382 protein-coding genes, 1 other RNA gene, 6 pseudogenes, 1 CRISPR repeat array and 5 riboswitches (2 of these 395 cut by a window edge) are annotated in these 461,373 nt (G+C 28.7%); of the genes and pseudogenes, 324 read left to right on the top strand and 65 right to left on the bottom strand.

What is annotated here, in order from left to right:
* The 16 genes from ACTG46_RS17090 to eno all read left to right on the top strand — a co-directional run.
* Positions 1 to 1,358, top strand: the 3' portion of a protein-coding gene (locus ACTG46_RS17090) for a sigma 54-interacting transcriptional regulator (protein ID WP_479923276.1). 439 nt of this gene lie to the left of the window's left edge; 1,358 of the gene's 1,797 nt are visible here — the last part of the coding sequence; its start codon lies off the left edge, out of view; it ends in the stop codon at positions 1,356 to 1,358.
* A 391-nt stretch (positions 1,359 to 1,749) separates the two neighbouring features.
* Positions 1,750 to 2,964: a diaminopropionate ammonia-lyase gene (dpaL, locus tag ACTG46_RS17085; protein WP_054270760.1), complete on the top strand. Its 1,215-nt coding sequence runs from the start codon at positions 1,750 to 1,752 to the stop codon at positions 2,962 to 2,964.
* A gap of 195 nt (positions 2,965 to 3,159) precedes the next feature.
* A complete protein-coding gene (locus tag ACTG46_RS17080; protein ID WP_227832090.1) occupies positions 3,160 to 4,347 on the top strand; it encodes a YgeY family selenium metabolism-linked hydrolase in 1,188 nt (395 codons plus the stop codon).
* 15 nt (positions 4,348 to 4,362) lie between these two features.
* Entirely contained in the window at positions 4,363 to 5,946 is a 1,584-nt protein-coding gene (locus ACTG46_RS17075) for an N-acyl-D-amino-acid deacylase family protein (RefSeq protein ID WP_479923275.1), read from the top strand.
* 27 nt (positions 5,947 to 5,973) lie between these two features.
* Positions 5,974 to 7,302 carry a putative aminohydrolase SsnA gene (gene ssnA, locus ACTG46_RS17070; protein WP_479923274.1) on the top strand — a complete coding sequence of 443 codons (1,329 nt, stop codon included), beginning with the start codon at positions 5,974 to 5,976 and terminating at the stop codon, positions 7,300 to 7,302.
* A 105-nt stretch (positions 7,303 to 7,407) separates the two neighbouring features.
* Entirely contained in the window at positions 7,408 to 8,760 is a 1,353-nt protein-coding gene (locus ACTG46_RS17065; RefSeq protein ID WP_054271656.1) for a nucleobase:cation symporter-2 family protein, read from the top strand.
* 90 nt (positions 8,761 to 8,850) lie between these two features.
* Positions 8,851 to 9,960, top strand: a complete 1,110-nt coding sequence (locus tag ACTG46_RS17060; protein WP_021385954.1) for a 4Fe-4S binding protein — start codon at positions 8,851 to 8,853, stop codon at positions 9,958 to 9,960.
* A gap of 216 nt (positions 9,961 to 10,176) precedes the next feature.
* Positions 10,177 to 11,568 carry a dihydropyrimidinase gene (gene hydA, locus ACTG46_RS17055; protein WP_054271655.1) on the top strand — a complete coding sequence of 464 codons (1,392 nt, stop codon included), beginning with the start codon at positions 10,177 to 10,179 and terminating at the stop codon, positions 11,566 to 11,568.
* The gene (gene xdh, locus ACTG46_RS17050) at positions 11,562 to 14,123 is read left to right on the top strand and encodes a selenium-dependent xanthine dehydrogenase (RefSeq protein ID WP_479923273.1); all 2,562 of its coding nucleotides are present in this window, start codon (positions 11,562 to 11,564) and stop codon (positions 14,121 to 14,123) included. Before hydA ends, xdh begins: the two co-directional genes overlap by 7 nt.
* Before the next feature lie 151 nt (positions 14,124 to 14,274).
* Complete coding sequence (rpoN, locus tag ACTG46_RS17045) at positions 14,275 to 15,621, top strand: RNA polymerase factor sigma-54 (protein ID WP_054277599.1); 1,347 nt, start codon at positions 14,275 to 14,277, stop codon at positions 15,619 to 15,621.
* 449 nt (positions 15,622 to 16,070) lie between these two features.
* Positions 16,071 to 17,093, top strand: a complete 1,023-nt coding sequence (locus ACTG46_RS17040; protein ID WP_054271652.1) for a sugar-binding transcriptional regulator — start codon at positions 16,071 to 16,073, stop codon at positions 17,091 to 17,093.
* A 59-nt stretch (positions 17,094 to 17,152) separates the two neighbouring features.
* Complete coding sequence (gene gap / locus ACTG46_RS17035) at positions 17,153 to 18,160, top strand: type I glyceraldehyde-3-phosphate dehydrogenase (protein WP_021385974.1); 1,008 nt, start codon at positions 17,153 to 17,155, stop codon at positions 18,158 to 18,160.
* A gap of 221 nt (positions 18,161 to 18,381) precedes the next feature.
* Positions 18,382 to 19,584 carry a phosphoglycerate kinase gene (locus ACTG46_RS17030; protein ID WP_054271651.1) on the top strand — a complete coding sequence of 401 codons (1,203 nt, stop codon included), beginning with the start codon at positions 18,382 to 18,384 and terminating at the stop codon, positions 19,582 to 19,584.
* Between the two features lie 25 nt (positions 19,585 to 19,609).
* A complete protein-coding gene (gene tpiA / locus ACTG46_RS17025) occupies positions 19,610 to 20,353 on the top strand; it encodes a triose-phosphate isomerase (RefSeq protein WP_407814603.1) in 744 nt (247 codons plus the stop codon).
* A gap of 11 nt (positions 20,354 to 20,364) precedes the next feature.
* Positions 20,365 to 21,894: a 2,3-bisphosphoglycerate-independent phosphoglycerate mutase gene (gpmI, locus tag ACTG46_RS17020; RefSeq protein WP_054271649.1), complete on the top strand. Its 1,530-nt coding sequence runs from the start codon at positions 20,365 to 20,367 to the stop codon at positions 21,892 to 21,894.
* A gap of 339 nt (positions 21,895 to 22,233) precedes the next feature.
* Positions 22,234 to 23,526 carry a phosphopyruvate hydratase gene (gene eno, locus ACTG46_RS17015; RefSeq protein WP_479923272.1) on the top strand — a complete coding sequence of 431 codons (1,293 nt, stop codon included), beginning with the start codon at positions 22,234 to 22,236 and terminating at the stop codon, positions 23,524 to 23,526.
* A gap of 119 nt (positions 23,527 to 23,645) precedes the next feature.
* Here the strand turns inward: eno and ACTG46_RS17010 are convergent, their stop codons facing one another.
* Positions 23,646 to 24,074: a MarR family winged helix-turn-helix transcriptional regulator gene (locus tag ACTG46_RS17010; RefSeq protein WP_054277596.1), complete on the bottom strand. Its 429-nt coding sequence runs from the start codon at positions 24,072 to 24,074 to the stop codon at positions 23,646 to 23,648.
* 84 nt (positions 24,075 to 24,158) lie between these two features.
* On the opposite strand from ACTG46_RS17010, the gene ACTG46_RS17005 reads away from it, so the two are divergent.
* A complete protein-coding gene (locus tag ACTG46_RS17005; RefSeq protein ID WP_479923271.1) occupies positions 24,159 to 24,665 on the top strand; it encodes a GNAT family N-acetyltransferase in 507 nt (168 codons plus the stop codon).
* A gap of 117 nt (positions 24,666 to 24,782) precedes the next feature.
* Positions 24,783 to 25,007 (top strand): preprotein translocase subunit SecG, encoded by a 225-nt coding sequence (gene secG / locus ACTG46_RS17000; protein ID WP_003421948.1) that lies wholly within the window; start codon positions 24,783 to 24,785, stop codon positions 25,005 to 25,007.
* A gap of 477 nt (positions 25,008 to 25,484) precedes the next feature.
* On the opposite strand, the gene ACTG46_RS16995 is transcribed toward secG, so the two are convergent.
* From ACTG46_RS16995 to ACTG46_RS16975, 5 genes are all read right to left on the bottom strand, one after another.
* Positions 25,485 to 26,423: an AEC family transporter gene (locus ACTG46_RS16995; protein ID WP_054271645.1), complete on the bottom strand. Its 939-nt coding sequence runs from the start codon at positions 26,421 to 26,423 to the stop codon at positions 25,485 to 25,487.
* Between the two features lie 3 nt (positions 26,424 to 26,426).
* Positions 26,427 to 26,801, bottom strand: coding sequence for a VOC family protein (locus tag ACTG46_RS16990; RefSeq protein WP_479923270.1), 375 nt, complete (start codon positions 26,799 to 26,801; stop codon positions 26,427 to 26,429).
* Positions 26,802 to 27,072: 271 nt separating this feature from the next.
* Complete coding sequence (locus tag ACTG46_RS16985) at positions 27,073 to 27,570, bottom strand: YbhB/YbcL family Raf kinase inhibitor-like protein (protein ID WP_479923269.1); 498 nt, start codon at positions 27,568 to 27,570, stop codon at positions 27,073 to 27,075.
* Positions 27,571 to 27,693: 123 nt separating this feature from the next.
* Entirely contained in the window at positions 27,694 to 28,056 is a 363-nt protein-coding gene (locus ACTG46_RS16980) for a winged helix-turn-helix transcriptional regulator (protein ID WP_054271643.1), read from the bottom strand.
* 17 nt (positions 28,057 to 28,073) lie between these two features.
* A complete protein-coding gene (locus ACTG46_RS16975; RefSeq protein WP_074179913.1) occupies positions 28,074 to 28,688 on the bottom strand; it encodes a HEAT repeat domain-containing protein in 615 nt (204 codons plus the stop codon).
* A gap of 599 nt (positions 28,689 to 29,287) precedes the next feature.
* On the opposite strand from ACTG46_RS16975, the gene rnr reads away from it, so the two are divergent.
* The 5 genes from rnr to ACTG46_RS16950 all read left to right on the top strand — a co-directional run bounded on the left by rnr (position 29,288) and on the right by ACTG46_RS16950 (position 35,949).
* The gene (gene rnr, locus ACTG46_RS16970; protein WP_054271641.1) at positions 29,288 to 31,423 is read left to right on the top strand and encodes a ribonuclease R; all 2,136 of its coding nucleotides are present in this window, start codon (positions 29,288 to 29,290) and stop codon (positions 31,421 to 31,423) included.
* 339 nt (positions 31,424 to 31,762) lie between these two features.
* On the top strand, positions 31,763 to 32,254 hold the full coding sequence (locus tag ACTG46_RS16965; RefSeq protein WP_407963982.1) for a YfbM family protein: 492 nt from the start codon (positions 31,763 to 31,765) through the stop codon (positions 32,252 to 32,254).
* Positions 32,255 to 33,216: 962 nt separating this feature from the next.
* A complete protein-coding gene (locus ACTG46_RS16960; protein WP_231301601.1) occupies positions 33,217 to 34,089 on the top strand; it encodes an ABC transporter ATP-binding protein in 873 nt (290 codons plus the stop codon).
* Positions 34,086 to 35,375 carry an ABC transporter permease gene (locus ACTG46_RS16955; protein ID WP_479923268.1) on the top strand — a complete coding sequence of 430 codons (1,290 nt, stop codon included), beginning with the start codon at positions 34,086 to 34,088 and terminating at the stop codon, positions 35,373 to 35,375. The genes ACTG46_RS16960 and ACTG46_RS16955 overlap by 4 nt, the downstream gene beginning before the upstream one ends.
* Positions 35,305 to 35,949, top strand: coding sequence for an ABC transporter permease (locus ACTG46_RS16950; protein WP_479923267.1), 645 nt, complete (start codon positions 35,305 to 35,307; stop codon positions 35,947 to 35,949). The genes ACTG46_RS16955 and ACTG46_RS16950 overlap by 71 nt, the downstream gene beginning before the upstream one ends.
* Positions 35,950 to 36,272: 323 nt before the next feature.
* On the opposite strand, the gene ACTG46_RS16945 is transcribed toward ACTG46_RS16950, so the two are convergent.
* A complete protein-coding gene (locus ACTG46_RS16945; protein WP_167639924.1) occupies positions 36,273 to 37,100 on the bottom strand; it encodes an AIM24 family protein in 828 nt (275 codons plus the stop codon).
* 516 nt (positions 37,101 to 37,616) lie between these two features.
* On the opposite strand from ACTG46_RS16945, the gene smpB reads away from it, so the two are divergent.
* The 5 genes from smpB (at position 37,617) to ACTG46_RS16920 (ending at position 39,805) form a co-directional block, all read left to right on the top strand.
* Positions 37,617 to 38,072 carry an SsrA-binding protein SmpB gene (smpB, locus tag ACTG46_RS16940; protein WP_054277589.1) on the top strand — a complete coding sequence of 152 codons (456 nt, stop codon included), beginning with the start codon at positions 37,617 to 37,619 and terminating at the stop codon, positions 38,070 to 38,072.
* 157 nt (positions 38,073 to 38,229) lie between these two features.
* Positions 38,230 to 38,579, top strand: a transfer-messenger RNA (tmRNA) gene (ssrA, locus tag ACTG46_RS16935).
* Between the two features lie 295 nt (positions 38,580 to 38,874).
* On the top strand, positions 38,875 to 39,090 hold the full coding sequence (locus tag ACTG46_RS16930; RefSeq protein ID WP_021426802.1) for a DUF3791 domain-containing protein: 216 nt from the start codon (positions 38,875 to 38,877) through the stop codon (positions 39,088 to 39,090).
* Positions 39,090 to 39,569 (top strand): DUF3990 domain-containing protein, encoded by a 480-nt coding sequence (locus ACTG46_RS16925; protein ID WP_479923266.1) that lies wholly within the window; start codon positions 39,090 to 39,092, stop codon positions 39,567 to 39,569. The genes ACTG46_RS16930 and ACTG46_RS16925 overlap by 1 nt, the downstream gene beginning before the upstream one ends.
* A 5-nt stretch (positions 39,570 to 39,574) precedes the next feature.
* On the top strand, positions 39,575 to 39,805 hold the full coding sequence (locus ACTG46_RS16920) for a hypothetical protein (protein ID WP_070441912.1): 231 nt from the start codon (positions 39,575 to 39,577) through the stop codon (positions 39,803 to 39,805).
* Between the two features lie 115 nt (positions 39,806 to 39,920).
* Here ACTG46_RS16920 and ACTG46_RS16915 read toward each other — a convergent pair whose 3' ends face one another.
* From ACTG46_RS16915 to ACTG46_RS16905, 3 genes are read right to left on the bottom strand one after another with little or no spacing between them, the layout of a single operon-like run.
* Positions 39,921 to 41,087 carry a tyrosine-type recombinase/integrase gene (locus ACTG46_RS16915; protein WP_479923265.1) on the bottom strand — a complete coding sequence of 389 codons (1,167 nt, stop codon included), beginning with the start codon at positions 41,085 to 41,087 and terminating at the stop codon, positions 39,921 to 39,923.
* Positions 41,077 to 41,829, bottom strand: coding sequence for a Fic family protein (locus ACTG46_RS16910; RefSeq protein WP_479923264.1), 753 nt, complete (start codon positions 41,827 to 41,829; stop codon positions 41,077 to 41,079). The genes ACTG46_RS16915 and ACTG46_RS16910 overlap by 11 nt, the downstream gene beginning before the upstream one ends.
* 56 nt (positions 41,830 to 41,885) lie before the next feature.
* Entirely contained in the window at positions 41,886 to 42,653 is a 768-nt protein-coding gene (locus ACTG46_RS16905; RefSeq protein WP_479923263.1) for a helix-turn-helix domain-containing protein, read from the bottom strand.
* Between the two features lie 143 nt (positions 42,654 to 42,796).
* Between ACTG46_RS16905 and ACTG46_RS16900 the strand changes: the two genes are divergently transcribed.
* Together ACTG46_RS16900 and ACTG46_RS16895 are read left to right on the top strand one after the other, a co-directional pair.
* Positions 42,797 to 42,997 (top strand): helix-turn-helix transcriptional regulator, encoded by a 201-nt coding sequence (locus ACTG46_RS16900; protein ID WP_479923262.1) that lies wholly within the window; start codon positions 42,797 to 42,799, stop codon positions 42,995 to 42,997.
* 459 nt (positions 42,998 to 43,456) lie between these two features.
* Positions 43,457 to 43,612: a hypothetical protein gene (locus ACTG46_RS16895; RefSeq protein ID WP_479923261.1), complete on the top strand. Its 156-nt coding sequence runs from the start codon at positions 43,457 to 43,459 to the stop codon at positions 43,610 to 43,612.
* A 100-nt stretch (positions 43,613 to 43,712) separates the two neighbouring features.
* Here ACTG46_RS16895 and ACTG46_RS16890 read toward each other — a convergent pair whose 3' ends face one another.
* Positions 43,713 to 44,012 (bottom strand): tyrosine-type recombinase/integrase, encoded by a 300-nt coding sequence (locus tag ACTG46_RS16890; RefSeq protein ID WP_407963991.1) that lies wholly within the window; start codon positions 44,010 to 44,012, stop codon positions 43,713 to 43,715.
* Between the two features lie 853 nt (positions 44,013 to 44,865).
* On the opposite strand from ACTG46_RS16890, the gene ACTG46_RS16885 reads away from it, so the two are divergent.
* From ACTG46_RS16885 to ACTG46_RS16785, 21 genes are all read left to right on the top strand, one after another.
* Positions 44,866 to 45,411 (top strand): tyrosine-type recombinase/integrase, encoded by a 546-nt coding sequence (locus ACTG46_RS16885; protein WP_407963993.1) that lies wholly within the window; start codon positions 44,866 to 44,868, stop codon positions 45,409 to 45,411.
* 26 nt (positions 45,412 to 45,437) lie between these two features.
* The gene (locus tag ACTG46_RS16880; protein WP_407963994.1) at positions 45,438 to 46,511 is read left to right on the top strand and encodes a DNA cytosine methyltransferase; all 1,074 of its coding nucleotides are present in this window, start codon (positions 45,438 to 45,440) and stop codon (positions 46,509 to 46,511) included.
* The gene (locus ACTG46_RS16875; RefSeq protein WP_407963995.1) at positions 46,501 to 47,550 is read left to right on the top strand and encodes a DNA cytosine methyltransferase; all 1,050 of its coding nucleotides are present in this window, start codon (positions 46,501 to 46,503) and stop codon (positions 47,548 to 47,550) included. Before ACTG46_RS16880 ends, ACTG46_RS16875 begins: the two co-directional genes overlap by 11 nt.
* Positions 47,551 to 47,628: 78 nt before the next feature.
* Positions 47,629 to 48,486 (top strand): restriction endonuclease, encoded by an 858-nt coding sequence (locus tag ACTG46_RS16870; protein ID WP_479923260.1) that lies wholly within the window; start codon positions 47,629 to 47,631, stop codon positions 48,484 to 48,486.
* A 49-nt stretch (positions 48,487 to 48,535) separates the two neighbouring features.
* Positions 48,536 to 50,512 carry an AAA family ATPase gene (locus tag ACTG46_RS16865; RefSeq protein ID WP_479923259.1) on the top strand — a complete coding sequence of 659 codons (1,977 nt, stop codon included), beginning with the start codon at positions 48,536 to 48,538 and terminating at the stop codon, positions 50,510 to 50,512.
* Positions 50,502 to 51,830, top strand: coding sequence for a 5-methylcytosine restriction system specificity protein McrC (locus ACTG46_RS16860; RefSeq protein ID WP_479923258.1), 1,329 nt, complete (start codon positions 50,502 to 50,504; stop codon positions 51,828 to 51,830). Before ACTG46_RS16865 ends, ACTG46_RS16860 begins: the two co-directional genes overlap by 11 nt.
* A gap of 856 nt (positions 51,831 to 52,686) precedes the next feature.
* The gene (locus ACTG46_RS16855) at positions 52,687 to 53,649 is read left to right on the top strand and encodes a helix-turn-helix transcriptional regulator (protein WP_479923257.1); all 963 of its coding nucleotides are present in this window, start codon (positions 52,687 to 52,689) and stop codon (positions 53,647 to 53,649) included.
* A gap of 77 nt (positions 53,650 to 53,726) precedes the next feature.
* Positions 53,727 to 54,356 (top strand): type 1 glutamine amidotransferase family protein, encoded by a 630-nt coding sequence (locus tag ACTG46_RS16850; protein ID WP_231301085.1) that lies wholly within the window; start codon positions 53,727 to 53,729, stop codon positions 54,354 to 54,356.
* A 494-nt stretch (positions 54,357 to 54,850) separates the two neighbouring features.
* Positions 54,851 to 55,264 carry a hypothetical protein gene (locus ACTG46_RS16845; protein ID WP_479923256.1) on the top strand — a complete coding sequence of 138 codons (414 nt, stop codon included), beginning with the start codon at positions 54,851 to 54,853 and terminating at the stop codon, positions 55,262 to 55,264.
* Between the two features lie 60 nt (positions 55,265 to 55,324).
* The gene (locus ACTG46_RS16840; protein ID WP_479923255.1) at positions 55,325 to 55,741 is read left to right on the top strand and encodes a hypothetical protein; all 417 of its coding nucleotides are present in this window, start codon (positions 55,325 to 55,327) and stop codon (positions 55,739 to 55,741) included.
* 12 nt (positions 55,742 to 55,753) lie between these two features.
* A complete protein-coding gene (locus ACTG46_RS16835; RefSeq protein WP_407964023.1) occupies positions 55,754 to 55,954 on the top strand; it encodes a helix-turn-helix transcriptional regulator in 201 nt (66 codons plus the stop codon).
* Positions 55,955 to 56,421: 467 nt separating this feature from the next.
* Positions 56,422 to 57,465, top strand: coding sequence for an extracellular solute-binding protein (locus tag ACTG46_RS16830; RefSeq protein WP_479923254.1), 1,044 nt, complete (start codon positions 56,422 to 56,424; stop codon positions 57,463 to 57,465).
* Positions 57,466 to 57,703: 238 nt separating this feature from the next.
* Positions 57,704 to 58,696 (top strand): ABC transporter ATP-binding protein, encoded by a 993-nt coding sequence (locus ACTG46_RS16825; protein WP_479923253.1) that lies wholly within the window; start codon positions 57,704 to 57,706, stop codon positions 58,694 to 58,696.
* Between the two features lies 1 nt (position 58,697).
* A complete protein-coding gene (locus ACTG46_RS16820) occupies positions 58,698 to 60,392 on the top strand; it encodes an ABC transporter permease (protein WP_479923252.1) in 1,695 nt (564 codons plus the stop codon).
* 658 nt (positions 60,393 to 61,050) lie between these two features.
* Positions 61,051 to 61,941, top strand: coding sequence for a ketose-bisphosphate aldolase (locus ACTG46_RS16815; RefSeq protein WP_219672807.1), 891 nt, complete (start codon positions 61,051 to 61,053; stop codon positions 61,939 to 61,941).
* 24 nt (positions 61,942 to 61,965) lie between these two features.
* Positions 61,966 to 63,861 (top strand): PTS fructose transporter subunit IIABC, encoded by a 1,896-nt coding sequence (locus tag ACTG46_RS16810; RefSeq protein ID WP_479923251.1) that lies wholly within the window; start codon positions 61,966 to 61,968, stop codon positions 63,859 to 63,861.
* Between the two features lie 215 nt (positions 63,862 to 64,076).
* A complete protein-coding gene (locus ACTG46_RS16805; RefSeq protein ID WP_479923250.1) occupies positions 64,077 to 65,984 on the top strand; it encodes a BglG family transcription antiterminator in 1,908 nt (635 codons plus the stop codon).
* Positions 65,974 to 66,423 (top strand): PTS sugar transporter subunit IIA, encoded by a 450-nt coding sequence (locus ACTG46_RS16800; protein WP_054271608.1) that lies wholly within the window; start codon positions 65,974 to 65,976, stop codon positions 66,421 to 66,423. The genes ACTG46_RS16805 and ACTG46_RS16800 overlap by 11 nt, the downstream gene beginning before the upstream one ends.
* A gap of 139 nt (positions 66,424 to 66,562) precedes the next feature.
* Positions 66,563 to 66,724: a hypothetical protein gene (locus ACTG46_RS16795; RefSeq protein ID WP_284182379.1), complete on the top strand. Its 162-nt coding sequence runs from the start codon at positions 66,563 to 66,565 to the stop codon at positions 66,722 to 66,724.
* A gap of 29 nt (positions 66,725 to 66,753) precedes the next feature.
* Positions 66,754 to 67,530: a nitroreductase family protein gene (locus tag ACTG46_RS16790; RefSeq protein ID WP_231301077.1), complete on the top strand. Its 777-nt coding sequence runs from the start codon at positions 66,754 to 66,756 to the stop codon at positions 67,528 to 67,530.
* Positions 67,531 to 67,545: 15 nt separating this feature from the next.
* Positions 67,546 to 67,911, top strand: coding sequence for an ArsR/SmtB family transcription factor (locus ACTG46_RS16785; protein ID WP_054271605.1), 366 nt, complete (start codon positions 67,546 to 67,548; stop codon positions 67,909 to 67,911).
* A gap of 165 nt (positions 67,912 to 68,076) precedes the next feature.
* Here ACTG46_RS16785 and ACTG46_RS16780 read toward each other — a convergent pair whose 3' ends face one another.
* Positions 68,077 to 68,826: an EFR1 family ferrodoxin gene (locus ACTG46_RS16780; RefSeq protein WP_407814197.1), complete on the bottom strand. Its 750-nt coding sequence runs from the start codon at positions 68,824 to 68,826 to the stop codon at positions 68,077 to 68,079.
* A gap of 362 nt (positions 68,827 to 69,188) precedes the next feature.
* On the opposite strand from ACTG46_RS16780, the gene licT reads away from it, so the two are divergent.
* The 3 genes from licT (at position 69,189) to ACTG46_RS16765 (ending at position 73,631) form a co-directional block, all read left to right on the top strand.
* The gene (gene licT, locus ACTG46_RS16775) at positions 69,189 to 70,031 is read left to right on the top strand and encodes a BglG family transcription antiterminator LicT (RefSeq protein ID WP_054271603.1); all 843 of its coding nucleotides are present in this window, start codon (positions 69,189 to 69,191) and stop codon (positions 70,029 to 70,031) included.
* Between the two features lie 146 nt (positions 70,032 to 70,177).
* Complete coding sequence (locus ACTG46_RS16770) at positions 70,178 to 72,106, top strand: beta-glucoside-specific PTS transporter subunit IIABC (RefSeq protein ID WP_479923249.1); 1,929 nt, start codon at positions 70,178 to 70,180, stop codon at positions 72,104 to 72,106.
* A 97-nt stretch (positions 72,107 to 72,203) separates the two neighbouring features.
* Positions 72,204 to 73,631, top strand: coding sequence for a 6-phospho-beta-glucosidase (locus ACTG46_RS16765; protein ID WP_284182378.1), 1,428 nt, complete (start codon positions 72,204 to 72,206; stop codon positions 73,629 to 73,631).
* A 360-nt stretch (positions 73,632 to 73,991) separates the two neighbouring features.
* On the opposite strand, the gene ACTG46_RS16760 is transcribed toward ACTG46_RS16765, so the two are convergent.
* Positions 73,992 to 74,540, bottom strand: coding sequence for a PadR family transcriptional regulator (locus tag ACTG46_RS16760; RefSeq protein ID WP_054277565.1), 549 nt, complete (start codon positions 74,538 to 74,540; stop codon positions 73,992 to 73,994).
* A 190-nt stretch (positions 74,541 to 74,730) separates the two neighbouring features.
* On the opposite strand from ACTG46_RS16760, the gene ACTG46_RS16755 reads away from it, so the two are divergent.
* From ACTG46_RS16755 to gatY, 16 genes and pseudogenes are all read left to right on the top strand, one after another.
* Positions 74,731 to 75,987, top strand: coding sequence for an L-lactate MFS transporter (locus ACTG46_RS16755; RefSeq protein WP_284182377.1), 1,257 nt, complete (start codon positions 74,731 to 74,733; stop codon positions 75,985 to 75,987).
* Positions 75,988 to 76,005: 18 nt separating this feature from the next.
* Positions 76,006 to 77,961 (top strand): oxidoreductase, encoded by a 1,956-nt coding sequence (locus ACTG46_RS16750; RefSeq protein WP_074179895.1) that lies wholly within the window; start codon positions 76,006 to 76,008, stop codon positions 77,959 to 77,961.
* A 232-nt stretch (positions 77,962 to 78,193) separates the two neighbouring features.
* Positions 78,194 to 79,054: a PRD domain-containing protein gene (locus tag ACTG46_RS16745; protein WP_074179894.1), complete on the top strand. Its 861-nt coding sequence runs from the start codon at positions 78,194 to 78,196 to the stop codon at positions 79,052 to 79,054.
* The gene (locus tag ACTG46_RS16740) at positions 79,044 to 80,915 is read left to right on the top strand and encodes a beta-glucoside-specific PTS transporter subunit IIABC (RefSeq protein ID WP_479923248.1); all 1,872 of its coding nucleotides are present in this window, start codon (positions 79,044 to 79,046) and stop codon (positions 80,913 to 80,915) included. The genes ACTG46_RS16745 and ACTG46_RS16740 overlap by 11 nt, the downstream gene beginning before the upstream one ends.
* Before the next feature lie 19 nt (positions 80,916 to 80,934).
* The gene (locus tag ACTG46_RS16735) at positions 80,935 to 82,377 is read left to right on the top strand and encodes a glycoside hydrolase family 1 protein (RefSeq protein WP_479923247.1); all 1,443 of its coding nucleotides are present in this window, start codon (positions 80,935 to 80,937) and stop codon (positions 82,375 to 82,377) included.
* 454 nt (positions 82,378 to 82,831) lie between these two features.
* Positions 82,832 to 83,014: pseudogene (locus ACTG46_RS16730) on the top strand (helix-turn-helix transcriptional regulator); the annotation flags it as partial.
* A gap of 27 nt (positions 83,015 to 83,041) precedes the next feature.
* On the top strand, positions 83,042 to 83,257 hold the full coding sequence (locus ACTG46_RS16725; protein WP_413926740.1) for an AbrB/MazE/SpoVT family DNA-binding domain-containing protein: 216 nt from the start codon (positions 83,042 to 83,044) through the stop codon (positions 83,255 to 83,257).
* A gap of 32 nt (positions 83,258 to 83,289) precedes the next feature.
* A complete protein-coding gene (locus ACTG46_RS16720) occupies positions 83,290 to 84,465 on the top strand; it encodes a macrolide family glycosyltransferase (RefSeq protein WP_479923246.1) in 1,176 nt (391 codons plus the stop codon).
* Positions 84,466 to 84,758: 293 nt separating this feature from the next.
* Positions 84,759 to 85,160 carry a DUF3139 domain-containing protein gene (locus tag ACTG46_RS16715; protein WP_167640289.1) on the top strand — a complete coding sequence of 134 codons (402 nt, stop codon included), beginning with the start codon at positions 84,759 to 84,761 and terminating at the stop codon, positions 85,158 to 85,160.
* A gap of 314 nt (positions 85,161 to 85,474) precedes the next feature.
* A riboswitch (Lysine riboswitch) is annotated at positions 85,475 to 85,654 on the top strand.
* A gap of 146 nt (positions 85,655 to 85,800) precedes the next feature.
* The gene (locus ACTG46_RS16710; RefSeq protein WP_054271585.1) at positions 85,801 to 87,192 is read left to right on the top strand and encodes a YfcC family protein; all 1,392 of its coding nucleotides are present in this window, start codon (positions 85,801 to 85,803) and stop codon (positions 87,190 to 87,192) included.
* A gap of 13 nt (positions 87,193 to 87,205) precedes the next feature.
* Positions 87,206 to 88,393: a M20 family metallopeptidase gene (locus ACTG46_RS16705; protein WP_219672815.1), complete on the top strand. Its 1,188-nt coding sequence runs from the start codon at positions 87,206 to 87,208 to the stop codon at positions 88,391 to 88,393.
* 100 nt (positions 88,394 to 88,493) lie between these two features.
* Positions 88,494 to 89,654 (top strand): glycerate kinase, encoded by a 1,161-nt coding sequence (locus ACTG46_RS16700; RefSeq protein WP_479923245.1) that lies wholly within the window; start codon positions 88,494 to 88,496, stop codon positions 89,652 to 89,654.
* Between the two features lie 254 nt (positions 89,655 to 89,908).
* Positions 89,909 to 90,661 carry a MurR/RpiR family transcriptional regulator gene (locus ACTG46_RS16695; RefSeq protein ID WP_054271582.1) on the top strand — a complete coding sequence of 251 codons (753 nt, stop codon included), beginning with the start codon at positions 89,909 to 89,911 and terminating at the stop codon, positions 90,659 to 90,661.
* Positions 90,662 to 90,762: 101 nt separating this feature from the next.
* On the top strand, positions 90,763 to 91,683 hold the full coding sequence (locus tag ACTG46_RS16690; RefSeq protein ID WP_054271581.1) for a 1-phosphofructokinase family hexose kinase: 921 nt from the start codon (positions 90,763 to 90,765) through the stop codon (positions 91,681 to 91,683).
* Between the two features lie 2 nt (positions 91,684 to 91,685).
* Positions 91,686 to 93,617 carry a PTS fructose transporter subunit IIABC gene (locus ACTG46_RS16685; RefSeq protein WP_054277541.1) on the top strand — a complete coding sequence of 644 codons (1,932 nt, stop codon included), beginning with the start codon at positions 91,686 to 91,688 and terminating at the stop codon, positions 93,615 to 93,617.
* Between the two features lie 11 nt (positions 93,618 to 93,628).
* Positions 93,629 to 94,498, top strand: coding sequence for a tagatose-bisphosphate aldolase subunit GatY (gene gatY, locus ACTG46_RS16680; protein WP_054271579.1), 870 nt, complete (start codon positions 93,629 to 93,631; stop codon positions 94,496 to 94,498).
* A gap of 463 nt (positions 94,499 to 94,961) precedes the next feature.
* Here gatY and ACTG46_RS16675 read toward each other — a convergent pair whose 3' ends face one another.
* Positions 94,962 to 95,528: a CD3073 family putative ECF transporter S component gene (locus tag ACTG46_RS16675; protein ID WP_054271578.1), complete on the bottom strand. Its 567-nt coding sequence runs from the start codon at positions 95,526 to 95,528 to the stop codon at positions 94,962 to 94,964.
* Positions 95,529 to 95,692: 164 nt separating this feature from the next.
* Between ACTG46_RS16675 and ACTG46_RS16670 the strand changes: the two genes are divergently transcribed.
* The 6 genes from ACTG46_RS16670 to ACTG46_RS16645 all read left to right on the top strand — a co-directional run bounded on the left by ACTG46_RS16670 (position 95,693) and on the right by ACTG46_RS16645 (position 101,389).
* Entirely contained in the window at positions 95,693 to 96,214 is a 522-nt protein-coding gene (locus tag ACTG46_RS16670; RefSeq protein WP_054277540.1) for a CD3072 family TudS-related putative desulfidase, read from the top strand.
* Positions 96,215 to 96,802: 588 nt separating this feature from the next.
* The gene (locus ACTG46_RS16665; RefSeq protein ID WP_479923244.1) at positions 96,803 to 98,881 is read left to right on the top strand and encodes a glycoside hydrolase family 31 protein; all 2,079 of its coding nucleotides are present in this window, start codon (positions 96,803 to 96,805) and stop codon (positions 98,879 to 98,881) included.
* Positions 98,881 to 99,660 carry a PTS mannose/fructose/sorbose/N-acetylgalactosamine transporter subunit IIC gene (locus tag ACTG46_RS16660; protein ID WP_479923243.1) on the top strand — a complete coding sequence of 260 codons (780 nt, stop codon included), beginning with the start codon at positions 98,881 to 98,883 and terminating at the stop codon, positions 99,658 to 99,660. The genes ACTG46_RS16665 and ACTG46_RS16660 overlap by 1 nt, the downstream gene beginning before the upstream one ends.
* Positions 99,647 to 100,462: a PTS system mannose/fructose/sorbose family transporter subunit IID gene (locus ACTG46_RS16655; protein WP_223153229.1), complete on the top strand. Its 816-nt coding sequence runs from the start codon at positions 99,647 to 99,649 to the stop codon at positions 100,460 to 100,462. The genes ACTG46_RS16660 and ACTG46_RS16655 overlap by 14 nt, the downstream gene beginning before the upstream one ends.
* A gap of 19 nt (positions 100,463 to 100,481) precedes the next feature.
* The gene (locus ACTG46_RS16650) at positions 100,482 to 100,964 is read left to right on the top strand and encodes a PTS sugar transporter subunit IIB (RefSeq protein ID WP_044213929.1); all 483 of its coding nucleotides are present in this window, start codon (positions 100,482 to 100,484) and stop codon (positions 100,962 to 100,964) included.
* 20 nt (positions 100,965 to 100,984) lie between these two features.
* On the top strand, positions 100,985 to 101,389 hold the full coding sequence (locus ACTG46_RS16645; RefSeq protein WP_227832070.1) for a PTS sugar transporter subunit IIA: 405 nt from the start codon (positions 100,985 to 100,987) through the stop codon (positions 101,387 to 101,389).
* Positions 101,390 to 101,861: 472 nt separating this feature from the next.
* On the opposite strand, the gene ACTG46_RS16640 is transcribed toward ACTG46_RS16645, so the two are convergent.
* Positions 101,862 to 103,043, bottom strand: coding sequence for an ROK family transcriptional regulator (locus ACTG46_RS16640; RefSeq protein ID WP_227832069.1), 1,182 nt, complete (start codon positions 103,041 to 103,043; stop codon positions 101,862 to 101,864).
* 208 nt (positions 103,044 to 103,251) lie between these two features.
* Between ACTG46_RS16640 and xylB the strand changes: the two genes are divergently transcribed.
* Positions 103,252 to 104,802 carry a xylulokinase gene (xylB, locus tag ACTG46_RS16635; RefSeq protein ID WP_479923242.1) on the top strand — a complete coding sequence of 517 codons (1,551 nt, stop codon included), beginning with the start codon at positions 103,252 to 103,254 and terminating at the stop codon, positions 104,800 to 104,802.
* 88 nt (positions 104,803 to 104,890) lie between these two features.
* Positions 104,891 to 106,228 carry a xylose isomerase gene (gene xylA, locus ACTG46_RS16630; RefSeq protein WP_479923241.1) on the top strand — a complete coding sequence of 446 codons (1,338 nt, stop codon included), beginning with the start codon at positions 104,891 to 104,893 and terminating at the stop codon, positions 106,226 to 106,228.
* A gap of 265 nt (positions 106,229 to 106,493) precedes the next feature.
* Here the strand turns inward: xylA and ACTG46_RS16625 are convergent, their stop codons facing one another.
* The gene (locus ACTG46_RS16625; RefSeq protein WP_479923240.1) at positions 106,494 to 107,750 is read right to left on the bottom strand and encodes a DUF1254 domain-containing protein; all 1,257 of its coding nucleotides are present in this window, start codon (positions 107,748 to 107,750) and stop codon (positions 106,494 to 106,496) included.
* Positions 107,751 to 107,764: 14 nt separating this feature from the next.
* A complete protein-coding gene (locus ACTG46_RS16620; protein ID WP_479923239.1) occupies positions 107,765 to 108,538 on the bottom strand; it encodes a sulfite exporter TauE/SafE family protein in 774 nt (257 codons plus the stop codon).
* Positions 108,539 to 108,873: 335 nt separating this feature from the next.
* Here ACTG46_RS16620 and ACTG46_RS16615 point away from each other — a divergent pair, with 335 nt between their 5' ends.
* The 8 genes from ACTG46_RS16615 to ACTG46_RS16580 all read left to right on the top strand — a co-directional run bounded on the left by ACTG46_RS16615 (position 108,874) and on the right by ACTG46_RS16580 (position 117,564).
* Positions 108,874 to 110,073 (top strand): S41 family peptidase, encoded by a 1,200-nt coding sequence (locus ACTG46_RS16615; protein ID WP_479923238.1) that lies wholly within the window; start codon positions 108,874 to 108,876, stop codon positions 110,071 to 110,073.
* Positions 110,074 to 110,404: 331 nt separating this feature from the next.
* Positions 110,405 to 110,863: a helix-turn-helix domain-containing protein gene (locus ACTG46_RS16610; protein ID WP_054271567.1), complete on the top strand. Its 459-nt coding sequence runs from the start codon at positions 110,405 to 110,407 to the stop codon at positions 110,861 to 110,863.
* Between the two features lie 20 nt (positions 110,864 to 110,883).
* Complete coding sequence (locus ACTG46_RS16605; protein ID WP_479923237.1) at positions 110,884 to 111,240, top strand: DUF4180 domain-containing protein; 357 nt, start codon at positions 110,884 to 110,886, stop codon at positions 111,238 to 111,240.
* A 159-nt stretch (positions 111,241 to 111,399) separates the two neighbouring features.
* Positions 111,400 to 112,152 (top strand): ABC transporter ATP-binding protein, encoded by a 753-nt coding sequence (locus ACTG46_RS16600; RefSeq protein WP_054271565.1) that lies wholly within the window; start codon positions 111,400 to 111,402, stop codon positions 112,150 to 112,152.
* Positions 112,153 to 114,060, top strand: a complete 1,908-nt coding sequence (locus tag ACTG46_RS16595) for an FtsX-like permease family protein (protein ID WP_479923236.1) — start codon at positions 112,153 to 112,155, stop codon at positions 114,058 to 114,060.
* A 151-nt stretch (positions 114,061 to 114,211) separates the two neighbouring features.
* Entirely contained in the window at positions 114,212 to 114,889 is a 678-nt protein-coding gene (locus tag ACTG46_RS16590) for a response regulator transcription factor (RefSeq protein ID WP_054271563.1), read from the top strand.
* Positions 114,886 to 115,905 (top strand): HAMP domain-containing histidine kinase, encoded by a 1,020-nt coding sequence (locus tag ACTG46_RS16585; RefSeq protein ID WP_479923235.1) that lies wholly within the window; start codon positions 114,886 to 114,888, stop codon positions 115,903 to 115,905. Before ACTG46_RS16590 ends, ACTG46_RS16585 begins: the two co-directional genes overlap by 4 nt.
* Before the next feature lie 627 nt (positions 115,906 to 116,532).
* On the top strand, positions 116,533 to 117,564 hold the full coding sequence (locus tag ACTG46_RS16580) for a transglutaminase domain-containing protein (protein ID WP_479923234.1): 1,032 nt from the start codon (positions 116,533 to 116,535) through the stop codon (positions 117,562 to 117,564).
* Between the two features lie 115 nt (positions 117,565 to 117,679).
* Here the strand turns inward: ACTG46_RS16580 and ACTG46_RS16575 are convergent, their stop codons facing one another.
* Complete coding sequence (locus tag ACTG46_RS16575) at positions 117,680 to 118,654, bottom strand: aromatic acid exporter family protein (protein ID WP_479923233.1); 975 nt, start codon at positions 118,652 to 118,654, stop codon at positions 117,680 to 117,682.
* 470 nt (positions 118,655 to 119,124) lie between these two features.
* Between ACTG46_RS16575 and pepI the strand changes: the two genes are divergently transcribed.
* The 6 genes from pepI to ACTG46_RS16545 all read left to right on the top strand — a co-directional run bounded on the left by pepI (position 119,125) and on the right by ACTG46_RS16545 (position 127,630).
* Positions 119,125 to 120,006 carry a proline iminopeptidase gene (gene pepI / locus ACTG46_RS16570; RefSeq protein ID WP_479923232.1) on the top strand — a complete coding sequence of 294 codons (882 nt, stop codon included), beginning with the start codon at positions 119,125 to 119,127 and terminating at the stop codon, positions 120,004 to 120,006.
* 289 nt (positions 120,007 to 120,295) lie between these two features.
* On the top strand, positions 120,296 to 121,099 hold the full coding sequence (locus tag ACTG46_RS16565; protein ID WP_074179877.1) for a hypothetical protein: 804 nt from the start codon (positions 120,296 to 120,298) through the stop codon (positions 121,097 to 121,099).
* A gap of 11 nt (positions 121,100 to 121,110) precedes the next feature.
* The gene (locus ACTG46_RS16560) at positions 121,111 to 122,241 is read left to right on the top strand and encodes an ATP-binding protein (RefSeq protein WP_407815162.1); all 1,131 of its coding nucleotides are present in this window, start codon (positions 121,111 to 121,113) and stop codon (positions 122,239 to 122,241) included.
* A gap of 3 nt (positions 122,242 to 122,244) precedes the next feature.
* The gene (locus tag ACTG46_RS16555) at positions 122,245 to 123,654 is read left to right on the top strand and encodes a vWA domain-containing protein (protein WP_479923231.1); all 1,410 of its coding nucleotides are present in this window, start codon (positions 122,245 to 122,247) and stop codon (positions 123,652 to 123,654) included.
* A gap of 214 nt (positions 123,655 to 123,868) precedes the next feature.
* Positions 123,869 to 124,366, top strand: a complete 498-nt coding sequence (locus ACTG46_RS16550; RefSeq protein ID WP_479923230.1) for a CarD family transcriptional regulator — start codon at positions 123,869 to 123,871, stop codon at positions 124,364 to 124,366.
* Positions 124,367 to 126,274: 1,908 nt separating this feature from the next.
* A complete protein-coding gene (locus ACTG46_RS16545) occupies positions 126,275 to 127,630 on the top strand; it encodes a peptide MFS transporter (RefSeq protein ID WP_054271554.1) in 1,356 nt (451 codons plus the stop codon).
* 200 nt (positions 127,631 to 127,830) lie between these two features.
* On the opposite strand, the gene ACTG46_RS16540 is transcribed toward ACTG46_RS16545, so the two are convergent.
* Positions 127,831 to 128,712, bottom strand: a complete 882-nt coding sequence (locus ACTG46_RS16540; protein ID WP_479923229.1) for a PhzF family phenazine biosynthesis protein — start codon at positions 128,710 to 128,712, stop codon at positions 127,831 to 127,833.
* Positions 128,699 to 129,451 carry a TrmB family transcriptional regulator gene (locus tag ACTG46_RS16535; RefSeq protein WP_479923228.1) on the bottom strand — a complete coding sequence of 251 codons (753 nt, stop codon included), beginning with the start codon at positions 129,449 to 129,451 and terminating at the stop codon, positions 128,699 to 128,701. Before ACTG46_RS16535 ends, ACTG46_RS16540 begins: the two co-directional genes overlap by 14 nt.
* Before the next feature lie 254 nt (positions 129,452 to 129,705).
* Here ACTG46_RS16535 and trxA point away from each other — a divergent pair, with 254 nt between their 5' ends.
* The gene (gene trxA, locus ACTG46_RS16530; protein WP_479923227.1) at positions 129,706 to 130,023 is read left to right on the top strand and encodes a thioredoxin; all 318 of its coding nucleotides are present in this window, start codon (positions 129,706 to 129,708) and stop codon (positions 130,021 to 130,023) included.
* Between the two features lie 349 nt (positions 130,024 to 130,372).
* Here trxA and ACTG46_RS16525 read toward each other — a convergent pair whose 3' ends face one another.
* On the bottom strand, positions 130,373 to 131,647 hold the full coding sequence (locus ACTG46_RS16525) for an aminotransferase class V-fold PLP-dependent enzyme (protein WP_407815167.1): 1,275 nt from the start codon (positions 131,645 to 131,647) through the stop codon (positions 130,373 to 130,375).
* Positions 131,648 to 131,714: 67 nt separating this feature from the next.
* On the opposite strand from ACTG46_RS16525, the gene ACTG46_RS16520 reads away from it, so the two are divergent.
* From ACTG46_RS16520 to ACTG46_RS16475, 10 genes are all read left to right on the top strand, one after another.
* Positions 131,715 to 131,888, top strand: coding sequence for a hypothetical protein (locus ACTG46_RS16520; protein WP_479923226.1), 174 nt, complete (start codon positions 131,715 to 131,717; stop codon positions 131,886 to 131,888).
* 763 nt (positions 131,889 to 132,651) lie between these two features.
* Positions 132,652 to 133,488: a PRD domain-containing protein gene (locus ACTG46_RS16515; RefSeq protein WP_054271549.1), complete on the top strand. Its 837-nt coding sequence runs from the start codon at positions 132,652 to 132,654 to the stop codon at positions 133,486 to 133,488.
* A 434-nt stretch (positions 133,489 to 133,922) separates the two neighbouring features.
* Positions 133,923 to 135,500 carry a PTS transporter subunit EIIC gene (locus ACTG46_RS16510; protein WP_054271548.1) on the top strand — a complete coding sequence of 526 codons (1,578 nt, stop codon included), beginning with the start codon at positions 133,923 to 133,925 and terminating at the stop codon, positions 135,498 to 135,500.
* Positions 135,493 to 136,674 carry a MalY/PatB family protein gene (locus ACTG46_RS16505; protein ID WP_079739797.1) on the top strand — a complete coding sequence of 394 codons (1,182 nt, stop codon included), beginning with the start codon at positions 135,493 to 135,495 and terminating at the stop codon, positions 136,672 to 136,674. Before ACTG46_RS16510 ends, ACTG46_RS16505 begins: the two co-directional genes overlap by 8 nt.
* A gap of 19 nt (positions 136,675 to 136,693) precedes the next feature.
* The gene (locus ACTG46_RS16500; RefSeq protein WP_054271547.1) at positions 136,694 to 137,293 is read left to right on the top strand and encodes a KpsF/GutQ family sugar-phosphate isomerase; all 600 of its coding nucleotides are present in this window, start codon (positions 136,694 to 136,696) and stop codon (positions 137,291 to 137,293) included.
* Positions 137,294 to 137,317: 24 nt separating this feature from the next.
* Positions 137,318 to 137,788: a PTS sugar transporter subunit IIA gene (locus ACTG46_RS16495; protein WP_054277507.1), complete on the top strand. Its 471-nt coding sequence runs from the start codon at positions 137,318 to 137,320 to the stop codon at positions 137,786 to 137,788.
* A 239-nt stretch (positions 137,789 to 138,027) separates the two neighbouring features.
* The gene (locus ACTG46_RS16490) at positions 138,028 to 138,774 is read left to right on the top strand and encodes a DUF2087 domain-containing protein (protein WP_054271545.1); all 747 of its coding nucleotides are present in this window, start codon (positions 138,028 to 138,030) and stop codon (positions 138,772 to 138,774) included.
* 67 nt (positions 138,775 to 138,841) lie between these two features.
* Complete coding sequence (locus tag ACTG46_RS16485) at positions 138,842 to 139,516, top strand: 4Fe-4S binding protein (RefSeq protein WP_284182353.1); 675 nt, start codon at positions 138,842 to 138,844, stop codon at positions 139,514 to 139,516.
* Positions 139,517 to 139,700: 184 nt separating this feature from the next.
* A complete protein-coding gene (locus ACTG46_RS16480; RefSeq protein WP_479923225.1) occupies positions 139,701 to 140,633 on the top strand; it encodes a TDT family transporter in 933 nt (310 codons plus the stop codon).
* 105 nt (positions 140,634 to 140,738) lie between these two features.
* A complete protein-coding gene (locus ACTG46_RS16475; protein ID WP_479923224.1) occupies positions 140,739 to 141,206 on the top strand; it encodes a C-GCAxxG-C-C family protein in 468 nt (155 codons plus the stop codon).
* 118 nt (positions 141,207 to 141,324) lie between these two features.
* Here ACTG46_RS16475 and ACTG46_RS16470 read toward each other — a convergent pair whose 3' ends face one another.
* Positions 141,325 to 142,179, bottom strand: coding sequence for a GRP family sugar transporter (locus ACTG46_RS16470; protein ID WP_479923223.1), 855 nt, complete (start codon positions 142,177 to 142,179; stop codon positions 141,325 to 141,327).
* 165 nt (positions 142,180 to 142,344) lie between these two features.
* On the opposite strand from ACTG46_RS16470, the gene ACTG46_RS16465 reads away from it, so the two are divergent.
* The 10 genes from ACTG46_RS16465 to ACTG46_RS16420 all read left to right on the top strand — a co-directional run bounded on the left by ACTG46_RS16465 (position 142,345) and on the right by ACTG46_RS16420 (position 154,514).
* On the top strand, positions 142,345 to 144,309 hold the full coding sequence (locus ACTG46_RS16465) for a BglG family transcription antiterminator (protein ID WP_176702539.1): 1,965 nt from the start codon (positions 142,345 to 142,347) through the stop codon (positions 144,307 to 144,309).
* Positions 144,309 to 144,767, top strand: a complete 459-nt coding sequence (locus tag ACTG46_RS16460) for a PTS sugar transporter subunit IIA (protein ID WP_054271539.1) — start codon at positions 144,309 to 144,311, stop codon at positions 144,765 to 144,767. Before ACTG46_RS16465 ends, ACTG46_RS16460 begins: the two co-directional genes overlap by 1 nt.
* Positions 144,768 to 144,769: 2 nt before the next feature.
* Complete coding sequence (locus ACTG46_RS16455; protein ID WP_054271538.1) at positions 144,770 to 145,090, top strand: PTS fructose transporter subunit IIB; 321 nt, start codon at positions 144,770 to 144,772, stop codon at positions 145,088 to 145,090.
* A 15-nt stretch (positions 145,091 to 145,105) separates the two neighbouring features.
* Complete coding sequence (locus ACTG46_RS16450; RefSeq protein WP_054271537.1) at positions 145,106 to 146,206, top strand: PTS fructose transporter subunit IIC; 1,101 nt, start codon at positions 145,106 to 145,108, stop codon at positions 146,204 to 146,206.
* Between the two features lie 85 nt (positions 146,207 to 146,291).
* Positions 146,292 to 148,892, top strand: a complete 2,601-nt coding sequence (locus tag ACTG46_RS16445; RefSeq protein ID WP_479923222.1) for an alpha-mannosidase — start codon at positions 146,292 to 146,294, stop codon at positions 148,890 to 148,892.
* A gap of 472 nt (positions 148,893 to 149,364) precedes the next feature.
* Entirely contained in the window at positions 149,365 to 149,697 is a 333-nt protein-coding gene (locus tag ACTG46_RS16440; RefSeq protein ID WP_021385918.1) for a winged helix-turn-helix transcriptional regulator, read from the top strand.
* 46 nt (positions 149,698 to 149,743) lie between these two features.
* Positions 149,744 to 151,021, top strand: coding sequence for a cytochrome c biogenesis protein/redoxin (locus ACTG46_RS16435; RefSeq protein ID WP_479923221.1), 1,278 nt, complete (start codon positions 149,744 to 149,746; stop codon positions 151,019 to 151,021).
* 124 nt (positions 151,022 to 151,145) lie between these two features.
* Positions 151,146 to 152,534, top strand: coding sequence for a dihydrolipoyl dehydrogenase family protein (locus ACTG46_RS16430; RefSeq protein WP_479923220.1), 1,389 nt, complete (start codon positions 151,146 to 151,148; stop codon positions 152,532 to 152,534).
* Positions 152,535 to 152,812: 278 nt separating this feature from the next.
* Positions 152,813 to 153,526 carry a DUF434 domain-containing protein gene (locus ACTG46_RS16425; protein ID WP_054271533.1) on the top strand — a complete coding sequence of 238 codons (714 nt, stop codon included), beginning with the start codon at positions 152,813 to 152,815 and terminating at the stop codon, positions 153,524 to 153,526.
* Positions 153,527 to 153,662: 136 nt separating this feature from the next.
* Entirely contained in the window at positions 153,663 to 154,514 is an 852-nt protein-coding gene (locus ACTG46_RS16420) for a L,D-transpeptidase family protein (protein ID WP_167640511.1), read from the top strand.
* Between the two features lie 180 nt (positions 154,515 to 154,694).
* On the opposite strand, the gene ACTG46_RS16415 is transcribed toward ACTG46_RS16420, so the two are convergent.
* Both ACTG46_RS16415 and ACTG46_RS16410 read right to left on the bottom strand, forming a co-directional pair.
* Complete coding sequence (locus tag ACTG46_RS16415) at positions 154,695 to 155,840, bottom strand: iron-containing alcohol dehydrogenase (protein ID WP_054271532.1); 1,146 nt, start codon at positions 155,838 to 155,840, stop codon at positions 154,695 to 154,697.
* A 338-nt stretch (positions 155,841 to 156,178) separates the two neighbouring features.
* Positions 156,179 to 156,955: an IclR family transcriptional regulator gene (locus ACTG46_RS16410; protein ID WP_054271531.1), complete on the bottom strand. Its 777-nt coding sequence runs from the start codon at positions 156,953 to 156,955 to the stop codon at positions 156,179 to 156,181.
* A 593-nt stretch (positions 156,956 to 157,548) separates the two neighbouring features.
* Here ACTG46_RS16410 and ACTG46_RS16405 point away from each other — a divergent pair.
* The 8 genes from ACTG46_RS16405 (at position 157,549) to ACTG46_RS16370 (ending at position 166,146) form a co-directional block, all read left to right on the top strand.
* A complete protein-coding gene (locus tag ACTG46_RS16405; RefSeq protein WP_054271530.1) occupies positions 157,549 to 158,523 on the top strand; it encodes a 2-keto-3-deoxygluconate permease in 975 nt (324 codons plus the stop codon).
* Positions 158,524 to 158,615: 92 nt separating this feature from the next.
* Positions 158,616 to 158,921 carry a UxaA family hydrolase gene (locus ACTG46_RS16400; protein WP_054271529.1) on the top strand — a complete coding sequence of 102 codons (306 nt, stop codon included), beginning with the start codon at positions 158,616 to 158,618 and terminating at the stop codon, positions 158,919 to 158,921.
* Positions 158,922 to 159,078: 157 nt separating this feature from the next.
* Positions 159,079 to 160,239, top strand: coding sequence for a UxaA family hydrolase (locus ACTG46_RS16395; protein WP_021385940.1), 1,161 nt, complete (start codon positions 159,079 to 159,081; stop codon positions 160,237 to 160,239).
* Between the two features lie 51 nt (positions 160,240 to 160,290).
* Positions 160,291 to 161,193, top strand: a complete 903-nt coding sequence (locus ACTG46_RS16390) for a fumarylacetoacetate hydrolase family protein (RefSeq protein ID WP_074179855.1) — start codon at positions 160,291 to 160,293, stop codon at positions 161,191 to 161,193.
* Between the two features lie 81 nt (positions 161,194 to 161,274).
* A complete protein-coding gene (locus ACTG46_RS16385) occupies positions 161,275 to 162,168 on the top strand; it encodes a dihydrodipicolinate synthase family protein (RefSeq protein ID WP_079739795.1) in 894 nt (297 codons plus the stop codon).
* A 138-nt stretch (positions 162,169 to 162,306) separates the two neighbouring features.
* Positions 162,307 to 162,491: riboswitch (cobalamin riboswitch) on the top strand.
* Positions 162,492 to 162,718: 227 nt separating this feature from the next.
* Positions 162,719 to 163,849: an ABC transporter substrate-binding protein gene (locus ACTG46_RS16380; RefSeq protein ID WP_479923219.1), complete on the top strand. Its 1,131-nt coding sequence runs from the start codon at positions 162,719 to 162,721 to the stop codon at positions 163,847 to 163,849.
* A 72-nt stretch (positions 163,850 to 163,921) separates the two neighbouring features.
* Positions 163,922 to 164,947, top strand: a complete 1,026-nt coding sequence (locus ACTG46_RS16375; RefSeq protein WP_479923218.1) for a FecCD family ABC transporter permease — start codon at positions 163,922 to 163,924, stop codon at positions 164,945 to 164,947.
* A 2-nt stretch (positions 164,948 to 164,949) separates the two neighbouring features.
* Entirely contained in the window at positions 164,950 to 166,146 is a 1,197-nt protein-coding gene (locus tag ACTG46_RS16370; protein ID WP_479923217.1) for an ABC transporter ATP-binding protein, read from the top strand.
* A 104-nt stretch (positions 166,147 to 166,250) separates the two neighbouring features.
* On the opposite strand, the pseudogene ACTG46_RS16365 reads toward ACTG46_RS16370, so the two are convergent.
* The 3 genes and pseudogenes from ACTG46_RS16365 to ACTG46_RS16355 form a co-directional block, all read right to left on the bottom strand.
* Positions 166,251 to 166,534: pseudogene (locus ACTG46_RS16365) on the bottom strand (transposase); the annotation flags it as partial.
* A gap of 123 nt (positions 166,535 to 166,657) precedes the next feature.
* Complete coding sequence (locus ACTG46_RS16360; RefSeq protein WP_479923216.1) at positions 166,658 to 167,215, bottom strand: hypothetical protein; 558 nt, start codon at positions 167,213 to 167,215, stop codon at positions 166,658 to 166,660.
* Between the two features lie 6 nt (positions 167,216 to 167,221).
* Entirely contained in the window at positions 167,222 to 168,232 is a 1,011-nt protein-coding gene (locus tag ACTG46_RS16355; RefSeq protein WP_479923215.1) for a hypothetical protein, read from the bottom strand.
* Positions 168,233 to 168,797: 565 nt separating this feature from the next.
* On the opposite strand from ACTG46_RS16355, the pseudogene ACTG46_RS16350 reads away from it, so the two are divergent.
* Positions 168,798 to 169,860, top strand: a pseudogene (locus ACTG46_RS16350) (tyrosine-type recombinase/integrase).
* A 331-nt stretch (positions 169,861 to 170,191) separates the two neighbouring features.
* Here ACTG46_RS16350 and ACTG46_RS16345 read toward each other — a convergent pair.
* From ACTG46_RS16345 to ACTG46_RS16315, 7 genes and pseudogenes are all read right to left on the bottom strand, one after another.
* Positions 170,192 to 170,434, bottom strand: coding sequence for a hypothetical protein (locus tag ACTG46_RS16345; protein ID WP_479923214.1), 243 nt, complete (start codon positions 170,432 to 170,434; stop codon positions 170,192 to 170,194).
* 117 nt (positions 170,435 to 170,551) lie between these two features.
* A complete protein-coding gene (locus ACTG46_RS16340; protein WP_479923213.1) occupies positions 170,552 to 172,960 on the bottom strand; it encodes a class I SAM-dependent methyltransferase in 2,409 nt (802 codons plus the stop codon).
* A gap of 119 nt (positions 172,961 to 173,079) precedes the next feature.
* The gene (locus tag ACTG46_RS16335) at positions 173,080 to 173,304 is read right to left on the bottom strand and encodes a hypothetical protein (RefSeq protein WP_479923212.1); all 225 of its coding nucleotides are present in this window, start codon (positions 173,302 to 173,304) and stop codon (positions 173,080 to 173,082) included.
* Positions 173,305 to 173,803: 499 nt separating this feature from the next.
* Positions 173,804 to 174,166, bottom strand: a complete 363-nt coding sequence (locus ACTG46_RS16330) for a hypothetical protein (protein WP_479923211.1) — start codon at positions 174,164 to 174,166, stop codon at positions 173,804 to 173,806.
* Between the two features lie 319 nt (positions 174,167 to 174,485).
* Positions 174,486 to 174,647: an IS66 family insertion sequence element accessory protein TnpB gene (gene tnpB / locus ACTG46_RS16325; protein ID WP_479924077.1), complete on the bottom strand. Its 162-nt coding sequence runs from the start codon at positions 174,645 to 174,647 to the stop codon at positions 174,486 to 174,488.
* A 215-nt stretch (positions 174,648 to 174,862) separates the two neighbouring features.
* Positions 174,863 to 175,264 (bottom strand): annotated as a pseudogene (locus ACTG46_RS16320) (transposase); the annotation flags it as partial.
* Between the two features lie 103 nt (positions 175,265 to 175,367).
* A complete protein-coding gene (locus tag ACTG46_RS16315; RefSeq protein ID WP_054271522.1) occupies positions 175,368 to 176,093 on the bottom strand; it encodes a pentapeptide repeat-containing protein in 726 nt (241 codons plus the stop codon).
* A gap of 445 nt (positions 176,094 to 176,538) precedes the next feature.
* Here ACTG46_RS16315 and nrdE point away from each other — a divergent pair, with 445 nt between their 5' ends.
* From nrdE to ACTG46_RS16195, 24 genes are all read left to right on the top strand, one after another.
* The gene (nrdE, locus tag ACTG46_RS16310) at positions 176,539 to 178,638 is read left to right on the top strand and encodes a class 1b ribonucleoside-diphosphate reductase subunit alpha (RefSeq protein WP_479923210.1); all 2,100 of its coding nucleotides are present in this window, start codon (positions 176,539 to 176,541) and stop codon (positions 178,636 to 178,638) included.
* A 12-nt stretch (positions 178,639 to 178,650) separates the two neighbouring features.
* On the top strand, positions 178,651 to 179,622 hold the full coding sequence (gene nrdF, locus ACTG46_RS16305; protein ID WP_054271520.1) for a class 1b ribonucleoside-diphosphate reductase subunit beta: 972 nt from the start codon (positions 178,651 to 178,653) through the stop codon (positions 179,620 to 179,622).
* Positions 179,623 to 179,701: 79 nt separating this feature from the next.
* On the top strand, positions 179,702 to 180,328 hold the full coding sequence (locus tag ACTG46_RS16300; RefSeq protein ID WP_231301045.1) for a GyrI-like domain-containing protein: 627 nt from the start codon (positions 179,702 to 179,704) through the stop codon (positions 180,326 to 180,328).
* A gap of 63 nt (positions 180,329 to 180,391) precedes the next feature.
* Entirely contained in the window at positions 180,392 to 181,291 is a 900-nt protein-coding gene (locus ACTG46_RS16295) for a helix-turn-helix transcriptional regulator (protein WP_074179845.1), read from the top strand.
* 365 nt (positions 181,292 to 181,656) lie between these two features.
* Positions 181,657 to 182,286 carry a hypothetical protein gene (locus ACTG46_RS16290; RefSeq protein ID WP_054271517.1) on the top strand — a complete coding sequence of 210 codons (630 nt, stop codon included), beginning with the start codon at positions 181,657 to 181,659 and terminating at the stop codon, positions 182,284 to 182,286.
* Positions 182,287 to 183,069, top strand: a complete 783-nt coding sequence (locus ACTG46_RS16285; protein ID WP_054271516.1) for an ABC transporter permease — start codon at positions 182,287 to 182,289, stop codon at positions 183,067 to 183,069.
* Positions 183,062 to 183,940, top strand: a complete 879-nt coding sequence (locus tag ACTG46_RS16280; RefSeq protein WP_479923209.1) for an ABC transporter ATP-binding protein — start codon at positions 183,062 to 183,064, stop codon at positions 183,938 to 183,940. Before ACTG46_RS16285 ends, ACTG46_RS16280 begins: the two co-directional genes overlap by 8 nt.
* Before the next feature lie 32 nt (positions 183,941 to 183,972).
* The gene (locus ACTG46_RS16275) at positions 183,973 to 184,932 is read left to right on the top strand and encodes an NrtA/SsuA/CpmA family ABC transporter substrate-binding protein (RefSeq protein WP_074179843.1); all 960 of its coding nucleotides are present in this window, start codon (positions 183,973 to 183,975) and stop codon (positions 184,930 to 184,932) included.
* Between the two features lie 145 nt (positions 184,933 to 185,077).
* Entirely contained in the window at positions 185,078 to 185,770 is a 693-nt protein-coding gene (locus ACTG46_RS16270; RefSeq protein WP_479923208.1) for a response regulator, read from the top strand.
* 240 nt (positions 185,771 to 186,010) lie between these two features.
* Positions 186,011 to 186,781, top strand: a complete 771-nt coding sequence (locus ACTG46_RS16265; RefSeq protein ID WP_407811477.1) for a HAMP domain-containing histidine kinase — start codon at positions 186,011 to 186,013, stop codon at positions 186,779 to 186,781.
* A gap of 223 nt (positions 186,782 to 187,004) precedes the next feature.
* Entirely contained in the window at positions 187,005 to 187,856 is an 852-nt protein-coding gene (locus ACTG46_RS16260; protein ID WP_054277480.1) for an undecaprenyl-diphosphate phosphatase, read from the top strand.
* 108 nt (positions 187,857 to 187,964) lie between these two features.
* Positions 187,965 to 188,711 (top strand): ABC transporter ATP-binding protein, encoded by a 747-nt coding sequence (locus ACTG46_RS16255; RefSeq protein WP_054271510.1) that lies wholly within the window; start codon positions 187,965 to 187,967, stop codon positions 188,709 to 188,711.
* Positions 188,711 to 190,627, top strand: a complete 1,917-nt coding sequence (locus ACTG46_RS16250) for an ABC transporter permease (RefSeq protein WP_219672848.1) — start codon at positions 188,711 to 188,713, stop codon at positions 190,625 to 190,627. The genes ACTG46_RS16255 and ACTG46_RS16250 overlap by 1 nt, the downstream gene beginning before the upstream one ends.
* A 268-nt stretch (positions 190,628 to 190,895) precedes the next feature.
* Positions 190,896 to 191,813, top strand: coding sequence for a helix-turn-helix transcriptional regulator (locus tag ACTG46_RS16245; RefSeq protein ID WP_167640424.1), 918 nt, complete (start codon positions 190,896 to 190,898; stop codon positions 191,811 to 191,813).
* Positions 191,814 to 191,890: 77 nt separating this feature from the next.
* On the top strand, positions 191,891 to 192,628 hold the full coding sequence (cas6, locus tag ACTG46_RS16240) for a CRISPR-associated endoribonuclease Cas6 (RefSeq protein WP_167640415.1): 738 nt from the start codon (positions 191,891 to 191,893) through the stop codon (positions 192,626 to 192,628).
* Positions 192,629 to 192,633: 5 nt separating this feature from the next.
* Positions 192,634 to 194,505: a type I-B CRISPR-associated protein Cas8b1/Cst1 gene (gene cas8a1, locus ACTG46_RS16235; protein WP_479923207.1), complete on the top strand. Its 1,872-nt coding sequence runs from the start codon at positions 192,634 to 192,636 to the stop codon at positions 194,503 to 194,505.
* Between the two features lies 1 nt (position 194,506).
* Entirely contained in the window at positions 194,507 to 195,421 is a 915-nt protein-coding gene (cas7i, locus tag ACTG46_RS16230) for a type I-B CRISPR-associated protein Cas7/Cst2/DevR (RefSeq protein WP_479923206.1), read from the top strand.
* 1 nt (position 195,422) lies between these two features.
* Positions 195,423 to 196,124: a type I-B CRISPR-associated protein Cas5b gene (gene cas5b, locus ACTG46_RS16225; protein ID WP_479923205.1), complete on the top strand. Its 702-nt coding sequence runs from the start codon at positions 195,423 to 195,425 to the stop codon at positions 196,122 to 196,124.
* Between the two features lie 10 nt (positions 196,125 to 196,134).
* Positions 196,135 to 198,456 (top strand): CRISPR-associated helicase Cas3', encoded by a 2,322-nt coding sequence (gene cas3, locus ACTG46_RS16220; RefSeq protein WP_479923204.1) that lies wholly within the window; start codon positions 196,135 to 196,137, stop codon positions 198,454 to 198,456.
* Positions 198,453 to 199,022 (top strand): CRISPR-associated protein Cas4, encoded by a 570-nt coding sequence (gene cas4, locus ACTG46_RS16215; protein ID WP_479923203.1) that lies wholly within the window; start codon positions 198,453 to 198,455, stop codon positions 199,020 to 199,022. Before cas3 ends, cas4 begins: the two co-directional genes overlap by 4 nt.
* 2 nt (positions 199,023 to 199,024) lie before the next feature.
* Positions 199,025 to 200,005 (top strand): type I-B CRISPR-associated endonuclease Cas1b, encoded by a 981-nt coding sequence (cas1b, locus tag ACTG46_RS16210; protein ID WP_054271502.1) that lies wholly within the window; start codon positions 199,025 to 199,027, stop codon positions 200,003 to 200,005.
* 3 nt (positions 200,006 to 200,008) lie between these two features.
* Positions 200,009 to 200,275: a CRISPR-associated endonuclease Cas2 gene (gene cas2 / locus ACTG46_RS16205; RefSeq protein WP_479923202.1), complete on the top strand. Its 267-nt coding sequence runs from the start codon at positions 200,009 to 200,011 to the stop codon at positions 200,273 to 200,275.
* 183 nt (positions 200,276 to 200,458) lie between these two features.
* A CRISPR array of direct repeats spans positions 200,459 to 202,322; the repeat unit is 29 nt; unit sequence GTTTTATATTAACTAAGTGGTATGTAAAG.
* A 57-nt stretch (positions 202,323 to 202,379) separates the two neighbouring features.
* Entirely contained in the window at positions 202,380 to 202,808 is a 429-nt protein-coding gene (locus ACTG46_RS16200; protein WP_479923201.1) for an N-acetyltransferase, read from the top strand.
* 281 nt (positions 202,809 to 203,089) lie between these two features.
* Complete coding sequence (locus tag ACTG46_RS16195) at positions 203,090 to 204,007, top strand: putative RNA methyltransferase (protein ID WP_207713549.1); 918 nt, start codon at positions 203,090 to 203,092, stop codon at positions 204,005 to 204,007.
* 186 nt (positions 204,008 to 204,193) lie between these two features.
* Here the strand turns inward: ACTG46_RS16195 and ACTG46_RS16190 are convergent, their stop codons facing one another.
* Positions 204,194 to 204,973 carry a hypothetical protein gene (locus ACTG46_RS16190; RefSeq protein ID WP_054277477.1) on the bottom strand — a complete coding sequence of 260 codons (780 nt, stop codon included), beginning with the start codon at positions 204,971 to 204,973 and terminating at the stop codon, positions 204,194 to 204,196.
* A 293-nt stretch (positions 204,974 to 205,266) separates the two neighbouring features.
* Here ACTG46_RS16190 and ACTG46_RS16185 point away from each other — a divergent pair, with 293 nt between their 5' ends.
* The 5 genes from ACTG46_RS16185 (at position 205,267) to ACTG46_RS16165 (ending at position 209,901) form a co-directional block, all read left to right on the top strand.
* Positions 205,267 to 205,815: a biotin transporter BioY gene (locus tag ACTG46_RS16185; protein ID WP_054271498.1), complete on the top strand. Its 549-nt coding sequence runs from the start codon at positions 205,267 to 205,269 to the stop codon at positions 205,813 to 205,815.
* Between the two features lie 16 nt (positions 205,816 to 205,831).
* A complete protein-coding gene (locus tag ACTG46_RS16180) occupies positions 205,832 to 206,968 on the top strand; it encodes a thiolase family protein (RefSeq protein ID WP_074179838.1) in 1,137 nt (378 codons plus the stop codon).
* A 3-nt stretch (positions 206,969 to 206,971) separates the two neighbouring features.
* Positions 206,972 to 208,357 carry an AMP-binding protein gene (locus ACTG46_RS16175; protein WP_407811473.1) on the top strand — a complete coding sequence of 462 codons (1,386 nt, stop codon included), beginning with the start codon at positions 206,972 to 206,974 and terminating at the stop codon, positions 208,355 to 208,357.
* 75 nt (positions 208,358 to 208,432) lie between these two features.
* Positions 208,433 to 209,308 carry a dipicolinate synthase subunit DpsA gene (gene dpsA / locus ACTG46_RS16170; protein WP_054271495.1) on the top strand — a complete coding sequence of 292 codons (876 nt, stop codon included), beginning with the start codon at positions 208,433 to 208,435 and terminating at the stop codon, positions 209,306 to 209,308.
* Between the two features lie 2 nt (positions 209,309 to 209,310).
* Positions 209,311 to 209,901, top strand: coding sequence for a dipicolinate synthase subunit B (locus ACTG46_RS16165; protein WP_054271494.1), 591 nt, complete (start codon positions 209,311 to 209,313; stop codon positions 209,899 to 209,901).
* A gap of 125 nt (positions 209,902 to 210,026) precedes the next feature.
* Here the strand turns inward: ACTG46_RS16165 and ACTG46_RS16160 are convergent, their stop codons facing one another.
* A complete protein-coding gene (locus ACTG46_RS16160) occupies positions 210,027 to 210,215 on the bottom strand; it encodes a hypothetical protein (RefSeq protein WP_074179836.1) in 189 nt (62 codons plus the stop codon).
* 387 nt (positions 210,216 to 210,602) lie between these two features.
* On the opposite strand from ACTG46_RS16160, the gene adhE reads away from it, so the two are divergent.
* The 17 genes from adhE (at position 210,603) to ACTG46_RS16075 (ending at position 232,128) form a co-directional block, all read left to right on the top strand.
* A complete protein-coding gene (gene adhE / locus ACTG46_RS16155) occupies positions 210,603 to 213,257 on the top strand; it encodes a bifunctional acetaldehyde-CoA/alcohol dehydrogenase (protein ID WP_479923200.1) in 2,655 nt (884 codons plus the stop codon).
* A 274-nt stretch (positions 213,258 to 213,531) separates the two neighbouring features.
* Positions 213,532 to 215,757, top strand: a complete 2,226-nt coding sequence (locus tag ACTG46_RS16150; protein ID WP_479923199.1) for a bifunctional diguanylate cyclase/phosphodiesterase — start codon at positions 213,532 to 213,534, stop codon at positions 215,755 to 215,757.
* 250 nt (positions 215,758 to 216,007) lie between these two features.
* Positions 216,008 to 216,670 carry a B3/B4 domain-containing protein gene (locus ACTG46_RS16145; protein ID WP_219672855.1) on the top strand — a complete coding sequence of 221 codons (663 nt, stop codon included), beginning with the start codon at positions 216,008 to 216,010 and terminating at the stop codon, positions 216,668 to 216,670.
* Between the two features lie 325 nt (positions 216,671 to 216,995).
* Positions 216,996 to 218,405, top strand: a complete 1,410-nt coding sequence (locus ACTG46_RS16140) for a L,D-transpeptidase family protein (RefSeq protein WP_479923198.1) — start codon at positions 216,996 to 216,998, stop codon at positions 218,403 to 218,405.
* Positions 218,406 to 218,500: 95 nt separating this feature from the next.
* Positions 218,501 to 218,776: a hypothetical protein gene (locus ACTG46_RS16135; RefSeq protein ID WP_074179833.1), complete on the top strand. Its 276-nt coding sequence runs from the start codon at positions 218,501 to 218,503 to the stop codon at positions 218,774 to 218,776.
* 629 nt (positions 218,777 to 219,405) lie between these two features.
* On the top strand, positions 219,406 to 219,717 hold the full coding sequence (locus ACTG46_RS16130; RefSeq protein ID WP_074179832.1) for a hypothetical protein: 312 nt from the start codon (positions 219,406 to 219,408) through the stop codon (positions 219,715 to 219,717).
* A gap of 1 nt (position 219,718) precedes the next feature.
* Positions 219,719 to 221,644, top strand: a complete 1,926-nt coding sequence (locus ACTG46_RS16125; RefSeq protein ID WP_074179831.1) for a V-type ATP synthase subunit I — start codon at positions 219,719 to 219,721, stop codon at positions 221,642 to 221,644.
* Between the two features lie 2 nt (positions 221,645 to 221,646).
* Complete coding sequence (locus tag ACTG46_RS16120) at positions 221,647 to 222,138, top strand: V-type ATP synthase subunit K (RefSeq protein WP_003422657.1); 492 nt, start codon at positions 221,647 to 221,649, stop codon at positions 222,136 to 222,138.
* 51 nt (positions 222,139 to 222,189) lie between these two features.
* Positions 222,190 to 222,753, top strand: coding sequence for a V-type ATP synthase subunit E (locus ACTG46_RS16115; protein ID WP_054271486.1), 564 nt, complete (start codon positions 222,190 to 222,192; stop codon positions 222,751 to 222,753).
* A 14-nt stretch (positions 222,754 to 222,767) separates the two neighbouring features.
* The gene (locus ACTG46_RS16110) at positions 222,768 to 223,745 is read left to right on the top strand and encodes a V-type ATP synthase subunit C (RefSeq protein WP_054271485.1); all 978 of its coding nucleotides are present in this window, start codon (positions 222,768 to 222,770) and stop codon (positions 223,743 to 223,745) included.
* On the top strand, positions 223,738 to 224,055 hold the full coding sequence (locus ACTG46_RS16105; RefSeq protein WP_009893746.1) for a V-type ATP synthase subunit F: 318 nt from the start codon (positions 223,738 to 223,740) through the stop codon (positions 224,053 to 224,055). The genes ACTG46_RS16110 and ACTG46_RS16105 overlap by 8 nt, the downstream gene beginning before the upstream one ends.
* A 116-nt stretch (positions 224,056 to 224,171) precedes the next feature.
* A complete protein-coding gene (locus ACTG46_RS16100; protein WP_074179830.1) occupies positions 224,172 to 225,950 on the top strand; it encodes a V-type ATP synthase subunit A in 1,779 nt (592 codons plus the stop codon).
* Complete coding sequence (locus tag ACTG46_RS16095) at positions 225,947 to 227,320, top strand: V-type ATP synthase subunit B (protein ID WP_054271483.1); 1,374 nt, start codon at positions 225,947 to 225,949, stop codon at positions 227,318 to 227,320. Before ACTG46_RS16100 ends, ACTG46_RS16095 begins: the two co-directional genes overlap by 4 nt.
* A gap of 5 nt (positions 227,321 to 227,325) precedes the next feature.
* Positions 227,326 to 227,994, top strand: a complete 669-nt coding sequence (locus ACTG46_RS16090) for a V-type ATP synthase subunit D (RefSeq protein WP_479923197.1) — start codon at positions 227,326 to 227,328, stop codon at positions 227,992 to 227,994.
* A 287-nt stretch (positions 227,995 to 228,281) separates the two neighbouring features.
* Entirely contained in the window at positions 228,282 to 229,331 is a 1,050-nt protein-coding gene (locus ACTG46_RS16085) for a putative 2-aminoethylphosphonate ABC transporter substrate-binding protein (protein WP_479923196.1), read from the top strand.
* An 84-nt stretch (positions 229,332 to 229,415) separates the two neighbouring features.
* Positions 229,416 to 230,405 carry an ABC transporter ATP-binding protein gene (locus ACTG46_RS16080; RefSeq protein WP_479923195.1) on the top strand — a complete coding sequence of 330 codons (990 nt, stop codon included), beginning with the start codon at positions 229,416 to 229,418 and terminating at the stop codon, positions 230,403 to 230,405.
* 4 nt (positions 230,406 to 230,409) lie between these two features.
* Positions 230,410 to 232,128: a putative 2-aminoethylphosphonate ABC transporter permease subunit gene (locus tag ACTG46_RS16075; protein WP_167640742.1), complete on the top strand. Its 1,719-nt coding sequence runs from the start codon at positions 230,410 to 230,412 to the stop codon at positions 232,126 to 232,128.
* Positions 232,129 to 232,208: 80 nt separating this feature from the next.
* Here the strand turns inward: ACTG46_RS16075 and ACTG46_RS16070 are convergent, their stop codons facing one another.
* The 4 genes from ACTG46_RS16070 to ACTG46_RS16055 form a co-directional block, all read right to left on the bottom strand.
* Positions 232,209 to 233,360 carry a GGDEF domain-containing protein gene (locus ACTG46_RS16070; protein WP_074179827.1) on the bottom strand — a complete coding sequence of 384 codons (1,152 nt, stop codon included), beginning with the start codon at positions 233,358 to 233,360 and terminating at the stop codon, positions 232,209 to 232,211.
* 206 nt (positions 233,361 to 233,566) lie between these two features.
* Entirely contained in the window at positions 233,567 to 234,337 is a 771-nt protein-coding gene (locus tag ACTG46_RS16065; protein ID WP_407964350.1) for a methylenetetrahydrofolate reductase, read from the bottom strand.
* Between the two features lie 144 nt (positions 234,338 to 234,481).
* Complete coding sequence (gene tnpB, locus ACTG46_RS16060; RefSeq protein WP_479923194.1) at positions 234,482 to 235,591, bottom strand: IS200/IS605 family element RNA-guided endonuclease TnpB; 1,110 nt, start codon at positions 235,589 to 235,591, stop codon at positions 234,482 to 234,484.
* 591 nt (positions 235,592 to 236,182) lie between these two features.
* The gene (locus ACTG46_RS16055) at positions 236,183 to 237,160 is read right to left on the bottom strand and encodes a homocysteine S-methyltransferase family protein (RefSeq protein ID WP_479923193.1); all 978 of its coding nucleotides are present in this window, start codon (positions 237,158 to 237,160) and stop codon (positions 236,183 to 236,185) included.
* A gap of 301 nt (positions 237,161 to 237,461) precedes the next feature.
* Here ACTG46_RS16055 and ACTG46_RS16050 point away from each other — a divergent pair, with 301 nt between their 5' ends.
* The 12 genes from ACTG46_RS16050 to ACTG46_RS15995 all read left to right on the top strand — a co-directional run bounded on the left by ACTG46_RS16050 (position 237,462) and on the right by ACTG46_RS15995 (position 249,661).
* A complete protein-coding gene (locus ACTG46_RS16050) occupies positions 237,462 to 238,823 on the top strand; it encodes an MATE family efflux transporter (RefSeq protein WP_054271476.1) in 1,362 nt (453 codons plus the stop codon).
* 94 nt (positions 238,824 to 238,917) lie between these two features.
* Positions 238,918 to 239,622, top strand: a complete 705-nt coding sequence (locus ACTG46_RS16045; protein ID WP_054271475.1) for a GntR family transcriptional regulator — start codon at positions 238,918 to 238,920, stop codon at positions 239,620 to 239,622.
* A gap of 200 nt (positions 239,623 to 239,822) precedes the next feature.
* Complete coding sequence (locus ACTG46_RS16040; protein WP_074179824.1) at positions 239,823 to 240,134, top strand: PTS sugar transporter subunit IIB; 312 nt, start codon at positions 239,823 to 239,825, stop codon at positions 240,132 to 240,134.
* Positions 240,135 to 240,156: 22 nt separating this feature from the next.
* Complete coding sequence (locus ACTG46_RS16035) at positions 240,157 to 241,464, top strand: PTS sugar transporter subunit IIC (protein ID WP_054271474.1); 1,308 nt, start codon at positions 240,157 to 240,159, stop codon at positions 241,462 to 241,464.
* Positions 241,465 to 241,546: 82 nt separating this feature from the next.
* Positions 241,547 to 242,857, top strand: coding sequence for a 6-phospho-beta-glucosidase (locus ACTG46_RS16030; protein WP_054271473.1), 1,311 nt, complete (start codon positions 241,547 to 241,549; stop codon positions 242,855 to 242,857).
* 22 nt (positions 242,858 to 242,879) lie between these two features.
* On the top strand, positions 242,880 to 243,611 hold the full coding sequence (chbG, locus tag ACTG46_RS16025; RefSeq protein ID WP_479923192.1) for a chitin disaccharide deacetylase: 732 nt from the start codon (positions 242,880 to 242,882) through the stop codon (positions 243,609 to 243,611).
* 12 nt (positions 243,612 to 243,623) lie between these two features.
* Positions 243,624 to 243,941, top strand: a complete 318-nt coding sequence (locus ACTG46_RS16020) for a PTS lactose/cellobiose transporter subunit IIA (protein ID WP_021385850.1) — start codon at positions 243,624 to 243,626, stop codon at positions 243,939 to 243,941.
* Positions 243,942 to 244,408: 467 nt separating this feature from the next.
* On the top strand, positions 244,409 to 245,347 hold the full coding sequence (locus ACTG46_RS16015) for an ABC transporter substrate-binding protein (RefSeq protein WP_479923191.1): 939 nt from the start codon (positions 244,409 to 244,411) through the stop codon (positions 245,345 to 245,347).
* A gap of 123 nt (positions 245,348 to 245,470) precedes the next feature.
* Entirely contained in the window at positions 245,471 to 246,484 is a 1,014-nt protein-coding gene (locus ACTG46_RS16010; RefSeq protein ID WP_479923190.1) for a FecCD family ABC transporter permease, read from the top strand.
* 5 nt (positions 246,485 to 246,489) lie between these two features.
* A complete protein-coding gene (locus ACTG46_RS16005) occupies positions 246,490 to 247,512 on the top strand; it encodes a FecCD family ABC transporter permease (RefSeq protein WP_074179820.1) in 1,023 nt (340 codons plus the stop codon).
* Positions 247,513 to 247,526: 14 nt separating this feature from the next.
* The gene (locus tag ACTG46_RS16000; RefSeq protein ID WP_167640469.1) at positions 247,527 to 248,309 is read left to right on the top strand and encodes an ABC transporter ATP-binding protein; all 783 of its coding nucleotides are present in this window, start codon (positions 247,527 to 247,529) and stop codon (positions 248,307 to 248,309) included.
* 11 nt (positions 248,310 to 248,320) lie between these two features.
* Positions 248,321 to 249,661: an MATE family efflux transporter gene (locus tag ACTG46_RS15995; protein ID WP_479923189.1), complete on the top strand. Its 1,341-nt coding sequence runs from the start codon at positions 248,321 to 248,323 to the stop codon at positions 249,659 to 249,661.
* A gap of 159 nt (positions 249,662 to 249,820) precedes the next feature.
* On the opposite strand, the gene ACTG46_RS15990 is transcribed toward ACTG46_RS15995, so the two are convergent.
* From ACTG46_RS15990 to ACTG46_RS15970, 5 genes are all read right to left on the bottom strand, one after another.
* Positions 249,821 to 250,984: a UxaA family hydrolase gene (locus tag ACTG46_RS15990; RefSeq protein ID WP_054271466.1), complete on the bottom strand. Its 1,164-nt coding sequence runs from the start codon at positions 250,982 to 250,984 to the stop codon at positions 249,821 to 249,823.
* A 13-nt stretch (positions 250,985 to 250,997) separates the two neighbouring features.
* Positions 250,998 to 251,273 (bottom strand): UxaA family hydrolase, encoded by a 276-nt coding sequence (locus ACTG46_RS15985; RefSeq protein ID WP_054271465.1) that lies wholly within the window; start codon positions 251,271 to 251,273, stop codon positions 250,998 to 251,000.
* Positions 251,274 to 251,293: 20 nt separating this feature from the next.
* Positions 251,294 to 252,268, bottom strand: coding sequence for a 2-keto-3-deoxygluconate permease (locus ACTG46_RS15980; RefSeq protein ID WP_479923188.1), 975 nt, complete (start codon positions 252,266 to 252,268; stop codon positions 251,294 to 251,296).
* 269 nt (positions 252,269 to 252,537) lie between these two features.
* Positions 252,538 to 254,445, bottom strand: a complete 1,908-nt coding sequence (locus tag ACTG46_RS15975; RefSeq protein ID WP_479923187.1) for a sigma 54-interacting transcriptional regulator — start codon at positions 254,443 to 254,445, stop codon at positions 252,538 to 252,540.
* Positions 254,446 to 254,642: 197 nt separating this feature from the next.
* Positions 254,643 to 255,857, bottom strand: coding sequence for an NAD(P)/FAD-dependent oxidoreductase (locus tag ACTG46_RS15970; RefSeq protein WP_054271462.1), 1,215 nt, complete (start codon positions 255,855 to 255,857; stop codon positions 254,643 to 254,645).
* A gap of 244 nt (positions 255,858 to 256,101) precedes the next feature.
* Between ACTG46_RS15970 and ACTG46_RS15965 the strand changes: the two genes are divergently transcribed.
* The 6 genes and pseudogenes from ACTG46_RS15965 to ACTG46_RS15940 all read left to right on the top strand — a co-directional run bounded on the left by ACTG46_RS15965 (position 256,102) and on the right by ACTG46_RS15940 (position 261,745).
* Positions 256,102 to 257,484, top strand: coding sequence for a TldD/PmbA family protein (locus ACTG46_RS15965; protein ID WP_479923186.1), 1,383 nt, complete (start codon positions 256,102 to 256,104; stop codon positions 257,482 to 257,484).
* A gap of 11 nt (positions 257,485 to 257,495) precedes the next feature.
* Positions 257,496 to 258,371, top strand: a complete 876-nt coding sequence (locus ACTG46_RS15960; RefSeq protein ID WP_227832054.1) for a TldD/PmbA family protein — start codon at positions 257,496 to 257,498, stop codon at positions 258,369 to 258,371.
* A 583-nt stretch (positions 258,372 to 258,954) separates the two neighbouring features.
* A complete protein-coding gene (locus tag ACTG46_RS15955; protein WP_141668768.1) occupies positions 258,955 to 259,032 on the top strand; it encodes a transposase in 78 nt (25 codons plus the stop codon).
* 1 nt (position 259,033) lies between these two features.
* Positions 259,034 to 260,143: an IS200/IS605 family element RNA-guided endonuclease TnpB gene (tnpB, locus tag ACTG46_RS15950; RefSeq protein ID WP_479923185.1), complete on the top strand. Its 1,110-nt coding sequence runs from the start codon at positions 259,034 to 259,036 to the stop codon at positions 260,141 to 260,143.
* 132 nt (positions 260,144 to 260,275) lie between these two features.
* A pseudogene (locus ACTG46_RS15945) lies at positions 260,276 to 260,746 on the top strand (metallopeptidase TldD-related protein); the annotation flags it as partial.
* A 189-nt stretch (positions 260,747 to 260,935) separates the two neighbouring features.
* The gene (locus tag ACTG46_RS15940) at positions 260,936 to 261,745 is read left to right on the top strand and encodes an alpha/beta fold hydrolase (protein WP_054271459.1); all 810 of its coding nucleotides are present in this window, start codon (positions 260,936 to 260,938) and stop codon (positions 261,743 to 261,745) included.
* A 244-nt stretch (positions 261,746 to 261,989) separates the two neighbouring features.
* On the opposite strand, the gene ACTG46_RS15935 is transcribed toward ACTG46_RS15940, so the two are convergent.
* A complete protein-coding gene (locus ACTG46_RS15935; RefSeq protein ID WP_479923184.1) occupies positions 261,990 to 263,225 on the bottom strand; it encodes an MFS transporter in 1,236 nt (411 codons plus the stop codon).
* Between the two features lie 148 nt (positions 263,226 to 263,373).
* Positions 263,374 to 263,847 carry a MarR family transcriptional regulator gene (locus ACTG46_RS15930; RefSeq protein WP_479923183.1) on the bottom strand — a complete coding sequence of 158 codons (474 nt, stop codon included), beginning with the start codon at positions 263,845 to 263,847 and terminating at the stop codon, positions 263,374 to 263,376.
* A 246-nt stretch (positions 263,848 to 264,093) separates the two neighbouring features.
* On the opposite strand from ACTG46_RS15930, the gene ACTG46_RS15925 reads away from it, so the two are divergent.
* The 32 genes from ACTG46_RS15925 (at position 264,094) to ACTG46_RS15770 (ending at position 301,305) form a co-directional block, all read left to right on the top strand.
* Positions 264,094 to 266,139 carry a sigma-54 interaction domain-containing protein gene (locus ACTG46_RS15925; RefSeq protein WP_479923182.1) on the top strand — a complete coding sequence of 682 codons (2,046 nt, stop codon included), beginning with the start codon at positions 264,094 to 264,096 and terminating at the stop codon, positions 266,137 to 266,139.
* A 259-nt stretch (positions 266,140 to 266,398) separates the two neighbouring features.
* Complete coding sequence (locus ACTG46_RS15920; protein WP_054271455.1) at positions 266,399 to 267,598, top strand: dipeptidase; 1,200 nt, start codon at positions 266,399 to 266,401, stop codon at positions 267,596 to 267,598.
* A gap of 55 nt (positions 267,599 to 267,653) precedes the next feature.
* Positions 267,654 to 268,349, top strand: coding sequence for a DUF5058 family protein (locus ACTG46_RS15915; protein ID WP_054271454.1), 696 nt, complete (start codon positions 267,654 to 267,656; stop codon positions 268,347 to 268,349).
* Positions 268,350 to 268,362: 13 nt separating this feature from the next.
* Complete coding sequence (locus ACTG46_RS15910) at positions 268,363 to 269,040, top strand: hypothetical protein (RefSeq protein ID WP_479923181.1); 678 nt, start codon at positions 268,363 to 268,365, stop codon at positions 269,038 to 269,040.
* 105 nt (positions 269,041 to 269,145) lie between these two features.
* Positions 269,146 to 270,747, top strand: coding sequence for an N-acyl-D-amino-acid deacylase family protein (locus tag ACTG46_RS15905; RefSeq protein WP_479923180.1), 1,602 nt, complete (start codon positions 269,146 to 269,148; stop codon positions 270,745 to 270,747).
* Between the two features lie 1,017 nt (positions 270,748 to 271,764).
* Positions 271,765 to 273,090: a uracil-xanthine permease family protein gene (locus ACTG46_RS15900; RefSeq protein WP_054271451.1), complete on the top strand. Its 1,326-nt coding sequence runs from the start codon at positions 271,765 to 271,767 to the stop codon at positions 273,088 to 273,090.
* A gap of 373 nt (positions 273,091 to 273,463) precedes the next feature.
* Complete coding sequence (locus tag ACTG46_RS15895) at positions 273,464 to 273,943, top strand: (2Fe-2S)-binding protein (protein ID WP_479923179.1); 480 nt, start codon at positions 273,464 to 273,466, stop codon at positions 273,941 to 273,943.
* Entirely contained in the window at positions 273,936 to 276,188 is a 2,253-nt protein-coding gene (locus ACTG46_RS15890; RefSeq protein WP_479923178.1) for a xanthine dehydrogenase family protein molybdopterin-binding subunit, read from the top strand. Before ACTG46_RS15895 ends, ACTG46_RS15890 begins: the two co-directional genes overlap by 8 nt.
* Positions 276,189 to 276,298: 110 nt before the next feature.
* Positions 276,299 to 277,033 (top strand): SDR family NAD(P)-dependent oxidoreductase, encoded by a 735-nt coding sequence (locus ACTG46_RS15885; protein WP_479923177.1) that lies wholly within the window; start codon positions 276,299 to 276,301, stop codon positions 277,031 to 277,033.
* A gap of 25 nt (positions 277,034 to 277,058) precedes the next feature.
* Positions 277,059 to 278,018 carry a methenyltetrahydromethanopterin cyclohydrolase gene (gene mch, locus ACTG46_RS15880; protein WP_219672864.1) on the top strand — a complete coding sequence of 320 codons (960 nt, stop codon included), beginning with the start codon at positions 277,059 to 277,061 and terminating at the stop codon, positions 278,016 to 278,018.
* A 35-nt stretch (positions 278,019 to 278,053) separates the two neighbouring features.
* Entirely contained in the window at positions 278,054 to 279,034 is a 981-nt protein-coding gene (locus tag ACTG46_RS15875) for a thiamine pyrophosphate-dependent dehydrogenase E1 component subunit alpha (RefSeq protein WP_479923176.1), read from the top strand.
* Entirely contained in the window at positions 279,034 to 280,011 is a 978-nt protein-coding gene (locus ACTG46_RS15870) for an alpha-ketoacid dehydrogenase subunit beta (RefSeq protein WP_054271445.1), read from the top strand. The genes ACTG46_RS15875 and ACTG46_RS15870 overlap by 1 nt, the downstream gene beginning before the upstream one ends.
* A 17-nt stretch (positions 280,012 to 280,028) precedes the next feature.
* Positions 280,029 to 281,294 (top strand): dihydrolipoamide acetyltransferase family protein, encoded by a 1,266-nt coding sequence (locus ACTG46_RS15865; RefSeq protein ID WP_074179775.1) that lies wholly within the window; start codon positions 280,029 to 280,031, stop codon positions 281,292 to 281,294.
* A 123-nt stretch (positions 281,295 to 281,417) separates the two neighbouring features.
* Positions 281,418 to 282,815, top strand: a complete 1,398-nt coding sequence (locus ACTG46_RS15860) for an amidohydrolase family protein (RefSeq protein ID WP_074179774.1) — start codon at positions 281,418 to 281,420, stop codon at positions 282,813 to 282,815.
* A 26-nt stretch (positions 282,816 to 282,841) separates the two neighbouring features.
* Positions 282,842 to 283,849: a dihydrofolate reductase family protein gene (locus ACTG46_RS15855; RefSeq protein WP_479923175.1), complete on the top strand. Its 1,008-nt coding sequence runs from the start codon at positions 282,842 to 282,844 to the stop codon at positions 283,847 to 283,849.
* A 59-nt stretch (positions 283,850 to 283,908) separates the two neighbouring features.
* Positions 283,909 to 285,309, top strand: a complete 1,401-nt coding sequence (lpdA, locus tag ACTG46_RS15850; protein ID WP_479923174.1) for a dihydrolipoyl dehydrogenase — start codon at positions 283,909 to 283,911, stop codon at positions 285,307 to 285,309.
* A gap of 109 nt (positions 285,310 to 285,418) precedes the next feature.
* Positions 285,419 to 285,769 (top strand): TIGR03792 family protein, encoded by a 351-nt coding sequence (locus tag ACTG46_RS15845; RefSeq protein ID WP_284182320.1) that lies wholly within the window; start codon positions 285,419 to 285,421, stop codon positions 285,767 to 285,769.
* Positions 285,770 to 285,840: 71 nt separating this feature from the next.
* Positions 285,841 to 286,074, top strand: a complete 234-nt coding sequence (locus tag ACTG46_RS15840; RefSeq protein WP_479923173.1) for a hypothetical protein — start codon at positions 285,841 to 285,843, stop codon at positions 286,072 to 286,074.
* Between the two features lie 182 nt (positions 286,075 to 286,256).
* A complete protein-coding gene (locus ACTG46_RS15835; protein WP_074179771.1) occupies positions 286,257 to 287,546 on the top strand; it encodes a hemolysin family protein in 1,290 nt (429 codons plus the stop codon).
* 28 nt (positions 287,547 to 287,574) lie between these two features.
* The gene (locus ACTG46_RS15830) at positions 287,575 to 288,255 is read left to right on the top strand and encodes an HAD family hydrolase (protein WP_479923172.1); all 681 of its coding nucleotides are present in this window, start codon (positions 287,575 to 287,577) and stop codon (positions 288,253 to 288,255) included.
* Positions 288,256 to 288,356: 101 nt separating this feature from the next.
* A complete protein-coding gene (locus ACTG46_RS15825) occupies positions 288,357 to 288,896 on the top strand; it encodes a putative ABC transporter permease (protein ID WP_054271437.1) in 540 nt (179 codons plus the stop codon).
* 178 nt (positions 288,897 to 289,074) lie between these two features.
* Positions 289,075 to 290,091 carry a Gfo/Idh/MocA family protein gene (locus ACTG46_RS15820; protein ID WP_479923171.1) on the top strand — a complete coding sequence of 339 codons (1,017 nt, stop codon included), beginning with the start codon at positions 289,075 to 289,077 and terminating at the stop codon, positions 290,089 to 290,091.
* A gap of 50 nt (positions 290,092 to 290,141) precedes the next feature.
* Positions 290,142 to 291,113 carry a Gfo/Idh/MocA family protein gene (locus tag ACTG46_RS15815; RefSeq protein ID WP_479923170.1) on the top strand — a complete coding sequence of 324 codons (972 nt, stop codon included), beginning with the start codon at positions 290,142 to 290,144 and terminating at the stop codon, positions 291,111 to 291,113.
* A gap of 243 nt (positions 291,114 to 291,356) precedes the next feature.
* Positions 291,357 to 292,547 carry a D-alanyl-lipoteichoic acid biosynthesis protein DltD gene (dltD, locus tag ACTG46_RS15810; RefSeq protein WP_054277433.1) on the top strand — a complete coding sequence of 397 codons (1,191 nt, stop codon included), beginning with the start codon at positions 291,357 to 291,359 and terminating at the stop codon, positions 292,545 to 292,547.
* Between the two features lie 120 nt (positions 292,548 to 292,667).
* Positions 292,668 to 294,182 (top strand): D-alanine--poly(phosphoribitol) ligase, encoded by a 1,515-nt coding sequence (locus ACTG46_RS15805; protein ID WP_407814684.1) that lies wholly within the window; start codon positions 292,668 to 292,670, stop codon positions 294,180 to 294,182.
* Positions 294,182 to 295,330 (top strand): D-alanyl-lipoteichoic acid biosynthesis protein DltB, encoded by a 1,149-nt coding sequence (dltB, locus tag ACTG46_RS15800; protein ID WP_479923169.1) that lies wholly within the window; start codon positions 294,182 to 294,184, stop codon positions 295,328 to 295,330. Before ACTG46_RS15805 ends, dltB begins: the two co-directional genes overlap by 1 nt.
* Before the next feature lie 18 nt (positions 295,331 to 295,348).
* Positions 295,349 to 295,579, top strand: coding sequence for a D-alanine--poly(phosphoribitol) ligase subunit DltC (gene dltC / locus ACTG46_RS15795; RefSeq protein WP_003422749.1), 231 nt, complete (start codon positions 295,349 to 295,351; stop codon positions 295,577 to 295,579).
* A gap of 215 nt (positions 295,580 to 295,794) precedes the next feature.
* Complete coding sequence (locus tag ACTG46_RS15790) at positions 295,795 to 296,580, top strand: DeoR/GlpR family DNA-binding transcription regulator (RefSeq protein WP_054277430.1); 786 nt, start codon at positions 295,795 to 295,797, stop codon at positions 296,578 to 296,580.
* Positions 296,581 to 296,837: 257 nt separating this feature from the next.
* Entirely contained in the window at positions 296,838 to 298,748 is a 1,911-nt protein-coding gene (gene phnW, locus ACTG46_RS15785; RefSeq protein ID WP_479923168.1) for a 2-aminoethylphosphonate--pyruvate transaminase, read from the top strand.
* Positions 298,749 to 299,047: 299 nt separating this feature from the next.
* Positions 299,048 to 299,869, top strand: coding sequence for a polymer-forming cytoskeletal protein (locus ACTG46_RS15780; RefSeq protein ID WP_479923167.1), 822 nt, complete (start codon positions 299,048 to 299,050; stop codon positions 299,867 to 299,869).
* 40 nt (positions 299,870 to 299,909) lie between these two features.
* A complete protein-coding gene (locus ACTG46_RS15775) occupies positions 299,910 to 300,677 on the top strand; it encodes a polymer-forming cytoskeletal protein (protein WP_054271429.1) in 768 nt (255 codons plus the stop codon).
* 7 nt (positions 300,678 to 300,684) lie between these two features.
* On the top strand, positions 300,685 to 301,305 hold the full coding sequence (locus ACTG46_RS15770) for a YhbD family protein (protein ID WP_054271428.1): 621 nt from the start codon (positions 300,685 to 300,687) through the stop codon (positions 301,303 to 301,305).
* A 222-nt stretch (positions 301,306 to 301,527) separates the two neighbouring features.
* Here ACTG46_RS15770 and rbr read toward each other — a convergent pair whose 3' ends face one another.
* The gene (gene rbr / locus ACTG46_RS15765) at positions 301,528 to 302,115 is read right to left on the bottom strand and encodes a rubrerythrin (RefSeq protein WP_054277428.1); all 588 of its coding nucleotides are present in this window, start codon (positions 302,113 to 302,115) and stop codon (positions 301,528 to 301,530) included.
* Positions 302,116 to 302,200: 85 nt separating this feature from the next.
* Positions 302,201 to 302,638, bottom strand: coding sequence for a MarR family transcriptional regulator (locus tag ACTG46_RS15760; protein ID WP_243193324.1), 438 nt, complete (start codon positions 302,636 to 302,638; stop codon positions 302,201 to 302,203).
* A 103-nt stretch (positions 302,639 to 302,741) separates the two neighbouring features.
* Between ACTG46_RS15760 and ACTG46_RS15755 the strand changes: the two genes are divergently transcribed.
* On the top strand, positions 302,742 to 303,740 hold the full coding sequence (locus ACTG46_RS15755; protein WP_231301509.1) for a YhdH/YhfP family quinone oxidoreductase: 999 nt from the start codon (positions 302,742 to 302,744) through the stop codon (positions 303,738 to 303,740).
* A gap of 102 nt (positions 303,741 to 303,842) precedes the next feature.
* Here ACTG46_RS15755 and ACTG46_RS15750 read toward each other — a convergent pair whose 3' ends face one another.
* Positions 303,843 to 304,769, bottom strand: coding sequence for a carbon-nitrogen hydrolase family protein (locus ACTG46_RS15750; RefSeq protein WP_054271424.1), 927 nt, complete (start codon positions 304,767 to 304,769; stop codon positions 303,843 to 303,845).
* A gap of 382 nt (positions 304,770 to 305,151) precedes the next feature.
* Here ACTG46_RS15750 and ACTG46_RS15745 point away from each other — a divergent pair, with 382 nt between their 5' ends.
* The gene (locus ACTG46_RS15745; protein ID WP_479923166.1) at positions 305,152 to 306,756 is read left to right on the top strand and encodes an amidohydrolase; all 1,605 of its coding nucleotides are present in this window, start codon (positions 305,152 to 305,154) and stop codon (positions 306,754 to 306,756) included.
* Positions 306,757 to 306,956: 200 nt separating this feature from the next.
* On the opposite strand, the gene ACTG46_RS15740 is transcribed toward ACTG46_RS15745, so the two are convergent.
* Positions 306,957 to 307,499, bottom strand: coding sequence for a helix-turn-helix domain-containing protein (locus ACTG46_RS15740; protein WP_054277425.1), 543 nt, complete (start codon positions 307,497 to 307,499; stop codon positions 306,957 to 306,959).
* Between the two features lie 346 nt (positions 307,500 to 307,845).
* On the opposite strand from ACTG46_RS15740, the gene serS reads away from it, so the two are divergent.
* The 17 genes from serS (at position 307,846) to ACTG46_RS15655 (ending at position 332,687) form a co-directional block, all read left to right on the top strand.
* Complete coding sequence (gene serS / locus ACTG46_RS15735) at positions 307,846 to 309,117, top strand: serine--tRNA ligase (protein WP_054271421.1); 1,272 nt, start codon at positions 307,846 to 307,848, stop codon at positions 309,115 to 309,117.
* Between the two features lie 187 nt (positions 309,118 to 309,304).
* Positions 309,305 to 310,732 (top strand): histidine kinase, encoded by a 1,428-nt coding sequence (locus tag ACTG46_RS15730; RefSeq protein WP_479923165.1) that lies wholly within the window; start codon positions 309,305 to 309,307, stop codon positions 310,730 to 310,732.
* Positions 310,733 to 311,393: 661 nt separating this feature from the next.
* Positions 311,394 to 312,503 (top strand): IS200/IS605 family element RNA-guided endonuclease TnpB, encoded by a 1,110-nt coding sequence (gene tnpB, locus ACTG46_RS15725; protein ID WP_479923164.1) that lies wholly within the window; start codon positions 311,394 to 311,396, stop codon positions 312,501 to 312,503.
* Between the two features lie 320 nt (positions 312,504 to 312,823).
* Positions 312,824 to 313,522, top strand: a complete 699-nt coding sequence (locus ACTG46_RS15720) for a response regulator transcription factor (protein ID WP_407963720.1) — start codon at positions 312,824 to 312,826, stop codon at positions 313,520 to 313,522.
* 280 nt (positions 313,523 to 313,802) lie between these two features.
* On the top strand, positions 313,803 to 314,891 hold the full coding sequence (locus ACTG46_RS15715) for a YkvI family membrane protein (protein ID WP_054277418.1): 1,089 nt from the start codon (positions 313,803 to 313,805) through the stop codon (positions 314,889 to 314,891).
* A 243-nt stretch (positions 314,892 to 315,134) separates the two neighbouring features.
* A complete protein-coding gene (locus tag ACTG46_RS15710; RefSeq protein WP_479923163.1) occupies positions 315,135 to 316,319 on the top strand; it encodes a M20 family metallopeptidase in 1,185 nt (394 codons plus the stop codon).
* Between the two features lie 40 nt (positions 316,320 to 316,359).
* Positions 316,360 to 317,919: an AbgT family transporter gene (locus ACTG46_RS15705; protein WP_479924076.1), complete on the top strand. Its 1,560-nt coding sequence runs from the start codon at positions 316,360 to 316,362 to the stop codon at positions 317,917 to 317,919.
* 72 nt (positions 317,920 to 317,991) lie between these two features.
* On the top strand, positions 317,992 to 319,248 hold the full coding sequence (locus ACTG46_RS15700; protein ID WP_479923162.1) for a serine hydroxymethyltransferase: 1,257 nt from the start codon (positions 317,992 to 317,994) through the stop codon (positions 319,246 to 319,248).
* Positions 319,249 to 319,691: 443 nt separating this feature from the next.
* On the top strand, positions 319,692 to 321,293 hold the full coding sequence (locus tag ACTG46_RS15695) for a GGDEF domain-containing protein (RefSeq protein WP_479923161.1): 1,602 nt from the start codon (positions 319,692 to 319,694) through the stop codon (positions 321,291 to 321,293).
* Positions 321,286 to 322,875, top strand: a complete 1,590-nt coding sequence (locus ACTG46_RS15690; protein ID WP_479923160.1) for a tetratricopeptide repeat-containing diguanylate cyclase — start codon at positions 321,286 to 321,288, stop codon at positions 322,873 to 322,875. The genes ACTG46_RS15695 and ACTG46_RS15690 overlap by 8 nt, the downstream gene beginning before the upstream one ends.
* Entirely contained in the window at positions 322,875 to 324,152 is a 1,278-nt protein-coding gene (locus tag ACTG46_RS15685; RefSeq protein ID WP_479923159.1) for an EAL domain-containing protein, read from the top strand. Before ACTG46_RS15690 ends, ACTG46_RS15685 begins: the two co-directional genes overlap by 1 nt.
* A gap of 49 nt (positions 324,153 to 324,201) precedes the next feature.
* Positions 324,202 to 325,848 carry a peptide ABC transporter substrate-binding protein gene (locus ACTG46_RS15680; RefSeq protein WP_479923158.1) on the top strand — a complete coding sequence of 549 codons (1,647 nt, stop codon included), beginning with the start codon at positions 324,202 to 324,204 and terminating at the stop codon, positions 325,846 to 325,848.
* A gap of 23 nt (positions 325,849 to 325,871) precedes the next feature.
* Entirely contained in the window at positions 325,872 to 326,828 is a 957-nt protein-coding gene (locus tag ACTG46_RS15675) for an ABC transporter permease (RefSeq protein ID WP_479923157.1), read from the top strand.
* On the top strand, positions 326,812 to 327,807 hold the full coding sequence (locus ACTG46_RS15670) for an ABC transporter permease (protein ID WP_479923156.1): 996 nt from the start codon (positions 326,812 to 326,814) through the stop codon (positions 327,805 to 327,807). The genes ACTG46_RS15675 and ACTG46_RS15670 overlap by 17 nt, the downstream gene beginning before the upstream one ends.
* On the top strand, positions 327,785 to 328,789 hold the full coding sequence (locus ACTG46_RS15665; protein ID WP_074180134.1) for an ABC transporter ATP-binding protein: 1,005 nt from the start codon (positions 327,785 to 327,787) through the stop codon (positions 328,787 to 328,789). The genes ACTG46_RS15670 and ACTG46_RS15665 overlap by 23 nt, the downstream gene beginning before the upstream one ends.
* Complete coding sequence (locus ACTG46_RS15660; protein ID WP_479923155.1) at positions 328,773 to 329,732, top strand: ABC transporter ATP-binding protein; 960 nt, start codon at positions 328,773 to 328,775, stop codon at positions 329,730 to 329,732. Before ACTG46_RS15665 ends, ACTG46_RS15660 begins: the two co-directional genes overlap by 17 nt.
* A gap of 180 nt (positions 329,733 to 329,912) precedes the next feature.
* Positions 329,913 to 332,687 (top strand): calcium-translocating P-type ATPase, PMCA-type, encoded by a 2,775-nt coding sequence (locus ACTG46_RS15655; RefSeq protein WP_054271407.1) that lies wholly within the window; start codon positions 329,913 to 329,915, stop codon positions 332,685 to 332,687.
* 84 nt (positions 332,688 to 332,771) lie between these two features.
* On the opposite strand, the gene ACTG46_RS15650 is transcribed toward ACTG46_RS15655, so the two are convergent.
* Positions 332,772 to 333,323 carry a prolyl-tRNA synthetase associated domain-containing protein gene (locus ACTG46_RS15650; protein ID WP_479923154.1) on the bottom strand — a complete coding sequence of 184 codons (552 nt, stop codon included), beginning with the start codon at positions 333,321 to 333,323 and terminating at the stop codon, positions 332,772 to 332,774.
* 532 nt (positions 333,324 to 333,855) lie between these two features.
* Here ACTG46_RS15650 and ACTG46_RS15645 point away from each other — a divergent pair.
* The 5 genes from ACTG46_RS15645 to ACTG46_RS15625 all read left to right on the top strand — a co-directional run bounded on the left by ACTG46_RS15645 (position 333,856) and on the right by ACTG46_RS15625 (position 342,320).
* The gene (locus ACTG46_RS15645; protein WP_479923153.1) at positions 333,856 to 334,950 is read left to right on the top strand and encodes a polysaccharide deacetylase family protein; all 1,095 of its coding nucleotides are present in this window, start codon (positions 333,856 to 333,858) and stop codon (positions 334,948 to 334,950) included.
* Positions 334,951 to 335,027: 77 nt separating this feature from the next.
* Positions 335,028 to 336,647: an alpha/beta hydrolase family protein gene (locus ACTG46_RS15640; RefSeq protein WP_479923152.1), complete on the top strand. Its 1,620-nt coding sequence runs from the start codon at positions 335,028 to 335,030 to the stop codon at positions 336,645 to 336,647.
* A 223-nt stretch (positions 336,648 to 336,870) separates the two neighbouring features.
* Complete coding sequence (locus ACTG46_RS15635) at positions 336,871 to 338,049, top strand: cation diffusion facilitator family transporter (protein ID WP_479923151.1); 1,179 nt, start codon at positions 336,871 to 336,873, stop codon at positions 338,047 to 338,049.
* A gap of 125 nt (positions 338,050 to 338,174) precedes the next feature.
* Positions 338,175 to 338,260, top strand: a riboswitch (cyclic di-GMP riboswitch).
* A gap of 112 nt (positions 338,261 to 338,372) precedes the next feature.
* Positions 338,373 to 341,288, top strand: coding sequence for an SrtB-anchored collagen-binding adhesin (locus ACTG46_RS15630; RefSeq protein ID WP_479923150.1), 2,916 nt, complete (start codon positions 338,373 to 338,375; stop codon positions 341,286 to 341,288).
* Between the two features lie 184 nt (positions 341,289 to 341,472).
* Positions 341,473 to 341,558, top strand: a riboswitch (cyclic di-GMP riboswitch).
* Positions 341,559 to 341,657: 99 nt separating this feature from the next.
* Positions 341,658 to 342,320: an anthrax toxin lethal factor-related metalloendopeptidase gene (locus ACTG46_RS15625; protein WP_167640000.1), complete on the top strand. Its 663-nt coding sequence runs from the start codon at positions 341,658 to 341,660 to the stop codon at positions 342,318 to 342,320.
* A gap of 120 nt (positions 342,321 to 342,440) precedes the next feature.
* Here ACTG46_RS15625 and ACTG46_RS15620 read toward each other — a convergent pair whose 3' ends face one another.
* The gene (locus ACTG46_RS15620) at positions 342,441 to 343,403 is read right to left on the bottom strand and encodes a DMT family transporter (protein ID WP_054277403.1); all 963 of its coding nucleotides are present in this window, start codon (positions 343,401 to 343,403) and stop codon (positions 342,441 to 342,443) included.
* Positions 343,404 to 343,569: 166 nt separating this feature from the next.
* Positions 343,570 to 344,760, bottom strand: coding sequence for a pyridoxal phosphate-dependent aminotransferase (locus ACTG46_RS15615; protein WP_167639998.1), 1,191 nt, complete (start codon positions 344,758 to 344,760; stop codon positions 343,570 to 343,572).
* A 304-nt stretch (positions 344,761 to 345,064) separates the two neighbouring features.
* Between ACTG46_RS15615 and bilQ the strand changes: the two genes are divergently transcribed.
* From bilQ to ACTG46_RS15595, 4 genes are all read left to right on the top strand, one after another.
* Positions 345,065 to 345,511 (top strand): bilirubin utilization transcriptional regulator BilQ, encoded by a 447-nt coding sequence (gene bilQ, locus ACTG46_RS15610; protein WP_054271398.1) that lies wholly within the window; start codon positions 345,065 to 345,067, stop codon positions 345,509 to 345,511.
* Position 345,512: 1 nt separating this feature from the next.
* On the top strand, positions 345,513 to 346,607 hold the full coding sequence (bilR, locus tag ACTG46_RS15605) for a bilirubin reductase (protein ID WP_479923149.1): 1,095 nt from the start codon (positions 345,513 to 345,515) through the stop codon (positions 346,605 to 346,607).
* Between the two features lie 90 nt (positions 346,608 to 346,697).
* A complete protein-coding gene (bilS, locus tag ACTG46_RS15600; RefSeq protein ID WP_054271396.1) occupies positions 346,698 to 347,231 on the top strand; it encodes a flavodoxin family protein BilS in 534 nt (177 codons plus the stop codon).
* Between the two features lie 302 nt (positions 347,232 to 347,533).
* Positions 347,534 to 348,367, top strand: a complete 834-nt coding sequence (locus ACTG46_RS15595; protein WP_479923148.1) for a MerR family transcriptional regulator — start codon at positions 347,534 to 347,536, stop codon at positions 348,365 to 348,367.
* Positions 348,368 to 348,472: 105 nt separating this feature from the next.
* Here ACTG46_RS15595 and ACTG46_RS15590 read toward each other — a convergent pair whose 3' ends face one another.
* Complete coding sequence (locus ACTG46_RS15590) at positions 348,473 to 349,834, bottom strand: hypothetical protein (RefSeq protein WP_479923147.1); 1,362 nt, start codon at positions 349,832 to 349,834, stop codon at positions 348,473 to 348,475.
* Between the two features lie 262 nt (positions 349,835 to 350,096).
* Here ACTG46_RS15590 and ACTG46_RS15585 point away from each other — a divergent pair, with 262 nt between their 5' ends.
* Genes ACTG46_RS15585 through ACTG46_RS15575 form a run of 3 tightly spaced genes read left to right on the top strand, consistent with a single transcriptional unit; the run spans position 350,097 to position 352,441 of the window.
* Entirely contained in the window at positions 350,097 to 351,263 is a 1,167-nt protein-coding gene (locus ACTG46_RS15585; RefSeq protein WP_479923146.1) for a M20 family metallopeptidase, read from the top strand.
* Positions 351,264 to 351,282: 19 nt separating this feature from the next.
* On the top strand, positions 351,283 to 351,930 hold the full coding sequence (locus tag ACTG46_RS15580; RefSeq protein ID WP_054271393.1) for a nucleoside recognition domain-containing protein: 648 nt from the start codon (positions 351,283 to 351,285) through the stop codon (positions 351,928 to 351,930).
* A gap of 1 nt (position 351,931) precedes the next feature.
* A complete protein-coding gene (locus ACTG46_RS15575; RefSeq protein WP_054271392.1) occupies positions 351,932 to 352,441 on the top strand; it encodes a nucleoside recognition domain-containing protein in 510 nt (169 codons plus the stop codon).
* A 221-nt stretch (positions 352,442 to 352,662) separates the two neighbouring features.
* Here the strand turns inward: ACTG46_RS15575 and ACTG46_RS15570 are convergent, their stop codons facing one another.
* Positions 352,663 to 353,775 (bottom strand): alanine racemase, encoded by a 1,113-nt coding sequence (locus ACTG46_RS15570; protein ID WP_054271391.1) that lies wholly within the window; start codon positions 353,773 to 353,775, stop codon positions 352,663 to 352,665.
* A gap of 315 nt (positions 353,776 to 354,090) precedes the next feature.
* On the opposite strand from ACTG46_RS15570, the gene ACTG46_RS15565 reads away from it, so the two are divergent.
* The 3 genes from ACTG46_RS15565 (at position 354,091) to ACTG46_RS15555 (ending at position 358,392) form a co-directional block, all read left to right on the top strand.
* Entirely contained in the window at positions 354,091 to 354,624 is a 534-nt protein-coding gene (locus ACTG46_RS15565; RefSeq protein WP_054277395.1) for a dihydrofolate reductase family protein, read from the top strand.
* 250 nt (positions 354,625 to 354,874) lie between these two features.
* The gene (locus ACTG46_RS15560) at positions 354,875 to 356,602 is read left to right on the top strand and encodes an ABC transporter ATP-binding protein (RefSeq protein ID WP_479923145.1); all 1,728 of its coding nucleotides are present in this window, start codon (positions 354,875 to 354,877) and stop codon (positions 356,600 to 356,602) included.
* Complete coding sequence (locus ACTG46_RS15555; RefSeq protein WP_054277394.1) at positions 356,602 to 358,392, top strand: ABC transporter ATP-binding protein; 1,791 nt, start codon at positions 356,602 to 356,604, stop codon at positions 358,390 to 358,392. The genes ACTG46_RS15560 and ACTG46_RS15555 overlap by 1 nt, the downstream gene beginning before the upstream one ends.
* 146 nt (positions 358,393 to 358,538) lie before the next feature.
* On the opposite strand, the gene ACTG46_RS15550 is transcribed toward ACTG46_RS15555, so the two are convergent.
* The 3 genes from ACTG46_RS15550 to ACTG46_RS15540 all read right to left on the bottom strand — a co-directional run bounded on the left by ACTG46_RS15550 (position 358,539) and on the right by ACTG46_RS15540 (position 360,423).
* Positions 358,539 to 358,847, bottom strand: coding sequence for a hypothetical protein (locus tag ACTG46_RS15550; protein ID WP_021385744.1), 309 nt, complete (start codon positions 358,845 to 358,847; stop codon positions 358,539 to 358,541).
* Positions 358,848 to 359,108: 261 nt separating this feature from the next.
* Positions 359,109 to 359,657, bottom strand: a complete 549-nt coding sequence (locus tag ACTG46_RS15545) for a hypothetical protein (protein WP_219672882.1) — start codon at positions 359,655 to 359,657, stop codon at positions 359,109 to 359,111.
* Between the two features lie 94 nt (positions 359,658 to 359,751).
* Positions 359,752 to 360,423, bottom strand: a complete 672-nt coding sequence (locus ACTG46_RS15540) for a GntR family transcriptional regulator (RefSeq protein WP_479923144.1) — start codon at positions 360,421 to 360,423, stop codon at positions 359,752 to 359,754.
* A gap of 391 nt (positions 360,424 to 360,814) precedes the next feature.
* Here ACTG46_RS15540 and garR point away from each other — a divergent pair, with 391 nt between their 5' ends.
* From garR to ACTG46_RS15525, 3 genes are all read left to right on the top strand, one after another.
* Positions 360,815 to 361,705 carry a 2-hydroxy-3-oxopropionate reductase gene (garR, locus tag ACTG46_RS15535; protein WP_479923143.1) on the top strand — a complete coding sequence of 297 codons (891 nt, stop codon included), beginning with the start codon at positions 360,815 to 360,817 and terminating at the stop codon, positions 361,703 to 361,705.
* Positions 361,706 to 361,842: 137 nt separating this feature from the next.
* Positions 361,843 to 363,225, top strand: a complete 1,383-nt coding sequence (locus ACTG46_RS15530) for a GntP family permease (RefSeq protein ID WP_479923142.1) — start codon at positions 361,843 to 361,845, stop codon at positions 363,223 to 363,225.
* 71 nt (positions 363,226 to 363,296) lie between these two features.
* Positions 363,297 to 364,733: a four-carbon acid sugar kinase family protein gene (locus ACTG46_RS15525; protein ID WP_479923141.1), complete on the top strand. Its 1,437-nt coding sequence runs from the start codon at positions 363,297 to 363,299 to the stop codon at positions 364,731 to 364,733.
* 96 nt (positions 364,734 to 364,829) lie between these two features.
* Here the strand turns inward: ACTG46_RS15525 and ACTG46_RS15520 are convergent, their stop codons facing one another.
* Together ACTG46_RS15520 and ACTG46_RS15515 are read right to left on the bottom strand one after the other, a co-directional pair.
* Positions 364,830 to 365,684, bottom strand: coding sequence for a putative ABC transporter permease (locus tag ACTG46_RS15520; protein WP_479923140.1), 855 nt, complete (start codon positions 365,682 to 365,684; stop codon positions 364,830 to 364,832).
* A gap of 271 nt (positions 365,685 to 365,955) precedes the next feature.
* A complete protein-coding gene (locus ACTG46_RS15515; protein ID WP_054271381.1) occupies positions 365,956 to 366,279 on the bottom strand; it encodes a DUF1540 domain-containing protein in 324 nt (107 codons plus the stop codon).
* A gap of 202 nt (positions 366,280 to 366,481) precedes the next feature.
* On the opposite strand from ACTG46_RS15515, the gene ACTG46_RS15510 reads away from it, so the two are divergent.
* The 41 genes and pseudogenes from ACTG46_RS15510 to ACTG46_RS15310 all read left to right on the top strand — a co-directional run bounded on the left by ACTG46_RS15510 (position 366,482) and on the right by ACTG46_RS15310 (position 419,750).
* Positions 366,482 to 367,111: a hypothetical protein gene (locus tag ACTG46_RS15510; RefSeq protein ID WP_054271380.1), complete on the top strand. Its 630-nt coding sequence runs from the start codon at positions 366,482 to 366,484 to the stop codon at positions 367,109 to 367,111.
* Between the two features lie 252 nt (positions 367,112 to 367,363).
* Complete coding sequence (gene ruvC, locus ACTG46_RS15505; protein WP_021385741.1) at positions 367,364 to 367,873, top strand: crossover junction endodeoxyribonuclease RuvC; 510 nt, start codon at positions 367,364 to 367,366, stop codon at positions 367,871 to 367,873.
* A complete protein-coding gene (ruvA, locus tag ACTG46_RS15500; RefSeq protein WP_054271379.1) occupies positions 367,866 to 368,468 on the top strand; it encodes a Holliday junction branch migration protein RuvA in 603 nt (200 codons plus the stop codon). Before ruvC ends, ruvA begins: the two co-directional genes overlap by 8 nt.
* A gap of 89 nt (positions 368,469 to 368,557) precedes the next feature.
* The gene (gene ruvB, locus ACTG46_RS15495; RefSeq protein WP_054277388.1) at positions 368,558 to 369,577 is read left to right on the top strand and encodes a Holliday junction branch migration DNA helicase RuvB; all 1,020 of its coding nucleotides are present in this window, start codon (positions 368,558 to 368,560) and stop codon (positions 369,575 to 369,577) included.
* A gap of 317 nt (positions 369,578 to 369,894) precedes the next feature.
* The gene (gene queA / locus ACTG46_RS15490) at positions 369,895 to 370,920 is read left to right on the top strand and encodes a tRNA preQ1(34) S-adenosylmethionine ribosyltransferase-isomerase QueA (protein WP_219672886.1); all 1,026 of its coding nucleotides are present in this window, start codon (positions 369,895 to 369,897) and stop codon (positions 370,918 to 370,920) included.
* Between the two features lie 11 nt (positions 370,921 to 370,931).
* Positions 370,932 to 371,417: a phosphate-starvation-inducible PsiE family protein gene (locus ACTG46_RS15485; RefSeq protein WP_054271377.1), complete on the top strand. Its 486-nt coding sequence runs from the start codon at positions 370,932 to 370,934 to the stop codon at positions 371,415 to 371,417.
* Between the two features lie 78 nt (positions 371,418 to 371,495).
* Positions 371,496 to 372,617 carry a tRNA guanosine(34) transglycosylase Tgt gene (tgt, locus tag ACTG46_RS15480; protein ID WP_054271376.1) on the top strand — a complete coding sequence of 374 codons (1,122 nt, stop codon included), beginning with the start codon at positions 371,496 to 371,498 and terminating at the stop codon, positions 372,615 to 372,617.
* A 132-nt stretch (positions 372,618 to 372,749) separates the two neighbouring features.
* Positions 372,750 to 373,043: a preprotein translocase subunit YajC gene (gene yajC / locus ACTG46_RS15475; protein WP_054271375.1), complete on the top strand. Its 294-nt coding sequence runs from the start codon at positions 372,750 to 372,752 to the stop codon at positions 373,041 to 373,043.
* Positions 373,044 to 373,101: 58 nt separating this feature from the next.
* Complete coding sequence (locus tag ACTG46_RS15470; RefSeq protein ID WP_054271374.1) at positions 373,102 to 373,464, top strand: TIGR04086 family membrane protein; 363 nt, start codon at positions 373,102 to 373,104, stop codon at positions 373,462 to 373,464.
* Positions 373,465 to 373,529: 65 nt separating this feature from the next.
* The gene (gene scfA / locus ACTG46_RS15465; RefSeq protein WP_009891067.1) at positions 373,530 to 373,673 is read left to right on the top strand and encodes a six-cysteine ranthipeptide SCIFF; all 144 of its coding nucleotides are present in this window, start codon (positions 373,530 to 373,532) and stop codon (positions 373,671 to 373,673) included.
* A gap of 353 nt (positions 373,674 to 374,026) precedes the next feature.
* Positions 374,027 to 375,922 carry a cell wall-binding repeat-containing protein gene (locus ACTG46_RS15460; RefSeq protein WP_479923139.1) on the top strand — a complete coding sequence of 632 codons (1,896 nt, stop codon included), beginning with the start codon at positions 374,027 to 374,029 and terminating at the stop codon, positions 375,920 to 375,922.
* 485 nt (positions 375,923 to 376,407) lie between these two features.
* A complete protein-coding gene (locus ACTG46_RS15455; RefSeq protein WP_074180158.1) occupies positions 376,408 to 377,811 on the top strand; it encodes a cell wall-binding repeat-containing protein in 1,404 nt (467 codons plus the stop codon).
* A gap of 219 nt (positions 377,812 to 378,030) precedes the next feature.
* Positions 378,031 to 378,116: riboswitch (cyclic di-GMP riboswitch) on the top strand.
* A gap of 121 nt (positions 378,117 to 378,237) precedes the next feature.
* Positions 378,238 to 384,165 carry a M60 family metallopeptidase gene (locus ACTG46_RS15450; RefSeq protein WP_479923138.1) on the top strand — a complete coding sequence of 1,976 codons (5,928 nt, stop codon included), beginning with the start codon at positions 378,238 to 378,240 and terminating at the stop codon, positions 384,163 to 384,165.
* Positions 384,166 to 384,376: 211 nt separating this feature from the next.
* Complete coding sequence (locus ACTG46_RS15445; RefSeq protein ID WP_479923137.1) at positions 384,377 to 386,260, top strand: cell wall-binding repeat-containing protein; 1,884 nt, start codon at positions 384,377 to 384,379, stop codon at positions 386,258 to 386,260.
* A 368-nt stretch (positions 386,261 to 386,628) separates the two neighbouring features.
* Positions 386,629 to 388,230 (top strand): cell wall-binding repeat-containing protein, encoded by a 1,602-nt coding sequence (locus tag ACTG46_RS15440; RefSeq protein ID WP_479923136.1) that lies wholly within the window; start codon positions 386,629 to 386,631, stop codon positions 388,228 to 388,230.
* 217 nt (positions 388,231 to 388,447) lie between these two features.
* A complete protein-coding gene (locus tag ACTG46_RS15435; protein ID WP_479923135.1) occupies positions 388,448 to 390,046 on the top strand; it encodes a cell wall-binding repeat-containing protein in 1,599 nt (532 codons plus the stop codon).
* Positions 390,047 to 390,280: 234 nt separating this feature from the next.
* Positions 390,281 to 392,113: an S-layer protein SlpA gene (slpA, locus tag ACTG46_RS15430; RefSeq protein ID WP_479923134.1), complete on the top strand. Its 1,833-nt coding sequence runs from the start codon at positions 390,281 to 390,283 to the stop codon at positions 392,111 to 392,113.
* Positions 392,114 to 392,354: 241 nt separating this feature from the next.
* Positions 392,355 to 394,697, top strand: a complete 2,343-nt coding sequence (gene secA, locus ACTG46_RS15425) for a preprotein translocase subunit SecA (RefSeq protein ID WP_479923133.1) — start codon at positions 392,355 to 392,357, stop codon at positions 394,695 to 394,697.
* A gap of 610 nt (positions 394,698 to 395,307) precedes the next feature.
* Positions 395,308 to 397,173, top strand: a complete 1,866-nt coding sequence (locus ACTG46_RS15420) for a cell wall-binding repeat-containing protein (RefSeq protein WP_479923132.1) — start codon at positions 395,308 to 395,310, stop codon at positions 397,171 to 397,173.
* 321 nt (positions 397,174 to 397,494) lie between these two features.
* A complete protein-coding gene (locus ACTG46_RS15415; protein WP_479923131.1) occupies positions 397,495 to 397,953 on the top strand; it encodes a hypothetical protein in 459 nt (152 codons plus the stop codon).
* 12 nt (positions 397,954 to 397,965) lie between these two features.
* Positions 397,966 to 399,582: an O-antigen ligase family protein gene (locus tag ACTG46_RS15410; protein WP_479923130.1), complete on the top strand. Its 1,617-nt coding sequence runs from the start codon at positions 397,966 to 397,968 to the stop codon at positions 399,580 to 399,582.
* 45 nt (positions 399,583 to 399,627) lie between these two features.
* Positions 399,628 to 400,779, top strand: a complete 1,152-nt coding sequence (locus ACTG46_RS15405) for a glycosyltransferase family 4 protein (protein WP_479923129.1) — start codon at positions 399,628 to 399,630, stop codon at positions 400,777 to 400,779.
* Between the two features lie 34 nt (positions 400,780 to 400,813).
* The gene (locus tag ACTG46_RS15400; protein WP_479923128.1) at positions 400,814 to 401,599 is read left to right on the top strand and encodes an ABC transporter permease; all 786 of its coding nucleotides are present in this window, start codon (positions 400,814 to 400,816) and stop codon (positions 401,597 to 401,599) included.
* 14 nt (positions 401,600 to 401,613) lie between these two features.
* On the top strand, positions 401,614 to 402,345 hold the full coding sequence (locus ACTG46_RS15395) for an ABC transporter ATP-binding protein (RefSeq protein ID WP_479923127.1): 732 nt from the start codon (positions 401,614 to 401,616) through the stop codon (positions 402,343 to 402,345).
* A gap of 83 nt (positions 402,346 to 402,428) precedes the next feature.
* Positions 402,429 to 402,662 (top strand): annotated as a pseudogene (locus ACTG46_RS15390) (glycosyltransferase family 2 protein); the annotation flags it as partial.
* Between the two features lie 260 nt (positions 402,663 to 402,922).
* Positions 402,923 to 403,102 (top strand): hypothetical protein, encoded by a 180-nt coding sequence (locus ACTG46_RS15385; protein WP_479923126.1) that lies wholly within the window; start codon positions 402,923 to 402,925, stop codon positions 403,100 to 403,102.
* Positions 403,103 to 403,255: 153 nt separating this feature from the next.
* The gene (locus ACTG46_RS15380) at positions 403,256 to 403,648 is read left to right on the top strand and encodes a hypothetical protein (RefSeq protein ID WP_479923125.1); all 393 of its coding nucleotides are present in this window, start codon (positions 403,256 to 403,258) and stop codon (positions 403,646 to 403,648) included.
* Positions 403,649 to 403,662: 14 nt separating this feature from the next.
* Positions 403,663 to 406,533 (top strand): glycosyltransferase, encoded by a 2,871-nt coding sequence (locus ACTG46_RS15375; protein WP_479923124.1) that lies wholly within the window; start codon positions 403,663 to 403,665, stop codon positions 406,531 to 406,533.
* Positions 406,534 to 406,605: 72 nt separating this feature from the next.
* The gene (locus ACTG46_RS15370) at positions 406,606 to 408,513 is read left to right on the top strand and encodes a hypothetical protein (protein WP_479923123.1); all 1,908 of its coding nucleotides are present in this window, start codon (positions 406,606 to 406,608) and stop codon (positions 408,511 to 408,513) included.
* Positions 408,514 to 408,564: 51 nt separating this feature from the next.
* Entirely contained in the window at positions 408,565 to 409,533 is a 969-nt protein-coding gene (locus tag ACTG46_RS15365) for a glycosyltransferase family 2 protein (protein WP_479923122.1), read from the top strand.
* Positions 409,514 to 410,905 carry an NDP-hexose 2,3-dehydratase family protein gene (locus ACTG46_RS15360; protein ID WP_479923121.1) on the top strand — a complete coding sequence of 464 codons (1,392 nt, stop codon included), beginning with the start codon at positions 409,514 to 409,516 and terminating at the stop codon, positions 410,903 to 410,905. Before ACTG46_RS15365 ends, ACTG46_RS15360 begins: the two co-directional genes overlap by 20 nt.
* Positions 410,906 to 410,907: 2 nt before the next feature.
* Positions 410,908 to 411,870, top strand: a complete 963-nt coding sequence (locus ACTG46_RS15355) for a Gfo/Idh/MocA family protein (protein WP_479923120.1) — start codon at positions 410,908 to 410,910, stop codon at positions 411,868 to 411,870.
* A gap of 15 nt (positions 411,871 to 411,885) precedes the next feature.
* Positions 411,886 to 412,455, top strand: a complete 570-nt coding sequence (gene rfbC, locus ACTG46_RS15350; protein ID WP_479923119.1) for a dTDP-4-dehydrorhamnose 3,5-epimerase — start codon at positions 411,886 to 411,888, stop codon at positions 412,453 to 412,455.
* Positions 412,448 to 413,362, top strand: coding sequence for an NAD-dependent epimerase/dehydratase family protein (locus ACTG46_RS15345; RefSeq protein ID WP_479923118.1), 915 nt, complete (start codon positions 412,448 to 412,450; stop codon positions 413,360 to 413,362). Before rfbC ends, ACTG46_RS15345 begins: the two co-directional genes overlap by 8 nt.
* Before the next feature lie 12 nt (positions 413,363 to 413,374).
* Positions 413,375 to 414,556 carry a UDP-galactopyranose mutase gene (gene glf / locus ACTG46_RS15340; RefSeq protein ID WP_479923117.1) on the top strand — a complete coding sequence of 394 codons (1,182 nt, stop codon included), beginning with the start codon at positions 413,375 to 413,377 and terminating at the stop codon, positions 414,554 to 414,556.
* Positions 414,546 to 414,938 (top strand): GtrA family protein, encoded by a 393-nt coding sequence (locus tag ACTG46_RS15335; RefSeq protein ID WP_479923116.1) that lies wholly within the window; start codon positions 414,546 to 414,548, stop codon positions 414,936 to 414,938. Before glf ends, ACTG46_RS15335 begins: the two co-directional genes overlap by 11 nt.
* Positions 414,939 to 414,957: 19 nt before the next feature.
* Positions 414,958 to 415,824 carry a glucose-1-phosphate thymidylyltransferase RfbA gene (rfbA, locus tag ACTG46_RS15330; RefSeq protein WP_479923115.1) on the top strand — a complete coding sequence of 289 codons (867 nt, stop codon included), beginning with the start codon at positions 414,958 to 414,960 and terminating at the stop codon, positions 415,822 to 415,824.
* 3 nt (positions 415,825 to 415,827) lie between these two features.
* Complete coding sequence (rfbB, locus tag ACTG46_RS15325) at positions 415,828 to 416,886, top strand: dTDP-glucose 4,6-dehydratase (RefSeq protein WP_479923114.1); 1,059 nt, start codon at positions 415,828 to 415,830, stop codon at positions 416,884 to 416,886.
* Between the two features lie 128 nt (positions 416,887 to 417,014).
* Positions 417,015 to 418,409 carry an undecaprenyl-phosphate glucose phosphotransferase gene (locus ACTG46_RS15320; protein WP_479923113.1) on the top strand — a complete coding sequence of 465 codons (1,395 nt, stop codon included), beginning with the start codon at positions 417,015 to 417,017 and terminating at the stop codon, positions 418,407 to 418,409.
* Positions 418,410 to 418,456: 47 nt separating this feature from the next.
* A complete protein-coding gene (locus ACTG46_RS15315; RefSeq protein ID WP_479923112.1) occupies positions 418,457 to 418,894 on the top strand; it encodes a COG2426 family protein in 438 nt (145 codons plus the stop codon).
* A gap of 148 nt (positions 418,895 to 419,042) precedes the next feature.
* Complete coding sequence (locus ACTG46_RS15310; protein ID WP_479923111.1) at positions 419,043 to 419,750, top strand: PIG-L family deacetylase; 708 nt, start codon at positions 419,043 to 419,045, stop codon at positions 419,748 to 419,750.
* A gap of 40 nt (positions 419,751 to 419,790) precedes the next feature.
* Here ACTG46_RS15310 and ACTG46_RS15305 read toward each other — a convergent pair whose 3' ends face one another.
* On the bottom strand, positions 419,791 to 420,069 hold the full coding sequence (locus tag ACTG46_RS15305; RefSeq protein ID WP_479924075.1) for a GtrA family protein: 279 nt from the start codon (positions 420,067 to 420,069) through the stop codon (positions 419,791 to 419,793).
* 259 nt (positions 420,070 to 420,328) lie between these two features.
* Here ACTG46_RS15305 and ACTG46_RS15300 point away from each other — a divergent pair, with 259 nt between their 5' ends.
* The 21 genes from ACTG46_RS15300 (at position 420,329) to ACTG46_RS15200 (ending at position 448,931) form a co-directional block, all read left to right on the top strand.
* Positions 420,329 to 422,740, top strand: coding sequence for a cell wall-binding cysteine protease Cwp84 (locus ACTG46_RS15300; protein WP_479923110.1), 2,412 nt, complete (start codon positions 420,329 to 420,331; stop codon positions 422,738 to 422,740).
* Positions 422,741 to 423,046: 306 nt separating this feature from the next.
* Positions 423,047 to 424,624: a cell wall-binding repeat-containing protein gene (locus ACTG46_RS15295; protein ID WP_479923109.1), complete on the top strand. Its 1,578-nt coding sequence runs from the start codon at positions 423,047 to 423,049 to the stop codon at positions 424,622 to 424,624.
* A 109-nt stretch (positions 424,625 to 424,733) separates the two neighbouring features.
* Positions 424,734 to 425,885 carry an acyltransferase family protein gene (locus ACTG46_RS15290; RefSeq protein WP_479923108.1) on the top strand — a complete coding sequence of 384 codons (1,152 nt, stop codon included), beginning with the start codon at positions 424,734 to 424,736 and terminating at the stop codon, positions 425,883 to 425,885.
* Positions 425,886 to 426,134: 249 nt separating this feature from the next.
* The gene (locus ACTG46_RS15285; protein WP_479923107.1) at positions 426,135 to 428,159 is read left to right on the top strand and encodes an N-acetylmuramoyl-L-alanine amidase; all 2,025 of its coding nucleotides are present in this window, start codon (positions 426,135 to 426,137) and stop codon (positions 428,157 to 428,159) included.
* Between the two features lie 219 nt (positions 428,160 to 428,378).
* Positions 428,379 to 429,065 carry a sugar transferase gene (locus ACTG46_RS15280; RefSeq protein ID WP_021385677.1) on the top strand — a complete coding sequence of 229 codons (687 nt, stop codon included), beginning with the start codon at positions 428,379 to 428,381 and terminating at the stop codon, positions 429,063 to 429,065.
* A gap of 95 nt (positions 429,066 to 429,160) precedes the next feature.
* Positions 429,161 to 430,213: a cell wall-binding repeat-containing protein gene (locus tag ACTG46_RS15275; RefSeq protein WP_479923106.1), complete on the top strand. Its 1,053-nt coding sequence runs from the start codon at positions 429,161 to 429,163 to the stop codon at positions 430,211 to 430,213.
* 113 nt (positions 430,214 to 430,326) lie between these two features.
* Positions 430,327 to 431,883, top strand: coding sequence for a murein biosynthesis integral membrane protein MurJ (gene murJ / locus ACTG46_RS15270; RefSeq protein WP_219672924.1), 1,557 nt, complete (start codon positions 430,327 to 430,329; stop codon positions 431,881 to 431,883).
* A gap of 45 nt (positions 431,884 to 431,928) precedes the next feature.
* Complete coding sequence (locus ACTG46_RS15265; RefSeq protein WP_219672925.1) at positions 431,929 to 433,635, top strand: phospho-sugar mutase; 1,707 nt, start codon at positions 431,929 to 431,931, stop codon at positions 433,633 to 433,635.
* Positions 433,636 to 433,656: 21 nt separating this feature from the next.
* Positions 433,657 to 434,730: a mannose-1-phosphate guanylyltransferase gene (locus ACTG46_RS15260; RefSeq protein ID WP_054271356.1), complete on the top strand. Its 1,074-nt coding sequence runs from the start codon at positions 433,657 to 433,659 to the stop codon at positions 434,728 to 434,730.
* Positions 434,731 to 434,741: 11 nt separating this feature from the next.
* On the top strand, positions 434,742 to 435,464 hold the full coding sequence (locus ACTG46_RS15255; RefSeq protein WP_054271355.1) for a glycosyltransferase: 723 nt from the start codon (positions 434,742 to 434,744) through the stop codon (positions 435,462 to 435,464).
* Positions 435,465 to 435,479: 15 nt separating this feature from the next.
* Positions 435,480 to 436,634: a polysaccharide polymerase gene (locus ACTG46_RS15250; protein WP_219672926.1), complete on the top strand. Its 1,155-nt coding sequence runs from the start codon at positions 435,480 to 435,482 to the stop codon at positions 436,632 to 436,634.
* Positions 436,635 to 436,656: 22 nt separating this feature from the next.
* Positions 436,657 to 437,496: a glycosyltransferase family 2 protein gene (locus ACTG46_RS15245; protein WP_479923105.1), complete on the top strand. Its 840-nt coding sequence runs from the start codon at positions 436,657 to 436,659 to the stop codon at positions 437,494 to 437,496.
* A 14-nt stretch (positions 437,497 to 437,510) separates the two neighbouring features.
* Positions 437,511 to 438,686, top strand: coding sequence for a CDP-glycerol glycerophosphotransferase family protein (locus ACTG46_RS15240; protein WP_479923104.1), 1,176 nt, complete (start codon positions 437,511 to 437,513; stop codon positions 438,684 to 438,686).
* Positions 438,687 to 438,714: 28 nt separating this feature from the next.
* The gene (locus ACTG46_RS15235; RefSeq protein WP_054271351.1) at positions 438,715 to 439,464 is read left to right on the top strand and encodes a glycosyltransferase family 2 protein; all 750 of its coding nucleotides are present in this window, start codon (positions 438,715 to 438,717) and stop codon (positions 439,462 to 439,464) included.
* Positions 439,465 to 439,485: 21 nt separating this feature from the next.
* Positions 439,486 to 440,394: a glycosyltransferase family A protein gene (locus tag ACTG46_RS15230; RefSeq protein WP_479923103.1), complete on the top strand. Its 909-nt coding sequence runs from the start codon at positions 439,486 to 439,488 to the stop codon at positions 440,392 to 440,394.
* 47 nt (positions 440,395 to 440,441) lie between these two features.
* On the top strand, positions 440,442 to 441,194 hold the full coding sequence (locus ACTG46_RS15225; RefSeq protein WP_054271349.1) for a glycosyltransferase family 2 protein: 753 nt from the start codon (positions 440,442 to 440,444) through the stop codon (positions 441,192 to 441,194).
* Positions 441,195 to 441,220: 26 nt separating this feature from the next.
* Positions 441,221 to 442,516 (top strand): UDP-glucose dehydrogenase family protein, encoded by a 1,296-nt coding sequence (locus ACTG46_RS15220; RefSeq protein WP_479923102.1) that lies wholly within the window; start codon positions 441,221 to 441,223, stop codon positions 442,514 to 442,516.
* Between the two features lie 5 nt (positions 442,517 to 442,521).
* Positions 442,522 to 443,613 carry a glycosyltransferase gene (locus ACTG46_RS15215; protein ID WP_479923101.1) on the top strand — a complete coding sequence of 364 codons (1,092 nt, stop codon included), beginning with the start codon at positions 442,522 to 442,524 and terminating at the stop codon, positions 443,611 to 443,613.
* Between the two features lie 83 nt (positions 443,614 to 443,696).
* Positions 443,697 to 445,610 carry a polysaccharide biosynthesis protein gene (locus ACTG46_RS15210; protein WP_479923100.1) on the top strand — a complete coding sequence of 638 codons (1,914 nt, stop codon included), beginning with the start codon at positions 443,697 to 443,699 and terminating at the stop codon, positions 445,608 to 445,610.
* Positions 445,611 to 445,808: 198 nt separating this feature from the next.
* On the top strand, positions 445,809 to 446,516 hold the full coding sequence (locus ACTG46_RS15205) for a C40 family peptidase (RefSeq protein ID WP_479923099.1): 708 nt from the start codon (positions 445,809 to 445,811) through the stop codon (positions 446,514 to 446,516).
* A gap of 300 nt (positions 446,517 to 446,816) precedes the next feature.
* Entirely contained in the window at positions 446,817 to 448,931 is a 2,115-nt protein-coding gene (locus ACTG46_RS15200; protein WP_054271344.1) for a cell wall-binding glycosyl-hydrolase Cwp19, read from the top strand.
* 190 nt (positions 448,932 to 449,121) lie between these two features.
* Here the strand turns inward: ACTG46_RS15200 and ACTG46_RS15195 are convergent, their stop codons facing one another.
* Both ACTG46_RS15195 and ACTG46_RS15190 read right to left on the bottom strand, forming a co-directional pair.
* Positions 449,122 to 450,087 (bottom strand): LCP family protein, encoded by a 966-nt coding sequence (locus tag ACTG46_RS15195; protein WP_054271343.1) that lies wholly within the window; start codon positions 450,085 to 450,087, stop codon positions 449,122 to 449,124.
* A 285-nt stretch (positions 450,088 to 450,372) separates the two neighbouring features.
* Positions 450,373 to 451,329, bottom strand: a complete 957-nt coding sequence (locus tag ACTG46_RS15190) for an LCP family protein (RefSeq protein WP_054271342.1) — start codon at positions 451,327 to 451,329, stop codon at positions 450,373 to 450,375.
* Positions 451,330 to 451,697: 368 nt separating this feature from the next.
* Here ACTG46_RS15190 and ACTG46_RS15185 point away from each other — a divergent pair, with 368 nt between their 5' ends.
* From ACTG46_RS15185 to ACTG46_RS15170, 4 genes are all read left to right on the top strand, one after another.
* Complete coding sequence (locus ACTG46_RS15185; RefSeq protein WP_479923098.1) at positions 451,698 to 452,486, top strand: HAD family hydrolase; 789 nt, start codon at positions 451,698 to 451,700, stop codon at positions 452,484 to 452,486.
* Positions 452,487 to 452,507: 21 nt separating this feature from the next.
* Positions 452,508 to 454,631 (top strand): sigma-54 interaction domain-containing protein, encoded by a 2,124-nt coding sequence (locus ACTG46_RS15180; RefSeq protein ID WP_479923097.1) that lies wholly within the window; start codon positions 452,508 to 452,510, stop codon positions 454,629 to 454,631.
* Positions 454,632 to 454,844: 213 nt separating this feature from the next.
* Positions 454,845 to 456,218, top strand: coding sequence for a M20 family metallopeptidase (locus tag ACTG46_RS15175; RefSeq protein WP_479923096.1), 1,374 nt, complete (start codon positions 454,845 to 454,847; stop codon positions 456,216 to 456,218).
* A gap of 74 nt (positions 456,219 to 456,292) precedes the next feature.
* Complete coding sequence (locus ACTG46_RS15170) at positions 456,293 to 457,555, top strand: MFS transporter (RefSeq protein WP_231301199.1); 1,263 nt, start codon at positions 456,293 to 456,295, stop codon at positions 457,553 to 457,555.
* Positions 457,556 to 457,659: 104 nt separating this feature from the next.
* On the opposite strand, the gene ACTG46_RS15165 is transcribed toward ACTG46_RS15170, so the two are convergent.
* Positions 457,660 to 458,130, bottom strand: a complete 471-nt coding sequence (locus ACTG46_RS15165) for a DUF4358 domain-containing protein (protein ID WP_054271336.1) — start codon at positions 458,128 to 458,130, stop codon at positions 457,660 to 457,662.
* 138 nt (positions 458,131 to 458,268) lie between these two features.
* On the opposite strand from ACTG46_RS15165, the gene ACTG46_RS15160 reads away from it, so the two are divergent.
* From ACTG46_RS15160 to ACTG46_RS15150, 3 genes are all read left to right on the top strand, one after another.
* Positions 458,269 to 458,913 (top strand): undecaprenyl diphosphate synthase family protein, encoded by a 645-nt coding sequence (locus tag ACTG46_RS15160; protein WP_054271335.1) that lies wholly within the window; start codon positions 458,269 to 458,271, stop codon positions 458,911 to 458,913.
* 146 nt (positions 458,914 to 459,059) lie between these two features.
* Positions 459,060 to 459,884, top strand: coding sequence for an N-acetylmuramoyl-L-alanine amidase family protein (locus tag ACTG46_RS15155; protein WP_479923095.1), 825 nt, complete (start codon positions 459,060 to 459,062; stop codon positions 459,882 to 459,884).
* A 320-nt stretch (positions 459,885 to 460,204) separates the two neighbouring features.
* A protein-coding gene (locus ACTG46_RS15150; protein WP_479923094.1) for a putative bifunctional diguanylate cyclase/phosphodiesterase crosses the window boundary here: on the top strand, positions 460,205 to 461,373 show its 5' portion. It continues 385 nt past the right edge of the window; only the first 1,169 of its 1,554 coding nucleotides appear in the window; the start codon lies at positions 460,205 to 460,207; its stop codon lies off the right edge, out of view.

The following is a 461,373-nucleotide window of genomic DNA, read 5'->3' as shown; positions in this document are numbered from 1 at the left end:
AAGCGTCAAAAAATAGTAGCAGAAAAATGAATATGATGATAGAAATAATTGAAAATGTTGAAAAAGGCGTTATAATACTGGATATAAATAGCAAAATATCCTATATAAACAACATAGCTCTAAAAAAATTAGATATTGAGAAAAATATAATCGAAAATATAGTGAATATAGTATCAGTTGAATCATCCTCAAATGGACATGAATTGCTAGAAATTGATATTGATAACAAAATTTATAATATAAATGCCAAAATAATTCCTGTATATCCATATATAAATCAATATGACAAAATAATAATATTTGACAAGACATATATCAACCATAAAGGACATGGAAAGGTAAATAGTGGATGGGGAAATAGTGATATAGAGTCTATAATTGGAAATTCAGAAGCTATGGTGAAAGTTAAAGAGAGAACTAAGAAATTAGCAAAATCAAATTCGACTGTCCTTATAACTGGTGAAAGTGGTACAGGTAAAGAACTAATTGCTAGAGCTATACATGCAGAAGGTAGCAGATGGAATAAGCCATTTATTGCTATAAACTGTGCTGCTATTCCAGAAAACCTTCTTGAAAGTGAATTGTTTGGATATATAAAGGGAGCATTTAGTGGAGCTAGTAGTGGTGGTAAGGTAGGTAAATTTGAACTTGCAAATGAAGGTGTTATATTTCTTGATGAAATGGGCGATTTGTCCATGCCTTTGCAAGCAAAGCTACTTAGAGTCTTACAGGAAAGAAAATTTGCAAGAATTGGGTCAAATAAGCTTATTGATTTAGATATAAGAGTAATTGCAGCTACAAATAAAAATTTACTGAAACTAGTAAATGAAGGTAAATTTAGGGATGATTTATACTATAGACTAAATGTAATTCCTATAAATTTGCCACCCCTTAGGGAAAGAAAAGATGATATTGAAGCAATAATGATGAAATTTGCTTCTAAATATTCTTTAGAATTAGGTATTCAATTGAATAAAATAGAAGAAAATGTTGTGAATATGTTGATTAACTATAATTGGCCGGGAAATATAAGGGAACTGGAAAATGCAGTTGAGTATATGATGAATTTAGTTGGAGATGATGGAATAATATATAAAGATATGCTTCCATTAGATATTTTGAACTATTATAATATTAATGGAAATGTATGTAAGAGTACAGGTATAACGTTTGAAAATGATATAGTTGAAGGGATAGTAGAAAATCAAGAAAGGATACTCTCAATTAAAGAATTAGAGTTGACTTACATAAGTAAGTTGTTGAATAAGTATGGAAGAGATACAAAGACAAAGAAAAAAATAGCAAAAGACTTAGGCATAGGTTTGGCTACATTATATAGAAAATTGGAAGAAGAATAGTAGTAACATAAACAATCAAAATATAAAATTATAGAAGGTTATAACCATATATTTATAGAAAATAAAATACAGTAATATATCTAGCAAAATGATAGACATATAAAGAACAAGACATAATAAAGGAAAAATTAAAACAAAGAAACGGTTTCTCGAATTGATAATTCTCGTATTGATAAAAATTTCCCAATATGAGAATTTTTTCTTTTATAAATCTTATTTTTCACATTCAAAATTTATAAAAGTTAAAGAAATTTTATAAAAGTATGTAATTCCAACATAAAAAAAATATTTTTAGAATAAATAATATTGGCATAGTAATTGCTTTACTAGAAGACACAAAGATAAAAACTTAAAATGACACCGAAAAATTTGAAAGGGGAATATAAAATAAATGAGAGAAATAAAATGGAAATTAAATAATCTACCTAAATCTGAGGAAAAAGAAAAAGGGATTGAATTTTTAAAAGATGAAGAAATTGCAAAGGCTAAAGCTTTCCATGAGAGCTTTCCACAATATGAAAAAACTCCTTTAGTTAAATTAGATAACTTAGCAAAATCACTAGGAGTAAACGGAATATATGTTAAAGATGAATCTTATAGATTTGGATTAAACGCATTTAAAGTTTTAGGTGGTTCTTATTCTATGGGTAGATATTTAGCTCAAAGATTAGATACAGATATATCTGAATTAGGATATGACAAATTAACTTCAAAGGAAATAAAAGAAAAATTAGGAGAAATAACTTTCTTTACGGCTACAGATGGGAATCATGGTAGAGGAGTTGCTTGGACTGCTAATAAATTAGGTCAAAAATCTGTTGTATTAATGCCAAAAGGTTCTTCTGAATTTAGATTAAATAAAATCAAAGGAGAAGGAGCAGATGCTAGTATAACAGACCTAAACTATGATGATGCAGTAAGATTAGCTAATGACTATGCAGAAGCTGATGACCACGGAGTAATGGTTCAAGATACAGCATGGGACGGATATGAAGAAATTCCAGCATGGATAATGCAAGGATATGGAACTATGGCTAAAGAAGCTATAGAGCAATTAAAAGAATATGGAGTAGACAGACCAACACATGTATTTGTGCAAGCAGGAGTTGGTTCACTTGCTGGTGCAGTTCAAGGATATGTTGCTTCAATATACGATGAATGCCCAATAACAGTAGTAGTAGAAGCTGATGAAGCTGATTGCTACTATAAATCAGCAGAAGCAGGAGATGGAAAACCAAGATTTGTTGGAGGAGATATGCCAACTATAATGGCTGGTCTTGCTTGTGGAGAACCAAATACTATAGGGTTTGAAGTGTTAAAAAATTATTCATCAGCATTCGTTTCAGCACCAGACTGGGTTTCTGCTAAAGGTATGAGAATACTAGGAAATCCTCTAAGAGGAGATGAAAAAGTAATTTCTGGAGAATCTGGAGCAGTTACAACTGGAGCATTAGTTTCAATCCTTGAAAGTGAAGATTTAAAAGACTTAAGAGAAGCTTTAAAATTAGATGAAAACTCTAAAGTATTATTAATAAGTACAGAAGGAGACACTGACCCTGATAAATATAAAGATATAGTTTGGAATGGTGAGTGCCAAAGCAAATAAAAGACTTAAAATAAGAACTAAATAAAATCAAAATAAGAGCTAATTAAAATCAAAATAAAGTCTAAATAAGAATTTAATAAATAAAATATAAAGAAGCGAAAAATCAATAAATTAAATAAAGTATGAGTAAATTAAAAAAGTAAAATATCAAAGTGAAACATCAACAAATTAAAAATTATATGGGGGAATATCAAAATGTTAAATGAAACAAGAAAAAAACAATTAACTGAAGTATGCCAAGATTTAATAAGAAATGCTAGTTATTCAGGTCAGGAAGAAAATGTAGTAAAAGCAATAGAAGAAAACTTTGCTTTGCTAGGTTTTGATAGCTGGTCAAGAGATAGATATGGAAATATAGTAGGATGCATAAAAGGAAACAAACCAGGTAAGAAAATATTATTTGATGGACATATAGATACAGTTCCAGTTCCAGATGCAAGTAAATGGAGTGTTCCTCCTTTTGAAGCGAGAATAGTAGATGGAAAAATATATGGAAGAGGAACTTCTGATATGAAAGGGCAAGTAAGTGCTATGATGGCAGCTGTTTCATACTTTGCAGAAGATACTAACAAAGATTTTGAAGGTGAATTATATGTAGCAGGAGTTGTTCATGAAGAAATATTTGAAGGAGTTTCAGCTAGAGAAATAAGTAAAGCTGTTGAGCCTGATTATGTTGTAATAGGTGAATCTTCAGAATTAAACTTAAAGATTGGTCAAAGAGGTAGAGGAGAAATAGTAGTAGAAACTTTTGGTAAACCAGCTCACTCTGCTAATCCAGAAAAAGGTGTAAATGCAGTTTATAAAATGGCTAATGTAATCCAAAAGATACAACAATTAGTACCTCCAACTCATCCAGTTTTAGGTGATGGAATACTAGTTTTAACAGATATAAAATCTTCTCCATATCCAGGAGCTTCAGTAGTGCCAGATTACTGTAAAGCAACTTTTGACAGAAGATTATTAGTTGGTGAAACAAGAGAAGGAGTATTAGCTCCAATACAAGCATTATTAGATGAAATGATGAAAGAAGACCCAGAGTTAAATGCAAAAGTTTCTTATGCAGTTGAAAAAGCTGATTGTTACACAGGAAATACTATAGAAAGTGAAAGATTCTTCCCAGGTTGGTTATATGATGAAGAAGATGAATTTGTTCAAGCAGCATATAAAGGATTAAAAGAAGCTGGAATAGATTCAGAAATAACTCAATACTCATTCTGTACAAATGGAAGCCATTATGCAGGTGAGGCTGGAATAAGAACAATAGGATTTGGTCCTTCTAAAGAAAATCTTGCTCACACAATAGATGAGCATATAGAATTAGACCAATTATTCAAAGGTGCAGAAGGATATTATGGTATATTAAAATCAGTTTATAAAAAATAATTAGGAGATGGTTTTGTGAGAACTTTAATAAAACATGGGCTTATAGTAGATGGAAGTAAAACACCAGCATATGAAGGAGATATTTTAATAGAAAATGAGAAAATATTAAAAATATCACAGGATTTAAATGAAGAAGCTGACAGAGTTATAGATGCAAAAGGTAGAGTTATATGTCCAGGTTTCATAGATACTCATAGCCATTCAGACCTAGTGATTTTAGTTAATCCATATAATGAGGTAAAGATTAGACAGGGAATTACAACAGAAGTGTTGGGCCAAGATGGTATATCTATGGCCCCTCTACCTCAAGAACATATATCTTCTTGGAGAAAAAATTTAGCAGGCCTAGATGGTGAAAGTGATGAAATTGATTGGAAATATGAAACAACAGAGAATTATCTAAAAATGATGGATAACAATGGGGTAGGTTTAAATGAAACTTATCTAGTACCTCATGGAAACGTTAGAATGGAAGCAATGGGGCTTGAAGATAGACCTGCCACTAAAGACGAAATTCAAAAGATGTGTGAAATCACAGAGAGAGAATTAAAAGCAGGAGCTATAGGATTGTCTACTGGACTTATATATATACCTTGTGCATATTCATTGACAGAAGAAATTATAGAAATGTGTAAGGTTGTAGCAAAATATGATGGAGTATTTGTAGTTCACCAAAGAAGTGAAGCAGATACAATTTTAACATCAATGGAAGAAATCATAGAAATTGGAAAACAATCAGGAGTAAAAGTTCATTTTTCACACTTTAAGGTTTGTGGTAAATCAAATTGGAAGTATATACCTCAAGTTATAGAGCTTTTAGAAAAAGCTGAAAAAGAAGGAATAAGAGTATCTTTTGACCAGTATCCATATGCAGCAGGAAGTACAATGCTTGGAGTAGTTTTACCTCCTTGGGCACATTCTGGAGGAACTGATAAGTTAATAGAAAGACTAAGTGATGAAAACGAAAGAGCAAAAATGAAAAAAGATATAGCAAATGGAATAGAAGGTTGGGATAACTTTATAGAGTTTGCAGGGATAGACCAAATATTTGTAACAAGTGTAAAGACAGAAAAAAATAAAGATACAATTGGTAAGAGCTTGTTAGAAATTGGAGAAATGAGAGGAAAAGACCCATTAGATGCAACGTTTGATTTATTAAAAGAAGAAGAAAATGCAGTTGGAATGGTAGATTTCTATGGATTGGAAGAACATATAATAGGATTTATGAAAAGAGACGAGCAAAATGTATGTACAGATGGTCTTTTAGCAGGTAAACCACATCCAAGAGCATATGGTTCTTTCCCTAAAATACTAGGAAGATATGTTAGGGAGTTGAATGTACTAACAATTGAAGAAGCTGTCTATAAAATGACTAAAAAAGCAGCTACAAGCTTTAGTATAAAAGAAAGAGGCCAATTAAAAGAAGGCTATTTTGCAGATATAGTTATATTTGACAAGGATACAGTTAGTGGATGTGATGATTTTATCAATTCTATGCAGTACCCTACAGGTATAGATTATGTAATTATAAATGGAAATTGTGTTGTTGAAGAAGGAAAATACAATAAAATTAAAGCAGGGAAAGTACTTAAAAATTAAATCTTAGCTTTAAGGAGGAATAAATTTATGATTTTAGTGGGGAATGGGAGGCTAATAAGCCAAGATTCTTTAAATCCCTATATGGAAGATGGATGTGTAGTAATAAACGATAATCTAATTGAAGATATAGGTACTACAGAGGAAATGAAAGCTAAATATCCAGTACATGAATTTATAGATGCAGGCAAGAAGATAATCATGCCTGGTCTAATAAATTCACACATGCATATATACAGCTCATTTGCTAGAGGAATGGCAGTTCCAGGAAAACCTTCTGAGAATTTTTTAGAGATACTGAACAATTTATGGTGGAGACTTGATAAGCAACTTACACTAGAAGATACTAAGTACAGTGCATATACAACGTATATAGAATGTATAAAAAATGGTGTGACAACAGTTTATGACCATCATGCAAGTCCAAACGCAATCGAAGGAAGTTTGTTTACAATATCAGATGTTGCAAAGGATTTAGGAATAAGAACATGCCTTTGCTATGAGGTATCTGATAGAGATGGTGGAGATACAATCCAACAAGGAATCAATGAAAACGTAAACTTTATAAAATACGCTCAAAAAGATGATACAGATATGATAAAAGGGATGTTTGGTCTTCATGCTGCATTTACACTATCTGATGATACATTAAATAAGTGTGCTTCAGAAATGGATGGTCTTGATACAGGGTATCATGTACATGTTGCTGAGGGTATAGATGATTTACAATACAATATAGACAAATATGGGAAGAGAGTTTTAGAAAGATTTAATGATTTTGGAGTACTAAAGGAAAAGACTATAGCAGTTCATTGTATATATATAAGTACAGATGAAATTAGTCTTCTAAATAAAACGAATACATTTGTAGTTCATAATCCAGAATCTAATATGGGAAATGCAGTTGGATGCTCTCCAGCAATAGAGTTATTGAAAAGAGATGTTACAGTAGGTCTAGGAACTGATGGATATACTAGCGATATGTTTGAATCACTAAAAGTTGCCAATATAATTCACAAACATCACTTAAAAGACCCAAGAGTTGGATTTGGAGAGTCACAAACAATGTTATTCGATAACAATAGAAAAATAGCTAAAGCTTATTATAAAAATGACCTAGGAGTACTTAAAAAAGGTGCTTATGCAGATGTAATAGTAGTTGATTATATACCACATACTCCATTGACAGAAAATACAATAGGGGGACACACTATCTTTGGTATGAGTGGAAGAAGTGTAGATACAACTATTATAAATGGAAAAGTACTTATGAAAGATAGAAAGTTAGTAAACATAGATGAAGAAAGTATTTTAGCTAAAAGTAGAGAATTAAGCCAAAATCTATGGAATAGAATTTAAACATTGTAAAATATAACTTGGACAAAAATAGGAATTTAAATGAAATATATAGATAAAAAATATATGGAATAGAATATTAAATTAAATATAGAAGGGAGACCCAAAATGTCTCAAGATAAAAGCCCTAAAATAGCTCCAGTAGATGAAAGGTTACCCATATCCAAATCTTGGGTATTTTCACTACAGCACGTTTTGGCAATGTGTGCAGGAGCAGTAGCGGTTCCTATGATGATAGGAAGTGCTGCACGACTAGATCATGCTAGTATTGTTTTTTTAATAAATGCTTGCTTATTTATGGCAGGGATAGGAACACTCATACAAAGTGTTGGTATAGGAAATATTGTAGGTGCTAAAATACCAGTAATAGAAGGAACTAGTTTTGCCGCTGTGGCAGGTATGACAGCAATAGCCTCATCATATAGTGATTCTCAGGTTGCAGTACAGACAGTATTTGGCTCTGTAATCGTAGCGGGATTGTTCTGTATATTACTTGCTCCAGTGTTTGAAAAATTAATAAGATTTTTCCCTAGTGTAGTTACTGGAACAGTTGTTATGGTAATAGGTATTTCACTATTCCCAGTTGGGATAAAGTGGATAACTGACAACAAATTGGAAGCGGTTGAACCAAACTCATTAGCATTAGCTTTGGCAGTATTGGCAATAACTTTACTTTCATTTAAATTCTTAAAAGGAATTTGGAATAGTACAGCTATATTGGTAGGTATAGTACTTGGTACACTACTTTCAATGGCAGTTGGAATGGCAGATTTTAGTGCAGTAAATGGAGTTGGTTGGCTTAATTTAAATGTACCTTTAAAATTTGGAATGCCTAGATTTGAACCATCTGCAATACTATCATTGTGCTTAATTATGTTAGTACTTATGACAGAATCAGTTGGTAATATGATAGCTATCCATGAGATGGTAGATAAAGAAGTAACAGGTAAAAATATCAAAAGAGGTCTATTTGGAGATGGAATATCTACAGCTTTATCTGGAATATTCAACTCATTCCCAATAACTCCATTTGGTCAAAATACAGGGATAGTAGGTCTTACAGGTATAAAATCAAGATTTATAGCAGTTTATGCAGGGGTTATATTGCTAGTACTTGGTTTCTTACCAAAATTTGCAGCAATAATAGGAGCAATACCTAAGCCTGTTCTTGGAGGAGTAGGGTTTGCAATGTTTGGAATGGTAATGGTTGGGGGAGTAAAAACTCTAAGTAAAGTAAAGTTTGATGGAACTAAAAATGGAGTTATAGTAGCAGTTAGTGTTGGTTTATCTATGATACCACTAACAAATCCTGATTTTTATCATAATTTTCCAACTTGGGTACAAACAATATTCCATAGTGGAATAACAACAGGTAGTTTATCAGCAGTACTTTTAAATATATTCTTCAATGAATTAGGTTCTAAAAAAGAGAAGAATAATAAAGTTGAAGAAGCAAAATAGAAATAATATAAAAAGAAGATAAATAACAAATACAAATAAAAGAATATAAGCTAAATATTAAAAATATTTAATTAAGGGAGAGATAATAATATGGCTAATTTAAAAGTTAATTTATATGGAATGGAATTCTTAAATCCAATTATGACAGCAGCAGGTCCTGGAGCAAAAGATGGTGCTCTCTGTCAAGAAGCAGCAAAAGGTGGAGCAGGAGCTATATGTACAAAAACTATATCTGTATTACCAGCAGATGTACCAAGACCATGTATGGCAAAAACTAATAGTGGTTTCTTAAATACAGAATTATGGTCAGAGCTTCCAAAAGAACAATGGATAGAAGAAGAATACAAAAAAGTAAAAGAAACAGGGCTTCCAGTAATAGTAAGTATGGGATATTCAGCAGAGCAAATAGCTGAGGTTGCTCCTTTAGTAAAACCTTATGCTGATGCAGTTGAATTATCTACTCATTATGTAGGTACAGATGTTGCTCCAATAGTAAATGCTTTAAAAGCAGCAAAAGCTGTTTTAGATGTACCAGTATTTATGAAAATGAGTCCTCATACTGATATTCAAACTATTGCAAAAGCTGTTGAAGAAGCAGGAGCAGATGGACTTGTAATGATAAACTCATTTGGACCATGTATGGCTATAGATGTAAATACAGGATACCCTATAATGGGAAGTAAAGCTGGATATGGATGGTTATCAGGTGCACCAATAAGACCTTTAGCAATAAGATGTATATATGAAGCTTCTCAAGTTGTAAATATACCAATAATAGGTGTTGGTGGAATCACTTGTGGAAAAGATGTAGCTGAAATGATGATGGCTGGAGCAAGTGCTGTTCAAGTATGTACAGAAGCAATTCTTAAAGGGCCTTCTATCTATGGAAAAATTGCTAAAGAATTAAATGAATTTTTAGATGAAAACGGATATTCTGATGTTAATGAAATAAAAGGATTAACTCATAAGAAAATGGCAGCTAGAGGATTTAGAACTCATTCAGTAGCTCCAGTTGTAGATGATAACAAGTGTATCAAATGTAAGCAATGTGTAACAAGCTGTGTATATGAAGCATTAGAAGTTACAGATAAATTAAATATAGATGCAGACAAATGTTTTGGATGTGGATTATGTGTAACTAGATGTCCAAAAGGAGCTTTAAGCATCTGCTACAATCAAGTAGAAGCTGTAAATGAATAATATTGTATAGAATTTTAATAATTAACTTAGAGTAATATGTACTGAAATGATAAATATATATGATTAGTAGACGAGCTATAGTAATAATCTAATATAAAGCAATATACAAAACTATTCTAGCACAGTTTAGGTGGTATAAGAGTTCTAGTAAAATTACTTTAAGTTAATTGCTTGAGATAAAATAAATTGATACGTTATAAGTAAGGTGGAGTCTATATGGGAATTGTTTTAAAAGGTGGCAAAGTAGTAACAAGTGAAAAAACTTACTGTGCAGATGTAAGAATAGAAGATGAAAAAATAGTCGATATAGGTTTTGATATATCAAAAGAAAATGATGAAATAGTCGATGTTAGTGATTCTTATGTTATACCAGGAGGTATAGATACACACACTCACTTTGACTTAGATACAGGGGTTACTAAAACAGCAGATAACTTTGAGACAGGAACAAAAGCTGCTATAGTTGGAGGAACTACTACTATATTGGATTTTGCTACACAAGCTAAGGGATGTTCTTTAAGAGAAGGATTAGAAGAATGGCATGAAAAAGCCAAAGATAAATCTTACTCAGATTATGGTTTTCACATGGCTATAACAGACTGGAATGACTCAGTTTGTAATGAAATGGAAGATATGGTAAAAGAGGGTGTATCTTCATTTAAATTGTATATGGCATATAAAGGAAGTCTCCAAGTTGATGATGGTGTCATATTTGAAGCCTTGAGAAAAGCAGAAGAGATAGGTGGAATTATTGGATTCCATTGTGAAAATGGGGATATAATATGTGAACTTGTGGATAAAGCGAGGGCAGAAAATAATTTGTCTCCAAAATATCATCAATTAACTAGACCAGCTATACTCGAGGCAGAAGCTACATCAAGGCTTATGAAGATAGCTGAAGTTGCAAATTCTAAGGTGTATGTAGTTCATCTAAGTTGCAAAGAATCCTTGGATGAAGTTTTAAAAGCTAAGCAAAGAGGTGTGGATGTAATAGTTGAAACTTGTCCTCAGTACCTTCTATTAAATGATAAATTGTATGATTTAGATGGATTTGAAAGTGCTAAATACGTTATGTCACCACCTTTAAGAGATAAAGAAAATAATGAAATATTATGGAATGCTATTTCAGATAGTCAAATAGATACTATAGGAACAGACCATTGTTCTTTTAATTATAGGGGACAAAAGGAGCTTGGAATAAACGATTTCAGCAAGATACCAAATGGTTCTCCAGGTGTAGAACATAGGATGAGTCTTTTATACACATATGGAGTATGTAAAAATAAAATATCTATTAACAAAATGGTAGAAGTAACATCAACTAATGCAGCAAAATTATTTGGAATGTATCCTAGTAAAGGAACTATAGAAATAGGTAGTGATGCAGATATATTAGTCTTAAATCCAAACAAGAAAACTAAAATAGAAGCAAAGAAACAATTGCAAAATGTAGATTATACACCTTATGAAGGGTATGAAGTGGATTGTCAAATAGAACATGTTTATTTAAGAGGAAAAGAAGTAGTTAAAGAGGGAGAGTTAATCTGTAATACTCCAAGTGGGAAATATATAAAGAGGCGTCTAACAAAGGGGGCTAGAGAATGGTAGAATTTATATTAAATGGAAAGAAAGTTGTTGCAAAAGAAGGAAAAAAACTTTTGGACTTCCTTAGAGAAGATATGAATATAACTTCAGTTAAAAATGGATGCTCAGAAGGTGCTTGTGGAACATGTGTGGTTATAATAGATGGCAAAGCAACTAAAGCATGTGTATTTAAAACTGATAAATTAGCTGGGAAAAACATAACGACTATAGAGGGATTATCAGAAAGAGAAAGAGATGTTTTTGCATATTCTTTTGCTAGCCAAGGAGCTGTACAATGTGGATTTTGTATTCCAGGTATGGTAATTAGTTCAAAAGCACTCATAGACGTTAACGATAATCCTACTGAAGAGGATATAAAGAAAGCTTTAAAAGGTAATATATGTAGATGTACAGGATATGTAAAAATAATTAAAGCTGTCGATTTAGCAGCAAAGATTTTTAGAGAAGATATAGATGTACCAAAAGTAAACTGTAAAGGTCTAGTAGGTGAAAATCTTCCTAGAGTTGATGCAGTAGGTAAAGCACTTGGATATTCTGAATATGTAGATGATATGAGAATTGAGGGTATGATTTATGGTTCAGCAGTTAGAGCAAAATATCCTAGAGCTTTAGTCAAAAAAATAGATATAGAAGAAGCAAAAGCCTATCCAGGAGTTGTTGCAGTGTTAACAGCTAAAGATATTCCAGGAACTATAAAAGTAGGTCACTTAAAGAAGGATTGGGACACTTTAATACCAGAAGGTGAAATAACTAGATATTTAGGTGATGGAATAGTCTTAGTAGCAGCAGAAACTAGAGAAGCATTAGAAGAAGCAAAAAAGCTAGTTAAAATAGATTATGAAGAATTAACACCATTAAGTACTACAGCAGATGCTCTTAGAGAGGATGCTCCAAAGATACATGAGACAGGTAATATACTTGTTAAGGAACATTTAGTAAGAGGAAACGCTGAAGAAAAGATAGAAAATTCAAAATATGTTGTAACTAAAAGATATACTACACCTGCTACAGAACATGCATTTTTAGAGCCTGAGTGTGCAGTAGCTGGTCCTTATGAAGAAGATGGAGTAATAATCTATTCAACAGACCAAGGAGTATTTGCTACTCAGCATGAATGTGCAGACATGTTAGGGTTACCACATGAAAAAGTAAGAGTGATAAATAAAATGGTAGGTGGAGGATTTGGTGGAAAAGAAGATATGAGCGTTCAACACCATGCAGCCTTACTTGCTTATCATACGAAAAGATTTGTAAAGGTACAGTTAACAAGAAAAGAAAGTATTATTGTTCATCCAAAACGACATGCCACAGAAATGGAATTTACGACAGCATGTGATGAAAATGGATATTTAACAGGGATGAAAGCAACTATAATATCTGATACAGGTGCATATGCATCTCTTGGAGGACCAGTACTACAAAGATTGTGTACTCATGCAGCAGGACCATATAATTATCAAGATATTGATATAACAGGAACAGCTGTATATACTAATAATCCTCCTGGTGGAGCATTTAGAGGTTTTGGAGTTACACAGAGTTGTTTTGCAACAGAATGTAACCTAAATTTACTTGCTGAAATGGCAGGGATATCACCTTGGGAAATAAGATATAAGAATGCAATAAGACCTGGGCAAGTTTTACCAAATGGTCAATTTGCAGATGAAGGAACAGCAATGGCAGAAACGCTAGAAGCTGTGAAAGAAGAGTATGAGAAGCACCCACGTGCAGGTATAGCTTGTGCAATGAAAAATAGTGGAGTTGGCGTTGGTATACCTGATGTTGGAAGATGCAGATTAGTAATAAAAGATGGAAGAGTTCATATAAGAACAAGTGCTTCTTGTATAGGTCAAGGTCTTGGTACTGTTATGACTCAAGTAGTTTGTGAAGCTACTGGTTTACCACCTGAAAGTATAGTGCATGAAGTTCCAGATACTCATCTTACACCAGATTCTGGTAATACTACCGCTTCAAGACAGACAGTATTTACAGGAGAAGCTACTAAAGTTGCATCAAATAAATTAAAAGAAGTTTTAGAATCTGGTAAAACTTTACATGAGCTAGAGGGAGAAGAGTTTTACGGAGAATATTCAAGTGTTACAGATAAAATGGGTTGTGATAAGGAAAATCCAGTAAGCCATGTCGCTTATGGGTATGCGACACAAGTTGTAATGCTAGATGAAAATGGAAAATTGGAAAAAGTAGTGGCAGCGCATGACGTTGGAAGAGCTATAAATCCAATCAGTTTAGAAGGACAAATAGAAGGTGGAGTAGTTATGGGTCTTGGATACGCTCTAACTGAGGATTACCCAGTAGTTAACTCTGTGCCTACAGCTAAATTTGGTACATTAGGTTTATTTAAGTCTACAGATATACCAGAAATACAAGCTGTGATAGTTGAAAAGAACAAAGATTTACTGGCTTATGGAGCAAAAGGTGTAGGAGAAATTTGTACAGTTCCTACTGCACCAGCAGTACAAAATGCCTATTATGTATTTGATAAAGAGTTTAGAACTGAACTACCATTACAAAATACTCCATATAGCAAAAAAAAGTAACAAAAAAAAGAAATATTAAATAAAAAAATAGATGAAATTGTAAATAAAAAAAACCCTTTTGCATAAGGTATATTTTAAATGATAGAATATACATATACAGGAGGGTTTTTCTTTTATAAAATAAGTTTAATAAAATTGAGAGGTGAGCAGAATGAATTTTAATAATAGTCTAGAATTAACTCAGTCTCAGAAGCTAATAATGACTACACAACTCAAACAATCATTATCGATATTAAATATGAGTAAGTTAGAATTAGAAGAAGAGATTAAAAGAGAGGCAGAGAATAACCCATTAGTTGAAGTTGAAAAAAGTGGGGAAATAAATTGGGAAGAATATATAAAGGATATGGACAAGTCAAGACGTTTAGACAGAACAGAGATAAGCTATAATCCTGATAATGAAGTTAATCTAGAAAATTTAGTTAAATATTCGTCAAATTTATATGAGGATTTGAAATTTCAGATAAGCTTATATAAACTGACAGATAAAGAATTGGAAGTCTGTGAGTATATAATTGACAGTTTAGATGAGGATGGATATTTAAGAACTGAGGAAAAAGTAATTGTTGATACTTTAAAGATAGATGAGGAACTTTTTGAAAAATGTTTGATTAGTGTTCAGCAGTTGGAACCTAGTGGAGTAGGAGCAAGAAGTCTTTCAGAATGTCTGATGATTCAAATGGCAAGTTTAGGAATATATAATGAAATTTTAGAGGAAATCGTTACAAAAGACTTAAATTTGATTGCAAATAATAAATATAAAGAGATAAGTAAAAAATACAATATGTCACTACAAAAGTGTGTTGAACTAATAAATATAATTAAAACATTAGACCCAAAACCAGGAAGAACTTGCTCAGTAGAAAAAAGTGTGTACATTCAACCCGATGTAACTGTAGAAAAAATTGATGATGAATTTATTGTATATTTAAATGAAAAAGATTCTTATCAGATAAGAATCAATAATTATTATAAAGACATATTAAAAAATTCACAGTCTGATGAAAGTGCAAAGGAATTTATAAAAGAAAGACTAAATTCAGCAACAGGACTTATGAAAAATATAGAAAGTAGGAAAACTACTGTACTTAAGATTGCAGAAGAAATAGTAAAAGCTCAAGATGAATTTTTGAGAAAAGGGACAAAATATATAAAACCTTTAAAAATGAAAGACATAGCAGAAAAATTGGAATTCCATGAATCTACTATAAGTAGAGGTGTAAATGGTAAATATATGCTGACACCTTTTGGTGTGTATGAATTTAGATATTTCTTTAGTAGTGCCATTGAAACTGAGAATAATGAAATGGCATCTAGTACAAGCATAAAAAAAATTATAAAGGAAACAATAAAAGACGAAAATAAAAAGAAACCTTTAAGTGATGACCATATATCTAAGCTACTAAAAGAAAAAGGAATCAATGTTGCAAGAAGAACAGTTGCCAAATATCGTGAAGAATTAGGAATTTTATCTTCAAGTAAGAGAAAAGAATACTAATAAGTAAAAGACAAATATCAGTAGAACAAGGGGAAAAGGCTAATTAAAAGGGGAATGAAAATTAGGCTAAAAATGTTATGAAATAAAATACTAAAAAAATAGAAAACATAATTTAAATAAAAGTTTGGAAAGAATGATTAAATATTAGAACAAGAAGAATACTGGTATAAATAAAATATTATTAAATTTAATAATTACAAAAGGAAAAACACATAGAGTATAAATAAGACAAAAATATAAAAACATATATAAAAAACCTTATATAAAAAGAAAAAATACTGTACTTTGAAAATGGTGGAGAAATATTCTACAAAACAAAAAAATAAAAAAGTTTTTGAAAAACTATTGAAATCTATACGCAAATCCTATAAAATAAAAATATCTTGTGGGACTTAAATAAACACTAGGGACACAAAAAGTCCCGAAAGGAAAGTAATAAGGAGTATGTTATGAAGAACTTATTAGAAATTCAAAAGAAATTAATTCCACAGGCAATTGAACTTATGGAAAGAAGATACTCTATTTTAAGACAAATATCTTTAAGCGAGCCAATAGGTAGAAGAACCTTATCAAATGTATTAGAAATTAGTGAAAGAATAATCAGGTCAGAGACAGAGTTTTTAAAAGAGCAAGGGCTTATAGATGTAGCTGTATCTGGAATGACCATCACTAAAGAAGGTTCAGATTTGTTAGACAAACTTAAAGACATCATGAGTGACATCATGGGATTGTCTAAATTACAAGATAGAGTTAGAGAAAAGCTTGGAATAAAAAAGGTAATACTAGTTCCTGGAAGCTGTGATGAAAATGGAAGTTTACTAAAAGATGTAACTCGATATGGATGTGAGTATTTCTTAAACATCTTGAAAGATGGAGATATTGTTTCAATAACTGGTGGAAGCACTATGTTGGAGTTTTCAAACGTTATTAAAACTGATAAGAGATACCCAAACTCTACAATAGTACCAGCTAGAGGAAGTATGGGAACTGATGTAGAGATGCAATCTAATAACATAGTTGCTTCAGTAAGTAAGAAGTTACATTCTAATTGCAAACTTTTACATATACCAGATGAGTTGGATGAAAGTGCAATGAAAACTCTTAGCCAAGTGCCAGAGATTAAGACAACTTTGGAGTATATTAAAAGAACAGACATTTTAGTTTTTAGTATAGGTAGAGCAGATGTCATGGCAAAGAGAAGAAAACTTCCAGAAGATAAGGTTGATGAGATATTATCTAAAAATGCAGTTGGAGAAGCATTTGGATATTATTTCAATAAAGATGGAGAAATAGTTTATAAATTGAATACTGTTGGAATTGATTTGGAGACAGTTAAACAAGTAAAAGAAACTATTGCAATCTTTGCAGGTACTGAAAAAGTAGAAGCCTTATTAGCCATATCGAATATGCATAAAAACATGGTTCTTGTAACAGATGAAGAAAGTGCTTATAAGATATTGTCATTATTATAAAAGTCAAGACCTAGCACAGAGCTAGAAAACATACATTTACTTTATAGGAGGTAGCGAAAATGGTTAAAGTAGCTATAAATGGATTTGGAAGAATAGGAAGATTAGCATTAAGAAAAATGATGGAGCAACAAGATATGTTCGAGGTTGTTGCAATAAACGACTTAACAGATGCTAAAATGTTAGCTCATTTATTTAAATATGATACAGCTCAAGGAAGATTTAATGGAGAGATAGAAGTTAAAGAAGGTGCTTTTGTAGTAAACGGAAAAGAAATAAAAGTAACAGCAGAAAGAAATCCTGCTGACCTACCATGGGCTGAACTAGGAGTAGATATAGTATTAGAATGTACAGGATTCTTTACATCTAAAGATAAAGCTGAAGCTCATATACAAGCAGGAGCTAAAAAAGTTGTTATATCTGCACCAGCTACTGGAGATTTAAAAACAATAGTATTCAACACAAACAGTGACATATTAGATGGTTCTGAAACAGTTATATCAGGAGCTTCTTGTACAACTAACTGTTTAGCTCCAATGGCTAAAGTATTAAACGACAAATACGGTATAGAAAAAGGATTAATGACTACTATACATGCATACACTAATGACCAAAACACTTTAGATGGTCCTCATCCAAAAGGTGACTTAAGAAGAGCTAGAGCTGCTGCTGGAAACATAGTTCCAAACACTACAGGAGCTGCAAAAGCAATCGGTCTAGTAATACCTTCATTAAAAGGAAAATTAGATGGTGCAGCACAAAGAGTACCAGTTGTAACTGGTTCAATAACTGAATTAGTTTGTACATTAGGAAAAAATGTTACAGTTGAAGAAATAAATGCAGCTATGAAAGAAGCTTCAAACGAATCTTTCGGATACACTGAAGAAATGTTAGTATCTTCTGACATAATCGGAATAAGCTACGGTTCATTATTTGACGCTACTCAAACAAAAGTTATGGAAGTAGATGGAAAGCAATTAGTTAAAGTTGTTTCTTGGTATGATAATGAAATGTCTTATACTTCTCAATTAATAAGAACTTTAGGATACTTTGCACAATTAGCAAAATAGTCAGCTTTGAGAAAATAGAAAAGTAGATTGACAAAGTCCGAGTTTGTAGTTTAATACTACGGACTCAGGACTTTTTTTAAGAAAAAATATATAAAATACACCTAAATAATGTTACATACTATATATAAAAATATGATAATATGATATATTTAATAGGGTAAAAGTATGTACTATATTATACTTGGCAATAAAAAATTACTTTATTAAAAGGAGAGATATTTATGTCAATGCTTAACAAAAAAACTATAGAAGATATTGATGTGTGCGGAAAAAAAGTATTAGTGAGATGTGACTTTAATGTGCCATTACAAGATGGTGTAATTACTGATGAAAATAGATTGAACGGAGCTTTACCAACGATTCAATATTTGATTTCTAAAGGAGCAAAAGTTATATTATGCTCTCATTTAGGAAAACCAAAGGGAGAAGCTAAACCAGAATTATCTTTAGCACCAGTTGCAAAGAGATTATCTGAAATGTTAGGTAAAGAAGTGGTATTTGCAGCGGACGATAATGTTGTAGGAGAAAATGCAAAAAAAGCTACTGAGAACATGGAAAACGGAGATGTAGTATTATTAGAGAATACTAGATATAGAAAAGAAGAAACTAAAAACGAAGAAAACTACTCTAAAGAATTAGCTTCACTTGCTGAAATATTTGTAAATGATGCATTTGGAACTGCTCATAGAGCACACTGTTCAACAGTTGGAGCGGGAGAATTTTTACAAGAGAGAGTTTGCGGATACTTAATCCAAAAAGAATTAAAATTCTTAGGAGAAGCTGTTGCAAATCCAGTGAGACCATTTACGGCTATACTTGGAGGAGCTAAGGTTTCTGATAAATTAGCTGTTATAAATGAATTATTAGAAAAAGTTGATAACCTAATAATAGGTGGAGGAATGGCTTATACATTCTTAAAAGCTCAAGGTTATGAAGTAGGAACATCTCTACTTGAAATAGATAAGGTAGAATATGCAAAAGAAATGATGGAGAAAGCTAAAAATAAAGGGGTTAATTTACTATTACCAGTAGATGTTGTTATGGCAGACCACTTTGCACCAGATGCAACTCCAATAGTAACAGAAGATGCTAATGTAAAAGAAGATTATATGGGATTAGACATGGGACCTAAGACTATAGCAAACTTTGTAAAAACTATAAAAGAATCAAAAACTGTAGTATGGAATGGACCAATGGGAGTGTTTGAATTTGAGAACTTTGCAAATGGAACATTATCAGTAGCTAAGGCTATGGCAGAGTTAACCGATGCGACTACTGTAATTGGTGGTGGAGATAGTGCAGCTGCAGTTAATCAATTAGGATTTGGTGATAAGATGACTCACGTATCAACAGGTGGTGGAGCATCACTAGAATTTTTAGAAGGTAAAGAATTACCAGGTATTGCAGCATTAGATAATAAATAAACTAATATATAGAGGAGATTGTAAAATGAGAAAACCTATAATTGCAGGAAACTGGAAAATGCATAAAACAATAAAAGAAGCTTTAGAATTTGTAAATGAAGTTAAAGATAAAGTTAATTCTGATAAAGTAGAGGCTGTTATATGTGCACCATTTACTTTATTAAAGGATTTAAAAGAAGCTACTAAGGGTACAAATATAAAGATAGGTGCTCAAAATATGCACTTTGAAGAAAAAGGAGCATTTACAGGAGAAGTTTCACCTCTTATGTTAAAAGAAATAGATATGGACTATGTTGTAATAGGACATTCAGAAAGAAGACAATACTTCAATGAAACTGATGAAACTGTAAATAAAAAAGTTTTAAAAGCTTTAGAAGTAGAGATAGACCCAATACTATGCGTTGGAGAAACTTTAGAGCAAAGAGAAGCTGGAAAAACTAAAGATGTTTGTAAAGTTCAAGTTGAAAAAGCTTTAGAAAATGTTCTTAAATATGATTTAGCAAAAGTAGTCGTTGCATATGAGCCAATCTGGGCTATTGGAACTGGTAAAACTGCAACTGCTGAAGATGCTAATGATGTTATATCATATATAAGAGAAGTTATAAAAGGATTATATGGAGAATTAGCTAATGAAGTTAGAATACAATATGGTGGAAGTGTTAAACCTTCAAATGTAGCTGAAATAATGGGTCAAAGTGACATAGATGGAGCTTTAGTAGGTGGAGCTAGTTTAGCTAGTAATGACTACCTAGACCTTGTTAATTTCTAAGGAGTGAAATGATGAAAAAACCAGTTGCTTTAATTATTATGGACGGGTTTGGATATAATAAGGATGTTAATGGAAATGCAATTGCTAAGTCCAAAACTCCTAACTTAGATAAAATAATGAAAGAGTATCCAAACACATTGATAAATGCTAGTGGTCTTGATGTTGGTTTACCTGATGGTCAAATGGGAAATTCAGAAGTTGGTCATACTAATATAGGTGCAGGTAGAATTGTGTATCAGGATTTAACTAGAATAACAAAATCTATAAAAGATGGTGACTTTTTTAATAATGAAGTTTTATGTGAAGCTATGGATAATGCAAAAGAGCATTCTCTTCATGTAATGGGACTTTTGTCTGATGGAGGAGTACATTCACATATAGACCATCTTAAAGCTATAATCAAAATGGCAAAAGATAAAGGTATAAAAAAGGTGTATGTTCATGCATTTACTGATGGTAGAGACACTGACCCTCAGAGTGCACTTGAATATGCTAAAGAAGTACAAGCTAGTATGGATGAAATTGGAGTAGGAGAATTTGCTACAGTTTCTGGTAGATATTATGCTATGGATAGAGATAAGAGATGGGAAAGAGTAGAGCTTGCATACAATGCTATGGTTAGAGGTATTGGTGAAAAAGCAACTTCTATTGAGGAAGCTATTCAAAACTCTTATGACAATGGAAAAAATGATGAGTTTATAATGCCAACAGTTATTATGAAAGATGATAAGGCAGTTGGAAGTATAAAGGAAAATGATTCAATTATATTCTTTAACTTTAGACCAGATAGAGCTAGACAAATAACTAGAGCTCTAGTTTGTGAAGAGTTTGATGGATTTAAAAGAGAAGATATTAAAAACTTCTTTGTGTGCTTAACAGAGTACGATATAACTATAAAAAACGTGCATATAGCATTTGGGCCTCAATCTTTAACTAATACTCTAGGTGAGTATCTAGCTAACAATGGAAAGACTCAACTTAGAGCTGCTGAAACTGAAAAGTATGCACATGTAACTTTCTTCTTCAATGGTGGAGTAGAAGAACCAAATAAAGGCGAAGAAAGATTATTGATACCTTCTCCAAAGGTTGCAACTTATGATTTACAACCAGAAATGTCAGCATATGAATTGACAGATAAAGCTTTGGAGAAATTAGGAGAAGATAAGTTTGACTTTATAGTGTTAAACTTTGCAAACCCTGATATGGTAGGTCACACAGGAAGTGTAGAGGCGGCTATAAAAGCTGTTGAGACTGTGGATACTTGTGTAGGAAAATTAATAGATAAAATAGTAGAATTAGGTGGAAGTGCAATAATAACTGCCGACCACGGAAATGCTGAATATATGTTAGACCCAGAAACAGGAAAGACTGTAACAGCTCATTCTATTAATCCAGTACCATTTATTGTAGTTGGTCAAGAATTTGAAAGTGCAAAGTTATTGGATGGAGGAAGATTGTCCGATATAGCACCAACTGTTTTAGATATGATGAAGTTAGAAAAACCAGAAGAAATGACTGGTCATTCACTTATCTCAAGATAATTAACTCTGATAAGTAGAAAAGAAAGTATAAATATAAGCAAAAATTTTAGAATCATTAGTTGTACATTTTATGTTTAATGTTTTAAATCTAGTTATAATGTTATATATTAAAGGTTACTTTTGAATTTTAGTCAAGTTTTTTAATACTATATAAGTTAAAATATTATAAAAAATAAAATAAAAATAGGAACTTTTACAAATTTACCCATCAAATAAATTTGTACCTAATTTTCAAAAAAGTCTTTATGTACTATAATATAAAAAGTAGAGTAAAATAGTAGACGTAAGTTTACAGTAAATGAAAATTTAACTAATAGAAAATCGAAGGGAGATATACAAATGTCAGTTATTGAATTAGTATATGCTAGAGAAGTATTAGACTCAAGAGGAAATCCAACTGTAGAAGTTGAAGTAGTATTAGAAGATGGAGCAATGGGAAGAGCAATAGTTCCATCAGGAGCATCTACAGGAGCTTTTGAAGCTGTTGAATTAAGAGATGGAGATAAAGACAGATACTTAGGAAAAGGTGTAGAAACAGCTGTTGCTAACGTAAATGAAATAATAGCACCAGAAATAGAAGGAATGGATGCATTTGACCAACCAGTAATAGATGCAATGATGATAGAATTAGATGGAACTCCAAACAAAGGAAAATTAGGAGCTAATGCTATATTAGGTGTTTCAATGGCAGTAGCTAGAGCAGCTGCTGATGAAATAGGTCTTCCATTATTCCAATATTTAGGTGGAGTAAATGCTAAGCAATTACCTGTTCCAATGATGAACATATTAAATGGTGGAGAGCATGCTGATAATAACGTTGATGTTCAAGAGTTCATGATATTACCAGTAGGTGCTTGTTGCTTTAAAGAAGGTTTAAGAATGGGTGCAGAAGTATTCCATTCATTAAAGAAAGTTTTAGGAGAAAAAGGATTAGCTTGTGGTGTTGGTGACGAAGGTGGATTTGCTCCAAACTTAGGTTCAAACAGAGAAGCTTTAGAATTAATAGTTGAAGCTATAACAAAAGCTGGATATAAGCCAGGGGAAGATGTTATGTTAGGACTTGACGTTGCTGCTACAGAAATGTACAACAAAGATACTAAAAAATATGTTTTAGCAGGAGAAGGAAAAGAGTTAACTGCTGCTGAAATGGTTGCTTTATATGAAGATTGGTCAAACAACTTCCCAATAATAACTATAGAAGATGGTTTAGATGAAGAAGATTGGGATGGATGGAAATTATTAACTGAAAAATTAGGAAATAAATTACAATTAGTTGGTGACGACCTATTTGTTACTAATACAGAGAGATTAGAAAAAGGAATTGAAAATGGAGTAGCTAACTCTATATTAGTTAAAGTTAACCAAATAGGTACAATAACTGAGACTTTAGATGCTATAGAAATGGCTAAGAGAGCAGGATATACTGCTGTTATATCTCATAGATCAGGAGAAACTGAAGATTCTACTATAGCAGATTTAGCTGTTGCAGTAAACGCTGGTCAAATAAAAACTGGTGCTCCATCAAGAACTGATAGAGTTGCTAAGTACAACCAATTATTAAGAATAGAAGAAATGGTTGGAGAGCAAGCTAGATACTGTGGATTAAAATCTTTCTATAATTTGAAAAAATAGTTATTGAAGATTAAAAATATGGTATTAAAGATTAAAAAGATAACATAAAAGATAAAAATTTATCTTATAAGGGATAAGTGATAGTTGATTTTTCAATTCACTTATCCTTTTTTTATGTTTCATTTCTTACTTTTATTCACAGCTTTAGAAAAAATACGAATAAAAGTTTCTATTTCATCTTTATCTAATTGATGTAAGAGATTTCTAAATACAATTATTTCTATATCTCTATGTTCTTGTTGAGCCTTTAAACCTAATTCAGTTAAGACTAAGTTATACCCCCTTTTATCTTTAATACAGGGATTCTTTTTAATAAATTTTTTTAATTCAAGACGTTTTACAGCACTTGTTAATGTGCTTTTTGGCAATTCTAAAATTTCACTAATTTCTTTCATCATACTATTTGGATACTGTTCAACTATTTCTAAAATGCTTAATTCTACTAAAGAAATACCATGAATAGTAGGATACTTACCACTACACATTTCTGTTTTCATCTGCATACTAACAATATGCCACAGGTTGTTTAGCTCTTTTACAGGATTCATTGACTTTTACCTCCATATATGATACGATTGTCGTACTAATATAGTACGATAATCGTATTAATTTGTCAATAGGATGGTGTTTTTATGAATTTAGAGATTATACGAGCTACAATTGAAAATGCTACAGAAATGGGTTTTATACATTCTTGTTCATGGAGAAAAGCGTATAAAGGAATTATTCCAGATAAGATAATAGATGAATTCACTTCTGAAAAAAGAGCAGAAGTTTTCCAAAGAGTTATTCCAAAAGCTGAAGAGGAATATTATCTTTTTAAGGTGAATGATATACCTGCTGGTTTTGCTTCATTAAATAGAAGCCAAGAGGATAATGCTCCAAAATGTATTGGAGAAATATATTCTATATATTTCCATCCCGATTTTTGGGGAACATCTGTTACAAAAAAAGGATTACAATTTTGCATTGATAGATTAAGCAATTTAGGATATTCACATATAACGATATGGGTTCTAAAAGACAATACTAGAGCTATAAAATTCTATAAAAAAAATTGTTTTACTTGTGATGATTTTGAGAAAGAGATACATATTGGGAACAAATTATTAGAAGTACGTTATTCAAAAAAGATATAGTAATTGCATATTATTTTTGTTTGTTATTTATGGCTTAATAGTCTTGAAATGACTATATTATTGTGATACACTAAAGAGTAATGAAATTTAAGTAATAAATAGATAGGAGGGGCAATAATGAGCAACATTTTAATGGGTGTGCAAGTAGTACTAGGGATTTTACTAGTAATTAGCATAATGCCTCAAGATTCAAAGAATGCTTTGCCTTCAGAGTTTGGTGGAGAAGGAAGTCAAGCTTACTTTAAACCAAAAGGTAAACAAGCATTTCTTGCTAGAGTTACAAAGATAACAGCAGTATTATTTTTTATAAATGCATTGGCATTACTTATAGTTAAGAAGTAATGATATTGTTGAATAACTGGCCATTATTTAATTAGTGTATTTGGAAAATATTTAAAAATTAAATTTAGTTTTTAATGAAAGTACGTAAAGTAAAAAATAAAACAGGACTAATAATTTTACATTGTTAGTCCTGTTTTTATTTTAAAGATTAAGTTAGATATTTTGATTATTTATATTTATGTGTATCTTTATCAAACCAGATAATTAGTTTATTACAACTTGGACAAGTGCCACAAAATAAGCCACAAATAGCAGCAGTATTTTCACAAGGTTTCATAAAATCATCTCCATTAAGTTTTATAGTATGGCTAGTATTTTGTAAATATAAATAACACTTTCATAATATTTTATAAAATAATCTTCAATAAGGCTTATATCGTAAACATGATGTAGAAGTAAAAGCATACAACTAGAAAATATCATATAAGCAAATTTGAACATTTAATAAATAAATCTAAATATTTAGATAAGATTAACTTAAATAAGATTATTCTGTTTTAAAATAAATATTATTAAAAATACTGTAATTATAGAAAATGCAGAGGTAAATACTACAATTTGACCAGCTAGTTCACTATCAGAATCCATCTGTTGTGCCATTGTAAATGAAGAAACAGCAGTTGGAGCAGATAACATTATCATAAGTGAGGCTAATTCTACATTTCTAAATCCAAGAAGAATACTAATTGGCAAGAATATAGTAGGTACAAGTATAAGTCTTCCACATACCCCCAATAAAATAGGTCTTAGATGTCCCTTTATAGAAGAAAAACTAAAAGAGCCTCCTAATATTATAAGAGATAAAGGTGTTGCAATTTTAGATATATCTCCAATTGTCTTATGTAAAAATGTAGGGATATTAATATCTAAAATTAACATAATAAGACCTATTGCAGAAGCTATTATAAGTGGATTTGTTATAATACCTTTAATCATATGTTTTATGTTTACTTTTCCACCTCTAAAAATTTCAAGTATTACAACAGATAATACATTAAACATAGGTACAATGACTGCAATTAATAAAGATGTGACTCCAATGCTCTTATCTCCAAATAGTGAGATTGTTACAGGTATACCAAATATAACGAAATTGCTACGGAATATACCTTGTATTAATGCACCTCTTGATTTATTATCTTTTTCAATTTTAGGGATAATAAAAACTAGGATTAAGAAGGTTGAAAAAATGATTATAACAGCTACAATCATAAGTCTAAAATTAAGAGAGCCATTTAAATCTGTGTTATATATGTTAAAAAATAATAATAATGGCAAGAAGGATTTGAAACAAACATTATTCATTTTATTTAAAGTGTGTTCATCAAATAAGCCTAATTTTTTTAGAACATATCCAAGTGACATTGTGAGAAACAAAGGAAGAACAACATTTACTGATAAAATTAAATTTTCCAAAGTCTATTCTCCATAACTCGATAATTCAATTAAATTTCCATCAGGGTCTCTTAAATAAATGGATTTCATTTTACCAAAGACTCCTGTACGCTCTACAATTCCTTGTTCAACTTGAATATCATTTTGTTCTAAGTATTTTTTTGTCTCATCAATATTTTCATTTATTTCAAAACATAAATCAGCACTACCCATTTGTACGTTTTTGCTATGTGGTGAAAGTTCATGACCTTTTATATGGACATTTATCTTAAAATCTCCAGCATAAAGCTCATATCTTTTATTCATTTCCTTAAATGTAAAACCAATTTTTGTATAAAATTTGATACAATTTTCTATATTATTAGTAGTAATTACTACATGGTCTATTTTTTTTATCATAACAACTCCTTAAGATTTTATATATTGATAAACTTAACATAAATTTATTTGATTTTATAAACTGATATGATTTGTCTTGATTGTCTAATTTTATCTTGATTGTTGAATTTTATATTTATTATTGAATTTCATGTAGAGTGTTAAATTTTATGTAAATCGCAGGATTTAATGTAATCTATTAATTAAAATATAAAAAATATTCTAATAACAATTAAGCTAATCATTAATCAAATGTAGACATTTAATTAATGATTAGCTATAGTCAATCTAATTAGTTAGAATAACTTCCTTTTAATGTAAATGTATCTAAAACGTGTCCATCCATAGCTTTAAAAAACTCATTCATATAGAATCCTTTTTCAAGGTCAAGAATAGTATCAAGTGCAAATACATGTATTTCATAAACATGAGGTCTGTCTGGAGGTGCCATACCACCATATACACTGGCTTCTAATCTGTCAATACCTCCTAGTTTACCATGCCAGCTAGTAGTCCCTTGAACAAAATCAGTAGCTGTTATACTTTCATTTTCACTTAATTCATCTCTTGTTATATTTACAGCTAACCAATGTATCCACGCAAATCCACATACAGGGACAGAATCTTTGTCTTCTAAAAATACTGCAAAGGATACTGTATTCTTTGGAGCATCTTCAAACTTTAGAGGTAGTGAGTATGTAGGCATACCACCTTCATTGAATTGAGTTCCTCTTTTTCCATATTTATCTTCTATAACGCCGTTTACTATACCAGTACTAGTTACTTTCATAATAATTTACCTCCTAAATATATAATAAATTAATAGAATATTTCTGTAATTTAATTATATACCAATTGAAAATAATGGTAAATTACTTACTTTTTTGTGTGTATCTATTTAGGGGGTATCTATTTATTTTAAAATACCTTTTTCCTTAAGTATATCTTCCATGCCATTATCGAGCATAAAGTTAATTCCTATATCTTGCATTATAGCCAAAGCATCTAACATTTGCTTTCCTCGAATAGGTGTAAGTGAATACTCAACCTTAAGTGGGTAACCATCATATGTCTTTTTATCTACAAGACCAAATTCGATTAATTCTTTAAGCTGTTCAAGCAACATTTTTTGATTAATACCATTAATCTCCTTCTCAAGTTTTGATAGAGAAGTTGGTCCCATACGTAATCTCCATAATATAATAGATTTCCATTTGCCTTTTATCATATCATGTGTTAATTCTAAGGGGCAAGTATATTCATCGCGAAGTTTCAAATAAGGTCACCTCCAATTTATTTTGCTAATATACGTTTTGAAGCAAGCTTATATACAAACTCAACTTTTTTATTTGTGATATCCCATGAGTCTAATTCTTTTTTTATTAAATCTGGATATTTTTTACTTATATCTCTAAGAGCATTACCAACAGATTTTCTTAAGTATTCACTATCATTATCTTTTAAACTAGAAAGTAGAGATATAGCGACATCAGGATTAGATTTAAAATAATCTCGATTGGTCCAAATCCTAAGGCCTTCTGTGACAGCTCTTTTTACGTTTGGATTGTCAGAATTAATCCATTCTTTTATTACAGGAAGTGCTTTTTCATATCCTACCTCACTACAATAATAATCAAATGATTTAGCTAGTATTTCCTGTACTCTCCAGTTTTCATCTTTACTAACATTATCTTTTAAAAATAACAACGCTTCAGAAATTGTTATTGATATAAATCCAAGTATAAACACTGCCAATTCTCTTACTTGATAGTATTCTGATCTATATAAGTAGATTGACAGATAATAACATTTTTTTGATTCATTATTTTTTACAATCTTTTTAGCTATAGTTTCAATTTCTTTAAATCCATTTTCTATAGTAATAATTTTTGCAATTACTTCTTCCAATTTTATCTCCTCCAATAAGTAGATTAGTTTAAATTTCATGTATTTATTTGTAAAAAAAAGTTTGTTTAGTTTAGATAAAATAAAGACTTGTCAAAAAACGTTTGCAAGTCTTTAGTACTAGCATAAATAAAAAATAATAAAAAATCAACCTCATTTAACATATAAATTTACTTTTATTATGAGTTTTATATTATTAAGTTGTGTTTAAAAAATTAATTGAGTTATATAAATTTTACATGATTTGAGTATACTAATAGAATAAATTATTATATAGTAATACTTATATGAGATGAATATTTTACCAATCCTATCTGATAGTGTATAATTAGGTGATAAAGTAGATGACAAACAGTAATTTAAACAATCATAATGACATTTATACAGATAATTTATTCTTAAAGAATCAGCATAATAGTGTTTTAAGCTATTACTTTACAATTTATAATAAATACAAAATATAAATAAGTAATTTAACTTGTAGGAATAATAAAAAGTATAAAAAGTTATATGTAATTAATAAAAAAGTTTTGTTCTAAGGAATATAAAAGGTAATGTAATATAAACAATAATATAATGAAAGATTAAAATAGGAGGGAAAAATGATACCAGGACTTAAAGAGAGTTTGTTAGGATTAATAAATGAAAGCGCATATAATCCTCTAAAGAAAGAAGAATTAGCAGAAATTTTTGATATACATTCATCAGAAATGCCAATGTTCTATAATTTTTTAAATGAATTAGAAGAAGATGGTTATATAAGTTTTACTAAGAAAGGAAAAATAATATCTCCAAATCAAATGGGATATTTTGTTGGAAAATTTGTATCACATAAAAAAGGATTTGGATTTGTTGAGTCTGATGCTGAGTATACGCAAGATTTATTTATTTCAAGTGACAATATAAATGGAGCTATGCACAATGATAGAGTTATGGCAGAAATAGTTGTACCTGCGACTGAAGAAAAGAGAGCTGAAGGAAGAATAGTAAAAGTTATAAAGAGAGAGATAACTAGAATAGTGGGTACTTTTCAATCAAGTAAAACTTTTGGCTTTGTAACACCAGATAACAAGAAGTTTACTAAAGATATATATATACCTAAAAAACATTTTAGTGGAGCAGTAGATAATGATAAAGTAGTATGTGAAATTACAGTATGGCCACAAGAGGATAGAAAACCAGAAGGAAAAATTATAGAGATACTAGGTCAAAAAGGTGAAAGAGGCGTAGAAATAGACTCTATAATAAGAGAACATGGTCTTCCAGAAGAGTTTCCAAAAAAAGTATTGCAAGAAGCTGAGGCTGTGGCTGTTGAAATTCCTCAAGAAGAGATAAAAAGAAGAAGAGATTTAAGAGATTTAAACATATTTACTATAGATGGAGATGACGCAAAAGATTTAGATGATGCTATATCAATAGAAATATTACCTAATAAAAACTTTAAATTAGGAGTTCATATAGCTGATGTCACACATTATGTAAGAGAAAAAAATAAACTCGATAAAGAAGCTTTAAAAAGGGCTACATCAGTTTATCTAGTAGATAAAGTAATCCCAATGTTGCCAAAAACTCTTTCAAATGGAGTATGTAGTTTAAATCCATTTGAAGATAAGTTAACTCTTTCTATATTTATGGAAATAGACCATAAAGGAAATGTAGTTAAACATGAGATATGTGAATCTATAATAAATTCAAAAGCTAGAATGACTTATACAGAAGTGTCTGACATATTAGAGAAAGATGATGAAAAACTTAAAAAGACTTTTGAACATGTTGCAGATGACTTTAAGAATGCTGAGGTCTTAGCTAGAATTCTTATGTCAAGAAGGGAAAAAAGAGGGGCTATAGATTTCAATTTCCCAGAAGCAAAGATAATTCTAAATGGAAACGGTGAAGTTGCAGATATAAAGCCATATGAGAGAAGAATATCTAATAAGATAATAGAAGAATTTATGCTTATAAGTAATGAGACAATTGCAGAACATTTTTATTGGATGGGGATACCATTTGTGTATAGAATACATGAGACACCATCTTTGGAAAAAATGGAAGAATTGAGTAAGTTTATATCTACATTTGGATATGTAATAAAGGGTGACAAAGAGGAAGTACATCCAAAGGCATTACAAGGTATAATAGAGAAGATAAAGGGCAAAAAAGAAGAAGGTGCTATTAGTACTATAATGCTTCGTTCTTTAAAACAAGCTAAGTATTCACCAGAATGTAGTGGACATTTTGGATTAGCAGCTAAATTCTACTGTCACTTTACTTCACCAATAAGAAGATATCCTGACCTTCAAATTCATAGAATAATAAAAGAATCTTTAAATAATAAGATAAGTGGAAAGAGACAGGAACAGCTTACTACTATAGTGGATTATGCATCTGTTCAATCATCTGAAAAAGAAAGAAAAGCAGAATTGGCTGAAAGGGATGTACATGATTTCTATAAGGCTCTTTATATGAAGGATAAAGTTGGTCAAGAGTTTGAAGGCGTTGTATCTAGTGTAACTTCATTTGGAATATTTGTTGAGCTAGATAATACTATAGAAGGATTGATAAGACTTGCAAATATGAATGATGATTATTATATTTATGATGAGAGTTCTTATAGTGTTGTAGGAGAAAGAACTAAGAAGTCATATAAGATAGGTGATTTAGTTAAGATAAAAGTTGAGGGTGTAAATGTAGACTTTAAAGAAATTGATTTTGAAATAGTTGAAAAAATAGAGGAATAAGTAAAACATCTAAAATAGATATGAGAAGTTGTAGTATTTATGGTATAACTAAATTTGTAATACTCAATGCGCAATGAAAATTAGAAGTTAAAAAATATTTAATGAGAATAGATAATATAAAAATATTTGATGAAAATAGGTAGTATAAAAATACTTAGTTAAAAACAGATATTTAAAAAATAAATTTTTAATATAAAATAAGTGTATCATTTAAAACTTGAGATACACTTATTTTTTTGTTTTACATAAGTTTTTACTTTATTTAATTTATAACGATATATTACTTTGTATAAATTTAGTGTTAAAATAAAAAAAACACTACTTAGGAGGAATAGAATTATGGGTATGATAGGATGTTATATTAGAATAAGTGAAGAAAATGTTTTGAAATTACAACAAGCAGAAGATAACTTACAAGGTTTATTTTTTGGAGATATGGATGAAGATAATACTATCAGTATTGATAAAGCATGGCATGCTATTCACTTTACTTTAACAGGTTGTCCATTTGGAGGAGAGGATGATAATATATTTAGCAAACTAGTAATGAGTGGAAATGTATTTATGGAAATTGATGGAGAACCACCTGCAATGCTGATTACAGCTAATGATGTAAAGAAGCTATCAGAAGCAATGGATAGTTTGGAAGAGCAGCAGTTTAGAGAAAAATTTAATATTAGTGAGATGTTAGAAAATAATATTTACCCTGTTATGGATGATGAGAATGAAGAAGAGTTTTTTGATTATGTATGGGCAAATTTGATTGAACTTAAAAAGTTTATAGAAGAAGCTGCTAATGAGAGACAAGCAGTAATATTTTATATAATGTGATGATTACTAAAAAACTATGAACGATTAATACATTTACATATCTTAGACATGAGGAAGTATGATTTTATAAGGGAAGGTACATATTAGCCTTTTAATTACTTATTTAATAGTAGCATTTTAAAATATATCAATTATTTTTGGATTCTTGTGGTGTGTAGCTACATATATTTTATTCTTAAAAGGCTAAATGATTTATCCTAAGTTAGTATCATTAGGATACAAGTATGTGATAAATATTTCTTAGAACAGACTATATAATATGATTCTGAAATATATGAGTCTATAATAAGCATTTAATAATCTTCCAGATTCTAATTTAATTGATAAAATAGAGGATTTTTTAATTATAGTCTTGAGTCTATTATATTTTTGAAATTTATCTATTGTGTTCTATAATTCTCTTGTATATCTATAATATTTTTTCATTATGTGACTCGATTTATTTTTGAAGCTAACCTATCATATTCAATAATTCTTTTAATTAGATATTATGTTTTTTTATTATGTGAATTAATTTTTTTGAAAATTTATCTCTTAATGCAAATCAACTATCTTCTGAAGCTAATCTCTTATATCCAACAATTCTTTTGTATACTTATCTTATTTTTCATTATGCAAATCAACTATCTTTTGAAGCTAATCTCTTATATCCAATAATTTTTTTAGTTATCTGCAATATTTTTTCGTTATAGCAACTTACCATCATATTGAAAGCTATCCATTATAAATAATTCGTTTAACCATCCACCATATCTTTTTATTATATAAAACGGACTCACAAATAAAGTAAGTAAAAATAAAAAATATAGATACTCTAATTAAAAGTAGAAAAATTAAAATCTTTAGGAAAAATTTAGAAATTTATAAATAATATCTTAAGTTTTAGAATTTATTATGAAAATACAATAAAAAATTTATAGAAATACAATTCTATAAAACTATTTCTGGGGGTGTATTTATATATGGAAATGAAAATATCAGTGTCTAATCTTAGTAAAAGATTTGGAACAAAAAGTGCTCTTGATAGTATAAATCTTGAAATTGACAGTGGGATGTTTGGGCTTTTAGGAAGAAATGGAGCAGGAAAAACGACTTTTATGAGAATTTTAGCTACCTTATTATCCAAAACAGAAGGTTCAATAGATATGTGTGGGGTTCCTATTGAGAATACTAAAGATATTAGGAATATGGTTGGCTATTTACCACAAGATTTTTCAATGTATCCCAATATGACAGTATACAAGGCAATGGATTATTTAGCAGTTTTATCAAATATACCACTAAGGAAAAGAAGTAAAGTTATATGCAAGTTATTAAGTAAAGTAAACCTTACTAATCATCAAAATGTTAAGGTAAAGTCTTTATCTGGAGGTATGAATAGAAGGCTTGGCATAGCGCAAGCACTAATTCATAATCCAAGAGTTTTAATAGTAGATGAACCAACAGCAGGTCTTGACCCAGAAGAGCGTATAAGATTTAGAAATCTATTATGTGAAATTGCAAATGATAGAATTGTTATATTATCAACGCATATTGTTGGAGATATAGAAGCTACATGTGAAAATGTGGCGATATTAGATAGTGGAAAAGTTATATACAATGGCTCTACTGAGGCTTTAGCAAAACTAGCTCAAGGAAAAGTATATAGTATTGAAGTAGATAAAAAAGATATTGAAAATATAAAAAATAAATTTGTAGTTATAGGTATGCTGACTCAAGGTGGAAAGGCTACACTTAGGGTCATATCAGATGATAAACCTTTTGAAAATGCAGTAGAATGTAATCCAACTATTGAAGATGGCTATATGCTTATAATGGGAGGAGAGAAGATATGAATCTATTTTTAAAAGAATGTAAAAATATATTAAAAAGTATAGTATATTATGTTTTTATTATAGTTTTAGTGTTTTTCTATGTTTCTCAACTTGGAGGTTCAGTTTCTAAAGATGTAAGTAAAAATGTTCCTAATGATGGGAATCCATTAGTTGCTCCTCAAAGGGTAGAAGATATTGAGGAATATTATTCTATACACAATCAATATCCATATGGTCAAAAAGAATCTATGAAAACAGAAGAAGTCATTCCAAATGCAACTATAAATTTAATTAGAGAATATCAAGAAAACTCATATACAACATATCCAACAGGAATAGTTAAATCTATACAATTGGACCAAAATAAAACCAAGACCATAGAACAATATATAGAAGAAATAACTGGTAGAAGTATTGAGGAAATAAATTCACTATGGAAAAATGGAGATAGCATAAAAATAGATTATTCAAGAGTATCTATTGGAAGATTTGAAGAAATAATGCAAAGAGTAGATGATATTTTAGGCGGAGGGTCTGCATATGCCTTTGATAAGTTGCAAAGATTTGGGGTAGTTCCAATTTCTTATAATGAAGCAATGCAGAATTATAACTATACAATAGAAAAAGATAAAGTTACTAATGGCTATGCAAGAATTTTTTGTGATTATATAGGTATAGTCTTAAGTATATTTCCAGTGTTTGTGGCAGTTTTCATGTCACTTAAAGATAAACGTTCAAGAATGAGAGAAATTATTTATTCAAAACAAGTATCGTCATACAAAATAGTTTTATCAAGATATTTTGCACTTGTTTTTATGATGTTATTACCAATATTAATTTTAGGTATAAAAGATTTACTTCCTTTGATTGAATTTGGCAAAAATGAAGGGATATCAGTTGATAATTTAGCATTTATAAAATATACAATATGGTGGCTACTTCCAACACTTATGATAGCTACAGCTATAGGTATGAGCCTTACTATATTAACAGATACACCAATAGCAATTATTGTTCAATTAATTTGGTGGTTTTACAGCATAAACTCTACAGGTCTTAAAGGTGATTATCCAACAATGGGGTTAATGATAAGACATAATAGTGTGCTAAGTGGGAATATTGTTGCACAAAACTTTAATCAAATTATGAGTAATAGACTTATGATGAGTCTAGGTGCATTAGTGATTGTTTTGCTAACGATGTTCTTATATGAGCAAAAAAGAAGGGGGAATCTTGATGTTGGGTCAAAGCTTTCAAAACTGTTTAGTTTTAATAAAAGAAAACTTCAAATTAAGCACTTTAATTAATTTGATATGTTCAATTATATTGTTATGTTTGATTCCTCTAATACAAGGAGTAGCTAACTTAGATAGAATTTCGTCAGCCATATGTTTAGAAAATTATGTTGTAATAGTAGGAATAATAATGTTGGTACCTATATTTTCACTAGAGCAATCAAAGGAGCTTGATGAAATAGTATCATCAAAATCACTATCTCAAGTTATTGTACAATCAATTAGAATACTGATGTCAATTATAAGTATAGCTGTTTTAATCATAGGTTTTGTAAATGTTTTAATCTATTTAGGTGGAAATTTTCCAGTAACTGAGTATATCATTGGAAGCTTCGCATCAGCTATGTTTGTAGGAAGTTTGGGAATGTTTTTTTCGAATTTATTTAACAATACAATCATTGGATATATGGTGTCTATAGGATATTTAATTTTAAATATGATGACTAAAGATAAGTATGTTGGAAATTTTTTTATAATGTCTATGAGTCAAGGCAGTTTTGATGAAAAATATTGGTTGATATCTGGAAGTGTAGTGTTGATAATCATATCTCTATTGATAAAACCAATAAAAAGGAAGGTTAGATAATAAAATGAGAGCTTTAATAAAATGAAGGTAATAGAAATAAAAAGTACATTTATGAGATGCAAGTTTATTTTTATATACACAAGATATAATTTGATATTTATGTATGTAAATAGATGTATGTATCTATCTATTAGTATAAGAATATATATATTGAATTTTATTAAAAGCTCTCAAATTTATATTTTATAGTGATTTCACAATAATAGTTTAATAAAATCTATAGTAATTTTATAAATTATATAGTGAATTCATAATAATAGTCAAATAAAACCGATAGTAATTTTATAAATTTCATAATGATTTAGTAAGTATTTATAAAACTACTATTTTTGTTTAGAAACTTTATTATTCATATTATCATTAGTAGGCATTGAACCAAAGCTTAATTTTTCATACATTACTTGAGTTGGTGCTAACCAAACTGTACCATTACCAGTAAATGTATTTAAGAAACCTTCACCATTTAAAGCAGAACCAATTAAAGATTTATCTGATTTAGTAACAGAGAAATTAACTCCAGATGTTCTTGCTATTGCAAAGTTACCATCTACCTTTAATTCTTCTCCATTTTTTAATTCATACTCTACAATTTCACTTTGAGGAACAACGCATTCTAGAACGATTACACCAGTACCACTTAATTCTATTTGGAAGAAACCTTCACCACCAAGTAAAGCAGATGAGAAGTTCTTTTGTGTAAATGCCTTTACTTCTATTGTATCAGAACAGCAATAGAATAATCCTTTATCAACAACTATTGAATCATTATCAAGGCTCATAAATAAGTAATGTCTAAAAGAAGGTTCTAAGTAAACTTCGCCAGTACCTTTATATACAGGTTTCATCATTGATTCATTAGTAAGTGCTCCTGATATTCCTTTTTTGAAAAGGCCTCCAACGCCACCAATCTTAGTTTCAGAAGAGATATTACCTTTATAATAATATAATGCACCAGCTTCTGTTTTTATTGATGAATTATTTAACTTTATCTTAATTTGTCTAGCTCTTAAGCCAGCTTCTCTAGCAAAATATAATCCCATTGCCATCATTGGGCTAGAAGCACCTTCAAGTTTTTCAAATTCTAATATTTCAAATTCACTTTTACCATCTGATGCATTTTCTAAAATTCTTACTTTTTTGCTTAAATCCATACAAATTTCTCCCTACTATAGTTAATATTTATCTCTAAAATATTACAAGATATAATTATATATTACATTTTTTTTGGAAAAATGGCTACTTTATCATCAAATTTTTACATCTTTTAAGAAACTTTAAGATGGTTATAGCTGAAGTAGGATTGCTTAAGGATATGTGATTATTTAAATGGATATTTTGAGTATTATTTATTATTTGTGGGTATTATATTTTATGGGCATATTAAAAGATAAAAGATAGATATTTAGAGTAGTTTTTGTTTTGAAGTTAATAAATTGATTTTAGCAGTTAAATTTAGCTTGGTATTGAATGTATTTGATATGGCTTGTTATTTATTTTGCTTTACTATTTACCATATTACTTAAGAAACTTAATATATTAGTGTAATCTTGACTAAAATTCCTAAATATGTTATTATACAGGTTAGTCAAATGATTTAGTAGCATGAAAAATTTAGCAAATTATTAATATCAATTGAAGAAATTTCTAGCAAAGAAGGTGAGATTTATATGGCTGGTAAGAAAGTATTAGCAACAAACAAAAGAGCAAGACATGAATATTTTATAGAAGAAACTTATGAATGTGGAATTGAATTAAAAGGAACAGAAGTAAAATCAATAAGACAAGGTAAAGTTAACCTAGGTGATGGATATGCATCTGTAGATAATAGTGAAGTATTTTTGAAACAAGTTCATATAAGTCCATATGAGCAAGGAAATATATTCAATGTTGATTCTTTAAGAGTTAGAAAATTATTGCTTCATAAGCATGAGATAAGAAAACTTATTGGAGCAACTACTATAAAGGGGTATTCACTTATACCACTTAGTTTATATCTAAAAAATGGTAAAGTTAAAGTAGAAATTGCTTTAGCAAAAGGGAAGAAATTATATGATAAGCGTCAAGATATGGCTAAGAAAGATGCACAAAGACGTATAGAAAGAGAAATGACAGGCAAGTATTAAATTAGATAAAAGTGTATTTTTTAGAATAAAATTCTTTATTATCTAGAACATAACATTGATTTTTATTCTTAAAAGTATTATATTATATATACATTAAAAATTTAATAAAAATGGTGATAAAGTTTGCGAAAAGTCTACTGGACTATAAACTACTCAAGGGGGCGTAAAGGTTTCGACGTGGGTTTGGAACTTGAGGCTGCATGTCGTGTTACTCTGGGTCACGTAAAAACTGGGGAACTTTAAAATAAACGCAGACGATAATTTCGCGATAGCAGCCTAGTTGCTGCTCGTCCCTCTTAGTCCTCCTGCCGACTAAGACTGGACGTCATTATGCAGGGAACTACTTTAAGGGTGTCTCGACTTAAAGTAGATTAATTGGGACTGGCTAAGCATAGAGCCTGCCACTTGGCGTTATGTGAGGCGAGATATTAGTGAAGTTGGCTAAGCATGTAGATGCAACGAGGAAAAGACTTACGGACAGGGGTTCGACTCCCCTCGTCTCCACCAATTTTTAAAAAAGAATGATGAAATACTTGGAAATACTAGTCTTTATTGACTAGTATTTTTTATTTTGGTGATGAAATCCACCAACTGTACCCCAACCACAGAAAAAGAGGTTTTTTTGAGGGTATATTGGGGTGCATTTAGAGTGTATAAAAAACCTTTATTTATTATGATATTAGGTAACATAGAATTTTAATATCTACTTTATGATATAATATTTTTATAAATGTAAAATAGTTTAAGTTGTTAATTAATAAAAATATATATTATATAAGTTTGATAGGAGTTGAGGTTTGTAATGGATGAAAGAAAACTAGAATTTTCTATTTTTTGCATTGAAGCTTTAGCAGAAAAGTTGAATATAGATTCAGAAGGAGTTTATAAACTTCTTAAACATGATACTGATATTTTAGATAACTATATAATACCTTGCTATGAAGCACTACATTCTCAAAGTAAAAGTTATATAGTGCAAGATTTAATACAAGTGCTTAAAGAAAAGGGTGTGATATAATGATTGTATATCATGGTTCATACTGTGTGGTAAAAACGCCTAATATTACCTTTTCAAGAGATTCTTTAGATTTTGGAAAAGGATTCTATTTAACTAGTATAAAAACACAGGCACTTAACTGGACAGAACGTTTTAAGAAAAGGGGTAGAAAAGCATATTTAAATAGCTATTCTTTAGATATTGATGAATTAAAAAAAATTTGTAATGTAAAAATATTCGATAGTTATAATTTAGAATGGCTTGACTTTATATTAGAATGTAGAAATATGAGTGATGTATATATGAAATATGATGTTATAATAGGTGGAATTGCTGATGATAAGATTTACAATACAATAGAACTGTATCAAGATAATCTTATTGAAAAAGATGAAGCTTTAAAAAGATTAAAATACTATAAACCAAATGAACAAATATGTATAACCAATCAAAATGTAATAGATAAATATTTAAAGTTTAGATGTGAAGAGGAGGTATAGTGCTTATGGAAGCAAATAAAACATTATTACAGATACTATATAAAAAAATTATATTAGAATTTTCTAGGCAGACAGGCAAGAGTTTGGAAGAAAGTATGGATTATTTATATACTTCTGAAACATATAAACTTATAAGTGAGGGTGTATCAGATATGCACTGTAAGGGTCATATATACTTGGCTCAAGAATTAATGTTAGAAAATGGATTAATGTACCATAAAGGCTATCCAAGATAAATAATTAAAACTAGATACGAAATAAGGATACAAGATAATATAAAATTAATTTGTATCCTTATTTTGATTTTGTAATTAACTATATGAAATCACAATATTTATATGTATTTGATTTTTACAATGAAAATATTTTATCCAACTTTTCTACAGCTTCAACCTTCTTATCTTCCATAACTTGAGTATATATATTCAAAGTTATTGATATATCATAATGACCCATTAAAACTTGTACAGTTTTAGGAGGGACATCATTCTCAAAAAGTCTAGTTGCATAAGTTTTCCTAAGGCCATGAAACTTTATAGGTTCTATATCTAAGCTGTTTAATATAGATTTTAGATTCCTTAGTGGTCTTTTATCATCTATAGAGATACCTAATTCATTGCAAAATACATAATTATAATTTCTATATAATTCTCCAGCTTTTAATATATCTACATTTTGATTTACTTTATGTTCTTTCAATTTATTTAAAACATCTTTTGGAATAGGTACAGTTCTGTAAGAATTTGATGTCTTTGGCTCTTGCTCTAATACTTTAAGCTCTCTATTTCCATTTTTATCTATAAGATATGTTCTTTGAAGAGTTCTTTTAACTGTTAAATTGGACTTTTTAAAATCAATATCAAACCATTTAAGTCCTAATAATTCTCCTAATCTAAGTCCAGTACCAAGGGCAAGTAAAAATAATGCCTCTAATTTATGACCATCTATAGCTTTTATAAAACTCTTTTGTTGTTCAAGAGTCAATATTTCAAGCTTATTTTCCTTTTTTTCAACTGGTATATTTGCCATAGTACAATAATTACGTTGTATAAGACCTTGTTTTTCAGCTTCCGATAAGCAGGTTTTCAGTTTAGTGTTTATTTGTCTTATAGTAGGTATACTTTTATTGGAATCAAGCAATCTATTGTAATATTTTTGTATGTGAGATACTCTTAAGTCTTTTAATTTAACATTACCTAAATCAGTATCTTTAATATAATTACGATAGATGCTTTCATATCTTTCAAATGACTTAGGTTTTAAATCTTTTATTCTATATTCAAACAACCAATTGTAAAACCAATGCTCTAAAGTTATTTTATCATCTGAAATATCAGAGCTTAAATAATATTGTTTTTTATAAGCATCTAATTTATCTTTAACTTCCTTTTGAGTATTACCATAAAATTCTTTTCTTATTGGTTTACCATCTTCATTGTAACCAATCATTATACGGGAACGCCAACCATCTTTATATTTTCCGATAGAGCCTTCTCCATTAGCTCTTTTAGTTGCCATTTTTAGACAGCTCCTTATATGATTTATAGTTATATCCATCAAAGAATGTAATACATTTCTCTAATAAGAATTTTATAACTTCATCAGCTTCTAGTGTTTCATAGAAGTTTAGCATCAATGTGTTGTACTCTTGTTTATGCTTAGCTGGTATTGATAGAACTCCTATATCATTACTTATAAGTATTAGGTTTGATGTAAGTCTAGCAGTTCTTTTGTTGCCATCATAGAAGAATTGGCAATAGGATAACCATAAATTTATTATTATAGCCTTTTCTAAGGGGTTAGTTATTTTATTTATGATATTTATGTCATTTACAAATAAATCATTTAATAGAGTGGCTTCTATGCATTCATATTGAGTAGTACCAGCTATACCTATATTACCATTTCTGAAGTCTCCAACGATTAGAGTTTCATCTTTTGCAACTATTTTATGTATAGAGTAAATTGTATCTTTATTTAAAGATAAGTTTTCTTTGTTACTTAATTTTATTACATAATCCCATGATGATTTTATATTTAGTATTTGATTTTGGTCACTTAATTTATGTCCACCTACTGTTATACCATCAAGTAATGTTTGTACTTCTGGGAATGTAAAGGGGTTATTTTCTAGGTTACTCATATCATATACAAATTCACTTATCATTCTTCTAATGTATGTTAAAGTATATTTTTTATCTCCATGAGGTAGATTAGTAGGGAATTTATGTGTGTATTTTGGTATATATGATTTATTCATGATTGTAGCTCCTTTCATAGTTTTTTACCATTGTTTTAGATACTATTGATATATTTTTATATTTTATTTAGTAGTTTTTTTATTTCTTTAAGTGTATTTTCAAGCTTTTTATTTTTTTCCTTTAATTCATTATTTTCTTGTAATAATTTAAAGTAATCATTATTTTTAATAGTCATATTTTCTTTTTGAGATATTAACTTTTTTAGTCGAATGTTACTCCCATTATCTGTTGCCTCACTAAAGTAATCATAGATTGCTTCTATATTTTCTTCTGATAGACCAATATCTAATAATTCGTCAATTGATTGTTTTGTAAGAACATCATTTTTAATAATTTCTTTTATATCATCAGGATGTAATGAAAAATCTAATTCAGTATTAGATATACAATCTGAAAGTATCCAATTATAAACTTGATTTTCATTTAGTTCTAATTTTTCACCAAGTTTATAATATTGGTCTTTATCAGACCAAGCACCTAGCAATAAACTTGAGGTAATCCTAATATCATCATCTTCCATAAGATTTGAAATAGCATTTAAAAATTCATCAAAAGAATAGTATTCTTCTGGGAATAAAGACTGTAAAAAGTATAAAATATCTTCATTAGTCATTACTTCATTTTCAATATCAAAATAAAAGATAGTCTTTTCAATTTTCAAAGCTTTAGCGAGTTTTGATAAGGTATCTATACTAGGTATTCTTTTATCATTTTCATAATTTATTAGAGCATTTCTTGAGATGCCACTAATTTCAGCAAGTTGAATCTGTGTTAGTTCTTTTTGTTTTCTTATCTTTTTTAAGTTTCTTCCAATTTGCAACATTATCACCTCGTATAAAGTATAGCCCAAAAGTACACAAATGAGAACAGAAAAATAATATATTTTTATTGACAGTATACATATGTCGACATTATAATTAAAATGTAAAGTTTACGAATGTAAACTAGAAAAAAGGAAGAAAAAGTATGGGAATCAATTTAAAAATATTTAGTATTAAAAAAGGTCTAAATCAACAAGACCTGGCAGATAGAGTTGGTATATCAAGATATTATTTATCTAATTTGGAAAGAGGTAAGGCTAATAATCCAAGCAATGATTTGATGGTTAAACTGTTTAGTGCTTTAGATACAATAGTAGAAGAATTATTTTTTAGTAAAGAGGAGTAAAAATATGGATTAAAGAATATTTTAGTAGAAAAAATACAGGTGGTGTAATTAATTATACAGGAACTGCAATTCAAGATTGTGTAAGCCTAATTTATTTATTTGATAATATAGATAAGAAAGATTATCAAGAGATAACTTTTGAACAAATAAATGATTTTACTATTATTTTTAAGGATAATGAAGTATATGTACAGGTGAAGTCAAATTACTTTGATTTTAAATCAGTAAGTACATTATTAGAAAAGCTAGATATAAAGCATGGTAAAAAATATGTATTTGCATGTTCCAAATATGATAATCAATTTCAAATATTTGATATAAAATTATAACAAATGAAAAATGTTATAAACTCTTCTAGATTAAATAAGTAAAAATTATATAAATGATCTAGCATTAAAATATAAATCAAGAAAAATAGATAAGAATTCTACAGAATATATTAAATTTGTAGATAATAATATGAACTTAATTTTAGAAGCATTAAAATTTGATTCTAGCTTATATGAAATGTTCAAACAACAATTAAATATGACTAGGTCTTATATATATCAAAATGATTTTAAAAACGCATTGAAAGAAATAGAAACTGTATCAAAATATGAACAAGAGCTTTAAAAGTATAAATTTTTTCTATTAAATATTAATGAATTTAATTTATATATAATCTATGCTTTTTTATCTTCCATAATATGAGTGTAAATATCAATAGTAATACTTATATTAGAGTGGCCAAGTAGGGTTGAGTTGTTTTAGGTAGAATCTTAGCTTCGAATAACCTAGTGGAATATGTATATCTTAAGGCATGGAATTTGATAGGATCAATCCAGCTTTTATTTAAAATAGTAGTTAAGATTTTATTAGGTTTATTTTCATTAAACAGTTCTCCTAATTCATTACAAAATACATAGTTAGAGTCTTTATATAAACCTGATGATATAAGTTTAAATTCATTTTGATTAGCTTTAAGAGTTTTTAATTTAATGGATATATCTCTAGATATAACTATAGTTTCCATTGAGTTTTTTGTTTAAGGAAAGAAGATTGAACTATGTAATCCAAGAGATAGAGCTAAAAAAAGCAAGTCAAAGAAATAGTAAGTATTTAGAAATATACACATGGAGCTTTACAATAAGTGGTAAGTGCTTCGAGAAGTCTTCATATAGATAAAGTTCAAAAGTTCTTGATAGTTCAATCAAAAATGACTATAAAATATCGATACATGAAAGCTATATGGAAAATAGAGAAGTTAAAAATAAGTAATAGTATACAAGTATGAAAGAACACTATAGCATAATTCAATATGGTTTCGAACTGTGGAAAGTTGAAAATGAATTGGATGCGATTGTTTATCAGAAGCTTGACCTGTTTATTGAAAAGATAACTGAGAGATATTATAAAACTGAAGAGTAAAAATTATTTGTCTAAGGAGCTAAATAAAATAATATCTTAAATATTAGTTATGATGATATAGAAGAGACTAAATTCATAGTAAATAAACTAAATAGAGGTATAAGAATGTTTCTAAGGCACTATGGATATAATTTATAGGTGATGCTTAAAGATGTGCTAATATGAGGTGATATCTTAGGGCTAGATATCCTTGTGAATACTATATATGGATTTAGATATTAAAGAGAGGGTAGAGCATATATAGAGAAGAGTATGGCCAGAGCTATCGAAGCGATTATGTAGATTGTATGAGGACGATTAAGAGTAAGTTAAAAAAAGAGATCCATAATATAAAAAGTTGTAGAAATTATGTATAAATAAAAAAATATTGAAAAAATAATAATAAATATATATAATTAAATACAGCAAAAGTAAAAAAATAGATATTAAGATGTATTAATAGTTAGGATTGATTAATTATGAAATTAGTAGAACCTATAAAAAATATAGAAGACATAAATAAAATAAAAAAATATTTGAAGTCAAAGAACTTAAGAAATTATTTGATTTTTGTAATGGGGATAAATACGGGTATAAAAACTTGTAAAATACTAAATCTCAAAATTGAAGATATATTAGATTCTAATAATATTAGAGATTCAATAAGTATCAATGGAATCAAATATGACATTACAAAAAATACAAGAGATGCTATAAAAGAATATCTTTTATTTAACAATATAGGGGATGAAAGAAATAAGTATTTGTTTAAAAGTAATAGAGGAGAAGAACCTATAGATAGATCTCATTTATATAGGATTTTAAATGAAGCAGCAAAAAAATGTGATTTAGACATATCTATAGGAAATGAAACTTTGAGAAAAACTTTTGGATATCATTATTACTATCAAGTGGGTAACTTAAAGTATTTGCAATTAGTATTGAATCAAAAATCTATGAGCAAGTTACGTGATTATTTAAATATCGAAAATGAAACAAATTTTAATAAAAGATTTAATTTATAAATAGCAACGGAAATGAGGTAATAAAAATGGCATATAAAGTATTAGACTTATTCTGTGGATGTGGAGGAATTAGTTTAGGTTTTGAACTAGCAGGTTGCGAAATATTTGGAGGTATAGATGTAAATCAAGATGCTATAAATACATTCCAACATAATTTTCCAAAGTCCCAAGCTAAATGTATAGACTTGTTAGCCCTAGATAATGAGGATATTCCTAATATGTTTACAAATATAAAAGATGTAGACATTATAATAGGAGGTCCACCATGTCAAGGATTTTCCACGGCCAATAGATATAAAAAAGAAGATGAAGACCCAAGAAACAAGTTGTTTTTTGAATATATGAAGTTTGTTGAACTTGTAAGACCAAAAGCGGTTTTAATAGAAAATGTAAAAGGCATATTAACGATTAACAATGGATATGCAAAAGAAAAAATATATAGTATATTTAAAGAATTAGGATATTCTATAAATTCAAGAGTTTTAAGTGCTAGTGATTATGGAGTTCCTCAGAGAAGAGAAAGAGCATTTTTTGTTGCGATAAGAGATGGAATTGAATTTGATTTTGATAGTCTTAAAAAAATAGGAAAAATAGTGACAGTTAAAGAGGCAATAGGTGAATTATATCACTTAAGAGAAGGACAAGATATATATTTATTAGATACAGATCCACAAACAGATTATCAGAAATATTTAAGAAATAGTCAAAATACAATAATGAATCATCTTATAAAATATCCAGCCCAAAAAGTTCAAGATAGAATAGCTTGTGTTCCACAAGGTGGAAACTGGAGAGATATACCACTAGAATTATTTGATAATCAAAGAAGTAATAGACATTCATCAGCTTATAAAAGATTAAATGAAGTAGATTGTTCAGTAACTATTGATACAGGTAATGCACATAGTAATTATTTCCATCCTTTGTATCATAGAATACCAACAGTTAGAGAAGCAGCTAGATTACAATCATTTAATGATGAATTCGAATTCTTAGGGTCTAGAACTAGCCAATATAGACAAGTAGGTAATGCAGTTCCACCGTTATTAGCAAAAGCTATAGCGAAAGGTATAATGGAGGTTTTAGATAATGAGCAATAAGCCAAAGATAATAGACTTATTTTGTGGTCTTGGAGGATTTAGCCAAGGATTTGAAAAGGCTGGATTTGAAAGTATTTTAGCAATAGACGTATGGAAAGATGCTATAGAAACATATAATTACAATCGTGAAAATAAAATAGCAAAAAATATGGATATAAAGCTATTAGACAATGAAATGATAAAAGAAATAACTTCAAAGCATCATATTACAGGAATAATAGGTGGACCTCCATGTCAAGGATTTAGTACAGTTGGAACTAGGAATGTAGAAGATGATAGAAACTTTTTATATTTAGAATACTATAGAGTTGTAAAAGAAGTTATGCCAGATTTCTTTGTTATAGAGAATGTAAAAGGACTACTTACATTAAACAAAGGAATGTTCTATTATGATATAAAAGAAAGATTTGGATCATTAGGATATACAGTAGAAGCTAAGATATTAGATTCATCTGATTATGGAGTACCACAAAAAAGGCTGAGAGTATTTTTTGTTGGGTTAAAGAATGGTAAAAAGTTTGAGTTCCCTGAATCGTTAGGATATAAGATATCTACGAAAGAAGCTTTAGGAGATTTACCATCATTAGATAAATTAAATAATGCTGATGAAGGATTAAAATATAATAATGAACCATTAAATGATTTCCAAAGAGAGATTAGAAATGATAGTGTTGAAATATACAATCATGAACAAACAAAACATACAGAACAAACTATAGATATAATATCTCAAATAAAAGATGGTGGAAGTATTAAAGATTTACCAGAAGAATTTTGGAATGTCAGAAAATATAATAAGGCTTTCCAAAGAATGAATAGTCAAGAGCCATCACACACAGTAGATACAGGTCATAGAAACTACTTCCATTATGAAGAGAATAGAATTCCATCTGTTAGAGAGTGTTGTAGATTACAATCGATACCAGATAATTTTATTATAACAGGGTCAAAGACTAGTCAATATAAACAAGTTGGGAACTGTGTTCCTGTTAATTTAGCATTTAATTTAGCAAGTAAGATAAAGACATATTTGGATTAAATTAGTAAAATGGTATTATGGAAAATGATACCATTTTTGTTTTTATAAAAACAAATTTTAGATAATTAGGGGGAATTTATGTTTAATTATACATATGAAGATTTAATGATTCCATGTTTTCAAGCAATAGATACTCTTGGAGGGTCAGCTACTATTAGTGAAATAGATGATGAGATTGCCAAAATATTAAATTTAACAGATGAAGAAATAAATTATATGCATGATAATAGTACTACTAAATTAAAATATAGAGCAGCTTGGGCTAGAACTAATTTGAAAAATGTTGGATATATTGAAAATAGTAAAAGAGGAGTATGGTCTATAACTTCAGTTGGTAAAGAAGTAGAAGATATACAATCAGTTGATTTAATCAATAGAGCAAGGCAGGTAAAGAGTAAAAAGAATAAAAAAGATTCAGATTTAGAACTTATAGTAGATAATCAAGTAATTGATATTGAATGTGGCAATGATGAGTATGTATGGAAAGATGAGATACTTGAAATAGTAAAAAAAATTGAACCAGATAGATTTGAAAAATTATGCCAACGCTTATTAAGAGAATTAGGATTTGTAAATGTGGAAGTAACTAAAAGATCATGTGATGGAGGTATTGACGGAAAGGGGATATTAAAACTAGGTGGAGTATTATCATTTCATGTAGTATTTCAGGCTAAAAGATATTCAGGTACTGTTGGAGCTTCTATAATAAGAGACTTTAGAGGTGCTATGGTAGGAAGAGCAGATAAAGGATTAGTAATAACAACAGGTATATTTTCAAGAAAAGCTATAAAAGAAGCTCAGAGAGATGGTGCTACACCAATAGACGTAATAGATGGAGATGAACTAACAAAACACTTAAAAGAACTGGGATTAGGTGTAGAAGTAGAAATGGTCGAAAAAATAACTATAGATAAAGATTGGTTTGAAAATATATAACATAAAAGGTTAAAATAGGAAATATAACGATTTATGGAGGGAATTCTTTATGAGTAAAAAACAAATATTATACTATGGACCGCCAGGGACAGGAAAAACATATGAAGCTAGAGAGGCTGCGCTTAGAATAATAAATCCTAATATAGATAATGAACTAAAGAATTTAGGGGCAGAAACTAGTACAGAAAATAATAATACAGAAATAAATTTACAAATAGCTAACAAAGCATTTGAAAAATTCTTTGAATATGATAAAGTTGAAAATGAAAGTAAATCAAAATTTTTAAATGATAGAGAATATAAGCCAGGAAAGACTTGTTATAGGAATATGTCAGCACTAAATAAATTCATGGCTATAATGATAGAAAAAGATGATATAAGTATTTCAAGAGAGCAATGGCCAGACAAAGGATCTTCTACATTTGCTCAATATTCAAGAGCAGTAACTAACTTTGATTTAGGAGTAGAAGAGAAGCTACAAGGTAATAAAAAGGGTGTTAGATTAAATCAAGAAGGTATAAGAATAAAAGAAGAATACAAAAATTTAATAAATTTAAATGAAGGTATAAATCTACACAACTTAAGAAACTTACCTGACTTTGCTAAAGATGCAGTATTAAATTCTATAAAAAATACTGATAGACACAATATGAGTATGTGGAAGAGTACTATAATTGGAGCATTATGGTTTATAGCTAGAAATGGATATATATTTAAATATAGTACACCTAAAAGTATACAAAGAACTGAAAAAGAAAATAAGTTATTAAAAATATGTTTAGGATATAAAGCTGAAGACAATGAATTTTTAAGCTGGGTTATACCATACTTATTAGATTTAGGACTTGTTGTAGAATCTGAAGCACAAGATTCTAGATATATAAGTGAATATTATTTAAGTGAAGAAGGTAAAGACTTATTAAGAAATATGAAAATAGTTACTGATGTTACTAATACTGAATATTCATTAGGTATGGTAGCTGAAGAGGATTCTATATACCAAACGCAAAGTGAAAAAATATATAGACTAAATGATTCTTTCATAAGTAAGAGATCGAAGCTTAAAGAACTATTCTCTAGGTATAGAGACAATGAAGAAAATAACATAGATATGATAACTTTACATCCATCATTTGAATATGAAAATTTCATAGAAGGTATATCTGTAAAAACTATAGATACAGGAATTGCATATTACAATAAAAATGGAGTATTAAAAGACATTTGTTATAAAGCTCTTAAGAATCTAATAAAGAAGAATCTTTCAAATCAAGTTGAGAATCAAGAAATTACAGAAGCTGAGAAAGATGAAGTATTAAGTATCATAAAAAATTGGAAAACTTGCTATGAAAAATATAGATTATTAGAAAGTACATTATCATGGGATTATTGTGATAACTTTGTATTAATAATAGATGAAATCAATAGAGGTGATATGCCAAAGGTATTCGGAGAAACTATTACACTATTAGAAACAGATAAGAGGTTAGGATCTCACAATGAACAAGTTGTTAAATTACCTTTTACAAATGATACATTTGGAATACCTAAAAATATATTTATTTTAGCAACAATGAATACTAGTGATAAAAGTATAGCTAATATGGATATAGCACTTAGAAGAAGATTTGGATTTGTTAAGTGTAATCCTAAATTAGACTTAATAAAAGAACTATACACATTTGTATCTACTGAAAATGATAATAGAAATTTATTATATGAATCAGTTGATGCAATAGAAAATATAAATAAAAAACTATCTAAGATAAGTTTTATAGGACCTGATAAGATGATAGGTCATTCATATCTAATGGGAAAAGATGTATTCAAAGATGAGAATATAGTTGATGTGTGGACACAAGATATAATACCTTTGTTAGAAGAATATTTCTTAGGAGAATATGATGAAATTATAGATGTAATACCTGAAAGGTTCATAGAAAGAGAAACAAGTAATTTTGTATATAAAGATAGTGAAGACATACTAGAATTAATAAAAGAGTTGGCTATTAAAGATGAGCAATAGACCAAAAGATAAAAAGATATATAACTTAAGTGAAAATGAAAGCTTTTCACTTAGGAATTCTTCTAAGGAGTTATCGTATATTAAGCAGAGATTTAAAACTTGCTTCGAGTTTACAAAAGGAAAAAATGAGACAATAGTAAAAGGAAAAAACATAGTTGGAGTATTAGATTTAGGTGATAGTATTTATAGGATATACCCTAAAGTTGGAGATGTCCTAAACATATTTAATATGATAAATAGAGTTGCTACATCCGATTATGAAAATATAAATGGAAGAGGATATTTATACTTAGACCCAAAAGTATTAGTGAATGTTGAAGAAGGTAATACAAAATTAATTGAAGCTCTTATATTAACATTTTTAAATGAATTATGTAAAATAAGTAAAATTGGGTACACAAAAAATTATAATAAAAACATAGAGAATATATATTTTCTAAGAGGAAAATTAGATGTCAGTAAACAGGTAAGAAAAAATATTTTAGGGACTAAATTTTATTGTAAATTTAATGAATTAATATTTTATACACCTGAAAATATTATTCTATATAAAGCAATAGATAAGCTTCTTACACGATATAAGTTAGGTAAGGATATTAGGAGTAAGTTACTATTTTATAAAAATGAGCTTTCAGTATTAATAAATCCTGTAGTTATAAATAATATAGATATAAATCGTACTTTTTATTGTAAAAATAGAACTAATTCACATTATGAAACTTTAATAGCTATCTCTCAAATAATTTTAAAAGATAGATTTGCATCATCATTAAGGCATGGGAATGGACTATTTTGTAACTTTATGATAAAGACAGATTTACTATTTGAGCAATATATTTTTATATTATTAAATGAGCTAATAAATGAAAAATATAAAAATTATTATTTAAGATATCAACATACTATAGACTCTATAGTAAAAGTTGATAATAATTTTAATAAATTAAAAAACAATAGTTTTTTAAAGATGGATGCAGATTTTTTAATATTAGAGAAAGATACAGAAAGACCTATTTTAGTTGTAGATACAAAGTATGTAGATATATATGAAAAAAATAAGTTAGGAAATTATGCATATTATCAGATGATATCCTATCTAACAGGACTAAATATAGGAGTACATAGAAATAAAGGTATATCATCAATATTATTAGCTCATGGGGATGAAGGAAACACGTATAAAGTTGCTAATGAAGAGTGTGATATGTACATAATGACAAAGGGAATAGATATATTAGAGAATGAAATTAGTGTAAAAAATAGATTGGATGCTATAATAGGATTATTTTTATCAAATGAAAGGATAATCAATAAATAATATGATTGATTGAGTTTAGGAAGCTCATTAGCATTGTCATAGTTACTATTGATTAAGAGAAAAAATAACTTTTATTAATCTTGATTATATACTAAAGTGAGAATAAAGGCTTAACAATCATAATTAGGTAAATAAATAGAACTGAAATTTATAGAAAAGTCAGGTATATAGGCGAATCTTTTGGTGTTGATGATAGCTAAGGGGATTATTTATATTCAATATATAACCCCAGCCATTTAGGTAATAGTTTAAACAGTGAAAAATGGGAAGTCATAGAAGACTACTCAAGAAATCTAAAAAGCAACATGGAAAAGTATGGATACAAACAAGAATGTGTAAGTGAACTTAGTAGAAGCATTAAGAGTGATAAAGAAATTTAAAAGTTTAAACAACAAACTAAATTTAAAGATAAACTGTAGCAATGGCAGGGAATTGAAGGGCTTATGGTGGTTACACTCAAGCATTAGATAATGAATCTGAAATAGCAAGTATAGAGATAGATGCTAAGTACATATATGATATTTACTAATATGAAATAGAATCAATAGAAGTTAGATAAAAGCGCTTATTTATTGCTATAGAAAACATTTAAAAGTATAATATCTAATTTGTACCCATTCTATAATTCCTTAATTATAAGATATTTATATAAATAAGGAAAATTAAATGTTGAATTCATTGAAAATACTAAACTAACATAAAAACTAAATTATATAAAAAGTAGATAGTAGACTTCCCTCGTCTCCACCATTAAAATCCAAGAAAAATATTAGCACTTTGCTAATATTTTTTTTGTGAAAACTAATCATAACCTATATAATTAACTTATAAAACACACACAAAGAGGTAAAACTATATGGCTAAAATTGATAATATGATGTCCATATTATGGATGCTAAACTCAGATAAAAAAATAACCGCAAAACAAATATCTGAAAAACTAGAAATAAACATAAGAACTGTTTACAGACACATTGATGCATTATCTGCTAGTGGAATACCTATAATTTCAGATACAGGTCATAATGGTGGATATACACTTTTGAATAATTTCATCAAAGCACCTCTTTTTTTCAATACAGAAGAGCAAACTGCTCTACTTCATGCAGCTATATTTGCTAAAGAAGAAGGGTGTTTTTTAGATGAAACATTAGATAAAGCAACTTCAAAGTTAAAAATGTATTCAAATCAAAAACAAGAAGAAGTTTTAATAAAACATTTAATAGGTTTTGAAGTAATAAAACCCACTGGAAAAATATCCATAGAATCTGTACTTAAAAAGTTGAAAAATAGTATAGCAAATGAATCATCTGTAGAAATTAATTATCGCACAGCTCGTGAAGAAAAATCAAAATGTAGGATTATAAATCCATATGGAATTGTTCGTTGGAATAATAATTGGTACATAGTGGCATTTTGCCAAATGAGAAATGAGATTCGTAGCTTTAGGTTAGATAGAATTAGTAGTGTTATAGAAACATCAAATACTTTTAATAGACCAAAGGAATTTTCAGCAAGTGAATTCTTTATAAAGGGGATTATGGACGAAACAAAAGATGAAGATAATACTATACAATTAGTTATAGAAGGAAAGATAAATGCATTGGACAACTTATGTCAGCATTGGCTTCTAGGATATTATTTGAAAGAAAGGACTTCAAATAAAGCAATATTTAAACTTCAAGAAGAGATAATATTTACATATGTACCAAATATACTTATACCTTATAGAAAATCTATACAAATAATTGAACCATTAAGTCTTAGGGATAAAATGGTTGAAGATTTAATTGAATTAATTAATCACTATCAAATTTAATAACTTAACTGACAGAGTATGTCAGTTAAGTTATTTTACAATGTAGGTATATTAATTGATAAGATAAGGAGTAAAAGATGAAAAATAGAAAAGTATATATGTATGTATTCGATACTATGTCAGATTGGGAAGTTGGATATTTAACTGCTGAATTAAACACAGGAAGATATTTCAAAAAAGGATTAAAGCAACTAAAAGTAATTACAGTAGGAGTTGATAAAAATCCTATTATAACAATGGGTGGATTAAAAGTTTTACCTGAGATTACAATTGATGAGCTTAATATTGAAAGTAATGATTTATTAATTTTGCCAGGGGGAAATACTTGGATGTCTATGGGTCATGAGAAAATATTAGAAAAATCTAAGGGGGCTTTGGAACAAGGGTCTATAGTTGCAGCTATTTGTGGTGCTACTTTAGGGTTAGCTAAAACAGGTTTACTAGATTTTAGAAATCATACAAGTAATGATTTAGAATTTCTAAAAATGGTGATACCAAGTTATTCTGGAGAAAAATATTATAAAATGGAATCTGCAGTTAGTGATGAAAATTTAATTACTGCTTCAGGAATTGCACCATTAGAATTTACGATACAAGTTTTAAAAGTTTTAGATGTTTTTAAAGAAGAAGCATTAACTTCTTGGCTAAATCTTTATAAGACACATGACTCTAAATATTTTTTCGAATTAATGAATTGTAATAAATAAATTTAAGATTTATTTTTAAATTCAAATTCTAAACCACTTTCTCTATGGCAATAGATAAGTGGTTTTTTATTTTGATTATGAAATCCAAAATCACACTCCAGTCGCCCAAAAAGGTATTTTTGAAGAATATTGAAGTGAATTTAGGTTGTATAACTATACATTTCAATATTTCATATTAATTAGGATAATAGTTAGTAAATGATATGATTGAGAGAATAGATATAATAAACTAATCTAGTACTGTACTGCTTACTAAAGAATAAATTTTTATGGTATAAGAATTTTTTAGAGAGCGGGTTATATAGGAGTGAATAAAAAAGTAATTTTATAATATTATTTGTAAGCATTAGATATCTATTATGAAATCTTTTATGGACTATACTTGTAAAAATATTATTAAGTATTTACAATATTTTCTTGCAATTTATTTGGAAAAGTTATATATTTATAACATGAGGTGTTATAAATATATAACTTTTAAGGGGTGATTTTATATGTCTAGATTGAAGCTTGGTGTTAAAGCAAATCTTGTTTCAGAATTCCTGCTGCTATCCTATTTCTTTATAGACTTATTATTAGAAAAGTTTATTTTTAAAGGCGAAGGTATTTGGATTACTTTTATAATCTTATTAGTTTTTTGGGTATTTGACTCAATGTATAATAAAAAATATAATGATTTAGTTGATGAGGCATCAAAACTTATGTTATTAAAGGTTGATCAAATTGCATCAAAAATAATGCTGTACTCTATGTTTGTAATAGCTGTTCTCTTTTCAGCTAATCATACAAGAGCTTTGGATGTATCAAATTTGGATATAGGTATAATTCTATTAGCAGTTTTATTTATACAATCGTTATCTAAATTAATTCTGTATATACATTTTGATAAAAGAGGTATATGTAATTAAGTAATTATATTAATGAAAACAAAAACTAAAGAATATATAACTTTTAAGGAGGATTTTTATATGTCTAAATCAGAAACTGGAGTAAAATCAAATCTTATCTTAGAATTACTTGTAATAACTTATTTTTTTATAGCGGTATTAGCGACTAAGTATATTTTTAAAGGTCCAAGTACGGCTTCTCTTCCAGGGCTGAGCTGGTTAATAGTTTTTGGTTGTTATCTAATTTATAATAAAAAATATAATGATTTAGTTGATGAATCATCTAAATTTATACTATCAAAGGTTAATCAGATTGCAATAACAATAATGATGTATTCTATAGTTATAATTGCTATTTTCTTTGCAACTCCTTATACAAGGAATATAAATATATCAAACCAGGACACTGGCATAATTCTTATTGCAGTATTATTTATACAATCATTATCTAAATTAATTTTGTATGTGTATTTTGATAAAAGGGGGATATGTAACTAAGTGGCAATATTGATGAGGACAAAAATTAAAGAATATAGGGAAAAACTCCTTATGACACAAAATGAACTTGCTAAATCGGTTGGAGTAAGACGTGAGACTATTGTACACTTAGAAAATGGAAAATATAATCCTTCTTTAAAGTTAGCTATGGATATTGCTAAAGTATTCAATACTACAGTGGAAAATTTATTTGAATTTATTGAGGAAGAATAGTGGATAGGTTATAAACATTTATAAGATGGTTAATGAAATATAGCTATTTAGTTATTAAGTTTGCTAAAAATATTTGCATGTAATATAATTTGTGATTAAAGTTAGATTATAATTATTTTAAGATAAAAAAGTATTGTAAATGATAAAAATAATAAATGATTTAAGAAAATATCTCATATACCATAGAATCATTAGTTCAGATGACCTATTTATAGGTCATTTTTTATGTATATAATGATAATACTGATACTTAAAATATGTCTTGAAGAAATACAATACTAATATTAAAAAAGGATTAATGTGAATACAAAAATTATATGTATAAAAATAAACATGGATATAGAAAAAAACAATAACAAAATAAGTGACTATAGAAAAATACAATTATATAGATTGTTGTCGAATCATTGACTATAAGAATAATAACATTTAAAATGAACATGGAGAATATGGGGGGAGGAGTCAATATGAAGAGAAAAATAGCAGCTATTTTATCAACTGTAGTGATGTCATTATCACTTGTAGCTTGTAGCAATGATAATATAGCAAAAAGTGATAAATTAGAGGATACATTAGTAGTATATACTACTCATGGTGAGGATATGCTAGGAGCGATTTCTGAAGAATTTACAAAGGAAACAGGAGTTAATGTTGAATTTATAAACTTAAAAGGTGAATTAGCAGACCGCGTTAGAAGTGAAAAAGATAATCCACAAGCAGACGTAATGTTTGGTGGAGATACATCTACATATATGCAATTAAAAGAAGAAGGATTATATGAAAAGACTGAACCAAGTTGGAATAATGAATTGGACAAGTCATATAAAGATTCAGAAGGATATTGGTATGGAACTATAAAAACACCAGTAATGATGTTTTATAACACAAAATTATTATCAGCTGATAAAGCACCAAAAGATTGGAGCGATTTAACAAAAGAAGAATATAAAGATTTAATAGTTACTAGAGATTCATTATCATCATCTATGCGTTCTACTGTTAGTAACTTAATCAATTACTATTCAACTACTAAGAGTGAAGCTGAAGCTTGGAAGTATCTTGAAGATTTAAATAAAAATATAAAGAACTACTACAATAGTGGAAGTGTTATGTATTCAGCAATAGGTAAAGGTGAAGCTGCTATATCTGTTGCAGTGTTAAGTGATATAATAGATAATAAAGAAAAAAATACTATGCCATTAGAAGTTGTGGATGCAGAGAATGGTTCTGTAGTAATTACAGACTGTGTAGCAGCTCTAAAAAATGCACCACATCCAAATGCAGCAGCTAAATTTGTAGATTTTGTTGGAAGTGCTAAGGTTCAATCTATGGTTGCAAATGATTTTAACCGTATACCAACATTAGATTCTGCATTTAAGGATTCACCAAAGTGGATGTCGAAAGAATATAAAGCTATGGATGTAGATTGGTCTGTAATTGGAAAAAATCAATCTAACTGGATTGAAAAGTGGGAAACAGATATAATAGATAATAATAAAACTATAAAATAGTCTAGTTAGATAATTTAATATTATATACAAAAATAGTGAGGATTTTCCTCGCTATTTTACGTATAAGGGAACTATAGTATATCATGGTTTTTTTGTAATTCACGCTACCTAATGATGCTAATACTCTGATATTAAATAAAATAGCTTTTGAGTAATTAATGAAGTAGTCAATGATGTGAAGTGATTCATCATGTGTATATTTAAAATTTATAAATATTAGATAATTTGTGGGGTCGATATGAAGAATATAGAATTAAAGGAAATTAATCATTATTATGGAAAAGAAAAAGTATTACATGATATTAATATATCCATCAAAGAAGGCGAATTTTTTACTTTATTAGGGCCTTCTGGATGTGGTAAAACAACCATTTTAAGAATAATTGGTGGATTTATAAAACCTTCTTCTGGGAGTATTTATGTTGGTGATAAGAATATTACCAATCTAGAACCAGAAAATAGAAATATGGGGACTGTTTTTCAAAACTATGCACTGTTTCCAAATATGACTGTAGAAGAAAATGTATCTTATGGATTGAAAATAAAAAAATTATCTAAAAAAATTATAGTAGAAAAATGTGATACTTATTTAGAACTGGCAGGAATGAAAGATTTTAGGAAAAAAAAGATTGATGAATTATCTGGTGGACAGCAACAAAGAGTGGCAGTAGCAAGAGCATTAGCTACTGAGCCTACAATGCTTTTATTAGATGAACCAATGTCTAATCTAGACGTAGCTTTAAGAGTCAAAATGAGAGAAGAAATAAGAGAGATACAGCAAAAAATTGGTATTACTACTTTATTTATTACTCATGATCAACAAGAGGCCTTGGCTATTTCTGATAGAATAGCTGTAATGGATAAGGGTAAAGTTCTTCAAATTGGTATGCCAATGGAAGTCTACAAAAGACCATTGAATAATTTTGTGGCAAATTTTGTAGGTACTTCAAACTGTATTGAAAAAGAGGATTATGTTAATTTTAATATTGAAAAAGAGACAAAGCCTTATATTTATAAAAGACCTGAAGAAATGGTATTGTTGCAAAATACTAACCAAAGTGGATTTGTAAAAGTAAAAGTAGAATCTAAGCGTTTCTTAGGTCCAATTTTAGAATATACAGTATCAAATAATGAGAAAAAATATCAAGTGACTGAACTTAATAGGCTGAATAATAGTAATAAATTAAATGTAGGGGATAGGGCATATTTAGGTGTGCTACAAGGTGAATAATATGATTAAAAAAAGAAACCATAGTAAATTCACATCTAAAAATATTATTTCTATTATTTTATACAGTATATTATTTTGGATTCTGATTGGATATATTATCGTTCCAATAGCTAACACCTTTGCACAAGCATTTCAAGGTGAAGGTGGATATTCTTTTGAAGTATTCAAAGAATATTTTTCAAATACTAATAATTTAAGGGTAGTAAGCAATACTATAATTTTGGGATTGGGTTCTGTACTTGTATGTGGAATTATGGGTATATCACTTGCCTTGTATATGACATTTGTTTGTGATAAACACAAAAAAATCATACATATTCTTTTATTAAGTCCGATGATGATTCCTGGAGTAATTATGGTAATTGCATGTATTCAGCTTTATGGAGAAAGTGGGATAGTTACAAAATCTATAGAAATTTTACTCTCATTTATCAACAAACCCTATGATTTTAGTGGATTAAAGGGAATTTTATTTGTAGTTGCCTATACTCAGTATGTGTATTTTTATTTAAATGTATATGTTGCCTTAAAATATGTGGATTACTCAACAGTTGAAGCTGCAAAGGGAATGGGAGCATCAAAGCTAAGAGTATTTTTTGATGTAATATGGCCTGTTATTACACCAGCTGTTATAACTTCTACTATTATAACTTTTGCATCAGGGATTAGTTCTTTCTCAGCACCAAATCTTATAGGTGGTGGTTTTAAAGTTTTGAGTACTCAGATTGTTAGGTCTAAGGCTAATAACCATATGGATATAGCCTCAGTTCAAGTGATTACTTTGTTACTAATGGGGATTGCATTTATGCTTTTGTTACAGTATTATGGCAAAAAATATGGAGTAGTATCATCCCTAAAATCTCAAAGCTATAAAGTTAATAATAGAAAAAAAGACTTATTTACATTTGTATTTAAGATTATTATTGAAATACAAATTATTATTATTATACTCCCTATAATTACTATTGTATACTTATCATTTGTAAGTACACATTCAATTATGACGACCATATTTCCTAGAGATTTTACACTGGAAAACTACCAGATGATTTTCCAAAAAACACGTGTATTACAGCCTATTTTAAACAGTTTGAAAATGTCTTTAATGGCAGTGGCATTAGGATTGATAATTACTGTACCAGTTTCGTATTTAGTAATTAAAAAAGATAATACATATAATCGACTAGCAAAATTTATTATAATGTTACCTTGGAGTATGCCTGCAAGTGCCATTGCAGTTAACCTAATTAATACATTTAATCAAAAAAGTATATTCGCTTTTAATGAGTCCTTAATAGGTGGTTTTTATATTTTGCCTATAGCATATACAATTTATGCCTTGCCATTACTATTTTCATCCAGTGAGGTTGCTATGAAGTCAATAAATTTAGGTCTAGAAGAATCATCAAGGAGTTTAGGTGCTGGAAGAATGCAAACCTTTTATAATATAATAATCCCAAATATGATGCCAGGAATAATTTCAGGGGCTATATTGGTATTTATTCGTACAATTGGAGAATATACAATGTCAGCCTTGCTTTATGGCGTTTACAATAGACCTATTTCAATATCCATTGTAACTAATATGCAAGAATTTAAGATAGGAGTATCTATGGCTTATGGTGTATTAGTAATTGGGATATGTTATATAGCATTAGGAATAATTTTTAAATTAGATAGAAAAAGATTTACATAAAATAATAGAGACTAACTTATAAATTAGTGATTAGAAAACCAAGTTTCTTTATTTCTTAGAAATGAACTCAAGAAGTATGATTTTGGTGTGTTATGTCAAGCTTATGACATCTAAAAATTAGATAATTGTGAGTATGATTCCTATAAATCATCTCTACCATTGAAATGTACAAAAAGATATTGGCTGTCTGGCTAATATCTTTTTGATTTTTTGATGTCAATATAGCATTAACTATAGTGCTAGTGTTTTAAAATTTATAACTATAGGTATGTAAAATATAACATCTATGTAAGATATGCTATTATTGAATGTTAATTTTCAAGTAAATGAAAGTAGGGTATTTGATATGTTTGTATCTTTTAATAAATTGATGATATAGCTAGAGGATAGAATTTAAATGAATATTTACAAAGTAATCACAATTATTAGAGTCAGCTTTTGAGCTTATTGAGTATTGATAATAAATAAGTTTAAGAAAGATAATTAACTTTGATACAGACTTCTAAAAGCTCCTTATTGAAAAGGAACTAAGAATATATAATAAAAGTTCCTTTTCAATAAGGAAAACGATTGTTATTTTCTGACTTTTATTACCCTGATATTATTTAAATATAAACAACAACAAATAAATCAAAATTAAAATATCAGGAGGTACAATATGTTAATAAATATGAAGGAAATGTTACAAGTGGCACAAGAAAATCAATTTGCAGTACCAGCATTTAATATAGGGAGTGGGCAAATACTTAAAGCGGTAGTACAGAGTGCTAATGAAAAAAATGCACCAGTAATCCTTGCAATTCACCCAAATGAGTTAAGTTTTCTAGAAGATAGTTTTGTAGCTAGTTGTATAGAAGAAGCACATAAGAGTAAAGTACCTATGGTAATACACTTAGACCATGGAGCAAATAAAAGTCAAATATTAAGAGCTATAAGATGTGGATTTACATCAGTAATGATTGATGGGTCACATTTACCATATGAAGAAAATGTAGCTATATCTAGAGAAATAGTGGAAATAGCAAAAGGATTAAATGTATCTGTAGAAGGAGAACTTGGGACAATAGGGACAACTGGAACATCAGGAGAAGGTGGTTCTGATGAAATAATATATACAAATCCACAATTAGCTAGGGATTTTGTTGAAAAAACAGGAGTAGATACGCTAGCTATTGCAATTGGTACAGCACATGGTATATATCCAAAAGGGTTTAAACCAGAACTTAGATTAGACTTATTGAAAGAAATAAAAGAAGTAGTAGATATACCTTTAGTCCTTCATGGAGGCTCATCAAATCCAGATGAAGAAATAGCACAAGCAGTTAAACTAGGAGTTTGTAAAGTAAATATTTCAAGTGATGTTAAATCAGCATATTATAAGAAGTGCAGAGAAGTATTACAACAAAATCCAAGTCTGTATGAACCAGATGCTATATATCCACAATGTATAGAAGCTGCAAGGGAGATTATAGAGTTTAAAATGAATTTATTTAATGACATAGATAAATTAAAATGCTTTTCACAAAAAGAAGAATTAGTAATTGGATAATAAATTACGAGGAGATGAGAGTCTATGATAGAGCAAATATTACGTAGTGATTGTATTGTATTAGATAAACAATTTAAAACTAAGAAAGATGTAATTGATTATATGGCAAATCATTTGTATCATGGAAATTATATAAATGATAAAGAAAAATTTATAATTGATATTAATAAACGAGAAAAAGAATCACCAACCAACATGGGAAATTTAATAGCTATCCCCCATGCCAAGTCAAGTGCAGTAAATCAACCTGTAATGATGTATTTAAGAACAGATAGGGAGATTATGGATAATGATGGTCAAAAACTTAGGTCATTTTTTATGATAGCAATTCCAGAATCAGGTTTAGACATTCATCTTAAGATTATATCTAAATTAGCTACATATTTAATGGATGAAAATCTTATTAAGAATCTACTAAATGCAGAAACTCCATATGAAATATTAAATATATTTAATTGTAAGGCAGTAGAATCAGGAGATTTAAGTAACAATCAAAGTAAAGGTCTTATAGTTGGAATAACAGGGTGTCCAACAGGGATAGCCCATACTTTTATGGCAAAAAAAGCGTTAGAGGAAGCAGGGCAAGAGCTCGGATATGAAGTTAAAATAGAAACACATGGAGCTATAGGTATAGAAAATAACTTAACTAAAGAGGATATAAAAAGAGCAGAGTACGTGATAATAGCTTGTGATAGAGAAATTCAAACAAGTAGATTTATAGGAAAGAAAGTATTACAAAAGAAAGTAGCAGATGCTAAGAATGTTTCATTAGCAAAAAAATTAATTATAAATGCTGAAAAAGGCATGGCTAAAGAAATTAAGCCAGGTGGAAAAACTTTAGAAGATTCAAAAGAAATACTTCAAGGAGCAGAGAAAAAAGGTATTTATAAACACTTAATGAATGGTGTATCTGAAATGATTCCATTTGTAGTAATAGGTGGGATTGGTATAGCTATAGCATTTATGTTTGGTATATTTGCATCAGACCCAACTCATGAAACATACAATCCTATAGCTGGATTCTTTGGACAACTTGGAGGCGACTCAGCATTTAAGTTATTCATACCAATACTTGCTGGTTTTATAGCTAAATCAATTGCTGGAAGGCAAGGTTTTGCTCCTGCTATGATATCTGGTTTTATGGCAGTTATTGGAGGTTCAGGATTTCTAGGTGGTATGGTAGCAGGATTTGCAACAGGATATATAGCTTTAGGAGTAATAAAGATAACAGAAAACTTACCAGATGTATTAAAGGGAGTAAATGCTGTACTGATATGTCCACTATTGATTGCATTCACGAGTGGAGCTATAATGTTCTTCATAGTTAACACACCAGCATCATGGTTAAATGAAGCTTTACAGTCTTGGTTACAAGGTATGTCTGGAACTAATAAAATATTATTAGGTGCAATATTAGCAGGAATGATGGCTTCAGATATGGGAGGTCCTATTAATAAAACAGCTTCAGCGTTTGGATTGGCTATGTTCTCTAGTAATGTATTTGAACCATCAGCAGCATTAATGGTAGGTGGAATGGTACCTCCATTAGCAATAGCATTAGCTATGTTAATATTCAAAAATAAGTTTACTAAAGAAGAAAGAAAGTCAGCACTGCCAACTGCTATAATGGGTGCATCTTTTATAACAGAAGGAGCAATACCATTTGCAGCTGCAGACCCATTAAGAATGATTCCAGCAAATATAATTGGTTCTTGTATAGGTGGAGCAATATGTATGAGTTTAGATATAACTTTGATGGCACCACATGGAGGAATATTTGTAATACCATTTGCATGTAGTTCGCCAATTGCGTATATAGCTTGCATATTAGTTGGTACAGTAATAACAACATTAATTATAGGGATAACAAAACCTACTATAAAGAGTGAAAGTAGTGAATTTGAAGTACTTAGTGCTTAAATTATAAATAAGATTGAAAATAAGGATATTGAAGAAGTAGTTGGCTACATCTCAATATCCTTATTTTTTATTTTGAAATTATATTATATGAATTTTGCAAAGTGTATCATAAATTCTTTTATGATACAGAAGTATCTTAGTATTCTTACATAGCTATGAAATATGCTAAAATAGTACTTAATAGAAATATCAACAAATAGGTAGGGGGCATAAGTATGCTTGTATCAAGACAAATTGAATTTCTTAAATTGATATTAAATGAAAATGAATATAGACCTATAAAATACTTTAAAGATAAATTAAATGTATCAGATAAAACATTACAGAAAGATTTGAAGGTTATTGAGGTATATTTAGAAACTTTTAATATAAAAATTGATATAAAAAGAGGTTGTGGAATATTAATAGAAGCTTCAGCAAAGAACAATATAGACCTAATTAATAGTTTAAATATACAACCAAAAGGAAATAAATCTTTATCAGTAGAGCAAAGAAGAATGGAAATTTTAAAATATCTATTATTAAATTCAAGTAATATAACTTCAATAAATCAGTTATCAGATAAATATTATGTAAGTAAAACCTCTATAGTAAATGATTTTAAATATATAGAGGAATGGATAAAGGAATATAATTTAAAACTTAATAAAACCCTAGAGGGAACTAAAATTATAGGTAAAGAAGTGGATATAAGGAAATCGATTGCTAAGATGGTGGACGACTTATTAGATGAAAATTATGAACAGCATGATATATCTGAGTTAACAAGATTAGATTCTGCTACATTTAGTGCATTGATAAATTTATTTGATATTGATTCCATTATATTTGTAGAAACTATAATTACAGAATTGGAAGATAATTTAGGATATGTTATAAGTCAGCCCTACTATATAAATTTAATTACACATATACTTATATGTTTAAAGAGAGTTGAAGAAGGTAATCAAATAGAGTTTCAGGAGGAAAAGGAAGTTTCTATATGTAATTTAGATGAGTTAGTATATGAAAAGGTAACTACACTTATAGGAAAAATAGAAAATAGATATAGAGTAAAAATAACTAAAGATGAAATTAAATATATTTATATATATTTAGTATCATCTGGATTTAGTAGCGAAAGTAATAAGAGTAGCAATGATGAATCAGAGATATTAAGTGATAGTGAAAAAGTATCATCTATAATGATAGAGAATATGTCACAGTTTTTAAATATAAATCTTAGAGATGATGAATTATTACAAAAAAGTCTAGCATCTCATGTAAGACACATGTTAAACAGATTAAGATATGATATCCAAATAAAAAACCCATTATTAGAAGAGATACAAGAGCGATTTTCAGATGTATTGGGGTTGTGTATGATGACTTTAAATATTATGACAGAGTATTATAATTTAAAAAATATTAGTATAGATGAAGTTTCATATCTAGCTACATATTTTCAAGCAGCTATAGAAAGAAATATGAGTGATAAAAGAGTAATAGTAGTTTGTAATACAGGGTATGGAACATCTCAGCTTCTTGCGGCTAGATTAAAAAGAGAATTTCCTGAGTGGACTATAGTTGATATAATCCCTATGCATCAATTGAATAAGCGAAATTTAGATGATGTAGATTTTGTAATATCTACTGTAAATTTAGACTTGAAAGACAAATTACATATAGTTGTATCAGTACTATTAATGGAAAGTGACATTAATAATATAAAAAATGCTCTACTTAATAAACCTCAAAATAACAAAGACTTAGATACAAACTTATTAGGAGTATATTTAAAAGATAATATATATTTTAATTCTGATATAAGTCAGATGAAAAGTCTAATAGGTATGAATTTAAGTAGTAAATATGAATCTATCTCATTAGGAAAAGATTTAAATATATATATATGCAATCAAAGCAAAGTAAATAGAGGAATAATGAATGTCGATAATGTTAATAGAACGATTAATCTTTATTTAGAAACTAGTAATCGTAGCTTTTTAAAGCATATTCTGATTGAAGTATCAAATCTATATAGGCAAAAGAATTATATAAATTATATAATAGATTGTGAGAGAAAAGAGGATATCAAAATATTATTTAATAACAATGTACTGGAGAAAATAAATGGAAATTAGAGATATATTAAGCGAAGAAAGTATTATCTTAGACTTAAAATCAACTACAAAAGAAGGCATAATACAAGAATTAGTAGATAAATTATATGATGAAGGAAGTATAACTTCAAAAAGTAAGTTCATAAAGGCACTAAAGCATAGAGAGAAAATAGGCTCTACAAGTATAGGTTATCAGATGGCGATGCCACATGGAAAAACAAAGTATGTAAAGAAAGCATCTGTGGTAATAGGTAAATCTAGAGAAGGTGTAGATTGGCCAAGTATAGATGGGTTGCCTGTAAAAGTAATAATTATGTTTTCTATGCCACAATCTGAAGGAAATGAAGATATAATATTAATATCTAAAATATCTTATATTTTAGGTGGTAAAGATATAAGTAAAAAGCTTTTAAATGCACATACTAAAAAAGAAATATTAGATGTGTTTTATGAAGCATAGATATTGTATAAACTAGAGATTTGAATTTACTTTGGGGTATTGAATTAATCTAAAAAAATCTAGTGAAATCTACATGGATTATAATCTTTATAAAAGATATATTTATTTAAAATGTGCATCTGATTGGGGATGTGCTTTTTTGTTATTTGTTATAACTACAAATAAAAGAAAGTTATTATATGAAAACCATAGTACTTTAAACTCTATGAAAAGATTGTGTAAGATAGATGGTAAAAATTTAATGGTAATCAAATTCTTTACCAATGAATATAAAAAATATCTACGTGTTATAATAGTTTAAACTAATGAACGAAAGGTAGATAAAAGCATATGAGATATAAGCATATAATTGAAGTTAATAAAGAACTCTGTATTGGATGTGGACTTTGTAAAAATGATTGTCCAGTAAATAATATAGATATAAAAAATAAAAAATCAGTAATAAAAAATCAAGATTGTCTAATGTGTGGACATTGTTCAGCAATCTGTCCAAAAGAAGCTATTACACTAACAGGATTTAATGAACCACCAATAGAACTTACAAAGAAGCCAAATCTGGACCCAGATGAATTGCTAATGGCAATAAAATCAAGAAGAAGTATTCGTAAGTTTAAAGATAAAGATGTTTCTTCAGAGATTGTAAAGCAAATTATAGAAGCAGGTAGATATACACCTAGTGCTAAAAATTCACAAGATGTTTCATATATTGTTTTGGATAATAAAAAATCAATATATGAGAAGGAAGCAGTAAAGTTTTTTAGAAAAATAAAACCTATTGCAAATATTACTGTTAAACATTCAAAGGAAGTCTCGATTGATGATAACTTTTTTTTCAAGAATGCTCCTATTGCAATAATGATAGTTACAAAAGATAAGATTAGTGGTTCACTTGCAGCATCAAATATGGCACTAATGGCAGAATCTTATGGATTAGGAGTTTTATTTAGTGGATATTTTTCAGATGTAGCAAATAATTCACCAAAGTTAAAAAAACTTTTAGGTCTAAAACACAGGGCTCATGTACTTACAACACTAGTGATTGGATATCCAGATGTTAAATATAGACGTACTGCACAAAAAGAACCAGCAAATGTTAGATACTTATAAAAGGTGGAGGATTTTATGGAAAAAGAATGTCAGCAAAGAATGCAAGAAATAACATCTAGATTTAAAGAATGTCGCAAAGCTATCTCTGCTATGGGTGATGAAACTAGACAGTTAATTTTAATTACGCTTTTAGAGAGTGATTTTAATGGAATACGGGTGGGCGAGATTACAGAAAAAACACATCTTTCTCGTCCTGCTGTATCTCATCATCTTAAAATATTGAAAGAAGCAGAAATTGTTAATGTACGTAGAGAAGGAACAAAAAACTATTATTATCTTGATTCAAAAAAATCACAATGGAAATCACTAACAGAACTAATAAATCTTATATTTATTGGGATACAACATATTGGTGAAAATGATATAAGAAAAGGTGAGTAAAATAATTTAACAAAAAGGGAGTATCTCAAAATCAACTTTTTAGTTCATGAGGTTCTCTTTTTTTGTATGAAATCAAATATATTTCTATGATTTTAACAATGAAAAAGGGGCTTATCTCAATTTTGAGATTGCCCCTTTTATAATGGTTTAAATAGCAAAAATATATTATTCTAAATAGTATCTTTCTTTATTCTGAGTATTATTTTTATACTCAATAGCTTCAGTAGGGCAACCGCAAATACATGCCATACAATGAGTACAGTTATTTCCCCAATCTGGTTTTTGATTTTTTAAGTTAATATTATTTAAAGGACATAGTTCTACACATTTTCCACAACCAATACATTTATCAGTATAGTGAAATCCTTTAGCATTAATAATCATTTTATAAAAAACTATATTTGTTATCCCACTTTTAATTGTACCTCCTAAACCACTAGGGGTAATGATTTCAAATTCATTTTCATTATTTATATCAGAAATAATTTTATGTATTTGTTTATCTGCTTCTTTAATAATTTGTTTTGATGTTTCTTTATCTGGTGTAGGAAATAAAGCTATATAGTTTTCTGGCATTTTAATTTCTGCCATACCTTTTAGTTGCCAATCTTTATATTCACACAATTTTTTAATATAGTTTATGGATTTTGCTGTATCACCACCACAAGTCATTATAAAGTAAACTTTTTTGTTTCCCAAAAACTTTGTTTTTTTTATAAAATCTGTAACAACTATTGGTAATCTCCATGCATAAGTAGGGCATACGAATATGAATGGCTTGTTTGTTGATATTAAGTCATCTGTTTTTTCTTCTTTTATAAGTTGATTTAATGATATTAACTCATCGCTTAATTCTTGTGCAATTTTGCGAGCTATATATCGGCTATTGCCAGTACCACTAAAATATAAAATCATAATTATATCTCCCTAACTATTTTTTATTTTAATTCTTAATACTTTTGTTCTGATAAAGTATTTTATGGATATATTGTATTATAATAAACATAAAATTTACTAGTTAAAGAAATTATAGCACATTAATCGTTCTTATACTTATTGGTAAAGAATTTGATTACCATTAAATAATAGTCATAGAAGATGAAATATATAAAGAAAACGTTGACAAAATATGTCTAATGTTTTATCATAATAATTGGAATTAGGTAGTAATTGTTTAAGTACAAGCTAAGCTTATTCATTAATAATAGCAGTATCCTAGGAAGGAGTATGCCCATTATTATGGATAAGCTTTTTTTATGCTTAAAAGGAGGATAATCATGATAATTAATAAGATATTAAACAATAATGTTGTAATCACATTAGATGAAAATGATGAAGAAATTATCGTCATGGGTAAAGGCATTGGTTATCAAAAATCAAAAGGTAGTCTAATAGATAAAACTAAAGTAAACAAAGTATTTAGAATATCGAACAAAGAAATATCAAATAAGCTACAAGAATTACTTAATAACATTCCTATAGAACACATGAAATTATCAAGTGAAATTATAGAATATGCACAGACAAAGTTAAACAAGAAGTTAAATGAAAGTATTTATATATCACTAAGTGACCATACATATTCTGCAATTCAAAGAATGAAAGAAGGAATAAACGTAAAAAATGCAATACTTTGGGAAATTAAAAGGTTTTACAAAGAAGAGTTTGAAATTGGAATGAAAGCACTAGACATTATCGAAAGCAAAACAGGTGTAAAATTACCTGAAGATGAAGCTGGCTTTATAGCTTTTCATATAGTAAATGCCCAGCTAAGTGAAGGTCATACTTTAGCATCTGATATTACAAAGTTAATACAAGAAGTACTTAGCATAGTTAGATATCATTTTAGGATAGAATTTCATGAAGAATCAGTATTTTATTATAGATTTATAATGCATCTTAAATTCTTTGCTCAGAGATTACTTTTAAATAGTGCACATGAAGGTGAGACAGATAAAGAGTTATTAAGTATTATTAAGTCTAAGTACAATAAAGAGTTTGAATGTGTAATCAAGATTAAGAATTTTATTAAAAAACAATATAACTACATATTAACAGATGATGAACTTATATATTTAACTATACATTTAGCTAAAGTAGTTAAAGATTCAAAAATATAAGTTGAATAATCTTGTAGTAGTTTATATAGGAATAGCCATTGAAAGGAGTGATACTAAAAAGATATACCTATGGTTGGATGGTAACATTGAGTTGGCCAAACCTTCAAATTTCAAAAATTTAATTTAAACGAAATATGGAGGAGAAAATGGGAAAATACAAACAATTAGCACAAGACATAGTAAAAAATGTTGGAGGAAAAGAAAATATTAGTGGATTAGTACACTGTATTACGAGATTACGTTTTACATTAAAAGATGAAAGTATAGCAAATGACGATGTGTTGAAAAATATGGAAGGTATTGTTACTGTAATGAAAAGTGGAGGGCAATATCAAGTAGTTATAGGAAATCATGTTGAAGCTGTATATAAAGATGTAGTTGAAATAATTGACTTAGATGACTCAAGTGAAAATTTGGAAACAAAGAAGTCAGGTAGTATGTTGGATAAATGTATAGATATAATATCAGGAATTTTCCAGCCAGTACTAGGAATAATGGCAGCCTGTGGTATGTTAAAAGGTTTTAATGCTTTATTTGTAGCAATGGGACTATATAGTGATGTATCTGGTGTATATCTGGTAATAAATGCAACAGGAGATGCATTATTTACATTTCTTCCTTTATTTTTAGGATATACTTCAGCCAAAAAATTTGGTTTAAAACCAATGTTGGGATTAGCACTAGGAGCTGCAATGTGTTATCCTGCTATACAAGGTAGCAGTATATCAGCAGGTACAGATGCGATGTATACTTTATTTAAAGGGACTATGTTTGCATCACCAGTATATATTGATTTCCTTGGATTACCAATAATATCAATGGATTACACTGGAACAGTTGTACCAATTATATTTATAGTGTATTTTGCATCTAAGTGTGAAAAATTATTTAATAAGTTTATTCCAGACTTAGTTAAGTTCTTCTTTGTACCAATGCTCACATTATTAGTTACATTGCCTGTTGCACTTATAGTTATAGGCCCTATAGCAACATTTGGTTCTACACTTATTTCACAAGTTGTACTTTCAGTAAGAGATTTTAGTCCATTATTAGCAGGTGCTATAGTAGGATTTACTTGGCAAATTCTTGTTATTTTTGGTATGCACTGGGGATTTATTCCTGTATATATAAATAATGTTATGACTTTAGGATACGATAATGTTATGATGCCGTTCTTTGCTTGTACATTTGCAAGTTCGGCAGTTGTATTAGCTATATTTTTTAAGACTAAAAATAAGAAATTAAGAGAGATGGCAATACCAAACTTTATATCTGGTATATTTGGAGTTACAGAGCCAGCAATTTATGGGATACTACTACCTTTAAAGAAACCATTTATAATAAGTTGTATTGCTAGTGGTATTGGAGGAGCTTTCTATGGATTCTTTAATCTTAGAAAGTTTATAACTGGAGGGATGGGAATATTCGAACTTCCAGCAATGATTGAACCAGATGGAAGAATGGGCAACTTAATAGTAGCTCTTTCTGGTATAGCTATATCAATGGTTGTAGCTTTTGTATTAACTATGGTTTTATATAAAGATGAGAAAACAGAAGAATCTAAAAAGGTAAACAATAAAGTAGAAGAAGAAACAAAAGGAGTTAAGTCTGTTAAATTAGAAAAAGAGATAATAGCAAGCCCTATAAAAGGAGAAGTATTAAATTTAAGTGATATAGAGGATGCAGCATTTGCATCTGGTGTACTGGGTCAAGGTGTAGCAATAATACCTAGTGATGGAAAAGTAGTTGCACCAGTAGATGGAGTGGTTACGACCTTATTCCCAAGCTTGCATGCTATAGGAATCATTTCAGATGCAGGTGTTGAGGTACTTATTCATATTGGATTAAATACTATTCAATTAGAAGGAAGAGGTTTTGAGGCATATATAAAACAAGGTGACAGGATTACAAAAGGTCAAACAATACTAAAATTTGATATTGATGTAATAAAAGAGTCAGGATATAGTGTTGTAACTCCAATTGTTATTACAAATTCATCGCAGTTTTTAGATGTGGTAGAAACAGAAAGTAAAAATACTGAATTAAAAGATAATCTAATTACAGTTATATTTTAGTAAAAGATTAAGGCATTAATAAAATACTAAGGTATTAATAAAAGACTAAAGTATTAGCATAAGTTAATGCTTTAGTGTAATTTTAGGAGGCTTAACTATGAGTTTTAAAAAAGATTTTCTCTGGGGAGGAGCTACTGCTGCTAATCAATGCGAAGGTGGATATAATGAAGATGGAAGAGGTCTAGCAAATGTAGATGTATGTCCAACAGGAAAAGATAGAACAGCAGTTATTACAGGGAAATTAAAAATGTTTGATTTTGATGATGAGCATTATTATCCAGCTCAAACTGGTATTGATATGTACCATAATTATAAAGAAGATATAAAGTTATTTGGTGAAATGGGATTTAAAGTATACAGAATGAGTATTGCATGGAGTAGAATATTCCCAAAAGGTGATGAAGAAACGCCAAATGAAAAGGGTCTTCAATTTTATGAAAATATATTTAATGAATGTAAAAAGTATAATATAGAACCATTAGTTACTATTACACATTTTGATTGTCCTATGCATTTAATTGAAAAGTATGGTGCATGGCGTAATCGAAAGATGATAGGTTTTTATGAGAAACTATGCAATGTAATCTTTAGAAGGTATAAAGGATTAGTGAAGTATTGGTTGACTTTTAATGAAATAAATATGATTTTGCATGCTCCATTTATGGGTGCTGGTATTTGTTTTGAAGAAGGAGAAGATGTTGAAAGGATAAAATATCAAGCTGCCCATCATGAACTTGTGGCTAGTGCGGTCGCAACTAAAATAGCACATGAAGTTGATGAAAATAACTCAGTTGGATGTATGTTTGCAGCTGGAAGTGTATACCCTTATAGTTGTAATCCTAATGATGTATGGGAAGCTACAAAGCTAGATAGAGAAAACTATTTTTTTATAGATGTACAATCTAGAGGAAAATATCCTAATTATGCCTTAAAGTATATGGAACAAAAAGGTATTACACCAGAAATGGAACCTGGTGATATTGAATTATTAAATAAACACACTGTAGATTTTATTGCATTCTCATATTATAATAGCCGTTGTGTTAGAACTGATAAAAGTGTAGATGATGTAGCTGAAGGAAATATATTTACATCTGCTAAAAATCCATATCTTTCATATAGTCAATGGGGATGGCCAATTGACCCACTAGGTCTAAGAATTACGTTAAATCATGTATATGATAGATATGAAAAGCCATTATTTATTGTAGAAAATGGATTAGGAGCTAAAGATATAGCTGATGAAAATGGTTACGTAGAAGATGATTATAGAATCGATTATTTAAGAGAACATATAAAAGCTATGTATGATGCAGTTTCTATAGATGGAGTAGATTTACTAGGATATACTATGTGGGGTTCTATTGATTTAGTAAGTGCTAGTACGGGTGAAATGGAAAAGCGTTATGGATTTATATATGTAGATAGAGATAATAGTGGTAATGGAAGTTTGAAAAGAAGTAAAAAGAAAAGTTTTGAATGGTATAAGAAAGTAATTGCTTCAAATGGTGAAGATTTAGATTAAATAAAAAATATGAAACTAATAATGGGCATAATTTTTTAGTTTTGTATCAACTATTTAAACTAGCAAAAATGAATTGGAGAAATAACTTATAATTATTATGTTAGATTGATTGAGATGAAAATTCATTTTAATAGACATAAAAAGTCATGAAAATAGAGTTAAATTAAAATGTACCCTATAGAGTAGATATATAATGTCTATTTTGTAGGGTATTTTTAAAGATTCAAAAGATGAAATAGATTAGTATGTTTATGACTATAATAATTAAAAGAATTAATGAGTACAAAAAAGATGGTTCCTACTCAATATAGGAATCATCTAATTAATGTTGTATAGATTTAAAAAAATTATTTTTGATATTTATTTTTTACTTTGTTGTAGGCAAATATCTATACAATTACTTAGCCATTTAATTTGACCTTCTTCTCTTATAATCGCCCCATCTAATACAAGATAATCACCAAAATAATCATCATAAAAGTCAGGAATTTCAGCATAAGCATCTTTTTGGCTCATTAAAAATTCAAGTCTTTTACTATGCTGAATAAGTTGATGTTTAAGTAAATCAATTCTATTTTCTAAATCTAGATTATTATAAAAATATACTCTCAGTCTAAACTTATTTTTAGGAGTAGGCTCCATTGGGATGTCTTTAGATAGCCAAGTTAAAAATTCATCCTTTCCTTTTTCTGTTATGTAGTAAACCTTTTTTTCTAACACATCACCACTAATTTCAACTTCATGAACTATTAAATCTTCATTAGTTAATTTTTTTAACTCTGGATAAATTTGACTATGTTTTGCACTCCAAAATTCATTTAGTTGAAAATTAAATTCTTTACTTAAATCATATCCTGTCATAGGTTTTCTGTTTAATAGTCCTAATATTGCATATTTAAGGGTTCCCATATTTCACCTCTTTAGTTTTATTATCAATAAGTCTATTATATCATTATTTATAAAAAAATAGGTTAAATAAAAAAAAATGTAAATATAAACATGTAATTAATTACATGTTTATATTTACATGAAAACATTATTATGATAATATTAACCTAAATAAAAGGAATAGATTGAATTGTTTGGAGGGGAAAAAATAATGAACTATACTAAAAAAAGATGGATTATATTAATCGCAAGTTGTTTTATTAATTTGTGTATTGGGTCAATCTATGCATGGAGTGTATTTGCTACACCTATGGCAGAATACTTAAGTGGAATTAATGGAACAGCATTTACTGCAGGCACTTTAGCAATAGTATTCACAGTTACTAATTCAGTTGGACCTATAACTATGATTACTGGAGGTCGAATAAATGATAAGTTTGGACCTAAGAAAGTTATTTTTGTAGGCGGTCTTATATTTGGTATTGGTATGATTTTATCTGGATTTTCAAAAAGCTTACCGATGTTAGTATTAACATATGGAATTGTACTAGGTCTTGGAGTTGGAATGGTATATGGGTGTACAATAAGCAACTCTGTTAAATTTTTCCCAGATAAGCGTGGATTAGTAGGGGGAATAACAACTGCTGCTTATGGATTTAGTTCTGTAATTATACCACCAATAGCAAATAGCATAACTACTAGTTTTGGTATTACAACAGCATTTAAGTCAATTGGGATAGTATTTCTTATAGTTGTATGTGGAGCATCATTTTTTATTGAAAAATGTCCAGATGATTTTGTACCAGAAGGATGGACATTACCAGTTATGCAAGGGAAGCAGTCAAAAAATAAAGATTGGAGAGAAATGCTTTCTTCATCAATATTCTATGTGATGATTATTTTACTAACATGTGGAGCTTTTTATGGATTGATGTGTACATCCATGGCATCTGCTTTAGCACAAAATATGATAGGCATGACATCAGCAACAGCTGCAATGGCAGTTTCCGTTTTAGCTTTATTCAATACAGCAGGTCGTATTGTAGCAGGTTATATATCAGATAAGATAGGTAGAATAAATACCTTATCAATGGCATTTATAATTTCAATTGTAGGTTTATTTTGTTTATCAACTTCAGTACAAGGAGAAGTAGTGAAGTTTTACATAGGAATTTCTATTATAGGAGTATGTTTTGGGGCATTTATGGGGGTATTCCCAGGGTTTACAGTAGACCAGTTTGGTCCTAAAAATAATAGTGTTAATTATGGAATCATGTTTATAGGATTTGCATTTGCAGGATACATTGGACCTACAGTAATGAAAAATGTTTACGCAGTGGATGGTAATTATACAAGAGCATTCACAATAGGAATTGTTATGGCAATAATAGGCTTAGGATTAACCTTTGTTTATAGATTTGTAAATAATAAAGAAATATCAAAATATCAGAGCAAAAAAATAAGTTAATATGGAGGAGATAATATTATGAAAAGAAAATATCCAAATTTATGTAAACCAATTCAAATAGGAAATGTAATATTCAAAAATAGAATGTTTTCTGCACCAATGGGTGGAACAGATATAACAGCCGACTGTACAATAGGACCAAAGTCAACAGCATTTTATGAATTAAGAGCAAAGGGTGGGGCTGGAGCTGTAACTATAAGTGAATGTATGGTTCATCCAGAGACTGATGGTTCACATGCATATCACTTAGATTTAAAAATAGTTGATTCTTTAGCCAGTTTTACATATACAGCAGATGCTATAAGACGTCATGGTGCAATACCAAGTGTAGAACTATCACATTCTGGTCAATATGCAGGAACTTACCTAGTGGACAAAAACAAAAAGCAAGGTTTGTCACAGTATGGAGTAAGTCCAAGTACAAGAGCTGATGGTCTAGAAATAAAGGAATTAACTCAAGAATTAATAGATGATATAGTAAAGTCTTATGGAGAAGTTGCAGGTATTGCCAAAAGAGCTGGGTTTGAAATGATAATGGTTCATGGAGGACATGGATGGTTAATCAATCAATTCTTATCACCATACTTTAATAAAAGAACTGATAAATATGGAGGTACTTTAGAAAATAGGGTACGTTTTGCACAAGAAGTATTAGATAGTGTTCGTAAAGCTGTAGGTCCAGGATTCCCAATAGAATTTAGATTAAGTGGCTCTGAGTTATTTGAAGGTGGATATGATTTAGCTGAGGGTATTGAAATATCTAAGCTATTAGAGTCAAGAATTGACTTGCTTCATGTTTCAGCAGGAACATATCAAAGAGGGTTTGGAATAACACATCCATCTATGTTTGTACCTCATGGATGTAATGTTTATCTTGCAGCGGAAATCAAAAAACATGTAAGTGTACCAGTTGCAACTCTTGGCGGACTAAATGACCCAGCTCAAATGGAAGAGATAATAGCAAGTGGAAAAGCTGATGTAGTTGAAATGGCAAGAGCATTATTAGCAGACCACGAACTTCCAAAAAAGGTAATGTCAAATAGAGATGAGGATATAGTCAAGTGTTTAAGATGTTTCACTTGTATGGCTGAAAGAGCTGCAACTTCCACTAGAAGATGTACAGTAAATCCACTTATAGGTCGTGAAATAGAAGGTATGGAAATAACTCCAGTATTAAAACCTAAAAAAGTTTTAGTAGTAGGTGGAGGCCCAGGAGGATTAAAAGCAGCGATAACAGCAGCACAACGTGGTCATAAAGTAATACTTTGTGAAAAAGCAGATGCATTAGGTGGAATCTTAAAAGGAGAAAAAGCTATACCATTTAAATATGAAATGTATGAACTTGGAAATACTTTTAGCAAATTAGCAAAAGATGAAGGTGTAGAAATACGTCTAAATACAAAAGTTACTAAGGAGTATGTAGAAAAAGAAAATGTGGATGCCCTAATAATAGCAGTAGGTTCATCTCCATTAGTTCCTCCAATTCCAGGACTTGATGGCGATAATGTAGTAGTTGTAAACAATTATTATCTAGAAAGAGATAAGGTAGAAACTGTGAAAGAAATAATAGTACTTGGTGGAGGTCTTGCTGGATGTGAAACAGCGATACATTTAGCTAAAGAAGGTAAGAAGGTTCATATAGTGGAAATGAGAAGTGAACTTGCTCCAGATGCAAATATAAGACATCGTCCAATACTTTTAGATGAAATAGAAAAACAAGGTGTTGAAGTACATACAGAATTTAAAGGATTAAAAGTATCAGAGGAAGGCGTTCTTTGTGCTGATAAAAATGGTAATGAAATTTTAGTACCAGGAACACATGTTATATGTGCACTTGGACAGAGAGCTAATAGAAATATAGTAGAAGAGTTAATAGATTGTGCTCCATATGTAGCACAAATCGGTGATTGTGTACGTCCATCTACTATAACTACTGCAGTATATCAAGGATATCATGCAGCACTTGATATATAATATATGTGAAGTTTATAAAACAAAAAATATTTAGGAAATCGTTGACAGATTTACATAGATAGTATACTATATAGAATATAAAATTAAACAAAAAAGAATTCTAATTATGGCGATGTAGTCATAATTTTGAGTATGTTACTGATTAGCAGGCAGAACTCAAGTATATATGTGAAAAATAGAGGAATACTCTATACATATATGCTTGGGTTCTTTTTATTGAAAGGAGGAATATATGAAAATAATTCAGATTTTAAATAATAATGTAGCCTTAGTAAAAAGAGGTAAAAATGAAATTATTGTATTTGTCAAAGGAATTGGTTTTAAAAAAAGAGTGGGACAAGTAATAAATGAAGATGAAATAGAAAGAACTTATATACTAGATTCATATGATATGTTAGAACACTTTAGCTATCTACTACAAAACTCAGATTCTAACAACATAGTCCTTATTAATGAAATAATTGAATATGGTGAGAAAGTTTTAAACATAAAATCAAGTGACTATCTAAGTTTAACTTTACTAGATCATCTAGAGTTTTTGCTTAAAAGATGTGAAAAGAATCAATTTATAAAAAGTCCTTTGGTATGGAATGTTAAAAGATTTTATCCAAAGCACTTTGAAATTGGTATGCATGCATTAAAATTAATTGGTGATAGTAAGAAAATTAATCTTCCTGATGATGAAGCAGTATCAATAGCGCTTCATTTTGTAAATATGGAGGTAAATAAAAAATCTCATGATGATACAGTTGTGGAATTAAGAACTTTAGGAGATATAATTTCTATAATAAAATATCATTTTAATGTAGAATTAAATGAAACTTCAACAAACTATATGAGATTTACGACTCATCTACAATACTTTATACAAAGGATTATGTCAGATGAAGCTTCAACAGATGAAGATGGTTCAATAGACCTATATAAGCAGGTGAGTAAACTTTATCCAAAATCATTTGGAAGTGTTCAAAAAATAAGAAAATACGTAAAATCACAATTTAATGTTGATATATCTATAAGTGAAGAAACTTATCTAATGTTACACATAAATAGGGTGACTCAAAGATTGGAGGCAAAATCAGATGAAGTATAAAGATTTAAATGAAAATATAATAAAACTCATAGGTGGAAAAGAAAATATAAAGTCTGTAGCACATTGTGTTACTCGTTTAAGACTTACATTAAATGATAGGAGTATATCTAAAACAGAAGAAATTAAAAAACTAAAAGGAGTAATTGATGTAGTTTCTAATGATGTTGCTTATCAAATTATAATAGGAACTCATGTTGTAGATGTATATAATGAGTTTATGTCTATGATAGGTTTAAATTCAAGTGAATCAAGTATAAAGAGTGAAAGCAAAAAAGGAGTTAAAGGTATCAAAGGTATATTTAATTCCATACTTGTGGTAGTTTCAGAGACTATGACTTCAGTAATTGAAGTACTACTTGCAGCTGGGATACTTGCAAGTATACTAGCACTTTTAAACATGTCAGGTATAATTCATAGTGATAGTCCTACATATCAAATATTGGACACATTAAGAAGTGCTACGTTTCACTTCTTACCAGTATTAATTGCAATAGCATCAGCAAAAAGACTTAATGTAAATCCTTATATAGCAGTAGTATTAGCAGTTACATTATTGTCCTCATCAATAGATGGCGTGGAAGGGTTAAGTCTATTTGGTATAAATTTACAAACAACAACTTATGCAAATAGTTTTATTCCAATACTTTTAGGAGTATGGGCAATGGGAATTGTAATTGAATGTTTGAAAAAAATCTTACCTAAAGCACTACACTATTTTTTAGTTCCAGTATTATCTTTAATAATAACTTTATCAGTTACATTAACAGTATTTGGACCTATTGGTATGTGGATTGGTGATGGATTAAACTATGCATGTATGTTTTTAATTGATACATTAGGAAATTGGAGTGTTGTTGCTTTATATGCAGCTTTACAACCACTCTTAATAGTATTTGGTGCAGCAAATTTTACTATGCCAATAGCTTTAAATTCTGTAACAGCATTAGGATATGACCCAATTTTTATGGGAGCAGCAACAATATCTGATATTGCAGTTTGTGGTGCTATGTTTGGATATTTCTTAAAAACTAGAAATAAAGAACAAAAGCAATTATTTGGTACAGTAAGTTTTAGTGCACTTATGGGAGTCACAGAGCCCTCAGTGTTTGGGGTATTTATGAAATATAGAAGACCATTTGTAGCAGTAATGATAGGTGGAGGCTTAGGTGGTTTAATAGCAGGATTAGCACAAGTTAAAACATACGGAATGGTTTGGGGATTAGCAGCATTACCAACATATCTTGTTGGAGGAGAGATGTCTAACTTTATATTTATGATAATAGGTGTAGTAGTAGCATTTGTGGTAGCAACAATAGCCTCTTATTTATTAGGAATACCTTCAGGTGAAAAAGAAAAAGTTGAAAACGATAATAAAAAGGAATTAGAACTAATAGTTAATGAAAATAGCTCAAGAACTATTAGTGTTGGAAATGTTGCCAAAGGTCAAGTAATTGCACTTGAAGAGGTTAATGATAAGGCGTTTTCATCTGGAGCACTAGGCAAGGGGATTGGAATTATACCTAGTGAATCAAAATCAATGGTTATGTCTCCTGTGGATGGGACTATAACTATAGTATTTCCAACTAAACATGCCTATGGTATAGTGACTGATGAAGGACTAGAAATCTTGATTCATATTGGGATAGATACTGTAAATTTGGATGGAAAATTCTTTGAAAGCCTTGTAACACAAAATCAAAGAGTTAAAAAAGGTGATTCTTTAGCAATATTTGAATCTGATAAGATTATCGAAGAAGGATTTGATTCAACTATAATAATAGTAGTTACAAATACTAGTGATTACTTAGATGTAATTTCATCAAATGATGAATCAGAAGATCTATTAACTGTAATAGTATAAATTTTAGGAGGAGAAATTTATGAATTTTGAAGATACATTTTTCTGGGGAGGAAGTATTGCAGCACATCAATGTGAAGGTGCATGGGATGTTGATAATAAAGGAGCTGCAATTATGGATTTTGTAACTAAAGGCTCTTATGAAACACCAAGAGTAATTACTGATAAAATAGAAGAAGAATTAGATTATCCTTCTCATAATGGAATTGATTTTTATAATAGATATAAAGAAGATATAGCGTTATTTAAAGAAATAGGCTTTAGTGCATTAAGGATATCTATAGACTGGTCAAGAATTTTTCCAAATGGGGATGATGATAATCCTAATGAGTTAGGTCTTAAATATTATGAAGATTTAATAGATACTTTAATAGAAAATAATATAGAACCTATTGTAACACTCTATCATTTTGAGTTACCTATGAATTTAGTACATAAATATGGTTCATGGAATAACAGAAAGCTTATAGATTTATATTTAAAGTATAGTGAGACTATAATGAGAAAGTTTGATAACAAAGTAAAGTACTGGGTTACCTTTAATGAGATGAATCATATTGACCCTCAAACAGAGCACTCTGATATTTTTACTTATATGATAGCAGGGATTAAGTATAGTGAAATGCAAGATAAGGTTCAGATACTGGCAAATGTAGGGTATAATATGACATTAGCAAGTGTAAAGGTTACAAAGTTGGCTAGAGAAATCAATCCAAATAATAAAGTTGGATGTGTGTTTGGATTAAATCCAATTTATCCATATAATTGCAATCCTAGTAATGTATTAAATGCGTTCTTAGATAATGACTGTGACTATTATCAAATTGATGCAATGTGTAATGGAAAGTTTCCTCAATATAAACTAAGAGAATATGAAAAAAATAATATAAATATTGAAGTAACTAATGAAGATAAAGAAGCATTTAAAGAAGGTAGATTAGATTTTATAGGACTTAATTATTATTTTTCAAGTGTGTCTATTCCAAAAGAAAGTTTATCAAGTGATAAATCTTTATTTGGAGGAGTTCAAAATCCATACTTGGAACAAAGTAAGTGGGGATGGGCAATAGACCCTATAGGACTAAGATTTACTTTAAACTATATTTACAGAAAATATCAGTTACCTATCTTAATTACAGAAAATGGATTAGGAGCATATGATAGAGTTGAGGAAGATGGAACTATAAATGATGATTATAGAATTGAGTATCTAAGTAAGCATCTATCACAAATGAAGTCTGCAATTAAAGAGGATAATGTTGAATGTTTTGGATATTTAATGTGGGCACCAATTGACTTAGTCAGTGCAACTACAGGACAGATGAGTAAAAGATATGGATTTATATATGTTGATTTGGATGATGAAGGTAAAGGTAGTTTTAAGAGATGTAAGAAAAAATCATTTGACTGGTATAAAGAGGTCATAAAATCTAATGGAGATAATTTAAGTTCGTTAGATATATAAAATAAAATGTGTATTCTCCTAAAAATAGTGATAGTAAAGTGGTTAATCTAATTACTATAATTGGAGGTACACATTTTTATATATAAAAAGCTTTTTTTGTGATGCATTCTTTAGGGATAAGTTTATATTATATTTTAAATAAGTTTTTCTTTCTGATATCTTTAGGAGTACATTTAAATTTTGCTTTAAAAATTCTGTAAAACAATTTTGTATTAGTAAATCTATGATATTCTAATATATTACAAAAAGTCCCACTTGCACTTTTATAAATAGAAGATGCCATTTTAGATAAATTAAAGATTGTATCTATTAATTATAAATTTTCTTATAATATATTTATTAAAGGGTAAATGTGTACAAGAGAAATGTATATCAATATATACATAAATGTTAAAATTAGTTGATAGAATTTAAATAATAAATTTAGTACGATAAATATAGGAGATATTAAAATATGCTTAATACAAATTTGAAAAGACTAAGAAAAATTCATCAGTATACGCAAGAGGATTTAGCTGAAAAACTTAATATATCTAGACAATCAGTAGCAAAATGGGAAAGTGGAGAATCCACTCCTGATATAGATAGTTGTATTAAACTTGCAAAATTGTACAATGTTAAACTAGATGATTTAGTCAATCATTCAGAAGAAAAAACAGGTATTATAATACCACCTAAAGGAAAATTTTTCTTTGGAGCTGTTATAGTTGGAGAAGGTGGTCAGATTGTTATTCCAAAAGAAGCAAGAGATATATTTAATATAAATACAGGAGATAAATTATTGATACTTGGAGATGAAGAAAGAGGACTAGGAATTGTTCATCAACGTGATTTGGTAAATTTTATAGGTCATATGGGAGTAACAAATAACGAAGAATAATTTTAGAAAAATTATAAAAGGATGGATAAAATATGAGTAAAATAGTTTTTTTCAGCATTCCTGCATATGGTCATACTAATCCAACCATTGAAGTAGTTCGTGAATTAGTAGATAGAGGGAATGAAGTATTGTATTATTCTTTTAATGAATTTAAAGATAAAATTGAAGATACTGGAGCAAAATTTATTAGTTGTGATAAATATCTCCCAGAATTACGTCCTGAAGATGAGAAAAAAATTGGCAAGGATTTCTCTGGGTTAATTGAGATGATAGCAGACACTACAATATCTTTAGATGAAAAAGTATGTAGAGAACTTAAAGTTTTTAATCCAGATTGTATTGTATCAGACTCATTAAGCTTTTGGGGAAAGTTATTTGCACAAAAACTTAATATTCCATATATATGCTCTACAACAACTTTTGCATTTAATAAACATACAGCAAAAATGATGAAGCAAAGTTTTATGGAAGTTGTTCATATGTTTTTGGGGATGAGACGTATTAATAAAAAAATAAAGCTCTTACAAAGAAAAGGATATTATGTAAAAAACTTTGTTTCTATGATTTCTAATGATAATGATACAAATACTATTGTATATACATCAAAAGAATTTCAGCCAATGTCAGAAAATTTTTCCAGTAAATATTCTTTTGTAGGGCCATCAGTATCAAAGTTGATTGTTAAGCCTAAAGATAAAAAGAGAAAACTTATATATATTTCACTTGGTACGATTAATAATAAAAATGTTAATTTTTATGAAAACTGTATAAAAGCATTTAAAGATTGTGATGTTGATATAATTAGGTCTGTTGGTAGAGATACTGACATTAAAAGTTTAGGGAATATACCAAATAACTTTGAAGTTAAAAATAGTGTTGAACAGATTGCTATACTTCAAGAAGCTGATGTGTTTATCACTCATTGTGGTATGAATAGTGTAAATGAAAGTTTATATTATGGGGTACCTATGGTCTTATTTCCACAACATTCAGAGCAGAGAATGGTAGCTAATAGAGTTGCTTATTTAGGTGCAGGACTGATGTTAAAAGAAAATAGGTCAAAAAATATTAAAGATACTGTATTTAAAGTTATGAATGATAATGGATACAAAGAAGAGGCAATTAAACTATCAAAAAGCTTTTATAATGCAGGTGGTTCAAATAAGGCAGCTGATGTAATATTACAGCTTATAAAGTCATATTGCTGAATATATAAATTTAGAAGCTTAATATGATACTTATTATGTTAATTGAAATATTGCAATAGATATTCTAAAACAAATACTTGTGAAATTTTTATAATAATGAAATAAAACTACATGGAAAGTAGGAAATATATATACTACTTAATAAAAATACTGACAGTAGGGCCTTTTAACCTACCAGTTAGGGCATGTATATTGATACTAAATACGATGGATGTTATATTCTAATAGAAAAATATAACATCTTTTTTTAGTGAATTATAATAGTTTTAAATAATAAAAGAAGGGGAATTAGCATGAGAAAATATAGAATTATTTTAGTAGTATTAATTATAGGTATTGTAGGTATAGCAGGAAGTGTTGTATATAATAACTATTTCAAACCATGGAAGGAGGCTGAGATATATATCAATAAATATATGGTAAAGCAAGGTATTTCGGAAGATGATATAAAGAGTATTACAAAAGAAAAAGCAAAGAAAGCAAGCTATAATGGAATACTGTATAGAGTAAATTATAAAGATGATTCACAATATGAATATCAATATTTTTATAGTGATGATTATTATGCCCTATATGTAAATAAAGTTATGTTACAAATTTATAATGTAGAAAACAATAAGCTTCTAAAAAGTAATGAAGAATTAAAAAGTGTTAAGTATCCACCAATTTATCTTAAAAAAGAATTGAATAAATAGTTGAGGATACAATGGAATGATTTCTTATGGTAATCAATTATTAATAAACATCTAATAAAAATATCCAAAGATTCACTTAATAGAGAAAGTATAATTTGTTACATATAAAAACATATATCTTCAGACTTTAAAAAATTAGATATAAAAATATACTACATTCTTTGAATGTATGTGCAGATATAAAGTTTATTGATGTGGAAAATAAAATTTAATTCTAAGTATATTATATTGAAAATATTTACAATCTCGACATATTATGCTACAATTATTTACAATAAATAAAATTTAATAAGCATTACCTCATCTAATAAAAAGATTGAGGTAGAGGTTGCATTTACTAAGATTAGTATTGAAGAGGTTGGAAACCAATGAAGCAATATAAAAGGAGTAAGTGCCGAAGTGCTAGTGTCCAAAGCTAGTGCTGGGACTGTATTTAATAGGTACAGTACTGTCATCAAATTCATCCCGAATTTTGATGGAGAGCTATCTTAGATAAGATAAAGGGAAGATGTAGGTATATTGTATTTAACACATTTAGCTCAACATGTATCCATGTTGAGCTTTTTTACATCTATACAAAATAGGATAGAAAAGGGATGCAATAATAAAATATTTTAATTTAAAAGTGGGGAGAATAAAAATGAGCAGTTTAAAAAAGAAGAGGTTTACTATGCCGCAGACACTTACTATAATATTCTTATTAATAGTAGTAATGGCAGTTCTTACTTGGATAGTACCAAGTGGAAATTTTGAAAGGGTAGATATAGACGGAAGGTCAGTTGTTGTAGCTGGAACTTATGAAAAAGCACCATCAAATCCACAAGGTATTACTGATGTATTTTCAGCTCCTATAAATGGATTTATAGATGCAGCTGAAGTAGTTGGATTTGTTTTAATAGTTGGAGGGGCTTTTGGAATAGTTAATAAAACAGGTGCAATAGAAGCCATTATAGCGCACACTGTAAATAAAATGAAGAAGTTTCAATTTTTAATAATACCTATATCTATGATTTTATTTGGTCTTGGTGGTACAACTTTTGGAATGAGTGAAGAAACATTACCTTTTTATATGATATTTATTCCACTTATGACCAGCATGGGATATGATTCATTAACCGCGGTGGCAACAGTATTTATAGGGGCAACAGCTGGATTTGGAGCGGCGACTACTAATCCTTTCTCTGTAGGAATAGCACAGGCATTGTCACAAATAGCACCAGGTTCTGGAATAGAGTTTAGAGTTGTTATGTTTATAATATATATGGCTATATCTATAGCATTTGTTATGATGTATGCTAATAAAGTAAAAAAAGACCCTAAAAAGTCTTTAGTACATGATATATCACTGAATCAAGAATCAATGGTTAATAGTGATACAAACATAAAAGAATTTACAAAAAGAGAAGCCATTGTAATAGCAATTTTCGTAATAGGTATGGGAATTATGATATTTGGTGTTTTAAAATTAGGATGGTATATAGCTGAAATTGCAATGATATTTACAGCCATAGGTATAATATCTGGAATAGCATCAGGGCTTAAGCAAGATGAAATAGTTAATTCATTTATAAGTGGAGCTGGAGATTTAATGACAGCAGGATTATGTATAGCATTTGCACGTGGAATCGTAATAATAGCAGAAAATGGATTTATAATAGATACAATTTTAAATTCTGCGGCAAATTTATTAAATGGATTACCAAAAACTATATTTATAAACTTAACTTTCTTAATAGAAGGATTAATAGCATTTTTAATACCATCAGCATCAGGGCTTGCATCACTTACAATACCTGTACTTGCACCACTTGGAGACTTAGTAGATGTATCTAGACAAATGATAGTTACAGCTTATCAATTTGGGATAGGTGTAACTAACTTAATAACACCTACATCAGGTGTTTTAATGGGAGCACTAGCAGTAGCTAATATCCCTTGGTCAAAGTGGGTTAGATTCATAGTTCCTCTAATGGTAGTATTAACAATTCTTGTAATGGTATTTTTGACAGTAGGATTATATCTAGGATTCTAATAGGAGGTAAGTTATGATAGAGAGTATAAAGAAAAGAGCTTATGAGATAGAGAATGAACTTGGGAAAGAAATTGAAGAAGTATGCGATTTTATATTCAACAACCCAGAGCTAGGAGATGAAGAATATATATCATCAAAATATTTAGTAGAGAAAATGAAGGAATATGGATTTGATACAACTTATCCATACTGTAATATGGATACTGCTTTTAGAGCAGAGCTAGGAGATAGTGATGGTCCTACTATAGCGTTTTTAGCTGAGTATGATGCACTTCCTGGATATGGAGAAGATAAAGAGCCAGGTCATGCTTGTGGTCATAACTGGATTGCAGCATCTACACTAGGAGCTTGTATAGTATTAAGCAAGTTAAAAGAAAGTTTTAAAGGAAAAATTGTATTAATAGGAACACCAGCTGAAGAAACAACAGGAGGAAAATGTGACTTAGTTAAAGCAGGAGCTTTTGATGATATTGATGTAAGCTATCAGATGCATATAGAAGCTTTTAATAATATAAACTGCAAAGCTTTAGCAATAGATTCATTAGAGTTTAGCTTTGAAGGTGTATCAGCACATGCAGCTAGTCATCCTCATATGGGAGTTAATGCATTGGATGCAGTACAACTTACTTTTGCTGGAATAAATGCTCTAAGACAACATGTAAAATCAGATGTTAGAATACATGGTATAGTTTCAAATGGAGGAGAAGCTCCAAATATAGTTCCAGAAAAAGCTGCTTGTAAGTTTTTTGTAAGAGCTGCTGAAAGAAGTTATTTAGATGAAGTTACTAAAAAAGTTATAAACTGTGCAAAAGGTGCAGAGTTAATGACAGGAGCTAAGCTATCTTATAGATATTTTGAAAATTCTTTTGACAATATAATAAATAATAAAGTACTTCAAAATATAACAAAAAATAATTTGATTGAAGCAGGTATAACAGATATATTAGAGGGAAAAGATGGACCAGTGGGTTCTACAGATATAGGTAATGTAAGTCAAGTTTGCCCTACTATGTATACAGAAATAGCTTTAGATATAAATCCAATGGTATATGTTCACGAAAAAGAATTTCTAAATTATGCAAATTCTGCAGAAGCTTATGATAAACTTCATAAAGCAGTAAAGGCAATGGTGGGTTGTGCATTAGAAATTTATTTAGAAGATGGACTACTTGATGAGATTAAGAAAAATCACATAAATTAATTTAAATTAAAAATAAAACAAAGAGGTATTACTTGAAAATCGGTAATACCTCTTTTATTAATATTATAAAATCGTATATTAAAATAAGGAGTAGATAAATATGAAAATATTAATCTCTATAGATTCCTTTAAGGGGAGTTTATCCTCAATTGAAGCAGCAAATGCAATCAAAAAAGGGATATTAAAAGTTGAAAAAGATGCAAAAGTAAAGATACTACCACTTGCTGACGGTGGTGAAGGAACAGTAGATGCTTTAGTTCAAGGAATGAATGGGACAAAAGAAACTATAGAAGTTACTGGGCCAATAATTAAGAAAGTAAATGCGACATATGGATTATTAAAAGATACGAATACTGCAATAATAGAAATTGCTCAAGCATCAGGATTGACATTAGTCCCAACTGAACTTAGAAATCCTTTATACACTACAACTTATGGTGTTGGAGAAATAATAAAGGAAGCAATAAATAAGGGCTGTAGAAATTTTATAGTAGGATTAGGTGGAAGTGCTACCAATGATGCAGGAGTAGGTATGCTTCAAGCTTTAGGGTTTGAGTTTTATGATAAGAATAATAAATTAGTAGATTTAGGTGGAAAAGTTTTAAATAAAATAAGACACATAAAAATAGATAATAGACTAAAAGAATTAGATGAATGTAACTTTAAAATAGCTTGTGATGTAAACAATCCACTGTTTGGAGAAAATGGAGCTGGATACATATATGGACCTCAAAAAGGTGCAACACGAGAAATAATTGAAGAGTTAGATAATGGGCTTAGAAATTTTTCTAATGTAGTTAAAAATGATTTGGACAAAGATATAGCCAATGTAGAAGGGGTAGGAGCAGCAGGTGGATTAGGATTTGCCTTTTTAGGATTCTTAAATTCAAAGTTAGAATCTGGCATAAAAATAATATTAGAAGAAATTAAATTAGAGGATGAGTTGAAAGATGTAGACTTTGTAATAACAGGAGAAGGTAGATTGGATAAGCAAACTGCTATGGGCAAGGCACCAATAGGAGTTGCAAAATTGGCTAAAAAATATGGGATAAAAGTAATAGGTTTGGCTGGAGCAACAACAGAAGATGCAGTTAAGTGTAATGAAGACGGCATAGATGCTTATTTTTCTATAGTAAATAGAGCTATGACAATAGAAGAGGCTATGGATAAAAAAATTGCTAGTGATAATATGACTGCTACCACAATACAAATATTTAATCTCATAACTAGTGTACAACAGTTAGGAAATAAGTCATATTAAAAATAAGATATGCTAGATAAAAAAGAAAGATATTACACATGAATTTAGATTTTTTCAGTGAGATAGACTGTTTATTTTTATTACAGAATACTATAATAAATTGAAGTACGAAATTATGATATTATAAATTTACATATATAGACATTGACTAAATCTTAATTGTGTATAAAAATAAGTAGTTAAGAGAGAATATATTATTTATATAATATTTGATAAAATTAGATAGACAAACTTAGATATAAGGAGAGAAAAATATGATAATTGAGCTAAACAAAAGTAATTCTGAAAATCTAACCAAGACAGAACTTGAAATAATTAAATTTATAAATGAAAATGAGTCGATATTACCAGAATTATCTATAGTAGAGATTGCTCATGAAACATATTCATCTCCAGCAACTGTTTCAAGGGCAATTAGAAAATGTGGCTTAAATGGATTTAATGAACTAAGGTATAGATTAACAGTAAAAGATGAAAATGATGATATACAAAATATGGGGGATATAATAAATAAATCTTTTATTGAAGCACAAAGGGTTATAGAACAAATATCTTTAACTACATTAATTAATATAATAAAAGCTATAAACGAGTCTAGTAAGATATATATTTTAGCAAGAGGACTTACTGAATATGTAGCAAAAGAGTTTAGTCTTAAATTGCAACTGCTCGATTTCAATGTGGTCTTTATAAATGACCCTAATATAATGAAAATAAAATCTAAATCAATAAAAAAAGATGAGCTTATAATTATTTTTTCATTGAATGGAAATACTGTGGAACTTGTAGAGTCAGCACAAAATGCCAATTTAGGAGGAGCTAAAGTTATAACATGTTGTTGTAGTGAAAATGCAAAACTTATAAAGTATTCAGATTTATATATTGTAGGATATAAGCATGAGCATATATCAATTTCTGAATATGAAGTATCATCTAGGTTACCCTTGTATATTATATCTAGGATAATTATAGACTATATGGTTAGGTATAATAATTCTGAGAATTAAATTGAAGAGTCTATGAAAATCGATTTTCTATTTGTGAAAAGATTTTCATAGACTTTTTTATTATAATGAAAATATACACAACAGAAGCAAGGGGGAAGACAATGATATATACATTAACTACTAATCCAGCAATAGACATGAATATATCTACTAATGGTATAAAAAGCAAATTAGTAAATCGTACATCTAATGCTATATATTCTCCTAATGGAAAAGGTCTAAATGTATCATTTGTACTAGGTCATTATGGTATAGAATCCAAAATATTAGGTTTTTTTGGAGGATTTTCAGGAAGATATATAGTTGAGGAAAGTGAAAAAAGAGGGTTTGATGTATTACCCACTTGGGTAGAAGATACGACTCGTATAAATATATTTTTAAATGATGGGAGTGACGAGTTTAAATTTGTTAACTCTGGGTCATATGTAGATGAAAAACAAAAGCTAGATATGTTGGAGAAGATAGAGTCTCTAGAAGATATAAGTCATCTATCGATAAGTGGGAGTCTACCACCTGGAATTGATGATAATTACTATGAAGAGATATTTAAAATTTGTAAAAATAAAAATATAAAAATAATACTGGATATAAGTTCACCAAAACTAAAGGAATTACTACAATATAATCCATATTTGATAAAGCCAAATGATGAAGAAATAAAAGATATATTTGGAATTATTGTAAGAGATGAAGAAGATATTAAAGATGTACTTAAGCTATTACACTTGAAAGGTGCTCAAAATATCTTGCTAACTCTAGGGGAAAAGGGTTCTTATTTTTATAATGGAAAATCGATTTATTATGCTAGTACTCAACCGGTTACAGTTGTTAGTTCTGCTTGTGCTGGAGATTCTGCATTGGCTGCTTTTTTGAGTATATGGTTAGAAAATCAAGAAGATATTGAAAATGCATTAAAAAGGTCATCAGCAACAGGAGCAAGTGTAGCTGAAAGTAATGGTATAGGTAATTTGGAGAATGTAGAAGATTATATAAAAAATATAAAAGTTAGAAAGGTGGTATAAAAATGGGTAAGAGGATGATTCTAGGTGTAACAGGTTGCCCAACTGGGATAGCTCATACTTTTATGGCAGAAGAAGCATTAAAAAAAGCTGCCAAAGAATTAGGTTGCGATATAAAAGTTGAAACGAATGGAGCTATAGGAGTAGAAAATAAACTAACAGCAAAAGATATTGAAATGGCAGATGCAATAATAGTGGCTTGTGATAAAAACGTCGATATGGATAGATTCAATGGAAAGCCAGTAATAGAAGTACCTGTCAAAGAAGGTATACACAAAGCTACTGAACTTATACAAAAATGTATTGATGAGAAAGCCCCTATTAGAAAAGGAAGTACATCAAGTAGCAAACTTAAAGAAGAAGGTAATTTATCATTTGGTCAAAAGTTATATAAGGACTTAATGAATGGTGTATCTCATATGTTACCTTTAGTAGTAGCAGGTGGAGTACTAACTGCCATATCATTTTTGTGGGGTATTTACTCATTTGACCCAAATTCAGAACAGTATAATCAGATAGCAGCTACATTAAAATCTGTTGGTGGATATTCTATGAATTTGATGGTTCCTGTATTAGCAGCATTTATAGCTCAATCTATATCAGGAAGACCTGGTATGTTAGCGGGTCTTGTTGGAGGAATGATATCTTTTGACACAGGTTCAGGATTTTTAGGTGGAATTATAGCAGGATTTTTAGCAGGTTACTTAGTAAATTTATTTGTACATATATTAAGAAAATTACCAAGACAGTTAGAAGGTCTTAAATCAATTTTTATAATTCCTATAGTCAGTGTAGGTTTTGTCGGTGTAGTTATGTTATTGCTTGGAGGGCCATGTTCAGCACTTAACAATGCTATGATGAACTTCCTTTCAGGATTACAAAATTCAAGTCCTATAATATTAGGAATCGTAATAGGTTGTATGTCAGCATTTGATATGGGAGGTCCAGTAAATAAAGCAGCATATGTAACTGGAACAATGCTTCTAGGACAAGGAAATTATTTATTTATGGCAGGTGTATCTGCAGCTTGTATAACACCACCATTAGTAATAGCAATAGCATCTACTTTATTTAAAAACAGATTTACAGAAGAAGATAGAGCAGCAGGGTTAATTAACTATATACTAGGTAGTACTCATATAACAGAAGGAGCAATACCTTTTGCAGCAAAGAATCCATTAAAAGTGTTGCCAGTACTTATGATTGGTTCATCAATATCAGCAATTTTAACTTATATAATGAAAATAGAGGTACCAGCTCCACATGGAGGATTTTTGGTTCTAGGATTAGTCAATAAGCCACTTTTATGGGTAGGGTGTATATTGGTAGGTTCATTAGTAGGAGCCATACTTTATATGGTGGTTACACCTAAAGTAGTAAATAACAAAACTACTACAGAAAATTCAACTGAAATTAAAAATGAAAATAGACATAAAAGCACAGATAACATTACAAGATTGGAAAACGTATCTAATGGCATAACTTTATATGATGAAGAAACAGTAGTTTTAAATGTTAAGGGAAAAAAGAAAGCAGATGTAATTGATGAGATGGTTGAAATACTTGATAAATCAGGTGTTCTTTCAGATAAGAATAAATTTAAAGAAGAAATTTATAAGAGAGAAGAAATATCGTCTACAGGTTTTGGGATGGGGATAGCTATACCACATGCAAAGACAGATGCAGTAAAAATACCACGTGTAGCAGTAGGTGTATCAAAAGAAGGATTTGATTTTGAATCAGAGGATGGAAGTTTAGTAAATATTATATTTATGATAGCAGCAACAGATAGTGATGATAATTTACACTTAAAGACACTGTCTCAGCTATCTTCAAAGTTAATGCATGAAGAATTTTTAAATGAGTTACTAAACAGTAAAACAAGTAGAGAAATAGTATCGAAATTAAATAATGAAGAAATCAGTATAAGTATATAGGAGGATGAATTATGGCATTAGTGACAACTAAACAAATATTATTAGATGCACAAGAAGGACATTATGCAGTAGGTGCATTTAATGTAGAAAATATGGAGATGGTTATGGCAGTAATAGAGGCTGCTGAGGAACTTAAATCACCTGTAATACTACAAACAACACCTTCAACAATAAAGTATGCAGGGCTAGATTATTATTTAGCAAATGTAAAGGTAGCATCAGAAAAGGCAAGTATACCTGTAGCAATGCACTTAGACCACGGTTCAAGTTTTGAACTAGCTATGCAAGCACTTAGAGTTGGATATACTTCCATTATGATTGATGGTTCTCATGAAAGTTACGAAGACAATATTTCAATATCCAAATCTGTTGTAGATGCATGTATGCCTTCAGATATACCTGTTGAAGCTGAATTAGGTAAAGTTGGAGGTAAGGAAGACGACTTAGATGGTGGAGATGGTGGAGCATACACAGACCCACTAGAAGCAAAAGAGTTTGTAGAGAGAACAGGAGTATCATCTCTAGCAGTAGCAATAGGTACAGCACATGGTCTATATAAAGGAGAACCAAAGCTTGATTTAGATAGATTGTCTCAGATTAGAGAAGTGGTATCAGTTCCATTAGTGTTACATGGAGGGTCTGGAATACCAGATGAGATGATTAAAGAATCTATAAAAAGAGGAATTTGTAAGGTTAATTATGCGACAGAATTAAGGATTGCTTATAGTAATGGTGTTAAGGATGTACTTAATTCTGACCCAGAAGTGATTGACCCTAAGAAGTATGGTAAAAAAGGTTTAGATTCAGTTAAAGAGTTTGTGAAGAGTAGAATGGAAGTTTGTGGATGTGTAGGAAAAGCAGTAGGAACAGTAGAGTGTTAATAAAAGAAAATAATTTTATGAACATTTGAGATAAAGTTATATACAATTACAGAAAAATTAAAAAATAAAATAGAGAAGATTTAGTGTGTATTTATTTAACTAAATAACTAGTTCTTCAAGTATCTAGATAAATCTAGTTAAAAGATATTATACAAGTTTTAAAGTTACAATTGTATTAGAATATATAGAGGATTCTGTATATAAGTCAAATAATCTTAATAAGTATAAAGAATAAATTTATAGTTTAATAGTAGATTAAAATAAAAAATTGAATATGGATAATATAGAAATACAAAAAGAGATATTGAATGTTTCTGCAATATCTCTTTTTGAGTAATAAATTAGACAATTAAATTAATTTAAATACTATCTAATTAAATTGTTAATATTAAGGCCTAATAAAAAATATTATACAAAGATAAGTCTATGACTTTATTAATAAATCATATGTATAAATAACTCATTAAGACGAACTAGACGTATTTCTACTATATTGGCTTATAAAACCTTTAGGCATTTTACTTATAAAATATACAACCATGATACAAGATAAAGGCTTGTCCACTATATTGCTGAGAATTCTTGGAAAGAATGCAGCAGTAAATATCTTCTGCCCAGATTGAACTAAAAAACCAACCAATAAATCAGCACCACTTCCACTTAATCCCCCAAATAATAAAACTGAAATAGGAGTACCAATTAAAGGACAAACAACAGCTAAAATTATTCCTGTGATAAGAGCCTCTTTATAGCCAAACCCTTTTTTCTTAGAAATATAACCGACAATAAGACCAAGAGCAATATTTACAAGAGCAAAAGGAATATTTGTAGGTCCTGATATAACACCTAAAACTAAGTTTGTGCATCCACCAATAAGAGCACCCCAAAAAGGACCTAATACAACAGCCCCAAGTACAGTACCAACTGTATCTAAAAATAATAAAGGTATGTTTATCATAGATATAAATATACCTAAGACAATGTTAATAACTATACACATTGAAGAAAACGTGATTTTTTTAGTATTCAATTATAATACCTCCTAAAAAATGTATACATTTATCATATTATAGATTATAAAAGATTACTAATTGTATATTTCTATATAGAATATTACGAATATAGAGCAAATAAATAATATAATTGGCGAAATATATAGTATTATTAAAGTTAAGAATAACTAAGGAGATTATTATGAAAAGAAGTAGAGAGATTGTAGTAGTATGTCATTGTATATTAAACTGTAACTCCAAAGTAGAGGGCTCATCAGAATTTAAAGGTGCACAAAATATAGCAGTAGATTTAATAAATAATGGATATGGAATAATTCAACTACCTTGCCCAGAGATAATTATGTATGGAATAAATAGATGGGGACATGTAAAAGAACAGTTTGATAATATGTTTTTTAGAGAACAGTGTAGACAAATGTTGGTACCTTATATAATGCAGTTTGATGAATACTTAAAAAATAATTACAATATAAAAAGTATTATTGCAATAGATGGTAGCCCAAGCTGTGGTTATAATAAGACATGTAGTTCTGAGAAGTGGTCTGGTGAATTATGCGGTTGCACTGATTTGAGAAACAAAATAAATGATGTACAAATGGTAGATGGTAAAGGAATTTTTATAGAAGAGTTGGAAAAATTACTTAATGAATACAATTTGAATATACCAATAGTTGGATTTGATGAATCTGAAGAAGGAAAATAAATATATTTTTAGAAAGTATGATAACTATTTAATATTAAAAGAGTATTGAATACCTATAATAATATAAATAAATTTATAAAATGATTATTTATATAAATTAAATTTGTAGTAATTTTAAAATTAAAAGAACAAAACTCTTGAAGATACTAGTTTGTTAAAGCTAGTATCTTTTGTTTTTGTCATAAAATCCATAAATTATATTTAAAACATGTATTAATTAATCAAATTACTAACAAATTCAAATTATACCAATTACCATTATAGAATGATTCAATACATATGGGGCAGTACAAAAAAATTACTAAAAATATATGATTTGTTATACTTTCTAATCATGACAAACTAAAAAATATAAATTAAAAGAAATTTAAGACATTAAAAAGTATTATTTTTTATTAAATTGGAAAATTACGTTAAATTATGGAAAACGATTGACAAATAGAGTCAAATAAAGTATATTATTGGTAAGTTAGTTTAATGTACAAATAAATGACAAAATAAAATCATCTACATCAATTGATATATTAAAGTAGTTGACCTAACAGTACATTAAATATAACACTATATCATCTATTTAGGAGGGTGGCTGTGGTAAGAATATTTGAAGATTATATTGAAAAAAGGTTTGACAATGAACTATTGCGAATAGAAGCATGGGGAAAAAATTCTTTACGTATCAGGTCATTTGTGGACCAAAATTTTGTTGATGAAAACTATGCTCTTAACGAAAAACCTAAGTTAAATAAAGACGATATTATAATTAATAAGAATGAAGATGGTAGTGTAATCATTAAAAATGGAAAGATAAAGGCTGTCTTAGACCATAGAGATAGAATCACTTTTTACAATGATAAAAATGAAATATTATTGAAAGAGTATATTCGATTAAGAGCTGTAAAACATGATGATGGTGGGGAAGATGTAGGTACAATAGAAATTACCAAAGACTTCAACTCTACTCTTAAATTAAAATCAAGAGAATATCGACCAAGTTATAATGGAGACTTTGAAGTGACTACTAGATTTGAGTCTGAGCCTTCTGAAAAAGTTTTTGGAATGGGACAATATCAACATAAATTTTTAGATTTAAAGAATACTGTGCTAGAATTGGCACAAAGAAATTCTCAAATATCAGTTCCTTTTTATATTTCTAGTTTAGGTTATGGATTTTTATGGAATAATCCAGGGATTGGAAAAGTATCTTTTGCCAAAAATATGACAGAATGGAAGATGTTTTCTACGAAATTTATAGACTATTGGATTACTTGTGGAGAAAGCCCAAAAGAGCTAAATAAAAATTACTCTCAAGTCACAGGAACTGTTCCTATGATGCCTGAAAACCTTTTGGGGCTATGGCAAAGTAAATTAAGATATAGAACTTCAGAAGAAGTTTTAGATGTTGTGGAAGAATATTCTAAAAGGGGAATTAAACTTTCATCAATTGCAATTGACTATTTTCATTGGCCTAAACAAGGTGAATATAAATTTGACCTAGATTATTGGAAAAATCCCAAGGAATTAGTTAGGAAACTAAAAGAAGAGTATTCAGTAGAGCCAATGGTATCTGTATGGCCTACAGTTCAAAGTGATGCAGAAAACTACAATGATTATTTAGAAAATGGTTATTTAGTTAATGTTAATCGCGGTGTCAGAATGACAATGCAAATTCAAGGAAATACGATATTTGTAGATATGACAAACAGAGATGCAAGAGACTATGTTTGGGATAGAATAGATAAAAATTATAAACAGCTTGGAATTAACTATTATTGGTTAGATGTAGCTGAACCTGGATATTCTGTTTATGATTTTGATAACTATAGATATAAAAAAGGAAATGTTTTAAGTTGTGGTAACATTTATCCTATTGATTATTTAAAAATGATTTATCATGGTTTACATGATGATACAGAGTCTGTTGTAACTCTTGTAAGAGGAGCTTGGGCAGGAGCTCAAAAGTATGGAGCTTTAGTATGGTCTGGTGATATTGATTCTAGTTTTGAAGCTTTTAATAATCAAGTAAATACAGGATTAAATATGGGACTAGCAGGTATACCATGGTGGACAACAGATATTGGAGGTTTCCATGGAGGAAATCCTAAAGACCCAGAATTTAGAGAACTTATGGTAAGATGGTTCCAATATGCTACTTTTTCACCAATTTTAAGAATGCATGGAGATAGATTGCCTCATAGCAAACCATTATCAAATAAAGGTGGAGGTTCAATGGTAACAGGAGCTCCTAATGAAATATGGTCTTATGGTGAAGAAGTTGAAACAATTCTTACAAAGTTTATCAAAATTAGAGAGAGTATAAAAACTTATTTATCAAAATTGATGAAAGAAGCTCATGAAGAAGGTACACCAGTTATGAGAACTTTATTTTATGAATTTCCTGAAGATGATAAAGCTTGGGAGATTGATAATACATATATGCTTGGAGATGAAATTTTGGTTGCTCCAATAATGAATTATAAAGATAGAGGTAGAAAAGTATATTTACCAAAAGGATATACATGGGAGAATATCTTTAGTGGGGTCAGTTATGAAGGTGGAAAAATTTATGAAATTGAATGCCCTCTTGAAGAAATTCCTATTTTCTTAAAGCAAAATTCTAAATATAACTTTGAAGAGTTAAAAAATATTTTGAGCGAGGTGAAATCATAATGGAACCACAATTATGGCAATTATTATTAATAGTAGTATATGGATTTTTTATAAACTATGAAAAAAATTCAACAATGTTTGGAACATATCAACCAGTAACAGCAGGTTTTATTACTGGTCTTATCTTAGGTGATATAAACACAGGTTTATATATCGGAGGGACACTACAATTATTATCATTAGGTATTAGTAACTTTGGTGGAGCATCAATACCTGATTATCAGACAGCAAGTATAGTAGCAACATTTATAACTATTACAACTAAGCAAGAAGCATCTGTAGGAATCTCTATAGGTATTCCAGTTGCTTTATTGATGGTACAGTTAGATGTTCTTAGAAATACTATTGGTATATGGCTAGTTCATAAAGCAGAAGATGGAGCTAGAAAAGGAAATTACAAAAATATAACATATATGCAAATGTTAGGAGTATTATTAACAGCAGCTACAACAGGTATCCCAGTTGCTTTATCTGTAATATTTGGACCTTCTTTAATTAACACAATTTTAAAATATACACCTGAATGGTTAACAGGTGGTTTAACAGTAGCTGGAGGATTACTTCCAGCAGTAGGAATAGGATTATTACTTAGATACCTTCCTGCTAAGGAGTATTTTAGTTATTTAGTAATTGGTTTTGTTTTAGCAGTATATATGAAAGTACCATTGTTAGGTGTAGCTTTAATTGGAGGAGCAATTGCACTTATAATTTACAAAAAGAATGTAGAAAATCAAGCACAACATTATACTGTGGCAGGAGGTATGTATGAAGATGAGTGATAATGTATCAGTAAATAAATCAAATGAAAAAGTTAAGAAAAGTGTTCTATGGCGTTGGTTTTTCACAAGTTCTGTTTCTTCAAATTATGAGAAGATGCAAGCTTTAGCATATTGTTATGCAGTACTACCATTTTTAAAGGTAGTATATAAAGATAACCCAGAAAAACTTCAAAAAGCTGTATTAAATCATTTACAGTTTTTCAATACTAATCCATGGGTTGCACCTTATATTTTGGGTATTAATGTAGCTATGGAGGAATTATCAAGTGAAGATACTGAGGAGGCTGTTACTTCAATTAAAACAGGATTGATGGGACCAGTGGCAGGTTTAGGAGATAGTTTATTTGTTGTTATTCCATGGACAATTTTTGGAGCAATAGCAGCTAACATGGCTATAGATGGAAGTCCATTTGGAATCTTATTATGGATTGCAGTGAGTGTAGCGTTAAAATTATTAAGTATACCACTATTTAATGCTGGATATACATCAGGTACTAAGCTAATATCTTCAATTGAAAAAAGTTTGAAGATTTTAACTGAGAGTACATCTATTTTAGGATTAATGGTGGTGGGAGCATTAATACCATCTGTAGTAAAAGCTAATGTTGCTTTGAATTTTCAACAAGGGGACTTTACAATGAAAGGTCAAGAAATATTAGACCAAATTATGCCTGGACTAGTTCCTGCAATTTTAGTTTTAGTTGTTTATTGGGCTCTTAAAAAGAACATAAAGCCTATATACTTAATTTTAGGTGTAATGGTTGTTTCAATAATTTTATATGCATTAGGTATTTTAAAATAAGGAAAGGGTGATATTAGATATGGAAATGAAAGGTATAAAAAATATTCGTATAGATGACCGTTTAATCCATGGTCAAGTTGCAACTATGTGGAGTAATAAGTTAGGTGTTACAAGATTAATGGTAGTAAATGATGCAGTAGCTAATAATTCTGTTCAAAAACAAGTTCTAAGAATGGCTACACCTGCTGGAATAGCATCATCTATAATTACAGAAGAGACTGCTATAAAAAATATTACTGCTGGAAAGTATGAAGGGCAAAATGTATTATTAATTGTTAAGTCTCCTGTTGACCTTATTCCATTTGTAGAAGCTGGATTAAAAATACACAATATAAATGTAGGAAATATGTCAAGTAGAAAAGATACAACAGTATTAAAACCTAATATCAGTGTTACAGAGGAAGAGAAAGAAGCATTTAAAAAACTTTTAGATGAAGGAATTGAAATAACGACTATAATGACACCTGATGACAAGAAAACTTATCTTGTAGATATTTTATAGATTTAGAGAGGTGTATTAAAATGAATAGTATTATTTTAATGAGTCATGGAAATATGGCTGAAGAAGTATTAAATTCTGCAAAAATGATAATAGGGAATTCTATAGATTATCCTACTGTAAATATGAAACAAGATGATGGAATTGAAGGAACAATAAAAAAACTTAAAAAAGCTTTGGAAGTATACAAGGAAAGTTCAGAAATAGTTATAATGGTAGATTTATTAGGTGGAACACCATGCAATGCAGCGTTATTAGAGGCTAGTAGTGATAACAGAATTAAGATTATTTCAGGGCTAAATTTAGGTATGGTTGTTGAATCAGCTTTTTCAGACACAAAAGAATTAGCAGTAAAACTGGAGAAAGTAGGTAAAGATAATATTTCTATTGTTGAGCCAACAGCAAGTTTATTATCTGATGATGAATAAATACAATATATATTAAGATTTAATTAATATATAACTTCTGAGAAAAGAATGCAAATAATTTTGTATTAACTACAGAATAAATTTGATTTTGGAATATACAATTTAAAGGGGTTATGGCTATATAGTCATAACCCTTATTTAAGATTATTTATATCCTTATAAAAATAGAACATGTATGAAGATATTCTTAACTTTTTTGAATTTCATAATTACTATAACTAATATTTAATTAAGATGAATATTTTATTGATTTAATAATTTAGGTCAGTTTCTAAGACTTTGAATTCACTTATATAATCTTAAAGCTATTAAATAAAGTGACTTATGAAGTGATTCATCTGTTGTAAATGCTGATTTAGATGTAGTTGTATTTTTTAGCCTATTACAATCTTAGTAAAAGTAATAGATAGATTCAATTTGATATTAAAAAATGTAACTAGCTTAAATAAGCTAGTTCTCAGATTATTCAATATTATAATACAGCTATTTTATCATTTATTTCATTCATCAAAGTTAGGTTTTGTATATTTAAGAAGCTTTTAATATTGACAGCAGAGCCACCATATAGAGATGCCTCAGAACCTAACGATGAAATTTCTATATTTATGCCTTTGTTAAAAGAGCTAACTAGCATATCTTTTGTAATCTCTAATATTTCAGGTATATTTCTGATTATTTGGCTGTTTAAATATATTATCTCAGGAGCATAAGTTGCAATAGCGTTGTTTATAGCTAGTGATAGATAACTACAAAACTCATGGATAACTTTTTTAGTATTCTCATTATCTTCATAGTATAGTTGTTTTACCATATCAGGGTCTATTTTAGGAATATTTTCTAAAGAACAAATTTGTTCAAACACTTTCTTCTCTGAGCAGTATTGTTCTAAACAACCACGATTTCCACAAGGACATAGTTTACCATTAGGCATGATAATAGTGTGACCAATTTCGCCACTCATGCCATTTCTACCACTATATAATTTATTGTTTATTATAATGCCTGAACCAAATCCACTATGAATACTAAGACTAAGTAGTGAATTATGTACAGTTGAAAAAGTACTCTCAGCTAAAGCTGTTAAGTTTGCTTCGTTTTCTATATGAATAGGAAAGTCGTATTTTTTACTTAGGATACCATATAAATCAATCTCATTGAGGTTATAATATGGAGTGAATAATATGTTATTTTCACAAGTAATCCCATGTATAGCTAAAGTAAGCCCTATTACATTATAAGGAGTATCTATTTTGGATATGTTATAGCTATCTATAATTTCATCTATTAATTGTATAACATTATCTTTATTTACTTGTATATCCATTAATTTCTTAGATTTTATAATAGTCCCATCTAAGTAAGATAGAGAAGAAAATATATAGTCATATCCAATATCCATACTTAAAGAAATCCCTGCACATTTGTTGAATACTAAAAGTATGGGCTTTCTTCCGCCACTATGAGTACTATTTCCAATTCCTATTTCATGAATCAGAGACTCATCGATAAGTTTTTTGGTAATAGCAGATATAGTTGCTTTATTTAATCCTATAGTAGAGGCTATACTTGCTCTAGAAATAGGACCATTCTTTATAATTTGTTCAAGTACCAATCTTTCATTCATTTCTCGAATAGTGTATTTATCAGTAACCAATTTGATATTCCTCCTTAAAATAATATTGTAATACTTTTTAGACAAAAATAAAAGGCTATTTTGCATTGACAAAGATAATTAAATATTTTATTATTAGTTCATAAGTTAGTTTAATATACTAACAAAAATAAAGCAAGTAAAATATGCCTAAAATATAAAAAATTTGAACTAGGAAAACGATAATTATTAAGTGATGTCTCAAGGAGGGATGAAGTTGGAGTATGTATTAGGTGTAGATATTGGTACATCAGGTACTAAGACGGTCTTATTTGATAAACTAGGAAATACTATAGAAAGTTGTACATATGAATATCCTCTTATACAAGAGAAAGCAGGTTGGGCAGAACAGGATGCAAATGATTGGTGGGAAGCTGTAGTTGAATCTATAAGACATGTAATTCAAAGTTCAGATATAAGCAGTGAATGTATAAAAGGAATTGGATTATCAGGACAGATGCATGGTTTAGTTATGCTAGATAAAGAAGGGAATACCCTAAGAAACTCTATAATATGGTGTGACCAACGTACAGTAAAAGAATGTGAAGAGATAACTGATTTGGTAGGTAAAGAAAGATTGATTGAAATAACTGCCAATCCAGCGCTTACAGGATTTACAGCATCAAAAATATTGTGGGTTAGAAATAATGAACCTGACATTTATAAAAATACTAATAAAATACTTCTTCCAAAAGATTATATAAGATACAAATTAACAGGCGAATATGCTACAGAAGTATCAGATGCGAGTGGTATGCAGTTACTTGATATAAGAAAAAGAAATTGGAGTAATGAAGTACTAGACAAGTTAAATATAGATAAAAGTCTTTTAGGTAAAGTTTATGAATCTCAAGAGATTACAGGATATGTGACTAGGGAAGTAGCAAACTTAACAGGACTTAAAGAAGGAACAATAGTTGTAGGTGGAGCTGGAGACCAAGCAGCAGGAGCAATAGGAAATGGAATAGTTAAAGATGGAATAGTTTCATCTACTATTGGTACATCTGGTGTAGTTTTTGCATATACAAAGGAACCGAAAATTGATAAGGAAGGTAGAGTTCATACTTTTTGTCATGCAATACCAAATACATGGCATGTTATGGGAGTTACTCAAGGAGCTGGATTGTCACTAAAATGGTTTAAAGATAATTTCTGTCAAAGCGAGCTAGAAGTGTCAAACTCTTTAGGTAAAGATGTATATGAAATTATAAATAGTCAAGTAAGTCAAGTACCAACAGGATGTAATGGATTACTTTATCTACCATACATGATGGGGGAGAGAACTCCTCATCTCGACCCTTATGCAAGAGGAGTATTCTTTGGATTATCTCCAATACATTCTAAAAGAGAAATGGCAAGGGCAATTATGGAGGGAGTTTCATATAGTCTAAAAGATTGTATGGATATAATAGAAAAACTTAATATAGAAGTAAATGAAGTAAGAGCCTCAGGTGGAGGTGGAAAAAGTAAAGTATGGAGACAGATGCAAGCAGACATGTTTAATCAAGATGTATATACTATAAATTCAAGTGAAGGGCCAGCACTAGGAGTTGCAATTCTTGCATTAGTAGGAGCTGGTATATACGAAAATGTCCAGAAAGCTTGTGAGACTATAATAAAAACTTCAACTAAATTAGAGCCAATAAATCAAAATGTAGATACATACGAGAGATATCATAGATTGTATAAAAAGATATATAAATCTTTAAAAGATGATTTTAAATTATTAGATGAAGTAGTTAATTTTAAATATGAAGAATAAAAATATTTTAAGAGTGAAAATAAAAGATAGTTTAAATTGAGAAAAATATTACATACATCATATGTGTAAAATATTAGGAGGATATGAAATGAGTGAAATATTTAAAGGAATAGGACAGATAAACTTTGAGGGAGCACAATCTAACAATGAGTTAGCATTTAGATACTACAATCCTGAACAAGTAGTAGGAAATAAGACTATGAAAGAGCACTTAAGATTTGCAATGAGTTACTGGCATACTTTATGCGGAGAAGGTAATGACCCATTTGGAGTAGGTACAGTGGAGAGACCTTGGAATAATATAACAGACCCAATTGAAATTGCAAAGATTAAAGTTGATGCAGGATTTGAATTTATGTCTAAAATGGGAATTGATTATTTCTGTTTTCATGACAGAGATATAGCTCCAGAAGGCAAAAATTTAGAAGAAACAAACAAGATATTAGATGAAATAGTTGAATACATAAAAGTTAAGATGAAAGAAACAGGTATAAAGTTATTATGGGGAACTGCTAATATGTTTGGAAACCCAAGATTTGTTCATGGTGCATCTACAACATGTAATGCTAATGTTTACGCTTATGCAGCAGCTCAAGTTAAGAAAGCCATGGAAATAACTAAGTATTTAGGAGGAGAAAACTTTGTATTCTGGGGTGGAAGAGAGGGTTATGAAACTTTACTTAACACTAATACAGAGCTTGAAATGGACAACTTCGCAAGATTTCTACAAATGGCTGTAGATTATGCTAAAGAAATAGGATTTACTGGGCAGTTTTTAATAGAACCTAAACCAAAAGAGCCAACTAAACATCAATATGATTTTGATACTGCTACTGTTTTGGGATTTTTGAGAAAGTATAATCTAGATAAATACTTCAAAATGAATATAGAAGCAAACCATGCTACACTTGCAGGTCATACTTTCCAGCATGAATTGAATATGGCAAGAATAAATGATGTTTTAGGAAGTATAGATGCGAATCAAGGAGACCTATTATTAGGGTGGGATACAGACCAGTTTCCAACAAATATATATGATGCAACACTTGCTATGTATGAAGTGTTAAAACAAGGGGGAATAGCTCCAGGAGGCTTCAATTTCGATTCTAAAGTAAGAAGAGCATCTTTTGAAGTGGAAGACTTATTCCTAGCATATATTGCAGGTATGGATACATTTGCAAAGGGATTATTAGTAGCTCATAAATTATTAGAAGATGAGGTATTTGAAAACTTTACTAAAGAAAGATACTCAAGCTTTAGTGAAGGTATAGGTAAAGACATAGTAGATGGTAAAGTTGGATTTAAAGAATTAGAAACTTATGCACTACAAATGCCAGTGATAAAGAATAAGTCTGGAAGACAAGAAATGCTAGAATCTATACTTAATAGATATATATATGAAGTAGATACAATATCTAAGAAGTAGATATAATCTATAAAATACAAAATCAAATTAAAATCATAATAAAATACCTATTTTGAAATAACAAATTCAAAATAGGTATTTTAAAATTTACTGCAACCAAAATGGCATATTTACAAATGGAGTAAACTTATCAAATAAGTCTAAATAATCTTGAGCTTTTTTAGGGTTATCACATTGAACTAAACAATTTTCAATTTTGCCTGTTTTATAAATTTTATGTTCTATTGTTTTAGAATGCTTGGTCAATCTGGGATTAACAAATTTATTAATTTACTCTAGTAACAACTGGAGGTAACCATTTACCTAAAATAGCATCTTCACTTGGGCCATATAATCTTAGTGTCATGTAAAATTTATCTTTAGGTGATGGTAGCCAGTTTGATATTTTATTTTTATCTTTAGGTGATTTATTTTGTATATATATGGTTAGTGAACCATCTTCATCGTAAAATAGTCCTTTTGTACGGTCTCCAATAGAGTAGCGGTCAATTTCATTATCTACTAAGAACGCATTTTTAAACAAATACATCGTTAATGACCAAAATTGGCTAACAGGAGGAAGTTCATTTTTATTGAACTTTATCTCATAATCAAAATTTCCATCTAAAAATTGACCAGTACTATCTTGGAAAGTGCTTGGGTATAAAGATTCTTCTGGTTGATTAGCTAAAGCACCTTTATGCCACACTACTGAACGTTGTAAATAATCTTCTCCATAATTACCAATACCTTTTCTAGCAACTCTCCAGAAGTTATGGGATTCTCCAAATGCTAAGCCACCTTCATTAATAAGTTTTTTCGCACTATTACAAGCTTCATTTAATATATCATCAGGAACTTCTTTTAGCTGTTTTGATGACAATATGTCTGTTCTAGTTTTTAAGGTTGGGATTAATAAAAGTATGCTATTAAGGGTTTCAAAAAATTCATGGTAATTTGAATTTTTATATATTGGCAAATCTTTGGTATCATGGTCATCATGATGTGTCTTGTTAGACATCTCGGAGAGTCTATGTATTCTAAACTTGTTTTGTATATCTTTAACTTCCTGAACATCATTTTTATCATTGATAAGAACCCTTAAAAATGCTAGTGCAAAAGGTGTATCACTTTTAATTACATTGGTATCTTTAGGTAAATCACCATTCCAATCTGGTCCAATAACAGTAAATTTATTTGATTTTGTCCCAGTTAATCTTCTACCAATATTAGTAATTGTTTCTGTAAATAAGTCTAATAACTGTATAGAGTAGTATCTATCATTGGTGTCTGGAACTTCTATTACTGCTGGTTGTTCACGTAAGTCTAGCCAAGCTCTTGAATATGTTGTATCATTGTTTGGTGCTGGTATAAATGATGTTTTTGGTGATGCTACAGTGGCAGTATGAGCAAATTCATTAAAACTTGTTGTCTTAGTCTTTGGGTTAATAATTTGTGTATAGAGTAATTCATACATACCTACTATTGGATATCCATAGATATAAGCATTTTTAACTGTTTCAAATAAATTAGTTTTGTTCATTTATAGTCTCTCCTTTAAAATAATCTTATTATATTCCACAGACATGTCATTATAACGAATAACATGACTGAATTATAAGCAATGATTAAATTACTTTTATTTATTTTTTTATTAATAGTTGTACCGAATATTCCACCTAAGATTGCAGCTGGAATTATATATAGTAACATCGATATTTCAAGTCCTGAAGGTATTGACTTTGAAATTAATAGAGTTATTATCTTTGAAGCTTGTGAGAATAGTATTAGTATTATTGAGTTAACAGATGCACTCTTTAAATTCATTGAGAAAAATAATGTTAGAGCAGTTATATTTATAGGGCCTCCACCTATTCCTAAAAAAGATGAAATCATTCCTAGAGTATATCCAAGTAAAACTGTAAATATACGATTCTTTATATGGAATTGTTTTTTGTTAGGTAGATTTATGTACACCAGTATAATTACTAATAAAGACAAAAGGAGTCCATTTTGAATTAGCTTTATAAACCTATCTTTGTTAATAAAATTAACTATAAATTCAAATATCTCAGTACCAATTAAACCACCTAAAATTGCACCTATTCCAAGTAGGACAGTCGTAGGTTTTTCAAATTTAGTTTTATATTTAATATGTTTAGTAACAGCAGAACAAGACATAGTAAATACTGCACATGTTGATAAAAAGTTTATAACTGAAGCATCTAGTTCAGTTACTGCATCTAGTACTGGTTTTATGATAATTCCGCCACCAAGACCAGAAATTGCACCTATAATAGAGGCTATAAATCCTACTATAAAAAATACCATATATATCTCTCCTATTCTGAAGTTTTATGTTGATTTCTTGATAGTAAGTGTTCCCTAAAATAGTAAAATAATTTATCTATTTTTACAAATACTTTAGATATATGATAAAATGTAGTAATTATTTGACCCTTACATTTTGATTTGTTTGAAGTTATTTTGAGTTAAAATAAATTAAAAAAGATAAGAATAGTAATTTCTATTTACGATAAGAATATTAAGATATTAAAGATGCCTAACTAATATACGAATTATAATAAAGTTTAAATATTATTGTTAGAGATTTATGATGGTACTAATATATTAAAATATAAAATTTGAAAGTTGATGATAACTATATGAAAAAGAAAATATTGTTTTTAGTAATTATTTTAACATTTATAATTTTATTAGGTAATTCTACTTATTCCCAAAAGAATCAACTATCTGAAGAAGAAAAGATGGATGATTTTAAACATGTATATAATGTTATAAAAACAGGATATCCTTATTTAAATGTAAATAAAAAAATTAATAATACTGATTGGTTAGAAAATAAGGGCGAATATATAAAAAGAATAAAGAATACTGAAAATGATGAAGAATTTATAGAAGAAATGTCATTCATATTATCTGAATTAAATAATAAACATACAGAGCTAATCGACAATAAAAAACGATATGAGCTTTTTAAGAAATCATATTCTAATAATGATTGGTACGATTTTCTTAATGATGAAAAAGTTGTGGATAGATACGATTCTATAAATCCTAAAATAAAAGCTCCAAAGGATATTTTTGAGAAAAAAGAATTAATTTTGGAAGATGCAATCAAAGGTAAAGTAGGATACATGTATCTACCATCTATGTCATCAAAGCATGGACCTATAGACAATGATTTAAAAGCAATTGAAGCATATATTAATACTCTAGAAAAACATAAAGCTTTAATTATCGATATAAGAGGAAATTCAGGTGGAAGTGATAGATATTGGCAAGGAATTGTATCTAAACTTATAAAAAATGATGTTAAAATAAATGGATATAGAATCTATAGAAATAATAATGAAATAGTAAAAAAATATACAAGTGTAAGAAATATAAAATTAGAACCTGTAGAAAACTTACCAACAAACATAAAGAAAAATGCACCAGAAGAGATTATGAAAGATTTTAGTGGTTTTGAAAATACTTCCTATACCATAAAATCGAAAAGTGACTTAAAGTTTAAAGGCAATATATATTTGCTTGTAGATAAAAAAATATATTCATCATCAGAGGCATTTGCTATGTTTTGTAAGGAAACTAAATTTGCTACTTTAGTAGGTGAAACTACTGGAGGAGATGGTGGATGTATAGACCCTGTATTGTTTAACTTAAAAAATAGTGGTCTGATAGTTAGAATGGCGAGTTGTATGTATTTAAATAAGAATGGAGTATGTGATGAAGAATTTAAAACTATTCCAGACTTTAAAGTGAGAGATTGTGATAGAACTAAGAATTTTGAAGATGATAATTGTATAAAAAAGGTACTAGAGCTTGAAAATATTAAGAATTAGAAAGCTTTTAAAAGTTATCTTGTTAGTTGAAATATTGAAATATAAAAATGTAAAAATACACTGTGAAAAGCAATTTGAAAAGATTTTAAATTTTTTCAAATTGCTTTTTTACTTAAGAGATTTTTCATTATAGTTGGACATGATTAAGCAATTTAATTTATAAGTTTAGTAAAGATATTATAATAAGTTACTAGAAAATGTTAGAATGCAATAAGATGGAATTAAAGTATATTAGAGTCTAATAGATAGCAATAAAATACAAAATAAATTTGACTTTTTGATATTTCTAAATTAATATATTGTTATTATCAAATGAAAGGTAAGTGTAATTATGGACGAAAAGTTTTATACAATAGACCAAGTTGCAGAGATTTTAGAAATGCATCATAAGACAATAAGAAAATTTATAAAAGATGAAAAATTAAAAGCTAATAAAGTTGGCAAACAATGGAGGATATCAAAAGAAGATTTAGATAGGTTTATGGATGTAAAGAGTGATGAGAATAATGGTTTAGAATTTAAATTGAATTCATATAAGGAACTAGGATGTATTCCAAAGGTTAATGTATCTACAGTAGTTGATATAAATAGTATCTCGAATAATGAATACTCACGTTTATCAAACTTACTTTTGGCACTTGTAAATAATCCGACCTCAATGTCAAGTGGCTCCACTATTAACTTGAAATATAATGAAAATGAAAATAGGCTTAGAGTTATGTTATGGGGAGATATAAAGTTTATTGAGGATATGTTAGGTTCTATATCCATATTAATAGAAAACATTTAAAACAGAAATGAGGAATAAAAATGAATTATAATATAAAAGAACAAAATGACAGAAAATATATTTTTTTAGAGAGTAAGTTTAATTCTGAAGGAGAAATAATGGATATTATATCTATATGTATGGAGCATGGTATAAATTATCTTATGCTTAGTAATAATTCACTTTCAGATGATTTTTTAAATCTAAAAACTGGATTAGCAGGTATTGCATTACAAAAATTTATGACTTATAGGATACAAGTTGTTGTAATTATTGATGATGAAAGCAGGATAAATAAGAGATTTTCAGAATTAATGCTAGAGCTAAATAAATCAAATAATTTTAGAGTAGTGAACAATTTTGAGAGTGCTAAAAAACATATCTCAAATATAAATTGATAATATAAAGTTATAGACTAAATACTTTAATAGCCTTTTTGCCTATGTTACGAAAGTGTAATGTTAACAGTTAAAATGTAATATTTGCTTAAGGATTTATCTATATAAAACCTTTAAAATAAACATATATTAAAAAATTAGCAACTGGAGGCTATTATTATGAAAGAAATATTAAAAATAAAAAATATATCAAAAGATTATGGGATAAAAGGATTTAGAACAAATGTATTAAAAAATATATCTCTTACAGTCAATGAAGGTGATTTTATAGCGATAATGGGTCCATCTGGTGCAGGGAAAACAACATTACTAAATCTTATGTCTACACTTGATAAACAAACTTCAGGAGAGATAATCCTAGATGGAATTAATATATCAAAAGTAAAAAATAATGAACTGTCAAAACTAAGAAGAGAAAAAATAGGATTTATATTTCAAGACTACAATTTATTAGATAATATGAAGTTAATGGATAACATAGCACTTCCTCTAGCATTAGGAAAAAAGAAAAGTAAGGAAATAGAAGCTAAGGTATTTTCTATAGCCAAAAAATTTGGATTAGAAAATCATTTAGATAAATATCCTTATCAGTTATCAGGAGGGCAAAAACAAAGAGGAGCAGCAGCTAGGTCATTAATTACAAACCCAGCAGTTATATTTGCAGATGAACCAACAGGTGCTTTAGACTCTAAGTCAGCATATGAGCTTTTAGAATCATTAGAAAGAATAAATAGAGAAAATAATGCTACTATTATAATGATTACACATGACCCTCTAACTGCAAGTTATTCTAATGAAGTATACATGATAAATGATGGGAATATAAAGTGCAAATTAAATAAAGGAAGTAACAGAAAAGAATTTTATAAAAAAATTATGGATATGTTGGCCTCTATGGGAGGTGACATGTAAGTGAGTATACTTGGAATTGCGTATAATAATTTTAAGAGTAATATAAGAACATATCTAGCATTTTTTATATCTATGGTTTTTTCAGTAGTTGTACTAACTAATTTTGAATTATTAAGATATGGTGATGCTATAAATGTATTGCAAGGAGAAAATAAAAATTTTACATTATCAGTGTTAATAGCTGTAATAATGATACTATCAGTATTTTTATTTTTCTTCATCTGGTATGCAACAAATATATTTTTTAAAAATAGGTCAAAAGAAATTGGGATATTGTCTTTTATGGGGTTAGACTTATATACGATAGGAAGAATATATTTTGTAGAAAATATGCTTATAGGGGTAAGTTCTTGTATAACAGGAATAATTATAGGAATAATAACTTCTAGATTTTTTCAAGTAGTGATAATAAAGTTATCTGGATTTGATATAAAGGTATCTAATGGGCTTAGCATGGAAGCTATACTATATACTACTTTGATATTTATCTCTATATTTATAGTAATGGCTATAAAAGGTTTTATAACAATATGTAGAAGTAGCGTAATAAATCTAATTAATACATCTAAAAAGCAAGAAAAAATACCTAAAGTAGGAATAGGTATATATATTTTAGCTATAATATCAATTATAGTAATAGGATATGGTTATTACCTTTCTACTAATATAAGGACTGGAAATATAATGAGTGTAATACCTGTTATAGCTATAATAATAGTTGGGACTTATGGACTATTTAAATCAGTTGTTCCTGTTATATTTGATATTATAATAAAAAATAAAAAAATATTATTTAATGGAAACAATATAATTGCAATAAACAATATAAATTACAGATTAAATAAAAACTATAAAACTTATGCTATAATAGCAATAATTATAACCACTACAATATCTACTCTTGGAGCATCAGTTGCAATGAAATTTATACATCAAAATGCTCAAGAGCAAAGAAATGTATATACTGTCAGTATAGTTTCATTGGACAAAGATGAAGTGAATAAAACACAAATAGAGAATAGAATAAAAGATACTAATAAGATAAAATATTCAGTAAACCCAGAGCTAACAATTTTAGAAAACACAGATAGTAAGAATGTTTATGACAAAACTAATGCTATAATAAAATATAGCGATTTTAGCAATATCCTTAAAGAAAATGGTCATGATGAAGAATTAAAAGAGTATGGTGATAAGCTAGTTAGAGGAGATAATGTAATAGAGTTAAAAAGCCCTCAAACTATAGTAACAGTAGCTACAAAAGAAGCTCATGTAACCCTTGATGGACATTTATATAATATTTCAAAGGGAGAAGTAAAAGTTCCAGTGTTAGGCACAGGATTTAATCAAAGCATCATAGTAGTAAATGATGATACATATTTCAAATTAAGAAATAAAGGACAACAAGTATATTTTTATGGGGCAAAAGTATCTAAAGAAGAAAATAGCCAGGTGATGTTTAAAAATATTGAAAAGAATTTAAGTTTAAAAAATGGTTATATTCAAAATGGATATAAAGCTCAAAATGAAAGTCAATGGATGAAGTTTGCATATGTAGTGCTTGTATTTTTATTCTTAGTATTTGCACTTGTGGCTGGAAGTATAATTTACATGAAAATATATAGTGATGCATATGAAGATAAAGATAAATACAAGATTTTATTGAAAATAGGTACTACAGAAAAAGATATAAATAGAGCTATACTTAAAGAAGTAGCTATCTTTTATACTTTACCAATGTTAAGTGCAACAATATCTAGTTATTTTGCATTGAGGTTAGCAGGAGAATTAATGATGGCTAATTTATTTAGTATATATATACTAAGTTTAGTTATATGCTTGATAATATTTATAATATATGGAGCAGTATCTGTCAGTAAGTTTAAGCGTGTAGTATATAAAAACTAATTAATAAATTACTAAAAAACGAGGAGATTCTTTTAATAAGAGTCTCTTTGTTGATTAACTAAAGAATTTGACCAATAAACCTATATAAAATATGTTATTATATTAATAATTTATAACATAATTAAATATTAAAATAATGGAGAGTACGCAAATGTATAGAATTTTATTAGTAGAAGACGATATTGATTTATCAAAAGAAATTGCTCTTGCATTGGATAAATGGGGATTTAATGTAGAATTAATTAATAACTTTGAAGCAGTTTTAGATGAATTTATAGACAAAAAACCAGATGTAGTACTTTTAGATGTAAACTTACCATTATATAATGGTTTTTACTGGTGTGAGAAAATTAGAGCTATTTCTAATGTACCAATAATATTTTTATCATCAAGAGATTCTGATATGGATTTAATAATGGGGATAAATAATGGAGCAGATGATTATATTACCAAACCATTTTCTATAGATATATTAGTTACCAAAATAAACGGTATAATAAGAAGAGTCTACAATTATAGTGACTCTAGTAGTATTATGTACTACGACGAGTTGATATTTGATGCAGGAAGAGGAATTATAAAGCACAAATACAAGGATGAAAGTTTAGAATTGACTAAAAATGAAATAAAAATTTTAACCTTATTATTAAAAAATAAGAATAGAGTTGTATCAAGGGAAAGTCTTATGATGACTCTATGGAATAATGATGAGTTTGTGACAGATAATGCACTTACTGTAAATATGAATAGATTGAGAAGTAAAGTTAAAGAGTTAGGTTTTGATGATTTTATAAAAACTAAGAAGGGCATAGGATATATAATACAATGATAGCGAAGTATTTAAAAGGTAGGTCTAAGTATCTTATCATCTGTTTAATTATAGTCAGCATAATAAATATATACTTATTTGCTATAGATGTATTTAAAAATAAATATGCAGAGTTGGTATATTTGGATTTTTTAGTAATATTTATAACAATATTATTTTTTGTTGTGGATTATATCAGCTTTAGAAATAGTTATAAAAGTTTATATGATTGTATAGAAGATAATGGTGAAATAGATGGTTATTTGGTTGAGGGACAATCTTTTGAAGAGAATCTAATGAGAGCTATTATAGAAAATCTAAAAATAAAAAATAACAATGATATAGAAATTTATAAACAATCTTTAAAAGAATTAGATGAGTACATGGCTAAGTGGGTTCATGAAATAAAGATTCCAATATCTTCTTTGAGTATAATTACAGATAGGTTAAGCAGTATAGAAGATAGTATAGATATTAAGAATCAAGTTGCTAAGATAAACTTTTTAGTTAACTCCATTTTATATAGTAGTAGAAGTAATACCATGTTTGAAGATGTATTTATAAATAAGGTTAAATTAGAAAAATTAGTAAAAATGGCTATAAAAAATAACTCATTTTTGCTTATAAAAAATAACATTGAAGTTAGTTTAAATAAACTAGACTATGATGTCTATACAGACTCTAAATGTATGTCATATATTTTAGACCAAATTATTAATAATGCCATAAAGTATTCTAAAAAAGCTGGTAAAATTGAGTTTGATTCAAGGGAGTTAGAAAATGGAGTAGTGTTATCTATAAAAGATTTTGGAATAGGCATAAGTGAAGAAGATATAGTTAGGATTTTTGATAAAGGTTTTACAGGTACAAATGGAAGAAATCAATTGTATAAGTCTACTGGAATGGGGTTATATTTTGTAAAGAAAATGATAGATAATTTGGGTCATGACATTGATGTATGTTCAGAAAATGGTTCGTATACAATTTTTAATATCTATTTTTATGATATATCAGATTATTTAGACCTAGATAGTTAGGTTATTATAAAGACTATAACAATATTAGAGATAAAAATATTTGCATAAATTTTATAAAGACTTTTATCTGCTTTAAAATAAAAATATTACTGGAATAAAAAAATTCCAGTAATATTTTTATTTTAAACCTGTCCCTATATTTAAATAAATAATATTTATAGTATAATTAAAATATAATAAAGTTTATCATAATATAGTATTTTTATGAATACATTCTATATTTTTCCAGAAACTGTATTGAATATTAAAATTATAATAGATATAATATTAGGTGGAGATTGTATAAAATGTATACAAAATTAGCCTTAACTCTATTATTTACAATTCTATTTATTCTTGCCATTACTAATAATTGGAAAGAGATAGCATTTGCTACATGATAATGGTGTTGAATATATTAATTAACATCATTTTATCAAGCTGACAGCAAAGGCACTGATTTTCTAGTTATATTGTATACAAACTATGTAAAAATATCGACTAGATTTTCCATGAAATTTGAACATTTCACAAAAGTATGAATGTAGAAACAGACATGTTGACAATCCACCTTTTTAAATCCAAAGTGAGCCTTATTAATGGCAAGGAATAGGAAGTAACTATATTTTATAAAGGAGAATATTGAGTATGAAGAAAATTAGAAAGTTAGCTACCAAGCTATTGATTGCAACAATAGTTTTAACCTCAGGTATGAGTATGACAGTTTATGGTATGACAGCCAAGGAAGTAACTGCAAAAACACCAAAAAGCTATGTCACAGGAACTAATAGCATATATGGCCCAAAGCTGTCACAAGCACAATTGAATTCAGTAGCACAAGCAACAGCAGATTTTATGAATAAGAAAATCACAAAGAATATGACGACAGATGCTAAGATTTTAGTTGCCTATAATCACATTAAAAATAACACAACATATGTTGACTGGAACGCAGCAGAGGGAGCCAATACTGCCTATACATTGGTTACTAAAAAAGGAGCATGCTCTGGAATGGCTAGGAGCTTTAAAGCTTTATGTGATGCTATGGGAATTGAATGTTATTATGTCCATAGTACATCAAATGACCACCAGTGGAATCTTATCCGTTTTGGTGATGGGCGTTTGTATCACGTAGATATTGATGCTAATAAGTCAGCAGGAAAGGACATTATATACAAGAGTCTTAGCCACCCATTACCATTTGATAAAACAGCATATCCAACAGTTGGAGCAGTAGTACAAACTCAAAAACCAGCACCACCTGGGAAGCACACTATGTTACCACATCAAGAAGGGGCAAAGGTTGTTGGAAAATTTGGAGATATAAAGGACAAACATGTAATGTATGAAGGTGTTCAATGTATTGTAATTAATTCATCAGTAAATACAGTTAAATTTATAGGTAGTAAATCAAATTTAAATCCATCAAATCTTACGATTGCTGTAATAGGATTTATGAACACACCATATGGGATGTTTGCATTAGCGCCAGAAGGTAAACCTGTTGAATATCCTTTTGAATATGATAAGCCTTTTTCTTTAGATTTTAGTGGTAGAAATCGTTCTGGTGCAGAATTAGCGAAGTACTGCAAAAAAAATGATGTGACTATTAAAATAGAAATTACCGATGAAAAAGCTAATATTGGACTTGGTCAAGTAATGTATATTCGATATGAATAATGATTAACTCATGACCGTAGAATAAATTATAAACATTGCGCCCTCTTATTGGGGGCGCATTTAACATTATATCTGATATTTTTTAGTTGGGTCAACTACTGTATTTCTCCTCTTTTTATTTATAAAAATTATTATCTCTAAGTTCCTGAGCATGTATACGATTAATTAAAAACTGTTTTAACTTAGTCAAGCATAAGAATAAAATGGCTCTATTCTCAAATTCTATTCTATTTACAGGTAAAGGTTGATTTTTCATACTTGACAATAATCTATCCGATTCCTCAAGAAGTAGATTTCCTGTTTCAGCTTCAAATTTGGTATAACCTATCTTATGTATGAAAGCAGATAGAATATGAGCTTGTGGTGGTGTAGAATTTAGTTGACATACATAACCATACAAACTTTCTAAAATGTCCCGTTGGCTTTTTATAATATCCATGTGCTCTAAGAAGAATCTAGTGTCATTTAATAAAGTATTATTAATATTATCATAAGTTTCAGAAATACTTCTATCAATAAGTGAATTTAATGTATATAAATCTCTACTATATTCATTCTCTTTTTTAGGGTTTACAATAATATCTGCAATGTCTATAAGTACAACGCTCACTTCTTCTTGTAACTTTTTTTGAACTTCATAGATTTTATGTATATTTGTTGGAATATACATATTTATTATGACACCTATTCCAGTCCCTATTGCAAATATTCCAGCTTCGTTTAAAATCCACTTAATAGATGTTTCTTCTTGAATGAAGTAATGGGATGCGATGACTACACACATAGCAATGACATCTTGAATATTTAATAAAAAACAAATTGGTATAATTATAAATATAAATATTGAAAATGAAGTCAAATTATATCCTAAAATATTAAAACATAAGTAGGAAAAAAGAGTACATAAAAGAAAACCATAAAACTTTCCAATAAAGCCTTTAAGAGTTTCTTTTTTAGTGTTCTTTACTGTAAGTAGTACTATAACTCCAGCAACCATTGAGTATTCTAATTTTAATAGCCAAGCAATAAATATAGCAAGAGAGCATCCTAAAGATAACTTTATAACTTTAAGTAAATCGATATTGTTCAAATACAAGCCTCCTTTAAAATATAATAAAAATAATTTTATCATAAAACCAATTTTATTTGAAATGGAGTTAACAATATTTTATTTAAAAAATACTGTAAAAATCGATAAAAAGATAAGCAAATAGAAATACAAAGATATCTTTTTTAATGTAAAACATTGTAGAATACAAAATATTATAATGAATATAAAATAATTATATTCTATTGAGGAAATAATATTTTATATTACTATATATATTATCGAACAATATAACTATAAATATATCTATTATTATTAACATAAAATAAAATTATATAGTTAATGTGATTTTATAATTGATTTGGTATGGAGATTTTTTTCTTTTATGTTATACTATTTATGAACACAAAAGTAAAGATTAAAATACATCAATAAAGGTGTATTATAAGCTTTAAATAGCCATATTAATGAACATAATTATTGTTCATAATAGCAAATTGGAGGAGATAAACATGAAAATTACTGAAGGATATATGCCTTTTGAAGGTTTTAAAACCTATTATCGTATAGTAGGAGAAAACACTGAAGGGAAGAAACCATTAGTACTACTTCACGGAGGACCAGGTTCTACACACAACTATTTTGAAGTATTGGATAAGGTAGCTGAGAGTGGTAGACAAGTAATAATGTATGACCAAATTGGTTGTGGAAATTCATTTGTAGAAGGGCATCCTGAGTTATTTAATGCTGACACTTGGATAAAGGAGCTTATTGAACTGAGAAAGCATCTAGGACTTGAAGAAATTCATCTATTAGGTCAATCTTGGGGAGGTATGCAGGCTATTTGGTATGCTCTTGAGTATAAACCACAAGGTATCAAGTCATACATTCTTTCATCTACTCTTTCTTCTGCAAAGCTTTGGGAGAAAGAACAAAAAAGAAGAATCTCATATATGGATGAGGCTGACCAAAAAGCATTGTTTGATGCAGTAAATACTGGAGATTACTCTAGCAAGGAATATAATGATGCGCTAGAAAAATTTATGGAAATGTATTGTGCAGGTGAAGTAACAGAAGATTCTCCTGAATGCCTAAGAAGACCTAAAAAATCAGGTTCTGAAGCATATATTGTAGGATGGGGACAAAATGAATTTTCGCCTACAGGGACACTTTCTGGATATGAGTTTACAGATAGATTACATGAAATCAAGGAACCTTGCTTAGTAACTAGTGGAGCAATAGATTTATGTTCACCATACATTGCAAAAACTATGTATGATAGAATTCCTAATAGTAAGTGGGAGTTATTTGAGTATTCAAGACATATGCCATTTGTTGAAGAAAATGATAAATATATAGAAGTTTTAACTAAATGGCTAGATGCTAACGATTAAAAATAATGTGAATTTATATAAAAAAGAGGCTGGACATATTGTCTAGTCTTTTTTTATTATTAATAGAAGTATTAAAATCTTATCTAGATTTACAGATAATGGAATTAAATTTATGTATATGTATTTAATTTTACTGTATTTTAGAAATTTTTTTATATATTGGTATAATTATTCTGTTTAAATTTGCTTAAAAAGTATATTAATTATAATAAGAAACAATTATATAAATAGGAATAGATTATTATAATTAGTATAGAGATAAAAATAATTATAGAGAGAAAGGCATATTATGGAAAAATCAAGAGTTATTGAAATGATAAAAAATAATCCTAATATTATATCTACTTTAAATAATCCAACTGATGAAATGAAACTACTAGCTATCAAAGAAAATGGGCTTGTACTAGAATATATAAATAATCCAACTAGAGAGATGCAAGAGTTAGCAATAGATAATAATGTTAGGGCGATTAAATTTGTAGATAATCCAACTGAAGATATGATGATAAAAGCAGTAAATGAGGGGTGGAGTATACTAGACTATATCAAAAATCCAACTGATAGAGTTATTAAGATGGCTATAAATCAAGCTGGATGGGCTATTAAGTATGCTAAAAATCCAAGTGAAGAACTGCAATTATTAGCAGTAAGAAAAAATTATGATTCAATAAAATTTATAAAAGAGCCTTATGAAAGTGTACAAGAAGAGGCAGTTAGAATAAGTTATGATGCATTAAGATATATAGAATCACCTAGTTATAATGCAGAAATTATAGCTATAAAAAATAATGAAGCAGCTATTGGCTTTATAACTGATTTAGATAAGAATAAAATGTTAGAGTTTTTGAAAGTTAACATTTTAGTGATTAAATATATTATAAAGAAAATATCTAAAGATGAATTAGAGGGAGTATTAAAAGACGTATTATCAAAGGAAAATGTTGAAGAAAAATATGTTAGAGATTTTTTAAACTGTAGTGTTATAGATAGGAATAGTGAAAATCTGCCAATAGATAAAATTATGTTTATTTATAAGTATGGAAGTAAGACAGCAAAAAAAATAGCTGTGGATGAGAAATTAAAGATTATGTAGGAGAGAGAAAAATGAATTTTATAGACACATTAAAAAGCGTTGACTTAATATTATCCACTGGAGAAGTTCCCTTAATAGTGGGAGAAAGTGGGATAGGAAAAACAGCTTTAGCAAAAAAACTTGCTGAAGAAAATAACTGGAGTTTAGTTGTTATTGATGGGAACCTGCTTAAAGAGGGTGAAATAGGTGGTCTTCCAACTATAGAATCTTATGTAGGAGTTAATTCAAATGGATATAAGATTGAAAAGAAAACAACAGTATATGCTGTTCATAACAAATTAAGAGAAATTGATGAAGAGATATCTAAAGGTAAGAGTGTTCTTTTATTTATAGACGAGATAAATCGTTGTGAACATACAGTGCAACAAGAACTTATGAATTTAATTTTGAATAGAGAGATTAATGGATATAAGTTGCATGATGATGTAAAGATTTTGGCAGCAATGAACCCATCAAGTAAATATGGTTCAGACTTTGATTATCAAGTTGTGGATATGGATGCAGCCCAAGAAAATAGATTTGTTTGGCTGAATATGGAGAGTGAGCATACACAATGGTTAAAGTGGGCAGTTGATGAAGGAATTGAAAGAGAAGTTATAGAATTTATTTCTACTTTTCCAGAATATCTTCATAAAATAAATGAAGATGATGTAAGAGCAACTCCTAGAAGTTATGAAAGAGTATCTAAAATTTATAAAGTTTATAAAGAAAAAAACAATTCAATTCCTAGAGCAGTATTTTTAAATGTTATAAAAGGGAATATAGGTAAGGTTATTGCAGAAGAGTTTATAAGTTTTATTGAATCAGATTCTAAACCATTAATATCTTATGAAGATGTTTTTTTAGGAGAATCTATGGATGATTCTATTATAGAAAGAGTAAAAGATGAAAGTCATACAAGGCTTTATCTATCAGCTATGAATATCTTAAAAAACTTAGAATTAAATATTAAGAATGATAAATATGAATCAAATCAATATATTAATAGATTTATTGAATTTTTAAAAGTATATCCTGTAGACTTAATGATAGGAATTATGAAGGATATTAGAAACAGTTATACTGAAGTGTATAAAAAAGCCATAGAAAATGAAGAGTTCGTAAAATCATATTTTGAATCTTATAGTCTAATAAGGGGATAATGTATGGAAAATTATTTTGATAAGCAAGCAAAAGAACTTTATAATAAAGCAAGTGAAATTATAAGTACTCATTCTATGCTAAAGGCAAATCGTGCGAATGAGAAATTTGATGTAGATATACCACAAGATTTTAAGTATGAGTTTTTTAATCTTATAGATAAAGTTAATTTAAGTCTTATGGAAGAAAAGGATAATTTTTATGGATATTTTTTGTTTCAGATGTCAAGAGAGATAAGATTTGATATAAGTAGCCCTACAGGTGTAAATTTTAAAGGAGCTAAATATGTTATATACTTTAATCCAATGATTTTTTTAACACTTGATATAGAGCAAATGGAAACTACAATTAAACATGAAATTCATCACATACTATCTATGCATTTGGTGAGAGCTAAGGAATTAAAAGGAAAGTACAGCACATTAGCTATCAATATGGCAATGGACATAGTAGTAAATAAATTCTTAACTAATTTGCCACCATATGCAACTACTTTGGAATGGGTAAATTTAAAATATTCCTTAAAACTTGAGCCATATGAGCCTTTTGAATATTATGTAGAAAAAATTCAAACAGAATTAGATTTACTAGAAGAGGATGAAGATGGTGAAGAAGATGATAGTGATAAATATGGAAATATAGAAACTGAATATAGTCCAGAAAACACTCATAATATTTGGGAAGAATCTAATGATATAGATGAAAAAACTCTTAAAGAATTTACTGAAAAAGTTATTAATAGTTCTCAAAAAGGTAAAATTCCTGCTTACTTAGAAAGTATGATATCATCAATTAAAAATAGTAAAGGTGAATTGCCATGGAACTTGTATCTTAATAGGATAATGGGTACAGTTGAAAGTAATAAAAAGAAGACTATAACAAGAAGAAATAGAAGACAACCAAATAGATTAGACCTGAGAGGGGAGCTTAGAAGTCATAAAGCAGAAATAGCAGTTGCTCTTGATATAAGTGGAAGTATCAGTGATGAAGAGTTTAAACAAGCGATTAAAGAAGTTCTCAATATTGTGAAAAACTATAGTCATGAAATTACGGTTATAGAATGTGATAACGAAATTAGACGTGTATACAAGGTGAGAAACGAAAAGGACCTAAAAGATAGAATTAGTATAGGTGGAGGTACTAGATTTTCTCCAGTATTTGAATATGCCAATAATAAAAAGATTAATTTGTTAGTTTATTTTACTGATGGGAAAGGTGAAAGTAAATTACAAGTAGTACCTAAAGGGTACAAGATTTTATGGGTTATTTCTGGAAGGGGAGATGAACTTTCATTGAAAGAGTCTTATGGAGCAGTTAAGAAACTTACTAAAGTTGAAATAAAGAATGAAATATTAGAGATAAACGATGTAAGAAGTGATGGATATTCAATGAATAGTCAAGCTCCAATTTTATAAGTACTCATAAAATATAAACTATTTTAATTTATATTTGCGATGTAAATCTAAAAAAATACATTAACTAGTGGTTAATGTATTTTTTTATTTTAATAATATAAGTTTTATTCACATTAAAGTCCCAAAATATGTTAAAATATAATATATAGCAGATAGTTTTGGCAAGATGAATTCAGTTGCCAAAGCTATTTTTTATTAAGGATGGTGATGTTTTTTGTTTAAGGTTGATGATTATATAATGTATGGTATGACAGGAGTATGTAAAGTCCTGGATATAACAAACGAACAGATTACAAAAGGAATAAAAAAAGAGTATTATGTGTTAAGCCCTGTTTACTCTAGTAACACAGTAATAAAAATTCCTGTAGATAATGAGAAAGTACCAATGAGAAAGTTACTTTCTAAAATTAATGTTATTTCATTAATAAATGATATTCCTAATATGGATACACTATGGATAGACAATGAAAAAACAAGAAGTGAGCAATTTAAAAAAATACTTAGAAATGGTAAATGTGAAGAGTTAATAAAACTAATAAGAAGTATATATGATAATAAAGAGTATGTAAAATCTATTGGTAAAAAAACACATCAAGCAGATGACAATATAATGAAAGAAGCCGAAAGATTATTGAATGAAGAATTTGCAACTATTTTAGATATCTCTCCTGATGAAGTTAGTTCATATATATCAAGTCATATACCTCAATAAAGTATTTTATAGTATCTTTTATTTAAAAATCATAATCTAATAAAATATAATTAAAAAATACGAGCAGAATATAATTTAGATTGTAAGTATTAAAACATAAAAAATATTGAATTTAAAATAATTATACATAATTTAAATATAGACTGTAATAAATTTGAAAAAATTAATATTCAACACAAAAGGTAAAATGAAGTATAAAATTAATTTTAAAATATACATTTATAAATATTTTTTTGTTGTTTTTAATCAATTTATAAAATTGGCTATTTGGGTTTATAATATGATGGTTTATCTAGGTTAAAAACTGTATAATATTATCAAATATTTTTTTATTTTAAACAAATAAGATGGATACTATATTGAATAGAATCCATCTTATTTAAATTTCACTTATAGTTATTTATTTAGGAACTATTTTTTATATATGAAAATCTATTGTAATAGAGTGTTTTTGGATTAGGATATTTTCAAAAAAATATAATCGACAAAATAAGACTAAATATATGATGAAACTTATAATTAAGAAAATTACTGTATATTTACAGTATAACTTGAAAAATTATAGTTGTACAAAATTTGTTAATAATTTTATTAGAGTAATATGAAATGATTAAATAGTTTGTTTTTAAATAAACTTTTTCTTTTTTAGTTAAAGTGTAATTAAGATAATAAATAAATATAATTATTTATAAATGCTTCAATATTGTTAAAAGAATATTTATTAGGCGTGTTTAGTTAGATTACTTATAACATACCTGAAATAATTGTATTTATCTACATTTATAAATTTAAGATAAGAAATCATTTTTAGAAGATAAAGTATATATAAGTTTGAAAATTTAAGAAATCTATTAAGTTAATTAAATATATAACAGTTATTTAATTAACGTAATAAATTTCTTAAATTCAATTTGAATTTTTTTATATCTTATTTACTGATATTATTTTTAGAAAATATATCTATTTTGAAATGTATGATTTGCTTATTATATATTGAATACAAAAAGCTTATTTTAAGAAATAAATAAACTAATAAAAAGGTCAAAATTTCATTTCTAAAAAACATTCTAGGTGTTGATTTAACTTATATTTCCATACAAAATATTTTATATAATATACTTGACAAATATAATTTAAATTTTTCTAATTATTTACTGTCGATTAATCGATTTTTTCCTTGCATATAAGTATATATTTATGGTACGATTTACATGGTGAAATAAATAGGGGGAGGTGAAAAATAAATATTCGTGAAAAAGTTTTCAAATTGAGGCATTTTTGTGTGAAATACATTATAAATACATAACATAGCTTCGGTTAATATTATTAAAACGAATATGTTGATAATCACTTTAAAGTAACAGTTTTTATGTTTAGATTCACAGTGTTTAGTATAAGCTTAATTATAAGAAATAAATCTAATCTGTGAATAGATAGTAGTTTATTTGTTTAAGTTGAGAATTGGTTAGATGAAGTAATATATAGATTTAAAAAGTAAATAAAAACATTATTTTAATAAATATATGTTGCTTTATTTGAGACTCCTTTAAAAAAGCACTTAAATGTAATTATATAAGTCGCCACAAAAGGAGGAATTTAGTTTGTAAAATACTATCACGTAAAAAAATAAGAATTGCTATGGTGAAGATTTTTTCATGGTTTTAAGTAAGAATCTAATGATTTATAAATATATCTGAAAATAATGAATTTATATAATTTAACTTTATAATTAAAAATCATATTAAATTTGTTCCATGAAAAGATAAACTCTACAAATAAAAACGCAATTATCTTAATAATTATTACAAATTGTTTTACAAAACAATGTCACCATATCTTTCATTAAAAAGAAAGAATCTGGATAAAACGTAAAAATATAAAAATACAATTAAGAAAGGATTTAAACTTATGAGCACAACAGTAAATAAGAAGGGTAAATTCCCTATAGGATTTTATATCTGTTCTACAACTTTCTCATTTGAAAGAGCAGCATATTATTCTGCGAAATTTTTAATTTATATATTCCTTACAACAGCTGTAATTCATGGTGGTCTTGGAATAGATAAGGGGCAAGCTGCTATAATGCAAGCTAACCTTGTTGCATTCACATATCTTGCACCAATCATTGGGGGATATATATCAGATAGATGGATAGGAGCTAGGTATACTATACCTATAGGTATGCTTATCATGGGAATAGGATATTATCTTGGTTCTATTGCAACTACAGTTTCTATGGTAAATGCAATGATAATATTAGTTTCAATTGGTACTGCGTTCTTTAAAGGAAACGTATCAGCAGTAAATGGACAGCTTTTTGATAATCAAGAAGAGCTTGATACAGCATTCTCAGTACAGTATTCTTTTGTTAACATAGGTTCTTTTATTGGAACTACAGCAGTTGGGATACTTTATGCTAAGACATTTGCAAAAAATGGTGTGCTTGGATTCTCTCAATGTTTCTTCATAGCAGCTGTACTTTGTGTAATAGGTGCTATATGGTTCACATATGGATGGAGATTCCTTGGAAATGCAGGAAAGAGACCATTTAAAGAAGGTGTAGTTGCTGAAAAAGTTGAAGCAAAAGATAATTCGCCTCTTACAGGTATGGATAAGAAGAGAATTTGGGCTATTATACTTATTTCATTCTTCTCTGTAGTTTTCTGGTTATTCTGGTACTTAACTTATCTTGCAGTTTATGATTATGGTGCAGCATTTGTAGACATGACTATAGGAGGGTTTGAGATTCCTCTTGCTTGGTTTGACTCATTAAATGCACTTGTATGTATAGTATTAGGGCCAGTTCTTGGAGCATTATGGTTCAAACTTGCTAGTAGACCACAAGGAGATATAAGTTTATTTAAAAAGACAGGTCTTGGATTAACATTCTTAGGTCTTGCATTCTTAATGCTTGTTGGAGCAGAACTTTCAAGAGGTGTTGGAGCTCCTGAAACTGCTAAAGCTAGTATAATATGGATAATCATGTTTGGTATACTTCTAAGTTTTGGAGAAATGTTATTCTCACCACTTGGAAACTCTTTCGTAAGTAAGTATGCACCTAAGAAACTTCTAGGTGTTCTTATGGGAGTATGGACATTTGCAACTTTCTTAGCTGGTCAAGGATATGGATATATATATGCATTCACTCTTAAATTTGATATGATTAAGGTATACACTGTAATTCCAGTAATACTATTTGTTGCAGCTATACTATTATTCTTATCTGATAAGACATTAAGTAAACTTGTTGAGGATGATAAATAATCAATAAATAATTATTATTTTATATAGATTAATCTACAGTAATCATATTGTATTAGGTTGATTTGTAACTAATTAATAATAAAAAGATTTGCTCTTAAGTATGATATTATTATATATATTAGAGTAAATTTATTAGAAAATAGATAAAAAAATACTAGTCTTAATTGACTAGTATTTTTTTTATTAAATCAGATAAAGGATTAATACATAATTTCTCCACTTAAAACAGTATAAGCACTTCCTCCAATTTTTACAGAAGATATATTATTATTTTCCTTTTCTATATTTACATATACTTTTCCAGGTCTGTTTATAAAATTACCTTCCTCACCAATAAAACTAGTTTTTTCTAAAATATTATGTTGTACTATATAAGATGATACACAAGCATTTCCAGTTCCACATACAGGGTCTTCTGTAACTCCAACATATGGTGCAATAGATCTTAAATGATAGTCACATTTTTTATCTATAGTCTCTATGCAAAATGGAGTTATACCAATTATGTTATTTTCACCACTAAATTTTTTGATTTCATTTAAGTCTGGAGAAATATTTTTTAAATCATCTAAAGATTTTAATCCAAATACAAGCCACCAAAGTCCAGTATTTACCTTCATAATTGGATATTCAAGAAGTCTATCTTCATTTACACCTATCATTTTCGCAAGCTCTTTTCTGTAGTTATCTAAATTTCCAAATTCAGGAGGATTTTGCTCCATCATAAATATATTTTCATTATCTATTTCTTTAAGTTCTACGGATAGCACACCAGCTTTTGTCTCTTGATAAAATATATTTTTATTAGTATCAAGTTTTCCCTCTTCTAAAAGTGCATGAAAAGCTCCTACTGTTGCATGACCACATAAATCAACTTCTAAGCCAGGTGTAAAGAATTTCACTTTGAAATCTGCTACATTTGATTTTGAAACGAATGCAGTTTCTGATAAGTTCATTTCTTTAGCCACATTTTGCTTGATTTCATCAGAAATATTGGATGCATCAGTAACTACACCAGCAGGATTTCCACCAAAAGGTACAGTTGTAAAAGCATCAACTTGTTTAATCTTAATTTTGTTCATTTTTGAAACCTCCCTTTGTTTTTTCTGAAATATAAATTTCATGTTTTATGTATTGAGTTCCAATATATAAAATATTAGAGTTTTTTGTCCAAATTGAAATAGCTTCACTTCCTTCAGATAAGTTTCCTGTCAATATTTCATTGTTATCTACAATTAAAATCATTCCTTTGTAAAGTTTTTTATTTTCAAGTGTAGTATCATTTCCTCCATGAATATGAACATTACTTAGACCTTCAAGCATTTTATTTTCTAAAAGTAGTATTTCAACATTAATATTTTTTTTACAAGCAACTAGAAGGTCATTTTTTAGTTCAAGAATTTCTTCATAAGGGCAAGAAATTATAATCTCTTGACTTGCATTATTTATCATTTCTGTTGCTTTTTTTAAGATATTTTTATCACCTTTTATATTTAAAACATATTCTATATTCTTACCTTTATTTAATACCTGTAAGTTATCATTTAGTTTGTCTATAGAATTATTAAATTCTTCTTTTTTATTTTTTAATAATTCACTAGGATTTATAGGTACATATTTAATGGGGTCAGCTCCAATATTGATAATTATATTATTGTTTATTAGTCTTGTTATATTTTCATAGACTTTTGATTGTGGGACGCCTGATAATTTGCTTATCTCGTATCCTGTTAAAGGATTTTCTTTTAATAATGCTATGTATATTTGAGATTCATATTTTGTAAATCCTATATTTTGTAACTCATTAACTATATCATCCATAGGTAAACTCCTTTTATAAAATATTAGTAACTACATAGGTAGTTATTAATTAGATTTTATAACTTAAATAGTGAAATGTCAACTATAATTAAGTGAAAAATAAAAGTTTATAGTATAAATATTTAATATTACAATTATACCTAACATAAGATTAAGGCTATTAAAAATGAGTGGTTACAAAAAAGTGACTAATTGAACTGTTACATGGGTCGTAGTATATTAATATCAAGAAAATAATAAAGGAGATATATGTTATGTCAAAAATAATAAATAATAATGAATTTATAAACGAAGTAGAAAATAAAGATGGATTAGTGGTTGTAGATTTCTTCGCAACTTGGTGTGGACCTTGTAAGATGTTATCACCAGTATATGAAGCATTAGGAAATGAGATGGCTGAAAAAGCAAATTTTTTAAAAGTGGATATAGACCAAAGTATAGAATTAGCTCAAGAATTTGAAGTATCTACAGTACCAACTGTAATAATATTTAAAGATGGAAAACCTGTAGATAGATTAATAGGATTCACACCTAAAGATAATTTGAAAAAGAAAGTTGAATCATATATGTAATTAAAATAAATCTCATATGCAAACAAAAAACTCATCACAGTGAGTTTTTTTGTTTATATTTATATAATGTAAATCGTTGAAGTGGTTACAAATAAGTGCCTAATTGTTAATGATATTATCTAATGATATATTATTTATATAAAAGAAAAAGGAAAGGTTATTAAAAATAAAAATTCAATGTAAAAAGGTGAATTCTATTAGATGAATTCACCTTTTTACATTGAATATTATATAGGTTTTGTATAAAAAATGTATCTCTTTTGATGATTAAAAGTATTTTGATATAGTTCATTTTTTATGTGGCAATAAGATTAATATTTATCTATTGCTGAAAAAGAATAGAAAAATCTTATTTAAAAGCCAAAGTTTTAATAGCATATATAAATCTATCTATCTCATCAAAAGTATTGTACATTCCTAAACTTATCCTAACAAGACCTACAGGATTTTCCCTCATAAATCTGATGTATGCTTCTTTTGGGCTTATACCTAATAGTCTTTGTACATAAATATCTGCTCCTACTAATCCAGCTCCAGTTTCTATTCCAAAGTTATTAACTAGATATTTTGCGACATCTTTATAATACATATTACTTATATTGAAAGATATATTTGGGATAATTACATTGTTTGATTTATCTCCATATATTATCACGTTGGGTATTTTCTTCAATTCTTCTTTAGTATATAAAAATAATTCTCTTTCATATCTTGAAATTCTGCTTAGACCAATTTTATTTAAAGTATTTAGTGCTTTTCCCATTGCAAGAGTTCCAAAATATTCTGGATATCCTGCTTCAAAACGCTGTGGGATATTTGCATATATTATTTTGTCGTCGGATACAAACTTGGTAGAACCTGAGCCATATAGTGCAGGAGTAAATTTTTCAAAGAATGATTTAGGGCCTACTAGAGCACCTCCATTTAGTGGGGAATAACATTTATGCCCACTAAAAACAATAAAATCTATATGCTCATCACATTCATATGGCATCATTGAAAAAGGTTTGTGCTGAATTACTTGAACAATATCTACTAATATCTTGGCACCATACTTATGAGCCATTCTTGCTATTTCATATATAGGAGTGGTTATACCTGTAACATTACTAGCACCTGTGACTGTAACAAGAGATACATTACCAGCATTATTTTTAAGCACATTTTCTAATTGACACAAATCAAGTTCTCCTTTTTCTGTAATTCCAACAACCTTTGTAGGAAAATTAACTTTAAAAGGCAGATAATTAGCCATATGCTCCATTGCTGTAGTAATAACAAGTTTATTTGAATTTTCTTTCTTAAAAAATTCTGCTAATAAGTTGATTCCTTCTGTAGCACTTTTCACATAAATAACAGAGTCTTTTTCTTTATCTCCATCAATAAGCTTGAGAATAGTATGTCGTACATTCTCATATTCTAAAGTGTTTTTTTCTGAGATTATTCCTGGAGCATTGATATAAGTAAGCCAAGGAATCTCACAATTTAAATTATCTACCACGTTTTTTAAAACTAATGGAGTAGCAGAGTTGTTAAAATATATTCTTTTAACAGTTTCACCATTTTTAGTTTTAACTTTAAGATTTGCACCTTCAATGTATTCTGATAAATCCATGAATGGCATAAAAAAACTCCTTATCTAATAAACTATTTTATTTTTTATTAAACAAGCTTAAGTTTTAATCAAGAGCTTGTTTAATATATGTTATGTTTTTAGAAGAGGTTTTGTTAATTATTCTTTATTAAGTAAATGTTTGATAATAGATATAACTTTGGATAGAATTGATTTATATGCTGATGAGTTATGGGGAATAAATAATGGAAAATTAATGTTTATAAAAAGTAGAGATAATGTAATAACTTAAACTATTAAATTACACGAAAATGAGCTACAGTTGGGGGAAACTGTAACTCATTCTATTTTGGGGGAGATAGGTTGAACTTATTGGTTATCCGTATCATGTTTTTAGTATAGTCACTTATTTAAATTTATATACATTTTTTTATAAATTTTACATAAAATGTTAAATATTCATTGAAGATAGTAATAGACATGAATAGTACGCTTATAAAAATAGTAAAGATGTAGCTAAATAAAAGAAATGAAAATGAATTGTAAATAATTAAAAAAAGTATTTTTAAAGTTATAGGAGATAAACAAGTACTATAATTCAACAGAAAAACAAAAAATATAATACAAATAAAGTTATAAAAAATATTATAAAAAATATAGTCTAATTTATGAAAATTAAAAATTATATTATTTAATACATATATATTTGAGAAAAGATTAGCAATACACTATAATCTGAATTTCAATAAAAGCATATATTTTTTAAATTAAAATACTTGAAAATACTGGAAAATAATTAAAAATTAGTTTTAGAAGATAAAATATAGAGTAATTTTAATTAATTGAATACACAAAAGAAATACTTGAATATATTTAAATAAAAAAACGATAAAATATGACAATTTAATTAAGGGAATTTAAAATATTTTGTTATTGTAGTATTATAGGGGAAAATGCAAAATATATTCGAAAATGAAATTTTAAATATTGACATTAAATTAAATATAATATACTATGTAATTGTGATGAGAGATTTTTTTTAGAGGGGATTTATAGTGAATATAAAAAAAATATTTAATAACAATGTAGTAGTAAGCTCCCTAGAAGATGGCACAGAAATAATTATTACTGGTGCTGGAGTTGGATTCAAGAAAAAAGTAGGAGATTTGATAGATGAAAATTTGATTTCTAAGAAATATTTTGTTCAAGATAATCAAAAAGACAAATACAATCAAATACTTAACAAGACCTCTATTGAATACTTTAAAATTTCAGAAGAAATTATAGAAAAGGCTAATGAAGTTTTAAATACTCAAGTGAATGATTCAATAATATTAGCCTTAACTAGTCACATAGAATTCGCTGTCCAAAGAGAAAAACAAGGTATAAAATTACCAAACTTAATATTGAATGAGACAAAACAACTTTATAGAGAAGAATTTGAATTTGGATTATGGGCAATTGATGAAATTGAAAAAAAGATAGGAATAAAATTGCCTGAAGATGAAGCTGGATACATAGCTATTCATATAATCAATGGGTTGGAGAATTCTCAGAAGGATGAAGGTATTAATATACTAGAGTTTTCAAAACAAGTTATTCAGATAATTGAAGAAGTACATGGGTTTAAATTAGATGTAAATTCACTAAATTACACTAGACTTATAACTCACTTAAAGTTTTTTGTTCAAAGGATTCTAAGAAAAGAAACTTATAAAGATAGTGACATTGAAGATATGTATAAGTTGGTGAATAAAAATTATAATAAACCTAAAATATGTACTGAGGAAATTGCAGCATTGGTATTAGACAGATTTGAATATAAAATTAGTAAAGAAGAAGAATTATATCTAATGATTCACATAAATAAAATAACAAACAGTGGTTGTTAGGATTGTAACTGATAAGCAGGCAAAACCTAAGTCATTGAACTTAACTATTAGATTAAGTTTTTTGATTTAGGCTTTTTTATTAAATACAGACAGTGAGTTTTAGGATTGTAACTGGTTAAGCAGGCAAAACCTAAATCATTGAACTTAACTATTAGATTAAGTTTTTTGATTTAGGTTTTTTTATTAAATACAAGCAGTGAGTTTTAGGATTGTAACTGGTTAAGCAGGCAAAACCTAAATCATTGAATTTAACTATTAGGTTAAGTTTTTTGATTTAGGTTTTTTTATTAAATATAGACAGTGAGTTTTAGGATTGTAACTGGTTGAGCAGGCAAAACCTAAATCATTGAACTTAATTGTTGGATTGAGTTTTTTGATTTAGGTTTTTCTATAAATTTGATTATGTTTTTAGATAAAAATAGGAGGGTAAAATTATGAAAAAAAATAAGTTAGGTTTATGGAACTTCTTCCAAATGTTAGGAAAAACGTTTATGTTCCCAATAGCACTACTTAGTGTTTCAGGAATGATGTTAGGACTTGGTGCAGGTTTTACAGACCCTAAGATGATTGCCATGGTTCCGTTTTTAGGAAATGAATATGTCAACATGATTTTAAATTTCATGCTGACAATAGGATTATTTGCATTTAATAATTTGGGAGCATTATTTGCAATGGCAATTCCATTGGGATTATTAAAAAAAGAAAAAGAGTTTGGAGCCTTTTCAGGTCTAGTAGGATTTATAGCAATGCATATAGGTACGAATTTTTATTTAACAAGAGCTGATTTATTAGTACCAGTAGACCAAATGTCAACTAATGGTCAAGCTATGATTATGGGAATACAAACATATAATACAAGTGTTTTAGGTGGTATTGTAGCAGGTTTAATTGTTTATGCAATATATGATAAAGTTAGTAATTTAAAAATGCCAGAATCATTAGGATTCTACAGTGGGCCAAGACTAGTTCCAATTGTGAGTTTAATAGTTATGAGTATTGTCGGATTATTAATACCTATTGTTTGGCCACCATTTTTCAATGCATTCCAAAATTTAGGAAAATGGATTTCTTCAGCTGGGCCATTGGGATATTTCTCATACGCAGTGGCAGAAAGAGTTACAATTCCATTTGGATTAAATCATCTTGTAACATCTGTATTCCGTTTTACACCAATAGGTGGAACTGCTGTTATTGATGGAGAAACATACTTTGGTACATTGAATATGTTTATGGCATATGTAGAGAATAATCAGATTATACCTCTTGATTTAGCTGGTAAAATGGAACAAGGTAAATTAATGATTCAATATGGATTAGCTGGTGCTGCATTAGCTATATATCGTACAGCAAAACCAGAAAATAGAAAAGCACTTAAGGGGCTTTTAATATCAGGAGTGTTGACAGTTATTATAGGTGGTATAAGTGAGCCAATAGAATTCTTATTCTTATTTATCTCACCAGCATTATTTGCTTTCCATACATTTATGAATGGTTTAGCAAACATGGTACTTCCATACTTAGGTGTATTAATGGGATTCACAGGAGATTTAATTGCATTCATAAGTTTTGGTGTGTTAAGAGGAACAGCTACAGGATGGCCAATAGCAGTATTAGTAGCAGCTTTATACTTTGCAATATACTATTTTGTATTTAAGTGGGCAATTATTAAGTTTAATATAAAGACTCCAGGACGTGAGGATAAAGAGTTAAAAGTATCTGAAGGAAATGGTTCAGATTTTAAAAATTTATCTACATATAAAGGACAACAGATGATAGCTGCGTTAGGTGGACAATCTAATATATTATCATTAGACAATTGTGTAACTAGATTGCGTTTAAAATTAGAAGATGTATCATTGATAAATGAGGATGCAATTAAAGAAGCTGGTGGTATAGCAGTTGTTAAATTGGACGAGCACACAATACAAGTAATTATAGGAACTCAAGTGTACTCTTTAAGAAAGCAAATGGATAAGGCTATGGAAGGTCATTTGGAGGCATGTAATGATTAACTTTGATAAAAAAATAGACCGATTGGGTACATATTGTACCCAATGGGACTATGTAGAAGATAGATTTGGAAAAAAGGGATTACTTCCTTTTACAATATCAGATATGGATTTAGAGTTTCCATATGAAATAACAGAAGTTTTGCAGGAAAGATTGAATCATAGAGTTTTGGGATACAGTAGATGGAAACATGAGGATTTTAGAGATTCAGTTACAAACTGGTATACTAAAAGGTTTAATTGTAATATTGATGGTAATTGGATATATTATAGTCCTAGTGTAATGTACTCAATTAGTAAACTTATTGAGCTATTCAGTGATGAGGGAGATGGAATTTTGATAAATACTCCTGCATATAATGCTTTTTATGATGTTATAGCAAATAATAATCGTAATATTATAAAATCACCTCTTGTAAATGAAGATGGATTCTATTTGATTGATTTTGATGATTTCGAGAAAAAGTGCAAAGAATCTAAGATATTTATTTTATGTAATCCCCATAATCCAACTGGAAGAGTGTGGAGTGAGTTAGAACTTGCTAAGATGATAGGTATTTGTAAAGACAATAATGTAAAGATAATATCAGATGATATACATATGGATATTGTGTATGATAATAGAATGACTCCTATTTTAAAGGTTGCAGAAAGCTATTTAGATTCTATATTTATTTGTACATCAGCATCGAAGTCTTTTAATATACCAGCATTGACTGGGTCATATGTGATTATACCAAATGAGAGTACGAGAAATAAATTTGAAAATATCACTAGATATCGTGATTTTGTAAACTCACCTGCAATACTGGCAATACTAGCAACAATGGTTTGTTATAATGATTGTGAATATTGGTTGGATGAGTTATTAAAATATCTTAAAGATAATCTTGAATATACAATTAAGTATATAAAGGATAATTTAGAGCCATTAAAGTTGGTTATGCCAGAAGGTTGTTATTTTGCTTGGATAGATTTTTCTGACCTTAAGGTAAGTAGTGAGATATTTCAAAAGTTATTGATGGATATTGGAGAAGTAGCTATTATGTCAGGAAATGTATATGGTGAAGAAAGTGAGTTTTATTTACGATTAAACGTAGCCTGTTCAAGGGAGAAACTTGAAGATGGTTTAAATAGAATTAAAAAAACTATAGATTATATTGCAAAAAATATTTAATATAGAAAGGGAGATAGTTATGAGCTATTTAAAAACAATGGTTGATGTTATGACTACTGAAATGAATGCCATAAAATGTTTAATAGATGAAGCAGGTATTGAATATGAAAGTATAGTTAATGAAATTGCCAACTGTGAAGGTAAAGTGATTTTTATGGGTGTAGGTAAATCCGCACATATAGGTAAGAAATTGGCAGCTACATTTGCCAGTACTGGGACACCAAGCTTTTTTGTACATGCAACAGAGGCAGTACATGGAGATTTGGGAATGATTGAAAGCAAAGATATTACAATTCTAATCTCAAATAGTGGAAATTCTATGGAAGTAGTGAATTGTATAAAGTATGTTAAAGCAATTGGTTCTAAAACAATTGCATTTACTTCAAATAGAAATTCAGTATTGGCAACAGAGTGTGATTATGCTTTAATATATCCAGCAAAGGATGAAGCAGACCACTTAAATTTAGCACCAACAACATCATCTACGATTACTTTAGTTTTAGGAGATTCTATTGCATGTGCATTATCTAAAAATAGTAATTTTGATTCAGCTGATTTTTATAAATACCATCCAGGAGGAAGTCTAGGTGAGAAACTAAAAGCAGCTAATAATGGTTAAAAGTAAAGAAGGAGAGTATGTTTTATGTTCAAAATGTTTAAAAAGAAATCAATAAAGTCGCCCATCTCAGGGAAAGTAATAGAATTATCTAAAATTCCAGACGCTGTATTTTCTCAAAAACTTATGGGAGAAGGTGTAGCTATAGATTCTACAGGAGACATTGTTTATGCGCCACTTAATGGAAAGATAGCAGTAATAGCAGAAACTAAACATGCATTTGTAATAGAATTAGAAAATGGAATGGAGCTTCTTATTCATGTTGGTCTAGATACGGTAAATCTAAAAGGCGAAGGGTTTGAAGCGTTAGTAAGTGTGGGTGAACAGGTCAAAGAAGGAACACCAATGTTGAAGATTAACCGTTCTTTGATTGAATCAAAGGGTATATCACTTATTACTCCAGTTACAATAACTAATTATTCAGAGTACAATATGAATACATATAATGTAGGTAATAGTGTTGAAGGTGGAAAAGACACTATAATTGAGTTTAAATAAAAAACTAAAATATAGGATTAGTATCTATAAATTTATATTTTATAAGATTAATCACATAGGTTTGTTGGATAAAAAGAAATTCTTTAATTATTAATTGAGGAATTTCTTTTTTTATATTCTAATTTCAAATTAATAAATAAACGAATTTCATAAACAAAAAATGGAAATGTTGACTATATAAATAAACTTTAATATAATATATCTATGTAAAACATAAACTATAGAATGGAGATATACATATGAAAATTGAAAATCTTTCTATCAATGATATTAAACAAGGTTATGTATTTAATGATGAGTTAAATTGTTATATTTGCATTACATGTGCAAAAACATATGAAATGGGGGAAATATACAGAATAGGTGATAGATTCTTTGAAGCTTCAAAGGCTATTGAATTGCATATGGAATTAGAGCACAGTGATTATTTAGAAAAAATGATTAATGGTGATTCAAAATATAACACACTGACTGAAAATCAAAAACAATTATTTCAATTATTTATTAGTGATTTACCGGATAAGGAAATTGCAAAAAAGGTTGAAGTATCTACATCTACTATTCGTCATCAAAAATTTATGTTTAGAGAAAAAGCAAAACAGGCTAAACTGTATTTAGCATTATATGAGTCTGTATTTGAAGAAAAATCTAATAGAGGTAGTACTATAATACCAATCCATGAACATGCTAAAATGGTTGACGAAAGATATGTAGTAACTGAAGAGGAGAGAAAACACATTTTAGAGACTTCCTTTGAAAGTATGAATCCTCTAAAATTAAAAGTATTTTCCTCAAAGGAAAAGAAAAAAGTTGTAATTTTATCTAAGATTTTGGAAAAATTTGAGTATGGTAAGCAGTATTCAGAAAAGGAAGTCAATCAGATTTTAAAATCTATATATAATGATTTTGCAACAATTAGAAGATATTTAATTGAATATGGTTTTATGAGTAGAAATAAAGAATGTACAAAGTACTGGTTAACATAATGCTAATGGAAAAGTATACCATTATATAATGTTATTTTTACTTTGTTAATTCTGGAAGGAGTTAAATATGAATGATGAATTGAAATGTATTTTACACAGTAAAGGTGTAGATATTGTTCGTTTTATTGATATATCTGAATTTCCAGCAAGTCAAACACATGGTTTTTCTAAAGCAATTTTATTTTGTATAGGATTATCAAAAAAATTCGTTACAGATATATATAATAACTTACCTACAGATAGTGATGATTTCTTAGAAAAAGAGGAGAAAGTAGAAGAGTTAGCTGATTGGATTTCAAAATATATTCAAGATAAAGGTTATAAAGCTTATTCTCAATCAGAAAAAAATAATCTAGAACATGGATATTCTGAAAAGGGTTATATTAATCCAACAATGCAATCAGGTATTAGTACTTTACCACATAAGACAATAGCAAATATTAGTGGTCTTGGATTTATGGGAAAAAATAATTTGTTTGTAACTGAGGAATATGGTTGTGCTTTTAGCATGTGTACTGTGCTTACAGATGCTCCAATTTCTGTTGAAAGATATCCTTTAATGGATTCGAAGTGTTCAGATTGTAATATTTGTGTAGAAAACTGTCCTGCAAAAGCTATACATGGAAATGAGTGGGCTTTGCCAGGTAAAAGAGAGTCTCTTATTGATATTTCAAAGTGTTTTTGTGTATTGAAATGTATGATGAGTTGTCCATGGTCATTAAAATATGCAAACCAGAAATAAGTCTACTAGATATTAAATAAATAAACCAATCGCCTTAATATATTAAGTATATAGATACTTATAATAATGAAATTAAACTTAATAGATATTTTCTATATAAGAAAAATGGTCATAATATGTCAACTTGACCATTTTTTTGATATAATTAAAAATACAAATAACTTAGTAACAAAGGAGGTAGAATTTGAATTTTTTAAAAAAATATCCTATACCTATTGCAAGTCTGATTTTATCAATATTTACTTTAGGTAACTTATTACAATCTTATAGTGAATCATTACGTAATGTAATTGGATTTATAGGATTTGTTTTATATGCAATTTACATAGTAAAAATAGTATTACTAAAAAAGGGTGTTAAAGAGCAATTAGAAAACCCCTTAATATCAAGTACATTTCCAACTATAACAATGGCAACGATGATATTTGCTACATATGTAAAACCATTATCTTTAGAATTAGGTATTGTAATCTGGAGCATCGGAGTTGTAGGTCATATTGTGTTGATAATCTTATTTAGTAAGAAATTCTTAGTTAAATTCTCAATAAAAGCAGTATTTCCATCTTGGTATATAGTCTATGTTGGGATAGTTGCAGCAAGTGTTACAGCACCAGCATTTAATCAGTTTTTAATAGGTAAAGTTGCTTTTTGGATAGGATTTATATCTTATATAGTTCTTATACCAGTAGTTTTAAAAAGAGTGTGGATAATCAAGGAAATGCCTGAACCATCTTTACCAAGTATAGCTATATTAGCTGCACCAGGGTCATTACTATTGTCTGGATATATTAATTCTTTTTCAGATAAGAATAGTGCAATATTATACTTGTTATTTATACTTTCGATTGTATTTTATATTATAGTTTTGGGGTATTTACCAAAGTTATTAAGATTGCCTTTTTATCCAAGTTTTGCTGCATTTACATTCCCTATGGCAATAAGTGCAATGGGTATGAAACTAATGAATGGTTATCTAACTAAATCAGGCCATCCTGTAAGTTGGATTTTATATGTTTCTAAACTAGAAGAGATAATAGCTACAGTGATTATTTTGTATGTTTTAGTTTTATTTATTATATATCTTAGTAAATCAGAAACTACATCTAAAGCTAAATAAAAATTATTAAATATACGTATTTAGTAAAGATATTAATATCAATGGATGAAAGTGATATTAATTTTAGAGATTTAATTTAGCTTAATTTTATTGGAGGATAAACAAATGAAAATAAAAGAGGAATATGTAAAAGAGGTTAGAGCAATAGCAGAAGAATACTTTAGAAAAGGAGAGTTTTTTTGTTCTGAAGCAGTTCTTCAAACAATAAATGATGCTTTAGGACAACCTTTGAGCCCCGAGATAACTAAGTTAGCATCAGGATTTCCAATAGGACTTGGAAAAGCACAATGTCTTTGTGGAGCAATATCTGGAGGTGAAATGGCTTTAGGTATTGTATATGGAAGAGTTCATGGTGAAACTATGAATCCAAAGATGTTTGAATATGCTAAGGATTTACATGATTATATTAAGAAAGAGTATGGTGCAACATGTTGTAGAGTTATTACAAAGAGGTGGGATGGTGATAACTTTATGTCTCCTGAAAGAAAAGAACACTGTATTAAAATAACAGGTCAAGTCACAGAGTGGGTTGCAAATAAACTTGTTGAAGATGAAAAACTTAAGATTAAATAGAATTATAGTAGCCTGTAAATTTTAAAAACTAAATTTACAGGCTTTAATTGTATAATTAATTTTTAATAATACAATTAACTCTAAATATATAAATAAAATTGTTCAAACAAATAAATAGTTATTTTATAATACTCAGCATAAGGACACCAGACATGATTAATATTATGCCAAGAAAAATAGAAAACCATTCTTTTTTATTTTTCTTCTCTTTAAAGAATATAATACCTCCTAAAGTGGCTATTATCACACAACTTTGGGAAATAGAAAAACTTATTGTAACCCCAAATGTATTAGTTGTTATAAACATACCTAAATTTGCTATTGACCATAGTACTCCAGTAATTAAATTAAATAAAACATTTTCCTTATATACAATTTCTTTAGAAAAGTACTTCACAATAATAAATGAAGTTATCAACATACCCACAGATTGAGGTAATATAATTCTATATCCTTCGATTGAAAATATTTGATTAGTTACAACATATAATGCTAAAAATAAAGAAGATAATAATACAACTCCTACACATTTTAACATATTGTTGTCAGTAGATTTTTTTGTTTGATAGTTTGTAAGAAGTATGCCAAGTACTATACATAATATCGATGAAGAACCAATCAAGAACATTTTAGAACTAGTCCACTCATTAAATAAGAGTACAGCTAATAGTGTTGTAAAAGTCAATTGTGAACCATTTGAAATTGGCATTACTTTAGATACACTAGTAATTTGAATTGCTTTAAACTGCATTAGTTGTCCTAAACTCCAGAATATCCCAGAAATCATACTTACAAAGAATGAAAAAAATGTAATCTCAGGATGCATAACCAAAGTTATTATAGTGGAAAATATAAACGCACTTATAGATGTACCTAAAAGTTGTTCATAAGGAGAACTTTTTTTAAGATTCGCAACTATAGGCATCAATCCCCATCCCATTACAGGAAGCAAAGCAATAATTATTGTCAGCATTAGGTTATTTCCTTTCATATTAAATTTAGACAGTTTTTAATTTATCATCTAAAATTAAAGTATTCAATACATCAAAATTACCGTATTTAATAAGGAAATATTAGTAGTTTTTTAGAAAAACATTTTCCATTAAAATAAAAACAAAGGGAAGGAGTAAATTTGAAAATGTTAACTGATATGATTCAAAATCGTGAAATTAGAATAATAAAGTTTTTATTAAAAGAAGGTCATACAACTGTCAAAGAAATAGCAGATGATTTAGATGTCTCAGAAAAAACAGTTTCAAAATCTCTTAAAGAAGTAGAAGCAGTGCTCAAAAAGATAGGTCTTTCTTTAGTGAGAAAACCTAAAATAGGTGTTTATATTGATGGAGATTTGAAAAAAATACTTCCTTACCTAGATAATAAAGGAAGTCAAATTCCTACAACTAGAGAGGAGAGAGTAATATATATATATTCAATATTGTTGAAAAGTAATGATTATATCACTATACAACAAATCTCTGACGAATTATATATAAGTCGTGGAACTATTGAAAGAGATTTAGCTGAGGTTGAAAAATTGCTAAAAAATGAAGGAGTATCTATATATAAAAAACCTAGTAAAGGAATAAAATTGGATATAAGTGAAAGAGATAAAAGGCAACTTACTGCTAAGTTTATACATAAATTTTGGAGCAGAAACTGGTATATTAAGCAAGAACAGGAAAGCTTTTATCAGGCCTTTGAAAAAATACAAGCAGATGTAAATGGTATTTTTTCTGAAGATGATTTATCTATAATCATTGACATTCTTAGGAATTTCAGCAGAGAAAGAAATTTTGAGTTTTCTGATTATGAATTTCAGTCATTAGTTATCCATTTAGCCATAGCTGTAGAGAGGATTAGAAAAGGTGAGTATATAGAAGAAAGCTTGTATGTTGGTAATATTGAAAATAATCAAATGTCAAATACAACTTATTTAGCAAAACAATTAGAGCAAAAGTTTTCTATACTATTGCCAAAATCTGAAATTGGATATATAAATTTACATCTAGTAGCATCTGACCAACATAGAGATACTACTGAACTAAAAGATACGTCAGATAATCACTATGAGACAAATACAAATAATATCTCAAATCTTCGAGAAATTATTAAAAATACATTGTATGAGACAGCTTACGACAAAGATTTGATTGATGGACTAACTTCACATGTACATTCATCAATAAATAGATTGAAATACGGTCTTAGTATTAAAAATCCATATGTAAATACAATAAAGCAAAACTTTTCTTTATCATTTGAACAGGCTTTGGATTTAAAGAAGGTAATTGAATTTATATATGATATTAGGATAAATGATGATGAATGTGCTTATATAGCGCTACATTTTGAAGCTTTTAGGGAAAGAATGAAAGAACTTCCACAAAATGTTAGAGTTGTTCTAGTATGTAGTACAGGTCTAGGTTCATCCAGATTATTATCTGCAAGGATAAAAAAATACTTTCCTATGATAAAAATTGAAAAGATACTTTCTGTACAAGAATTAGTATCTAGTAAAATTGATGCAGATTTGGTGATAAGTACTATTTATTTAGAGTTAGAGACGATTCCTACAATAATAGTTAGCCCTATTTTAAATGAAAGTGATATAAGAACATTGGAAAAAAATATACAAAATGTTTCAGGGAATACTTCTAAAAAATATAAATCTTTTAAAAACCTAATCTTTAAAGAAAATATTCTATTAAATATTGAAGCTTTAAATTATGAAGATGTAATTAAATGTATAACAGATAATTTGATAAAAAAAGGTTTTGCAAGAGATGGAATCGCTGAGAGTGCAATTGAGAGAGAAAGTTTATCTTACACCTCTTTTCAATCTATAGCTACACCTCATGCTAATCCTAGTTATATTAAAAAATCTAATATATCTATTGCAACTTTAAAAAATCCTATTACATGGGGAAATGAAAAGGTAGAAGTTATTTTCTTTATTTCATTAGAAAATGACAAAAACTTAGAGCTTGATGAAATATATGAAGTTTTTTATGACTTCATTGACAATAAAAAAAATATAGATGACATATTAAGTGCAACTTCACCAAAAGAAGTGTACGATTTGCTAATGGAGGAGAATATATAGTGAAAATATCAGATGTATTAAAAAAAGAGCAAATTGTTTTTAATCTTGCTACAACTACAAAAGAGGAAACAATAAAAGAATTGAGTAGCATATTTGTTAAAAATGGAATTGTAGATAACAAAGAAGAATATGTTAAGTCTGTTTTAGAAAGAGAAGAACATGCAACTACAGGTATTGGTAATGGGATTGCTATTCCTCATGGGAAAAGCAATGCTGTCAAGCAATCTTCTATAGTATTTGCAAGAACTAAAAATAAGATTGAGTGGGACGCTTTAGATGAAAAACCAGTAGATAGTATTTTCTTACTGGCTATAAGTGATATTGATAAGGATAGTAATCATCTTGTATTATTATCTAAATTGGCCACTAAGCTTATGGATGATGACAATGTGGATGCACTAAAATTAGCTAATTCAGAGCAAGAAATAATTAATATATTTAATGAAGGAGATATGTAGAGATGAAAAGAAAAATCATAGCAGTAACAGCATGTGCGACAGGAGTTGCACATACATATATGGCAGCACAAGCATTAAAGAAAGCTTCAAAAAAAATGGGACACCTTATAAAAGTTGAAACACAAGGAGCTACAGGGATAGATAATGAATTAACTGAAAAGGATGCACAAATTGCAGAAGTAGTAATATTTGCAGTAGACACTAAAGTTAGAAATGCTGAACGTTTTGAAGGGAAAGAAATATTAGAAGTACCAGTTAATGCACCTATAAAGGATGCAGAAAAAGTAATAAATGATGCACTAAAGTTAATTGACAATAAATAAGTGGAGGGAAATATAATGTTAAAAAAGATAGTCTCTGAGTTAAAAAAGCATGTCTTAACAGGAATTTCATATATGATTCCATTGGTAATTGCAGGTGCTATGATAATGGCAATATCTCGTGTGGGAGGTTCTTTCTATAACATACCAGATATATGGGATGCTAAATATGCAGAAAGTGCTAGTAGTATTGTTAGACTATTGCATGATTTAGATGGTTTTGGAGGCACTGCCTTAGGATTAATGTTTCCTGTAATTGCTGCATTTATAGGATTTTCTATAGCTGACAAATTAGCCATTGTACCAGGTCTTGTTGGAGGTATGATTGCTAAGGATATAGGAGCAGGATTTTTAGGAGCTTTAGCAGTTGGTTTAATAGCAGGATATACATGTTTATTTATTAAAAATCATGTTAAACTACCAAAATCAGCAGCTTCAATAGTACCAATATTCATAGTACCAGTATTTGGTACGTTAATCACTGTTGTATTAATCAATTATGTGATAGGTATTCCTTTTGCTACATTAAATACTGGATTAGAAAATTGGTTAAATGGATTATCAGGTACAAATCAGATATTAATGGCAGCTATTATTGGAGCTATGATGGCAGTTGACTTAGGTGGACCAGTTAATAAAGCAGCTTTAACAACATCACTTGCATTATTAACAAGTGGAATTTATGCACCTAATACTGCTGCAATGGTGGGAATTGTTATACCACCGTTAGGATTGGGCCTTGCTACTATATTAGCAAAACAGAAGTATAATAAGCAGTTACGTGAAGCAGGTAAATCATCTCTTATAATGGGGCTAATTGGAGTAAGTGAAGGGGCTATTCCTTTTGCAGTAGAATCTCCATTAAAAGTAATACCTTCATGTGTAATTGGAACAGCAATTGCTTCAGCTATGGCAGTTGGTTTAGGTTCAGTAAATGCAACTCCAATTAGTGGATTTTACGGGTGGTTTACAGTAGAGAACTGGCCAATGTATATATTATCAATAGCAGTTGGAACGGCAATTGTGGCTGGTCTAGTTATAGTATTACGTGGAAATCCAGTAATTGAAGATGATGAATTTGAAGAAGATGATTTTGATGAAGCAGAGTGGGAATCTTAAAATTCAATATAAATCTTATGATAGATAAGGTATTAAATATTAGTTTTGGACTTAAATATAAAAGACAAGGAACAGAGGAGATTAAATGATAAAAGCACATATTGTTAATCATACACACTGGGATAGAGAATGGTATTTTACTTCTGGGGATGCATTAGTACTTAGTGAACAACTATTTACAGATATAATTGATGAACTAGAACGTAATACAGATGTAAGTTTTGTACTTGATGGCCAACTTTCTATTTTGGATGACTATGTACAACTACATAGAGAAAAAATAGAAATCATCAAAAAACTAATAAAGGAAGATAGACTGCATATTGGACCATGGTTTACTCAAACAGATGCATTCTTTGCTAGAGGAGAGTCTATTTTAAGAAATTTAATGATTGGTATTTTTGAAAGTAAAAAATATGGTAAGTATATGAGAATTGGATATTTGCCAGATACATTTGGATTTAATGCACAAATGCCTGTCTTATTAAAACATGTAGGTCTTGACAATATATTCTTTTGGAGAGGGATACATCTTGGTAAACAGGTTCAATCACCATACTTTAAGTGGAAAAGTCTAAATGGTGAAAGTTATATATATGCTGTAAATATGCCACATGGATATGGAACAGGTATGCTTTTAGAACCTTCATCAAAGTATGTAAATGGACGTTTAGACCCTGCAATTGATTTTATCAAATCTTATAGTGATGTAGATGAAGTACTAATACCTTCAGGAAATGACCAATTGAATATAATTGGTGATTTTAAAAACAAAGTTAAAGAGATTAATGATATAGGAAAATATTCATATATAACAAGCTCATATCAAGCGTTTTTGAAGTATGTAAAATCTATAGAGTCACTAGAAAGTTATAGGGGTGAATTTAGAGAGCCAGTACTTGCGAGAATACATAAATCAATTGGTTCTAGTAGAATGGATATAAAATTAGCCTGTGATAAACTAGAAAATAAGTTGATTAAAAGGATAGAACCATTATTAGTAATTGCCAAAAAGAGTAAGATTGAAATAAGCAATCAGTTATTGATAAATACATGGAAAAAACTTTTAGAAGGACAAGCACATGATAGTTTGGCTGGATGTGTAACTGATACTGTGACAGAGGATATTCTTCATCGTATAAGAGAAGCAAACGAAATATGTGATAGTATTGAAAATACTATTGTTAAAAAAATTTCGGAAGCGCTTAAATTATCTAAAAATGATATTTTAATATTTAATACAGAAGCTAAAAGTTTTAGTGGATATAAAGAGATACAGGTTGTAAGTGATAGTAAAAATATTTGTTTTAAAGATAATTTAGATGCCACTATAATTGAAGAAACTTATGTTAAATCGAGAGAAAATATATTAGAAGAGACACCTGCTGGTAATATATTTATTGAAGAGCCAGGTTATTATATATTAAAAATAAGAATAAATATACAGCTTCCTGCACTTGGATATAAGGTTGTTAGTTTTGAATCAAGTGATAAGGAAATGTTGGTACTTAATGAATCTAATGATACCTTTATATCTAATGATAATTATAAGATAATGTATGAAGATGGAAGCTTAAATTTACAACTTAAAGATGGCACTTATATATCAAATTTTTTAACATTAAGAGACAGTGGAAATGCAGGAGATACTTATGATTTTTCTCCATTAAAAGACGATGAAGATATCAAACTTTCATTTAATAAAGTATCTACAGAAAAAGTTCTAGGATATGAAAAAATAATGGTTGAAGGTATCACTTTACTACCACTTACATTAGAAGATAGGAAAAATAAAAACCTTAATGGAAAATTAAGTGTAAAAGCTAGTATTACTTTAGTAAAGGAAAGTCCATTAATAGAAGTAAAACTTTATGTTGATAATACAATACACAATCATAGATTACGTGTTCATCTAAAAACTGATATAAAAGATAACAGAAATATAGCATCATTACCATTTGGATATATAACAAGAGAAAATGGAGTTGTTGACAACTGGGAAAAAATCTATAATGAGATGCCTATAGATTTAGAGCCTTTAGAAAGTAATATTACACTGACAAATCAAAATAGAAGTTGTACTGTATTTACTAGAGGAATAAAAGAATATCAACATATTGAAGATGAAATTGCACTGACTTTACTTGCTACTACAGATGAATTAGGGAAGCCTGACTTATTATATAGACCAGGACGTGCTTCTGGTGATACGACTAAAAAAGGTCATATAAGAATTAAAACTGATAAAGCCCAAATTCTTAAAGAGGTAGAGTTTTCATTTGCAGTATACATGAATTCTAAACCATTTGATGAGTTAGAAGTTGCAAGTTTAACTCACAAATATCTACAGGAATGTGTAAATTATCAATTACAGGACTACAATTTCTTTTTGTATCGTATAGATAATAAGATTCAAAAATCTATCATTGAAAAATCTGTAAGTAGAGAATTGGAAATAATATCTTTACCAGAGAACTATCTTGTGTCAGCATGTTACCTTTCTTACTATAGTAAAGAAAAATTTGTAATAAGATTGGAAAATCCAACTAGTAAGAAAATGATATTAGATGAACAAATATTTAAAAGTAGAAACGGGAAAATAGTAAATGCAATAGAAGAATTACAAGAACAACAAGTGTATGAAATAGCACCTTTTGATGTTATTTCAATATTATTAGATTTATAAGTGAAAAATAAGTTTATTATTTTAAAGTCTGACTGACAGCAATCGGTCAGACTTTTTAATTTGCATAAATTTGGGTAAATATTAATATATAAGTCTAGTATTTTGTATAAAGTTTGTTAAAGTAGAAAAATAGTTTAACAGGATAAGTTGTTTATACAAAGAACTATTATATTAGAGTAATTTTATATGCAGTTTAGAATCGACAAAATTTTAATGAAATGAATTAGGGTATATACTTCAATAACAATTATTCAATTTGATTTTATGCTAAGTTCTATGTAGTTACAAAAAAGTGACCAATTGTGATATGTATATAAAACTGATATATTAATTACATGAAACTTAAAATAATTTGTTTTAGGGAGATATACAATAAAAATTTTAATTAAATAAGGTTAGAAGTATACATAATACCTATAAACACATACTGTTATAACAATTTATTTAATATTAAAGAAAAGAGGAGAGTAAAATGTACAATATAGATGACATGATATATGATTGTCCAGTAGAGGCTTTATCTAGTATATTAGGTAAAAAATGGGTAGCTATAATAATATGGGAAATACAAAAAGATAAAAAAAGATTTGGAGAGTTACAAAGAGCTATACCAGAGTGTAGTAAGAAAATGCTAACTCAACAATTAGATTTTTTAATTGAACAAGAGATTATAGTTAAGAAAAAAAGGTTGGTTAATAATATTGTAGAGTCAACCTATTTTTTAAGTGAGTCAGGATTACTATTACTTCCTGTTATGGAAAAAATGATAATGTGGAGTAATAAAAACTTAAACTGTGATAAATAAATCTTAAAATTTTAATATTGGAAATAAAATAAGGAGGAATTTTAGCTTGCAAAATGTAAATTTATTTTTAGTATTTATAGAAGGTATAGTGTCGTTCTTTTCACCATGTATATTGCCAATTTTGCCTATTTATTTGAGTATATTATCAAATAGTAGTGTAGAGAGTTTAAAAGAAGGAAAGACAAATTTTATAAGAAGTTCTCTATTTAAAAATACTATATTCTTTGCTCTTGGAATCTCGACAACATTTTTTATATTAGGTTCATCAGTAAGAGTTTTGAGTATGTTCTTTAGTGAGAATAAAGATTTAATAATGTTCATTGGTGGGATTATAATTATTATCATGGGCTTATTTTACATGGGAATAATTAAATCTTCAATATTGAATAGAGAAAAAAGATTTAATGTAAAGTTTAAAGAAATGAAAGCAATAACAGCTTTTATATTAGGTTTTGCGTTTAGTTTTGGGTGGACACCTTGTATTGGACCGATACTAGCATCTGTATTAGTAATGGTTTCAAGTTCAACCAATCACCTTAGTGCAAATCTTTTAATAGCAGTATATACTATTGGATTTATTTTGCCATTCATAATTACATCTATGTTTTATAGTAAACTTTTTAAAACTATAGACAAGATAAAATCCAACATGGAAATTATTAAAAAAATAGGTGGGCTTATACTTATAGTATCAGGAATATTAATGATGGTAAATGGATTTGGGAGTATAAGCAAACATTTTAATATCCCACAAAATAGTAAAATTGAAAGTAATCAGGAAGATAATAAACAAGCAAATTCTAATAATAAAGAAGATAGCTCTAGTGATACTGGTGGTCAAAAAGACTCTAATGATGGAAATAATGAATCAGGAGCTAAAGATGAAGAGAGAATAAAGTCTATTGATTTTACTCTAACAGACCAATATGGTAAGACACATAAATTAAGTGATTATGAAGGTAAAGTTGTATTTTTGAATTTCTGGGCTACATGGTGTCCTCCATGTAAAGAAGAAATGCCTCACATAGAACAACTATACAAAGACTATAAGAAAAATAATGAAGATGTAGTAATTTTAGGTGTAGCTTCACCTAATTTGGGTAGAGAAGGTTCAAGAGAACATGTGATTAACTTCTTAAAAGAAGAAGGGTATACTTTTCCTGTTGCACTTGATGAAGATGGAGCATTAGCGTATCAATATGGAATTAATGCTTTTCCAACTACGTTTATAATTGATAAAGAAGGATATGTAACTCAGTATATTCCAGGAGCTATGGATAAAGAGACTATGGCATCTTTTATTGAGAATCAAAGAAATAAATAGATTAAAATGTTTAAATATAAGGATTCAAATCAATTTAAGGTTACAAAAAAGTGCCTAATTGTACTACCTAGATAATCTTGTTATAGTAAAAGTATAAATAATACAAGAAGGGGTTGAAAATTATATGAAAAAAACATTTGATGCAATAATAATGGGATTTGGAAAAGGTGGAAAAACATTAGCAGGAGATTTAGCAAATAAAGGCTTAAAAGTAGCTTTAATAGAAAAATCAAATAAGATGTATGGTGGAACATGTATAAATGTGGCATGTATACCAACTAAAAGTTTAGAGAACTCGGCAAACAGTGTAAAAGCGAAATATATAAGTTCTTGGGAAGAAGCTCAAGCTGAATATGAGAAAGCTATAGATAAAAAAGAAACTTTAATTACAAAACTTAGAGAAGTTAACTATAATAAATTAAATTCAAATGATAATGTAACTATATTCACAGGAATGGGAACTTTTATTGATGAAAATACAGTTCAAGTTAAAACTGAAAATGAAGTTTATGAGTTAGTAGCAGACAAGATATTTGTTAATACTGGTTCAAAACCATTTATACCTAATATTAAAGGTGTGGAAAATAAGAATGTAGTATATGATAGTGAGTCTCTTATGAATTTAAGAACTCTACCTAAAAAAATGACAATCATAGGAGCTGGCTTTATAGGTCTAGAGTTTGCAGGTATTTACAGTTCATTTGGAGCAGAAGTTACAATATTAAATTCTAATAATGGTATTTTACCAAATGAAGATATTGAGGATTCAGAAGAAATAATAAAACTACTTGAAAAGAGAAATGTAAAAATTATAAATAATACAAAGATAAAAGAAATTAAAGAAGTTTCTAACTTAGCAATAGTAGAGTATGAAATAGAAGGTAAATTACAGGAATTAACAAGCGATATGATACTTGTAGCCACAGGAAGAAAGGCAAATACTGAGGGGTTAGGACTAGAAAATGCAGGTATAGAATTAAATGAAAGAGGATTTATTAAAGTATCAGATACTCTTAAGACTAACAAAGAGCATATATGGGCTATAGGAGATATAAATGGAGGTCCACAATTTACTTATATTTCACTAGATGACTATCGTATAATTATTAATCAATTATTTGGAGATAAGACTAGAAGCAATAGTGATAGAAAAAATATACCAAATTCTATTTTTATAAGTCCAGCATTTTCAAGAGTTGGTCTTAATGTTAAACAAGCTAAGGAAAAAGGATATGAAGTATTAGTAGCAAAGATGCCAGTCGAAGCGATTCCAAGAGCTAAGCAAATCGGTAAGACAGATGGTTTTATAAAGATTGTGATTGATAAAAAATCAAATAAGATACTTGGAGCTACTATGATATGTGAAGATTCAAGTGAGATTATCCACTTAATTCAATTAGCTATAGATTTAGAAGTAGAGTACACATATTTAAGAGACCGTGTTTATGCACATCCAACTATGACAGAAGCTCTTAATGATGTTCTATCTCCTAATATGATAAAAGAAGTATAATCATAAATTTAAATATATAAAGCCTAAAATTATCATTATAAATAGATTTTATAAAAAGGATACTATAATAAATTACTAATAGTATCCTTTTTGTATTGTAAAGTTATAAATGTACTATAGAAATTATTATTTTGTATTATAAACTGGAATTAAACGATATAATTTAAGTATTGGATAACTTAAATGGATAATATAATAGTATCAAAAATATTTTAAAAGAGTAAGTTTATCATACTTAAGATATTAGAGCAATGTTTAAAATAGGGAGGTGAAATCATATGAATAAAGTATCTAAAAGAGGGTTTGATGAGAATGATAAGAGATGGTTTTCAAGTAGTGAATTAGTAAGGCTTATAAAGGCTAAGGAAGAAATAGAATGGTTGATAAATAGAGATTATAAAATAGACCCAGTTGTTACTTTTGTTGGAGATAGGTATCAGTTTTCCATAAGACAAAGAGATGCACTAAAAAGGGCAGTATGCACTGAAGAAAAAAATATAATAAGACAGTCAAAAAAACTTTCTCTAGATAAAATCAAAGAAGGACTTATAAATATAGATGGTTTTAATTTAATAATAGCTATAGAAGTGGCATTATCTGGTGGAACTTTAGTAATAGGTAGTGATGGTAATATGAGAGACTTAGCAGGGCTTAGGGGGACATATAAGATTATAGATAAAACAGAAGAAGCCCTAAAGCTGATAGGAGAATTTTTAAATAAATACAATGCAAAAAAAATTAGATTTTATCTAGATTCTCCAGTTTCTAATTCAGGAAATTTAAAGTATAAGATACTGGAGTATGCTAAAATATGGGGAATTGAAACTGAGGTAGAGTTAGTAAAAAATGCAGATGTTGTATTAGAAAAATTAGATAGAGTAGTTAGTAGTGATGCAGTTATAGTTGATAAATGCATAAGCTATTTTAATATTGCTAGAGGTATAATTGAAGAATATATTAAGGATTGTAATATTGTGAATTTAAATAAATAGATAAATATAAGTGAGAAAAAACCAGTCTGTATATAGCAATATTATCAGTAATACAAGTAAAGTTTGAAAATAGGAGAACGAATACATATCGAATTTCATAAAATGTTGTAAAAAGACATATGAGAGGATGGTATGTGTGAAGTTAACTAAAATAAATATTAAAAAATATAGAACACCTATATATAAATATGCTTTAGTAAATGTAAATTTGAGGTCCAGCAAATCTACAAATTCAAGTATTATAACTGTAATACCTCAAGGAGCAAAAATGGAGGTATTAGATGAAGAAGATGAATGGATTAAAGTAATGTATAATTCTCAAGAAGGGTATGTATATAAGGACTTAGTATCAGTAAGCGAATATACTTGGAGTAACTTAAATTTAAGAGAAGACAAATCTACGACTTCAAATATAATTACAGTAATTCCCGAAAAATCTAGGGTCGAAGTTTTAGAAATAGATGGGGATTGGAGTAAAGTTGTATATGATGACAAAATAGGATATGTTTTTAATTATTTCTTATCAACTGATGGAAATAAACCTAATGAGTTAGATTATAAGTATTTTTATACTGATATGACTAAATTTGTTAACGAAAATAATATTAAAAGCACGAGTGATTATCTAATTGTGACAGACCTTAGAAATAAATATACTTATATTTTTAAGAAAGATAATGGAAGTTGGGGTCAACTTTATAAGTGGCAATGTACTATAGGGAAACCTGAAACTCCAACTATAACAGGGACATTTTATATAAGTGGAAGAAAACCTTCTTTTGGGACAGATGAATATTCGGTTAAGTACGCTACTAGAATTAAAGGTGGATATTATTATCATTCGGTATTATATGATTCGACAGGTAGCTATATAATAGATGGTAGACTTGGTGAAGCTCTTAGTCATGGTTGTATAAGATTGAATACAGAAAATGCAAAATGGATATACGATAATATACCAGATACAACAACAGTCATAATTCATTAATAAAATATTTGATTTGTTAATTAAGAGCTAAGATTCTTAATTAATAATAGTATATGTTAGTATTTGATAAGAATTACGATTTGAAAGATGTAGTAAGAGAGTGCCAATAATAAAATAATTGTATTTTGAGGCACTCCCTTATAAGTATATATAATTAATTTATGGGGTAGGTTGTTATAATTAAGATATTTTCATAAATAATTCTATAAGTTTATCCTTGTCAAAGAAAACAGGATTAGCTCCAGCACATGCATCTTTCATAGAGTTTTCTGCAAGTAACTCAAAATTAGGATTATCAACACCTACATCTTTTAAAGATTTTGGGATTCCTACTTCTTCAGAAAGAGCTTTTATTTTATTTATTACAAAGTCAACACACTCTTTATCTGACTTATTATGTACATCCATTCCAATAATCTCAGCGATTGGACGGAATTTAGAAGGAGCAGATTTAGCATTTTCTTCTTCAACTATTGGAAGTAGCATGGCATTACATACTCCATGAGGTAAATCATATAAACCTCCTAATTGATGGGCCATGGCATGTACATTACCAAGTCCTGCATTACTAAATGCAATTCCATTTAAGAAACAAGCGTAACACATTTGTTCTCTAGCTTCTATGTCATTACCATTTTTAACAGCTCTTGGAAGGTATTTAAATATCTGTTTTATAGAATATAAAGCTGTTGAATCTGTAACATCATAAGCTCCATTAGCCACTACAGCTTCTATAGCATGAGTTAAAGCATCCATACCAGTTGCTGCAGTTAAATTAGATGGTTTACTAATCATTAATTCTGGGTCATTTACTGTCATTGTAGCTAATGAATTGGTATCAACCATTATCATTTTTACATGTCTGTCTTCATCAGTTATAACATAGTTTATTGTAACTTCAGCAGAAGTACCAGCAGTAGTAGTTATGGCTACAATAGGAAGACATTTTTTAGAAGTTTTGTTGACACCTTCATAATCCCTAATATCTCCTCCATTAGTAGCTAATATAGAAATAGCCTTACCACAGTCTTGTGGAGAACCTCCTCCTATAGTGATAACAAAATCACAATTTTCTGACTTTAATATTTCAAGTCCTTTATTTACATTAGTTACAGTTGGATTTTGTTTAACTTCATCATAAACAACAAAATCTACACCTATCTGAGATAGAATATCTGTTACTTTTTTTACAGTACCGTTTGAAACTAGAAATTTATCACTAACAACAAATGCTTTTTTAGTTCCCAGTGATTTAATTGAATCTTTAGCTTCATTAAGACATCCTTTTCCAAGTAAATTTATTGGTGGTACATAATAAATGCTCATAACTAAAATCTCCTTTTATTTTAAATTGATTTTTATATAAGAAATATATATCTAATAATCTTTCTCTAGCTTGTTTATCATATAATTATGACTTAGATTAATACAGATATATGAGTTCTTATATAGGAACTTAATTCGTAAATACGATTATGATTAGAATTTAACATAGTATTTTTATCATGTCAACAAAAAAATAAAAACTATCATAAAAAAACAAAGCTACTGTAGTTAAATCAGTAGCTTTGTTTTTTATTGTATAAATCAAATAAATATGCCAGTTTAAAATAGAATCTTTAATTATTACAATTTTCAATATATCGTATCTGTGAAATATTAACTTAATTTATTATAATATCTTCATTGCGTTCTTCCATCATAGATTGAATATTTTTCTGAGCATTTAAAAGTAATTCTTTTATCAGTTCTATTTTTTCTTCATTAGCTCTAAATAATGGTAGTGTTACACTAACAGCAGCTCTTATACATCCATTTTTTCTTATTGGTACAGCAAGACATTTTAGATGTTGCATTGATTCTTCACATTCTGAAGCTATTTGTGTTTTTTTAACTTCAAGAAGTTGCTCATATAAAACATCAAAGTCTGTAATTGATTTTTCTGTAAAGCCTTTTAAACCATCTGGATATAAACTTATTAGTGTTTCCTTATCAAAATCACATAAAAGAGCTTTTCCAAGACCCGTACAATTAGCAGGTATTTTTTTACCAACATAAGAAATAAGTCTAATTGGTTCTGGCGAATCTACTTTACCAACATAAAGGACTTCATTGTTGTCAAGTATACCAAGCTGGCAAGTTTCAGAACAAGAATTAACTATATTAGTCATTTCTTCAATTACATAATTGAAAATAGTTCTTTTTTCAAAGAATGAAGAACCTAATGTGTAAGAACGTATCCCTATAGAGTATTTGGATGTATTCTTGTCAATAGTAATATATTTTCTAGCACTAAGTGTATGAACTATAGGAAAGATGCTACTTTTTGGAGCATTAATAGCATCTGCTATTTCTGTAAGAGTATATCCGTTTTCGGATTCAGCTAATGCTTCTAAAATATCTAATATCCTAGCTGTCGGGCGATGATTATCTGAAGTCATAAATTTCCCCCCTCTTTTTATTAATTTAAAGTATTAGAATATGTTGATTTTAGCACACTATGTGATATTTTACAATGTGGAAAATAAATATGTAAATTTGTACATGAAGAAGCTATTGATTTAAGGACTGATAGATATTTTTTAGAAGATTATAAATTAATAATTATATTAATTTCCAAAATATACCTAAAGAAAGTTGGTGATATTTAGTTATATAATTTAAGAGAATCTATTTAATAGCTATATTTTGTATAGATATATCAAAATATTATGAATTGTATCTTATAATTTGTGTGTCATTTCAATTATGTAAAAAATTTTGTATATTTTAGTAATCTATATTTTTTAGTGCTTTGTATTTTTGCATATAATGAAGCTATTTGATAATACATAATATATTGTCAGATAATTTGAAAAAATTTTGACAAAAATTTATTTTTTTTATTGACTCATAAATAGGAAAATGCTATCATTAACTCAAAGATTCGTAAATAAAAACTTAGTTCTTAAATACGAACCAAAACGGCCGTTAGAATTAAAGCTAAAAATTTAATAAGAGTAATTAAATATCATGTTTTAGGAGGAGTAACTTTATGATAATGGATTTTATTAAAAAAATTCCTGCAGGTATGATGATAGTTCCAATGTTTATAGCAGCTTTCATTAATACATTTTGCCCAGATATTGTGCAAATAGGTTCATTTACAACAGCAGTATTTTCAAGTGTTGGGTCTGCAACTATAATTGGAGTTCAGCTAGTGTGCTTGGGAACGCAACTTCAATTTAGAGAAATGCCAAAAGTTTTAAAAAGAGGTGGAATTCTTCTTGGTTCGAAATTTGCTATAGGTGCTTTAATAGGTATAGTTATAGGTAAACTATTTGGAATGGATGGAGTACTTGGTCTTACAACATTAGCTGTTATAAGTGCAGTTACAAATAGTAATGGTAGTATATATCTTTCATTGATGACTTCATATGGAGATGAAACAGATTGTGCAACTATGAGTTTACTTACTTTAAATGATGGACCATTTTTTACATTAATAGCTCTTGGGACTTCAGGTCTTGCAAATGTACCTTTGTTGTCTTTATTGGCTGCAATAGTACCAATACTTGTTGGTATGATAATAGGTAATTTTGATAAAAAAATGAAAGAATTTCTAGAGCCAGGATGTAACTTGCTTGTACCTTTTGTAGGATTTGCACTAGGTAGTAGCATAAATCTTGCAAGTATACTAAAAGGAGGCTTATCAGGAGTACTACTTGGATTAATATCTGTATTTGTAGGAGGTATATTTATAGTATTCTGTGATAAATTTATAGGAAAACGTCCAGGATATGCAGGGTGGGCTGTAGCTACAACTGCTGGAAATGCGATTGCCGTACCTGCTGCTGTTGCATTAGTTGACCCATCATGGCAACCATATGTTGCAACAGCAACAACTCAAGTAGCAGCAGCAGTAGTTGTCACTGCAATATTAGTACCTCTTATAACTAGTTGGTGGGCTAAGAAGTATGGGTGTCCTAAGTTTCCAAAACAAAAAGAGGATGGAACGATAGTAGCTTAATATTACATAGTTTACTATTTAAATAGTAAACTCTCTAATTAGATTTTAGGATATTAATAAAACTATATTATTTACAAAGGAGAATAAGAATAATGATAAATGCAGTGATAATTGATGAAAAAGATAATGTTGCAGTAGCTATTGAAGCAATAGGTAAGAATAGCGAAATTAGTTTTAAATTAAAAGATAAAACAGTAAAAACAATTACAGCACTAGATGATATAACTATTTATCATAAATTGGCTATAAAAGACATGGCTGAAGGCGATAAGGTTACTAAGTATGGAGAACATATAGGAGAAGCAAATCAGGAAATAAAAATTGGTCAACATGTACATATCCATAATGTTAGAAGTGTTAGAGAAGATTTGGATGAACAAGCTATGGCTAATGTATAAAATAATTCTTTTAAGTTTATAGAAGTTAAATTCATTGTTTTTTACTATTTAATAATTGTCAAATATGATTTTAAATATTTGATTAGTAAGTGTAATAAAAAGTTATAATACATAAAAATTACAGAAGGTATATAGATTATTTTAGGAGGAAATCAGTATGAAATTTTATGGATATAAAAGACCCGATGGAAGAGTTGGTATAAGAAACCACATATTAGTATTACCTACTAGTGTTTGTGCATCAGATACAACTAGAATAATAGCATCTCAAGTTCAAGGAGCAGTTACTTTTAACAATCAAAATGGATGTTCACAAGTAAATTCAGACCAACAATTGACTATGGATGTCATGGCTGGATATGCAGCAAATCCAAATGTATATGGGGTAATAGTTGTATCTTTAGGATGTGAGAATTGTCAAAATGATTTGGTAGTTGATGCAATAAAAGAGAGAACAAACAAACCAATAAAAACTCTTGTAATACAAGAAGAACATGGGACTTTGAAAACTATAGAAAAGGCTGTTCGTTATGCTAGAGAAATGGCTCAAGAGGCATCTTTACTCAGAAAAGAAGAATTTCCAATATCTGAAATTATACTAGGAACTGAGTGTGGAGGGTCTGACCCAACAAGTGGATTAGCAGCAAATCCACTAATAGGTGAATTAAGTGATAGACTTGTTGATTTAGGAGCAACATCAATTTTAAGTGAAACTACTGAATTTATAGGAGCAGAGCATATATTAGCTAGAAGAGCAGTAAATGAAGAAGTAAAAGAAAAAATATTACATATAGTACATAGGTATGAAAATTCGTTAAAATTAGTTGGAGAAGAGGTTAGAGAAGGAAATCCATCTCCTGGAAATATAGCTGGTGGATTGACAAGCCTTGAAGAAAAATCACTAGGTTGTATACATAAAGGTGGTCATAGACCAATAAGTGAAGTATATGATTATGCTAAACAAATTGATAAAAAAGGTCTTGTTATAATGGATACACCTGGAAATGATGCTTCATCTGTTGCTGGTATGGTTGCAGGAGGGGCTCAAATAGTAGTATTTAGTACAGGTAGAGGAACTCCATCAGGAAATCCAATAGCTCCAGTGATAAAGATAACTGGAAACAAAATAACTTTTGCAAATATGGAAGATAATATGGACTTTGATGCCAGTCCAGTTATATATGGTCCACAAACAATGGAAGAATTGACAGATGATTTATTAAACATGATTGTAGATGTAGCAAATGGAAAGCAATCAAAAGCAGAGTCTCTTGGATATACTGAAATGGCAATAGCTAGAGTATGTAACTATGTATAAGATTTAAGTAAAAGACTGAATATATATAGAATTTTAATAAAGGGTGAGATTATGAAGTTTGTCAGTTTTACTAAAGGAAAAAATGAATGTAAAAGGATAGGTTTTTTTTCTAAAGATGAATTATTTATTATAGACATTAATTCCTTAAATATTAGCAAATCTTTTAAAGATTTAAATGATTTAATTCAAAATATATCTCAAGACGATATTATAAGGATAAAAAGTATTATAAAGGAAGATAGATTCCACAATTATGATGTTTTTAAAAGAGAAGAATGTATTATACATGTTCCGATAGAAAAACCTATACATGATATTTTATGTGTGGGAGTGAACTATAAAGACCATCTTGAAGAAACTCAAACTCACTTTGATAATAGTTTTGAAGAACCTCAAAAAACAGTTTATTTTACAAAACGTGTAACAAAAGCGATAGGTCCAGAAGATGAGATAGATGGTCATTTTAATATAAATAGTCAATTAGACTATGAAGTTGAACTTGGAGTAGTAATAGGTAAAACAGGTGTTAATATTAAAAAAGAAGAGGTCGAAGATTATATCTTTGGGTACACTGTTATAAATGATATTTCTGCTAGAAAGTTACAAAAAGAGCATGTTCAGTGGTTTAGAGGAAAGGGATTAGATACATTTACATCTTTAGGCCCATGTATCTTACATAAAAGTGAAATTTCTTTTCCTGTAAAACTTAAGGTATGTAGTAGAGTAAATGGTGAAGAAAGACAAAATTCTAATACAAGATTATTCATATCAGACATTTCAGACATAGTTTCAGAACTTTCAAAGGGGATGACTTTAGAGGCTGGAGATATTATAGCTACAGGTACACCTTCTGGAGTTGGTATGGGTTTTTCGCCCCCTAGATATATGAGTAGTGGAGATGTAATTGAATGTGAGGTTGAAAGTATTGGAATTTTAAGAAATTACATTAAATAAATGTTTTAATATAGGTAATGTTAAGGCAAAACCTGAATGTATTAAATGAACATATTAAAATAAATTTTAGGAGTTTAAATTATGAAAGCAGAATTTTTGACACCAGTGGTTACAATATTTGATGAAGAAGGAAATTTAGATAAAGAAGGAAATAAGAAAGTCTATGACCATCTTATAGATGGAGGTGTAGATGGTCTAGTTATAATGGGAAGTACTGGAGAGTTCTTTAATATGTCTATGGATATGCAAAAAGAACTTATAGATTTAGTAATTAGTTATGTTAATAAGAGAGTAAAAGTGTTTATAGGTACAAGTCGTATGAGTATAAAAGAGTCTATAGAGCTTTCAAATTATGCACATAATAGTGGAGCTGATGGAGTTATGATAATAAGCCCTTATTATTTCTCTCTTGATGATGACAGTATTGAGTTGTTTTATAGTGAAATAGCTAAAAATACAGAAGCTGAAATATATCTATATAATTATCCAGATAGAACTGGTTATGACTTGAGTCCAGAACTTACATTAAGACTTGTAAGAAAACATAAAAATATAGTTGGTTATAAGGATACAGTAACTTTAATGGGACATACTAGAGATTTAATAAATACTATGAAAGCAGAGTTCCCAAATTTTAAGATATATAGTGGTTATGACGAAAACTTTATACATAATCTAATGTCTGGGGGAGCAGGTTGTATAGGAGGTTTATCAAATTTAATTCCAGAAGTTTGTTCAAAATGGGCAGAAGCTTATAATAATAGAGATATGGATAAGGTTATAGAAATTCAAAAATATATCAACAAAGCAATGGATTTTTATTTAATAACAAATCCATTTATACCAGCAATGAAAAAGGCTCTGAATATAAGGGGATTACAAGTAAGTGATTATATGACTGCTCCTTTTACAAAACCAAATGAAAATCAAGTATGTGAGATTAAAAAATTAATGAATGAATTAAATATATGTTAACTGCTTAATTAAGTATATAGTAAAAAACAAAGAGTGTTTTAAAATGATTTTTATAGTCATTTTGGGCACTCTTTATTTTATATGTTAAATCAACCTTGCAAAGTTGCCAACAATAAACTACAATTATCTTAATAAAAAATAAATTAAATAATACTAGGGTACTAGATTAGTTTAATAGGGAAAGTGATGCAAGTTCACTACAGCCCCCGCTACTGTATACGGATACGAAATCAAAATCCACTGAGATTTATATGAAAAATTTTGGGAAGGGTGATAGAGGAAAAGCCGTGAGTCAGGAGACCTGCCCAGTATTACATAGGTTCAATTTAGGGTGGAAATTGTAATTTATAATAAAATGAAATATCAATTCATTTTTTGTAAAATTGATATATAAACTTCTCCTTTCTAAATTAGGAGAAGTTTTTTATTTTATTAAAAGGTTATAATTATTAAAGATAACTTTAATATAATTCTAATGAGATATATTTTAGAAATATATGTTATTAAAATTTTTAACCACTTATAAAAATAAAATATTGGAGTGAAAGAGATGAAATTTAAAGTAAATGTTTTAAAGCAATTTTTTCTAAGTATTATGATAGTTCTTTTAGTAGGAGGTCTTATAGGATGTAGTAAAAATGATAAAGAGAATGCACAAGTTAGTAGCGGTAAGAAGTTAGAATTAAAATATGCAAGTGGATTTAGTGTTGAAGACTTAGAGAATGGAATTAAAAAAGTAACTGATGGAGATAAAAGAGAACTGATTTTAATTCCTAAAAAAATTGAAGTTCCTGAAAAGTATAAAAATGCTAATATAGTTAGAACACCTGTAGATAATGTATTAATAGCATCTACAACACAAGCCTGCTCTCTAAGAACAATAGGTGAGCTAAATAGCATAAAAGCAGTAACGACAGAGGAACAGTATTGGACTATCAAAGAAATTAAAGATTTGATGAAGGACGGAAAGATACATTATGTTGGTTCAAACTTAGCACCAGATTATGAAAAAATAGTAGACTTAAATCCTGATTTAACTATAGTTAGTAGTGGTCTATCAGAAGCTGATACAAAATTTATTGATAAACTAAAAGAATTAGGACTTAACTATGTTGTAGATAATGAATACAAAGAGCAAAACCCATTTGGAAGAATGGAATGGACAAGTTTAATAGCTGCGTTTTATGATAAAGAAGATATAGCCACTAGTGAATTGAATAAGACAGTACAAAAGATAGAAGAAGTAAGTAAAAAGATAAAAAACAAGAACAAGCCTAAGGTAGTATGGGCATCTGTATATGAAGGAAATGCTTATGTAGCACCTAAAGATTCATATGTAGATAATATGATAAGAATGGCAGGTGGAATGAATGCATGTGCTTCAATGGATTCAAATGAAGGAAGAGTGAGTATTGAACAACTACATGAAGTTGCAAAGGATGCAGATATATTTGTATACTCATCAAGCTCAGATTATGCACCAAACTTAGAGTCTATAAAATCTAGTGCACCTGTATTGGCTGATTTGGATGTTGTAAAAAATGGTAACTTGTGGGTATTTGCTCCAGATTATTATCAATCAGTAGATAAGACTGATGAATTAATAGTAGATTTAGTTGAGATGTTTCATCCAGGTACTACAGGTGAAAAAATTAAACATTATATAAATTATGATAAATAATATATAATACGACACTAAAAGATGAGTTTTATGGATTTTAGTTAATATAGATTTGTTAAGAGGGGTATATAAATGGATTTTATTAATAAAATGAGAATAAAGAATACTACAATATTTATAGGACTAATTATAGGCATGATACTTACTTTTTTAGTGTGTGTAGCATTTGGCTCTGTAAAAATTGAGTTTAAAGAAATAATAGATGTTGTATTAAGAGGTATGGATAATACAGAACATTATAAAATAATATACAACATAAGGATTCCAAGAGTACTTGCAACTATGGTGGGTGGAGCTTGTTTAGCAGTATCAGGAATTTTACTACAGATATTTTTTAAGAATCCAATAGTTGAACCATATATATTAGGTGTATCTTCAGGCTCTACTTTATCAGTAGCGCTTATGATTTTAGGTGGATATACATTAGGATTTGAAAATATAACTTCAATGAGTATATTTGTAGCAGCATTTATAGGAGCTTTGATTGTAATGTCTGTAGTCATTTTATTTGCAAGTAAGGTAAAGAATATAACAACTCTTTTAATAATAGGAATTATGACTGGATATGTATGTAGTGGTATAACTAATGTACTACAATCATTTGCAAATAGTGAAAAATTAAAAGAATTTACTGTTTGGTCGATGGGAAGTTTCTCTGGATTTACTTGGGAAAAAGTAGAGATACTTATACTGATTGGTATGTTAGGTCTTTTAATGAGTATCTTTATAATAAAACCTCTAAATGCTTTTTTATTAGGAGAAGAGTATGCTAAAAGTATTGGTATAAATATAAAATTTTTTAGATTTTTGGTAGTATTTATATCTAGTATACTAGCAGCAATAGTATCAGCATTTGCAGGCCCTGTAGGATTTATTGGACTTGCAGTACCACAAATTTCAAAACTGATATTTAAGACATCAGATAATAGAGTGCTAATACCAGTGGTAATTTTTTTAGGAAGTATAGTTACAGCTCTCTGCGATTTGATATCAAGAGTAATTTTGTCACCAGTAGAGTTACCAATAAGTACAATAACATCTTTATTAGGAGCACCAATTGTAGTAATGCTATTGATGAAAAGGAAGGACAGGGCTTAGATATGTTGAAAACTAATAATTTAAGTGTGGGATATAATAAAAAAGTAGTTGTGAGTAATATAAATATAGAGGTAAAAAATGGAGAGATATTATGCCTTTTAGGAAGTAATGGTGCTGGAAAAACTACTATATTAAGGTCTTTATCTAAACTTATAACACCAATAAAAGGGGATATATATCTAAATGACATAGATATAAATCATATATCAAGAAAAGCATTATCGAAAAAAATGGCTTTAGTGCTTACAAATAGATTATTAGGTGATTTAATGACTGTACAAGATATAGTTAATATAGGAAGGTATCCATATACAGGTTTTTTTGGTAGTCTATCTAAAAAAGATTTAATAATGGTAGATGAAGCATTAGAATCTGTAGATGCATTGCACTTAAAAAAAAGATATTTTGATGAACTAAGTGATGGAGAAAAACAAAAAGTATTAGTTGCAAGAGCTTTAGTTCAAGAGCCAGAAATCATTATATTGGATGAACCTACAACTCACTTAGACATAAAGCATAGGTTAGAGCTTATAAATATACTAAAAAAATTAAGTAAGGAAAAATCAATTTCAGTAATACTTTCATTGCATGAAATAGATATAGCATTAAAAAGTTGTGATAAAGTTGCTCTTATAAAGAATAATAAAGTCATAGCTTATGGTCAGCCTGAAGATGTAGTGGATGAAGATATTATAAATTCACTTTATGAATTGGATGATAAAAACTTTAATAGTCTATTAGGTTCAGTAGAGATTAGTAATAAATCTAAAAATGAAGTTTTTATAATTGGTGGAGGTGGTAAGGCTACACCAATTTATAGAGCTTTTACTAAAAAGGGTATAGGTTTATATTCTGGAATAATACATGAAAATGATGTTGATTATGAAATTGGTAGAACTATGGGCATAAAGATGTTTACAGAAAAGCCATTTGAACCAATAAGTGAGGAGAGTTTCGATTTGGCTATTAGAAATTTAAATGATTCTAAGATTATAATAGATACAGGATTTAGTGTAGGAGAAACAAATAAAAAAAACATAGACATTATAAAAGAGGCTTTAAAATTGGATAAAAAAGTGTATTCATTTAGAACAATAGATGAGAGTAAGAAGTATTATAATGAGCTGAGTAATAATATAGAATATATAGATAAAGTTTCAAAAATTATGGATAGTATCAGCATGAACAATTTTCTATAGATTGTAAGATAAATTTTAATTTTAAACTAGAAAATTTATAAAAGAGTATCTTAATAGTTTTAAATACTATGGATACTCTTTTTTTAAGTCTGGAAATATTTATATATATCATTTTCATAGTTTCTAATTATCTCCAGTTCAAAATCTCCATTTCGGTTTCTTGGAATATTTAAAATCATTTCTCCAAAATCTGATTTAACACTTTTATTTCTAGAGTTTTTAGTATTTTTGTTCTTATTATCATAATCTAAATGGTCATCAAGCTATGCTTCTAACATTTGATGAGTTTTACTTGCCAATAAATCTTTTAGTATATCTTGAATATCTGTAGTTGTTTTTACATCATATTTTTCAATAAGTTTTTTAATATTTTATTTTTGTTAAACATAAAAAGGGTGCACCTTCCTTTGTATAGTGATATTTAATAGTTTTAATTATCACCGCTTTTTAGAAGAATACACACTTTATTTTAAAGACCCCTTCACTCTAATTAGAATGAAGTCTTATTTCATTATTTGTTGGAATTTTCTTTTTTATTAATATAGGATAAATAATAACTATCATCAAAAATAATTAATATACATTCTAAAATTATTATAAAATTTCCAACTCCGTAAACAGTCCAATATTCTTTAAATAGATAATCTCCATTGAATATTCTATTTACAAGAGGTGCTGAAAAATAGATAGTTCCAAAGATAGATATTAACATCATAATAACTATAAATAGTAAGTTCTTTTTAAAGCTATGTCTTTTTTCTCCTCTTTTTAATGAAAGTATTAGTACCAAACTTGATATTGCAAAAGGGCAATAACGGTTTGAAGTATCATAATAATTTTCAATTTTTATTTGCATAAAAATGTCTATAAATACATGAATTGCTATTGTTAAAATAGCTATGGTTGACAATATGTTTCCTTGTCTAATTTTTTTATTTAATTTAAATTCATTAATTTTACTTTTTAAATTTCTTTGAGATATATTTTCATTAGGTTTTAAGATGGATTTACATTTAGGACATATAGTTGTAGTATCATCAAATTCTAAATTACAGTTTTTACAATACATAAGTATTTATGCTTTTTTCTCCATATACATTCCATTCTCTTCCATCCATAAGTTAAATCTTTCTGCTTTTCTTGCACTTCTAGAGTATTGTAGTGCAGCATAATTAGCCTTATCAAATATGTCTTTAATAACCATGCTATATAAGTTTACTTCTGCTAACATTGCCATAACTGGAGGAGTAAATGTTAGTGCTGAGAACACTAATCCAAGCACCATATATCCTATTTGTTCATTGTAGTCTTTATATTTTATTTTCATACTACCTTGTACATCTTCAATTATAGCTTCAGGTGTATCATGTTTAGAATAGGCATCTTTGAAAAATACAAACATGTCATTTTCAACCATAGATTTTACAGATTTCACATCTATACCAAATGATATTATATCAGACATTGTTTTAACTACAGAAGCTTTTTCTTTAGCAAGTGTTGTATATAGTGAAGGCAAGTCACCTTTTAATGCTATTAAATTTGTTATAACTGAACGCATAGAATTAGCACTTCTAAAAGCAGAGCCTCTACTTAAATATCTGTCATAAGCTTCTCTGTCATATTTAGTTATATATGTACATAAACCTTCTTCATAATTATTTCCTTCAAAATCTACAAAGTGAGATAAATACATGTATACTACCTCATCATTATACTTTGGTGCTCCTATTTCTTGATTTTTTCTAGCTGCTGACATTGCATATGATAATTGACTTGCATTAGTCGTATGTTTAATGGGTTCTTCACTAGAAGTCTTAGGGACATCCATATTTTTTTCTAAATATGAATTACATTTTTGTATGAAATTACTTCCTTTAGGTGTCAAATCTTTTAATTCACCAACTGAGATACCAATATCTTTTAATGCATTACTGTATTCCTCTGATGCAGTAAGTACATCTGCAACAGTGTTCATATCCATATCTGAAGATTTTGCAGATACAGCATATGAATTTACTGTTGTTGATACAAGAAAAGTAGTTGCTAGTATTAAACTTAATACCTTTGATTTAGTTTTTTTCATTTGTTTTCCCCCTCAATATATATTTAATTAAAGTTAGAATATTCTTGAAATTCTAACTAAAATTCAAAAGGATTTTATGAATGATATTGTAGTGATAATATGATTTATATAAAAGGACTAGCCATGGATTTAAGAGTGCTAATTTAAGAAATACATTCTATACAAGTAGTATAACATAAAAAATTAAAGTAAGAAATGTATAAAAAAAATAATATATAAATGTAAATTAATGTAATGATTTATATTTATCAGATTAAAACAATTAATATAATATTTTAAATCTGATAAATATTGAGCTTCTATATTCGCTTTTAAGACTTTGTAAAAATTAGTGACTATATTTTTAAACCTATTCAAAAAATGAGAGCCTTACAATTGATATTCTAAAAAAATATCAGACTAATAGTTTAAGACATAGAATCATACATTTCTATGCCTTATTATTAAATTGAGTAATTTCAATAATTGTATAAATAAAATAATTAAAAAAGTCAGTTAAAATGACTATTTTTTGACTTACCTATATAATATAACAAATATACAAATTTCAATAGGAGGGATGACCATGAATGCTTTTATAAGGAAAAGAAATAAAAAAACTACATAGTATACCTAGAATTCAGAGATGACGAATCAGGTAAAAGAAAACAAAATAATATGGGAGCATTTTATAAAAAAAGAGATGCTAATAAAAGATTGGCTGAAGTTAAGGGTAGTATATAAGGATAGTTTTCTTGTCCAAAATGAAATAACACTATCTAATTTTTTATTAGATTTTACTGAAAAATATAAAGATAATATTTAGGCATCTATATATATAATCTGCATTGCTATTTGTAAGAATTATATTAATCTTTCTATTGGAAAATATCGTCTTCAAGAATTGAGAAATATTCATATTACAAAATTATATAGATGACTTATCTGGTAACCTAAATCCTCAAACTATTAAAGTTCATATAAATGTATTGAGACTTGCTATAAAGAGAGCATATAGAATTAAGTTAATAAAAGAAAATATTATAGATGGTATATAAAGTCTAAGGATTAAAAAATTTAAAAATGAAATTTATGATAAAGAGCAGATGCTAAAATGATTAGAAGTGGCTAAAGGAACTAATCTTGAGCTTCCTATTAGTTTAGCTATAGGTCTAGGATTAAGACTTTAAGAGGTCTTGGGATAATATTGATTTTGATGAGAATACAATAACTGTAAGTAAGATAACTAGTAGATTAGATGGATATGCTATACTTAAAGAGCCTAAGACAGAAAGTTTGATTAGAAAAATATTTGCACCAGTAGAGCTTATGAATTTATTGAAAGATTATAAACTGGAGCAGAATAAAAAATTATTGAGAAGTATTATCAGAAATGAATATAACTTACTATTTTTTGATAGAAAAGGAAATCCAATTGTTGAAGATGTTATGAGTAAGAAATTCAAAAAATTCTTAAAGAATAAAGGTTTGCCTCATATCAGATTCCATGACTAAGACATTCACATGTCACTTTACTTATAAATTCTAAAGTACCAATTAAGGTTATATCTGAAAAGGTAGGACATTCAAATATTAATACTACTTTTTTAGATTTAAAACATATACTTAATGAAATAGATAAAAAATAAAAATGGAGATAAAAATGGCAAATATAGTAATCAGGTAACTAAAAATATTGAGCTTTATGACTGGATATTTATCTATATCACATTTTTATAAAAAAAAACACTACTTATTTGAGTGTTTTTTTTAATTTGTTCGTATGATTTTGTATTTTTATTTTCATATTCTAATGCAGATTAATAATTTATTTTTGCTTCCTCAAGAATTTCTTATCTCTTATCTCTTATCTCTTGTACTAAACTTATTTGTATTTTCTTTTAATTTAGTATAATCAAGTAAACTTAATTCTTTTAAAGATATCTCTTTATTTATAGCAGATTCTTTAAAAGTCTTAACTTAATCATATGTTAATGAATCAAATTCTGAGATAACACTAGAAATTTTTTCTTTATATTCTTCAATTTCTTTGTCAGCCTTGAATTTTCTTAAACCTTCCAACTCTTCAATTAGATTTTTTATCTCAGTCTCTTTTTCACTAAACTTTTCAAGTACTAATTCTTTTAAAATATCCTTAATCGTCTGCCCGCTTGTTTTTAACTCTAAGATGCGTTGTTTCCATAAAGTAACTTCATCTGTCATATCTAATACTCCATTCTGATATCTGATTTTAGGAATATCCTATTATTTTTTTGGTTTCAAATCATTATGTCATGTTTTGAAGCACTTACAAATATTTCAATATATCTGAAATTCAAATCAAGTATTAGAATTTGATAATGATAAAAACTGTTCGATTTCTGGAATTGTCATCTGTTTTAAATCAATTTTCATTTGAAACTTTGTTATTGGTATATTGAATACTAAATGAGGATTTTTTCCATTCAGCATTTTTTTTCCTTCCCAAGTAACAATATTATTTTCTTGGGCATATTCCAATTTATCATTAATTAAAATAGTAGAATAATACATACATCTTTCGCCACAAAGTGCAGGATCTAACCTAAAACTAATTACATTAGATGGTAGAAGAAAATCTGCGGCATACTTCCCATCTGTTGTTTTATAGTAATCCGAATATATTTTTTCATCTTCATTAAATCCATTTCCTGTATTGTAATAGCATACTGGTAAAGTATCCAATACTGTATCCAAACCTTCAGACTCACATTTCCAATTCAAACCATTCTGATTTTGTTGAACATTGAATGATAAAAACTGTTCGATTTCTGGAATTGTCATCTGTTTTAAATCAATTTTCATTTGAAACTTCGTTATTGGTATATCGAATACTAAATGAGGATTTTTTTCATTTAGCACTTTTTTTTCCTCCCAAGTAACAATATTATTTTCTTGAGCATATTCCAATTTATCATTAATTAAAATAGTAGAATAATACATACATCTCTCGCCACAAAGTGCAGGATCTAACCTAAAACTAATTACATTAGATGGTAGAAGAAAGTCTGCAGCATACTTCCCATCCGTTGTTTTATAGTAATTCGAATATATTTTTTCATTTTCATTGAATCCATTTCCTGTATTGTAATAGCATACTGGTAAAGTATCCAAACCTCCAGACTCCCATTTCCAATTCAAATCATTCTGCTTTTGTTGAACATTGAAATCTATAATATTCCTAGAACGGTAATAATCTTCAGAAATTCTTAAAAAATGTTTTTCTTTTTCCTTTGTTATATTATAGCGGTTCATTAATTTTTCGCTTGATATTTCACAGATATCACAGATATGACAAATGGAAAAGAACATTAAATACTCTGCTGGCAGCTGCTTACTAGCTAACCATTCTTGATCAATCAATACATAATGCCCATCACCATCAATCATAATGTTTGATACATTTGCATCCATTAATGAAAGTTTCAAAATTGGAATATTTTCAGAATATAACATTGCTAATTCGGGAGATAATGGATCTTTAAAATTACCAACTTCTGAAATTGATAAGTAATATTGCCATAATGACTCTAATTCATTATCGAATTGCTTCCAATTTCTATTCTTGGCTATACGATATATTCGGTCTCCTAAATTTTCGCCTTTACTAAATTCAATCTTTAGTAAATCTGTTTTCAACAACTCTGTAGAAACAGCTTTTATCCCTAACTTTTTCATATGGCAATGATTTTCATGAATTGTGTGTAAATGTGATCTGGCTTCACTTGATGCTGCATATTTATAATATTCATTATTTTTGTTCTCAACCGTAATTAATTGGTATTCTTTTGTTCTATATGATAATTCCTTTGCATATATAATATTTGATAAATTACATTCTTCAGTTCCACATTCCACCAAAAATGAATTTGAAAAAAAACCAAACTGCCCATTATCTCTTAATCCCCTATAAGTATTTCTTAAATCAAAATTCACTTTATTTCCATAGAGATAAATTGGCATTTTTTGTATTTGCTCATCATTTGGTAAATGTTCATCTGAATAAATAATTTCTGGTAACTTATAATCTGGAAAAGGATAATAGAACTTATATTTTGTCAATCCATGTTTGGTTAAGAGATTAATCCATTCTCCTTTACCAAAAGTTTGAACATCGTATTGCTCATAATCACATAAACCTATATATGGCATACAGATATGATCTTCATCTGCACCTGCCCAATACTTTAAGCCATATCTATTTTCTATAGCTATCAGAATTTTTCCAGTTGGTTTTAATACTTTTTTTATTTCTTCTAAAAAGCCTGATACCGGATTTTGGAATTGTTGAAAAAATATCTTTGCATATTCGAATACTCCTATTAAAATAACATAATCAAATTTTTTAACTAACCTGAATTTTCCAAACTCGCCTGCAAAAACCTCTAAATTTTCATAGTTTAAATTTCTTTCTAATGTGATTTTTGCTCTTCGTTTAGAACCTTCAATACTAGTTACAAAACCACATTTTTGACAAAGCATACCTGTTAATGTTCCACATCCACTACCAATTTCCAAGACCTCGTCTGAATCTTTGAAAGGATACCAATTTAATATATTTTCTCTAATATGTGTGGTTAAATAAAAATAATTATCGGCTCCTTTATCAATTTCAATTTTCTCACTGTAATGATGCAAAAGTTTTTCTTCAACATCTCCATCATTATAAATATCTTCTCCTGTATAATAGTCAAAACATATTTTCGCCATATATTGCCACATCTGCCTTTCAATAAATTCCAATAATTGGTCATTAATTATGTTCATTAAGTTTTCTTTAAATATTGTTGGAGAAAATGTGTTTTCATATAATTTCCTGGTATTCTTACCTATTTATTGCCTAAGCTCCAGGTTTTCAACAACAATTCTGATTTTGTCACATAATTCATCCACATCTCCACTTTTAAAAATATACCCATTTTTCCAAATTGAATCACAGTTCGAAATGCAGTATTATAAGAACAAATATATACATCTCCAATTGCAATAAAAGTAGATAATGGGTCGTCAGTAGAAGAGCAAATTACACAGTCTGTATTTCTATAAAACTGCATATATCAAAGAAAGCTTCTTCTATACTTAAATTTTATATATTTCATAACTAACTGTTGCATTAAAAAACGATACTGATAAAATTCATCCAATCGTCTAAAAAACAGGTCATATTTGCTCCTTTTTCCATACCTATTATCGTATAAAGATGTTTCATAATAGGATTCTACTTCTGGATCCTGCAGGAAACAGCCATGGTTTTATCCTTAAGTCATAACATTTGAACTCCTGGCTCTGATGGTATAGTGGAAGGCCATTCACATATTTACTGTTCATGATTGGTTATAACCAGAGAAGGATTTGCGATGCTTCATTTTAACACCGAGGAGGTTCTGGGAGCGCAGGCAATCGTTTCGCATGACATATAGCACAACTTCCTTGACCGTTTCAAAACGTGCAGGAACAAAGCAAAGATACTGGTAGGTTCTGTTGTTACCACATTTCTCTTCGCATTGCATTCTGGACATTTACAGTCATCGTCAGTCAATTCATATTCAACTTTTAATATGGGGAAAGCACAAAGATTCTGTTCTTTCTTACCCAAAGTATTTTTGCGCTTGTAAGTGGCCAAATGAACCTCTTTGTATTCGGGTTCATCCAGAACCTGTCCGTCAGCCTTATCTTCTGCTTCATTAAAAAAAGAGAGCTGCTCATAGCCATCTCATACATTTCACTTAAGGCTCCAAAACGCTGTTTCTGAGCAAGTGTAAGCTGGTCGTTCAGCATAGCATTCATGAATTCAAGTTCTATGATCTGTTCTTGCTTCAACTTGATTGTTTCCTGCAAAAGCTTGATTTTGGCATCCATCTTTTCTATATACTGCTTTTGAAGGCGCACAATTTCACGAAGGTATTCTGGTTTCATATTTAGAAGTTGTTCTTCTGTAAATAATGGTTTATTATCATACGTTTTAATAGGAATAGTATACCACAAAACGGCATAAGAAGCCAAGAAAAGCAGTGCCACAAAACGCCTGAAATGTGCGTATTTTGTGTTGTTTTCGTTATTTTTTTGGCGAAAACGTTCAAATTACCAGCTTGGGATGGCGGTTTTGGAAGGTATTTTTTGTTCAGTGGAAAGTCTTTTGGTCAACCATCTAATCTCACACAGTGAGACCTGTTTTACCTCATTAGGGTTGTTAGGCCAGCAGAAACTTACCACGAGCCAGTCGCTTCATAAGGAGTCAGAAACCAGATCCATCCCAGCAGAGGATTTTGATAAGTGAATGGCTGTGGTTGCAGAACGCAAACATGCAATGGGAATACAGATCAAGTTTAAATTTCATCTTTACGATTACAACCAGTCTCATGAAGTTTTTTCGAAGATCAGTGACACCGCATGTCAGGTAGATGTTTGTGCTTACATCGGGTTCAAGTATACTTTTTAAGAAGTTGGTTCAGACTTTCCAGAAGCTGTGGATGGCAGCAATTGGAAATCTTAATCGTAGCAAAAGCAAATCAAATCGTAAGCTGAGCACCTGTGGAAAGAGACAATGTACAATCGGAAGAGACATACACAAACACTAGAATATCTTCTGGTGTTATATTGGAATTCATTTTATATATCAATTCCATAAATACTTTTAAGGTGACTTGATATATCTCGAGTAGACATACCTTTTGAGTACATTCCAATCACTTGGTTCTTTATTTCTGATATATCATTTTCATAGTTTCTAATTACCTTCGGTTAAAAATCTCCATTTCAGTCTCTTGGAATATTTAAAATCATTTCTCCAAAATCTGATTTAACACTTTTATTTATATATCCATTTCTAGAGTTTTTAGTATCTTTGTTCTTATTATCATATCTATCATAACCTAAATAGTCATCAAGATACGCTTCTAACATTTGATGAGCTTTACTTGCAAATAAATCTTTTATCATATCTTGAATATCTGTAATTGTTTTTACATCATATTCTTCAATAAGTTTTTTTAATATTTTGTTTTTGTTAAAAATAAAAAGGGTTCACCTTCCTTTATATAGTGATATTTAATAGTTTTAATTATCATTACTTTTTAGAAGAATACACACTTTATTTTAAAGACCCTTTTTTTTACATTTATAGGTAGCCAATAGCTTCCTCTCTAGTTAGAAAAAAGTGAATTCCTGTAGTTGATTCTTTCCATCTATTTTCATTAAATTCTTCAGCTATAATCGTTTCTCCTACTCTATATATAAAATTTTCATCAGCATATGCACGAGCACTTTTAAAAGATTCTTTGCCATCTATGCTTGTAATTGACAGTACTTTTGCTTTATCACATCGACAAGCATTTGATGTAGCAGAAACTCTTTTTGCATCACTTGGAATTAATAATTGTACCATTCTAAAATTAAAACACTTTTTATAGCCTATAAATGCTCCTGTCTCAGGACAGTATAACTTGAAAAAGCGAGTATTTTCATCTGATACTACTCCATCTAAAGTGGCATATTCTAAGTTGGAGTTTTCTAAATTAGTTCCTCTTATATCTGAATTAGATAAATCACAAAATCTAAAATTAGCTCCACTTAGGTCTGCATTTTTTAAGATGGAATTTTTTAATGAACAATTTGAAAAATAAGAGTTACTAAAGCTAGAGTTTTCTAAATCTGCTTCTTCTAAGTTTAAATCAATAAGGTCAGACCATGAAAAATCAATATTACTTAAACAATATCCCTTTAAATTCATATTTTCTAATTTTATTTCTCTTAAATCAGCTCTTTCTCCATCATTCTTGTCTTTAAGCCATAAATAATGTTTTTTAAGTATCTTTTCAAGTTCATATTTAGAAATATCTCTCATAAAAATCACCTTCATGAATTTATTTTTATACCTTCAGTAGTAAAATAGTTATATATATAATTATATAACAACAAATGGAAAACTCCTAACTATTATATAAAATATTAAATATATTGTAAGAATATAAAAATAAAAAATAAAAAGATTATAGGAATAGTATATAAATTAATTTTCTGTTAAATCCTTTAGAATTTCTTGAAAATAAAAATAATAGAAGTAATAGAATAATAAAAGTTTAGATATAAAAAAATTTGTGTATATACTATATGTAGTATATAATAGATAAAGCACTGACTATATGTAGTGCTTTTGTTTTTGAAAAATACTTATTATATTTAGATATCTATAAGTTATTTTAGGAATTTAAACTAGTAAATACTAAAAGAAATAATAATCAAATTAAATGAAATTATAGCACAAGATTATGTTAAAAGGACGGTAAATAATGAATTGGATAGAGCTTAACAATCAAGTGATAATTAAAAATGAACAAGGTAAATACCAATTAGAAAAAGACAAGGAAGCCTTAAGTAGTTACATAGAAGAATTTATAAAACCAAAGTTGAAAAAATTTAAAGACTTAGAAGAAAGATTAAAGTACTTAATAGATGAAGGTTATTATTCAGAAGAAGTAATAAATAAGTACAGTATGGATTTTATTAGAAAGGTATATAAGTTTATTGAGGAATATAAGTTTGAATTTCAATCATATATGAGTGCAAATAAGTTTTATCAAAATTACGCATTAAAAAGCAATGATGGAAAAGAAATATTAGAAACATATAATGAGAAAGTATTAATTGTAGCTTTGACATTAGGAAATGGTGATGAAAGTCTAGCTCTAAGTCTTACAGATAAAATAGTAAAACAAGAGTTTCAACCAGCTACTCCAACATTTTTAAATGCTGGAAGAAAAAGAGCTGGAGAGATGGTATCATGCTTCTTATTATCTGTAGAAGATAGTACAGAAGGCATATCATATGCTATATCTTCATCAAACCATTTATCAAAGATTGGTGGAGGAGTTGCACTAAACTTATCTAAACTTAGAGCATCAGGTGAATCAATTAAAGACATAGAAGGAGCAGCTGGAGGAGTTGTTGGTGTAGCAAAAATGTTGGAACAATCCTTTAGTTATTTCAATCAAATGGGAGCTAGACAAGGTTCTGGAGCAGTTTACCTTACTGTGTTTCATCCTGATTTTGAATTATTGATGGATACGAAAAAGATAAATGCTGATGAGAAAATAAGACTTGCTACATTATCACTAGGGGCAATAATACCTGATAAGTTTATGGAATTAGCAGAAAAAAATAAGATTGCATATGCATTTTATCCTCATACTGTATATAAGAAGTATGGAGTTTATCTTGATGAGATAGAAATGAATGAGTGGTATGAAAAGTTAGTTGATGATAAGGACATAAGAAAAAAAGAAATAAATCCTAGACAGATGTTGACTAAAATAGCACAGATGCAACAAGAGAGTGGATACCCATATGTAGTATACATAGACACAGCAAATAAGGAACATACATTAAGAGATGTTGGAATGGTCAAGATGTCTAACTTGTGTTGTGAGATATTCCAATATCAGACACCTTCACAAATAGAAGGTTATGGAGGTAAAAATGAATGGGGACAAGATATAAGTTGTAACCTTGGCTCTTTAAACATAGCTAATGTTATGGATAATAAAGCTATAGAAAGTACAGTTGAGACAGCAATAAGAGCATTGTCATTTGTAGCAGATAGTACGGATATAAAACCAGTACCAACAGTTAGTAATAGTAATAGTAAGTCTCATTCTATAGGATTGGGAGCTATGAATTTACATGGATATTTAGTAAGAGAAAATATTTTATATACTTCAGAGGAGGCCATAGATTTTTCTAATGTATTTTTTGCAATGATTAGATATTACTCAATTAAAGCATCGATGAAAATAGCTATAGAAAAAAATCAAACTTTTGAAGGTTTCAATAAATCAGAATATGCTAAAGGTAGAGAAAGCAAAGTACTATCAAAATACTATGAGCAATCTTATTTACCAAATTCAGATAAGGTAAAGGTATTATTTGAAGGTATCCATATACCAACTAAAGAAGATTGGGCAAGTTTGTTAGACGAAGTAAAAGAAAAAGGCATATATAATGCTTATTTAATGGCAATAGCACCAACTCAAAGTATTAGTTATGTGCAAAATGCTACATCAAGTATAATGCCAATTACTGAACCAGTAGAAGTAAGAACATATGGAGATTCTACTACAATATATCCAATGCCATTTTTAACAAATGATAATATGTTATATTATCAATCAGCATACAGGATGGATATGAGAAAAGTAATAGATTTAGTAGCAACAGTTCAAAACCATGTTGACCAAGGTATATCAACAACACTATTTGTCACAGATGAAAAGACAACTAGAGACATAGCTAGACATTACATATATGCATATAAAAAAGGTCTGAAAAGTTTATATTACACAAGAACAAAGATGACAAGAGACACTCATGAGTGTTTAGTATGTTCAGTATAGGGAGAGAAATATATGACGTTTAATTTACATAAAATACATAATGCAGTTAACTGGAATAGAGAAGAAGATGGATTTACACAAGCTTTTTGGGAACAAAATGTAAAACAATTTTGGCTTCCTGAAGAAATATCTGTTTCTAAGGATATCAAGGTATGGAATGAACTAAGTGATAAGGAAAAGGAACTATATAAGAAAGTATTGGGTGGTTTAACATTATTGGATACAAAACAAGGGAATAATGGAATCCCATCTATGATGAGTTTAACAGAAAATCTACAAAGAAAGGCTGTCCTATCTTTTATGGGAACTATGGAAGAAATACATGCCAAAAGCTATTCTTCTATATTTATGACTTTACTTTCTAACTCAGAAATAGATGAGTTATTTGAGTGGATAGAAACAGAGCCAACTTTACAAAAAAAAGCTGACTTAGTTTTAGCTCAATATGAGAATACAACAAGTAAAAAAGGTTTGTATTTATCAATGGTTACAAGCGTATTTTTGGAGAGTTTCTTGTTTTATTCAGGGTTCTTTTATCCATTGTATTTATCTGGTCAAGGAAAGATGGTTGCTAGTGGAGAAATAATATCACTCATTCTTAGAGATGAGTCTTTACATGGTAAGTATATAGGATTGCTTGCACAAGAAATATACGACGAATTTGATGAAATTGAGAAAAATAAATTAGAAGAGAATATGTATTCTATACTTAATAGTCTTATGGATAATGAGGTAGAGTACACAAATGTTATATACAGAGAAAGTGGGCTTGAAAAAGAGGTTGTGAATTTTTTAAAATACAATGCAAATAGGGCTTTAGAAAATCTAGGGTTTGAGAAATTATATACTGTAGATGCTATTAATCCAATTGTATTAAATGGTCTTAGTACGGAAACTAAAACACATGATTTCTTTTCAACTAAGGGGAATGGATACCAAAAAGGAGTATATGAAGAATTAGAAGATGAAGATTTTATAATATAATTTATAAATTGTGACATACTGTTGTCACTTTTACCATGATAATATCAATGTATAAAATATATATACGGAGGTATTTTTTATGAAATATGAATGGAGAAAAAAAGAAAAAGAGTTATACTTACCTAAGGAGAATCCTATATTAGTTGAAGTACCAGAGCAAAAATTTATCATGTTAAGAGGTAGTGGAGACCCAAATGATAAAGAATTTACTGAAGCAATAGGAGTACTTTATTCTTTGGCATATGCAATAAAAACTATGCATAAGAAGGGAATTGTGCCAGAAGGATATTTTGATTATACAGTTTTTCCTTTAGAAGCTATATGGGATAAAGGAGAAAAAAGCAAATACTCAGATATACTTATTAAAGAAGATTTAGTTTATACTATGATGATACGTCAGCCAGATTTTGTTACGCAGGACCTATTGGACAAAGCTATCAATATAGTAAAAAAGAAGAAGCCACATAATCTTCTTGAAAAAATTAGGTTTGAGTCTATTAATGAAGGCTTGTGTGTGCAAATGCTTCATGTAGGTTCATATGATAATGAACCAGAAAGTTTTGACATTATGAGTGAATTTTGTAAAAGAAATAATCTTATAAGAAAATCTAATGTACATCGTGAAATTTATATAAGTGATGCTAGAAAAGTATCACCTGATTCATTAAAGACTGTTTTGCGTTTTGAAGTAAAAAGAGAGTTATAAGCGTTATATTGTGGTATTATATTACTTTATTGTTATACTATAATAAAGTAATGAGGTGATTATATGAAAAGTAATAGATTGTTTGAAATTATTTATATCCTTTTAGATAAGAAAAAAGTAACTGCAACAGAATTAGCTGAACACTTTGAAGTATCTAGGAGAACTATTTGTAGAGACATTGAAATACTGTCAGCTTCTGGTATTCCAATTTATACTGACAAAGGCAGAAATGGGGGTATAGGTATTTTAGATAATTTTACCTTTGATAAATCTATTTTGTCCGAGCAAGAACAGAAAGAAATTCTAGCCTCATTAGAAAGTTTAAATATTCTTAAATATCCAGAAGTTGATTCTACACTATCAAAACTTAAACCTTTATTTTGTAAGTCAGATATAAACTGGATAACTGTTGATTTTTCTCATTGGGGTAGTAATGATATAGAGAAAGATAAATTTATAAAAATAAAATCAGCCATTTTAGATTGTAATATTATAACTTTTGAGTACATAAATACTTATGGAAAGGTAACAAAGCGTTGTGTAGAACCACTTATGCTTTGGTTTAAAGAGAAGTCATGGTATATCAAAGCCTATTGTCATCAAAAAAATGATTATAGAATTTTTAAGATTGTAAGGATGAGAAATATATGTGTTTGTGAACAGACATTTATAAGGAGTATACCAGTTGAAGTTGGAGAGATAAAAGAAGATGAGAATGAAAGCATTACTTTAAAGTTAAAAATTTCTAAAGATGTAGGCTATAGAGTGTATGATGAATTTGATATTGATAATATATTGTATGATAATGATGGAGATTTCATCGTAACAGTACAGTATCCAAAAAATGATTGGATTTATGGATATATACTTTCTTTTGGAAAAAATATTGAAGTATTGGAGCCAATAGATGTTAGAAATAAAATTTTACAAATTATAGATGATGTTAAAATGAAATATTTATAAAGATTATAAAAAGTGAAGTCTGTTTAGACTTCACTTTTTTGTGTAGTTTTAAGATTCGATTTTATATCTTATAATACTTCAGAGTTTTTCTACTTTTGTTGATATTATTATCAAATATTAATACTAATTATGTACATATCATTATATAATATTTATAGATTATTATATAAGTAGATTACTAGCGTTATGTGTATATTAATATTTAAAATAGATTGAATATACTATTTAATATTTTAATTTAAATAGCAAAAAAATGTAGAGAAAAATTATTTTATTAAGAAAAATTTAATATATTGACAAAATTTAAGTGCTCATTTAAACTAGTAATTGATAATAATATTCAATATTAAATAATAGGAGGAGCTATGAATAAATATCTTCTAATAAATCCAGTGGCAGAAAGAATGTATGGGGAAAAGTTTCACCTTGTCAAAGAAAATTTGATAAAAAAGGGGTACATAATGGCAGAATGTGAGCCACAATTAGAATATGTAAAGAAGCAATATAAAGAGTATACAAAAAAGACTGAGAATACAATGTTAGATTGTAGATGTCCAGAGAGTATAAACCTTTTAAAAAGAAATAATTTGATAGATAGTTTTGAAATACCTATGATAGAACCAATACTAGTAAGAACTTGTAGGGTTTTATATGACAAATATATCAAGAGTGAAGATGATATGCTGATAGTAACCTCTCCATGTACACAATTAAGGGATTTTGCAAGTGAAAAATTTAAGGATAAGAGTAATGCTATATTTTATACATGGAAAGAATTTGCTGAAAAAGAAGGTATAAAATCACTTGGAAAGATAGATGAATCTCCTATTCCATTAGGATATTTCAAAGACTCTTTTGAAAAGGTTCTTGAAGTATCGACTGAAGAAGAAATCTTAAGCGAAATACAAAATATAAGAGATGGTTCTAAAGATAAGTATGATATAGTAGAAATGTTTTATTGTAAAGATGGGTGTAATAATGGAGATGGTTTGTAAATGGTCAATAAATTTAATAATAGGTTTTTAAGTCTAGTAAAAAGTGTTTTGATATTTTTTATAATTCTTTTATTATGGAAAATTACTAATTATCTTGGTATCTGGAGTGATTATATATTACCATCACCTGAAAAGGTGTATAGTACATTTTTAAATATGATAAGTGATGGTTCAATATTTATTAATGTATATGCAAGTATGAAAAGAGTTTTGATAGGATTTGCAATAAGTACTGCAATAGGTGTACCTCTAGGGATATTCTTTGGAATTCATAGTGGAGTATATGAATATTTTAAGTCGTTAATAAATTTTTTGAGAAATACACCTCCACTTGCTTTAATACCAATGCTTATACTATGGTTTGGCATAGGAGAAGAATCGAAAATTATAATTATAGTTTTGGCTTCTTTTTTCCCAATCTTTACAAGCACATTAAAGGGGATTAGGAATTGTGACTCAAAACTGATTGAAGTAGGTAGAGTATTTGAGTTTTCAAAGATTCAAATAATATTTAAAATAATTATACCTAATGCCATTCTTGATATTGCAGTTGGACTAAAGTTGGCTCTTGGATATAGTTTTAGAGCGATTATTGGGGCAGAGCTTGTAGCAGCTTCTTCAGGTCTTGGTTACTTGATATCTGATGGAAAGGAAATGTCTAGAACAGATGTTGTCATTGTAGGTATAATTGTAATTGGACTTTTAGGAATAATTACAGATTATATATTTTCAATTATTGTGAAAAAGGTAAGTAAGGGAAAGATGGTGGAAGCCTATGAATAATTTAGTATGTGATTCTGGGTACATAATCAGAAATCTATCTAAAAGTTATGAAGTCAACAATGAAGAACACATAGTTCTTAGTAATATTTCTTTGAACATAGATAAAAATCATATAACTGTAATTTTAGGTGAAAGTGGATGTGGAAAGACTACTTTACTTAGAGCAATTGCATCCCTTGAAGATATAAATAGTGGTGAGATTAGATTTATTAAAGATAATAAAGAGTATAGACCTAATGTAGGATTTGTATTTCAAGAGAGTAGATTGATGCCTTGGTTAAATGTAAGTGAAAATATAGCCTTTCATAATCAAAGAAAAAACACTATTTTAAGTAAAGTATTTGGTAAATTCAAATATCACAGAAACATTGCTAGTAAAGGTATAAATGATGATTCCATAGATTTAGAGACTAATGATAATTTAAATTACTTAAATAGACCTAATAAGAAAAATTGTATTGATGTAGAAAAATATCTTAAGATGATGAACTTGCAGAAATTTAAAAATTCTTATCCAAATGAGTTATCAGGAGGTATGGCGCAGAGAGTAAGTATAGCTAGAGCTCTTTCTTTCAATCCAGATATGTTGTTTATGGACGAACCTTTTTCGGCATTAGATTATTTTACAAGGATTGATATGCAAAATGAAGTTATAAGAATACATAAATCAACTAATAAAGGTGTAATATTTGTAACTCACGATATCGATGAAGCATTAAAGATAGGCAAGAAAATAGTTGTTTTTACAAACAAAAGAAAAATAAAAGAATTTAATATAGAAGATGATTATGATAGAGATTTGACTTCAGACTATTATATTAAATTAAAAAAAGATATTTTAATGACAATGAAATTAAATAAAGACATGTAAAGAAATTAATAATATTTTAAGGAGTAAAGTAAATGAAATTAAAAAAACTATTGGTAGGTATAACGATATTAACGCTTGCAACAACATCTTTAGGTGGATGTGCTAAAAAAGATGATGGAGAAAAACTTTCAGAAATAAATTTAACTTATGTAAAATCACCATTAAATGTTCCTTCTATAATTCAAAAACAGGATGATTTATTTGGAAAGGAATTTAAAAAGGATAATATAAAAGTTAATTTCCATGAAATTACTACAGGACCAGAGCAGACACAGGCCTTAGCTGCTGGAGAAATAGACTTTTTACATGCATTGGGTGGTACATCAGCTTTGATAGCTGCATCTAATGGAGTGGAATTAAAGATACTGAACACTTATAGTAGGTCACCAAAAGGATTTATGATTTTAACTAACGATGGTTCAATAAAATCAGCAGCAGATTTGGCAGGTAAGAAGGTAGCAGGTCCAAAAGGAACTATACTACATCAAGTATTAATTGCAGCTCTTGATAAAGAAGGATTAAGTATGGATAATGTAGAGTTTATTAACATGGGTATCCCAGAAGCATCAGCAGCTCTTGCTGATGGCAGTGTTGATGCTGCATTGATTGCTGGACCAGCAGCCCTTAAAGCTATGAAGTCTGGAAGTAAACTTGTAGCAAATGGTGAAGGTTTAGTAGATGGGATAATAGTAACAGCTGTTAGTACAGATTTTGCAGAGAAACATCCAGAGATAGTTGAAAGATTTATGAAGGTTGAAGAAGAGACTTTAGAATATGTAAATAATAATTTTGATGAAGCTATGGAAAAAGTAGCTAAAGAAGTTGATTTAAGTGTTGAAGAAACTAAAGAGTTGTATGCTTGGTATGATTTTAGTTTAGATATAACAGATAAAGACATATCTTCACTTGAAGATACACAAAATTTCTTAATAAAAAATGGATTGCAAGAGAAAAAAGTAGACATAAAAGAATTAATATATGCTGCTAAGTAGAAATTATGCTAAAATAATATTAAATAGAAACTATAATAAAAGTTTAAGTTACCTTAATTAAGGTAACTTTTTCTATTTTATATTAATAATTATATTTATTTTTAGTAGATTTAGTTAATGTTAAAATAGATATTGGGAGGAATATATGAGTCATAAAATATATATTGTGGAAGATGATATATCAATAAGTACATTACTTAAGGATTATATTGAGAAATATGGATTTGAAGTGGTTGTTGAAGAAAACTTTGATGATATAATGGTTACATTTGAAAAAATAAAGCCAGATTTAGTGCTATTGGATGTAAATTTACCTAGATTTGATGGTTTTTACTGGTGTAGATGTATTAGACAGCAGTCTAATCTACCTATAATTTTTATATCAGCTAGAGAGGGGAACGTAGACCAGATTAGAGCTTTAGAAAGTGGAGCAGATGATTATATAACAAAGCCTTTTTATTATGATGTAGTAATGGCAAAGATAAAGAGTCATATAAGAAGAGTATATGGTGAATATTCACCTAAAATAGAGGAAAGAATAGTTGAATTAGATGGATTGAAGTTTTATCCAGAGAGGTTGGAGTTAGAATTAGGTGGAAAGGTTCTAATTATTACTAAGAAAGAAGGGATATTGATTGAATGCCTCATTAGAAAATACCCAAAAGTAGTAAGTAGAGATTATCTGTTAGAAAAGATATGGGACGATATTGAATTTGTAGAAGAAAATACTCTAAATGTAAATGTTAGCAGGATAAGAAAAAGATTTGAGGAATTAGGTATAGATAATGCTGTTCAAACTGTACGAGGATTAGGATATAAATTAAATAAAAATTGGTAGGGAGAAAATATGAAATTATTTTTTAGAGATTGTAAGGGTTATATTTTTATATATTATATAGGAATATTTATGACAATTATTTATTGTAATCTTATGAAATTTATCAATTTGGAAGAGAGTTTATATATTCTTTTATTTAGCTCTTTTATATTATTGTGTTTTTTAATATATAAATACTATAAGCATAGAGAAGTATATACTCTATTCAAAAAAGGCATAAAATCTCTGGATGAATCATTCTTGTATTTAGGAAATTCTTTCTTGGGAAGAAATATATCAGCTATTTTAAAACAACAACATAAATTATATCAATCAATGATACAAGAACATAAAAAAGTACATAGTGAACATTTAACTTTCATCAATCAATGGATTCACCAGATGAAAACACCAATATCAGTTATAAGTCTTCAACTTCAAGAATATGAGGGAGAAGAAGTAACAGAAAACATAAGAGAAGAACTAGACAGGCTAAATAAAGGTCTAAATATGGCGATGCACTTTGCAAGGGCAGATAATTTCCAAAAAGATTTTGTGGTTGAGAAAGCTAAATTGAACGAAATTGTAGTTGGTATTGTAAATGAAGAAAAGAGGCTATTTATAAAAAATGAGATAATTCCGAAGATAAAAATAGACAAATTTACTTATGTTTATACAGATATAAAATGGATGAAATTTATAATAAACCAGTTGATTACAAATGGTGTGAAATATTCTAAAGGTTATAGTAACTACCTAAATATAAAAGCTGAAGAAAACAATAACTATGTAACACTAAGTATAATAGACGAGGGTGTTGGGATTGTTTCTAAAGATATAAAAAGAGTATTTGACCCGTTTTTTACAGGGGAAAACGGTCGTAAGTTTGGAGAATCTACAGGTATGGGACTTTATCTAGTAAAAAAAGTATGTGATGATTTAGGGCATAAAGTCAGCATAAAATCAGAAGTAGGAAAAGGCACAGAAGTTTCAATCATGTTTAATAAAGATAATATGAATAATTTTCTATAATAAATCTTTAATTGATTATGTTTTTTATTAATTTATATATCATTTGTTGAATGAGATAATTACAGTTAAAAAATCTAATTTTAATAGAGTTTACTTGCAAACCTTACATAGCTGTAAGGTTTGTGTAATGTTTGTAGATAGTTAAATTTTCTAATCTAAATTACAATTAGTATAAGAAATAACATAAAAAATAAATTTTGCAAAAAGGAAAGGATGTTTATTGATGAGTTTAGATATTATTTTCATATTAAAATCAGTTATGATAGCTATAGTAGAGGGGCTTACGGAATTTATCCCAGTTTCATCTACTGGTCATATGATATTGGTTGGTAGCTTGATAGATTTTAAAGGACAATTTGCTGAAATGTTTGAGGTTGTAATACAACTTGGAGCAATATTAGCAGTAGTAGTACTTTATTGGAAGAAAATAAAAGATAGTGTTATAGAATTTTTTAAGTTTATATTTACTGGTGGAAAAGAAGGAAAAACTGGCTTTAAATTTGGAATGAATGTAATTATAGCATGTATTCCATTTGCGATTGTGGGGGTTCTATTTTATGACAACATAAAAGCCTTGTTTAATTTACAATCTGTAATTATAGGATTTATAGTTGGTGGGATTTTATTACTAGTGGTAGAGACTTTGTTTAGAAAAAAGAAACATTCTACTGATAATATAGACAAAATCACGCCAATACAAGCATTAAAAGTTGGAGTTTTACAAGTTTTATCTGCATGGCCAGGTATGTCAAGAAGTGCATCTACTATTATGGGTGGATGGATAGCAGGACTTAATTCTCCTATAGCAGCTGAATTTTCTTTCTTTTTAGCTGTGCCAGCTATGGTAGCTTCCTCAGGAAAGGATTTATTTGAATTTGATTATTCAATAATGACACCAACATTGTGGATTGCCTTGATAGTTGGATTTATAGTAGCTTTTATTGTATCAATAGTAGTTATGGAAAAATTTGTGGATTTTCTAAAGAAAAAATCAATGAGAGTATTTGCTATATATAGAATACTTATGGGAATATTGCTTGCTATATTAGCTTTTACAAACATAATTAGTGTATAGATTAAGATATATTTATTATTTACGAGAATTAGCTAACCAATATAAATAATAATTAACAAATAAATATATATGTTATTTCAAAAATTAGATTAGAAAGGATAGTTAATAATGAAAATTTTAACTGTAAATAATTTAAGTAAAGTATATGGCAAGAAAATAATTTTTAATGCATTAAATGATATAAATTTTAGTATAGATGATGGAGAATTTGTAGGAATTATGGGACCATCTGGCAGTGGGAAAACTACTCTTTTAAATATGATTTCTACTATTGATAAACCAACTACAGGAACTATGGAGCTAAAAGGTAAGAATCCACTACTATTAAAAGGTGAAGAACTTGCATTATTTAGAAGAAGAGAGTTAGGTTTTGTATTTCAAGATTTTAATTTATTAGATACCTTAACTATAGGTGAAAATATAGTATTACCATTGACATTAGATAAGGTTAGTGTAAAAGAACAAAATAATAGATTGGCTGAAGTATCTGGAATTTTAGGGATAAAAGATTTATTAGAAAAAAGAACTTTTGAAGTATCAGGTGGTCAAGCTCAGCGAACTGCTATTGCTAGAGCATTAATAAATAGACCATCAATACTTTTAGCAGATGAACCAACTGGTAATTTAGATTCAAAGTCATCAAAGACTGTTATGGAGTTATTTGAGAATATAAATAGAGAAAATAAGGTTACTACTATGATGGTAACTCATGACCCATTAGCTGCAAGTTATTGTAGTAGGATTTTATTTATAAAAGATGGAGCTATATATAATGAAATATATAAGGGAAGTAGTAGAGAGCAGTTTTATCAAGAGATAATGGATGTACTTACATTATTGGGGGGCGATAATTAATGAATATAAAACAATTTGCCATCAACAATATTTCAAGAAACATTAAAGCTTATGTAGGGTATTTAGCAAGTATCGTTATATCCTCTGCCCTACTATTTTCTTTTATCATGTTTACAAGTCATCCCGATTTAGAGATATCTCAATTTCCCGATTATCTAAAAGAGGGGCTTAAGATGAGTAAAATAATTGCATATTTATTTTTATTCTTCTTTGTATTTTATTCAGTGAGTATATTTCTTAAAAGTAGATATAAAGAATTTGGAATACTTTACATTACAGGTATATCAAAGCAACAGGTAATGAAGTTAATTTTTATAGAAAATATAATAATAAATATAGCATCTTCTGTAATTGGAGTAATAATAGGTTTAGTCTTTTCAAAGATATTTTTAGTGATTATGTCTACCTTTTTAGAATTATCACCATTGAAGTTCTATATACCAATAAATGCAATATTATCTACTTTATTTTACTTCATAATTTTAGCTATATTAACATCAGTATTTGCTTCTTTTATAGTTAAGGAAAATCAAGTATTGAGATTGCTTAAAGGTACAAAAACTCCAAAACCAGAGCCTAAAACATCACTAGTATTTGTTATATTAAGTATTTGTCTGTTTGTAATAGCATATTATAGTGCTGTTACATCAACTGACCAATATACAACATATCTACGCTTAGTTCCAGTTACATCTCTTACTATATTAGCAACCTATTTATTTTTTTCTCAATTTAGTGTTTTTTTTCTAAAAAAGCTAAAATTAAATAAGAGATTTTATAGAAAAAATACGAATATGCTTTGGATTTCAAATTTAATCTACAAAGTAAAGGATAATGCTAGGATATTCTTTTTGATAGCTATAACTTCTGCAGTAGCATTTACTGCTATAGGTACAGTTTATTCATTTTGGAAAGATGTAAAGCGTCAAATTAATTTAATATATCCTAACACAATGTATTATTCAACAATGACTTTGCATAATGATACTAACAAGCCTGATAGTAAAGAAAAAGATAAGGAAAGAATGAGATTTATAGAAAGCAAATTAAAAAAAGAAAATGTAGATTATACAAGAATTAATGGAGAATTTAAAACTGTATTTCCTAAGAAAAGCGATTTTAATGTGAGAATTATGAAAGAATCTAAGTATCTAGAAATCACAAAGACTATAGGAGTTAACCCTATAAGTTTTGAAGATAATGAATCTATATCATTGCTTTCATCAAACTTGCCAGGTGATAAGAAAGTTAAAGACAATGTGGTTATAGGTAATAAAAGTCTAAGGATAGTAAAACAAGTAGAAGAGTGTGTTATGCCAGCGTATTATGACAATATGTATGTGGTAAAAGATAATTTTTATGATAGTATAAAATCAAAATTTATAGTGGATAGATTTACTACATTTGAAGTAGCTGATTCAAGCAAAACTACAGAGATATGTAGACAATTTGAGAATAAATTTAATGATGAGTCTGGAATGCAACCATATTTATTTTTCTCTAAAGAATTAATGATAGAAAATGGTAAATTAACATATTCTACATTTATGTTTTTGGCAATATTTATAGGTATGATTTTCTTTGTTACTACAAGTAGCTTTTTATATAATAAGTTTTATATGGATTGTCAAGTAGACAAGAAAAAGTATGAGCAGTTAAATAAGTTAGGGATGACATATAATGAGATTAAAAAAGCTTCAACTATTGAGATTGGAATTGTGTTTTTATTGCCTTATGTAGTGGCAGTTATACATTCGATATTTGCACTTACTGCACTGAGAAATTCTTTTGATATAGAGGTAGCATCTTCAGCAGTTTTGGTAATGGGAAGTCTATTTTTAGTTCAAATAGTGTATTTCTTAATTGTGAGAAATAATTATTTAAAAGAGATAAGATTAAATTTAGTTAATTTTTAGGATATGCTATTAACTAATAAAAAGTATTTAAAATTGATTAATATTACTGGAATTATAAATATTTATTTTTTCAGTAATATTTTTTATTGTATTAATTATTAAGATTATATACTAATATGTCGTAATAAGTATCTAAATAGTAAAATATTCTACTTATATAAAATATAAGGAGGTTATATGTATATATGTGTAGAAATAAACAATATAAGATGTTAATTAATATTATTAGGAGGTGTTATTCATTAGTAAGTTAGTTAATACAATAAGAATGATGATATTAATTCAAAGTAGAGGAAGAATGAAGTGTAAAGAGCTAGCAGAAGAATTGGAAGTAAGTGAAAGGCAAATAAAAAGTTATAAGGAATACTTAGAACAAGCAGGTATATTTATAAATTCAACACCTGGGATTTATGGTGGATATGAAATTGATAAATGTAATAGTATCTCACTAATTAAATTATTGGATAGTGAAGTTTCAATTCTAGACATGATAAATTCACAACTAGAGTACAATAATGATATTTACAAAAATGAATTTAATAGTATTGTAGAAAAAATAAAAGCAGTATTAAATACAGGAGAAAAAAGCGATACATATATGGATTATTTCACAGTACAAGCACAACGTAATTGTGATTATGAGTTTGAAAAAAATAAATGTAACGAAATAACTAGAGCGTATACGACAAAACGTAAGATTTGGATAGGATATTATTCGTTGAACTCAGGCAGTAGCGAAAGAATTGTTCATCCATACGGTTTATTTAATTATAAATCAGATACCTATATGGTAGCTTTTTGTGAAAAAAGGCTTAAGTTTATAGATTTTAAATTATGTAGAATTAAAAGTTATAAGGTTTTAGAAGAAAAATATAATGTAGATAGAAGTTTTAATTGGGATGAATACAGTAAAAATAGTATAGGAATTTATAAGGGAGAAGAAATTAATGTTGTTATAAAAATTAGCCATCCATTTTCAATAATTATAAAGGAGAAAATTTGGGTTAATAATCAACAAATTATAGAGTATGACAATAATTCTATACTATTTAAAGCTAAAATGAGAGGTTATGAAGAGATAAAAAGTTGGATTTTGAGTATGGGAGCTTATGTTGAAGTTATAGAACCTATTAGACTTAGAGATGATATATTGTCAGAAATTGAAAAAATGAAAAAAATTTACTGATTTTTTTAAATAATTTATATTCAGACAGATATACTTCACGGTCTAGTGTTAATATATTAGTTGAGAGAGGTGATATTATGAAAATGAAAATTGAATTTAGTACCGATTGTATACCAATATCTTATAATTCACTCTTTATGAGTATTATAAAAGAAGCGATAAGAAAGTCTAATGAAGATTACTATAAAAATATGTACTACTATAATGAAAAAAATAATAAAAAAACTAAAAACTTCACATTTTCAGTTTATATAAAAAAATATAGTATTGAAGGTGACAATTTTATTATTAAAGATAAAGTAATATTAAATATAAGTACTCCAGATTTAGAATTAGGTTTTCATATATATAATGGATTAATGACTTCTAAAAAGTGCTTATATAAAGAATATGAACTTACAAGGATTAGAATAGACTTATCAAGAGAAAAGAAGGTAACAAAAGAGAATGTACTATTTAATGCACTATCTCCAATTTGCATAAAATCTAAAGAAGGAAAATTCTTGGAGGTAGATGATGATGGATATATAGAAGAGTTAAACTATATAACTAATGAAGTTATCAAAAACTATAGAGGAAATGGATTAAAAAGAAAGTTAGAGTTTGAAAATATAGGTCTTAAAAAGGTAGTTGTTAAAGAGCGTTTAAGAGAATTTAAAAAAATAACAGGCAAAGAGTATCAATATGTTAATGGTTACAAAGGTAAGTTTATATTAAAAGGTGATATTGATGACTTAAATCTTATCTACAACCTAGGAATAGGTTTTAGAAGAGCACAGGGATTTGGAGATATAGATATTCTAGAATGGAGGTGAGACAAATGAAGTTAAGGGTTTATAGAGGAGACTGGTTCTTTAATATGGGTATAGTTGGATTTTTAAACATAATAAAGAAAGCAGAGAAGAAATCAGAAATATTTATTATGGAAGACTATATTGAATTTGATAGTTCCTTTCTTGAAAACTTTCATGAGTATTATTTCGATTACTTCATGGATGAATATGATGTATCAAAAAGGATTAGAAAGAGTGTTGATTACAATATAAATTTTATTAAGTCTAAGCCTGATAAAATCAAAGATGGAATTAAGAAAATTAAAGATAATATAAAACAGCAAAATGATAAGGTAAAAAAATTTGATGAAGATAATTCTAACTTGATAAAAGAAAAGCTAGACATTATGTCTAAGATAAAAAGTTATGATGAATTTGATTTATTAGAAACTTTAATTGATGAGATTATTGATATATTTAAAATAAAGTCAATAAATGACAGACTTACAGCCAATCTTTATAAATATGTAGTTCAAGATAATTATTTTGGACAAGTTAGTTTTTTTAATGTTGCTAAGGCTAAATTAGATTTAGATGGATTAAAACAAGTAATGTTTAATGACTATTTAAGACAAATCATATATTTAGGAGAATTAGAAGATTTATTAGAAGAGAATGACTATGATAAATTAAAAATCTATTTAAATGATAGATTAGATAGTATATCTAAAGATGTAAATGAAAAAAAAGTTAGTAAGTCTAGTATAAATACTATAGAAAAAATTATGAAGGAAATAAACAATAAATTTATAAAGAAAAATAAAAGTATTGAAGATATAAGATTGTATATGGATAGTTTAGAAGTCTGTGAAATGTGTGGCTCATATAAAGGGATATTAGATGAGTACTCAGAAAGTAATTTTGCCCCACTTGGAGTAAGTACTAATAATGCTAGAAATATGTTTTGGAATCAGGAATATACAACATCAATATGTGATGTTTGTAAGCTTATATTGTTCTGTACACCAGCAGGAGCTACTTATACAAGAAAAAATTATTTGTCTAATGAAGAAAATGAGTTTTATTTATTTGTTAATATGGATACTTCTATAAATGAGCTTTTTGAAAGAAACAACAATTTGAAAGTTCAAAAAAGTGAGTCTTCAGATTCCAAAGATGAGAATCCTTTTAATAAACTTATAAAAAGTATAGTAGAAGAAAATAAATTAAAAAGTGAATGGCAGCTTCATAACATACTTTTTGTAGAATTTAAAGCAAGTATAGACTCTAAAAAGTGTAATATAAACTACTTTAATATTCCTACTTATTTAGCCAAAATCTTTGCATATGAAAACACAAAAATACAAAATATATATGACTATAAGCTTAAATCAAATGTATTAGATTTACTTTTGAGAAATAGGGATCTGAAGCATCTAATTAATAATACTTTAAGAAATAAAGTTAAGAATGGTATGGAAAGTAAAAACAAATCAAATATATCAGGAATAGACTGTTTTAGAATAGTACAATTAAGAGCATTAATAAATAGCTATAAGAAGGGAGTATGTAAAATGAACAGTAAAAATTTGGAAGAAAATGATAAAAAACTAAGAGTAATTTATTATTTGGGTTGTGATGTACATGACCATTATGTCAATGAAAATTCTAAAAATAAAATAGATGGAGTAAGCTATAAACTTTTAAATTCAGTTAAAGTTGGAAATAAAAATGATTTTATGGATACAGTTATAAGAATTTTTATGTCAGCTAAAAAACAGATTCCAGAGTTTATTTTAGATATAGAGGTTGAAAAAGATTTAGACTTCGAATCTATAGGCCATGCTTTTATATCTGGATTAGTTTCTGGAAAATATGAAGGAAAAGGTAAACTGCCAAACGAAAAGGAGGAAAAATAAGATGAAAAGAGGATTAACATTTACAGTAATAGCACAGGCTCAAAGTTTAAACTATGGTGAAGGGATAGGTAATATATCAGAATTAAAAAAACTAAGTAGAGCTGATGGAAACATCTATACATTTGCATCTCGTCAGTGTTTAAGATATGACATAGTACGATTAGCTTCGGAGTTATTTAATTGGAATTTACAAGTTGTTGATAAAGGAAAAGGTACAGTTCAATTTAAAGATAATATAAGTATAAGAGAGTCAGAAGAAATGGATTTATTTGGATATATGAAAACAAATAAAAAAGATGAGAAGGATAAAAAAGGAGGTTCACTTACTAGAGAAGCTACTGTAAGATTAAGTAATGCAATTTCTCTTGAGCCATATAGAAGTGATATGGACTTTTTAAATAATAAAGGATTAGCAGATAGAATAGGAGAACACCCTAATCTTGCAAACATAGAACAACATTTAAGCTACTATACATATACAGTGACTATAGATTTATCTAAAATAGGTAAAGATGGAGATATAGAACTTGATAATAAAGATAAATGTAAGCGAGTAGTAGAATTTTTAGAAATAATAAAAGTATTAAATAGAAATATAAGAGGTAGACAAGAAAATTTATCTCCTCTGTTTGTAGTAGGAGGAGTTTATGAAATAGCAAATCCATTCTTCTTAGGAAGAATTAAATTAAAAGGAGATAAAAATGGATTTAAAGTAAATAAGTCAGCAATAGAAGAAGTAGTTCAAGGTACTTTTTTAGACAAGAATTTAAAAGATTTCACTTATGTGGGAATGGTAGATGGAACATTTACAAATAAAGAAGAGTTTGAAGAGTTATTTGAAGATAAATTTTTAAGTGTAGATAAATTTTTTGGACAATTAGTTAAAGAAGTAAAGGAATATTATGAGGTGAATTAATATGAAAGTATTGAAATTAGATTTATTTCAAGAAACTGCATGCTATAAAAAACCATTTGCCATGAAAATTACAGAAACTTATCCACTACCACCATATTCTACAGTAAATGGATTAATTCACAAAATATTAAATGCTACAGAGTATATACCATTTAATATAAGTGTACAAGGAACATATGAAAGTATATTTAATAATTATCAGACAACATATTTTTATAAAAAGGATAGTATTACATCTATGCCAATGAATAGTCATATGTTATTGAATGTAAATTTGATAATTCATATAGGTGGAGATTTTGAATTTCTAAAAAAATTATATGATAGTTTATTAAATTGTAATGAACATTTATCATTAGGTAGAAAAGAGGATTTAGTAAGAATTAATGATATTAGATTTGTAGAGGTTAACAAATTTGAATTAGATGAGGACATACAATTAGATGATTATGAAAATTATAGACTATCAAAATATAATATAAAAAGACCTATATATATACCAAAGTCAAGCTTACAAAATACAGACATATACGTTATAAGTTATAGGCTCAATAATTATTATAATAATAATGCTAAAGAAGATAAAAAAAGAGTTTGGAATAAGGTAGATAGTTATTATGTTGATGAAGGAAATACTATATCATTTGGAGATATATTATTAGATAATGAAGGAGATTTGTTATATTTTAATAATATAAGTTAGGAGGAAGAGTATGTTATATGCTAAATCTAATCCAGTTGAAACACTGAGAGAACATACTGATGAGCTTTTAAAACAAATGAATGCATTAAGAGAATGCTATGGAACAAATATAAATAGACTAAATTTTTTAGAAGAAGAGAGATTTTGGCAATTACTTGATTTTGTTATAGAATTTCATGATATTGGAAAAGCATTTTCTCCATTTCAAAAATTAATAAGAAGTAGGATAGATATTGAAATAAATGAACCTAAAATAGTAACTCATCTAGAAAATAATATAGGTCATAATTATCTTTCTCCTGCATTTATTGATTATAGTTATATAGACAAGAAAAAAGATAGAGAACTGAGAGCAGTATTAAATCAAGTTATTGTATATCATCATGAAAGAGATATTTTTATAGATAAAGATTTAAAAAATTTAATACAAAAAATATTAGATGAGGATTTAATAAATAAGGTTTATGAATTACAACATGAGTTTAAAGTTAGATATCCAATAAGAACCGAAGAATTAAGTATAGTGTATATACAAAGTGTAATAAAAAGAATAGATAAAAATCACAAATACTATAATCTATATATTATGTTAAAAGGTATATTACATAGATTAGACCATAGTGCTTCTGCTCATGAGATTGTTGAGTGCAATAGTAACATGAATATAGGTGAATACACAGAAAAACATTTAGTAAAAGAGTTTGGTAGTTTAAGAGAAGTTCAGTCATTTGCTAAATCGAATAGAAGCAAGAATATAATACTAATTGCATCTACAGGGATGGGAAAAACAGAAACTGCGTTAATTTGGATAGATAAGGATAAGGCATTTTTCACACTTCCATTAAGAGTAAGTATAAATGCGTTATTTGACAGAGCTAAAAATATAGTTGGAGTAGGAGAATCAAATGATACATTCTTAGGTCTGTTACATTCAACAGCAATAGATTATCTAGAAGAAAGTAATCAGGAAAATTCAAATGAGATTGTAGATTTAGCAAAGTTATTATCTTGTAAACTGACATTTTCCACAATAGACCAAATATTTAAATTTCCTTTTTTGTATAGAGGGTATGAAAAAGTGTACTCAACATTAGCATATTCAAAAGTAGTGATAGATGAGATACAAGCATATTCACCAGAAATAGCAGCTGTATTGGTAAAAGGTATAGAAATGATACATAAAATAGGTGGCAAATTTATGATAATGACAGCTACTATGCCAACTATATATATAGATGAACTAAAAAAAAGAGGTGTAATTGATAGTAATATAGCTAAAGAAACATACAATACAGAAAAAATAAGACATTGTGTGTCTATTGTAGAAAATTCAATAGATGAAAATTTAGAAAAAATAATACAAAGTGGAATGAATAAAAAGGTTCTTGTAATAGTAAACACAGTTAAAAGTGCTATAGAAAAATATGAATTAATAGAAGATATAGTTAAGTCAAAAGGAATAGATATTAATGTAAATCTTTTACATTCTATGTATATACAAGAAGATAGAGCAAAGATAGAAAAATATATAAAAGAGTTTGCAGATAGTGATAGTAATGGTATTTGGATTACTACACAATTAGTGGAAGCATCTCTTGATATTGATTTTGATGAACTTCATACAGAAAATTCAACACTTGACAGTCTATTTCAAAGATTTGGGAGATGTTATAGAAGTCGTGAGTATGAAAAAAATAGTCCAAATATATTTATATATATAGAAAAAGCTACAGGAATAGGCAGTATTTATGATAAAGAGATTGTAGAAAAAGGACTTGAGATATTGAAAAACTATATGAATGGAAAAGAATGTTTTAAAATGAAAGAAAAACATAAAGTACAAATGGTTGAAATACTATATTCTAAAGAAAGTTTAAAAGGTACAGATTTTGAAAAAAAATTTACTCGTGCTTTAGATATATTAGATACTATAACACCATATAGTTTAGGCTCTAACGAGGCACAAAATATACTTAGAAATATTGAAGGATATACAGTAATACCAGAGGATATATATAGTGAAATTGAAAAAACTTTAATAAAAGATTATGAAGAGTTGGGACAAGAGCTTACAGAGGCATATAGGAATGATGATAGACAATTGATAAATGAAATAAAGTCTAAGAGAAAAAAAGCAAGAAGAGAGATAATTAAAAAAACTGTAAATTTACCAATATATAAAGCTAAACAAAATATAGTAGATATACAGGTGAAAGGTCTGGAAGATTTAAAGGTACTTTTATATAAATATGATATACATGAAGATGAACATACAAAACAGATATTTGGCAAAGGTGTGATTATAGGTAAAGAAATAGAGCAATTTATTTGATTTTTATATTAACAATGTGGCTAAAATTTACTAAAGAAGGTGATTTTGTGCCAATAGATTTAGAAGTATTAAAAGTTCAAGGTGTAAAGATAAATTATTACTATGTATGTAAAAGAAAGCTATGGTTATTCTCTAAAGGAATAACTATGGAACAAAATAGTAATAGAGTATTGTCTGGAAAGATAGTACATGAAGATTCATATAAAAGAATGAAAAATAAAGAAGTGTTGATTGATGATATCTTGAAATTAGATATAATAAAGGACAAGTATGTAAAAGAAGTAAAAATAAGTTCAAAGATGAAAGAAGCAGATGAAATGCAGTTATACTATTACTTATACTATTTAAAAAATAGTATGGGTATAGAGAAAAAAGGAACTATAAATTATGTTAAGGAAAAGAAACAAGAAGAATTGATATTGACAGAAGAAAAAGAAAGAATTATTGAACACACACTTATAAATATAAATGAAATAAACATGAAATTATCTCCTCCAAAAATTGAAAAGAAATCTTATTGTACAAAATGTGCTTATTATGAATTTTGTTTCGTGAAGGAGGAGTAACAATGTATAGAGATTATTATATTATAAGTAATGGGAGTATAAAAAGAAAAGAAAATACGATTTACTATTATAATTTAGAAGGTGAGAAAAAAATATTACCAGTAGAACAAGTTGATGATATTCATATATATGGGGAAGTGGATTTAAACACAAAACTTATAAATTATATAAGCCAATATGGAGTTATGCTTCATTTCTATAATTACTATGGATATTATTCAGGTACATATTACCCAAGAAAGAAAAATGTATCAGGATTCAGTTTAGTATCTCAATCGGCTTGCTATTTAGATAAAAATGAAAGACTATACTTAGCAAAATCATTTGTGGAAAGTGCATCATATCATATTTTAAGAAATATGAGATATTACAAGGTTGATGAAAGCTTAATTGATACTATAAAAGATGAACTAAATAGTTTGAATGATGTCAAAGAAATATCAGAACTTATGGGTAAAGAAGGAAGAATAAGAAAAACATACTATAAATCATTTAATCAAATATTGAAAGATGACTTTGAGTTTTATAAGAGAGAAAAAAGACCTCCTAAAGACCCAGTAAATGCTCTTATGTCTTTTGGAAATAGTATAATGTATACAAATGTTTTAAGTGAAATATATAAGACACAACTTGACCCTACAATAAGCTTTTTACATGAACCATCAATAAAGAGATTTTCCTTAAGTTTAGACATTGCAGAAATTTTCAAGCCAATTATAATTGACACAATAATTTTTAGCTTGATTAATAACAAAAGAATTAATAAGAGTGATTTTGAATATCAGGACAAAATTTGTTATTTAAGTGAAAAAGGAAAGAAGAAATTTCTACAAGAATTTGAAAATAAGATGCAGACAACTATAAAGCATAGAAATCTTAATAGAAAAGTTTCATATAGAATGTTTATAAGGTTAGAATGTTATAAATTAATTAAACATTTTATCAATGATGAAAAGTATAAAGTTTTAAAGGCATGGTGGTAGATAATGTTTGTTATTGTTACTTATGATGTTGTTGAAGCAAGGTCATTAAATCGGATTAGAAAAACACTTAAAAAATATTTAACTTGGACTCAGAATTCTGTTTTTGAAGGAGATATTACTGATGGGAAGTTACATAAATGTATTTCTGAAATAGAAAAGATTATTGATAATAGCGAAGATTCGATTTATGTTTATGAGATAAAAAATCCTAATTCAATTAAAAAGAAATGTTATGGTATTGATAAGTATTCTGATGAAATGTTTATATAGGTTTGCAGTGAGCGATATTTGTGCTAAAATAAGGCTTAACAGTTGGAATATAAGAGATTGAAGGGTACTGATAATTGTTATTAATTGCACTATTGCTCGCTCACTGCAAATTTTGATGTTTTTATTGAATTATGATTGCGTGAGTGTAGCATTTTCAAGCTATTCAATTGCACCTATTTTGGGGTTTTATATTAACTAAGTGGTATGTAAAGTACGGAGCAACAGTCGAAAGCACGGCAATAGAGTCAGGTTTTATATTAACTAAGTGGTATGTAAAGGAAGTTCTAGAAGAAACTGCATATGATTTTTGTGTTAAGTTTTATATTAACTAAGTGGTATGTAAAGATAGATGTAGATAAAGTAACCGTTATATCTAAATATGTTTTATATTAACTAAGTGGTATGTAAAGAGGTATACTTTTGTATCAATAAATGCTGATGAAACGTTTTATATTAACTAAGTGGTATGTAAAGATTGGTATTTTGATTGGCGGTGGTTATTTGGTTTGGGTTTTATATTAACTAAGTGGTATGTAAAGCTATAAAAATATATCATAGAAACAACCTCCTAAAACGTTTTATATTAACTAAGTGGTATGTAAAGTTTAAAGAGCAAGTCTTTTCGATTCCTTTAAACTCGTTTTATATTAACTAAGTGGTATGTAAAGTGCTATTTCTTCAACGACATCTACAGTAACGCTATTGTTTTATATTAACTAAGTGGTATGTAAAGTAATTTCAAATGTTTCATTTTCAAAATAGACTTCTTCGTTTTATATTAACTAAGTGGTATGTAAAGGAGCGTGTACTTGGTGCAATAACAGCAAATATAAACCGTTTTATATTAACTAAGTGGTATGTAAAGGGACTTATGATACTATCAAATAGAAAGGGTGGTTTGTGTTTTATATTAACTAAGTGGTATGTAAAGTTTGCTATAAATGGTGTAGTAATAAATAGGTATGAGACAGTTTTATATTAACTAAGTGGTATGTAAAGTCTCCTTCCATTTATTTGTAACATCTTCAAGACAGTTTTATATTAACTAAGTGGTATGTAAAGTTCCAAGTTTACTAGCTGCTGCTCCAACCGCTAAAATGTTTTATATTAACTAAGTGGTATGTAAAGTCTCAAAACAGATGAATAAATATAGTAAGACGCAACACGTTTTATATTAACTAAGTGGTATGTAAAGGGAACAAATATAGACAACAAGACATATATGGTCACAGGTTTTATATTAACTAAGTGGTATGTAAAGATTTTTATTAGAATAATACATTCTTAAAATTTAAAAGTTTTATATTAACTAAGTGGTATGTAAAGCAAAAAAGGAAGTGTTTTTATGTCATTTAGAAATTAGTTTTATATTAACTAAGTGGTATGTAAAGGTATTCCTCAACAGAAGGAAAATAACAAGGAATATTAGGTTTTATATTAACTAAGTGGTATGTAAAGATCACTGACGCACCCCTCAAGGGGGATTGTACTAACGGTTTTATATTAACTAAGTGGTATGTAAAGAAACAAGGTATAATAAAATTAACAGAAGAAACAAGAGTTTTATATTAACTAAGTGGTATGTAAAGCTAGGCAAATTGATTTATATAATAAAAAACTAATTAGGTTTTATATTAACTAAGTGGTATGTAAAGGCAAGAAAAGTTGCTTGTGGAGCTGTTGGGTTGATAGGTTTTATATTAACTAAGTGGTATGTAAAGAAATAAAGCCTTTTATTTTCTCCTTATTAGTCATTAGGTTTTATATTAACTAAGTGGTATGTAAAGACAAACTAGCTCAAAATTAAATCGCTTAAATTCTGAGTTTTATATTAACTAAGTGGTATGTAAAGGAATAAAAATAAATCAAAATCAAAACCTCCTCAAAAGTTTTATATTAACTAAGTGGTATGTAAAGTACGAGATCATCATCTGATACAATCATTAATACTAGTTTTATATTAACTAAGTGGTATGTAAAGCATGGTACTACATAAAGCATTAACAAGAGTTGCGCTAGTTTTATATTAACTAAATCATATCTAAATGAAGTAAACTTATACTATAAATAAAAATCAACATAAAAATGGGGTGAAATAAAATTTATGATAAGAAAATCAAATGATAAAGATATAAATAAAATCATGGAAATATGGAAAGAAAGCACAATCAAAGCACACAACTTTATAAATAAAGAATACTGGGAAAATAACTATAACACTGTCAAAAATGAATATATACCTATATCAGATACATTTGTATATGAGGATGGTCAAGAAATAAAAGGATTTATAAGCATAATAGATAAAAGCTTCATAGGAGCCTTATTTATAAATTCAAACTATCAAAACCTAGGTATAGGAAGTAAACTTTTAGACTATGCAACTAAAGAATACAAGAATCTAAGTCTAGCAGTATACAAAGACAATAAAAAGGCAGTTGTATTTTACAATAAAAAAGGATTTAATATAGTAAAAGAGCAAATAAATGAAGATTCAGGATTTAAAGAGTACATCATGGAATATAGTAAATAACATTAATATATTTATTATTCCAATAGGCATAATTTAAAGAATATTTTTTAGAATTGTGAATTACATGTACTTAAGATATTAATAAACATAATGGCAGGGGGAAAAATAATGAATAAAAGAGCATTTATATATTACACTAGAATAAGAGGATAGCGCACAAATTGTGGCTATTTTACAACAGCTTATAACACATTTTATATAATCTAGAAAAGTTATCTTATGCAAGTAGCCATAATTTCGTGCTATTTAAATTAAATAGTGAATTTAAGGAGATTATGGGAATGAAACAGAATATAAGTAATGTAAATAAAAAAAATATTGGTAAACTAAAAAAGATAGAAACAACTAGATTACTACTTAATGAAAATATAGATGTATTTAAATGTCCACTTTGCAAAGCATATATGGTTACTATTGATAAAAATAGTGTTAAATGTGTGAATAAACACTGTTTTGATATATCTAAAAAAGGATATGTTAATTTATTAAATAGCAATACAAAAACTATTTATGATAAAGAACTATTTGAGTCAAGACATGAAATATATAATTCTAATGTGTATGATTATTTAATAGAAGAAATAAAATCTATAATTAAAAATTACACTTTAAATAAGTATAGTAACTATGTATTAGATGCAGGTTGTGGTGAAGGATATTTCTTAAATAAATTATATGAAGATGAAGAGATTAATAATGGATGTAAATTAATTGGAATTGACATAGCTAAAGAAGGGATTTCTATTGCTACAAGAGGAGAAAATGAAATTATATGGTGTATTTCAGATTTAGCAAATCTGCCACTTCAAGATAGTAAGCTTGATATAATATTAAATGTACTTTCTCCTGCAAACTATAAGGAGTTTACAAGAGTTTTAAATAATGGTGGAATAGTAGTAAAGATTGTTCCAGAGTCAAATTATTTGAAAGAAATAAGAAAAAGTATACAGAAAAATATAAAAAATAGTGATTATGATAATAAAAATATTGTAGATGTATTTAAGAAGCATCTTGATTTAATTTATGATAGTAGAATTAATTATAAGACCAATATCAATGTATTAAACTTAAGTAATTTAATTAAAATGACCCCTTTGACATCATCATTAGCTGAAGAAGAAATTTTAATGTTGTTAGAATCAGGTATATCTGATATAACAATCGATTTAAGAATCATAGTTGGTACTATAAAGAAATAAAAAGAATCATTATAAGAGTTAGATAAAGTTTAATTATGGTTTTATAATAGAAAATTGCTATGAGACCAGCTTAGTAAAGTTGGATTTCATAGCAATCTTAATTATCATAAAAATGTTTATTTTATATATTTTAAAAACTTATATAGTATCTAATAAAATATTCTTCTTATTTAAAACTATAAATTATTAAATCTTAAAATATTCTTTTTGAGACATGTTTATTTCAGAGTCACAATTTCCACAACAATAAGACGTTGAGATATCTTTAAATTCTTCGTTATTCTCATCAAACTCCATTTTTTTCTTTGCAAGAATCCCAACCTTAGTTAAATTAGAACCACAATTATTACAGTTTTGGATTTTACATATACTATATAATTTGTCAGGTGTAATATTTTCTAATAGTTCTTCACAATTACAACATCTAATAGAAGAAATTTCACTAGATATTTCAACAGGTTCAGATTTATCAAAAGAGAATTTATATATTATGTCATTTGATACTTTATAACCAGTATCAAAAATATTCGAATTACAGTTTGGACACAAGTATTTTGGGATATATACATCTTTCTTTTCAATAATATCACTACTAGTATGACAATCTAAATCATTTAAATCTGAACTTTCATCTATAGTTTTATACTTATTTAAATTTAGAAGATAATTATAAATTTTTTTATCTTCATTCTGTTTTGCTGTATTTAAAAGATGACTCATTATATTAGGATATTCTTTATTTTTTGATGGTGCATTCAAATCTATATAATTATTCTCAATAGCAAAGGATAATATATTAAAGTAATTATACTTAACTGCAAAAAATAATAACATTTCATCAAATACTTTATCTATTACTTTGTCAGAAATGCTTATCCAAAAATCTGGCGAATCTAAATAAACTTTCTTACTAAGTTCATCCAACTCTTCATCTATGTTATTTAAAGTATTTTCATTAATTTTCATATCATCACTTCCTTATTATTTTTATATAAAATAAAATCTCATATAAAAATATATCATATTATAATTTACAAGTATAGATAAAATAGGTTTGTTTCTAAATAAATTTTTCTAAATGACCATTAAAATATAAAGCATTAATCCACAGTTTACTTAAAAATAAAATGTAAACCTATAATATATTTTAAGTTGACAAAAAAACGTCTTTCTTTTATACTAAAACAAAGCTTTGATAGAAAACTTGTATATATACATATAAACTAAATTGAATAAGACATATGAAGGGAATTATAAAAATGAAAAATACTAAGGTAAATATTCAAGATTTAACTAAAATGTCAATATGTGTAGCATTGTTATGTATATCATCCTACATATATATACCATTGCCATTTACACCAGCAGGAGTAACAGCACAAACAATAATGATAAATTTAATAGCTTTGATTTTAACACCAAGACAAGCATTTAGCACAGTTGGCGTATATATAATGATAGGTTTAATTGGAATACCAGTATTTGGTGGAGGAACATCTGGGATTGGAAAATTGTTAAGTCCAACAGGAGGTTTTTATTTTGGATTTTTGTTTGCAGCATTAATTATTAGTTTATTAAAAGGAAAAAATAATGATATTAAACGATATATACTAATAACAATTTTTATTGGTATGCCAATTATATATTTTATGGGAACAGTATTTATGTGTTATTTTAATCAAATGACAGTAGAAGCAGCACTTTTTGCAGCTGTTGTACCATTTTTAATTGGAGATACAATAAAAGCAGTTATTGCATCCTTTTTAGGTATTAAATTAAATAATGTACTAAAAAGAAATCTATTATAAGGAGAGATTATAATATATGGAAGAAGTTTTTATATTAGGAGGACTTAGAAGTCACATAGGTCTAAAAAATGGGATATTTCAATTTGTTCAACCTGAATCATTAGGCGCAAGTGTATTAAAACATCTAATTGAAAAATATGAAATTGATAAGATTGATGAGATTATATGTGGAAATGCAGTTGGAACAGGTGGTAATATAGCAAGATTAATGACTTTAACAGCAGGTGTGTCAAATGAAGTACCTGCTTTTACTGTAGATATGCAGTGTGCTTCTGCTATGATGAGCATAGACATAGCATTTTCAAAAATTAAATCTGGGCAGTGTGATTTAATTATTGCTGGTGGGTTTGAAAGTAGCTCTCTGCAACCAATGCGTACATACCATAAAAATGATAAACGATATGATATAAAGAATCCTAATTATATAGTTGCTCAATTTTCACCTGATGATAATAGTGAAAATAGCATGTTAGAAGGTGCAGAAAGAGTAGCAAAATTGTATCAGATTAAGAAAACAGAATTAGATTTTTGGGTGAAAGAAAGCCACAAAAGAGCAAAGAAGGCGAGAGAAGATAAAGTACTTGAGGATATCATATATCCTATAGATAATAATACTTATGACGAAGGTATACGAGACAAGATGAGCCAAAGATTATTAGACAGAGTTCCACCGATTTTGGGAAAAGAAACTATTACAAATGCAGCAAATTCATGTCTTATTAATGATGGAGCTTCATTTATTATATTGTGCTCTAAAAAATACATAGAAAATACAAAAAAGAAACCTAAAGCAAAGATTGTCAATGCATGTACAATAGGAACAGATGCAAATTTAAGTCCAACATCTGCTATAAAAGCAATGGAAAAAATTTTAGAAATAGAAAAAATTAATTATCTAGATATATCTGCTGTTGAATTTAATGAAGCATTTGCAGTTATAGATGTACTATTTCAAAGAAAATATCCAGAATTGATTGATAGATACAATTTATTTGGTGGAGCTTTAGCATATGGCCATCCATATGGTGCTTCAGGTTCAATTATTGCATTACATCTTTTAAAAGCATTAGAAAAGACTAATGGTAGATATGGGATTTGTTCTATAGCTGCAGCTGGTGGATTGGGTTCAGCCTTATTAATTGAAAGGGTGTAGATTATGAACTACTATGAACTTCTAAAAATAAAAAGAGATAGTCATAAAAATAAAGATTTTTTAATTATAGATGGGGAAAAACATACTTATAAAAATATGTTAAGTTATAGTGAGGAGCTTGGAAAACAAATTTCTATAGGAGATAATACACCTATTTTAATATATTCTAAAAGTATAATGTTTCAGTTAGTGAGTTTTTTCGCAATTAATTATTCAAAAAATGTACCTATTATTTGTCATTATAATCTTTCTAAAAAAGTATTGAATGATATTCTAATAAAAAATAATATTTCAATAGTTATATCTGATGAGCCTATGGACAACATTAATTTATTTGATGATAATGAAAAAGTAAAGAAAACTAATTTTTCTATATTTAATCCTAAATTTAATATATATATGTATCAATATAATACTCCTATAAACTATATAGATAAAGATATTTGCATGGGTGTTTTATCTTCAGGTTCTACAAGTGTTCCAAAAGTATTGTATAGAACATATCATAGTTGGGTTGGATTCTTTCCTATTCAAAATGATATTTTTAATATATCTAAGGAATCAATTTTATTTATTAATGGAACATTGAGTTTTACAGGAAATCTAAATTCTTTAATATCAGTATTATATGAAGGTGGAAGTGTTGTAATAAGTTCAGGTATGAATTGTAAGGCATGGATAAAAGCAATAAAACAATATAATATAACGAATATATATCTCATACCTACAAAGCTACAACTCTTAGTCAAACATTTAAAAGAAGAGATACTCAATGTTGTAAGTATTTTCACTGGCTCTCAATTATTGTTTGAAAATACTGCAAAAAGTTTAAAGTACTATATGCCAAAATCTGAAATTATTTTATATTATGGAGCAAGTGAATTAAACTACATTACATATTTATGTTATGATGAATTGATTAAGAAACCTTTAAGTGTAGGAAGACCATTTCCTAAAATAGATGTATATGTTAGAGATGGAAAGATTTTTGTAAATACAAAATATGCAGTATATGATGCAACAAGACCTTATTCTGTTAATGATGTTGGATATTTTGATGATGATGGATATTTAATTTTTGAAGGAAGAAATGATGATATTGTAAATATTGGAGGATTTAAAGTTAGCTCTACTAAGGTTGAAAATGAAGTGAAAAAAATTCCTCAAATTGAGAACGCAGTTGTATTACCATATTCAGACTCCATAAGAGGAAGTCAAATTGCATTATTTGTAACAATTATAGATAAAATTACAAAGAAAGATTTATTAATTAAAATGAGAGAGAATCTAATAAAAAATGAAATACCAAGAAAAGTTATCTTTTTAAATTCATTTCCATATACCTCTTCTGAAAAGATAGATAGATTAGCATTATTAAAAATATTATAGATATAATATTTAGTAATTTTAGTGAACCAATATATTGATAAAAACATATTGTATATAGTAAAGGAGGCTTACAATATGTCAAATCAATACGATATAACTGTTATCGGGGGAGACCTGCGACAAGTGTACATGGTAAAAAAACTAATTAATAAAGGGTATTCTGTAGTCACTTATGGAATATCAAATGAAATAATAAATGGAATCGTTGGAAAAGCAACTTCACTAGCTGAGGCACTATCCAAAAGTTCCATTATTTTATGTCCAATTCCATTTACAAAGAATCAAGTTAACATTGAAAATACGGATGGTTGTCTAGATGCTACTATTGATAACTTGCTAATTAATTTATCTCCTAATCAAATATTATTTGGAGGTAACATACCAACTAAAGTTTGTAAATTTTGTGAGCAACACTCTATTCAGATTTATGATTTTATGAAAATGAATGATGTTGCTATTTTAAATGCAGTTGCTACAGCTGAAGGAGCTATAGCAGAAGCTATTAAAAGAAGTATAATTAATATACATCAAAGTAACTGCTTAGTATTAGGTTTTGGAAGATGTGCACAAATACTTGCAAAAAAATTATACTCTTTAGATGCAAATGTATGTGTTGGAGCAAGGAGTAATGATGCAAGAAGTACGGCTAATGCATTTGGATATTCTAGTATTTCTTTGAATCAACTTGATGAAAAACTTTTACAGTTTGATTATATTTTTAATACTATACCAGAATGTGTTTTAACAAAAGAAAGACTGGAAAAAGTATCACAAGAAGTAACTATTATTGATATAGCTTCTTCTCCTGGTGGAGTGGATTATTCTGTTACGAAAGATACAGGTATTAATGCGACTCTTTGTCCTGGGCTTCCTGGTAAATACTCACCAAAAACATCTGGTGAAATTCTTGTTAATGCTATAGAAAATATTATAAATGAAAGAAGGGATTAGAAATGAGACTTGAAGGACTTACAATTGGAGTAGGATTTACTGGTTCGTTTTGTACTTATGATAAAATATTTATAGAGTTAGAGAATTTGGTTAAAGAAGGAGCAAATGTACACACTATATTTTCAGATGTATCACAAAATATTGATTGTAGATTTGGAAATTCTGAAGAGTTTATGAAAAAAGCATATGAACTTACAGGTAATAAGCCTATAGTTACAATTGAAGAGGCAGAGCCATTTGGGCCTAAAGGGATTGCTGATATTATAATAATAGCACCTTGTACTGGAAATACTGCTGCAAAATTAGCTAATGGGATTACAGATTCACCAGTATTGATGGCAGCTAAAGGTCATCTTCGTAATGATAAACCATTAGTAATATCAATATCAACGAACGATGCTCTGAGTTTCAACTTCAAAAACATTGGTATTCTCCTTAATTCTAAAAATATATATTTTGTACCTTTTGGTCAAGATAACTGTAAAGCAAAGCCTAATTCTATGATTGCACATACTGAGTTAATAGTTCCAACTATAGAACTTGCTCTAGAGAATAAGCAATTGCAACCAGTTATAAAAAGTCCACACCAATAAATTAGTGATGCGATATATGTATTGTATGTAATATTAATAAAAGTCCAGCAATATTATTTGCTGGACTTTTATCTATAATATATTAAAAGTATTTACCTAATCTAATTTATAAACTGGAATTTATATTACTTTGCTTCTTTGAATATCAAGTTAACTGTACTTGATACAAAACAAGCAGACATAATTAAGATAAATACTGATAGTCCTCTAATAAACAAATTGTCCACATAATAGGTTACTACTGCAATACCTCCAAGAGCTAAAATTGTACTCATAATTAAAGATAAAATGCTAATTACTTTTAATTTTTTCATCCTTATTCCTCCTATGAACTCTAAGTTTATCTATATTGTATTAACTATATCTTATTTTATATCACATAAGAATTGTGAATGTATATGTTTAATTATACTATATTAAAAAATTCTCCGTATATATTTTTATTTATAAGAAAAATGTTGTGTTAAAATAATAACGTTATCATTAAGTTTTGAGATGGATTTTTCTATAATCTACATAAAAAATAAAGTGATATATGATGAAAATAAGTATTCTTAAAGTAGAGTATTAGTGGGACAAGTGAGATTATTTTAAATAAAAATAAAATGTTAAAAAAATAACTTGAAAATAGAAAAAGAAGGTGCTATACTGTTAATAAATTAACAGTTAAGTAAAAAATACTATTCTAGGAGGTTGTCAAAATGGCCAATAAAGAACAGGATATAATAGAAAATATAAAGGGAGATGAGGTTATGTCAATTAATGTAGGTGCTGTAAATAATGTTGAAACTTTAGTTAAAAAGTTAGCAAAAATTAGAGAGGCTCAAAAAATATTTGCCACATATACTCAAGAGCAAGTAGATAAGATTTTTTTAGCAGCATCTTTAGCAGCTAATAAGCAAAGAGTTCCTCTAGCTATAATGGCACAAAAAGAAACTGGTATGGGGATTGCAGAAGATAAAGTCATAAAGAATCATTATGCTTCAGAGTATATATATAATGCATATAAAGAAACTAGAACTTGTGGTGTAATAGAGAAAGATGAGGCATTTGGTATGACTAAAATTGCTGAACCAATAGGTGTTATTGCAGCTGTTGTACCTACAACTAATCCAACTTCTACTGCTATATTTAAAGCACTTTTGGCACTTAAGACTAGAAATGGGATAATTTTCTCTCCACATCCAAGAGCAAAGAATTCTACTATAGAAGCTGCAAAAGTAGTTCTTGAGGCAGCTGTTTTAGCTGGAGCTCCTGAAGGTATAATAGGATGGATAGACGAACCTTCTTTAGAATTAACTACAACTGTTATGAAAGAAGTGGATTTAACTCTTGCTACAGGGGGACCTGGAATGGTTAAATCAGCATATTCATCTGGGAAGCCAGCTATTGGAGTTGGAGCAGGTAATACACCAGCAATAATTGATGATAGTGCAGATATAAAAACTGCTGTAAATTCAATTCTTGTGTCTAAAACTTTTGACAATGGTATGATATGTGCTTCTGAACAATCAGTTATAGTATTAGAAAATGTATATAATGAAGTTAAAAAAGAATTTGAAGAGCGTGGCGCTTATTTATTAAATAAAGATGAAACAGAAAAAATGAGAAATGTAATTTTGATAAATGGAGGATTAAACTCTAAAATAGTTGGACAGACAGCTTGTACAATAGCAAAACTTGCAGGTTTTGAAGTTCCAGAAGATGCTAAAGTTTTAATAGGTGAAGTAGAGTCTGTTGAGTTAGAAGAGGCTTTTGCTCATGAAAAACTTTCACCAGTACTTGCAATGTATAGAGCAAATGATTTTGATGATGCAGTTAGAAAAGCAGAAAAATTAGTAGAAGATGGAGGATTTGGTCATACATCTTCACTATATATTGATGATGTAAATCAAAGGGAAAAACTTGATAAATTTACTTCTGCTATGAAAACTTGTAGGATTTTAATTAATACTCCTTCTTCTCAAGGTGGTATAGGTGACTTATATAATTTTAAACTAGCTCCTTCTCTTACTTTAGGATGTGGGTCTTGGGGTGGAAATTCAGTATCTGAAAATGTAGGAGTTAAGCACTTACTTAATATTAAGACAGTAGCTGAGAGGAGAGAAAATATGCTTTGGTTTAGAGCACCAGAAAAAGTTTATTTCAAAAAGGGTTGTTTAGGAGTTGCATTAAAAGAACTTAAAGATGTAATGAATAAAAAGAGAGCTTTTATTGTAACAGATACATTCCTTTACAATAATGGATATACTAAAGCAGTGACTGACTTATTAGATGAAATGAATATAAAACATACTACATTCTTTGAAGTAGAGCCAGACCCAACTTTGGAATGTGCCAAGATAGGTGCTAAAGCAATGAGAGAGTTTAACCCAGATGTAATAATATCTATAGGTGGAGGAAGTGCAATGGATGCAGGAAAGATAATGTGGACATTGTATGAGCATCCAGAAGTAGATTTCCAAGACCTAGCTATGAGATTTATGGATATAAGAAAAAGAGTATATACATTCCCTAAAATGGGTGAAAAGGCCAATTTCGTAGCAATACCAACATCAGCAGGTACTGGCTCAGAAGTAACACCATTTGCTGTTATAACTGACCAAGATACAGGGGTAAAATATCCACTAGCTGATTATGAATTAATGCCAAATATGGCTATAGTTGACTCTGATATGATGATGAATATGCCAAAAAGTTTAACTTCTGCTTCTGGTATAGATGCTTTGACTCATGCATTAGAAGCATATGTATCTATGCTTGCAACTGATTATACAAATGGTATTGCACTACAAGCTATTAAGAGTATATTTGAATATCTTCCACGTGCATATGATAATGGAGCAAAAGACCCAGAAGCTAGAGAAAAAATGGCAAATGCTTCAACAATGGCAGGTATGGCTTTTGCAAATGCATTTTTAGGGGTTTGTCACTCTATGGCCCATAAACTAGGTGCTTTCCATCATGTACCACATGGTGTTGCAAATGCTCTTTTAATAACAGAGGTTATGAAATTTAATTCTTCAGATGCACCAAAGAAAATGGGAGCATTTTCTCAATATAAATACCCAGAGGCGTTGAAAAGATATGCTGAAATAGCTTCATTCTTAGGTTTAAAAGGAAATTCTGATGAAGAGAAATTCGAAAGCTTACTAATAGCTATTGAAGAATTAAAATCTAAAGTTGGTATTCCTAAAACTATAAAAGACTTTGGTGTTGAAGAATCTAAGTTTATGGATTCAATAGATGAAATGGTAATTCAAGCATTTGATGACCAGTGTACAGGAGCAAATCCAAGATATCCTCTTATGAGTGAAATAAAAAATATGTATTTAAATTCATATTATGGAAGATAAATTAATAAAAAATAGATAAAATAAAATCCCTTATACATAAGATAAAAATTTACTGTATAAGGGATTTTTATTTTAAAAAACGAATAGTTTTTATTCTTTAATTCAAAATTTAATTAAATAATGTTATTATAATAATTAAGGATGTTTTATATAATAATTATAATTGGTTTTAGACATTATATTTGGGTATATGTGTATATAACATAAATGATAAATTTGTATTAAAAAGATATGTTAGCTATATAAGGTATTGACTAATTAGGGGAGGAGTCAAATGACAAAAAGGAATAAGAATATTACATTAATTATAATTCTTTTATTGACATCAGTATTTCTGATAATGGGGTATCTATATATAGAAGATACAAAAAATCTTCTTATATCAGAAGCAGAGGTACATATAAAAGAAGTTGCAACACAAGGTTCTCAATTAGCGCAAAAACAAATTGAAAAAGATTTAGATGTTTTAAATATTTTTTCAAATTATTATACTTCAAACCCAGACATATCTAACGAAGAAAAAATGAAAAAGCTTTTAGATGAAATGGAAAATCAAAAATTTTATACGATGGCAATCGTTGATACAAAAGGTAATGCAGAAAATACTAAGGGTAATAAGTTTTCGGTTAAGGATAGAGAATTTTTCAAAAATTCAATTAAAGGCAAAGAATGTGTTTCAAGTCCATATGTTGATGAAGTAGATAAATCTGTAAAAAAAGTTACTATTTCAGTGCCAATATTAAATAATGATGAAGTGGTTGGAGTCTTATATTGTACTTATGATGTTAATACTCTAATGAAACTTATAAATGTATCTTTTTACGAAAATAATAGTATATCTTATATTATAAGAAATAATGGGACAGTTATACTTCACCCTCAGCAAGATAGACTATCAAAAAATATTTATAGATTATTAAAAAAGGACAATGATATCAAAGAAGTAAATAAGTTAAAAAAAGAGTTACAAGAAAATAAAACAGGTGCGGCAATTTTAGATGTATCAGGAGAAAAAAGATATATAGGATATTCCACTATGGATAATGGTGATGAGAAAAATAACTATATAAAGGATTGGAATTTGATTTTTTCAGTTCCAGAAAGTGTTATATTCAAGAACTCAGAACAAATTATTAACAGAGCTTTATATGCAGTGTTATTGATTATATTTGTATTTATTACAATTATTTTCTATATAATGTACATAAAAAATTCTAATGAAAAAGAAGTATTGAGTTTGGCTTATGAAGATAAGATTACTCATATAGGAAATCAAAACAAGTTTTATAAGGAGTGTAGTGGATATCTTTTAAATAAACCATCTTTAAATTATGTTATAGTATATTTTGACATTAATAATTTTAAGATGATTAATGATACTTTTGGATATGAATTTGGTGATAATCTGTTAATTACAATAGCAAAAGCTTTGAAAGAAGAACTAACAGAAGGTGAAATATATGCAAGACTTTCAAGTGATTATTTTTCAATTTTCTGTGATTATAAAAAAGGAAGAGATAAAGTTATAAGAAAACTTGACAATATACGAGATAATATTGAAAGGAATCTAAATACAGTATTTGAAATTTCTCTGTGTGTAGGCATTTACTTTGTAGAAGAAGGAGAAGTAGATATTCAAAAAGCTGTAAATAAGGCAAATATGGCTAGGTCTGTTGCCAAAGGTAAAAATGTAAATTATGCTATTTATAATGAAGATGTTAGAAATAAGCTTAGTGAAGAATCAATTATTTTAGATGACATAAAAACAGCCTTAGTAAAAAATCAATTTGAAGTATATTATCAACCTAAGTTTTCACTTGTAAATGGTGAAATGATAGGAAGTGAGGCACTAATAAGATGGAATCATCCAGAATATGGATTTATAAGCCCAGCAACATTTATACCTATAGCAGAGAAAAGTCAATTGATTTTAAAAATTGGAAGGTTTGTGTTTGAAAGAGTATGCATAGACTTATCTGACTGGAAGAAACAAGGTAAAAATATAGTTCCAGTTTCAGTAAATTTATCTAGAGTTGAGTTATACCAACCAGATATAGTGAAATTCATCAATGATACTATACAAAAGTATAATATAAATTCAGATTTAATTGAATTGGAGATAACAGAAACTGTAGCTATGAATGAATTAAATATTTTAAAGAATGTCTTAAATGAGTTAAGAAAGTATGGATTTTTTATTTCTATGGATGACTTTGGGACAGGCTATTCTTCTATCAGCTGTTTAAGGGATATGCCAATTGATGTACTTAAATTAGATAGATCTTTTCTTGATGGTATTGAAAATGATAAGAGAAGCCGTAATATAGCAAAATCTATAGTATCTCTAGCTAAATCACTAGACTTAATTGTAATTATAGAGGGTGTTGAGACTAAGGAACAAGCTGAATTAATGAAGCAATTTGGATGTGATTTAGTTCAAGGATTTTATTTTGCAAGACCAATGCCAAGTATAAATTTTATAAATTTACTAAAAAATTAAGATTTAATCTTTATATAAAGCACTAGTTATAAATACTTGAGTTTAATAAATTCTTGTTAAATAATTAGTGTTTTTTTGATTTTTAGTCATATATTGACTGTATGTAAAGGAAAAATAATAACCTTTTACAAAAATTGTATTAAAAATAAATTATTTTGTTAATAAACATGTCATTAACAAAGGAATAGTACTATAATGTATAGATGATAAAAACTTTAATAAAAATTTAGTGTATAGGAGTTGTTTGAGTATGATAGATGTAAGTATTGATAAAAAACTTAAGGAAAGATGGCCTAATGCTAAGTTAGGCTGTATCCAAGCAAAAGTAGCAGTAAGTAAGAGCTCAGAAAAATTGATTAGTGAGATAAACGCATTTTGTGATATTTTAAATCAAAGTCTAAAAGTTGAAGATATTACAAAATTGGATAAGATTAAAGATGCAAGAAACGCTTATAAAGAACTTGGTAAAAATCCAAGTAGATATAGAACATCTTCAGAAGCATTAATTAGAAGAATTATTCAAGGAAAAGGTCTTTACACAATAAATAATATAGTTGAAATAAATAATCTAATATCAATAAAATCATTGTATCCAGTAGGTACATATAATGTAAGTAAATTACATTCACCAGTATGCTTTACTGTAGGAGATGAAGGAGAGCAGTATAAAGGTATTGGAAAAGAATTGATAAATATAGAAAATCTTCCAATATTATCTGATTCACTAGGTAAATTTGGAAGCCCAACTAGTGACTCTGAGAGAGCAATGATAACAGAGGATGCAAATGAAATATTGATTTGTATATTTTCTTTTAGTCAAGAATCTGATATTGAAGAATATTTTGACTATGCTAAGGAATTACTTAAAGAATATGCAGGTGGAAAAGATATAGAAACTAAAATAATTAAATAGAATGTATATAACAACGTTATGTTAGATTGAAATATAATCTTTAAAATAAGTAGTTATTAGTTACAAAAACAGATAGATACCCCCATGATTCTTAAAAGTATGGTAATATATTAATATAGCAGAGCCTATATTTAAGGGATTTTGAAAGGAGGTATTTACAATAACTACTTTATTTAAAATATAAAATAGTATCATGAAAATAACTCTATATTTAAAAATGTAAATAATACTACAGTAATTTGGGTATATAAAATAAGGCAAATATGATTTTGTTTAAAAAGCGATAAAGTACATAGGTAATTATAATGTAAGGAAGGATTTAATTATGATTGATGGAAAAGAGGTAAAACAAGAAAGTGGGCAAAAAAATCTAAAGGTTAAGATAGGTATAGTAGTGGGTGTTTTAGTTGTAGCTTATATAGGAATGGCAATCTTTTTTAGAAGTCATTTTTATTTTGGAACAACTATTAATGGAGTTAAAGCTTCAGGAAAAACAGTTGAGCAAGTAAATGATTTATTAGCATCAAGTACTAGTTCTTATACCTTAAATTTAGAGGAAAGAGATAATAAGAAAGAGCAAATAAAAGCAAAAGATATTGATTTAAAGTTTACATCAGATGATAAAGTCCAAAAGATAAAAGATAGCCAGAGTGCATTTGGATGGATTGTTGGGATATTTAAATCTAAAGAGTATAATAATATGGTAACTCTTTCATATAATAAAGATTTACTAGAAAAGAAATTTAATGCTCTAGCTTGCTTTGATAGTAAAAAAGTTGTAGAACCTAAGAGTGCTTACCCTAAGTATGATAGTACTAAAAATGCTTATACTATAGTTCCAGAGGTACTTGGAAACAAGGTAAAAAAAGATGACTTTTATAAGTTAGTACAAAAATCAATTAATTCTGGAGAAACTTCTATTTCTTTAGAAGAAAATAAGGTATATGAAGCACCAAACAATACAAAGGATTCAGAAAAATTGAAAGAAGCTATTAAGACATTAGATAAGTATGTTGGTGTAGTTGTTACATATGATTTTAGTGACCGTAAGGAAACTTTAGATGGTGTTGAGATTAATAAATGGTTAAAGGTAGATTCAGAAAAGAATTATGAGATAAGCTTTGATAATGCTACTATGGTTGAATATGTGAGAGGACTAAGCAAAAAATATAGTACTTTTGGAGATTCAAGACCATTTAAAACTGCAACAGGTAAAGACATTACAATTTCAGGTGGAATTTATGGTTGGTTGATAGACAAAAACAAAGAAGCTGAAGCATTGGTTGATGTTGTAAAAGCTGGTAAAAATGTTACAAGAGAACCTATTTACATACAAAAAGCTGTATCTCGTAATAAAGATGATATTGGAAATACATATGTAGAGATTAGTCTTTCTAACCAACATATGTGGTTCTTTAAAAATGGAGAGATGCTTGTATCAACAGATGTTGTAACAGGGGATTTAGGTAGAGGATTTGCCACACCATCAGGTATATACCCTCTTAATTATAAGGCTAGAAATGTTTCATTAACTGGGCAAGGTTACAGTTCACCTGTAAGCTATTGGCTTCCATTCAATGGAAATATAGGAATTCATGATGCTACTTGGAGAAGTTCTTTTGGTGGAGGTATATATAGATCTTCAGGTTCGCATGGATGTGTAAATACGCCTTTTTCTAAAGCAAAGAAGATATATGAAAATATAGAGCCAGGTACACCAATTATTTTATATTAGTGAATATATAGGATTATGAGCATTAAGTGAAGTCATCTTAGTTTTTTAAGATGACTTCATTTTTATATAGGGGTTATTAAAAGGAGGAATATATAATGAATGAAAAATTAATTAGGATTTTAGAAGAAGCCAGGAAAGATGAAAAGTTCAAAATAGAACTTATAAAAACAAGAGAACAACGTGATGTTATGGATTCATTTTGCAAAGTTGTTACATCTAGAGGTTATGATATAACAGTAGGGGAACTTTTCTCTATAGGAGAAGAATATACATCAAATCTATTGAAAAGTGTAAATGGAGGAGCAGCATATCCTATTGAAGATTGGAGTGATTGGTACGAGGATTTTTTTATAATGCTGTCGAATATATAAAATAACTGGATATATTATCGATTTTAAATTAATATAACTAGTTAAAATAAAAATATCAAATATAAGTGTAAATTTTATCAATCTTAGAAAATATTAATTTATATCTAAGTAAATACAAAAAATTAAATTAAAAATAAGGTGACAAAAATCGATATCGCTCAATGATTTATAAAACTTAGATGAAATAGTGTGAGATATTTCTAAAAATTCAAAAAAAACAATTAGTTTCAATACTATAAGTGTTGAAAAAACTGATAAAAATATTTTATATGTAATAAATAAAATTATATATAGAAAAATATTGAAATAAAAATTAAAAATGTCGATAAAACGTTAATTTTAAAACAGAATAACGCTATTGACAAACCATATCGCTTTAAATTATAATTATTGAAAATAATGGTATTAAAAAATCATACTCATGTCATAGTCTAAAAGTAAGTCAAAAAAGGATGTAAATCTAAGTAAATGCTACTCTAAAATATGTTTTATTAAGAGATAAACGTTAAAAAATATTAATTATTATATAAAAATGCTGTTTATACTTTAACAATGAGGTAGTAATCTAATTAGAATAAAAAAATCTAATTGGTTATATACATAGTAAAAAGGTAAGAGAGGTGATTTGGATGGCTTTTGAAATAATAAAAAGCATTGTTGAGGCAGAGCAGACAGCAGACAGTATCAAAGTAAAAGCTGTTACTGATGCAGAGTCTATCAGAGCTGATGCTGTAAACAAATGTGAAAGCATCTTTGCTGATGTAAAAAAGCAAGCAAAGCTTATGGAAGAAACTCTTATTGAGAAGGCAGTCACCGACAGTAAGGTGGAGGTTGATAAAATCTTAGCTGATGCTAAAAGTGAATGTCTGAAAATTGAAAAAACTGCTAAAGAAAGAAAAAGTAAGGCGATTGAAGCGGTTATTGGAAAGGTAGTGAGATAATATGGCAATAGTTAATATGAACAAAATATCTATTGTTGGCTTAGAAGCTCAAAAAAGCCAGATTTTAAAGCTACTTATGAACCGTGGGTTTGTTCAGATTGATGATAGTGCCTTTCTTACTGAGGAGGAGGAGTTAAAAAATTATCTTGTAAAAGATAGTGAAGAATCAGAAGTTATAATGTTAGAACAAAAGATGTCTCATGTAAATCAAGCGATTAACATTGTTTCTTCACTAGTGAAACAAAAGAAAGCCATGTTTGTACCAAAAAGAGAGTTTGACAGAATTAATAGCGAAAAAGAAGAACAAATTTACGCTGAAGCTTTGGAGTTAAACACTCTACATAAGGAGATAGGTACAATAAGGGCTAACATAAATCTATTGAATAACAATAAAAATATGTTAGAACCATGGGTGAATTTTGATATTCCTCTTGAAAATATGGAAACTAAGTATACAAAAACTATACTTGGGACTGTACCTACAAGTGCAAATGTTGATGCCTTAAGAGTAAAATTAGAAGATGAAATACCAGAAAGTGTTCTTGGAATTATTAATTCCGACAAGTTAATGAACTATGTTTATTTAATTACTTTGAAAGAAACTTTTGATAATTCTTTAGAGGTTCTAAAAGAATTTAATTTTTCAGTAGTTGCATTGCCAAATGAAGAAGGTACACCATCACAAGCTATTAAGAAATATAATGAAATGATAATTAGACAGGAAAACGTTTCTAAGAATAAGACAGAAGAAATTAAAAGCCATGCAGATAATATGCACATGCTTGAAAATCTATATGATTTTTACACTATAGAAAGAGACCAAAAAAAGATTATAGAGAGGCTTGTCAAAACAAAAACAACGTTCTGCCTTAACGGTTGGCTACCAAGCAAAAGAGCAGATGAGCTAATTAAAGAAATTACAGAAAAGTTTGACTGTTGTGTTCAAACAGAGGAAGGAGATAAAGAAGAAGGTTTCCCAATTCTGCTTGAAAACAATAAAGTTGTAACACCTTTTGAAAGTGTAACAAATATGTACAGCTGTCCAAGCACAAAAGATATTGACCCAAATACAATTATGACTTTCTTTTATGTTGTATTCTTTGGAATGATGCTAAGTGATGCTGCATATGGGATGATAATTGCACTAGCATGTGGATTTATTGTATACAAATCAAAAATGCAAAAAGGTGAAGGAAATTTAATTAAACTTATTGGTATTTGTGGAGTTTCAACTACTATATGGGGTCTTATATTCGGGGGTATTTTGGGGGATTTAATTCCTATAAAAGCTCTAATCAATCCTTTAGAGGATGTTATGGTACTTATGGGAATGTCATTACTGTTCGGTATTATCCATATATATGTAGGTTTGGGAATTAAAGCATATACATTAATAAGAGATGGCAAGGTAATAGATGCAATTTTTGATATAGGTTTTTGGTATTTATGTATAACAGGGGTATGTCTACTTATAATACCTTTTGTTGCAGGCGATATAGGTGTATTTTCTGAAGTAGGAAAATATTTGGCAATTATAGGTGCTTTAGGTCTTGTCCTTACTCAAGGAAGAAGCTTTAAAGGTGTTCCTGTTAAGCTTTTCAAAGGATTCTCAAGCCTTTATGGTATAACAAGTTATTTTGCTGATATATTATCTTATACAAGAATTATGGCACTTTGTCTAACAACAGGAGTTATAGGGCAGGTTATCAATCTTTTAGGGGCTATAGCTGGTCCAATATTTGCAGTTGTAATTGGTGTTGTAGGACACACAATAAACCTTCTTATAAATGCACTAGGTGCATATGTTCATACAAGTAGGTTACAGTATGTAGAATTTTTCAACAAGTTTTATGAAGGCGGAGGAGTTCCTTTTGTTCCGTTTAAGTATAAAACAAAATATACAAGCATTAATAAAAAGGAGATGTAAATATGGAATTTTTAAACGCGTTAGGAAATGGTCAATTTTTGGCAATATCAGGAGCTGCTATAGCAGCATTATTTGCAGGTATGGGTTCTGCTAAAGGTACTTCAATAGCAGGTCAAGCCGCAGCAGGTGTTGTAACAGAAGACCCTAGTAAATTTGGTCAACTTCTAGTTTTACAACTTCTTCCTGGTACACAAGGTCTATATGGATTTATCATAGCTTTCCTTATTTTATCAAAAGCAGGGATTATTGGGGGAGATGCAATACCAACATCAGCTCAAGGTTTACAACTTCTTATGGCAGGACTTCCAATTGGTTTAGTTGGTTTAGTGTCAGGTATTGCACAAGGTAAGGCAGCAGCAGCAGGGGTTGGAATAGTTGCTAAAAGACCTGAGGAACTTGGTAAGGCTATAACATTTGCAGCGATAGTTGAAACATATGCTCTTTTAGGACTACTTGTTTCTTTCTTAGCTTACAATGGAATTGCAATTGGTTAATTATAGATTATAATTCATAAGTAAAAAAAATGAAAAGGAGGAAGCACTCCTATGGGTAATGAACAAAAAATGATTGACAGAATTATAGCTGATGCCAAACAAGAAGCACAAGAAATATTGGATAAAGCTAAGAGTGAGGCAGATTCAAAAATAAATTCAGCTACTGAAAAAGCTGAAAAGGAAATGGCTTCCTATACAAAGCTTGCAGAGGCAGAAGCAGAAAAAGCAGCTTCTAAGGAAATATCAGGAGCTTATATGGAGGCTAAGAAACAAATATTATCAAAAAAACAAGAGATTTTAGAAGAAGTAATTTTAGAAGCTAAAAATAAACTTTTAAATCTTAAAGATAGTGAATATGAAGAGATTATATTAAATATGATTGAAAAATCAAACTGCACAGAAGATTCACAGATAGTATTATCTAAAAAAGATAAAAAAGCATTGAAAGATGTGTTATCAAAAAAAGGCATTAAAGTATCTGATGAAATCAGAGATATTACTGGAGGCTTTATAGTTAAAAAAGGCGACATTGAGTATAATTATTCATTTGAAGCCATAATTGCAGTAGAACATGAAGATATTGAGCAAATTGCAGCAGAAATTTTGTTTAATTAAGGAGGGGTTAAAAAATGGCAGAAGAAAAAACTTATCCCTATGCCGTGGCACGAATAAGAGTGCTTGAAAAACAGCTTCTTAACAGACAAATGTTTATTCAAATGGCAGAAGCCAAAAGCCCTGAAGATTCTTTAAGAATTATAGCTGAAGCAGGTTATGTGGATACATCGAATAATAATATCCATAATTTTGAGAATATTTTGACTCAAGAATTATCAAAGACATATGAAATTCTTAAAGGTCTAGCTCCTGAAGAAAAATTTGTTGATGTATTTCTTTATAAAAATGACTATCACAACTTAAAAGTGCTGATTAAAGAAGAAATTTCTGGTGTAGATGGTGAAAAATATTTGATTGATGGAGGTACAATTCCTCTTATTAAGCTTAGAGAATCTTTAGCAAATCGTAATTTTAGTGATTTACCTAATATAATGGCAGCAGCCATAGTAGAGGCATTTGATGTTTATAGTAAGACACAAAATGGTCAGATGGTCGATATTGCTTTAGATAAAGCGACTTTTTCTAGTATGAAAGAGACTGCTAAAGAAAGTCAAAACAAATTTGTAATAGATTATGTTATGAAAGTTTGTGATTTAACAAATCTAAAAAGTTTTATAAGAGTTAAAAATATGAAGAAAGATTTTCACATGTTTATGAATGTGTTTGTTTCAGGTGGCTCACTTGATAAGGAAAAATTCTTAGAAGCTTTTTCTTCAGACACTCCAGCATCATGTTTTAAGTCTACTTCTTACTCTGATATCTGTAAAAATGGTATGAGTAATGGATTCACTGTATTTGAAAAACTCTGTGATGACTATCTTATGGAATATGTTAGAGAAGCAAAATTTAAACCTCTTACATTAGAGCCATTAATTGCTTATTTATATGCTAAAGAATCAGAGATAAAAACAATAAGAATTATTTTGACTAGTAAGCTTAATAATATAGACGCAGATACTATAAAAGAAAGGCTAAGGGATGCTTATGTATAAGGTAGGAGTAGTTGGAGATAAAGATAGCATCATGGGATTTTTAGCTCTTGGAATAGATATCTTCCCAGCCTATGATAGTGACGAAATTAAAAAAAGTATACATAAGTTGGTTGAAGATGAGTATGCGATAATTTATATTACAGAACAGGCATCATTGCTTGCAAAAGAATCAATAGCAAAATACAAGGACTACCAACTTCCTGCTATTATAGTTATTCCAGGTATTGGAGGAAGTATGGGATTAGGTATGAATGAAGTAAGAGAATCTAGTAAACGTGCCATAGGTGCAGATATATTATTTAAAGAATAAATGGAAGTTGAATAAAAGACAATCTCAAATTTTATTAGTGCTAAAAGTATGTATTGATAAAATATAGGAGGGAGTATTTAAATTTTGATAAAGTATATGATTGCAGGTGAGAGAATATGAAAACAGGCACAATTGTAAAGGTGTCAGGACCGCTTGTTGTAGCGGAGGGCATGAGAGATGCGAATATGTTTGACGTCGTAAGAGTTTCAGATAAACATCTTATAGGCGAGATTATAGAAATGCATGGAGATAAAGCTTCTATACAGGTTTATGAGGAGACTTCTGGTCTAGGACCAGGGGAGGAAGTTGTTTCTCTTGGAATGCCTATGAGTGTTGAGCTTGGACCAGGTCTTATTTCAACTATTTATGATGGTATTCAACGTCCACTTGAAAAAATGTATGATATTTCAGGTACTAATATAACTAAAGGTGTTGAGGTATCTTCACTTGATAGAGAAGTTAAGTGGGAATTTAAACCTAAAAAAGCTGTAGGCGATAAAGTTGTATCTGGTGATATAATTGGTGGAGTTCAAGAAACAGCTGTAGTGGAATGTAAAATTATGGTTCCTTATGGAGTTAATGGTACTATAAAAGAAATATATTCTGGAGAATTTACTGTTGAAGATACAGTTTGTGTTATTACAGATGAAAAAGGTAACGATATAGCTGTAACTATGATGCAAAAATGGCCAGTTAGAAAAGAAAGACCATATAGAGAAAAGAAAACACCAGATTCACTTCTTGTTACAGGTCAAAGAGTTATAGATACATTTTTCCCAATCACAAAAGGTGGGGTAGCAGCTATACCAGGTCCTTTTGGAAGTGGAAAAACTGTTACACAACATCAGCTTGCTAAATGGGCAGATGCAGATATAGTTGTATATATAGGTTGTGGTGAACGTGGAAATGAAATGACAGATGTTCTTCTTGAGTTCCCTGAATTAAAAGACCCAAGAACAGGCGAGTCACTTATGCAAAGAACTGTGCTTATAGCAAATACATCAGACATGCCAGTTGCCGCACGTGAAGCTTCTATATACACTGGTATTACAATAGCTGAATACTTTAGAGATATGGGATATAGTGTTGCACTTATGGCAGACTCCACATCAAGATGGGCTGAGGCTCTTAGAGAGATGAGTGGTCGTCTAGAGGAGATGCCTGGTGAAGAAGGTTATCCTGCATACTTAGGTTCACGTCTTGCTCAATTCTATGAGAGAGCAGGAAAGGTAAATTGTCTAGGTATGGATGATAGAGAAGGGACACTTACAGCAATTGGTGCAGTTTCTCCTCCTGGTGGAGATACATCAGAACCTGTCAGCCAAGCAACACTTCGTATAGTAAAAGTATTCTGGGGGCTTGATGCTTCTTTGGCATATAAGCGTCATTTCCCAGCAATCAACTGGTTAACAAGTTATTCACTCTATCAGGAAAAAGTTGATGTATGGACAGATAAAAATGTAAATGATAATTTCTCAGCTCAAAGAGCTCAAGCTATGAAACTTTTACAAGTTGAATCTGAACTTCAAGAAATAGTTCAATTAGTTGGTGTGGATTCACTTTCAGATGGAGATAGATTGATATTAGAAGTTACTCGTTCTATAAGAGAAGACTTCCTTCATCAAAACTCTTTCCACGAAGTTGATACTTACACATCACTTCATAAACAATATAGAATGATGGGACTTATATTAAAATTCTATAAGTCAGCACAAGATGCCATCAAGCAAAATGTTACTATAAATGATATTATCAAGCTTTCAGTTCTTGAAAAGATTGGTCGTGCTAAGTATGTAGAAGAAGACAGTATAGATGCTACTTACGATTCAATTGAAGAGGAAATAGACAATGAGCTTGCAGACCTTATTAAAAAGAGGGGGGCTGAAGAACTATGATAAAGGAATATAAGTCAATACAAGAGGTGGCCGGTCCTCTTATGCTAATAAACGGTGTAGAAGGTGTAAAATTTGATGAACTTGGAGAGATTGAGCTTTCAAATGGAGAGATTCGTCGCTGTAAAGTTCTAGAGGTAAATGAAGATACTGCACTTGTTCAGCTTTTTGAAAGTTCAACAGGTATAAACCTTGCTGAAAGTAAAGTTCGTTTTTTAGGAAAGAGTCTTGATTTTGGAGTTTCACCAGATATATTAGGTCGTGTCTTTAGTGGAATGGGTAAACCTATTGATGGAGGCCCAGAAATTATACCAGATAAAAGACTTGATATAAATGGAGCTCCAATAAATCCAGCAGCACGTGATTATCCAGCAGAATTTATACAGACTGGTGTATCTGCGATAGATGGACTTAATACACTGGTTAGGGGGCAAAAGCTTCCTATATTCTCAGCAGCAGGTTTGCCACATGCTAACCTTGCTGTTCAAATTGCAAGACAGGCAAAAGTACGTGGAACTGATTCTAAGTTCGCCGTTGTGTTTGCTGCAGTTGGTATAACTTTTGAAGATGCAGATTTCTTTATAAGTGACTTTAAAGCAACTGGTGCTATTGACCGTTCTGTAGTATTTGTAAACCTTGCAAATGACCCAGCTGTAGAGCGTGTATCTACACCTAGAATGGCACTTACAGCAGCTGAATATCTTGCTTTTGACCAGGGCATGCATGTACTTGTTATAATAACAGATATTACAAACTACGCAGAAGCATTACGTGAAGTTTCAGCAGCTAAAAAAGAAGTACCAGGACGTCGTGGATATCCAGGTTATCTTTATACTGACCTTGCTACAATGTATGAAAGAGCAGGAAAAATGAAAGGCCATGAAGGTTCTATAACTATGATTCCTATACTTACAATGCCTGAGGAGGATAAAACACATCCAATTCCTGACCTTACAGGATACATTACAGAAGGACAGATTATACTTAGCCGTGAACTTTATAAAAAAGATATACAGCCTCCTATAGATGTTTTACCATCACTTTCTCGTCTAAAAGATAAGGGGATTGGTAAAGGTAAAACTCGTGAGGACCATGCAGATACAATGAACCAACTTTTTGCCGCTTATTCAAGAGGTAAAGATGCAAAAGAACTTATGGCAATACTTGGTGAATCTGCACTTTCTGAGATTGATTTAATGTATGCAAAGTTTGCAGATGAATTTGAGAAAGAATATGTTTCACAAGGATTTAGAACTGACAGAACTATTGAGCAAACATTAGAAATTGGATGGAAGCTTCTTAGTATGTTACCAAAGAGTGAACTTAAACGTATTCGTGATGAATATTTTGAAAAATATATGCCTAAGGAGTGATATCTGTGGCTAGATTAAATGTAAATCCAACACGTATGGAAATGACTAGACTTAAGAAACTCCTTAAAACTGCTACAAGAGGTCATAAGCTTCTTAAAGATAAGCTTGATGAACTTATGAAACAATTTCTTGATATTGTAAGAGAAAATAAGCAATTACGTGAAGAAGCAGAAAATGCTCTTGATGGTGCTTATAAAAATTTTATAATTGCAAGAGCAGTTATGAGTCAGGAGTATCTAGGTTCAGCACTTATGATGCCAAAGCAATCTGTTTCAGTAGATGTCTCTACGAAAAATATAATGAGTGTCGATGTTCCTGTGTTTGACTTTAAAACTGAAAACAATCAAAGTGATATTTATCCTTATGGACTTGCCTTTACATCAGGTGAATTAGATTCTGCTATGGAAGCATTCTCAGCTGCTATGGAGCCACTTTTAAGACTTGCAGAAAGTGAGAAAAGTGCACAACTTCTTGCTCAAGAGATAGAAAAGACACGTAGACGTGTTAATGCTCTTGAGAATGTAATGATACCAAATTACATGGAGACTATTAAGTATATTGCTATGAAGCTTGAGGAAAATGAAAGAGCAAGTACTACTAGACTTATGAAGGTTAAGGATATGGTGCTTAAAAAAGCACTTGAAGAAAAGAAGAAAAATAATTTGGTTGTGTAATTAAATACTTATAAAAGTAAGTCTAACATTCTAGTTTATAGGAGTTAGGCTTATTTTTTATGCTCAAATTAAAAATATAGATACCATAAAAATAAAATATTGTTTAAAAGCATACTAGAATTAATCAAAAATAACATATTTAACAAAAATTTCTAAAAATTAACGAACTGTTAATTTACACTTAACTTTATATTAACAAATTAGGTGTATTATATAAACATAAGCAAAAACAATAAAAAACAATTAAAAAAAGATAAAGACACATAAAATACATAAAGGGGGAAGATATGAAAGAATTTATATTTACTTGTCTGTGTATTGTAGTAATTACATTTATGACAAGTTGCATATCAACAACACCACAAACTACTCAAGGAAAAGGAAATAATAAACTTACAATATATGCAGCATTAGAGGAAGAACAAATAGCTTACTATATGGAAGGTTTTAGAGAAGAGTATCCAAATATAGATGTAGAGATAGTTATGGATTCTCATGGAGTAATAGCTTCAAAATTATTAGCAGAAAAAGATAATCCACAAGCTGATGTTATATGGGGATTGTCAGCAATGAACATGATAGAGTTAAAAGAAGATGGAGCGCTTGAAGTGTATAAGCCAAAAAATTATGATAAGGTTGATAAGAAATTCAAAGATACTGGAGAAGATGTATCCTGGGTAGGAATGAGTGTACCAGAAACAGCTATAGTAGTTAATTATAAAGAGCTTGAAAAATTAGGTATTGATGTTCCAAAAAGCTATAAAGATTTGATAAAACCAGAATATAAAGGGTTAATAACAATGCCAAATCCAGCATCATCTGGAACAGGGTATCTTACAGTATCAGGACTTATTCAAATGATGGGCGAAAAAGATGCTTACGATTATATGGACAAATTACATAAAAATATAGCTACATATACACACTCAGGCTCAAAGCCTGCTAAACTAGCTGGTTCTGGAGAATATCCAATAGGTATTACACTTGGATATAGAGCTACACAACAATTATCTAGTGGTGAACCTATAGAAGTAGTATTTCCGAAAGAGGGTTCAGGTTGGGATTTAGAAGCAAATGCTTTAGTTAAAAAAGATAATATAAAAAAAGAAGCAAAGGTATTTTTAGACTGGGCAATGAGTGATTCAGCTATGAATAGATATGCACACGAAGTAGCAGTTACTTCTATAAAGACAAATAATCCAGTTCCAAAGGGTTATTCTAAACAACCATTTGAACAGCTAATAAAGGAAGTAGATTTAAACTCTGCTGCAAAAAATAGAGGTATGGTATTAAAAACTTGGGAATCAAAGTATGGTTCAAAATCTGAAAGTAAGTAAAATTTAAATGAATAGTTTAGAAGAGATAATTTTAGAAGAAAAAAATTTAAAATAAAAATATAATTAGATAAGGGGAGATAAGATATGAGTTACTTAAAAATAAATAATGTGTTTAAAAATTATGACCAAAAAAGGGTTTTAAATAATATTAGTTTGGATATTGAAGAAGGTGAATTTTTATGTTTACTTGGGCCTAGTGGATGTGGTAAGACTACATTACTTAGAATAATAGCTGGTCTTGAAGAAGTAAATAGTGGAGCTATAATTCTCCAAGATAAAGATATTACAGATTTAGAACCGTCAAAGAGAGGTTTTGGAATAGTGTTTCAATCATATGCTTTGTTTCCAAATATGACTGCATATAACAATATAGCCTTTCCGCTTAAAGAAAGAAAAGTTTCAAAAGAAAAAATAGATAATAAAGTTAAGGAAGTTCTTGAAATAGTGGGATTAACTCATGAAGCTCATAAATATCCTAAAGCGTTATCAGGTGGGCAACAACAAAGAATTGCAATAGCGAGAGCATTAGCACTTGAACCAAAGTTTTTGCTTTTAGATGAGCCAATGTCTGCATTAGATGCAAAGGTTAGACACAAGCTTAGAATGGATATTAAAAGGCTGCAAAAAGAACTTAATATAACAACAATAATGGTAACACATGACCAAGAAGAAGCTATAACAATGGCAGATAAAATCGCTATTTTAAACAGAGGAGATATAATGCAGATAGGAACTCCAGAAGAAATATATCAAAATCCTCAAAATCTATTTACAGCTCAATTTATAGGAGATACAAACTGCTTTGATAATGGAGATTCTATATTAACTGTAAGACCCGAATATGTTCAAATAGAGAAAGCAACAAAAGAAAATTATCAAGGAATAATATCTAACATAGAGTTCAGAGGAAATCTCCTAAGAGTAGAAATAAAAGACAAATTAAATGAAAATTTCATAATAAGTGATGTTTCTATAAAAGAATGGGTTAATTTAAATTTAGTAGAAGGTGACCTTGTAAAGATAAATATAGATGAAAAATACTATTTAAAGTATCCAAAAGTTAAAGGAGCATAAGTATATGAATAATAATGCTATGAGTTCTAAGGGTATAAGTCTTAAATCAAAAATGAATCTAGATATAAAAAAGTGCATGCTTACAGTATTGGTTATGTCTTTAGTAATATTCTTACTGGCACCTATAATATATCTATTTGTGCAGGCATTTTTAGATAAAGATGGAGTCTTTGTTGGATTGCAAAACTTCCAAGAATACTTAGCTTCTGAAGCTTTGTTGAATTCGCTGAAAAATACAGTATTTGTATCTATTATATCAACTGTAATATCATTAACACTTGCATTAGTATATGCGTATGCACTAACGAGGACAAAGATTAAATTTAAGGGATTTTTTAAGTCGTTAGCAATGTTTCCTATGTTTGCTCCAACAATGATGCACGCAATAGGCTTAGTATATTTGTTTGGGAATCAAGGGGTTGTAACTAATTTACTTGGAATACATGTTCCAATATATGGAGCAGTAGGAATAATATTAGCACAAATTATATATGTATTTCCTCAATCATTTCAAATACTTTATATATCATTAAGTTCAACGGATTATAGATTATATGAAGCTAGCAACACTATGGGTATAAGTAAAATAAGAGAATTTATAAGTATAACAATTCCTAGTATAAAATACTCTTTGATAAGTTCTGCATTTGTATCATTTACATTATGCTTTACAGACTTTGGAGCTCCAAAAGTAATTGGAGGAGAATTTAATGTATTATCAATAGATGTGTATAAGCAGATTATAGGACAACAAAATATGCCAATGGGTGCTACTGTATCAATTTTACTTTTAATACCTGCAATAATATCATTTATGGTAACTAAAAAAATTGAAAAGAATCAAAATTCGTATATAAATTCAAAGTCAATTCCATATAAAATTAAATCTAATAAATTAAGAGATAGTATTTTTGGTGGGATTGTAGGATTTATTGCATTTGGTATAATAGCTGTAATGTTAACTGTAATCTTATCATCCTTAATATCTGTTTGGCCATATGATTTAAGACTCACACTAGAACACTTTTCTATGAAAAATAGTATTGATGGAATTGCACCATTTATAAATTCAATAAAAATGTCACTATTAACAGCTATTCTTGGTACAAGCTTTGTTTTCTTATTTGCATATCTAAATGAAAAAACAGAAAAAGCTCCGTATTTAAAATCATTTGGATATTTTTTAAGTACATTACCTATGGCATTGCCAGGGTTGGTTTTAGGTATATCTTATGTACTATTTTTTAATAAGTTAGAGTTTAATTTTATGGATACAATATACATTAAGAACTTATTCAATGGATTATATGGAACAGTACTTATAATGGTTATATGTAATGTAGTACATTTCTTTTCAGTAGCGTTTATAACTGCTACTACAGCCATTAAGAAAGTAGATAAGGAATTAGATATGGTGGCTAAGTCGATGGGGATAAACAGTGCATCAATTCTTAAAAATGTAACTATACCACTTTGTTTGCCAGCAGTTTTAGAAAATTTTATGTATTTTTTCTTAAACTCTATGGTGACCATATCAGCTTTAGTATTTATATATACTGCAAGTTCAAAAGTGGCTGCAATATCAATTGTACAATTGGATGATAAAGGTAGCACTGCACAGGCTGCAGCATTGGCAGTATTAATACTAATTACAAACATATTAGTGAAAGTAATACATGAGTTCATAAAAAATCGTTTGGAAAAAAGGACAAATCTTAACTAAATAAATTCTTAAAAAAATACAAATTAAAAAAGTCTATTCTTGTTATTTATGGAATAGACTTTTTAAGTTTAGAATTAATGTTAATCACGTGTTTTAAATTTCCTTTTATTATCGTACATTTGAGAATCTGCACGATGATATGTATCAAACAAAGAAACATCTAATTTATCATCAAAAACAGCATATCCAATAGACATTGATAACTTTAACTCGTTAGTCGAGTTTTCTTCAATTATTTTTAAATTGATATTATTTATAATAGTATTTATCTCTTCATGAGATGAATTTTTTAGAATGACTATGTATTCATCTCCACCAACACGATAAACTACATGTTTTTTAGCTATAACATCTCTTATAATTTTACTTGCATGCTTAATGTATAAATCTCCTGTCTGATGACCAAATTTATCATTGATTTTTTTTAAGCCATCTAAGTCTATTGATATGATAGATATTAGCTTTTTTATACTTAAATTGTTCAAATTATTCATGTCTATTTCGAAGGCATTTCTATTTTTTAAACCTGTTAAGTAATCTGTATTAGCAAAATCAGTATATGTAGGGTTTGATATACGCTTAAATAGAACTACCGCAACCAATGCTGATATTAGACAAGTTAATAATGCTATAAGTGGTGTAACTATGCTTATAAATTTAAATGTATTGTATTGATGGTTTGCTTCAAATTCAATTCCTATTACCCCAACAACTTCACCATCATTATTGTGAATAGGAAAGTATGATATGAATATGTATCCCCAGGATGTTGCTTTAATTTTTTTAGGGAGCAATATATTATTATCCAGCGCTTTGTTAAGGTCACCCCAAATTTCTTTTTCTATTAAATCACCAGCGTTTCTAAAATCACTCCTAGATGAATCTAAGCCATCAACAACATACACTAATGAGCCATCTTTTGTTTTTTTAGCAGTATATAGATACATGACTCCAGTGGTATTTTTTATAGATTCTAATAAGGTCTTAGAACTTTTATAAGAGTTTTTTGATTGGTCTTCTTTAGAGTTAATTTCAGTAAATGTATCTTTATCAATATTTTTTTCTGCATACTCATATATGCGTCTAGACCTTTCACTCAAAGTATATATCATATCATTGTAAGTCAATTGATAGTTAAAAAAATACACGCACGAAGAAGATATTATTACAATAATTGCAGTAAGTATTGAAACCTGCATATCAACTCTATTAAATTTTTTATTTATTTTCATAGCTTAGTTGTTTTGTGAAAAGAGCTTCCCACAATCTCCTCATAATTAATATATATCTATAAATTTCACCATAATATATCTATATATTACCAAATTTATATAAAAATTACAACGAATAAACAAGCCTATAACCTTAAAATATAAAGCTTTATAGAATTATAATATATTTTAATAAATATTTTAATATTACTTATATTATAAATATTTTATTTATAAATATTTGCTATTATATCACATATTATATCAATTCTTTTAAAAGGTGTAATAATGTAATAACCATCTACATAGGGTTCAATTTCTTTTGCTATTTGAGTAGATATATTAATAGCAAGCTTGGTAGACTCTTCTTTTGATGTATCTTTGTACAGGTCTATAATATTTTGAGAAACAGTAATCCCTGAAATCTCATTATTCATAAAGCAAGCATTTCTATAGCTTACAACAGGTATTATTCCTCCAAGTATCTTTGCAGGAAGTATTTCTTTAGCTTTTTTTAGGTTTATTAAAGCTTGTTCTGTTAAAACTGGTTGAGTTAAAAACATAGTAACTCCATTTTCTATTTTAATCTTAGCATGTTTAAGTTGAGAATCGAAGTTTATTGCATTTATATTTAATGCTCCAAGTATATTAAAAGGTGTATTAAATGTATTTTCATTCAATGTTTTTATGTAGTTTGCTAATATTGAGGAATTAAAGCTAAACATAGCTTTTATTTCATCTCTTTCAGCAGATGGTATAGGGTCTCCAGTTACTACAAGTACATTATCTATATTTTCAATATTAAGTCCTAAAAGGAGAGCTTTAGTTGCATTAATATTCCTATCTCTACATGTCATATGAGGTATAGGGGTAATATCTAATTCTCTTTTTATTTTGCAGGCTAATAAACTACTATCAACTCTTGCCCTAGCTATTGGACAATCTGCAATTGTAATTGCATCGACTCCGTGGTCTTTTAATTTTTTGGCACTACTCATAAAAAATTCAATATCTGTCTGAACCTCCCATGACTAAAGTCACAGGGTTCCTGCTTCATAGAATTTTGCATACTGAAATATGTCTTACCAATTCTCCACAGGCTATCCCCGTAGTTCCTACGGTTCTTACATATGTTATCTATTTTAAACTCTTATTAGTCTTAGTCCTTCTTTTAGTATATTTATACTTGCATTTATATCTCTATCATGAGTTACATTACAACAAGGACAAATCCATTCTCTTATACTTAAATTCTTCATTTCCTCGTTTTTATACCCACATTTATTGCATATTTGTGAACTTGCAAAGAATTTACCTACCTTTACAATTTGTCTACCATACCAATTAGCCTTATATTCTAATTGACGAATAAATTCTGACCATGACACATCAGAAATTAGGCGAGATAGTTTACTATTTCTAGTCATATTCTTTACTTGTAAATCCTCTATACAAATAATATCATTCTCTCGTATTAATTTAGTAGATAGTTTTTGTAGAAAATCCTTCCTTTGATTAGCTATATGCTCTTGAAGTCTTGCAACTTTTAATCTTGCTTTATTTCTATTTAAACTACCAATTGTTTTTCTCGATAGTTCTCTTTGTAATTTAGCAAGTTTGTTTAATGACTTCTGAAGATACTTAGGATTTTCTATAAATTGTCCACAACTTGAGATACAAAATTCTTTAATTCCTAAATCTAAACCTATCTGATTATTAGTATTTTCAAATGCTTCAATATCTATATCAGTACAACATAATGATACATAATATTTTCCACTTGGTTCTTTGGATATGGTAGCATTAAGTATTCTTCCTTGAGGTACTTGTTTATCCCTTACTTTAACCATACCAAGTTTAGGTAATTTTATATATTGACTAAGGTACATAATATTTCCATTTGTAAAGTTAGTTCTATATGAAAATCTATTAGTTTTCTTTGATTTAAATTTAGGAAATCCTGCATTTTCTTTAAAGAATTTTTTATATGCGTTTTCTAAATCTTTTAAGGTGTTTTGTAGTGAAAATTTATCAGGTTCTTTAAGCCACTCTAATTCTTTTTTTAAATTGGTCAAATCAGAACTGCACTGTTTATAAGTAAAAGTTTCTTTATCATTTTCATAAACTTCTATTTTTTTAGCAAGATATTTATTATATACAAATCTACAACATCCAAAAGTTTTGTTAATTAACTCTTGCTGTTTTTTATTTGGATACATTCTAAACTTATAAGCTTTTTCCACTACTATCACCTCACTTTACTTGTTTTTTATGATTTTTCATCACCCATCTTAATATTAACAAGTGCAATTTTTTTAAACAAGTATTTTAAAGGTTTTTATATTTATTTCTAAATAACATATGTAAGAACCGTAAGTCCTAACTTTTATCATTTTTGAGGTTGTCGTTCACATAAGTTCGCTACTACCTATGCAGTTCTCTTATGAACTTCTTACACTTTCATGTAAGCACAGACTATATCTTATCCTTCGGCGTTATCCGTTAAGGTCTACCCACTTCCACTACCAATAGCTTGTAGTGTACTTCCCTCAAGAGGAATAGTCGTTGAAGTTTCTCCTACTTAGGAGCTTACCTGCTGATTGCCCATTTTAAAGTACTTAGGGTTTAACCTTATACCATCTAACCAATTTTTTCTACTTTCGTAACTTTCACACTTAGGTTTATTTCATCCTTATGTTTTAGTTTGGTTAGCTTTAGGGGTTTCCAGCAATTCAAGTAGTATTGGATAGGTTCTATCCTATCTCTACATATAAGTTTCCCTATATGCTGACTATTTTAGCTACTAACTCACGACTAAAGTCACAAGTGTGCGTAGATATTTTTTAATCAATTGGAGGGTCTAATTCAACTGCTATAATTTTTTTACCTACTTCAAGTTTTTCCAAAAGTTTATTTTTTGATATTGGTTTGATTTTTTCCTTTGAAGAAATAACTTTTTCTATAGCAGATTCACCTCTATATGAAGAATTTATTATATCAACAGTCTTTTTTATAAATTCTGGTGTTGTACCACAACATCCACCTAATATATGAACCCCTTGGTTTAGTATTTCCAACATTTGTTCTGAAAAATAGTCTGAATTATCTTCAAAAAAAGTACGGTTATTGATGATAGTAGGATAGCCTGCGTTAGGCATAATGGAAACTATACTGTCATTAATATCAATTGTCTTTATAAAATGCAATAGATGATGTGGTCCAGAGATACAATTAAATCCTAATGCGTCTATGTTTTTATTCTTTGAAATAGATTCAAATATTTTTGCACCACTTTTTCCAAGTCTAGTAAATCCCTCAGGATTAACTGCAAATTCTGTTAATATAAATGAATTTGGTTGTTTTTTCTTTATATAACTTGAGATTTCTGGTAGATATTCATCATTACTGAATGTTTCAAATATAAAGTTTGTTGCACCAAGCTCTAAAAATATATCTACTATTTTTTTATAGTCAGATAGTAAATCTCTGTCATTTAAAGCAGGTATTGGACCTATGTCAGCAAATACAAATACATCTGTATTTTTTGTTGCCTCTAATGCAATTTCATATCCACTTTTGATAATATCTTTGACAGTTTTAAAATCACATTCTAGGAGTATTTCATTGGCAGCAAAGGTATTTGTTTTAATAGCTTTACACCCAGCTCTTATATATTCTCTATGAATAGATAAAATTGTAGATGCATCATTGATATTAGCCATTTCACAGTTGAAAGCGTTATTCTTTAGTTTAGAATAGTATGTTCCCATAGCACCATCAAAAACTAAGATAGAGTCTTTTATATATTCATTTATGTTCATTGATTCACCTCATAAGAATTTAAAATATTTTAAATATTAGTATATCAACCCCAAAAAAGCTTGTCAATCTTTGGAAAATATAGAATAAATAATTCTAATTAATTACAAGTTTATTATTTATTGAACTATATCCACTTAATTGATGTTAAGATAAGAATTATAATAGTAATTGAGGAAATAATTATATTTATACTTATGAGTATATAGCAATTATATTTATGATAGAGAGTTTAACTAAATAAGTTGATAAATCTAGCTGTATAAATAAATTTAAAATTTTATAATCTATAAGAGGTGGGAAATGAAAGATAGACTTGATTTAACAGAAGGAAGAATTACAGAAAAATTACTTAAACTATCACTTCCAATAATGGGGACTTCATTTATACAAATGGGATACAACATGATAGATATGATATGGGTTGGTAAAGCTGGAAGTAAGGCAGTAGCAGCGGTTGGAACGGCTGGATTTTTTCCATGGCTTGCAATGGCATTTATTATGATTTCTAAGGTGGGTGGAGAAGTAAAAGTAGCACAAAGTATAGGAGAAAACAATATAAGTGCCACCAAATCATATATAAAATCAGCAATAGAAATAAATATTATGTTAGCAATAATATATACAATATCTTTAATAGTGCTTAATAAACAGCTGATAGGTTTTTTTAAATTGGGAGATTTAGAAGTTATTACTATGTCTAGACAATATTTGATAATAGTAGCCTTAGGTATGGTATTTTATTTTATAAACCCAGTGTTTACTGCAATTTTCAATGGTCTTGGAAATAGCAAAACTCCTTTTTGCATTAATACAGTAGGATTAATAACTAATATTATACTTGACCCTATATTAATTTTTGGATGGGGTCCTGCTCCAAGACTTGGTGTAGCAGGAGCTGCTATAGCAACTGTATTTGCACAGATAGTAGTTACAATGTGTTTTTTATATATAGTTCTTAAGAGTAAAGAAGAATATTTTAGAATAAAAATATTTAGAAAAATAGAACTTAGATATTATAAAGTGTTGTATAAATTAGGTTTTCCCGTAGCGATACAGAATGGAATGTTCACAGTATTTTCAATGTTGCTAGGAGTAATCGTAGCATCATGGGGACCTGTTGCTGTTGCTGTTCAAAAAGTGGGCTCACAGATAGAAGCAATATCGTGGATGACTGCTGAAGGATTAGCAGTTGCATTAGGAAGTTTCGTTGGACAAAACTATGGTGCTAAAAAGTACTCTAGAATAAACAAGGGTTGTAAAATAGGTATAATTGTGTCTTCTATACTTGGAATAATAACTACTTTAGTACTAGTATTTGCAGGAGAGAGTATATTTTCTGTTTTTATAGATGAAAGTGAAGCTATAGAAAAAGGGGCAACTTATCTTAAAATCCTAGGATATTCTCAGTTTTTTATGTGCTTAGAGATAATTACAACGGGAGCTTTCAAAGGATTAGGGAGAACCTATATACCTTCTACTATAGTTACTATATTGACTGGTGCAAGAGTACCATTAGCTTACCTTATATCCAGACCAGAAATATTAGGTTTAGATGGTGTATGGTGGAGTATAACTTTATCAAGTATCTTAAAAGGGACACTAATGATAAGTTTATTTATATATTTACTTAAAGTTGGAAAGTTGTATAAGATGTCTGAATAAAATTAAAATTATCTTAAATGTATAGACATTTTCTTTGTTTGTATATAAAATTATCTTATTATGTAAAAGATTTAACTAATAAGGAGTGAATTAAATGAAAGAGCCAATTTATAAAGTTATAGAAAATCATGTTAGAGAATTAATAAATTCAGATAGTTTGAAGAAAGGGGATTTAATCCCCTCTGAAAAACAGCTAAGTGAGGAGTTTAATGTGACTAGAATGACTGTAAGGTCTGCACTAAATAACTTAGTAAAAGAAGGATATATAGCCAGACAAAGAGGTGTAGGAAGTATAGTTCTTGCAAATAATATATATGATAATATATCATCTGTCAGTGGATTTACTAAAGAGATGGAAAGTAAAGGATATAAAGTATCTAACATATTGGTATCTCTTGAGATAGTTCAGGCAGATGAAGAATTATCAAGTAGATTGAACATAAGTCTGGAAGAAAATGTATGGGAAATAAAAAGAGTAAGATTAGCAAATGATGCAAGAGTTTCATATATGATTACTTATATGCCAGTTAAGCTATTTCCAAATTTAAATAAGATGCATTGTGAAAATTCTCTTTATAATTTTGTTGAAGAAGTGTGTGGATATAAGATAGCTATGTCAGAGAGAGAAGTACAAGCTGTAATATCAAATGAAGAATGTATGGTCAACTTGAAGTTAGAAGAACCAGAGGCACTTTTATATATAAATCAAATCTGCAAGTTACAAAATAGTGAGGTTTTTGAATACTCACACACATATCATCATGGATATACTTTAACTTTGAGTGCTGTTGTCGAATAAAATTTAAATAAAATGAAAAAGTTTTCTTGAAATGTATATACATTTGATATATAATAATATCAAGAATTAAATGTATATACATTTAAAAATAAGATATATACATTGGAATAATAATTAATAAAAAAGCATACTTTAAATGTATAATTTAAAGAAATTATGACTTAAAAAATATTTAATAAATCTAATTTGGAGGGAAAAAAATGATAAAAATAATGTTAGCTTGTTCAGCAGGAATGTCAACTAGTTTGTTAGTTACGAAAATGGAGGATGCTGCAAAGGAAAACGATATAGAGGCGAAAATATGGGCTATATCAGAAGTAAACTTAAAAAATGAAATAGAAAATTGTGATGTCTTACTTTTAGGACCTCAAGTTAGATATGTATTAGGAAAAGCAACTGAAATGGCAAAACCACATAATATTCCAGTAGAAGTTATAAATATGATGGATTATGGAAGATGTAATGGAAAAGCTGTATTAGATAGAGCCATAGAATTAAATAATTCGAAATAAAGTTGTACTGGAGGATGTAAATATGGAAAAATTCATGTCATTTATGGATAAATATATAGTGCCTGTAGCTGCTAAAATAGGAGCTCAAAGGCACTTAGTAGCAGTAAGGGATGCATTTATAGCTATGATACCTATAACTATGGTAGGTGCATTAGGAACATTAATAAACAACTTGCCACTAAAAGCATATAAGAACTTAATGGCAAGTATATTTGGAGAAAACTGGACTACATTTGGAGGCGACCTTTGGTGGGGAGCAATAGGTACTATGGCAGTATTTTTAGTAATAGGTGTTGCCTATTTCTTAGCCAAATCTTATGAAAGTGATGGGTTACAGGCTGGACTTATAGCACTATCTATCTTTTTTATAATGGCTCCACAAATTGGTAAAATAGTTCCTGAAGGAGGAACTACAGCAGTTGAAGGATGGGGAATGATACAACAAACTTACTTAGGTACAGCAGCATTGTTCTCTTCTATATTAATAGGATTATTATCAACTGAGATATTTGTAAGATTATCTAAAGTAAAAAAATTAACTATAAAAATGCCAGATGGAGTTCCACCAGCAGTTTCAAGGTCATTTGCAAAGTTAATACCAGGAATGTTAACTATAATGATATTTACAGTAATAGGACTATTTATAAAGATGTTTTCAAATGGAAGTTTCTTAACAGATATTCTAAATACTTATTTAGGAGCACCACTATCAAATGTCGCTGATAGTCTAGGTTCTACAATGCTTATTGCATTTATAATTCATATACTTTGGACTGTTGGTCTTCATGGTGCAAATATAGCACTTCCTTTTACAGAAACTATACTTATGAAGTTAGGTGGAGAAAATGCTGCTTTAGCCCAAGCAGGAGCAACTGAAGGATACCATGTACTTGCAGGTTCATTCTTTGATGCATTTGTATATTTAGGTGGTTCTGGAATGGTATTAGGATTAATTATAGCTTTAATAATAGCAGGAAGAAGACGTAAAGAAATGATAGTATTAGGTGGGCCACCAGCAATATTTAATATAGGAGAACCATTAATATTTGGACTTCCAATAGTTTTAAATCCTATATTTATGATTCCATTTGTACTTGCACCAGTAATATGTAGTGCTGTATCATACTTAGCAATAGATTTTGGATTAGTAGCACCAGTAATTTTACCTAAAATACCTTGGGTGACACCTCCTATACTAGGTGGAGCAATGGCTACAGGCGATTGGACTGGTGGAGCTTTAGCACTATTTAATTTAATATTGTCAATATTAATATATATTCCATTCGTCATAGCATCTGAAAAAATGGAGGCTAAGAAACTAAAAAATTAACAACTAGGTAATTTTATACGCATAATTAATTTATCAAGTTGTATAGAATACACTAAATTATAGGTAAGGATGGTATAATGAGATGAAAAATGGACTAAAAATAGTTACAATCGGAGGAGGTTCAAGTTATACTCCTGAGCTTGTAGAGGGTTTTATAAATAGATATGAAGAGTTACCTGTAAAGGAATTGTGGCTTGTAGATATAGAGGATGGAAAAGAAAAATTAGAGATAGTAGGAAATTTAGCTAAAAGAATGGTAAAAAAAGCTGGAATAGATATGAAAATAAATCTTACATTAGATAGAAGAGAAGCTCTAAAAGATGCAGATTTCGTGACAACACAACTTAGAGTAGGTCTTTTAGATGCAAGAATTAAAGATGAAACTATTCCTTTATCTCATGGAGTTATGGGTCAAGAAACTAATGGTGCTGGAGGGCTATTCAAAGCCCTTCGCACAATACCAATTATATTTGATATAATAAAAGATGTGGAAGAATTATGTCCAAATGCATGGATGGTGAACTTTACAAATCCAACAGGAATAATAACAGAAGCTGTATTCAAATATACTAACTTTAAAAAATATATAGGTTTATGTAATGTTCCAATTCATCTAAAAAACGATGTTGCCAAACTATTTAATGTAAAAAGCGATAGAATAAGTATGGATTTTGCAGGTCTTAATCATATGGTTTATGGTTTAAATGTATTTTTAGATGGAGAAGATGTTACAAAAGAAGCAATAGATAAGTTTGTTAAAGCAGATATAAGTATGCAAAATATAAAGGCAATTGACTTTAATTCAGAATTTATAAAATCTCTAGGTGCAATACCTTGTCCATATCATAGATATTATTATAAAACTAAAGAAATGCTTGAAGATGAGTTGAGGGAGTTTAAAGAAGGAAAAGCCAGAGGTCAAGTAGTTAAAGAATTAGAGGAGCAACTATTTGATTTGTATAAAGATGAAAAACTAGATATAAAACCACCTCAGCTTGAAAAAAGAGGGGGAGCTTATTATAGTGATGCAGCTTGTAATTTGATAAGCTCTATATACAATGATAAAAAAGATATTCAAGTAGTTAATACATTAAACAATGGTGCAATAAGAGACTTTAAAGACGAGCAAGCTGTAGAAGTCAGCAGTGTAATAACAAAAAATGGTCCAAAACCACTAAGTATGGGATACTTACCAGATTCTGTACATGGGTTAGTAAGTCAAATTAAGTCATTTGAAGTATTGGCAGCTAAAGCAGCTGTCTATGGAGATTATGAATCTGCCCTTTTGGCACTTTGTATAAATCCATTGATTCCTTCAGATGATTTGGCGAAAACTATATTAGATGAAATGTTAGAAGCTCATAAGGATTATCTTCCTAGATTTAATAGATAATCTATAGAAAGTAGGTTGTGGTATGACTAAAATTATAATAAATGCAGATGACTTTGGCTATTGTGAAGCTGTGAATTATGGTATAATATCAGCTCATAATAATGGAATAGTGAAGTCTACTTCTATGATGGGGAATATGCCTGGAGTAGAACATGGAGTAAAATTACTTAAAGAAAATAAGTCTTTAAATTGTGGCGTTCACATGACTTTAAGCTGTGGTAGACCATTATTATCTGACTTAAAAACTATTGTTGACAAAGAAGGTTTTTTTATTAGAAGAATTACAGACGAAATTATTAAAAATATGGATTGTGATGAGATTTATAGAGAACTTTGTGCTCAAATAGATAAAGTAAAAGAGCTTGGAATAGAAATATCTCATCTGGATAGTCACCATCATATCCATACTTTAGTAAGTTTAAAGCCAGTGATAGAGAAGATTGTAAATAAGTATGACCTTCCAATAAGAGGCGGATTTGAATATAATTTAGAGTATTCAAAGGTAGTTCCATTAATTGATAGTTTTTATAAGGAAAATGTAAGTGAAGAGTTTTTTATAAAAAATATAGACAAAATAATGAAGTATGATGTAGTGGATATTATGTCTCACCCAGCTTTTTTAGATGATTATATTTTAAATTCTACATCTTATGCAATTGATAGAACAAAAGAGCATAGGATACTTACATCTAAAGGGGTCAAAGAATTTTTAGAAAAGAATGGATTAGTCATATCAAGCTATAGAGATATTTAGGAGGTAGAATATATGGATGAAAAAATGATAGAAATATCTTTTGGAATAATTGGATTTGCAGGGGATGCAAAAGGATTGGCATTTGAAGCTATAAAAGAAGCGAAGAGTGGAAATATAGACAAAGCTAGAGAATGTATTGAAAAGTCAAAAGAATCAATTCATAAAGCTCATAAATTCCAAACAGAACTAATACAAAATGAAGCTAGTGGTAATAAAACTGATATAAGCGTTATACTTATTCATGCACAAGACCATTTAATGACGTCTATGAATTTTCAGCAATTAGCAGAAGAATTTATAGATGTATATGAAAGATTAGAAAATAAGTAATTTAAAGCATTTATCATAAAAAGAGTATCTGTAATGATTTATTATAATTATTACAGATACTCTTTTTATTAAAATAGAATTTACTAATCTATTATGCTTTTATCCATGTTTTAAAATTTAGACTTCTCATAATTATAAGGTATACTAGTGCCAACAACTACATCTTCAATTTTTTCAATAATAAGCCAATTATCCATATTTTAAACCCTTCTTACTAAAGATTTCTTTATAAATTGTATTTTATCATTGTTTAACTGAAAAGTCATTCTGTCTATATAAAAATTCAAGTTTTAAATTATTGTTTAATATGAGAAAACCTTATCTGTAGTATATATAATTAAGATTAATTAGGAATTTTTATCCTTTTACAAAATAATATTGACTAAAAATAGAAAAATGCTATAATAAATATGTGCTTATGATAATCAATATCATATAAATATAATAAACAAGTAGGAGAAAAAATCATGAAAAAAATAAAATCACTTGCAATATTTATATCTATTATAACTACGCTAGTACTTGTTACAGCATGTTCAGATAAGAATGCAGAGAATGAAGATAAATCAGATACAAAGGTTGTACAATCTGTTAAAGGAGAGGTTAAAATACCATCAAATCCTAAAAAAATAGTTGATATATCAGGAAGTAGTGAAGAACTATTATTAGTAGGCCATAAACCTGTTGCAACAGCAAATGTAGACTCATATGAAACTGATAAATTACCAAGTTACATAAGAGAAGAACTTAAAGATGTAAAAATAGTTGGACACTCAATGATGGATACTATGGATATGGAAGCTATATTGGAAGTAAATCCTGATTTAATAATAATGAGTCAAAGACAAGAGAAAATATATGACCAATTAAAAGAAATAGCACCTGTAGTAATGATGAAAGATTATGCAAATGACTGGAGAAGTAAGTTAACTGATGTTTCAAAGTTATTTGATAAAGAAGAGGATGCTAAAAACTGGTTACAGAAGTATGATGAAAAGGCTACAAAATTGGGTAAAGAAGTTACGGAGAAAAATGGAGAAAAAACTTACTTACCAGTATTAGCTAGTTCAGGTCAATTTATGGTATTTAGTGATGGTGGAATAGGAACTTTAATCAATGATGATATGAAGCTAGCTAGACCTAAGAACATACCTAAACAAGATGGAATAACATTGCCAATGGTAAGTATGGAAGGTCTAACAGATATAGATGCAGACCATATAGTTGTAATTGCCACAGAAGCAGATAAAAAAGATTTAGAAAATAGTGCTATCTGGGCTCAAATAAGAGCAGTAAAAGATGGAAATGTAACAATACTTGACGCAGCGCCATTTTTTAGTCAATCATATAATCCAATCGGAAAAGAGTTATTATTAGAATCAGTTAAAAATGAATTAACAAAGTAATTCTTAACTTAGTAGGTGTGAGATAATGATATTCATTTTTCACACCTATTTTTAATAAAACTTAGAAAATATTTAATAGATATTATTATACTAACAATTAAAAGGGAGAAGGAGGTAGGATAATTGACTAAGTTTAATAAAAAAAATTTAACTTATTTACTGATATTAATAAGTCTAGTTGTACTTGTGCTTGGAATTGTATTATCCATAGCTATTGGGGCAAAAGATATGAATCTGTCAACTGTTATAGATAGTTTAATAAAAATGGAAGATGGGATAAATATGAGAATAGTAAAGGATGTTAGACTTCCAAGAGCAATAGCAGCAGCACTTGTTGGAGGCTTTTTAGCAGTTTCTGGGGCAATAATGCAGGGGATAACAAGAAATCCTATAGCGGAACCTTCTGTTATAGGTATTACACAAGGGGCTACATTTGCAATTGCGATATCACTAGTTCTTCAAAAAACACTTCCTCAGCTTATACATGGAAATCTTAGTGTAATGATGTTTGCATTTATTGGAGCAAGTATAAGTGGATTATTTATATACTTTATAAGTTCTAAGTCAAGAGGAAGAGTTAATAATGTAAAATTAGCTCTTGCAGGAGTAGCACTTGGAACACTGCTAATTTCTTTAGCATCAGCGATATCTATGTATTTTAATCTATCTCAACAATTGAGCTTCTGGATATCAGGAGGTCTTGTAGGAGTGAATTGGGAAGGTGTAAAGTTATTATTTATAGCTGGTGGTATTGGATTTATATTAGCTATGGTTATGGCTCCAAGAATAACTATATTAAGCCTTGGGGAAGAAGTAGCAATAGGATTAGGTCAAAAAACTAACACTGTTAGATTCATATGTATAATACTCGTAATATTAATGACTGGAGCATCTGTTTCAGTTTCTGGTAATATTATTTTTATAGGTCTTATAGTCCCTCAAATAGCTAAAGGAATAGTAGGTTCAGATTATAAGTATATAATACCAAGTTCTTTAGTTCTAGGAGCTATATTGCTTGTATATACAGATATATTAAGTAGGATTATAAATCCTCCATATGAGACACCAGTAGGTTCTATAACAGCACTTATAGGAGTGCCAATATTTATATACCTTGTTAGAAAGGGGGAAAAATAAGTACTATGAAAAATATTATGAAAAACAATTCAAAAACATTGCTTGTTGTATCCATTTTAGTGGTGCTTATTTTTATCACTTTTCTAGTGAGCTTAAACATGGGTTCATTTTCTATAGAACCAATGGATGTTATAAAGACTTTTTTAGGGCAAGGTCAGCGTAATCATGAAATTGCAATATTTAAATTGAGATTACCAAGAATAGTAATAGCTCTTTTGGTTGGTTCAGCATTATCAACAGCAGGTGTAATACTTCAAGGTGTTACAAAGAATGATTTAGCAGACTCTGGTATTTTGGGAATAAACTCAGGAGCTGCATTATTTGTAGTCGTTTATATATACCTTATGAATGGGAATGTTTATGAAGGAATGAGTAATCTTACCGTATTTACAATGCCAGTTGTTGCACTTGTAGGAGCTTTATTTGGAGCTTTTCTTATATATTCTCTTGCATGGAAAGGTGGTATAAATTCTTCAAGATTACTACTTATTGGTATAGGTATAAACATAGCTTTCACATCGATTTTGACGATATTCCAATTGAAGTTTACAACACAAGAATTTAATAGAGTTATGGCATGGACATCAGGTAGTATTTGGGGAACTAGTTGGAAATATGTGATAGCTGTACTTCCGTTTATAGTAGTTTTTATGGGTATAACTATATATAAAGCAAAGTATATAGATGTTTTAAACTTGGGTGACGAAGTATCTACGAGTCTTGGTGTAGAAGTAGAAAAACAGAGAAGAAGACTTATAATATATGCAGTAATTTTATCAGGTGTATCTACAGCAGTAGCGGGTAGTATTTCATTTTTAGGTTTAATAGCTCCACATATAGGTAGAAAAATAATAGGACCAAAACATAAAAGATTAATACCAGTATCAGCACTTATAGGGACATTATTACTTTTAGTTGCAGATACGATATCTAGAAATATTCTGGCACCTATAGAGATACCAGTGGGTATAGTGGTTTCTATAATAGGAGTGCCATACTTTATTTATTTAATGTTGGCAAATGATTAAGAAAGGGTGTTGTTATGAACTGTATAAATACTAAGAATTTAAATATATCATATGGAAATACAGATATTGTAAAGAATTTAAATTTAAATATACCAAAAGGAAAAATAACTACTATAATAGGGGCTAATGGTTGTGGAAAATCAACAATACTTAAAACTATAGGAAGAATTATCAGCCCTAAGAGTGGAAGTATATATATAAATGGAAAGGACATCCATAAAAAGAAATCCAAAGAAATAGCAAAAGATATGGCTGTACTTCCACAAAGTCCTCAGGCTCCTAGTGGTCTTACTGTTTCAGAGTTAATTTCTTATGGAAGATTTCCTCATAAGAGTGGGTTTGGTAATTCTAGCAAAGAGGACAGAGATATTGTAAATTGGAGTTTAGAAGTTACTGGAATTTCAGATTTTAAAGATAGAAATATAGAAGATTTATCAGGAGGGCAAAGACAAAGGGCATGGATAGCTATGGCTTTAGCACAAGAGACTGATATATTACTACTAGATGAGCCTACAACATATTTAGACTTAGCTCATCAGTTAGAGATACTAAAATTATTAGATGAATTAAATAAAAAACAAGGAAGAACTATTGTCATGGTAATACATGAACTTAATAATGCAGCGAGATTTGCTGACCACATGATAGGTATTAAGAAAGGTAAAATAGTTTGTGAAGGTGATGCACATGATGTTATGACGAAAGATAATCTAAAAGAATTATTTAACATTGATGCAGAGATAGCAACAGACCCAAGAACAAACAAACCAATTTGTATAACTTATGACATGGTATAAATGGTGACAACATGGAAAATCAAGAAGCATTAAGACATGAAAAAATATGGATTTTATTATTTAGATATTCGATACCTGCAATAATAGCAATGATGGTAACTTCACTTTATAATGTAGTAGATAGAGCATTTATTGGCTCTATGGAAGGCATTGGTTCCATAGCTATTGCAGGTCTTGGTGTAACTATGCCAGTATTCACACTAATAATAGCTTTTGGGATGCTAATATCGGTAGGTGCTAGTACAAGATTGTCTATCAAGCTAGGTGAAAGAAATAAAGAAGAAGCAGAAAAGATATTAGGTAATGCTTTGACATTATCTATAATTATATCTTTAATAATAACTGTATTAGGGTTAGTTTTTTTAGAAGATATACTTTTTATTTTGGGTGCAAGTAAAGATTCAATCTCTTATGCAAAAGACTATATGAGTGTTATATTGATTGGAAGTATATTTAATCTAGTTGCATTTTCTCTTAATAATGCAATTAGGGCAGAAGGTAATCCAAAATTAGCAGCAAGGACAATGATTGTAGGTTGTGTACTAAATTTAATATTAGACCCTATATTCATATTTGTGTTTGATTTAGGTATAAAAGGAGCAGCTATAGCAACAGTACTCTGTCAAGTTGTAGTATGCATTTGGGTAACACAGTACTTTATAAGAGGGAAGTCTAATTTAAAACTAAAAAAGTGTAACTTAAAGTTGGATAAAGATATAGTGAAAAATGTATTTGCAATAGGTATGACACCTTTTGCTATGGAAGTAGCTATAAGCATAACTCATATGTTTACAAATAATTCTCTAAAGGCTTATGGTGGAGATTTGGCTATTGGAGCTATGACAGCACTTACATCTATTTTATTGATGTTTATGATGCCTGTGTTTGGTTTGAATCAAGGTATGCAAACTATAATATCATACAATTATGGTGCAAAACAATATGAGCGTGCAAAGAAAACTTTAATACTATCTATTATAGTATCAATTGTTATATTATCATTTGGATTTTTAGTAGTACAAGTTTTTCCAGAAGTATTTGTAGGTATATTTAATAAAGATTCAGATTTAATGGAAATAGCTGTAAGAGGTATAAATATAAATCTAATTACATTGCCTATAATGGGAATTTCCATTGTAGGGCCTGTATATTTCCAATGTATAAGTAAGGTTAAACATTCTATGTTTTTAACTCTTTTAAGACAATTTATTTTATTTATACCATTAATTATTGTACTTCCAATTCAGTTCAATTTGGATGGGGTTTGGTTAGCACAGCCAATTGCAGATTTTATTGCTATGATAATTGTATTGTTATTCTTAAAAAGGGAATTTAAAACAAGTCAAGTATAGATATATGAAAAAGTAAAAGGTCTATCTAGAAATAATTTTGATTATTGAGAGATAGACCTTTTTATATATTTCAAATTTTATGTTGAAGAATAGTATCCTGTATATTTATAGAGGGAGTATATCTATATAAAGATATTTTATTATTATATTTATCAGATATTAAAATGTAGAAGCAATTCTATAAATACCAAATTCTCTATGACCAAGACTTTCAGCTTTAGTATATTTACCATTACAGACTTCTACTATTTCGTTGAATATTTCTTGACCTATATCTGCTATTTTAGCACCATCTGTTATTATTCTACCTGCATTTATATCTATATTGTCTGGCATTTTGTTGTATGTACCACTATTTCCAGTGATTTTAATAACTGGAGAAATTGGGCTTCCTGTTGGAGTACCTCTACCAGTTGAAAAGATTACGATTTGCGCACCACCTGCTACCATACCAGTAATAGAATCTATGTCTTGTCCTGGTGTATCCATAAAATACAGACCTTTTTTATCAGAAGGTACAATATCGGCATATTCAAGAGCACCTTTGAATGGTTTGTTACCCGCTTTATACATACATCCAAGTGATTTTTCTTCAATTGTTGAAAGTCCGCCAGCTTTATTACCTGGAGTAGGTTGGCCACTACGTAAATCTTCTCCCATGGCAATTGCTCTCTTTTCTACATCACTTACAAATTTAAGAAACTTATCTTTCATTTTTTCATCTTCAAAACGAGTAGCTAATAAATGTTCTGCACCAATTACTTCTGTAGTCTCACTTAGTATACTGCTTCCACCCTCATCTACAAGAAGGTTTGAAGCGACTCCAATTGAAGGATTTGAAGCTATTCCACTTGTTGGGTCAGAACCACCACATTCAAGTGCTAATGTAATTTCGCTCATATCGAACTCAACCCTTACTTCTTTTGATACTTCACGAGACATTTGACCTATTATTTCAGCTCCTTTAGAGACTGTTTTTAATGTTCCACCACATTCTTGTATAACAACATAATCTACTTTTTTTCCTGTTGTAGCTATCTCAGAAGCTAAGTCTTTTGCTTGAATACCATCACAACCAAGACCAACTACTAAAACTGCGGCAACATTAGGATTTTTCCCAAAGCCTATCAATGTTTTTGCTGTAAGTTCTATATCAGAACCAATTTGACAACATCCATGTTGATGAGGTATAGCTATTGCTCCAGGTACAAGTGATGCTATTCTTGTAGCTGTCTCACTTGAACATACAGATGTTGGAATAACTAAAATATGATTACGAATACCAAATTGTCCATTTTCTCTTAAATAACCCATTAATTTCATTTTTAATTACCTCCTATTTTTTGTCTCCACGACCACGTGTACTTTCGATATTATGTACATGAACATAATCACCAGTTTTTATGTCAACTGTTGCGATTCCTATAACTTCACCATATTTATAGACAACATCGCCTTTTTTTACATCCTCTGTAGCCATCTTGTGAAAAACAGGGATATCATCATTTACTATGTAAGATTCTCCATCAATTGAAACTTTTTCACCTTTAACTAAAGGTCTAACACATGTAACTAGATTATCTTTTTCATTTGCATGAATAATTGCATTCATTACTTTTACCTCCTTAAATATTAATTTACTTCAATGTTTTCATTTGCTTTAAAAATACCTTTTTTCCTTTTTTCTCTCTTATCTAAATAAGAAACCAACATTGGACAACATATTGCTGTAACAATGATAGCAGCAGCAACCTGCACTGTTGAAACGGCTGCAATTGTCGCTAGAGTAGGGTCTATAGCAGCTAAAGCTTCAGGAGTACCAGCTGCATTACCAGCTGTTGTACCAGTAGCTGCACCTACTGCTGGATGCTCTGCACGTATAAGTTTCATTACAAAATATCCACCCATACCAGTTATTAGAGTAACTCCTAAACCAAGACCAACCCCAGGTAATCCAGCAGTTATAATTTGATTAAAGTTTAATGCTGCTCCTAAAGGAAAAGCAAAGAAAGGAATTAATAATGTTGTACCAGGTGCAAGGAATTCTCGTATATCTTCATCAAGATTTCCAAGTATAAATCCAAGTAATATTGGTATAAGTGCTGCAAATAGTGCTACTATAGGTACATTTGCAAGCCCAGTCACTCCAAAAGCAAGCATTGTGAAAAAAGGACCATCATTTAGTGATAATATAGATATTGCTCCAACATCTGTAGAGTCTCCATATTCCCCTGCAAGTGCAGCAAATAGACCTCCATTTGAATTAGTCATGGTAGCAACTATGGCAAGAGGTGTAATACCAAGTATACCTTTAGGTCCTATAAATTTACTGACAATAATACCTAATACTGCACCAATTACGAATTTTGTTGCTGTAAGTGCTATTCCTTTAGTCAATGGTTTACCAGCTTGTCTAATGTTAATTTGAGCTCCATTACATAGACAAAATAGAGCAAGTATACTCATTGCACCAGTTTTAAATAAGGATGTTGTGAATCCTCCAATTTCTAGAGCTTGTGGACATACTGTATTAAATAGTGCTCCCAATAACAGGGGACATACCATAAGTCCTCCTGGCATCTTTTTCACTGATTTCAAGATGTGCATTTAGTATCACTCCTTTTTATTTTTATATAAGTATCTAAAAGCAATTACTATGCCAATATATAGATTTTATGTTTTAAGTTATTATGATTATTTTTGCTGATTGCTTGAAGTGCTGTAGAATACTTAGAACTAAAAGTATAATTGTGTAAATCTTAATATTGAAAATAATTATTTCATTATGTAATAATATTTCTCAGTGAAAACAAATAAACGTCTTATGTATTAAAATTAAACATAAAACGTTTCGATATATTAAGTATGTATTATTTTTAAACATCACTTTCCATTTCTTTTAACTTTCTCCATAGAGTAGAGCGAGTTATTTTTAGAATTTCACAAGTCTTTGTAGTATTTCTATTGTTTTCGTTGTAAATTTTATAGATATATTTTTTTTCTAGTGTCTTTAAATCTAAGTTATTACATTCAAAATTATTATTTATATTATCTATATTGCTTGTATTATCTATATTATTTATATACTCACTGTTATATTTTTCTAACAAAATCGAGTCAAATGATTCTACAATAACAGCTCTTTCCATCATTCCTTCTAATTCTCTTATATTTCCTTCATATTTTCGTTCGAGAAGTACTTGCTTAATATTTGGAGTGATAATTAAAGGGGTTTTGTTGTATTTGACTGAGTATTTATGTATAAAAAATTCTGATAGTTTTAATATATCTTCTTTTCTTTCTTTTAATGAAGGGAGATATAGTGTTAAGATATTTATTCTAAAATAAAGGTCTTGTCTAAACAAACCATCACGCATCATATTTTTTAAGTCTTTATTAGAAGCACAAATAATTTTTACATCTATAGGAATGACTTTATCACCACCAATTCTCATAACTTGTTTTTCCTGTAAGACTCTCAATAGTCGTCCTTGAAGTTCAAGAGGAATTTCACTTATTTCATCGAGAAAAATTGTACCCTCATGCGCTAGTTCAAATACACCTGCTTTTCCTTTTTTTCTCGCACCTGTAAATGAACCTTCCTCATAACCAAAAAATTCACTTTCTATTAAAGATGGAGGTATAGCAGCACAATTTACAGCTACAAAAGGTGCATTTTTACGTTTACTATAGTTGTGTATGCTTTGACAAAACAGCTCTTTACCAACACCTGATTCTCCAGTGATAATCATAGGGGTGTCATAACAGGCATATTTCTTTGCAATTTCTATGCAATTTTTCGTTTTTTCACTAGCATGAATTATGTCATCGAAAGTGTATTTAGCAGAGAGACCTTTATTTAATAGACTTCTTCTTATTGTATGCTCAAAAGAACTTATCTCCTTGCTATCTTGAAAGGTAGAAACAGCTCCTTGGATTTGACCATCGACGATGATTGGAACTCTATTTGTTATGATTTTTGTACTTCCTATATTTTGTATTTCACCAATTTGTGGCTCCATAGTTTCAACTACTTGAGGAAGGACTGTATTTGGGATTACATCTATAATGTTATGATAAAGTGCATTCTCTTTTTTTATACCAAATATTTTTTCTGCACTCTTATTAAATAATGTGATTATAAAATTTTTGTCAACAGTTATTATGCCATCATGTACAAAATCTGTCATAGCTTCTATCTGTAATCTTCTTTTTTGTTCATCTTTGGTTGCATCAAGTATTTGTTCTGCTTGTTGAATGGCTCTAAGTATATTTTCTTCCCTAGATTCGATTAATATCCCCTTGCAATTGAGTCTTTTAACAATATGTGCAACAGTAGTATCTCCTATGTATGTGTTGATACCTTTTTTTCTGTATTTCTCTATAGCATCATAAATCTCTTCTTCTTTTTCAATTTCAATCATAGTTATTTTCTTATTTAATATTTCTTCTATGATGTCAAAACCATAGATTACATTATTAAATCCAATTATTCCAAATGGCTCATTAGAGTTTTTTACTTCTTTATAGCTTTCTATGATATCATAAGCATCTACTTTAATCTCAACTATAGGTATGTTGTAAGTAGCTTTTAGCATATTGTAAGTACCACCTCGGCTTATGATGATTCTAGTTCCATGATTAATACTTTTTTCCGCAAGAGGTATCCCTTCTTTCAGATTACCAAATACAACATCAATATTTGTATACTTGTATTTTTTAACTATATGAATTGATTTTTCATAGGTTCCTTTAGTGGGAGCAATAACGAGTATTTCTTTCATAATAATTCCTCCATTTTTCATCAAATAAACTTAAATATTATACTGTGACTAAAATTTATCAGTTATATTTTAATATTTTACTTTATATTTAATTATAAATAAAGTGTTTTTAAAAAGAGCATTATAAAAGACTGTATAAAAGTTAGATTTTAGAATTCTAAAACTTCTTTTTTGTACAGTCTTTTAATGTGTAATATCTATTTATCAAATCTATTTACTCTAAATAATTTCATATTTTTATTTTCTTTACCAAGATACAATTCACTCAACATTATACCACCCAATATTGCAAAGAGTATTCCATTGGCTCCATAACCTAGGCAATACCATAGATTGTGGTTTTTGTTATCTGGTCCAATAAACCCTAAATTGTCTAAAGTAGAAGCAAAGCAACCACAATATTTATATTCAATCTGTATATCCTTTATATCCTTAAACATGCTTTTCAATCTTTGTTCTAAAATATCATACTTTTTATTAGCTAAAGTTTCATTTTCTATATCATCAAAACTTACATCCTCGCCACCTATAATTAATCTATTATCTTTTGTAGTTCTTAGATAATTATATGGGTCGCAGTTATCTCTAATTAGAATATTGTTTTTCCAAGAATCTATGTTTTTAATTGGCTTTGTTGCTATATTAAAAGTATTTGACTTAGTTGCAAAGTTTCTTTTTGTAAATAAACTTGTATTGTATCCTGTAGCTACAATTAGTTTTTTTCCATGAACTTTATAACCATAAGATACTTCAGCAGTTACTTTATCATTTGCGAAATCTACTTTTTTTACTTCTGTATTTTCATATACCTGAAGACCATTTTTTAGACTTACATCGATTAAATGATGGCTATATTTATATGGGTCTAATTCTCGTCCTCCGTTTTTTGCTATTAATCCTGATTTCAAATCAAAACTAAAAGGGTTTGTAGATTCATCAATATATTCAACATCAAATCCATTTTCTTTTCTTAAATTATATTCTTCTTTTATAGCCTTAATTTCAAGCTTATTAGCAGTGTAAAGTAGAGTATCTCTTTTAGCATAATCACACTTATTTCCATATAGTTCTATAAATTCATCTAATTCTTCAAGTGCTGATACACAAAGATTGTATGCTTTTATTGCATCAGTTAAAGTCATAACTTCTGTTAAGTCTATCAAATTGTCATCTAATTCGTATTGCAAAAGAGAAGTGGTTACACTAGTGCTTCCGTGTGCAATCCTTCCTTTTTCTAGAATGACTGATTTTATATTGTTTTTAGCTAGATAGTAAGCACAAATGCATCCAGTAACACCGCCACCAACAATTATAACATCAGTATCAATATCATCAGTAAGATATGGAAATTGTTTTGGTATTTTGTTTATATTGGTAAAAATAGGCTTTCCTTTTACATATTCTTGATTCATATATTTCACTCCTAACATTTATTATGTATGAGTGTATTATTTTCTATAGCAAATAATATTATACATTTTAATTATCTAGATATATGGGTATGTATAAATAAAAATGTGATAACATTTTAGAGTAAAACATATGTATAATATATTCATAAGTACTTTGTTTTAAGTAATAGTGGTATATAATGTTTTTAATAAGAAAAGAGATTTAATAAAAATCAATTAAAAATTTAAAGTAGGAGGTAAATTTATGCTTTCAAAAGATATAGCTTCAAAGGTATTAGAAAAGTGTCTAATTACTGGAGGAGATTTTGCTGAGATTTTTGAAGAAGACACTCTAAATAATTCTATCAGTTTAATAGATAATAAAGTAGAAAATGCAATAGGTGGAAGAAATTATGGTATAGGAATAAGAATATTTAAAGGTTTAAAGAGTATATATGCTTATACAAGTGACAATTCTCTAAGTAGTCTGTTGGATGTAGCATATAAAGCTGCTGTTGCTTTAGGCAAATTAGAAGATGGTAAAAGTATAATATTAAATGACAGTATTAAAATAAATAACATACATAATATAAAAATTTATCCAAATTCAATAGATAATAGAGATAAAGTAAATGTAATGAAGGTTGCATATAAGAGTGCAAAAGCGTTTAGTAGTGATATATCTCAAGTAAGTGTTAGTTATTCAGATAAAGACCAAAAAATATTAATTGCAAATACTGAAGGGATATATGTTGAGGATAGAAGAATAAGAACGAGACTTGGAATAAGTTCAGTTGCATCTAAAGGCAATGAAAATCAAACTGGATTTGAAGGACCAGGAGGTTGTAAAGGATTTGAGATATTTGAAGAAATAGATCCAGAATACTATGCGAAAGAATCAGCTAGAGTAGCACATACTATGTTGCATGCTAAAAATTGCCCAGCAGGTAATATGATGGTAGCAATCGATAATGGATTTGGTGGGGTAATTTTCCATGAAGCTTGTGGTCATTCTCTGGAAGCTACATCAGTTGCAAAAGGAAACTCTGTATTTGCAGATAAATTAGGTCAACAGATTGCTTCTACAAAGATTACAGCTATAGATGATGGAACAATACCAAATTACTGGGGCTCTATGAATATAGATGATGAAGGAAATCCAGCTCAGAAAAATATACTAATTGAAAATGGGATATTAAAGTCTTATATGATAGATAAACTTAATGGTAGACGAATGGGAATGAATCCTACAGGAAGTTCTCGTAGACAAAACTATAAATTTGCTCCAACTTCAAGAATGACCAATACTTATATTGCTGCTGGAGAAGATAAACCAGAAGAGATTATAAAGTCAATACCAGATGGACTTTATGCTAAAAAAATGGGTGGTGGCTCTGTAAACCCTGTAACAGGAGAGTTTAATTTTGCAGTTTCAGAGGGATACTTGATAAAAAATGGAGAAATACAAGAGCCAGTTAGAGGAGCTAGTTTGATTGGAAAAGGTAGTGATGTACTTATGAATATAGATATGGTTGGGGATAACTTAGAACAAGCTCAGGGGATGTGTGGTTCATCCTCAGGAAGTATACCAACTAATGTAGGTCAGCCTATGATAAGAGTAAAAGAAATTACTGTAGGTGGAAGATAGGAGGGATAAGTATGGAACTTAAAAGTTTTAAAGATATATTATTTAAAAAAGCTCTAAGCGAAGGATTTGAAGAGTGTGAGGTATACTATTATACAGGAGAAAATCTAAGTATAAATATATATGAAGGTGAAGTTGAGAAATACAATCTTGATAAGTCTTTTGGTTTGTCTTTTAGAGGAAAAATAAATGGAAAGATAGGTTACTCTTATACAGAAATTTTAGACGATAAAGCTGTTGATATGTTGATAAAAAATGTAAAAGATGGAGTAAATACTATTGAAAATGAAGATGTACAATTTATATATGAAGGTGATAAACAATATAATGAGGTAAAAACTTATTCTAAAGAGCTAGAAAATTTAGAAGCAGATAAGTTGATTGATTTAGCCTTACAAATGGAAAGAGAAACTAAAGCTTATTCAAACAAGGTAATAAATTTATCTAGATGTACTCTATCTTATTCTGTATCAAGTAATGGTATATATAATACTAAAGGTCTTGATTTAAGTAATAAGACTAATATGCTTATAGGATTTGTAGTTCCCATTATACAAGACAATGAACAAAAATATGATGGAGTAGGGTATAATATAGCAACTTCTATTGAAGAAATAAAGCCTTATGAGATAGCAAAACTTGGTGTTGAAGATGCTTTATCTAAGGTAGGGGGTAAGAGTATACCATCAGGTAAATATAAAACTATATTGTTTAATGAAGCTATGGTGTCTTTGCTTAGCACATTTTCTGGAATATTTAATGCAGATTCAGCTCAAAAAGGATTATCTTTATTGAAAGATAGAGAAGGAGATATGATAGCATCTCCTATAGTTACAATAGTTGATGACCCACTTTTAGAAAATGGTATGGCATCTACTCCTTTTGATTAAAAAATAGCTACGCACACTCGTGACTTTAGTCGTGAGTTAGTAGCTAAAGTAGTCAGCATATAGGGAAACTTATATGTAGAGATAGGATGGAACCTATCCAATACTACTTGAATTGCTGGAAACCCCTAAAGCTAACCAAACTAAAACATAAGGATGAAATAAACCTAAGTGTGAAAGTTACGAAAGTAGAAAAAATTGGTTAGATGGTATAAGGTTAAACCCTAAGTACTTTAAAATGGGCAATCAGCAGGTAAGCTCCGAATAGGAGAAACTTCAACGACTATTCCTCTTGAGGGAAGTACACTACAAGCTATTGGTAGTGGAAGTGGGTAGACCTTAACGGATAACGCCGAAGGATAAGATATAGTCTGTGCTTACATGAAAGTGTAAGAAGTTCATAAGAGAACTGCATAGGTAGTAGCGAACTTATGTGAACGACAACCTCAAAAATGATAAAAGTTAGGACTTACGGTTCTTACATATGTTATTTAAAAATAAATATAAAAACCTTTAAAATACTTGTTTAAAAAAATTTACCTTGTTAATATTAGGATGGGTGAGTAAAAATTGAAGTAGCTCAGATATGTATAAATACCATATAGTATGGTGTGTAAAATATAGACATCCAGTATTACATAATCATAAAAAACAAGTAAAGTGAGGTGATAGTAGTGGAAAAATCTTATAAGTTTAGGATGTATCCAAATAAAAAACAGCAAGAGTTAATTAATAAAACTTTTGGATGTTGTAGATTTGTATATAATAAATATCTTTCTAAAAAAATAAAAATTTATGAAAACAATAAAGAAACTTTTACTTATAAACAATGTAGTTCTGATTTGACCAACTTAAAAAAAGAATTAGAGTGGCTTAAAGAACCTGATAAATTTTCACTACAAAACACCTTAAAAGATTTAGAAAACGCATATAAAAAATTCTTTAAGGAAAATACAGGATTTCCTAAATTTAAATCAAAAAAAACTAATAGATTTTCATATAGAACTAACTTTACAAATGGAAATATTATGTACTGTAGTCAATATATAAAATTACCTAAGCTTGGTATGGTTAAAGTAAGGGATAAACAAATACCTCAAGGAAGAATACTTAATGCTACTATATCCAAAGAACCAAGTGGTAAATATTATGTATCATTATGTTGTACTGATATAGATATTGAAGCATTTGAAAATACTAATAATCAGATAGGTTTAGATTTAGGAATTAAAGAATTTTGTATCTCAAGTTGTGGAGACTTTATAGAAAATCCTAAGTATCTTAAGAAGTCATTAAATAGACTTGCTAAATTACAAAGAAAACTATCGAGAAAAACAATTGGTAGTTTAAATAGAAATAAAGCAAGATTAAAAGTTGCAAGACTTCAAGAACATATAGCTAATCAAAGGAAGGATTTTCTACAAAAACTATCTACTAAATTAATACGAGAGAATGATATTATTTGCATAGAAGATTTACAAGTAAAGAATATGACTAGAAATCGTAAACTATCTCGCTTAATTTCTGATGTGTCATGGTCAGAGTTTGTTCGTCAATTAGAATATAAGGCTAATTGGTATGGTAGACAAATTGTAAAGGTAGGTAAATTCTTTGCAAGTTCACAAATATGCAATAAATGTGGGTACAAAAACGAGGAAATGAAGAATTTAAATATAAGAGAATGGATTTGTCCTTGTTGTAATGTAACTCATGATAGAGATATAAATGCAAGTATAAATATACTAAAAGAAGGATTAAGACTAATAAGAGTTTAAAATAGATAACTTATGTAAGAACCGTAGGAACTACGGGGATAGCCTGTGGAGAATTGGTAAGACATATTTTAGTATGCTAAATTCTATGAAGCAGGAACCCTGTGACTTTAGTCATGGGAGGTTCAGGATGAGGGCGTAGCTACATTTAAAAAAGAAGTCATTTCAAATGGAAAGCTTATAACTTTACTTCATAATTTAAAGACGGCTAATAAGGCAAGTGTAAAGACTACAGGAAATGGAATAAAATCTTCATATTCATCACCTATAGGTATACATCCAACTAATTTCTATATAGAGAAAGGGGATAAATCTCTAGATGAAATTATGAATTATATAGGTGAAGGTTTGATGGTTACTAGTTTCGCAGGTCTTCATTCAGGTGCAAATTCAGTAACAGGAGATTTTTCTTTAGCAGCTAAAGGTTTTTATATTAAAGAAGGTAAAAAAGTATTTCCAGTAGAGCAAATTACAGTAGCAGGAAACTATTTTGACTTGTTGAAAGATATTGAAGTTATAGGGGATGATTTGGAATTTCCAATGAGTAGTATAGGTTCACCTTCAGTTGTTATTAAAGAATTATCAGTAGCAGGTAAGGATGAATAATTAAAAATAATTGTATAAGTAAAAAGCCATATTAAATAGAATAATTTTAGATGAAAAGGTTCATGTAGGTCTATTTAAAAAAGCAATAGAAAAATATTGTAGATAAACTCAAAAGTTTAGTTATTCATCATTTTATTCATATATATAAAATTACTATCATACATTTTCTTGAAGGGAGTTGCTATTGATATGTATTATGTATATGTAAATGATATAAATATAGCAGTTTATGATTTAAATCCGAGTGCTAAAAAAACAGTACTTTTTATACATGGTTGGCCATTAGGACATAAGATATTTGAATATCAAACTAACATACTGCCAAAACTCGGATATAGAACAGTTTCAATTGATTTAAGGGGTTTTGGTAAATCTAGTGCAACATCAGGAGGATATACTTATAGCCAATTAGCAGATGATATTTATAAGGTAGTACATGCTATTGGATTAAAAGATTTTACTCTTGTTGGTTTTTCAATGGGAGGAGCAATTGTACTTAGATATATGAGCCTGTTTCATGGATATGGAGTATCAAAGTTGGCATTGTTTGCTGCTGCTGCACCATCATTTGTACAAAGACCTCCAGAGTTTCCATATGGCATGACACGTGAAGATGTTAATAAACTGATAGCTCAGGCATGTACTGATAGACCAGCAATGGTAAGCCATTTTGGAGAAAAAGTATTTGCATCAAATCCACCTGAAAGCTTTAGAAGGTGGTTTGACGATATTGGTTTTAGAGCATCAGGCATTGGTACAATTGCAACAGCAGTATCTTTAAGAGATGAAGAATTATTTAACGATTTAAAATGTGTAAGAGTGCCAACAGGTATCTTTCATGGAAAACTAGACCAGGTATGCCCATATGAGTTTGCAGTTTTTATGAATGAAAAAATAGAGAATTCAACTTTATATACTTTTGAGTATAGTGGCCATGCTATATTCTATGATGAACTCAAACTATTTAATCAGGAATTTTTACAGTTTTTAGAGGGATAGAAATATTTTAGAATATTTAAAATAAAGTAATATTATATAAAGTGGTATAGATGAAGTCTTATGTCACTTCATATACTATAGACAAATGGGGTTTTAGAACTATCACTAGTTCTGAGACCCTATTATTATATGTTCCTAAAGTTAAGTGTTATGTATATTATTTAGAAAAAATTTCTTTATAAATAATATTAATAAATATATAATCGAAAATAAAAATAGATACTTATCTGAATAAAGTATGTGTTCACTCATTTATTTGTATACCCTTGTATAGGACTGATATAGCTGCTGATATAAGTATTATACCCATAAAAGCAGGAGAAGCATGACCAAATAATACATAGATTTGACCTCCAATAATAGGTCCAATTATTCTTGCTAAAGATTGAATTGACTGGCTACCTCCTTGAATTCTTCCTTGTTCACTAGAATCTACAGATTTGGATACCATGCCGTTAAATGAAGGTCCAAAGATTGAATCACCAAAGCCAAATATAAACATTCCAATAATAAAAAGAGGATAGAATGAGAATAAAGCTGATGTGGCTATAAAACAGTAACCTGTAATCTCTGAAACCATTCCTAGAATTACTATTTGTACATCACTAAGCTTTAACAAAAGTTTTGGCATTATAAAGCCTTGTGAGATTATATCTTGTATACCCATAATTGAAAACATAAGTCCAATTAGTGTAGGTCCCCAACTAAAAGTATCTAATGTAAATTGAGAGAAGATAGCCTGCAAAGAGCCATTGGGTATCCAAAGTAAAAATCCTGATATAAGCAACCTTTTTAATGTCTTTATTGAAAGTACATTCGTGAGTTGCGTGAATGGGTTCAATCTCACCAATGTAATCTTCTTAAGTCTATTAGTTTTGTCAAGGCTCTCAGGCATATAAAAGAATCCATAGATAAAATTTAATAAAGTAATTGTAGCACCAAAATACATAGGTACAGAATAACCAAATCTTGCAAGTAATCCACCAATAGTGGGCCCTATAGCAGCACCTGCACCTGCAACTGCACTAACCCATCCAAAGTATTTTGTTCGTTGTTCTATAGGAGTGATATCTGCAAAATATGCGAAAATAGTACTTATACTACCTCCTGTTAGACCTTCTATTATACGTCCAACAAATAATATCCATAGAGCTCCTCCTATACCAAAGACTAAGTATCCAATTGCAGAGCCTAAGAAGCATATTAAGAGTAAAGGGCGTCGACCATATCTGTCACTCAAAGCTCCAAGCCCAGGAGCAGCAAAAAATACACAGAATGCATAAATGGATGTAAGTAGAGTAACGACTATAGCTTGATTTTGAGGATTAGTTATATAAGGCTGTACTAAGAATGGGACAACAGGATTTATAATACTGAAGCCTATTCCAAAAAGAAACACAGACATAAGACCAAATGTTAAAGCCTTTTTATTTAGAGTTTGTTCTGTGTTTTGTTTATTGTTTGATTTAAATTTGAACATTTAAATTCTCCTTTCAAAAGTTGATTTTGATTCCTTAGAAACATATTTATCGTACCAACGTTTTGTTTCTTTGTCAACAAAAAGTGGAAATAAAAAAGCAACCTGTTCTCATTAGAGTCTGGTTGCCTGTAATTTTATTCATTTGAATTTATTCTGATTTAATATCTATATCAAGTTTTTTAATCTCTGAGTCCAAATGCTTATTATATTTTTCTACAAGGTTAATCATACTGTTAAGTTGTTCTTCTGTTACATCTTCAAATACAGTTTTATCTCTTTCTTGAAATTCTCTATGAAGTTCCTCATGAACCCTATTAATTGCTTTTCCTTGCTTAGTAAGCCTAAAATAGATTTCTTTTTTATTATCCTGTTTTTGATAACTTTCAATATAGCCTTTTTTCATGAGTTTTTTAGTTACTTTACTCATAGCTCCTCTAGTCATATAAAAAGATTCTGCAAGTTTTGTTACGTTGGAATCTGTATTTTTTGCAATGTATTCTATACAATGTACCTCAGAAGGTTTATAATCCTTAAGAGCTTCTTCCATCTTAGACTTATTAAGCCAAGCCAGTTTGTTAAATAAGTTCCTAAAGCCTGTTATGACTTGTTCTTCTTTATTCATGAACCGTCCTCCAATTCGTTGATGCATTAACAATATTATATTAAATTTTTGTTATTATTTCAACAACGTCAAAATAATCATACTAGAAATTAAATGATATATAAAAAAGACAGCATACACAGGCTTTTTGTAGAAAATAATACCAAATGATATAAAATATGATTTTTAAGATTTAAAACTTTTTCAAAAAGTGCTACAATAGACCAAATTATTAGTTTCTATATTCACTAAACAGGAGGTGATGGTATGAAAAAACATAATATTTTATTTATATCAACAGATGACAAAATAAATATAGATACATCAAAACAGTTAGAAAATATATTTGGAGAATTTTGTAATATAGATAACTTGGTCTATATAGATAGAATTGATATTGAAGTATTAAAGTATGAGCTTATAGTATGTTCAGATAATGAGATAAAAGAACATATACACAATAATATCGATAAAAATATACCTATTGTAATAATACATCGTACAATAAACATTGAAAATATAAACCAGATAATAAGTATAGAAAATGATTCTGAAGTTATGGTCATAGATGATTATAAAGAGTCAGCAGATGAAACAACCAAGATAATTAGAAAACTAGGCCTAATTCATATTAATCTAATACCATATTATCCAGGATGCAATAAGTCTAAATGTGAAATTGGGATTATTACAGGAAGTAGAAATAATGTACCACAAAATGTGAAGCAAATAATTGATATAGGGGATAAAATAATCGATATAAATACAGTCATAGAAATCTTTACAAAGCTGAACATATCTATAGATAAGTTACATATTATTAAAGAAAAATATAATGAAGATACAGTAAGTGGATATAGGTATTATACAACTATGAATAAAACTATGAAGAGTTTTTTGGAGATTATTGATGAAGGTATTGCTTCTATTGATAATCTAGGAAAGTTTATATATTGCAATAAAGTATTTTCTAATCTAGTTGGGATAGACCAAAATGAGATTATATCTAATAATTTTATGGATTTATTTAGTGATAAAATTATTAAAAAAATATTTTTTCAAGAGGATGAAGTTAGTGATGAAGTAGTGAGTCTAAATAACAAAAAACTCATAATTAATAAAGTAAATGTGTATGAAAATAATGAACGTATAAAAAGTATTATAAGTATTAAAGATATAAGTGCAATTCAGATACTTGAGGATAAGATTCAAAATAAATTTCAGACAAAAGGCTTTGTATCAAAGTACACATTTGATAATGTTGTAGGCGAAAGTAAAATAATAAAAGAAAAGATTAATATTGCAAGAAAAATAGCATCTACAGATTTTTCTGTGTTGATACTTGGTGAAAATGGAACAGGAAAGGAAATATTTGCTCAAGCAATACACAATGAATCTCTAAGAAAAGATAAGCCCTTTGTTGCAGTAAATCTATCTTCTTTATCAGATACACTTATTGAAAGCGAACTTTTTGGTTATGAAGAGGGAAGTTTTACAGGAGCTATAAAAGGTGGGAAAATAGGGATATTTGAAAGAGCACATACAGGAACAATTTTTTTGGATGAGATAGGTGACATCTCTCTAGATGTACAACAAAGATTGTTAAGAGTCTTACAAGAAAAAGAAGTCATGAGAATGGGAGGAAGTAAAATTATACCTGTGGATGTTAGAATTATAGCTGCAACAAATAAGGATTTAAAGAAAAAAATCAAAGAAGGTTCTTTTAGAGAAGATTTGTATTATAGGATTAATGTATTGCATATAGAAATACCTAGGCTTAGAGAACGTAAGGAAGATATACCTCTTATAAGTAAGTATTTCTTGAATGAAATAAATAGTAATAAGTGTTTTACAGAAAAGTCGATGCAGGTATTAAAACTGTATGAGTGGCCAGGTAATGTAAGAGAACTTAAAAATTTGATTTATTATATAGACACCATAGTGGAGGAAGATAGGGTAGACTATGAGCATTTGCCAGAACAATTTAAATTTGAAAATAACAATACTCTAGTTAATGAAAATTTTGATTCAATTATACTAGATTTTAAACAATCAAATTTCTTTAGTGAGAGTATTTGTATATTGATGAGTATAGAAAATTGGAATAATAAAAATATATCCTTAGGAAGAAATAAATTACAAGAAATTTTAAAAGAAAGAAGTATAACATTAAGTGTAGACCAAATTAGAAAAAGAATAGATAAGTTAAAAAATCATGGATTACTATCATCTGGAGTAAAAAAACAAGGGAGCTTTATAACTGATGAGGGAAAGAACTTTATATCATATGTAAAATTTAAGGGGGAAATATAGGGGATTAAAAATGAAAAATCCCCTAAAAATCCCCTAAGATAATCTTAGATAAATAAAATTATTTCAAATATTGAGATAATTTAAAAAATATTGAATTAAAAATAAAAAATATTATTTCGAATAAACAGTAGTAAATCGTCATTTTACTACCGTTTTTATTTTTTGAAAAATTTAATGTGCAATTAAAACTTATATTTTGGCATATCAATTGCTATATAGTGAAAATATAAAAAAATTGTAAAATTTGGAGGATGTTGTTATGAAGTCAGCTTATAAAGGATATGAAGCTTATAGTTATTTAGAAAAGGGAAAAGATATCTCATCTATTGAGATGTGTAAAGGAGATAAGAGAGTAGAAGAGTATCTTATCGAGTTAGATGATGTTCAAGAAGCTAAAGTTAAAAGTATAGTAGATGAAAAAGTATTTATATCTCTACATGAACATCCAGTTTTATTCCCAGAACATTTAGAAAGAGATATATTTGAATACAACAGAGAAGGAAAACAAAGATGTGCCTATGAAGCATTGTCAAGAGGATATTATGATGCTATATTTGATAATTTAATGGATGGTGTGTGCACAATAACATCAAATGCTGGATGGAAATGGGATGATATACTAATTGATTTAGGTATGAGGTTATGTGATTTAGCACACCAAGATTTTGTTATAAAGTGTGAAAAAGTGGAAGACATATATAGAGCTAAAAGTGAAGGTAAAGTGGCATTGATACCAACACTAGAAGGAGCAGCACCAATAGAGAATGAACTTGATAGAATAGATATATTATATGGATTTGGTATAAGGTTAATGGGTATCACATACAGTGAATCCAATGCATTAGGCTCTGGATTAAAAGAAGAGAAAGATGGAGGTCTTACGAATTTTGGTAGAAAAGCTATTGAAAGAATGAATAAGATTGGTATGGCAATAGATTGTTCTCATGTTGGAGTACAAACAACACTTGATGTTATAGAGTATAGTAAAGACCCAATAATATTAAGTCATGTTGGAGCAAGAGGCTTATGGGATACGAAAAGATTGACTCCAGACGAAGTGTTAATAGCATGTGCTAAAAAAGGAGGAGTTATAGGTGTAGAAGCAGCACCTCATACTACGATAACTGAGAAAAATAAAGAACATTCAATAGATTCATTTATGGAGCATTTTGAGTATATCAAAAACTTAGTAGGAATAGACCATGTAGCATTTGGTCCAGATACAGTATATGGTGACCATGTAAAATTACACTCAGTATTAGCTGCTAAATTTGATATAAAAAAGATAACAGGTACAAAAGAACATCCTAAAGTAGAATATGTAAAAGGGCTTGAGAATCCAACTGAGACTTCAAAAAATATTGTTAGATATTTAGTAAAAAATGGGTACAGTGATGAGGAAATAGAAAAGGTACTAGGAGGAAATATACTTAGAGTGTTAAAGCAGGTATGGAAATAAGTAAATAGAGTAGAAGTATTAATAAAAGTTGAGGATTTATAGGGAGGTTTTATAAATGGATTATTTAAAATTAGCTAATCATCCACTCTTGTGGATAGCAAGTACAGTAGCAGTATCAATAGTAGTGGTACAATCCCTTATATTTGCTATAAAGTCTTGTAAAGTTGGTAAAACAATGGGAATAACAGATAAACAAATAAAATCAGCTGTTAAAAGTAGTGCTATTTCAGCTATAGGACCTTCAATGACTATATTTGCTGGAATGGTATCGCTTATAGTTACAATGGGTGGACCTATAGCATGGATGAGGTTATCGTTTATAGGTTCTGTAATTTTTGAATCTATGTCAGCAGGGTTTGGAACAGATGCGCTAGGTATAACTTTGGGTTCTCCTGAAATGACAGAATTGGCATTTACAAATGCAGTTTGGACTATGATACTTGGTTCTTTAGGATGGATAATATTCACGTTACTGTTTGGGCATAAATTGGATAAGATAACTAATGTTATATCTAGTGGAAAGAAATCATTTATACCAATAATATCTTTAGGAGCGATGCTAGGTTCATTTGCATATTTAAATGCTGATAGGGTATTACGTTTTGATAATGGAACAATTGCATGTATAAGTGGGATGGCTATAATGATAATATTATGTATGATTGAAAAAAAGAAAAATATAAAATGGTTAAGAGAGTGGGGGCTTACAATATCAATGTTCAGTGGAATGATAATAGCTTCAGTAATATAAAGGGGGAAGTTTTATGAGTAAAGTAAAATCTACATACAATGAAGAGTACTTACCTTTTATGATAAGGTATGGAAGATTGACATTATCTTTAGGTATTATAGCAGCTTTGGTTCCTGGAATAATTTTAAGTTTTGGATTTGGTATTATGCCTCCAATATCAGCATTATTGGCAAGTACAATGGCAATTGTTAGCATGAGTGCTCCAAACTACATAATAGAGCCAGTTTCTTATTCGCCAATTTTAGGTATACCAGGAACTTATATGAGTTTTCTTTCTGGAAATATATCTAATATGAGACTACCATGTTCAATAGCAGCTCAAAAGGCAGCAGAAGTTGAATCAGGAACAGAAGAAGGTTCAATAATATCTACAATAGGTATAGCTGTATCTATTTTAGTGAATATAAGTATATTAACTATAGGAGTAATTCTAGGAGGAAGTGTATTATCTAAGATTCCAGCTGAAGTAGTAGAAAAACTAAATTTAATATTACCAGCTTTATTTGGGTCTGTATTTGGACAAGTATTTTTACAAGATAAAAAATTAGGTATAGTAGCAATTGTAATATCTGTATTAACGATTACACTATCAAAGCAAGGTATAATACCACAGTCTTTAGTAGTTCTTATATGTGTATTTGGGACTATATTAATTGCAAGAGCTATGTATAAAGATAAACTTAGTGATTAATAACATTTAAATGATAATAAATTCTTAAATATTATAATTCAGTTTTAATGTACAAAAAGTTACAGAAAAAATTACTTAAAAGTACAGTTTTAGGGAGGGAATATCTTGATATACGATTTAATCTTAAAAAATGGATTTATAGTAGATGGTACTGGAGATGTTGGTTTTTATGAAGATATAGCAATTAAAGACAATTTAATAGTTAAAATAGATTCTGAGATAAATGAAGAAACAAACAAAATAATTAATTGTCATGGAAAAGTTATAACTCCTGGATTTATTGACCCTCATGTTCATGAAGAGATAGTAGCAATACTAGATGGCAAATTTGAAAAATTCCTAAAACAAGGAGTTACAACAACTATAAATGGTAATTGTGGGCATTCTATAACACCATATTCTTCTGAAAATGTATATGAATATATGTATAAAAACGGCTTATTACTTGAAGAAGAGAAAAAATATCTTATAGATAAAAATAAATATTGGAATAATTTTACAGAATATTGTGACCTTATATCTAAAAGTGGCATTTCTATCAATATGGGATTTTTATTGGGGCATGGAACTATAAGATGGAGTGTTATGGGAGGCTCTAAAGATAGGCCACCTACAGAAGAAGAAAAAAAAGAAATTACAAATATAATAAATGATGGTATGAAAAGTGGGGCTTTTGGAATATCTACTGGATTGGCATATATTCCAAGTAAGTATGCTGATATCGATGAACTGGTTGATATTGCAAAGTTAATTAAAGAGCATGATGGTATATATACATCCCATATCAGAGATTATATAGGAAGATATAATGCAGTAAAAGAAACTATAGAGGTTGGTCAAAAAAGTGGGGCTAGAGTACAAGTATCTCACTTAAGCCCTGTTGAAATAGAAGCCTTTGATGAGATATTAAGAGCTAGATACAATGGCGTTGATATAATGGTTGATACAGTACCAAGAAGTTCTGGTCATTGTATGAAGAAGAAAAGAGTGATTCAATTTATTATGGCAATATCATCTAGCTTATTTGAACTAGGTATGGATGGAGTAATGGATGCTCTTAAAAATGAAGAAGGAAGGGCACTTATATTAAAAGAGGCATTTATACTTGGAGATAGAGGAAGTATAATACTTCTAAACACTAAAGATACTGATATGGAAAAAAAATCAATACGTGAAATAGCCATTCAAAAATGTGTTGATGAAGATACATTATTACTTGATTTACTTTTATATGGAGATGAAGAGCTTATCTTTTGTTTAGGGGGGATGTATAGAGCTGATTTCCCAGATAAATTACATGATAATAAAATAGTTGACAATCCATTTGTTATGGTTGGCTCAGATTGTTTGTTTAGTGTAGGTGGAGATATGTCATGGTTTGAACTACAAAGAAGAGGAGCCTTTCCAATTTTCTTCAATATGTATAGAAAATCAGGTGTAAGGCTAGAAGAAATTGTAAGAAGAGTTACTTCATTACCGGCTAGACAATTTAAAATAAAAGATAGAGGTATCCTTGAAGAAGGAAAAATAGCTGATATAGTTGTTATTGATATAGAAAACTATAGTTATCCTAGGTCAGAAGAAGTTGATTTCTCAAAACCACAATTATTAGCTAAAGGTGTTGAATATGTAATTGTAAATGGTAAAATCGCATTGGAGGAGGGGAAGGTCACTGATATTCAATGTGGTGAAGTATTAAAAAAATAAATTCTTGAAAATAATAGGAATTTATAAATAAAATAAGTATCCAATAAGTAAAGACGAAGTGTGAAATTTATTTAAATAAAAATCATATTTCGTTTTTACTTTTAGTAATAAAATTTAATTTATTTTAACAATGGTGAAGATGAATATAAAAAAGATACAAAAAATATTTTCATTATACAATGAAAAATTAATATTTTTAATCGTTAAATTATGTAGAAAAATTAGATAAATAAATAATTATATCGCTTTGGAAAAAATGTTTTATAAATAAAAAATGATAAAATTATAACGGCTATATAAAAACTACATTAAAGGAATAATTATATATTTTACGACTTAAAGGTCATAGAAATAATTGAAATTATGTTGTATATATTAAAATAATATAACATATAGTTAGAATTTTAGAGATATATTTATTAGTCATTAGTATATGTAAAATGTAGTATTTATTTATAGTATGACAGTTGTTTGATGGAGAATAATTCTAACTGGTTAAGAAGGGGGCTTGGTGAGTGTTATATATTATGTTTATTGTAGGAATATAACATGTAAAGTTGCATTAGATTGAGTTGGAATTGTTTATATATATCTTATAAAGTTGATTGTAAATGATAAAAAAATAACTATAATTTAAGAATTAAAGAATTTTAATACTAACTTTATTCTACAAAATAAGTATTAATTTTATTTTAAGAAATTCGAATAAAGAAGAAAATAAATTGTCAGAATAATCTTGACAGTCTAAAATTGTGACTGTATAATACAATTAAAAATCGGATTAATTACCTAATTTACAGAAAATAAAAATAATGCTAAGGCAAACGTTTTATTTTTTTAGTAAGTAATCCTCCGCCACTCCTTAAATTAGAGCTTTTCTAATTTCAAAATGTATAACTAAAACTTCATAATTTAACTGTGCAATATTTATTAGGCTCTAACTTTTAAGGTTACTAATAATTTATTACATAGCTCCATACATTTGGCGGCAATGGCGGGAGCGATAAGGGGTAAGATATGGAAAATTACAAGTATGGATTTAACGACAAGCCAAAGCTTCTAACAGCAATACCGCTTAGTATGCAACATGTTTTTTCTGCTTTTGCGGGTACTATGTCTGGTGCTATTTTAGTAGCTGTTGGCATGGGTCTCTCACTAAGTGAGACTGCATTTTTGATTCAATGTTCGATGTTGATTGCAGGAGTGAGCACCATACTGCAATCTATGGGGATTGGGCCAATAGGGTCACGGTTACCAATTGTTACTGGTGGTAGTTTCACCTTTGTAGCACCATTAATTGCCTTAAGTACGAATAATGATGTCGGTATTGCTGGAGCTTTTGGGGCAGTACTTGTAGGAAGTTTAGTCTTAACTTTAGTAGGACCATATGCAGTAAAATATTTGCATAAATATTTTACACCTACAGTTACAGGAAGTGTTGTTTTAGCAGTTGGGTTATCACTTATGAGTTCTTCATTTGACTATGCAGTATCATTTGATGTTCATAGCCCTGATGTAGTTGCTAATTTTTCTTTGGCTATATTTACACTGTTATTGACACTAATTTTAAATCAATTTGGAAAAGGTTTTCTGAAAGTGGCATCCATAATAATTTCAATAGTGATAGGGTATATAGTAGCAGTGATATTTGGTATGGTTGACTTTTCTAGTATGGCACAAGCAAATTGGTTTGCAATGCCAAGACCTGTATTTTGGGGACTGGAGTTTAACTTAGGGGCTATTGTAACCATATGTACGATTCATATTGTGACAGTTATGGAGATAATAGGAGACACTACAGGTGTTGTCAGCTCTGTTGAAAATCGATTACCTACACAAAAAGAATTGATGAGAGCAGTAAGAGCAGATGGAGTTGGAAGTTGCTTTGCAGCTTTGTTCAACGGGCTTCCAGTTATATCAGGTAGCCCAAACATAGGCATAATCTGTATGACAGGTGTTGCAAGTAGGTATATAGTAGCACTTGGAGGAGTAATAATAGGGATTTTAGCATTTTTTCCAAAGTTTGCACAAATATTAGCTTTAACGCCAAATCCAGTTATTGGAGGAACATTAGTTATGATGTTTGGAACAATTGCATCATCAGGTATTAAAGTTATTGGTATGGGTAAAATGACAAATCGTAACATAACAATTTTAGCAGTTTCATTAGGTATTGGTATGGGTGGTTATTTTAATCAAGCTGCATTAGCATTTTTACCAAGTATAGTAGTCACTTTAATGACTGGTATATCTGGAACAGCTTTATTATCTCTAATACTAAATATCATATTACCTAAGGAAAAGGAAGATGTAGTTGAGAGTGAAGTAAGTTGTAAAGCTTAGAGAACGTAATTCTAAAGGATATCCAAGAAGGAGCGCCTTGCTTCTATTTTTTTTACCAAAAATAGGATTGAACTTTGAAGGAAACCCAATAGCTTATAAATACAATCTGAAAGGATATCCAAGAAGGAGCGCCTTGCTTCTATTTTTTTTACCCAAAAACCTTAAAAACTTGAATAATCAAAAGATATGATACTCATTTTAATAAAAGTATAATCTGAAAGGATATCCAAGAGGAGCGCCTTGCTCCTCTTTTTTTATCAATAATTAGAGGATTTTGTGTAAAAAAGAGCTTAAATAATACAGACAAAGTAATTAAATTTAAAATTTCATAGAGATATACATAATTAAATTCTGTAGGTGGAAGGTGAAGGTTATGGAGGTTATTGAACTTGATATAAATGGCAGAGTGAGAGAGGTAGCCATAGAAAATAAGTGGACTTTACTTTATGTCTTAAGAGAAAAATTAAATCTAACTGGAAGTAAATGTGGATGTAGTACAGGTGATTGTGGAGCTTGTAAAATAATTTTGGATGGAGAAGCAGTGAATTCATGTCTGATTTTAGCAAAAAACGCAGTGGGTAAAAAAATCATGACAATTGAAGGTTTATCAGATGGAATCAATATACATTCAATCCAACAGGCCTTTATTGATTGTGGAGCTGTACAATGTGGATATTGTACTCCAGGTATGATAATGTCAGCAAAAGCTTTGTTGGATAAAAATCCAAATCCTTCTGAAATGGATATTAGAAAGTCCATAGATAATAATCTTTGTAGATGTACAGGATATGTAAAAATTGTCGAGGCTATACTTTTATCAGCAAAAAGAATGGGAGGTGTAGCATGTGAGTAGTGAACTGAATGTTATAGGTGAAAGAGTTCCAATAAGGGATGCTATGCTTAAAGCTACTGGTCAACTTAAATACACTGCAGACATGAAAATCCCCAATATGCTATATGCTAAGGTATTATTTAGCCCTGTGGCACATGCAAAGATTAAGAGAATAGACACATCAAAAGCAGAAAAATTAGAAGGAGTAAAAGCTATAGCTACATATAAAAATTCACCAAGAATAGCTTTTAACAGTGCAATGAGGTTTTATGAACATGAATTGCCTGAAGTTGAATACATTTTTGATGACATTGTTCGTTTTGTGGGGGATAAAGTTGCAGCTGTTGCAGCCGAAGATTTAAAAATAGCTGAAAAAGCACTGAAACTTATTGAAGTCGAGTATGAAGAATTGCCTTCAGTATTCGACCCAGAAGAAGCAATAAAAGAAAATGCGTATCCAATACATAAAGATGGTAATAAACTTACAGAAAATGTGCAGGAATGTGGAAATGTAGAAGAAGCTATGAAAAAAGCTGATTACATCTTTGAAGATAAATATAAACTTCCAGCTATACATCATGGAGCTATAGAAACTCATGTTGCTATTGCAGACTATGATTATAGTGGAAAACTTACAGTCTATAGTCCTAATCAAAATACTTTTGCTTTTAGAGTAATATTATCTAAAATATTTGAATTGCCAATGAATAAAGTAAGATTGGTAAGCCCAGCTATTGGTGGCGCTTTTGGAGGAAAATTGGAAATTACTATTGAGCCAATAGTAGCTTTACTGGCAAAGTTATCAGGCAGACCAGTAAAACTAGAGCTTAATAGGAGAGAAACTATGGCTTCAACAAGAACTAGACATGGTGCAGTTGTATATCTAAAAACAGGTGCTATGAAAGATGGGCAAATTATAGCGCAAGATATGAAAGTTATTACAAATACAGGAGCATACACATCAAGTGCTCTAAATGTAATAGGAGCTATGAGTCATAAAGTATTTAAATCATATAAGATTGAAAATATGAGATATACTGGGATACCAGTGTATACGAATACTCCAATTGCAGGAGCTATGAGAGGATATGGTTCTCCACAAGCTTTCTTTGCTCAACAATCACAACTAAATAAGATTGCAAAGAAACTCAACATGGATATTTTAGATTTACAACTTAAGAACTTAGTTGAGCCTGATGGAATAGACCAGAGATTTAAAAGTCCTCATGGAAATCCAAGACCAATAGACTGTATAAAGAAAGGAATGGAAATGTTTGAATGGAAAAAACAGATTAAACAGCAAAATGGTTCAAGTGGGAGATTCTTAATCGGCATAGGTATGGCAGTTGGTTCACATGGAAATGGATGCTTTGGGGCACATAGAGACATGACAGCTTTGATGCTTAAGATGAATGAAGATGGTTCAGCTGTATTATATACAGGTACTCATGATATGGGAAATGCATCTGTAAGTGTTCAAGTGCAGATTATATCTGAAATACTTGGAATAAGCCAAGAAAAAATAGAGTGTATACAAGCAGATACAGAAGCATCACCATGGAATCTAGGTGACTATGCAAGTAGAGGAGTATTCGTATCTGGAAATGCAGCTTTAAAAGTTGCTAACTCAGTAAAAAAACAACTTTTAAAAGAAGCATCACAACTTCTAGAAGAGGATGAAGAATGGATAGAATTAAAAAATGACAGAGTTTATTCTATTAAAAATACTGATAAAAATGCTACATTGTGTGATGTCATGATACATGCACAAAAAGTAAATTTAAGGGAAATTATTGGAGTTGAGACATTTTCTTCAGACACTGGTGCAAGTTCATATGGTGCACATTTTGCTAAAGTTGAAGTTGATACAAAATTAGGAGATGTAAAGGTACTTGAATATGTAGCAGTACATGATGTAGGAAAAGCACTAAATCCAATGTCTATAGAAGGTCAGATTGAAGGGGCAATTCAGATGGGAATAGGATATGCTTTGACGGAGGAACTTGAATTTGATGATAGAGGAAGAATAAAGACTAATTCATTTCGCTCATACCATATGATAAAAGCAAGTGAAATGTCTAAGGTAAAAGTAGGCATGATAGAATGTGGAGAACCTGGTGGTCCGTTTGGAGCTAAGAGTATAGGAGAATGTTCAGTAGTACCTTCAGCACCAGCAGTGTCAAATGCTGTGGCTAATGCACTAAAGTGTGACTTTTATAGTTTGCCATTAAAGAAAAATACTTTATTAGAAAATATAAGTATTTAATCTTGTCTTATAAAAAATAAGAAACCATTTAAGATGTTTTAGAGATTGTAGTAAGGCACTTTTTTCTAGCTGTAAATATAAATTATGTGAATGTAAAGGGTGTGGTGGTTGTGGATTTAAGATTTAGAGATAAGGTTGTTGTGATAACAGGAGCGGGTCAAGGATTAGGGGCAGGTTTTGCTTTAGATTTTGGTATAGAAGGGGCAATTGTAGTTTTGATTGGAAGAACTAAAAGTAAGTTGGATAATATTGCAGACAAAATCATCAAATCTGGTGGTAGAGCATTCGTTTCAGTTTGTGATGTAAGTAAATCCAAAGAAGTAGATAATTGCTTTAAGAACTTAATAGAAAAGTTTGGGACTGTAGATATCTTGATTAATAATGTTGCAATTCATAAATCATGTCCAGTAATTGATACTACTGCTGAAGAGTGGAATTCTCAAATAAATACAAATTTGAATGGAACTTTCTATTGTACGAAAGCTGTTCTAAAAGCAATGATAGATAAAAGATATGGAAAAATAATAAACATTAGTTCCACAGCAGCAAAGCACTTTTTTCCAGGGTTTGGTGCATATTCAGCTTCTAAAGGAGGTGTGGTAAGTTTTACTCAAACTTTATCTGAAGAAGTAAAAGAATATGGAATTAATGTAAATGCAATATATCTAGGAATGACAAATACAGAATATACAAGAAAACGATTTGACTCTGATGATGCAGTTACAATACCACTTGAAGAAATGTTGCAAGTAGAAGAAGTATCAAAGGTCGTAACTTTTTTAGCATCTGATGAAGCTAGTCCAATAATGGGAGCTGCGATTGATGTCTGTGGAAAAAAAGCATAAATAAAATATATTGAGAGGTATGAAAATGATAAGTTTAAATAAAAAGGCGATGGTAGTAGTAAGAGAAATATTGGAAGATGCAGAATCATTAGGGTGTGAAGTCATCAAGACAGATTGTGGAGCAACCATAATTGATATGGGTTTAAATTGTAGTGGAAGTTGGAAAGCAGGTGTTTTATTTACTAGAGTTTCTATAGGTGATTTGGGGATAGTAACATTGGGAGATTTTAAACTAAATGAAGAATACTCTTTTTCATCTGTTGAAGTATTCATAGATAAGCCTTTAATTGCATGTATGGGTTCACAGATTGCTGGATGGAAACTCGGTGAAGGAGAGTTTGCGACTATAGGGTCAGGTCCAGCAAGGGCTTTAGCAAGAGTTAAATCAGATTGGTATTTTGAAATGACTCCATATAAAGATGATTATCATGAGGCAGTCTTGTGCATTCAAGATATAAAATATCCTGATGAAAAAACTATTTTAGAAGTTGCAAATGCTTGTAAAGTAAAACCAGAAGACACATATATATTGATTTCACCTAGTACGTGTATTGTAGCATCAATGCAAGTATCAGCAAGAATCATTGAGCAAGTATGCCATAAAATGTTTGAAAAAAACTTTGATGCAGGTCAAATTGTACTTGCAAGAGGAAAAGCACCAATAGCACCAATAGTAAAAGACGAAATTAAGACTATGGGAAGAATCAATGATGCATTAATTTATGGTAGTGAAACTGAGTTTTGGGTAGATTCAACTGACACTGATATTGCAAAAACTATACATCAATTGGCGGGGAAAACATCATCTCCAAATTATGGAGAATTATTTGAGGATGTATTTGAAAAAGCAGGAAGAGATTTTTTCTATGTAGACCATGATGTACATTCGATTGGCAAAATACAGATACACAATATAAATACTGGAAAATCATTTTCATCAGGAGAGATAAATTATTCAGCTCTTGAAAGAAGTTTCTTAAAATAAATGATTTAAATTCTATTAATTTAGGGGGAGACAAAATGGTGTTAGATAAAACAAGATTAGAAAAATTATACCGTGATATGGTTATGATTCGAAGATTTGAAGAAGTAATAGAAGAGTATGCTGCAAATGGTACCATACCAGGATTTGTTCATTTAAGTATAGGTCAGGAGGCTTGTCAAGCAGGTATAGTAGATGCACTTAGAAAAACAGATTATAAATTTCCAGACCATAGAGGACATGGGACTATAGCACTTTGTGGAACCGACCCAAAACTTGTAATGGCTGAAATATTTGCTAAAGCTACAGGTATAAATGGTGGCAGAGGTGGTTCAATGCATATAAATGATATTGAATGTAGAAATATGGGATTCAATGGAATACAAGGTTCTACTATGGTAACTTGCTTAGGCACAGCTTTTGCATCTGTATATAAAGAAACTGACGATGTAACAGCAGTATTTTTAGGAGATGGTACTTTAGGAGAAGGTACTTGTCATGAAAGTCTTAATATGTCAGCTACATGGAAACTACCAATAATATACTGTTTGCTTAATAATCAGTATGCTATATCTACACACTATACAGATTCTCATCCTCAAAAAGAACTAAAAATATGGGGGGAAGGATACGAGATTCCAAGTTATAGAGTGGATGGGAATGATGTAGAAGCAGTAATTGAGATAGTAGAAAAAGCAGCAGATAGAGCAAGAAAAGGTGAAGGTCCAACATTAATAGAGTTTCTTACTTATCGTTGGCAAGGTCATTTTGCAGGAGACCCAGCAGCATATAGACCTGAAGAGGAAGTTAAGTATTGGAAAGACAGAGACCCAATAAAACTAACTAGAAAAGTACTTATTGAGAGAGAAGGTATGTCAGAAGATGTACTTAAAGATATTGAAGAAGAAATAGAGGCTGATGTTCAAGAAATGCTAAGATTCTCATTGGAGAGTCCATCACCAGATATTAAAGATGCAGTTACACACACATATGTTGATAGAGAGGTGGAAATAAGATAATGGGAAGAAAACTTTCGTATGGAATGGCAATAAATGAAGCACTTCATCAAGCCATGGAAAATGATGATAGAGTTTTTATATTAGGTGAAGATGTTGCTAAGATGGGTGGAGATTTTGGAATTACTAAAGGAATAATGGCTAAATGGCCAAATAGAATCAAGGATACAGCTTTATCAGAGTCAGCTATATTAGGATTATCAAACGGAGCAGCTCTTTGTGGATTAAGACCTGTACCTGAGATAATGTTTGCAGATTTTTTAGGTGTTTGTTTTGACCAACTTGTAAATAATGCAGCAAAACTTAACTTTATGTTTCAAGGGAAAGCTCATTGTCCAATTACTGTTCGTGCAGTGCAGGGAGCTGGTATACGTTGTGCATATCATCACTCAGTTTGTGCAGAATCATGGTTTATGAATACTCCTGGACTTGTAGTGGTTTCACCAACAACACCTTATGAAGCTAAGGGAATGTTATTATCAGCTATAAAGAACGATAATCCAGTATTGTTTTTGGAACATAAAATGCTATATAACGTTAAGGGTGAAGTACCAGTTGAACCATATGAGATACCTTTATATGAAGCTGAGATTGAGAGAGTTGGCAGTGATGTTACAATAGTGGCTACACAAATGATGTTAGGTCTAGCACATAAAGCAGCAAATGAACTTCAAAAAGAAGGAATTAGTGTAGAGATAATCGACCTTAGAACTGTTTTTCCTTATGACAAAAAAACTATAGTAGAATCAGTAGCAAAAACTAGCAGATTAGTTATTGCTCAAGAAGGACCAAGAGTAGGAGGATGGGCAGCTGAAATATCTGCAATGATAAATGAAGATGTATTTGAGTATCTAAGTGCACCAATAAAAAGAGTTACATCAATTGATGCTCCAGTGGCATATGCACCAGTTTTAGAGGATTTTGTTTTGCCAAAACTAGAAAACCTAATTAAAGCCTGTAGAGAAGTTATGCAATATTAATCAAGGGGGGATAAGTCATGATTACAGAGGTTAAAATGCCAAAGTTTGGTCTTTCTATGGAAGATGGGACAATTGGTACATGGTTGATTGAAGAAGGTACCATTGTAAATAAAGGCGATGAACTTTTAGAAATTGAAACTGATAAGATAACTAATACAGTTGAAGCAACAGAAGATGGAGTACTAAGAAAGATACTGTTTGAAGAGGGAGAAGTTGTAAATTGTGGAGAAATAATCTGTATAATTGCAGATGCAAATGAAGATATTAGTGGACTTAATCCAACAGTTAAAACAAATATAGAGAAAGAAGAAGATACTCCAAGCTTAGAGCAGATAATAGAGGTAAAAAATTTGGAGATAGAAAAGAGAATAACTCCAAGAGCTAAAAAAATAGCTGAAGAAAAAGGCATTGACTATTCAAACATAGAAGGTACAGGAATACATGGAGCAATAACAATTGATGATTTGAAAAACTTCATGAATAAAAATCTAGAAGAAAAGGTAATTGAAACTAATCAAAGTGAAGTAGTTGAAAAAGGAGTACGGCAAGATGCTACATCTATTCCTCAAATTAAGAGCGCTAAGACAACTATAAGGGAAAATGATGTGGTAACTAAAATGACTCAAATGCAAAATATAATAGCAAAAAAAATGCACGAAAGTTTGTTGACAACAGCTCAAACTACGATTGCTACTGAACTAGAAATTACAAATCTAACTAAAGTATATAAAAGTTTAAAAGAAAAATATAAAAATGCAGGTATTAAACTGAGTTATACAGCTCTTATAATAAAAGCTGTAGCTCAAGCTCTTGAAAATCATCCTAAACTTAGAACACAAGTGTTTGATGAAAATCATTTTAAAATAAATGATGAGATTAATGTAGGTGTGGCTGTAGACATTCCAAATGGATTAGTAGTACCTGTAATAAAGAATGCAAACTTGAAAGACTTAAGAACAATATGTATAGAACTAAGTGATTTAAGTGAAAAGGCTAAAAATAATCAATTAAATCAAGATGAGATGAGTAATGGAACTATTACTATAACCAATTTAGGTATGTTTGGAATAACATACTTTACTCCAGTATTAAATACACCAGAAAGTGCAATTTTAGGGATTGGAAGTATAATAGAAAAAGTTCTTGTTAAAGAGGGTGCATTTTATGCTGGTTCTGTAATGAATATGAGCTTGACCCATGACCATCGAGTGGTAGATGGAGCTCCTGGAGCACGCTTTCTTCAAGAAGTTACTCAAAATCTCTTAGATTTTAGATGGATGTAAAATAATATTATAAGCACCACAGTAATCGACAGATAGTTTGTTATGCGTTTCTCGAAAGATTTTTTCTCTCCAAACTATCTGTCAAAATTAAAGTATGGCAGAAAATTATATGGAGGTTACTGCATGAGAAAAGTAGATTTGATAATTAAAAACGCTTATCTAATTTCAATGAATACGGAGAGGGAAATATTAAAAGATGCTTGTATAATAATTGAAAAGAGCAAGATAATTGATATAGGAAAAGCTAATTTGTTAGAAAAATATATTTCAGAAAAAACTATAGATGCTAAAGGTAAAGTAGTTTTTCCTGGATTCATAAGTACTCATTCTCATCTATTTCAGACTTTATTAAAGGGATTAGGAAGAGATAAATTATTACTAGACTGGCTTGATAGTTCAGTTAGAAGAGCTATCCATAAGATAGATGATGAATGTTGCTATTATGCAGCATTAACAGGGTGTATAGAAGCAATTAAGACAGGTACAACTACTATACTTGATTATATGTATTGTCATGGAAAAGAAGGTCTTGATGATAGCATAATACGAGCATTTGAAGACTTAGGAATAAGAGGAATACTGGGAAGAGGATTTACAGATACAAGTAAATTTCCTGAGGAATTTGGTTGCACTTATCATGATACAGAGCAAAAATTCTTTGATGATGTCAGAAGATTAAATAAAAAATATAAAAACCATTCAAGAATTGGTATGGCATTGGCACCTGGAATTATATGGGACAACACTGAAGATGGCTATAAAGAGATAAGAAAGATAGCTGATGAGCTTAATATACCAATAACAATGCATTTACTTGAAACTGAAGATGATGATAAATATTGTTTAGACGATAGAGGTATGAAAACTGTACCATATCTTGAAAAAATGGGGATTTTAGGCCCTGATTTTATTGCAGTTCATTGTATACATATGTCAGATGAAGACATAGAGTTATTTAAAAAATATGATGTCAAAATATCTCACAATCCTGTATCTAATATGGTTCTAGCAGCAGGAGTTGCACCAATTCCAAGGTTTATAGAAGAGGGATTAACTATAAGTCTGGCATGCGATGGTTCGGCTAGTAATGATACTCAAAATATTCTAGAAGTAATGAAGATGACTACATTATTACAAAAGGTTACTCATAGAGATGCAAAACTCTTACCTTCATCAAGTGTACTTGAAATGGCAACCTTAGGGGGAGCAAAATCTATAAATAAATTAGATTCACTAGGTTCAATAGAGGTAGGAAAAAATGCCGATATTGTAATTTATAACCCATATAAAAGTTCAATTTCTATACCAATTCATGACCCGATTAGTTCACTAATATATTCCTCTACTCCAAATAATATAGAAACTTCTATTATAGATGGAAAAGTGGTTATGGAGAATAATCAGATAACTACTATAGATGAAGAAAAGGTACTATATAAAACTCAACAAATAGCAAGTAAATTAATAGCTGATATTGGTCTAGGTAATGTACAGTGGGGAAAAAGAATTTATGGATTGTAAAACAATTAAGAGAGGATGGTAAGAGTATGAATAATCTTGAATTTTTCAGTATACCAAGAGGTAATTTAAAAATAGATGTATTAAATAGAAATGAAAAGATATTAAGTACAATAAAATCAAATTCTAAAGAAGATGTATGTATACCAGATGTTATAGAGTATTATACGGAATTATTTTTTCCTCAGGTAAGTGAAAAAAGACCATATACATTTTCTTCTATGGTTTTATCTTCTGATGGAAAGATGGCATATGAAGATAATAAGGCAGGCCCCTTGATTGGGAAAAATAATTTTATAGACCCAGATGGTGCTCTAGCAGATTTTTGGGTTTTAAATGTATTAAGAGCATGTTCAGATGCTGTGATTATTGGAGCTAGAACTTTACAAAATGAACCAGGAATAACATGTCATGTATTTGACGAAAGTCTGACACAACAAAGAAAAGATTGTTTAAATAAAAAATATCAACCATGTGGGGTAGTAGTTTCTTTTGATGCTACAGATATTCCATTTAATCACTATACATTTAATGTTGATAAAAGCCAAGAATATAAAATGGTTATAGCTACATCTCCAAACGGCTGGGAGTATATAAAAGAAAACTCTCCTCTAAAACATGTGTGTATAGGAAGTTTTAGTTCAATTGAGGATGTTGATGATTGTACATTTGAAGAATTATATAAAGATTTTGATGTTTTTCCTGTGATTATAACTGGAAAAGATAGTACGCCAGATTCTGAGGTGTTGCTTTATGTACTTAAAAATTTAGGTATAGAAAAAGTGTGTGTAGAATCTCCTTCATATTGCACACATTTGATAGAAAATAAGTTATTGGATGAATATTTCATAAATTATTCGATGGTATTTGTAGGTGGAAGAATGACTCCAGGTTGTACAATAGCTTATAGCCATTTAGAGCATCCACATTCAGAATTATTGACAATAGGAATTCATAGAAATAATTTTATTTTTACACGTCAAAAACTTCATTATGATATTAAAAATCAAATAGATTTAACAGGATATAAATATTGATAACAAAATTTTGGACATAGTGAATTAATATTTATGATTTAAAAGGAGGAATAGTGAAGATGAACACTGATTTAATTGTAATTGGTGGTGGACCAGGAGGATATGTTGCGGCAATTAGAGGAACTCAACTTGGATTAAATGTTGTAATTATAGAAAAAAATGAACTTGGAGGTACTTGCTTAAATACAGGTTGTATCCCCACAAAGACATTATTTAAGGATGCACAAGTTTTAAATTATTTTAATCATGCTGAAGAATATGGTATAAAAGTTGACAAATATGAACTAGACTTAGAAAAAGTACAATCAAGGAAGAAAAAGGTGGTAAAAACTTTAACCAGTGGCGTAAAAGGACTTTTAAAGGCTAATAAAGTAGTAATAGAAAAAGGTGAAGCAAAACTAATAAGTAGAGATTCTGTAGAAGTCAAATTGGAGGATGGGTCTAAGAAAATAATTAAAGGTAGAAATATTTTAATTGCATCTGGTTCAAAATCTTCTAAGCCACCAATAAAAGGAGCTAATTTAGAAGGTGTAATAACAAGTAAAGAAGCCCTAAAAATGAATAATTTGCCTAAGAAAATTGTAATCGTTGGAGGTGGAGTTATAGGAATTGAGTTTGCAGGAATCTTAAATGAATTTGGTTCAGATGTGACTATTGTTGAGTTTTTGGATACTATAATTCCTATGGTTGATAAAGAGGTATCCTCTAGATTAAGTAAATTACTGAATAAAAGAGGAATTAAAATAATAATTTCATCAAAAGTAGAAGAAATATATAAGAATGGTGAAGGATTAGTTGCAGAGATAAGTAAGAATGGAGAAAAAACAAAAATAGCCTGTGACAATATACTTATATCAACAGGAAGGGAACTTGATGTAGATGGGTTAAACCTAGAAGGTATAGGCATAAGATATGATAAAAAAGGAATAAAAGTTGATGAAAATTATTGTACTTCTGTACCAGGAATATATGCAATTGGAGATGTGATTGGAGGAGTGATGCTTGCACATGTTGCATCTGAAGAGGGGAAAGTTGCTGTTGAACGAATGGTAGGAGAGAAAACGAGTGTAGATTATAATTTAGTGCCAAATTCAATTTTTACTTTTCCAGAGGTGTCTACAGTTGGATTATCTGAAGAAGAAGTTAAGGATAAAAATTTAGATTATGTTGTCAGTAAATTTCAGTTTTCTGGAAATGGGAAGGCGCTTACAATGAATGATTCAGAAGGCATGGTTAAGATAATTGCTTCAAAGGATAAAACTACAATATATGGCGTTCATATTATAGGACCTAATGCTAGCGATTTAATACATGAGGCTGTGGTTGCAATGAAAGCTATGTTGACAGTTGAAGAAGTTGCAAGTATTATGCATGGACATCCAACTTTATCAGAAGCTTTTTTAGAAGCATCCATGGGAATATTAGATAAATCAATACACATGCCACCTATGAGAAAATGATGTTGTAATAAATAAATGTAAGAATAAGAAGTGGTTATATATAGGTAAATTAAGTTGAAAATAGTTGTATAGAAAAAATAGTCAAATATTAAAGAAGGAAGTATATAATATGAAATTAAAAGTATTTGAAAAGCCTTTGTTTGTTGAAGAACTAACTTTCAGGGTAAATATCAACTTAATAGAAAAATACTTACAATTAGATTATGAAATTTGGGTTAAGGGTTTAGAATTATTAGAGGGATTTGCTGGTTCTGAGATATGGATTAGTGAAAGTAATCCAGGAGAAATAACATCAATAGTATATTGGACTGATTATAAGTATTATAAAAATATTGATAAAAATTGGCTCTATGCTAGAAAGAAAAAAATGTCTGAACTGATGGGTGAGGGAAATTTAGAGTTTATAAGGGCAGAACACGAAATCAATAAAAGGTACAAACTTGGAGAGTACAAAGAATAAGATTGAGTGCCACTAAAAACTATACATAGATAATATTGTGGTCAAAATAAATATCGTTCAAGTTAGCTGATATGATGGGAGCTACAACGATTGTTACTATTAGAGCTATGAATAGAGATGTTACAGATAAAGAATTAGAGTCTGCTACAATGGGAAATGTATTAACATATATAATAGTATCTATATTTAGTTCAATACCAACTATACCTTCATGCATAATAGGAGGTGTTACTTTAGCCGATGGATTTATAATAGGTTCTCCTAGAATTTATTTGTTGATATATAATTTAAATAACCCCTTTTAATGTTTATTAGATAGCCTATCATAAATATTAAAAGGGGTTATTTGGTATATAAAAATTATTTGTAATAAAGTAAGATATATTAATAAATATGATAGAATATATATTATAAATTAAATTTTAGAAATATAAGGGGGGAACTTTGAGTTCTTATAGATTTCTTATATTATAAGAACCAATACTTTATGCGGGATTTATTAAATGTAACACTTATAGCAATACTTGTTTTGATAAATGCTTTTTTTGTAGCTTGTGAATTTGCTATGGTAAAGCTTCGTAGTTCTAGGATAGATACTATGATAGCTGAAGGCAATGATAATGCAATAAGATGTAAAACAATAAAAGACAATTTAAACTCCTATCTTTCAGCATGTCAACTTGGAATAACACTCTGTTCACTTGCATTAGGTTGGATGGGAGAATCTACAGTTAAAGAGTTAATTTTACCAATAATAAGTATCTTTAATCTTAGTGAAAGTATTATATATACCATATCAATTTCTATTTCATTTTTAATTATAACAATGGTAGAAGTTGTAATAGGAGAATTGGTTCCTAAAGCTTTAGCACTTTATAATACGGAAAAAATAATGTTAAGGACATCTTTTTTATTAATAGGATTTTACAAGTTAACATATCCAGTAATATATTTTTTCAACCTAAGTACTGATTTATTCCTTAAACCATTTGGATATTCACAAGCTGATGAGGTTGATGAGCCACATACAGGTGATGAAATAAGGTTATTAGTGGAAGAAAGTTATAGAAGTGGTCTTATAGATGAATCAGAACAAAGATTTGTTGATAATATTTTTGAATTTGAGGAAAAGAAAATTAGAGAAATAATGGTACCTAGAACTGATATGGTATGTATATATGAAAATGACTCAGAAGAAAAGATATTATCTACTTTAAAAGAAGAAGGTGTCACAAGATATCCAGTATGTAGAAAAAATAAAGATGATATATTAGGCTTTGTACATATAAGAGATTTATATAATCAAAAGATAAATGAAAATCAAATTGAACTGAAACAAATATTGAGAGATATTATATACATATCTGAAAACTTAACTATAGATAAGGCTCTTGAGAGAATAAGAAAAGAGAAGCTTCAACTTGCTATAGTAGTTGATGAATATGGTGGTACATCTGGAGTGGTTACAATAGAGGATATACTAGAAGAGATAGTTGGAGAAATTCAAGATGAATTTGATAAAGAAGAGACTCATATTAAGAAAATAGGAGCAGGTTCTTATTTGGTTGATGGAACTGAGTCGATTAACTATATTAACAAGTATTTTGGGCTTGATATAGAACATGATGGGTTTGACAGTATAGGTGGATGGATATCCTATATGCTAGGTTCAAATATTAAAGTAAATCAAAGTGTGACTTTTGAAAACTATAATTTTACAATATTAGAATTGGATAAATTGAGGGTTGTAAAATTAATCATAAAAAGTGTAATATAATTATATCAAAAAATATTGGAGGAATTGTATGCAAAAAGTAGAAGGAATTATTTTTGATATGGATGGAGTTTTGTTTGATTCAGAGAGAATATCTCTTGAATTTTGGATAGAGACATTTGAAAAGTATGGATATACTATGACTAAAGAAATATACACATCAGTTATGGGAAGAAATCGTAAGGGTATAATAGAAGGTCTTACAAATATATACGATAGTTCTGTTCCAATAATAGATTTGTACGATGAAAAAACTAAAAACATGATTGAATTTATGGATAGAGAAGGAGCACCTATTAAATTAGGAGTTAATGAATTAATCTCATTCTTAAAGGAAAGTGGATATAAAATGGCTGTTGCAACATCTACAAAAAGAGAAAGAGCAGTAAAGAGGTTAGCCAAAGCAAATTTAAAAGAGTACTTTGATGCTATAGTATGTGGGGATGATGTTGTAAACTCTAAGCCAAATCCAGAGATATTCTTAAAAGCAGCAAAAAAAATAAATATAGAACCACAAAATTGTATTGTTATAGAGGATTCCCCTATGGGTGTGGAAGCTGCATATAATGGTGGTATAAGATGTATAAATGTACCAGATTTAAAAGAACCAGACGAACAGATTAAAGCACAATCACATAAGATACTTGAAAACTTACTAGAGGTTAAAGAATACCTAAAAAGTTTGAATTCTAAAACATGTAATAATCTATAATATAAAATATTAGATTAAATAAATTAAATATAATTTCTTCGATTTAGAATAAATCCATGAATATGAGAAAAAATAATTATAAACAATTAGGAGGAATATTCATGGATAATGCAGGTTCTCTATTATATTTTTTATTTAATTTTTTCTTGTATGGTTTTATAGGTTGGATAATTGAAAACTTATACAGTTATTATACACAAGGACATTTTCAAGAGGATGGATTTTTAAATGGCCCATTTAAACCAATGTATGCAATTGCAATGTCGATTATAATAGAAGTCTCAAGATTTATTGACCCAAATAATATATTTGCATTGCTTTTATTATGTTTAGTGGTACCAACAACAGTAGAATACATTACAGGTATACTTATGAAAATATATTTTAATAAGGTATATTGGGATTATTCTGATTACAAGTACAATAGTAGAGGAATAGTATGTTTAAAGTTTTCTATGTACTGGACTATACTGACTTTTATTGGGGTAAGATATTTTCAAGTATATATAATTGACAATTTGTATCGACTTATAATGCCTTATTGGCCAATTCTTGCAACTGTACTATTGGTAGCACTGTTTGTAGATGAAATTTTTACTATAAAACTATTGAGAGGAAATAGAGATATAGTGGAAAGGTAACTTTAAAAGTATAGGTTAAACTTAGATTGTAGTAGAAAGAAAGCTATGTTAAAATGATGAAATCATTTAAAATTAGCTTTCTTTTTTATTTGATGAATTTATTTGAGAATATTATAATAGGTTATAAAGTTTTCTATTTCAATCAAAATAAAATATAGAAAATAGGGAGTGATTTATAATGAGTAAAGTAAGATTTGGCATTATTGGGACAAGTAATATAGCAAAAACATTTCTAAGAGCTGCTTTTAGGATTAAAGAATTTGAATTGGTTGCTGTATATTCAAGGGATTTAGAAAAAGCTAAGGAATTTGGAGAGCCATATGGAGCAAGCATTTTTTTTGATGATTTAGAAAAAATGGCTAAATCAAGTGATATAGATGCTATATATATAGCTTCTCCAAATGCTATACATTCAAAACAAGCTCTTACTTGTTTAAAATACAAAAAACATGTACTTTGTGAGAAATCATTAGCATCTAATTTAAAAGAAGTAAAAATGATGATAGAAACAGCTAGAGACAATAATGTACTTCTTATGGAAGCTATGAGAATTACATGTGTTCCAAACTTTAAGGCAGTTAAAGAAAACTTATATAAAATAGGAAAGATAAGAAGATACTTTGGAAGTTATTGTCAATATTCTTCAAGATATGATAAGTATAAGAATGGAATTATAGAAAATGCTTTTAAAAAAGAGTTATCGAATGGTGCATTGATGGACATAGGAGTGTATTGTATACATCCAATGGTAAATCTATTTGGAGCTCCAAAATCAGTAAAGGCAACTTCTCATATACTTCAAACTGGAGTTGATGGAGAAGGCTCAGCTATATTTAAATACGATGATATGGATGCAATAATTCAGTATTCAAAAATAGCTGATTCTTATATACCATCTGAGATACAAGGAGAAGAGGGAAGTATAATAATTGAAAAACTGAATCTATTTGAAAAAGCTATTATAAAGTATAGAGATGGAAGAGAAGAAGATATATCTATTTTAAAAGAAAAAGAAGAGGAAAAACCTAGAGAAATAGAAGGTATGTACTATGAACTTGTTGAGTTTATAAGTCTTATAAATAACAATAAAATAGAGTCTAAAATAAACTCTTATGAAAACTCAATAATTGTAATGGAACTTATGGATGAGATAAGAAGACAATGTAATATTGTTTATCCAGCTGATAGTATGTAATTTATATTGTAAAGTATTGATAATATATAAAAAAGTGTGAGGAGATGTATATGTATAATATAAAGTGGGCTATATTGGGACCTGGGACTATTGCTTCAGAGTTTACACAAGCTATGAATGAGTTAAATTGTAGTATGTATGCAGTTGCTTCAAGAAGTATCGAAAGAGCTGAGAATTTTGCAAACAAGTTTGGGATAGAAAAAGTGTATGATGATTATGATAAAATGTTAAAGAATGAGGATATAGATGTAGTGTATATATCTACTCCACATTGTAACCATTATGAATATATAATGAAAAGTTTAGAAAATGGAAAACATGTTTTTTGTGAAAAAGCTATAACAGTAAATGGAAGCCAACTAAGAGAGATTGTAACCTTAGCTAACGAAAAAAATTTGATAGTGGCAGAGGCAATGACTATTTATTACATGCCTTTATATAAAAAATTAAAAAACATAGTAGAGTCTGGAAGTTTGGGAAAAATTAAAATGATACAAGTATCTTTTGGAAGTTGTAAAGAGTACGATGTTAATAATCGATTTTTTAGTCAAGATTTAGCTGGAGGGGCATTACTTGATATTGGTACATATGCACTTTCATTTACTAGATACTTTATGTCAACTCAACCAAATGAGATTTTAACAACTGTTAAAAACTTTGAAACGGGTGTAGATGAACAATCTGGAATAATTTTAAAAAATTCTAATGATGAGATGGCTGTAATATCATTAACTATGAGGGCGAAGATGCCTAAAAAAGGTGTTGTTGCAGGTGAATTAGGATTTATAACTGTAGAAAATTTCCCAAGAGCATCGAAAGCAACAATAACTTATACAGATGATGGAAGAGTTGAAAATATAGAATGTGGATATACAGAAAAAGCTTTAAAATATGAAATTGAATATATTAATAATTGTATCTTGAATAAAATAAAAGCTGATACTATAGAATTGTCTGTAGATGTTATGAACTTAATGGATGAGATAAGAAAACAATGGGGATTAAGGTATACTTTTGAGTAAATTTAATTTTAGATTAAGTTAAAATGTATACATAGTTAAGTATTAAAATGTCAAATTATAAGTATAAAAAAGTACTAAGAGGAAACTCTCTCTTAGTACTTTTTTTCTGTTTTTTTTACAATTTTGTAACAGTATCAAAAAAAGTTTTGGCGATTTTATTACAATTTTGTAGTTGAATATATACATCAAAACTAATATGATTAATAATAACATAAATTTGAATATTTTTAGAGGAGAGAAAATATGAGAAAATTGATATACTTTATTACTCCGTTTATAATAGGCGTAGTATTTTTATTTGGGCTAGACAAATTTCTTGATTCTAAAACTGATGAACTTTTGAGGGAGAAAAATCTACTTCCAATTATGGATGATACTTTAAGTGATATAAAGGACAAAGGTGTTACAGCAAATAATCATTTTTTAAGAGAAAAGGATATTATGATTTTGGGGTCATCAGAACTTGGTAATTCAACAAAACAACATCCGAAGTACTATTTTAATACGGATAGGAGCAAAAACAAGGTGTTTGCAATTGGGAGAGCCTATACTCAGACATTACAAGATGCTGCAATATTAGGAAGTATGAATCCTAATATTGATAATAAGAAAGTTGTCTTGTTAGTTTCTATGCAATGGTTTATGGAGAAAGATGGGGTAACAAGCCATCATTATCAATCTAGATTTTCACCAATACAATTTTATAGATTTTTAGATAATCCAAAGATATCTAAAGAAAACAAGATTGAATATGCAAAAAAATCAAGCAAACTATTGTGGGGAAGTGACGAGTATAAAGCAGAAGCACTATATGCAAAGCTATATGAACCTAAGACCTTGTCAGAAAAAGCTGAGAAGGTGATTTTAGAGCCTTATTTTCAAGGAAGAAAGTATTGTATAGCTCTTAAAGAAAAAGGGATACTTTATAAAAAATTAATTAGGCTAGATGAAAGAAGAAAAGGAAAAAGAAAAGGGTCAATAAATTGGTCACATGAGAGAAAGAAAGCTATTGAAGATGCTAAAAAAAGAGTTGGTAAAAATCCATTAAATATTGATAAATATTATTATCAAATGCATTTTAAGGATGGTATAGAACAATTTAAAGGAAGAGACAAAGACGTAGACTTGTTAACTTCTAAAGAGTTTGACAGTTATAAACTTATGCTAAATGTCTGTACTGACTTAGATATTAAGCCAGTTGTTGTACTAATCCCAAGTATGGGTAAATTCTATGATTTGACTGGTATATCTGAAAAAGAAAGAGACCAATACTATGATAAAGCACAAAAGATAGCAGAAAGTAAGGGTTTTGAAGTTCTAAATCTTAAAGATAAAGGGTCAGATAAATATTATTTAAGAGATGTAATGCATCTTGGTACGAAAGGATGGGTAGATGTCTGTGAGAGATTATTTAAAATATTTAAAGAGCAATAAAGAATTGGTAACTAGTATTTGTTTAACTATGGTTATAATATTGGCGATAGGAGTACTAACATTTACTCCATTTAAAGAATTGCCATTTATTTATAACGGATTTTAAAGGAGCATTTTTATATGAAAATTATTGAAGGAATAAAAAAATATTCAAATACAGATAGAATAGCACTAATGTGTAATGGAAATAAACTTTCTTATAAAGATTTAAATCAATATTCAGATGCTATATCAGTTTTTCTAAAAGATGTATACAAAGAAGAAGATACTCCAATAGTGATTTATGGAAATAAAGAAAATATGATAATGGCGTGTATGATAGGAGCTTTAAAATCAGGTAGAGCATATGTACCTCTTGACATTAGTTTTCCAATAGATAGAGTTTTTGAAGTTACTAAAGAGATAAAACCAAAGGTATTATTTAATTTTAGTGATGAAAAAGATTTTGGAGATATCAATGTAATTGATATGAACAAGCTAAATGACATAATAAATGAATATCAAGGAAAATCATTACATAAAGAAAACTGGGTAAAAGATGATGAAAATGCATATATACTATTTACTTCAGGAAGTACAGGAAAGCCAAAAGGGGTTCAAATAAGTTCAAACAATTTAGATAGCTTTTCGGATTGGATAAGTCCATATCTAAATATAGATGGAAGTGAAAAAGTAATAATGAATCAAGCAGCGTATTCTTTTGACCTTTCAGTTACAACTATATATCCTGGTCTTATTCATGGAGCGACATTATTTTCAATATCAAAAGATGTATTAGCAGATTATAAAGAGCTATTTAGACAGTTTAGCATGTCAGATATAGCTGTATGGGTGTCAACTCCTTCTTTTGCAGGTGTATGTATAACAGAAAAAGAATTTAATAGTAAAATGCTTCCTAAACTTGAGTCAATGATATTCATAGGAGAAGCACTTTCAAAAAATCTTACTAAGGAGCTTATGAGTAGGTTCCCAAATACAAGAGTCATCAATGGATATGGACCAACTGAAGCTACTGTTGGTGTAAGTGTAAATGATATGACTAAAGAAGCCATAGATGATGAAAAAAGTCTTCCAGTTGGATATCCTATGTCAAACTGTAAAATAAAAATACTTGGTGAAGATGGAAATGAGCTTGAAGAAAATGAAAAAGGTGAGATTATAATAATTGGACCATCAGTTTCTAAAGGTTACTTTAATAATAAAGAAAAAACTGACGAAGTATTCTTCTATGATGAAATAGATGGTGTAAAATGGAGAGCTTATAAAACTGGAGATATGGGATATCTTCTAGATGGAAATATATACTATTGTGGGAGAAAAGATTTTCAAATAAAATTAAATGGATTTAGAATTGAAATAGAAGATATAGAGAATAACTTAAGAAAAGTACATAATGTAAAAAATGCAGTAGTTTTACCAATATATAAGGATGAGAAAATTGCTTACTTAAAAGGTATTGTTGAGTTAAATGAAAAGAATGATTTAAGTAACATTAAAAATGGGATGATAATAAAAAAGGAATTGGGAAAATATATACCTTCATATATGATTCCAAGAAATATTTCAATAATCTCTAAGTTTCCAACAAATATCAATGGTAAAATAGACAGAAAGAAACTTATGGAGGAAATTTAATGATTTTTTCACAGTATGGAGATTATTTTTATCTTTATATATTATTATTAACATCAATACCAGCAGTGATTTTAGGTCTAATGGGTAAGAATATAAAGTATTATGGTATGTTGGCAAGTTTATTTATGATATTCTTAATTGTAGGGATGGATGTCCAACTAAAATACCTAGTAATATTTATTATTCTTGAAGTTATAATAGTTAAAGGATATGAATATGTAAGAAGAAAAACTAAAAATAAATACATATATTGGGGATTCTTGTTTGCATCAATGCTCCCAATAATAATAAATAAAATATCTCCAGTTACTTCTTTTGGGATAATTGGATTTATTGGAATATCATACTTAAATTTCAGAACTATACAAATGGTTATTGAAATTTATGATGGAGCTATAAAAGAAGTTAAAATTTCAAAGATGCTTTATTTTATGCTATTTTTTCCAACATTAAGTTCTGGCCCTATTGATAGGTCAAGACGTTTTGAGCAAGATTTGGAAAAACAAATATCTAGAAAAGAGTATCTAGAAGAATACTTACTGCCTGGAATAAAAAATATTGTTATGGGTATAGGTTATAAGTTTGTTATAGCATTTTTGATAAATACATATTGGGTATCAAGAATACCTAAAGATATGAGTTTTATAAGTATTTTAAGTTACATGTATGCATACAGTTTATACTTATTCTTCGATTTTGCAGGGTATAGTTTGTTTGCTATAGGTGCAGGATACATATTTGGAATACAAGTACCAATAAACTTTGATAAGCCATTTATAAGTAAAGATATGAAGGAATTCTGGACAAGATGGCATATAAGTCTTTCAAGATGGTTTGGAGATTATATTTTTTCAAGATTTGTTATGTCATCAATGAGAAAGAAAAGATTTAAGAAAAGAACTACTGCTGCTCATGTAGCTCAGATGATAACCATGATAACGATGGGCTTTTGGCATGGATTAACATGGTATTATGTTGCTTATGGAGTATATCAAGGGCTGGCACTTGTTTTGACTGATATATATCAGAGAAAATCTAAGTTTTATAAAAAACATAAAAAAGAGAAATGGTTCGAGAGAGTTCAAATTTTCATTACATTCCACATTGTATGTTTTGGATTACTGATATTCTCAGGTTATTTAGCTTAATTTTAAGGAGGCAGATTTATGCAAGAAACAGTTATAGAAATATTTGAAGATGTATTAGGGACTGATGAGATAAGAGAAGATTTAGACCTTAACTTATTTGAGACAGAGCTTTTAGACTCATTAGCTATAATTGAAGTTTTACTTGAAATTGAAAATAGACTAGGAATAGAACTTCAACCAACTGATTTAGAGAGAAAAGATATGTCTACTGTAAATAATTTAGTAAAATTCTTGGAAACAAGAAAATAAATTAATAATTAAGTTTTAACTATTAATTTATAAAATAAAGTTTTATAAAGTCCATCTGATATTAATATTTGATGGACTTTTTTTATTATAATATACATTATTTTAAATTGAGCTTTAATTGAGTGAAAATGTTTATCATGGAATAATAATTTTGTAAAGGTAGGTATTATTGTAATATTATAGGAGCAAAATATACATATTTAGGAGGAAAAGTGATGTCTTTAAATTCAATAGATAGAAAAAAAGAAATACTTAAATTATTAGATTCAAAAGGTAAAGTAAATACAAAAGAGTTAGTAAAAAAATTAGAGGTATCATCAGAAACAATAAGAAGGTATTTAGAAGAGTTAGAAAATGAAAATAAATTGAAAAAGGTTTATGGTGGTGCTATAAAAATAAATTATGGGGTGATTGAACCAGCACATATAAAGAGAAATAGTACTAATTTGGATAAAAAACAGAGTATTGCTAAATATGCATCTAAATTTGTGAATGATAATGAATCAATTGTCATAGATGAAGGTACTACTAATTTACAAATTGTGGATTATATAGTATCTGTAAAAAATTTAAAGGTTATTACAAATTCTTATCCTGTACTATCAAAGTTGATTTCCTATGAAAGTCAAGGTTTATTTGATGGGGAGGTTATATTTATTGGGGGAAAAGTAAATTTAAAGCATCAAAGAACAGCATGTCCAATGTCAATAGATACTATGAGAAATTTATATGTGGATAAAGCCTTTATATCTAGCGAAGGTATACTTGATAGCTTTGGAATTAGCAGTATAGACCAAAATAAAGCATTATTATCAAGAGAATATATAAAAAATTCAAAAGAGAGTTTTATATTGTGTGATAGTTCCAAAATTGGAATTGTCAGTATGTATAAGATAGCAGATTTAGAAGAATTGGATTTTGTGATTTGTGATACAGAACCTCCAAATGAATGGAGAGATAAATTAAATGAAATAAACATAACATGGATAGAAGCAAAATAAATACAATAAAATTATAAAATGTAACTAGCTCATAGATTTATATGAAAAAGGAAATTTCAACTTATAATTTGGAGTTTTGTGAAGTTTTTATATAGAATAGTAAAAACAAGTATAACCAAGTAAAAACAACTAAAAACATAAATTTAATATACATTTAACCTGAATATGATGTATAATTAACATGTAAAAGTTATACTTTAAAAGTAAAAACAATTAAAAACACAAAAATTCTAAAAGAATCTATGGAGGCTATAAATATGAAAAAGATATATGGAGAAAAAATAAAGGTAGTAGTATTTGATTGGGCTGGAACAACAGTTGATTATGGATGTTTTGCACCTCTTAATGTATTTATAGAGATATTTAAAAGAAGAGGTATAGATGTAACAATGGAAGAAGCAAGAAAACCTATGGGAAAATTAAAGATAGACCATATAAGAGAAATGTGTGAAATGGATAGAATAAAAAACCTTTGGTCAGAAAAATTTGGCAAAGCACCAACTGAAGAAGACGTAAATAAGCTTTATGCTGAATTTGAGCCAATGTTATTTGAAACATTAGAAGAATATACAACTCCAATTCCTCATGTTGTTGAAACTGTTGAGAAACTAAGAAAGAATGGATTAAAAATAGGTTCTACAACAGGTTATACAAGAGAAATGATGAACATAGTCGAACCAAATGCAGCAAAAAAAGGATACTCACCAGATTTTCTTGTAACTCCATCAGAAGTATCTCAAGGAAGACCATATCCTTGGATGTGCTATAAAAATGCTGAAGCTCTAGGTGTATCTCCTATGAGTTCTATGGTAAAAGTGGGAGATACAATCAGTGATGTAAAAGAAGGCGTAAATGCAGGAATGTGGAGTGTTGCTGTAATAAAAGGTTCAAGTGAGTTAGGACTTACACAAGAAGAAGTGGATAACATGGATAAAGAAGAACTAAAAGCTAAGATGGATGCAGTTTCAAAGAAATTTAAAGAAGCAGGTGCACATTTTGTAATAGAGACTATGGCTCAATTAGAAGATGTCTTAGTAAAAATAGAAAATGAAACTATTAAGTCAGACTTTGTACCAGAAAATGATTACATATTGCTTACACCAGGACCACTATCTACTACTAAATCAGTAAGAGCATCTATGCTAAAAGACTGGTGTACTTGGGATGTTGAATATAATGATTTAGTGCAGGATGTTAGAAGAAGATTAGTGTCTCTAGGAACAAAAAATACAGATAAGTACACAAGTGTATTAATGCAAGGAAGTGGAACTTTCTCAGTAGAGGCTACAATAGGCAGTACTATCCCAGAAAATGGTAAACTTCTTGTAATTGCAAATGGGGCATACGGAAAGAGAATGAAAGATATATGTAATTATTTAAATATAGAATTTATTGATTGTACATTTAAAGATGTAGAGGCAGTTGATTTAAATGTAGTAGAAAATTTATTGAAGGAAAATAAAGATATAACACATATATCAATGGTTCACTGTGAAACTACTACAGGTAGATTAAATCCTATACAAGAAGTAGGAAAACTTGCAAAAGAATATAATAAAATTTATATAGTTGATGCTATGAGTAGTTTTGGAGGAATTGAGATTGATGTTGAAGACTTTAATATAGATTTTCTAGTTAGTAGTTCTAATAAATGTATACAAGGAGTACCTGGATTTGGTTTTATAATAGCTAACAAAGAAGAATTAGCTAAATGTAAAGGTATAGCTAAGTCATTGTCTCTTGATGTGTATGCACAATGGGATACTATGGAGAAGAATAATGGTAAATGGAGATTTACTTCACCTACACATGTTGTAAGAGCTTTTTATCAAGCATTATTGGAGTTAGAAGAAGAAGGTTCTGTTGAAAAAAGATATGCTAGATATAAAGAAAATCAGTTTACAATAGCATCAAGATTAAAATCTTTAGGTTTTGACACTTTGGTAAATGATGGTGCTCAATCACCTGTAATAACAACTTTTTTATATCCTAAAAATGCAAAATTTGAATTTATGGAATTTTATACGTATTTAAAAGAGAATGGATTTGTTATTTATCCAGGAAAATTGACTGATATAGACACGTTTAGAATAGGTAGTATAGGAGAAGTTTATCCAACTGATATGGAGAGATTGGCTGATGTAATCGAAAAATTCATCAATATGTAGAATAGGATTAATTGTAAATTATTGTAGAATTTAGAGAATAATATTTTAGAGGTTTATATAACAAATATATATAAAGATTGAATAATAGGGATGTATCTCACTTAAATCATAAATCTAAATAATTTAGATTTATAGTTTGAATAGAGTGTTTTCCCTATTATTTTTTTATTATTTATATAAATTAAAATAGAACTTAAATGAAGGTTGTTTTACTGAATATAATTATTATACTTGACAACGTAACAATGTTTTGTTATATTAGTTTTAAGGATAAAATACATTAAGGAAAGGATATCATTATGAATGAAGGATTAAATTCACTAAACTTTAATGGAGTTGGAAAGTGTAAAGGTGGAATTTTTGATAGTGTTAATGTAGCAGGAACAGGAAAGATAGAAGGAAATATAAAATGTAGTAAATTTGATTCTTCTGGTTCAGCAAAAGTGCTTGGAACAACAGAATGTAATGAATTTTTTACATCAGGTCTAAGTAAAGTAGAAGGAAATATATTGGCATCAAAAGTGGAGATATCTGGACTTCTTAGATGTACAGGAGATATTAATTCTATTGAAATTGATACGGGCGGAATTATTAATGTCGAAGGAAATATAAAGTCGGATATTATTCATGGAAAAGGATATTTAAAGGCCAATGAGAATATAGATTGTGAAAATATCAATTTAAGTGGAATTTTAAATTGTAACGGATTTTTAAACTGTGAAGAAATTAATATTAGTTTGAATGGAATTTCTAATTTTAATGAAGTTGGAGCAAGTAGGATAAATATAAAAAAAGGTCATGGAGACTATTGTAAAAAGTTTCGTATGTTGGAGAAAAAGCCTATAAACTTTGAAAAAGTATCTTCAAATTTAATAGGTTTAGGTCTATTATCAATTAGAACATATAGAGAAAGTAAGTTATTTGCAAATATTATAGAGGCAGATGAAATAAGCTTAGAAAATAGTGAAATCAAGGTTGTAAGAGGCAAAAATATTAAAGTAGGTAAAGGTTGCTATATAGAAAGTTTGGAGTACAGTGAAAGTATAGAGATTGATGAAGATTCAATAGTTGCTGAAATAAAGAATATAAATGAGACAGTAAACTTAAAGAAAGATAAGTAATAAATGGTTTTAAAAATAAAATTTAAAATGAGGTAATAATATGGAAAAAGGGTCTATAAAAATACTTGGAGAAGGATTTATAAGTAGCGGGGAATATGAAAGCATAAAAATCATGGGAAGTGCTAAATCAAAAGGAAATATAACAAGTGATGAAGTAAAAGTGTTTGGAGATTCAAAGTTTGAAGGTGATATAAATATAAAAAACTTTGTTGTAAATGGAAAAACTGTTATAAGAGGTAATCTTAAAGCTGAACGTGTAAGGGTGAATGGTCAACTTAGTATAGATGGAGATGCAGAAATAGATGACTTGGTTATAACTGCTCAACAGAAAGTTGATGGTAAACTGAAATGTAATAATGTTACAATAAAAGGACAATTAAGTGTAAATGAAAATATGTATGCACAAGATATAAAAATATATGGTGAAATGAGAAATAAAGCAAATATAGAATGTGAAGATATAAAGGTATATGGAGCTATAAAATGTGATGGTCTTTTAAATGGAGAAAATATATATGTTTATTCAGGAGGAGGCTCTTATTGTAAGGAGATAGGTGCAACTAATATACAAATAGGAAGAAGTAAAAATGCTTTTCAATTGATTAAGATTATCAATATTTTTTCTGGAAAATTTAAATGTGATTTGATAGAGGGAGATACTATTGAATTAGAGGATGCATCAATAAAAGATATACGTGGGAAAAATATATCTTTAGTAGATAATTGTGATGTTGGAAATATTGAATACAGTGATAATTTATCAGTTTCAGATAATTCTACTGTAAAAAACAGTATAAAGGTGGGCTAGAGAAACTATGGAAGAATTAATATCTAAGAAAGATTTACTGAGCAAAACTAATATATCTTATGGGCAATTATATAGATGGAAGAGAAAGAATATTATACCAGAGGAATGGTTTATAAAAAAATCAGCTTTTACAGGTCAAGAGACTTTCTTTCCAAGAGATAAAATACTAGAGAGAATAGAACTAATATTATCTATGAAAGAAGAGACTTCTCTTGATGATATTGCAAATATGTTTATGAAAAAAGATACTAATAAAGAGTTTGATATTGATTTTATTCTCAGTAAAGAAGTCATATGTAATTACACAAAAGAAATATTTCAAAACTTATATAAGAAAGAACAGAATATAGGTAAAAAAGAACTACTTATATTGAATATAATAGAGAAATTTTTAGTTAAATCAACGATAACCTTTGAAGAATTAAAATTAATAGTGAACATAATAGAAGAAAATTTTACAGCAATATACAATGAAAATGGTAAAATTTATTTATTTAGAAAGTTTGGAGTTCCATTTGTAGTGGGATGTTTAGATTATAAAAAAGTAAGGTTTGAAAAAGATGTAGTTAAAATTATTGAAATCGATTTGATGAAAGAAATAAATGATATTAGTATAAGATTATCATAGTAGGTTATCCTATCTAATTATCTCATATAAATTTAGACGATGTATTATAGTTTTGAAGGAATAATAAAATGAACCATAAAGGATTACTATAAATGTTCAAAGTATATTTTATATCTATAGTAATATTTATGGTTCATTTTATTGTTATCAAGATAATATGGTATTTATAAAAATGTTTGCTATAAATATCATAGATTATTTAAATACAATGATTATCTTAGTCTATTCAAATAATGAGTTTTTAAAATCTAAGAAATATCCTTGTGGATGAAGACATACAGGACAAGCCTTTGGTGCTTCTTTACCAACATGTATATGTCCACAATTTGTACATATCCATTGAATATCTTCATTTCTTCTGAATAAAGTACCTTCTTCTAAGTCAGTAGCATATCTACCAAATCTATCACCATGAACTTTTTCTATTTCAGCTATGTTTTCAAATAATTTAGCTATAGCTTCAAATCCTTCTTCACGTGCTGTTTTACCAAAATTCTTATATACATCATCCCATTCTTGAAGCTCATTATGTTGTGCAGCTTTAAGATGTTGTGCTGTTTTGTCGTATAAATCTACAGGATATGCTCCTGATATACTTATGTTTTCACCAGAAAATTCTTTTAATTTAGTAAAAAATTGTTTTGCATGTGATTTTTCTTGGTCAGCAGTATAATTAAATAAAGATTCTATTATATACAACCCTTCTTTTTTTGCTACAGATGCAGAAATATTGTATCTATTTCTAGCTTGACTCTCTCCTGCGAAAGCTCTTAATAAATTTTCTTTAGTTTTACTATCTTTTAAATTCATATTCTACCTCTCTATCACAATAAATTTTTACAATATTTAATTCTTTTTATTTATTATTCCAATAGAAGATATAATTATGCTAAGTTTAGTCAGCATTTTTAAAATTGTCATTGATTTTTTTTAAAATTCTAAGAAATTCTTGTTTTTCATTTTCTGTAATATTATGGTATGCAGTGTCTTTTACTTGTGTTGAAATACTGTCAAAAGTATCCTCTATAAGTAATGCCTTTTTCGTAAGTTTTATATATGTAATACGCTTGTCATTGGCACATTTTTGTCTTTCTATATATCCTAGATTTATGAGTTTATTAACCAACACTGTGACAGTGGACTTATCCTTTCCTATTTTAGTTGCAATTTCCTTCATTGTAAGTATTCCATTGTTTTCATAAAGTGCAGTTAAAATATTTCCATGAGTAGGTATTAATTCATCTAGACCATTTTGACTAAGTTTATTTTCAATGAATTTAACCATATTAGCCTTTGTTTTACTTATGAAATGTATAATATATTTATCTTCCATAAATTAATCTCCAATCCTTAATTTATTTAAATTAGTTTGACATAAAACTATTTATAAACTATAATTAGTTTAACATAAAACTAATTGTATTGGGAGGAAATTTATGAATAAAAAATTTAAATCATTATATATTACAGAAGAAGAAGGCGGTTTTAAGAGAAATATAATTGAAAGAGAAATAGATTCATTACCAGAAGGAGAAGTTATAATAAAGGTAAAATTTTCTTCTCTAAATTACAAAGATGCACTTTCTGCAAATGGAAATAAAGGTGTTACTAGAAAATACCCACACACACCAGGAATTGACGCATCTGGGATAGTAGAGTATAGTAGTTGTGATGATTTTAAGGTTGGAGATGAAGTTTTAGTAACAGGTTATGATTTAGGTATGAATACTTCTGGTGGTTTTTCAGAATATATAAGAGTTCCTTCTAGCTGGGTAGTGAGACTTCCAAAAGACCTTTCATTGAAAGAAGCAATGGATTATGGTACAGCAGGATTTACAGCAGCTTTATCTGTATATAAATTTATAAACTCTGTAGATAAAGATATGGGAGATGTATTAGTTACTGGTGGTACTGGAGGAGTTGCAGTAATTGCAGCTAAAATATTGATTAAATTAGGTTATTCAGTTGTAGTTTCAACAGGAAAATTAGAAGAACAGAAAGATGTATTATTAAATTTAGGTGTTAAAGATGTTATACATAGGTCAGAAGTGGATGATAACTCAGGTAGACCTCTACTTAGACCAAGATGGGCTGGAGTAATAGATACAGTAGGAGGTAATACTTTATCAACAGCAATAAAGACAACTAATTATTGTGGAGCAGTGACAACTTGTGGTAATGCAGGTGGAATTGAGTTTACAAGTTCAGTGTATCCATTTATCTTAAAGGGAGTTACTTTATATGGTATAGATTCTGTAGAATGCCCAATGAATGTAAGATTAAAGATATGGGGTTTATTATCTAATGAATGGAAATTAGATGATTTAGATGATATGGTAAATGTAGTATCATTAGAGGAATTAAATAATAGTATAGATTTAATAATGGCAGGAAAGCATGTAGGAAGAACAGTAGTTGATTTAGAAAAAATGTAGATAGCCAAATTAAATTTATAAATATAATTTTAGAATATTAAGAAAAAATGAGATACCTTAAAGTTATTTAGGAGTATCTCATTTTGATTTTTATGTAAAGGATTATTCATGAACAATTAATTCAAACACATCAGGTCTTGAATAATGACCTTCTGAGTCAAAATCTAATCTACTAAGAACTATCTTTTCTAGGTCTAAATCAGCTATTAACATTTCTTCTTTATTGAAAATAGGCCCTGCTACATATTTTCCAAAAGGGTCAACTATACAGCTTCCTCCTGGACACATAATTTCTGGTTCTACATCTAATTCTTTATAGTAATTAAGGTCAGTTGGATACATATTTTTTTCAACATATTGATTACATCCAATAACATAACATCTTCCTTCTAAAGCAATATGTTTCATAGTTGATTGCCATTCTTCTCTTGAGTCTGCAGTAGGAGCTATATAAAGTTTTACTCCTTTAGCATAAAGAGCTGTTCTAGCTAATGGCATATAGTTTTCCCAACAAATCAAGCCCCCCATTTTTCCATATGGAGTATCAACTACTGTAAGAGTACTTCCATCTCCTTCGCCCCAAATACATCTTTCTGTTCCTGTAGGTTTAAGTTTTCTGTGTTTACCAATAAGTTTACCTTCTGGAGAGAAAAACAAGTTTGTGCAATAAAGAGTACAGTTTATATCATTACCATCTCTTTCTGTTATACCCATTGATAAGTATACTCCTGCTTCTTGAGCTGCTTTTCCTAATAAATCTGTTGTAGCGCTAGGAACTGGCACAGAATTATCATAGTATCTTTTCCAATCTTCTCTACCTTCCATCGTTCTACTTCCAACAACAAATCCAAATGAAAGACCTCTTGGATATGCAGGTATGAATGCTTCTGGAAAAACTACAATATTTGCCCCTTTTTTACCAGCTTCTTTAATTAATCCCAATGCTTTTTCAACTGTTTTTTCTAGGTCCATTATAATTGGTGATGCCTGAACAACAGCTATTCTTACGTTTTTATTTTCTTTGTTCATAAAAAACCTCCTGAGAATATTTAAATTTATTAATTTGAACAGACTACATCAAATGATTTTGATAAGCAAAGTATTTATATTCTGAATAATGATGTAACTGTATACTTAAAATGATACATCATGATTTGAAAAATTACAATTGTGCAAAAACAATCAAGTTCAAATATTTAATTTCACTATTTTACAACCCCTTTTTTAGCTATATAGAGCTCATTAAATTGTCTTATTTATAATGAATAGTATTTATTTCTTAGCGAACAATAATTAAAAACAAAAATTTTGAATGAATAAAGCCTAAAGAAACAAATTTAATACAACATAATATAATTAAAAAGAAAATAATAAAGAAAATTTATAAAATAGACAACCTAAGGAGAATTTTATGAAAGAAAAAATTTATTACAATGGAAATATCATCACAATGGAAGATTCAATATGTGGAGATGCTATTCTTATAAAAGATAAAACAATAAAAAAGATAGGAACAAAAGAAGAAATACTTGCTTTAAAAAATAAAGATACAGAAATTATAGATTTAAAAGGTAAGACATTGATGCCTTCTTTTATTGATTCACATAGCCATTTGATAGCTTTTGCTACTACGCTAAAATTAATTCCTTTAGAAGATGCAACTAGCTTTAAAGATATAGTAAAAAAAATACAGGATTTCAAAGAGAAAAATAACATAAAAAAAGGTGAATGGATAATTGGATTTTCATATGATAATAATTTCTTAGAAGAAAATAGGCATCCAGATAAAGATGTACTTGATAGTGTCTCTTCAGAAAATCCAATACTAATTTCACATGCTTCTGGTCACATGGGAGTTGCAAACACTCTAGGATTAAAGCAACTTGGTGTTACTCATGAAACACAGGACCCTGAAGGTGGACATATTGGTAGAATAGAAGGAAGTAAAGAACCAAATGGATACTTAGAGGAAAATGCATTTTTTAATGTATCATCTAAAATAAAACAACCATCACCAGATGAGATTTTTAAATCAATTGAAAAAGCACAGGACATATATCTAAGTTATGGTATTACAACAGCTCAAGAAGGTTTAATGGCAGAGAATCAGTTTAATCTTCTAAAAGCTATGGCAGGTCAAAAGAAATTAAAGATGGATATTGTAGGATATGTGGATTTGAAAAAAAGTAAGTCTATAGCAGATGCAAATAGAGATTTTGTAAAGAAATATACAGATAGATTTAAAATAGGTGGATATAAGATATTTTTAGATGGTTCTCCACAAGGTAAGACAGCTTGGTTAACCAGACCATATGAAAATTCAGATGATGATTATTGTGGATATCCTATATATAAAAATGAAGAAGTAGAGGAATTTATAAATACTTCACTAAAAGAAAAAATGCAACTTTTAACTCATTGTAATGGAGATGCAGCAGCAGACCAGTTGATAGATTCATTTGAAAAAGTTTTAAACTTAGAAGAAAAAAATAATAAAAATGGTGCAAGACCAGTTATGATACATGCTCAAACAGTAAGAGAAGACCAAATCGATGATATGAAGAAAATAAGTATGATACCTTCATACTTTGTGGCTCACACATACTATTGGGGTGATATTCATATCAAAAACCTTGGAGAAGATAGAGCATTTAAGATTAGCCCACTTAAGACAACTATAGAAAAAGGTTTAATTTACACTCTACATCAGGATACACCAGTAATAGCTCCTAATATGTTTGAAACAGTATGGTGTGCTGTTAATAGAATTACGAAAAGAGGTGTGCAAATAGGAAAAAATGAAAAGATAAGTCCATTAGAAGCTTTAAAGGGCGTTACTATAAATGCAGCATATCAATATTCTGAAGAAGATAAAAAAGGTTCAATTAAAGAAGGTAAACTAGCTAATTTAATAATAATAGATGAAAACCCACTTACAATCGACCCTATGAAAATAAAAGATATTAAAGTATTAAAGACTATAAGAGAAGGAGAAGTATTATATTCTTTAAAATAGATGTAAATTATGTGAGATTGTTACCATATAAAAATAGACTTAATTAATAAATAGGTAGAACTAAATAAGATTGTAGTTAAATCAACAATTTATTAAGTTGAAGATTTATCAGTATAATCTTATTAATTCTACCTTCTTAAATAAATATGAATTTATTGAGTTATCTATGTAGTATGTGAGATAATTAAGTAGATAATAGTCTATGAAACAATTATGTATATTACTTTACTTTCAATTTCATTAGGATTTCCCCATTTATGTCTCATGCCAAATGGAATTTTGACACTATCCCCTTCGTTTAGTTGGAATACATCATCTTCCAAGTTAAGTTGAACACTTCCTTTAAGAACATATGCTACTTCATCTCCATCATGTCCATTTTTTTCTTTACAATAAGATTTAGGAGCTAAGTTCATAATTGCAAACTCAAATTCATTAAATGGATTGCTTGATAACATTTCATATAAAATATCTTTTGAGTCTGGCAGAATTAATATTCTTCTTTGATTATTTCTAACAATTAGCTCCAGATTATCTATAGAAGGAATAAAAAAATTGACTAATGGTACATTTAAAGCATTTGAAATTGATTTTAAAAAACTTATGGATGGATTTACACTTCCTTTTTCTATTTGGCTTATTAATGAAGGTGTAACTTTAATTAATTTAGACAAGTCTTTTATACTGAGATTCTGTTTTTTTCTACATAAAGTCAATTTCTTACCTATATTTGAATTGTTCATTTAAATCCTCCTATTAAAATAAATGATTTATAAAGAATTATATCATAAGGTAAAAAAATTTATATGAAAGCGAATAATTACATAAGATTGATAAAGAAAAAGTCAAAATAGATAATTGATTAGCAAAATCGATATAATTATAATGAAGTTAACTATAGAGATAGTAATCAAAAATTAAATTCTATTAATTTAATTAAATATAATTTGACAATATATAAAAAAGTGAGTAAAATATAACTAAATAAATGAAATAAAAAATATTTCTTAACCTCAGACAGAAAATATATTATCAAAATTATTTGAGATTAAGAGAGAACGTCCAATCTTAAGTACTGAGGAGGAAAAAATGCTTGATATAAAAAGAATAAGAGAAAATTTAGATTGTATAAAAAAAGCTATGGAAAGAAGGGGTGAGAAAGCCTTTAGTCTTGATGAAGTAGTTAAGTTAGATGATGAAAGAAGAAAAATTCTTCAAGAAGTTGAAGTCATGAAAAATGAATTAAATACAGCATCTAAAAATATGCCAAATCTTATAAAAGAAGGTAAAGATGTAGAAAATGAAAAGGCTAAGTTAAAAGATTTATCTGATAAGATTAAAGTTATAGACCAAAAGCTCAAGGAAGTAGAAGATAAGATGGAATATTTGTTAATGAGAATACCAAATGTACCCCATCCAGAAGTGCCACAAGGTGAAACTGATGAAGATAATGTTGAAGTAAGAACTTGGGGAGATACTACTAATTTTGACTTTAAATCTAAAGCACATTGGGAAATTGGAACAGAACTAGGTATACTTGACTTCGAAACAGCAGGTAAAATAACAGGTTCAAGATTTACTCTTTATAGAGGATTAGGAGCTAGGTTAGAAAGAGCCTTATTAAATTTTTATTTAGACACAAATACAACAGTAAATGGATATACAGAGGTTATTCCACCATTTATGGCAAATAGAAATAGTTTTCTAGGTACAGGTCAACTACCTAAGTTTGAAGAAGATATGTTTAAAATAGAGGGATTGGACTATTTTTTAATTCCGACATCAGAAGTTCCTTTGACCAACATACATGCGAATGAAATACTTAAATTTGAACAATTACCAATAAATTATACAGCTTATACTCCATGTTTTAGGTCAGAAGCTGGTTCTGCTGGAAGAGATACAAGAGGATTGGTAAGACAACATCAATTTAACAAAGTAGAAATGGTTAAAATAGTAGCACCAGAAGAATCTTATAATGAGTTAGAAAAGCTTACTAACAATGCTGAGAATATGTTACAATTATTGAAATTACCATATAGAGTAGTAAAGATATGTACAGGTGATTTAGGATTTACAGCTTCTTTTAAATATGATGTAGAAGTTTGGATGCCAAGTTATAATAGATATGTTGAGATTTCATCTTGTTCAAACTGTGAAGATTTCCAAGCTAGAAGAGCAGGGATAAGATTTAAAAGAGATAAAGATTCTAAAGCTGAATATGCACATACATTAAATGGCTCTGGATTAGCTATTGGAAGAAGTGTTGCAGCTATATTAGAAAATTATCAACAAGAGGATGGTTCTGTAGTTGTTCCTGATGTTTTAAGACCATATATGGGAGTTTCTATTATTAAATAAGAGTAAATTATGTACTTTTAAATAATACAATAAACTAGAAGAAATTAAAAAATAATAATAAATATAAAAAAGTGTACAAACTAATGAATATTGATATAGTGAGCTATCATATGAAAGAGTATGTACATTTTTTTATTTATTAAATTTACTGAAAGATAAATAATTTACAAGTAGAAAGGAATCTTTTATGAAAATTCAAAAGACAGAGTGGGGATATATCGAATGGAAACATACTTATGATGAAAATAATCCTAAACAAGCTATGAATATATATATTGCAGTAACTATGCAAGGTAAAAAACATTTTAACCATGTTCATTATGGTCAAGAACAGATGATATATATTTTAGAGGGGGAAGGTTTGTATATCATAAATGGAGTATGGAAGCCATTTTATCAAGGGATGATTTTTTATATAGAATCTGGTAGTACACATGAAACTATAAATACAGGCGATAGACCAATAAAAGAACTTATTGTTTCAAATAATGTAAATGATGCGGGAGAGAGTGAAGTCATAGATATTAATCCTAATAAATATCTAAAGAAAACTTTGATTAATTATAGCGAAAGTACTTTAAACTTATATGCAGCAATAGAATCAATTCGTGGTCAATTTATAGACCCATTTAAAATTCCATTGATTATATATGATGATTCATGGAATATAGTTTTAAAAAATCCTTACTTTCCTTTATTTTGCTTTGAAAAATGTAATCCTATGAAATTTCCTCAAAATTGTGATTGTATGAATCGAAAAAGTAGTAACCAATTTGTATGTAAGCATGGGATAACAGTATATAACATTCCAATACTGTATAAAAACAATAGTATAGGTGTCATAAGGGGTGGATATGTATTATTATCTGATTTAAACTTAGATACAACACATAGTAATTTATATGATATACCAGAAGGTGCTGCTAGAAGTATAAAACGTCTCTTAAAACAAATATCTAAAAACATAATAAATTTTTGTTCATTCAATGATATAAGAAAGGATTTGCAAGAAAAGGAGAATACTATTGCAAGAACATATCATTATGGAGAGCAACTGGAAATGAATTTAAAAGTAGCTCAAGATATGGTTACTAACTTAAGGATAAATCATCATTTTTTATTTAATACCCTAAATTCAATGGCAAGTATAGCACTTGATGATGGTAGTTATGATTTATATAGTGCAATAATAGATTTATCTAAAATGTTTAGATATACAATGAAGTCTGATTTACGATTTGTAGAATTAGAATCGGAAATATTATATATTAAAAATTATTTAAACTTACAGAAATTACGCTATGGAGATGCACTTAAAGTAAATTATCTTATTCCTAAGAAGCTATACAGTCTTTCTGTACCTTTTAACTTTATTCAACCTATTGTAGAAAATGCTTTTACACATGGGTTTAGAGATATTGATACGGAAAAAAGAGTAGAAATAATTGCAAGAGTAGATTCTGAGTATGCGATTATGGAAATTCATAATAATGGAACTATTTTAGAGGAAAATAGTATAGACAAAATAAAAGCAGGTATTCGTAGTAATAATGGTCATGGATTGTCTTTAATATATACAAAGTTTACATCTGCTTATGGAAATGACTTTGATTAAAAAATAGCTACATACACTTGTGACTTTAGTCATGAGTTAGTAGCTAAAATAGTCAGCATATAGGGAAACTTATATGTAGAGATAGCATATAACCTATCCAATACTACCTGAATTGCTGGAAACCCCTAAAGCTAACCAAACTAAAACATAAGGATGAAATAAACCTAAGTGTGAAAGTTACGAAAGTAGAAAAAATTGGTTAGATAGTATAAGGTTAAACCCTAAGTACTTTAAAATGGGCAATCAGCAGGTAAGCTCCGAATAGGAGAAACTTCAACGACTATTCCTCTTGAGGGAAGTACACTACAAGTTATCGGTAGTGGAAGTGGGTAGACCTTAACGGATAATGCCGAAGGATAAGATATAGTCTGTGCTTACATGAAAGTGTAAGAAGTTCATAAGAGAACTGCATAGGTAGTAGCGAACTTATGTGAACGACAACCTCAAAAATGATAAAAGTTAGGACTTACGGTTCTTACATATGTTATTTAAAAATAAATATAAAACCTTCAAAAAACTTGTTTTAAAAAATTGTACTTGTTAATATTAGAGTGGATAATGAAAAATGGAAGTGACTTGAATATGTATAAATACCATATATTATGGTGTGTAAAATATAGACATCCAGTATTACATAATCATAAAAAACAAGTAAAGTAAGGTGATAGTAGTGGAAAAAGCTTATAAATTTAGAATGTATCCAAATAAAAAACAGCAAGAGTTAATTAACAAAACTTTTGGATGTTGTAGATTTGTATATAATAAGTATCTTGCTAAAAAAATAGAAGTTTATGAAAATAATAAAGAAACTTTTACTTATAAACAGTGCAGTTCTGATTTGACCAATTTAAAAAAAGAATTAGAGTGGCTTAAAGAACCTGATAAATTTTCACTACAAAACACCTTAAAAGATTTAGAAAACGCATATAAAAAATTCTTTAAAGAAAATGCAGGATTTCCTAAATTTAAATCAAAGAAAACTAATAGATTTTCATATAGAACTAACTTTACAAATGAAAATATTATGTACTGTGGTCAATATATAAAATTACCTAAACTTGGTATGGTTAAAGTAAGGGATAAACAAGTACCTCAAGGGAGAATACTTAATGCTACTATATCCAAAGAACCAAGTGGAAAATATTATGTATCATTATGTTGTACTGATATAGATATTAAAGCATTTGAAAATACTAATAATCAGATAGGTTTAGATTTAGGAATTAAAGAATTTTGTATCTCAAGTTGTGGAGACTTTATAGAAAATCCTAAGTATCTTCAGAAGTCATTAAACAAACTTGCTAAATTACAAAGAGAATTATCGAGAAAAACAATTGGTAGTTTAAATAGAAATAAAGCAAGATTAAAAGTTGCAAGACTTCAAGAGCATATAGCTAATCAAAGGAAGGATTTTCTACAAAAACTATCTACTAAATTAATACGAGAGAATGATATTATTTGCTTAGAGGATTTACAAGTAAAGAATATGACTAGAAATAGTAAACTATCTCGCTTAATTTCTGATGTGTCATGGTCAGAATTTGTTCGTCAATTAGAATACAAGGCTAATTGGTATGGTAGACAAATTGTAAAGGTAGGTAGATTCTTTGCAAGTTCACAAATATGCAATAAATGTGGGTACAAAAACGAGGAAGTTAAGAATTTAAATATAAGAGAATGGATTTGTCCTTGTTGTGATGAAACTCACGATAGAGATATAAATGCAAGTATAAATATACTAAAAGAAGGATTAAGACTAATAACAGTTTAAAATAAATAACTTATGTAAGAACCGTAGGAACTACGGGGATAGCCTGTGGAGAATTGGTAAGACATATTTTAGTATGCAAAATTCTATGAAGCAGGAATCCTGTGACTTTAGTCATGGGAGGTTCAGATGGACATAAAGTCAAGTGATAAAGAGGGTACTTACATAATGATTAAAATTCCTATTGAAAATTGTAAGGAATATGAATAGAGCTTGTTTAAAGTTAATGAGTTTTATAAATGTTAAGAAATATATTAGATGTTTTTATGTTGTTTTATATATCTTACTTTTTTATATTATTAAGCTAAAAGGGAGGAATTCTCATGAGAAGAGCACTAATAATAGATGATGAAGAAGCTGTTTTAAAAATAATAACACACTTTATAGAAATGAAAGATATGCCGATAAAGATTGTTGGTAAAGCAACATCTGGTGATGAAGCAGTAGATAAAATAATTGATTTAGAGCCAGACATAGTGTTTATAGATATTCAGATGCCCATATATAATGGGTTAGAAGTAATAGAAAAAACATCTCACCTATCTAAAAAAATAAACTTTGTGGTAATAACTGCCTTTGATTATTTTGAATATGCACAAAAAGCCTTGAGATTAAATGTGAAGGATATACTTCTTAAACCATTAGACATGAACGAGTTTAATAAGACTATAGAAAATATTATTGGTTATCAATATACCAATAATAATTTATTAAATGAGATACTAGAGTATATAAATTTAAATTATAGTAAGGATTTAAAACTAAATGATTGTGCTAAGTTATTTTTAACTAATCCATCTAATATATCTAGGATTTTTAAAAGTAATTTGAATACAACTTTTATATCATATCTAAATCATATAAGAATAGAAAAATCAATTGAGTTACTTGAAAATACTACAAAAAGTATAAATGAGATTGCAGAAATGGTTGGTTATAATAGTCTAAATAATTTCTACAAAAATTTTAAGATAGAAAAAGGAATGACTCCAAAGGTCTATAAATTAAATACTAAAAATTGAAATTGATAAATAAAAAGTCAATATAGATAATTGTTTGAGAGTGTCTGAATAAGTATACTTTAATTATAGTAAAAATTAAAGCGCTTTAAACATATTTAATAATATTTAACCTTATAAAAGCTATACCTATTTATATAAAAAAATATATATAAATAAAAAAAAAGATATACAAAATAAGAAAGTAAATCAAATACTGTTCCAAAAAGACAGAATTTTCATTTAATTTACTAAGGATTTATATTTGTTGAAGAAGGTAACTTTATAATGGAGGTAATTTAATATGTCAGACAAAGTGAATGTGAAAAATATTATCTGTATTGCAGGAGCTTATTTAGCAACGGCAATTGGTTCTGGATTTGCAACAGGTCAAGAAATACTCCAATTTTTTGCCTCTCAAGGGTATATGGGTCTAGTTGGAGCATTAATATCAATGGTATTATTTTCATTTCTTGGTGCTGAAGTTATAACTAGAGGTAGAGAATTAAAACTTAAGGAACCAACTAGAATTTACACTTTTTATTGTGGAAAAATTTTAGGAAAATTTTATGAATGGTTTAGCCCAATATTTTTATTTGGAATTCTTATAGTAATGATTTCAGGTGCAGGCTCAACTTTAACTGAATACTATGGCATAAATCCTTATTTGGGAAGAGTTTTAATGGCAGTAGCTACATTAATTACAGTATCTATGGGTCTAGAAAAATTAGTAGGTATACTTGGTCGTATTGGACCAGTAATAGCAGTATTTACAATTGCTGTTGGATTAATAAGCTTATTCAAACATTTCGATGGGTTATCTATGGTTGGAGAAGCTATGAAGAATATTGAAGTTACAAAAGCATCAGGAAGTCCAATAGTTTCAGGCGTAATATATAATACATTAAATATTATTGTAATGATTGTTTTTTTAACAGGTATGGGGGCTTCTATTGAAAGTAAAAAGGATGCTTTCTGGGGAGGTCTATTAGGAGGAGTAGTATTTATGACTGCTGGAATTGTTATGTATTTAGCTATGATTTCAGATATAGGAAATCTATATATGAAAGAAATACCATCACTTTATTTAGCAGATAATATATCCCCTATTGTAGGTGTGCTTTTCTCAGTTGCACTTATATTAGGTATTTATACAACAGCTGTTCCACTTTTATGGTCTGTAACTAATAGAATAGTTGAAGATGAACACCCTAAATTTAAACTTGTAACAACAGTAATAGCTATTTTGGCTTGTATAGGTGGTTTTTTACCATTTGGTAAACTTGTAAATATTTTATATCCATATACAGGTTATATGGGACTTTTGATTTTAGTTTGTATGGTATATAAAGCAGTCACATGTAGAGAAAAATCAACACAAAGTCAGGAATAGAGGCACTAATGAATAGTTTCTAGTTAAAGAAATTTTTATATAATCTAAATTTAAAAAGTCAAAATAGTTAAATAAATTGCAAGATATGATAATATATTTAATTTAAATAATGTAGTAAAATATAAATATAAACAAAGTTAAATTAAATTTATAAAAAATATCTTTATGAATATTAGTAACTTATATAATTTGTAGTTAAATTAGCAAAAAAATTAAAAAATAAAATTTTGGAGAGGTGTTAGTATGCATGAACTTATTTTAATCTCAGAAAAGTATAAAGAAGATATTTTAGATTTTTTTACAGATATTCATATGCACCCCGAATTAAGTTTTAAAGAATTTAGGACTACGAAAGCTATAAAAGATTTATTAGTAAGTTTAGGTATAGAGATATTAGACCTAGGAATGGAGACAGGAGTAGTAGGATTATTAAAAGGAAAATACGATGGTCCTACAGTAGCATTAAGAGGAGATATTGATGCTTTACCAATATATGAAGAGGTTGATATTGGATACAAATCAAAATATGATGGTATAATGCATGCATGTGGACATGATATACATACATCTTGCCTTGTAGGATGTGCATATGTATTGTCTCACATTAAAGATAGTCTCCATGGAAATGTAAAGTTTATATTTCAACCAGCAGAAGAAGTTAATAAAGGTGCTAAGATGCTGGTTGAACGAGGAGTAATGGAAAATCCAAAAGTTGATGCTATATTTGGTCTTCATAATCACCCAGATATACCTTGTGGAAAAGTGGGTGTTAAGTTAGGTGGATTAATGGCAGCAGTAGATACCATTAGGATAGAAGTAAATGGTTTTGGAGGTCATGGAGGTATACCAAATAGAACAATAGATCCTATAGTAGCATCAAGTGCAATTATAATGGGTATTCAAACCATAATAAGTAGGAATATAAGTCCATTAGAACCAGCTGTTATATCAATAGGTACTATAAATGGAGGAACTGCAAATAATGTAATTTCAGAAAAGGTAGATATGACAGGTACATGTAGAAGTTTTAGTAATGAAGTACGAAAGAAAATATCTGAAAATTTGGAAAATATAGTTTGTGAGATAGCTCGTGGATATCAAGCAACTGCAAAGTTAGATTATTTATTTGACCTACCAGCTGTTATAAACAGTAAAGAGATGTACACAATAGCTTGTAAGTCTGTGTGTGATTTGTATTCAGAAGATGCCATAGTTGATCCAATACCTTCTACAGGAGGAGAAGATTTCTCTATATTTATGGAAAAAGCACCAGGATTTTTTTACTGGTTAGGAGTAGGCAACAAAGAACAAGGTTGTATGTATCAGTGGCATAATCCTAAATTTAAAGCTGATAAAAAGTCTATATTAGTAGGTACAAATGTACTATGTCAGTCTGTTATAAATTATATGGATAAATTTAAAAAATAAAATTTAAGCTAGAGTGTTTCTGGAGATAAAGTTTATGGGGGTGATTAGTTTGAGGAAAATTAATTCACAAGAAAAAAACAAAGATAGTGGATTATTGATGAGAGCATTAAATGTTGTAGAGAGAGCAGGAAATAAACTTCCAGACCCAGTAACCATATTTTTATTACTATGCATAATTGTTTTAATATTGTCAGCAGTTATATCTAATTTAGGAGTAGAAGAAATACATCCTTCTACAAAAGAAGTTGTAAAGGTAGTAAATCTATTAGAGAAAGAGCAGATTCAATCCTATTTAGGTAGTATAGTTACAAATTTCCAGTCATTTGCTCCATTAGGATTAGTATTGGTTACAATGCTTGGAGCAGGTGTTGCTGAGAAATCCGGATTTATGGAAGTGTTAATGAAAAAGGGGATAAGTAAAGTTCCACAAAAACTTGTAACTGTAGCAATTGTATTTGCAGGTATGTTATCACATACAGCAGCAGATGTAGGATTTATAATATTACCACCACTTGCAGCACTTGTGTTTTTAGGAATTGGAAGACATCCTCTTGTAGGTATGTTTGCAGCTTTTGCAGGTGTTGCAGGAGGATTTGCAGCAAATGTTATGCTTAGTACCACAGATGTATTGCTAGCTGGATTTACAATACCCGCAGCTCAGATGATGGATCCATCTTACCAAGGCAATCCAGCGATGAACCTTTATTTTGCTTTTATATCAGCAATAGTTTTAACTTTCGCAGGAGCATTTGTAACTGAGAAATTTATAGCTCCTCGTTTTTCAAAATATAATGATTTAACAAATAATAAGGATATACAAGAATTGAGTGAACTTGAAAATAAGGGTATAAAATACGCTTTATTATCATTGTTAGTAGTAGTAGTAGTGATAGTTGTTTTATGTATAGGTGACAATGCATTTATGAAAGATCCAGAGACAGGTTCTATACTATCCAGTAATGCACCTTTAATGAAAGGCATAGTTCCTATAATCACTATCATATTTTTAACTCCAGGATTAGTATATGGAAAAGTAAGTAAGAAGATAAAAAACGACAAAGAATTAGTATCTATGATGGGTAGTAGCATGAGTGATATGGGTGGATATATAGTCCTAGCATTTATAGCATCCCAGTTTATTAATCTATTTAATCTTAGTAACTTAGGAACAATTTTATCAATCACAGGAGCAAAATTACTGGCAGAATCGGGGATACCTAGTTATGGATTGATAATAGGATTTATATTGTTATCCGGATTTATCAATTTATTTGTAGGAAGTGCTTCTGCAAAATGGGCTATTTTAGCACCTATATTTGTTCCAATGTTTATGCTACTAGATTTCAACCCAGCATTAACTCAAATAGCTTATCGTATTGGAGATGCTTCAACAAATCCAATAAGTCCACTTTTCCCATATTTCCCAGTTATATTAGCTTTTGCTAGAAAATATGACAAGGATATAGGTATAGGTACTGTCATATCGAATATGATTCCATACTCAGTAGTATTTACATTAATAGAAATAATAATATTATTGCTATTCATGGGTATTGGCATACCGTTAGGACCTGGTGGAGGAATATCTTACACTTTATAGACATTTATAATAAATTTATTAATAAAGATTAAACCAATAAAATATATTCTTTAATTAAGAAGGGGTGTTATTATGTTAAAAACAACAAAAATTTCAGACCCAGAGTTATATAACATTGTGGCTGGGGAGTTGGTTAGACAAGAGCATAATATTGAAATGATAGCTTCTGAAAGCACAGCACCAACAGAAGTACTTGAATTAAGTGGATGTGTATTTACAAATAAAACTGAAGAAGGTTATCCAGGTGCTCGTTTTCAAGCAGGTTCTGAAGAAGCAGATAAACTTGAAACTCTAGCAATCAAACGTGCAAAAGAAGTATTTGGAGCAGAACATGTAAATGTACAACCATATTCAGGTTCTACAGCCAATTATTGTGTATATTCATCAATATTAAAACCAAATGATACTGTTTTAAGTATGCGTCTTGACCAAGGTGGACATTTAACACATGGTAGTACAGTTAACTTTTTACATGATATTTATAAATATGAGTTTTATGGAGTAGACCCAAGTACTGGACGTATAGATTATGATGCTCTTGAAGCAAAGGCAAAAGAATGTAAACCAAAGCTGATAATTGCAGGAGCAAGTTCATATCCAAGATTAATAGACTATGAAAGAATATCAAAGGTTGCAAAAGAAGTAGGGGCTTACTTTATGGTAGATATGGCACATGTTGCAGGATTGGTAGCTGCAAAAGTAATTCCTAGCCCTGTACCTTATGCAGATTTTGTTTCTTCATCTACAACAAAAACTTTCTGTGGACCAAGAAGTGGTATTGTACTTTGCAAAGCTGAACATGCAAAGAAACTTGATAAAGGTGTTTTCCCAGGAACATTAGGTTCTATACATCTTAATACAGTTGCAGCGAAAGCTTTTTCGCTATTATACTTGAGTACAGATAAATTTAAACAAATAATGGAACAAGTGGTAGTAAATGCTCAAACCTTAGCATCTGAACTTATTTCACATGGTTTTAGCATTGTAAGTGGAGGAACTGATAACCATATAGTTATGGTTGATTTAAGAAGCAAAAATCTTACAGGAAAACAATTTGAAAAAGCTCTTGAATATGTAGGAATAACAGTTAATAAAAATGTTATACCTGATGACCCACAGTCACCATTTGTAACTAGTGGTGTTCGTATAGGACTTACATCAATATCTCAAAGAGGTCTTAAAGAGAAAGAAGTTATACAGATAGCAGGAATAATGAATAAGGTAGCAGAAAATATTGATAATAAGGAAGTATTAGATGATTGTAAAGTAGAAGCTCAAGAGCTTATATCTAAGTTCCCATTATATCCAGAAGGGTATTTTGAAGATTAAGTATATTGGTTTATATAACCCACAACTTATAAATCCTATAACATAAAACCTAATAATATATAATTACTGTAAGGGGATGCCTCAAAATAAAAATTTGAATCATCTCCTTTTTTTGTACAAAAACAAAAAGATGCTTTTTAATAACTTCTAATCTATATGATACTTTCTATGTAGAAAAGCAAAACCTATATTATACTTGTGGCAAATATAGGTGTTATAAACACATGGTACTATAATTATAGATTATAATAATTATTATACTGGTATAGTTATTAGAAGAATATATTAGTTATTGATATTTAAGGGAAAAATAGGTATGTTATTGTCAACAAGAGATAATCGCATAATCCACTTAATCCTTGTGAAACACAAATTGATATCTCATTGTGGAAAGCCATACTTGCATGTTATAATGTTATAAAAAATAAATTTGGAGTAATGTCATGATTGAAAACTATACTTTGTGTGAAATTGAGGAATTAAAGAGAAAAATACATGAAAACATTAATGTAAACGATGATGTTGTTTGTGGGCTTTGTGATAAACTGATTTCGCTTGCAAAAGAAAGTAAAGATTGGCAAAATGTGGCTTTTGGATATATATGGCGTGCCGATTATTATTTCTATGTAGAATCAAATATGAAATGTGTATCAAAAGAATTGGAGTACGCACAAGAGTATATCAATGAAAAGAATCCAAGTGAGTTATTAGAAAAGTTTTATGCATTATATAGTTTACTTTTTTCAAATTCATATGATAAACAATCTGCATTTAAATACACTTTAAAAGCTCTGGATGTTTCTGAAAAATTAGATATCAAATACCGAATTGGTGTGAATTATGGAAATATTAGTGCTTATTATTTGGACTATGAACTATATGATGAAGCATTGCTTTATTTAGATAAAGCGATGGAAGTATTACGCTCTTTGCCAGATACAAAACCACGCTTTCTGAGAATACTATTAATTAATTTCATTAATGTATATTTAAAATTAGGTAAACTTGAATTTATGAAATCAACTATTGAAGAATTGAGTTCACTTCCCCTTGAAGATAAAGATTTAAAATTATATGTTGATTATGCATATTTGCTTTATTATTCAGAGATAAAGGATGAAGAAAAGAGTTTATATTATTTACAGGAAATGTTCAATGATGGAATTATGACTTTTCCAAATCGAATTTATATTATAGAGTTTTTGATGAATGCATTGGAATCAATGATACATATTAAAAATCAAATCAAATCAAGTGAATTATTACAAGCCTTACGAGAGCTAATAAAAGAAGATGAGCCAGAGCCTTTATTGAAGTTGTGTAAGTTGAATATTCAGTACTCACAGAGGTTTGAGACAAAACAAGAACTATATTACCATTATCGTGAGTACTACGATTTATATTTAAAAGCACAGGCTCAAGTAAATCTATTAAAAATCGAAGGTTTAGTTGCAAAAATTGAATTAAATAATACCTATACTAAGTATAATCAATCAAAAAAAGTATTAAAAGAATTGTGTGACCTTGTAAATTATGATGAATTGACTAATATATATAATCGTTATTATTTTAATATTAAGCAAGATGAAATTATCAATAGCAATAAATATACAAATATTGGTCTTGCAATATTTGATATTGATTACTTTAAAGAATACAATGATTATTATGGGCATTTAGCAGGAGATGAAATATTAAAACAAGTAGCTAGTACCTTAAAAGAGAAAGCAAATGAAAAAATGGCAGTCTTTCGCTATGGTGGAGACGAATTTATCTGTCTTAGTTGGGATTTGAACTTTGAACAAATGGATGAATATGTAAATCAAATAAAAGAAGCAATAAAAGAAAAAAATATTGAACATATACATTCACGATGTTCAAAAATAATAACATTATCAATTGGCTATGGAAATAAGACCGTTTCAACTAAAGTGGATTTACTTAATTTATTTGATGAAGTGGACAAAGCACTATATGTTGTAAAGAATAATGGTAGAAATAACTCTAAATCAATAATTTCTATGGAAGGGGTGCATAATGAATAACTATAATGTACTATTTGAACACACTCAATTGATAATTGAGCGAATTCAGCACCGTTTCGAATATAGTCTTAGATTTAATAAACATGATTGTGATAGATTATTGACGATATCAGAACAGTTAAACTGTTTCTATGGACAAGCATTAGCTCATGTGTATTTAGCACAATATTTTCAAATGAAATGGGATGTAGATGCTTATAATTTTCATTCAGAGAAGGCAAGAGAACTTGCTGAGAATAAAAACTATTTTGATGTTTTAATTGAATATTTTAAAATAGAGGGTTTACGAAATATTACTATTTGTGACGAAATAGCAGCACTTACTATATATTTAAAAGGTATTCAAACTGCTTATAAAATTAAAGATAAAAAATCATGTGCTATTTTCTATAACAATATTGCAGACATATTTTACACAAGTGGTGTATATACAGTTGCAGAGCAATTCTATACAAGAGCATTAGATGTTATAAAAGAGGTTCCTATAAAAAATGTGGTCTTTTATTACAAATCTATACTTGTCAACCTATTACATCTTTATTGTGTCCAAGGAGAATTGGATAAAGCTAGAAAATATCATGAGGAATGTTTAAGTGTAAAATGTGAAGTTGGCATTTTACCTTTGTTATTTATGGAAGGGGAAATACGTCTCTTATTATTAGAAAATAAGGAAATAGAAGCATTACATAAAATAGATAATTTGATAAAAAAGTTGATTAAAAGTAAAGAGAATGCGTTTTTACTGAAATCTATTTATTTAAATCTGATGGAATTTTTACTTTTGTTGAAGAGAGAAGAAAATGCAGCATGGTGTTTAAAACAATTAGATACACTGTATAAAAATGCAGATCAGGATATAATGATAAAGATTCAAGAATTACATGTCCAATATGCAATTTTATTTGGTCATGAAACTGATGAACTTTATGAAACTTTTTACGAGACTATATTAAAAGGGGAAATGGCAAGTAAAATATCAACAAGAGAAAGCTTTAAAAGCCTTATTTCTCTATATGAAACGGAAAAAGAACAGAATTTCATGTTGAAAAAGCAAGCTAGTTTACAAGTAGTAGCAGATATAGATGAACTTACAAAAATTTATAATCGAAGATACAGTAGTAAAGTTATTAGTAAATTAATACAAGATGATGGGACTTTATTTATTGGATATGTTATGGTTGATATAGATTTTTTTAAAGAATATAATGACTACTATGGTCATTCAAAAGGCGATGAGGTAATAAAAGAAGTTGCTAATTTATTAAAGAAGAACTTGCCAGACAATGCTTTTGCTGCACGATATGGAGGAGATGAATTTACATGCATATTTGTAGATAGAAGTGATGATGAAATTATTACATTTGTTAAGTCAGTTCAAAAAGAACTGAAAGACAAAAATATTGTACATTTAAAAAGTAAAAATTCCAAACAGCTCACTTTATCTTTTGGGATATATAATGAGATGCATGTGCATGGTTGTGATGAATTAACTCTTATTAAAAAAGCTGATTTAGCTTTATACCAATCTAAAAAGAAGGGAAGAAATGTATATACAATTTTTAAACAAAGGAGTCAATCGTGATGGAAACTGAAAAGAATATCACCTTAAAGCACGATATATATGATACTTCATATATTTTGGAAAAATATTGTGATATAAAAGGTAGCGAGGAAAAATATGCATTAATACAACTAAACCTTAAAAATTTTCGCTATTTTAATACAAAGTATGGAAGTCAAGCAGGAGATGAAATCCTGACATTGGTCTTTCAAAAAATAATGATGTTTTTGGAAGAAAAAGAATATACTGGATACCTATATGCAGATAACTTTGTTCTTTTGTTAAAGTGTGATGACTCTAACTATCTTATATATGAACGATTGATACCACTAATAGACATATTGTACCGCATAGATGATGAACGAATTTATAGAAATCTTTTTATGTCTATGGGGATTTATGTGATTGTTGACCCAAAAGTCACATTTTATGATGCATTAAATTATGCAAATCTGTGTAGAAAAGAAAGTGAAACTTTATTTAATAGAAGCTCTTGTATAGAACTTTATGAGGAATCTTTTTATAAGAGTTATATGGACCGTATGAAACTGGAAATAGATACAGCAGATGCATATAAAGATTATGAATTTGTTACATACCTACAACCAAAAGTTAGACTAATAAATGGAGAGATTATAGGTGCAGAGACGCTACTTCGTTGGTTTGATAAAGATGGAAATAGTATACCATTATATAAATTTCTGCCTATTTTAAACCAAAATGGATACATTAAATTAATTGATATTGATACTTTTGAACAGATGTGTCAGTATCTGGATACAAGAATAAAAAACAATCAGAAGGTTGTGCCAATAAGTTTTAATATTTCAAAGTCATATTTTTATGATCCAGATATTGTTCAAGACTATATTGATGTGTTTGAAAAATATAATATTCCAAAGGAATATATTGAAATTGAATTTATGGAGTCAATTTCTTTAAATGATACTGAGCATCTGAAAAAAATAGTATCAGATTTCAAGGAATATGGGTTTACATGTTCACTAGATGATTTTGGCGATGGATATTCTTCTTTCAATGTATTGCTTAATGCCCGTTTTGATATTATTAAGATGGACCGTCAGTTTTTTTTAAACAACTTAAATGGTAATAGTAATTTAGTAATAAAGACCATTATAGATTTAATTCATTCTTTAAAGATGAAAGTGATTGCTGAAGGTGTAGAGTCTGAAGAACATATAGAGTGTTTAAAAGAATATGGGTGTGATATGGTTCAAGGCTATTATTACTATAAACCTATGCCAATTGATTCATTTAATATGATATTGGATTCATAGAGTGACTTTAAGTAATTATAAAAATTAATTATTTGTGAGGGGGAGAAATATGAGATTCAAAAAGATTATAACTCTATTAGTAGTAGCTATGCTTGCACTTAATTTGGCTGCATGTGCTACATCTAAGTCAGGAGATACAACACAAGGTTCAGTGTTTCAGGGGACTCAAGGAAAGGATATGGTAACATTAAATGTTACATCAGAGCCTACAGAATTGAATCCAATGAGAATGAGTGATACTATTGCCCAAAGTATTCTCTATCATTGTATGTCTGGGTTTACAAAGTTGAATGATAAGGATGAACCAGTAGCTGATTTAGCAGAAAGTTGGGATATAAATGATACTGATACAACTTATACAATGCACTTGAAAAAAGATGCAAAATGGTCAAATGGAGACTCAGTAACTGCAAACGATTTTTACTATTCTTGGATTACACAGATGAAACCTTCTACTGGAAGCATATTTGCTGCATATCTATATAAGAATATTAAAAATGGAGAAGCTTTCTATAAAGGAGAGGTTGACGAATCACAGCTTGGATTAAAGGTGCTAGATGACTATACATTAGAAATTCAATGGTCTCATCCAATGCCTAATGGTTTGTTTTATTTGTCACAGCCATACTTCTTGCCAATAAATCAGAAGGCATACGAGAAAATTGGTGATAAACAGTATGCTAAGGACGCTGATAAAATGGTGACAAATGGAGCATATAAAATAACAGAATGGGTACATGATGACCATATTACAATGGAAAAATCTGAGGAATATTATAATGCATCAAAAATTAATATTCCTAAAGTAAAGTTGGTTATGATAGGAGATGCAAATACTAGTTTGAATGCATTTACTGCTGGAGAAATTGACCTTTGTAGCCTATATAATGAGCAAATTAAACTTGTGAAAGAAAAAAGTAAAGATGCTGTTCAATCATATATAGATGGAGGGTCTTGGTATTTAAGTTTTAATACACAAGATAAGTATCTCTCTAACATAAATTTAAGAAAAGCACTTTCATATTCTGTTGATGTGCAGAGTCTGCTTGATAATGTAATTAATGACGGTTCTATAGCAGCGGATGGTTTTGTACCAGATGTTATAAAAGGTGCTGAGGGCACAAGTTATGCAGAAAAACGTGGTAGCCTATTTAAATACAACAAAGGTAAAGCAAATGAATACCTTGATAAGGCATTACAAGAACTTGGTATAGATAAAAAAGATATTAAACTTGTATTTTGGGCATCAGATACAACATATAATCAGAATCAGGCTGCCTATCTGCAACAACAATGGAAGGAAAATCTTGGACTGGATGTAGAACTTAAATTTACAGCAGTGAAAGCTTTGTCTGAAGCAATGACAAATGGTGATTACAGCTTTGCGATGGATGGATGGGGACCTTCTGAAAATGATGCAATTACATTTTTGGAAAACTATACAACAGAAAATATGAATAATCATGTAAAGTATTCCAATCCAAAGTATGATAAGTTGATTGAGGATTCTATTAATGAGAGTGATTCTAAAAAACGTCAAGAGATATTGATACAGGCAGAAAAAATTCTAATAGATGATATGGTTATAGGACCAATGTATTTTACGTGTACTACTTATGCTGTTTCTGATAAATTAGTTGGTCTAGTACGTACACCATTTCAATTCTTTAACGTTTTAAATGCACATATTAAATAAATAATAGGACAGGAGTAGACAATATGTCTTCACAAATGAGATATATCGGTAAGCGCCTTCTTTATTCGGTACTTACTGTTTGGGTTTTGATTTCCATTACATTTTTACTGATGCAGATGCTTCCAGGAGACCCTTTCTCTGGTGTTAAGGTACTTAATCCTGATGTAAAAGCTGCTTTAGCCACAAAGTATGGTTTAGATAAGCCTATATTGGAGCAGTATGGAATATATGTGAACAACTTGATACATGGAGACCTTGGTTCCTCAATTGTATCTGGTCGTCAAGTAACAGATATCATAGCCCAGGCATTCCCAGTTTCTTTGGAACTGGGAATACGGGCTTTGATTTTTGCAATCATTTTGGGTGTTTTGTCAGGGATAGTAGCAGCTTTGAAGCATAGAACAAAGTGGGACACATTGACGATGATTTTGGTACTTCTTGGAGTGTCTGTTCCATCATTTATTATGGGCGCACTGTTACAATATTTTTTTGGAATCGTATTATTTCAATTTACAGGTATTCGTTTTTTTGCAATTATAGGATGGGGAAGTGAAAATAGTAAGATTTTACCTGCATTTGCGCTAGCTTTTGGATCTATGGCAAGTATTGGAAGATTAATGCGTTCTAGTATGCTTGATGTACTTAGTCAAGACTATATTCGTACAGCAAAGGTGAAAGGAATTAAGAAAAAAGACATTGCCCTTCATCATTGTTTACGTAATGCATTAATGCCAGTAATAACAGTTCTTGGTCCTATGACAGCAGTCCTATTGACTGGGACATTTGCTGTGGAGTATGTATTTTCTATTCCAGGTCTTGGAAAATACTTTGTAGACTCAGTGCAGGCCAATGACTATCCAGTAATTATAGGAACAACATTGTTCTTTGGTGTGTTTCTTGTGTTGTGTAACCTAATCGTGGATATTTTAAATAGTTATATAGACCCCCGTGTGAAATTAGGAGGTGAGGAAAATAGATAGTAATAAAAGAATACTTGTTAATGAAGATTTTGCTTTTGCTGATGGTTGCAATTCAGATATGTGTAATAACAAGCTAGTACGCCCATCTATGAGCTTTGCAAGAGAGACTATATTCATATTGTGTCACAATAAAATTGCAGTAGTATCGTTTATAATGATGCTTATTTTGATTATAGGTTCAGTGTGTATTCCGATATTTTGTAATTTTGATTTTGCATCTCAGAATGTGGCGTATGCAAATAAACCTTTTTTTAGCAAAGACCCAACTAGTGGTCTTACTCATATCTTTGGTACAGATAATCTCGGGCGTGATATTTTTGTACGTATTTGGTATGGGACACGAGTATCACTTTTAGTAGCAGGAGTTGTAGTTATTATAGATGGCATAGTAGGAGTAGTATATGGTAGTATTTCTGGATATATAGGTGGAATGGTTGATAATGTAATGATGCGTATATTGGAAATCATTAGTGGGATTCCATATCTTGTTGTTGTGCTTTTACTTATGGCAGTGCTTCCACAAGGAATTGGAACCTTGATTATAGCCTATACCCTTGTGGGATGGACTAGTATGGCACGATTGGTAAGAGTGCAAGTAGTTTCTCTTATGGAGAGAGAATTTATAATTGCTGCAAAAACTATGGGAGCAAGTATGAGGCGAATTATTTTCTGTCATCTAATTCCTAATATGTTAGGGATAATAATTGTCCACATGACATTGAGTATTCCAGAAATTATATTTACAGAAGCATTCTTATCAATGTTGGGAATGGGAGTTCCACCACCATATCCATCACTGGGAATCATGGCAAATGAAGGTGTCGCTGTTTTTCAGACTTATCCAGTAAGGTTTGCAGTACCAGGACTCTTCATTTGTTTGATAATGCTTTCTTTTAATCTCTTAGGAGACCAACTTCAAGATGCCATAAATCCTAGATTAAGGAGATTTGCTGATTATGGACGATATTCTAAGAATTAGGAATTTAAATGTATCTTTTGAGATATATAATGGAACAGTAAGTGCAGTTCGAGGTGTTTCACTTACTATGAATAGAGGAGAGATTCTTGCATTGGTGGGTGAAAGTGGTTGCGGTAAGAGTGTAATGGCACAATCCATTTTGAAGTTGAATCCTTCACCACCAGCTAAGATTATGGGTGAAGAATTGAAACTTATGAACTTTGATATTTTGAATGCATCAGAAAAAGATATGGAGCAAATAAGAGGTAATTTAGCAAGTATGGTTTTTCAAGACCCTTTAACTTGTTTGAATCCTACTATGAAAGTAGGTAAGCAGATTACTGAATCTCTATACCGAAAAGAAAAAATGTCATTATCTGATTGCAAGCAAGAGGCAGTTAGATTACTTGAAATGGTACAGATACCAAATGCCGCTCTACAAGCAGAACAGTATCCTCATCAATTTTCAGGAGGAATGCGACAACGTGTAATGATTGCTATGGCTTTGGCATGTAATCCTAAACTACTTATCGCAGATGAACCTACAACAGCCCTTGATGTTACGACACAACTGCAAATCTTGAAACTTATTGCAAAAATTAGAAAAGAGATGGGAACAGCTGTGCTTTTGATTACTCATGACTTTGGAGTTGTGGCAAATTTAGCAGAACGTGTAGCAGTAATGTATGCTGGAAAGATTGTGGAAGAAGGTAATGTAAAAGATATTTTCAATAGAGCAACACATCCATATACACAGGCATTATTAAGAACACTTCCTACCTCAGGTGATATAGGTAAAAGGATATCTATATTGGGAAGTCCACCTAATTTATCTGATTTGCCAGTAGGTTGTTCTTTTTCAAAGAGATGTCCATATTGTATGCAGATTTGTTTGAGAGAAGAGCCACCTTTGTTTAAAGTGTCAAATAGCCATAGTGCTTCTTGTTGGCGTCTGCATGAAAGTTTTCCAAAGGAGGTATTGGGTGATGGAAAAATTACTTGAATTAAATAATGTATCCAAGAGCTTCTCTTTAGGAAGAAAGCGCAAGAATATTGTTGTTAATCATGTGAACCTAACTATTTATAAAGGTGAGACTTTAGGTCTTGTTGGAGAATCTGGTTGTGGGAAATCAACTCTTGCAAGAATCATTATGGGCGTATATCCATCAAGTGAAGGTGAAATATTATTTCAAGGCAAAAAGCTAGAACTACATCGACAGAGTGCAAGAAAAGAATTTGCACAACATACACAAATGATATTTCAAGACCCATACATGTCTTTAGACCCATATATGACCATAGAATCTATTATTGCAGAGAATTTGAAAGTTCATGGCATGCTAGATAAAAATGCAAGGACACAAAAAGTATATGAATTGTTAGAAATGACTGGGCTTTCACGAGAATATGCAGGACGTTTTCCACATGAATTTTCAGGAGGGCAAAGACAAAGGATTAGTATAGCACGTGCACTTGTAGTTCAGCCGAATTTCATTATATGTGATGAACCAGTGTCAGCGCTTGATAATTCTATTCAGAGTCAGATTATAAATCTTTTATATAAACTAAAGATGGAGCTTGGTCTTACTTATCTATTTATTTCACATGACTTGAGCATGGTACGTTATATTTCTGATAGGATTGCTGTGATGTATGCTGGTAGAATTGTGGAAATTGGAAATGCTGAGAAGGTTTACAATACACCTTTACATCCATATACACAGATGCTCTTGTGTGCAGTTTTGACTACGAATCCTAATAATAGAAATATACTAGAGGAAGAAATGGATGTACAAGATGAAGTTGAAAGTTTTTCAAGTTGTGAAAAAGGATGTCCTTTTGTGAAACGTTGTAAAGTATCAACAGAACGTTGTGGGAAAGAAATGCCAGAATTATTTGAACACAAGAAGAATCATCTAGTTGCTTGTCACATGACAAGTGAATGATTTAGCTATTATAAAGAAGCAATAAAGAATAACATATAAAAATTTAAAAGAGGAGTTGAACTTAAAATTTGATTAGAAAAAATCAATTTTAAGACAACTCCTTATTTTTTTTGAGAAGTAATATACAAACTATCATAAGCATATAATTCTCTATAGATAATTAACAAGGGGGATAAAGTTATGAGGTATTATAATAAACCTACCAAAGAAGTATTAAAATACTTAAAGACAAATCCAGAAGTTGGACTTGATGATAATGAGGTGGAAGAGAGGAAGCTTAGATATGGATTAAATGAATTTACAATAAAGGAAGGCCGAACATTTTGGGACGAGTTGGGGGAAAGTCTGACAGAACCTATGATATTAATTCTTATAGGAGCAGCAGTGATAAGTTCATTTGTGGGAGAATTGCATGATGCATTAGGTATCTTAGGAGCTATCTTTATTGGGATTTCCATAGGTATAATAACTGAAGGGAAATCTAAAAAAGCTGCTCATGCTCTATCAAAATTAACAGAGAATATAGAGGTAAAGGTACTTAGAAATGGAAAGATAGTTAAAATATCAAAAAATGATTTAGTACCAGGAGATATTGTATATATAGAAACAGGAGATATGATACCAGCAGATGGAAGGCTTATACAATCTATAAATCTAAAACTTAGAGAAGATATGTTAACAGGAGAATCTGATGATGTAGCTAAAAATGCTGATGCTATATTGGATATGGAGGTAGTTTATTCTAAAACAGAAATAATCGAACAAGATACAATACCTGCAAAACAAATCAATATGGTATTTGGTGGAACTCTTGTAGCATATGGTAGAGGGATAATGGTTGTTACTCACATTGGTGATAAGACAGAAATGGGTAAGATAGCACAGAACTTATCAAATGATGACCAGCAAACTCCACTTCAAATTAAATTAGGTAAGTTAGGGGCTAAAATAGCAGGAATATCAGGAGTAATAGCTACTTTATTGTGTATGTTTATGATTATACAAATGCAAAGAAAAGGACTGTTAATTTTGGATACAAGCAGTATCTTGTCCTTTTTACAATCATTGGAACCTGCTAAGAATGCGTATATGGTTTGTATTGCTTTAATAGTTGCTACTGTTCCAGAGGGTCTGCCAACCATGATAAATATTACTTTAGCTATAACAATGCAAAAGATGGCAAAGATAAATGCTTTAGTAACTAAGAAAGAGGCTTGTGAAACTATAGGTTCTGTTTCCGTAATATGTTCTGATAAGACAGGTACTTTAACACAAAATAAGATGATGGTAGAAGTAGCATATGTTGATGGTAAATATATAAGTAGTGGAGAATATCAGAGCAATAGTTATTTTGAACAAAACTGTATAGTAAATTCAACAGCAGATATAGAAAAGGAAGACAATTCATTTAAATATATTGGAAGTGCAACAGAGTGTGCATTACTTTTATATCATAACGATAAAAACTATAATGAAATGAGAAAACAAACTTATTTAATATCACAAATCCCCTTTAGCTCAGAAGAAAAGAAAATGTCAACATTAATTCGTCAAGAGGATTCGGATATACTGCTTTCAAAAGGAGCTCCAGAAGTACTATTAAAGAGATGTTCTTATGTACAACAAGGAAAAAGTATTGTCCCAATAACTCCCAAAATAGAAAAAGGTATTCTCGATGAAATTAAAAAACTACAAATTAAATCTATGAGAACATTGGGGTTTGCTTATAAAAAGATGACTAAATCTAGAACAGAAGTTGCAATAACCTCAGAAGGAGAATTGAATTTAATCGGAAACCCAAGAGGGTATGAGAAGGAAGAAAATTTAGTGTTTAGTGGATTTGTAGGAATAGTAGACCCATTGAGAGCAGGAGTTAAAGAGTCTATTGATAAGGCATTTAATGCAGGTGTAGATGTAAAAATGCTTACAGGTGATAATATCAATACAGCAACTGCTATTGGAGATGAATTAGGATTATTGAATGATGGCAAGAAGGCAGTTGAAGCAACCTATATAGATGTGCTGACAGATGAAGAGTTAAGAGAAGAAATAAAAGGAATATCTATTGTAGCAAGAAGTAAACCAGATACAAAGATGAGAATAGTTTCTGCACTTCAAAAAAGTGGTGAGGTTGTAGCCGTAACAGGTGATGGTATAAATGATGCTCCAGCTCTTAGTCAAGCAGATGTTGGTATTGCTATGGGAATCTCAGGTACAGAAGTATCTAAAAATGCAGCAGATATAATATTGACTGATGATAGTTTTAGTACAATAGTAGAGGGAATAAAATGGGGAAGAGGTATTTATGAAAACTTCCAAAGATTTATACAGTTCCAGCTTACTGTAAATATAGTAGCATTTATAATTGCTATAATATCTCAACTTACTGGTAAAGATATGCCATTTACTACGATACAATTATTATGGGTAAATATAATAATGGATGGTCCTCCAGCTCTTGCATTAGGATTAGAACCTGTTAGAGATTATGTGTTGAAAAGAAAACCAATAAATAGACACTCTGGAATAATAGCTAGGTCTATGTCTATAAATATTATTATAAATGCTATCCTTATAATTACAATTGTATTTACACAATCAGCTTTTAATATATTGGGAGCCACACCAGATGAACAAGGTACTGTTATATTTTCTTTATTTGCATTCAGTGCCCTTTTTAATGCATTGAATTGTAGGGAGTTTGGCTTTAATAGTACAATACCTAATTTCTTTAAGAATAAGTTGGCATTACAAATAATAGTCGTTACAGGTATAATCCAGATAATATTTACACAAGTATTCCAGAGTTTCTTTAACTCTGTTTCTTTAGATTTTAATATGTGGATAAAAATAATACTATTTGCATCAACTATTTTAATATCGAATGAATTTGTAAAACTAGTCCTTAGAACGCTAAAAAATAGCAGAACTAGAAATCTTAGTATCAAAAGTTAATTTTATAAGACCGCAAAGTAGAATATATCATGACTTTGCGGTTTTGTGTTTTATACAAGTATCTTTCTTTAATGTTTCTTTATATTACAATTCAATTATAGATGGTGTATGACATACAAAAGGTAAAAAATCGTGAATGACTTGATTTGTTTTAATTTTCATATAACTAGTAGTAGTCCCATCACTACATCCATACCATTCTTCATTGACAACATCCTTATCAAAAACAATTTGTATAATATTATCATTGTCAAGTATAGCACTGAAAATAGTAGCTGCGCCAATTTTAGTACCTAACATCTTTTCCATCAATTCAGCAGGAGCAAAAGAAACTCTAGATACTCCTAATGCATTGCTAAAATTAGCTGACTTAAAGGGTTTATCACCTGGCATAATAAATAGATAAAAAGCTGTTTTTTGTCTATTGCAAAGAAATAGAGTCTTTACCATCTTCATATCTAATTTTTTATCAATCTGAACACAATCCTCCATTGTAATTGCTTCGTCTGTGTCAACACGTTCAAATTCAATATTCAAATTTTGTAATATTTTATATACCTCTTTTTGTAATGGAGTATCAAATTTAATAGGTGCTTCTGTATAAATATCACTTACAAAAAACATGATTTCTTTCATTCCTTTCCGTTTAAAATCCTATGTGCATAGTGTATCATAAGGTTATAAATTATAAAAGCGAATGTTTATCATATAAAATATGATAAAATCAGATGGATGTGAGATATACATAGTATAGATATGAATATTCAAAAATATATGACATTTGTTAAGACTTCCAACACTTCCAGAGTTTGAGACTATTTTTTTAGAACAAGATAAATTATCAGAATAAAATATAAAAACAATTAGTTGAAAAAATACTTATAAAAAGATACTTATTCAGAATTTTAAATTAAAATATATTATAAATAAAAATCATATTATAAATAATACTTGGGAAAAATAATACCATAATTCTAAATAGTATGTACAAAGCTTGATATAAATGTATTAACTTGTTTATAAATACAAATTTAGATTAATGTTACTATTAATATGGTGTATAGTGATAAACAAATTAAACATAATAAATAAAAAGAATGTAAGTAATAAGTTTTTATTTTAATATAATAAGCTTTATTATTTATAATCATGTTGAAGGAGAAATATTATGAAAAATTTGTTTATAATATTATCTATAGTTATAATTATGTCCATCAGTAATTTTTCATATGCTTTTTATGATACAAATTTAGAATATGAAAAAAATAATTCAAAAATAAGTGAAAATACAAGTAAGTATTATGAAGGTAAAATTGAACATATATTTGTACATCCATTAATCGTATATCCAGAAATGGCATTTGATGGTGATTATGAATCTAAAACATTTTCTAAATGGTTTGTTACTACAAAAGAATTTAAAAAAATATTGAATAACTTATATCAAAGGAACTTTATACTTGTATCATACAAAGATGTATATGAGGAAAAAGAAGTTGGTGGTAAGAAGTTAACAGTAAGAAAAAAATTATTGTTACCAGAAGGAAAAAGACCAATTATTATATCTATAGATGATATAAATTATAATCAATATATGTTAGGTAATGGAATAACAGAAAAAATTGTCCTAGATAGAAATAATGAGTTAGCTGGATATATTAAAAAACCAAATGGTAAATATCTTATTAGTACAGAAACAGAAATGGTTCCTTTAATTGAAGATTTTGTAAAACTACATCCTGATTTTTCTCATAATAATGCAAAGGGAGTTTTAGCAGTAACTGGATTTGAAGGTATTTTGGGTTATAGAATTCAAAGAGATTATCCAAATAGAAATGAAGAATTAAAACAATGTAAGAGAGTAGTCTATAAGCTAAAAGAAAATGGATGGGAATTTGCTAGCCATAGTTATGGACACCCAAATCTCAAAAAAATTTCTCTAGAAAAGCTTAGAGATGATACTATTAAATGGGAAAGAGAAGTTCAATCAGTCGTTGGAAAAACAAAAATATATATACCTCCATATGGTGAGTTTCCTAATGAGTCATCTAAAGGGTTGGAGTATCTTCAGTCAAAAGGATTTACGATTTTTGCAGGTGTAGGTCCAATATCATATGAAAAAATTTATAAGGATAAAAATTTAGTTATTACTGATAGAAGAAACATAGATGGTATTACTCTACTAAATAAGAAAGAAAAATTTTTAGATTTATACAATGCAGATAAGGTTATAGATTATAATGCTAGAAAGGTTAATAAATAAGTATGAAGGTAGAAAGAAAGTTTACTAGAAATCCAATAAATAGTATTTAAACAGATATGGTAGAAAGGAATAAATTTATGAAATCGAAAAAATGGATTAGTATGATTTTATCTATAGCAGTAATAAGTGCTCTTTTTGTAGGTTGTACAAGTAATTCTAATTCTAGTGTAGTTTCAAATGAAAAAATAACATATGAGATAAAGTCAACAAAAAATAATGACAACGAAATTGAATCTAATAAATTTAGTTTGGGAACATCAGAAATGGTTGTAAGGGGGAAGACCATACCTTTTAAGATAGAAGGTATAATATCAGCTCCTAAAGATATAAAAGAAAAAGCACCTATAGTGTTAATTTTTCATGGGCAACATGGAGATGGAGAAAATGATTTTGAAAATGGATTTAAATATCTTACTGAAGATTTAGCTAAAAATGGTATTATAGGGGTGTCTATTGATACTTCAGTAAACTATACTTTTCAGTATGGAGAACCTGTAGAAAATGAGAGAATAACATATCTGACTCAAGCTTATATAAAAGCTTTTCAAGATGCATATGATGGCAGTAAAAATGGATTTGGAATATATCTTAAAGACAAAGTTGATTTAGATAATATTGGTCTTATAGGTCATTCTGTAGCTGGTTCTGGGGTATTAAAAATAGCACAAGACCAAATACAAAAAGGATTTAAAGGGATAAAAGGAATTATATCACTTACACCAGCCTATAATAGTCCAATAGAAAAGTTTCCAGATGTACCAACAGCAATAATAGTATCAGAATATGATGGAGATGTTATCCATAGTGGGGATGATGTTTTTTATGATATATCATTGGATAAAAATAGAAAAAGTCCACTAGGACTAACTTATTTAGTAGGTGGAAATCACAATGCATATAACTCAGTTTTAGGAGAAAAAGAATTTTCTCCACCACGAGATACAGATGGCACTTATCCTGAAAAATTAGGGAAAGAAGAACATAGAGAGTTCTTTTCTAATTATGCAGTTGACTATATGAAATCTATTTTTGATTTTGATGATAGTGAATCTCCTATTTTTAGTAAAAATGGATTGCCATCTAAAATGTATGGGTATCAGACATTAAATAAAGTTAAATATAGCGGTTCTTTAGAATTATTCAACAAAAAGTCATTTGAAAATATAGACTCAAGTAATGTTGATACAAAAGAGTTAGTTGAGTCAGAACGATTAGATAAAGATACTGCAAACCTTTTTAGTAATATAAGCTCAAGTGAAAATTTAGATTTATTGCAAGTTGATTGGAAATCTAAAGATGGAAAAATAGAATTGCCCTTAAATAATAAAAATTTAAAAGATTATTCTGCATTAAAATTTAGATGGGCGTTAAATTCTCCTAGTGAGTTAAATAGTAAAGATAAAATAGTTTCATTTAAACTTAGCTTAGTCGATTCTAAAGGAAAAGAAAGTAGTGTAACTTTGGATAATGATAAAGTGTCTGCTATGAAGTATTTTGAGGGTAAAGCTGTGAGAGACGAATATGTAGAAGGTAAATTTATGGAGTTTTGGTCAAGGTATACTCCAATAAGTGATACAATAATACCTATTGATAAGTTTAAAAATATAGATTTATCTAATATAAAGGGTGTTAAAATTGAATTTGAAAATCCAGAAACAGGTTCGATTATGTTAAATAAAATAGTTGGTATAAAATAGTAATACAAGTCCTAGATGAAATTATAAAATATCTAGGACTAGTTTTATTAGAATCCAATAATTTAAGCTAAGAATACATTGCATTTATAATAAATGTATAAAATTAGTAATATCTTATTGATATATGAACTTTTAAGAATTTTATAGACGAATTATGTTATCATAAATAAAGATATAAATTCTAAAATTTGTCAGTAAAACAGAAGACAAGGAGGTAAATTTTATGTTTTCAAAAATCCTGGTCAAAACATTTATCAAAGATAGTAAAAACGTTCAAAATAAAGATGTTAGAAATAAGTATGGGTATGTAGCTGGAGTAGTAGGTATATTATCTAATTTACTTTTATTTGTAGTAAAAGTGTCTATAGGTATGCTTACATCAAGTATAGCTATAATGGCTGATGCATTTAACAATCTTTCTGATATGGCATCCTCAGCGATAACTATGATAGGTTTTAAATTAGCAAGTAAGCCAGCTGATAAAGAGCATCCTTTTGGACATGGAAGAATAGAATATTTATCGGCGTTAATTGTGGCGTTCATGGTAATGTTGGTAGGACTTCAATTTATAAAGTCATCTGTGGAAAGGATAGTAAATCCAGTACCTATAAAATTTGAAGTAATACCACTTATACTTTTAATTGCATCTATAATGATTAAAATTTGGTTAAGTAAATTTAATAAATTTATGGGAAATAAAATTGACTCCTCAGCCTTAAAAGCAGTTTCACTTGATGCTTTAGGAGATGTATTTACATCGAGTTGCGTAGTTATATCATTTGTCATAGCTAGATTTACTAGTTTACCTATAGATGGATATGTTGGTATTGTAGTATCACTAGTAATACTTTATGCTGGATTTTCTCTTGTAAAAGATACTATAAATCCTCTTCTAGGAGAAGCACCAGATGAAGAAATGGTAAAATCTATTATAGAATCATTATTATCTTATGAACATATTATAGGTACACATGATTTAATAATTCATAACTATGGAGTTGGACGATGTATAGCATCTATACATGCAGAAATTCCATCAAATATAGATATAATGGAGATTCATGAAATTATAGATAATGCTGAGAGAGAAATATCTGAAAAATTAGATATGTATTTAGTAATTCATATGGACCCTATATGTCTCGAAGATGAAGAAGTTATGTCAGCAAAAAAAGAACTTGAAGAAATACTTAAGAAAAATAGTCTTGTAAAATCTATGCATGATTTCAGAATAGTTGGAAAGGGAAGTAAGAAAAATTTAGTGTTTGATATAGTAGTTAATCCTTCTGAATTCTCTAAGAATATGTCAGAGGAAGAATTAAAAGAAGATATAACTAAATTGGTTAAGGAGATGAATCCTGAATATAATTGTGTAATTGTTGTAGATAAGGATTTTATTTAATGATTAATTAAAATTATTGTAAGGAAAAAAATGTAAAATATATAGACAGGAAGATGTTGGCATAATATAATATAGATATGTAATTGTATCTAGTATGAATATAACAATTTTAATTGTTTTTTATAAAATATTATAGAGATGTTGATGTATGTTCTATCATTGGGCACCTTATGGACATACTGAGTCAGTGGTGCAACCGGCTATGGATATAAATTTATTTATTTTCATGGCTTTTTTTATATAATTTTTTGCTTAGAATTAATTTTAATGGGATATAAATAGAAGTTTATAAATTATAGATAGCGTAGAGGGGAGAAATCTATATGGGGAAGAAGAATAAAAAGGCATTATTAATAAGTTTAATTATGATTTTAAGTATGGTAGTATCTACAATCTATCCAACCTTATCTTATGCTTCAGAATTAGGAGATAACAGTCAGATTCAAAATAATTCAACTAGTTCATCAAGTGGAGAAGAGAAGCCATCAGATAACAAAAAACCAGAGCAGACTCCAGAAGGAGAGAAGCCATCAGACAACAAAAAACCAGAGCAGACTCCAGAAGAGGAGAAGCCATCAGACAACAAAAAACCAGAGCAGACTCCAGAAGAGGAGAAGCCATCAGACAACAAAAAACCAGAGCAGATTCCAGAAGAGGAGAAGCCATCAGACAACAAAAAACCAGAACAGACTCCAGAAGGAGAGAAGCCATCAGATAACAAAAAACCAGAGCAGACTCCAGAAGAGGAAAAGCCACTAGATAATAAAAATATAGAGCAGACTCCAAAAGAAGAAAAGCTGCTAGAAGATGAGAATTTGCTGAAAACGTTAGAAGAAGAACTTAATGAAGAGAATGAAGATTATGGATTTATTATAAAAATTAATAATAGTACAATAGAAACTGAATCAATGAAAAAGATATCATTTAATTTAACTTATACTCCAACATCAAAGGGAATACAAGCAGGTGATTCAATAACTTTCAAGGTGCCAGATGTATTTAATAAAGTTAATTTAGATTATACAAGTGAATGTTTCGACAAAACAGAAAGTAATGGAGAATATACACTTACATTTAGAGAACTTCCTAATGGTCAAAGTGTAATGCAAGGAAAAATAGGTCTAGAAGCATACGTTAAAAGGGTTGATGAAGAGACAAATACAAAAATTCATATTGAGACTACTGGAAAAATAGAAAGTGGAAGTGGAGATGTGGATGTAGAAATAAAGCCTGGAGATAAGGGCGAGGAAGAAGAGTCTAAAGGAACACTTAAGAAACTTGTTGAAGGAAAAAAATCAACTACAGTATTTATGCCAGTTAAAAATAAAGATATAAATTATAGCATACTAGTAAATGAGAAACAGGAAGAATTGAAAGATATTACTTTGTATGATGAGCTTCCTGAAGGATTGACACTAGTAAATGATTCTGTAAGTGTAGTAACAAGTGATGGGAAAGAAGTAAGTGATTTTAATATTGAACAAAGTGCAAATTCTATATCAGTTAATTTTGGAAATATAGATAAAGCATATACTGTTAAATACAAAGCTAGAATTAGTGATGAAAATGCAAAACATGATAATAAATATAAAAATGTAGCTAGGATAGAATCTGATGGTAAGAAGGTACAAGAAGATGATGCTACTGTAAGTATCTTTGATAGAGGTAGCGATTATCTTTTGACTAAAGGGCATTCAGGAGTAACAAATATTACTCAAGTTGGCCAAGTAATAAACTATCAGATTTCAGTAAATGATGATAAGTCGCCAATAAGTAATGTTGTTATAACAGATAATATACCAGAGGGTATGAGATTAACTACAGCAGGAGAAGCTGGACATGATTTTAGAGTAGTAGAAATTCCAATGAATGGTAACTGGACTCCTTGGAGTAAAGAAAAAATCGCAAACAATATTTCATATAAAATAGAAGAGAAAAGAAATGAAAGCGGTCAAGTAGATAAAGTTATAACTGGATTTACGATTAATCTTAGTAAAGAAGAAGTAGAATCAAAGTTTTATATAGCTTATACATTAAAGGTTATTAGTATTGAAGATAGTTATACAAATAGAGCTGTTCTTGATGCAAATAACAGTCAAGTTGATAAAAGCGATGAGATAAGTTTTAAGAAAAACTCTGGATTAATAAGTGCAAAAAAAGAAGTTGATAAAAAAGTTTTAAATAACAATGATAGTCAAATTGTTAAATACAAAATAAATATGTCAACTTATGGAGTTTATGATGCAGGGCAAGTAAATCTTTTAGATGAAGTAAACCCAGCTCTAAAAATATCTAATATAAAATATTCTGATAACCTTGAGTTTAAAAAAGAAGCTGGAGATGGAGAAAATACTGTAAGATTAGTAAATAAATATGAATTTAAGCAGATAAAAGAAGGCGAACCTGTACAAAGTTGGGTTACATTCGATGCAGATTTTACAGATGTAAAAGTTGGAGAGACTATACAAAATGTAGCTCAGATTAATGGCTCAAGTCCTCCTGGAGTAGAAACTACTAAGCAAGGTTATGCTTTTGAAGCTAAAAAAGTAGATTCTTTAGATAAAAAGGCACTTTCAGGTGCTAAGTTTAATTTAGAAGATGTATATGGAAATGTAGTAGTTAAAGATTTAGTTAGTGATGAAGATGGTATAATTCAGTCTAGTGTAAAAAAACCAGGAATATATTATTTAGTGGAAATAATAGCTCCAAGTGGATATGAAAAACTAAAGGATAAAGTCAAAGTTAATATTGATAAGAAAGATATTGGTAGTATTGTGGATATTGGAAATATAGAAAATATAAAACAAGAAAATCCACCAGTAAATCCACCAACACCACCGAATCCAGATAAACCAGTAGTAAATCCACCAGTACCACCAAACACAGATAAACCAAAAAAACCATCAAAACCATCTGACACAGATGAAATAGTAGTAAATCCACCAGTACCACCATCAGATGATGTGGTAAATCCTCCAATACCAGAGGTAGTAAATCCACCAATACCACCATCAGATGAGGTAATAGAAAATCCTGTTAAACCAATTGTTCCAATACCAGAAGTAGTAAAACCATCAGTATCAGAAGAAAAGAATAATAAAGTGAAAGATGACGCTATAGTAAATCCTCCAGTACCACCAAAGACAGGAGATAACACTACAATTACTGGAGAAATACTATTAGGTCTAGGAGCTATTGTGGGACTTATTATATTAAGAAGAAACAAAAACACAAATTAGACCCTAACATTATTAAAATATAAGTAATATTAAAAAATATCTTCTAAAACAATATTTAAGAGTGAAAATATTGTTAGAAGATATTTTTTTTTGAAAGATTATGTAAAAAAATAATAATGTTTTAGAAAAAAAATCCAAAAAACTATAGACAATTAGAAATATATAAGCTATAATATAAATATAAAATTAAATGAGGCAAAACTAGGGAAACCTAGTCACGCAAAGCTATAGGGGCTAAAGTTTAGTAAACTACGCCAGCCAGTTGCCGAAAAGAGTAAAAATTTCTTTTTGTATATACAAAGATACTCTTGGGTATCTTTTTTATTTTGAAATTTATTACTCCCGGCCTAACTCAAAGGAGGGAATAATATGAAAACAAGTAAAAAGTTATTAATCGCTATAATGTCAATATTCTTAATAAGTTCAGTTCCAGTAAGTGCACATGCAGATAATGTAAATGTACAAAAAAATAAAGAAACACTTAATCAAATAGTAGTTCTTCCAGCTGGAAATTACAATAAAAATGAAGCTAACGCTATGGTAAGTAGATTAGCAAATATAGATGGAAAATATTTAAATGCTTTAAAACAAGATAATTTAAAAATAAAATTATTAAGTGGAAAATTAACAGATGAAAAAGAATATGCTTATTTAAAAGGTGTAGTTCCTAAGGGTTGGGAAGGCACTGGAAAAACTTGGGATGACGTTCCTGGTTTAGGTGGAAGTTCAGTAGCTCTTAGAATAGGATTTAGTAACAAAGGTAAAGGTCATGATGCAATAAACTTAGAATTACATGAAACAGCACATGCAGTAGACCATATAGCATTAAATGATATTTCTAAATCAGCGCAATTTAAACAAATATTTGCTAAAGAAGGACGTTCTTTAGGTAATGTAAATTACTTAGGTGTATATCCAGAAGAATTCTTCGCAGAAGCATTTGCATATTATTATTTAAATCAAGATACGAATAGTAAATTAAAAGCAGCTTGTCCACAAACTTATAGTTTTTTACAAAACTTAGCTAAATAGAGAATTTAAAAAATTTAAAATAAATATAAATTAAGAGATGCTATTATGATAGCATCTCTTTTATATTTCCTTTAAGACTAATAAATTTGTCTTATGTATGATTAGATAGATTATAAGTTACTACTCCTTATACAAGGCTTCAACGTGCTTATTATGTGCTTGAGTAATTATCGTAGGTATAATAGAAATTATTGAACCAATTACTATCAATAAAATTCCTATAATCATGTTAATGGGTATAATTTCTTTAAGTATTAATAATGCTAGTATTGGAGAGATTACTGGCTTAAAGAAGAATACTAAAGACGTAAGACTAGTAGATGTAGCCTCCATTGCCATAAAGTAAAGTGCATAACCAACACCTGTGACGAATACAAACACATAAATCATAATAGGCATATTGTGTAAAGTATAGCCACTAAAAATAGGGATATTTGCAAATACATGGAGTTTATTTTTATTTAAAATATCTGCTATAAAATTAATTTTAGTAAGCAAAACTAATATTAACATTTCTAAACTTCCAAATATAAAACTAAAGCAAGTTACAACTATCCCACCAAATTTTAACGTTTTCCTTTTACCGAATACAGTATACATTGAAAAAATGATAGCAGAAGATAATGTCAGGAATATTCCACTAAGAGTTAATTTTGTATGCAATGGATTTATGATAACTATAATTCCAAGCACTTCTAATATAAGTGAAATTACATTGTGCCTATATATTTTCTCCTTTAAAATTAAGTAAGCTAGAAGCATTACAAATACTGGATTACAACTAAACAAAACAGCAACTACAGATGCTTTTGTGTTTAGAACAGCCAGCTGGTACAATGACATACTCACAACTACACACATAAAACCTAGAAATGCAAAGTATTTTAGGTCTGATTTTGTAATAGAAAGATTAAGAGATTTTAATCTTTTTATGGCAAAAGGTAGTAAGACTAAACCACCAACAAAAAATCTTGATAAAGTTATTTGTAAGGGATTAAAGTCATTAGTAACAGTTTTTAGACTAATTTCCATTGAACTAAAAAATAGGGTAGTCAGTATGATATAAACATAACCTTTTTTCAAGTCAAACACCTCCTTGTAATTTATATTAGTACTATAGATTACAATATTCAAGTATATTGGTATAATATGGTATATAAAATATAGTACATAAAATTATAAACTACCTTAGTATAGAATACTTAGATTCTAAACTAAGGTAGTTAATTATTTGAATTACCTTATTTAATTATTTTAAATTATAAAGTTTAGCTAATTTTTCAAATGCTGGCAAAGAGCTTTTAACTTTGTCATAAGACACACAATATGATACTCTAAAGTGGCCTGGACAACCAAAAGAAGAACCTGGTACTAATAATAAATTAAACTGTTTTGCATCATTGCAGAATTTTTTATCATCTTCAATTGGAGCTTTTGGGAATAAATAGAATGTACCACTAGGTTTAACACAAGAAAATCCCATATCTATTAAGCTATTATATAAAAGGTCAAAATTCTTTTTATAAATATTTACATCAACTTCAGCATCTAAACTTCTTGCAATAACTCTTTGGAAAAGAGAAGGAGCATTTACAAATCCAAGTATTCTATTTGCAACATTTAATGAAGACATAACATCATCAAAATCATCCATTTGTCCATTAGCAACAATATATCCAATACGTTCACCAGGTAGAGATAATGATTTACTATAAGAGTATCCTATAAATGAATTTCTATAGTATTTTAGTACACAAGGTACTTTAGCACCATCATAAATTATTTCTCTATATGGTTCATCAGAGATTAGATATATGTTTGTATTTAATTCTTTTTGCTTTGAGTCTAATAGTTCTCCAAGGTCTTTTAATAATTCTTCAGAATAGATAACACCAGTAGGATTATTTGGAGTGTTTATTATTAAAGCTCTTGTTTTTGAAGTAATGGCATTTTTCAACGCATCTAAATCTGGTTCAAAAGTTTCTATATTTGTAGGTACTTCTATTAATTTTCCATCATAGTTCTCTGTATAGTTTTTATACTCACCAAAATATGGAGCAAAAGCAATAACTTCATCATCAGGATTCAAAAGAGTTTTTAAAATAATATTTAGACCACCAGCAGCACCACAAGTCATAATTAAATTTTCTCTTGTAAGGTTTAACCCGTCTTTTTTATTTATATGTTCAGCAATAGCATCTCTTACATCTTCATATCCTGAATTATTCATGTATCCATGAACTAGATTTGGAGATTCTTCATTTAAAATATCATTTATAACTGCTTTAATAGTCTCTGGAGGTTCAACACTTGGATTTCCTATACTAAAATCAAAAACATTTTCTTCTCCATAAATATCAGAAAGTTTTTTTCCTTCTTCAAACATAGCTCTTATAACAGAGCTATTTGCAACTAAAGTTTGCATTTTATTAGATATCATATGTAACACTCCTTTTTATAGATTTATATTGCCTATGTATATAGTACCATATTTTTACAGAATTTAGACAATTTTCGAAAAATTATTTATTTGAAAATATAAACTTTTATATAAAATATATTTATGTGTGCTAAGTATTAAAAATTCCAGTTTCAACTTAATCATAATTATTTAGCAAAAGAGTTTTATAAAAAATTAATAAAAGTTATGTTAATAAAGTAAAATATTCTTGACTAGATTAATTGTTTAATATAATATAGTTGATATAGTCAAATAAATTGAAATTATAGAGGGGAAATTTAAGATGGATTTTAGAAATTTACAGTATGAAAGTTTATCGTATGTTATATGTAATTTACAAAAAAACTTTAAACTTTATTGTGAGAAATGTTTAAAGCCATACAAACTTACGAATGGTTTGTATTTCTATTTAATTTATATCAATAAGAATAGAAACTGCTCTTTAAATGATATTTCAACAGAATTTGAAGTTGACAAAGCGCATACAACAAGAACTATATCTAGATTAGAGCAAGATGGATACATAGAAAAAATCCAAAATCCCAATGACAGCAGAGCTTTTCAGCTGAGAGTAACAGATAAGGGTGAGGAAGTCTTAGGAGATATAAAAAATATATTTTCAAAATGGGATAATAATATAAAAAAAGAATTTTCAGATGAAGAGTATAGAGAATTAGTTAAGAAATTACATATAGTAAAGGATATAAAGACAACAGTGGAGGAAGAATAGGATGTATTGCAATCTTTTAAAGCCAATTAAAATTGGAAATTTGGAATTAAAAAATAGAGTATCATTTGCACCTACAAGCATGAGTCTTAAATTTGAAGAAAAAATTAAAAAACTTTGTGATATTGCCAAATCAGGTGTAGCTCTGATTACTTTGGGAGATGTATCTGTTAGACCTAGCTTTCATAAGATGGCTTTGAGTTTATCAGATGAAGAAGGAGTAATGAAGTATAAGAAAATTGTGGATGAAATACACAATTCTGGTGCAAAGGTATCTGCACAGTTGTTTTGTTCAGATTATGATATTAATTTAATTAAAGATACTATGAAGGCAGGAATTACTTCACATGACGATATTAAAAGAATTATGAGTGATGGAGTAAAAGATTACATAACAAATATGCCAAAAGAAGAAATTAAGAATATTCTAGATTTGTTTAAAGTAGCAGCATTGAATGCAAAAAAAGCTGGTTTTGATATGATTCAGATTCATGGAGATAGATTGATAGGAAGTTTTTCTTCAAGTATATTTAATAATAGAAACGATGAATATGGTGGTACATGTGATAATAGAAGTAGATTTGCAAGTGAAATAATCAGGAGTATTCGAAATGAGATTAAGGATATTCCAATAGACTACAAACTTGCAATAAGACAAGAAAGCCCTCATTATGGTAATGCAGGAGTGCTACTTTCAGAGGTTGAGTATTTTGTGAAGAAATTTGAATCATCAGGCGTAAATAGTTTTCATGTAACACTTGCAAATCATTCAAAATTAGAAGATACTATACCAACTAAGAGTCATCCTTATTTTAAAGATGAAGGATGTTTTTTATATTTGGCTGATGAAGTGAAAAAACACACAAATCTTCCAGTGTGTGGAGTTGGAAAATTATCTAGTCCAGATTTTATAGAAAATATTATTTTAAATGACAGGGTAGATATGGTTTCTATGTCAAGACAATTATTGGCAGATAGTAAGTGGTTACAAAAAGTAAAAGATGGAAGAGTCGAGGATATTAAAAAATGCTGTTATTGCAATAAGAAATGTGCAGATGCATTACAAACACGTTCCCAGTTTGGATGTATATTAGATTAGACTATGTTTATAGAAATTAAAAAACATATTCATAATTAATATGTTTTCGCTAAGATGAGATAAGTGTATAGATAAAGAGGAGGATATATCATGAAAAGTTTAATTTTATATTCAAGTTTAACTGGAAATACTAAAAAAATTGCTTATTCTATATATGATGCAATACAAGGAGAAAAAGACATTAAAAACATAAGTGAATTAGTTGATGAGAGTATTAACTATGAAAATTATGATATAGTATTCCTAGGATATTGGGTGGATAAAGGAATTTGTGATAAAAATTCAAAACAAGTACTTGAAAATATTCATAACAAAAAGATAGCTCTATTTGGAACAATGGGAGCTAGTACAAAGGGAAGTTATGGTGCTAGTATTATAGAAAAGGTTGAATCAATCGTTTCAAAAGATAATGAAAACTTAGGTTCATTTATATGCCAAGGGAAGATAGCAAAAGAGTTAAAAGTAAAATATGAAGAGATGTTAAAGCTTCATCCTGAGAATGAGCATATTCGTGAACAGTTAAATAATCATGAAGAGTCTCAAAGTCATCCAGATGAGCAAGAGATAAGTGAAGCTATCATATTTGCAAAAGATGTGATGAGTAAGGTTAATACTATTATGTAATAGTTATACTCTAAGTTTATAGAATCTATAGTCTAATAAAAAAGCATGGCAAATGATTTGTTATGCTTTTTTTTATGAAATCAAAAAAATAATAAAAATACTTGACTATAAACCTTGTTTATAGAGTACTTTATAGAAAATAATATAGTTTTAAATATAGAAAAATAGAGTATTGTATAAAAATTTATAGTAGATAAGGAACTTGATTTTAAGATATCATAAATACTTCTACATAAAAAATGAATGGATATAAAACTAGAGCATAGTTATAGTTTAGCAGAATGGGAAGGAGATGTTTAAAAATGACAATTAAAGAAGTTGAAGAAAAAACAGGATTGGCTCGTTCTAATATTCGTTTTTATGAGAAAGAGTTTTTAATTAAACCAATTCGTAATGAAAATAATGGATATAGGGAATATTCAGAGGAAAATGTGGAGGACATCAAAAAAATTGCATATTTACGTACATTGGGAATCTCTATTGAGGATATCCGTAATATTATATTACAGAAAATCTCTTTATATGAAGTTCTTGAAAAACAAGAGCAAGTTCTTAAAACTCAAATATCCGATTTAGAAAATGCTAAAAGTATGTGTGAGAAAATGTTAAAGTCTGAGGAATTAACTTATTTAAATTTAAAAGTAGAAGAATACATAAATAAGGTGCCAGAATACTGGAATAAAAACAGACCTATTTTCAAACTAGATTCTGTAAGCTTCTTATATATGTGGGGAGGAAAATTTACATGGGGAGTTATTACTCTTGCATGTTTGTTGATTGCAATAATAGTATTTCCAAAGTTGCCATCCCAGATTCCTGTGCAATGGAATAATGGAGTGGCTAATTATGTAGATAAAAAATTTATTTATGCATATCCTGTTATTTGTGTTGTGTTTAGATTTCTTTTACGTCCATTTATATGGAGATGGTTACAAATACATACTTTTCATATTGATATTATTGCAGATTATTTAACTAATTTTGTGTGTTTTGTAGCTTTGTCTGTAGAAGTATTCTCTATACTTTTTATATATAATATTGTCGAACATGTTACAGTAATTCTCTTTATAGATGCACTTGTATTTATTGTTCTACTGATAATAGGATGGTATAAACTGCTTAAAAAAAATAATTGAATTTAAAAAATTAGTAACAAGTGATGATATAAAAAATAGCCACTACAAATTATAGTTTGTAGTGGCTATGATGATATATAATTTTTTATTAACTAAATTAAATATCTACATATTATTTAAAAAAGACAAGAAGTCAATTTTATATATTTTTTTTGGTCTTCCTCTTTGGTTATCAAGTTTTGTATTTACAATAGTAGCAATTCCAGATTTATATAAGATACTTAATATTCTATTTGCACTTCTAAGAGTTATATTCATATAGTCTGATAGTATTTCTGCTGAGACATTATTTGAATTTCTATCATTAATCATGCACATAATTTTAGATACATTAGTATTAGATAGAGGGATAAAAGAAGCAACCTTATTAGCTAATGAGCTTTCTTCAATATCATGATAATTCTTATTTGAATATAAAGGTCCTATTGTATTATTAGTATCATTTACTATAAAAGTACAGTTTCCACCTAAAGAAGCAGATTTACCATTAGCTTGACGAGCATTCTGTTCTGCATGAATATTTGTATTTCCAATACCCCAACCAATATTTAAGCTATACTTAATTTCTTTTAAATCTTCTGAAATAAAAAAGTCTGTATAATTATTGGTCATATTATTTAACATTTCTTTAGTGGTATGTATCTCTATTTTCATATCATTTTTTTTGACTTGAACACCATAAAAACCATTTCTTGATAGCGAATCTAAGAGAGTATTATATATTTGGTTTTGTATCTCATCATTTTTAAATATCAAATCTTCATTTATATACTCTGAACTGTTTACTGTAACTATGCAAGTTGCAGATTTATTTTTGTCTAAGTTTTGTAATGTTATTTCGTTTACTAAAGATTTAAATGTATTTAAGATTGATTCTGTAGATGGAACCATATAAATACAATCGTGTCCAAGTTTATTAAGTTCACAACTAATGATGTAATTTCTAGTAAAAGAAAGGTTAATCTTATTATTTTTCAATAAATCCAAGTGTATCTCCAGTAACTTATCATTTAATTTCTTAAAGTCATACACAGGTTGAGGGATTTTAAAATCTTTAATTGTATATGGGCATTTATTAGAATCTATTAATGAATAGATATCATAATAATTATTGTCTTCTCTTAAAAAATCCATGAATGATTTTGTAAAATCAATATCTTTATGGCTATTTAATAGCTTAAATAAGTATTTATAAAAATCTCTTTCATCAAGTTTTAAAAAGTTCAATGGTACTTTTATGTCCTTTATGTTTATTACAAGTTCACTATATGGAACTATACCACTACATACAAATCCATCGAAATTGTCTACTTTCTCATTGTATATATTAGGTAAATTACTAAAAGGATTTTCTCCTTTGAGTTCAATAAATGTAATTTCACAAATATTTTTTAGTTCTTTAAGAGCTTGTTTGTACTTGTCTGACATAAAATAAGATGTTGTTAAAAATCCAATTTTATATTTCATAAAACCTCCTTTAAGATTTCGAGAGTATTATAATCAATCAATTTATATCCTCATTTTATAATAGTAGATAAAACGCGTCAATTTATTTTACAAAACGAAAATTAAAAGAAAAATCAGAAAATATAAAAAATACAGAAAAAAATGTTGACTGATAAAAATAATTGTGATATTTTGTATTTAAGGACTAGTCTTTTAAAATTTCCTAAAATAAGCTTAGTTTTAGGAAATAAGTATATTTTATTAAAGAATGAAGGAGATTATTATGAATACATATTTAAATGAGATTTCTGAGTTTGTTGATGAGAATAGAGAAGAAATAGTTTCATTATGGAAAGAGATTGTCAATATGGAAAGCTATACACATTGCAAAGAAAGCGTAAATAAGTTGGCTGATAGATTAAAGCTTGAGTTTGAAAAGGAAGGTTTAGATTGTGAGCTAGTAGATGTTGGAGATAATGGTAGCACACTTATAGGAACACTTGGTTCTAATATAGATAAAAAGCCAATAATTTTTTCAGGACATATGGACACTGTGTTTGAAACAGGTACATTTGGTAAAAATCCATTTAAAATAATAGAGGGAAAAGCATATGGACCAGGTGTCTTAGATATGAAAGGTGGAATAATAATTGCTTTATATGTTATCAAAGCTTTAAATAAAATAGGGTATAAAGAAAGACCAATAAAAATAGTATTTTCTGGGGATGAAGAGATAGGACATAAGGATTCAACTGGTGGGGAAGTTATATTAAAAGAAGCAAAAGGTGGTCTTTGTGCTTTTAATATGGAAACTGGATTAGTAGACAATAGCTTGTGTGTAGGTAGAAAAGGAAGAATAGGATGTAATATACATGTAAAAGGTGTAGAGACACATGCAGGTAATGACTTTGAAGGTGGAAGAAATGCCATAGAAGAAATGGCAAATAAGATATTATGCATACAGAAATTGACCAATCTTGAGGTTGGAACTACAGCAAGTGTAAGTGTAATTAAAGGAGGAAGAGTATCAAACTCTATTCCAGAAGATTGTAATATAGAAGTAGACCTTAGATTTGAAAAAGTGGAAGAAATGGAGAATGTCAAAGAAAGAATTAGAGAAATATGTAAAGAAACTTATATAGATGGAACTTCTACAGAAGTTGACTTTATAAGCGAAATGATGGCATTTGAGACTACAGAAGATGTTATGAGATTTCATAAATTTGTAAATACAGTATCAAAAGAAAATGGATTTGGAGAATTAGATGCTAAGAGACTTGGAGGTAGTTCAGATGCTAGTTATTTGACTATTGCAAACGTTCCCACAATCTGCTCTTTTGGTGTAAGAGGAGAATGGAATCATACATCAAGAGAATACGCATTAGTAAATTCGATGTTTGAGAGGGTGAAATTAATTTCTACAATTATTTTAAATTTAGATAAATTTTAGGTATAAAGGGGGATTTTATATGGATAAAACAACTGGAGATAATAAGGTAACATGGAAAGGGTATCTGTCTTTATTTATATTGATAGTATTATTTTCAGGAATATTTAAGGATAGTCAAGGATTTCTTAAAGCACTAGATTTTGCAAATCTTACAGGTTCATTTGGTACTATCTCAGATGGTGTAGATTTTATGGGGAAAGGAGGAACTGGAGCAAAAGATGGATTCTTATTTGCACTGACTTTAATACCAACTGTCTGTTTTGCTGTAGGTCTTATAGATGTAGTTGAGTCTATGGGAGGAATGAAAGCAGCATCAAAAATATTCAATCCATTGCTTAGACCTATACTTGGTATACCTGGTATAGCAGGTATAGCATTTGTATCTTCATTTACTAGTTCAGATGTTGCTTCAATAATGACAAAAGAATTGTATGAAAGTGGAGAAATAACTGATGATGAAAGAACTATATTTGTAGCATATCAATATGCTGGTTCAGCTGTTATATTAAACACAATAAATACTCAAGCTCCACTTTTACCAATAGCATTATTGGCATTAGGCCCAATAATCCTTATAGAGATATTCTGTAAGATACTTGGTGCTAATCTAGTTAGATTAATTATAAGTATAAAAAATAAAAAGACTAAGACTAAGGAGGCTGTGTAGTATGAGTCAACAAACTAATGGAAATGCAATTGTAAATAGTAAACCTAAGAAAACTGCTGTTGAAACATTTATGGGGGGAGCAAAAAAAGGTTTCTACATAGGTGTTGAACAAATATTACCAGCTATGATAATGGGTTATGTAATAGTACAGTTTTTACAATTAACTGGACTAGTTGATATTTTAGGAAGTGTTTTTGGACCAGTAATGGGTATTTTTGGACTACCTGGAGAATCAGTTGTAGTTTTGATAGCAGCGTTCTTTGCTAAGGCAGCAGGAGCAGCTACAGCAGCAAACTTATTTGCACAAGGTCTAATTACTGCACCACAAGCAACTATATTAATTATGCCATGTATGTTAATGGGTACTCTAGTTGGTCATTATGCAAGAATAGTACTTGTAGCAAATGCTAGTACTAAGTATAGAGTGTTATTGCTGGCAGTTCCAATATTTGATGCAGTAGTGGGAATGTTGATAGTAAGAGTTTTACTTACTGTTATGGGATTAATGTAGATAAAATAAAATTATAACCTAATTATAAAGTATGTATGAGAATCTATATATGCAGAAATTGACAAATATAATAATTATATACTAATTAAAAAAGAAGAGGTTATCTCAAAATAGAGATAAACCTCTTCTTCATTGTTGAAATGATGAAAACATATTTTCTTTTTACATTTTTAATGTCGATATTATAATAAATACATTTTGAAATTAATATAAATATGTTTTTAAAGTAGAATTTGTTGTGAATTTCCACGTATATCCACTTTGATAACTTTTTCTATTGTATCTCCTCTAAAACCTAGCAAATTACTTGTCAAGTTTGCAGTAGAACAAGAATGATTAGGTATGATTCTTATTCTATCACCAATTTTTATATTAGTTTCACCATTTACTTTAATTTTTCCAACTTCTTCTGAAAGTGAATCAATAGTAAGTTCTGGATGTCCACAAACTCTGCCATAGCCAACAATACTACTATTTCCATGTGCACCTTTATCAAGTCCAAGACACTTGCTTCCACAATCTACTAAATAATATCCACTGCTATTTTTTGAGATTACAGTGCACATAACAGTAAGAGCACACATATCTTCAGTAGCACAACCTAGACCTATTTGTATAGCATCGTAGTATACATAGTTTCCAGGTCTTACAGCAGTTATAGTTTTAGAAGCAGCTTCAGCTTCAACTGTTGGAGTACTACCAGAAGCTACAATTTCTACATTGAATCCATTATCAGTTAAAGCCTTGCATGCTTTCTCTAAAGAAGAATCTTCTTGAATACACACATCTGGAACTCCTTCTGGGGAACTACAGCCATAGACTTGTCCTGGATGTGAGCTTATACCAACGATTTTTATGTTTTCTAGTTTTGAAATTGCAGTAGCAAGTTCAACTACTTTTTCTGGCTCAATTCCAAAACGATGTAAGCCACAATCTACGATAATAAGTAATTTACATTCAACTTTAGCCTTAGAAAAAGCTTCACTGTAAGCTTTAGCACACTCTAGATTATCTGTAGCACATATTAAATTTATTTTTGATGCCATAGATAAGATTCTATTTATATTTGCATCTCCCATGTAAGGGTAAGCCAACATAATATCTTCAAAGCCAGATTTCATTAAACATTCAGCCTCATCAAGTGTTCCAACTAGAAATCCAGTGGCTCCTGCATCTTTTTGAAGTTTTGCAATATAGGTACTTTTATGCGTCTTAAGCATAGGCCAAAGTTGCTTATTATTCTTTGAACAAATTTGTTGAACTGTATCAATATTCTTTTCTAACTGGTCTAAATCTAGTAAAAAACTTGGAGTAGCAATTTCTGAAATTTTCATGTCATTTACCACCTTTCAACAAAAGTAAAATTAACTATAAGTATTAAAGTCATTATGTTAAAATAATAGCTTTACAATATTAATAGCTTATAATTATATTATAGAACCAGTATTAAGTGAGAGCAATGTTTATTTAGACTAATTGGAATTTTCAATAAATTATTGTGTTTTTAAATTATTTATATAATAATTTTTAAAATTAATGCCAACTTTATTTAAATTTGTTTTAGGAAATATTAATAGGGTATCATTGAATGAGTAAAAAAGTGATATTTACATAGAATAATCACACTATAAATATTGGAGGTATTAAATATGAGAAAAGTAGTACTTTACATTGCAATGAGTTTAGATGGATATATAGCTGAGGAAAATGGTAGTGTAGGTTTTTTAGATGAGATATATCCAGATTTTCAACAGGAGGAAGATTATAATACTTTCTACAATACAATTGATACTATTATTATGGGAAATTCAACATATACACAGATTGTAAATGAACTTAGTCCTACTCAGTGGTATTATAAAGGTAAAGAATGTTATGTATACTCAAATACAGTTAATGGAACAACTGAAAATGTAAAGTATACAAATTTAGAACCCCAAAAACTAATTGAGCAACTTGGGAAAGAGAATAATAAAAAAGATATTTGGATAGTTGGAGGAAGTGACATAGTAAAATTATTTATGAAAGATAATCTAATTGATGATTATTATATCTATATAATGCCAATAATATTGGGTAAAGGTATTCCACTGTTTAAATCTGGTATAAACAAGACGAATTTAAATTTTAAGAGACTTAGTAATATTGGAGAACTTGTAAAATTAGAGTACAGTAAAAAATAAGAATAAAGTACATGCCAATTTGTTATAACTTTATGAAATAAAGCATTTAAAAGACTTTTGGCTAGATGAATTGACATTACTTGCCAAATGTGTTAACATATAAGCGACTTGTCGGAGGGTGTATTAAAAAGAATATGCTGGAGAAGAGAGTGCGTTAACTCTTTTCTCCTTTTTTTATAAAATTAAGTATTTATAAATTTGGTATTATTATGTAATTACACTACCTCAAAAACTAAGAAAGGAGAAAAATATGAAATTAATTTTAAGTTATTTAAAGAATTATAAGTTGTTAATAGTATTAAATATACTGGCTATATTTAGTTTTGCATTAGTTGAATTGGGTATTCCAACAATAATAGCTAAAATAATTGATAATGGTATAGCAAATCAAAATATAGCTTACATAAAACAAATGGGAATAGTGATTGTTATTATTTCTGTTATAGGAGTTGTGGGTAGTATATTGTTGGGTTATTGTTCTGCAAAGGTGTCAACAAGTGTAACTAGAGATATAAGAAATGATATATTTAAAAAATCACAAGAATTTTCACATACTGAATATAATAAGTTTGGAGTTTCTTCAATGATTACAAGAACGACAAACGATGCATTTCAAATTCAGCAATTTGTGAATATACTACTAAGAACCGCTTTATTAACACCAGTCATGTTTATTATAAGTATAATAATGACTATCAGAACAAGTGTAGAACTTTCAATGGTATTAGCTATATCAGTACCTTTTATAATTATTGGGGTAGCAATAATAGCAAAGGTATCTCAAGCTATATCTTTAAAACAACAAAAAGGATTGGATAAATTAAACCTTATATCAAGGGAAAATTTAACAGGAATAAGAGTAATTAGAGCTTTTGGAAATGATGATTATGAAACAGAAAGGTTTGAAAAAACAAATACATATTATGCTAATGTTTCTAAAAAATTATTCAAGCTTATGTCAATTACTCAACCAGCATTCTTTTTACTATTAAATATAGCCGTTTTGGTTGTGTTTTGGATTTCAAGTGAAAAGATAAATATTGGAGAACTTCAAGTTGGACAATTGGTTGCGTTTTTGGAATATCTTTTTCATGCTATGTTTTCAATTATGCTTTTCTCGATGGTATTTATTATGTATCCAAGAGCAGAAGTGTCTGCAAATAGAATAAAGGAACTTTTAGATGAGGAACCACTTATAAAAAATCCTGAAAATGGAATCAAAGATACTGAAAATAAAGGTATTATAGAATTTGATGATGTAACTTTTACTTATCCGGATGGAGAGGCCTCAGTACTTAAGGATATTTCATTTACTGCAAAAACAGGTGAAACAGTTGCTTTTATAGGAAGTACTGGTAGTGGAAAAAGTACTCTTATTAACTTGATACCTAGATTTTATGATGTAACAGAAGGTAGTATTAGGATAAATGGAGTAGATATAAGAGAATATGATTTGAAGGCCTTAAGAAAGAAGATAGGATTTATACCTCAAAAATCATTACTATTTACTGGTAGTATAGCAAACAATATTAGATTTGGTAAACATAAGGCAGGAGAATCAGAACTAGAATATTCAGCAAAAGTTGCGCAAGCATATGAATTTATATCAAAAAAACCTAGAAAATTCGATGAATTAATTAGTGAAGGTGGAGCAAATGTATCAGGAGGTCAAAAACAGAGACTTTCTATTGCAAGAGCTATTATAAGAAGACCTGAAATATATATTTTTGATGATAGTTTTTCTGCACTTGATTTTAAAACTGATGCAATACTTCGTTCTAAGTTAAAGAAAGAAACAAAAGAGGCAATTGTATTGATTGTTGCACAGAGAATTAGTTCTATTATTGATGCTGATAAGATTATAGTACTCAATGAGGGGCAAGTTGTCGGAATGGGAACTCATAAGGAACTATTAAAAAATTGTGAAATATACTATGAAATTGCAACATCTCAGTTGAAAAAGGAGGAATTGGAATAATGAAAAAGTCTAAAGGTTTTAAAAAAACAATTGGTAGACTTCTTCCATTTGTAAAACGATATAAATTTTCCTTTATTATAGCTATTATATGTATAATTTCAGCAGCCACTATGAATGCAATTGCTCCTAAAACAGAGGGATTAATAATAACACAATTAACTAAAGACGTAATTCGTATAGCGAAAGGAATACCTGGAGCATCTGTAAATTTTAATTATGTAATAAAAATATTGGTGCTTTTAGCATGTATATATGTTGCCAATGCAATTTTCACTTATGTTTCAAGTTTTTTACTTACAAATGCTATCCAAAATACGATGAGAGATTTAAGAAATGAAGTAGAAAATAAGATAAGAAGATTGCCAATTAGTTACTTTGATAGTAATAGCTTTGGAGATGTGTTAAGCCGTATATCAAACGACGTAGATACAATATCAAATGCCCTACAACAGAGCTTCATGCAAATTGTAAATTCAATCTTAGTAATAATCTTAGCACTTTCAATGATGTTTACAATTAACACATATATGGCAATTATAGCCCTTTTTATAATTCCAATTAGTTATTTTGTATCCAAGTTTATAGTAAAAAAATCACAAAATAGATTTTCATTACAGCAAAATGCTCTTGGAAAACTAAATGGAAAAGTACAAGAAATGTATACTGGGTTTAATGAGATAAAATTATATGGAAAAGAAGAAGACTCTATAAAAGAATTTAAAAAAGTAAATCAAGAACTTTGTGAAAATGGATTTAAGGCGCAATTTATATCAAGTATGATGAATCCAATGGTTTCATTAGTAACTTATTTTGGGATTGCAGCAGTAGCAGTTGTTGGTTCTATATATGCAGTAAGTGGAGGAATAACAGTCGGAAATTTACAGGCATTTGTACGTTATATATGGCAGATAAATCAGCCTCTTTCACAAATGACACAATTGTCAACTGTAATACAATCTTCTTTTGCAGCAATAGAGCGTGTGTTTGAAATCTTGGATGAAGAAGAGGAAATACCTGATGCTGAAAATTCAATTAAGATAGAAGATGTAAAAGGTAATGTTACATTTGAGCATGTCAATTTTGGTTATGGAGAAGATGCAACCTTAATAGAAGATTTAAATGCAGAAATAAAAAGTGGTCAGATGGTAGCTATTGTTGGACCTACTGGAGCAGGTAAAACAACATTAATAAACTTATTGATGAGGTTTTATGATGTTAAGAAGGGGGCTATTAAAATTGATGGGGTAGACATAAGGGATATGAAACGTAAAGATTTACGTTCGATGTTTGGTATGGTACTTCAAGATACATGGCTATTTAATGGAACCATTTTTGAAAATATAGAATATGGTAGATTTGGAGCTACTAAAGAAGAAATTATACAAGCAGCAAAAGTAGCAAATGTGCATCATTTTATAACTACTCTTCCAGATGGATATAATATGTTCTTAAATGAAGAAGCATCTAATATATCTTTGGGAGAAAAACAGCTTTTAACCATAGCTAGAGCTTTTATATCAGACCCTTCAATATTGATACTTGATGAAGCTACTAGTTCTGTTGATACTAGATTGGAACTTATGCTTCAAAAAGCAATGAGAAATCTTATGAATGGTAGAACTAGTTTTGTTATAGCACATAGACTTTCTACGATTCGTAATGCTGACTTGATTTTAGTTATGAATAATGGAAGTATTATAGAGCAGGGGAATCATGAAGAACTTATGGAAAAAGGTGGATTTTATGAGAAGCTTTATAATAGTCAATTTGCAGATACAGAATCTGAATAGATAGCATAAAAATTTTTATAGAATTTTGTAATAAATTTAAATATTAATAATATAATTAAAAAGAGTATCAGTAAGTTATTTTTGTAAATTTACTGATACTCTTTGGTTTTAAGAGTAAAGGTACTTATAATTCACAACTAGTCTTGCTACATCTGATAACCAGAATTACAGTACTTTTCTTTTTTACCTTTTTGTTCTCTGACATATAATAATTCGCTTAACTTATCAATGTAATAACAATCATCACTTATGCGAATTAAACTAGTCAGATAATAACCATCTTTACTTCTAGGAATCTTTTTATTTATTGCTAAATCAATAGCTGTCTTTGCTGCTTCAAAATGCTTTAAATGTGTGTGACCTTCTTCAAAACTCTTTCTAGTATTATAAACTACATAACCTTTTTTTACTTGAAAAACTATAAATTCTTTCTTTTCATATATTTTATTAAACATTCAATCAGCCCTTCTCAAGATAGTTTTATAGCATAACATTAGAAGCTCCTAAAAAATTTTACAAAGAACATAAATATTTTATAAATTATAAAACTAAAACTATAATTTATAAAGATAATTTTCTTATTACCTATATGATAATACATATAGATTAAAATTAAATTATCTTTAAGTTAAACCAAAGTAAAATAAAAGACTAGTTATAATATTTATATGAAAAAGTACAAAATATAGTATAAGAATATAGAAAATTTAATTTATTTATTTACAATTTTTATTTCCATATGTGTACTTACCTTCAGATACCTTGTCATCATGGAAATATATTCTTTCACAGCTTTTATCTCCCCATAGAATGTTTTTTGTTATTTTGTGGGATGTATCTCCTGTAAATACTTCGGCGACAGTAGTATCTGTAACATCACAATAAAGAGATGCAAATTTTTTAAACCAAGGATTTTCCTCAAATCTTGAAAGCCAGGAAGCACCATAAGGGCAATGCAACTCTTCAAATTCAGGAACCCAGCCTAAGAATGGAACATCAGTTGTGCTAATAATATTGTCTGCAATTAATTCCTCTCCATTTTCATGAGCTCTTTCTCTCATAGCAATAGCTCTTTCTTCAGACCTTTCAAACAAAACTTTCTTTAATATTTCGCTAGTTTTATCTTCTCCAAACTCTTCAAATAACACTTTGGAAAAATAAAAATATAAGTCACCAAAATGCTTACATGCCATACGAACTTCTTCAATGGCATAATCTTTGTCGATTGTTTCATTAGTTACAACATCTTCGTTCAAAAAAATCACTCCTTAAAATAATATTAGTTACACTATAATTATAGATTATTTTTTATAACTAGGAAATTAATTTAATATAAATATAATTTTACCAAAGATGATATTAAAATATTTTATTGTTGCAGAAATCTTCTAAATTAATGTATTTAGGAGTTTCCATATGAACGAGTGTCGTTCTGTAAACATCTTCAATACGTCCATTCGCGATATTATTAAAAATATCTGTATGTTCTTTTAATGTTGTTTCAAGTCTTCCATCATGTGATAATGAGTCAAGAGCTAGTTTTTTTATTCTGTACATATAACTGTTAAACATCTTATCAAATTCAGTATTTTGAGCATATGAGACTATTGTTGTGTGAAATAATGTATCGTATTCAGCAAATGAGTTTAAGTTTTTATCACCTAATAAAATCTCTTTTTGTTTATCTAAAAGAGATTTTAATTTACTTATAGTTTCAATTGCTCTAGGTTCTTTGTATTGACTTGTAATTAAAAAAGTGCAAAATCCTTCTATTGCAGAGCGTATTTGGAATATCTCTACAATTTCATTTGCTGTAATTTGATGAATTCTAAAACCTTTACTTGGAATTATATCTATAAATCCATCTTGGCTAAGTCTTTGAAGAGCATCTCTTATTGGCGTTCTGGAGATACCTATTTCACTAGCAAGCTTTGTCTCGGAATATATTTCATTTTCTACTATTTCTCCAGACAGTATCAATTCTTTTAAGTAGTCATATGCTTGTTCTTGTAATCTTTTAAATGTAGCCATATATAATACCCCCTAAACAATATAAAAATACAAAAACTTATATAATTTTAAGCATACAACATAGTAAAAATAAGGTCAATCTTTTGAAATCTAAATTATATATAAGATGACAAAATATGAAAAATTGTTGGATAGTGATATATGATTTATATTAGAACTAGAGTAATTTAAATATATAAATTATATGAGAAGTAGAGTGTAGTATTTTTAATTAATAGTATGTATTAAATATTATATAGAATAACTAAATATAATAAAAATGTATAAAAAATATAATTTATTGTTAAAATAAATACTTTTAGAATTTATATTGACCGGTATACTGGTGTGTAGTATACTCTAAATCATAAAAAACCGTTTTCAAAAATGTGAAGATATGGAGGAAGATAAAATGAAGTTAGGATTTATTGGATTAGGAATAATGGGAAAACCAATGGCAAAAAATTTATTGAAAGATGGATGTAATCTTTTTGTGTATGATATTAATAAATCTGCTGTGGATGAACTTATATCATGTGGAGCAAAATATGCAAGTGTTTTAGAAATGGGTAAAGAGTGTGAGATAGTATTTACAATTCTTCCAAATGGAGCTATTGTACAAGATGTATTATTTGGAGCAGATGGTTTGACAAAGACTCTAAAAGAAGGAAGTATAATAGTGGATATGAGTTCAGTTACTCCTACAGAATCTGTTTTATGTGCAAATAAGTTAAAAGAAATGAACTTCGAATTTATAGATTCTCCAGTAAGTGGAGGAGAGCCAAAAGCAATTGATGGTACACTTGCTTTTATGGCTGGTGGCAAGGAAGAAATCTATAAAAAAGTAGAACCATTTTTTAATATAATGGGGAGTTCATCTATTTTAATTGGAGATAATGGAAGTGGAAGTGTTACAAAACTCACAAATCAAGTAATAGTTAATTTGACAATAGCAGCAGTATCTGAGGCATTCGTACTTGCAGCAAAAGCAGGAGCAGACCCAGAAAAAGTCTATAAGGCAATAAGAGGAGGTCTAGCTGGCAGTACAATATTGGATGCAAAGATACCAATGATTATGAATCGTGACTTTAAACCAGGTGGTAAAATATCTATTAATCTAAAAGATATTAAGAATGTAATGCAGACAGCACACAATTTAGATGTGCCACTACCTATGACAAGTCAACTATTAGAAATCATGCAGTCACTAAAAGTACATGGGCATTTAGAAGATGACCATGGTGCAATAGCACAGTATTTTGAAAAATTAGCAGGTGTTGAAATAAAGAAACACAATGATTAATTTTAAATACATTGATGTAGTAGTAAATACATATTATTAAGATTAGATTATATAAATACAGCAAAGTTAAGTTATCATAATAAAGAAAAAATAAGATTGATAAAATAATAAAGTAGAATGATAGAGGGGTAAAAATTATGATTACAGGATATGGACTTTTGATAGCATTTGTTATATCTATAGGAATTTTACTTGTATCGATTATTAAGTTTAAAGTAAATCCATTTTTAGCATTACTTATAACATCGATAATTACAGGTTTTATGGTTAGAATGCCTATAAATGAAATTTCAACTACAATATCGACTGGGTTTGGAAATACATTAGGAAGTATAGGTATTGTAATTGGACTTGGAATAATATTTGGAAATATTCTTTCAGAGTCAAGAGCTACAGAATCTATTGCAAAAGGTTTGTTAGCTAAAACAGGAGAAAAAAATAGTGCATTAGCTGTAACTACAGCAGGATTTTTAATCTCAATTCCAGTTTTTATGGATGCAGCTTTCGTTATAATGATGCCTATAATTAAGTATGTTTCAAGGGTAACTAAGAAATCTCTAATGGTCTTTGTATGTGCATTAGGGGTTGGGACTATAGTAGGACATGCACTTGTAATACCTACACCAGGACCTTTGGCAGTTGCAGCAAATGTAAATGCGAATGTGGGTAGTTTTATACTTTATTCTATAATTGTTGCTTTTCCAGCTGCTCTTGTAGGTGGATGGCTTTATGGAAAACGTTTTGAGAAATATCCGTCCTATGCAATTGATGAGAATGATAGAGAAAAAAATTTAGAACAGGGAGAAGATAGCATTAAGCTTGAAAATGATAACTCTTCTGAAGTACCAGGTTTTGGAATTTCTATGTTCTCTTTATTATTTCCAATACTTCTTATACTTGTATCAAATGTGTTTAGTATGTTTGTGGAAAAAGGTTCTAAAATTAGTGGAATACTTGCATTTATAGGAGATAAAAACATAGCAATACTTCTTGGGATATTAGTAGCAATAGTATTTTTAAAGAAATACATAAGTAAACCTATGGGAGAAGTTGTTATCGAAGCTGCCGATTCAGCTGGTTTAATACTATTAATAACAGGCTCAGGGGGAGCATTTGGTAGTGTTATAAATGCAAGTGGTATAGGTAATTTCTTAGTTGATACTATGTCTGGTCTTAGTATATCAGTTATAGTACTTGGGTTCTTGTTAAGTGCACTACTTAGGATTTCTCAAGGTTCTGCTACTGTAGCCCTAGTAACGACATCGTCAATTTTAGGGCCTACGATTTTGGCAACTGGTATGTCACCAGTTTTAGTAGGGCTTGCTATATGTGCTGGAGGAGTTGGTTTTTCTCTTCCAAATGATTCTGGGTTCTGGGTACTCTCAAGATTTAGTGGGTTATCAGTTAAAGATACTTTAAATTCTTGGACAATTGGAGGAACTATTGCTGGTGTTGTAGCATTTATAATGGTTCTATTACTTAGTGTTATAAATGGAATTATACCACTTCCAGGATTATAAATAATAAACTATTGAGTTATATTATATAGGTTATATTCAGATTACATAAATTACATAAAGGGGCGTTTTAAATGAGAGAAGTAAAACCAATTAGCATAGATATACTTAATACTTTTAAAGAAGTAGATGAGGATAAATTAAATGAACTTCTTGCAACTGAACTTAAAAATTTAGATAGAAAGATAATCGTATTAGATGATGACCCAACAGGCGTGCAGACTGTTCATGATATTTCTGTTTATACTGATTGGGACAAAGATAGTATAGAACAAGGTTTTAATGAAGAAAATAGTATGTTTTTTATACTTACTAATTCAAGAGGATTTACTGTTAATCAAACAACAGAAGCACATAGAGAAATATCAAAAAATATTGTGGATGTATCTAAAAAAACTAATAAGGATTTTATAATTATAAGTCGTAGTGATTCTACAATGAGAGGACACTATCCTCTTGAAACCGATTTGTTAAAAAGTGAAGTAGAGAAATTATCAGGAAAGACATATGATGGTGAAATAATAATGCCATTTTTTAAAGAAGGTGGCAGATTCACTATAGATAATATACATTATGTTAAAGAAGAAGAAATGCTTATACCAGCAGGGATGACTGAATTTGCAAAAGACAAGTCTTTTGGTTATAAAGCTTCTGATATAGGTGGGTGGTGTGAAGAAAAGACAAATGGAAAGTACAAGTCTAATGATATGATATACATTTCTTCTGAAGAGCTTAGAGGACTAAAGATTAAAGCTATAACAGAAAAACTTAAAATGGTTAAAGATTTCAATAAAGTCATTGTAAATGCAACTGACTATGTAGACGTAAAGGTATTTGCAATTGCATTTATACGTGCAGTAAATAGTGGAAAAGAGTTTATGTTTAGAAGTGCTGCTGCTATAACAAAGGTTCTTGGAGGAGTGAGTGATAAGGCATTACTTACTAAAGATGAGTTAGTTTCAAAAGATAATACTAATGGAGGGATTATACTTGTTGGTTCACATGTAAATAAGACCACTCAGCAATTAGAAGAACTTAAAAATTGTAAATATCCGATAGAATTTATAGAATTTAATCAACATTTAGTTCTACAGGTAAATGGTCTAAAAAATGAAGTAAAAAGAGTTATACAAGTAGTAGAAGAAAAAATAAGTAGTGGAAAAACGGTTGCTGTTTATACTAGGCGAGAGCGTTTTGATTTAGATACAAACGATAAAGATAAACAACTTATGATTTCTGTAGAGATATCAGATGCTGTTACTAGTATAATTGGTATGCTTAATGTAAGGCCTAACTTCATTATAGCTAAAGGTGGGATTACATCTAGTGATGTTGGTACTAAAGCACTTAAAGTAAAAAAAGCTACAGTAATGGGGCAAATAAAACCTGGTATACCAGTATGGATGACAGGTAAAGAAAGTAAATTTCCTAATATGCCATATATAATTTTCCCTGGTAATGTTGGAGAAGTCAGTACACTTAAAGAATCTGTTGAGATACTGATGGATTAGAATATCAATGGATTAGAGTATTTTATAAAAAATACTCTAATCCTTACTATTATGTATTAATATTTTTATTATTGAATTTATATTATGTTTATTAAACTATTTATCTTTTTTTATTGATTTAATGTCTTCTTTGATTTTATTCAAAATATCTTTATGTTTATTAGAGCTAATATTAGGGAATGCTTTGATAATACGTCTATGAAGTAATTTGTGGTTAGACAATAAATTATTAAGTTTATTTTTAAGTTCATCAATACGGTTTCTAACATAACGATAGTTTTCTTTTTCCTTAAGTATTTCAAATCTATCTTCTAAAGTCTCAAGTCTATTTTCAATCAAAGACTCAAGTTTGTTTTCAATAGTTTCCTGTGTAATAAGTTTGTAGTATTCTTTTTTATCTTTTAATTCTTTAATTATAAGATTGATTTGTTTTAATTTGCCATTTAATTGTAAGATTGTATGTACTGTAATTACTAAATCTAAAACAAAATAAACTTCTATATATATAGCCAGTATAGATAGTATATTTTTAGGGATAGAGTTAATTAAATCAACTACAATAGGATGTACTATAAGCATTACAATTAATGATAATACACCAAACATAAGTGAATTTTCTAGACAAACTCTGCCATGAATATTAAATTTGTGCTTAGAATAATCCCACCAGGTCATATTAAATATTTTTTCTAATGCAAAGCTTGTAAGATATTCCATTATACTAGTTATAATTATACTAAATAAAAACAACAAGGGAATATTGTGTACAAAAGGAGTTAATGTAGCAACTATCGCTAATGCTCCAAAGCCATATATAGGACAAAATGGTCCATTTAAAAAACCTCTATTTACAAATTTCTTTTGTAAAATTGAACAATATGTAGTCTCACAACACCATCCTATAAAACTATAAATTACAAAATAAAGAAATTGAATGTAAAATATACTCATAAGCACCTCATTTCTAGTTAATATAACACTATATACTCGATATTTTATTTTTATGACTAATTTATTTAAAATTCAATTTACATATTGATTATACCAATTTATAGAAATTTATCAAATTTAATTACAGTTATAATATTATATATGATTATAATAATGAGATTTTATTCAAAATAAATAAGGGTGTCAAGTATAATCAAACTAATAGTTGTAGATACTCTACACTATGTTAGTTTAGTCATATTTGACACCCTTATATTTATTTATATTGTGATTATTTACATTTAAAGCTAGAACAACATGTTTCAACATAAAGATTTACTCTATCAGTTTCAGGAGCAACCAATATATTGTCAAGTGTACATAAACTACCATCTTTATTGTATTCACAGTTTTTTACACTACAAACTAATTCTTCACAATTTCTATTATTAACATTGCTTGATAGATTGCTGTAAATAGACTCATCTAAAAATGAACTACAACAAGTATGTCTATCATTGTGAGCTTTTTCACCATTTATAAAAATTTTATCTGCATAACATATATGGCTATTATTATGTGAGCAGTTAGTTACATTACAATTTATTCTTTCCAAAGTTATTACCTCCTAAACGATTATTTATTATAAATTATGTCCATATAATTACAAGAATATAACCTTTAAGAGAAAACTCTCTTTTATAAAATATCTATTCTTAGAGTAATTTGAAATGTAAATATATTTTCTTCTAAAATTTACCTAAATTGTATAAAAACTTACAGCTTGGAGAAAATAATAGAAAAAGGAGGCGTAATCAATGTTTGAAAAGAAGAAAAAAGAATTATTTCCTTGGAAAATATCTGCCTTAATACTAGTAGGAGTATTTGTATTAAGTAGTGGAGTTTATATAGGGACAAGATTAAAACATAATGGAGTTCAAACTGGTGAAGTTGTAAGTACTAGTGCGAATATGAATGAAAAGTCAAAAGAAGCTTTTGGATTAAATAAAAATTGTGAAGTTTGGCTTCAAAGTGAAGGCGAAAATGAAACTAATTATAAGAGAACACTTACAATGGCTGGGATAGTTCCAGAATCATTATTAGATAAGACAAAATCAGAAATAGTATCATATTTTAAAAAAGAGTATCCAAGTAAAGAAATAAAGAGTATGGATAAAAATGAAATCGTACTAGTAGAATCTAAATATAGTGACACTAAAGATGTACAAGCAATGAATGCCACTATAAAAGGTAAATATACGATTGAAAATGATAATGGAAATATAGCATTATATAAATATGATAATAGTGGAAATAAAACCTTAGTAGAAAAAACAAAAATAAGAATAGATTCACTTCCTAAGACAGTTCAAGATGAAATCAAAAAAGGTGTAGTTATGGATACTGAAGAAGATGCTTATTCAAGATTAGAAGACTTTGCAAGTTAATACTAAGTAAGTTAATATTAAAATTGTAGTCACATTTAATTCCTATAAAATACCATAATTTATTTGTACTAAATATAAAAGTTATACTGAAGTAAAATCTTGCTTTGGTATGACTTTTTTATTTTATTTTATATTTTACATATACCATTTTATGATTTGTTAATATTATTTATGGTATAATAATTTAGAACATAAGTTTTTATGAGAAATACATTTTGGTATTTCTTTTATTTTTAGGGGGAATTTAAAAAAATGATAATATTGGGGATTGACCCAGGTATAGCTATAGTTGGATATGGTATAGTTGAATACAAAAATAGCAAGTTTAAGGTAATAGATTATGGAGCAGTGACAACACCTGCACACATGAATATATCGAGAAGATTGGAACTTGTATATAAAGGAATTGATACAATCGTAAAGAATTACAATATAGATGAAGTTGGAATGGAAGAATTATTCTTTAACAAGAATGTAAAAACAGCTATAACAGTTGCACAAGCTAGAGGTGTTACTATGCTTGCATGTGCTCATAATGGGAAGCCAGTGTATGAATACACTCCACTTCAAGTAAAACAAGGTGTAGTTGGATATGGAAGAGCAGATAAGGCACAAGTTCAACAGATGGTAACTTCATTTTTGAGTTTAAAAAAGGTTCCAAAACCAGATGATGTTGCAGATGCCTTAGCTGTGGCTATTTGCCATGCTCATTCAAATAAGCTTGAAAAAACTCTAAAGAATATAGGTGGTAAGTATGTATAGTTATATAAAAGGTACAATAGAAGAGATTTATATAGATAATATAGTTATTGAAAATAATGGTATAGGATATAAGGTAAATGTATCATCCAATACAATCATGAATTTACAAGTGGGAGAAGCTACAAAAATATATACTAAACTAATTGTGAGAGAAGATGATATGAGCCTTTGTGGTTTTGTAAGTAGGGAGGAACTTAAGATGTTTGAGTTACTTACATCTGTATCTAAGATAGGGCCTAAGGTGGCACTTTCAATACTATCATTTGCATCACCAGCACAGTTAGGAGCGTATATTTTAAGTGAAGATATTGGAAAATTATCCAAAGCTCCTGGTGTTGGGAAAAAGACAGCAGAAAGAATTGTCTTAGAACTTAAAGACAAGGTAGACAAAAACAACATAGAATTTGAACCAACATTATTATCACAAAAACCTACCTTAATATCTCAAGATGAGTCTGTGGATGCACTTGTAGCTTTAGGTTATACATTATCAGAGTCAAAAGATGCAGTTCAAAAGTGTAAAAAGGATGGCATGGATACAGAAGCCATTATAAAGAAAGCACTTACATATATAATGAGTAAATCTTTGAAATAACATTTACATCTTAAAATAATATTTAAAGTATGAATGTAGATTTCAAAATATCGAAGTAGATTTCCAAAAGTACGAGAGGAGGGGTATAAATGCAAGGTTTTGAAGATGAAAATAGAATAATAACTTCTACAATGAAGACAGAAGATATAGATATAGAAAATAGTCTAAGACCAAAGACTCTAGAAGATTATTTAGGTCAAGAAAAATCCAAAGAGCAACTTAGCATATTTATAGAGGCTGCTAAATCAAGAAATGAGCAGTTAGACCATGTGCTTTTATATGGACCACCAGGTCTTGGAAAGACTACTCTAGCTAGCATAATAGCTAATGAGATGGGTGTAAATTTAAGGATTACATCAGGTCCTGCAATAGAAAGAGCTGGAGATTTGGCAGCCATACTTACAAACTTAAATGAAAATGATGTCTTATTTATAGATGAGATACACAGAATCAACAGAAGTGTTGAAGAAGTTTTGTATCCAGCGATGGAAGACTTTTGTTTAGATATAATAATAGGAAAAGGGCCATCTGCAAGGAGTATAAGGCTTGACCTTCCTAAATTCACGCTTATTGGGGCTACAACAAGAGCTGGTATGCTTACAAATCCACTTAGAGATAGATTTGGTGTTATTTGTAAATTGGATTACTATACAGTTGATGAGCTTTCAAAAATAGTCCTTAGGTCATCACATATCTTAGATGCAGAAATACAATCTAATGGTGCTTTAGAGCTTGCAAAACGTTCAAGAGGGACTCCAAGAATAGCAAATAGATTATTAAAAAGAGTTAGGGATTTTGCACAAGTTAGAGCTGATGGAAAAATAACTGATGAGGTAGCAAAAGATGCACTAGAACTTTTAGGTGTTGATAATTTAGGTCTTGATTTTGTAGATGAGAAGCTTCTTATGACTATAATAGAAAAATTTAGAGGGGGACCAGTTGGTCTTGATACATTAGCAGCTTCTATTGGTGAAGATAGAAATACTATAGAAGATGTATATGAGCCATATTTGCTTCAGTTGGGCTTTATAAATAGAGGGCCTAGAGGGAGAGTAGCTATGCCATTAGCATATGAACACCTAAAGATTCCATATCCTAATGAAAAATAAAAATAGATTATATAAATACTTATAAAATAGAATAGTCATTAAATTTAAATATTTCTAAAATGGGTAAAAATTCAAACATATCCACAAAATGGTAATTACACCTGTAGATACTGTGGATAAATACACTGAAAATTGTGTGTACTGCATCTATATATTGTGGATAAGACGTGTATATCGTGGAAAAATATCTATATATTGTGGATATAATGTATGCTAAAAAGAGTAATTTCTTGATAGATTATGGTAATATTGTGGAAAATAAGTTGTTTTTTTGATATTATTGTAGCTAGAGAAATTTTAAGAGAGGAAGTTTAACATTGAAAACAAGTGATTTTAAATTTGACTTACCACAGGAACTTATAGCTCAAGTTCCTATAGAAGATAGAGCTAGTTCAAGATTGATGGTACTGGATAAAGAGACAGGAGATATTGAGCATAAAGTCTTTAGAGATGTAATAGAATATTTAAATCCAGGGGATTGTTTAGTTCTAAATAATACTAGAGTTATACCAGCTAGATTGATAGGTGAGAAGCTTGAAACTGGAGGAAAAATTGAGTTTCTATTATTAAAAAGAACTGAGGAAGATACTTGGCAAGCTCTAGTAAAACCAGGGAAAAGAGCAAAAGTAGGTACTAAGTTTTCTTTTGGAAATGGAAAGTTAATTGGAGAAGTTGTGGATTTATCAGATGAAGGCTCAAGAATTATAAAGTTCCATTATGATGGGATTTTTGAAGAAATCTTGGATGAACTTGGAAACATGCCACTACCTCCATACATAACTGCTAGATTGGATGAAAAAGAGAGATATCAAACTGTTTATTCAAAACATAATGGTTCAGCAGCAGCACCTACAGCAGGATTACACTTTACAGAAGAACTATTAAGTAAAATAAAAGAAAAAGGTGTGGATATAGCCTTTGTAACTTTACATGTTGGTTTAGGTACTTTTAGACCAGTAAAAGTAGATGATGTTTTAAATCATAAGATGCATTCAGAATATTATATGGTTAGTCAGGAAGCAGCTGACAAAATAAATAGAGCAAAAGAAAATGGAAATAATGTAATCTGTGTTGGAACTACTAGTTGTAGAACTATAGAGTCAGCCTGTAATGAAGATGGAAAGATGGAGGAAACTAGTGGATGGACAGAGATATTTATATATCCAGGTTATAAGTTTAAAGTTCTAGATAAGCTTATTACTAATTTTCATTTGCCAGAGTCTACATTGATAATGCTAGTAAGTGCTATTTGTGGAAAAGATAATGTTTTAAATGCATATAATGAGGCTGTAAAAGAAAGATATAGATTCTTCAGTTTTGGAGATGCTATGATTATAAAGTAGGGAGGTAATTGATGCATAGTTTACAAAAACAAAAAAAGAATAACCCTATATTAAAGATTGCTTTTATATTTGAACGTGTGTTAGCAGTGGTAGTTTTAATAGCTGTATTTCTAGGGACTGTAGATGTATTAAGACTTATGTGGGGAGCATATATAGTTGACTTTCAAAATCCGGTACAATACAGTCAGCTTAACGACTTCTTAGCACAAATATTACTTTTAGTGATAGGTGTTGAACTTGTAGTAATGCTATCACTTCATATACCAGGAGCATTTATTGAGGCACTACTTTATGCTATAGCTAGAAAAATGTTGTTACTTCCTAAAAATGAAGGAATGATAGATGTTTTAATAGGTGTTATAGCTATTGCAGGACTTTTTGCTATAAAAAAGTTTTTAGTAACAAAAGACAAGAGTGCTCTTAATATAACGAGTATACATGATGAAGAAGCGATTAAAGAACAACAGGAAAAAGATGATAAAGATAAATCTATTTAGAAAATGTACTAGATAAATAGATTATTACAAGAATATATTAAAAAATAATGAGAAATAAATATTACTAAGGAGAACTTTATGTACGCAGTAAGATACGAATTGATAAAAACTTGCAAACAGAGTGGTGCAAGGTTAGGAAGATTACACACTCCACATGGAATAATAGAAACACCAATATTTATGCCAGTTGGGACTCAAGCAACTGTCAAATCTATGACACCAGAAGAACTAAAAGAGATTGGCTCACAAATAATACTTAGTAACACATACCATTTATATATGAGACCAGGTCATGAGCTTATAAAAAGAGCAGGTGGACTTCATAAGTTTATGAACTGGGATAAGCCAATACTTACAGATAGTGGTGGGTTCCAAGTATTTAGTTTAGGGCCTCTAAGAAAGATAAAAGAAGAAGGGGTAGAATTTAGGTCACATTTAGATGGTTCAAAACATTTTCTAACTCCAGAAAAGGCTATGGAAATACAAAATGCGTTGGGGTCAGATATAATGATGGCATTTGATGAGTGCGCACCATACCCAGCAGATAGAGAATATGTAAAAAATTCGTTAGAAAGAACAACAAGATGGTTAAAAAGATGTAAAGATGCCCATAATAATACAGATAAGCAAGCTTTATTTGGTATAATACAAGGTGGAATGTATAAAGATTTAAGAGAGCAATCAGCAAAAGAGATAACTAGCATTGATTTACCAGGATATGCTATTGGTGGACTTAGTGTTGGAGAGCCAAAGCCACTTATGTATGATGTACTAGAACATACAACTCCATTTATGCCAAAAGATAAACCAAGATATCTAATGGGAGTTGGTAGCCCAGATGATTTAGTGGAAGGTGTTATAAGAGGAGTAGACATGTTTGATTGTGTTTTACCTACTCGTATAGCTAGAAATGGGACTGCAATGACTAGTCAAGGTAAAGTAGTAGTAAGAAATGCAACTTATGCTGAAGACTTTACTCCACTTGACCCAGAGTGTGATTGTTATGCTTGTAAAAACTATTCAAGAGCTTATATAAGACATCTTATAAAAGCAAATGAAATATTAGGAGCTAGATTAATAACTACTCATAATCTTCATTTTTTACTAAATTTAATGAAGCAAATAAGACAAGCGATAATGGAAGATAGATTACTGGATTTTAGAAATGAATTTTTTGCAAAATATGGCTATGAAATATAGAGTTTGGACTATTAATTATAATCATTTTAATATATAATATTCAATAGTACTCAAAACTAAAAAAGTAAATACTTATATAGATATTTACTGCGTTTTACAAAAGAGTATAATTTATGAAGGAGTGAAAAATTAATGCCACAGCAACAAATAATGATGAGTATAGGTCTATGGGTAGTAGTAATAGCAATCTTTTATTTCCTAATGATTAGACCTCAAAAGAAAAAAGACAAACAATTAAAAGAAATGAGAAGTAGCCTAGGTGTAGGAGACAAGGTCGTTACAATAGGTGGAATAGTAGCTAATGTAGCTAAAGTTGAAGATGATGTTGTAATACTAGAGTTAGGACCAAATAGAACTAAAGTTCCATTTGAAAAATGGGCTATAGGTACAGTTAAATCTAAAAAAGAAGAAATAGAAGAAGAGTAAATTAGTAATTTAAAAGCCTTTTCTCGAATATATATTAATTTGAGAGGAGGTTTTTTTTATGGGAAAATCTAATTATATTTTTAAAGGTCTAGGGTATGCGTATATAATAACTTTGGCTGTTTTATTAGTGTATAACTTATTTTTGACATTTACAGATATTGGTGGGGATAATATAACCATGGTTTCATCATTTATAACTACCATTTCTGCAGCTATAGGTGGTTTTTATACTTCAAAACACATGAAAGAAAAAGGTCTTATATATGGACTTTTGGTTGGACTTTTGTACATAGTATGTATTTTTTTAACTGTGTTTTTAGCACAAGAAAAGTTTGTGTTTGAAGTAGGAATGATTTATAAGTTATTGTTAATATCAGCAGCGGGAGGTATTGGAGGCGTATTGGGTGTCAACTTTAAATAGAGTTTATATTAGAGTAGTTTTATGATATAATCAATAGGAAACAATTAGAAATGGAGGCGTTGAAAATGGAAAATAAACATGTAAAAACTTTATCTCAAGCTACTTTAAAGCAAAGTGCTGCAAAAGGTGGATGTGGAGAGTGTCAAACTTCTTGTCAATCAGCTTGTAAAACTTCTTGTACAGTTGCAAATCAAGAGTGTGAAAGATAGAAAATTATTGACTTAGTTATTTTCAAGAGGATACTTCAAAATGATTCTATTATCATTGAGAGGTATCCTCTTTTGTTTTACAATACTTCTTATAATAAATAGTAGTCTTAAACTTTGTAAAATAGTTTAAATTAGTGATGTATATTTAATTTAAATAGAGAGGATTAATTAGTAAAAATTGATATGATAATGTGCTCAAAATATGGATTTTCATACAATTATTTTAAAACTTATACTAGTAAATTATGTAAACTTATAAAATGTATTGATAAATAATATTATATATAATATTATTTATATGTGGGAAATACGAATATAAAAAAATTAAAAAACAATATTCGGAGGACATAAATATGTTGAGCAACAAGAAGAGAAGTATGGCAATAGTAATGGCAGGAGCCACAGTTATGAGTGCAGCAGCACCAATATTCGCAGATAACACTGTGTCAGAAAATGTTGATAAAAGTTACACAGTAAGTGCGAAAGATTCTACTAAATTAATTGAAGAAGTTAGAAAAGCATTAGAAATTAAGTTTGAAGAGACAAAAGCAGGAGCAAATGTAAATGACAGAGTTTATGATATAAAAGTAGACAATATAACTTTAACTAATGCAACTCAATTACAAAACAAAATAAATGCATTAGTAGAAGGACAAAGTTTAAAAGTTACAATACAAGACAAAGGTCATCAAACTCTAGGTGGAAAAGTAGTTGACTATAAAATTGAAAACTACAAAACAGCCCAAGAAATAGTAGATGCAGTTAATGCTTTCAATGCAACTTTAGCAGAAGATTCTGATAGTAAATTAACAGCAACAATAAAATCTACAAGCTCAGTTGAAGTAAAAAGAGCAAAAGATTCAAAAAATGTTATTACTATAAATGTGGGAGACCAACACTTAGATTTCTCAAAACAAATAATATCAGAAGAAAGTACTTTTGAAGGCTATGAAAAGAAATATAGTGATATAGAATCAAAAGAATTACATACAATAACAGTTAAAAATGCAGATTTACAAGATGTATCAGCAGAAGATTTATTCGATGGAGTTAGATTGACTACATCAGGAAGAGAAATAGTTAATAAAGTTAAAAATGGATATTCTTTAACATTTGAAAATGTAGCTATACTTACTCAAGAGCAAGAAGATAGTGATGATAAAGATAAGCCAGAAAAATCAAGCTTTGATATGATTTTAAGCAAGACAAATGAAAAGCCAGAAACAATAAGTATATCAAGTAAAAATCATAAGTTAGTAAGAGATTTACACAAAGTATTAACTGATGTTAAAGATGGAAAAGAATTAAAGGTAGAAGTTTTATCTGGAGATTCAAGATTTACAACAGCAGTAGAGGTTAGTAAAGAGAGATTTAATGATGGAGCAGCCGAAGCAATAATCTTAGTTGGAGAAGATGCTATAGTTGATGGATTGGCATCAGCACCACTTGCATCTCAAAAAAATGCACCAATACTATTATCAAAGAAAGATTCATTACCATCAGAAATAGAAGCTGAGATATTAAGAGTACTTGGAAGCAACTTATCTTCTAAGAAGATATATATAGTAGGTGGAGAATCTAAAATATCAAAAGAAACTGAAGAAAAACTTGCTAAGTTAGGTGTAAGTAAAGTTGAAAGAGTTTCTGGAGAAGATAGATTTGAGACTTCTTTAGAAATAGCAAAACAATTAAAAGATACATTTAAAACTGCTTTCGTAGTAGGTGGAAATGGAGAAGCAGATGCTATGAGTATATCTGCTAGAGCTGCTCAATTTGGTGCTCCAATAATAGTTACAGGTAACGAATTGGATGCTAAAGCTGAGAAGTTATTAAATGGAAAAGAATTAGAAATAGTTGGTGGAGAGAACTCTGTATCAAAAGACGTTGAAAACAAATTAGTTGAAATAGATTTAAATAATAAAGTTGAAAGATTAGCAGGAGAAAACAGAAAAGACACTAATGCTAAAGTAATCAACAAGTACTATGCAGGAGCAACTAAAGCATATGTTGCAAAAGATGGTTATGTAGGTGGAAATGGACAATTAGTTGATGCACTTACAGCAGCACCACTTGCAGCTAGTGCAAAGGCACCAATAATATTAACTACAGAAGAACTTTCTAAGTCACAAGAAGAAGTAGTTGAATTAAGACTTAAGAATGCTACTAAGTTAGTACAAATAGGTGAAGGAATAGCTAAAAATGCTATTGAGAAAATAGCAGAAAAAATAAACTTATTTACTAGAAACTAATAGTATATAAAATTTAAATTTGTAATTTTGTTTAGATAATGTTTAGCTAAGTAAGATATAATATAGATAATAAATAAGTATAAACAATTAAAATAGAAATAATGACAAGATGGTATCTTAAAATAAGTTAGGATACCATCTTTTTATTGTTTTTGATTATTATATCTTGTGGTAGATGTTATCTTAAGATATTTATTTAAAAAACTTTATGTATTAAGAAAGGTTATAGAAAATAAATACTTATTAAACTATATTGTTTTAAGTATATAACTTAATAAAACTTTTGAGCCTATCACTTAATTAAAGAAAATAAGTTATAATGTTTTGAATTTATGAATAATAAAAACTTTAATTATATTGTTTGAGTTAGATGGATAACTATGGTATCATATATAAAATATGGTAACAAAATTGTAACTTTTTATTAAGTCTAAGTAAAATCAATATAACAAAATTATAAAAACTAATATTGGGGGTAAAAAAATATGAAGAATAGTAGAAAGATATTTGCTATAGGACTTACACTATTTTTAGTAATGGTAAATACTCCTAGAGTAAATGCACTCACATCAGTTGAACAAATAAAAGGAATTGACAGATATGAGACAGCAGCAAAAATAGCAGACAAACAAAACTATAATACAGCAATACTAATCAATTCGGATAATAGCTTGTCAGATGGCTTGAGCGCAAGTGGTTTAGCAGGAGCATTAAACGCGCCTATTTTAATGACAAAACAAAATCAAATCCCAAATACTACAATGGAAAGATTAAATAAAGCAAAGAATGTATATATAATAGGTTCAGAATCAACTATCAGTAAAGGTATAGAAAATCAATTGATATCTAAAAATAAGGTTGTAGAGAGAATATTTGGCGAAAATAGATTTGATACAAGTGTAAAGATAGCTGAGAAAATCAAAGAAATTAAACCAATCGATAAAGTAATTATAGCTAATGGAATCACAGGAGAAGCAGATGCAATAAGTGCATCACCAGTAGCAGCAAGAGATGGAGTACCTATAATACTTACAGATGGAAGCAGTGTAGGATTTGATACAACAGGATTAAAGAGTTATGCACTTGGTTCTAGCGAGATAATAAGTGATGAACTGGTTAAGAGTACAAATTCTGTTAGATTGGGTGGTACAGATAGATTTGACACAAATAAAAGAGTTATACAAGAATTTTATAAAGACAGTAAAGAATTTTATTTAAGTAAAGGTATGCAACTAACTGATGCATTGGTAGCTTCTACAATAGCAAAAAATGCACCTGTGGTTTTAGTTGAAAATGGTAGCAATAAGAGTATTTTAAGTGGTGCAGATAAATTAACTGTACTAGGAGGAATAAATCAGAATGTCATCAAGCAATGTATAAATCAAGCCTCACCAAATCAACAAGGATTATACTATAATCCAAATGATAAGGTGTTTAAGGACAGAATAAAGGGAAAAATATATGCTCTTACAAAACAATACAGAAAAGAAAATGGAGTAAGAGAGTTATCTGTAGCAAGTAGATTAGAAGGTTTAGCAAATGACTGGTCTAATTTAATGGCAAATAAAAAGACTTTATCTCATACTATAAATGGTAAAAATTCGTATTCTACTTTTTTGAAATACTTAGATTGGAGTGAGATTAAGCCTGGATACATTTCTGTTCAAGGGGAAAATATAATTAAGTATAAAATACCAGATAAGCCTGTATATACAAATAGGGATGCAGATGATATAGGAAACTTTATTTTTAATGAGTGGAAGACCAATCCTGAGGAAGGTACAAATATGTTGCATAAGGGATATGAGATAATGGGATTTGGATTAACTATGACAGGTGATAAGACTATATATGCAACACATGAGTTTTATGGAAGATATAAAGAATAAGTATTTACCAAGATTTAGATATTTTGATAAGAATAATATATAAGTGCTGGAAATATGTAATAAGATAATAATTAGAAAATAACGTATAAGTAATGTATTTATAATGAGAAAGAATATTTATATTAACATAATAATATAAATATTCTTTTTTTGGATTTTAACATAAAAAATTTGTATTAAAAAGTTTAAATATAGTATAAAATGGGTATAAAAGCATTGAAAATTAAATGGCAAAATTAGGGAAATCTAATGACGCAAAACTATAGGGATTAAAGCTTATAAAGCCATATCAGCCAGTTGCTAAAAAGAGCAAATTCTTTTTATTCATAATAAAGATTCTCTTTGAGTGTCTTTTTTTATTGTCTGAAACTATAGCATTTAAATTCATGGAAAATTAAAGATTTATTGAGGGAGGATTGTTATTTCATGAAAAAGGCAATATCTTGTGTACTAGCAGTATCTATGTGTAGTGCACCATTGAATGTTTTTGCAGAGCCTATATTAGAGGGAAAACTAAGGGCAGTTGAAAAATCAGTTACAGAAAAGCTAAAGGGGAATCTAGAAGTGGATTTAAATTTTTCACTTCCAATCAAAAATAATGAATCAGAAAGTATAACTGATATACAGCTACAATTAAAAGATGGTAATAATAATAGTGGGATAATAAAACTTGGAGGTAAAAATTTAGGAAGTATAAATATAGGAACAGATACTATAGACTATACTATCAAAAAATTATCTGCCAATAGAAGTGAAGTAAAAGATAAAGATGAAAATATATCATATTATAATATTATGTTCAGCAATTTACCTGTTGGAAAATACAAGGTAGAAGTCTCTGGAAGTGGATTTAAGAGTAAAGAAGTTAAAGATATTGATATATCAAATTATTCTCAAAGGGTTTTATTAAGTAATAGAGCAAGTGTAGATAATAAAAATAAACCTTTAAACTATGAACTATTCTTAATGGGTGATGTAAATGGAGACGGCAAAGTAGATAAAAATGATTATAATGAAGTTCTAGAAAATATAGATTCAAATAAAAAAGAATATGATTTAAATAGAGATGGAAAGGTAGATATTGCTGACCTAGACTATGTGCATAAAAATCTAGGACAAAATGAAAATGCAAATAGTCTAGAAAGTATAGTACCTACCAATCCTATAGTAGATACAAGCAAAGTAATATTAGAAAAAAATACTGATACAGATATTCAAGGTACTGTAGAAGATTTATTTAGTGGAGAAAGTAGTGGAGTTACAATATCTCCAGCAAATAAAGAGGATAAGATATCAGAAGAAAAACCAGCAGTAATGGATATAGCTTTATCAGAAGCTCTTGATATGGAAGTTATAAATATTAAAGCTCCTGAAGGGAGTGCTCCAGCAAAAGGAATAGTTGAGATTACAGATAAAGATGGTAATGTTCAAGAGATTCCTTATGAAAACAAAGAGTATGTAAAAACTTTAAAAGAGGAACAACAAGAAGAAGTAAATAATAAAGAAGAAAATACAGAACAACCTGATAATAACTTGGATAATACTCAAGAAGAAAAGAATGATAAAGAAGAATCAAATTCTAATACAAATGAACAAGAAAACAATAATAAGGAAAGTAATGATAAAGAAAGTTCATCAACAGATAAATCTGATTTAGACAAAGATACACCAAAAGAAGATAATAATATTAGTAAAGATGATAACTCTACAACATCTACATATAGTAGGTCAGCTTTAGAAACATATGCAGATGTTCAAAATAGCGATATAGTGATAAATCTTGGAAAACAAGTAGCAGTGAAAAAGATAACTATAAAAATAACAGCTACAACAGCCAATGATAGAAATCTTGCAGAAATATCTAAAGTTGAATTTTTAAATAATGTTTATAAAGAAATACCAAAGCCAGATATGAATATACCTAAAATTAACAGAATAGCAACTAGTACTGCTGTTGGAAATGAAAAGGTATCTTTTTATTGGAACAATGAAGTTAATGTGTCTGCATATGAACTTATATTAGACACAATTGATAGTAAAGGAAAAGTATTATCAACTAAAAAATTACAAACTAGCAAAAATTCTATAGAGGTTAGAGATATAGATGCGTATGGTCTATATAGAGTTAGCATACAGTCTTTAAATGGCGATTGGTCTAGTGGATATAAAGAAGCTTCACCAAGCAATTTAGATGGAGTACCAGAAAATGTGGACTCAAACTACAAGCCTATACAATTTAGCCCAGACAGTATAATAGAGTTTCAAGTTGTTCCAGATACAAGACCAGAGCCACCAGAAGGCATAAGCATTAAAGGAAGATTTAAAGCTCTTGATGTAAGTTGGAAAAATCATAAACAAGCTAAAGATTTTGACTTATATTACAGAGAAAAAGGTTCTAATGGTTCTTGGATAAAATACAATGATAAGCTTATTCGTGGAACAAGTTCAAAAATAGAAGGGCTTAAAGATAATACAACGTATGAAGTTAGAATGACAGCTACTAATCACTTAGGTACTAGTGGAATGTCTAAGATATATCTAGGCACAACTGAAAGTGTAGATGCACCAACAACACCTAACTATAGATTGATTAATACTCCTAAATCTGATGCTGGATTTGGAATACCAACTAATCATATAATAGATGTTACTTATCCAGCTGGATATGATACAAAAGAATATAGTGATAAAAATCCATTTAACAAATTTAATGTAGTTGATGGAGACTTTACAACACACTGGACATTCCCAAGTTATAATGCAGCTGAAGGAACAAATAGAGGACCAATCATAACTTTTGATAAAGCTTATACTATGGATACTTTTATGGCTACACCTAGATTTGATGTTTCTGATAAGACAATAAATGACTTTGAGATACAATATTGGGATGAAAATGGTCAACTACATAATTTAGGCGATGCACCTTTTGAAACAAAGACAGACCCTGTAAATAATAATAAATACGTGATGGTTAGATTAAAAGAACCAATAAATGCGACTAAGATACAAGTTAGTGTTTGCTCGTCTTATTCATATAAATCTAATATATCAGAGCTTAAATTCTATGAGTATGACAGTATAGAAAAAGAGGTAAGAGATTTATTTACAGACGATTTACAAGTCGAATTAAAAGAAGGTATAACTCAAGAAAAAATAACAGAACTAAAAGATAGACTTAATACTCCAGATACAGCAAGTGGAGAATATCATCCATATAAGACTGTTATAGAAAGAGAATTAAAATTAGCTCAAGACTTATATAATGATAGAGCAACACTTACTGATGTGACTACTGTTAATCAAGATATAAATGTATCAGGAAAATATAAAGATAAGAGTGGAAACTATACTATTAAGTCGAATAACTTAGGTATGGGAAATGACTGGCAGGCATTGGGAGTAGCTGCTAGAGCTGGAGATGAAATTACGATATATGTTGGAAGTAAAAGTGGTAAGACTCCTAAGTTAATCTATACACAATATTATGGAGAGTCTGGAGCATATAAGAGTGGAGAAATAAACCTTAACACTGGTAAAAATGTAATTCAGTTGAGTAAGCTTCACAGCTTAGATGCAGAACGTGGAGGAAGCTTATATATAAGATACCCTTATGATACTCCAAGTGGTGGAGATATAAAAGTGCGTGTAGCAGGAGCTACTAAGATACCACATCTTAACTTAAATGGAATGATAAACGACAATAGCCCTGAGGGGGTTTCTAAATCTAAAGAAAAAATAAAAGTTTATATAGAAGAATTAGCTAAATATAAGAATGAGATAAAAGGAGAACCATACTATCCAGGCACAAATATTGGTAATTCATATGGATATTCAGAAACAACAGGTGTATTAAATACTACTGACATTGAAAGTGACAAAGTAACATTAAACGTTCCAGCAACAGCTGTATATCAAGGAATATCAAAAGGAAATTATGATTTAAACACACAAGTAGATAGACTATATAACAGTATGCTTGCATGGGAACAAATTATGGATTTAATATACTCTGAAAGAGGCGTATTTAAGACACAAGATTTAGATGGTAATGGAACTATAGACGATAATGAGTTTAATATAACTAAAAATGATATGGCTCCAAAATCTCGTATGAACATAAAATATCAAAGAATGTTTATTGGAGCATTTATGTATGCTTCTGGTCTACATGTAGGAGTGGAATACGGCTCAGTTCCAGGGCTTATGAATGGAGTACCTTTCCAAATAGATGCTAATGGAAAAGCTAGTGGAGGAAGTTTATTTGGATGGGGAATAGGTCATGAGATAGGACATGTTACAGATATAGGTAAGATGACATACAGTGAGACTAGTAACAATGTACTTGCACTACTTGCTCAGACATTTGATGATGAGACACATTCAAGACTTGAAGGTTCTACAATGGATAAGATATATGAACATGTTACTTCAAATAGTTTGGGAATACCAAGTAACGTATTTGAAAGACTTGGAATGTTATGGCAATTACATTTAGCATATGACGATGATTTTACTGGTTCAATGTTAAAGAATAATTCAGATGCTGATTTAGGTAATGATTCATTCTATGCTAAAATTTCTAGAAAATATAGAGCACTTTCAAGTGATGACCCAATAAATAACTTACCAAAAGACCAAATGCTAGTTGCTATGGCATCAAGTGTCGTTGAAAAAGATTTAAGAGATTACTTTAAGGCATGGGGAGTAGAGATTACACCAGAGCTAAACAGTATAATGGATAGTAAGAAGTTTGAAAAAGAGACTAGAAAGATACAGTATGTAAATGATGAGGCTAGAAGAAATATTTTAAATGAAAACATATCTAACATGGCAGAAAATACTAAGGTAAGTGCTAGTTTTGCTGATGGAGTGCAAAGTGGCTCTTTAGTTAAATCTAATAAGATAGCTATAGATTTAGATGTTGATAAAGACAAAGATAAAATATTAGGATATGAAATAATAAGAAGTGATGGAAACTACTTAGATGGTGAAAATGGAACTCAAGTAAAATACAGAACAGTAGGTTTTGTGGATGCAAAAGGAAATAGTAAAGCTCAATTTACTGACAATATATCTCCTCTTAATAACAGAGCATTTACATATAAAGTAGTTGCATATGACTATCACTTAAATCCAACAGACGAGTTTGAAGTTGGTACTGTAAAATTATCTGATGAAGGAAAAATTAATAAGTCAGCATGGTCATTTATAACAAATACTGTTTCTGATGGTGACATTAGAACTGAAAATGACTCACATGGACCACTACAAAATCCTGAGATTGATAATATAAAAGATAATGATGCAAGCACTACTTATAAAGGAAAGAGAATTAGTAAAGCTGAATGGAACAAAGACCCACAAAAAGACCCAGATATAAATGTAGAAGAAAATCCATATATAATAGTAGATATGAAAGAGACATTACCTATAGTTGGATTAAAGTATACAAAACCAAAGACAGAAGCTAGAAAGTTTTCACTAAAAGGACTGTTTAGTCTTAGAAAGGATACTAGCACAACATATAGTCCATTGACTACTTACAAGATACAAGTAAGTAATGATAAAAAAACTTGGGAAGATGTGAGTCAAGGAACTTTTGAATATGGACAAGACTTAGTTGGTGGAGGAAAAGACCAAGACAATGAAGCTAGAGTTACATTTAATAAAGATGGTAAGCTTTGGACATATCAAGCTAGATATGTAAAATTAATATCTAACAATAAGTCTAATATAGAAGTTGCAGAGTTAGATATAATAGGGCCTCCAGGCGACAATATAGAGATTGGAACAGTGAATAGTGTAGACCAAACTCGTACTAATGGAATTGGAAAGTTAGCAGAGGATTATATATATCAAAGTGATGACCCTAATACAAGTGAAGATGAAACAGCTAAGATTCCAGTAGGTTCAATAATAATTACAGGAGAATATAGTGGAAATCCAGCATTTAACTTACCATTACTTGTAGATAAAAACAATAAAACTATCTCTGGAGAAGCTCTTTTATTTGCAGAGGTGCCAAAAAATGGACAATTAGGTGAGATAAGTAAAGGAACATGGGTTTATTATATGCCAAAAGAAGACTTCAACTCTTTAAGTGATAAGGTTAAGGCAGAACTTTATAGATACAATGACCTTCAGGGAGATACTCCAGTAGGTCAAAGATTTGTAAGTGATACAATGTATGTACCTGTGGGAGCTACAACTTATGATGAGTTAAAGACGATAAGTCTTACTGATAGTAATAGTAAAGCTAGAAAGGCTACAAGAAGTACTATTGATGTGAGTGATAAGAAGGTAATTACTGTGAATAATAAAGTAAAGAGTAATATTGTCAGAGATAAATAGTATGTGAAAGTCTGAAAAGACTAAGATATCAGTATGATATTGGGCATTTTGTGTGAGTAGTAGCTAAAAAAGTTTTGAAAAAGCAATTTATCAAAAATAAAGCATATATAATGTAACTATAAATTTAGGGTAATTTATAAATTAAATATAAGAAGCTAGATGGATAAAGGATTTTATTCATCTAGCTGATGATAGATAAGGACGGGTGTTAATGAGTAAAGGAAAATCTTTTATAAGAACTATTGCAGTGTCGAGTATGGCAGTAGCTATAACTGGAAGTGCGACATGTGCATATGCTGCTCCAGTGTTGCAGGGAACAAAGACGTATGAAAAGGTAAATACTATAGATATTTCTGTGGAGTCAGTAGAGAATATAGTGTATTCGTTTCAAGCTAGTATAAAGGTGCAAGGTGAGGTTGAAGTAATAGATAATGAACCAGGTCAAAAGATTAAGTGGTCTGATAATATATCAAAGCAGATAAAAAATGAAAATGCTAATGCAACTTGTAGAGCAGATTATAATAAAGGAAGTAATACAACTACATTAGATATATATGTTACATCAAGTGAAGATTTACTAGATGGAGATGCATTAAGCATAGGAAGGATTTCTGTAAAGAAATTTGGTGGTAATTCAAATGCTGAGTATAAAGTATTAGGAAATGGGACAAATGTTAAGCCAGCTTTAAAAATCGTTACATATAATAATAAGTCTGTAGACTTTGAAAGTATAAGTTCTAGTGAAGGCTTAGTATTCACTCTTGTCAATGAAAATGAAGTAAAACCAATTGGTGGAAGTGGTATTAGCAAAACTGACCCTGAAAAATATAAGGTTGAAAAGAGTGAGGCATTAGAATACTTATTAAATAATATTAGAATAAAATACTCTGTTGTTAGTAAAGAAACAGAGGAAAGTGGTTCAAATATAGTATTAAAGCTTGGATTATCTCAAAAATCAAGTAAAGGAAGAAAGGCTACAATAAGTAAGTATGTTGAAGTTACACTTCCAAAAAGTTTAGAGTATGTAGTTGATAATGAGCTAGCTAAACCAGATGAGTTACTACCAGACGGTTCGGATGACAATAATAATGGTGGAAATAATAATTCAGGTGGTTCATCTGGAGGTGGTAGTTCTAGTGGAGGAAGTTCAAGTGACTCTACTTCTAATGTTACAGTAAAAAAATTAAAAGGTGCAGATAGATTTGAAACTGCTGTTAAAATATCTCAAAGTGGCTGGACAAAATCAGATACAGTTGTAATAGTAAATGGAGAAGACAGAAGTATGGTGGATGGGCTTACTGCTACACCACTTGCTAGTGTAAAAAATTCACCTATTCTTTTATCTTCAAATGATAAGCTTCCTCAAAAAACAGTAGAAGAAATAAAAAGATTAAATCCATCAAAAGTGGTTGTAATAGGTGGAAATAATTCTATGCCAAATGCAGTAGTTGAAGCAATTAAGGCTATAAATTCAAAAATAGCAGTACAAAGAATAGGTGGAGATACAAGATATCAGACTTCTATTAATATAGCAAGAGAAATTGATAAGACAAATAGTGTAAGCAAGTTATATATAGGGGCAGGAAATGGAGAAGCTGATTCATTATCAATAGCATCATTAGCTGGAAAGGAAAAAACTCCAATAGTACTCACACAAAAAGATGGTGTAGACAATGAAGCTGAACAATTTATCAAATCTAATAAAGTATCGAATGTATACTTTGTTGGTGGAGTAGAAAAGATATCTAACAAGGCTATTGAGCAAGTTGGAAAAATAACGAATAAAGATGTATCAAAAAATAGAATAGCAGGTCAAAATAGACAAGAGACAAATGCTAAGGTAATAGATAAATTCTATTCTCAATCTAAACTTGATGGAGTTGTAGTTGCTAATCAAGATAAGCTTATAGATGCTTTAGCAGTTGGACCATTTGCAGCTAAAAATAATTCGCCAGTTGTACTTGCTACAAATACGTTAGATAAATCACAAGAAATTTCGTTGAAAAATAAAAATTCATCTAAGTTATTTGAGATAGGTGGAGGAATAGCTTCATCTGTAGTAGATAAGATTAAGAGTTTAATTGAATCAAAATAAATATCAAAGTAAATATAAATAAGTAAGCTTAAAATAAGAATGTATTTAGATATAAATTATATATCTAAGTACATTCTTATTTTTATTTATATTGTCTTAATAATATTATAGTGAAATATGTATTATAATTTAAGTGGAATTAAATTTAACTTATAAAATGATGTAAATTATATTTATTAGTGAAATATATTTTATAAATATTTAAAATATAACTAGCGATGGTTTTTGAATTTTTAATTAAATAAAATATTAATATATAGACGGAATATATTTATATAAGATATACTTTATAATATACAAAAAATAACAAAATAATTAAAAAAAGTAAACAGAATATAAATATAAAACATAAAAATCATCAGGGGGATATGAAAATGAATAAAAAAATATTATCATTAGGTCTAGCAGTATCATTAATCTTGGTAAACTTCAAAAGTGTAAATGCATCATCAGTAGTAGAAAAAATATATGGCAAAGATAGATATGAAACAGCAGCAAAGATAGCTGATAGACAAACTTATGAAACAGTAATTTTAGTAAATACAGAAAAATCGCTTGCAGATGGATTAAGTGCAAGTGGGTTGTCAGGTGCCACAAAAGCACCAATATTATTTACACAAAAAAATAAGATACCAACAGAGACAAATAGATGTCTAAAAAATATCAAAAAAGCATACATAATAGGTACAGAAGATACTATAAGTAAATCAGTAGAAAAAGAACTAGATTCTAAACATATAGAAGTAAAAAGAATTGGTGGAGAAGATAGACTAAAAACAAGTTATCTAATAGCTAAAGAAATAGCAAGTATAAAAAAAGTGGACAAAGTACTATTAACTAATGCCTATAGTGGAGAAGCAGATGCAATGAGTGTATCATCAGTAGCTACTAGAGATGGAGTTCCAATTATACTTACAGATGGAAAGAGTGTGCCTTTTGATGTCAAAAATGTTCAGTCTTATTGTATAGGGTCAGAAGAGATAATGAGCAGTTCTTTAGTAAAAAACACAAACTCAGTTAGAATAGAAGGAACTGACAGATTTGAAACTAACAAAGAAGTAATAAACTACTTTTATAAAAATGTAGATGGATTCTATATATCGGATGGATATCAGTTAGTAGATGCTATAGCAGCTGCACCCCTGACTAAAGAATATCCAGTAGTATTAGTAAATGATGGTAGTAATAAATCTGTGTTGGAAGGAGCAAATCATATAACTTCTGTAGGAGAATTGAGTGACAAGGTGATAGAACAATGTATAAGTGCTTCAAAGTCAAATGGACAATCTCCAACAATTACAATAGGGACAACAGAGCTATATAAAGGTGAAAAGTTTGACAGTGGTAAGTTAAACATAGTTGCTAAAGATAATACTGGGAAGGTATTGCCAATAAAAATTGATGGGTTTATAGATACAAATAGAGTAGGTACATACATATTGACATTAAAAGCTACAGATGAGTGGGGTAAAAGTACAGAAAAAAGAGTTCAAATAGAAGTTTTAGATGATAAATCTAATGATTACAATAGCCCAGAATTCAAAAAAATGGTATCTACTGAAATGTATAATTTAATTAATTCTTATAGGAAAGAAAAAGGTAAAGAGCCTTTGGTAGTGTCTAGTAAGCTAGAAGGTATGGCAAATGCATGGTCTAAGTATATGATGGATAAAAAAGTTTTTGCACATTATATAGATGGTAAAAATGCGCCACAAGTATTTTCTGAATTTGGAATGAGAAGTGAAGAGAATATAGCATATATTTATATCAACTCTAAGGATGTTCAGACAACTCAAGATGCAAAAGATTTGGCAAAGACTATATTTGAAGCGTGGAAGAAGTCTCCTGAATACAATGTAAATATGCTTAGTAATGAGTTTTACAGTACTGGGTTTGGGATTTATATACTGTCTGATGGTCAAGTACATGCTACTCAAGAATTTTTAAATGGCAATGAAGGTAGCTTGTAAAAAATACCAAAAATCTTGTTTTTTTATTAATTTACTGATATTATAAAATGAAAATCACATCTAAAGTACTTTTTGTAATCTGTTTTGTTATTGCTTTTATAGATTATGGTATTTTAGGTGTTTTTTATTTTAGCAATTTATAAGTTTTGAGGGAATGACTACTGAGGATGTAATTTATAATGAGTTGAATTATATAAAAATTAGTAGGAGGAGTTCGATGAAGGTAAATAAGAGAATATTATCGATAGGATTGGCAGTAACATTAATGATGGCAGGTGCACCAAATATTAATGCATTTTCAGGTATAGAAAAGATACAAGGGAAGGATAGATATGAGACTTCTGCATTAATAGCTGACAAACAAATATATGATACAGTTATACTAGTAAATACTGATAATTCTATAGTGGATGGATTAAGTGCAAGTGGATTATCAGGGGTGGCTAAAGCTCCTATAATGCTGGTAAAAAAAGATAAGATACCAACTGATGTTGAAAAAAGATTAAAGGGTGTTAAGAATGCTTATGTTATAGGAACAGAAGATACTATAAGTAAATCTGTAGAAACTCAACTTAAGAATAAAGGGATTGAGGTTAAGAGAATTGGTGGAGAAGATAGGATAAAGACTAGTTATCTTATAGCAAAAGAAATCTCTACTATTAAACCAGTAAATAAAGGTGATAAGGTATTTCTTGTAAATGGATATGCAGGTGAAGCTGATGCAATGAGCGTTTCATCTGTGGCTGCTAGAGATGGTGTGCCTGTTATACTTACAGATGGAAAGAGTGTTCCATTTAAAGTTGATGGTGCTCAGTGCTATTCCCTTGGTTCAGAGGAAATAATGAGTAATGAGCTTGTGAGTAAGACTAATTCTGTTAGAATTGCTGGAAAGGATAGATTTGAGACTAACAAGAAGGTTATACAACGATTTTATAAGGGAATGAAGAAGTTTTATGTTTCTCAAGGGTATAAGTTAGTTGATGCTGTGGCTGGCGCTCCATTAGCTAAGGACAAGCCTATAGTGCTTGTTAATGATGGAAGTGATAAGAGTGTACTTAGAGGTGCTGATGAAGTTACTTCTTTAGGAGGGATAGATAAGAAGGTTGTTGAACAGTGCATTAGTTCTGCATCTGATAAAAATACACTGCCTACGATAACTGCTAATAATGTTGAGATTTCTGTAGGAGATAAGTTCGATAATAGTATGTTGAATATAGTTGCTACTGATTATTATGGAAATGATTTAAAGGCTAGTATTGATGGAAATGTGGACACTAGTAAGGTAGGAACTTATGTTTTAAAAATAAGTGCTTATGATAATTTTGGTAAAAAGTGTGAGATTAGTGTAAATGTCAAAGTAATTGTAAATACAAATACAAACGACCCCAATAGTTATGAGTTTAAGTCAATGGTTTCTAATGAAATATACAATCTGATTAATTCTTATAGAAAAGAAAAGGGCAAAAAAACTTTAAAAGAATTGGAATCTTTGACTGGAATGGCAAATGCATGGTCTAAGTATATGTATGAAAATGAAATATTTGCTCATGAGATTAATGGAAAAAATGCAGCTGAGGTATTTTCTGGGTTTGGAATGAGAAGTGGTGAAAATATTGCATACTTACCTATGAACACTAAATCTGTATATGGAGATAAAGAAGCAAAAGAGATTGCTAATTCTATCTTTGATTTATGGAAAAAGTCTTCAAAATATAATGATAATCTGTTAAAAAGTGAATTTTACAGTTTTGGATTTGGTATGTATGTATCATCAAATGGTGAAGTACATGCTACAATGGAGTTTTTAAATAGCTGATTTAAAATAAAAAATTAAATTTATAAATAATTTTAATTTTAAATGCCTGTAAAAAGTAAAAAAAGAAAGAAAAATGTTGGAAAAAACTTCTTATAATTTTGCATAAATTATTGAAAAATTATTTTAGATAGTCTATCATAGAGATGTGAGAAATATTTGGATTAATATGAACATGAAATTTTAATGTACATAATAAGAGATGTAATTTAATATAATGTTGGGAGGAATTTTTAAATGAAGAAAAGAAATTTAGCAATGGCTATGGCAGCTGTTACTGTAGTAGGATCTGCTGCTCCAGTTTTTGCAGCAGCTTCAGATGTAATATCACTACAAGATGGTACAAATGATAAGTATACAGTATCAAATACTAAAGCTAGTGATTTAGTAAAGGATATTTTAGCAGCACAAAACTTAACAACAGGTGCAGTTATTTTGAACAAGGATACAAAAGTTACTTTCTATGATGCAAATGAGAAAGATGCTTCAACTCCAACTGGGGATAAAAAAGTTTATTCAGAACAAACTTTAACTACAGCTAATGGAAATGAAGATTATGTAAAAACAACTTTAAAAAATTTAGAAGCAGGAGAATATGCTATTATAGATTTAACTTATAATAATGCTAAAACTGTTGAAGTTAAAGTTGTAGCAGCTAGTGAAAAAACAGTAGTTGTATCTAGTGATGCAAAGGATAGTGCAAAAGATATAGCTGAAAAATATGTATTTGAAGACAAAGATTTAGAAAATGCATTAAAGACTATAAATGCTTCAGATTTTAGTAAAACTGATAGTTACTATCAAGTAGTTCTTTATCCAAAAGGAAAGAGATTACAAGGTTTCTCAACTTATAGAGCTACAAACTATAATGAAGGAACTGCATATGGTAATACACCAGTAATATTAACTTTAAAATCTACTAGTAAAAGTAATTTAAAGACTGCAGTAGAAGAATTACAAAAACTAAATGCTAGTTATTCTAATACTACAACTTTAGCTGGTGATGACAGAATACAAACAGCTATAGAAATAAGTAAAGAATATTACAATAATGATGGTGAAAAAGCAGATCATTCAGCTGATGTTAAAGAAAATGTTAAAAATGTTGTGTTAGTAGGTGCAAATGCATTAGTAGATGGATTAGTTGCAGCTCCTTTAGCAGCAGAGAAAGATGCTCCACTATTATTAACTTCAAAAGATAAATTAGATTCATCAGTAAAATCTGAAATAAAGAGAGTTTTAGATTTAAAAACTTCAACAGAAGTAACAGGAAAAACAGTTTATATAGCTGGTGGAGTTAATAGTGTATCTAAAGAAGTTGTAACAGAATTAGAATCAATGGGATTAAAAGTTGAAAGATTCTCAGGTGATGACAGATATGAAACTTCTTTAAAAATAGCAGATGAAATAGGCTTAGATAATGATAAAGCTTATGTAGTTGGTGGTACAGGACTAGCAGATGCTATGAGTATAGCTTCAGTTGCTTCTACTAAATTAGATGGTAATGGTGTTGTAGATAGAACAGATGGACATGCTACTCCAATAGTAGTTGTAGATGGAAAAGCTGATAAAATATCTGATGACTTAGATAGTTTCTTAGGAAGCGCCGATGTAGATATAATAGGTGGATTTGCAAGTGTATCTGAAAAGATGGAAGAAGCTATATCAGATGCTACTGGTAAAGGAGTTACAAGAGTTAAAGGTGATGATAGACAAGACACTAACTCTGAAGTTATAAAAACATATTATGCTAATGATACTGAAATAGCTAAAGCTGCAGTTTTAGATAAAGATTCAAGTGCTTTAAGTAGTGATGCAGGAGTATTTAATTTCTATGTAGCTAAAGATGGATCTACAAAAGAAGATCAATTAGTTGATGCATTAGCAGTAGGAGCTGTTGCTGGATATAAACTTGCTCCAGTTGTATTAGCTACTGACTCTTTATCTTCTGATCAATCTGTTGCTATAAGCAAGGTTGTAGGAGAAAAGTATTCTAAAGATTTAACACAGGTTGGTCAAGGAATAGCTACTTCAGTTATAAATAAAATAAAAGATTTATTAGATATGTAATAAATTTCATTAATACAATAAAGGACTCCTTATATAGGAGTTCTTTATTGTATTAAATATTTAGCAAAATAAAAAGGAGACTAATATTAGCCTCCTTTTTTTGTGAGAAATACTTAAATATAAAAGAAATAATTATTTATTTAAGTAAACCTATTATACTATACTTAAAAAAAAATGTCTACTTATCTATAATTTTAATGTATAATAGTATTTGAAAAGCAAATAAGGAGGAACATTATAAATGACAGTTTTAGATAGAATTGTAGATAAATCAGATGAACTAGAAATTAAAGTACTGAATTATATAGTTGATGATATAGATACTTTAGAACCCAAAATGGAATCTTTAAGTGATGAAGAATTAAAAAATATGACAAATATATTTAAAGATAGATTAAAACAAGGAGAAACTTTAGATGATATATTGCAAGAAGCTTTTGCAGTAGTTAGAGAAGTTTCTAAGAGAGTACTCGGAATGCGCCAATATAGAGTTCAATTAATCGGTGGGATAGTACTGCATCAAGGCAAAATAGCAGAAATGAGAACTGGTGAAGGTAAGACACTAGTTGGGGTTGCTCCCATATATTTAAATGCCCTTTTAGGAAAAGGAGTACATGTAGTAACTGTCAATGAATATCTAGCACAAAGAGATAAAGAAACTATGCAACCAGTTTATGAATTTTTAGGATTGAGTGTAGGGGTTATTACAGCTAATTTATTACCAGAAGATAGAAAAAAACAGTATAATTGTGATATAACTTATGGTACAAATAATGAATTTGGATTTGATTATCTAAGAGATAATATGGTAACTAGAAAATCTGAAAAAGTTCAAAGAGAGTTATATTACTCTATAGTAGATGAAGTAGACTCAATTTTGATAGATGAAGCAAGAACTCCGCTTATAATCGCTGGTAGTGGAAAAGAAGATACTAAGTTATATGAACTTGCAAATGCTTTTATTAAAACTTTAAAAGAAGAAGATTATGAAATAGATAAGAAAGAAAACACTATATGTCTTACACACACAGGTTTAAGTAAAGCAGAGACTTTTTTTGGTATAGAAAATATAACTCACATAGATAATATAGAGATTTATCATCATACAAATCAAGCATTAAGAGCACATAAATTAATGGAGAGAGATGTTGAGTATGTTGTCCAAGACGAAGAAATACAAATAGTAGATGAATTTACTGGTAGGATATTAGATGGAAGAAGGTATACAGATGGTCTTCACCAAGCTATAGAAGCAAAAGAAGGGGTAAAAATTAAAGATGAGTCTAAAACATTAGCAACAGTTACTTTTCAAAATTTCTTTAGACTATACGAAAAACTTTCAGGAATGACTGGTACTGCAAAAACAGAAGAAAGCGAATTTGAATCAATTTATAAATTGAATGTTGTTCAGATACCAACAAATAAACCTGTTATAAGAGCTGATTTACAAGATAAAGTATTTAGAACAGAAGATGCAAAATATAATGCAGTTGTAGAGGAAATAATAAAGATAAATAAAACTAAGCAACCAGTATTAGTAGGTACTGTTTCAATAGAAAAATCAGAGATGCTTTCAAGTATGTTAAAAAAACGAGGAATAAAGCATGAAGTTCTAAATGCCAAACAACATGATAAAGAAGCTGAAATTATATCAAGAGCTGGAAAGTTAGGTTCTGTTACTATTGCAACTAACATGGCAGGGAGAGGAACTGATATAGCACTAGGTGCAGGAGATAAAATTGAAGAAGAAAAAGTAAGAGATATTGGTGGATTATATGTTATAGGAACTGAAAGACATGAATCAAGAAGAATTGATAACCAACTTAGAGGTCGTTCTGGACGTCAAGGAGATCCAGGAACATCTAGATTTTTTGTTAGTTTAGAAGATGAAATGATAAAGTTATATGGTGGAAAAGGAATTGAAAAGATTTTAAAAAGAATGAATGCTAAAGATGAAGATGCAATTGAGAGTAAATCATTATCTAAAGCTATAGAGAGAGCTCAAAGAGGAATAGAAGGTAAGAATTTTGAGCAAAGAAAAAATGTACTTAAATATGATGATACTATTAATGAACAAAGAAAAGTTATATATGAAGAAAGAAATAGAGTTTTAAATGATTTAAATATATCTGAAGATATACAAAAAATGGTTAGAGAGATAATAGAAGACACAGCTAAGAAATATTTATCTAATCAAAGGGATTACTATAGTTACTTTAAATCTTTATATAATGATTTTATGCCTCCAAATACATTGTTGATTCCAGGTGTAGATAAAAAAAGTGTGGATGAAGTTGTACAACACACATATGAAATATCCAAAAGAGTTTATGATATTAAAAAAATGGCAGTTGGCATAGAAAAAATAGAAGAATTAGAAAAGAGAGTTTTATTACAAGTAGTTGATACTTATTGGATGGATCATATAGATGCTATGGATCAATTAAGACAATATATAGGTCTGAAGTCATATGCGCAAAAAGATCCATTTAAGGAGTATGCTTTAGAAGGCTATGATATGTTTGAAGAACTAAATAGAAAAATAAGAACAACAACAGTACAGTATTTGTACAAGTTTGATTAATTAAAAATACAATTCAAAATAGTTTTTATAACTATTTTGAATTGTGTAAAGTAACAATGTATGATTTAATTGTTTAACTTAGAAAAAAGAAGCTATATTTAAAATAGTTATTATTTTAAAATATAGCTTCTTTTTGTGTGAGAAATACGGAAAAAAGAGATGATTGAAATTTCTTTCTTCCTTTTAATATTATACTATAAAGAGTATTAAAAGTCTATTAGTTATAAGTGGTAAAATAAAATAAAATTACAAAATTGTTACTTTTATGTATACATAAATCAATTCCAGTATTTTACATGGAAAAAAATGATTAATTTTTGTATAATGAAATAAATATTCTAATAGATTCAGAGTTATCATATACATTGAAATAATATTATATTTATATTATAATTTATAGATAATAAGTAATTTTAAAAGTTTAAATAGAAATATAGATAATTCATTATCTTAATAAAGTTTATCTATACAATATCAACGGTTTTAATGCTATGTGTGAGGATTTTAGAATATTGAAATTTTTATAATTACAATTTGTCTTAGTACTTAAGTTATTTAGGATATAATAGTGTTAAATGAAATATATTAGAAAATGAAGGGAGTACAAATTATGAATATACCAAAAAAAATTATATCATTATTGACAATAACAATAATGTTAAGTAGCTTATCTTTAGATACAGTAAATGCTTCAACAAAAGAATCTTTAGTTGGTAGTGGAAGATGGGAAACAGCTATACAAATAAGCCAAAATGGTTGGGAAAGTTCAAAAGAAGCAGTATTAGTCAATGATAGTTCAATAGCAGATGCATTATCAGCAACCCCTTTTGCAAAAGCTAAAAATGCTCCAATTTTATTAACACAAAGTAATAGTATAGATAGAAGAACTAAAGCTGAATTAAAAAGGTTGAATGTGTCAAAGGTTTATTTGATAGGAGGAAATATTACACTGAGTTCAAATTTGGAAAATGAATTGAAAAGTATAAATATAGACTCAGAGAGGATATCTGGAGATAGTAGATATTCTACTTCTTTAGAACTAGCTAAAAAAATAGATAGTATGAGTAATATTTCTAAAATTGTTGTTGTAAATGGGCAAAAAGGTCTAGCTGATGCTGTAAGTGTTGGAGCAGCAGCAGCACAAGGAAATATGCCTATAATACTTTCAGATACTACTAATGGAATTAGTACTTCAAAAGATTTTATAAGTAAAAATAATATAACTACGTCTTATGTAGTTGGTGGTAATAATTCTGTATCTGAAGACGTTAAAAATTCACTTCCTAATGCTAAAAGAATTTCTGGAGAAAATAGAAACCAAACTAATGCAAAAGTTATAGAAGAATTTTATAAAGGTACAAACTTAAAGAATTTATATATAACTAAAGATGGTATGAAAAAACAAGGTGATTTAATTGATTCTTTAGCTGTTGGTGTGTTAGCGGCTAAAAATAGTTCTCCTGTTCTTTTGGCAGGTAATAAATTGGACTCTGTCCAAAAAGATATACTAGATACCAAAGTTTTTGATAAGATTACACAAGTTGGTGGAAACGGAAATGAAGATGTATTTAAGTCAGTACATGAAATTCAAGAAGAAACTAAATATACAGTCGAAACAATTTCTGAACTTGATACAGCTATAAAGAAATCAGATGCTAATGATATCATAAGATTCAAAAATGATGATAAAATAACAGGATCGATTGATATAAGTACAAAAAAAGCTATAACAATTGAATTTAATGGGTTATATAGTGGAAAAGTAAATATCAATATGCCAAATGGAGATATACATAACTATGGAGATATGACAGGTCAGATGGATATTAAAGATATAAAAGCTGAAACCTTGATAAATGAAGGGTCAATTAATGAGGTAACTATATATGATCCAAATGGTTGTAAAATAGAAAATGAAAAAGATGCTGATATCTGGAAAATAACATTACTGGATACATCTAAGAATACTTACATAAATAACAGTGGAACTATAACTAAAATAGTTAGTGATGCATCAAATACAACTATAAAAAATTCAGGAAAGATTGATTTAATAAGTGGAACTAAGTCTCCAGCAGTAAGTGGCAATCAAGCTACTGATGAAAATATAAAAGATAATGATGACAAAGAAGCAGGTGGAATCTATGTATATGTAGATCCATGTTCTCCTCCAAAAGAGGGAAAAGTAATGCTAAAAATACCAAAAGAACCTAGAAATTCTAGTTATAAGATATATTACAGAATAGTGAAATATAGACCATCTGCAATGAGTATAGGAACTACAATATCAAAAAGTAGTTGGACTCAAGTAACAACTACAGATTCATTTATGATTAGTGCACCAGATGGATATTATGTAGAAGCTGTAGAAATCTATGATTCTGATAGAAAGGTAAGTAAATGGGGAAGATCAGGAAGTATAGATGATGGATATAACAATACAACTTCATCAGCAACATTAAAAAGTTATAAATAAAATAAATAATACATGATGTGAAACTATATGATGATCTATGTATATTTATTAGGATATAAAAATTTGTATGAGATAAATCAAAATAAATAATATAAAAAATAGGTTATATAAACTTATTACAATAGATTAATTATTGTAAGGTAGCTATATAACTTATTTTTGTGGAAAAGTATAGTGCTAAGTTCAAAATAAATATACTATTTTTAATATTAAATTTTTAAAATTATTGCTCAATAAAGTTTTAATAATTTGAAAAGTAGTGTATACTCATTTTATGGAGAATCTTAGTGAAATGAGAATAAATGAGGAGGAAATGGTAAGTTGAATATAACTAATAAGTGTGTTTTAGGAATATCTGTTTTAGCAATTTTGATTTTTGGATTTTCTGCGTTTCAAGGAAGTGCTCAAATTGCTGAGAGAAAAAAGGATTATAATATATATCTTGAAGCCAATTCTGACAAGGAAGATACAAAAAATTCTTTAAATAAAATAACTGAATTGGAAAAAAAATATGGTGAAAGTGATGCATTAAGTTTATCTAAAGTTGAGTTATATAAAAAAGCTAATGATTATAAATCTTTACAAAATGAAATAGAAAAGGTCTATAATAAATATCCACAAACAAGAAAAACAGCATCCTTTATACTTTTGTACTCTGAAACAGCATTGCAAAATGGAGATAAAGAATTAGCAAAACAGATGATTACAGAAGCAATTCAGTTAGGAGCTCAAGAAAATTATAAAGATAGGGTAGATAAGGTTTTATCACAATTAAAGTAAAAGGAGAAAGATATGTTAGATAAATATTATAATAGAGGAAAAATTGAACAAGTAGATAAAATTATTTTATTTATTTTATTAGCTATGATGTGTGTTATTCCAATGATAGTTCATAGCTATGATTCTACAAATTATAGCCCAATTTTTACACTATCAATATATTCTTCAGGGCAAAGAATAGAAATATTTAACTTTTATAAGACAGCAGTACTTTATTTAGGAACATCTATTGTTTTTCTTTTTTTCATGTACAAAATAGTATTTCTTAAAGAAAACTTAAAAAATAGAAAAATAAATATATTGTTACTTATACTTACAATAGGGGTAATCTTTTCAGTTATTGTTTCAGACTATAAAGATATAGCTCTATTTGGTAATATTGATAGATTTGAAGGTTCATTAGCTTGGTTTTGTTACATAACTATATTTTTTATTTTATATAATATCAAAATAGATGCAAAAGACCTTAAGTTATTTTATTTTGGATTGTTTCCATTTATGATTATAAATCTATCTTTAGGTTTATTTGAATTTTTTGGAGTAAATATATTAGACTATAAAATTGTTAGATTGATTCTTGGTGGTGGTGAATTGTCAGGAACTTTTTGGACCACTTTGTATCATTATAATTTTATGAGTGGTATAGCTTCAGTTATTTTTGGGGTAAGTTTACTTTACATACTACTTGAAAAAAATATGAAACGAAAAATATGGATATTATTAGGTGAAGTAATGTCTTTTACAATGATATTAACTTCAACTTCATCAAGTGGATTCATTACTATGATAATATCAATTCCTATTATATTAATTTTAGCATGGCGATTTGTAGATAAGAAAGATTTTTATGTGTGGGTTGGTATTACTTTTATTATAAATTTAATTATATATATGGTGTTAAATTCATTTAATTCTAAAATCTATGAAGAATCATTTTCTATATTTGGGAAGTTAAATAGTATATCCGCATTTATAATTCCAGGATTAATTTTAATAATTATTGCTATTTTAATGATTATAAAATTTGTAAATAAAAAGAAATTCTTTAATTATACAACAATACTATTTGTAGGAGTTATATCTATAGGATTAATACTATTTTCCTATAATTTATATAAAGAAAATAAAGCTATAGAAGCAAATCCAAATACAACTATAACTAGAATAGCAGATTCTAAAACTTTTCAAAAAGTTAATGAACTGAGTACTGATAGATTAAATATTTGGGGTAAAACAATAGAGTTGATTGATAATCCAATATTAGGTAATGGATTTGATACATTACCTTATAAAATAATAAGTGAGGGTAAACATGGAACTCTTAACTCATTTGGTGATACTATAGATAAACCACATAATTGGTACATAACAGTACTTTATGGAAGTGGTATTGTAGGATTAGTTGGATTAGTTGGAACAATATTACTCTTAATAAAAGGTGCTTTTTATAGTTGTGTTGATAGGAAAGAAAATAAATATTTATACATATTTACTATAGGCGTATTAGCATATACAATACAAGGTATATTTAATGATAGTTTTACAGGTACATCTGTGATTTTTTGGGTGTTTGCTGGATTGGTAGCTAATCAGATACTTAGATTTGAAAATTCAAAAAATGAATTCTAGAAATTTTTATTTATTGATTTTAATTTAGAGGAGATAGAATAAATTATGAAAGTAAAAATAGCATTAATTTCAGAAGCATTAGGAGGTGGAGTGAGAAGACACATAATAGATCTTATGAAAAGTTTAGATAAAGATAAATTTGATATTTATTTTCTATATAACTCCCATAGGGCAGATGATGTAATGCTAGAGGAGTTCCCAAACTTAATAAATCTAGGTATTCATTTGATAGAGATTAAGAGTCTAAGTAATAAAATAGGCTTAAATGATATTGTCGCATTTAAAAATATTTATAGTGTATTAAAAAAAATAAATCCAGATATAGTACATTGTCATAGTTCAAAAGCTGGTGCAGTAGGTAGAATTGCGGCTAGACTTATTGGAGTTAAGTTTGTATATTATACACCACATGCATATGTTTTTCAAAATATTTATTTATCCAAAATAAAAAAAGAAATATATATATTTATAGAAAAAATTTTAAGTAGATATTTTACAACTAAAACTATAAATGTTTCTCTTGGAGAGAAAAATTATGCACTAAATCATAATATAGATAAATGTGATAAATTTATTGTAATTTACAATGGTATTAAGGAAAATAACAGTATAGGCAATATTTTTATTAAAAATAAATTAGAGAGAGAATTTAAAATAGATACACAAATTATGACTATAGGTGTTGTATCACGAGTTGATGAACAAAAAGATCCTGTTACATTTATCAATATAGCTAAAGAAACATTAAATAAATATTCAGATGTGAAATTTATTTATGTTGGAGATGGTGATTTATATAAAACTATGAAAGAACAAGTATTACAAGAGGGATTAGAAGAAAAGATTATATTCACAGGCTTTAGAAAGGATACAGAAGATATATTGGGTATTTTTGATATAGTATTAACTACATCATTATATGAAGGAATGCCATATGTGTTGATTGAATCTCTTGCTTCATCATTACCAATTGTTGCCACTGATGTTGTTGGAAATAATGAGATAGTTGTTAATAATAAAAATGGCTTATTGTTTGAAGTTGGTAATCATATGCAAGGATTTAATTGTTTAGAAAAATTGATTGAAAATAAGGATATGATTGAAATCATGAAATTAAAATCTTTAGAGATATATGAAGATAAGTTTACTTTGGATGTAATGATGAATAAATATGAAAAATTATATAATATCAATTGATGTAATTGAAATAAAGTAAAGAATAGGTGTGTGTATGAATAAATTAAAGATAATGTTATTAGGTTTTTATAAGTATAAAGACCTTTTATATGAACTTGTAACAAGAGATATTAAAATTAGATATAGACGTTCAGTTTTAGGTCTTTTATGGACTATATTAAATCCTATTTTAATGATGTTAGTAATGACAGTTGTATTTTCACAACTATTTAGATTTGAAATTGAAAATTATCCAATATATTTTTTTGCTGGAAATATATTATTTTCATTTCTAACAGAATCTACAACAAACTCTTTGCACTCTATGATAGAAAGTAGTAGCTTAATTAAAAAAGTTTATATACCTAAATACTTATTTCCTCTATCAAAGGTAATATCCAGTTTAGTAAATTTATTTTTTTCGTATGTTGCTATGATGATTGTTATGATTATTACTAATGTACCTTTTAAGTTTACCATGTTACTTTCTCCAATATTAATTCTATATATTAGTATGTTTGCTGTAGGTTTAGGTCTGATTTTATCAACTATGATGGTATTTTTTAGAGACATAGCACATTTATATAGTGTAATAACTTTATTATGGATGTATTTAACACCAATTTTTTATCCTATATCTATATTAAAAGAAAAAACTGTTTTAGCTTTAACATTGAATCCAATGTATCATTTTATAACCTATTTAAGGAATCTGGTACTATATGGAACTGTCCCAAGTTTTCAAGATAATATTATTTGTTTTTTAATTGGAGTGACATTTCTATCATTTGGATTATTTGTTTTTTATAAAAAACAAGATAAATTTATTTTATATATATAATGAGGTGTGTATTTTTGGAAAATATTATTGAGGTTAAAAACGTGTCTATGATGTTTAATAAAAGCCCTGAAAAAGTTGATAATATTAAGGAATATTTTGTTAGATTATTAAAAAAGCAACTTATGTTTGAAGAATTTTGGGCTCTTAATGATTTATCTTTTTGTATCAAAAAAGGAGAAGCAGTTGGAATTGTAGGTTTTAATGGGTCTGGAAAGAGCACAATTTTAAAGATTATTGCTCAAGTAATGAAACCAACAAAAGGAATTGTTGAAGTAAAAGGAAATGTTGCACCATTAATAGAACTTGGTGCAGGGTTTGATGTGAATCTTTCCGCAAAGGAAAATATATTTTTGAATGGAGCAGTGCTTGGATATAGTAGAAAGGACATGAGGATTAGATTTGAAAGTATTATAGATTTTGCAGAACTTTGGGATTTTGTTGATACTCCACTAAAGAATTATTCATCTGGTATGGTAGCTAGGTTAGGTTTTTCTATAGCTACATCAATTGTTCCAGATATACTTATTGTAGATGAAGTTTTAGGAGTGGGAGATTATAAATTTCAAGATAAATGTCAAAAAAGAATGAATGAGATAATATCAAGTGGAACAACAGTTATCTTTGTTTCTCATACAATTGATCAGGTTAGAGAATTATGTAATAAAGTGATATGGCTTGAAAAAGGAACGTTAAAAATGATTGGAGATACAAAAGAGGTATGTGATAAATATATGGGATTAGTATAAGGAGCTGAATACATGCATGAATATAAAATTAGTGCAATAGTTCCAATATATAATGCAGAAAAGTATATAGAACATGCAATTCATCATTTCTAAATCAAAGTATAGGTTTTGAAGTGATGGAAGTAATTTTAGTAGATGATTGTTCTACAGATAGAAGTGGATTTATCATAGATGAATATGCAAATAGATATGATAATATAAAAATAATAAATTTGGAAAAAAATAGTGGCTTGCTTGGAAAACCAAGAAATAAAGGTCTAGAAATTGCAACATGTAAATATGTAATGTTCTTAGATCAAGATGATTTTTTGATGTAGTTGTATCATTTGAAACCATTGAATATATAAGTCAAGATCAATAAACGAAATTTTTAAAAGAAATTAAAAGAGTTCTTAAAAAAGATGGGATATTAATTATCTAAACACCAGATAAATATGTATCAACAGAAATTATAAATAATAATAAAGAGAATATCTATCATATACATGAATTTGAAGGAAATGAGTTTAAAGAATTTTTAGGTGTGTTTTTTTCAAATATAAATATACTCTATCAAAACATTGTAGAAATGTCCATTTTGAGTGAAGAAAATAATGTTAATGGCAGATATCATGTTTTTACATCGAAAAATTTCACATCTGCAAAACTACCACAAATTATGATAGCAATATGCTCTAATGTAGATATAAAGAGTATATATGTTCTACAGTACTACAACGAAATGTTTAGAAAGATTAAATATGGAGTACTGTATTAAGATTTAGGTAATAGGTTTGTGGAAGAAAATAAATTATATGAAATTATGGAATTTAAAAACAACAACTTTAATATTAAGTTTTCACTTAATTCTAATGATGTAAAAGAATTAAGATTTGAACCGTGCTAATATCCTTGTAAGATTAAAAATTTAATGATAAAATCTAACTTAAATTTAAAAATAGTTCCTAAAAATGATACATACTCAGATGAAAATGAAAATATATTTATGCATTCAGATCCAATCTACATAATAAAATCAGATGAAGATAATTATGATATATACAATGTTAAAGAAGTTGAAATAAGTGGAGCTATAGTTAAGATATCCGATATTGAACTTCAAAATTATTACAGTGAATGTTTAAATAATGAAAAAATTAAAAATGATAAAATAATGAGATTATTAGATGATAATAATTTAGAGCTTGAAAGAAAAACATTAGAATTAATACAAACTGAAAAACATTTCAATGATATAATGAATTCTAAAGCTTGGAAGATATTAATATCGATAAGAAAATTGAAAAAAATCTTTTATAAATAATAGGGAGTAAATTAATGAAATTACTAGATAAGGCTATATATTTAAAAAAGGCATGTTTAACAAAAAATAAAAAAAATATATTAAAGAAAGTATATTATTCTATTAAAAAAGGTGGTTTAAAAAATCTAAAACAAGATATTTTAGGTGTTATGTATGCTGCTTACAAGGAAGACAATTTGTATAAAAAAAGAAAGCACATATATATAAATCAACAAGAAGAAAAAATCATTTTAGATGATGTATCTGGAAAAATATCAGTTATAGTTTGTACTTATGGTAACTTTGACAATATAAAGCGTATAGAAAAAAGTTTGGAAGAGCAAATCTATAAAAATTTTGATGTAACATATGTTATATCTGAAAAGTATAGAAAAAATATAAACGATGAAGGTAAAAAAATTTATTATTGCGAAAAAATTGATGGGTCAATTTTAAATGAAGTTATTAAAAAAGTAGAAAATTCATATTTTTTAATAATTGATGTGGATGATTATCTTCCTCCAAATGCACTATTAAATTTTGGAAAGATGTGTCAAAATAATGATTCTATTTTAATTTATAGTGATGAATGTTTATATGATTTTGATAGTGAAGAGGTAAAAAAATATTTTTTAAAGCCTAAATTATCTACAATCTATTTTTACAATAAATTATATATAGAGCATTCTGTACTATTAAAAAAGAAAGAATTTATGGCGTGGGGAGGCTTTGACAGTAAAATTGAAAATTTAGACTCTTTGTTAAAATATGCTACTTTAAAAGTTTTAGAGTTTTCAGATAGAATAATACATATAGAGAAGATATTACTATTAAGAGATGTGAAAGAAAACAATGTATGTGATTATACTTATAACTCAAGTATGATAAAGAAACATTTAAATAATATAGGGATAGAAGCAAATGTTAGGCCAAATTTTACTTATGATTCTTATGATATAGATTTACCAATAGAAGAATTAGAAACAATCTCTTTATTAGTAATTAGTGAATGTAAAGATGATACATTGAAGTGTGTTAATAGTATTGTATGTAATACAAAATGGATAAACTTTGAAATTATAGTGGTTGCAGAAGATAATGTGTGTGAGTGTGTTTATAACGAACTTTCATATTTAGATAATTTAAGATTGTGTAAATATGGTGGTAATTTAAGTTATGCTGAAAAATGTAATTTAGGAAACTCTAAAGCAGTTGGAAAGTATATAGTTATTTTAAAAGATTTCATATCTATGAAAGATGATAATTGGTTAAGCAATATGGCTCAATGTTTTAGCTTTAAAGATGTTGGTGCTGTATCTCCAAAAATTATTAATAAACATGAAGGAATAAAATATTCTGGAATTATTTCTGGAGGATACGGTTTTTTCCCTATTCCATTTGATGGTGAAAAAAATATATTGTATAAGGGATATAATGAAATATCTTTTACTACAAGAGAAATATCAATTTTATCTTCAAGTTGTTTTATGATTAAAAAAGAATTATTCAATAATATTTGTGGATTTGATGAAATAAATACACCAAATGAGTTTTCAAATGCAGAATTATCTTTTAAAATTCAAGAACATAATAAAAAATGTATATTTTGTCATGATAGTTTAGTTATTTCAATTAAAAAATATGATGAATATGATAGTTGGTATAATATTAAAAGTAAATCAGGATATTTGCATATGTTGAAAAAATGGAGTAATTATTTATCTGACGACCCATATTATACAAAAACGATGCAAATACAAATAATTAACAATTTTCCTTATAACTTTAATATATTTCAAAATAGTAAAATTAGAGTTAATGATGATAATTTTTCTGGAAGAAATATTTTAATTATTAGTCATGAATTATCAATGACAGGAGCTCCAATAACATTGCAGTATGTTGTGAAGGCACTTATAAAAAATGGAGATTATCCAGTTGTTCTTTCGCCTAAAGATGGAAAATTAAAGGATGAATTTTTAAAAGAAGGTATTCCTGTTATAATTGATGATTCTATATATGGAACTGATAATTGGATGAATCTTGCAGAAAATTTTGATATAATTATAGTAAATACTATAGTACAATATCTTAATATAATCGAACTAAGCAAAACATCAATACCAACTTTATGGTGGATTCATGATGCTAGAGAAGGGTATGAACTGTATATGAAAGATATAATACCTAACAAAATTGGAGATAATATTCATGTATTTTGTGCAGGAATCTATGCAAAAAATGTGTTGAATGATTATAGGCCATCCTATAATCCAGATGTATTTTTATATGGTTTACCAGATTTTTCCATGAATGTACCAGAGATTCCTAACTATAAGTTAGAAAATGAAGAAGAAAGACTAATATTTGTAAATGTAGGAACTATTGAAAAAAGAAAAGGTCAAGATGTATTAGCTAAGGCTATTTCTAGTCTATCTACATCTTATATAGATAAATGTAAATTTATTTTTATTGGCAAGAAAATTTCTGATAATATTTATGACAGTTTGATTGAAATTAAAAAAAGTTTTCCTGAAAATATAGAATTAATTGATGAAGTAAAAAGAAGTGATATTATGGATATTTTCAATCAAGCAACATGTATAATATGCTCATCTAGGGATGACCCAATGCCTGTTTTTATGACAGAAGGAATGATGATGTCTAAAATATGTATTTGTTCTGAAAATACAGGGACAGCTACATTGATTGAAGATGGGAAAAATGGATTTGTTTACACTAATAATGATCATAAAGAATTAGCTGATAAAATTATGTATGTTATTGAAAATAGTGATAAAATTGATTCTTTAAAAAGAGAAAGCAGAAAAACCTATGAAAATTATTTTGCTATGGATATTTTTGATAATAATTTATTAAATATAATTTCTGATATTATTGACTAAATCCTTATATAATACATAAATTAAATTATTTTTATTTTAATAATTTTTAAAAATAAATATAGGAGGAAATATATGAGTTATATTAATAAAAAAGAGAATGAAAAATATAAAAAAGTATTTTACTTTCTTGTTCCAATATTGTTAATTTTGATGTGTTTATTGAATCTAGGGTTAAAATCTTTTATAGGCATGTCAATTATTATTATGATAGTAACTTGTATCTATGCTTTATTCTATCTTGCCTTAAAAATGAGTGGAAGTATAGAGACATTAAAAGCACTTAACAGTAAAGAAAAAAAATATATATTATTATTATCTATTATATCTATAATATTTGTATATTCAGAAATAAGTAGAGATAATTTTATATATTATGGTGATTTTTCTAATTTTTGGAGTTTAGCATTACAACAAATGGAGAGTTTTATAAATAATCCATTAATTGCTCTAAAAAATTCATACATTAGCATATGTTCTGCAGAACATAATATCTTTATGCCAACTATTATAGCTATACCATTAAAAATTTTAGGTGGAAATTATATAAGTTATGTTCTATTATTAGAAATTATGTTTATTATCCCAACTTGTGTTATATATGCACTTATTACAAAAAAAATAATTATTAAAGCGAATTATAAAAATATAAACTTTTCAATATTATTTTTATTTTTTTTAATATTACCAAGTTTATATTATCCTACATTAAATGGCTACATAGATATTGTATGTGTTTTTATAGTTTCTTTATGTATACTTTTAACAATGGAAATTGATTTTTTGAAGTTTGATAAGAAAAAGTGTATAGTTCTTTCTGGTTTATTATTGACTTTAGTTTTAATGAGAAGAGCATATGGTTATTGGGCAGTAGGATATGTATGTAGTTTATTTATATATATGATTTTTAATATTTTAACAAATATAAAAGATTATAAAATAATTATTAGAGCATATATGAAAAATTTTATATTTATTTTTATTATTTGTAGTTTTATTTTGGTGATATTTTTCCCTCATTTTTTACAAAATATAGCAACTAGTAATATAAGGGCTGTTCATTCAGCATGGAATATGACTTCTCCAAAAGAAAAAATAATGGAATTTGTAAATTATTATGGTGTGTATATGATAATATTATCAATATTATCAGTGATAGTAGCATTTAAAAATAAGTATTTAATGAGATTTGTAATAGCTAATATTATAAATATATTAATTGTTATAATATTATTTTCTAATATACAAATGGGACCTCATCAATACTACCAGATTACAGGGCAATTGTCTTTACTAGTTATAATTACTATATTAAAATTATATAATTCAAAGCTTAATAAAAAAAATATAATAATATTTTTTATTTGTATTTTGCAAGTGGGTAATTTTTTATATGCATATAAATTTATTAAAGCATATAAATTTGAAAAATACTTGTTCACAGAAAGAATATATGAACCAAGAAAAAGAGCTGATATAGATCAAATTAATATCCTTTATGCAAAAATAGAAAGCTTAATAAAATCAGATAGTCTTATTTATATTTTATCAAGTTCAGATGTATTAAATGATGATTTAATACGATGTCTTAAGCTTCCAGAAAAAATAAGTTTTCAAGATAAATTAACTAATAGCTATCAAGTAGATTTAAGAGATGGTTTTCCAATTGAATTTCTCAAGTCTGATATAATTATTGTTCCTGATCCTATACAATACCATTTAAAACCTAAGGATCAACAAGTTGTAATAACACTTGCAGAAGAAATGTTAGATAAAAATTCCATAATAGGAGATAATTTTAAATTAGCAGATAGTACATTAATAGAAAAAAATGTAAATGTAAAGATTTATGTAAAAAATAAGGAATTTTCATTAGAAGAAATAAACTATTTAGAATCTAAATTTGAATCTTCATATAAAGATTACCCTAACTTATTTAAGGATAGATTTGAAGAATTTAAAAATCAAAGAGATTTAAGATAAGTTTTTTAAAACTTAATTTATTATGATTTAAAGTATTGAAAGGATAAAGTTATGAAAAAAATAAGTGTAATTGTACCATGTTTTAATGAAGAAAGAAGTGTACATATTATGCATAAAAAAATTACTGACATGTTTAGTGAAGAGTTAAAAGAGTTTGATTATGAATTAGTTTTTGTTGATGATTACTCTGTTGATAATACTAGAAATGAGTTAGAAAAAATATGTATAAATGATAAAAAAGTAAAAGCTATTTTTAATGCTAAAAACTTTGGATTTAACAGAAATGTTTTTTATTCATTAATGCAAGGGAGTGGAGATGCAGTATTTTTGGTGTTTGGAGATTTACAAGATCCACCAGAATTACTTTTAGAATTCGTTAGAAAATGGAATCAAGGTTATAAAGTTATACTTGGCCAAAAAATAAAAAGTAAAGAGAATAAGTTTGTATATTTTCTTAGAACTATATTTTATAAAATGATGGATAGCATATCACAGGTAAAACAAATACAACATTTCAATGGATTTGGTTTATATGATAAGGATTTCGTTAATGTAATAAAGACTATTGATGATCCACAACCATATTTGAAAGGTATTGTTGGAGAGTTTGGAATGAAACAATGTATTATAAAATACAATCAGGAAAAAAGTGCAAGAGGGAAGTCTAATTTTAATTTCTTCAAATATTATGATGTTGTTATGTTGGCAGTCACTTCATATACTAAAATATTAATGAGAATAGCTACATTTATAGGTGGATTTGTAGGTATAATTAGTCTAATAGTAGCAATAATCATTTTTATAAATAAAATTTTAAACTGGGATACATATCCAATTGGAATAGCTGCGCTAACAGTTGGAGTATTTTTTATAGGAGCAGTGCAATTATTTTTCATAGGGATTCTTGGAGAATACATATTGAGTATTAATACGCGTACATTAAAAAGACCATTAGTAGTAGCAGAAAAAAAAATTAACTTTGAAGATGGAGATATAAAAATTGAAGAATACAATAATTAAAATTGTTGAGTCTTGGAATAATAGTGAAGGAAATATAAATTCGATAGAAGATATAAAAAACTGGGTAAATGATTTGAATAAATGTATTAGTGTTAATATAAATAAAATAAGTCTATGTGATAGTGGTTTTTGGTACTATAATAACCTTGAAGGTGAAATTGTAAATATAAATAAAACTTTTTTTTCAATCAAAGGAATTAAAAAAAAGGTAAATGATAAAATAATTTTAGAACAACCTATAATCATTCAAAATGAAATTGGATACTTAGGTATATTGTGTAAGGAGTTTAATGGAGTGTTAAACTTTCTTATGCAAGCTAAAATTGAACCTGGAAATTTAAATAAAATTCAAATTTCGCCAACAATACAAGCGACTAAAAGTAATTTTACCCAAAAACATGGTGGCAGTAAGCCAAAATATTTGGATTACTTTATAAATGCATCTAACTATGATATCATAGTGGATCAAATTCAATCTGAACAATCTTCTAGATTTTATAAGAAAAGAAATAGAAATATAATTATAAAAGTTGATGAAGACATCGAAGTATTACCAAATTATAGATGGATGACATTAGGTCAAATTAAAATGCTGATGAAAATAGATAATATGGTAAATATGGATACTAGAACAGTAATTTCATGTATTCCATTTTCATCTGTCAAATTAGATGATTTACAGTTTAAGAAAATATATAATTTGTTTAAAGATAAAGCTTTATTTCATTCTATTTTTTATGGTGAGAACGAAAATTTGTTGCCTAAAATTTATCACCATATGAATAATTATAAAATGTTTGATAATAGCAAGATAGAAATTGTTAGTTTAGAAAGTTTAAATTCATGGGAAATGAAAGAAAAAGAATTTGTATCTAAAAAACCATATAATTTTAAAGTGGTATTTTGTGATATTTCAATTGAAGGAAGAGAAGTAAGTCAATGGACACAACCATTATTTGAAGCAAATGGAGTAGCGATATTTGGTCTTTTAATGTGCAATGATGAGGGAATAAAAAAATTTTTAGTTAATTTAAATTCTGAAATTGGATGTTTTGATTCAATTGAATTAGGTCCAAGTGTTCAAATTGAGCCAATTGATAAAAATAGGACCTGTAATGAAGTAACAAATTTATTTTTTAATTGTTTGGATTCTAGAAAAAATATAGTTTTTGATAATTTATTATCTGAAGAAGGTGGTAGATTCTATCATGAACAAAATAGAAATGTTATTATTGAAGTTGAAAAGTCAGATTTAATAAATGTACCAGAAGGATATTTATGGATTGATTATAAGTCTTTAAATACAATGGTACAATTTAATAATTGTTTAAATATTCAATTAAGAAATTTATTATCTCTTTTGGAGGTGTAAGATTGAGAAAAATAAAGATTGGTGTTGTGGGAGCTTCAGACATTGCTTTTAGAAGGTTTATGCCAGCTCTTATTAAGAATAATAAATTTGAGTATATTGGGATTGCTTCAAGAGATACTGAAAAAGCACAGAAATTTAATGAAGCATATGATGGACTAATTTTTTCTAATTATGATGAAATTATTTATAGTGATAAGGTAGATGCATTATATATACCTTTACCACCAGCTCTTCATTATAAATGGGCTTATAAGGCTTTAAAAAAAGGAAAGCATGTTTTTTTAGAAAAACCATTTACAACAGATACTGATGATACTATTAAGTTAGTAGAGTTAGCCACAGAAAAAAAACTAGCTTTACATGAAAATTACATGTTCAAATTTCATAGTCAATTAAAATATATTAAAGGATTAATTGATGACAAAATTATAGGCGATATAAGATTAATTAGTATATATTTTGGATTTCCAATGAGAAATTCAAATGATTTTAGATACAATAAACAATTAGGTGGAGGAGCTTTGTTGGATTGTGGCGGTTATACAATTAAACTGGCATCTTATTTATTGGGAAATGATACTAAAGTTTTAACATCAAAGTTAAATTATTTGAATGAGTTTGATGTTGATGTTTTTGGTTCTGCAACATTACAAAATGAAAATGGCACTATAGCGCAAGTTTCTTTTGGTATGGATAATTCATATAGATGTGATTTAGAAATTTGGGGTAGTAAAGGTTGTATTTCAACAAATAGAATTTTCACAGCTCCTTCAGACTTTAATCCACAAGTTATTATTAAAATTAATAATGAAGAAAAAATAATTAATTTAGATTCAGATGATCAGTTTTTTAATTCAATTGATTATTTTAGGAATTGTATAAATGATGCAGACACTAGAATCAATTCATATAATGAGATTATAAAGCAAGGTAATTTAGTCCAGGCTATAATTGAAGCTAAATAAAGGAGTTGAAAAAATATGAAAGTTACAGATTTAGGCATAGAAGGTGTGAAGCTAATAGAACCAATTATACATGAAGATTTTAGAGGATATTATATGGAATCATACTCTTTAAGAAGTTTATTGGATATTGGAATAAAAAATATATTTGTACAAGACAATCACTTATTATCTCTTAAAAAAGGAACAATAAGAGGTATCCATTTTCAAAATATGCCCAAAGCTCAAGCAAAATTAGTAAGATGTACTAAAGGTAAAATTATAGATTTTGCCATAGATTTAAGAAAGAATTCTCCCACATATAAAAAATGGGTTTCTATTGAATTAAGTTCTGATAATAAAAGACAGTTATTTATACCTAGAGGTTTTGGACATGCATGTATATCACTTGTTGATGATACAGAAGTACAATATAAAGTTGATGAGTTATATTATTCAGAACTTGATAGAGCTATATCATGGAATGATCCAGAAATTAATATAGAATGGGAAATAGATTCTATTATATTATCTGATAAAGATAAAAAAGCACCATATCTAAAAGATAGTGATGTAAATTTTGTTTATGGAGAATGTGATTATGAATAGAGTTATTGTTACTGGAGCAAGTGGTTTTATAGGCAAGGCTCTTTGTAAATTATTGATAGAAAATAAGGTATTTACATATGCTATTGTTAGAGATATACAAAAAATAAAAGATTTAAAATGCAGTAAATACATTGAAGTTATTGAAGCAGATTTTAGTACATATGAAAAAGTTATATCTAATATAAAAGGAGATATAGATGCATTTTATCATTTTGCATGGGATGGTACATATGGTCAAAAACTTACAGACTATGAATTGCAATTAAATAATATTAAAAATACTTGTGATACTCTAATATTAGCTAGCAAGATTGGTTGTAAAAAATTTATTCTAGCAGGAACAATTAATCAACTTGAAATAAAAAAATATATTAATATGGAAAAGTGTGAACCTAGATTAGCCTGTGTTTATGGCACTTCTAAACTTGCATGTGAAATGATGTGTAAAACTTTAGCATATAACAATTGTATAAATTTTAATACAGCAATTATTAGTAGCGTATTTGGACCAGGAGATAGATCTAAAATGATACAAAATGTATTGATTAAAAAATTTATTGATGGTGAAAAACCCAAATTAGTTAAAGGCGATCAGTTATATGATTGGATATATATTGATGATGTTGTTAACATGTTATTTGAGATAGGTAAAAAAAGTGTAAACTTTAGAGAATATTACATTGGAAATATTGAATTAAAAACATTTAAAGAAATAATTCTAGAAGTTAAAGATATTATTAATCCCAATTTGGAAATTATATTTGGAGAACTAAAGGAAACATCAGTTATAGATTATTCTCAAATTAATTTAAATTCAGTATATGAAGATACTGGATATTTACCAAAATGCGATTTTAGAGAAAGTATTTTAAAGACAGTAGAATGGGTAAAAACATTGAATTTCTAGAGGAGTGAGAACATGTTTGATGTTATAGTAGTAGGAGCTGGATTTTCAGGTAGTGTAATAAGTAGAAAATTAGCAGAAGATAAAAATTTAAAGGTTTTACTTTTGGAGCAGAGAAATCATATAGCTGGAAATATGTATGATGAAATTGACGAATATGGAGTTTTGGTACAAAGATATGGACCACATTCATTGACTACTAATAAACCCTGGATTATAGAATATCTAAGTAAATATGGGGAATGGTTTGAACATGATATAAAGGGGTTTAGTTTTTTTGATAATAAATATATTAGATTACCTTATAATTTTAAAACTATAAAACAATTATTGCCTTTAAATGAAGCTAATTATGTAATAAATAAATTGCGTGAAAAGTTTAAAGGTAGAGATAGAATTTCTATCTTTGAGATGATTGAAGATGAAGATATTAAAATTAGAAATTTTGGAGAGTTAATTTTTGAAAAGGCATATAAACCATATGTTGCAAAACAATGGGGATTAAATACAGATGAGATAGATAGAAGTGTTTTAAATAGAGTGCAAATGACATTATCATATGATGAGCGTTATATAAATAAAGATTTTCAGTATATGCCTCTTGGAGGATTTACAAATATATTTAAGAATCTATTAGACCATAAGAATATAGATGTAAGACTGAATTGTAATGCTATAGAAGATTTAATTTTAGATGAAGAAAATGGTTTTGTCACACATAAAAAAGAAAAAGCTAAGTGTATAGTTTTTACAGGTGCAATAGATGAACTATTGAATTGTAAATTTGGAAATTTACCTTATAGGTCATTGGACATAAAATATTATACGGAAAAAACTGATGCTTTATTGCCAGCAGATATAGTCTCCTATCCACAAGTTAAGGGCTATACAAGAAAAACTGAATATAAAAAATTTAATGGACAAAATTATAATCCTTATACTACAATATCAATAGAATATCCTTTAGAATATAATAAAGAAAATAAAATAGGAAATATGCCATATTATCCAGTTATTAATGAAAAAAATAGGATGCTTTATGAGAAGTATCATCATGAATCTAAAGTATATAAAAATTTGTTTTTATGTGGTAGATTAGCTGAATATAGATACTATAATATGGATGATGTAATAGAACATGCATTTGATGTGTTTGATGACATAGTAACGTATTTGGAGAAAAATAATGAAGATTAATTTTAATAATTTATTAGTTAAGTATAGAGAAGGAATTGCATATATTATATTTGGTATACTTACAGTAATAGTTAACACTGCCGCTTTTATTTTATTAAACAGTAGTTTTTTGGGTATTCTTGAAGCAAACACAATTGCTTTCTTTATAGCAGTATTATTTGCCTATTTTACAAATGCTAAATATGTTTTTAAAACGAAGAATACTTTAAAAAAATTTATTACTTTTTTAGGAATGAGGCTTTTTACACTTATTTTTGATAATCTTGGAATGTTACTTTTAATAAATTCAGGAATGGATGAACTTATATCAAAAATAAGCGTGAATTTTTTTGTTATATTATTAAACTATATTTTTAGTAAATTTATGATATTTAAAAATTAAATTTGGAGGAGTATATTATATGAAAGGAATCATACTTGCAGGAGGATCTGGCACACGTTTATACCCACTAACAAAATCTGTATCAAAACAGATATTACCTATATATGACAAACCTATGATATATTATCCTTTATCAACACTGATGCTTGCTGGTATAAGAGATATATTAATTATATCAACTGAACGAGATGTTTCTATGTTTGAAAATTTATTGGGAGATGGCAATGACTTGGGGATACATCTAACATATAAAATTCAAGAAAAACCAAAAGGATTAGCAGAAGCTTTTATTATAGGTGAAGACTTTATTGGAAAAGATAGAGTTGCTTTAGTGCTTGGGGATAATGTATTTTATGCAAGGGGATTCTCTGAAATGTTGCAAAACGCTGTAAATATAAAGTATGGAGCAGTGATATTTGGATATAATGTCCCAGACCCAACACAATTTGGGGTAGTAGAATTTGATAAGAACTGGAATGTAATATCATTAGAAGAAAAACCAAAAAATCCAAAATCTACATATGCAGTTCCTGGATTATATTTTTATGATAATGAAGTAGTTGAAATAGCTAAAAAAATAAAGCCATCTGAAAGAGGCGAATTAGAAATAACAAGTATAAATAATGAATATTTAAAAAGGAAAAAGTTAAAGGTAGAACTTTTGGGTAGAGGTATGGCATGGCTTGATACAGGAACATCAGAAGGGCTTCTTGAAGCTGCCAATTTTGTTTCTATTGTACAAAAAAGACAAGGTCTTTATGTTGCATGTATAGAAGAAATAGCATATAGGAAAGGTTATATAACAAAGAATGATTTAATTAAATTAGCTAGTCCTATGTTAAAAACTGATTATGGTAAATATCTTATTCGTATAGCGGAGGAATAATTAATGAAAAATATTTTAGTTACAGGAGGAGCTGGTTTTATAGGGTCTAATTTTATTAGACATATGTTAAGTCTATATGACTATAATATAATAAACTTAGATTTACTTACATATGCTGGAAACCTTGAAAACTTAGTAGAATTTGAAAATTATAAGAATTATTTTTTTATAAAGGGTGATATTACAAATAAAATGCTAATCGAAGACATATTTGATAAGTATTTTATTGATACAGTTGTGAATTTTGCTGCGGAATCTCATGTTGATAGAAGTATAAGTAATCCAGAAATATTTTTAAAAACAAATGTTTTTGGGACTCAAGTACTTTTGGATGTAGCTAAAAATAAATGGAAATACAATCCAGATGATAAATATTGCTTTAAGTTTATGGATGGTGTTAGATTTATACAAGTTTCAACTGATGAAGTTTATGGAACATTAGGAAAAAAAGGTCTATTTACCGAAAAAACACCAATATCTCCTAATAGCCCATATTCTGCATCAAAGGCAAGTGCAGATATGTTTGTAAGAGCCTATTATGAGACATTTAAATTGCCTATTAATATTACAAGATGTTCTAATAATTATGGGCCATATCAATTTCCAGAAAAACTGATACCATTAATGATAAATAATTGTGAAAATAACAAACTATTGCCTATTTATGGTGATGGTATGCAAATCCGTGATTGGCTTCATGTAAAAGACCATTGCAGAGGAATTGATGTTGTTTTGCATAAAGGAGAAGTTGGAGAAGTGTATAATATTGGTGGAAATAATGAAAAAGCAAATATAGATATAGTAAAAATTATAATCAAAAGACTTAATAAAAATAAAGGTTTAATTACTTATGTAGATGATAGGCCAGGACATGATAGACGATATGCGATTGATAATACAAAAATAACTAGAGAGCTTGGGTGGAAACCTTTATATACATTTGAAGATGGTATATATGAAACTATAGATTGGTATGTAAATAATAAAAGATGGCTAGAAAGAGTCGTTTCAGGTGATTACTTAAAATATTATTCTAACATGTATGCCTTGTCTTACAGATAATAAGGATTTTAAGTGTTGCCTTGATTTATTTAAATCCTATTTTTTGATTAAGATTATTTTACAAAAAATTATAAATTATGATAAAATGATTAGGTAAAGAAATATAATTTTTAGAAAAAGGTGTTTGTATGATAAAAGAAAATCAGAAAATCCTAAATAGAATACAAGTTATGTTGGATATGGTGGCTATAGTATTTTCGCATCTTCTAGCATATTATACAAGGTTTCATATTCTAGAGGGAATTAATTCTATTGGATTAAAAGGATACATATCAACAGCTTTATTTTCTCTACCAATGTATTTTATATTGTATCATGTAGTTAATCTATACAATACAAAGAGAACTATTAATGTATATAAAGAATGTAGATCTATTGTAAATGCTAATATATTTGGAGCACTAATCTTAATCCTAATATTGTTTATACTTAAATTGATTAATTACTCTAGATTGGTGCTATTACTGTTCATATTTTATAATATAACATTAACTAGTTTAATTAGAGTAATAAAAAGATTTTTATTGAGGAAGTATAGGTCAAAAGGTTTTAACCAGAAACATTGTTTGATAATTGGAACTACAAGTATGGCCAATGAAATTACAGATAAGATAAATAAAAATAAACAGTGGGGATATAATATTGTTGGATATTTAAGTGAAGAAAAAGAAGTGAATAATATAGTTGAAAGAAATAATATATTGGGTAATCTAGATAATTTGGAAGATGTTTTGAAGAATACATATTTAGATATGGTCTTTATAACATTAGCTCCAAAGGATTTTATTAAACTAGAATATATAATAAAACAATGTGAAAAAGCTGGAGTAAAGACCAATATGGTTCCTTACTACTACAATTATATACCCTCAAAGCCATATATAGATGATTTAGATGGTATACCAATAATAGATACAAGACATGTGCCTTTAGATAATTATTTTAATAGTGCATGTAAAAGGTTATTTGACATACTTTTTTCTATATTTGCTATATTATTAATATCTCCAATAATGTTAATTACAATAATATTAATAAAATTAACATCTCCAGGACCAATAATTTATAAGCAAACAAGAGTAGGTTTAAATAGAAAGAACTTTGACATGTATAAATTTAGATCCATGAGAGTTCAAGAAGAAAAAGTAGAACAAACTCAATGGACCACTAAAAATGATCCTAGAAAGACAAAGTTGGGGTCTATAATTAGAAAAGCAAGTATAGATGAACTACCACAATTTTTCAATGTTTTAAAAGGTGATATGTCAATAGTAGGGCCAAGACCAGAAAGACCTTTTTTTGTAGAAAAATTTAAAGATGAAATCCCAAGATATATGATAAAACATCAGGTAAGACCTGGAATAACTGGATGGGCTCAAGTAAATGGATATAGAGGGGATACTTCAATAGAGAAGAGAATAGAACATGATTTATATTACATAGAAAATTGGACATTTTTATTTGATATAAAAATAATATTTTTAACATTGTTTAAAGGGATTTTAAATAAAAATGCATATTAGAGTGACAAGTAATATTTTTTATAAATATAAATATAAGGAGAGATACATTGGAATATGTAAATTTAATATTTTTTTCTATGATACCAGTCATAGAGCTTAGAGGAGCTATACCTATGGGATTGGCATTAGATTTAAATCCATTATTGGTATATCTATCATGTTTAATTGGTTCTACTATAATAGGTATACCAATATTGCTAACATTTAGATATATATTAAATTATTTCAAATTGAAAGGATATTTTAAGTATTTAATTGACTTACTTGAAAATAAATTACGTAAGAGAGCAAAACAATTAAAATCTATAAGTGTAATTGGAATAATTTTATTTGTTGGAATTCCACTACCAACTACAGGAACTTGGAGTGCGGCTGGAATTGCGTCATTACTTGAAATGAGATTGAAGGATGCAATTTTAGGCATATTTTTAGGGAATGCTTTATCTGGAGGTATTGTATTTGCAATATCGTATCATATATTTTAAGAAAAGTTAAAATAATAAATATTTATAGATTTTACATCTTTTTATATAACATTTTGTTATAAGTAAAATATCATATAAAAATAAATACAGTTATTTGTTATTAAAATTATAATATTAGTAGATTTTTATCAAAAGGGAGGATATAAGATTGGTAGAAGCAACTTTATTTTTTTCACCACATCAAGATGATGAAACTTTAAGCATGGGAAATGCAATAATTGAACATGTTGAAAAAAGTGACACACATGTAATACTATGTACAGATGGTAGTAAATCAATAATAAGAAAGGTATTAGATGATGGAGGATCATGTTCATATCATATAAAAGATATACATAAATATTCTCTGCCAGAAGACGAATTCTCAAAATACAGAGATGAAGAGTTTAAAGATAGTTGTAAGGAAATGGGAGTTAAAGAAAGTAATATACATATAGAAGAAAATAGAGCTCATGATGGGGAATTAAGTAAAGAAAAAGCAAAAGAGATAATATTAAAATATCTGGATGAATATCCAAATGCAAAAGTAAAAACAGTTACTCCATATAAAGCTAGTGGAATACATGAAGATCATAGAGCATTGGGTGAAGCAGCATTAGAGTTATATGAAGAGGGAAAAATAAAGGATTTAAGGTTTTATGTAGAACCATATGATTATAACGACTTCAAAAAAATTAATCTAAATGTAGATGTATGGAAGGTATTAAATAGCCAAGAAAATAAGCTGCTAAGTGCTATGAACGCTTATAAAAAATGGAATCCAGAAAATGGGCAGTATGCAATAGGATATCATTCTGTAAAATCACATTTTGATGAATTAGAGAAAAATAATATTCAATATGTACATGCACCTTAAAATCTAATGTATTTATATTATTTGAATATTATAAATAAGCCTATTGAAATAATAGGCTATTTTTTTGTTTAAGATTCTTAAAAATTATCATTTTACTAAATAAATAGTTTATAATTATGACAATAATATTAGTAATCACTTTGATTATAATATTATTTGCAAATAGTAAAACAATCATTACACATATAATTAATCTTTCAATAAGACAAGAACATAATTCAGAAACTAATAAAATATAAAAGTTCTTTAAATAAGAAATCATCTCAATACTCATACTTTTGAATACAAAAAATTTATTTATAATATAGGCAAATAAAATAGTAGATATTCAAGTTAAAGCATTTTTAAGAATAAAATTAAATGAAATAACTCTAGTAAAGAATAAATATGAAACTATATTTACAAAGGGGCAAATACTCCAAGATTAACAAATCAATATATTTTAAGTTATTATAAAAATAAAACTATAATATTCTATAATTAATATGAACTTATAATCCATATTTTATCAAAATAAAATATGACCTCGATTTAGAAATCTGATATAATAAAAATTAAATACATACAAGGGGGTAAATATGAGAAAGTACAAATCAAAAAGATTGTCAAAGCTACTGGCATTGTTGACAGTTTGCTTTTTAATAGTGTCAACAGTACCTGTATCAGCAGAAAACAAAAAAACACTAGATGGAGTAGAAACTGCAGAATACTCTGAAGCGTATCTTCAATATCTAGAAGATGTTAAAAATGGAGACACAGCAAAATATAATGGAGTAATACCAGTTCCACATGAAATGGAAGGTACAATACTTCAAAATAAGGGAAGAAGCACTCTTCCATCATCATACAAATCGAGTGCATCATACAATCCAATAAACTCAGGATTGACAACACCAGCAAAAAATCAGGGAAATCTTAATACATGCTGGGCATTTTCTAGTATGTCAACTTTAGAATCATACTTAAAGTTAAAAGGTTATGGAACTTATGACCTTTCAGAAGAACACTTTAGATGGTGGTCAACTGGTGGAACATATGGGTGGAACTTAGACGATATGTCAGGTAGCTCAAATGTAACAGCTATAGGATATTTAACTGCATGGGCAGGTCCTAAGCTAGAAAAAGATATACCATATAATCTTAAATCTGAAGAACAAGGTGCAACTAGACCTTCAAACATGGATACTGCATCTACACAATTTAATGTTACAGATGTTGTTCGTCTTAATAAAGATAAAAATACTGTAAAAAATGCAATAATGCAGTATGGTGCAGTTACATCTGGATACGCACATTATTCAAGATATTTTAATAGTGATGAAACTGCTTACAATTGTAATAACAGAAGTATGCCTTTAAATCACTCAGTAGCCATAGTAGGATGGGATGATAATTATTCAAAAGATAACTTTGCTTCTGATGCTAAGCCAGAATCAAATGGAGCTTGGTTAGTAAAAAGTAGCTGGGGAGAATTCAACTCTATGAAAGGATTCTTCTGGATTTCTTATGAAGACAAAACTATTTTAACAGATACAGATAACTATGCAATGAAATCAGTATCAAAACCAGACAGTGACAAAAAAATGTACCAACTTGAATATGCTGGTCTTAGTAAGATAATGTCAAATAAAGTAACAGCAGCAAATGTATTTGATTTCAGCAGAGACTCTGAAAAACTTGACTCAGTTATGTTTGAAACAGACTCTGTAGGAGCAAAATACGAAGTATATTATGCACCAGTAGTAAATGGAGTTCCTCAAAATAACTCAATGACAAAACTTGCAAATGGAACAGTATCATACTCTGGATACATAAATGTGTCTACTAACTCTTATAACCTTCCAAAAGGGAAAGGTGCAATAGTAGTAGTTATAGATAACACAGCAAATCCTAATAGAGAAAAATCAACTTTAGCATATGAAACTAACATAGATGGATACTATCTATATGAAGCTAAAGCAAACTTAGGTGAAAGTTACATACTTCAAAACAATAAATTTGAAGATATAAATACATACAGTGAATTTTCTCCTTGCAACTTTGTTATAAAAGCTATAACAAAAACATCTTCTGGACAGGCTACTTCAGGAGAATCTTTAACTGGAGCTGACAGATATGAAACAGCAATTAAAGTTAGTCAAAAAGGATGGACTTCTTCTCAAAATGCAGTACTAGTAAATGGAAATGCAATAGTGGATGCTTTAACAGCTACACCATTTACAGCAGCAATTGATTCTCCAATCCTTTTAACAGGAAAAGATAGCTTAGATTCAAAAACTAAATCAGAATTACAAAGATTAGGAACTAAAAAAGTTTATCTAATAGGTGGAGAGAATTCTTTAAGTAAGAATGTACAAACTCAACTTAGTAATATGGGTATATCAGTAGAAAGAATTTCTGGTAGTGATAGATACAAGACTAGTATATCTCTAGCTGAAAAACTAAACAGTATAAAATCTGTTTCACAAGTTGCAGTGGCAAATGGTGTCAATGGGCTCGCAGATGCAATAAGTGTTGGTGCAGCAGCAGCTGACAACAATATGCCAATAATACTTACTAATGAAAAGAGTGAGTTACAAGGTGCTGATGAGTTTTTAAATTCATCAAAAATAACTAAATCTTATATAATTGGTGGTACAGCTACTTTATCATCAAACTTAGAAAGCAAGCTTTCAAATCCAACAAGACTTGCAGGAAGTAATAGAAATGAAACTAATGCTAAGATAATAGACAAATTCTATACTAATTCAGATTTAAAATATGCTTTTGTTGTTAAAGATGGTTCAAAAAGTCAAGGTGACTTAATAGATGGACTAGCAGTAGGAGCATTAGGTGCTAAAACTGATTCACCAGTAGTTCTAGTTGGAAATAAATTAGATGAAAGTCAAAAGAATGTTCTTAAATCTAAGAAAATAGAAACTCCTATTAGAGTTGGTGGAAATGGAAATGAAAGTGCTTTTAATGAATTAAATAGTCTTTTAGGAAAATAATAAATATAAAGATAGTAAAGCTATACATTTTATTATTAGAAAATATTTAATATAAGTTTATAGATATAAAGTAACAAAATGGAGTGTCTCAAAATGAACTTTTTAGTTCATGAGGCACTCTTTTTGTATGAAATAAAATATATTTTTAGCATTTCAACAATGAAAAAGAGGTTTATCTCTATTTTGAGATAGCTCTTTTTTTATTGAGTGAGGAAAAATGTAATAAATTTAAACTGTAAAATAGTGTAAAGATATTTTATAATATAAATATAGTAAGATTTTAAACAAAATAAGGGGGAAATGATAATGAAAGCACCAAAAACTATTTTAACAACATTAACAATAGCGCTTACTTTAAGTAGCATTTCTATAACTTCATCATATGCACTTACAGAGGAAAAAATAATAGGTAATGGAAGATATGAAACTGCTGTAAAGATAAGTCAAAAGGCGTATAGCTCGAGCACTAATGTAGTACTAGTTAATGATAAGTCATTAGCAGATGCTCTTTCGGCTACACCATTTGCAAAAGTTAAAGGGGCACCAATACTTTTAACAGAAGATAATAAGTTGGATGATAGAACTAAAGCAGAGATAAAACGTCTAGGAGCTAAGGACATTTATTTGATAGGTGGTACTACTGTTTTAAGTAAAGATATAGAAAATCAATTGAAAAGTGAAGGATTTAATGTAGAAAGAATTAGTGGTAATGATAGATATGAAACTTCATTGATTTTGGCTAATAAATTGAAAGACATAAAAGATGTTAAGGAAGTGGCTGTAGTAAATGGAGAAAAAGGTCTAAGTGATGCTGTTAGTGTTGGAGCACCATCTGCTCAAAACAACATGCCTATAATATTATCTAGTCCCAAAGATGGAGTAGAACCATTTGAAAAATTTATAAAAGATGAAAAAGTTATAAAGGCATATGTAATAGGAGGTACAAATTCTGTATCAAGAGCTATAGAAAAGACCCTTCCTAATGCAGAAAGATTGAGTGGAAAAGATAGAAATGAAACTAATGCCAAAGTAGTAGAAAAGTTTTATACTGATACAAGTTTAAGTAATCTATATGTTACTAAGGATGGAAGTAAAAATGAAAATCAGCTTATAGATTCATTAGCAGTTGGAGTATTAGCAGCTAGAAATGAGTCACCAGTTGTTTTAGTTGGAGATAAACTAAATACAAAGCAGAGAGATGTACTTAGTACGAAAAAATTAAGCACTGTAACACAAGTTGGTGGAAATGGAAATGAAGAAGCTTTTGATGAGATTAAGAGTATACAAGATAAGACTGTTTTTGAGGCAAAAACTGTTGAAGAATTAACTGATATGATAAATATTGCAAGTCCTAATGATATTATAAACTTTAATCCAAAAGAGGATACTGTAAATGAAGCTTTTAGAATGGTAACAAATAAGCCAATAACTATTAACATAAAAGGCGATTGCTCAAAAACGGTTACAGTAGATATGCCTAATGGTGAAGTAAATAACTATGCTACTTTAGTAAATGTTATAGTTAGAAATATTGGAGAAGGTGGATTTAATAATCATGATACAATAACTATATTGTCAGTTCGTGACAAAAATGGTAGAGTTATAGAAAATACTAGAAATTCAGATATAGAAACAATGATGATATTGGCATCTGCTAATGATACAAAATTAATTAATGATGGTTATATAGGAAAGCTTATAGATAACTCATCTAACAGTGACATTACTAATCATGGAACTATAGATAAAAAAGTAAATCAGGTTGAGGATTTAGAGGCTAAGGTTGATTCAATAGAAAAAACTATAGATTCTATAAGCCAGAAAATTAATAAGATACAAGATATATTAGATAAACTTGGATTTCTAAAGAAGTTTCTTAATTAAAAAGATGTATATTTAAGAAAGCTATATTTTAGACCTATATGTGAAGATATATAGTTATATAGATTCATAGCTAAAGCTAAATATACAGTTAAATCTTGGGGGAGGTAATATGGAGAGTGGATTTGAAGGTAAATTAGATACAAAAATTATGAAAAACAGAGTTAAATCAATAGATATAATAAGAGGGCTATCAATAGCCCTCATGATAGTTTGCAATAATCCTGGAACTTGGATGAGAATGTATCCTCAGCTAAGACATGCTATATGGCATGGTGTAACACTTGCAGATTTTGCATTTCCTTTTTTTGTTATATCTTTAGGGGTTACAATTCCAATATCAATAAATAGTAAACTAAAAAACAATAAGTCTACATTAAGCATAATACTCAGTATATTTAAGAGAAGTATTTTACTTATATTATTTGGATTTTTCTTAAATTACCTAGGAAATCACGACTTAAGTACTGTGAGAATACTTGGAGTACTTCAACGTATGGGACTAGTTTATTTTGTAACTAGTTTAGTATACTTACTATTAAAAAAATTAAATGTAGGAAGTACTATGACAATAATTATATTCTTATGTATATCTGCATTTATAATAATAGGTTATTATGTAGTTGCAAAACCATATGGATTCGAGTTAGAAGGTTCTCTTGCACAATTGGTGGATTTCCATTTTTTTAAAGGTCATTTATACAAACCAGATTTTGAACCAGATGGATTCCTAACTAGTATAGTAGCAATTTCTTCAGGTATGTTGGGTTGTATTATGGGATGTGTACTTTTAAAAGAAAACATAGGAGAATACAAAAAATTCTTTAAAATATTAGTTATGAGTATTATTTTGCTAATATGTGCTTTTATCTTTAATCAATATTTTCCATTTAATAAGAGATTATGGTCTAGCTCATTTGTACTTTTAATGGCTGGAAGTTATGGTATATTACTGGCAATATTTTATTTCATATGCGACATCAAAAATAAGAGTAAAATATTCACACCAATAATAGCACTTGGTAGTAGCCCGATTTTTACATATATGTGTCTTGAGATACTAAGCCATGTTTTTTGGAATCTTCCAAAACTTACAGATAAAGTCAATTATCCAACTACTTTGGTAGAGTGGGTTACATATGAACTTATAACACCTTGGGCAGGTACAACTTGGGATTCGCTAGTATTTTCTTTCTTGTATGTCTTATTCTGGGTTATAGTAATGTCCATTATGTATAAGAAAAAAGTATTTATCAAAATTTAGTGTGATGTTTTTTTAGACAGGAATTTCTTTGTTTTTGTTTAAATATACAGAAAGTATCAGATATAATACAAGTTTCCTCTAGATAAAATTTAAAAATCATGCCATAAAAGATTACAAAAAGATTACAATTTGTAATCTTTTGTGCTATAATGAAAAAAGATTTACATAATATTGAATTTATGTAATATAAAACAAGTTCAAGACGAATTAAAAAAAGATTTAAAGGTTTAAAAATCTAGGGGGGATATAATGAAAAAGAGTACAAAATTATTAGCAACAGGAATGTTGTCTATAGCAATGGTGGCACCAAACGTGGCTTTAGCAGCGGAAAATACTACTGCAAATACAGAATCTAATTCAGATATTAATATAAATTTACAAAGAAAAAGTGTAGTGTTAGGAAGTAAATCGAATGCAAGTGTAAAGTTTAAAGAAAAATTAAATGCTGATTCGATAACATTAAATTTTATGTGTTATGATATGCCACTTGAAGCTACTTTAAATTACAATGAAAAGACAGATACATATGAAGGTGTAATAAATTATAATAAAGACCCAGAATACTTAAATGTATGGGAACTTCAAAGCATAAAAGTAAATGGTAAAGATGAGCAAAAAGTTTTAAACAAAGAAGATTTAGAATCTATGGGATTAAATCTTAAAGATTATGATGTTACACAAGAATTTATAATAAGTGATGCAAATTCAACAAAAGCAGTAAATGAATATATAAGAAAAACTTCTGCACCAGTAAAAAAACTTGCAGGAGCTACTAGATTTGAAACTGCTGTTGAGATAAGTAAACAAGGTTGGAAAGATGGAGCTAATAAGGTTGTAATAGTTAATGGAGAACTGGCAGCAGACGGAATAACAGCTACTCCACTTGCTTCTACTTATGATGCACCAATATTACTTGCAAATAAAGATGATATACCAGAAAGTACAAAGGCAGAATTAAAACGTCTAAATCCAAGTGATGTAATAATCATTGGTGATGATGGTTCAGTTTCACAAAAGGCAGTATCTCAAATTAAATCTGCTGTAGATGTGAATGTAACTCGTATTGGTGGTGTTGATAGACACGAAACATCTTTACTTATAGCAAAAGAAATAGATAAGTACCATGATGTTAATAAAATATACATAGCAAATGGTTATGCTGGTGAATATGATGCTCTTAACATTTCACCAAAAGCAGGTGAAGACCAACAACCTATAATATTATCTAATAAAGATTCTGTACCACAAAGTACATATGATTGGTTATCTTCACAAGGTCTAGAGGAAGCTTATTATATAGGTGGTAGCCAAAGCTTATCATCAAAACTTATAGACCAAATATCTAAAATAGCAAAAAATGGAGCTTCAAAAAATAGAGTTTCTGGTGCAGATAGACATGAAACAAATGCAAATGTAATTAAGACTTTCTATCCAGACCAAGAGTTGAGTGCAATGTTAGTTGCAAAATCTGACATAATAGTTGACTCAATAACAGCTGGACCTTTAGCGGCCAAATTAAAAGCTCCTATACTTATAACTCCAAAAACTTATGTTTCTGCATACCATACTACAAATTTATCAGAAAAAACAGCAGGAACAGTATATCAAATAGGTGATGGAATGAAGGATAGTGTTATAAGTTCTATAGCATCTAGTCTATCAAAACATAATTCACCTACAGAGCCAGAAAACCCAGGAGATGCTGCAGGAAAAACTGTAGTGATTGACCCAGGTCATGGGGGTTCTGATTCAGGAGCAACAAGTGGATTAAATGGTGGAGCACAAGAAAAGAAATATACTCTTGATACAGCGTTAGCAACTACTGAATATTTACGTTCAAAAGGTGTAAATGTTGTTATGACTAGAGATACAGATAAAACAATGGCTCTAGGAGAAAGAACAACTTTATCAAATACTATAAAACCAGATTTATTTACAAGTATACATTACAATGCATCTAATGGTGCAGGTAATGGTGTAGAAATTTTTTATAAAGTAAAAGATAAAAATGGTGGGAAAACTAAGACTGCTGCATCAAATATATTAAAAAGAATATTAGAAAAATTTAACATGCAAAATAGAGGAATTAAAACAAGAACACTTGCAAATGGAAATGATTACCTATATGTTTTAAGAAACAATAATTACCCAGCAATACTTGTCGAATGTGCATTTATAGACAATAAGAGCGATATGGATAAGTTAAATACTTCTGAAAAAGTAAAAACAATGGGAACTCAAATTGGAATAGGAATAGAAGAATCTGTAAAGTAAAACAAAAAATATTAAAGCAAAATATATCATCTCCTGTTATAATGTAAAATATAACAAGGGATGATATATTTTTGTAAAGAATCAAATTGTTTACAATGACGTTTATTGTATTGATAATCTGCTCATTATTGAGTATAATATAGAAATAAGTCAAAAATAAGATAGAAATAAGTTGAAATTAAGAATTAAAAAAATTTTTATTCCAATATGGAGGTAACTATGTCTGGATATACTAATGATGAATGTGAAATACCTAAAGTTAAAAGCTATCCAGGGGCAGATAAGGAAATTGCAAGCGAGATTGACTATAGCATAGTAAAAGGAACAGTTTTATTTGACTTGTACCAGAGAATTATGGATTTAGTTTTATCTATAATAGGACTTGTGATAGGTTTACCTTTAATAGCAATATTTGGAATTCTTATTAAAATAGAGGACAAAGGACCAATAACTTATAAGCAAGAAAGACTAGGAAAATGCGGAAGAAGATTCTATATATATAAATTAAGATCTATGAGAACAGACGCAGAAAAATTTGGCGCACAATGGGCTGAAAAAGATGATCCTAGAATAACTAAGGTTGGAAAGTTTATTAGGAAAACTAGAATTGATGAGATTCCACAGCTGTTTAATATATTAAAGGGGGACATGGGCTTAATAGGCCCTAGGCCAGAAAGACCAAACTTTACTGTTCAATTTAATGAGGAAATACCTGGATTTATCAACAGGCTTGCTATAAAACCTGGACTTACAGGTTGGGCACAAGTAAATGGTGGATACGAAATCACTCCTGAAGAAAAACTTAAAGAAGATATTTACTATATAAAAAATAGGAGTATATTACTTGACTTTAAGATACTCTTTAAAACTGTTAAAGTAGTATTGACAGGAGATGGAGCTAGATAATTTTAAAATATTAGATTACTAATCAATGAAAAAGCTCTTTAAAAAAGAGCTTTTTTATTGTCAAAAAATACAAAGAAGAAAAGGAATGAGAACTTATGATTAAAAAAATTTCTACTATATTGTCTTTAGTTTTGTTAATCTCTATTTCTACAATAGGAGTATTTGCAGATACAAAGCCTAAAAAAGAGTTGATAGAAGGAAGTATACCAGAGATTTCTACAGAGCTAAATAAACGTGTATTTAAGAATTCCAAAGAAGTAATTCTTGTAAATGAAGATTCAATTGTAGATAGTATAAGTGCAACCCCTTTAGCATATGCAAGAAATGCCCCAATAGTTGTAACTAAGAGCACAAATCTTGGTAGATTAACAAGAAATTATTTAAAAGAACTAGGTACAGATAAGGTTACGATAATAGGTGGCTTAAATGCAGTATCTAAAGATGCTGAACGTAATATAGAAAGAATGGGAATGAAAGTAGAAAGAATAAGAGGGAAAGACAGATATGATACATCCTTGAAGATAGCTAGAGAAATGTATAGAACAGTAGGATTTGATAAAGCATTTTTACTTAGCTCAACTGCAGGATTAGAAAATGCCATATCTGTGTATTCTTATGCAGCTAAAAATGGAATGCCAATAATATGGGCTAAAGATGAAAGTTTTGAAAATCAGATTGAGTTCTTAAAAGGTAAGAACCTTGAAAAAATATATGCATTAGGTGATTCAGAAAAATTTATTTCAGATATTGATTCTAGCTTAAAGAATATAGAAGGAATAAAACAAATAAATAAGTCAGATACAAATGTTGATTTAATAAAAAAATTTTATGATGAAAAAGATGTAAAGAAAATCTATACTGCTAGTTTAGATTTTGGTAGTAGAGCAGATGCAAACGAATATATTTCTTTAGGAGTAGTATCAGCTAAAGAAAATATGCCAATACTGATTTGTAGTGATAATTTAAGTCATACACAAGATAAGTTTTTGAAAAATAGTAATATAAATGATGTAATTGAAGTTGGATATACAGTAGGGAATTATAGCCTATTAAAGAATATATTTAATCTAACATTTTTATCTTCTATAATATTAATATTATTATTACTATTGATTACATTTAGGGCACTTAGATATGATTCAAGATAGTCTTTAATTTATAAGGAAGCTTTTCATAGGTTAAATTTATTTAATCAGAATAATGTTTATAAGCAGTTTTAAAAGTTCTACTTTTAGAGTTTAAATAGATAAGGAGAAAGAAAATGTCAAAAACAGCTAAAGCAGCATTGTGGATTATGGCAGCCACTATGTTTTCAAAAGTATTAGGTTTCCTTAGAGAACTTGTACTTGCAAATTTCTATGGGACAGGTATGTATGCAGACGTATTTGTATTAACATTAAATATACCTGGTTTAATCATAGCAGTCATAGGCTCTGCAATTGCTACAACTTATATACCTATGTACTTTGAAACAAAGAAAAGACTTGGAGATGAAGGTGCTTTAAAATTTACTAATAATGTTTTAAATATATGCTATATAATGGCTATAATAATAGCTATTCTTGGGCTTTTATTTACAGAGCAATTTGTTACAGTATTTGCAGCAGGATTTAGAAATGACCCGGCTAAGTTCCAAGCAGCAATACTATTTACTAAAATAATGATTTCAGGAGTTCTGTTCCTGAGTGGAAGTAAAATATTTAGTTCATTTTTACAGGTGAATGACAGTTTCGTAATTCCTGGTCTTATAGGAATTCCATATAATATTATAATAATAGCAGCAATAGCATTAAGTGCAGGTAAAAATGTATGGATACTACCAGCAGGAGCGCTACTTGCTATGGCAAGTCAACTATTATTTCAGTTGCCATTTGCGTTTAAGAAGTCTTACAAGTATAAGCCATATATAAATTTTAAGGATGAGTCTATAAAAGAATTAGTTAATCTAGTATTACCTATGTTAATAGGGGTAGCTGTTGGACAGTTAAATATATTTGTCGACAGGTTATTGGCAACGACTTTAGGGGATGGAAAGTTGTCAGCTCTTAACTATGCAAATAGACTAAATGAGTTTGTTATGGCATTATTCGTAACATCAATAATAACAGTTATATATCCTAAGCTAGCAAAGATGTCAGGTAAAGATAATAAAGAAGGATTTATAAGTACTATTGTAAAATCATCCAACTGTATCATATTGGTGGTGCTTCCTATATCTATTGGAGCTATCATATTAGCAGAACCTTTAGTTAGAATCTTATTCCAAAGAGGTAAATTCGACGCATTATCAACAGACCTTACATCTATAGCACTTAGATTATATTCACTAGGTTTATTAGCGTGTGGAGTAAGAGATGTTTTATATAGGGCATTTTACTCTCTTGCAGATACAAAGACACCAATGATAAATGGAAGTATAGCTTTAATAATAAATATAGTTCTTAATTTAATATTAATAAGACCACTTGGGCATGCAGGTATTGCTATATCCACTAGTACTTCAAATATAATTACAGTTATATTATTGTTTATATCTCTTAAAAAGAAAAATGGATATTTTGGAGGAGATAAAATTATAAAGACTGGTCTAAAAAGTTTGGTAGCATCAGGAGTAATGGCAGTAGTCACTTTATTAATATATAATAACCTATATGCATTTATGGGTGTGGGAACAATTAAAGAAATCATATCAGTTGGAGTAGGAGTATTAGGTGGAGCTTCTGTATATACGATATTGATAGTTTTATTTAAAGTAGAAGAGATGGACTTAGCTTTTGAATTTTTAAGAAAAGGAAAACAAAAACTACTTAAAAGATAGACACTTACATTAGAAAATTAAAATAAAGTCAGAAAGGATGAAAATATGGATTATAAGAATAATTATGAAATGTGGTTAAATTCTCCTTATTTTGATGAACAAACGAAAAATGAGCTATTAAGCATAAAAGATGATGAAAAAGAAATACAAGATAGATTCTACAAAAACTTAGAGTTTGGAACAGGTGGTTTAAGAGGTATAATAGGAGCGGGAACTAATAGAATCAATATTTATACTGTTAGACGTGCGACACTTGGAGTTTTAAATTATATCATAAAGACTCAAGGAGAAGAAGGAAAACAAAAGGGAATAGTTATAGCACATGATAGTAGATACATGTCGAGAGAGTTTTGTATAGAAGTAGCAAAGACTCTAAGTGCTTATGGTGTAAAGGCTTATATTTTTGAAGAATTAAAGCCTACACCAGAACTTTCTTTTGTTGTTAGATACTTAAAGTGTGCTATGGGCGTAGTAATAACAGCAAGTCACAATCCTAAAGAGTACAATGGATATAAGGTATATGACTCAGATGGGGGTCAAATCTGTATAGATATGGCAAATGATATAATAGCAGAAGTCAATAAGATTGATGATTACAGTGTTATTAAGAGTTTAGATTTTGAAGAAGCTTTATCTAAAAATTTAATAACTATATTAGATAATGAAGTAGATGACGAATTTATAAAAGCTGTTAAGAAGCAAGTGTTAAGACAAAATATAATAAATGAATATGGTAAAAAATTAAAAATAATATATACACCTATTCATGGAACTGGAAATAAGCCAGTAAGAAGAGTCTTAGATGAATGTGGATTTGAAAATGTGATGGTGGTTAAGGAACAAGAATTACCAGATTCTAATTTTTCAACAGTTAAGTATCCTAATCCTGAGGAAAAGTCAGCATTTAATATAGCTATTGAAATGGCAAAGAGTAATAATACTGATTTGGTAATAGGAACAGACCCTGATTGTGATAGAGTAGGGGTTGTTGTAAAAGATTCAAGTGGTGAATATATAGTCTTAAATGGAAATCAAGTTGGCTCACTTTTAGTTAGATATATAACAGAGAGTTTAGTTGAAGAAAATAAACTTCCTAAAAACAATCCTACAATAATAAAAACTATAGTTACATCAGAGTTAGGTGCAAAAATAGCGAAGGCTTATAATGTAGATTGTTTAAATACTTTAACAGGATTTAAATTTATAGGAGAAAAAATAAAAGAATTTGAAGAAAGTAATGATAGAAGCTTTATAATGGGATATGAGGAAAGCTATGGTTACTTAATTGGAACTCATGCTAGAGATAAAGATGGTGTTGTATCTTCACTTATGATATGTGAAATGGCAGCATATTATTCTTCAAAAGGTATGAACCTGTATGAAGCTATGATAGATACATATAATAAATTTGGATATTATAAGGAAGAATTAAAGTCAGTTACTTTAAAAGGTATAGATGGAATAAAAAAAATAAAAGAGATGATGCTTTACTTTAGAAGTGTTAAAATAGATAATGTGGCTGATGTAAAAGTAGATAAGATTTTGGATTATAAGGATGGAGTAGATGATTTACCTAAATCAGATGTACTTAAATTTTTACTTGAAGATGGTTCTTGGATAGCTATAAGACCTTCAGGTACAGAACCTAAAATTAAATTTTACTTTGGAGCAAACTCAGACAACCAAGAAGATGTAGAATTAAAATTGAAAAATTTAATATCTTATATATTAAATGTAGTGGATTCTATATAAAAAGCTAAGGGGAGATAAACAATGAAAGTATACAATGTCATAATGGCTGGAGGAGGAGGAACTCGTTTCTGGCCACTTAGTAGACAAGAAGTACCTAAACAGCTTATAAATTTAAGTGGAGAAGATGCTTTAATAAATGAAACTATAAACAGAATAGATTCTCTAGCAAAAAAAGACGATTTATTTATAGTAACTAATGAGAAGCAATTGGAAGCTTTAAAAGATACAGTAAAAGATAAATGTTTAGATGGCAACATATTGCCAGAACCATGTGCCAGAAATACAGCAGCAGCTATAGGTTTTGCAGCTTTTAACATAATGAAAAAATATGGTGATGGTGTTATGTGTGTATATCCAGCTGACCATTATATAAAAGATGAAAAAGAATTTAAATCTATATTAGAAAAAGCTATCTATATAGCGGAAAACAATGATAAACTAGTAACTATTGGTATAACGCCTACATTTCCATCAACAGGATATGGATACATAAATTTTAATAGAGAAAACACAATAGAAAATGTTGCATATGAAGTAGTGGAGTTTGTAGAAAAGCCAAATTATGAAATTGCTAAAGAATATGTAAACTCTAAAAAATATGTATGGAATAGTGGAATGTTTGTATGGAAGGTATCTAAAATATTAGAAGATTTTAAGAGGTACTTACCTAAAGTATATGAAAAATTAGAAGAAATCAGCAATTACTTAGGTACAAAGGAAGAAATAGAAAAAATAAAAGAAATATATCCAACAATACAATCAATTTCCATAGATTATGGTATTATGGAAAGAAGTAATGATGTTATAGTAGTTCCTGGCGATTTTGGGTGGAATGATGTTGGGTCTTGGGATTCTCTAGGTGCAATATATCCAACTGATAATGAAGGTAACATCAAAAGAGGTGAAAATATTACTATAGACACTAAAAATTCAATTATATATTCAGATGACAAATTAATATCAACAATAGGTATTAGTGATTTGATAGTAGTATCTACAAATGATGCAGTTATGGTTTGTAGAAAAGATAAAGCTCAAGATGTTAAAAAGATAGTAGAGCAATTAAAAGAAGAAGATAGACAAGAATATATGTAGGAGGTGTTCATTTGATTCCTAAAAAAATACATTATGTATGGTTTGGTGGTCCAAAAGGAAATATAGAAAATATATGTATAAATTCTTGGAAAGAAAAGCTTCCAGAATATGAGATAGTAGAGTGGAATGAAAAAAACTTTGATATAGAGAAGGAAATAAAAGGAAATAAGTTTTTGGAAGAATGTTATAAAAGAAAGCTTTGGGCATTCATATCTGATTATACAAGAATAAAAGTACTCTATGAACAAGGTGGAGTTTATATGGATACAGATATGCAAATACTAAAGGATATAACTCCTCTTTTAGAAAATAATAGGCTAATCTGTGGGTATGAAGATGATAGAGAATATATAAATGGTGCTATAATAGGTGTAGAAAAAGGACATCCTTTTTTAAAAGACTTATTGGAGTATTATGAAAAAGAAGTACTTACTTCTTCATTGTTTACAATACCAAAGATAATGACTCATCTTATGGAAAAAAATTATAAGAAGATTGACCCAAATAATTATGAAGAAGGCATTCGTGTCTATGATAAAGAATATTTTTATCCTTTTGGATTTAAAGAAGACTTTACACCAGAATGTATAACAGAAAACACTTTTGGTATACATTGGTGGGGAAAAAGTTGGGCTAAAAAGAGAAATTATTTCTTAGAAAGCAAACACTTAACAGGTGCAAATAAGATATGGAAGTGTTGTAAAATATTTGCAAGTAATACTTTACGAAACTAAAAGGGAGAAAGTAAAATGAAGACTTTAAATGATGATAGAAATATTGTGATAAACAAGTATATTTATACATTTATTTTGTTTATTATATTACTTAGAAAGTATATGATATCAATACTTAGAACAGATATACCTATAGGTGGCTTTACATCTTTGTTATTTTATGCTTCTATTGGACTTTTGTTTATACAATTTATTATTCGTAAAGAACATAATATTGTAGAGATTGTTTTGTTTATAATTTCTTGTGTGTTATATGTTTTTACAAGAGAGGGTTCAATACTGGCAATAATACTTCTTGCAATAAGTGTAAGAGATATCGATGATAGTTATATTGTAAAAAGCTATCTACTGATGAATTTGGTTTTTATAATATTCTGCATACTGTTAGGCAACGTATTTCCATATATTGCACAAGTACCAGAAACTCACTACAGATTGATTGGAGAAACTTATGTACCTAGAGAGACTTTTGGATTTGCAAATCCAAACTCAGTGTTCTTGTTCTCACTTTCAATTTATGCAGCTTATATTTTCTTAAGATTTGATGATTATAATAAGTATGACAGAATAATCTTGATAATATTAACTGCATTTGTTTATGTACAAACTATGAGCAGAACGGGTGCTGTAACTATAATAGGAGCATTAATATTTGTGGAATTTCTAAGAGCAATAGATTTTAGAAAGCATCCCATTATAGCAAACTCAATAAAAATTTTACCAATACTGTTTTTGTTTGGTTCAATAGCAATAGGAACTGTATTCTCAGGCATGACTATTTTTAATAAATTATTAGCATCTAGGCCATCACATTGGCATGCTTATCTAGTTGAAAGCGGGAAGCTTTTTACTTTATTTGGAAATAAGTATGATGAGGCTATAAAATTAGCACATCCATTAGATAGTTCTTACATCTATATATTAGCACTTTTAGGTATTGCATCTTTAGTATTTTTTATGTACTTGATTTACAAAGGATTAGATATATTTATCAAAAATAATCAAAAAAAATATATAGCTATAGTAATGATATTTTTAATATATGCATTAGCAGAAAATATATTACTTGAAGCAGGTTATAATTTTACTATTTTAATTTTGATAAAACATATTATAAATAAAAATCCAGGTAGATTTACATTTAAAGAGATGCTGAGTTTTAGAAAATAATGAAATTTAGGAGAGAGTATAAATGTTAGTATCCTTAGTAATGCCAACATTAAATAGATATGATGACATAGATTTATTAATGAAAAGTTTGGAAAATCAGACCTACAAAGACTTTGAGATTATAGTTGTGGACCAAAATGAGAATGATAAAGTTAAAAAAATAGTTGATAGATATAATAATAGATTAAGCATTAAATATGTAAAGAGTGATAAAAAAGGATTAAGTTATAATAGAAATATAGGCATTGATATAGCTAAAGGTCAAATCATAGGATTTCCAGATGATGATTGTGAATATGAATTTGATACCTTAGAAAAAGTTATAAAGTTTTTCGAAATGAATAAAGAATATAAGTTATATAGTTGTAAGACTATGGACAGAAATAAGATAGATGCATTTAAAAAAATGAGTGAAGGAACTTGTGATATTACAAGTTCCAACGTTTTAAATACTATAACATCTATAACTTTTTTTGTTGACTTTGAAGAGAAAGAATATACAAGATTTGATGAAAAATTAGGTGTTGGTGGAGAATTTGGTGCTGGTGAAGAGATAGATTATGTTTTAAATTTATTGAGCTTAGGATTTAAAGGAAAATACTTTGGAGATGATATAATTTACCATCCAGCAAAAAAACATTCTAAATCTAAAGAAAAGTATCAAAAAGATTATAACTATGGAAGAGGTTTTGGAGCACTTTGTAAAAAAGAAATAGTTTATAGAAAGAATTATAAGTTTGTAAAGGTTATGGCATCAAAACTTGTAAGAAATATAGGTGGTCTTATATTGAGTTCCAACAGAGATTATCATAGTGCCACTATAAAAGGAAGAATTAATGGATTTAGACAGTATAAGTTATAATGAGGATGGTGTTTATGAATAAGGTTAAATTTTTAATAAATATGCTTTTGGCTTTTTTTATGTATCCATTTAGTAAGCATAAGTTTAATGGTAGAAATATCTGGCTTATAGGTGGACATTCAGGAGATATATACAATGATAATGCGAAGTTCTTTTATGAGTATATGTTGAAGGAGCATAATGATGTAGAGACTTATTGGGTGGTAAATAAAGACAGTAAAGTATTCGATAAAATTCCAGGCAAAAAATTAATAAGAGGAAGTGTAGAAAACTATCTATATTATTACAATTCAAAAGCTATAGTATTTTCACATGCGCCATCAGCAGATATAGCACCATATAACTTTGCTGTACCTGTTCTTAATTATTTTCATAAAAAGACAGTAAAAGTATTCTTAAATCATGGGACTATAAGTTTTAAAAAAAGAAAACCAATGAATAAAAAATTCAAAAATATTATAGACAATCTATATAAAAGCTATAATATAGTTACAGCAAGTTCTGAATTTGAAAGAAATGTTATGGTAAATGATTGGGGAATGTTAGATGACTCAGTTTATATAATTGGAAATGCAAGATATGACAATTTACCTACAAATGAAGTTGCACAAACACGAGATATATTATATACTCCTACATGGAGAGATTGGATAAAATTTAGTTCAGGAAAATTTACAGATACAGATTATTTTAAAAGTATAATGAATTTTTTGAATGATGATAGGTTAAATAAAATACTAGATGAGAAAGATATAAATGTAAAAATTTATATGCATCATCTTATGCATGAGTTTATAGATGACATAAAAGAAAATATAACAGGAAAACGAATTGTGTTTTTAGACAAAGGGGTAACTCTAGCAAATGAAATTAGAAAATCAGCTGCAAATATAACTGATTATTCAAGTGTAGCTATAGACTTTTTATATATGAATAGACCTATACTGTTTTACCAATTTGATTTGGAGGAATATATGGAAAAAGTTGATTCATATATAGATTTGAAAGGTGAAATGTTTGGGTCTTTAGCTTATAATAATGATGAAGCTGTGAATAAACTTATTGATATTATTGAAAATAATTTTGAGGTTATGGATGACCAAAAAAATGAGAGAAATAAGTTTTTCAGATATAATGACAATAAGAACTGCAAGAGGATATATGATTGTGCAATAAGTAAAATTAAATAAATATTTTATAAATAATGAGGAAGGTAATATGAAGAAGAATTTAGTATCTATAATTACTCCCATGTATAATTCTGAAAAATTTATTGAAGCAACCATAAAATCAGTATTAAACCAAACTTATCAAGAATGGGAAATGTTAATTATTGATGATTGCTCAACAGATAATAGTCCTAATATAGTCAAATCTTATATGCAACAGGATAGCAGAATAAAATGTATAAAGACTGAGACTAATAAGGGTGTCTCTAATGCTAGAAATTTAGCACTAAGTAAGGCAACAGGACAATTTATAGCTTTTTTAGATAGTGATGACCAATGGAATAGTAGTAAGTTAGAAAAACAAGTAAACTTTATGTTAGAAAATGATTATGTAATATCATTTACTTCATATGAACTGATGGATGAAAATGACAAAAAATTAAACAAGGTAATAAAAGTACCACCTAATGTAGATTATAGGAGATTATTGAAAGGAAATATCTTAGGATGTCTTACTGTTGTAATTGATAAGTCTAAACTAGATTTTGAAATAAAAATGAGTGGTGTAAGACATGAAGATTATGTTTTATGGTTATCTATATTGAAAAGAGGGCATATTGCCCACGGAATAAACGAAGTTTTAGCATTATATAGAAAGTCTAGTAATTCACTAAGTGGTAATAAAATAAAAGCTGCCATGTGGACTTGGAATATATATAGAAATATAGAAAAAATACCTCTATACAAAGCTGTATACTACTTTATTAATTATGGAATAAATGGAATCAAAAAAAGTTAGATAGAGAGGAAGATTTAATTAATGTATAAATATAAATTTACTGTATTTACTCCAACATATAATAGAGTTCATTTACTTGAAAATTTGTACGATGATTTAAAAGCTCAAACTTATGACTTCAATGATTTTGAATGGCTGATTGTTGATGATGGAAGTGAAGATGGTACTAAAGAATTAGTTGAAAAATTTATATCAGAAAATAAATTAAATATAAGATATATATACAAAGAAAATGGAGGAAAACATACTGCAATAAATCTAGGTGTAAAAAATGCAGATGGAGAACTATTTTTCATTGTAGATAGTGATGATGGTTTAATTAAAGATTCTCTTGAAATTGCTAATGATGAATGGAATTCTGTAGAGAATAAAGAAGGATTTAGTGGAGTTGTTGGACTTTGTGTATACCCAAGTGGAGATTTAATAGGGACAGAAATGCCTGAAGATAAGAAAATATGTCACTTTGCAGACCTATATTTTAAGTACGGTGTTAAGGGAGATAAAAGTATAGTATTTGTAACTGATGAACTTATAAAATTTCCTTTTCCAGAAAGAAAAGAAGTGAGATTTTTACCAGAAAGTGTAGTATGGAATGAAATGTCTAAATACTATAAAGTTAAATGTGTAAACAAGCCTATGATAATAAGAGATTATTTGGATGATGGTTTAACAAAAAATATCTTAAGTAAAAATTCGTTAAGAGGTAGAGCATTAGAATTTTTATATTTGATAAATCAAAATACATATCCTTTAGGTAGATATCCATATATGTGGATAAAAAATTACATAAATTTAGCTAGATATTCGTTATTGTCTGATAGCCATTATTTTGGAGAAATCAATAAAATATCTGATAAATTGTTGTATTTAGTATTATTCCCATTAGGATATTACAAATATATTGGACAAAGAAAATTAGTATCTAAGTAAACTTGTTGGTATAGTACTGCTAGTTGCTATATAAGGAGAGTAAAAATATGAATGAGCCTTTAGTATCGATAATTACTCCTGTATATAATTCAGAAGAGTTTTTATCAGAGACAATAAAGTCAATCCAAAATCAAACTTATAAAAATTGGCAGCTTTTATTAGTGGATGATTGTTCTAAGGACAATTCAAGTGAAATTATAAAAAGTTTTCAAAAAGAAGATGCTAGAATAAAATATATAAAGCTTGAAAAAAATTCTGGAGCTGCAGTATCTAGGAATGTAGGAATTAAAAATGCGGAAGGACGATTTATTGCATTTATAGATAGTGATGATTTATGGGATAGTAAAAAGTTAGAAATTCAGATAGGATATATGTTAAAAGAAAATATCGGATTTTCTTTTACATCTTATAGATATATGAGAGAAGATGGAACAAAAACAAGTAAAGTTGCAAGAGCTCCTAAAAAGATTGACTATGAAGGACTACTTAGAAATACTATAATAGGGTGCTCTACCGTAGTCATTGATAAGAATATCGTAGGCGAATTTAATATGCCTTTGGTAAGAAGAGGACAAGATACTGCAACTTGGTTACAATTACTTAAAAAAGAAGAGTATGCGTATGGTATTTATGAAGATTTAGTAAATTACAGATTAGTTGGAAATTCTATATCTAGTAATAAAATAAAAGCATTAAAAAGAACTTGGAATACTTATAGAAATGTTGAAAATTTAAGTTTGCCAAAAAGTCTATATGTATTTTGTTTTTATGTCTTTAATGCTATCAAGAAGAGAGTATAAGTTTTATATACTTGGAGGTAAAAATAATGAAAATAGCTATAGCTGGGACTGGATATGTAGGATTGGTTACAGGCGTTTGTCTAGCAGAAGTAGGTAATGAGAATATAATTTGTGTTGATGTAGACGAACAAAAGGTTAAATCAATGAAGCTAGGAATAGCTCCTATATATGAAGAAGGCCTAGAAGAACTTATGGTTAAAAATTACAATAGAGGAAGAATAGATTACACTACTGACTATAAAAAAGCTTATGAAGATGTAGATGTAATATTAATAGCTGTAGGTACACCAGAGAGAAGTGATGGTTCAGCTAATTTAGATTATATAAAGGCAGTTGCAAAGCAAATAGCTGAAACTGTAACGAAAGATACTCTAGTGGTAATAAAATCTACAGTGCCAATTGGTACAAATGAAGAAATAGAAGATTATATAAGTAGAAATTTAAAAAATGATGTAAAAATAGAACTGGCATCTAATCCAGAGTTTTTGTCACAAGGAACAGCAGTAAGAGATACTTTACATGCCTCAAGAATCGTTATAGGTGTAGAAAGTGAATGGGCTAGAGACATATTACAGAAAATTTATGAGCCTTTTAATCAACCTATAATAGTTACAAATAGAAATAGTGCTGAAATGATAAAGTATGCATCAAATAATTTCTTGGCACTTAAAATATCATTTATGAATGATATTGCAAATCTTTGTGAAATAGCTAGAGCTAATGTAGAAGATGTGGCTTTAGGAATGAGTTATGATGATAGAATTGGAAGTAAGTTTTTAAAGGCAGGTATCGGGTATGGAGGTTCTTGTTTTCCAAAAGATACAAAAGCACTTCATTGGTTATCTGAACATAATGGCTATGAACTAAAAACAGTAAAGGCTGCAATCGAAGTTAATGAAAGTCAGAAGCTTAAATTAGTTAGAAAAGCATCAAAGTTAGTTGAGAGTTTTCAAGATATGAAGGTTGCTGTACTAGGTCTTACTTTTAAACCTGATACTGATGATATAAGAGAAGCACCATCTATACCAAATATAAAATATTTGCTTGAAAGAGGAGCAAGAGTAACAGTATATGACCCAATTGGTGTCAGCAATACTAAGAAAATATTTGGAGATTCTATACTTTATGCCAATTCTATAGATGATACAATAGAAGATGCAGAGATATGTTTTATAATGACAGAATGGAAAGATGTCTTAAATTATGATATACATAAGTATAAGGAAAAGATGAAAAATCCTTTAGTTCTTGATGGAAGAAACTGCTATAAGGTTAAAGACATGGAAGAACTTGGGATTGAGTATTATTCGATAGGAAGGTAAAGATTATGAAGACTGTTTGTTATTTGGCTGATGGGTCAAATCCTCATACTTTAAAATGGTGTAGTTTTTTTAAAAATAAAGGATATGATATTCATGTAATCTCTCTGAATGGAGGTCACATGGAAGGGATAGAAATTTATGACTTTGGTTCTAATGTAGAAGAACTAAAGAATGAAAAAATTTCTAAAAAAACAGGATATTTAGGCTCAATAAAAAAAATAAAGAAGTTAGTGAATGAAATAAAGCCAGATATATTGCATGCACAATATGCAAGTAGTTATGGATTTATAGGAAGTTTACTTGGGTATCATCCATATATTATTTCTGTTTGGGGTACTGATATTTACGATTTCCCTAACAATGGTTTTATACAAAAACAAATTATAAAGCATAACTTTAGAAAAGCAGACTATATTTTTTCAAATAGTAGAGATATGGCTAAAGAGGCTAATAAATATACAGCAAAACATGTAGATGTAACCTTTTTCGGAGTAGATATGGATAGATTTAAACCTATGGAAGTAGAAAAAGAAGAAGCTTTTGTAATAGGAATTATAAAAAGTCTAGAAAAAAAATATGGAATAGAATATTTAATACAAGCTTTTAAGATGTTGAAAGATGAATATAAAGATAAGAGAATAATTCTTAAAATAGGTGGCTCTGGGAGCCAGATGGACAACCTAATAAATTTAGCTAAGGAATTAGGTGTAGAAGAAGATGTTCAATTCTTAGGAAGAATATCTCCAGAGAATGTCAGCAAGACTTTTAATTCTTTTGATGTAACTGTGTTTCCTTCTTTAAGAGAGGGATTTGGTGTGGCAGCTATAGAATCAGAAGCCTGTCAAGTACCTGTAATAGTTACGAATGTAGGTGGACATCCAGAATCTGTATGGGAAAATGAAACTGGCTTAATTGTAGAACCAAAACAACCAGAAGAAATAAAAAATGCAATAGTAAAATTAATGGAAGATGATGAACTTAGACTTAGTATGGGTACAAAAGGACGTCAGTTTGTTAAAGAAAATTATGAAGTTAATCTAAACTTTAATGATATAGAAAAAATTTATGACTCTATATTAGATAAACATAAAAAATAAAATTAAAAAATACAGCAAAAGATAGATGTTGTTGGCTATGCTTAGGTGCGTAGCTTTTGCTGTTTAATGGAGGGCTTCTAGTTATGCGAGAAGGTATAGATTTAGAGAAAGAAAGCTTTTTTAATAAGCTTTTTAAGAAATATAAATTTAGACAATTAACATTATTAATTCTAGATATTTGTAGCGTGCTAGTAGCATTTCGAATGTCTTTAAGTCTTACAGGTAATTTAAATGTATTTACTATTAATGATGTAATAATTTCAGTTTGTATATATATTGTACTTCATATAGTATCATTTAGATTATTTAAGTGTTATAACACATTATGGAGATATGCAGGCGAAGAAGAAATTGTCTCTATTTTTATTGCAACTTTAGCCTATTTAATACCAGCTTATATAATCAATAAATTATTGGGCTTTGACTATCCCATAATGTTTTATGTATTAAATACAATATTTATTATAATGTTTACAAGTGGTGCAAGAATAGCGTATAGAGCTATAAGAATAGTCATGAATAAGACTTATTCTAGAGGAAAGGTTTCAAATATCCTTATAATTGGTGCAGGGGATGCTGGAGAAATGGTTATACAGGAGTTAAAAAGAAATCCAGAACTTAAAAAAGTAGCAGTGGCTATAATAGATGATGATGAAAACAAGGTTGGAAGAATAATTCATAATGTAAAGATTGTAGGGACAACTTCAAATATAAAAGATGTAGTCGAAAAATACAATATAGATGAAATAATCTTTTCAATTGCAAATATAGAAAAATATAGAAAAAAAGAAATTATTGATATATGTAAGAATACTAATTGTAAAATAAAGACAATACCAGGAATTTACGAAATTATAGACGGAAAAGTAGATATAAAACAGATTAGAGAAGTAGATATAGAAGATTTATTGGGGAGAGAGCCAATAAAAACAAATTTAAGAGAGATAAGCAATTATATTGAAGGAAAAGTAATTCTAATAACTGGAGGTGGAGGCTCAATTGGTTCAGAGCTTTGCAGACAGATTGCAGGATTTAATCCTAAAGAGCTTATTATAGTTGATAATTATGAAAATAATGCTTATGCGATACAGCAAGAATTGATTAGAAAATATAGAAATAAATTGGATTTAAAGACGATAATAGCATCAATAAGAGAAGAAAAAAGAATGGATGAGATATTTAATAAATATAAGCCAGAAGTAGTATTTCATGCAGCAGCACATAAACATGTTCCTCTTATGGAATCAAGTCCTGGTGAAGCTATAAAGAATAACATATTTGGGACTTTAAACATAGCAGGCTTATCCTCAAAATATAGAGCTAAGAAATTTGTTCTTATATCTACAGATAAGGCTGTAAATCCTACTAACATAATGGGAGCTACTAAAAGGGCAGCTGAAATGATTATACAGACTATTAATGCTGAAAGTGAGACTGAATTTGTTGCTGTTAGATTTGGAAACGTACTTGGAAGTAATGGAAGTGTAATTCCACTCTTTAAAAAGCAAATAGAAGATGGTGGGCCAGTTACAGTTACACATCCAGATATCATTAGATATTTTATGACAATACCAGAAGCAGTAGGATTGGTTATACAAGCTGGAGCTATGGCTAAAGGTGGAGAAATATTCGTGCTTGATATGGGAGAGCCTGTAAAGATATTGGATTTAGCGAAAAATTTGATTAAATTCAGTGGATTTGAGCCAGATGTTGATATAAAAATTGAATTTTCTGGTCTTAGACCAGGAGAAAAATTATATGAAGAACTACTTATGTCAGAAGAAGGTCTATTGGATACAGAGCATAAAAAGATTTTTATTGGAAGACCAATATATGTTGATAGAGAAAAAATAACAAAATACTTAAAACTTTTAAGAGAAATTACTAACAATGAAGAAATTGAAAAAATAGATAGTGTTATGAGAAAATTAGTGCCAACTTACATTAAACCAGAAGATGCTAATGCCAAGGAAATTGCAATAACTCGGGAGAAGTAGAATATATTTCTAATTTGTAACCAGGGGGAGCAAAAAGAAACAAATATATGAGAAAAAGAAACAAAAGATTACAAAAAGATTACAAAAAGATTACAAAAAAGGTTGCAATTTATTTTGATGTAAGTTAGAATGTTAATTAGGAATTGGAAACGAAGGAACAAAATGTTAAATTTTCGAAAGGATTAGGTATTTGAGATTATGATGAATATTAAAAATAAAAAACATATATTAAAAAAATTTATAGCTATGGTGTTAATAGCAGGAGTTGTCACAGTAGAAGCAGGAGCAATAACAGCTAGTGCGGCAGAGCTAACTAATTCACCAATGACTGCAACAGTAGACCAATGTGATTTCTTAAATCTGAGAAGTGGAGCTAGTGCAAATGACTCAGTAGTAGGAAAGATAAACACAGGAGACAAAGTTGAGGTTTTAGAATTACACTCAAATGGATGGCTTAAAATAAAAACAGTTGACAATGTTACAGGATGGGTAAATGGAGACTATTTAACTATTGAAGGTGGAAATGTAGATGCAAAGGTACAAAATGTTTTAAACTTAGCATTTAAGCAACAAGGTAAGCCATATAGATGGGGAGCAACTGGACCAAACTCTTTTGATTGTTCTGGGTTCACTTCTTATGTCTATAAAAATGGAGCAGGAGTTAATTTACCAAGAGTATCAAGATCACAAGCAACAGTAGGAAAGAAAGTATCAAGAGCAGAATTAAAACCAGGAGATTTAGTTTTCTTTGGTTCAGGTGGTTCAATTAATCATGTTGGATTGTATGTAGGAGATTCTAAATTCATACATTCACCACAAACAGGAGATGTAGTAAAAGTTACTAGCATGGCTCCAGGAACAAATTATGGAAGAAGACTTATAACTGCTACACGTGTTTTACAATAATAATATAGATTTACATAGGATTGAATATTAACATTAAGTATGTAGAGTTACATTTAATGTTTTACATAAATATTGAAACGGTTAGTAATATTAAAATAGCAATGAACGTTATAAAAACAGCAAAGAAGATAAATTTCTTTGCTGTTTTTTTTATAATAAATTATCTCATATTATAATCAAATATTAAATATAAATTTTAACTATATTATTCAATATTTGACAGATAATATGAATTTTAGATATACTTAGTAAGGAGTATATTGTAAAAAAAAATAAATTTTAGAAATTAAGGGGGATGAAATGAAAAAAATAAGTATATTAGTATTATCACTTATAATGACGCTTACAATGTGTAGTGTAAGTTCATTTGCTGATTCATCAAATGATAAGGAAATGAGAGCTGCTTGGATATCTACAGTTTATAACTTAGACTGGCCTAAGACTAAAAATAATGAAGCCAAGCAAAAAAAGGAATACACAGATTTATTAGACAAATTAAAAAGTTCAGGGATAAATACAGCAGTGGTTCAAGTAAGACCAAAATCAGATGCTTTATATAAATCAAATATAAATCCATGGTCTGAATATCTTACAGGGACACAAGGTAAAGACCCTGGATATGACCCATTACCATTTTTAATAGAAGAAGCACATAAAAGAGGTATGGAATTTCATGCATGGTTTAATCCATACAGAATAACTATGGCAGATGAGAGTATTGATAAATTACCAGCTAACCATCCAGCAAAGAAAAATCCAAGTTGGGTAATTAAACATGGAAATAAGTATTACTATGACCCAGGTTTGCCAGAAGTTAGAAAGTACATAGTTGATAGTATAGCAGAAGTTGTTCAGAATTATGACATAGATGGTGTTCATTTTGATGATTACTTCTATCCAGGAGTAAGTTTCAATGATAATGCAACATATCAAAAATATGGAAATGGACAGAATAAAGACAATTGGAGAAGAGAAAATGTAAATACTCTACTTAGAGATGTAAAAGCATCTATAAAGAGTATAAAATCTAATGTTGTATTTGGTGTAAGTCCAGCTGGTATATGGAGAAATAAGAGTAGCGACCCAACAGGTTCAGACACATCAGGTAATGAAAGTTATGTAGGTACATATGCAGATACAAGAGCTTGGATAAAACAAGGATTAGTTGATTATGTAGTTCCACAACTTTATTGGCCAATTGGTCTTAAAGCTGCAGATTACTCTAAATTAGTGGCATGGTGGGCTAATGAAGTAAAAGGAACAAACGTAGATTTATACATAGGACAAGGTATATATAAGCAAGGTCAATCAAGTTATAATGGACAAAATATAGCAAAAGAAATAGTACAACAAGTAACATTAAATAGAAAATATAGTGAAATAAAAGGTAGTATGTATTTTTCAGCTAAAGATATAGCAAATAGTACTTCTATACAAAATGATTTAAAGAGTTTATATTCTAGTAGTAATGAAGAACCAGTTACTCCACCATCAAATGTTAAAGTGGAAAAATTAAGAGGTAATGAAAGATATGATACAGCAGTAGCAATAAGTAAAAAAGGTTGGGCTACAAATTCAGATACAGTAGTATTAGTAAATGGATATTCTATAGTTGATGGCATAACATCAACACCACTTGCTACAGCAAATGATGCTCCTATATTATTAGTAAATAAGGATAATATACCAACATCTACTAAGGATGAGATAAAAAGACTTAATCCAAGCAAAGTTGTTTTAATAGGAGGAAATAACTCTATTGGAGATAAAGTTGAGAATGAAATAAAGGATACACTATCAAATGTGTCAATAAATAGAGTTGGCGGTTCAGATAGATATAGTACATCTTTATTAATAGCAAAGGAATTAGTAAAAACTAATCCAGTAGAAAAATTATATATAACAAGTGGTACAGGTGAAGCCGATTCTCTTTCTATAGCTTCAAAAGCAGGAGAGGAAAAGCAACCAATAGTATTAGTATCAAAAGATAATGTAAGTGATGATGTTTACAACTGGATATCAGACTTAAAAGTAAAGGATGCTTATTTTATAGGTGGTAATCTAAGTATATCTGATTCAGTAATAAATAAATTAGATAAGGTTATTACAAATGATGTATCTAAAAATAGAATAGCTGGAGAAAATAGAGAAGAAACAAATGGAAAAGTAATACAAAAATTCTATCCAAATGCTGAATATCCATCAATGTTTGTAAGTAAAAGTAATCAGTTAGTAGATGCTTTAACATCAGGTCCTTTAGCAGCTAAATTGAAATCACCAGTAGTTATGCTTGGAAATAGTGTAACATCTGCTCAGAAAACTGCCTTAGAGCCTAAGAAAACGACTCTAGTATATGAAGCAGGTGATGGTATAAATCAAACTTCATTAAATACTTTCTTAAACTTAGTTAAGTAATAGAAAAATTTGTTTGAAATAGAGCCTATTTTATAAAGATAAAATGAGGATTATAGATATAAACTAGAAAATAAAAAAGAACTATATACACTTTATAATCAAGCATCATAATGACTTGAAGATAATTATGTGAGATAGTTCTTTTTTAATGTTTAATCTTATATTTACAATAAACTTTATGTTAAATTTCTTATTCTTTAAATTCTATATCATTAAATATAAAATCATGTAATATGTCTAATGTATCTGGGTCAAATCTCAGAACCCATCCAGCTTTTCCATATATACCACCTGTACTGTGAATTTCATCATCAATAGGGAATTCAAATTGCTTAACATTCAAGTCGCCCATTTTTAAAACTTGAGCTCCTAAAGAAAGTATCGCATTAGGTTTCATGTTAGTTTTAACATATGGAAGAACAGCATCTAATAAACCTGGATATTTAGTGACAGGTAAAGTTTCTGTTTTCTTGATTATAGCCTGTATAATCTGTCTCTGTCTGCCGTCTCTAGCAAAAGCTGTATCGTTGTGTCTGATACGTGCAAAAGATAATGCTTGGTATCCATTTAAAGTTTGTTCTCCTGATTTTTTAATGTATTGTATGCTACCTTTATCATCACTCTTATTCCAACCATAAGTTTCAGGAATAAATTTATTTAATTCTTGTATTTCACCTTTTTCAATGGTAACTTCAACGCCACCAATAGCATCAATTATATACATAAATGATTCGAAATTAACACAAGCATAATTCTGAATATCGATATTAAAATTCTCTTCAATTGTTTGTATTAATAAATCAGCTTGTCCATAAGCATAAGCATGAGTAAGTTTTTGTTTACCATGACCAGGGATGTCTACATAACTATCACGAGCTAATGATGTAAGTTTTATATCATTGTGTTTGTTATCAATAGTAAGTATCATCATAGCATCTGACCTTGAAGAATCTTCGTTTGGTCTAGCATCTGTTCCCATAAGTAGTATGTTAGTTATTCCATTTTCATTTTTATGGTCATTATTATTTAACAAATTACTATCTATGCTCGAGTCATGAATAGCAGATAATTTATAATAAAAATATCCATAGACGCTTATAGGGAATATTACTACCAAGAAAGCCAGTAGTATAACAAATTTCTTTAATTTTGACAAAAGTACCCCTTCTTTCTTCTTTTTCCTGTATATTTTTTAATAGCATACACTTAATTATATTAAAGTATTGAGATATATTCAATACTTGTTTCAGTTACAAAAAAAAGACAAAGATATAATTTATAAGAAAATTTGTCAATTTATATATAATTAAAAGTATATGTAATATATTAAAAAAATTTAATTTATATTTTAAAATAAAAACACACCTCACAATTGCAAAGAAACTTGCATTTGAGAGGTATGTACTTACTATAAAATTATTGATTTGTTTTAGATAAATACTTATTCTTCCAACATAATGTCCTCAAATATAAAATCATGCATTGCGTCTAATTCATATTCTTCAAAAGGAATTACATAGCCTGCATCACCTATTTTTCTACCATTTTCAGTAGAAAGAGGGAATTCCATAGATTTAAGGTTTAAATTTCCTATGCTCAACAAATCTTTTCCTAAAGATATTATTTCATTAGGATTCATATTAGTTTTTACATATGGAAGTATTGTATTAACTAGATTAGGATATTTAGTAACTGGTAAATCCTTAACACCATTTATTAAGCTTTGTATAACACTTCTTTGTCTTCTATCTCTTTGGTCTGTACTATCATTTTTTCTTATACGAGAAAATGCAAGTGTTTGGTATCCATTTAGTTTTTGCTCACCTGAGTTTCTTATATATTTAAGAGAACCTTTGTCATCACTTTTATTCCACTTATAAGTTTCAGGTATAAACTTGTTTAATTCTCTTATTTCACTCTTATCAACAGTAACAGTTACTCCACCTAAAGCATCGACTATATCCATAAAAGAGAAAAAGTCAACTACAGCATAGTTTTGTATGTCAATTTCGAAGTTCTCCTCTATAGTTTCTATCAATAAGTTAGCTTGTCCATATACATAAGCATGTGTTAGTTTTTGCTCTCCATGTCCTGGTATATTAACATAAGTATCTCTATTTAATGAAGTCAATTTAAGGCTTTTATTTTTATTATCAATAGTCAGTATCATCATGGCATCTGAACGAGAAACTTCTTCTCCTGGTCTTGCATCTGTACCTAATAATAATATATTTGTGATACTTTCTTCATTTTTATAGTCATTACTACTAAGCGCCTCTGTATTTATACTATCATCTTGGATAGTTTTTAGTTTAGTAAAAACATATCCATATATGCTAACAGGAAATGCTATAACTAAAAGGGCTAGAAATATAACGAACTTTTTGAGTCCTGACAATAATATCCCCTACTTTCTAAATTTTTTAATTACACACAGTTAATTATATTAAAAATTTGTTACATAAGCAATAAAAAACACAATAAATTAGCATAAGTTTGTCATAATATAATTATTTTTATAATGTTTTAAAGAAGAAAGTGTGTAGTTATTATTAATTTCCTTGGAATATAATTATATTATGACTTAAATTTTTATAAATGGATGTACATATTGAAAAAAATATTTTCCTAGATGTACTTATATCAACTTACAAAATGAGCAAATTGTAATTTAAAATTTTTAGTGTATAATAGGAATTGAAAATTTAAACTGATAAAAAATAATAAAAAATAATCATAAATTATATAATTTGGGGGAGGAAATATATGATAAAATTAATAGCAACAGACTTAGATGGAACTTTGTTAGATGAGAAGAGCGAAATAAATCCAGAGTTTTATAAAGTATTTGAAAAATTAAGAGAGAGAGGGATAATGTTTTCAGCTGCAAGTGGTAGACAGTATCAGAATCTTATAAAGAAATTTGAAGATATAAAAGATGATATGATGTTTATCTCAGAAAATGGAACATTGGTAGTATATAAAGGAAAAGAAATATTATCAAATCCTTTGGACAAAGAATTAGTAAATGAAATTATAGATACAACAAGAAGCATAGAAGGTAAGAAAATCGTAATGAGTGGTAAAAAATACGCTTATATAGAAAGTAAAGATGAAGCGTTTATAGATGAAGTTAGTACTTACTATGCAAAGTTTAAAGTTGTAGATGACTTGACTAAAGTAGAAGGAGATATATTAAAGATAGCCGTATTTGACTTCAAAGGTGCAGAACATAATAATAGTATCTACTTTGAAAAGTTTTCTGATAGAGCTCAGGTATGTATTTCTGGAGTAGAATGGCTTGATTTAACTGCAAAAGGTGCAAATAAAGGAAGTGCCATAAAAAAAGTACAAAGAATGCTAGATATAAAATATGAAGAAACTATGGTATTTGGCGACCAATTGAATGATGTAGAAATGATGAAGAGTGCTTATCATAGTTATGCCATGGAAAATGCAAATGAGTATTTAAAAGAAATTGCTAGATTTAGAGCAAAAAGAAATACTGAGAATGGCGTTGTAGATAAGATAAAAGAGGTCATGAAAATAGGATAGCCATTTATAGTGGGGGTCTAAATGAAAAAGATTATTTTGGCTGGTATAAATGATAAGTTAAAAGTAGCATATAAATTGCAACTTGAAAAGGTATTGGGAGATGTTGCAAAAATAGAAGCTTATGATATAGAAGATTCAAACTTGTCAAATTGTGATGTTATAGTAGCGATGAATTATTTAGATGAACAGATAGTAGATAAATGGATAAAGAGAAATAAAGAAAAATTAGTTTTAGTAAAAACTATGTATACTAAAGATGCAGTGGAAAAGTTGAGTAAAATTCCAAAAGGAAAAAGGGTTCTCATTATAACTCCTGAATGGATATATACATTAGAATGTATAGCAATACTAAAAAAGTTAGGGATAAATCACATTGAATTTATACCATACAACAAAGAGTTGTTTGGTGTGCATATAGAAAATGTAGATACAGCAGTTTATTTGGGAGAAGTTTTTTATACACCAGATTTTGTTACAAATTTTATTGATATTGGTTGGAGAGAAATTGTATATAATGGATATTTACAAATATTGGAAAGACTAGAAATAGACCCAAGTGTAGTATCATCTAAGTTAAAAGTAGTGAAAGAAAATGTATATAGTGAAGATGAGATTGATATTAAATCTATAATGGAAGATTTGAAATATAAAAATCGAGTAAGACATTTAATTGATTCGATACCAATAGGGATGATTATTTTAAATCAAGATAAAACTATAGAGCTATATAATGACTATGCAAGAAAATTACTTAATATAAAGGAAAGTAATATAGGAAAAAATTTAAGTACAATTAAGCCACTACTAAATATATACAACTTATTTAAACGTACAAATCTTAAAAAGAATATATATTACTCAGATAAAACTTTAAATAAGGAATTTATAGTCAGTAAAAACAATATAAACTTTATGGGTAAAAATTATCAAGAGTCTATATTTATAGATGAAGTGTTTGAAGCATATAAAGGAAATACTGGAAAGATAAATAAATCTTATTTGGCTAAATATACGTTTGATGATATAGTGGGAAACTCTAAGAAGAATAAAGAAGTTATAGAATATGCTAAAAAATATGCTAAAATAGATTCAACAGTACTGATATTAGGTCAGACAGGAACAGGAAAAGAGTTATATGCTCACTCTATTCATAATTATTCAGATAAAAGGAATCGACCATTTATATCTATAAATTGTGCAGCAATACCAGATGAACTACTTGAAAGTGAATTGTTTGGGTATGAAAGTGGAAGTTTTACAGGGGCTAGGTCTCAGGGTAAAAAAGGTTTATTTGAAATAGCTAATGGTGGAACTATATTTTTAGATGAAATAGGAGATACAAGTCAATTATTTCAAGTAAAGCTTTTAAGAGTACTTCAAGAAAAGGAAATAGTTAAAATTGGTGGATATGAAAAAATTAGATTGGATATAAGAGTAATTGCTGCTACTAATAAGACTATAAATGAACTTAGAAATTCCAGTAATTTTAGAAAAGATTTATTTTACAGACTTAGTACTTGTATACTCAGTATACCTCCACTTGAAGAGAGAAAGGAAGATATACCTGTGCTATGTAATTATTTTTTAGCAAATATGGGATATCCTTATAAAAAAATCGATGACGAATTAGGAAAGTTTCTGTACAAATACAACTGGGATGGAAATGTACGAGAATTAAAAAATTGTATTGAATATGTTGGAAACTTTGGTGGTGAATTACTTACAATAGATGATTTGCCTATGATATATAAAGATTCTTACCAAAATAAGTATATTGAAGATAAAGAATTTACTTTAAATACATATGACAATAATCAAAACAGAGCATATGAAAATAACATGCTTAATGATACAGATTCTGAAGTTAATGATAATATAGAAAAATCTTATAATGTATATTTTGAGAACTTAGGCCATCGAGATAATCTTATAGCATGTGAGATTATGAGGATATTATATAAAGAAAATTGTGGAAGAAGAATGATAGTAAAGAAATTACAATCAAACAATGTAAATTCAAGTGAACATAGTGTTAGAGTAATTATGAACTTTTTAGAGTCAGAGGGATATATCGGAAAGAGTATTGGGAGAAATGGGAGCCATCTTGAAGAAAAAGGGGAGAAATGGGTTACTAAAAACTTATAAATAGAAAGTAAATGGGATATCGATTTAATGATATCCCATTTATTTTTTTTGTTTACAATATTATTTATTTAATCAGGATAATTAAAATTTTAAAAAAGAGTGTTTGTAAGTCTTACAAGACTTACTGAGATTAAAATCTACTTACTTGGCACAATCATTGCTTATATAGTAAGTCACAAGTAAAAAATAATTATTCCTAGGAGGGTTTTAAATATGAAAAATGATTTAATTAGTTGTGTTGATAAACATAAAAAATATTTAGTAGAAATGGCAAAAGGAATCTGGGAAAATCCTGAGACTTCATATGAAGAATATTTTGCAAGCGGTGTACAAAAGAAGTACTTAGAAGAAAGTGGATTTAGAGTAAATACTGTGCAAGGAATAGAAACTGCCTTTGTAGCAGAGTTTGGAGAAGGTAGACCTGTCATAGGGATATTGGGAGAATATGATGCCTTACCAGGATTATCTCAGAAAGTATCTTTAATTAAAGAAGCTATAACTGAATCTGCTCCAGGTCATGGATGTGGTCATAATCTGTTGGGAGTAGGAGGAGTAGGAGCAGTAGTAGCATTAAAAGAAGTTATGGAGAGGGATAATATCAAAGGAACTATAAAATATTTTGGATGTCCAGCTGAAGAAGGTGGAGTAGGAAAATGTAATATGTATAAAAAAGGATGTTTTAGAGATATAGATTGCGCTTTTAGCTGGCATCCTTTTGATGTAAATAGCCCTTGGAGACCAACTAGTTTATCAAATTTTTCTATGAAATTTAGATTTAAAGGAATTACTTCTCATGCAGCACAATCTCCACATACTGGTAGAAGTGCACTTGATGCAGTTGAACTTATGAATGTAGGTGCTAATTATCTAAGAGAACACATACTGGACTCTATACGTATGCACTATGTAATAACTAATGGAGGAGAAAGACCAAATATAGTTCCTGGTTATGCAGAGTCATGGTATTTCTTAAGAGGTAAAAAAGCATCAGATGTAAAGAGTACTCTTGATAGATTGGTAAAAGTTGCTAAAGGTGCAGCGATGATGACAGAAACAGAAATGGAATATGAAGTTATAGATGCAATGTATGATTATTTACCTAATCAAAGTTTGACAGATGTTGTATCTGAGAATATGAGATTGGTAGGAGCACCGAACTTTAAAGCTGAAGATTTAGATTTTGCTCACAAATTAGCAAATACAATTACAAAAGAAGAAAGACGAAATGTAGCAACTTCATTTCAAGGAAATCTTAATATAGTAGAAAAATATCTACATGATGATATTGCTGACTTTGAAGATTATAAATACAAAAATGTATCTGGTTCAACTGATGTAGGAGATATAAGCTATATAGTACCAACTGCACAATTTGCTATGGCGGCATGGCCTATTGGTACAGCAGCACATACTTGGCAAGCTTGTTCATCATCTGGTTCTAATGTAGGTTTTGAAGCAATGTTAAGTGCAGCGAAAGTGCTTGCTTGTTCTGCATATGATATCTTGATGGACAGAGAAAAGCTTGAAAAATCAAAAGAAGAGTTTACAAAATCTTTGGATGGATTTGAATATAAACCATTGGTATAATCTTTATTTTAAAAATAGAATTATACCTTAAATAATAAATTAATCTTAAAATCACTAAAATTGGGGGGTAAAAAATGGAATCAAATAATATATCTAATTCACAAAAAGGGTTTTTTAGAGGATGGTTAGTTGTATTTGCTGGCTTAATACTAATGATATCTGTTTATGGAATAGTAAATAATTGTGCAAGTTTATTTATAAAACCTGTAACAGAAGACCTAGGTTTTTCTAGGTCTGAGTTTTCTCTTTATTATACAGTAATTGCTTTGTCTACCATGGTAATAGCGCTCTTTATGGGGAAATTAGCAAAGAAATTTAAACTAAAAAATATAATTCTTGTAGGGTGTGTGTTAGCAGGAATTGGTTATATAGGATATTCATATGCAAGCAGTATATATGTTTTTTATTTAATGAGTATATTTTCAGGCTTGGGGTTAGGTATGACAACTCTAACTCCTCTATCAATAATAATAAGCAATTGGTTTGTAGAAAAAAGAGGTCTAGCATTAGGTTTAACTTTTATGGGAAGTGGAGTAGGTGGTATGATATTTAATCCTATAGCTAACTATATAATATTAAACTACAGTTGGAGACAATCCTATTTAGTGTTAGGAATAATAATATTAGTCACAACTATACCAGTAGTTTTGATATTTATGTCTGAAAAACCAAGTGATAAAGGTTTATTGCCATATGGATATAGCAATTCTTCTGAAAACGTTTTAGACAATTCTGTAAAAGGAATCATGCTTGGAGATGCTGTAAAAACTAAAATATTTTGGATTATGGTTGTAGGATTAATTTTGATTACAATAATAGCTATGGGAGTACAAATGCATATTGCATCTTATTTGACTGATATAGGGTATTCTCCAACTTTTGCAGCAAGTGTTATATCTATAAACATGGGAGTAGTTATATTAGGCAAAATACTTCTAGGATATGTATTTGATAAAGTTGGATGTGAAAAAGGTGTTATATTTGTTGGATTACAAGTATTTCTAGGGGTATTGGCTCTATTATTTGCTAGTAAGTATCCAGCTATAATAGTATTTATTATATGTTGGGGAATTGGAAACTGTATGGGAACTATTGTACCTGCTCTTATCACATCAGAGATATTTGGCAAAAGAGATTATTCAACAATAGTTGGTGTAGTAAATGCAGTAGTTTTATTGGGAGCAGCCTTAGGTTCAGCTGTTACAGGAAAACTATATGATATGTCTGGAGGATATACATTGGCATGGATGACATACTTGGTATTGACTGTAATTATGGTTGGATTGATATTAATAAGTCTAGTTTTAGGAAAAAAGAAAAAGCTAAAAGAGGTTTAAATTATACTAATTAAACAAATAAAAAATATCAATGTAATTTTTAATAAAATAAATTTATTTATATAAAAATTACATTGATATTTAATAAACATCAATAATGATATTTATTTTTTTATTATACTCAGTATTTTGTTTTCTATTTGAGAGGCATTTTCAGCAGAGATTAGATAAACATATCTGCCTGCTTTCTCAACTATAGTATTATTTGCTATTTCAGAATTGCTTTTTTCTCCATGTCCTTCTCCAAAAGGTGCTTGTATCATGTCTTTTTTATAATTTTCTAGAGTTTTATAGATTTTATCTACATCGTCAGTTTTTATGACGATAATATCTTCTAGAGATAATTTTTCAGAAGAATTAATTACAAAACCTTGAATGATGTCCTCTTCCACATCATTGAAATAGTTAAATTCCTTTGCATCAAAGACTTTTGATTCTTTTACAAGTAAATCAGAAGATTTTAATGACTTTTCAATTTTCGATGTAGAAACGTTTTTGTAATCACCACTTGAAGAACAACTAACCATTCCAAATGATAAGATTATCGAAAAAAACAATATTAAAATTTTTTTCATGATAAACCTCCAAGTTTTTTAAACTCTATCTTAAATTAGTTTACTACATAATTATATAAAAATAAATGTATTTAATGTTACAGTTTTGATTAATAATGTAATATTTTGATAATAATACCTATTAAGAGGTGATTAGAAATGAGAGTACCAAAACATGTAGGAATTATCCCAGATGGAAATAGAAGATGGGCGAGTCAAAATGGTATGACAAAAGATAGAGGATATGAAAGTGGAATAAATCCTGGACTGGAATCTTATAGATTATGTAGAGATTTAGGTTGCGAAGAAGTAACTTTTTATGGATTTACAACTGACAATACAAGACGTCCATCGGTGCAGACAAAAGCTTTTACAAAAGCATGTATTGATGCTGCAAATATATTAATAGATGAGGGTGCAGCTTTATTAGTTGTTGGAAATACGAAATCTCCAATGTTTCCAGAAGAATTATTACCATATACTAATAGAATTCAAGCTAGGGAAGGTCAGATAAAAGCAAATCTATTGGTGAATTATGGCTGGTATTGGGACCTGAATAATATATCAGGAGTAGAAAATGTAAATAAAAATAACATACAGGATTACATACAGTCATTTGATGTATCAAGATTAGATTTGATAATCAGATGGGGTGGAAGAAGGAGATTAAGCGGTTTTTTACCTGTGCAATCGATTTATGCAGACTTTTATGTTATAGATAATTATTGGCCAGATTTTAGAGGTGATGATATAAAAGATGCCTTTAGCTGGTATGATACACAAGATGTTACTTTAGGTGGATAATTAGAGAATTTTGATGTTTTAGGTTGTAGAATGTTTTAAATTATTGAAAAAAAACCTTCTTGGTGGTAAAATAACACTAATATTATGAAAAAATAACACTAATATTATAAAAAAATGTGAAAATTTATACCAAGAAGGGTGAAAAAATGTCAAAAAGCAATAATAATAGTAATTCAAGAAACAAATCTAAAAATACCAGCCATCTGAATAGAAAAAAAAGAAAATTAAATAAGAAAAAATTAGTAGTGTTGGTTTGCTTTACGATGTTATTTTTATTTATTGCATTTAAAGTTACTCAAGGTGTAGTGGCTTTAGTAAAAGGGATGGATAAAAGCAATAAAACTAACCAACAACAAAACGTTGAGTCAGAGCAATTTGACCTTGGCAATGAAGAAGAAAATAAAAATAAAAAATATACTGTATTCATAGACCCAGGTCATGGAGGAAATGATAAAGGGACCCAAAGTAAGACTAGTAACAGATATGAAAAAGACCTAAATTTACAAATTTCAAAGAAATTAGCAAATAAATTAGCTAAACAGAAAGATATTCAAGTTGTAGTATCTAGAACTGATGATACATATGTATCGCTGATGGATAGAGTTAATCTAGCGAAAAATAGTTCTGCTGATGTGCTTGTTTCTATTCATTTAAATGCAGAGAAAAATGGAAATACAGCAACAGGTATAGAAACTTGGTATAGGAATAAAGCTACAGATGGCTCAAAAGATCTTGCACAGTCAGTGCAAAGTACTATATCATCCTATGTTAAAGTAAAGGATAGGGGTATAATTGAAAACAACTTTGAAGTACTTAGAGAATCAGATATGCCTGCTATATTGATAGAGTGTGGTTTTTTAACGACACCATCAGAAGAACAAAAAATAATAAATGAAAAATATCAAGACCAACTTACAGAGGGTATTGTTCAAGGTATACTTTCATACTTAGATTCTAAAGGGAAAAAATAAATTAAATTCATGTTTATGTATGGATTTACTTAAATATGAAACTGTATACTTTGGATTAAATTTATTCTGTTGAATTGTATCAAAAAATACTATTTGAATTGAAAAACTATGAAATTAGAAACTATTTTACATATATCTAATCTCATAGTTTTTTTGTTAAGAAAGTAAATATTTATGAAATTTAAGAAAGTAAATTTAATATAACATAGTTATTTATTTGTGATGTTAACTTACATTGATTTACTATCAATTGTGCTTTATAATTAATATAGAAAAAGTTTGATTGTAAGATAATTTAAAAATAATATAGGGGAATTTATATGAATAAGAATAGTATGACAAAAATTTACAGTTTAAATAAAATAATTTTTATCATAATCGGAATTTTGGGAATAGTTTTACTCACAAAGCATGTTGGGATAGATATAAAGGTATTAATTTTACTTTTATTAATATTATTTACTATAAATATATTTATTTCGTATCTTAAAATCAAGCTATATGAGGATAAAATTAATTTAGAAATAGTAAATAATTCAGATAAGATTATGAATATTACTAAGGATGAGAACTTTTTAAAACATATTCAAAATTATATTATTAGCAATAAGAAAGAAAACTGTGTTATGGCTTGTTTTGATTTATGTAGACTTAAACTTATAAATGATATATATGGTTATGAGTTAGGGGATGAAGTATTAGATAATATTTCAAGCAATCTAAAAAGTTATTTTGGTGAAGAGGCTATTTATGGAAAACTAAAAAGCGATGTTTTTATATTAATAATAAAGCTTGAAGACAGAGAACAAAAGATTCCTTATTTGGTAAATCTCATTAGGAATAAAATTGTGACATTAAGTCAGATTGATAGTTTTAAAATGAATATAAATGTTGAGGCATCAATTGGAATTTATAGATTTAATGATGATAAAGTTGATATAAAAAAAGCTATGGACAATGCTGATATGGCAAGGATTAAGTCAAAAGGACTAAAGCATATAGAATATGTAGAATTTGATTCTGCAATGGAAGAAGAAATACAATCACTTATGAAAATAGAGCAAGATTTATTCTTAGCTATAAAGAACAAGGAATTTGTAATCCATTATCAACCCAAAGTTGATTCGAGTACAGGTAAAATTATAGGTTCAGAGGCATTAATAAGATGGATACATCCGTCTTTAGGTATGGTTGGACCAAATAAGTTTATTCCTATAGCTGAAAGAAGTGGTCTGATAAATAATATTGGTAGATGGCTAATTCAAGAAGTATTTGTTACTATTGATAATTGGATTTCAGAAGGTATAAATGTCTTACCAGTTTCAATAAATCTTTCCAGGGTGGAACTATACAAAAATGATTTAGTAGATTTTTTTAAATCAATGTTTAATACATATAATGTGCCTAAAGAACTCATAGAAATAGAAGTTACAGAAACAACAGCACTAAGAGATGTAAAATTTATAAGTGAGAGGCTTTATGAGATTAA

The sequence above is a fragment of the Clostridioides sp. LIBA-7678 genome, from assembly GCF_056716065.1.
Note: the sequence above shows the minus strand (reverse complement) of the source record. Positions and strands in the feature narration are given on the sequence as shown.

Bases quoted from the DNA above. Each gene is read 5' to 3' on its own strand.
- dpaL (WP_054270760.1), top strand. From the start codon at position 1,750: ATGAGAGAAATAAAATGGAAATTAAATAATCTACCTAAATCTGAGGAA.
- ACTG46_RS17080 (WP_227832090.1), top strand. From the start codon at position 3,160: ATGTTAAATGAAACAAGAAAAAAACAATTAACTGAAGTATGCCAAGAT.
- ssnA (WP_479923274.1), top strand. From the start codon at position 5,974: ATGATTTTAGTGGGGAATGGGAGGCTAATAAGCCAAGATTCTTTAAAT.
- ACTG46_RS17065 (WP_054271656.1), top strand. From the start codon at position 7,408: ATGTCTCAAGATAAAAGCCCTAAAATAGCTCCAGTAGATGAAAGGTTA.
- ACTG46_RS17060 (WP_021385954.1), top strand. From the start codon at position 8,851: ATGGCTAATTTAAAAGTTAATTTATATGGAATGGAATTCTTAAATCCA.
- hydA (WP_054271655.1), top strand. From the start codon at position 10,177: ATGGGAATTGTTTTAAAAGGTGGCAAAGTAGTAACAAGTGAAAAAACT.
- xdh (WP_479923273.1), top strand. From the start codon at position 11,562: ATGGTAGAATTTATATTAAATGGAAAGAAAGTTGTTGCAAAAGAAGGA.
- rpoN (WP_054277599.1), top strand. From the start codon at position 14,275: ATGAATTTTAATAATAGTCTAGAATTAACTCAGTCTCAGAAGCTAATA.
- ACTG46_RS17040 (WP_054271652.1), top strand. From the start codon at position 16,071: ATGAAGAACTTATTAGAAATTCAAAAGAAATTAATTCCACAGGCAATT.
- gap (WP_021385974.1), top strand. From the start codon at position 17,153: ATGGTTAAAGTAGCTATAAATGGATTTGGAAGAATAGGAAGATTAGCA.
- ACTG46_RS17030 (WP_054271651.1), top strand. From the start codon at position 18,382: ATGTCAATGCTTAACAAAAAAACTATAGAAGATATTGATGTGTGCGGA.
- tpiA (WP_407814603.1), top strand. From the start codon at position 19,610: ATGAGAAAACCTATAATTGCAGGAAACTGGAAAATGCATAAAACAATA.
- gpmI (WP_054271649.1), top strand. From the start codon at position 20,365: ATGAAAAAACCAGTTGCTTTAATTATTATGGACGGGTTTGGATATAAT.
- eno (WP_479923272.1), top strand. From the start codon at position 22,234: ATGTCAGTTATTGAATTAGTATATGCTAGAGAAGTATTAGACTCAAGA.
- ACTG46_RS17010 (WP_054277596.1), bottom strand. From the start codon at position 24,074: ATGAATCCTGTAAAAGAGCTAAACAACCTGTGGCATATTGTTAGTATG.
- ACTG46_RS17005 (WP_479923271.1), top strand. From the start codon at position 24,159: ATGAATTTAGAGATTATACGAGCTACAATTGAAAATGCTACAGAAATG.
- secG (WP_003421948.1), top strand. From the start codon at position 24,783: ATGAGCAACATTTTAATGGGTGTGCAAGTAGTACTAGGGATTTTACTA.
- ACTG46_RS16990 (WP_479923270.1), bottom strand. From the start codon at position 26,801: ATGATAAAAAAAATAGACCATGTAGTAATTACTACTAATAATATAGAA.
- ACTG46_RS16985 (WP_479923269.1), bottom strand. From the start codon at position 27,570: ATGAAAGTAACTAGTACTGGTATAGTAAACGGCGTTATAGAAGATAAA.
- rnr (WP_054271641.1), top strand. From the start codon at position 29,288: ATGATACCAGGACTTAAAGAGAGTTTGTTAGGATTAATAAATGAAAGC.
- ACTG46_RS16965 (WP_407963982.1), top strand. From the start codon at position 31,763: ATGGGTATGATAGGATGTTATATTAGAATAAGTGAAGAAAATGTTTTG.
- ACTG46_RS16960 (WP_231301601.1), top strand. From the start codon at position 33,217: ATGGAAATGAAAATATCAGTGTCTAATCTTAGTAAAAGATTTGGAACA.
- ACTG46_RS16955 (WP_479923268.1), top strand. From the start codon at position 34,086: ATGAATCTATTTTTAAAAGAATGTAAAAATATATTAAAAAGTATAGTA.
- ACTG46_RS16950 (WP_479923267.1), top strand. From the start codon at position 35,305: ATGTTGGGTCAAAGCTTTCAAAACTGTTTAGTTTTAATAAAAGAAAAC.
- ACTG46_RS16945 (WP_167639924.1), bottom strand. From the start codon at position 37,100: ATGGATTTAAGCAAAAAAGTAAGAATTTTAGAAAATGCATCAGATGGT.
- smpB (WP_054277589.1), top strand. From the start codon at position 37,617: ATGGCTGGTAAGAAAGTATTAGCAACAAACAAAAGAGCAAGACATGAA.
- ACTG46_RS16930 (WP_021426802.1), top strand. From the start codon at position 38,875: ATGGATGAAAGAAAACTAGAATTTTCTATTTTTTGCATTGAAGCTTTA.
- ACTG46_RS16925 (WP_479923266.1), top strand. From the start codon at position 39,090: ATGATTGTATATCATGGTTCATACTGTGTGGTAAAAACGCCTAATATT.
- ACTG46_RS16920 (WP_070441912.1), top strand. From the start codon at position 39,575: ATGGAAGCAAATAAAACATTATTACAGATACTATATAAAAAAATTATA.
- ACTG46_RS16915 (WP_479923265.1), bottom strand. From the start codon at position 41,087: ATGGCAACTAAAAGAGCTAATGGAGAAGGCTCTATCGGAAAATATAAA.
- ACTG46_RS16910 (WP_479923264.1), bottom strand. From the start codon at position 41,829: ATGAATAAATCATATATACCAAAATACACACATAAATTCCCTACTAAT.
- ACTG46_RS16905 (WP_479923263.1), bottom strand. From the start codon at position 42,653: ATGTTGCAAATTGGAAGAAACTTAAAAAAGATAAGAAAACAAAAAGAA.
- ACTG46_RS16900 (WP_479923262.1), top strand. From the start codon at position 42,797: ATGGGAATCAATTTAAAAATATTTAGTATTAAAAAAGGTCTAAATCAA.
- ACTG46_RS16895 (WP_479923261.1), top strand. From the start codon at position 43,457: ATGAACTTAATTTTAGAAGCATTAAAATTTGATTCTAGCTTATATGAA.
- ACTG46_RS16890 (WP_407963991.1), bottom strand. From the start codon at position 44,012: ATGGAAACTATAGTTATATCTAGAGATATATCCATTAAATTAAAAACT.
- ACTG46_RS16885 (WP_407963993.1), top strand. From the start codon at position 44,866: ATGAAATTAGTAGAACCTATAAAAAATATAGAAGACATAAATAAAATA.
- ACTG46_RS16880 (WP_407963994.1), top strand. From the start codon at position 45,438: ATGGCATATAAAGTATTAGACTTATTCTGTGGATGTGGAGGAATTAGT.
- ACTG46_RS16875 (WP_407963995.1), top strand. From the start codon at position 46,501: ATGAGCAATAAGCCAAAGATAATAGACTTATTTTGTGGTCTTGGAGGA.
- ACTG46_RS16870 (WP_479923260.1), top strand. From the start codon at position 47,629: ATGTTTAATTATACATATGAAGATTTAATGATTCCATGTTTTCAAGCA.
- ACTG46_RS16865 (WP_479923259.1), top strand. From the start codon at position 48,536: ATGAGTAAAAAACAAATATTATACTATGGACCGCCAGGGACAGGAAAA.
- ACTG46_RS16860 (WP_479923258.1), top strand. From the start codon at position 50,502: ATGAGCAATAGACCAAAAGATAAAAAGATATATAACTTAAGTGAAAAT.
- ACTG46_RS16855 (WP_479923257.1), top strand. From the start codon at position 52,687: ATGGCTAAAATTGATAATATGATGTCCATATTATGGATGCTAAACTCA.
- ACTG46_RS16850 (WP_231301085.1), top strand. From the start codon at position 53,727: ATGAAAAATAGAAAAGTATATATGTATGTATTCGATACTATGTCAGAT.
- ACTG46_RS16845 (WP_479923256.1), top strand. From the start codon at position 54,851: ATGTCTAGATTGAAGCTTGGTGTTAAAGCAAATCTTGTTTCAGAATTC.
- ACTG46_RS16840 (WP_479923255.1), top strand. From the start codon at position 55,325: ATGTCTAAATCAGAAACTGGAGTAAAATCAAATCTTATCTTAGAATTA.
- ACTG46_RS16835 (WP_407964023.1), top strand. From the start codon at position 55,754: ATGAGGACAAAAATTAAAGAATATAGGGAAAAACTCCTTATGACACAA.
- ACTG46_RS16830 (WP_479923254.1), top strand. From the start codon at position 56,422: ATGAAGAGAAAAATAGCAGCTATTTTATCAACTGTAGTGATGTCATTA.
- ACTG46_RS16825 (WP_479923253.1), top strand. From the start codon at position 57,704: ATGAAGAATATAGAATTAAAGGAAATTAATCATTATTATGGAAAAGAA.
- ACTG46_RS16820 (WP_479923252.1), top strand. From the start codon at position 58,698: ATGATTAAAAAAAGAAACCATAGTAAATTCACATCTAAAAATATTATT.
- ACTG46_RS16815 (WP_219672807.1), top strand. From the start codon at position 61,051: ATGTTAATAAATATGAAGGAAATGTTACAAGTGGCACAAGAAAATCAA.
- ACTG46_RS16810 (WP_479923251.1), top strand. From the start codon at position 61,966: ATGATAGAGCAAATATTACGTAGTGATTGTATTGTATTAGATAAACAA.
- ACTG46_RS16805 (WP_479923250.1), top strand. From the start codon at position 64,077: ATGCTTGTATCAAGACAAATTGAATTTCTTAAATTGATATTAAATGAA.
- ACTG46_RS16800 (WP_054271608.1), top strand. From the start codon at position 65,974: ATGGAAATTAGAGATATATTAAGCGAAGAAAGTATTATCTTAGACTTA.
- ACTG46_RS16790 (WP_231301077.1), top strand. From the start codon at position 66,754: ATGAGATATAAGCATATAATTGAAGTTAATAAAGAACTCTGTATTGGA.
- ACTG46_RS16785 (WP_054271605.1), top strand. From the start codon at position 67,546: ATGGAAAAAGAATGTCAGCAAAGAATGCAAGAAATAACATCTAGATTT.
- ACTG46_RS16780 (WP_407814197.1), bottom strand. From the start codon at position 68,826: ATGATTTTATATTTTAGTGGTACTGGCAATAGCCGATATATAGCTCGC.
- licT (WP_054271603.1), top strand. From the start codon at position 69,189: ATGATAATTAATAAGATATTAAACAATAATGTTGTAATCACATTAGAT.
- ACTG46_RS16770 (WP_479923249.1), top strand. From the start codon at position 70,178: ATGGGAAAATACAAACAATTAGCACAAGACATAGTAAAAAATGTTGGA.
- ACTG46_RS16765 (WP_284182378.1), top strand. From the start codon at position 72,204: ATGAGTTTTAAAAAAGATTTTCTCTGGGGAGGAGCTACTGCTGCTAAT.
- ACTG46_RS16760 (WP_054277565.1), bottom strand. From the start codon at position 74,540: ATGGGAACCCTTAAATATGCAATATTAGGACTATTAAACAGAAAACCT.
- ACTG46_RS16755 (WP_284182377.1), top strand. From the start codon at position 74,731: ATGAACTATACTAAAAAAAGATGGATTATATTAATCGCAAGTTGTTTT.
- ACTG46_RS16750 (WP_074179895.1), top strand. From the start codon at position 76,006: ATGAAAAGAAAATATCCAAATTTATGTAAACCAATTCAAATAGGAAAT.
- ACTG46_RS16745 (WP_074179894.1), top strand. From the start codon at position 78,194: ATGAAAATAATTCAGATTTTAAATAATAATGTAGCCTTAGTAAAAAGA.
- ACTG46_RS16740 (WP_479923248.1), top strand. From the start codon at position 79,044: ATGAAGTATAAAGATTTAAATGAAAATATAATAAAACTCATAGGTGGA.
- ACTG46_RS16735 (WP_479923247.1), top strand. From the start codon at position 80,935: ATGAATTTTGAAGATACATTTTTCTGGGGAGGAAGTATTGCAGCACAT.
- ACTG46_RS16720 (WP_479923246.1), top strand. From the start codon at position 83,290: ATGAGTAAAATAGTTTTTTTCAGCATTCCTGCATATGGTCATACTAAT.
- ACTG46_RS16715 (WP_167640289.1), top strand. From the start codon at position 84,759: ATGAGAAAATATAGAATTATTTTAGTAGTATTAATTATAGGTATTGTA.
- ACTG46_RS16710 (WP_054271585.1), top strand. From the start codon at position 85,801: ATGAGCAGTTTAAAAAAGAAGAGGTTTACTATGCCGCAGACACTTACT.
- ACTG46_RS16705 (WP_219672815.1), top strand. From the start codon at position 87,206: ATGATAGAGAGTATAAAGAAAAGAGCTTATGAGATAGAGAATGAACTT.
- ACTG46_RS16700 (WP_479923245.1), top strand. From the start codon at position 88,494: ATGAAAATATTAATCTCTATAGATTCCTTTAAGGGGAGTTTATCCTCA.
- ACTG46_RS16695 (WP_054271582.1), top strand. From the start codon at position 89,909: ATGATAATTGAGCTAAACAAAAGTAATTCTGAAAATCTAACCAAGACA.
- ACTG46_RS16690 (WP_054271581.1), top strand. From the start codon at position 90,763: ATGATATATACATTAACTACTAATCCAGCAATAGACATGAATATATCT.
- ACTG46_RS16685 (WP_054277541.1), top strand. From the start codon at position 91,686: ATGGGTAAGAGGATGATTCTAGGTGTAACAGGTTGCCCAACTGGGATA.
- gatY (WP_054271579.1), top strand. From the start codon at position 93,629: ATGGCATTAGTGACAACTAAACAAATATTATTAGATGCACAAGAAGGA.
- ACTG46_RS16670 (WP_054277540.1), top strand. From the start codon at position 95,693: ATGAAAAGAAGTAGAGAGATTGTAGTAGTATGTCATTGTATATTAAAC.
- ACTG46_RS16660 (WP_479923243.1), top strand. From the start codon at position 98,881: ATGGAACCACAATTATGGCAATTATTATTAATAGTAGTATATGGATTT.
- ACTG46_RS16655 (WP_223153229.1), top strand. From the start codon at position 99,647: ATGAAGATGAGTGATAATGTATCAGTAAATAAATCAAATGAAAAAGTT.
- ACTG46_RS16650 (WP_044213929.1), top strand. From the start codon at position 100,482: ATGGAAATGAAAGGTATAAAAAATATTCGTATAGATGACCGTTTAATC.
- ACTG46_RS16645 (WP_227832070.1), top strand. From the start codon at position 100,985: ATGAATAGTATTATTTTAATGAGTCATGGAAATATGGCTGAAGAAGTA.
- xylB (WP_479923242.1), top strand. From the start codon at position 103,252: ATGAAGTTGGAGTATGTATTAGGTGTAGATATTGGTACATCAGGTACT.
- xylA (WP_479923241.1), top strand. From the start codon at position 104,891: ATGAGTGAAATATTTAAAGGAATAGGACAGATAAACTTTGAGGGAGCA.
- ACTG46_RS16625 (WP_479923240.1), bottom strand. From the start codon at position 107,750: ATGAACAAAACTAATTTATTTGAAACAGTTAAAAATGCTTATATCTAT.
- ACTG46_RS16620 (WP_479923239.1), bottom strand. From the start codon at position 108,538: ATGGTATTTTTTATAGTAGGATTTATAGCCTCTATTATAGGTGCAATT.
- ACTG46_RS16615 (WP_479923238.1), top strand. From the start codon at position 108,874: ATGAAAAAGAAAATATTGTTTTTAGTAATTATTTTAACATTTATAATT.
- ACTG46_RS16610 (WP_054271567.1), top strand. From the start codon at position 110,405: ATGGACGAAAAGTTTTATACAATAGACCAAGTTGCAGAGATTTTAGAA.
- ACTG46_RS16605 (WP_479923237.1), top strand. From the start codon at position 110,884: ATGAATTATAATATAAAAGAACAAAATGACAGAAAATATATTTTTTTA.
- ACTG46_RS16600 (WP_054271565.1), top strand. From the start codon at position 111,400: ATGAAAGAAATATTAAAAATAAAAAATATATCAAAAGATTATGGGATA.
- ACTG46_RS16590 (WP_054271563.1), top strand. From the start codon at position 114,212: ATGTATAGAATTTTATTAGTAGAAGACGATATTGATTTATCAAAAGAA.
- ACTG46_RS16585 (WP_479923235.1), top strand. From the start codon at position 114,886: ATGATAGCGAAGTATTTAAAAGGTAGGTCTAAGTATCTTATCATCTGT.
- ACTG46_RS16580 (WP_479923234.1), top strand. From the start codon at position 116,533: ATGAAGAAAATTAGAAAGTTAGCTACCAAGCTATTGATTGCAACAATA.
- pepI (WP_479923232.1), top strand. From the start codon at position 119,125: ATGAAAATTACTGAAGGATATATGCCTTTTGAAGGTTTTAAAACCTAT.
- ACTG46_RS16565 (WP_074179877.1), top strand. From the start codon at position 120,296: ATGGAAAAATCAAGAGTTATTGAAATGATAAAAAATAATCCTAATATT.
- ACTG46_RS16560 (WP_407815162.1), top strand. From the start codon at position 121,111: ATGAATTTTATAGACACATTAAAAAGCGTTGACTTAATATTATCCACT.
- ACTG46_RS16555 (WP_479923231.1), top strand. From the start codon at position 122,245: ATGGAAAATTATTTTGATAAGCAAGCAAAAGAACTTTATAATAAAGCA.
- ACTG46_RS16545 (WP_054271554.1), top strand. From the start codon at position 126,275: ATGAGCACAACAGTAAATAAGAAGGGTAAATTCCCTATAGGATTTTAT.
- ACTG46_RS16540 (WP_479923229.1), bottom strand. From the start codon at position 128,712: ATGAACAAAATTAAGATTAAACAAGTTGATGCTTTTACAACTGTACCT.
- ACTG46_RS16535 (WP_479923228.1), bottom strand. From the start codon at position 129,451: ATGGATGATATAGTTAATGAGTTACAAAATATAGGATTTACAAAATAT.
- trxA (WP_479923227.1), top strand. From the start codon at position 129,706: ATGTCAAAAATAATAAATAATAATGAATTTATAAACGAAGTAGAAAAT.
- ACTG46_RS16525 (WP_407815167.1), bottom strand. From the start codon at position 131,647: ATGCCATTCATGGATTTATCAGAATACATTGAAGGTGCAAATCTTAAA.
- ACTG46_RS16510 (WP_054271548.1), top strand. From the start codon at position 133,923: ATGAAAAAAAATAAGTTAGGTTTATGGAACTTCTTCCAAATGTTAGGA.
- ACTG46_RS16505 (WP_079739797.1), top strand. From the start codon at position 135,493: ATGATTAACTTTGATAAAAAAATAGACCGATTGGGTACATATTGTACC.
- ACTG46_RS16500 (WP_054271547.1), top strand. From the start codon at position 136,694: ATGAGCTATTTAAAAACAATGGTTGATGTTATGACTACTGAAATGAAT.
- ACTG46_RS16495 (WP_054277507.1), top strand. From the start codon at position 137,318: ATGTTCAAAATGTTTAAAAAGAAATCAATAAAGTCGCCCATCTCAGGG.
- ACTG46_RS16490 (WP_054271545.1), top strand. From the start codon at position 138,028: ATGAAAATTGAAAATCTTTCTATCAATGATATTAAACAAGGTTATGTA.
- ACTG46_RS16485 (WP_284182353.1), top strand. From the start codon at position 138,842: ATGAATGATGAATTGAAATGTATTTTACACAGTAAAGGTGTAGATATT.
- ACTG46_RS16475 (WP_479923224.1), top strand. From the start codon at position 140,739: ATGAAAATAAAAGAGGAATATGTAAAAGAGGTTAGAGCAATAGCAGAA.
- ACTG46_RS16470 (WP_479923223.1), bottom strand. From the start codon at position 142,179: ATGCTGACAATAATTATTGCTTTGCTTCCTGTAATGGGATGGGGATTG.
- ACTG46_RS16465 (WP_176702539.1), top strand. From the start codon at position 142,345: ATGTTAACTGATATGATTCAAAATCGTGAAATTAGAATAATAAAGTTT.
- ACTG46_RS16455 (WP_054271538.1), top strand. From the start codon at position 144,770: ATGAAAAGAAAAATCATAGCAGTAACAGCATGTGCGACAGGAGTTGCA.
- ACTG46_RS16450 (WP_054271537.1), top strand. From the start codon at position 145,106: ATGTTAAAAAAGATAGTCTCTGAGTTAAAAAAGCATGTCTTAACAGGA.
- ACTG46_RS16445 (WP_479923222.1), top strand. From the start codon at position 146,292: ATGATAAAAGCACATATTGTTAATCATACACACTGGGATAGAGAATGG.
- ACTG46_RS16440 (WP_021385918.1), top strand. From the start codon at position 149,365: ATGTACAATATAGATGACATGATATATGATTGTCCAGTAGAGGCTTTA.
- ACTG46_RS16430 (WP_479923220.1), top strand. From the start codon at position 151,146: ATGAAAAAAACATTTGATGCAATAATAATGGGATTTGGAAAAGGTGGA.
- ACTG46_RS16425 (WP_054271533.1), top strand. From the start codon at position 152,813: ATGAATAAAGTATCTAAAAGAGGGTTTGATGAGAATGATAAGAGATGG.
- ACTG46_RS16415 (WP_054271532.1), bottom strand. From the start codon at position 155,840: ATGAGCATTTATTATGTACCACCAATAAATTTACTTGGAAAAGGATGT.
- ACTG46_RS16410 (WP_054271531.1), bottom strand. From the start codon at position 156,955: ATGACTTCAGATAATCATCGCCCGACAGCTAGGATATTAGATATTTTA.
- ACTG46_RS16405 (WP_054271530.1), top strand. From the start codon at position 157,549: ATGATAATGGATTTTATTAAAAAAATTCCTGCAGGTATGATGATAGTT.
- ACTG46_RS16400 (WP_054271529.1), top strand. From the start codon at position 158,616: ATGATAAATGCAGTGATAATTGATGAAAAAGATAATGTTGCAGTAGCT.
- ACTG46_RS16395 (WP_021385940.1), top strand. From the start codon at position 159,079: ATGAAATTTTATGGATATAAAAGACCCGATGGAAGAGTTGGTATAAGA.
- ACTG46_RS16390 (WP_074179855.1), top strand. From the start codon at position 160,291: ATGAAGTTTGTCAGTTTTACTAAAGGAAAAAATGAATGTAAAAGGATA.
- ACTG46_RS16385 (WP_079739795.1), top strand. From the start codon at position 161,275: ATGAAAGCAGAATTTTTGACACCAGTGGTTACAATATTTGATGAAGAA.
- ACTG46_RS16380 (WP_479923219.1), top strand. From the start codon at position 162,719: ATGAAATTTAAAGTAAATGTTTTAAAGCAATTTTTTCTAAGTATTATG.
- ACTG46_RS16375 (WP_479923218.1), top strand. From the start codon at position 163,922: ATGGATTTTATTAATAAAATGAGAATAAAGAATACTACAATATTTATA.
- ACTG46_RS16370 (WP_479923217.1), top strand. From the start codon at position 164,950: ATGTTGAAAACTAATAATTTAAGTGTGGGATATAATAAAAAAGTAGTT.
- ACTG46_RS16360 (WP_479923216.1), bottom strand. From the start codon at position 167,215: ATGTATTGTAAAAACTGTAATTTAGAATTTGATGATACTACAACTATA.
- ACTG46_RS16355 (WP_479923215.1), bottom strand. From the start codon at position 168,232: ATGAAAAAAACTAAATCAAAGGTATTAAGTTTAATACTAGCAACTACT.
- ACTG46_RS16345 (WP_479923214.1), bottom strand. From the start codon at position 170,434: ATGACAGATGAAGTTACTTTATGGAAACAACGCATCTTAGAGTTAAAA.
- ACTG46_RS16340 (WP_479923213.1), bottom strand. From the start codon at position 172,960: ATGGCGAAAATATGTTTTGACTATTATACAGGAGAAGATATTTATAAT.
- ACTG46_RS16335 (WP_479923212.1), bottom strand. From the start codon at position 173,304: ATGCAGTTTTATAGAAATACAGACTGTGTAATTTGCTCTTCTACTGAC.
- ACTG46_RS16330 (WP_479923211.1), bottom strand. From the start codon at position 174,166: ATGAAACCAGAATACCTTCGTGAAATTGTGCGCCTTCAAAAGCAGTAT.
- ACTG46_RS16315 (WP_054271522.1), bottom strand. From the start codon at position 176,093: ATGAGAGATATTTCTAAATATGAACTTGAAAAGATACTTAAAAAACAT.
- nrdE (WP_479923210.1), top strand. From the start codon at position 176,539: ATGAATTGGATAGAGCTTAACAATCAAGTGATAATTAAAAATGAACAA.
- nrdF (WP_054271520.1), top strand. From the start codon at position 178,651: ATGACGTTTAATTTACATAAAATACATAATGCAGTTAACTGGAATAGA.
- ACTG46_RS16300 (WP_231301045.1), top strand. From the start codon at position 179,702: ATGAAATATGAATGGAGAAAAAAAGAAAAAGAGTTATACTTACCTAAG.
- ACTG46_RS16295 (WP_074179845.1), top strand. From the start codon at position 180,392: ATGAAAAGTAATAGATTGTTTGAAATTATTTATATCCTTTTAGATAAG.
- ACTG46_RS16290 (WP_054271517.1), top strand. From the start codon at position 181,657: ATGAATAAATATCTTCTAATAAATCCAGTGGCAGAAAGAATGTATGGG.
- ACTG46_RS16285 (WP_054271516.1), top strand. From the start codon at position 182,287: ATGGTCAATAAATTTAATAATAGGTTTTTAAGTCTAGTAAAAAGTGTT.
- ACTG46_RS16280 (WP_479923209.1), top strand. From the start codon at position 183,062: ATGAATAATTTAGTATGTGATTCTGGGTACATAATCAGAAATCTATCT.
- ACTG46_RS16275 (WP_074179843.1), top strand. From the start codon at position 183,973: ATGAAATTAAAAAAACTATTGGTAGGTATAACGATATTAACGCTTGCA.
- ACTG46_RS16270 (WP_479923208.1), top strand. From the start codon at position 185,078: ATGAGTCATAAAATATATATTGTGGAAGATGATATATCAATAAGTACA.
- ACTG46_RS16260 (WP_054277480.1), top strand. From the start codon at position 187,005: ATGAGTTTAGATATTATTTTCATATTAAAATCAGTTATGATAGCTATA.
- ACTG46_RS16255 (WP_054271510.1), top strand. From the start codon at position 187,965: ATGAAAATTTTAACTGTAAATAATTTAAGTAAAGTATATGGCAAGAAA.
- ACTG46_RS16250 (WP_219672848.1), top strand. From the start codon at position 188,711: ATGAATATAAAACAATTTGCCATCAACAATATTTCAAGAAACATTAAA.
- ACTG46_RS16245 (WP_167640424.1), top strand. From the start codon at position 190,896: ATGATGATATTAATTCAAAGTAGAGGAAGAATGAAGTGTAAAGAGCTA.
- cas6 (WP_167640415.1), top strand. From the start codon at position 191,891: ATGAAAATGAAAATTGAATTTAGTACCGATTGTATACCAATATCTTAT.
- cas8a1 (WP_479923207.1), top strand. From the start codon at position 192,634: ATGAAGTTAAGGGTTTATAGAGGAGACTGGTTCTTTAATATGGGTATA.
- cas7i (WP_479923206.1), top strand. From the start codon at position 194,507: ATGAAAAGAGGATTAACATTTACAGTAATAGCACAGGCTCAAAGTTTA.
- cas5b (WP_479923205.1), top strand. From the start codon at position 195,423: ATGAAAGTATTGAAATTAGATTTATTTCAAGAAACTGCATGCTATAAA.
- cas3 (WP_479923204.1), top strand. From the start codon at position 196,135: ATGTTATATGCTAAATCTAATCCAGTTGAAACACTGAGAGAACATACT.
- cas1b (WP_054271502.1), top strand. From the start codon at position 199,025: ATGTATAGAGATTATTATATTATAAGTAATGGGAGTATAAAAAGAAAA.
- cas2 (WP_479923202.1), top strand. From the start codon at position 200,009: ATGTTTGTTATTGTTACTTATGATGTTGTTGAAGCAAGGTCATTAAAT.
- ACTG46_RS16200 (WP_479923201.1), top strand. From the start codon at position 202,380: ATGATAAGAAAATCAAATGATAAAGATATAAATAAAATCATGGAAATA.
- ACTG46_RS16195 (WP_207713549.1), top strand. From the start codon at position 203,090: ATGAAACAGAATATAAGTAATGTAAATAAAAAAAATATTGGTAAACTA.
- ACTG46_RS16190 (WP_054277477.1), bottom strand. From the start codon at position 204,973: ATGAAAATTAATGAAAATACTTTAAATAACATAGATGAAGAGTTGGAT.
- ACTG46_RS16185 (WP_054271498.1), top strand. From the start codon at position 205,267: ATGAAAAATACTAAGGTAAATATTCAAGATTTAACTAAAATGTCAATA.
- ACTG46_RS16180 (WP_074179838.1), top strand. From the start codon at position 205,832: ATGGAAGAAGTTTTTATATTAGGAGGACTTAGAAGTCACATAGGTCTA.
- ACTG46_RS16175 (WP_407811473.1), top strand. From the start codon at position 206,972: ATGAACTACTATGAACTTCTAAAAATAAAAAGAGATAGTCATAAAAAT.
- dpsA (WP_054271495.1), top strand. From the start codon at position 208,433: ATGTCAAATCAATACGATATAACTGTTATCGGGGGAGACCTGCGACAA.
- ACTG46_RS16165 (WP_054271494.1), top strand. From the start codon at position 209,311: ATGAGACTTGAAGGACTTACAATTGGAGTAGGATTTACTGGTTCGTTT.
- ACTG46_RS16160 (WP_074179836.1), bottom strand. From the start codon at position 210,215: ATGAAAAAATTAAAAGTAATTAGCATTTTATCTTTAATTATGAGTACA.
- adhE (WP_479923200.1), top strand. From the start codon at position 210,603: ATGGCCAATAAAGAACAGGATATAATAGAAAATATAAAGGGAGATGAG.
- ACTG46_RS16150 (WP_479923199.1), top strand. From the start codon at position 213,532: ATGACAAAAAGGAATAAGAATATTACATTAATTATAATTCTTTTATTG.
- ACTG46_RS16145 (WP_219672855.1), top strand. From the start codon at position 216,008: ATGATAGATGTAAGTATTGATAAAAAACTTAAGGAAAGATGGCCTAAT.
- ACTG46_RS16140 (WP_479923198.1), top strand. From the start codon at position 216,996: ATGATTGATGGAAAAGAGGTAAAACAAGAAAGTGGGCAAAAAAATCTA.
- ACTG46_RS16135 (WP_074179833.1), top strand. From the start codon at position 218,501: ATGAATGAAAAATTAATTAGGATTTTAGAAGAAGCCAGGAAAGATGAA.
- ACTG46_RS16130 (WP_074179832.1), top strand. From the start codon at position 219,406: ATGGCTTTTGAAATAATAAAAAGCATTGTTGAGGCAGAGCAGACAGCA.
- ACTG46_RS16125 (WP_074179831.1), top strand. From the start codon at position 219,719: ATGGCAATAGTTAATATGAACAAAATATCTATTGTTGGCTTAGAAGCT.
- ACTG46_RS16120 (WP_003422657.1), top strand. From the start codon at position 221,647: ATGGAATTTTTAAACGCGTTAGGAAATGGTCAATTTTTGGCAATATCA.
- ACTG46_RS16115 (WP_054271486.1), top strand. From the start codon at position 222,190: ATGGGTAATGAACAAAAAATGATTGACAGAATTATAGCTGATGCCAAA.
- ACTG46_RS16110 (WP_054271485.1), top strand. From the start codon at position 222,768: ATGGCAGAAGAAAAAACTTATCCCTATGCCGTGGCACGAATAAGAGTG.
- ACTG46_RS16105 (WP_009893746.1), top strand. From the start codon at position 223,738: ATGTATAAGGTAGGAGTAGTTGGAGATAAAGATAGCATCATGGGATTT.
- ACTG46_RS16100 (WP_074179830.1), top strand. From the start codon at position 224,172: ATGAAAACAGGCACAATTGTAAAGGTGTCAGGACCGCTTGTTGTAGCG.
- ACTG46_RS16095 (WP_054271483.1), top strand. From the start codon at position 225,947: ATGATAAAGGAATATAAGTCAATACAAGAGGTGGCCGGTCCTCTTATG.
- ACTG46_RS16085 (WP_479923196.1), top strand. From the start codon at position 228,282: ATGAAAGAATTTATATTTACTTGTCTGTGTATTGTAGTAATTACATTT.
- ACTG46_RS16080 (WP_479923195.1), top strand. From the start codon at position 229,416: ATGAGTTACTTAAAAATAAATAATGTGTTTAAAAATTATGACCAAAAA.
- ACTG46_RS16075 (WP_167640742.1), top strand. From the start codon at position 230,410: ATGAATAATAATGCTATGAGTTCTAAGGGTATAAGTCTTAAATCAAAA.
- ACTG46_RS16070 (WP_074179827.1), bottom strand. From the start codon at position 233,360: ATGAAAATAAATAAAAAATTTAATAGAGTTGATATGCAGGTTTCAATA.
- ACTG46_RS16065 (WP_407964350.1), bottom strand. From the start codon at position 234,337: ATGAGTAGTGCCAAAAAATTAAAAGACCACGGAGTCGATGCAATTACA.
- ACTG46_RS16055 (WP_479923193.1), bottom strand. From the start codon at position 237,160: ATGAACATAAATGAATATATAAAAGACTCTATCTTAGTTTTTGATGGT.
- ACTG46_RS16050 (WP_054271476.1), top strand. From the start codon at position 237,462: ATGAAAGATAGACTTGATTTAACAGAAGGAAGAATTACAGAAAAATTA.
- ACTG46_RS16045 (WP_054271475.1), top strand. From the start codon at position 238,918: ATGAAAGAGCCAATTTATAAAGTTATAGAAAATCATGTTAGAGAATTA.
- ACTG46_RS16040 (WP_074179824.1), top strand. From the start codon at position 239,823: ATGATAAAAATAATGTTAGCTTGTTCAGCAGGAATGTCAACTAGTTTG.
- ACTG46_RS16035 (WP_054271474.1), top strand. From the start codon at position 240,157: ATGGAAAAATTCATGTCATTTATGGATAAATATATAGTGCCTGTAGCT.
- ACTG46_RS16030 (WP_054271473.1), top strand. From the start codon at position 241,547: ATGAAAAATGGACTAAAAATAGTTACAATCGGAGGAGGTTCAAGTTAT.
- chbG (WP_479923192.1), top strand. From the start codon at position 242,880: ATGACTAAAATTATAATAAATGCAGATGACTTTGGCTATTGTGAAGCT.
- ACTG46_RS16020 (WP_021385850.1), top strand. From the start codon at position 243,624: ATGGATGAAAAAATGATAGAAATATCTTTTGGAATAATTGGATTTGCA.
- ACTG46_RS16015 (WP_479923191.1), top strand. From the start codon at position 244,409: ATGAAAAAAATAAAATCACTTGCAATATTTATATCTATTATAACTACG.
- ACTG46_RS16005 (WP_074179820.1), top strand. From the start codon at position 246,490: ATGAAAAATATTATGAAAAACAATTCAAAAACATTGCTTGTTGTATCC.
- ACTG46_RS16000 (WP_167640469.1), top strand. From the start codon at position 247,527: ATGAACTGTATAAATACTAAGAATTTAAATATATCATATGGAAATACA.
- ACTG46_RS15995 (WP_479923189.1), top strand. From the start codon at position 248,321: ATGGAAAATCAAGAAGCATTAAGACATGAAAAAATATGGATTTTATTA.
- ACTG46_RS15990 (WP_054271466.1), bottom strand. From the start codon at position 250,984: ATGAAATTAATGGGTTATTTAAGAGAAAATGGACAATTTGGTATTCGT.
- ACTG46_RS15985 (WP_054271465.1), bottom strand. From the start codon at position 251,273: ATGAATGCAATTATTCATGCAAATGAAAAAGATAATCTAGTTACATGT.
- ACTG46_RS15980 (WP_479923188.1), bottom strand. From the start codon at position 252,268: ATGCACATCTTGAAATCAGTGAAAAAGATGCCAGGAGGACTTATGGTA.
- ACTG46_RS15975 (WP_479923187.1), bottom strand. From the start codon at position 254,445: ATGAAAGAAATACTCGTTATTGCTCCCACTAAAGGAACCTATGAAAAA.
- ACTG46_RS15970 (WP_054271462.1), bottom strand. From the start codon at position 255,857: ATGAATCAAGAATATGTAAAAGGAAAGCCTATTTTTACCAATATAAAC.
- ACTG46_RS15965 (WP_479923186.1), top strand. From the start codon at position 256,102: ATGCTTTCAAAAGATATAGCTTCAAAGGTATTAGAAAAGTGTCTAATT.
- ACTG46_RS15960 (WP_227832054.1), top strand. From the start codon at position 257,496: ATGGAACTTAAAAGTTTTAAAGATATATTATTTAAAAAAGCTCTAAGC.
- ACTG46_RS15955 (WP_141668768.1), top strand. From the start codon at position 258,955: ATGTATAAATACCATATAGTATGGTGTGTAAAATATAGACATCCAGTA.
- ACTG46_RS15940 (WP_054271459.1), top strand. From the start codon at position 260,936: ATGTATTATGTATATGTAAATGATATAAATATAGCAGTTTATGATTTA.
- ACTG46_RS15935 (WP_479923184.1), bottom strand. From the start codon at position 263,225: ATGTTCAAATTTAAATCAAACAATAAACAAAACACAGAACAAACTCTA.
- ACTG46_RS15930 (WP_479923183.1), bottom strand. From the start codon at position 263,847: ATGAATAAAGAAGAACAAGTCATAACAGGCTTTAGGAACTTATTTAAC.
- ACTG46_RS15925 (WP_479923182.1), top strand. From the start codon at position 264,094: ATGAAAAAACATAATATTTTATTTATATCAACAGATGACAAAATAAAT.
- ACTG46_RS15920 (WP_054271455.1), top strand. From the start codon at position 266,399: ATGAAGTCAGCTTATAAAGGATATGAAGCTTATAGTTATTTAGAAAAG.
- ACTG46_RS15915 (WP_054271454.1), top strand. From the start codon at position 267,654: ATGGATTATTTAAAATTAGCTAATCATCCACTCTTGTGGATAGCAAGT.
- ACTG46_RS15910 (WP_479923181.1), top strand. From the start codon at position 268,363: ATGAGTAAAGTAAAATCTACATACAATGAAGAGTACTTACCTTTTATG.
- ACTG46_RS15900 (WP_054271451.1), top strand. From the start codon at position 271,765: ATGGAAAATTACAAGTATGGATTTAACGACAAGCCAAAGCTTCTAACA.
- ACTG46_RS15895 (WP_479923179.1), top strand. From the start codon at position 273,464: ATGGAGGTTATTGAACTTGATATAAATGGCAGAGTGAGAGAGGTAGCC.
- mch (WP_219672864.1), top strand. From the start codon at position 277,059: ATGATAAGTTTAAATAAAAAGGCGATGGTAGTAGTAAGAGAAATATTG.
- ACTG46_RS15875 (WP_479923176.1), top strand. From the start codon at position 278,054: ATGGTGTTAGATAAAACAAGATTAGAAAAATTATACCGTGATATGGTT.
- ACTG46_RS15870 (WP_054271445.1), top strand. From the start codon at position 279,034: ATGGGAAGAAAACTTTCGTATGGAATGGCAATAAATGAAGCACTTCAT.
- ACTG46_RS15865 (WP_074179775.1), top strand. From the start codon at position 280,029: ATGATTACAGAGGTTAAAATGCCAAAGTTTGGTCTTTCTATGGAAGAT.
- ACTG46_RS15860 (WP_074179774.1), top strand. From the start codon at position 281,418: ATGAGAAAAGTAGATTTGATAATTAAAAACGCTTATCTAATTTCAATG.
- ACTG46_RS15855 (WP_479923175.1), top strand. From the start codon at position 282,842: ATGAATAATCTTGAATTTTTCAGTATACCAAGAGGTAATTTAAAAATA.
- lpdA (WP_479923174.1), top strand. From the start codon at position 283,909: ATGAACACTGATTTAATTGTAATTGGTGGTGGACCAGGAGGATATGTT.
- ACTG46_RS15845 (WP_284182320.1), top strand. From the start codon at position 285,419: ATGAAATTAAAAGTATTTGAAAAGCCTTTGTTTGTTGAAGAACTAACT.
- ACTG46_RS15840 (WP_479923173.1), top strand. From the start codon at position 285,841: ATGATGGGAGCTACAACGATTGTTACTATTAGAGCTATGAATAGAGAT.
- ACTG46_RS15835 (WP_074179771.1), top strand. From the start codon at position 286,257: ATGCGGGATTTATTAAATGTAACACTTATAGCAATACTTGTTTTGATA.
- ACTG46_RS15830 (WP_479923172.1), top strand. From the start codon at position 287,575: ATGCAAAAAGTAGAAGGAATTATTTTTGATATGGATGGAGTTTTGTTT.
- ACTG46_RS15825 (WP_054271437.1), top strand. From the start codon at position 288,357: ATGGATAATGCAGGTTCTCTATTATATTTTTTATTTAATTTTTTCTTG.
- ACTG46_RS15820 (WP_479923171.1), top strand. From the start codon at position 289,075: ATGAGTAAAGTAAGATTTGGCATTATTGGGACAAGTAATATAGCAAAA.
- ACTG46_RS15815 (WP_479923170.1), top strand. From the start codon at position 290,142: ATGTATAATATAAAGTGGGCTATATTGGGACCTGGGACTATTGCTTCA.
- dltD (WP_054277433.1), top strand. From the start codon at position 291,357: ATGAGAAAATTGATATACTTTATTACTCCGTTTATAATAGGCGTAGTA.
- ACTG46_RS15805 (WP_407814684.1), top strand. From the start codon at position 292,668: ATGAAAATTATTGAAGGAATAAAAAAATATTCAAATACAGATAGAATA.
- dltB (WP_479923169.1), top strand. From the start codon at position 294,182: ATGATTTTTTCACAGTATGGAGATTATTTTTATCTTTATATATTATTA.
- dltC (WP_003422749.1), top strand. From the start codon at position 295,349: ATGCAAGAAACAGTTATAGAAATATTTGAAGATGTATTAGGGACTGAT.
- ACTG46_RS15790 (WP_054277430.1), top strand. From the start codon at position 295,795: ATGTCTTTAAATTCAATAGATAGAAAAAAAGAAATACTTAAATTATTA.
- phnW (WP_479923168.1), top strand. From the start codon at position 296,838: ATGAAAAAGATATATGGAGAAAAAATAAAGGTAGTAGTATTTGATTGG.
- ACTG46_RS15780 (WP_479923167.1), top strand. From the start codon at position 299,048: ATGAATGAAGGATTAAATTCACTAAACTTTAATGGAGTTGGAAAGTGT.
- ACTG46_RS15775 (WP_054271429.1), top strand. From the start codon at position 299,910: ATGGAAAAAGGGTCTATAAAAATACTTGGAGAAGGATTTATAAGTAGC.
- ACTG46_RS15770 (WP_054271428.1), top strand. From the start codon at position 300,685: ATGGAAGAATTAATATCTAAGAAAGATTTACTGAGCAAAACTAATATA.
- rbr (WP_054277428.1), bottom strand. From the start codon at position 302,115: ATGAATTTAAAAGATAGTAAAACTAAAGAAAATTTATTAAGAGCTTTC.
- ACTG46_RS15760 (WP_243193324.1), bottom strand. From the start codon at position 302,638: ATGGAAGATAAATATATTATACATTTCATAAGTAAAACAAAGGCTAAT.
- ACTG46_RS15755 (WP_231301509.1), top strand. From the start codon at position 302,742: ATGAATAAAAAATTTAAATCATTATATATTACAGAAGAAGAAGGCGGT.
- ACTG46_RS15750 (WP_054271424.1), bottom strand. From the start codon at position 304,769: ATGAACAAAGAAAATAAAAACGTAAGAATAGCTGTTGTTCAGGCATCA.
- ACTG46_RS15745 (WP_479923166.1), top strand. From the start codon at position 305,152: ATGAAAGAAAAAATTTATTACAATGGAAATATCATCACAATGGAAGAT.
- ACTG46_RS15740 (WP_054277425.1), bottom strand. From the start codon at position 307,499: ATGAACAATTCAAATATAGGTAAGAAATTGACTTTATGTAGAAAAAAA.
- serS (WP_054271421.1), top strand. From the start codon at position 307,846: ATGCTTGATATAAAAAGAATAAGAGAAAATTTAGATTGTATAAAAAAA.
- ACTG46_RS15730 (WP_479923165.1), top strand. From the start codon at position 309,305: ATGAAAATTCAAAAGACAGAGTGGGGATATATCGAATGGAAACATACT.
- ACTG46_RS15720 (WP_407963720.1), top strand. From the start codon at position 312,824: ATGAGAAGAGCACTAATAATAGATGATGAAGAAGCTGTTTTAAAAATA.
- ACTG46_RS15715 (WP_054277418.1), top strand. From the start codon at position 313,803: ATGTCAGACAAAGTGAATGTGAAAAATATTATCTGTATTGCAGGAGCT.
- ACTG46_RS15710 (WP_479923163.1), top strand. From the start codon at position 315,135: ATGCATGAACTTATTTTAATCTCAGAAAAGTATAAAGAAGATATTTTA.
- ACTG46_RS15700 (WP_479923162.1), top strand. From the start codon at position 317,992: ATGTTAAAAACAACAAAAATTTCAGACCCAGAGTTATATAACATTGTG.
- ACTG46_RS15695 (WP_479923161.1), top strand. From the start codon at position 319,692: ATGATTGAAAACTATACTTTGTGTGAAATTGAGGAATTAAAGAGAAAA.
- ACTG46_RS15690 (WP_479923160.1), top strand. From the start codon at position 321,286: ATGAATAACTATAATGTACTATTTGAACACACTCAATTGATAATTGAG.
- ACTG46_RS15685 (WP_479923159.1), top strand. From the start codon at position 322,875: ATGGAAACTGAAAAGAATATCACCTTAAAGCACGATATATATGATACT.
- ACTG46_RS15680 (WP_479923158.1), top strand. From the start codon at position 324,202: ATGAGATTCAAAAAGATTATAACTCTATTAGTAGTAGCTATGCTTGCA.
- ACTG46_RS15675 (WP_479923157.1), top strand. From the start codon at position 325,872: ATGTCTTCACAAATGAGATATATCGGTAAGCGCCTTCTTTATTCGGTA.
- ACTG46_RS15665 (WP_074180134.1), top strand. From the start codon at position 327,785: ATGGACGATATTCTAAGAATTAGGAATTTAAATGTATCTTTTGAGATA.
- ACTG46_RS15660 (WP_479923155.1), top strand. From the start codon at position 328,773: ATGGAAAAATTACTTGAATTAAATAATGTATCCAAGAGCTTCTCTTTA.
- ACTG46_RS15655 (WP_054271407.1), top strand. From the start codon at position 329,913: ATGAGGTATTATAATAAACCTACCAAAGAAGTATTAAAATACTTAAAG.
- ACTG46_RS15650 (WP_479923154.1), bottom strand. From the start codon at position 333,323: ATGAAAGAAATCATGTTTTTTGTAAGTGATATTTATACAGAAGCACCT.
- ACTG46_RS15645 (WP_479923153.1), top strand. From the start codon at position 333,856: ATGAAAAATTTGTTTATAATATTATCTATAGTTATAATTATGTCCATC.
- ACTG46_RS15640 (WP_479923152.1), top strand. From the start codon at position 335,028: ATGAAATCGAAAAAATGGATTAGTATGATTTTATCTATAGCAGTAATA.
- ACTG46_RS15635 (WP_479923151.1), top strand. From the start codon at position 336,871: ATGTTTTCAAAAATCCTGGTCAAAACATTTATCAAAGATAGTAAAAAC.
- ACTG46_RS15630 (WP_479923150.1), top strand. From the start codon at position 338,373: ATGGGGAAGAAGAATAAAAAGGCATTATTAATAAGTTTAATTATGATT.
- ACTG46_RS15625 (WP_167640000.1), top strand. From the start codon at position 341,658: ATGAAAACAAGTAAAAAGTTATTAATCGCTATAATGTCAATATTCTTA.
- ACTG46_RS15615 (WP_167639998.1), bottom strand. From the start codon at position 344,760: ATGATATCTAATAAAATGCAAACTTTAGTTGCAAATAGCTCTGTTATA.
- bilQ (WP_054271398.1), top strand. From the start codon at position 345,065: ATGGATTTTAGAAATTTACAGTATGAAAGTTTATCGTATGTTATATGT.
- bilR (WP_479923149.1), top strand. From the start codon at position 345,513: ATGTATTGCAATCTTTTAAAGCCAATTAAAATTGGAAATTTGGAATTA.
- bilS (WP_054271396.1), top strand. From the start codon at position 346,698: ATGAAAAGTTTAATTTTATATTCAAGTTTAACTGGAAATACTAAAAAA.
- ACTG46_RS15595 (WP_479923148.1), top strand. From the start codon at position 347,534: ATGACAATTAAAGAAGTTGAAGAAAAAACAGGATTGGCTCGTTCTAAT.
- ACTG46_RS15590 (WP_479923147.1), bottom strand. From the start codon at position 349,834: ATGAAATATAAAATTGGATTTTTAACAACATCTTATTTTATGTCAGAC.
- ACTG46_RS15585 (WP_479923146.1), top strand. From the start codon at position 350,097: ATGAATACATATTTAAATGAGATTTCTGAGTTTGTTGATGAGAATAGA.
- ACTG46_RS15580 (WP_054271393.1), top strand. From the start codon at position 351,283: ATGGATAAAACAACTGGAGATAATAAGGTAACATGGAAAGGGTATCTG.
- ACTG46_RS15575 (WP_054271392.1), top strand. From the start codon at position 351,932: ATGAGTCAACAAACTAATGGAAATGCAATTGTAAATAGTAAACCTAAG.
- ACTG46_RS15570 (WP_054271391.1), bottom strand. From the start codon at position 353,775: ATGAAAATTTCAGAAATTGCTACTCCAAGTTTTTTACTAGATTTAGAC.
- ACTG46_RS15565 (WP_054277395.1), top strand. From the start codon at position 354,091: ATGAGAAAAGTAGTACTTTACATTGCAATGAGTTTAGATGGATATATA.
- ACTG46_RS15560 (WP_479923145.1), top strand. From the start codon at position 354,875: ATGAAATTAATTTTAAGTTATTTAAAGAATTATAAGTTGTTAATAGTA.
- ACTG46_RS15555 (WP_054277394.1), top strand. From the start codon at position 356,602: ATGAAAAAGTCTAAAGGTTTTAAAAAAACAATTGGTAGACTTCTTCCA.
- ACTG46_RS15550 (WP_021385744.1), bottom strand. From the start codon at position 358,847: ATGTTTAATAAAATATATGAAAAGAAAGAATTTATAGTTTTTCAAGTA.
- ACTG46_RS15540 (WP_479923144.1), bottom strand. From the start codon at position 360,423: ATGGCTACATTTAAAAGATTACAAGAACAAGCATATGACTACTTAAAA.
- garR (WP_479923143.1), top strand. From the start codon at position 360,815: ATGAAGTTAGGATTTATTGGATTAGGAATAATGGGAAAACCAATGGCA.
- ACTG46_RS15530 (WP_479923142.1), top strand. From the start codon at position 361,843: ATGATTACAGGATATGGACTTTTGATAGCATTTGTTATATCTATAGGA.
- ACTG46_RS15525 (WP_479923141.1), top strand. From the start codon at position 363,297: ATGAGAGAAGTAAAACCAATTAGCATAGATATACTTAATACTTTTAAA.
- ACTG46_RS15520 (WP_479923140.1), bottom strand. From the start codon at position 365,684: ATGAGTATATTTTACATTCAATTTCTTTATTTTGTAATTTATAGTTTT.
- ACTG46_RS15510 (WP_054271380.1), top strand. From the start codon at position 366,482: ATGTTTGAAAAGAAGAAAAAAGAATTATTTCCTTGGAAAATATCTGCC.
- ruvC (WP_021385741.1), top strand. From the start codon at position 367,364: ATGATAATATTGGGGATTGACCCAGGTATAGCTATAGTTGGATATGGT.
- ruvA (WP_054271379.1), top strand. From the start codon at position 367,866: ATGTATAGTTATATAAAAGGTACAATAGAAGAGATTTATATAGATAAT.
- ruvB (WP_054277388.1), top strand. From the start codon at position 368,558: ATGCAAGGTTTTGAAGATGAAAATAGAATAATAACTTCTACAATGAAG.
- ACTG46_RS15485 (WP_054271377.1), top strand. From the start codon at position 370,932: ATGCATAGTTTACAAAAACAAAAAAAGAATAACCCTATATTAAAGATT.
- tgt (WP_054271376.1), top strand. From the start codon at position 371,496: ATGTACGCAGTAAGATACGAATTGATAAAAACTTGCAAACAGAGTGGT.
- yajC (WP_054271375.1), top strand. From the start codon at position 372,750: ATGCCACAGCAACAAATAATGATGAGTATAGGTCTATGGGTAGTAGTA.
- ACTG46_RS15470 (WP_054271374.1), top strand. From the start codon at position 373,102: ATGGGAAAATCTAATTATATTTTTAAAGGTCTAGGGTATGCGTATATA.
- scfA (WP_009891067.1), top strand. From the start codon at position 373,530: ATGGAAAATAAACATGTAAAAACTTTATCTCAAGCTACTTTAAAGCAA.
- ACTG46_RS15460 (WP_479923139.1), top strand. From the start codon at position 374,027: ATGTTGAGCAACAAGAAGAGAAGTATGGCAATAGTAATGGCAGGAGCC.
- ACTG46_RS15455 (WP_074180158.1), top strand. From the start codon at position 376,408: ATGAAGAATAGTAGAAAGATATTTGCTATAGGACTTACACTATTTTTA.
- ACTG46_RS15450 (WP_479923138.1), top strand. From the start codon at position 378,238: ATGAAAAAGGCAATATCTTGTGTACTAGCAGTATCTATGTGTAGTGCA.
- ACTG46_RS15445 (WP_479923137.1), top strand. From the start codon at position 384,377: ATGAGTAAAGGAAAATCTTTTATAAGAACTATTGCAGTGTCGAGTATG.
- ACTG46_RS15440 (WP_479923136.1), top strand. From the start codon at position 386,629: ATGAAAATGAATAAAAAAATATTATCATTAGGTCTAGCAGTATCATTA.
- ACTG46_RS15435 (WP_479923135.1), top strand. From the start codon at position 388,448: ATGAAGGTAAATAAGAGAATATTATCGATAGGATTGGCAGTAACATTA.
- slpA (WP_479923134.1), top strand. From the start codon at position 390,281: ATGAAGAAAAGAAATTTAGCAATGGCTATGGCAGCTGTTACTGTAGTA.
- secA (WP_479923133.1), top strand. From the start codon at position 392,355: ATGACAGTTTTAGATAGAATTGTAGATAAATCAGATGAACTAGAAATT.
- ACTG46_RS15420 (WP_479923132.1), top strand. From the start codon at position 395,308: ATGAATATACCAAAAAAAATTATATCATTATTGACAATAACAATAATG.
- ACTG46_RS15410 (WP_479923130.1), top strand. From the start codon at position 397,966: ATGTTAGATAAATATTATAATAGAGGAAAAATTGAACAAGTAGATAAA.
- ACTG46_RS15405 (WP_479923129.1), top strand. From the start codon at position 399,628: ATGAAAGTAAAAATAGCATTAATTTCAGAAGCATTAGGAGGTGGAGTG.
- ACTG46_RS15400 (WP_479923128.1), top strand. From the start codon at position 400,814: ATGAATAAATTAAAGATAATGTTATTAGGTTTTTATAAGTATAAAGAC.
- ACTG46_RS15380 (WP_479923125.1), top strand. From the start codon at position 403,256: ATGATAAAATCTAACTTAAATTTAAAAATAGTTCCTAAAAATGATACA.
- ACTG46_RS15375 (WP_479923124.1), top strand. From the start codon at position 403,663: ATGAAATTACTAGATAAGGCTATATATTTAAAAAAGGCATGTTTAACA.
- ACTG46_RS15370 (WP_479923123.1), top strand. From the start codon at position 406,606: ATGAGTTATATTAATAAAAAAGAGAATGAAAAATATAAAAAAGTATTT.
- ACTG46_RS15365 (WP_479923122.1), top strand. From the start codon at position 408,565: ATGAAAAAAATAAGTGTAATTGTACCATGTTTTAATGAAGAAAGAAGT.
- rfbC (WP_479923119.1), top strand. From the start codon at position 411,886: ATGAAAGTTACAGATTTAGGCATAGAAGGTGTGAAGCTAATAGAACCA.
- ACTG46_RS15345 (WP_479923118.1), top strand. From the start codon at position 412,448: ATGAATAGAGTTATTGTTACTGGAGCAAGTGGTTTTATAGGCAAGGCT.
- glf (WP_479923117.1), top strand. From the start codon at position 413,375: ATGTTTGATGTTATAGTAGTAGGAGCTGGATTTTCAGGTAGTGTAATA.
- ACTG46_RS15335 (WP_479923116.1), top strand. From the start codon at position 414,546: ATGAAGATTAATTTTAATAATTTATTAGTTAAGTATAGAGAAGGAATT.
- rfbA (WP_479923115.1), top strand. From the start codon at position 414,958: ATGAAAGGAATCATACTTGCAGGAGGATCTGGCACACGTTTATACCCA.
- rfbB (WP_479923114.1), top strand. From the start codon at position 415,828: ATGAAAAATATTTTAGTTACAGGAGGAGCTGGTTTTATAGGGTCTAAT.
- ACTG46_RS15320 (WP_479923113.1), top strand. From the start codon at position 417,015: ATGATAAAAGAAAATCAGAAAATCCTAAATAGAATACAAGTTATGTTG.
- ACTG46_RS15300 (WP_479923110.1), top strand. From the start codon at position 420,329: ATGAGAAAGTACAAATCAAAAAGATTGTCAAAGCTACTGGCATTGTTG.
- ACTG46_RS15295 (WP_479923109.1), top strand. From the start codon at position 423,047: ATGAAAGCACCAAAAACTATTTTAACAACATTAACAATAGCGCTTACT.
- ACTG46_RS15290 (WP_479923108.1), top strand. From the start codon at position 424,734: ATGGAGAGTGGATTTGAAGGTAAATTAGATACAAAAATTATGAAAAAC.
- ACTG46_RS15285 (WP_479923107.1), top strand. From the start codon at position 426,135: ATGAAAAAGAGTACAAAATTATTAGCAACAGGAATGTTGTCTATAGCA.
- ACTG46_RS15280 (WP_021385677.1), top strand. From the start codon at position 428,379: ATGTCTGGATATACTAATGATGAATGTGAAATACCTAAAGTTAAAAGC.
- ACTG46_RS15275 (WP_479923106.1), top strand. From the start codon at position 429,161: ATGATTAAAAAAATTTCTACTATATTGTCTTTAGTTTTGTTAATCTCT.
- murJ (WP_219672924.1), top strand. From the start codon at position 430,327: ATGTCAAAAACAGCTAAAGCAGCATTGTGGATTATGGCAGCCACTATG.
- ACTG46_RS15265 (WP_219672925.1), top strand. From the start codon at position 431,929: ATGGATTATAAGAATAATTATGAAATGTGGTTAAATTCTCCTTATTTT.
- ACTG46_RS15260 (WP_054271356.1), top strand. From the start codon at position 433,657: ATGAAAGTATACAATGTCATAATGGCTGGAGGAGGAGGAACTCGTTTC.
- ACTG46_RS15250 (WP_219672926.1), top strand. From the start codon at position 435,480: ATGAAGACTTTAAATGATGATAGAAATATTGTGATAAACAAGTATATT.
- ACTG46_RS15245 (WP_479923105.1), top strand. From the start codon at position 436,657: ATGTTAGTATCCTTAGTAATGCCAACATTAAATAGATATGATGACATA.
- ACTG46_RS15240 (WP_479923104.1), top strand. From the start codon at position 437,511: ATGAATAAGGTTAAATTTTTAATAAATATGCTTTTGGCTTTTTTTATG.
- ACTG46_RS15235 (WP_054271351.1), top strand. From the start codon at position 438,715: ATGAAGAAGAATTTAGTATCTATAATTACTCCCATGTATAATTCTGAA.
- ACTG46_RS15230 (WP_479923103.1), top strand. From the start codon at position 439,486: ATGTATAAATATAAATTTACTGTATTTACTCCAACATATAATAGAGTT.
- ACTG46_RS15225 (WP_054271349.1), top strand. From the start codon at position 440,442: ATGAATGAGCCTTTAGTATCGATAATTACTCCTGTATATAATTCAGAA.
- ACTG46_RS15220 (WP_479923102.1), top strand. From the start codon at position 441,221: ATGAAAATAGCTATAGCTGGGACTGGATATGTAGGATTGGTTACAGGC.
- ACTG46_RS15215 (WP_479923101.1), top strand. From the start codon at position 442,522: ATGAAGACTGTTTGTTATTTGGCTGATGGGTCAAATCCTCATACTTTA.
- ACTG46_RS15210 (WP_479923100.1), top strand. From the start codon at position 443,697: ATGCGAGAAGGTATAGATTTAGAGAAAGAAAGCTTTTTTAATAAGCTT.
- ACTG46_RS15205 (WP_479923099.1), top strand. From the start codon at position 445,809: ATGATGAATATTAAAAATAAAAAACATATATTAAAAAAATTTATAGCT.
- ACTG46_RS15200 (WP_054271344.1), top strand. From the start codon at position 446,817: ATGAAAAAAATAAGTATATTAGTATTATCACTTATAATGACGCTTACA.
- ACTG46_RS15185 (WP_479923098.1), top strand. From the start codon at position 451,698: ATGATAAAATTAATAGCAACAGACTTAGATGGAACTTTGTTAGATGAG.
- ACTG46_RS15180 (WP_479923097.1), top strand. From the start codon at position 452,508: ATGAAAAAGATTATTTTGGCTGGTATAAATGATAAGTTAAAAGTAGCA.
- ACTG46_RS15175 (WP_479923096.1), top strand. From the start codon at position 454,845: ATGAAAAATGATTTAATTAGTTGTGTTGATAAACATAAAAAATATTTA.
- ACTG46_RS15170 (WP_231301199.1), top strand. From the start codon at position 456,293: ATGGAATCAAATAATATATCTAATTCACAAAAAGGGTTTTTTAGAGGA.
- ACTG46_RS15165 (WP_054271336.1), bottom strand. From the start codon at position 458,130: ATGAAAAAAATTTTAATATTGTTTTTTTCGATAATCTTATCATTTGGA.
- ACTG46_RS15160 (WP_054271335.1), top strand. From the start codon at position 458,269: ATGAGAGTACCAAAACATGTAGGAATTATCCCAGATGGAAATAGAAGA.
- ACTG46_RS15155 (WP_479923095.1), top strand. From the start codon at position 459,060: ATGTCAAAAAGCAATAATAATAGTAATTCAAGAAACAAATCTAAAAAT.